Here is a 461,373-nt window from a genome sequence, read left to right on the forward strand (position 1 = left end):
CCCACGTCCCCCGCCCTGTCGGGAGCCTTCGCCCGGGGCGCGGCCGGCCGGGGCGCGGACGTCACGATGATCGGCCTCTGCTCGACGGACCAGCTGTACTACGCGTCCGGGGTGCTGGACCTGCCGGGCGCGATGTTCACGGCCTCGCACAACCCGGCGCGGTACAACGGCATCAAGATGTGCCGCGCGGGCGCCGCACCGGTGGGGCAGGACACCGGCCTCGCCGAGATCCGCACCCTGGTCGAGAAGTGGTCCACCACCGGCACCCCGCAGTCGGACGCCACCCCCGGCACGATCACCGAACGGGACACCCTCACCGACTACGCCGCGTACCTGCTGTCGCTGGTGGACCTGTCCGCGATCCGCCCGCTGAAGGTGGTCGTGGACGCGGGCAACGGCATGGGCGGCCACACGGTCCCCACGGTCTTCGCGGACCTGCCGGTGGAACTGGTCCCGATGTACTTCGAGCTGGACGGCACGTTCCCGAACCACGAGGCCAACCCCCTCGACCCCAGGAACATCGTCGACCTCCAGGCCAGGGTGGTGGCCGAGGGCGCCGATCTGGGCCTGGCCTTCGACGGCGACGCGGACCGCTGCTTCGTCGTGGACGAGCGGGGCGCGGGCGTCTCCCCGTCGGCGATCACCGCCCTGGTCGCAGCCCGGGAACTGGCGCGCAACGGCGGCCACGGCACGGTCATCCACAACCTGATCACGTCCCTCTCGGTCCCCGAGGTCGTACGCGAACACGGCGGCACCCCGGTCCGCACCCGGGTGGGCCACTCCTTCATCAAGGCGGAGATGGCCGCGCACGGCGCGATCTTCGGCGGCGAGCACTCGGCGCACTACTACTTCCGCGACTTCTGGAACGCGGACACGGGCATGCTCGCCGCCCTCCACGTCCTGGCCGCCCTGGGCGGCCAGGCGGAACCCCTCTCGGCCCTGGTGGCCCAGTACGACCGCTACACCGGCTCGGGCGAGATCAACTCCACGGTCGACGACCAGCCGGCCCGCACGGCGGACGTACGAGCAGCCTTCGCCACCCGCGAGGGCGTCACCACCGACGATCTGGACGGCCTGACGGTCACGGCCCCGGACTGGTGGTTCAACCTCCGCGCCTCCAACACCGAACCCCTGCTCCGCCTGAACGTCGAGGCCCGCGACGAACAGACGATGACGTCAGTACGCGACGAGGCCCTGACCCTGATCCGCAAGGTGTCCTGACAGCCAGGCCTCTCCGGCGCTCGAGCTGCTGTTCAAGCCTCTCCGGCGTCTGAGCCGCTGTTCGAGCCTCTCCGGCGTTGAGCTGCTCTTCGAGCCTCTCCGGCGCTTGAGCTGCTATTCAAGCCTCTCCGGCGTTTGAGGAGCGGGGTCCGGGGCGGAGCCCCGGTTACGGGAAGGGGCGGGCAGGGGACAAGGCCCGCCGCAGGCGCCCCGCCCCGGTCGGGGCCGCCCACACGCACGGGCCCCGGGCCCAGCCCCGCCCACCCCGGAGCCACAGGCTCCCCCGCTCCCCGCCCCGGCCAAGCGCGCCCCCGCCACCCCAGCGGTAGGCTGACCTCGCCCGACCCATGAACAAGAACACGCACCCGTGCTCGCCCGAAGGGACCCACCCCATGCCGCTCGAAGCCGGCCTCCTGGAGATCCTGGCCTGCCCGGCCTGTCACTCCCCCCTCGACGACCGCTCGGCGGCAGACAGCCCCGAACTGGTCTGCACGGGCAAGGACTGCGGCCTGGCCTACCCGGTACGGGACGCCATCCCTGTCCTCCTCGTCGACGAGGCCCGCCGCCCCGCGTAACCGGGCCCACACCCCGCACGGTGATCAGCACGTGATCGGAGGACCGTCCACATGCTCGACGAGTCGTTGCTCGATGCCCCGGAAGCCCTGGCCCGAGCCGACCGCCGCGGTCTGCTGCGCGGCGCCGCCGAGGCCGGGGCCAGGGTCCGCACCGCCGCCCGGCACGCGACGGAGGCGGGGATCACCGAGCTGACCGCGGAGGGCCGCCCGCGCGCCGTCCTGGTCGCAGGCTCCGGCACCGCCGCATCCGGCGTCGCCGACCTGATCACCGCCCTCGCCGGGGCCTCCGCGCCGGTCACACGCATCCACCCGACCGGCGTCGCCCCCGCCGCGGGCGCGATGCGCTGGACGCTGCCCGGCTGGGCCGGCTCCGTCGACCTGCTGCTCATCGCCACGGCGGACGGGTCCGAACCCGGCCTGGCCCTGATCGCCGAGCAGGCGTACCGCCGCGGCTGCACCGTCGTGGCCGTCGCCCCCCGGCAGTCACCGCTGCGCGAGGCGGTCGACGGTGTGCACGGCCTCGTCGTGCCGATGGCCTCCGCCCCGCACGGCGAGTACGACGCCGAGACGTCGGCCGCCGGCCCGGGCACCCTCTGGGCCCTGTTCACCCCGCTCCTCGCACTGCTCGACCGCGTCGGCCTGGTCACCGCACCCCCGGAGGCGCTGCAGAGCGTCGCCGACCGCCTGGACCGCACGGCGGAACGCTGCGGGCCGGCGATCGCCACGTACAGCAATCCGGCCAAGACCCTGGCCGCCGAACTCGCGGACAGCCTTCCCCTCATCTGGACGGAGGGCGAGGCCGCGGCCCCCGTCGGGCGCCGGTTCGCCGCGGTCCTGGCCGAGCTCTCGGGCCGTCCGGCCCTCGCGGCCGAACTCCCCGAGGCGCTCCCCGCCCATGGCGCACTGCTGGCCGGGGCCTTCGCCGCCGGAGCCGACCCCGACGAGTTCTTCCGCGACCGGGTCGACGAGCCGGAGGCCCTGCACGCCCGGGTCGTCCTGCTCCGCGACCGGCCCACGGGAGGCCTGAGCGCAGCCCCCGCGGCCCGCGAACTGGCGCTGGGCCACGAGACGGCGATCAGCGAACTCGAACCGGAGGAGGGCAGCAGGCTCGAAGCCCTCGCCGAACTCCTCGCGGTCACCGACTTCGCCGCCGTCTACCTGGCCCTGGCCTCGGCAGCCCGCGCCTGAACCACCCGACGCGCGAGGGTGCCACGCCAAGGCACCGGATCGCGGCGCCACGCCCCATACAGACCACGCACCACCGCAAGCCCGAGACAGGCCGCGCACCACCCCAAGACCACGCACCCCACAAAGCACGAGGACGAACTCCATGGACCGGCTCTCCAACACCGTGCGCCCGTACGCCTGGGGCTCCACCACAGCCATCCCCGCCCTGCTGGGTGTCGCCCCCACCGGCGAGCCGCAGGCCGAGATGTGGATGGGCGCCCACCCCGGAGCCCCCTCCCGGATAACCCGCACCGGCCCCGACGCGACGTCCGGCACCACGCCGCCCACCGCCGAGCAGCCCCTCACCGACGTCATCGCCACCGACCCCGTCCGCGAACTCGGTCCGGCCACCGTCGAGAAGTTCGGCCCCCGGCTCCCCTTCCTGCTCAAACTGCTCGCCGCCGGAGCCCCGCTCTCCCTACAGGTCCACCCCGACCTCGCCCAGGCACAACAGGGTTACGCGGACGAGGAGCGCCGGTCCGTCCCGATCGACGCCGCCCACCGCACGTACAAGGACGCCAACCACAAGCCCGAACTGATCTGCGCGCTCACCCCCTTCGACGGCCTCTGCGGCTTCCGCCGGCCCATCGAGGCGGCCGAGGCGATGGAGGCGCTGGGCGTCGACTCCCTCAAGCCGTACGCGGACCTGCTCCGCGCCCACCCCGAAGAGGCCGCACTGCGCGAGGTCCTCACGGCGATCCTCACCGCGGACCCGGTCGAGATGGCGGAGACGGTGACCGCCGCGGCAGCCGCCGCGGAACGGCTCGGCGGCGCGTACGCCCCGTACGCGCGCATCGCCCACCACTTCCCGGGCGACGCCGGTGTCATCGCGGCCATGCTGCTGAACTACGTACAACTCCAGCCCGGCGAGGCCCTGTTCCTCGGGGCCGGAGTGCCACATGCCTACCTCGACGGCCTCGGCGTCGAAATCATGGCGAACTCGGACAACGTGCTGCGCTGCGGCCTGACGCCCAAGCACATCGACGTACCCGAACTCCTGCGCATCGTCCGCTTCGAGGCGACCGACCCCGGGGTCCTGCGCCCCGAGGCGTCCCCGTCCGGCGAGGAGCTGTACGAGACTCCGGTCGACGAGTTCCGGCTCTCCCGCTTCGACCTGTCACCCGGCGCCGCCCCGGTCGACCTGACCGCGGCCACTCCGCAGATCCTGCTCTGCACGGCGGGCGCGCCGAAGGCCGGTGAGCTGGGCCTCGTGCCCGGCGAGTCGGTGTTCGTACCGTCCGGGGAGAAGGCGGAAGTGTCCGGCACCGGCACGCTGTTCCGGGCCACAGTGGTGGCCTGACGTACCGTCCGCATCATTGACTGCAACAATGTCCGGCCGTACCGCGGCCGCCGGAGCCGCAGCACCGAAGAAGGGACACCAGGCACCCATGAGTGCGTCAGGCGGAACCAAGGCGATCGTGGCGGCACTCGGCGCCAACCTCGCGATCGCAGTGGCCAAATTCGTGGCGTTCCTGTTCAGTGGCTCGTCGTCGATGCTCGCGGAGAGCGTCCACTCGCTGGCCGACTCGGGCAACCAGGGACTGCTGCTGCTCGGCGGCAAGAAGGCCAAGCGCGAGGCCACCCCCCAGCACCCCTTCGGATACGGGCGCGAGCGTTACATCTACGCCTTCCTCGTCTCCATCGTGCTGTTCTCGGTCGGTGGCATGTTCGCCGTGTACGAGGGCTACGAGAAGATCAAGCACCCGCACGCGATCGAGGCCTGGTACTGGCCGGTCGGCGTCCTGGTCTTCGCGATCATCGCCGAGAGCTTCTCCTTCCGGACGGCCATCAGGGAGTCCAACGAGACCCGAGGCTCGCTCTCCTGGAGCCAGTTCATCCGCCGCGCGAAGGCCCCCGAGCTCCCCGTCGTGCTGCTCGAGGACTTCGGCGCGCTCATCGGTCTGGTCCTCGCCCTCGCCGGCGTCGGCCTGGCCCTCGGCACCGGCAACGGTGTGTGGGACGGCATCGGAACCCTCTGCATCGGCATCCTGCTGATCGTGATCGCGATCGTGCTGGCCGCCGAGACCAAGTCCCTGCTGCTCGGCGAGGCCGCCGGCACCGACCAGGTCGAGAAGATCAAGGCCGCGGTCGTCGACGGCCAGACCGTCACCGGCATCATCCACATGCGCACGCTCCACCTCGGCCCGGAGGAACTGCTGGTCGCCGCGAAGATCGCGGTGCAGCACGACGACACGGCCACCGAGGTCGCCCATGCCATCAACGCCGCCGAGTCCCGCATCCGTGAGGCAGTCCCGATCGCCCGGGTCATCTACCTGGAGCCGGACATCTACAGCGAGGCGGCGGCCGCGGCCGGCACCAACCCGGCCAAGGCGCCGGGCGGATCGACCGCCGCACCCGCGGCCGACGAGACGCCCGACACCCCGGCCGACCCCACGGAAACCAGCCACTGACCGCACCGGACGCGCCCTTCGAGGCCGCTCCCGGACCCGGTGGGCTGGGAGCGGCTGGGCCGTTCGGTGTAGATTCGACAGCAGTGCCAGACGTCGCTGCTGATGGCGGTCGATCGGTCCGTACGCGGGACCGGCCGAGGGAGAGAGGGCCTCCGACGGAACGCGCTGCGAACCGCTCGGGCATTCGTGTGCCCGGCCGACCGCAGAGCCGACCACCCACCCTCGAACCGCATCACGAGGAGCAGCACGTTATGACGACGGTCGCCAATCGACAGGACTTCAAGGTCGCCGACCTCTCCCTCGCAGCCTTCGGCCGCAAGGAGATCACCCTGGCCGAGCACGAGATGCCCGGCCTGATGTCGATCCGCAAGGAGTACGCCGCCACGCAGCCGCTGGCCGGCGCCCGCATCACCGGTTCGCTGCACATGACCGTGCAGACGGCCGTGCTGATCGAGACCCTGGTCGCCCTGGGCGCCGAGGTCCGCTGGGCCTCCTGCAACATCTTCTCCACCCAGGACCACGCGGCCGCCGCCATCGCGGTCGGCCCGAACGGCACCCCGGAGGCCCCCGCCGGCGTTCCGGTCTTCGCCTGGAAGGGCGAGAGCCTGGCGGAGTACTGGTGGTGCACGGAGCAGGCCCTGACCTGGCCGAACACGCCCACCGGCGGCCCGAACATGATCCTCGACGACGGTGGTGACGCCACCCTCCTCGTCCACAAGGGCGTCGAGTTCGAGAAGGCAGGCGCCGCCCCGGACCCGTCGACCGCGGACAGCGAGGAGTACGCCAACATCCTCACCGTGCTGAACCGCACCCTCGGCGAGTCCCCGCAGAAGTGGACCCAGCTGGCGTCCGAGATCCGCGGCGTCACCGAGGAGACCACCACCGGTGTGCACCGGCTCTACGAGATGCACCGCGACGGCACCCTCCTGTTCCCGGCGATCAACGTCAACGACGCGGTCACCAAGTCGAAGTTCGACAACAAGTACGGCTGCCGCCACTCGCTGATCGACGGCATCAACCGTGCCACCGACGTCCTGATCGGCGGCAAGACCGCCGTCGTCTGCGGTTACGGCGACGTGGGCAAGGGCTGTGCGGAGTCGCTGCGCGGCCAGGGCGCCCGGGTGATCATCACGGAGATCGACCCGATCTGCGCGCTGCAGGCGGCGATGGACGGCTACCAGGTGGCCACCCTCGACGACGTCGTGGAGCAGGGGGACATCTTCGTCACGACGACGGGCAACAAGGACATCATCATGGCCGCCGACATGGCCAGGATGAAGCACCAGGCCATCGTCGGGAACATCGGTCACTTCGACAACGAGATCGACATGGCCGGCCTCGCGAAGATCGACGGTGTCGTGAAGGACGAGGTCAAGCCGCAGGTCCACACCTGGACGTTCCCCGACGGCAAGGTCCTGATCGTGCTGTCGGAGGGTCGTCTGCTGAACCTGGGCAACGCCACGGGCCACCCGTCGTTCGTGATGTCCAACAGCTTCGCGGACCAGACGCTCGCCCAGATCGAGCTGTTCACCAAGGAGTCCGAGTACCCGACCGACGTCTACGTGCTGCCCAAGCACCTCGACGAGAAGGTCGCCCGCCTCCACCTGGCCGCGCTCGGCGTGCGTCTCACGACGCTCCGCCCCGAGCAGGCCTCCTACATCGGTGTCGAGGTCGACGGCCCGTACAAGTCCGACCACTACCGCTACTGATCCCGTAACCGCGAGGGACTGCCGGTGACCGGTCACAGTCACCACCGGTCAGTGACAACCGGCCCCCGGCAGACCCCGCGCCATCGCAGTCCGCGGACGCGACAGCGTCAACGGACCCGGTGACTCAGCAGCAGCTACGAACGCAGGCCCCCGCACCCCCGTGTCGGGGGCCTGCGTCGTACCGCACCCGCACAGCCCGAGGAACCCGAAGGACCCCATGCCCCGCGGCCGATATTCGCTCCACGATCTTCACGACCACACCCCCCTCGGTGAAGAGCACTTCCACTGCGCCCCCGGCCCCTCCGGCTGGCGCTACGTCTCCCAGTCGACCGCCCCGTCCGGCGATCACCTCGGATCCGTCGATCTCACCCTCGACGAGCTCGGCCGCCCCATCCGCCTCGAACTCCACGCATCGAGCTGGCAGATCCGCGGCGCCGCCCTCGAAGGCGTCACCTGGGTCCGCACCGATCCGACCGGCACCCATGCCACCGAAGGCAATGTCCGCGCACACACCTTCACCGGCACTTCCCCCGCGTTCCTCATCGCGACCGCACGCCTGCTCCGCCTCACCCCCGATTCCCCGACGACCCGTCTCCGCGTCGTCACCTTCACGGATCCGGTCCTCGCACCCCGTACCGTCGACCAGTCCTGGGCCCTGGTGAACAGTGAAGCGCACGCCACTGACAACGGCCCGCTGACCGTGGACGAGTACCAGGTCAACGCGCTGGACACCGGCGAGCAGCACACCGTCCACATCGCAGGCGACGTGGTCCTGGCGGCCCCGGGCATCGAGCTCGAAGAGCTGGAGTCACCGCCCTCGACCCGTTAAGCGGGCGGAGCGAATCCGGTAGCCGGCGGCTGTGCCCCGTCCACCCCGGGAGCAGCCGCACCGTCCGCCCCGCCGGACCGGACGGGCGCCACCCGCGCCGGATGAGCCGCAGGAGCGGGGTGAGGTGACGGAGCCGCAGGAGCCGACGGAGCGGAATGAGCTGGGGGTGCGGGGTGAGCCCCCGAGCCCCACGGCGCGGTCACCGTCCCCGCCATCGGGCCGGGCCACCCCGCATGCGCCCCCACTCCCGCAGGACCGCCGGCAGCGGAGCGGCCGGCGGCGAACACCCGGCGGGCGTCCCGCACCTGCCGCTCGTTCACCACAGCCGCCAGAAAAGCCGCCGCGGGTACGCCCGCCGGAGCCGGAACCCCCGTCCGCGCCGCAAGCTCACCGGCCAGCCGCCCGGCCATGCTGCGCCCCACGTCGGCATCCAGCTGGTGCATCCGCGTCAGGTACTGCCGTACGGCCAGCCACAGCTCGTCCGGAACCGCGGAAAGGTCCAGCCCGGCGAACCTTCCGACCAGCCACGGCGGCGGAGGCGGCACCGCGGCGGCCCGGCCCGCCGGCACCCGCTCCCGTATGACGAGCGTCCCCGCGAAGACGTCCCCGAGCCGTCTCCCACGCGCCGACACCAGCGACGCGACGGAGGCGACTACCCCGACAGTCATCAGGATCTCCACGACGCCCATCGCCCCGCGCACCAGCGCGTGCCGGAACCGGATCGGCCCGCCGTCGTCCCGCACCACCCGCAGCCCGCATGCCAGCTTCCCCAGCGAACGGCCGTGGCTGAGCGTCTCCACCGCGATCGGCGCCCCCACCAGGACCAGCAGGAAGGTCGCCACGGAGATGGCGGCCGTTGCCGCCTCGTCGAGCGCGGCCGTAGCCATGACCAGCCCGATGGACACCGCCACGAACGCCGTTCCCACCACAACCAGATCGATGACCAGAGCCAGCGCACGGCTCGGCAGTTTCGCCGGCCGCAGCCCCAGCACGACCGCGTCCCCGGTCACGAGTTCATTCATCGCCGCCCACCCCTTCGCCGACCATCCCTGCCCCTCGGGGCCACAGTCTGCCAAGCTGACCGGCAGACGCGCCGCAGTAGTACGGACCCGTTCGCACCCATGCCTGGAGCAGCAGCCGACCATGGACCTCGACGTCTTCGTCAACGCCCACCGCAGTGAGTGGGACCGCCTGGATCACCTCCTGCACCGCGGGCGCAGGCTCACAGGCGCGGAAGCCGACGAGCTCGTCGACCTCTACCAGCGCACGGCAACCCATCTCTCCATGGTTCAGTCCGGTGCGCCCGACCCACTGCTCACCGCGCGCCTCACACAATTGGTGGCCCGAGCCCGTTCCACGGTGACCGGTACCCGCCGCGCCTCCTGGCGCGACGCCGCGCAATTCCTCACGGCGGGATTCCCCGCAGCGGTCTACCGCTCCAGGCACTGGTGGATACCGACGGCCGTCGCCTCCACGCTGCTGGCCGCTCTGATCGGCTGGTGGATCGGTACCCACCCGGAAGTCCAGTCGGCCATCGCCGCCCCGGACGACCTCCGCCGTCTGACCAGCCCGGGCGGGGAGTACGAGACCTACTACTCGAGCCATCCCGCGGCCTCGTTCGCCGCCCAGGTCTGGACGAACAACGCCCAGGCCGCCGCCATGTGCCTGGTGCTGGGCGCGTTCCTCTGTGTCCCGGTGATCTGGATCCTCTTCGTCAACGTGCTCAACCTCGGGGTGGGCATCGGCCTGATGTCCTCGGCCGGCCGGCTCGACACCTTCCTCGGCCTGGTCCTTCCGCACGGACTGCTCGAACTGACAGCCGTCTTCGTCGCGGCAGGCACCGGCCTGCGCCTCGGCTGGACGGTCATCGACCCAGGCCCGCGTACCCGGCGGACAGCTCTTGCGCAGCAGGGCCGCGCCGCGATCGGCATGGCCATCGGCCTGGCCCTCGTCCTCTTCGTCTCGGGCGTCATCGAAGGCTTCGTCACCCCCTCCGGCCTCCCGACCTGGGCCCGTATCGCCATAGGAATCGCCGCCGAGCTGGCCTTTCTCGCGTACGTCTACATCCTGGGGGGCCGGGCAGCCCGAACCGGCGACGCGGGAGACATCGGCGCTGCCGAACGGAGCGCCGAGCTGCCGGTGGCTGCGTGATGTGCGTACGCCGCTGCTGACCTGCTAGTCTCCTCCTCGCCCCAAAAAACCGTTGACACGGCGGACTGGGGGAGGTAGATTAGAACGGTTGCCTCGAACTGGACAAGTTCGGGCCCAGCAGTTACAGTTCATCTCGCTCTCACCGGAAATTGAATTTCCGCAGAGCCACCGACTCCCACTTTCTGAATCATCAAGCCGGTTAGTTCGGCCGAACTGATTCTGATAAAGTCGAGTCAGCCGAAAGGCAAGGCCACTTCAACGGCCACCGGAAATCAAATTCGAACCGGAAACGGAACGAAATTGAGTCTGGTAAGGTTGGAACCGCCGGAAAGGGAAACGCGAAAGCGAAGAACTGGAAAGCGAAAATGCGAGGCCCGCTTCGACCGGGAATCGGACACGAAAGAGTCTGATAGAGTCGGAAACGCAAGACCGAAGGGAAGCGCCCGGAGGAAAGTCGCAGAAAATGTTCTGCGGTGAGTACAAAGGAAGCGTCCGTTCCTTGAGAACTCAACAGCGTGCCAAAAGTCAACGCCAGATATGTTGATACCCCGACCTGCTTCGGCAGGTTCGAGGTTCCTTTGAAAGTCCTGCGAGGTCACTGACCTGGCAGGCAATGCACATAGCGAGGACACAGTGGACGGTCGGTCTTATTCCGACTTGATCGTTCCGCTCTCGTGTGTGTGATCCCGATTACGGGAAAACATTCACGGAGAGTTTGATCCTGGCTCAGGACGAACGCTGGCGGCGTGCTTAACACATGCAAGTCGAACGATGAAGCCCTTCGGGGTGGATTAGTGGCGAACGGGTGAGTAACACGTGGGCAATCTGCCCTTCACTCTGGGACAAGCCCTGGAAACGGGGTCTAATACCGGATAATACTTTCCCTCTCATGGGGGAAGGTTAAAAGCTCCGGCGGTGAAGGATGAGCCCGCGGCCTATCAGCTAGTTGGTGGGGTAATGGCCTACCAAGGCGACGACGGGTAGCCGGCCTGAGAGGGCGACCGGCCACACTGGGACTGAGACACGGCCCAGACTCCTACGGGAGGCAGCAGTGGGGAATATTGCACAATGGGCGAAAGCCTGATGCAGCGACGCCGCGTGAGGGATGACGGCCTTCGGGTTGTAAACCTCTTTCAGCAGGGAAGAAGCGAAAGTGACGGTACCTGCAGAAGAAGCGCCGGCTAACTACGTGCCAGCAGCCGCGGTAATACGTAGGGCGCAAGCGTTGTCCGGAATTATTGGGCGTAAAGAGCTCGTAGGCGGCTTGTTGCGTCGGTTGTGAAAGCCCGGGGCTTAACCCCGGGTCTGCAGTCGATACGGGCAGGCTAGAGTGTGGTAGGGGAGATCGGAATTCCTGGTGTAGCGGTGAAATGCGCAGATATCAGGAGGAACACCGGTGGCGAAGGCGGATCTCTGGGCCATTACTGACGCTGAGGAGCGAAAGCGTGGGGAGCGAACAGGATTAGATACCCTGGTAGTCCACGCCGTAAACGTTGGGAACTAGGTGTTGGCGACATTCCACGTCGTCGGTGCCGCAGCTAACGCATTAAGTTCCCCGCCTGGGGAGTACGGCCGCAAGGCTAAAACTCAAAGGAATTGACGGGGGCCCGCACAAGCAGCGGAGCATGTGGCTTAATTCGACGCAACGCGAAGAACCTTACCAAGGCTTGACATACACCGGAAAGCATCAGAGATGGTGCCCCCCTTGTGGTCGGTGTACAGGTGGTGCATGGCTGTCGTCAGCTCGTGTCGTGAGATGTTGGGTTAAGTCCCGCAACGAGCGCAACCCTTGTTCTGTGTTGCCAGCATGCCCTTCGGGGTGATGGGGACTCACAGGAGACTGCCGGGGTCAACTCGGAGGAAGGTGGGGACGACGTCAAGTCATCATGCCCCTTATGTCTTGGGCTGCACACGTGCTACAATGGCCGGTACAATGAGCTGCGATGCCGCGAGGCGGAGCGAATCTCAAAAAGCCGGTCTCAGTTCGGATTGGGGTCTGCAACTCGACCCCATGAAGTCGGAGTTGCTAGTAATCGCAGATCAGCATTGCTGCGGTGAATACGTTCCCGGGCCTTGTACACACCGCCCGTCACGTCACGAAAGTCGGTAACACCCGAAGCCGGTGGCCCAACCCCTTGTGGGAGGGAGCTGTCGAAGGTGGGACTGGCGATTGGGACGAAGTCGTAACAAGGTAGCCGTACCGGAAGGTGCGGCTGGATCACCTCCTTTCTAAGGAGCACTTCTTACTCGGTTCGCCGGGTCAGAGGCCAGTACACCGGCGAATGTTCGGTGCTGGTTGCTCATGGGTGGAACGTTGACTATTCGGCACGACAGGTTGTTTTTCACTAGTACTGCTTCGGCGTGGAACGTGGAGGGTGATCGGTCGGGTCGGGCACGCTGTTGGGTATCTGAAGGTACGGCCGTCATGGTCGTCCTTCGGTTGCCGGCCCCGGTAAAGCATCGTGTAAGCGGTGTGTGACGGGTGGCTGGTCGTTGTTTGAGAACTGCACAGTGGACGCGAGCATCTGTGGCCAAGTTTTTAAGGGCGCACGGTGGATGCCTTGGCACCAGGAACCGATGAAGGACGTGGGAGGCCACGATAGGCCCCGGGGAGCTGTCAACCAAGCTTTGATCCGGGGGTGTCCGAATGGGGAAACCCGGCAGTCGTCATGGGCTGTCACCCGCTGCTGAACACATAAGCAGTGTGGAGGGAACGAGGGGAAGTGAAACATCTCAGTACCCTCAGGAAGAGAAAACAACCGTGATTCCGGGAGTAGTGGCGAGCGAAACTGGATCAGGCCAAACCGTATGCGTGTGATACCCGGCAGGGGTTGCGCATGCGGGGTTGTGGGATCTCTTTTTCACGGTCTGCCGGCTGTGAGACGAGTCAGAAACCGTTGATGTAGGCGAAGGACATGCGAAAGGTCCGGCGTAGAGGGTAAGACCCCCGTAGCTGAAACATTAACGGCTCGTTTAAGAGACACCCAAGTAGCACGGGGCCCGAGAAATCCCGTGTGAATCTGGCGGGACCACCCGTTAAGCCTAAATATTCCCTGGTGACCGATAGCGGATAGTACCGTGAGGGAATGGTGAAAAGTACCGCGGGAGCGGAGTGAAATAGTACCTGAAACCGTGTGCCTACAAGCCGTGGGAGCGTCGCTGTATGTGCTTGCACATGCAGTCGTGACTGCGTGCCTTTTGAAGAATGAGCCTGCGAGTTTGCGGTGTGTTGCGAGGTTAACCCGTGTGGGGAAGCCGTAGCGAAAGCGAGTCCGAATAGGGCGATTTAGTAGCGCGCTCAAGACCCGAAGCGGAGTGATCTAGCCATGGGCAGGTTGAAGCGGAGGTAAGACTTCGTGGAGGACCGAACCCACCAGGGTTGAAAACCTGGGGGATGACCTGTGGTTAGGGGTGAAAGGCCAATCAAACTCCGTGATAGCTGGTTCTCCCCGAAATGCATTTAGGTGCAGCGTCGTGTGTTTCTTGCCGGAGGTAGAGCACTGGATAGGCGATGGGCCCTACCGGGTTACTGACCTTAGCCAAACTCCGAATGCCGGTAAGTGAGAGCACGGCAGTGAGACTGTGGGGGATAAGCTCCATGGTCGAGAGGGAAACAGCCCAGAGCATCGACTAAGGCCCCTAAGCGTACGCTAAGTGGGAAAGGATGTGGAGTCGCAGAGACAACCAGGAGGTTGGCTTAGAAGCAGCCACCCTTGAAAGAGTGCGTAATAGCTCACTGGTCAAGTGATTCCGCGCCGACAATGTAGCGGGGCTCAAGCGTACCGCCGAAGTCGTGTCATTCATACACATATCCCCAACGGGAGTATGGATGGGTAGGGGAGCGTCGTGTGCCGAGTGAAGCAGCCGCGGAAGCGAGTTGTGGACGGTTCACGAGTGAGAATGCAGGCATGAGTAGCGATACACACGTGAGAAACGTGTGCGCCGATTGACTAAGGGTTCCTGGGTCAAGCTGATCTGCCCAGGGTAAGTCGGGACCTAAGGCGAGGCCGACAGGCGTAGTCGATGGACAACCGGTTGATATTCCGGTACCCGCTTTGAAACGCCCAATACTGAATCAGGCGATGCTAAGTCCGTGAAGCCGGCCCGATCTCTTCGGAGTTGAGGGTAGTGGTGGAGCCGACGAACCAGACTTGTACTAGGTAAGCGATGGGGTGACGCAGGAAGGTAGTCCAGCCCGGGCGGTGGTAGTCCCGGGGTAAGGGTGTAGGCCGTGTGGTAGGTAAATCCGTCACACATTAAGGCTGAGACCTGATGCCGAGCCGATTGTGGTGAAGTGGATGATCCTATGCTGTCGAGAAAAGCCTCTAGCGAGTTTCATGGCGGCCCGTACCCTAAACCGACTCAGGTGGTCAGGTAGAGAATACCGAGGCGTTCGGGTGAACTATGGTTAAGGAACTCGGCAAAATGCCCCCGTAACTTCGGGAGAAGGGGGGCCATCACTGGTGATTGGATTTACTCCATGAGCTGGGGGTGGCCGCAGAGACCAGCGAGAAGCGACTGTTTACTAAAAACACAGGTCCGTGCGAAGCCGTAAGGCGATGTATACGGACTGACGCCTGCCCGGTGCTGGAACGTTAAGGGGACCGGTTAGCTGACTTTCGGGTCGGCGAAGCTGAGAACTTAAGCGCCAGTAAACGGCGGTGGTAACTATAACCATCCTAAGGTAGCGAAATTCCTTGTCGGGTAAGTTCCGACCTGCACGAATGGCGTAACGACTTCTCGACTGTCTCAACCATAGGCCCGGTGAAATTGCACTACGAGTAAAGATGCTCGTTTCGCGCAGCAGGACGGAAAGACCCCGGGACCTTTACTATAGTTTGATATTGGTGTTCGGTTCGGCTTGTGTAGGATAGGTGGGAGACTTTGAAGCGGCCACGCCAGTGGTTGTGGAGTCGTCGTTGAAATACCACTCTGGTCGTGCTGGATGTCTAACCTGGGTCCGTGATCCGGATCAGGGACAGTGTCTGATGGGTAGTTTAACTGGGGCGGTTGCCTCCTAAAGAGTAACGGAGGCGCCCAAAGGTTCCCTCAGCCTGGTTGGCAATCAGGTGTTGAGTGTAAGTGCACAAGGGAGCTTGACTGTGAGACCGACGGGTCGAGCAGGGACGAAAGTCGGGACTAGTGATCCGGCAGTGGCTTGTGGAAGCGCTGTCGCTCAACGGATAAAAGGTACCCCGGGGATAACAGGCTGATCTTCCCCAAGAGTCCATATCGACGGGATGGTTTGGCACCTCGATGTCGGCTCGTCGCATCCTGGGGCTGGAGTCGGTCCCAAGGGTTGGGCTGTTCGCCCATTAAAGCGGTACGCGAGCTGGGTTTAGAACGTCGTGAGACAGTTCGGTCCCTATCCGCTGTGCGCGTAGGAATATTGAGAAGGGCTGTCCCTAGTACGAGAGGACCGGGACGGACGAACCTCTGGTGTGCCAGTTGTCCTGCCAAGGGCATGGCTGGTTGGCTACGTTCGGAAAGGATAACCGCTGAAAGCATCTAAGCGGGAAGCCTGCTTCGAGATGAGTATTCCCACCCTCTTGAGGGGTTAAGGCTCCCAGTAGACGACTGGGTTGATAGGCCAGATGTGGAAGCCCGGTAACGGGTGGAGCTGACTGGTACTAATAGGCCGAGGGCTTGTCCTCAGTTGCTCGCGTCCACTGTGTTAGTTCTGAAATAACGAACGGCCGTGTTTTGTTCCGGTGTTGGTTAATTTCATAGTGTTTCGGTGGTCATTGCGTTAGGGAAACGCCCGGTTACATTCCGAACCCGGAAGCTAAGCCTTTCAGCGCCGATGGTACTGCAGGGGGACCCTGTGGGAGAGTAGGACGCCGCCGAACTCCTTTTAAAATAGTTAAGCCCCGTGCCCTTGTGGCACGGGGCTTTTCTGCGTTCCGGACCAGAACGAACTGGAATGGCTCCCGGCGGGCCACGTCCCTCCTACAGGACGCGCCCGCTGATCCGGCGCCGTATGCCGTGCTCCTACAGGCGGCCTGCTGCCTTGAGAGCCAGATAGGCGTCGGCGAGGGCCGGTGCGAGGCTATCCGGCGTGGCGTCGACGACCACCACGCCATGACGTTGCAGCTGCTCGGTCGTCCGACGCCGTCGAGCCTGAGCCTGGGCTCCGGCAGCGGCTTCATAGATCGCGTCCACTGTGCCTCTCGCGCCGGCCATCTCCTCGACGTGCGGGTCGCTCACGGCCGCCAGCAGCACCGTGTGCCGCTGGGCCAGGCGAGGCAGGACCGGGAGCAGGCCTTCTTCGATAGGTGCCGCATCGAGACTGGTCAGAAGCACGATGAGGGAACGTCGAGGGGCACTCGCCAGAGCCGTCGCGCTGAGACCTCGCGCATCCGTCTCCACGAGTTCCGGTTCGAGCGGCGCCATCGCATCGACCATGGCAGCCAGGACTTCCCCGGCTGCCCGGCGCTGAACGCGGGCGCGTACCCGACGGTCGTAGGCAAGCAGATCCACCCGGTCGCCGGCGCGGGTGGCCAACGCGGTCAGGAGCAGCGTCGCGTCCATTGCCGCGTCGAGACGGGGGACGTCACCGACCCGCCCCGCCGAGGTTCGGCCGGTATCGAGGACGACGAGGATGTGACGGTCGCGCTCGGGACGCCACGTCCGCACGGCGACGGCAGACTGACGTGCCGTGGCCCGCCAGTCGATCGAGCGGGTGTCGTCACCGGGGACGTAGGCCCGCAGACTGTCGAACTCCGTGCCCTCGCCGCGGGTGAGGACACTGGTGCGACCGTCGAGTTCGCGCAGCCTGGCGAGTCGGGAGGGCAGATGCTTGCGACTGGTGAACGGCGGCAGGACCCGGACCGTCCAAGGGACTTGATGATTCCCTTGGCGTGCCGCGAGCCCCATCGGGCCGTACGAGCGGATGGTGACCTGCTCGGCCCGGCGGTCCCCGCGTCGGGTGGGGCGCAGGAGAGTGGTGAGGCGTCGGCGCTCGCCGGGCGGGATCATCAGCTTGTGGCGCGACGCGGACTCTTCCGTGCCGGAGAGCCAGCTGCTGGGAGGCCAGGCGTCACGGAGGTGTGCCCGCAGGCGACGGCGGGAAGGGTTGACTACGGTGAGTTGCACCTCGGCATCGTCACCGAGTCGAACGGTTGTATCACCAGATCGGGTGAACTGGAGCGGACGCACTGGCGCAGCCAGGGCGTAGTCGCACAGAATTGCTAGAGACAGCGGGGCATTGACCGCGAGCATGCCCGTCCAGCTCGGAGCCAGGATGCCTACGGGGAGTGACCCCAAAGCGGCGAGGAGCGCGGTGCGTCCGGTGAGGGCCACAATTCACCGCCTCATCGGGGTACGGGGACTTGAGCGAGAACTGCGGTGATGACGGAGTCGGGGGTGACTCCTTCCATCTCCGCCTCGGGGCGCAGCTGGATGCGATGCCGGAGCGTGGGGAGGGCCAAGGCCTTCACGTCGTCCGGAATCACGTAGTCGCGGCCGGTGAGCCAGGCCCAGGCCCGGGCGGTGGAGAGCAGAGCGGTGGCACCTCGGGGGGAGACCCCGAGCGACAGCGAGGGGGAATCACGCGTGGCACGGCAGATATCTACGACGTAGCCGGCGATCTCGGGGGAGACGCTGGTCCTGGCAACCGCGGTGCGAGCGGCTTCGAGGTCGGCGGGCCCGGCGACCGGGCGTATGCCCGCTGCCTTCAGATCGCGGGGGTTGAAGCCGTCGGCATGGCGGGTCAGGACACCGATCTCGTCCTCGCGGGACGGCAGTGGCACGGTCAGTTTGAGCAGGAAGCGGTCCAGCTGGGCCTCAGGCAGTGGGTACGTGCCCTCGTACTCCACCGGATTCTGCGTGGCTGCGACGAGGAAGGGGTCCGGCAGGAGGCGGGGGGTGCCGTCGACGGTGACCTGGCGCTCCTCCATTGCTTCCAGGAGGGAGGACTGGGTCTTGGGAGGAGTCCGGTTGATCTCGTCGGCGAGCAGGAGATTGGTGAAGACCGGCCCCGGCTGGAAGGAGAACTCGGAGTTGCGGGCATCGTAGACGAGAGATCCGGTGACGTCGCTGGGCATCAGGTCGGGGGTGAACTGGACGCGCTTGGTATCGAGTTCGAGTGACGCTGCGAGGGCCCGGACCAAGAGGGTCTTGGCCACACCGGGGACGCCTTCGAGCAGGACGTGGCCTCGGCAGAGCAGAGCGACGACGAGTCCGGTGACTGCGGGGTCCTGTCCGACCACAGCCTTGGCGATCTCGGAGCGCAGAGCTTCCAGGGAGGCGCGCGCCGCGTCGTCGCTTCCTATGGTCTCGGATGTCCCGGCGGGCGCTGGGGGCGGGGCGCTCATGAGGTACGAACCTCCCTTTCGAGGCTGTCGAGTTGGTCTGCGAGATGAACGAGAGCGGCGTCGTCGGACGGGGCCGGGCCGAAGATCAGCTCGTGGAGGCCGCTGCCCGTCGTGCTGAGACGTGCGGAGACCGCAGGCAGGAGGGCTGCGGGGGAGTGGGCGTCCCGCGGGGAGACGCCGACGAGAGGGGCGATGCGGGCACGAGAGGCGTGGCGCAGCGAGGCGGCGGCCCGGTCACGGGCGTTGGCCTTGCGGTGGAGGCGGGCGCGTCCCTCGGCCGACTCGGAGGCGCGGATGGCAACGGGCAGACGTTCAGCGACCACGGGACCGAGGCGTCGTGCTCGCCAGACTGCGGCAAGTACGGCGGCGAGGGCGAGTTGCAGGGTGCCCCAGAGCCAGCCCGACGGGATCAGGTCGGTGAAGCTGCTCTCGCCGCCGGTGCTGTCGTCGCCCGAACTGCCGCCATCGTCTCCGCTGCTGCCCGCGGCGGAGGTGTCAGCAAGCGAGGGGAGGTACCAGACCAGATGTGGGCGGGAGCCGAGGAGTTGAAGGGCCAGCGAGGCATTGCCCTGGTTGTCCAGACGATCGTTGTAGAGGAAGTCCGGGGAGCCGACGAGGACGGTGTCACCCGCTCGTTGCTGCTGGACGAGGAGCAGGGAGGGGAGCCCATCGGCCGGGTAGCAGCCGAGGGAGTCGTGGCTGTCCGAGGCGTAGCGAACGCCGCCCGTCTCGGCCTCGCCGGCTTGTCGGGCGGCGTCCAAGGAGCAGCGAGGGGCACGTGCGGTCACCGGGGCGGAGGACTCCGCGCGGACACCGGGAGTCAGTCTGCTCACGGACGGAGGCCCCGGGGCGAGGAGAACGGTCCGGCCCGCCGCATCGGTGGTCGCGGTGCGGAGTGCGTTCTGCTGCTGCGGCGTCAGCAGGTTGGGCCCGGCGACGAGCAGGGTGGTGCCGGGGCCGGCCGCGGATGTGGCGGCCTTGAGCGTGGTCACGACACGGACGGAGACGCCACGGTCCTTGAGGAGTTCGGCGACGGCCCGGCTGCCGTAGCGGTCCGCGGAGCGGGGGTCGAGACGTCCGTGCTGATCGCCGGAGCGGGTCGCGGCCAGGGCGACTCCGGCGGCGATGAGCACGAGGACGGCGAGCAGCAGGCCACGGATGCGGATCCAGAGCTGACGGGGGTGGGGGAGGCCGAGGTGGAAGGGGCGGTGGCCACGGTCATCCGGCAGCCTCCTGGAGGGTGCCGTTCAGTTGCGGCTTGGCGGACTCGAGCTCGAGGTCCAGGGCGAGCATGCTCTGGTATGCCTGCCGGTCGGCGGTCCGGCCGCCGTATGCGACGTCGTCGAACTGCCGGGCTGCCGACTGCAGTCGTGCGGCATGTGCGGGGAGCGGGTGGCCTGCTTCCGCCGCGGCCTCATCGGCGGTACGGCCGGGGCGGGGGTCCAGCAGGGCCCGTTCCTCGAGGGAGCGGACGAGGGCGCGCATCCGTTCCTGGACCGCCTCGTTCCAACGGCCGGCGGCGGCGTGGGTCTCAGCGGCTGTGCGGTGTTGCGCCGCGTTGCGGGGGCCGTTTTCGAAGAGGGGGTCCGCCGGCCTCTTGTGGCTGCGTTGCGGGCTGCCCAGCCGCCAACGGAGTGCGGCGAACAGAGCGATGGCGATCAGAGCCAGTACGACCAGTCCGACCGGGCCGCCGGGGGCGGCACCGGAGGCGGACGAGAGGAGGTCGCCGATCCAGGTCCAGAGGTGGTCGAGGGCGCGCTGGAGGGGGTTCGGGTCGTTCTCGTGGTACATCGGCTTGGACAGTTCGTGCCGTGCCGCCTCGCGGGCGGGGACCCGTGAGGTGTCCACGGGTATGCCGCCGCCGGCCCGGATCAGTAGCTGTACTGCCGCTGTGTCACCCGCCCCCGACACGGCGTCAGCTCCTGTTGTCGTAGCCCGGCAGGCCGGCTGCCCGGGCGAGGTCGAGGTCGAGGGCCTCGCGCCGGATGCGCTGGTCCACGTAGAGCAGGGCCATCACACCGGCGGAGAGCGGATAGGTGATCGTCGCGACGACCACGTCGCCGATGCCGGAGACGATCAGGAACGGCCAGCCGAAACTGTTGGCGCCCTCGGTGAGGAACGCGCTCAGACCGCCGTCGTCCACAGCCACGGCGATGAGGCCGAACGGGATGCCGATCACCAGGCTCACGACGAGCGTCAGCAGCCAGGTGAGCGCCAGGATGCCGAAGGTCCGCCACCAGGCACCGCGCACCAGCTTGGCGGAGCGCCGCATCGAGGCGGTGATCGACTGACGTTCCAGCATCAGAGCCGGGGAGGCGAGGCAGAAGCGGACCATCAGCCAGAGAAGCAGGACACACGCGACGAGCAGCCCGATGAAGGCCAGCCCGACACCCGCCGTGTCGCCGATCAGGAACCCCGGAAGGAGACCGACGGTCATGATGGCCGCGGCCATGACAGCCAGCAGGAGTGTCAGACCCAGCAGCGGAAGCATCCGGGTACGGGCCTCGGCCCACGCATCGGAGAGAGTGACGGGGCGGCCGAGCACCGAGCGGCTGATCACCACGGTCAGAACCGCAGTGGTGAAGAGCGTGGCGAGCATCGAGATGAGCATGGTCGGCGTGCTGTTCAGCAAGGTGGACTGGAGCGAGTCGGCAGCCTGTCGCACGGCCTCCGCGCCGGTCGCGTTCGCGTCGACCGACGGGGGCTCGGGCAGCAGGTAACGCTCCACGAGGATGATCGCGGTCTGGGCGATCACGGAGACGGCGAGCGTGATACCGAGGACCGTGCGCCAGTGGGCGCGCATGGCGGATACGGCGCCGTCCAGGATCTCGCCGACGCCCAGGGGCCGGAGCGGGATGATGCCGGGCTTCGCCGCATCGGGCCGACGGCCCCAGCCGGGTGCCGGCGGGCGGACGCCCCAGCCGGGGGCGGGCGGCGGCGCGCCGGGGCCGGTGCCGGAACTGCTCGGCGGGGACCACTGCCCTGCGGGCGGCTGCGTGGGAGACCAGTTCCCCGCAGGCCCGCTGCCGTCGACCGGCTCGGAAGGCCGGGGGATGCCCGCCTCCTGGCCGTCGGAGGGGGCAGATCCGGGCGAGGCCCAGCCCGGAGTGTCGTTCATTCTCGCTCCTTCACGGTCCTGTCCGCGCATGGTGGCGTCAGGTTGGCAGCCATCGTGCCACGCGTGGCACCTGTCCGGGCCTGGCCTTGTATCTCCTTCGTCCCTTCATTTGTGGGCGGCTCACCGGGCAGACTGGATGGATGGCTGATCAGGACGCGCAACCGCCGCTGGGCATCGAGCCCCCGGCGCTTCCCGTACTTCGCTGGGACGAGCCGCCGGAAGGCCCTGTGCTGGTGCTTCTCGACCAGACGCGGTTGCCTGCGGAAGAGGCCGAGCTGGTGTGTGCCGACGTCGCCACGCTGGTGGAGGCGATCCGGACGCTGGCGGTGCGGGGAGCACCGCTGCTGGGCATCGCAGGGGCTTACGGGGTGGCTCTCGCCGCCGCACGGGGCCAGGACGTGGCGCAGGCGGCCGGACTGCTGGAGCGGGCGCGGCCCACCGCGGTGAACCTCGGGTACGGCGTACGGCGGGCCGCTGAGGCGCATCGGACGGCCGTCGAGAAGGGTGCCGACCCACGGCGGGCGGCGTCAGTGGCATTGGAGGAGGCCCGGGCACTGCACCGGGAGGACGCCGCGGCCAGTGGGCGCATGGCCGAGTTCGGGCTGGCCCTGCTGGACGAGCTCCTACCCGGGGACGCGCATCAGCTGCTGACCCACTGCAATACCGGAGCGCTCGTCTCGGGCGGCGAGGGCACCGCCTTCGCCGTGGCGCTGCGGGCCCACCGGGCGGGCCGGCTGCAGCGGCTCTGGGTGGACGAGACACGGCCGCTGCTGCAGGGAGCCCGGCTGACCGCGTACGAGGCGGCGCGCAACGGCATGCCGTACAGCCTGCTCACGGACAACGCGGCGGGGTCGCTGTTCGCCGCGGGGGAGGTGGACGCCGTGATCATCGGGGCGGACCGCATCGCTGCGGACGGCTCCGTGGCCAACAAGGTGGGGAGTTATCCGCTGGCGGTGCTCGCGAAGTACCACCACGTACCGTTCATCGTGGTGGCGCCGACCACGACCGTGGATCAGGCCACCGCGGACGGGGCATCGATCACCGTGGAACAGCGGCCCGGCCGGGAAGTGACGGAGGTCACATTTTCTCGGGTGGGTGTGGTCGGGCGGGAAGCGGGCGGTGTGCTCGTGGCACCGCCGGGAACCCAGGCGTACAACCCCGCCTTCGACATCACGCCGCCGGAACTGGTCACGGCGATCGTCACGGAGGAGGGCGTAATCTCCCCGGTCACAGGGGTCGGACTGGCAGAGCTGTGTGCCAGATCATCGCAGATAACGATTAGCTAATGGGATGATGTCGTTTATGAAGGGACGCGTCCTTGTCGTCGACGACGACACCGCACTTGCCGAGATGCTCGGCATCGTGCTGCGTGGTGAGGGGTTCGAGCCGTCGTTCGTAGCGGACGGCGACAAGGCACTTGCTGCATTTCGTGAGGCAAAGCCGGACCTGGTTCTGCTGGATCTCATGCTGCCCGGTAGGGACGGCATCGAGGTCTGCAGGCTGATCAGGGCCGAGTCCGGTGTGCCGATCGTCATGCTCACTGCCAAGAGCGACACGGTTGACGTGGTGGTGGGCCTGGAGTCCGGGGCCGACGACTACATCGTCAAACCGTTCAAACCTAAGGAGTTGGTTGCCCGGATCAGGGCACGTTTGCGCAGGTCCGAGGAGCCGGCACCGGAGCAGCTGACCATCGGCGACCTGGTCATAGATGTGGCCGGGCACTCGGTGAAGCGGGACGGGCAGTCCATTGCCCTGACCCCGTTGGAGTTCGACCTGCTGGTCGCGCTCGCCCGCAAGCCGTGGCAGGTCTTCACCCGTGAGGTACTGCTCGAGCAGGTGTGGGGCTATCGCCATGCCGCTGACACCCGGCTGGTGAACGTGCATGTTCAGCGCCTGCGCTCCAAGGTCGAGAAGGACCCGGAGCGGCCGGAGATCGTGGTGACCGTCCGAGGTGTCGGTTACAAGGCCGGACCGAGCTGACATGTCCCTGGGTAGTACTGCTCCGAAGCCCGGGGAGCCGGGAGTCCGTGCGGAGCGGGCTGCCGGTTCAGGGCACACGTCGTCCTCCGTCGGGCGGTTCCTGCGGGGCGGCCGGTTGTTCCATGACCGGGCGCCCGGCGGGCCGGTCCCGCGCCTGCTGATGCGCTGGGTGCGGCGCCCGCTGCTGCCCGCCGTGCGGCTGTGGCGGCGCAATCTTCAGCTGCGGGTCGTCGCGGGCACGCTGCTGATGTCCCTCGGTGTGGTGCTGCTCCTCGGCCTGGTCGTGATCGGACAGGTGCGCAACGGCCTGCTGGACGCGAAGGGCAAGGCCGCCCAGACCCAGGCCGCGGGCGGTTTCGCGGCTGCCCAGGAAAAGGCGAACGCGCCGGTCACCCCCGCCGCCGGACAGGGCGGCGATGCCGCGGACGGCACGACGGGCAACAACTCCTGGCGGACCGAGCTGGTCGACCAGCTCGCCAGTGGCGGGAAGAACGCCTTCAATGTGGTGGCGCTCAGCGCCGACGAAGGATCCCGTGCGCCCCGCGGTTCGGGCAGTGTCGAGGCCGCGAGCATTCCGCAGAGCCTGCGCGAGTCCGTGAACAAGGGCCCGGGAGCGTTTCAGACGTACTCCCTGATCCAGTACGCGAACGGGCAGGAGTCGCAGCCCGGTCTCGTCGTGGGCAAGCGGCTCTACGACATCGACCGCAACCCCTACCAGCTGTACTACGTCTTCCCGCTGACGCAGGAGGAGAAGTCCCTGACCCTGGTCAGAGGCACTTTGGCGACCGCGGGTCTGTTCGTGGTCGTCCTGCTCGGGGCCATCGCGTGGTTCGTGGTGCGCCAAGTCGTCACACCCGTACGCATGGCGGCGGGCATCGCCGAACGGCTCTCCGCAGGCCGGCTCCAGGAACGGATGAAGGTCACCGGCGAGGACGACATCGCCCGGCTCGGTGAGGCCTTCAACAAGATGGCGCAGAACCTTCAGCTGAAGATCCAGCAGCTGGAGGAGCTTTCCCGGATGCAGCGGCGCTTCGTCTCGGACGTCTCGCACGAACTGCGGACCCCGCTGACGACGGTGCGGATGGCCGCGGACGTCATCCACGAGGCACGTGTCGACTTCGATCCCATCACGGCGCGCTCCGCCGAGCTCCTGGGCGACCAGCTGGACCGGTTCGAGTCGCTGCTCTCCGATCTGCTGGAGATCAGCCGGTTCGACGCGGGAGCCGCTGCGCTGGAGGCAGAGCCGATAGACCTGCGGCAGGTCGTGCGCAGGGTGATCGGCGGCGCCGAGCCGCTGGCCGAGCGCAAGGGCACCCGGATCCGGGTGGTCGGTGACGAGCAGCCGGTGATCGCGGAGGCCGATGCGCGACGGGTCGAGCGGGTCCTGCGCAACCTGGTCGTGAACGCCGTGGAGCACGGTGAGGGCCGCGATGTCGTGGTGCGGATGGGGGTGGCCGGCGGCGCGGTCGCGGTGGCCGTCCGGGACTACGGCGTGGGGCTGAAGCCCGGCGAGGCGACCCGGGTGTTCAACCGCTTCTGGCGGGCTGATCCCGCCCGTGCACGGACCACCGGCGGCACCGGTCTGGGGCTTTCGATCGCCGTCGAGGACGCCAGGCTGCACGGCGGCTGGCTGCAGGCCTGGGGCGAGCCCGGTGGCGGTTCGCAGTTCCGGCTGACGCTGCCGCGCACCGCGGACGAGCCGCTGCGCGGTTCGCCGATACCGCTGGAGCCCGAGGACTCCCGACGCAACCGGGAGAACCGGGAGCGGGCCGCGGCCGCCCCCGCGCCGGCTGCCGGCGGCGAGCACCGGCTGATGGCGGTGCCCTCCCAGCAGCCGGGCGCGGACCGCTCGCTGCTGCCCGTACCGGCGCGCGCACCCGTGCCTGCCCGGACCGCACCCGTCTCGGTGCACCCGGCGGCGCTGCCGGGCAGCGGTGCACGCGTGGTGCCGCGCCCCGCCGAGGAGCGGCCGGGCCACAACGAATCCCCTGGGCAGGATCCGGGGCGGGAGGACACGACTCGTGGGCGCTGACCGTCTTCAGGGCGGCCGTGGACGTGCGGCGGGGCTGACCGTGCTGCTCGGATGCGGCACGCTGCTGCTGTCCGCGTGCGGCTCGATGCCCGTCACCGGGGACGTCAAGGCCGTGGACGCCTCGCAGCCCGGTGACTCCCAGGTGCAGGTCTACGCGGTCGCACCGCGTGACGGCGCCACACCCAACGAGGTGGTCGACGGTTTCCTTGAGTCGATGACCAGCGATGACTCCGATTTCCGGACGACGCGCAAATACCTCACGCGGGAGGCGTCGAGCAGCTGGAAGCCGAGTGCGGTCACCTCCGTGCTTGCCAAGGCGCCGAACCGGAGCGAGCGGCCGGTCCACGAGGGCGACCGCAGCACCACCGAGGTCAGCTACACCCTGACCGGCGAAAAGGTGGCCACGGTCGACGAGCAGAACGCCTACCAGCCGCTGGCTCCGACGGACTATTCGCGCACTCTCCACCTGGTGCGGCAGAACGGCCCGGACGGCAAGCAGTGGCGTATCGACATCGTGCCGGACGGCCTGGTGCTCGGGCAGTCGGACTTCAAGCGCCTCTACCGTTCGGTCAACAAGTTCTACTTCGCCACCGGGCGGTCGGAGGCCAAGTCCACACTGGTCGCCGACCCCGTCTACATCCGTAACCGGACGGACCCCGTCACCGGGATGGACACCGTGACGCAGGCGGTCCGCAGCCTCCTGAGGGGGCCGACCGACTGGCTGCGGCCGGTGGTCAAATCACGCTTTCCCGCGGGTACGGCCCTGAGGAAGGACGTCACCTCGCTGACGCCCGACGACCGCAACGTACTGAAGGTCCCGCTCAACAAGAAGGCGGACGGGGCCGGGCAGCGCTCCTGCCGGATGATGGCCTCGCAGGTGCTCTTCACCCTCCGCGAGCTGACGTCCGCGCGGGTCGAGCAGGTGGAGCTGCAGCGTTCGGACGGTTCGCCGCTGTGCGTCCTCGGGGCGGATCAGGCCGAGGAGTACGCCCCCGACGGTTCGTCGGGCGGGCCGGACAGCCAGTACTTCGTCGATGCCAAGGGGCATGTGCAGCGCATCCCGGGGAGCACCAAGGGCAGTGGCGATCCGGAGCCGGTGGCCGGGCCGTTCGGCACCGGCCCGGTGCGGGTGAGTGCGGTCGGCGTGGCCCGGGACGAGCAGCTGGCCGCGGCGCTCTCGCAGCATGACGACGCGCTCTACGTGGCTCCCGTCACCGAGGACGGCGAGCTGCCGCCCCCCGCGGTGACGAGCAAGGCCGGCAGTGCGAAGGACCGCCTCACGGCGCCCAGCTGGGACGGCAGGGGCGACCTCTGGGTCGCCGACCGGGACCCGGACAACTCCAGGCTGCTGCGGCTGGCCGGTGGTGCGGGCAAGCCGCAGGAGGTCACCGTGCCGAGTCTGGGCGACAGCCGGATCAAGGCGCTGCGGCTGTCCTCGGACGGGGTGCGCATCGCACTGCTGCTGACGCAGGACGGCCACACGACGCTGAAGATCGGCCGGATCGAGCGGCACGGGCCGCAGGACGAGCAGCAGGTTTCCGTGGTCGACCTCCGCCAGGCCGCGCCCCAGCTCGCGGACGTGACCGCGATCTCCTGGTCGGGCGGGAGCCGGCTCGTGGTGGTCGGCAAGGAGGAAGGCGGGGTGCAGCAGGTGCGTTATGTGCAGGCGGACGGCTCGACACCCTCCTCAGGTGTGCTGCCCGGGGTGAACCAGGTGTTGGCGATCGCCGCTGCGGACGACGAACAGCTGCCGCTGATGGCGGACACGCTCGGCGACGGAATAGTGAAGCTGTTGCCCGGAGACAACTGGCAGACGGTCCTCAAGCAGGGCTCGGCGCTGGTCTACCCGGGCTGACGCCCGCGGCCATCCCTGCCGGCGTTTTCCACAGGGGTGGTCCACAGGCTCCGGCAGGGGCACAGTGGAACCATGCGCGGGTGGTGGCGGGAGATCGCCGGACTGGTCCTGCCGGTGGCCTGCGGAGGCTGCGGCAGACCGCGGACCGAGCTGTGCGAGGAGTGCGGCGCTCAGCTGCACGGCGGGGCGCCGCGCCCGGTGAGACCTGAGCCGGAGCCTGCCGGTCTGCCCCCGGTGCACGCCGCCGCCGCTTACGAGAACGCCGTACGGGCGGTGCTGCTGGCCCACAAGGAGCGGGGAGTACTCGGCCTCGCCGGAGTACTCGGCAAGGCGCTGGCGGGCGCGGTGAGGGCCGGGCGGGGCCACCGGATCCCGGGCCGCTGCTGCTCGTGCCCGTACCGTCGGCACGCCGGGCCGTCGCGGCACGCGGACATGATCCGGCGCGCCGGATCGCGCTGGCGGCAGCGGCGGAACTGCGTCGCGCGGGTACCCCGGCGCGGGTGGCCGCCGTGCTGCGGCAACGGCGCCCGGTGGCCGACCAGTCGGGGCTCGGCGCCCGGGATCGCCAGGCGAATCTGGCGGGGGCGCTGGAGCTGGTGGCCGGTGGCCGGCGACTCCTCGGCGCCGGACCGGTGGTGCTGGTGGACGACCTGCTCACGACGGGGGCCTCACTGGCCGAGGCGGCACGGGCGATCGACGAGTCCGGCAGGCCGGAAGGTACTGCTTCCAGGGTGCGCCGGGCGGCCGTTGTCGCAGCTTCTCCGTCCGCCTTCGAAATAAACCGGAACTGGCAGTGAACTTGCATCGTTGCAGGTAGCGAGTGGGTAAAAGGACCTGAACGGAGGTACGTGCGAGTAGCGGGTGCCGACAGGTGGTCGAGCAGGCTATGTTCGGTTGTGAGGAATGGTGAATGCCAGACCTCGATGAATGCACCACCAGGTTTCGGGCAGGTAACCCACCGGAAGTTGAGTATCCGGAAATTCGGTGGGGTGGAACCTCGCCGACGGGGGAGGAGGAGGTGGAAGTCACCGAGTCCGCGGCTCCGGCGACCACCGGAGCCTGGTGCAAGAGGGAGACGCTCCGCCACAGAGCGGAGCGATCCGGGAACGGAGTTCTGCGTGGACATCGTCGTCAAGGGCCGCAAGACCGAGGTGCCCGAGCGGTTCCGCAAGCACGTGGCCGAGAAGCTGAAGCTGGACAAGATCCAGAAGTTCGACGGCAAGGTGATCAGCCTCGACGTGGAGGTGTCCAAGGAGCCGAACCCCCGTCAGGCAGACCGTTCCGACCGGGTGGAGATCACGCTCCGCTCGCGCGGGCCGGTCATCAGGGCGGAAGCGGCCGCAGGCGACCCGTACGCAGCGTTGGACCTGGCCACAGGCAAGCTGGAGGCGCGGCTGCGCAAGCAGCACGACAAGCGCTACAGCCGCCGCGGCACGGGCCGCATCCCCGCTGCGGAAGTCGCCGAAGTGGTGCCGGAGGCGGCGTCGTTCAACGGTGAAGGCGAGCTGATCCCGGAAGAGACGGCCAAGCCCGTACCCACCACCAGGATCGGCTCGCTCGAGGTACAGGGCGAAGGACCGCTGGTGATGCGCGAGAAGACGCACGTCGCGGCACCCATGTCGCTCGATCAGGCGCTCTACGAGATGGAGCTGGTCGGACACGACTTCTATCTGTTCGTCGACTCCGACACGAAGGAACCCAGTGTCGTCTACCGGCGGCACGCCTACGACTACGGTGTCATCCACCTGAGGACCGACCCGCTGGCCGCCGACGAGGCGGGCGGCGCGGGTGGTGCGCTCGGCGGCTGACGCCCACACTCCGTGGTGCCCCTGGAGCGCCCTGTGCGCCCCCAGGGGCACCCGCGTGCGACCACTGGATCACCGCTCTGACGTCCAGGCATGAAATCATGGCGGCCCAAGCCAATCGGTGCTGGGTGAACTGCCGTTGGCAGACAGTTTGTGAACTTCAGGCCGTGGCCTTCAGGGGGAGGAACGATGGCGGACACCTTCGGGCCCGTGCGCGATGCTAGTGGTGCCGACGATGCGGCCGGTGCCCATACCGGGGCCGACGAGGACAGCGGCTCCCGCAAGGAGCCGATCCGGGTCCTCGTGGTCGATGACCACGCCCTCTTCCGCAGGGGACTGGAGATCGTCCTCGCACAGGAGGAGGACATCCAGGTCGTCGGCGAGGCGGGGGACGGGGCGGAGGCGGTCGACAAGGCGGCCGATCTGCTGCCCGACATCGTGCTGATGGACGTACGGATGCCCAAGCGCGGCGGCATCGAGGCCTGCACCTCGATCAAGGAGGTGGCCCCCAGCGCGAAGATCATCATGCTGACGATCAGCGATGAGGAGGCCGACCTCTACGAGGCCATCAAGGCCGGCGCCACCGGGTATCTCCTCAAGGAGATCTCCACGGACGAGGTCGCCACCGCTATCCGTGCGGTCGCCGACGGACAGTCCCAGATCAGTCCGTCCATGGCGTCGAAGCTGCTCACCGAGTTCAAGTCCATGATCCAGCGGACCGACGAGCGGCGGCTGGTGCCCGCTCCCCGGCTCACCGAGCGTGAGCTCGAAGTCCTCAAACTGGTTGCTACGGGCATGAATAATCGCGATATCGCGAAGGAACTCTTCATTTCCGAGAACACCGTGAAGAACCACGTCCGCAACATCCTGGAGAAGCTGCAGTTGCACTCCCGGATGGAGGCCGTGGTCTATGCCATGCGGGAAAAGATCCTCGAGATCAGGTGACGGGCCGGGTAAAGGCCCGGGAATGCGTGATCATGCCAGGACGCGGGCGATTTCCCGGGTGAGCGGATCACGCAGCTCCGGTGCGTCGACCCGCTCCAGCCTGACCTCCGTGCAGCCGACCCAGGACGCGGCCTCGACCAGGGCCTCGGCCATCGGCGGCACGGCCTTCGCGCCTGCCAGGGACACCTGCCGGGCGACCAGCGTGGAGCCCTCGCGCGCCGGGTCGACCCGGCCCTGCAGCTTTCCGCCCGCCAGCAGGGGCATCGCGAAGTAGCCGTGGATGCGCTTCTGCTTGGGGACATAGGCCTCCAGCCGGTGGGTGAAGCCGAAGATCCGCTCGGTGCGCGCCCGCTCCCAGACCAGCGAGTCGAACGGCGAGAGCAGCGTCGTACGGTGTCGGCCGCGCGGCTCCGCGGCCAGTGCCGCCGGATCCGCCCAGGCCGGCTTCGCCCAGCCCTGCACCGTCACCGGCACCAGGCCAGAATCCGCGACCACGGCGTCGAACTGCTCGGCCTTGATCCGGTGGTAGTCGGCGATGTCCGTGCGGGTGCCGACGCCCAGCGACTGCCCGGCGAGCGCCACCAGCCGGCGCAGGCACTCCGCGTCGTCCAGGTCGTCGTGGAGCACCGCGGCGGGCAGGGCGCGTTCCGCGAGGTCGTAGACCCGCTTCCAGCCGCGCCGTTCGGTGCACACCACCTCGCCGTACATCAGGGCCCGCTCGACGGCGACCTTCGATGCCGACCAGTCCCACCACTCCCCGCCGTTCTTCGCGCCGCCCAGCTCCGTGGCCGTCAGCGGGCCCTCGGCGCGCAGCTGCTTGATGACGGTGTCGTACGCGCCGTCCGGCAGGTCGTGGTGCCATTGCGGGCGCGAGCGGTAGGCGCGGCGGCGGAAGGCGAAGTGCGGCCACTCCTCGACAGGCAGGATGCATGCCGCGTGCGACCAGTACTCGAAGGCGCGGCCACCCGACCAGTACGCCTCCTCGACCGTGCGCCGGCCGACCGCGCCGAGGCGCGCGTAGGGAATCAGCTCGTGCGACCGCGCGAGCACCGAGATCGTGTCGAGCTGCACGGCGCCGAGATGCCGCAGCACCCCCGGCACCCCTGCCCGGCGGTCCGGGGCACCGAGGAAGCCCTGGGCGCGCAGGGCGATCCTGCGTGCCTGGTCGGCGGAGAGTTCGGCTGCGGGAGGCTGCACAGACGTCATGCCACGAACCCTAGAGGGCGGCACTGACATTCCGGCCGGGACCGGCGGGCCCTCACGGGCGGGTGGCCGCGCTCGCCGGAACGTAGGCGCTGGTGCCCGGCAGGCCGAGGTCGGACGGGAGCAGCGCGCCGGTCCACGTGTCCCGGCGGACCCCCTTGTTCAGCAGCCCCGAGCGCTGGTCGCCCTCCATGCGGAAGCCCGCGCGCAGCGCGACGGCCCGGGAGGGGACGTTCCCCGTCTCGGCCCGCCACTCCAGCCGGTCCCCGCTGAGCGCGGTGAAGGTCCAGCGGGCGGCGCAGCGGACCGCCTCCGTCATGTAACCGCGACCGCGGTGGCCGCGGGCGGTCCAGAACCCCACCTCGTACGTGCCCGGCAGGCTCCGGCGGTTGATGCCGAGCGCACCGGTCAGCGCCCCGCCCTCGCTCAGCACCACGGCGAAGTTGTACATGGAGTCGTCCTGCCAGCCGCGGGGCGAGAGCTGCCGGGTGAAGAGGTCCGCGTCGGCGCGGCTGTACGGCGAGGGGACGATTGTCCAGCGCTGGATGTCCGGATCCTGGCAGGCGGCGTAGACCTGGTCCGCGTCGCCCGGGGTGAAGGGGCGCAGCAGCAGACGGTCGGTGGTCAGAGTGATCGGCTCCATGTACGGATTCTGGTGACGAGCCGGACGTGTGGCGAGCACTTTTCGGACTTCGCGGCACCTTCGGTGCCCTTCGGCCGTTGATCGGGGAGGGCACTGCGAGCTCAACGCAGTGGCAGCCCTCCCGGCGCGGCTGGGTCCTCGCTTACGATGGCCGTTGCGGTGGGGCCCACCTGCCGTGCCCGCGCCAGAGTCCATAACAAGACCCAGTGCCAGGCCCGACCGGCAAGGAGACCAGCCTCAGTGTCCGTCTTCAACAAGCTCATGCGTGCAGGCGAAGGCAAGATCCTGCGCAAACTGCACCGCATCGCGGACCAGGTCAGCTCCATCGAAGAGGACTTCGTCAACCTCTCCGACGCCGAGCTGCGGGCGCTCACCGACGAGTACAAGGAACGGTACGCGGACGGCGAGAGCCTGGACGACCTGCTTCCCGAAGCATTCGCGACCGTCCGTGAGGCCGCGAAGCGAGTCCTCGGACAGCGCCATTACGACGTCCAGATGATGGGCGGCGCAGCCCTGCACCTCGGCTATGTGGCCGAGATGAAGACCGGCGAGGGCAAGACCCTCGTCGGCACCCTGCCCGCGTATCTCAACGCGCTTTCGGGCAAGGGCGTGCACCTGATCACGGTCAATGACTACCTGGCCGAGCGTGACTCGGAGATGATGGGCCGGGTCCACAAGTTCCTCGGCCTCGACGTCGGCTGCATCATCGCCAACATGACGCCGGCCCAGCGCCGCGAGCAGTACGCCTGCGACATCACGTACGGCACGAACAACGAGTTCGGCTTCGACTACCTCCGCGACAACATGGCGTGGTCGCAGGACGAGCTCGTCCAGCGCGGTCACAACTTCGCGATCGTCGACGAGGTCGACTCGATCCTGGTCGACGAGGCCCGTACGCCGCTGATCATCTCCGGCCCCGCCGACCAGGCCACCAAGTGGTACGGCGACTTCGCCAAGCTGGTCACCCGGCTGGCCAGGGGCGAGGCGGGCAACCCCCTCAAGGGCATCGAGGAGACCGGCGACTACGAGGTCGACGAGAAGAAGCGCACCGTCGCGATCCACGAGCCCGGTGTCGCGAAGGTGGAGGACTGGCTCGGCATCGAGAACCTCTACGAGTCGGTGAACACCCCCCTCGTCGGGTACCTCAACAACGCCATCAAGGCCAAGGAGCTCTTCAAGAAGGACAAGGACTACGTCGTCATCGACGGCGAAGTCATGATCGTCGACGAGCACACCGGCCGTATCCTCGCCGGCCGCCGCTACAACGAGGGCATGCACCAGGCGATCGAGGCGAAGGAAGGGTGGACATCAAGGACGAGAACCAGACCCTTGCCACGATCACCCTGCAGAACTTCTTCCGCCTCTACGGCAAGCTCTCCGGCATGACCGGTACGGCGATGACCGAGGCCGCCGAGTTCCACCAGATCTACAAGCTCGGCGTGGTGCCGATCCCGACCAACCGGCCGATGGTCCGGGCCGACCAGTCGGACCTGATCTACCGCACCGAGGTCGCGAAGTTCGCCGCCGTCGTCGACGACATCGCGGAGAAGCACGAGAAGGGCCAGCCGATCCTGGTCGGCACCACCTCGGTCGAGAAGTCCGAGTACCTCTCGCAGCAGCTCTCCAAGCGCGGTGTGCAGCACGAGGTCCTCAACGCCAAGCAGCACGACCGGGAAGCGCCGATCATCGCGCAGGCCGGCCGCAAGGGCGCCGTCACGGTCGCGACGAACATGGCGGGCCGCGGTACGGACATCAAGCTGGGCGGCAACCCCGACGACCTGGCCGAGGCCGATCTGCGCCAGCGCGGACTCGACCCGGTCGAGCACGTCGAGGAGTGGGCGGCCGCGCTGCCCGCGGCGCTGGAGAAGGCCGAGCAGGCCGTCAAGGCCGAGCACGACGAGGTCAAGGAGCTCGGCGGGCTCTACGTCCTGGGCACCGAGCGGCACGAGTCGCGCCGCATCGACAACCAGCTGCGTGGTCGTTCCGGCCGTCAGGGTGACCCGGGCGAGTCCCGCTTCTACCTGTCGCTCGGCGACGACCTGATGCGTCTGTTCAAGGCGCAGATGGTCGAGCGCGTCATGTCGATGGCGAACGTGCCGGACGATGTGCCGATCGAGAACAAGATGGTGACGCGGGCGATCGCGTCGGCCCAGTCGCAGGTCGAGCAGCAGAACTTCGAGACGCGTAAGAACGTCCTGAAGTACGACGAGGTGCTCAACCGGCAGCGCGAGGTCATCTACGGAGAGCGCCGCCGGGTCCTTGAGGGTGAGGACCTGCAGGACCAGATCCGCCACTTCATGGACGACACGATCGACGACTACATCCGCCAGGAGACGGCGGACGGGTTCGCCGAGGAGTGGGACCTGGACCGGCTGTGGGGCGCGTTCAAGCAGCTCTACCCGGTGAAGGTCACGGTCGCCGAGCTGGAGGACGCCGCGGGGGATCTCGCCGGGGTCACCGCCGAGTTCATCGCGGAGTCGGTCAAGGACGACATCCACGAGCAGTACGACGAGCGCGAGAAGACGCTCGGGTCCGACATCATGCGTGAGCTCGAGCGTCGTGTGGTGCTGTCCGTCCTGGACCGCAAGTGGCGTGAGCACCTCTACGAGATGGACTACCTCCAGGAGGGCATCGGCCTCCGGGCCATGGCGCAGAAGGACCCGCTGGTCGAGTACCAGCGCGAGGGCTTCGACATGTTCAACGCCATGATGGAGGGCATCAAGGAGGAGTCGGTCGGCTACCTGTTCAACCTGGAGGTCCAGGTCGAGCAGCAGGTCGAGGAGGTTCCGGTGCAGGACGCGGCGACCTCCCTCTCCAAGGAGGACGCCGTACCGGCGGCGCGTCCGGAGATCCGTGCCAAGGGGCTCGACGCTCCGCAGCGCCCGGACCGGCTGCACTTCTCCGCTCCCACGGTGGACGGGGAGGGCGGGGTCGTCGAGGGCGACTTCTCCAACGCTGCGGGTGATGCCGGGGCTGAGTCGGACGGGCTCACCCGGGCGGAGCGGCGCAAGGCGCAGAAGAGTGGTGGGGGTGGGCGGCGCCGCAAGAAGTAGCGTGCGCTGACACCTTTATTGCGGCCGGGGGCCGGGCACCGTGTGGTGTTCGGCCCCGGCCGTTGTGCGTGGGGGTTGGGGTTGGGGTGTGGGTGGACGCCGTGGTGGGTGGCTGCGGTGGGTGGTCGCTGCGCGGGGTCTTGTCCCCTCCCCGCCCCTTCCCGTAACCGGGGCGCCGCCCCGGACCCCGCGCCTCAATCGCCGGTGGGGCTGGGTGGGGCTGGGCGAGCCGGTAGGAGTGGTGGGGGAGGGATTTGGCCGGGGCGGAGGTGAGGGGGCCGTACCGGCCGTGTGAGGCGGGCTGGGTGGGTGGTGCCGGTTGGGTGTGAGGGTGGCCGATGGCTGGTGGCGGTCGGGTGTGGGCGTGGCCGATGGTGGTGCGGGATAGGTGGTGATGGTGGTCGAGGGTGGTGCGGCCGGGTGTGACGGTGGTTGAGGGTGCGCCGGTTGGGTTGATGGTTGCCGGTCCGGCTACTGCCGCCCGCTCCGTGCAGCCCGTCCAGGCCGCTCGCACCCGGCCGGGTGAGTGGCCGGCCGGGCCGGGCCGGGCTGTGTGGCGCGGCCGTGGCTTGCTGGGTCAGGGGTGGCGGGCGGGGGTGTTGCCCAGTTCCACTGCCGCGCAGCGCCAGCGGAGATCCGGGCCCTGTTCCAGGCGGAAGGCCATGGCGCGGACCTGTTCGCCCGCCGCGACGCTCGCGCAGGCCTCCACCACGCCGGGCGCCGGCTGCGCGCCGCGGCACATGCGGATGACCGGGCGGGCGCCCCGGCTCCTGAGCGGTGTGGCGGGGGCCAGTTCGGCGAGCTGGTCGTAGGCCTCGCCGATCGTGTGGCCGAGCATCCAGTGGACGGGGCGCTGGCCGCTGAGGACCGCCAGGAGGCGTTCCGCGAACCACTGGTGGGGCCGGACGCGCTGGGGTGTCCGGCGGCGTTGCGTGGGTACGGTCTCGGGCCTGCGTGCGTCGTTCCGTCCGGCGGGCCGGGTCCTGTTCGTGGTCATCGCTCATTGCCCCCGTGCTTCAGAGGCCCGGTCAACTACCGGGCGGTAACTTCTGCTGTGGATCTTCTACGGGGGTGCCGGACGCGGCCGCAAGCGTCGGTGCGGCCGGGGGAGGGGAGCCCGGAATTCACCTATCCGAGTGGCGGACCCGGTTCGGCGCGGGGGCCGGGGGCGGGCCGGGCAGGGTGAGTGGCGGTTGCCGGGTGGACGGGGCGGAGCCCGTACAGGTAACCCCAAAGGGGGACGTCGCACGTATCCTGAGGGCGTCTTCCGACTACGAAAGCGGCCTAGCCATGCGCGTGTACGTCCCCCTGACCCTCTCCGGTCTCGCAGCGGCGCACAGGGCGGGCGAGCTCGGTCCCGGTCCGCTCACCGCCTATGCGGTGACCCCCGGACTTCGTGAGTGGTACGTCTCCGACGACATCGAGGAGCTGGAGTACGCGGCGCTCAACCGGGCCGCGTCCGCGTCGCTGCGGATGATCGCCGGGGACCCCGGTGCCACCCGCCGTCGCGTCGTCGTGGCGGTCGACGTGCCGGACGGGGACGCGGTCGCCGACCCGGACCACATCCTGGACGCCTCCTCGCTCGGCGAGGTCACGATCGCCTCCGCGGTGGCAATCGCCAAGGCGGCCGCGGTGCACGTCGACTCGGACGAGGCGGACAAGGACGTCACGGCGGCCGCGGCCGCGCTGGGGGCGGCGGACCTCGGGGACGACGACGCGCAGTTCACCGTGGACGGCGCCGAGGACCACGAGCTGCTGTGGTTCGGGATCCAGGAGATTCCCAACCTGATCGCCTGAGCGCGGCGGGGCCGGGCGGCGGCCGCCGTACCGGTTGTCATAGGCGCCGGGTATTTTTTTGGCATGGGGAAGCACGGGAAGTACCGCACACATCTGGTCTGGGACTGGAACGGCACGCTGCTCGACGACAACACCGCGGTCGTCGGCGCGACGAACGCCGCGTTCATGGAGGTCGGCGTCGCGCCGATCAGCCTTGAGCAGTACCGCGAGATGTACTGCATCCCGATACCCCGCTTCTACGAACGGCTGATGGGCCGGTTGCCCACGGAGGCCGAGTGGGACCGGATGGACGTCGTCTTCCACCGCCACTACACCGAGCAGCGGGACGCCTGCGGGCTGACCGAGGGGGCCGCGGAGCTGCTGGCGCAGTGGCAGCAGACGGGCCGCAGCCAGTCGCTGCTGAGCATGTACGGGCACGAGGAACTGGTCCCCGTGGTGCGGGGTACGGCATCGAGCGGCACTTCGTGCGGGTCGACGGCCGCACCGGCCGGTCCGGCGGCAGCAAGGCGCAGCACATGGAACGGCACTTCGCGGCGCTGGACGGGATATCCCCGGCCCACACGGTGATCATCGGTGACGCGGTGGACGACGCGGTGGCCGCGGCCCATGTCGGCGCGCGAGCCGTGCTCTACACGGGCGGCTCGCACAGCCGGGCCAGTCTTGAGGTCGCCGGGGTGCCCGTCGTGGACACCCTCGCCGAGGCGGCGGCGCTCGCCGAGCAGTTGGGCGGGTAGCAGCGGGTAGCAGGTAGCGGCGGGCGCGTGCCGACTTGCGCGTAGCCGGACGGGCGGCAACATCAGCCGGGCCGTTCGCCGTTCCTCAGGTGACCGGACCCATGGAGCGGAGCAGTATCGGGACGCCCGGCCGTCGGCCCGTGGCCTCGTGACGCTCCCCGTTCGGACCGGCGGGTGTCTGTCCAGAGTGTCAAAGTTCGGGGCCCTCTTTTGTACAGATACGGCTCGTGACGGGCACGGGGGCGGGCGAGATAGCCTGGACCCCGTGATCAGCGCGATACGCCTCGGGGGCAGCGAAGCCCCCGGCATTCGCCCGGAGTGCCACAGCGCCCGGGCCCTGACTGATCCCCTCCGCCCGGACCGACTGCCAAAAATGGCCAATATGGTCCCGGGCCTCTCTCATAGCGGCATAGCGTCGACTCCGACCGGAAACCCCGCGTCGTGGCGGTACGTCGCCTTTTTCACCTACGTCACGCAACGGCGCGCGACAGGAGCCAGAGGACATGCAGACCAAGCTGGACGAAGCCAAGGCCGAGCTGCTCGTACGGGCCGCCAAGGTAGCTGACAACAGCCCGGGCGGTGGTGTCGGTGGCCCGGGCGGTACCCCCCGGGTGCACGTCGCGGCCACCGGGGCCGACAGCGGCACCGTGGCCGGGCAGGAGCGTTCGGGCCAGGACGTACTGCTCGCCTATCTCCAGCGCTACTACCTCCACACCGCTCCGGAGGACATCGGCGGCCGGGACCCGGTCGACGTCTTCGGTGCCGCCTCCTCCCACTACCGGCTCGCGGAGGACCGCCCGCAGGGCACCGCCAACGTCCGGGTGCACACCCCGACCGTCGAGGAGAACGGCTGGACCTGCAGTCACTCCGTCGTCGAGGTCGTCACCGACGACATGCCGTTCCTGGTCGACTCCGTCACCAACGAGCTGTCGCGGCAGGGGCGCGGCATCCACGTCGTGATCCACCCGCAGGTCATCGTCCGACGCGATGTGACCGGCAAGCTGATCGAGGTCCTCACCGAGGGCGCCGGCATCTCGGCCGGCCCGGAGAGCGGCCGGAAGAACGCCAAGGGGGCCAAGGACGCCAAGGCGGAGCTGCCGCACGACGCGCTCGTCGAGTCCTGGATCCACGTCGAGATCGACCGCGAGACCGACCGCGAGGACCTCAAGCAGATCCAGGCCGACCTGCTGCGGGTGCTGTCCGACGTACGGGAGACCGTCGAGGACTGGGACAAGATGCGGGACGCCGCGCTGCGCATCGCCGACGACCTGCCCGGCGAGCCGCTCGACGAACTCGCCGACGACGAGGTGAACGAGGCCAGGGAGCTGCTGCGCTGGCTCGCCGCCGACCACTTCACCTTCCTCGGCTACCGCGAGTACGAGCTCAAGGACTCCGACGCGCTGGCCGCCGTGCCCGGCACCGGACTCGGCATCCTGCGCTCCGACCCGCAGCACAGCGAGGACGAGGCACACCCGGTCAGCCCCTCCTTCGACCGGCTGCCCGCCGACGCCCGCGCCAAGGCCCGTGAGCACAAGCTCCTCATCCTGACCAAGGCCAACAGCCGGGCGACCGTGCACCGCCCCAGCTACCTCGACTACGTCGGCGTGAAGAAGTTCGACGCCGAGGGCAACGTCATCGGTGAGCGCCGCTTCCTCGGGCTCTTCTCGTCCGCCGCCTACACCGAGTCCGTGCGCCGGGTGCCCGTCATCCGCCGCAAGGTCGCCGAGGTGCTGGAGGGCGCGGGCTTCACGTACAACAGCCACGACGGGCGCGACCTGCTCCAGATCCTGGAGACGTACCCGCGCGACGAGCTGTTCCAGACGCCGCCCGACCAGCTGCGCTCCATCGTGACCTCGGTGCTCTACCTCCAGGAGCGGCGCCGGCTCCGGCTCTACCTGCGCCAGGACGAGTACGGGCGCTACTACTCCGCGATCGTCTACCTGCCGCGCGACCGCTACACCACCGGTGTACGGCTCCGGCTGATCGACATCCTCAAGGAGGAGCTGAACGGCACCAGCGTCGACTTCACCGCCTGGAACACCGAGTCGATCCTCTCCCGGCTGCACTTCGTCGTCCGGGTCGCCCCCGGCAGTGAGCTGCCCAGCCTCACCGACGCCGAGGCCGACCGGATCGAGGCCCGGCTCGTCGAGGCCGCCCGCTCCTGGGCCGACGGCTTCCAGGAGGCGCTGAACGCCGAATGCGGCGAGGAGCGTGCCGCCGAACTGCTGCGCCACTACGGGCACTCGTTCCCCGAGGGCTACAAGGCCGATCACTCGGCACGCGCCGCCGTCGCCGACCTGGTCCACCTCGAAGCCCTCAAGCAGAACGAGCGGGACTTCGCCCTCAGCCTGTACGAGCCGGTCGGCGCCGCCCCCGGCGAGCGCCGCTTCAAGATCTACCGGACCGGCGAGCAGGTCTCCCTCTCCGCCGTCCTCCCGGCGCTCCAGCGCCTCGGTGTCGAGGTCGTCGACGAGCGTCCGTACGAGCTGCGCTGCGCGGACCGTACGCACGCCTGGATCTACGACTTCGGTCTCCGGCTGCCGCAGACCACGGGCAACGGCAGCTACCTGGCCGACGACGCCCGCGAGCGGTTCCAGGAGGCCTTCGCGGCCGTGTGGACCGGCGAGGCCGAGAACGACGGCTTCAACTCGCTGGTGCTGAGCGCCGGACTGAACTGGCGTCAGGCGATGGTGCTGCGCGCCTACGCGAAGTACCTGCGCCAGGCCGGATCGACCTTCAGCCAGGACTACATGGAGAGCACCCTCCAGAACAACGTCCACACCACCCGGCTGCTGGTCTCGCTCTTCGAGGCCCGGATGTCGCCGGAGCGCCAGAGCGCGGGTACGGAGCTGACCGACGGGCTCCTCGAAGAGCTCGACGGGGCCCTGGACCAGGTCGCCTCGCTCGACGAGGACCGGATCCTGCGGTCCTTCCTCACCGTCATCAAGGCCACCCTGCGCACCAACTTCTTCCAGCGCGCGGACAGCGGCAAGCCGCACAGCTACGTGTCGATGAAGTTCGACCCGCAGTCCATCCCGGACCTCCCGGCGCCCCGGCCGGCGTTCGAGATCTGGGTCTACTCGCCGCGCGTGGAGGGCGTCCACCTGCGGTTCGGCAAGGTCGCCCGCGGTGGGCTGCGCTGGTCGGACCGGCGCGAGGACTTCCGTACCGAGATCCTCGGCCTGGTCAAGGCGCAGATGGTGAAGAACACCGTCATCGTGCCGGTCGGCGCCAAGGGCGGCTTCGTCGCCAAGCAGCTCCCCGACCCGGCCGTCGACCGTGACGCCTGGATGGCCGAGGGCATCGCCTCGTACCGCACCTTCATCTCGGCGCTGCTCGACATCACCGACAACATGGTGGCCGGCGAGGTCGTGCCGCCCAAGGACGTCGTCCGGCACGACGAGGAGGACACCTACCTCGTCGTCGCGGCCGACAAGGGCACCGCGAAGTTCTCCGACATCGCCAACGAGGTCGCCGTCGCGTACGGCTTCTGGCTCGGCGACGCCTTCGCCTCCGGCGGCTCGGCCGGCTACGACCACAAGGGCATGGGCATCACCGCCCGGGGCGCCTGGGTCTCCGTCGAGCGGCACTTCCGCGAGCTGGGCCACGACACCCAGACCGAGGACTTCACCGTCGTCGGCGTCGGTGACATGTCCGGCGACGTGTTCGGCAACGGGATGCTGCTCTCCGAGCACATCCGGCTCGTCGCGGCCTTCGACCACCGGCACATCTTCATCGACCCGAAGCCGGACGCCGAGACCTCGTACGCCGAGCGGCGCCGCCTCTTCGACCTGCCGCGCAGCTCCTGGGCCGACTACAAGAAGGAACTGATCTCCGCGGGCGGCGGCATCCACCCCCGCAGCGCCAAGTCCATCCCGATCAACGCGCACATCCGCGAGGCGCTCGGCATCGAGTCCGGCGTCACCAAGATGACGCCGGCCGACCTGATGCAGACCATCCTCGGGGCGCGCGTCGACCTGTTGTGGAACGGCGGCATCGGTACGTACATCAAGTCCTCCACCGAGTCGAACACGGACGTCGGCGACAAGGCCAACGACGCGATCCGCGTCAACGGCGAGGACCTGCGGGCCAAGGTCGTCGGCGAGGGCGGCAACCTCGGCGCCACCCAGCTCGGCCGGATCGAGTTCGCCCGCAACGGCGGCCGGATCAACACCGACGCGATCGACAACAGCGCCGGCGTGGACACCTCCGACCACGAGGTGAACATCAAGATCCTGCTCAACGGCCTGGTCCGGGACGGCGACATGACCGTCAAGCAGCGCAACAAGCTGCTGGCCGAGATGACCGACGAGATCGGCCATCTGGTGCTGCGCAACAACTACGCGCAGAACACGGCACTGGCCAACGCGGTCGCGCAGGCGCCCTCGCTGCTCCACGCCCACCAGCGCTTCATGCGGCGGCTGGGCCGGGACGGTCACCTCGACCGCGCCCTGGAGTTCCTGCCCACCGACCGGCAGATCCGCGAACTGCTCAGCGGGGGCAAGGGCCTCAGCCAGCCCGAGCTGGCCGTGCTGCTCGCCTACACCAAGATCACGGCGGCGCAGGAGCTGATCGGGACCAGCCTGCCGGACGACGAGCACCTTCAGAAGCTGCTGCACGCCTACTTCCCGCGGCAGCTGCGCGAGCAGTACGCCGACGCGGTCGACGGGCACGCGCTGCGGCGCGAGATCATCACCACGGTGCTGGTCAACGACACGGTGAACAGTGGCGGCTCGACGTTCCTGCACCGGCTGCGGGAGGAGACCGGGGCCTCGATCGAGGAGATCGTGCGGGCGCAGTTCGCGGCCCGCGAGATCTTCGGGCTCGGCCGGGTGTGGGACGCCGTCGAGGCGCTCGACAACCGGGTCGCGGCCGATGTGCAGACCCGGATCAGGCTGCACTCGCGCAGGCTCGTCGAGCGCGGTTCGCGCTGGCTGCTCGGCAACCGGCCGCAGCCGCTGGAGATCGCCGGGACGATCGACTTCTTCCGGACGGGTGTCGAGCAGGTCTGGGCCGAGCTGCCCAAGATGCTGATGGGCGCCGACCAGGAGTGGTACCAGTCGATCCTGGACGAGCTCACGGAGGCGGGGGTGCCGGACGAGCTGGCGCAGCGCGTCGCCGGATTCTCGTCCGCCTTCCCGGCGCTCGACATCGTGGCGATCGCGGACCGTACCGGCAAGGACCCGCTGGCCGTCGCCGAGGTGTACTACGACCTCGCGGACCGGCTGGGCATCACCCAGCTGATGGACCGGATCATCGAGCTGCCGCGCGAGGACCGCTGGCAGTCGATGGCCCGTGCCTCGATCCGCGAGGACCTGTACGCCGCGCATGCGGCGCTCACGGGTGACGTGCTGGACGCGGGCGACGGGGCGGCCACGCCGCAGGAGCGGTTCGAGGCGTGGGAGGAGAAGAACGCGGCGATCCTCACGCGGTCGCGGTCCACGCTGGAGGAGATCCAGGGGTCGGACGCGTTCGATCTGGCGAATCTGTCCGTGGCCATGCGGACGATGCGGACGTTGTTGCGTACGCACGCGTAGGGGTGGGGCTGGGGCGAGGCGGTGCCGGGTGCGTTCCGGTGCCGCCTCGTCTTGTCCTCAATCGCCGGACGGGCTTGATGTGCCGGACGGGCTTGATAGGCCGGGCAGGCTTGAAGGCCGGGCCGGCCCGGGGCTCGGGAAGAGGGGTGGGCGTTACTTTTTGTTGGTGAACTTTTCGTAGGCCGCTACTACTTCCTTCGCCGGGCCGTCCATGCGCAGCGTTCCCGCCTCCAGCCAGATCGCCCGGTCGCACGTCTCGGTGATCGACTTGTTGTGGTGGCTGACCAGGAAGACCGTGCCGGCCTGCTGGCGCAGCTCGATGATCCGGTCCTTGCTGCGGCGCTGGAACTTGGCGTCGCCGGTGGACAGCGCCTCGTCGATCAGCAGGACGTCGTGGTTCTTGGCGGCCGCGATCGAGAAGCGCAGCCGGGCGCCCATGCCGGAGGAGTACGTGCGCATCGGAAGGGTGATGAAGTCACCCTTCTCGTTGATCCCGGAGAAGTCGACGATGTCGGCGTAGCGCTCGCGGATCTCCTCGCGGGTCATGCCCATCGCGAGCCCGCCGAGGACGACGTTCCGTTCGCCGGTCAGATCGCTCATCAGCGCCGCGTTCACCCCGAGCAGCGAGGGCTGGCCCTGGGTGTGGACGCGGCCCTTCGTGGCGGGCAGCAGGCCGGCGATCGCCTTCAGCAGCGTCGACTTCCCCGAGCCGTTGGAGCCGATCAGGCCGATCGCCTCCCCCTTGTAGGCGGCGAAGCTGACCCCCCGCACGGCGTGCACCTCGCGCACACCGGGGGTCTGCCGGCGCGCGGCGATCCGGCTGAGGGCCGAGGTGGCGCTGCCCTTGCCGGTGCGGGCGCCGTTGACCTTGTACGTGATGTGGACGTCGTCGACGACGACCGTGGGTACCGCGAGCTCCGTGCTGTCAGCCACGTCCGTAACTCTCCTCGGCCTTCCAGAAGTAGATGAACCCGCCCACCCCGCACACCAGCGCCCAGCCGGCCGCGATGGCCCACACGTGCGGGGGCAGCTGGTCCCTTTCGAAGCTGTCGATGAGGGCGAACCGCATCAGGTTGATGAAGACGGCGGCCGGATTGACCTCCAGCGCCAGCTTCACCAGGTGCGGGACCCGGTCGCCCTGAAGCATCGTGCCGACGCTCCACATGACGCCCGACGCGTACATCCAGGTGCGCAGGATGAACGGCGTCAGCTGGGCGATGTCCGGGGTCCGTGCGGCCAGCCGGGCCATGACCATCGAGATGCCGGTGTTGAAGACGGTCTGCAGGGCCAGGGCCGGTACCGCCAGCAGCCAGGCGGGCTGCGGGTACTGGCCGAACACCAGCAGGATCAGCACCAGCGCGCCCAGCGAGAAGACCAGCTGCTGGAGCTGTTGCAGCGCCAGCGCGACCGGGAGCGAGGCGCGCGGGAAGTGCAGCGCCCGTACGAGCCCGATGTTGCCGCTGATCGCACGGGTGCCCGCGGTGATCGAGCTGCTGGTGAACGTCCAGATGAAGACGCCGGTGACCAGGAAGGGGACGTAGTCGGGGACGCCGTGCTTCGTCTTCATCAGGACGCCGAAGATGAAGTAGTAGACCGTCGCGTTGAGCAGCGGGGTCATGATCTGCCAGATCTGGCCGAGCTTCGCCTGGCTGTACTGGGCGGTGAGCTTGGCGGTGGCGAACGCGGTGATGAAGTGGCGCCGCCCCCACAGCTGCCGGACGTATGCCGGGAGGGACGGCCTCGCCCCGCTCACGGTGAGCCCGTGCCGGGTGGCGAGGGCGGCGAGTTCTCCTGGTGCGTACACGGGCGGGAGCACGGCCGGCGGGGTGTCCACCGGGGCCGCCGGGGCTGTTGTCTGGCTCACCACGATCGCTTTCGACGGAGGCGGGAAACAAGCAGGAGCGACGGGACGGGACCGTATCGTCGCAACGCCGAGGGTAGGGCGTACCGACGTCGCAACGCAACCGTTTCGTCGTCACGGACTATGATTCCGGTCATGACCACCGACCCGGGAAGCCGCCGCCGTGTCCCCGCCGGAGCCGCCGTGCTGCGGGAGGACGTGACCGATGCGATCCGCAGCGCGGTCTTCGAGGAACTGGCCGCGGTCGGCTTCGCCCGGATGTCCATCGAGGGCATCGCCCGGCGCGCGGGCGTCGGCAAGACCGCGGTCTACCGGCGCTGGAAGTCCAAGCTGCACCTGGTTCTGGACCTGGTCTCGGCCGTCGCGGTGCAGGGCATGCCGGCCCCGGCCACCGGATCGCTCCACGGGGATGTCCGCGCCGTCCTCGAACTTGCCGCCTACGCGCTGCGCCACCCGCTCGCCTCGCAGGTCATCCCGGACCTGCTCGTCGAGGCGGCCCGGAACCCGGAGATCGCCGACACCATCAAGGCCGCCCTCCTCGACCCGCAGCTGGGCATCGCCGCCGTGGTCGTACGGGACGCCGTGGCACGCGGGGAACTGCCGCAGGACAGCGACCCGGACCGCGCCCTCGACCTGATCGTCGGGCCGCTCTACTGGCGCCTCGCCGTGGTCCGCGGCGAGCTGCCGGCGGGATACCTGGACGACCTCGCGGCCTCGGCCGTGGCCGCCCTCACCCGCTGACCGGCCACGGGGAACCGGCCGGGCACGCGCTGCGTCCCTGGTCGTGGCAGGCCCGGTTGTCCCGAGCGAGCCTGCCCCCGGTTGCCCTGCGGTCCGGGGCGTGAAGGTGCTTTTAAGGGCCACCGGTCCATCGGCTAGTCTGATGGACGGGCCGCCCACCGGGCCTCCCGTGAGCATGCGCGTCAACGTGCTCCCGGGCCGTCCGGGCGAAGCCCCGGGCACTGCCGTCACCGCCGAGGACGAACCCCTGGATCCGATCGGAGCGGAGCGGTGCTGTTCGCGGGGTGAGCACGGTGCAGGCGTAGTCACTCGTTCGGGACCGTAACCGGTGACCCCCGACCGTTCACACGGTTGAGCCATACGGACAGCCAGGCCCCCGATGAACGGACGTGCTCAACATGCCGCCACGGCTCAGTGTCGTTGTCCCCGTCTACAACGTGGAACTCTTCCTGACGGACTGCCTCAAGTCCCTCGCGGAGCAGACCATGACCGACCTCGAGGTGGTGATGGTCGACGACGGGTCCACCGACGGCAGTGCAGCTCTGGCCGCGGAGTTCGCCGCGCAGGACGACCGCTTCCGACTGGTGAGCCAGCAGAACGGCGGGCTGGGGCACGCCCGTAACACCGGTGTCCGCAACTGCGACCCGGAGAGCCGCTACCTGGCCTTCGTCGACAGCGACGACATCATCCCGCCGGGCGCCTACGAGCAGCTCGTCGGCGCGCTGGAGGAGACCGGCTCGGACCTCGCGTCCGGCAACGTGCTGCGCCTGCGGACGAACGGCAAGCTCCAGCAGTCGCCGATGTTCCGCAAGCCCATGGCGACGACGCGGATGCGCACCCACGTCTCCCGCGACCTGGACCTCCTCGGCGACCGGATCGCCTGCAACAAGGTCTTCCGCCGCTCCTTCTGGGACAAGCACGAGTTCGCCTTCCCCGTCGGCGCGCTCTACGAGGACATCCCCGTCGTGCTGCCCGCCCACTTCCTGGCCGGCTCCGTCGACATCGTGAAGGACCCGGTCTACTACTGGCGCGACCGCCCCGGCTCGATCACCACCAGCCGGGCCGTCGTCCGCGGTATCCGCGACCGGGCCGCGCACGTGCTGGAGGTCTCCACCTTCCTGGCGGAGAACCGCACGGCCGCCGACAAGAACCACTACGAGGCCCACGCCCTCGCCAACGACCTCTGGTACTTCATGGAGGTCCTGCCCGACGGCGACGAGGAGTACCGCAGCGCGTTCCTCACGTACGCCAACGAGTTCACCGACCAGGTCGACCCTGCGGTGCTCGACGGGCTTCCGCTGCGCCTGCGGCTGATGTGGCACCTGGTGCGTCAGCGGCGCATGGACGAACTGCTGGCCCTGCTCGCCTTCGACAAGCGCGAGCCGGGGGCCTTCGGCGTGCGCGGTGTGCGCCGCCGGCAGGCCAGCTACCCGGTGCTGAAGCAGCCCGTGCCGCCCCAGGTGCTGCGCGTCGCCGACCGCGACCTCCCGCTCGCCGCCCGGCTGCGGGACGCGCAGTGGCGGGACGGCAAGCTGCACCTCAAGGGGTACGCCTACATCCGTAACCTGCCCGTCGCCTCGGGACCCAGCGAGTTCCGGATCGGCTGGCTGCGGGCTGGCCGGCGCAACGTCGTGCCGCTGCGGCTGCGCAGGGTCGACGAGCCGGAGGCCACCGCGCGCTCCCGGCAGAGCCTGCACGACTACGACCGCGCGGGCTTCGAGGCCGTCGTCGACGCGTCCAAGCTCCGCATCGCCGCCGACGGCACCCCCAAGCAGCTCACCTGGCAGCTTGAGGTCGGCATCGCCAGGAACGGCCTGCTGCGCCGCGCCTTCCCCTCCGTCCGCGAGGCCTCCGTGGCACCGCCCGTGTACCGGCCGGACGGGGACCACCGCATCGTGCCCGCCTTCGAGGGCGACAAGCTGGTGCTGCACGCGGAGCGGATCGACGCCCGGCTCGAGACCCACCGCGCCGGCGACAAGGCCGGCACCGTGACGGTCTCCGGCATGGTCCGCGACCGCCTCGTCAAGGGCGCCCTGCAGCTCCGCCTCAGCCACAAGGCCACCGACACCTCCTACGAGGTCCCGGTCGCGGTGGGCGAGGGCACCGAGTCCTCGGCCGCCGGCTGGCGCCGCTTCACCGCGGAGCTCCCGCTCGCAGCCGTCACCGAGGCCCGGTCCACGGCGGACGACGCGCCGAAGAGCCTCGGGTACAGCGTCCATCTCGTCGGCCCCAAGGGGCAGAAGACGCCGATCGACGTGCCCGGCCCCGTGCTCCCCGGCCGTTACCCGCTCGGCGGCGGCGAGGACGGCGCACGCCGCGAGCTCGCCTTCGTCACGAGCTCCCGCGGGAACCTGCTGATCAGCGACCGCGCCGTGCAGCCCTCCGTCGAACTGGCGAGCTGGACGGAGGACGGCCAGCTGTTCCTGGAGGGCACGTTCCCCGAGGACCCGGACCACCCCGTCGAGCTGGTGGCCCAGAACAGCAGCCACCGCGAGGAAGCCGTCTTCCCGGTCGAGTTCACCGGCGCCGACGAGGCCCGGCGGTTCAGGGCCGAGCTGCGGCCGGACGCCGTCGAGGGACCCGGCGGCGCGCTGCCGCTGGGCGAGGGCAACTGGTACTTCTTCTTCCGCGAGAAGGGCGCGGGCGACGAGAGCGGCGACATCGCGCTGCGCATCCCGGCCTCCGCCTTCCGCACCCTGCCCGCCACCCGCAACCTCTCCGGCCGGGACTACACCATCGAGCGGCGCTTCGGCGACCAGCTGCTGGTCGTGTCCGCCCCGGTGCTCACCGCGGCGGAGCGGGGCCTGCGGGCCAAGAAGCTGCTGAGCGAGGCGTACACCGCGCAGAGCGGTGCGCCGCTGCGCGAGGCCGTCCTCTACAGCAGCTTCGACGGCCGTCAGTTCTCCGACTCGCCGCGCGCCGTCTACGAGGAACTGGTCCTCAGGGGCGCCGAGCTGGAGCACCTGTGGGTCGTGCGCGACCAGCAGGCCATCGTCCCCGCGGGCGCCACCGCCGTGGAGCACGGCTCCGCCGCCTGGCACACGGCGCTGGCCCGCAGCCGGCACATCGTCACCAACACGCAGCTGCCGGAGTGGTTCGTGCGGCGCGCGGACCAGACCGTCGTCCAGACCTGGCACGGCACCCCGCTCAAGCGCATCGGTCTCGAGCTCGCGGGCACGATCCAGGCGAACGCCGCCTACATCGCCACCCTCAAGCAGCGTGCCCAGCAGTGGAGCTTCCTGGTCTCCCCGAACACCTTCTCCACCCCGGTCCTGCGCCGTTCGTTCGGTTTCGAGGGAGAGGTGCTGGAGTGCGGCTATCCCCGTAACGACATCTTCCACGCCCCCGACCGGACGAAGCTCGCCGAGGCGGTACGGGAGAAGCTCGGGATCGCCAAGGACAAGCGGGTCGTGCTGTACGCCCCGACCTGGCGCGAGGACCAGCAGCTGGGCGGCGGGCGCTACTCGCTCGGCCTCCAGCTCGACCTGGCCGCGGCCGAGCGCGAACTGGGCGCGGACACCGTGCTGCTGGTGCGCCGTCACTACATGGTCACCGACCGGCTGCCGGACAGCGGCACCGGATTCGTCCGGGACGTCTCGCGCTACCCGGACGTCGGCGAACTGATGCTGATCAGCGACGCGCTGGTCACCGACTACTCGTCGCTGATGTTCGACTTCGCCCAGACCGGCCGTCCGATGCTCTTCCACACCTACGACCTGGAGCACTACCGCGACACGCTGCGCGGATTCAGCTTCGACTTCGAGGCGCGTGCTCCCGGCCCGCTGATCCCGGGCTCCGACGACCTCATCGCGGCCCTGCGCGATCCGGCCCGGGCCATCGCGGGACACGCGGAAGCGTACGAGGCATTTCGCCGGGACTTCTGCGACCTCGACGACGGCCGGGCGACCGCACGGGTGGTCGACCGGATGCTGTAGTCCGCACCACCGCTGAACAACGCCCCAGCGGGGCCCCAAGTGCCCGGCCGGTACCCGTACCGGCCGGGCACCGGCGTGTAAGGAACCGCCGGGCGCCGCGATGGTGAAGGGGAATTGACGCACGGGCTGTGCGAACTGCCTGAACCGTTCGAGTGATTCGGCCATCCCGGCGTTTGCGCTGATGTGCGGCGCATCTAACCCACGTGTCCCATAAGTATGTTCATCGGTGCGTTGCATAGTGTCGCCGGGTTGCTACGTTCTGTTTTCATGGGTATCCGAATGCGGTGCGAATCCTGGGACGTGCGACGCGCAAGAGCCGTTGTGCTCGTCGCCGCGGCCGCAGGCCTTCTCACCCGCATGATCATCGCGGCGAACGTGCCGGGCCCGACGGATGTCCGTTTCTTCGCCGGGTTCGCCAAGGCCGTCTCCGTGTACGGCCCCATTCGCATCTACGCGCATCCGCTGCCGGGCCTGCCCGTCTACAACCACCCGCCGCTGGCCGGCTGGATGCTGCTCGCTCTGAACAGCTTGTCCGAACTCGGAATGTCGTTCGGCACGCTGATCAGATCACCTGCGTCGATCGCCGATTTCTTCTGCGCACTTCTCGTGTTCGAAATCGTCCGGCGGCGCGCCGGCATCGGCACGGCGGTGCTGTGCGGCGTCGGAGTGGCCGTCAGCCCGGTGCTGATCGCCACCTCCGGCTACCACGGCAACACCGACGCGGTCGCCATCGTCTTCGCCCTGGCCGCCGCACATCTGCTGGCCGACCGGAAGTCCCCGCTGGCCGCGGGGGTGGCCGCGGCGCTCTCGATCAGCGTCAAGTTCATCCCGGTGGTGGTGATTCCCGCGCTCTTCGTCGTCGCGCTGCGCGGCGGCCGGCCGGTGCTGGTCCGCTTCGCCGCCGGGTTCGGCGCGCTGTTCGCACTCGTGTGGGGACCGGTCCTGGTGACCGTGCCGCACCAGCTCAGGGCGAACGTCCTGGAGTACGCAGGCGGCAGCTACCGCCTCTGGGGGCTCGTCCGGTTCGCCGACGCCTTCGGACTGCCGGAACCCGTCATCACCTTCATGCAGGGCGGCGGGCACTTCCTCTTCGTGCTGGTCTGTGTGGCCGTGGGGGTCCGGCTGGCGTGGCTGCGGCCCGCGCAGCTGCCCGGGGTGGTCGGCGCCACGCTCGGCCTGCTGCTGCTCCTGTCCACCGCCTCCGGCCTGCAGTACCTGACCTGGGCGGCCGCCGGGATTTTCGTTCTCGGCTGGTGGGAAGGGCTCGCGTTCAACTGTGTGGCCGGACTGACGGCCGTACTCGGCTACAGCGGACGCTCAGCCGTGCGCTGGAGCGAGTTCGTGCTGCAACTGGGCGCCGTCGGCTGGCTCGTCCTCGCGGCCGGTCTGGTCACCGGCGTCCGACGGCTCCTGGCCACGCAGCCGGGCGCACCCCCGAAGACCCCCGCCGGGCGGACACCGGTCTCCGCCCCCCGTACCTCGCAGCCCTCCGATTCCCCCGTCAACTGACCGTGGAACCGGCGCAGCACCCGCCACCGCCCCATCCCCGACCCCAGCACCGAGCACCGAGCGCAACTGGAGAACGCCCCGTGAAGGAAAGCCCGAGCCCCAGGATCGGCATCCTGGTGGTCGCGTACAACGCGGAGACAACGCTGGAGAAGACCCTCGACCGGATTCCGGAGGATTTCCGTTCCCGGGTCGACGAGATTCTCATTCTCGACGACGCGAGTCATGATGCGACCTTCACCGCCGGCTGCCGCTGGTCCCAGGCGGAGGGAATGCCACGGACCGTCGTGATGCGGCACACCAAGAACCTCGGATACGGGGGGAACCAGAAGGCCGGATACGCGCTGGCAGCCGCGCACGGACTCGACATCATCGTGCTGCTGCACGGCGACGGACAGTACGCCCCCGAACTGCTCCCCGAAATGGTCGCCCCGATCGAACGCGGTGAATGCGAAGCCGTTTTCGGATCGCGGATGATGAAATCCGGCAACGCCCTCAAGGGCGGTATGCCGCTGTACAAATGGCTCGGCAACCGCATCCTCACCAGGCTGGAGAACGGCCTGCTCGGTTCGCAGCTGACCGAATTCCACTCCGGGTACCGGGCCTACAGCGTCGAGGCGCTGAAGAAGCTGCCGATCGACCGGAACACCGACGCGTTCGACTTCGACACCCAGATCATCGTCCAGCTGCTGAACGCGGGAATGCGGATCAAGGAGATCCCCGTGCCCACGTACTACGGCGACGAGATCTGCTACGTCAACGGCATGAAGTACGCGAAGGACGTGGTCAAGGACGTCCTCGAATACCGCCTGGCCGTCAAGGGGTTCGGCACCTGTGCCTGGATCCCCAAGCCCGTCGAGTACGCCTTCAAGGAGGGCGACGGCTCCTCGCACGCGGTCATCCTGGAGAAGATGCGCAAGCTGCCGCCCGGCCGGGTCCTGGACCTGGGCTGTTCCGGCGGCCTGTTCGCGGAGCGCCTGGAGGCGCTCGGGCACGAGGTGACCGGTGTCGACTTCGTAGAGGTGCCCGGAGTGCGCGAGAAGTGCAGCTACTTCCACCTCGCCAACCTGGAGGACGGGCTGCCGGTCGACGTCGGCGTCGACTTCGACTACGTGGTGGCCGGGGACGTCATCGAGCACCTCTCGCGCCCCGAGCGGGTACTCACCGAGGTCGCCACCGTGCTGCGGCCCGGCGGCCAGGTGCTGCTGTCCGTACCGAACTTCAGCCACTGGTACTCACGGATGCGGGTCGCGGTCGGCGCCTTCGACTACGACCGCCGCGGCATCCTCGACGAAACGCATCTGCGGTTCTTCACCCGGGCCAGCCTGCGCCGCACGGTGCGCGCCGCGGGCTACGACGTCCTGGACATCGCCTCCACCGGGGCGCCGTTCTGGTCGCTGCTCGGGCGCGGCCCGCTCGCCGCGGTACTCGGCGGGCTGTCGAGGCTGCTGACCCGGATCAGGCCGACGCTGTTCGGCTATCAGCACGTCGCACTGCTCACCCCGCATGCGGCCGAGACGATCATCGCTGGAGAGCACGTCGATGTACAGGACATCCTCAACCGACAGTACGTCCCTGCCGACCGGGTCGGCGTCTGAGGCGACCATCCCCGAACCCACCGCCGCCCCCGCGTCCGAAACCCCGGCCGCCGCTGTCAGGAGCAAGGTCTTGACCCTTCCCAGTCTGCTGCTGCTGCTCTTCGCCGTGTTCTCGTCGGCGGGCGGCCAGATCATGCTCAAACACGGGATGAAGGGCGCCGCGGCCACCGCCGGGCAGCACGGCGGTTCCGTGGCGCTGCGGGCCGCCACCAGCCCCTGGGTCGTGGTCGGCCTGGTGGTCTTCGCGGTGTCCGCCCTCGCCTGGATGTCGACGCTGGCCAAGGTGCCGCTCTCCATCGCGTACCCGTTCAACGCCCTCGGCTACCTGCTGATCGTGCTGGCCGGAGCCACCGTGCTGCACGAGCGGACCTCGATGTGGACCTGGGGCGGCTCGCTGCTCGTGGTCGTCGGCCTCGCCACGGTCATGGCGGGCCAGCAACGCTGAGCCCGCCCACGCCGAAGGGCCCGCCGCCGGAACGTTCCGGCGGCGGGCCCTTCGGGCTGTGGCTGTGCGGGCAGGTCAGACCGTGCCGGGCGCCGGGGCTCCTCGCCCAGCAGGACCCGGCGCACCACGCGCTCGGCGGCGCGGCCGTCGTCGTACGGGCAGAACCTGGCGCGGAAGGCCTTGAGCAGCGCCTCGTTCTCCGGGCTGTTCCAGCTGCCGTCGGTGAAGGCCTGGGCCAGCTCGTCCGTGGTCGTCGCGACGGCACCGGGGGTCTCGCCGGGCTTGCCGGACAGCAGGTCGAAGACGACGCCGCGGACCGTGCGGTAGGTCTCCCAGTCCGGTGCGTGCACCACGATCGGGCGGTTCAGGTGGGCGTAGTCGAACATCACCGACGAGTAGTCCGTGACCAGCGCGTCGGCGGCCAGGCAGAGGTCCTCGATCCGCGGGTGGTCGCTGACGTCGATGATCGACGGGCTGTCGGGCAGACCGGCGCCGCCGTAGAAGTAGTGCGCGCGCACCATGACCACGGTGTCCGGGCCCACCGCCGCGCAGAACTTGTCCAGGTCGAGGCGGCTGGTGAAACCCGCCTCGTAGTCGCGGTGGGTGGGTGCGTACAGCAGGGCGCGCTGACCGGGGCGGATGCCGAGCCCCTCGCGGATCTTCTCGATCTGCTCCTGCGTCGCCGTCGCGAAGACGTCGTTGCGGGGGTAGCCCGTCTCCAGCGAGCGCGCGGCGCTCGGGTAGGCACGGGACCACACCTCGGTGGAGTGCGGGTTGGCGGAGACGCTCCAGTCCCACCGGTCGACGCGCTTCAGCAGCCGGTCGAAGTTCAGCCCCTGCGCGGCCGCCGGGTAGTTCTGCTGGTCCATCCCCATGATCTTCAGCGGGGTGCCGTGGTGCGTCATCACGTGGATCTGGCCGGGGCGCTTGACCAGGTGGTCGGCGAAGTTGACGTTGTTGAAGAAGTACGTGGCACGGGCCAGCGCCGCCCAGTAGCGGCGGGTGCCGGGCACCACGTAGTCGATGCCCTTGGGCAGCGAGTCCACCTGGTTCTTCGACACCACCCAGACCCCGTGGATGTCGGGGGCCAGCTCCTGGGCCTTGCGGTAGATCGCCTCGGGGTTGCAGCTCACGCCGCGGTTCCAGTAGGCGGCGTAGACCGCGAGCTTGGGGTCGAGGGGAAGCTTGCGCTGGGCCTTGTAGTAGCGCGAGGTGAACGACTTCTTCGCCTTCGCGCGTGCCGTGGTGGGCGCTGAGCGCAGCCCGCGGCGGGTGGCGAGAGCGGTGTCCAGCGCGCCGAGCGCGGCGTACTTCCCGCCGCCCATCAGCTGGGGCCGCAGCCCCTTCGCGCCGCCCGGGAACTTGAAGCCGTCGGGGCGGTGGGCGCTGTGGAAGGAGGCGACGGCGGTGACGTACTGCCTGCGGCGCTTGGTCACCGACGGGTACGCGGACAGCAGCTCCTGGACGGCGCGGTCGAAGAGCAGACCGCGTACCGGGCTCAGGGCCGGGCGCGCCTCCACGAACGCCATGAGGTCCGCGTAGGCGTCGACCAGCTCCAGCGGCGTCGAGCCGTCCGTCGGCTCCGCGTCGTCCGCCAGGCCGGGCAGGTAGCGCTGCTGGCGGTGCTCGACACAGGCCGTGTCCAGCGTGGCGATGGAACCGGCGACGGCGAGCGTCTCCAGCGCGTACATCCGCTCGCCGTGCTGGCCGGGGCCGAAGGCCAGGCCCTCGCGCTCGGCGAGGGTGCGGCGGACCGCCCGGTTCCAGGACACCGGTGCGATGTCGAGGAGGTCGGTGCGCTCCGCGAGGGTGAGCGGGCCGGCCGGCATCCGGCGGAGCAGGTCCAGCGACCGGGTCTGGCGGACCTTGCCGCGGAACGGGCGCTTCTGGTGACCGAACAGCAGCACGTCGGGGTCGCCGGCCAGCTCCAGCCGGTCGGCCACGGTCTGCAGCGCGCCCGGCAGGTGGATGTAGTGCCCCTCCAGGAACAGGAGGTAGTCGCCCGTGGCCCGCTCGGCTCCGGCGTTGCGCCGGCCGTGGGCTCCGCCGGCGGCGGGCAGGTGGATCGCCTGGACGCGGCTGTCGCGTGCGGCGAACTCGTCCAGCAGCAGGCCCGAGCCGTCCGGAGCGCCGTCATCGACACCGATCACCTCGATGTCCGTGAACGACTGCGAGAGCACCGACTCCAGGCACTCGCGCAGACTTCCTCGGGCGCGGCGGACGGGGATGATGACACTCAGCCGGGGCATACAGACTCTTTCTCGGACTGTGCGTACTGGGGAGCACTCAGATTACTGCGGAGCGCTCAGCAGAACGGGCAGGGGGCGGGCGAGGGTGCGATGGTCGGGAGGCGGGCGGGTAGGCCCCAGGTGAGGCGGCCGGTCGGCCGAAGCCATCCGATCCATGGACATGGACGCGGTGATTCCCGTCGGAACCGGTGTCGGGACGGTACACGCACCACATTGCCGCCGATGTGGTCGACCGCGCGGCTGATGAAGCCCCCCACTTATCATACTACCCGGGACAGTAAGTGAACCTTGGACATCTGGGGGCGCGCGGGGCCGCGGCGCGCTCCGGCACGGGCGCGGGGCAGCCCGGGTGAGTAACCGGACTGCCCCGCGTTGACGTGCTGCGGGCGTGGATCACGCCCGGGCGGCTATTTGACCGCGCCCGCCATGACGCCGGAGACGAACTGGCGCTGGAAGGCGAAGAACACCGCGAGCGGAATCACCATCGAGACGAAGGCGCCGGGCGCCAGGACGTCGATGTTGTTGCCGAACTGCCGTACCTGCTGCTGGAGTGCGACGGTGATCGGCGGCGAGTCGGAATCCGCGAAGATCAGCGCGACCAGCATGTCGTTCCACACCCAGAGGAACTGGAAGATCCCGAGCGAGGCGATCGCAGGCCCGCCCAGCGGCATCACCACCCGGGTGAAGAGGCGAATCTCACCCGCCCCGTCGAGCCGGGCCGCTTCCAGCAGCTCCCGCGGGATCTCCGCGAAGAAGTTGCGCAGCAGGAAGATCGCGAACGGCAGGCCGAAGGCGGTGTGGAAGATGATCACGCCGAAGGTCGTCTCGAAGATGCCGACCGCGCCGAACAGCTTGGACACCGGAATCAGCGCGACCTGCACCGGGACCACCAGGAGCCCCACGACCACCAGGAACCACCAGTCGCGGCCGGGGAACTCCATCCAGGCGAAGGCGTACCCGGCGAGCGAGCCGATCACCACGACCAGGACCGTCGACGGGACGGTGATCATGATCGTGCTGAACAGCGAATCGGTGATCGTCGAATTGTCCAGCAGGCGCTGGTAGTTGTCGAAGGTCAGCTCGGACGGGACGGTGAAGACCTTCCACCAGCCGGTCGCCGCGATCCGGTCCGCGCTGCGCAGCGAGGACAGCAGCAGCCCGATGGTCGGCATCAGCCAGAACAGGGCCACCAGGATCAGGACGACCCGCATCACGCCGCCGCCGGCCCGGGCCGCGATCCGGGCGCCGAGGGACCGCCCGGTCTTCGCCGCTCCGGGGCCCGGGGCAGCGCCCGTCCCGGTGGGCGCGGCCGTGGTCGAGGGTGTCGTCATCGGCGCCCCTCCTTCCGTATCCGCCTGATGTTGAAGAGCATCACCGGAACCACCAGCAGCAGCAGGAGCACGGCGATGGCGCTGCCGATCCCCAGATCCGCGTCCGTGCCGAACGAGGACCGGTAGAGCTGGAGCGCCAGCACGTTCGCGTCGTCCTGCGAGGAGCCGGGCGCGATGATGAAGACCAGGTCGAAGACCTTCAGGACGTTGATCATCAGCGTCACCAGCACCACCGCGAGGACCGGGGCGAGCATCGGCACCGTGATCCGGCGGAACACCTGCCACTCGTTGGCCCCGTCCACCCGGGCCGCCTCCAGGAGTTCGCGCGGCAGGCCCGCCAGCCCGGCCGCGATCAGCACCATGGCGAAGCCCGCCCACATCCAGACGTAACTGCCGATGATGCCCGGCGTCACGAAGGACGGGCCGAGCCAGTCGACCCCGTTGTACGGCTCCTTGAAGTTGGAGGCCGGCAGGCGGAGTTCGGCGCCGTCCGCCGAGGCGGGCAGCGAGAACGTGCCGTCGGCCGCCGCGGTGGCCGAGGCGACCACCTTGCCGCCCTTGACGGCCTCGACCTTGATGCCCTTGAGCCCCAGCTCCTTGGCGTCGATGACGTTGGGCTTACCGCCGCCGCCCTTGGTGAAGTCCAGCCAGGCGGTGCCGGTGATCTTCCCGTCGTCCGCCGTCGCCGGGGCGTGGGCGGGTTTGGCGTCGCCGGGCATCTTCGCCGGCAGCACCCCGACCAGCGGCAGCTGGACCGGTTCGCCGGCCCGGACCGGCACCTTCGTCACGAAGGAGCCGCCGGCCGCCGCCTTCAGCGGATGGACCGGCAGCGGGTGCGCCTTGGGGAAGCCCGCCGACTCGGCGAACGTGTCGTGCACACCGACCCACACGGCGTTGGCGACGCCGCGCTCCGGCGCCTGGTCGTACACCAGCCGGAAGATGATGCCCGCGGCGAGCATCGAGATCGCCATCGGCATGAAGACGATCAGTTTGAACGCCGTGCCCCAGCGGATCCGCTCGGTCAGCACCGCGAACATCAGGCCGAGGACGGTGGAGACGGTCGGTGCGAGTACCACCCAGATCGCGTTGTTCTTGATCGCCGTACGGATGGTGTCGTCCGTGAACAGCGCCTTGTAGTTGTCGAGTCCGGCAAATCCGGTACCCGCCTGGTCGAAGAACGACCGGTAGACGGAGTACACGATCGGATACACCACGAGCGCACCGAGCAGCACCAGCGCGGGCAGCAGGAAGAGCGCGGCGATGACCCTGCGGGTGCCGGTCACGCTCCTGCGGCTGCGCACCGGACCGGCACCCTGCGGACCTGGCGGACTCCCGGGTTCGGCCTTCCGGGGGGCGGGGACCGAGGTCCCGCCCGACCGTTGCGTGTCGGCGGGGGCACCTCGTCGGCGCCCCCCGCTGCGGCTGTCGTCATCGCGTCAGCTCTTGTACGCCTTGGCCGCGTCGGACTCCAGTTTCGCCTGGGTCCCCGCGATGTCCTTCGGGCTCTTCAGGAAGTCCTGCAAGGTCTTCCACTCACCCTTCCCGGGCGTCCCGCCGAACGACTGCGGTGCCTGGTCGGACATGTCGAACCGGACGGCGTCGCCGGCCGCGATCAGCGCCTTCGCCATCGTGCGCTGCACCTCGTTGGGGTACGCGGCGGCGTCCAGGGCCTTGTTCGGCGAGATGAACCCGCCCTGCTCGGCCCAGATCTTCGCGGCGTCGGTGGAGGCCAGCCAGGTCAGCAGGGCCTGGGCGCCCTTGCCGTCCTTGAGGGCCACCGCCGCGTCGCCGCCGGTCACCACGGGCGACTCGGCGCCGACCGCGGGGAACGGGAACACCTTGGCGTCCGTACCGATCTTGGCCTTGGTCTGCGCGATGTTGATGCCGACGAAGTCACCCTCGAAGACCATGGCACCCTTGGGCTGGTCACCGCCGGTGAAGGTCTGGGTGACCGACGCCGGGAACTCCGTCTGCAGCGCGCCGTCGGCACCGCCCGCGATCAGCGAGGGCTTGCCGAAGAGCTGCGCGAGCGTGGTCAGGGCGTCCTTGACGGACGGGTCCGTCCACTTGATCTTGTGCTGCGCCAGCTGGTCGTACTTCTCCGGGCCCGCCTGCGAGAGGTAGATGTTCTCGAACCAGTCGGTGAGCGTCCAGCCGTCCGCGCCGCCCACCGAGACCGGGGTGACTCCCGACGCGGACACCGTCTCGGCGGTCGTCAGGAAGTCCTTCCAGGTCTTCGGCTCAGCTGCCCCGGCGTTCTCGAACGCCTTGGTGTTGTACCAGATCAGGGACTTGTTGGCGGCCTTGAAGTACACCCCGTACTGGGTGCCGTCGACCGCGCCGAGGTCCTGCCAGACCTTTGAGTAGTTCTTGGCCAGCTGGGCCTTCGCCTCCGGGCCGGCGGGCTTCGCCCACTTCTTCGCCACGGCCTGCTGGATCGCACCGACCTGCGGGATCATCGCGACGTCCGGCGGCTGGCCGCCCGCGATCTTCGTACCGAGGAAGTTGACGATCGGGTCCTGCGCCGGCACGAAGGTGACCTTCGCCCCTGTCCGCTTCTCGAACTCCTTCAGGACCTTGACGAAGTTGGCCTGCTCCGGGCCGGTCCAGACGGCCGCGACGGAGATCTTCTCGCCGTTCAGTTTCGGTAGTTCGACGCTCGACGCGCTGTCCTTGGTTCCCCCGGACGCACCCCCGTCGGGCTTTGTCTTTCCGCCGTCACCGTCGTCGCCGCAGCCGGTGAGGGCCAGTGCGCCGATGGCTGTGAACACCATGGCGGCCCTACGAATCCGAAGCGTTGTGCGCATCCCTGCCCCGTTTCTCTGTGCGCGTGCACTGACCGGGCACCCGGCCGGAGTCCCGGGGGTGCCGGTCATACGTCATGTCATCGTGTGCGCACAGTCCTACGCCCGGCATCCGGGTGCCGCAATACCACCCTCGCGCCCAACTCGGTGATCGTGATGGGCTCGTGACGTGAGATCAACGGCGGTATCAGGCGATTGGGGGACGACAGGCCCGTCGGCCGGGCCCGTCGTCCCTCAGGGATGGGCGGGCGCCAGCGGTGCCAGCGGCGCGGCGTTCACCGAACGCGCCGCCCGGTCCAGCGCACTGGCCAGCAGCGCCAGGTCCGTCGGCCCGTTGCCCAGTTCGCGGAGCGGGCGGCGGGTGGGCGGGTCGCCCATCCGCTCCCACTCCAGCGGTACGACCGTGGGCCGCAGCGTCGCCGTACGCGGGATGCGCCCCGTGACCCGGCCGCCCTGGAACGGCGTCACCCGCCCGTCCGGATGGCCGAGCCGGCCGCGGCCCGGCGCCGGATCGTCGGGCGAGGGCGGGACGACGGGCGGATCGAGCACGACCCGCAGCCGGGCCCCGCGGGCCAGCTCGGTGTCCTCCGTACGGTCCGGGCGGGCGGACGTGGCGACCAGGTGGACGCCGAGCCGGCCGCCCTCCCTGGCCACGGCCTCCAGTGCCCGTACGACCGAGCCGGCGGCCGGCCGCCCAGGGCTGCCGAGCGCCGGGGCGATGAGTGCGTCGAAGTCGTCCACGAGCAAGACGAGCCTGGGCAGCGGTGAGGGCCCCGGCTCGGCCTGCCGCGCCGCGGCGGGCCGCAGCTGCAGGGTGCCGCTCATCGAGGAGTCCAGGTCGCCACGCTGCTCGGACGCGCTCGGGGGCCGGCGGCCGGCCATCCGCTGGGCGACCTCGGGCCTGTTGTGCCACTCGGTGAAGTCGAGCCCACCGAGGAGTTCGGCCCGCCGCTTCAGCTCGCCGCCCAGCGCCTGGGCGAACTCCCGCATCCTGACCGGGTCGGAGGCCACCAAGTGCGTGAACACGTGCGGGAGTTCGGTGCAGGGGTGCAGGCTCTCGCCGCGTTCGCCCCCGGCCCCGTCGACCAGCAGGATGCCGAGCCGGTCCGGCCGGGCGGCGGCCGCCAGCGAGGCGGCGACGGCCCGCAGCAGCTCGGTACGGCCGCTGCCGCCCGGGCCCTCGATGAGGAGGTGCGGCCCCTCGTCGGCGAGATCCACACTCACCGGTCCCCGGGGCCCGGCCCCGAGCACCACGACGGGCCGGGAGGCGAAGGGGGCCGCGCCGTTGTCCGCGGAGCCGGCCGGGGCGCCGGATGCCTGGCCGGGGCCGGCGTCCGCGCCGCCCCGTCCGGGCCCGCCGCCGCGCGTCGCGACCTGCGGGGCGTCGCCCTGACGCGGCCCGCTGACCCGGCTCGACGAACGCCCCGACCCGGCGGACCGGAGGCTGTCGGCCCCCGGCACGTCCCCTGAACCGCCCCAGGAGCGGGTGTCGGAGCCCGGCAGGGTGCGCGAACTGGGCGTGTCCCCAGGCGCCCCGTCGTAGCGCTGCCCGCCGACACGGGGTGCGGGGTGCGCCCGGAGGCGGGGACGTCGGAGCGGTCGGGGTAGGGGGTGCGGCCCGAGTCCGTGCGGTCGTACGTGTCGCCACGGCTGCCGGGGTACGGGGTGCGGCCCGAGCTTGCGCTGTCGTAGGTGTCGCCACGGCCGCCGGCGGGCGTGCTGCCGGGGTACGGGGTGCGGCCCGAGCCCGCGCGGTCCGGGTACGGGGTGCGGCCGGAACCTGGGCGGTCGGGGTACTGCGTGCGGCCCGAGTCCGTGCTGTCGTACGTGTCGCCACCGGCGCCGCGCGGCACGCCCGGGTGCGTCGCGTCCGGGCCGCCGCGGCCCTCGGGGAGCGGGGTACGGGGTCCGGCCCGACCCCGGGGCGTAGCCGTCGGCCGGGTCCGGGGCGGCGGACGTGCGGGACGGCTCGCTGCTCGTGCGCTGGGCCCCCACGCGGGCGCGGCCGGAGCCGCGGGGGTCGTCGCCCGTCGTACCCGTACCGGCTGTCCAGCTGCCCGAGCCGCGGACCGTCGCGCCCGGCTGGTCGTCCGCCGTCGAGGCCCAGCGGGCCATCAGGGAGGCGGGGGTGGCGCGGGCCAGGCCCAGTTCGTCCAGGAGCCGGGCGGACGGCGGGAGCGCCACCGCCGCCGGGCGGCCCGTCAGCGCTGCCGAACCCTCCGCGCGCAGCGGGGCCAGCGCCCGGCCGAACCGTTCCGCCCAGTTCGCGGAGACCGCGTCCACCGCGGCAACCGTGCCGTGGCCGGCCGCCCGGCCGCCCGCCGTGCGGAGCAGCCGCAGGGCCGTGGCCACATCCCCGCTGAGCATCGCCACGGCCCCGCACTCCCGGAAGGCGATCGAGGCCCGGCACGCCGCCTCGTACGTCGCGGCCACCGGTGAGGTGGGGGTGGCGGCCGGTGTCTCGGCCAGACAGATCAGATGGATGCCCGCCGCCGCGCCCGCCGCGGCCAGCCTGGCCGTGTTCTCGCGCAGCACCGCGGAGCCGGGGTCCCCGTCCACGATCACCACGGTGAACGGGCCCGCGTGGTGCAGCGCGGCCTCGGCGACCGTCGCGCGGTCGAGGCTCGCCCAGCCGGGACCGAGGGCCCGTCGTCCAGCCGGCGCACCAGTTCCGACGTCCGGGCGGCGGCCTGTTCGCGGTCGTACGCGAGCAGCAGGCGGCAGTCCTGGCCGTGCATCGGGCGCAGGTGCGGCAGCCAGCCGAGCCAGGACCACTCCCGCCTGCGCTCGTCGACGCCGCGTGCCCGGTCCGCGCTGATCAGCACGATCTCCAGATCGGCGGGGGAGTGCAGGGCGGCCAGCTGTGCCACCGCCGAGCGGGCGAGTCCGGTCAGCCGGTCCCGCGGTCCTGCGAGCCCCAGCGAGCCCGCCTCCCGCAGCCCCACGGTCACCGGTACGACGGGCAGCTCGGCCCGGTCGGTGGTGCCCAGCCTGACCACCAGGGCCTCCGGATGCGTACTGTCGCGCTCCCACAGCCGGGGCCGGGGCCGAGCGCGGTCAGCAGTACGGACGCCGGATCGGGCCAGGTGCCCTCAGGGGCGGTCGGCAGCGCGGTGAACGTGGCGGCGGACGGGACCGGCGGACCGCTCTCGTCCGGCGCGCTCTCGTGTACCGGATCGCCCTTGCCGCCCGCGAGCCGACGGGCCCAGGCCCCTATGCCGCCGCGACGGGGCGGTTCCTCGTCCGGGAAGCGGCCGGCGCGCCCGGAACCGGACTGCGGCCGCGCCACGGCCCGCCCGCCCCGGTCGTCCTCGGAACCGCGCTCGTGGTCGCGGTCGTGGTGGCGGTCGTGGGAGGCGGCGGACTCCTCGTAGGAGCCGGGGCCGGGGGGCGCCGCGGCGCTGTACGCGTGGGCGGAGCCGAAATCGTCACCGGGTCCCGGGGCCGCGGCGTCGGCCGGCGCCCTGGCCACCCTCAGGTGCCCCTCGCCGTCCGGTGCCGTCCCCAGCGTCGGCGTACGCGCACCCGAGGTCAGCCGGAGCGTCGATTCGCCGAGCCGCAGCAACGCGCCGGGCTTCAGCCGGACCGGCCGGTCGCGGACCTCCGCGCCGTCCAGCGAGGTGCCGTTGGTGGAGCCCAGGTCGGCCACCGCGACCCGGCCGTCCTCGGAGACCGTCACGGCGCAGTGCAGCCGGGACACGTCCGGGTCGTCGAGCGGGACGTCGGCGTCCGCCGAGCGGCCGATCCTGATCTGTCCGCCGTGCAGCAGATGGACCCCGCCCGCATCCGGGCCCGCGATCACGTGCAGCTGGGCCGGAACGGCGTCGTCCGCCGCCTCGTCCCCGCCCGGACCTGGAGGGAGAGCACCGCTCCGTCGACCAGGGGCGGCTCACCGAGCGCACACCGGTGGGAGTCGAGACGCTCGCGCCCGGCGAACAGCACCACCGCGCCGCTGCCGAGGGAGCCGTCGGGGCCGGAGACGGCCGCGGCCAGATTGGAGGCCACCGCGGCCAGTGCCGTCCCCGCGGGGGCGGTGACCAGCACGTCGCAGGCGCGCGCCGGGGTCTGGCCGCTGCGCGGCGCGAGGACGGTCAGCCGGATCTGCATCGCCGTCAGCGGTCCCTTCTGCGCGGGGTGCCCGGCAGGGGAAATGCCCTGTGATTCCCCCCACCCGGCACGGACGCGTCGTCCGGTACAGGTTCGTCACGTACCCCGGGTTCCCGACCCCACGGTTCCGTGCTGGAGGCATCCTCGCACCTGCCACTGACAACACGCCCGGGGGTCGCCGCTAAGTGATCTTGAAAGGTCGGCTGTGCGCCCAAAAGTGCCTGCTTGGCCCGTTCTTCGCCGGGGGCCGGCGAGGTCCGCATCGGCCCCGGAGCCGTTCCTCGTACCCCTGTGCGGCAACCATCCGTCCGAGAGGAGCGTCCTCCTCCGCAACCGGTGCGCCCGGGACGGTAGACCCGGCCCCTCCGGAAATTCCGGACAAAGCGGTAACCTGCCGGACCCGGTCATCCACCGCCGTGACCCCGGCCATGATCGGCCGGGCAGGCCCTAGAGTGGGCCGGAAACTCCCGGACGGATCCGGGGGACCGCAAGCACCACGATCAGCAGGGAGCGCATGACGTGCGGCCGGTAGGCAGCAAGTACCTGCTCGAGGAGCCGCTGGGACGCGGCGCCACGGGCACCGTCTGGCGTGCCCGCCAGCGCGAGGCCGCGGGAGCCGAGGCGGCCGTCGCCGGCCAGCCCGGCGAGACAGTGGCGATCAAGGTCCTCAAGGAGGAGCTCGCCAACGACGCGGATGTCGTGATGCGGTTCCTGCGCGAGCGCTCCGTGCTGCTGCGGCTGACCCACCCGAACATCGTGCGCACCAGGGACCTGGTCGTGGAGGGTGATCTCCTCGCCCTCGTGATGGACCTGGTCGACGGCCCTGACCTGCACCGCTACCTCCGCGACAACGGTCCGCTCACCCCGGTCGCCGCCTCGCTGCTCACCGCGCAGATCGCGGACGCGCTCGCCGCGAGTCACGCCGACGGCGTCGTCCACCGCGACCTGAAGCCCGCCAACGTGCTGCTCGACGAGCGCGACGGCAGGATGCACCCGATGCTCACCGACTTCGGCATCGCCCGGCTCGCGGACTCCCCGGGGCTGACCCGGACCCACGAGTTCGTCGGTACGCCGGCCTATGTGGCGCCCGAGTCGGCCGAGGGCCGTCCGCAGACCTCCGCCGTCGACATCTACGGCGCCGGAATCCTGCTGTACGAGCTGCTCACCGGCCGGCCGCCGTTCGCCGGCGGCACCGCGCTGGAGGTCCTGCACCGGCACCTCAGCGAGGAGCCCCGCCGCCCCAGTACCGTTCCCGCGCCGCTGTGGACCGTCATGGAGCGCTGCCTCAGCAAGGACCCGGACCGGCGGCCCAGCGCCGAGAACCTGGCCCGCGCGCTGCGTACCGTCGCCGCCGGCATCGGTGTGCACGCGAACTCGGCGCAGATCGCGGCCGCCGACGGGGTGGGCGCCCTGCTCGCACCCGACCCGGCGCCCACGGCCGTCCCGGAGGCGCCGGGGGCGGCTGACCCGACGCAGGTGCTGCCGAGCAACGCCGGCTCGTACGACCCGAACGCCTACGACCCCAACGCGGCCACCAGCGTGATGCAGCAGAACCCCGGCCAGGGCGGCACTCACGCCGACCCGACCTCGGTCATGCCGCCCGTCCCGCCGCGCCCGGAGGGGACTCCGCAGCCCGACGGGCCGCACCCCTGGCAGTCCCAGCTCCAGGCCGCACGCGACCGCAACGAGCAGACGCAGGTCCAGTACCTCGACCCGAGCCAGGACCCGCTGCGCCGCCGCCCCCAGCGTCAGCAGCAGCCCCAGCAACAGCAGCCGCGTCGCCAGCAGCAGCAACAGCCGCAGCAGTACTCCCAGCGGCAGCAGCCCCAGCAGCAGTACCAGCCGCAGCAACAGCAGTACCAGCCGCAGCAGCAGCGCCAGCAGTACGCGCCGCCGCAGCAGCCCCAGCAGCCTGCTCAGCGGCCGCCCCGCGAGCCCAGGCAGCGCAGCGCCAACCCGATGAAGATCCCCGGCCTCGGCTGTCTGAAGGGCTGCCTGTTCACGCTCGTCCTGCTCTTCGTCGCGAGCTGGCTGGTCTGGGAACTGACCCCGCTGAAGGACTGGATCGGCCAGGGGCAGAGCTACTGGCACGCGATCAGCGACGCGGCCTCCACCGTGAGCGACTGGGTCTCGAAGGTGGGCGGCAGCAGCGGTAACTGACGGGGCGCCGGACCACCGGTCCGGCCGGCCGCTCCGCAGTCCTGTAGCTATGTCGACTTCTGCGGGTCAATTCCGCGGCATTTCGCCCGTAGAAGTGAAGGTTGGCGCCATCCAGGGCACGCAACCCCCCGATCGCCGCGTAACTTTGTCGACCGGGGGTTGTTGAGCGAGGGTCCATCGCCAGCCGCTGAGGGAGCAGTCTTGGCACGCAATATCGGCAGCCGGTACACCGCGCACCAGATCCTGGGGCGCGGCAGCGCCGGCACGGTGTGGCTCGGTGACGGCCCCGAGGGGCCCGTAGCCATCAAGCTGCTCCGCGAGGACCTCGCGTCCGACCAGGAACTCGTGGGCCGCTTCGTCCAGGAGCGCACCGCCCTGCTCGGACTCGACCACCCGCACGTCGTCGCCGTGCGCGACCTCGTGGTGGACGGCAACGACCTGGCCCTCGTCATGAACCTGGTCCGCGGCACGGACCTGCGCACCCGGCTCGACCGCGAACGCCGGCTGGCCCCGGCGGCCGCCGTGGCGATCGTCGCGGACGTCGCCGACGGCCTGGCCGCCGCGCACGCCGCCGGGGTGGTCCACCGCGACGTCAAGCCGGAGAACATCCTGCTCGACATGGAGGGCCCGCTCGGCCCCGGCAACTCCCACCCCGCGCTGCTCACCGACTTCGGCGTGGCCAAGCTGATCGACACCCCGCGCCGCACCAAGGCCACCAAGATCATCGGTACCCCTGACTACCTGGCCCCCGAGATCGTCGAGGGCCTCCCGCCGCGCGCCGCCGTCGACATCTACGCCCTCGCGACGGTGCTGTACGAGCTCCTCGCGGGCTTCACGCCCTTCGGCGGCGGCCACCCCGGTGCGGTCCTGCGCCGCCATGTCACCGAGACCGTCGTCCCGCTCCCCGGCATCCCCGAGGAGCTCTGGCAGCTGCTCGTCCAGTGCCTGGCCAAGGCCCCCGCCTCCCGGCTGCGCGCCTCCGAGCTGGCGGCCCGGCTGCGCGAACAGCTCCCGCATCTGACGGGCATCCCGCCGCTGGACGTGGACGAACCGGACGACGAACCGGAGCCCCAGCCGCACGGGCAGGGCTACGACGAGCAGCAGTACACCCCGGCGGCGGAGGAACCCCGCCGCCGCGGCGCGGTCCCGCTGGTCCCCGGGTCGTCCCCGGACTCCAACCGGGACACCCACACGAGCATGCGCGTCCCGGCCCCCGACGAGCTCTCCGGCGGCCCCCGGGGCACCGCCCGCGCCCCGCGCGCCCCGGGCCGGCCACGCCCGGGCTCGGCCCGCAACAAGTCGGCGGCCATCCGCAAGCGCCGCCTCACCCTGGGGGCGGCGGCCCTGCTGCTGGTCGCGGGGGTCGGTGTGGGCGGCTGGCTGGCGATGGGCGGCGACGACACGGGCGCGAACCCGCAGGACACGAAGAACTCCGCTCCCGGCACCCCCTGAGCACCGGGAACCCGGCCTCCGGAGCTCCGGAGGCGACGGGTGGGGAGAGGGCGGCCGCAGCGGCGATCACGCGGCCCGAGGAACGTCCGCGCCGACAGCCGTTACGCTGGACCCGTGGCAGTCGTCGATATTTCCGAAGAGCTGAAGTCCCTCTCCTCGACCATGGGGTCGATCGAGGCCGTCCTGGACCTGGATGCGCTGAGGTCGGGCATCGCCGTGCTCGAGGAGCAGGCGGCCGCGCCGTCCCTCTGGGATGACCCGGAGGCGGCGCAGAAGATCACCAGCAAGCTTTCGCACATGCAGGCGGAGGTCCGTAAGACCGAGGCCCTGCGCGGCCGGATCGACGACCTCGAGGTCCTCTTCGAGCTCGCCGAGGACGAGGGTGACGCCGACGCGCTCGCCGAGGCCGAGACGGAGCTGGCCTCCGTCAAGAAGGCGCTCGACGAGATGGAGGTCCGTACCCTCCTGTCCGGCGAGTACGACGCCCGCGAGGCCCTGGTCACCATCCGCGCCGAGGCCGGTGGCGTCGATGCCGCAGACTTCGCGGAGAAGCTCCAGCGCATGTACCTCCGCTGGGCCGAGCGGCACAACTACAAGACCGAGGTCTACGAGACGGCCTACGCCGAAGAGGCCGGAATCAAGTCGACCACCTTCGCCGTGGAGGTGCCGTACGCCTACGGCACGCTCTCCGTCGAACAGGGCACCCACCGGCTCGTCCGGATCTCCCCGTTCGACAATCAGGGCCGGCGCCAGACGTCCTTCGCGGGCGTCGAGGTGCTGCCCGTGGTGGAGCAGACGGACCACGTCGAGATCGACGAGTCCGAGCTCCGCATCGACGTGTACCGCTCCTCCGGCCCCGGCGGCCAGGGCGTCAACACCACGGACTCCGCGGTCCGGCTGACCCACCTGCCGACCGGCATCGTCGTCTCCTGTCAGAACGAGCGCTCGCAGATCCAGAACAAGGCATCCGCGATGAACGTCCTCCAGGCGAAGCTCCTTGAGCGCCGCCGCCAGGAGGAGCAGGCGAAGATGAACGCGCTCAAGGGCGACGGCGGCAACTCCTGGGGCAACCAGATGCGTTCGTACGTCCTGCACCCGTACCAGATGGTCAAGGACCTGCGTACGGAGTTCGAGATGGGCAACCCGGAAGCGGTCTTCAACGGCGAGATCGACGGCTTCGTGGAGGCGGGCATCCGCTGGCGCAAGCAGAGCGAGAAGTAGCCTCACCCGCACAGCAGTTGAGCCCGGGCGGTCACCACCGCCCGGGCTCTTCCTTGTTCCGGTTCGGGCGAGTTGGGGGGGATGTCGTGGTGAGTGCGTCACAGTCGTGGTTCCGAATGACGGTCAACTGGCGTCAAAACGGGGCACTTTCCTCGGAACGGCCTTGACGTAGTCCTTAACTCTGGACAGGCTGCTGGAGCAGCATGCGTATGTCTGGGACGGGTGTGATCGGGGGCGGGCGGCATGGCCACGGCACGACGTGGGCCGGCGTTCGGAGCAAACCCCGCTGGGCCACCGCCCCGCATATGGCTGCTCCATTGACGAGAACAGCTACTGGGGGTAGCAGCACATGACGAAGAAGACGCGAGTCCGCGTCGCGCGGATAGCCGCCGGTGCGGTCATTGCCGCCGGCGCCTCGCTCACCGCCGCAGGTGCGGCGCAGGCCATCGGCATCGGTGTCGAGGTCCCGGGTATCGGCGTCAACGCCGAGGCGAACCAGGACGGCCTGAACATCGGCGTCAGCGGCGAGGACGACGCGGCCGGCGGCGGTGACGCCACTGGTGGTGAAGACGCTGCTGGTGGTGGCGACGCGGCCGGTGGTGCTGACGTGGCCGGTGGTGGCGATGTCGCCGGTGGCGCCGATGTCGCCGGTGGTGGAGATGTCGCTGGTGGCGAGGACGCTGCGGGTGGCGGTGACGCTGCTGCTGGTGGTGAAGACGCTGCGGGTGGCGGTGACGCTGCTGCTGGTGGCGAGGACGCTGCGGGTGGCGGTGACGCTGCTGCTGGTGGCGAGGACGCTGCGGGTGGCGGTGACGCTGCTGCTGGTGGCGAGGACGCTGCGGGTGGCGGTGACGCTGCTGCTGGTGGTGAAGACGCTGCGGGTGGCGGTGACGCTGCTGCTGGTGGTGAAGACGCTGCGGGTGGCGGTGACGCTGCTGCTGGTGGCGGCGACGCTGCGGGTGGCGGCGACGGTGGCGGTGACGCTGCCGGCGGTGGTGACGCGACCGGTGGCACCGGGTCCGCCACCGGTGGCGACGACGCCAACACCTGCACCGTCGACCTCGACGGTGCCGAGTGCGCCGACAACACCGACACCGACTCGGTCGGCAACCAGCCGGCCGAGCAGGGCAAGGGCAAGGACGAGCTCGCCGAGACCGGTGCAGCCGAGACCACGTTCCTGCTGATCGGTGCCGCGACGATGATCGCCGGAGGCATCGGCTTCCGGTTCCTGCCGCGTCTGGTCAACGGCCGTACGGTCGCCTAGGTCCGACAGCGGTAGCGGTACACGTACGCACAGAGGGACCCGGTCCGCTTCCGCGGACCGGGTCCCTCTGTGCGTGAGCGGGCGAGGCCGGTCAAGCCGTGGTCCTCGCGGACTCCCGGGGCTCCGTGGCGGGGGGAAGCTCCACCGACCCCACCGGGTCAGCCTCCACGACCTCCGCGGCCGGCGTGCTCGTGGACGACGCCTCCTCCCGCCGCGCGGACAGGAAGCTGACAGCCGCGCAGACCAGCGCGATCCCGCCGACGACGTACCAGTTGAGGCCCGGGATGTCGGTGGAGTGCGACAGGTCGTAGAGCGCCCCGGCGGTCAGCGTGCCGACCATGTTGCCGAAGCTGCGGAAGAAGTGCATGGCACCCATCGCCCGCGCGAGCCGGTCCGCCGGCATCCGGTTGGCCACCCACAGGTCGAAGGACGGGGTGAACAGGATGTCGCCGAAGACCACGACCAGGCAGCCCACGACCACCCAGGTCGCCGTCTGCCCCGCACCGAAGAGACCGTAGGCCACCGCCATCGCCAGGAACGCGACGCCCATGACCTGGCCGGGGCGCAGCCGCTTGGACATGTAGCGGAACGCCGGGTACTGAAGGACCAGGAGCGCGAGACCGGTGATCCAGAACGGGGTGGAGACCGGCAGGTCCGAGGCGAACTCGTCCATGTGCAGCGGCATGCCGACGAGGAAGCTGATCGACAGCACCCAGAAGACGCTGGAGAGCAGGAAGTAGCTCCCGCCGCCGCCGAGCTGAAGCCCCTTCAGGACCGCCACGTTGACCAGCGGTGTCTTCACGGCCACCCGGTCGGCCTGACCGCCCGCGTCGGTGGGGATGAACGACGCCGCGGCGGCGCAGTACCCGGCGAACAGGATGAACACCACCAGGAACAGGATGGCCATCGACGAGCCGAGGAACAGCCCGCCGATCACCGAGCCGGCGATGACACCGAGCTGGCAGGACATCTGGAACGACGAGAAGGCCTTGGGGCGGTCCTTCTCCGGCAGCGTGCCCAGGATGTTCTTCAGGCCGGGGAAGGAGATCCCGGAGCCGAAGCCGACGAAGAAGGCCAGCAGGCTGTAGAACGGCACGCCGTCCGCGAAGCCCATGCCGCCCAGCGCGACGGCCTCCACGGCGATGCCCACGATGATGCTGGCACGGGTGCCGAACCGGGCGGCGACCCCTTCGTAGAAGAAGGTGGCGCTCAGCCGGCCCACGTACGTCAGGAACATCACGAATCCGGCCCAGAAGCCGCTGTACTCCACGCCGAGCGTCGAGATCAGGTGCGGGAACCAGATGTAGTTGCCGATGTGGGCGAGCGCGATGCCGGAGTTGACGCCCAGCAGCACCTTGCGGCTCTCCGGGCTCAGAACATGGCGTTCCTGGCGGCTCATACGGTGACCTTTCCTTGAGTGGGGGTGGCGCGCAGGTCGCGGATGGCCGTCACGACCGCGGCACGGTCGAGCGCCCGGCCCCGGATGTACGTGGCCTGCGGAAGCTCCGACAGGGGCCGGCCGGCCGCCGCCGGCGCGATCAGGTTGAACGTGGCGGGACGGCCCTGCGCGATGAGGTCCGTCCCCGGCTCGCGCCCCGACAGCTCGTCGAAGAAGCCACGGGCCGTCGTGGTCGCGGTACGCAGCAGGGCGTCGCGCAGCCCCGGCTTGCCCAGGTCGTCACCGGCCAGCAGATCCAGCTCGCCCTTGAGCGCGTCGCCGTGGAACGCACCGGTGTTGCCGCAGTCCGTCCCGATCAGCAGCGCCCCGCGCTCCAGCGCCGCCAGGCTGTTGTCGCGCATGTTGACCAGTGCCGCGGTCCGGGTGTCCTGGACCTTGAACTGAATGCCGAACGGTTCCTCGATCGCCGACACGTACTCCAGGTTGGCGAGGTCCTGGGTCTCCCGGAATCCGGGCCGCCGGTACTCCCGCAGGAAGTCCTCGCGCTCCATGATCATGGGGCGCAGCCCGCTGAGGGTGGACACGAACCGGGCGCCCGCCAGCTTCTGCCAGTCGGCGGCCGACAGCCCGACGTCGCGCACCGGGTGGGCGAAGATGCGGAAGCCGAAGTCGTAGGCCTGCATCACCTCGTCCCGGGTGTTGCAGTCGATGACTGTTCTCAGCCCGTGCTCGGCGGCCAGCCGCGGCACGTGGGCGAGGATCTCTCCCGGCAGCCGGGAGAAGCGCTTGGCGCTCTCCGGCTGTTCGGCACCCTCGGTGAACATGACCTTCAGGAAGGTCGCGCCGCGGGCCGCGTTGGCCGCCAGCACCGTGGCCAGATCGTCCTGGACGCCCAGCATGAAGACGGGGGCCGGGAACTCGACACCGTGACCGTAGTGGCCGTCGGTGTCCTTGGTGGCCGTGGCCGCGTAGCCGCAGTGAGCCACCTCGGGCCAGGGCAGCGCCGACTCCTGCCTGCCCTGCTCCCAGCCGTCCTTGACCAGCGGGAAGCCGAACATGTCCACGACGTGCGTGACCCCGTGGTACAGGTACTGCATCGCCGAGATACGAGGGTCGTCGAGCGAGTCGTCGAAGTTGGCGGGCAGCGCGAGGTGGGCGTGCGCCTCGGTGAAGCCGGGCCACAGCTCGGGCGTGACGGCGTCGTCCGGGTCCCGCTCGGCGACGGGCGTCACGGAGGAGAAGTGGCCGTCCTCGACGGCGACTTCGTACACCGCCGTCGGATCGAGTTCCGGAATGGCTGCGCGCATCAGCGGGCCACCTGAACCGAGATGGTGAACTCGATGTCGTCCAGCGCCGCCCGCACCCGGCCGGACGCCTCGTCGCGGTCCTTGCCGGTGTAGATCAGGTGACCGAGCCAGTCGAAGTTGCTCTTGGACAGCCGGGACACCGTGCGGCCGGGCTTGGCGTACGCCAGTGCCTCCACGAAGCCCGGGGAGCCCTTGAGCCGGTCGAAGCCGATGGAGACGAGCTCACCGTCGACGGGCGAGCCGAACCAGTGGCCGCCGGCGATGAGGTCACCGGGGACGGGCAGCTCGGGCTTCTCGCCGAGCGCCTGGCGGATGACCTCCAGGTAGGCGTTGACGCCGCTGGAGAGCTCCATCAACTGCGGCACGATGCCGCCGGTGAGCCGGCCGTTGACCTCGCACAGCACGGGTCCGTCCGCGGCGAGGATGTACTCGGCGTGGATGAAGCCGAAGTCGACGCCGAGGCCCTTGAGCACCTTCTCGTTCATCGTGAAGAGCTCCTCCTCCAGCGGGTGGCCGCGGAAGTAGGTCAGGCCCATCTCGATGAAGTACGGGAAGCCGCTCAGATTGCGGTCGGTGATGCCCAGGTTGACGATCTCGCCGCCCTGCAGCACGCAGGCCTCGACCGAGACCAGCTCGCCCTCGACGAACTCCTCGACGACGATCTCCGGGATGCGGGTCACACCGCGGCCGTAGTCGTCCACCTTCGCCAGGTCGGCGAGGTAGTCGGTGAGTTCCTGGTCGTTACGGAGCAGGAGCACGTGCAGGCTCGCGGTGCCGTCGGACGGCTTCACCACGCAGGGGAAGCCGATCTCGCGGACCGCCGCCACCATGTCCTTCGGGTCGGCGACGGCCACGAACCGCGGCTGGCGCACGTCGCTGTCCTGCAGCGTCAGGCGGGTGCGGTGCTTGTGGCGGGCGTTGAGCGCCCCCTCCACGCTCATCCCGGGCAGGCCGAGCGAGCGGGCCACCGACGCGGCGTGCACCGTGTGGTACTCGCTGTACGTCGTGACGCCGTGCACCGGCTTGTTGGCGTGGATCTCCTTGGCGAGCCGCTCCAGCTCGTCGATGGAGAAGGCCTCCACGCTCTTGATCACATCGCACTTGGGGTGCGCGAAGGCCGCCTCGGCCAGCGGTGAGGCGCCGAGGTAGAAGTCGGGGTCGGCGGAGACGAAGGTGACGTCGTGCCCCAGTTCGAGGGCGTTGGCGATGCCCTTGATGCCGTTCGGGTTGCATTCGACCATGAGGATGTGCATGGGAGATTCCTTCGCTAGGCAGGGTTGGGGGGAGAGTTCAGGGGAGGCGGATCACAGGCCCGTGGGGGACCTGACCGGGCTGCCGCGGCGAGAACGGCGGGCAGATCGAACCCGAGCCCGGCCATCACCTCGTGGTGGTCGCCGCCCTCGGTGGGCCAGGTGTGGCCCGCGTTCACGCCCGTGACCTCGCACCGGGGCATCAGGAGCGCCAGGGCCTCGGCGACCCCGCCCTCGCGCCGGTGCTCCTCGACGACCACGAACCGGGAGTGTTGCTCCGCCAGTTCGGTGGCCGCGCGGGCCAGGTGGGCGTGGTCCAGGTACACGAGATGGGCGTGGCCGAGTTCCGGTCGCCGCTCGCGCGCTTCGAGCGCCAGCCGGGTGCCCTCCTCGCCCACCGAGACCAGGCACGGCTCATCGGCCGTGCCCCGGGAGTCCCAGGTGACGAGGGGGAGTCCGGGTCCGTCGGACGGCAGTGAGGTGTACGAGGCGTTGCGTCCGGTCCGGATGTAGTGCGGCCTGCCCGACCGGGCCGCCGCACGGACCACCGCCCGCATCTCGGCCTCCCCGTACGGCGCCGCGATCGTCACGCCGGGCACGCTGCGCAGGACCGCCAGGTCCTCCAGGCAGTGGTGCGTGGTCCCGAACCAGGCGCCGGAGACGCCGGCATAGGGGGCGACGACGGTCACTCCGGCGTTGAGGTAGCCCAGCGTGAGCTTCAGGCTCTCCGCCGCCCTGAGCGCCGCGAACGGCGCGAAGGTCGACACGAAGGGCAGGTAGCCGCCCACCGCCAGGCCGGCGGCCATGTCCACCATGGCGCCCTCGGCGATGCCCAGATTGAAGAACCGCTCCGGGTGGGCGAGCTGGAAGGGGTGGTTCTTGCCGCCGAGGTCGGCCTCCAGGCAGAGCACCCGGGGGTCCTGCCGGGCGATCCCGGTGAGCTCGTCGCGGTAGGCGTCCCGGCCCGAGAGCGCCTTCGGCGCCGTCGACGCCTCCGTGATCACCGCCGTCATCGGATCGCTCGCTTCCACTTGGCGGCGCGCGCCGCGTCGATGGTGACGTAGTGGGAGGCGGCCTTGCCCTCCACGGCGGGGACGCCCTTGCCCTTGACCGTGTCGGCGACGACCGCCAGCGGCCGGGTGGCTCCCGAACGGTCGCCGGACAGCACCGCGGTGAGGGCGTCGAAGTCGTGCCCGTCCACCTCGGCCGTCTCGAAACCGAAGGCGGCGAACCGGGCGGCGAGCTGCGGCAGCGGCGAGACGTCCGCGACCATGCCGTCGTTCTGGCCGCCGTTGCGGTCGACCACCAGCACGAAGTTGCCCAGCCGCTGGGCGGCCGCGACCTGGCAGGTCTCCCAGACCAGGCCCTCCTGCAGCTCGCCGTCGCCCGTCACGGCGATGCCGAGCCCCGGCAGCCCGCCGAGCCTGCGGGCCATCGCCCAGCCGGCCGCGTAAGGCACCCCGTGGCCGAGGCTCCCGGTCGGGAAGCGCACCCCGGGCACCTTGGGGCCGGGGTGGCCGGTGTAGGGGTGGCCCGCCATGCCGTACAGCGGTGCCGGGTTCTCGGGCAGGGTGCCGTTCACGTAGAGCGCCGCGTACAGCCCGGCGGCCGCGTGGCCCTTGCTGAGGACGACCTCGGTGCCGTCACCGGACGAGGCCCGGTGCAGGCCCGCGATCAGGATGTCCAGTACGGACAGGCTGCCCCCGAGGTGGCAGCCGCGCGGGCTCGCGGCCATGTCGACGACGAGCCTGCGGGCCCGCAGGGCACGCTCCGCCAGCAGGGCGTGGTCCGGGGTGCGGGCACCGGCGGACGCCGGCAGGCCGGCCGTGTCGATCGTGTCGGTCAGGACGGTCATCATCGGCTCCCTTCCGGCAGGGCGAACCAGCGGGCCACCGCGTCGCCCAGCAGCGACCGCGCGGTGCGGTACTCCTCGGCGCCGATGCGCTCCTGGTCGGTGTGGTCGAGCGCGGAGTCACCGGGCCCGAAGGCGACCATCGGCACGCCGCGCCAGGTGGTGGCGAGCGTGTTCATGTCCGAAGTACCCTTCTTGACGACGAACCGGGGCCGGACGCCGGTCTGTGCGAAGGCCCGGGTGAAGACCTTGACCAGCGAACTGGTCCGGCCGCCGCTGTGGCCGGGGGTGGCCCGCTCCATCGAGATCTCGACGCCCTCGCCCTCGTGCGACCGGGCGGCCGCACGCAGCGCGTCGAGGTCGGCGCCCGGCGGTACCCGGAAGTTGAGGATGCCGACGGCACGGTTGTGCTCCCGGCCCGTCTCGCAGCGGACGTCGATGACGGCGCTCAGGGCGTCCGGGGCCTGCTCGGTCACCGAGGCCCTGATGGCTTCCAGGGCTCGGATCAGGGTGTCGGGCGCGGAGACCGCGTCCATGCCCGCCGAGTGGCCGCTGTCGACGGACGCCGTGACACGGAGCTTGAACAGGCCGTAGTAGCCGAGCGTCAGCTTGTCGCTGCCGCTGGGCTCACCGATGACGACGGCGTCGGCCGGGTAGTGGTCACGCGCGTGGAAGGCGCCCTTGGACGAGGAGATCTCCTCCTCGACCGCGCCCACCACCCGCAGCTGGCCGTCGGCCGGCACGTCGGCGGCGGCCAGCACCTCCAGGAAGGCGGCGAGGCTGCCCTTGGCGTCCACGCTGCCGCGGCCGTGCAGTTCGCCCTCGCGCCACTCGGCCGGCCAGTGGTGCGGCACCGTGTCCAGGTGGCCGAGCAGCAGCAGACCGCGGTCGCCGGTGCCGCGGGTGGCCACCAGGTTCCCGGCGGCGTCGATCTTGGCGTCGATGCCGCGCTCGGTGCACCAGTCCAGCAGGTAAGCGGCGAGCTCGTGCTCGTCCCCGGAGACGGACGGCACACCGACCGCCCGGCTCAGCAGGGCCAGGTCCGCCTCGGGCGCGCTGCCGCGCCAGAACCGGGTCCAGCCGGACGGATCGGCCAGGGTGTGCGGGCCGGTGATGGCGATGTCGGCGCTGCCGCCCTCCAGTGCCATCTCGGCGGCGCGCACCTTCTGCCGCATCCTGCCGCCCGCGTACTGTGCCGCCTCGCCCTGGTGGGCGTGGCGCAGCGTCGATGCCGGGTCCGACGGGTCGGTGAGCAGTCCGGCGGTGCCGGTGACCAGCCGCAGGTGGTCGGCGCCCAGCGCGTTGGACAGGGCCGCGGCGAGCACGTCGGCGTCCACGTTCAGCGGGGCGCCGCCCTCCCGGTCACGTACCGGTGCGGACAGGCACACCACGTCGTACGCGTCCAGCAGGGTCCGCAGCCGGGCGGTGTCGACCTCGGCCGGCACCCCGGCCCGGTGGTCGCGCACCACCCGGGTGCGGCCTTGCGCGGTCACCGTCTTCAGCGGCCGGTTGGCGCGCCCGGTGACCAGGGAGCCGCGTGCGGCGACCGCGGTGAACACGTCGAGCCCGAGCGCGCGCAGGCCGTCCTCGACCGCGGGCAGGGTGACCCGCTCGTACGCGTCGACCAGGTGCGCCATCTCCACGGGCGGGCAGTAGCGCACCGAGTCACCGTTGGCGAGGCGCAGTTCGGGCATGGGCCGGCCGATGGCGGAGTAGTGCCGCTCGATGCCGGCGGCACCCCCCGCGACCAGCAGGACCTGGGCGCCGCGCGCGACGAGCGCGGCGATCTCCGCGTGGACGGAGCCGCGGTCCAGGGTGGCGCTGCCCACCTTGACCACGTACAGGGGGCGGGTCACGGCGCCACCGCCGCGCAGCTGAGGCCGGTCCACTCGACGTAGCCGAGGGCCAGGTTCATCGTCTGGACCGCCTGGCCCGCCGCGCCCTTGATGAGGTTGTCGATCGCGGCGATGGTCACGCACTGGTCGCCTTCCACGTCGACCGCGACCTCGGCGATGTTCGACCCGACGACGGCCTTCAGCATCGGGAAGTCCTGCGGAGCCTTGGGGGACGGCCGTACCCGCAGGAACGCCTTGCCGGTGTACGCCTTGGCGTAGGCGCGCTTGACGTCGAGCGGGGAGACGCCCTCCTTCAGCCGGCTGTACGCCGAGATCAGGATGCCGCGCGGCACGTCCAGGCTGTGGGTCGAGAAGCGCAGGTCGGGAGCGGTGCCGGTGAAGTACGTCAACGCCTGCGTGATCTCCGGCAGATGACGGTGGCCGTGCAGCTTGTGCACCCGGAAGTTCCCGGACCGCTCCGCCGGCTGCTCGGAGCCGCCGCGGCCGCCACCGGTGGAGCCGGTCTTGGCGTCGACCACCACGTCCTGCTGGACCAGCCCTTCGGCGAAGAGCGGGTAGAGCGCGTAGATCGTCGCCACCGCCATGCAGCCGGGCAGATTGATGAACCGGCCCTCCGGCAGCGAGTCCGACAGATCCGGGACGTAGTAGACGAACTCGTCGGCCGGGGGGTGGGCCACCGACGCCGGGTAGTGCTTCGCCAGCTCCTGCGGGTTGTTCAGCCGGAAGTCGCCGGCCAGGTTGAGCACGTACTTGGCGCGGTCCGCGATCTGCGGCAGCCGCTCGGGCAGCGCTCCGGTGGGCAGGCAGGTGATGGCCACGTCGACCTCACCGAGCTGGTCCAGCGGGCGCATCTTGATGCCGGCGAGCCGCGGGTGGTTGCGCAGCCACGGATGGACGGCCCCCACCTGCCTGCCTGCGGCCCGCTCGGCGGACAGGAAGGCGAGCTCCACGTGGGGGTGGTTGAGCAGCAGCCGGATGACCTCGCCACCGGTGTAGCCGCTCGCGCCGATGACGGCGACGCGTATCTTCCGGTCGGGCGGGGGATTCTGGAGTGTCGACTTGTCAGCCAAGGCGGGCCGCCTTCTCATAGGGCCGGCGGTAGTCGCCGTCCGCGACGAGCTTGCGGATGGCGTCCGGGCGGCGGGCGACCTTGGTGAACGCGTCGGCGTAGCGCAGCGCCCGCTCGTACTCGACCGGTGAGCGCAGCTCGCGGCACAGGACCAGCGTCGAGTCGAGCATGGCGAGGGTCGACGGGAAGTCCTCCGGCCGGTGGTCACGCACCGCGCCCGGGTTCAGCGAGAACGGGTAGCCGTTGCCGAACCCCGCCCGGTGCACGAACGGCAGGTGGCAGGGGATGGGGGTGTTCTGCCACTCCCTGGCCGGCACGCCCTCGGCGACCAGCAGGTCGTGCACCGCGTCCTTGACCGCCCACACCGGCAGGTCCTCCAGGCCGACGGCCTCGGGCACCAGCGTGATCCGGTACATGTTGTACGCGTGGACGTGGCCCTCGGGGACGTACGGGGCGCGGAAGAACCCGGTGGAGTTCAGCGTGTCCGCGATCAGGCGCGAGTTACGGGCGCGCACCTCGTCGTAGTACGGCAGCCGCTCCAGCTGGCTCTGGCCGAACGCGGCGGCGACCCACGACATCTCGTAGTCGATGCCGTTGCGCGCGGTGTAGTCGACCGCGCGCCGGTGGGCCTCCTCGGTGGCGAAGAAGGCGATGCCGCCCTCGCCGCCGAGCGGGAAGTTCTTGTCGGCCATCAGGCTCTGGCCGGCCGCGTCACCGAACGAACCGGCCACGCGGTCACCGATCTTGGCCGAGTGCGCGTGCGAGGCGTCCTCGACGAGCGCGATGCCGTGCCGGTCCGCCAGTGCGCGCAGCGCGGGCACATCGGCCGGCAGCCCGTGCACGTGCACCGGCATGATGGCCCGGGTCCGGTCGGTGACGGCGGCGGCCGCGGCCGCCGGGTCCATGCAGTAGGTACGCGGGTCGATGTCGACGAACACCGGGATCGCGTGCGCGGCGACGACGGCCTGCGCGGTGGCGATGAAGGTGAACGCGGGCACGATGACCTCGTCACCGGGCTGCACACCGGCGCCGATCAGGGCGAGGTGCAGGCTGGAGGTGCCGCTCGCGGTGGGCAGCGCGTACTCGGCCCCGACGTAGCCGCGGTAGGCCTCGGCGAAATCGGAGACGACCTTCTCGGGCGCGCGGCGCTGCGAGAGCAGCATGTTGAAGACGTCTTCCTTGGTGATGATCGGGAAGAGCGTGCGGCGCAGTTCCTTGGGGATCAGCGCCTCGCCGCCGAAGGCGGCCAGTTCGGAGGCGAGTTCCTCGGCGGAGGGAAGCGGAAGGGGGGCGGAGGGAAAGTCGGTGATCAAGACGGGGCTCCGGTGGTGAGGGGGCGCGCGGCCTGGCTGAGGGCCATCCGGACGCAGGCCGCGACGAGAGGGCTCAGCCGGTAGTTGAACTGCACTCCGGGGATCAGATCCGCGTCGGCCTCCTCCTGCGTCCACATGGTGCGCAGGTCGTAGGCGCCGAAGATCTTCAGCCGCTCGGCGCGGGCCCAGACCGTGCGGTCGTCGGTGAGCATCGCGGCGGCGGGGCCGAAGCCGAGACCGGTGAGGTCCACCACCAGGGTGGGGGCGGACAGGTCCCGGGCCCGGTCGTCGAGCAGGTGGTCCCGGCTGGCGTCCAGCGAGATGTGGTCGAAGGCGGCCGGGCCCGGGTCGCTCGTGACGCCGACGCCCAGCCAGCGCAGGAACGCGGCGTCCTTGGCGGACAGCTCCGGCGCGTTGACGGTGTCGCCGTGGCCGATGCCCTGGCCGGCGAGGGCCGCGTGCACGGCGGCGCTGCGGCTGTTCAGCAGAACGGCGTGGGAGCGCCCGGTCCGCTTGGTCAGCAGACGTTCCAGGCCCGGGAGTTCCCGGTCGCTCTTCTCGATACTCATGACCACGCCGGAGGTCATGACCCGGGTGAGTACGGTCGCTGTGTCGAACAGTTCCATGAGATCTGTCTTCCTTCGTGTCACACGGCCGCGGGCAGCGGGGTGTCACTGCACAATTCCGCGATGTACGCGGCCAGATGGCCTGCCACATTCACGCCGTGCACGGCTGAGGAACGGGCGAACTCGGGATTCGCGTTCACTTCGAGAACCAGGAGTTCTCCGGTGGAGAGGTCCTCGATGAGATCAATTCCGTAAAAGCCCTCGCCGAGCGCGTCCACGACCTGTCCGCAGAGCTTCTCGATCCGGCCGGTGATCTCCAGGCGCTCCACCCGGGCGCCCAGATGCGTGTTGGTGCGCCAGTGGTCCGACACCCGCTGGATGGCGACGACCGGGGTGCGCCCCACCACGACGACCCGCAGGTCGTGGCCCGGCTTGTCGATGTACTCCTGCACCAGGACGGGGAACAGCTTGCCCCCGGCGTCCGCCGACTCACGGCCGCCGACCCATGCCTCGACCGAGTCCGAGTCGGTCACCTTGGTGACGCCCCGGCCCCACGACCCGCTGACGGGCTTGATGACGGCCGGCAGGCCGAGCTCCGCCACCGTGCTGCGTACCTGGTCGTAGCTGAAGGTGTGGCGGGACACCGGGTGCGGGATGCCGTTCCGGGCGAACAGCAGGGCCTGCAGGCCCTTGTCGTTGCAGGTCTCGATGGCGGCCGACCGGTTCAGGGTCGTGACGCCGGTGAATTCGAGGCGGCGGGCGACGCCGACGGCGTCCCGGTGGGACAGGTTGCGGATCATGGCAAAGGCGGGCGGGGGTTCGACCCCCGCGACCACCCCCGCGAGGTCCTCCGCCAGCAGCGGCCGGACGTTCAGCCCCTCCTCGCGCAGTGCGCCGAGGAGGAGCTTCTCGTCCGGTCGCAGCATGGTGACCGAGAGCAGGACCTCGGGAGCGGACTTCACTCGCCCCAGTCCTCTTCGACCTCGGGGGCCAGGGCGACCCGGACGACTGCGTCGTCCTTCTCGACGACCTCGTGCTCCTGCCCGCAGGCACCGCACTCGGTTATCTCGCCCTTCTCCCAGTCGTCCTGGATCTCGAAGTCCGTGTCGCACACCAGGCACTGCGGCGCGGAAATGGTTGCAGGCATTGCGTTCCTCCCGTCTTGGCGGCCACCGGGTCGGTGACCTCACCGAATATCGCGTTCTCGCCGGGAGGCGGCAAAGGGTGTCCGGGGATTCCGTCAACTGCTCCGTAATAAGTCAACTGCGGGCCTGGGGAGTGACGGAGAAGCCCCGACCTGACGCAGGGGCCGTGGACCTGACGGAGATGGGGAGCGCGGCTTCCGTCCCTCTGCGGGCTCCTCTAATCTCGGCTCCCATGATCAGCCCACTGGCAGCCGCACTGTTGCGGCAACTGGCCGCAGAAGGCGTGGCAGGCTGGCTCGCGGAGGACGCCGCCGTGCCCTTCAGCCAGGCACGGCTTCGCCGGCTCACCGCCAAAGGAACCTTCAGCGGTCTGCTCTCCGCCGCTGCCTCGGCCGACTCCGTGCGCGACGCCTGCGACGCGCTCCTTCGCCTGTACGAGGCGGGGGACGGCGACGACGGATTCGTCTCCGCCGCGGTCGACCGGGACATCTGCCGGGCCGTGGACCGACCCAACCTGCTGTTGCGCATCACGCCGGACGAGCCGGGCCTGCGGGCGGCCACCGCCACCGTCGCCGCCGGCTACGGCATCGACATCGCGCCCGTCTGCTCCCTGGACGACTGCGTCGATGCCATGGACGCCTACTTCACCGGGCTGGACCTGGCGCTCGCCGCCGGACTTCCCCTGGAACGCCTCACCGCCGTCATCTCGGTGCCGGTGGGGCAGCTGGACGCGGAGGTCGACGCCCGGCTGGACCGGCTGGCGTCGAAGGAGGCCCTGGACCACCGCGGCACGGCCGCCCTGGCGGTGGCCAGGCTGGCCTTCCGGATACGTGAGGAGAAGCTGGGCGAGGAGTGGTGGCGAGTGCTCCGCGCCGCTGGCGCGAGGCCGCCGCGCCTGCTGTGGACCACGCCCCGCCCGCACCAGCTGACCGCCCTGGTCGGTTGGCGGACCGGGCAGGCGCTGTCCGCCGAGGTGCTGGAAGAGGCGGTCGCCCACGGGGCCCCGAGAGGCGACACGCTGCTGAAGAGGGACGCGGCGGGCCGGGCCGCGCTGGCGGGCCTCGACGAGGTGGGCATCGACATGACGGAGGTGTCGCACGCCCTGGGTGCCGCCCGGGGCGGTGCGGGCCGGCCGGCCAGGTCCTGAGGGAACGGTGCGGTGATGTCGCGGGGCGGCAGTGAGGGCGGTGCGGCGGTGTCACGGTGCCGCAAAGCAGTGCAGCCGTGGCGCCGTGCAGCAGAGCCGCAGAGCAGCAATGCCGCGGAATCGCGTTGCCGGGTCCGCGTCGCCGTAGCCCCGCGACCCGGTACCGCGCAGGCCGGGACCCGGGCCGGGGCTCGAAAGCCCGGCCCGGGTCCCGGCGCGCCCGGTCAGACAGCGGCGCCCTCGCGGACCCGGCCCGGGAAGGAGCTGCCCGTCAGCGCCAGCAGCGGTGCCGCCTTCACCGCCGTCTCCTCGAACTCCTCGTCCGCGTCGGACAGCGCCACGACGGCTCCGCCGACCCCGTACCTGACCCGGCCCGGGGTGAGGACCGCGGTGCGGATCACGATGCTGAAGTCCGCGGCGCCCGAGAGCGAGAAGTAGCCGATGGCTCCCGAGTAGATCCCTCGCGCACCGCCCTCCAGACGGTCGATGATCTGCATCGTGCGGACCTTGGGCGCCCCGGTCATCGACCCGCCGGGGAACGCCGCGCGCACACACGCCACGCTGCCGGTGTCCGGCCGGAGCCTGGCCCTCACCGTGCTCACCAGCTGGTGCACCGTCGCGTAGCTGCGCACCTGGAAGAGCTCGTCCGCCCGGACGGAACCGGTGACCGCGCAGCGGCCGAGGTCGTTGCGGACCAGATCGACGATCATCAGGTTCTCGGCCCGGTCCTTCTCGCTCGACCGCAGGTCCGCGACGAGCGCCGCGTCCTCCTCGGGCGTGGCGCCACGGGGCCTGGTGCCCTTGATGGGGCTGGACTCGACGTGTCCGGCGGCTGACACGCTGACGAAGCGCTCGGGAGACGTACTGAGTACGGACACCTCCCCGAACTGCAGCAGAGCTCCGAACGGCGCCGGGCTCAGCCGCCGCAGCGTCCGGTAGCTCTGCCAGACGTCCAGGTCCCCGTGCCACTCGGCCTGGTTGGTCAGACAGATCTCGTAGCTCTCGCCCGCGCCGAGTTCCTCCTGGCAGGCATCGATCAGCCGGAGGTACGCGTCACGTTCGTGCCTCAGCCGGATTTCCCCGCCGGGCGCGAGCGGCCGGGGTGCGGGCTCGGCCGGCCGCGACTCGGCTGCGGCGAGCCGCCCGGCGGTCTCGGCGAGCCAGCGGCGGGCGGACTCCTCGTCGCCGTCCTCGGCCAGGGCGAGGAGGTGGGTGGTTTCGGCCAGGTGATCCACGACGAGCGCGCGGTCCGCGAACACCATGGCGGCGTCGGGTTCCTCCGAGCGGTGCACGAGGTCGCCGCCGCACTCCGCCTTGAGCTCGTAGCCGAGGTAGCCGACCCAGCCCAGGGCGAACCCGCCCGGAAGGGACGGAAGTTCGACCTCGGTGGCGCGCAGGTCCTGATCGATCCAGGACAGGAACGGGCCCGAGACGATGCGGGTGGCGGCCCGTTCGCGCACGGTCACCGTGCCGCTCCAGACGTCCGCCTCGGCGACCCGGGCGAGGGGACCGGTGGCATCACCCATGACGGAGAAGCGGCCGTCCGCGCCACCGGGCCGGCTGCTGTCCAGCCAGTACGCGTGGTCGTTGCCGCGGAAGAGCGTGGCGTAGGCCTTCTCCGGGTCCCGGACGAGAGGCACCTCCCGGGTGAGGACCTTCAGCCGCCGCGCGGGAGCCGTGGCAACTGGGGCCGCGGGGGCGGTGGCCGGCTCCGGCGCCGCGGAGCGCCGGAGCCGGCCACGCCGGGGGTGGTGTTCCCGTGTCAGCCGCGCGAAGTTGCGCAGCAGCTCGTGCCCGTACTGCGTGCGGATCGACTCGGGGTGGAACTGCACTCCCCACAACGGCCGTTCACGGTGGCGCAGCCCCATCAGCACACCGTCGGGCGTCCAGGCGGTGGCCTCCAGGCCGTCCGGCAGGCCGGTCACCGCGAGCGAGTGGTAGCGCACCGCCTCGAACGGCGAGGGCAGTCCGGCGAAGAGGCCCGTGCCGTCGTGCAGCACCGGGGACGGCCTGCCGTGGCGCGGCTCGGGCGCCCGGACGACGTCCGCACCACCGAACAGCCCGATGCCCTGGTGGCCGAGGCAGATCCCCAGCAGCGGTATCGCGGCCTGCCGGACGACGTCGTGGCAGATGCCGAAGTCGGCCGGGCGGGCCGGGTTCCCGGGGCCGGGGGAGATGACCACGTTGTCGAACTCCGCCAGGCGCTGCGCCCGCCAGCGCGGGTCGTCGTTGACGACGACCTCGGGCTCCTCGCCGTTCACCTCGGCCAGGTAGTGGAAGAGGTTGTGGGTGAACGAGTCGTGATTGTCGATCAGCAGTGTGCGCATGGCGTCCCCTCAGCCGCTCGTGACGACGACCTCGAGCAGCATGTGCTCGACCAGTTCGCTGCTGTACTCGCCCTCGACCATCGGCTCGCTCGCGACGGTGCGCAGCGTGCGCCCGCACTCGGCGGCGATCTCGTGCAGCCGTGCCAGGTCACCGCGGTCGCTGAAGTGCAGCAGGACCCGCCCGTTGCCGGTGACGGCGTCGGGAGCCTCGGTCAGGAAGCGGCGATGGGTCCGGTAGCCGGGGTCCACGTACGCGGCCTCGTGGATCGATCCGTAGGTGTACGTGTCGGGTGCGCGCACATAGTTGGAGCTCCAGAAGACGGTGTCGAACCGCTCGCCGCCGAGCCCGGAGAACAGATCACTGTGCACCGCGCTCAGCCGTTCCTGCACGCCGTGGCGCTCGGCGTTCATCCGCGCGTTGCGTACCGCGGGGAGGCTGATGTCGGCGGCCACCACCCGCGGGGAGCCGGCCAGCGCGCTCAGCACCGCGACGACGCCGGTGCCGCAGCCGATCTCCAGGAACGACCCGCGCGGTGCTTTCGCGGCATCCTCGCCCAGCCCCAGGAAGTCGATGGACGCCTCGGTCGAGGGCGAGTAGACGGGTGCGAACACCTCTCCCAGCAGGTCCCACTCGCGGCCCGCCATACCGAAGACGAACGGCCGGTCGTCCCGGGTGAGGGAGGCGTGGCTGCGTTGCAACGAACGTTCATAGCTCTGGACTTGCGTCACGCGTGGGGCCCCTTTTCGCTCTGTCATCGGTCGGGCACTCCGGGCGAGCGCTCCGGCCATGACAATGCCGCCGGCGTCGCGCCGGCAGGAAGGTGTCCCGGCCACAGCCTCCGGCGCCGACGTGGTGCTCCGGCCACCTCCACCGCTCTGACCAGCAAGTTCACAAATCAAGCCACTGGTTGACTCGGTCCGCTCACAGGTTTTAGGTTCGCGGCAGGACTTGTGGTCCATACGTTCCGGAATACCTGGGGCGTCCCTGGGGGAGGGAACAGAACCATGTCGAGCGATGACGACCCGGTGAGAGACGCCCTGTTCGGCCTGCTCGAACTGCTGGCGACGGAAGCACCGCCCGGCCGCTTCGACGACGTGCTGCGCACCGCGCGGTCCGCCGGTGGCGACGACGGGTCCGCCGTGCTGCTCGACCGCGCCCGGAGCCTCGCCCTGGACATCCACAGTCTCTTCGCCCGCCGGCATCAGCGCGAGGCCGGACTCGCCGCCCTCGTCGACACTGCCAGGGAACTCACCCTCCCCTACGACCTGGACGCACTGCTCAAGGTCATCACCCGCCGCGCACGGCTGCTGCTCAACCTCGACATGTCCTGGATCAGCTTCTACGACCCCGCCGACGACTGCTCCTACGTACGGGCGGCCGACGGGCACGCCTCCGCGATCACCGTCGGCTTCCGCATCCCGGCGGCCGGCGGTGTCGGCAACCGGTCCAGGTCGCTCTCGGCCCCCTTCTGGTCCCCGAACTACCTCCAGGACGATCGCTTCACCCACTCCGCCGCCATCGACGGCGTGGTGCGCGCCGAAGGGCTGCAGGCCCTCATGTCGGTCCCGCTGCACGACGGCAACCAGGTCTTCGGCGCCCTGTACGTCGCCGACCGCAACGTCCGGCACTTCGCGCCCGACGAGATCACCCAGATGTCCTCGCTCGGGGACCTGGTCTCGGTGGCGATCAAGAAGGCCCGGCTGCTCGCCCAGGCCATGAACGAGATATCGGAGCTCGAACTCGACACCTCCCGGGCCACGGACTCCTCCTCCGCCTCCCGCTTCCTGCGCGACACCCAGAGCCGCCTGACCGACCTGGTGCTGCGCGGCCGGGACCTGCGCGAGCTGGCCGTCGCCGCGGGCGACGCGCTCGGCGGCACCCTGCTGATCCGCGACGTGGCCGGCAGGCAGCTGGCGGCCTCCGGCGCCGCACCCGCTCTCGACGAGGGCGAGCTGCTGAAGACGGTCCTGGACGCCCACACCGAGCGCGCCCCCATCAGGTCGGCCGCCGGTCTGTGGTGCTGCCCGGCCACCGCCGGCGACGAGATCCTCGCCACCCTCGTGTTCGCACCGCACGAACCGGCCACCGAGCACACCCTCCAGCTGCTGCGCACGGTCGCCCAGACCACCGCGGTCCTGCTCCAGGTGCAGCGCAGCGCGGCCGCGGCCGAAGGGCACATGCGCGACCAGCTCTTCAACGAACTGCTCAGCACCTCGCAGTACACTCCCGAGCAGCTCGCCGAACGGGCCCGCAGGCTCGCGGTCGACCTGACGGAGCCCCATGTGACCGTGGTGGCGCGGCCGGAGGGCGGGGCGCAGGGCAAGGCCGTCGTGTGGGCCTCCTCGTACGCGCACCGGCTCTCAGGCCTCAAGACCACCGACGCCGGCTACATCGTGCTGCTGCTGCCCGGCACCGATCCGGGTGCCCGGGCGCGCAGCGTCTCGCACGAACTGTCCTCGGTGCTCGGCCATCCGGTGACCGTGGGCGCGGCCGGACCCATCACGGACGCCGTCTCCATCCTGCACACCTACCAGGAGGCGCGGCGCTGCCTGGACGCGCTGACCGCGCTCGGCGGCACCGGCGCCACCGCGTCGCCGGACGAACTCGGCTTCCTGGGCATGCTGCTGTCCGAGCGGCCGGACACGGCCGCCTTCATCGGGTCCACCATCGGGCCCGTACTGGACTACGACACCCAGCAGTGCACCGAGCTGGTGCGCACCCTGGAGGCGTACTTCGCCGCCGGGAACAGCCCCACGCGCGCGGCGGAGAGCCTGCACGTGCACCCCAACACCGTCTCGCGGCGGCTGGAGCGCATCACCGATCTGCTGGGCGCCGGCTGGCAGGAGCCCGTACGGGCCCTGGAGGTGCAGCTCGCGCTGCGGCTCCAGCGCGCCCGGCACACGCTGCGCAGGGCCGGCACCGCGGCGCCTCAGGCAGACGCGCCGGTGGCGTAGGAACTGCTCATCCGCAGGGGCCGGACCACGCAATCCGGCTCGGCCACCATGGCGGTGGCCGCCATGGGCTCCGTCGCGCGCAGGTCGTCCCAGGGCTGACGCGGAGGGGGGCCCGGGTGGGGCACCGCGGCCGGGAAGGGGTCCCGCAGGCTGTGCCCGCCGCGGCCCGTCTCGCCCAGCAGCGCGGCCGCGTGGGCGACCGAGGCGAGCGTCATGTGCCGGTGCCAGCCACGGAACGAACGGCCCTCGAAGTCCCGCAGCCCGACCCGCTCGCCGACCTCGGTGAAGTCCCGCGCGACCCGGCGGGACAGCCGGCTCATCCGCAGCAGCGCGGGCAGCGGGGCCTGCGTCATGTCGGTGAGGAACAGTTCCCCCGCCGCCCGCAGCGGATCGTTCCACACGCCGAGCAGCAGCAGACTGCGCTGCCCCCGCCCCGGCACTCCCCGGGTGTACGGGACGCGCTGCCCGAACGCCACCCGCACCGCGACGACCAGCGCACTGGAGGCACCCCAGCGCACCTGGTGGCGAAGTCCCTTGACCGCCTCGACGATCTGCTGCGCGGACACCGCGCCCGCCCCGAATCCCGGCAGCGCCGGATCGGCCACCGCCAGCCGGCTCGACGGCCCGATCCGGGCCAGCACGGGCATCCCGGCACCGGCGAACTCCCGCATCAGCAGCGGCAGATTGTGACCGCCGGCGTTGAGCAGCAGCGGCCGGCCCGGCACCGGCCAGCGGTTCATCGTCTCCAGCACCACGGCCGCCGCGCACTCGTCCGGCGTCTCCGCCACCGTCTGGGCAGGAATGTCCGCACGCCGTCGCCGTACGCCGTCCTGCAGCCAGCAGTCGGGCAGGTGCAGCCGCCAGTTGACGGGCACGCTCACCTCCTCCGAGGCGAACCACAGCCCGAAGGCCCGCTGGCCCGATGCCTCGCCGCTCCCGGCCTGGCCCGGCACCACACCCACCGACTGGTCGCCGGCCTTGGGGATCGACAACTGCTGCAGGACCCACGCCTGCGGCGGAACCGTCCGCTGGACGTAGCCGGCCAGCGCCTCCCGGACGGGGGCCCAGTCCCAGGTGGAACTGGAGATGAAGTGCTGGAGGCTCTGTTCGACCGCCGAACCACCGGTGAGCGAGGCGATGTTGCGCATCGTCTTGCGGCCGCCCGCGGTCAGCAGCCCGCGCAGGTACTGCTCCCCCTTCATCCGCTGGTCCCTTCGGCGCAGTGATGCGGAGAACACCGTGGCGGCCAGCTCGGAGACCACGTCGGACGGTTCGTCGGCGTCCGGGAAACCGGCGAATACGTCCTGGGCTTGGTTCAGGGCTCCACTCATACGCCAACGGTGACCCTGGCAGGCCCCGCTGGGCGAGGTGTGCCGGGCACCAAATCGCCCCGGCCCGTGGTGCTCCGGCCACCATAAGATCGTCTCCGGGCGTCCGGAACCCCCGTTGTGGGTCGGTACGGGGTGTGGTGGGGTCACCACCCCCGCACGCCGGAAGTGACGAAGCAAGTGACGGAACACCTGACGAAGTCAGCCGCAACTGACAGGGCCGGGGCCACGGACTGACGCATCCGGGCGGGGCCGCGCAGAGTGGGTCGGCACGGCACCCCTGACCGGGTGTGTTTCCCTCACCTTCTGGAGTACACAGCCATGCCTGAAGCCGGTAGCGGTCCTGCTGTACCTCCGGGGCCCTGGGCCCAGTCCGCACCCGGCCCGAGCGGCGCCCCGCTGGCCGAGGCGGTGCTCGCCGTGGCCCGACGGGACATCGCCTCCTTCCACGCCCTGCCCCTCTCGCACGGGGGATCCATCAAGAACTCGAAGATCCGTGACGTCTACGAGGCGCTCTTCGGCCAGGCGCAGCTCGCCGCCGAGGTCTCCTACAGCGGCACGATGCTCGACTCGTTCTTCCGTCCGCGCGGACCCCTGCGTGCCGCACAGCGGCTGGCGGCGCGCAGCTTCGGCGCGGATGCCACCCTCTTCCTGTCCGCCGGCACCAGCACCGCGAACCGGGTGGCGCTCGGCGCGCTGGTACCCGCCGGCGGCAGGGTGCTGGCGGACCGGAGCTGCCACCAGTCCGTGCACTTCGCACTCGGCGACCTCGACGCGGTGACCGAGTACGCGCCGATGCGCCGGTGCTGCGCGGACTGCCCCCGGTCCTTCGCCGACCTGCGGCAGCTGCTCGACATGTTCGCCCTCGCCGTCGCCGAAGGAGTGCCCTACGACACGGTCGTGCTGTCGGCCGTCTCCTACGACGGGGTCCGCTACGACCTGCCCGCACTGCTCTCGTCCCTGGCCGAACTGCACCCGTCGGTATCCGTCCTGGTCGACGAGGCGTGGGGCGCCGTCCACCGCTACCACCCGAGGCTGCAGCCGCTGACCGCCCTGGAGGCGGTGCGCCGGCTGCGCGAGACGGAGCCGGGTCTGCCGATGACGGTCGCGGTGACCCACTCCGCCCACAAGTCCATGTCGGCGCTGCGGCAGGGCTCGTACCTGCATCTGATGGGCGACGGCGAGCTGCAGGAACGCGTCGCGCAGTCGCTGTTCCAGCACCACACCACCTCGCCGAGCTGGCCCGTGCTGGCCAGCCTCGACCTGGCCAGGCTGCAGGCCGAGACCGAGGGGGAGGCGCTGCTGGACCGTTCGCTGAGCCTGGCCCGGACCCTGCGCTCCGAGATCTGCTCGGACCCCCGGCTGTCGGCCTTCCGCGTGCTCGGACCCGAGGGCCACCTGACCGACCCCGCCCTGCTCGTCCACGAGGACCCCACCCGGGTCCTGGTGGACATCGGCGCACTGGGCATCACCGCCGCGGAGTTCCGCCGCATCCTGTTCGACGAGTACGCCCTGTACGTCGCCAGGGAGAGCGGCGACGCCGTCGTCTTCCACGTCCACATAGGCGTCGACGAAGGCACACTGCTGCGGCTGCTCGACGCCCTTCGCACCCTTCAGCGCACCTACCGGGCCACGTCCGAGGCGCTGGCCGGTGACACCGCCGAACACTTCATCATCGCCTACCCGCCCGGCATCCCGATCACCGTGCCCGGCGAAAAGCTCTCGGCCCGGACCCGCGAGGAACTCGACGCGCTGCGCATCAGCGGCGTCGAGATCTACACGCTGCGCCAAGGAGGCACAGCGGCCCACCCGGCTCCGGCATCCTCCCTCCTCAGTGGAACGGCAGATACGGAGTGACCAGATGCTCAAACTTGTCGACATCAGAAGGAACGCGGCCGCCCGCCCCGCGCACGTCGCCGTGGTCGACGGCGAGACGCGGCTGACCTGGCAGCAGTTCGAGGACCAGGTGAGCCGGGTGGTGGCGGGGCTGCACGCGGTGCTGCCTCCCGAACGCCCGGCCCGGGCGGCGTTCGCGGCCGGGAACAGCTGGCAGCTCGTCGTCGTCATGGCCGCCTGCGCCACGCTCGGCATCCCGTGCGCCGGCCTGGACTTCACCGCGACGCCCGAGGCCACCGCGCGCGCCCTGGAACAGCTGCGCCCCACCGTGCTGTTCAGCACCGCCGCGTACCGGCCCCTGCTGGAGGCGGCGGGGACGCGGGCCGGCGAGGCGCTCGCCGTCCACCTGGACGGACGCGTCGGCAGCACGCCGACCTACGCCGCCCTCGCGGCCACCGAACCCCGCGAAGTGGCCCCCGTCGAGCAGCCCTTCGCGATGTACTGCTTCACCTCGGGAACCAGCGGCACACCCAGGATGGTGATCCGGCACTCGTCGTTCGAGGCGCGCCGGCTTGCCCTGCTGGTCGAGCAGTTCGCTTTCGACAAGGACGACGTCCACCTGGTGACCGTTCCGCTCCACCACTCATCGGGTCCCGGCTGGGCGCGGGTCTTCCTCGCCCTCGGCGGCAGGATCGTGCTCTGCCCGCTGGGGGACCCGGCGCTCATGGCCCGGCTCATCCGCACCGAAGGCGTGACCACCACCCTGGTGGTGCCGCCCGCCCTCGCCGCCCTGGTGTCGCACCCGGCGTCGGCGGACCTCGCCACCACCTCCCGGCTGCGCTTCGTGCTCTCGGGCGGCAGGCACCTCAACCGATGGTTGGTCGAGACCGCCTGGGACCGGCTGGGACCGGTTCTGCACCTGTACTACGGCACCACCGAGACCGGCGTGAACACCCTCATCACCCCCGACGAGCTGCACACCTCTCCCGGCCGCGCGGGCCGGGCCATGGAGGGCAGCGCGGTCGCCGTGGTCGACTCGCAGGGACACCTCCTGCCGCCGGGCACGCGAGGCCGGGTCGCCATCGCGAGCTACCAGCTCATGGACGACTACGGGATCGGCCGGCCGGTCTTCCTGGACCTGGACACCGGCGACGGCGAGGGCGTCCGGCGGTTCCTGCTCACCGGCGACAGCGGCGTGCTCGACGACGAGGGACGGCTCGAACTCACCGGCCGCACGGACGGCGTCTCCAAGGTCGACGGGACCGCGCCGCTGGACGTCAACGTCTTCGGGCTCGAGTACGACCTGATGGACCTGCCCTGCGTGCGGGACACCGCGGTGCTCCGCGTCGACCTGCCGGAACTCGGAGACGCGCTGATCGTGCCCTTCGTCCCGATCTCCCTGGAGCGCGAGGCCGGCGGCTACCGGGCGGTCGAGGCCGCCTGCGCCCGCAGGGTGCCGTGCCTGCCCGCGTACGTGGTGCCCGTCGCCTCGATCCCGTACAGCCCGACCGGCAAGGTACGGGCGGGGGAGCTGCTGACGGACGTGCTCCCGGGCGTTCTCGCGCGGGAGCAGCGGAGGGAGGGGGAGGAAAGGAAGGAGGAGAGGGCGGAAGGCGTGGCAGCGCTCAGGTGACCGGGCGGTCGCGGTCGGTCACGCCGCCTGGTGGGCCAGCAGTGCCAGTGCGCACAGCAGCACCACCAGCAGGATGATCAGCATCATCGGATTCATGCCGCCGAGGGGTCCCTGCCCCTGCTGTTCCAGCCGTGCGCGGCTGGCCCGGCACACGGGGCAGCGCCCCTCGGCCACGGGCGCCGCACAGTTCGCGCACACCAGTCGGTCATAGGTCATGCGCTTTCCTCCTCCCGCGCGGCGGAGCCGCACAAGGCCTGTTCTCCGCACAACGCTCACGGAAACGCGACCGTTCCCCCTACCACTGTGCCAGCTCGCGAGGATTTCGGCGCGGCCCGCCGGACAGAGCAGGGAAGCTCCCGGTTCGTCCCCCGCTTGCGTTCTGCCACAAATCACCCATCCCGGTACGTGCGCCTGCACGCGTCAGCCGGGTTCGCGTATGGTCACGCTCACCTACTCCCGGCCGACCGTGGTGCATCCGTGATCCGATTCGACAACGTCTCCAAGACCTACCCGAAGCAGAGCCGTCCCGCTCTACGGGATGTGTCTCTCGATATCGAGAAGGGCGAGTTCGTCTTCCTGGTGGGCTCCTCCGGCTCCGGCAAGTCCACCTTCATGCGACTCATCCTCCGCGAGGAGCGCGCCAGCCAGGGCATGGTCCACGTCCTCGGCAAGGACCTCGCGCGCATGTCCAACTGGAAAGTGCCGCACATGCGCCGCCAGCTGGGCACGGTCTTCCAGGACTTCCGGCTGCTTCCCAACAAGACCGTCGCGGAGAACGTGGCGTTCGCCCAGGAAGTGATCGGCAAGCCGCGCGGCGAGATCCGCAAGGCGGTGCCGCAGGTCCTCGACCTCGTCGGCCTCGGCGGCAAGGAGGACCGGATGCCCGGTGAGCTCTCCGGTGGTGAGCAGCAGCGCGTGGCGATCGCGCGGGCCTTCGTGAACCGGCCCATGCTGCTGATCGCGGACGAGCCGACCGGCAACCTCGACCCGCAGACCTCGGTCGGCATCATGAAGCTGCTGGACCGGATCAACCGGACCGGCACCACCGTGATCATGGCGACCCACGACCAGAACATCGTCGACCAGATGCGCAAACGCGTCATCGAGCTCGAGCAGGGCCGTCTCGTACGCGACCAGGCGCGCGGCGTCTACGGCTACCAGCACTGAGCACCCAGCACTGAAAGGACGCCATGCGCGCCCAGTTCGTCCTGTCGGAGATCGGCGTCGGCCTCCGTCGCAACCTCACGATGACCTTCGCCGTCGTCGTCTCCGTCGCCCTCTCGCTTGCCCTGTTCGGTGGCGCGCTGCTCATGCGCGAGCAGGTCAGCACGATGAAGGACTACTGGTACGACAAGGTCAACGTCTCCATCTACCTCTGCGGCAAGGGGGATGCGGAGACGGTGGTCCAGTGCGCCAAGGGTGCGGTCACCACCGAGCAGAAGAAGCAGATCGAGAGCGATCTGCACAAGATGGACGTCGTCGAGACGGTGACGTACGAGTCGTCCGACGAGGCGTACAAGCACTACCAGGAGGAGTTCGGCGACTCCCCGATGGCGGGCAACATCACGCCGGACCAGATGCCGGAGTCCTTCCGCGTCAAGCTCGACGACCCGACGAAGTACAAGGTCGTCGCCACCGCCTTCGCCGGCCGCACCGGGGTGCAGTCCGTCCAGGACCAGAGAAGCATCCTGGACAACCTCTTCGGGCTGATGAACGGCATGAACGTCGCCGCGCTCTTCGTGATGGCGCTGATGCTCGTCATCGCGCTGATGCTGATCGTGAACACCGTCCGGGTGTCCGCGTTCAGCCGACGGCGCGAGACGGGCATCATGCGGCTCGTCGGCGCCTCCGGCTTCTACATCCAGATGCCGTTCATCATGGAGGCAGCGTTCGCCGGTCTGATCGGCGGTGTGCTGGCCTGCGTGATGCTGCTGGCCGGGCGTTACTTCCTGATCGACGGCGGCCTGGCGCTCCAGGACAAGCTGAATCTGATCGACTTCATCGGCTATGAAGCGGTCCTCACCAAGCTCCCGCTGGTGCTGGCGATCGGGCTGCTGATGCCCGCAGTTGCCGCTCTCTTCGCGCTGCGCAAGTACCTCAAGGTGTGACAAGCGCCCCGTGCGGCGCGCGGCCAACGGGCCGTGCGCCGTCGGGGCGTTGTCCTAGACTCGGCGCCATGCCGGGCCCCGCCTACCGTGTCGGGCCCCGCGGCCTGTGCCGCGGGGCGGCCCTGACATTGGTCTTCGCGAGTGTGCTCGCCACGGCCGCCGCCACCGGCTCGCTGCCCCACGGGGACGGGCGGAGTCCGCAGATGAAGGCCCGGTCCGTCGCCTCCGCCGCCGACCGTGACGCGGTGGCCGACGCAGCCGCCGATGCCGTGGCCGACGGCAAGTCCGGCACGGAGGCGGCCGAGGAGGTCGTCAGCCGCAGCGGTGACCGCTGGGGCGCGGTGTACGACGAGCGGGAGTACCAGGAGTTCGAGCAGGCCCTCGACGGCTCGTACACGGGCGTCGGGATCGCCGCCAGACGCTCCGCCGACGGGCTGGTCGCGGTCGCCCGGGTCCAGCCCGGCAGTCCGGCCGACCGGGCCGGCATCCGCGCGGGTGACCTGCTCCGCACGATCGACGGCCGCCGGGTCGACCGGCGCCCGGTCTCGGACGTCGTGGCCCTGCTGCGCGGCGACCGTACGGGCGCGGCCGCGGGCAGCGCCGTCGTCCTGGGCGTGCAGCGGGGCTCCGCCGACCGGACCGAGACGCTGCACCGGGCCCGGCTGGCCACCGAGGCCGTCACCGTGCGGCGGCTCGGACCGTACCGTTCCGATTCCTCCGCAGCTGTACGGATCGCGGTCGACTCGTTCACCAAGGGCTCGGGCGCCGCGGTCCGCGACGCCGTCCGCAAGGCGCCGGCGGGCGCGGGTGTGCTGCTGGACCTGCGCGGCAACTCCGGCGGGCTGGTCAGCGAGGCCGTCACCGCCGCGTCCGCCTTCCTGGACGGCGGTCTGGTCGCCACCTACGACGTGCACGGTGAGCAGCGCGCCCTGTACGCGGACGCGGGGGGCGACACCGAGCGCCCCGTCGTCGTCCTCATCGACGGCGGCACCATGAGCGCGGCCGAGCTCCTGACCGGCGCCCTGCAGGACCGGGGCCGCGCGGTCACGGTCGGCTCGCGCACCTTCGGTAAGGGGTCCGTGCAGATGCCGAGCAAGCTCGCGGGCGGCTCGGTGGCCGAGCTGACCGTGGGCCACTACCGGACTCCGGCGGGCCGGAGCGTGGACGGCCACGGCATCACGCCGGACCTCGCGGTGAGCGCGCGGGCCCAGCAGCGGGCCGAGACAGTATTGAGTGGCCTCGGGGGTGGGTCGTAGTGCGAAAATGGCCGCACTATGGCTAAGGAAAAGGACACCGGGCGCAAGATCGTCGCGCAGAACAAGAAGGCGCGCCACGACTACACCATCCTCGACACCTATGAGTGCGGCCTCGTACTGATGGGCACCGAGGTCAAATCGCTGCGCATGGGCCGGGCCTCCCTCGTGGACGGCTTCGTGCAGATCGACGGCGGCGAGGCGTGGCTGCACAACATCCACGTCCCGGAGTACGTCCAGGGGACCTGGACCAACCACACGGCCAAGCGCAAGCGGAAGCTGCTGATGCACCGGGCCGAGATCGACAAGCTGGAGTCGAAGTCGCAGGAGACCGGCCACACGATCGTGCCGCTGGCGCTGTACTTCCTCAACGGCCGGGTCAAGGTCGAGATCGCGCTGGCGAAGGGCAAGAAGGAGTACGACAAGCGGCAGACGCTGCGCGAGAAGCAGGACACGAGGGAGACGAACCGCGCGATCTCGGCGGCCCGCAGGCGCCAGCGGAGCGCGTAGCCGGGCACCCGGGGACCGGCCGCCGGCCGGGCCGCGGGGAATACGCTGGCCTCGCGGTGCGTTGGTCACGTACGATGGCACTGCACCCCACGGGGTGTGTGCCACCTTTGAAAAATCAACATGGGGATGATCGGTTTCGACAGCGGATGTCGAAGCAGGGGAAGCGAGTCGAGGAAGCGGCAATGATCTCGTTAACCATATGTCGCAAACAATAATCGCCAATTCCAAGCGCGATTCCTCCGCCTTCGCCCTCGCTGCCTAATTAGCAGCTAGCGAAGACTCTGCGGAGTGTCAGCCCGGGGGTGATCCCGACCCGGATCCTGGCATCACTAAGGGATCTAAACTTCTGAGCCCGGTCACGGGGCCCTGAAGGAAATCTAACAGTGACTGGGCCTGTCGGAGGCTTGTTCGTGTGACCTCCGGGGCCGAGAAAAGCGCAGCGAACTGCACTCGGAGAAGCCCTGGTTCCGCACCGTTGGACGCGGGTTCGATTCCCGCCATCTCCACAATTCCCATGTGAACGAGGACCCCGCTGCCACCGGCAGCGGGGTCCTCGTTTTTGGCTGCCCCGAGGGCCGGCCGGGCAGACCGGCGCGCGGGAGCGCGCGCCGGGGGCGTGCGGAGGAGTGCCGCACTTCAGGTGCGGAGCGGCTCCGTCCAGTGCCCGCACGGCAATTCGAAACAGTTGTATCTCTCATGATGAACAACACCCGACTGCGGGGCCGGAGCGTCCTCGGCGTGCGCTACATTCATCGTCCGGGTGCACTGTGGTAGGGGGCGCGTGGACAGGGTGGGGCCCGGTCCGGCGGCATATAACCGGTCAGTTGCGCGCACCCGATCTTGAGTGGGGGAAGTGCGTACAACAGTGGAAACTTGGCGTGAAGGTGCCCGTGCGGGGCACACACACGAGCCGAACGAAGTGACCATCCAACTCGACGGACTGGGACGGCAGCTCTCCGAGCTGTCCCCGGAACCCGGCGCTCCGGATGGCTCCGACGGCCCCGTATTCGTCGACGAGAGCGGTCGGCGCAGCAAGACACTCCGACGGCTTGGCTGGGTGCTGGCCGCGATCTGCGTCTGTTACGCGGTGACGCTGGTCGTCGCCGTCCTCGGCGGGAACTCCAGCGCGCCGTTCCTGCCGCTCTCCGGTCAGGAGGAGCACAAGAAGGCGGACGAGGTGCAGGTGCCGCCCGCACCCGGACAGAGCGCGGGCGCCCTGGTGTCGCCCGGTGCGACGCCCAGCTCCTCGCCCTCCGTCCCGGTGACCGGAGGCAGCGCGGCGGTGCAGCCGGGCAGCCCGGTCTCCGACCGCTCCTCGTCGCCCGGCGCCGGCTCCTCGGCATCGGCTCCCGTCGTGCCGCCCAAGGGCCACACCGAGCCGGCCGGCGGCACCGGTGGCACCGCTCCGACCGCGGAGACCTCGGTCTCCGCACCGCCCGCCGGGCCAGGGACGCCTCCCGTCGATCCGGAGACCCCGCCGCCGGCCACCTCGACCCCGCCGGTCGAACCCTCGGAACCTCCTGTGCAAGAAGGCGCCAACTAAATGACCATCCCCGTCGTACGGGGCAGGCACAACCGCAAGAAGCAGACCCGGCGGCGCAGGCTCCCCATGCGCTATCTGCTGCCGTTCCTGCTCCTCGTCGCCCTGCTCGCCATGCTGATGCTGCGCGGCTACGTGCACAGCGAAATCCTCGCCGACCACCGGATCCAGCCACCGGCGGCCACCGACCGGGTGCCCGAGCAGGTCCTCGACGGCGGGCCGGTCATCGACGCCCGCAGCACGACCGAGCCCGCCAAGACCCTGCGCATCCCCGACCACCGCATCGTGCTGACCTTCGACGACGGCCCGGACCCGGAGTGGACCCCACGAGTGCTCGACCGGCTCAAGGAGTACCACGCGCACGCCGTCTTCTTCGTCACCGGCACCATGGCCTCGCGCTACCCCGACCTGGTGGAGCGCATGGTCAAGGAGGGGCACGAGGTCGGGCTGCACACCTTCAACCACCCCGACCTCTCCTACCAGTCCAACAGCCGCATCGACTGGGAGCTCTCGCAGAACCAGCTGGTGCTGGCGGGGGCGGCCGGAATCCGTACCTCGCTGTTCCGGCCGCCGTACTCCTCGTTCGCCGACGCGATGGACGACAAGTCCTGGCCGGTCACCCAGTACATCGGCAGCCGCGGCTACCTCACCGTCGTCAACAACACCGACAGCGAGGACTGGAAGCGTCCGGGGGTCGGCGTCATCTCCAGGAACGCCACCCCGAAGAACGGCAAGGGCGCCGTCGTCCTGATGCACGACTCGGGCGGCGACCGGTCCCAGACCGTGGCCGCGCTCGGCCACTTCCTGCCCAGGATGCAGGCCAAGGGGTACGAGTTCACCAACCTCACCGACGCACTCGGCGCCCCCAGCGCGCACACCCCGGTCTCCGGGGTCGCGCTCTGGAAGGGCAAGGCGTTCGTCTACGCCGTCGACGTCTCGGAGCACATCACCGATGTGATGGTGGTGGGTCTCGCCGTCATCGGGGTGCTGGTCCTGACCCGCTTCGGGCTGATGCTGCTGCTGTCCTTCGTGCACGCGCGCCGGGTCCGCAGACGCGACTTCAGCTGGGGCGAGCCCGTCACCCGGCCGGTGACCGTCCTGGTGCCGGCGTACAACGAACGCGAATGCATCGCCAACACGGTGCGTTCCCTGGTGGCCAGTGACTACCCGGTCGAGGTCATCGTCATCGACGACGGCTCCACGGACGGCACCGCGGACATCGTCGAGGCGATGTGGCTGCCGAACGTGCGGGTGGTGCGCCAGCGCAACGCGGGAAAGCCCGCCGCCCTCAACAACGGCATCGCGCACGCCCGCCACGACATCATCGTGATGATGGACGGCGACACGGTCTTCGAGCCGGCCACCGTCCGCGAGCTCGTGCAGCCCTTCGCCGACCCGCGGGTCGGGGCGGTGGCCGGAAACGCCAAGGTCGGCAACCGGGACTCGCTGATCGGCGCCTGGCAGCACATCGAGTACGTGATGGGCTTCAACCTCGACCGCCGGATGTACGACCTGCTGCGCTGCATGCCCACCATCCCCGGCGCGGTCGGGGCGTTCCGCCGCGACGCACTGGACCGGATCGGCGGCATGAGCGAGGACACCCTCGCCGAGGACACCGACGTCACCATGGCACTGCACCGGGACGGCTGGCGCGTCGTGTACGCGGAGAACGCCCGGGCGTGGACCGAGGCGCCGGAGTCCGTGCAGCAGCTGTGGTCGCAGCGCTACCGGTGGTCGTACGGCACGATGCAGGCCATCTGGAAGCACCGCCGCGCGGTGGTCGAACGCGGGCCGTCCGGCCGCTTCGGACGGGTCGGACTGCCCTTCGTCGCCCTGTTCATGGTCGTCGCCCCGCTGCTCGCGCCGCTCATCGACGTCTTCCTGCTGTACGGACTCGTCTTCGGCCCCACCCAGCAGACGGTGCTCGCCTGGCTCGGCGTCCTCGCGGTGCAGGCCGTCTGCGCCGCGTACGCCTTCCGGCTCGACCGGGAGCGCATGACGCACCTGATCTCGCTGCCCCTCCAGCAGATCCTCTACCGGCAGCTCATGTACGTGGTGCTGCTCCAGTCCTGGATCACCGCTCTCACCGGCGGCAGGCTGCGCTGGCAGAAGCTGCGCCGCACCGGCGTCGTGGAGGCGCCCGGCTCGATGCCCAGCCAGCGGCGCGGCAGCAGCAACGACCGGAGGCCCGTCGCATGACCTACCCGAGCCATCCCTCGGCGTACCCGCAGCAGCCGCCCCGGGAGCCGCACACGGTGCCGTTCCCGGTCCAGGGCCCGCCTGCGCCGGCCCCGCCCGCCGGGGCGGCCCCGGCCGTCCCCGCCGGGGCGAAGGCGCCGGCAGCCGCCGAAGTGAAGGCGGGCGGCCGGGACCGCTACCTCGACCTGCTGCGGGCCGTCGCGCTGGTCCGCGTCGTCGTCTTCCACCTGTTCGGCTGGGCCTGGCTGACCATCCTGTTCCCGTCCATGGGCGTGATGTTCGCCCTGGCCGGCTCCCTGATGGCCCGGTCGCTGGCCCGGCCCGCCTGGAGCGTCATCCGGGGCCGGCTGCGCAGACTGCTGCCCCCTATGTGGGTGTTCGGCGCGCTCGTCGTACCGATGATGTTCGTGATGGGCCTGAAGCCGGTGCGGGAGGAGGGGATCTGGTGGTTCCTCAAGCTGGGCTGCTACCTCCTGCCGGTCGGCTCACCCCCGTTCCCCTGGGAGAACGGCTCCGCCGGCGGGTTCCTGGAGCAGTCGTGGGCCGAGCAGGCAGTGGGGCCGCTCTGGTACATCCGCGCCTATCTGTGGTTCGTGCTGGCCTCCCCGCTGCTGCTGAAGGCGTTCCGCAGACTGCCGTGGGCGACGCTGCTCGCCCCGATCGGCCTCACCGCCGTCATCGGCACCGACCTGGTGCCGGTCCCCGGCGCCACGGGTGAGGCACTCGTCGACTTCGCCGTGTTCGGCTCCTGCTGGATCCTCGGCTTCGCCCACAACGACGGTCTGCTCCGCACGATCCCGCGCTACATCTCGGTCTCCACAGCCGCGATGATCATGGCCTTCGGTCTGTGGTGGGCCTCCGGGCACCTCACCGAGGAGGGCTGGAACCTCGACGAGATCCCGCTCGCCCAGGCCTGCTGGTCGCTCGGCTTCTGCGCGATCCTGCTCCAGTACGCCCCCTCGTGGCAGCAGCTGCCGGGGCGGCTGGCCGGCTGGGACAGTCCGATCACCCTGGCCAACAACCGGGCAGTGACGATCTACCTCTGGCACAACATGCTGCTCATGGCGGCGATGCCGATGATCGACCAGCTGTGGAACGTCCCCTGGGTCGGCGACCACCTCGGTACGTACATCGAGGCGTCGTACAACGTGCTCGTGCTGATCCTGATATGGCCCCTGCTGGGGGTGGTGATCGTCGCGGTCGGCTGGGTCGAGGACGTCGCCGCCAGACGCAGGCCGCGCCTCTGGCCCAACGGCGCGCCGAAGCGGACCGGCAGGCGGTCCGCCGCTCCCGGCGCACCGCGGCCCACGGCCGGCGCGGGACCGCACCGGCGGTGACCGCCCTCACCGGGCCGCCCCCGGCCCGGTGAGAGCAAGGTTGCGCACAGGTCACCTCACAGCACCACACCGAAACGCGCGCTCCCTATCGTCGGGAACAACACCCGACCACCCGTGGAGGCGCATGATGGCTGGCCGTTGGATCGAACAGTGGGAGCCGGAGGACGAGACCTTCTGGCGCGAGACGGGCGAGCGGATCGCCCGCCGGAATCTCTGGTTCTCCGTCCTCTCCGAGCACATCGGCTTCTCGATCTGGTCCCTGTGGTCGGTGATGGTCCTGTTCATGGGACCCGAATACGGGGTGGACCCGGCAGGGAAGTTCTTCCTGATCTCCACGGCGACCCTGGTCGGCGCGATCGTGCGGGTGCCGTACACCTTCGCCGTCGCCCGGTTCGGCGGCCGGAACTGGACGGTGTTCAGCGCACTCACCCTGCTGCTCCCGACCGTCGCCGCCTTCGTGGTGATGGAGCCGGGGACCTCGTACACCACCTTCATGGTCGTGGCCGCGCTGACCGGCATCGGCGGTGGCAACTTCGCCTCCTCGATGACCAACATCAACGCCTTCTTCCCGCTGCGCAAGAAGGGCTGGGCGCTGGGGCTCAACGCGGGCGGCGGCAACATCGGGGTGCCCGTCGTGCAGCTCGCCGGGCTGCTGGTCATCGGGACGGCGGGTGCCATGCACCCGCGGATCGTGCTCGGTGCCTATGTGCCGCTGATCATCGTCGCCGCGCTGTGCGCCGCGTACTTCATGGACAACCTGGCCCCCGTGCAGAACGACACCGGGGCCGCCAGGGACGCCGTGCGCGACCCGCACACCTGGATCATGGCCGTGCTCTACGTCGGCACCTTCGGGTCCTTCATCGGCTACAGCTTCGCCTTCGGGCTGGTCCTGCAGACCCAGTTCGGCCGGACCCCGCTGCAGGCCGCCTCGCTCACCTTCATCGGCCCCCTGCTGGGCTCGCTGATCCGGCCCGCGGGCGGCTGGCTGGCCGACCGCTACGGCGGCGCCCGCATCACGATGGCGAACTTCGCCGCGATGGCCGTCGCCACCGGCGTCGTCGTGTACGCCTCCGGCATCGAGTCGCTCACCGTGTTCCTGATCGGCTTCACGGCCCTGTTCGTGCTCACCGGTCTCGGCAACGGATCGACGTACAAGATGATCCCTGGCATCTTCCACGCCAAGGCGGTCGCGCAGGGGCTGCGCGGCGAGGAGGCGGCGGCCCAGGGGCGCCGGCTGTCCGGGGCGGCCATGGGACTCATCGGTGCGGTCGGGGCGCTCGGCGGGCTCGGCATCAACCTCGCCTTCCGGCAGTCCTTCCAGACCTCGGGCGCCGGAACGGCGGCGTTCTGGTCCTTCCTCGTCTTCTACGGAGTGTGCTTCGCGATCACCTGGGCGGTATACCTTCGCCGTGCCGTTCCGGTCCCGGCGAAGCCCCAGCTCAGCTATGCCGAGGTGTGATGATGACCTGGGATCTCTCATTTTGATCAAGCCGGATCCGAACGAAAGACCCTCGCGGTGTCGGGTGACGTAACGGGCGGGAAATATGGGTGAACCGAGCCTGTCACGCATCGTTGGCAGGCTCGGTCCTCCGCACCATTGAGCAGCAGCGGGACGAGAGCCGGGTAGACCATATGCACGACGACGAACAGCACGGGCCCCTCGCGGGCTTCACGGTCGGCGTCACCGCCGCGCGCCGGGCGGACGAGCTCGGCACGCTGCTGCGGCGCCGGGGCGCCGCCGTGGTGCACGCCCCCGCCCTGCGGATCGTGCCGCTCGCCGACGACAGCGAACTGCTCGCCGCCACCAAGGAACTCATCGACAGCGTGCCCGACGTGGTCCTCGCCACCACCGCGATCGGCTTCCGGGGCTGGATCGAGGCCGCCGACGGCTGGGGCATAGGGGACCAGCTGCTGGACCGGCTGCGCGGCGTCGAGCTGCTGGCCCGCGGCCCCAAGGTCAAGGGCGCCGTCCGCGCCGCCGGCCTGACCGAGGCGTGGTCTCCCGCATCCGAGTCCATGGCGGAGGTGCTGGAACGGCTCCTGGAGGAGGGCGTCGAGGGCCGTCGCATCGCCCTCCAGCTGCACGGCGAACCCCTGCCCGGCTTCGTGGAGTCGCTGCGGGCGGCCGGCGCCGAGGTCATCGGCGTCCCGGTCTACCGCTGGATGCCGCCCGAGGACATCGCCCCGCTGGACCGGCTCCTCGACCTCACCGTCGCCCGCGGCCTGGACGCGCTCACCTTCACCAGCGCCCCGGCGGCGGCCTCGCTGCTGGGCCGGGCCGACGAGCGCGGCCTGCTTCCCGAACTCCTGAACGCCCTGCAGGGGGACGTCGTCTCGGCCTGCGTCGGCCCGGTCACCGCACTGCCGTTGCAGGCCCGCGGCATCGACACCGTCCAGCCGGAGCGCTTCCGGCTCGGCCCGCTCGTCCAGCTGCTCTGCCGCGAACTGCCCTCGGGGGCACGCACGTTGCCCATCGCCGGACACCGGGTCGAGATCCGTGGCCACGCCGTCCTGGTGGACGAGGAGCTGCGCCCGGTGCCGCCGGCCGGCATGGCCCTGCTGCACACCCTGGCCCGCAGGCCGGGCTGGGTGGTGGCCCGCGCCGACCTGCTGCGGGCGCTGCCCGGCAGCGGCACGGACGAGCACGCGGTGGAGACGGCCATGGCGCGGCTGCGTACCGCGCTCGGGGTGCCCCGGCTCATCCAGACCGTCGTCAAGCGCGGCTACCGGCTGGCCCTGGACCCGGCGTCGGACGCCAAGTACGCCGACTCCTGAGGCAGCTGTCGCCGCGTCAGGAAGGACGCCCGCAGGAGGAGGGCGAGCGCGGCGGTGCACAGGGCAGCCCGTACGGCGTTCCAGACGACCCACGCGTCCTCGAAGCGGTCCCGCACGGCGGCCGGGTCGGCGATGTGCGCCGGGTCCCCGGCGTCCGCCAGGCCGTGGTTGAGCGGGACGTTGACGCCCGAGGTGAGCAGGAAGGCCACGGCGTACACCACGAGCGCGGCGAGGACCCACCGGCGCGGGCCGGGGGAGCGGCGCTGCTGCCACGCGGCGAGCGCGGTGAGGATCAGCGCGCCGAAGAAGCCGGCGAAGAAGACCGGGTTCTCGATGACGTCGTTGATGTTCTGCATGACCTCGATGAAGGTCCGGTCGTCGCTGCGGCCCAGGGCCGGCATGACCGCACAGGAGAAGACGTAGAACGCGCCCGCGACGAGGCCGGTGGTGACGGCGGCGCCGCCGAGCACGACGTGGGGGAGAGTGCGGGTCGGCCGCTCGGCCTGGCTGGTTGTCATGCGTTCCAGTCAAGAGGCGCGGGCGGCCGCACTCCATGGCTCAGGCGCGCAGCTCCATACGCGGGCGTCCAAGGGGCCGGATACCGTGCGGGGATGACTACCGACATCCACCGGCTCGACGCGGAGGTGCGACTCCGTCCCGTCACCGCCGACGACGCCGCCTCCCTCGCCGAGTCGATGACCCGCAGCCGTGCGTACATGCAGCCCTGGGAGCCCGAGCGGCCGGACGCGTTCTACACCGAGCAGGGCCAGCGGCAGCGGCTGGCCGGGCTGCTTGCGGACCGCGCGGCGGGGCGCGTGATGCCCTGGGTGCTGGTGGACGCCGAGGACCGGGCGATCGGCGGGTTCAACCTCAACGCCATCGTGCTCGGGCCGTTCCGCAGCGCCACGTTCGGCTACTGGGTGGACGTCGCCCATGCGGGCCGCGGGCTGGCCACGGCCGCCGTGCGGCAGATCTGCGCCCTGGCCCGCGACGAACTGCGGCTGCACCGGCTCGAGGCCGCGACCGTGCTGGACAACACGGCTTCGCAGCGGGTGCTCGCCAAGTGCGGCTTCGAGCAGTTCGGCGTGGCCCCGCGCTACCTGCACATCAACGGCGAGTGGCGCGACCACCGGCTCTTCCAGCTCATCCTGCACGACGGCCCGGTGACCGGGGAGCCGGCCGCAGGCACCTGACGGAGCCGGGGGTCACCGGCCGCCGGCCGCCCGGCGCTCGTGGCGGTGCCCGGCCAGCGGCCACGGCGGGTGCGGGGGCAGCACCTCCGCGAAGCGGTAGCCGGCCTTCCCCGCCACCCGGCACGACGCCTCGTTGTCCACCTGGTGCAGCAGATCCAGCCGCACGAGCCCGTCCCCGGCGAAGGACGCGAACGCCCAGCCGGTGAGCGCTCCGAGGGCCTGCGGGGCGATCCCGCGGCCGCGGGCCGGCGCCGCCGTCCAGTAGCCCACCTCGGCCGAACCGGACCCGGGGCCGGGGAAGTGCAGGGCGACGTGTCCGACGGGCCCGTCCCCGAGCGCCGTGTCCACCACGGCGAAGCCGTAGCGCAGCCCGGACTCCCGGCCCTCCTCCTGCGCCCGCAGCCAGCGTGCTGCCGCCTCCTCGTCCGCCACCGGGGCGCGGGAGCCCGCCTGGACGGCAGGGTCGCGATACGCGTCCAGCAGGGCCGCGAGGTCGCCCGGCAGCCAGGGACGGAGCAGCAGGGAGCCGTCGCGGATGCGGGCGGTGCGCAGGTGGGCGTTCATCCGGACATCGTAGGAGGGGAGTTGTCGCGGCCCGGCCGGCGGCAGGGGTTACGGGCGGGGCCCTCGAGGGGCACTCTGGTGTCGACGTCGGCCGGACCCGAGGCGGTGACATGCGCATGGCGGCGCGCAAGGGCTCGTGCGACTGGCGGTTCGACGCCGGGCGGCTCTGCCTGGATCTGGTGGCGACCGGGGCGGGCAGTGCGGACGCCCCCGATCCACTGGACCGGCCCGAGCGGCTGGCCGACTGGCTGGTGGCGTCCGGAGCCGTTCCGCAGGGCACCCGGCTGGACGCCGTGGACCGCAACTGGTTGCTGCTATTCCGGCAGTTGAGGACCGCGGTGGACCGGCTGCTGACCGCGGAACTCGGCGGCCGCGGGGCCGAGGGCGCCCTGGAGCGCGTCAACGCCCTCGCCGCCGGAGCGCCGCCCGGACTGCGTGCGGTGCGCACCGGGAACGGCACCCTGGTGCGCGGGCTCAGCACCGAACCCGACTGCCGGGCGCTGCTGTCCGCCGTGGCGCGCGACGCCGTGGAGCTCCTCACCGACCCGCCGGCCCTGGGCGGGCTGCGCCGCTGCGAGGGCGACAACTGCCGCCGTCTCTACCTGGACACCTCACGCGGCAGGCGCCGGCGCTGGTGCTCCAGCGAGGTGTGCGGGAACCGCGAACGGGTCGCCCGGCACCGGCGGCGGAACGCTGACCCGGCCTTGCGAGGCACCGCACCGGACCCCGCTCCCTGACCCGGCCTGACCCGGACGAAAGACCCTGGGGCCTCTCGTCCGGATCAAGCCCGGCTCGCGTGCCCCGGCGCCGCACCTCGCGGCGTTGTCGTCGGTCGCCGACGCTCCGCGTCGACTCCCTCCTCCGCCTTGCGAGGCACCGCACCGGACCCCGCTCCCTGACCCGGCCTGACCCGGACGAAAGACCCTGGGGCCTCTCGTCCGGATCAAGCCCGGCTCGCGTGCCCCGGCGCCGCACAGACCCCGGCGCGGTGCCCTGCGGATCCGTGCCGAAAAAATCTTGCTCGATGGCTGAGTGAATCGCCGCGCATCCCCGTATCGATGACCAAGGAGCTCAACAGGGTCTCGACCTGGAGGTTCGGGTGCGCAAGGATGCGGCCGTGGCCGACGACCGTCCGCACAGGGCTCGACATCGCAGTGAGCCGCCCCCGTCACCCTCCGCCGTCCCCGACGAGGAGCTGATGCGGGCGCTCTACCGCGAACATGCCGGACCGCTGATCGCCTACGTGCTCCGCCTCGTCGCCGGTGACCGGCAGCGAGCAGAGGACGTGGTGCAGGAAACGCTCATCCGCGCCTGGAAGAACGCCGGTTCGCTGGCCAGGGCGACGGGTTCCGTCCGGCCCTGGCTGGTGACGGTCGCCCGGCGCATCGTCATCGACGGCCACCGCAGTCGGCAGGCCAGGCCGCACGAGGTCGAGCCTTCGCCGCTGGAGGTCATTCCCGCGGAGGACGAGATCGACAAGGCGCTGTGGCTGATGACGCTCTCGGACGCGCTCGAAGATTTGACGCCCGCCCACCGGGAAGCATTGGTCGAGACCTACTTCAAGGGCCGCACGGTCAACGAGGCGGCCGAGGCGCTCGGCGTCCCCAGCGGCACGGTGCGCTCGCGGGTCTTCTACGCACTGCGCTCGATGAAGCTCGCACTCGAAGAGAGGGGGATCACGGCATGAGCGACCAGGAGTGGGAGCCCTTCGGGCCCCGGCCGGCAGGTCCCTCCCGGGAGCCCTACGGGTCCCGGCCCGCAAGTCCCTCCCGTCCCGGGGGCCCCGCTGATCCCTTCATCCCGGCCGCCCCCACCGGCCCCGACGACGAGGCCGGGCACGATGCCGCCGGCGCGTACGTCCTGGGGATCCTGGACGACGCCGAGGCCTCCGCCTTCGAGGCGCATCTGGCCGGCTGCGCCCGCTGCGCCGCGCACCTCGACGAGTTCGCCGGCCTGGAGCCGATGCTCGCGATGCTCGCCGAGTCCCCGGCCACGGTGCCGGGCGCCCGTCCCGTCCCGCACGTCCCCGCGCCTCCCGCCCCCCGGATGCTCGGCCACCTGGTCGACGAGGTCGCGGCCAAGCGCGCCCGGCGTACGCGGCGGGGCAGATACCTGGTGGCGGCGGCAGCGGCACTGATCATCGGCGGGCCCGTCGTCGCCCTGTCGGTCACCGGCGGCGGCGACAGCCCCTCCGTCGAGGCGGCCGACCCGCACCCCACCAGCCCCGCCGAGGACGCCTTCTTCCACCACATGAAGGAGAAGGTGCAGGCCACCGACCCCGGCACCGCGGTCGACGCCACGATCGGCATGGAGCCCAAGGCCTGGGGCACCCACACCGTGCTGGAGCTGAAGAACGTGAAGGGCCCGCAGAAGTGCCGCCTGGTCGCCGTCTCGAAGACGGGTGAGGAGGAGGTCGTCACCTCCTGGTCCGTACCCAAGTGGGGGTACGGCATCAAGGGCTCCGCGCACCCCGCCGCCACGTACCCGCTCTACGTCCACGGCGGGGCCGCGATGGCCCGGACGGACATCGACCACTTCGAGGTCCGTACGTTCGACGGACAGCGGCTGGTGAGCGTCGACGCCTGACCGTTATCCCGGCGCGCAAGATCAATGCTCGTGGCAGGTGCGCGACGGGCCCCCCTTCGCATAGGGTTGACGGCTGCCCAATGCACGTCAGAAGGGGGTCTCGGTGGCCGCGCAGGATGCCGCTGTCGATTCGTTGCGGGACCGGGAAATCGGTGTCGAGCAAGAACATCTCGACCGTGTTTACCACCGCCTCGAGGAGAAGATCCACGAGGCGGAATTTCTCATGAGTGATGCCGTCAAACGCGGCCAGGTAGGTACACCCGGGGCGCTCGCCGAGCGCGACGCCCAGGTGTTCCGGGCCGGGATCCACCTCAACCGGCTGAACAGCGAGTTCGAGGACTTCCTCTTCGGGAGGATCGACCTGCTGCTCGGCAAGGACGGTGAGCGCGGCCCGGACGGCGCCTTCACCTCCGTGGAGCCGGCCGACGACGCCGTACGGGAGGACAGCACCGCCGAAATCGCGGAGACACTGCACATCGGCCGGATCGGGGTCCTCGACTCCGACTACGCACCGCTGGTCATCGACTGGCGGGCGCCGGCCGCCGCGCCCTTCTACCGCTCGACGCCGAAGGAACCCGGCCGGGTGGTACGCCGCCGGGTCATCCGCTCCAAGGGCCGCCGGGTCCTCGGGGTCGAGGACGACCTGATGCGTCCCGAACTGACCGCGCACCTGGCGGGGGAGAACCTCCCCGTCATCGGTGACGGTGCGCTGATGGCGGCGCTCGGGCAGGCCCGCAGCCACACCATGCGGGACATCGTCTCCTCCATCCAGGCCGAACAGGACCTGGTGATCCGGGCCCCGGCCGCCTCGGTCACCGAGGTCTCGGGGGGTCCCGGCACCGGGAAGACCGCGGTCGCGCTGCACCGCGCCGCGTACCTGCTCTACCAGGACCGGCGGCGGTACGCGGGCGGCATCCTCGTCGTCTCGCCGACGCCGCTGCTGGTCGCGTACACCGAAGGGGTGCTGCCCTCGCTCGGTGAGGAGGGCCAGGTCGCCATCCGTGCGGTCGGCTCGCTGTCGGACGAGGCGGCGGGCACGGCGGGCGCCACCACCTACGACGAACCCGCCGTCGCCCGGATCAAGGGCTCCTCCCGGATCCTCCACGTGCTGCGCAAGGCGGCCCGCGGGGCGCTGGAGCAGCCCGGGGCCCGGCCGGCCGCCGAGGACGAGGGCCAGCTGGCGTTCGGGGAGGAGGAGGCTCCGAGGGACGTCGCCACCCCCACCCGGCTGCGGGTGGTGGCCTTCGGCGCCCGCGTCGAACTGCACGAGGACGAGCTCCGGCGCATCCGGAACAACGTCCTCGGCGGCACCGCACCGGTCAACCTGCTGCGCCCGCGCGCCCGCAAGCTGCTGCTGGACGCGCTGTGGAGCAGGTCGTCCGGCCGGGGCCGCTACACCGACCCGGAGCTCGCCGCCGAACTGCGCTCGTCGTTCGACGAGGACGTCTCCACCGAGACGCCGTTCATCGAGTTCCTGAACGCCTGGTGGCCCGAGCTCACCCCGCGCGGGGTGCTGGCCGCGATGGCGGACGAGAAGCGGCTCGCCCGGTGGGCGCGGCGCATCCTCAACCAGGGCGAGGTGCGCCGTCTCGCGCGCTCCCTGAAGCGGCTCGACAGTGCGGGGCAGGGACCGCTGTCCGTCCACGACGTGGCGATCCTGGACGAGCTGCAGACCCTGCTCGGCACCCCGAACCGGCCCAAGCGCAAACGCGAGTTCGACCCGCTGGACCAGCTCACCGGTCTGGAGGAGCTGATGCCGCAGCGGGAGGAGACCCAGTGGGAGCGGGCCGAACGGCTCGCGGCGGAGCGCACGGAGTACGCGCACGTCATCGTCGACGAGGCGCAGGACCTCACGCCGATGCAGTGGCGCATGGTCGGCCGTCGTGGCCGGCACGCCACCTGGACGATCGTCGGCGACCCGGCGCAGTCCTCCTGGTCCGACCCGGACGAGGCGGCGGCGGCACGTGACGAGGCGCTCGGCAGCCGGCCGCGCCGCCGCTTCACGCTGACCGTCAACTACCGCAACCCGGCGGAGATCGCCGAGCTCGCCGCGAAGGTGCTGGCGCTCGCGATGCCCGGCATGGAGTCGCCGGCCGCCGTCCGGTCCACGGGCGTCGAGCCGCGCTTCGAGACCGTACGGGACGGCGATCTGGCCGGGGCCGTGCGGGAGGAGGCGCGGCGGCTGCTCGGGGAGGTGGACGGCACCGTCGGTGTCGTCGTCGCGATGAACCGGCGGGCGCAGGCCCGCACCTGGCTCGCGGAACTCGGCGAACGGGTGGTGGCGCTCGGCAGTCTGGAGGCGAAGGGCCTGGAGTACGACGCCACGGTGGTCGTCTCGCCCGCGGAGATCGCGGACGAGTCCCCCGCGGGGCTGCGGGTGCTGTACGTCGCGTTGACGCGGGCGACCCAGCAGCTCACGGTCGTCTCCGGGGAGCGGGATCTGCCGGACGAGGACGGGGTGCCGGACCTGCTCAGGGACTGACGCGCGCCCGGACGGCAGGGGGCGCAGGAGCCTTTTTCCGGTCAACCTGCGCTGCGGGAATCACTTCTGCAGGGTGTTTGTTAGCCTGGTGTTGGCACCGGCTCGATCCAAGCCCCCGGGCCCAACCTTCGTCGCTTAGAGCGACCACTTGCCGCGAGGCGAGCATGGCGGGTCGGTGCCACCTAATTGAAGAAGACAGACCCGCGTCACCTTCGGGTGACGCGGGTCTGTTTTTGTTTACAGGTCCGGGCGCGGGGCGGATGCGGTCCCGTCGGGGGTTCCGCTGGAGCCCTCATATCTCGTATGGTGGAAAACACTTTCCGAAGTGCGGCAGTCATTACCGGCTACCCATCGGTAGGTGCGAATATCGGAAGGCGTTCGCGGGCCTGTCGTTCGACTACGGGCCCGCCGCGTAGCAATGAAGCTAAGGAAAGCGAAGGACTCGGCCATGGCAACGGCGCCCAGCGTCTCGTACTCGATGACGGTCAGGCTGGAGGTGCCCGCGAGCGGCACAGCGGTCTCCCAGCTCACCACGGCCGTGGAGTCCTCCGGTGGCTCGGTCACCGGCCTCGACGTGACCGCTTCCGGCCACGACCAGCTGCGGATCGACGTCACGATCGCGGCCTCCTCCACGTCGCACGCCGACGAGATCGTCGAAGGACTGCGGGACATCGAGGGCGTCGTCCTCGGCAAGGTTTCCGACCGTACGTTCCTGATGCACCTCGGCGGCAAGATCGAGATGCAGTCGAAGCACCCCATCCGCAACCGTGACGACCTCTCGATGATCTACACCCCGGGCGTCGCACGGGTCTGCATGGCGATCGCCGAGAACCCCGAGGACGCCCGCCGCCTCACCATCAAGCGCAACTCCGTCGCAGTCGTGACGGACGGCTCCGCGGTGCTCGGCCTCGGCAACATCGGCCCGATGGCCGCCCTTCCGGTGATGGAGGGCAAGGCGGCCCTCTTCAAGCGGTTCGCCGGCATCGACGCCTGGCCGATCTGCCTGGACACCCAGGACACCGACGCCATCGTCGAGATCGTCAAGGCCATCGCGCCCGGCTTCGCGGGCATCAACCTGGAGGACATCTCGGCGCCGCGCTGCTTCGAGATCGAGGCCCGGCTGCGCGAGGCCCTGGACATCCCGGTCTTCCACGACGACCAGCACGGCACGGCCATCGTCGTCCTGGCCTCGCTGACCAACGCGCTGCGCGTGGTGGGCAAGGGCATCGGGGACGTACGGGTCGTCATGTCGGGCGCAGGGGCGGCCGGTACGGCCATCCTGAAGCTCCTCATCGCCGCGGGCGTCAAGCACGCCGTCGTCGCCGACATCCACGGTGTGGTGCACGCCGGCCGCGAGGACCTGGTCTCCGCCGACGCCGACTCGCCGCTGCGCTGGATCGCCGACAACACCAACCCGGAGTCCGTCACCGGCACCCTCAAGGAGGCTGTCGTCGGCGCCGACGTCTTCATCGGTGTGTCCGCCCCGAACGTGCTGGACGGGGACGACGTCGCGGCCATGGCGGACGGCGCGATCGTGTTCGCGCTCGCGAACCCGGACCCCGAGGTCGACCCGGCGATCGCCCGTCAGACGGCGGCGGTCGTGGCCACCGGCCGCTCGGACTTCCCCAACCAGATCAACAACGTCCTGGTCTTCCCCGGCGTCTTCCGCGGTCTGCTGGACGCCCAGTCCCGCACCGTCAACACGGAGATGATGCTCGCCGCCGCGCGCGCCCTCGCCGACGTGGTCGCCGAGGACGAGGTGAACGCGAACTACATCATCCCGTCGGTCTTCAACGACAAGGTCGCGGGAGCGGTCGCCGGAGCGGTCCGGGACGCCGCGAAGGCCGCCGGCGCGGCTGTGACGGGTCCCACGTCCGTCTGATGTCCGGCGCGTCGCGGGTCGCGGCGCCCCAAACGCCCCTTTAGGGTGGGCGGGCGACGCGTCCCGCAGGCCCCGCATTCGCTGCGGACCGCTTTCGGGGAGTCGACGGAACGTCACCACGACGAGGCAGTGGCGCTTTTCGTGTGACTCCGGGGGGTGCCGGATTGGCTTTCCCGCCGCAGGTGGGGGCAGGATGCGTATTCGGGCGCGAGGGTCTGGAGACAGACCCGGGTCCGGGGACTGTCCGAGGGCCCTGGCAGCATCGGCTTCGATCTCACGCCTCACAGGCAAGAAGAACACGGGAGTAACAACATGAACCGCAGTGAGCTGGTGGCCGCCCTGGCCGACCGCGCCGAGGTGACTCGTAAGGACGCCGACGCCGTGCTGGCCGCGCTCGCCGAGACCGTCGGTGAGATCGTCGCCAAGGGCGACGAGAAGGTCACCATCCCCGGCTTCCTGACCTTCGAGCGCACGCACCGTGCCGCTCGCACCGCTCGTAACCCGCAGACCGGCGACCCGATCAACATCCCGGCCGGCTACAGCGTGAAGGTCTCCGCGGGCTCGAAGCTCAAGGAAGCCGCCAAGGGCAAGTAACACCCATAGGCACGACGAAGGGCGGTCACCCCGACCAGGGTGGCCGCCCTTCGGCGTACGGGCCGCAGAACGCCCGTTGTGGGCCTCTCACGGGGCGAGGGCCCGGTCCCGGCGGCTTCCCGCCGCCGGAACCGGGCCCTCGAACGTCTCAGAGGCCGCCTCAGACCAGCGAACCGCCCGGCAGCTCCACCTTCGCGCCGAGCTTCTCCAGCTTCTCCATGAAGTTCTCGTAGCCGCGGTTGATCAGGTCGATCCCGTGCACCCGGGACGTCCCCTGGGCCGCCAGGGCGGCGATCAGGTACGAGAAACCGCCGCGCAGGTCCGGGATGACCAGATCCGCGCCCTGCAGCTTCGTCGGCCCGGAGACGACCGCGGAGTGCAGGAAGTTGCGCTGGCCGAAGCGGCAGTCGGAGCCGCCCAGGCACTCGCGGTAGAGCTGGATGTGTGCGCCCATCTGGTTGAGCGCCGAGGTGAAGCCGAGCCGGGACTCGTACACCGTCTCGTGCACGATCGACAGGCCGGCGGCCTGCGTCAGTGCCACGACCAGCGGCTGCTGCCAGTCGGTCTGGAAGCCGGGGTGCACGTCCGTCTCCAGGGCGATGGCGTTCAGCGCGCCACCCGGATGCCAGAAGCGGATGCCCTCGTCGTCGATCTCGAAGGCACCGCCGACCCGGCGGTAGGTGTTCAGGAACGTCATCATCGAGCGCTGCTGGGCGCCGTGGACGTAGATGTTGCCCTCGGTCGCCAGCGCCGCGGACGCCCAGGAGGCGGCCTCCAGGCGGTCCGGGATCGCCCGGTGCGTGTAGCCGTCAAGCCGGTCCACACCGGTGATCCGGATGGTCCGGTCGGTGTCCATGGAGATGATCGCGCCCATCTTCTGCAGTACGCAGATGAGGTCCTCGATCTCCGGCTCCACGGCCGCGTTCGACAGCTCGGTGACGCCCTCGGCGAGCACGGCCGTCAGCAGCACCTGCTCGGTGGAGCCCACCGACGGGTACGGCAGCCGGATCTTGGTGCCGCGCAGCCGCTGCGGGGCCTCCAGGTACTGGCCGTCCGCCCGCTTCTCGATCGTCGCGCCGAACTGGCGCAGCACGTCGAAGTGGAAGTCGATCGGCCGTCCGCCGATGTCGCAGCCGCCGAGCCCCGGGATGAACGCGTGGCCCAGCCGGTGCAGCAGCGGGCCGCAGAAGAGGATCGGGATGCGCGACGAGCCCGCGTGGGCGTCGATGTCGGCGACGTTCGCGCTCTCGACGTGCGTGGGGTCGAGGATCAGCTCGCCGGGTTCGTCACCCGGGCGGACCGTCACACCGTGCAGTTGCAGCAGCCCGCGCACGACCCGCACGTCGCGGATGTCGGGCACGTTGCGCAGTCGGCTGGGCCCGCTGCCGAGCAGCGCGGCGACCATCGCCTTCGGCACCAGGTTCTTGGCGCCTCGGACGCGGATCTCGCCCTCCAGCGGGGTTCCGCCGTGGACAAGCAGGACATCGTCTGTGCCGGTCATGAATCTCGCGTTCCGGAGTGGTCGGGCAGGGGGCCAATCGAAAGGGTAATGGCCACACACCCCTCCTCCGTAAGAGAACGGACGGTGTACGAACGTCATGAATCCGCCACAACACGCTCTGCTTCCGTCATCTTGCGGAGGGTCACCATCCGGATCGGCTGCCCGGCTGTGCGCTCCTTGTGCATCCGTACGCCCTGAGCTGCGCTCGGGCACCCTGCGCGACGACCGGGTCACTTGGCCCCCGCGAAGGCCGAAGATGCGGGATCATTTCTGCCATGACCGAGGTGTCCTCGCTCACAGGGCGGCTGCTCGTGGCCGCGCCCGCCCTGGTGGACCCGAATTTCGACCGCGCGGTGGTGCTGCTCCTCGACCACGACGAGGAGGGCTCGCTCGGCGTGGTCCTGAACCGCCCGACGCCGGTCGGCGTGCGGGACATCCTCACGTCCTGGGCCGGCCTGACCGGTGAACCCGACGTCGTCTTCCAGGGCGGCCCGGTCTCCCTGGACTCGGCGCTCGGCGTCGCGGTGATCCCCGGGGACGAAGGCCCCTCGGCTGGCGCCGGGTGTACGGGGCGATCGGCCTGGTGGACCTGGAGGCGCCCCCGGAACTCCTCGCCGCCGCGCTCGGCTCGCTGCGGATCTTCGCCGGCTATGCCGGCTGGGGGCCCGGGCAGCTGGAGGCGGAGCTCTCCGAGGGCGCCTGGTACGTCGTCGAGTCGGAACCCGGGGACGTCTCCTCGCCCCACCCGGAGAGCCTCTGGCGGGCGGTCCTGCGCCGCCAGCGAAGCGAACTGGCCATGATCGCCACGTACCCGGACGACCCTTCGCTGAACTGATGCGCCGGGCTTTCAGTACGCTTGGCTGTTATGAGCACTCTTGAGCCCGAGCGCGGGTCAGGTACGGGAACCCTCGTGGAGCCGACGCCACAGGTGTCGAACGGCGACGGCGACCACGAGCGCTACGCCCATTACGTTCAGAAGGACAAGATCATGGCGAGTGCCCTGGAGGGCACCCCCGTGGTCGCGCTGTGCGGCAAGGTCTGGGTACCGGGGCGCGACCCCAAGAAGTACCCGGTGTGCCCCATGTGCAAGGAGATCTACGAGTCCATGGGTGCCGGCGGCGACAAGGACAAGGGCAAGGGCGGCAAGGGCGGCAAGGACAACAAGTAGTCCGCAGCAGCAGGACCGATCCGTCCGGGAGAACCCCCGGGGCACGCAGTCGCGTGTCCCGGGGGTTCTTCGTCGTCCGGGGCCCGCCGTTGCACGGGCTGCGTCCGCGGGTCACAGAGTGGTTGAGACCACTTGTCGGCGACTTCGTCTGGACCTACCCTCCTGCCAGTTGTGCAGCGCGAAACGCGCGTTGCGCATGTTGCAACGCCTACCGGTAGGGGTCCCGGATGAAGCTTTCTGCCCGAATTGCCGCCCCGGCTGCGGCGCTTGTGCTGGCGGGTCTCACCGCCACCGCCTGCGCGCCGCAGACCTCCGACACCGGCGCCAAGGGGGACGAGAAGACCGGGACGCTGCGCGTCTGGCTGTTCCAGGAGGTGGGCAACAAGCCCAAGGAGAAGGTGGTCGACGCCGCGGTCGCGGACTTCGGGAAGGCCCATAAGGGCGCGAAGGTCGAGATCGAGTACATACCCGTCGAGACCCGCGCCCAGCGCGTCAAGGCCGCGTTCAACGACCCCAAGAGCGCCCCCGACCTCATCGAGTACGGCAACACGGACACCGCGGGCTACGTCAAGGACGGCGGACTCGCCGACATCACGCCCGAGTTCGGGGCCTGGGCGGACGCCAAGGACACCGACCCGACCGCGAAGCAGTCCGTGACGGTCGGCGGCAAGATCTACGGAGCGCCGCTCTTCGTCGGGGTCAGGGCGCTGTACTACCGCACCGACGTCTTCAAGGACCTGGGGATCGAGGCACCCAAGTCCCAGGCCGAGCTGATCTCCACCGCGAAGAAGATCCACAAGAAGAAGCCCGGCCTGTACGGGCTCGCGGTGGGCGGCGCGTACACCTACGGCGCGATGCCGTTCATCTGGGCCAACGGCGGCGAACTGGCCGACGGCGACGGTACGTACAAGGCCGCCGTCAACAGCGCGAAGGCCCGCAAGGGCATCGCGGCCTACACCTCGCTCTTCGGGGACGCCAACTGCCCGGCCGCCAAGTGCGCCGCCATGGGCGGGAACGCGACGGTCACCGCCTTCGCCTCCGGCAAGGCCGCCATGGCCATCGGCGGCGACTTCAGCCACGCGGCCGTCGAAGCCGGCACCGTGAAGGGCAAGTACGCCGTGGTGCCGCTCCCGGGCGTGGCCGAGGGCTCCATCGCCCCGGCGTTCGCGGGCGGCAACAACATCGGCGTGCTGAAGAGCAGCAAGCACCGCACCCTCGCCGTCGACCTGATGAAGTCGCTCACCGGCAAGCGGACCCAGGCGAAGATGTTCGACGCGATGGGCTTCCTGCCGACGTACACGGACGTGCGGGCCGCGGTGGCGAAGAAGCAGCCGTTCGTCGAACCGTTCGTCAGGACGCTCGGCGCCGGAGCGAAGTTCGTCCCCGCCTCCCCGGCCTGGGGCCAGATCGACTCCTCGCTGATCCTGCCGACGATGTTCCAGGAGATCGTCAGCGGCCGTAAGGACGTGGCAACGGCCTCGGACGACGCCGCGAAGAAGATGGACGCCGCGTTCGCCGACGCGGGCTGACGATGACGGCGAACAGCACTGCGTACAAGGCGCCCCGCACCTCCGGAGCGGGCGGCCCCACGCCCCGTCCGCTCCGGCGCAGCCGGCCCGTCTCGCCCGCCCGGCGGTCCGGCTGGACCCCCTGGCTCTACCTCCTGCCCGCACTCGTCCTGCTCGGCGGACTGCTGGTCTACCCGATCTACCAACTCGGCCTGATCTCCTTCCTGGAGTACACCCAGGCCCAGGTCAGCGGCGGTGAGCCGACCACCTTCCAGGGGTTCGGCAACTACGCGACGCTCTTCCACGACAGCCAGTTCTGGCAGGTGCTGCTGGCCACCGTGGTCTTCGCGACGGTCTGCGTGCTGGCCACCCTGCTGGTCGGCTGCGCGCTGGCCGTCCTGCTCACCCGGGTGCGGGCCGTGCCGCGGCTCGCGCTCATGATGGCCGCGCTCGGCGCCTGGGCGACCCCCGCGATCACCGGCTCGACGGTCTGGGTCTTCCTCTTCGACGCCGACTTCGGACCGGTCAACCGGGTGCTGGGGCTAGGCGACTTCTCCTGGACGTACGGGCGCTACAGCGCCTTCGCGCTGGTGCTCCTGGAAGTCCTGTGGTGCTCGTTCCCGTTCGTGATGGTGACCGTCTACGCGGGCATCCGGGCGATCCCCGCCGAGGTGCTGGAGGCGGCGGCCCTGGACGGTGCCTCGCAGTGGCGGATCTGGCGGTCCGTCATGGCGCCGATGCTGCGGCCGATCCTGGTCGTCGTCACCATCCAGTCGATCATCTGGGACTTCAAGGTCTTCACCCAGATCTACGTCATGACCAACGGCGGCGGCATCGCGGGCCAGAACCTGGTGCTCAACGTGTACGCGTACCAGAAGGCGTTCGCGTCCTCGCAGTACAGCCTCGGCTCGGCGATCGGCGTCGTGATGCTGGTGATCCTGCTGGCGGTCACGCTGGTCTATCTGCGCCTGGTGCGGCGCCAGGGGGAGGAACTGTGAGCGTGTCGTCCCTGTTGCGCGTCCGCCGGCCGGGCCGGCTCGCCGCCGAGGCCGCGGCCCTGGTGACCGCCGCCGTCGTGGCCTTCCCGCTGTACTGGATGGTGCTCTCCGCCCTCAAACCGGCAGGCGAGGTCCAGTCCACCCACCCCAGGCCGTGGACGCTGTCACCGTCCCTCGACTCCTTCCGCCGGGTCTTCCAGCAGCAGGACTTCGGGCGCTACTTCCTCAACAGCCTGCTCGTCGCCGGCACGGTCGTCATCGTCTCCGCGCTGATCGCCTTCCTCGCGGCCACGGCGGTGACCCGGTTCAGATTCCGCTTCCGCACCACGCTGCTGATCATGTTCCTGGTCGCGCAGATGGTGCCGGTCGAGGCGCTGACGATCCCGCTGTTCTTCCTGATGCGGGACTTCGGCCAGCTGAACACCCTCGGCTCGCTGATCCTGCCGCACCTCGCCTTCTCGCTGCCGTTCGCGATCTGGATGCTGCGCGGCTTCGTCAAGGCCGTGCCCGACGCCCTGGAGGAGGCGGCGTACATCGACGGGGCCAGCCGCACCCGCTTCCTGTGGCAGATCCTCTTCCCGCTGGTCTTCCCCGGCCTGGTGGCGACCAGCGTCTTCTCGTTCATCTCGACCTGGAACGACTTCCTGTTCGCGAAGTCGTTCATCATCAGCGACACCTCCCAGTCGACGCTCCCCATGGCGCTGCTGGTCTTCTTCAAACCGGACGAGAACGACTGGGGCGGGATCATGGCGGCCTCCACCGTGATGACCGTTCCCGTGCTCGTCTTCTTCGTACTCGTACAGCGACGCCTGGTCTCCGGACTGGGCGGAGCGGTTAAGGACTGACGTGGTCGATCTGATCCCGGCGCCCCTGCGCGCCGACTACTTCACCGACGCGGCCGGCTTCCTTCTGGATCAGGACACCGTGCTCGACGCACCGGCCGGCACCGAGGGGATCGCGCGCCTGCTGCGCGCCACCCTGGGCGCCGCGACCGGGCTGCCGCTCGCGCCCGGCCGGGGCGGCGCCGGGCAGGCCATCCGGCTGCGCATCGAACCGGGCGAGACGGACACACTGGGGCCCGAGGGCTACCGGCTCACCGTGGACGCCGACGCCGTCACGCTGCGGGCCGCGGCCCCGGCCGGTCTCCACTGGGGCGTCCAGACCCTCCGCCAACTGCTGGGCCCCGAAGCCCACCGGCAGGCGCCCGTGCACCCGGACCGGGTCTGGACCGTGCCGAGCTGCGCCGTCGAGGACCGGCCCCGCTTCGGCTGGCGGGGCCTCATGCTCGACGTGTCACGGCACTTCATGCCCAAGGCCGACGTCCTGCGCTACCTCGACCTGCTCGCCGCGCACAAGCTGAACGTCTTCCACTTCCACCTCACCGACGACCAGGGCTGGCGCATCGAGATCAAGCGCCACCCCCGGCTGACGGCAGCCGGGGCCTGGCGGTCGCGCTCGAAGTACGGCCACCGGGCCTCCGAGCTCTGGGACGAGACGCCGCACGGCGGTTACTACACCCAGGACGACATCCGCGAGATCGTGGCGTACGCCGCCGCCCGGCACATCCGCGTCGTCCCCGAGATCGACATCCCGGGCCACTCGCAGGCCGCCATCAGCGCCTACCCGGAGCTGGGCAACACCGACGTGGTGGACACCGCCGCCCTGTCCGTCTGGGACAGCTGGGGCGTCAACCCGAACGTGCTCGCGCCCACCGAGCACACCCTGCGCTTCTTCGAGGGCGTCTTCGAGGAGGTCCTGGAGCTCTTCCCCGCCGCCACCTCGCCGTTCATCCACGTCGGCGGCGACGAGTGCCCCAAGGACCAGTGGCGGGAATCGCCCGCCGCCCAGGCCCGTATCAAGGAACTCGGCCTGGCCGACGAGGACGAGCTGCAGTCCTGGTTCATCCGCCACTTCGACAACTGGCTCACCGCGCGCGGCCGCCGCCTGATCGGCTGGGACGAGATCCTGCAGGGCGGCCTCGCCGACGGCGCCGCCGTCTCCTCGTGGCGCGGCTACGCGGGCGGCATCGCGGCCGCCGAGGCCGGGCACGACGTCGTGATGTGCCCCGAGCAGCAGGTCTATCTGGACCACCGTCAAGACGGCGGCCCCGACGAGCCGATGCCGATCGGGTACGTCCGCACCCTGGCGGACGTCTACCGCTTCGAACCCGTGCCGCCGGACCTGAGCGAGGCGGCGGCCCGTCACGTCCTCGGCACCCAGGCCAACGTCTGGACCGAGGTCATGCAGAACCGGTCCCGCGTCGACTACCAGGTCTTCCCGCGCCTCGCGGCGTTCGCCGAGGTCGCCTGGTCGGCGCTGCCTGCTCCCGAGGACCGGGACTTCCCCGCGTTCGAGCGCCGAATGGCCACGCACTACGCGCGACTTGACGCGCTCGGCGTCGACTACCGGCCGCCGGGCGGCCCGTTGCCGTGGCAGCAGCGGCCCGGCATCCTCGGACGCCCGATCGAAGGCGTTCCGCCGCGCGTGTGATTCCCGGCCGCGGAGCGGTTCGGCGCTGCCACGTCCCCCGGGACCACGGCAGCGCCGAACCGCTCCGCGCGGCGTCACCCCGCACCGGCGTCCTGCGACTCGGCACCCTCCCGCCGGAACAGAATAAGTCGCACAAGCTCGCTGAATAGTGGCAATTCGCACTCTGCGCCGAAGAGGTGCGAAACGGGATCATCCCCCTGGCCAGGGACGGATACTCCCTTCGCGGACCCTCGCGTCGGGCCGGTCCGAAGATGTGCCAGAGTTGCCACGTCCGGGCTTCGAGCACGTACCGTACGGCGAAACAGGCGGTACAGCCGGGACACCGGGAAGGGGCAGCTGGGTTGACCACGCACGCACCGCAGGCGACGCAGTCCGTCACGCTGCCTGCCTCGCTGGACGAGGCCGTGGCGGCACTCGGCGCCATGCCCGCCGCCGTCCCCGTGGCAGGTGGCACGGACCTGATGTCGGCCGTCAACAGGGGACTCCTGCGCCCCTCCGGACTGGTCGGCCTCGGCCGGATCAGTGAGCTCCGCGGCTGGCACTACCAGGACGGCCACGCCCTGCTGGGCGCCGGACTCACGCACGCCCGCATGGGGCGCCCGGACTTCGCCGCCCTCATCCCCGCCCTGGCCGCGTCCGCACGCGCCGCGGGCCCGCCGCAGATCCGCAACGCCGGAACGCTCGGCGGCAACATCGCCACCGCCGCCCCGACCGGCGACGCGCTGCCGGTGCTCGCCGCGCTGGAGGCCGAGCTCGTCATCGCCGGCCCCGGCGGCGCCCGCCGCGAGATCCCGGTCTCCCACCTGCTGGCCGGCCGCGAGATGCTGGAGCCCGCCGAACTGATCGGCTTCGTCCGCGTACCGCTGCTGCACGCCCCCCAGGTCTTCCTCAAGGCGACCGGACGCACCGGCCCCGGCCGGGCCACCGCCTCCGTCGCGATCGTGCTCGACCCGGCCCGGCGCGGGGTGCGCTGCGCGGTCGGCGCCATCGCGCCGATGCCGCTGCGGCCGCTGGAGGCCGAACGCTGGATCGCCTCGCTGATCGACTGGGACGGCGAACGGGGCCTGGCCCCCGACGCGCTGGCCGCCTTCGGCGAGTACGTCGCCGCGGCCTGCATCCCGGACGAGGCACCGCCCGCCGACGGGGGAGAGGCGCCACCGCTGCCCCCCGCCGTACTGCACCTGCGGCGCACCGTCGCCGCGCTGGCCCGACGCGCGCTGGGGAGGGCACTGTCGTGAGCAACGAGGACCACGCCGATCAGCACGGGGGCTGGGAGCCGACCCCGCAGAGCGGCGAGTACGACGCGGACGCGACCGCCTTCGTGCGCCTGCCGCCGGAGGACCTGGCGAACGCCCCGCTGGCCGCACCAGGCCAGGGCTACGTACCGCCGATGATCCTTCCGCTGACCCCCGCCGCCGGGCTCGACCCGGCGGCCACCGGCAACTGGGTCGTCCAGACACCGAACCAGCAGGCCCAGCAGGGGCACGGTGGCGAGGCGGAGCCGCAGGTGCCCGAGGCGGTGCACTGGCCGGACCCGAACCAGCAGCAGTCGCCGTACGGATACCCGCAGCCCGCGCACCGGCCCCAGGACGCCGGGGAGCAGTACCCGGACCGGTACCGCGAGACGCCCGCCGCCACCGGCCAGTGGAACCTCGCCGAATCCCCGGAGCCCGCGGGGCACACCGGACAGTGGACGATCCCGGTCGCCGACGGCGAGCTCCCGGAGGAGTCCGGCGAGTTCTCCGCCTCCGCGCTGGCCGCCGGCTGGTACGCGGACCGGACCCCGCCGGCCACCCTGCCGGGCGGTGCGCCCGCGCCCTGGGCGACGCGGGAACCGGAGCCGGCGGCCGGTCACACCCCGCCGCAGGGGACGGACACCGGCCAGTCGCCGCATCCACCGGCCGACGCCGCGGCGGACGAGCCGGGGGACCGGGAGGACCGGTCCGACGCCGACACCCGGCCCGCGGCCCCGGAGCCCTCCGCGGACGCGCCCGAGACCTCGCCCGAGATCTCGTACGACGCCCCGTCGCAGGCAGCCCTCCAGGAGGACGCACAGCCCCTCGACACGGAGCAGCCCGACGCGGCGGCACCGGACGACGAGGCCACGGAAGCCGAAGCCCTGGTGGGCGCCGAGGCCGTGGGCGCCGACGCCGCGGAGGACGAGAGCGCCGAGGCCGCGCCCGCTGCCCCGCTCGACCTGCCCAGCGAGCACCCCTCCGCCTCCTACCTGCTGCACGTCAACGGCGCCGACCGGCCCGTCACCGACGCCTGGATCGGCGAGTCGCTGCTCTACGTGCTGCGTGAGCGCCTCGGCCTGGCAGGGGCCAAGGACGGCTGCTCGCAAGGCGAATGCGGCGCCTGCAACGTCCAGGTGGACGGGCGGCTCGTCGCCTCCTGCCTGGTCCCCGCAGCCACCGCGGCGGGCAGCGAGGTCCGTACCGTCGAAGGCCTGGCCGTCGACGGTGAGCCGTCCGACGTCCAGCGGGCCCTGGCCCGGTGCGGCGCCGTCCAGTGCGGCTTCTGCATCCCCGGCATGGCCATGACCGTGCACGACCTCCTGGAGGGCAACCACGCCCCAGTGAGCTGGAGACCCGCCAGGCGCTCTGCGGCAACCTCTGCCGCTGCTCCGGCTATCGGGGCGTGCTCGACGCCGTGAACGAGGTCATCGCGGGCCGCGAGGCCGCCGCCGAAGCGGCCTCGGCACCCGCACCGGAATCCACGGAACACGACGAGGCCCGCATCCCGCACCAGGCGGCGCCCGGCGCGGGTAGTGTGCAGGCCCATCTGCAGGACGGAGGCATGGCGTGAGCAACGACGCAGCCACCGCGGCCGGCGCGACCCACACGGCGATCAGCATCCCCTCGCTGGACGGCCCCGGCGGCCTGGAGGGCGAGCAGCCGCTGCTCGGCCTGGGCGCCTCGCTGCCGCCGGCCGACTCCCGGGCCAAGACCGAGGGCACCTTCCCCTACGCCGCCGACCTGTGGGCCGAGGGACTGCTCTGGGCGGCCGTGCTCCGCTCCCCGCACCCGCACGCCCGCATCCTGTCGATCGACACCTCGGCCGCGGCCGAGATGCCGGGCGTACGCGCGGTCGTCACCCACGAGGACGTCCCCGGCGAGAGCGCCTACGGGCGCCGCGTCGTGGACCGCCCCGTCTTCGCCTCCGACCTGGTCCGCCACCACGGCGAGCCGATCGCCGCGGTCGCCGCCGACCACCCCGACACGGCCCGGCTGGCCGCTGCCGCCATCGCCGTCGAGTACGAGGTGCTGGAGCCGGTCACCGACCCGGAGAAGGCCTTCGCGGCCGAACCCCTGCACCCCGACGGCAATCTGATCCGCCACATCCCGCTGCGCTACGGCGACCCGGAGATCGTGGGCGAGGTCGTCGTCGAGGGCCTGTACCGCATCGGCCGCCAGGACCCGGCGCCGATCGGCGCGGAGGCCGGGCTCGCCGTGCCCCGTCCCGACGGGGGCGTGGAGATCTACACCGCCTCCACCGACCCGCACACCGACCGCGACCTCGCCGCCGCCTGCTTCGGCCTGGAACCGGACCGGGTGAAGGTCGTCGTCACCGGTGTCCCCGGCGCGACCGGCGACCGCGAGGACCCGGATTCCAGCTCCCGCTCGGCCTGCTCGCCCTGCGCACCGGCTGCCCGGTCAAACTGGCCGCCACCCGCGAGGAGTCCTTCCTCGGCCACGCGCACCGCCACCCGACCCTGCTCCGCTACCGCCACCACGCGGACGCCGAGGGCCGCCTGGTGAAGGTCGAGGCCCAGATCCTGCTCGACGCGGGCGCGTACGCCGACGCCTCGTCCGAGTCCCTGGCCGCAGCCGTCGCGTTCGCCTGCGGCCCGTACGTCGTCCCGCACGCCTTCATCGAGGGCTGGGCGGTCCGCACGAACAACCCGCCCTCCGGGCACGTCCGGGGCGAGGGCGCGATGCAGGTCTGCGCCGCGTACGAGGGCCAGATGGACAAGCTCGCCACCAGGCTCGGCATCGACCCGGCCGAGCTGCGGCTGCGCAACTCCCTGTCCACCGGCGACATCCTGCCCACGGGACAGACGGTGACCTGCCCCGCTCCCGTCGCCGAACTCCTGCGCGCGGTGAGGGACTTTCCCCTCCCCTCGCTCCCGAAGGACTCCCCGGAGGACGACTGGCTGCTCCCGGGCGGACCCGAGGGCGCGGGCGAACCCGGCGCGGTGAGACGCGGCGTCGGCTACGCACTCGGCATGGTCCACATGCTCGGCGCCGAGGGCACCGACGAGGTCTCCACGGCCACGGTCCGGGTCCACGACGGGATCGCCACCGTCATCTGCGCCGCCGTCGAGACGGGCCAGGGCTTCACGACGCTGGCCCGCCAGGTCGTCCAGGAGACCCTCGGCATCGAAGAGGTCCACGTGGCCTCCGTCGACACCGACCAGCCCCGGCGGGCCCCGCCACGCACGGCCGCCACACCTGGGTCTCCGCCGGAGCGGTGGAACGCGCGGCGAAGATGGTCCGCACCCAGCTGCTCCAGCCGCTGGCGCACAAGTTCGGCATGTCCACCGAACTGCTCCAGATCGCGGACGGCAAGATCACCTCGTACGACGGGGTGCTGTCCACGACCGTCACCGAGGCGATGGACGGCAAGGAACTCTGGGCCACCGCCCAGTGCCGCCCCCACCCCACGGAGCCGCTCGACGAGTCCGGCCAGGGCGACGCCTTCGTCGGCCTGGCGTTCTGCGCGATCCGCGCGGTGGTGGACGTCGACATCGAACTCGGCTCGGTCCGCGTGGTGGAGATGGCCGTCGCCCAGGACGTCGGCCGCATTCTCAACCCGTCTCAGCTGGCCACCCGCATCGAGGCGGGCGTCACCCAGGGCATCGGCGCCGCCCTGACGGAGAACCTCCGTACCGCCCGCGGTCTGATCCGCCACCCCGACCTAACGGGTTACGCGTTGCCGACCTCCCTTGACGCGCCGGACATTCGCATTGTCAAACTCGTCGAGGAACGCGACGTGGTGGCCCCCTTCGGTGCCAAGCCTGCCTCCGCGATCCCGGTGGTGACCTCCCCGGCCGCCGTGGCCGCCGCGGTCCGCTCGGCCACCGGCCGCCCGATCAACCGCCTCCCGATCAGGCCCCAGGCAGCCGTCGCGGTCGCCAAGTCCTGACCGCGGGACGGACGCTGTTCGCCGGATTGCAGCCGCAATCCGGCGCCGCGACCGGTCGGCGCTGCTGCCTACAGTGATCTCCGAAGCTCTTCACGGGGAGGTTGCTGTGCTGCCGATCTATCCGGGGCGGGGTGCGTCGTGGCCCGCCGCCGCCACGCCGGGGCCGGCCGCCCCCGACACCGCCGGCGAACTCGTCACCGAACTCTCGTCGTTCACCGGCTTCCGCGACCGCATCGACGAACTCCTGCGTGACCTGCGGGCATCCCCCGCGGCGCCCGGAAGGCTCGGCGAGGACCCCGTGAGCCGCGGGCGGTTCGGCGGCGGCACGGGCAGCTGGTCCGAGGCGGACGCCCTGCACGGCTCGTACCGCACCGTCGTCGGGGAGCTGGAGCGGCTGTCCCAGCTGCTGTCGGACTCCATGGAGGGCATGGGTACCGCGGTGCTCGACTCCCACCGGGGTTACGCGCACACCGACACGGACGTCCGCGACCGCATGCTCACCGTCAGGAGCGAGGAGGGAGCGGCGCCGTGGGCACGGACTTCGACCGCTTGACCCACGAGGAGATGCTGCGGTGGCTCGACGAGGCCGCCGGCGGCGAGATCCAGGACGCGGCCGACCGCCTGGTGAGCGCGGCGGCGCAGATCCGCAGGATCGCCGAGGACCTGAGGACCCGCCCGCAGCGGGTGGAGTGGAAGGGCGCGGGAGCCGACGCCTTCCGCACCTGGAGCGCCGACCTGGCCAATGCGACGCTGCGCCTGGGGGACTACGGCGAGAGCGCCTCGAAGTGGCTCGCCGAGGCGTCGCGCGCGGTCACCTCCGCCCAGGCGTCGATCCCCCGCCCGCAGACCGGCATCCGGGCGAGCCTCGACGCGGCGGCGGCGACGCGGGACGACCCGGCCGCCTCCGCGGGCGCGCGGCGGTCCGCGGAGACCCTGCTCGCCTCGACGGAGGCCGGCCGGCAGGAGGCGGCGGCGCAGATGCGGAGGCTGGCGCAGACGTACGAGTTCTCGGCGGCGCAGCTCACCGCCCTGGAGAAGCCCGTTTTCCCGCCGCTGCCGCAGGAGGCCGTGCCGGACCGGCAGGGCCCCGACCCGGGCGCGGCCGCGAGCGCACACCTCGGGCGAACCGCCGCCGGCACCACGGTCGGTGTGTCCGCAGCACACGCTCTGCCGCCGCAGCGGGCCGGCGCCGAGGTGCCGGACGGCACGGCGGGGTCTGCCGGGAGCGCGGGCGAGCGCCTCTCCAGGGCGGCCGACCCGGCGGCACGGCCGGCCGCCATGGCCCTCGACGCGTTCGCCCCGCCGCCGGACGCCCCGCCGGCCCCGCCGGACCGCCCGCCGGGGCGATGGACGGCGCGGCCCCCGGCGGCGTGACCGGGCCGGCCGGCGCGGCGGCGCCGGTCCTCGCCGGCGCTCCCGTCACGCAGTCCGCCGCAACGGTTCCGGGCCGGCCGGCCGGCACCCCGCGCCCGGCGGTGACCGATGGGGGCTCACGCCGTTCGGCAACCGCCGTCCCCGCCGAGGGCGGCGGCATCACCGGTGGACGTCCGGTGCCGCCCGCCGCCGGGCGCCCGGCGGCAGCCCTGCCCCGTGGCACGGTGGCCGGCGCCGAGAGCGGGCAGCGGGGAACGCCCGTGGTGCGCGGTCCGGGAACGGGAGCAGCGGGTGCGGGGGCCGGCCGGAGCGGCATCTCCGGCGGCCGCTCACAGCCTCTCGGGGCGACGGGCGCGCGCCCGTTCACCTCCGGCGGCCTGCCGGTGAGCCGGAGCCCGCGCACCGGGCAGTCCCGTGCTGCCGACCGTGACGCGGAGGGGGATCACTTCGTCGAGGACGAGGAGACCTGGCAGTACGGCGACCGGCGCATCGTCCCTCCGGTCATCGGCTGATCCAAAGCGAACCGCCCGCCCCTGCATACCAGGGACGGGCGGTTTCATCAGGAGGCCGTGACCGGAATCGAACCGGTGTAACTCGAGTTGCAGTCGAGCCCCTAAGCCTCTCGGGCACACGGCCGTGCGTTGTTCTTCACCGACCGTAGGCCCCGGGGCCGTGAGGCCAAGGGTGCGGCCGGCCCCGCAACGCGACTGCCATACGGCGTTCATGATCGGCCGGCCGGTCCTACGACCAAGGGAGGAGAGCGGCAGCGACTCGCGACAGGGTTCATCCCGGATTTTGCCCCTTACTCTGGGCGGATGACCGTCCTGGAACCGCGTGACGCCGAGCTCTCGGCCCGCCTCGCAGACATCGATGACCTGGGCGGGGCCGACGTCGCCGCGACGCCGGAAGGGGTGCTCGGGAGGACCTACCGGGCGCTCAGCATCGGCATCGTCTCCGTCGTGTTTCTGATCGCCTTCGAGGCGACCGCCGTGGGGACCGCGATGCCGGTCGCCGCCCGTGAGCTGCACGGCATCCCGCTGTACGCGTTCGCGTTCTCGGCGTACTTCACCACCAGCCTCTTCGCCATGGTGCTGTCCGGGCAGTGGGCCGACCGGCGCGGACCGCTGGCGCCGCTGGCCGCCGGGATCAGCGCCTTCGGGGCGGGGCTGCTGCTGTCCGGGACCGCGGGCACCATGTGGATGTTCATCGCGGGGCGGGCCGTGCAGGGGCTCGGCGGCGGGCTGGTGATCGTCGCGCTGTACGTGGTGATCAGCCGGGCCTACCCCGAGCAGCTGCGGCCGGCGATCATGGCCGCGTTCGCCGCGAGCTGGGTGATCCCGTCCGTCGTCGGGCCGCTGGCCGCCGGGAGCGTGACCGAGCACCTGGGCTGGCGCTGGGTCTTCGTCGGCATTCCGGTCCTGGTGGTCTTCCCGCTGGCGCTCGCGCTGCCCGCGATCCGGCGGATGGCGTCCGGGCCGGCCGACCCGGCGGCGCCCGTCGAGTCCTACGACCGCCGGCGCATCGTGCTCGCGCTGGGCATCTCGCTGGGCGCCGGACTGCTCCAGTACGCCGGTCAGGAACGGAACTGGTTCTCGCTGCTGCCGGCCGCCGCCGGCGTCGCCCTGCTCGTCCCCGCGGTCCGCGGTCTGCTGCCGCCGGGCACCGCCCGGGCGGCCCGCGGGCTGCCCGCGGTGGTGCTGTTGCGCGGGGTGGCGGCCGGGTCGTTCATCGCCGCCGAGTCGTTCGTACCGCTGATGCTGGTCACCCAGCGCGGCCTGTCCCCGACCATGGCCGGGCTCTCGCTCGCCGCCGGCGGCGGGACCTGGGCGCTGGGGTCGTACGTGCAGTCCCGGCCGCGCCTGGAGCCGTACCGCGAGCGGCTGATGGTGGCCGGCATGGTGCTGGTCGCCGCGGCCGTCGCGGCCGCGCCGGCCGTGCTGATCGACGGGGTGCCGGTCTGGACGGTCGCCGTCGCCTGGGCCTTCGGGTGCCTCGGCATGGGTGCGGTGATGGCATCGACGAGTGTGCTGCTGCTGAAGCTGTCGGCGCCCGAGGAGGCGGGCGCGAACTCCGCGGCCCTGCAGATCTCCGACGGCCTCTCCAACGTCCTGCTGCTGGCCGCGGGCGGCGCCGCGTTCGCCGCGCTCGGCGGGGGAGCGGTGGGGGCCGTGCACGAGGCGGTGGAGGCCGGCGGGCAGGGCTCGCATCCCGGAGCGTTCGCGGTGGTGTTCCTGCCGATGGCGGGGGTCGCGGCGGTGGGGGCGTGGGTGGCCACGCGGGTGCGGGAGAACTAGTTGGTACTGGTTTGGCCCCACGCGGTGGTACCGTTTTGGTATGGCCATGAACCTGCGTCTTCGTGACGACCAGACCGAAGCCCTGAAGCAGCGCGCCGAGCAGGAGGGGACGAGCATGCACGCCATACTCCTGCAGGCAGTGGACGACTACCTGGCCAGGACCGCCCAGCAGGCCATCGTCCGCAAGACCGCGAAGGAGCAGGCGGCCAAGTGGGGCGAGCTCATGGAGCGGCTCAAGTGAGCTGCGTCTACCTGACCTCCGAAGACATCCTCGTCATTGCCGAGCACGCCTGCGCCGACATGCAGATCGTGGTCCGCGACGCAGGACTCCTCGAATCGGCCGCCCATCGGCCCTCCGCGGCCATGTTCGGTGAGGAGGCGTATCCCGACGTCGTCGACAAGGCGGCCGCGCTGCTCCAGTCCCTGGCGATCAACCATCCATTGTTCGACGGCAACAAGCGCACCGCCTGGCTGTCGTGCATGACCTTCCTGGCGATGAACGGGGTCGATCTCCGCCCGGACATCGACGCGGCCGAACGCCTGGTCATCGCGGTCGCCACCGGGGAAATGGACGAGGTGAAGGTCATCTCCCAAGGGCTGCGCGACCTGGTCGTCGACCACGTGTGACAGCCGTCGCAATTCCCGGCCGGGCGGCGCAGTCCGAGCTCGTTCGCACCCCGCCCCCCGGTAGGGTGGCCCGGTTGTCGTATCGCGTGCGTGCCCGTCCCGGCCCGTGCGGACAGCACCACACGTACCCGAGAGACCCGAACCGGAGACCGTGACTACTACCGCCTCCCACCACCTCTCACCCGCCTTTCCCGGCCGCGCCCCCTGGGGTACGGCCGGCAAGCTGCGAGCCTGGCAGCAGGGCGCCATGGAGAGGTACATCCAGGAGCAGCCGCGCGACTTCCTCGCGGTCGCGACCCCCGGCGCCGGCAAGACCACCTTCGCGCTCACCCTCGCGTCATGGCTGCTGCACCACCACGTCGTGCAGCAGGTCACCGTCGTCGCGCCGACCGAGCACCTCAAGAAGCAGTGGGCGGAGGCGGCCGCCCGGATAGGGATCAAGCTCGACCCCGAGTACAGCGCCGGCCCCGTGAGCAAGGAGTACCACGGGGTCGCGGTCACGTACGCGGGTGTCGGTGTCCGCCCGATGCTGCACCGCAACCGGTGCGAGCAGCGCAAGACCCTGGTGATCCTCGACGAGATCCACCACGCCGGAGACTCGAAGTCCTGGGGCGAGGCCTGCCAGGAGGCGTTCGACCCGGCGACCCGCCGGCTCGCGCTCACCGGCACGCCGTTCCGCTCCGACACCAACCCGATCCCCTTCGTGGCGTACGAGGAGGGCAACGACGGGATCCGGCGGTCCTCGGCCGACTACACCTACGGCTACGGCAACGCGCTCGCCGACGGCGTCGTCCGCCCGGTGATCTTCCTCAGCTACAGCGGCAACATGCGCTGGCGCACCAAGGCCGGTGACGAGATCGCCGCCCGGCTCGGTGAGCCGATGACCAAGGACGCCATCGGGCAGGCCTGGCGCACCGCGCTGTCGCCCACCGGTGACTGGATCCCCAATGTGCTCAGCGCGGCCGACAAGCGGCTGACCGAGGTCCGCAAGGGCATCCCGGACGCCGGCGGCCTGGTCATCGCGACCGACCAGGAGTCGGCGCGCGAGTACGCCAAGATCCTCCGGAAGGTCACCGGCGAGAAGGTGACCGTCGTCCTCTCCGACGAGAAGGCCGCGTCGAAGAAGATCGACCAGTTCACCGACGACGAATCGCGCTGGATGGTCGCCGTCCGCATGGTGTCCGAGGGAGTCGACGTGCCGCGCCTGGCGGTCGGCGTGTACGCCACCACCATCTCGACGCCGCTCTTCTTCGCGCAGGCCGTCGGCCGCTTCGTGCGCTCCCGCAGGCGCGGCGAGACGGCCTCCGTCTTCGTGCCGACGATCCCGATGCTCCTCGACTTCGCCAACGAGATGGAGGTCGAACGGGACCACGTCCTCGACAAGCCCAAGAAGGGCAGCGACGAGGAGAACCCTTCGCCGAGGAGGACAAGCTCCTCTCCGACGCCGAGAAGCTGGAGGACGAGGAGACCGAGGAGCAGCTGCCCTTCGAGGCGCTGGAGTCCGACGCGGTCTTCGACCGGGTGCTGTACGACGGTGCCGAGTTCGGCATGCAGGCGCACCCCGGCAGCGAGGAGGAGCAGGACTACCTCGGCATCCCGGGGCTGCTCGAACCCGACCAGGTGCAGCTGCTGCTCCAGAAGCGGCAGACCCGGCAGATCGCGCACAGCCGCCAGAAGCCGGCCTCCGAGGCCGATCTGCTGGAGAAGCCGGCCGGCGACCGGCCGGTGGTCACGCACAAGCAGCTGCTGGGGCTGCGCAAGCAGCTGAACACCATGGTGTCGGCCTACACGCACCAGAGCGGCAAGCCGCACGGGGTCATCCACACCGAGCTGCGGCGGGTGTGCGGCGGCCCGCCGAGCGCGGAGGCCACCGCCGGGCAGATCGAGCAGCGGATCAAGAAGGTCCAGGAGTGGGCCACCCGCATGACGTGAGCCCGCGGCAAGGCACGGGCAACGGCCCGGGGAGGGGACAGGAGTCCTCGCCCCGGGCCGTTCCCATGAGCGGGTGCAGCTCCCTCGCGCCCTGCCCCTTCGTCCCCCCGCGAGGCGCGGCGAGCGGCAGAACAACGGAACCGTTCAGAAAACTGGCCGGAATTTGTTCACAGTGAGTTAACGCTGGTTCACGTCCCGTCTACGGAGCGTGGCGAGCGAGTCGCCCGACCTGGACGCGCGTAGATGCGCGGCCGTCGGCCGACGCCTCGCTGACCGGCACTTATGCTCTTCCGGCACAACTGCTTTTCCATAAGCGCCCGGATTCTGGACGAGGTCTTCCGCTCAGCGGACTGGCTCGCTACTGTCCCAAAAATGTGAACGCCCCGTGGCAACGCCGCCGCGGAGCGCAGCCGGTGCCTTGGCCAGGCCGGCGGCCTCTCCGTGCGTCGCCGCTGGGACCGGTGACGCACAACCCGTGGGAACCAGCCGCTGCCGCTCACCAAAGAGGAGAGGGCGTCGTGACCGCGGAGACTTCCCAGACGCTCGACCGGGGACTGCGTGTCCTCAAACTGCTTGCCGACACCGACCACGGCCTGACGGTCACCGAGTTGTCCAACAAACTCGGCGTCAACCGCACGGTGGTCTACCGCCTGCTCGCCACCCTGGAACAGCACACCCTGATACGGCGTGACCTGGGCGGCCGGGCCAGGGTGGGCCTGGGCGTGCTGCGCCTGGGCCGCCAGGTGCACCCGCTCGTCCGGGAGGCCGCGCTGCCCGCGCTGCGCTCCCTGGCCGAGGACATCGGGGCCACGGCCCACCTCACACTGGTCGACGGCACGGACGCACTCGCCGTCGCGGTCGTCGAACCGACCTGGACGGACTACCACGTGGCGTACCGGGCCGGCTTCCGTCACCCGCTCGACCGGGGTGCCGCGGGCCGGGCGATCCTCGCCGCCCGGCAGAAGCCGGTGGGCGAGACCGCCTTCACCCTGACCCACGGCGAGCTCGAAGCGGGCGCGAGCGGGGCGGCGGCCGCGCTGATGGGGGTGACCGGGGTCGAGGGCAGCGTGGGCGTGGTGATGCTCGCGGACGCGGTCCCGGAACGGGTCGGCCCCCGAGTGGTGGACGCGGCACGCGAGGTAGCGGACGCGCTTCGCTAGCGACTGAGACCTTGCCCTCAATCGCCGGAACGGCATCCCCAGCCCGTCCGGCGATTGAGGACGGAACCGGTCAGGGCGGGTGCCCGCCTCCGCACGTGGGCCCCGGCCCCGCGACCCCGGCCCCGTGATCCCGGCCCCGGGCCCCCGCAGGCCCGAACCTCGGCGGCGGCCCCGGCAGGCGGCCGGTTAGATTGGGCGGGTGTTCACACGCCACTCGCGCTCCCGCACCCTCGCCCTCTGCGCCCTCCCCGTCCTCGCCCTCTTCGGCGTGGCCGCCTTCGCGCCGCTGCCGTTCACGCTGGCGCAGCCCGGTACGACGGCGAACGTGCTCGGGGACGACCACGGCGCTCCCGTGATCAGCATCAAGGGCACCCCCACCCGGCACACCACGGGCGAGCTGCGGATGACGACGATCGTGGCCACCGGGCCCGAAGCCGACGTCGGGATCGGTGACGTGGTCGACAGCTGGTTCCGGACGGACCGGGCGGTCATGCCCCACGACTCCGTCTATCCGAGCGGCGGCTCCGAGAAGCAGATCGAGAAGCACAACCTCGACGACATGGTGAAGTCGCAGGACCTGGCCGTGTCCGCCGCCGAGCGGTATCTCGGCAAGCCGCCCGGCTCGGTCGACGTGACCCTGCACCTCGCCGACGTGGGCGGGCCCAGCGCCGGGCTGTTCTTCGCGCTCGGCATCATCGACAAGCTCGACGGCGACGGCTCCGGGGGCGACCTCACCGGCGGCCGCACCATCGCCGGCACCGGCACCATCGCGCCGGGCGGCGCGGTCGGCGCGGTCGGCGGCGTCTCGCTGAAGACCCAGGCGGCCCGCCGGGACGGGGCGACCGTCTTCCTCGTCCCGAAGGCCGAGTGCAAGGAGGCGCACGCCGAGCTTCCGGACGGGCTCAGGCTGATCCCGGTCACGACCCTGAAGGGTGCGGTCTCCTCGCTGCGGGCGCTGGACCACGGGGGCAAGGTCCCTAGCTGCTGACCGCTTCCCCCGCCAGGTCGACGGCCCCCGCCCGGTCGACGCTCCCGGCCGACGGCTCGTCGTCCATCCTCCGCCAGGCCGGGAAGACCAGCGGGCTCAGGGTCGCGACCAGATAGACCGCGCCCATCGCCAGCAGCGCCCCCGAAGCGCCCGCGCCCTCCACCAGCAGGCCCGCCGCCAGACCGCCCACCGGCATGGCCAGCTCGCACCCCGCGGTGAGCGCGCCGGAGACCCGGCTGCGCAGCTCGTCGGGGACGCTGCCGTAGATCACCGTCGTCAGGATCGGGTTCAGGACCCCGCCCGCGACCCCGCTCAGCACCATCGTCACGGCGAGCGGCAGTGTGGTCCCGGTCAGCGCCGCGACCAGGAACCTCGGGGCCCCGCACAGCACCACGCACACGCTGAACACGGCCCGCCGTGAGTAGCGGTGCCCCACTGCCCCGTACAGCAGCGCCCCGGTCAGGCCGCCCGCCCCGAACAACGCGGTGAGCAGCCCGAGATCCCGCGCTCCGCCCAGTTCGGCCGACGCGTGCACCGGCAGCAGGACGGCGTTCCAGCCCTGGTCGGTGCCGTTCATGAAGAGGACTGTCACCACGACGCCCAGCAGCAGCCGGTTGCCGAACAGGTAGGCGTATCCCTCGCGCAGTTCGCGCCGGTAGGTGCGCAGGGAGACCGGCGCCGCGGCCTTCACGGGCTCCGCGGCGCGCACCCCCCGTACCCCCGCAGCGATCAGCGCGGCCGAGGTCAGGAAGGTCGCCGCGTCCAGCAGGAGTACGGTCTCCGCCCCCACCAGGGCGATCAGTACCCCGGCCAGCGCCGCCCCGACCATCCTGGCCCCGCGCGAGACGGCGTCGAAGAGGCTGGCCGCGCGGGCGAGCGTGGTGCCGGCGTGTGCGGCGAGGTCGGGCACCAGGACGTAGCGCGCCGTGTTGCCGGGGGTGTGGGCCAGCCCGTTGACCGCCATCAGCACGCAGAGCGTCCAGAAGGCGAGCGCGTCGGCGTAGTGGAGCAACGGGACCGCGGCGACGGCGAGTCCGCACACCGTGTCGGAGGCGACGGAGACCCGGCGCCGGCCGATCCGGTCGATGACGGGCCCGCCGATCAGTGCGGAGACCACGATCGGGAGGGTCGCGCAGAAGGCGACGACCCCGGCCCGGCCGGCGCTTCCCGTGGTCTCCAGGACGAACCAGGGGACGCCGATCAGGGTGAGTGAAGTACCGGCGGTGGATATCGAGTTGGCGGCCAGTACGGCAGTGAGTGGTACCCGGTTCCGCGTCTTCCCCCCGTCCACCGGCTAGGCCGGTCGGGGTGCGCGGGACGGCATGGCGGAGCGGTCCGGTATCAGGCGCAGGCCCAGCTCGACCATGGTCCAGCCCAGTTGGGTCCGCAGGTCGGCGCGCGGGGCGCGGCAAAGAGCGGCGAGGCGGAAGTCGGCCGCCTGGCGGCGCAGTTCGGCGGAGCGGATGCGGTGCAGCTGAAGGTGCGTGTGGGGATGCATGGGTGGTGGTCCCTTCAGTCGGTCGGGCGGGGGAAGACGTGCAGGTGGGTGCGGACCACCGCGGAGCCCTCGGTGTCCTCCGGGACCCGGTCGCGGTAGCTCTCGACGAGCTCGTGGATCTTCTCCGCCAGTTCCAGGGAGAGTTCGGGCGTGAGACGCACCTTGAAGTCGCTGAGGTCGGAGGAGCGCAGCCACTCCTCGGGCCACTCGTGCATGGTGCCGAGCCAGGTGTTCAGTTCCTGGGTGTGCGTGGTGGCGATCTCGTGCATGACGACGCCCATGGCCCCGCGCACCTCCGGGTCCGGGTCGCGGAGGAAGTCCGCGGTGCGGTCGAACGCCGTGCCCGTGTGGACGGCCTTCCACCACCGCTCGCGCCCCTTGCCGCGCTCCGGGTCGTCCGCCACGAAGCCGTACGAGGCGAGCTGGCGCAGGTGGTAACTGGTGGCGCCGCTGGACTCGCCGAGCCGGTCCGCGAGACCGGACGCGGTGGCCGGGCCGAACTCCCGCAGGGTGTTCAGCAACCGCAGCCGCAGGGGGTGGGCCAGCCCGCGCAGGGTGCGGGCGTTCACCATGTGGAGCTCCGGGGTGCCGGCCGGGGCGCTGTCGCGGCCGGCCTCGTTCTCTGCCATGCCTCCACCATAGAGTTGCAAAGAGACCTTTGCAACCGGTTTTTTGCAACTAGTTCTTTGGAACTCGCGGCCGGCCTCCCCGCCCCTTCCCGGACCCTTCCCCGACCAGGCGCACCGCTCCTCGACGAGGCGTCACCCCGCCTTGATGAACCCCTCCGAGACCAGCCAGTCCTTGGCCACCTCGTGCGGGTCCTCCCCTCGACGTCCACCTTGGCGTTCAGCTGCTGCGCGACCTCCGTCGTCAGCCGTGCGCTGAGCGGGTCCAGCAGTGCCGCGATCACCGGGTACTTGTCGAAGGTCGCGGTGTGGATGACGGGCGCCGCGTTGTAGTTGGGGAAGAAGTGCTTGTTGTCCTGCAGCACGTCGAGGTCCATCGCCTTGATCCGGCCGTCCGTGGTGAACACCTCACCCAGCAGGCAGGAGTTGGACTTCGACACCTGGGTGTAGACGATGCCGGCGTCCATCTTCTTGATGTTGCCGCCCGGGATCGACATCCCGTACGCCTTCTCCATGCCCGGCAGTCCGTCGTTGCGCGAGGCGAACTCGTTCTCCACGCAGATCGTCACCGCCGAGGGGTTCTTCTTCGTCAGCGCGGCGACGTCCGAAAGCGTCTTCAAGTGGTACTTCGCGTTGTTCTTCTTGCTGATGGCGAGCGCGTAGGTGTTGTTGAGGGTCGACTGCGGCAGCCACGTCACCCCGTTCTTCCGGTCCGCGGCGCGCACCGCCTCCCACTGCTTTTGCGGGTCGGTGATCGGCTTCGCGTGGCCCAGGTAGGTGATCCAGCCGGTGCCCGTGTACTCGTACATCGCATCGGCGTCGCCCTGGCGGATCGCCTCGCGCGCACTGATCGAGCCGGGCAGGTTCGTCCGGTCCAGCACCTCGGCCCCGGCGGCCTTGAAGATCAGGCCGATCATCTGGCCCAGGATGATGTTCTCGCTGAAGTTCTTCGACGTGACGGTCAGCGAGGCGCCGTCCAGCGGCGTGCCCAGCCCCGCGGAACCCGGGACCACGTCGTCGACCATCGGCGACCCGCTCTTCAGGCCGCACCCGGAGAGCGCCAGTGCCAGCACCACCGCCCCCGCCAGGCCGGTGCGCACGCCCGTCGCCCTGCGCCTTCGCTGCGGGCCCATCACCCCACCTCCAGTCCACGCGGCGTCAGCGCCAGCTCGACCAGTGAGGCCAGCCAGTCCACCAATAGCGCCAGCACCACCGTCAGCACGGAACCGAGCACCAGCACCGGCATCCGCTGGGTCTGGATGCCCGAGGTGATCAGGTCCCCGAGCCCGCCACCGCCGCCGAACGTCGCCAGGGTCGCCGTGCCCACATTGAGCACCAGCGCGGTCCGGACACCGGCCAGGATCAGCGGCACGGCGAGCGGCAGTTCGACCTTGCGGAGCGTCCCCATGGCCGACATGCCGATGCCGCGCGAGGCCTCCACCAGCGTCGGCTCGATCGCCTTCAGGCCGGCGACCGTATTGGAGAGCACCGGCAGCACCGCGTAGATCACCATGCCCGTGATGGCCGTCGAAGGGCCGATACCCAGCCAGATCACCAGCAGTGCCAGCAGGCCGATCGCCGGCGTCGCCTGCCCGATGTTGGCGATCGCGGTGACGACCGGCGCGCCCCTGCGCAGCCCCGGGCGGGTCAGCGCGATGCCCAGCGGAATGGCGATGATCAGCACCCAGAAGGTCGAGATGGCGGTCAGCCTGACGTGCTGCCACCACCGCAGCTGGACCGTGTCGCCGGCCAGTGAGTTCTCCGCGATCGAGTCGAGGGACACGTGGTTGATCCACACGTACGTGACGATCAGGACCACCGCGAGCGCCGCGGGCACCAGCATCAGCTTGCGCCAGGTGATCCGGCGCGGCGGCCCGGCCGGCGGCTGCGAGGGTTCCTCCTCCTCGTCGCGGAAGGCATGGCCCTTGACGTCGTGCTCGCCGGGCGGGCGGTCCCGGTCGGACGCGGGGACCGGGCCGCCGGGGCCGGGTGACTGAGGGGACGGGGACGAGGAGGGAGGAGTCATGCGTCCGCACCGCCCTCCAGCTCCTGCACGGTCTGGTGGGACCGCTGCTCCTCCAGCTCGTGCTGGTGCTCGATGGCGGTGAGCCGGTCGGCCTCCAGGAGCTCGTGCACGGAGTTCATCAGGGTGTGCATGTCGACGACGCCGATGAACTCGCCGCGTCGCCCGGTCACCGCGACCCGTCCGCCGCTGTCGGTGAGCACCGCCTCCAGTGCGTCGTGCAGCGTCGCGTCCCTGGTCACCGTGTCGTGCACCAGCTGCCCGGCACGCGCCAGCGAACCGCGGGCCCGCATCAGGTCACCGCGCCGCAGCCATTTGTAGGGGCGGTTCCTGCGGTCCAGCATCAGCAGTTCGTTGTGCGGTCCGCTGCGCAGCTTGTTGAAGATCGACTGGAGCGGGTCCTCGACGGTCACCGTCGGGAACTCGGCGATCTCCACATCCCGCACCCGGGTGAGGTTGAGCCGCTTCAGCGCCGCACCGGCGCCCACGAAACCCGAGACGAAGTCGTCCGTCGGGTTGGTGAGGATGGCCTCCGGGGTGTCGAACTGCGCGATGTGCGAGCGCTCGCGCAGCACGGCGATCCGGTCGCCCAGCTTGATCGCCTCGTCGAAGTCATGGGTGACGAAGACGATCGTCTTGTGCAGTTCGTGCTGGAGCCGGATCAGCTCGTCCTGGAGGTGGTCCCGGGTGATCGGGTCGACCGCGCCGAACGGCTCGTCCATCAGGAGCACCGGCGGATCGGCGGCCAGCGCCCGCGCCACGCCCACCCGCTGCTGCTGACCGCCGGACAGGGCGCGCGGATAGCGGCCGTGGAACTCGCGCGGGTCGAGGCCGACCAGGTCGAGCATCTCCTCGACCCGGTCCTTCACCTTCGACTTCGACCAGCCGACCATCTTCGGTACGAGGGCGATGTTCTCGGCGACCGTCATGTGCGGGAAGAGACCGGACGACTGGATCGCGTAGCCGATCTTCCGGCGCAGCTTCACCGGGTCCATGTCGGTGACGTCCTCGTCGCCGATCCGGATCCGGCCCGACGTCGGCTCGATCAGCCGGTTGATCATCTTCAGGGTGGTCGACTTCCCGCAGCCGGACGGACCGACGAGGATCACGGTCTCGCCGGCCTTGATGTCCATCGAGACGTTGTCCACGGCCGGGTTGGGATTGCCCGGATAGAGCTTCGTCAGGTTCTCCAGCTGGATGGTCGCGCCGGAGGTGGCGTTGACGGCCGGCTTCGGTTCGGTCTCTGCGGCGGTCTCAGACACGGATCCCCCTCGGGATGGTGAGCCGCCCCAGCAGCACGTACGCGGCGTCGAAGAGCAGGGCGAGGATGACGATGCCGAGCGTGCCCGCGAGCACCGAATTGATCGCGTTGGCGCTGCCCAGCGAGGCGATACCGCGGAAGATCTCGTTGCCCAGACCGGGCCCTGAGGCGTACGCGGCGATGGCGGCGATGCCCATCAGCATCTGGGTGGAGACCCGGATGCCGGTGAGGATCGGCGGCCAGGCGAGCGGCAGTTCCACCTTGCAGAGCCGGGCGATCCGCGACATCCCGATGCCCTTCGCCGCGTCCACGAGCGCCGGGTCGACGCCGCGTAGTCCGACGATGGCGTTACGGACGATGGGCAGCAGCCCGTACAGCGTCAGGGTGATGACGGTCGGCGCCACGCCGAGTCCGACCAGCGGGATCAGCAGACCGATCGCGGCGAGGGACGGAATGGTCAGGACGGTCGCCGTCGAGGTGATCGCCACCGAACCGCCCCAGCCGCTGCGGTAGCTGACCACGCCGATCAGCACACCCAGCGCGGTGGCGATGACCATGCACTGGAAGACGGCGCTGGCGTGCTGGAACGCGTCGGTGAGCAGCTGCTGGTGCCGATTGCCCAGATACGACCAGAAGCTCACGCGTCACTCCTCGGCTCAGTCGGTGTCCTGTGCGGCCTGCTCGACGAGCGGGATGATGCGCAGGGGTACGGGGTTCTCCATGACGATGGCCGTGGAGGCCCGGACAATGCCATCAAATCCGACAACCCGGTCGATCACCCGCTGGAGGTCGGCGTTGGAACGGGCCACCAGCCGGCAGAACATGTCGCCCTGCCCGGTGGTCGTGTGCAGCTCCAGCACCTCGGGTACGCCGCCCAAATGAGCCCGTACGTCGGCGCCTTGGCCCTGCTTGATCTCCAGCGTCGCGAAGGCGGTGACCGGATATCCGAGGGCCGCCGGATCGACGTCCGGGCCGAATCCGCGGATGACGCCATTCGACTGAAGACGGTCCAGCCGTGCCTGGACCGTCCCGCGCGCCACGCCGAGCCGGCGCGACGCCTCCAGTACGCCGATCCGCGGCTCGCGCGCCAGCAGCACGATGAGCCGCCCGTCCAGATGATCGATCGCCACGGTCCGCCTCCGGGGGTCACGGTGATGGTCACCATGTACAGATAGTCCGGCCATCATTGCTATCCACTGCACAGACTGCCCAGTGATTTCGCGAACTGTTGCGCATCTTGCGAAGCGGCGGGAACCTTCGGACATGACTGAGACGATGCACAGCACTCCCGGAACCGCCCGGCAGGCCGATCCCTTCCCGGTCAAGGGAATGGACGCGGTCGTCTTCGCCGTCGGCAACGCCAAGCAGGCCGCGCACTACTACTCGACAGCCTTCGGCATGAAGCTGGTCGCCTACTCCGGACCGGAGAACGGCAGCCGCGAGACCGCCAGTTACGTCCTGACCAACGGCTCCGCCCGCTTCGTCTTCACCTCCGTCATCAGGGCGACCACCGACCACGGCCGCTTCCTCGCCGACCACGTGGCCGAGCACGGCGACGGCGTCACCGACCTGGCCATCGAGGTCCCCGACGCACGCGCCGCCTACGCCTACGCCGTCGAGCACGGCGCCCTCGGCCTCACCGAGCCGCACGAGGTCAAGGACGAGCACGGCACGGTCGTGCTGGCCGCCATCGCCACGTACGGCAAGACCCGCCACACCCTCGTCGAGCGCACCGGCTACGACGGCCCCTACCTCCCCGGCTACACCGAGGCCGCCCCGATCGTCGAGCCGCCCGCCAAGCGGACCTTCCAGGCCGTCGACCACTGCGTCGGCAACGTCGAGCTCGGCCGGATGAACGAGTGGGTCGGCTTCTACAACAAGGTCATGGGCTTCACCAACATGAAGGAGTTCGTGGGCGACGACATCGCCACCGAGTACTCCGCGCTCATGTCCAAGGTGGTCGCCGACGGCACGCTCAAGGTCAAGTTCCCGATCAACGAACCGGCCGTCGCCAAGAAGAAGTCGCAGATCGACGAGTACCTGGAGTTCTACGGCGGCGCGGGCGTCCAGCACATCGCGCTCGCCACGAACGACATCGTCGCCTCGGTGCGCGCGATGCGGGCGGCCGGCGTCCAGTTCCTGGACACCCCGGACTCGTACTACGACACGCTGGGTGAGTGGGCCGGCGAGACCCGGGTGCCCGTGGAGACCCTGCGCGAGCTGAAGATCCTCGTCGACCGCGACGAGGACGGCTACCTGCTGCAGATCTTCACCAAGCCGGTCCAGGACCGGCCGACGGTGTTCTTCGAGATGATCGAGCGCCACGGCTCGATGGGCTTCGGCAAGGGCAACTTCAAGGCCCTGTTCCAGGCCATCGAGCGCGAGCAGGAGAAGCGCGGCAACCTCTGAGCCGACGCGGCACACCACGACGGGCGGGCCGGAATCGGCCCGCCCGTCGTGGTGTGCCGGATCAACGCCGCGCCTCAGTGGCCGGCCGGTGAATGCCCGGCGGCCGGCTTCACCGCGGAGTGCGAGGCATGTCCCGCGTCCTCCGCGGCCGGCTTCCGCGGGCTCGGCTGCGCCTTGCGCGCCTGCGGCCCGCAGCCGGTGCCGGAGCCTGCGCCGCCGGCCGGCCGGGCTCCGCGGCGGGCGCCGCCGGCCCCACCGGGTCCGGGGCCGGCAGCGGCTCGGGCGCCTGCGAGGGCTCGGGCGCCGGCAGCGGAGCCGGCTGCATGTCCTGCGGGCCGCCGGCCGGCGGCAGCCCCATGGTGTCCAGCGCCTCCTGCGCCCTGGGGGCGTCCAGCGGCGAGAACTGCGGGTTGGTGCGCAGCGCCTCCTCCAGATGGCGGCGGGCCGGCCCGAAGTCCCGCAACGCGCGCTGGATCATGCCCAGGTGGTACGAGTAGCCGGCGTTCCGGCCGCCCGAGTCGACGGCCTTCTGCGCGTACTCCTGAGCCGAGTCCGAGTCGCCCGAGCGGTGCAGCGCCCAGCCCAGCGCATCCGCCACCGCCGCGCTGCGGTGGCCGCGGTCCCACTCCGCCCGCAGCAGCTCCACCGCCGCGGCCGCGTCGCCGTGGGCGGCCTCGAAGCGGCCCAGCAGCAGGTCGTCGTCCACGCCCTGGCTCTTGGCACGGGCCAGCGCCTTGCGCAGCTGCGCGTACTGGTTGACGGAGTCGCCGTCCAGGCCGAGCGACTCGTACAACTCGCCCAACTCCAGCATGTATGCGGGCCGGGGCGACTTCGCCAGCGCCGCCTGGTAGTCCCGCTGGGCCTCGTCGGTGCGGCCGAGGGCCGCCAGCGCACGCGCCCGGCCGGCCAGCGAGGGGTGATGGGCGCGGTCGGTGCGCAGCGCGGCCCCGTACTGGGCGACGGCCTCCTCCGGCTCGCCCCGCTCCCAGGCCAGTTCGCCCAGCCGGGACAGGCAGGCCGCCTTCTCCGCCGGGGTCTTCGCCCGGTTCGCGGCGTCCTGCGCGGAGGCGAGCGCGTCCTCGCGCCAGCCGCGGTCGCGGTACATCTCGGCGGTCCGGCCCAGCGACGGAACACCGGACCGCAGCGCCGCGTACTTCTCCACCGCCTTGGTCGCCGACTTGAGGTCACCGAGGCCGTTGTACGCGTCGATCAGCTCCGGGTACACCGTCCACTGCTTCGGCAGCCGCCCCCGTACCGTCTCGCCCCACTTCTTCGCCGTGACGAAGTCGTGCCGGGCGTTGGCGAGCGAGGCCAGCCCCACCCAGGCCGCCTCGTTCCCGCGCTCACCCGGCTGCACGTTCAGGGACCGCTTCAGCGCCTGCTCGGCCCGGGTGTAGTACGCCGCGTCCGCGGCACGGTGGCCCCACTCCACGTACGCCGACCCGAGCACCGCCCACGACTGCGCGTCCGAGGGATGCGTGCCCACCCACTTCTGGCGGTCCCCGATGAGCGCCGTCAGATCGGAGAGCGAGGCGGGCGAGCCCGCGGCCGTCGCCGTCATGGCCCGTGACACCGGACCGGCCAGCGGCGCGGCGTCCTTGTCGTCGTCGGGCACGGCGACCACCGCACCCGTCACCAGCACCGCGCCCGCCACCACGCCGAACGCCGCCCGGCGCAGGGTCGTGCGCAGCGAGGCGGGGGGTGGTTCGGCCAGGGACGCGAAGTCCGGCGGCAGCGCGGGCGGGGACTCGTAGGGCGGGGCGTAGGCGGTCTCGGGGGAGTGGTCCGGCCCGGGGGCCGTCTGCGGCTGCTGTGGCGTGACGTCCATACCGATCACTCTGCGTCAGTACGACTAACACACAGCGCCTTGCGAAGGCAGCCGCATACGGGTTCACACCAATGGGCCCGGGTGTCAGTCTTGGATCATGGACGATCTTCTCGAACTACTGCGTGCGGGTCTGCCGGCCGAGGCGCTGATCACCGATCCGGACATCACCGCCTCCTACGCCAACGACATGGCGAGCTTCTGCGACGCGGGCACCCCGGCCGTCGTCGTGCTTCCGCGCACCGTCGAGCAGGTCCAGCACGTCATGCGCACCGCCACGGCGCTGCGCGTCCCGGTCGTCCCGCAGGGCGCCCGCACCGGCCTGTCGGGCGCGGCCAACGCCTCCGACGGCTGCATCGTGCTCTCCCTGGTCAAGATGGACCGGATCCTGGAGATCAGCCCCGTCGACCGGATCGCCGTGGTGGAGCCGGGCGTCATCAACGCGGTGCTGTCCCGGGCCGTCGACGAGCACGGGCTGTACTACCCGCCGGACCCCTCCAGCTGGGAGATGTGCACCATCGGCGGCAACATCGGCACCGCGTCCGGCGGCCTGTGCTGCGTGAAGTACGGGGTCACCGCCGAATACGTCCTCGGCCTCAACGTCGTCCTCGCGGACGGACGCCTCCTCACCACCGGCCGCCGCACCGCCAAGGGCGTCGCCGGATACGACCTCACCCGGCTCCTCGTCGGCTCCGAGGGCAGCCTCGGGATCGTCGTCAAGGCAGTGCTCGCGCTCAAGCCGAAGCCGCCACGGCAGCTCGCGCTGGCCGCCGAGTTCCCCAGCGCGGCGAGCGCCTGCGACGCGATCTGCCGGATCATGGAGCGGGGTCACACCCCGTCACTCCTCGAACTGATGGACCGTACAACAGTCCACGCCGTCAACAAGATGGCGAACATGGGCCTCCCCGAGACCACCGAGGCGCTCCTGCTCGCCGCCTTCGACACCCCCGACCCCTCGGCCGACCTGGCCGCAGTCGCCGAGCTCTGCACCGCCGCGGGCGCCACCGAGGTCGTCCCGGCGCAGGACGCGGCCGAGTCCGAGATGCTGCTCCAGGCCCGGCGGATGTCGCTCACCGCCCTGGAGGCCGTCAAGTCGGCGACGATGATCGACGACGTGTGCGTACCGCGCTCCAGGCTCGGCGCCATGCTGGAGGGCACCACGGCCATCGCCGAGAAGTACGGGCTCACCATCGGCGTCTGCGCGCACGCCGGCGACGGCAACACCCATCCCGTCGTCTGCTTCGACCACACCGACGCCGACGAGTCCCGGCGGGCCCGCGAGTCCTTCGACGAGATCATGGCGCTCGGCCTCGAACTCGGCGGCACGATCACCGGCGAACACGGCGTGGGAGTCCTGAAGAAGGAGTGGCTCGCCCGGGAACTCGGCGAGGTGAGCGTGGAACTGCACCGCGGGATCAAGGCGGCCTTCGACCCGCTGGGGCTGCTCAACCCGGGCAAGGTGTTCTGACCGGCGCACGCCTGTCAACTCTCCCCGTCCTGCGACTCGTCCGACGGCCAGGGATCACTCATCCACAGGTCGTCGGCGGGCAGCGGGGCGAGCAGCTCGGCGAGGCCCTCGTCGATGCCGAGCCGCTCGGTCTCGGTGCCCGGCGGAACCACCCGCAGCGTCCGCTCCACCCACGCGGCCACCGCGGCGGACGGCACCTCCAGCAGGGCGTTGCCGTCGGGCGAGGTCAGCGCCACACAGATGACGCCGCGCCCGTCGATCTTGGTGGGCCAGATCCGTACGTCCCCGTGCCCGCACGGCCGGAACACCCCCTCCACCAGCAGATCGCGGGCGAACGTCCAGAACACCGGGGCGTCGGAGCCGATGTGGAAGGTGATGTGCACGGCGTACGGGTCCTGTGTGCGATACGTGAGCCGGGCGGGCACGGGGATGCTCCGCTCGGGCGACAGGACCAGGTTGAGCTCCAGCTCGCGTTCCACGACGGTGTCCATGGGGTGCGTCCTTTCGATGCCTGCGGGCCGGTTCCTCGACCGGCCCGCACAGGGGAGAGCGCACTCCCCGCCATCCATTACGCGACTTCGGGAGAAAAGTTCGGCGTGACCGGAAAGTGGTCCAAACACCCGGACCGGCACGGGGGCACGCGGGTGTCTGATAGATGTGGACCCTTGTATTGAGGCCTCGAAGAGATACGGGACCACGGTGATGAGCGCCCCAACCCCGGCACCCGGTGACGAAAGCCCCCGCGAGGGGTACTACCCCGACCCGTCCATTCCCGGATACGTCCGGTACTGGAACGGCGCTTCATGGGTGCCCGGCACGAGCAGGCCCGCCCCGCAGCAGGGCGAGGCGATGCCCGTGGCACCCGCCGAGGACGCGGCCGGACCGCATCCGCCCGGCCCCGCGGCGGTCGACGAGACCGGACCGCTCTTCTTCGACGAGGAGCCGTACGACGACGGCAGCCGGCCCGAGCCCTCGACCGCCTGGCAGGCCGACGCCTCCCGGCAGACCGGCTTCGGCGGCGACCGCGACCGCCGGGTCTCCTGGGGCGGCACCGGACAGCCCGCACAGCCGGAGCCGGGCCCCGACCCGCGTACGTCCGCGGGCGGTTCCCCCGCGGCCGGCACTCCCACGGACCACTCCCCGGCCGCGGAGCGCACCGACCGCACCCCGGCCGACCCGCGCCGGCCCGCCCAGGCCGACCCGACCGGCGGTGCGCTGCCGGGCATGCGGGACGGCGGCGGACAGGTGGCCGAGAACACCGTCGCCATCCGGGTCGCCCGCCCCGGCCGCTCCGGCGGCGGCAGCCGTGACACGGGGCGTCCGCCCGCCGACGGCACGGTCACGATCCGCGCCGTGGGCCCGGCCGGCCGGACGCCGGGCCCGCGCGACGCGGAACAGCCGCCCGTCGAGGGGACGATGACGATCCGCGCGATCGGCCCCGCCGCCGACGCGGCGCAGGCCTCCGCGTCCGCCGCACCGGCCACGCCACGGGCCTCCGCGCCCGCTCCAAGCCCCGCGCAGCAGTCCGCGCCCGCCCAGGACCCGGCCCGGCTCAACAGCCCGCTCACGCCCGGCCCCGGCGGCGGTTCCACCTCCTGGGCCCAGCAGGCCCGGCCCGAACAGGCCGCCCGGCCGCAGCCGCAGGCGTCCGCACCGCAGCAGCCCGCGTTCCCCCAGCAGTCCCAGCCGCACCCCGGAGCCCAGGAGCCCCGGCGCGACCAGCCCGTCGTGCCCTGGAAGCCCCCGGTCGACGACCACTTCCAGCAACTCGCGGCGGCTCAGGCGGCGGCCCGGCCGGCCGCGCTCGGCAAGCGGTTCGCGGCCCGGCTCATCGACACGGTCGTGCTGGGCGTGCTCGTCGGCGCCCTCGCGGTCCCCCTGGCGACGCAGGCCGCGGACCACATCAACGAGAAGATCGACGCGGCCAAGCTGTCCGGCGAGACGGTCACCGTCTGGCTGCTGGACTCCACCACGGCCGGCCTGGCCGGCGTGGTCCTCGGCGCGTTCCTGGTCCTCGGCGTCCTCCTGGAGGCGCTGCCGACCGCGAAGTGGGGCCGTACGCTCGGCAAGAAGCTCTGCGGACTCGACGTCCGGGACATCGAGTCCCACGGGCCGCCCACGTTCGGCGCCGCGCTGCGCCGCTGGCTGGTCTACGGGGTGCTGGGCCTCCTGGTGATCGGGGTGGTCGACGTGCTGTGGTGCCTGATCGACCGGCCGTGGCGCCAGTGCTGGCACGACAAGGCGGCCCGTACCTTCGTGGCCGGCTGAACCTTCGCGGCCGGCTGAGGGGCGCCCGGGCGGGCCGTACCGGAACCGCCCGACGGGCCCCGCGCCGACCCGTGCGGCTGACGGCTCATCGGGTGAGGGCCGTCGGGTGGTTTCCGTTCCCCCGAACGCACCTGAGCCGTTGCGGGCGCCCGGGCGGCGGGGTGCACTGCCCCCATGAGCAACGATCAGCCGACGTCCGGTCAGCCGCCCGAGGACGACCCGTTCCTCAAGAAGCCGCAGGAGCCCCAGCCGCCGTCGTCGGGCTCGCCCTACGACAGCGCGCCGCCGCCGCCGCCTCCGCCGCCGTACGACCCCGGCCCTCCCGGCGGCGGTCAGTTCGGTGCCGCGGACCCGCTGGCGGGCATGCCGCCGCTCGCCGAGCCCGGCAAGCGCATCCTGGCCCGGCTGATCGACTTCCTGATCATCTCGATCCCGCTGTACCTGATCTCGTTGTTCTGGGGTGGCGCGGTCGAGGTGTCGGACAACAACGACGACGACGTCAGCGACATGTTCGCCCAGACCTACAGCGGTCATCAGCTGCTCTGGTCGCTGATCGCCCTGGTGATCTACGTCGCGTACGACACGTACTTCACGCACAAGGACGGCCGCACCCTCGGCAAGCGGCTGCTGAAGCTGCGGGTCGCGATGCTCAACGACGGCAGCGTGCCGGACACCGGCAGCTCGTTCCTGCGGGCCGTGGTGCTGTGGCTGCCGGCGCTGCTGTGCTGCCCGTGCCTGTGGTGGCTGATCAACATCGTGCTGATGTTCACGGACAAGCCGTACCGGCAGGCACTGGAGGACAAGGCGGCCAAGACGGTGGTGGTGACCACCAACTGAGGCCTGTCCCGCCGGGGGAGTGTGTCGGCACTCCACCCGGACGGGCCGGTCCTCAGCGCCGCAGCGAGTGCTCGCTCACCCGCTCCGCGGCGGCGCGTGCGGCCGGGATCGTGCTCTGTGTGCGGCCGGGGGCCTGGCCCCCGGCTTCGGCAGCGGCGGGGCGGGCGCCCTGGTGTGCGGATACCGCGGCCCCCGTCGTCGCCGCTTTCGCCGTGCTCCGGCGCGCCGGGGCGGGCACGGTGACGGCGACCAGCAGGCCGAGTGCCAGCGAGGCCGTACAGACCGCGGCGATACCGAGAACCGATTCGGTACGTGACAGCAGCAGCATGGCGAGGGTCGCGAAGACGACGGTGACCGAACCGTAGGAAAGCTGTGCAGCTGTAGGACGCGGCATGGCGTTATCCGTCCTCGGGACGTCGGATGGGCGGTCTCTCAACACGGTCGCACTGTCAAACGACTCTACGACGGTGGATGCCCTGGAGGAACGGGTAGTAAGCGTAACCTAACCCACAGTGCCGGAGCACAGGGGGCGCACGGAGTCATTCTGCGCGCCAATCCAGGGCTTTGACGCGCCGGTTGGGTGCGGAGGAGTCGTCCGGATAGCGGAAATGTGCTCCTGCATAGTGCACTTGGTCTGTTCAAGTCAAGGTCTGTCTTTTCTCGCGTAACTCCGGTCGAATGTCGTCACTTGTGACGCGTTTCCGCGCGCGGCCTCTTCACACTCCCGGGCCGCGGCCGCGGGCGCCGGGGAGGACTGCATCACGTGATCATTAAGAGACGGGCGCTTCGCACCGGGGCGGTTGTCGTGGCCATGGCCGCGACCGCCGCCACCGCATCCGCCTTCGCCACCGCTCAGGCTGATGACCAGGCGTCAGGCAAGGCTGCCTCCAGCATCGACCGCCGGGACCCGGGGTCGGCCAAGGGCAACGCGCACAACCTGGACGGCCCCTTCAGCAAGCAGCAGGACGCCCAGCGTCAGGCCGCTCTGGAGCAGGTCATATCCGGCGACAAGAAGGTGACGACCCGCGGCGGCTCCAACGTCGTCAAGCTCGACGACAGCAAGTACGTCGAGCTGGGCCGCGAGAAGACCGACAAGATCTTCACCATCCTGGTGGAGTTCGGCGACAAGGTCGACAACACGACCACGTTCGACCCGGACGGCGACGGCCCCAAGCCGCCCGTTCCGAAGTACGGCGGCACGGCGGGACCGGCGCACAACAAGATAGCCAAGCCGGACCCCAAGAAGGACAACAGCACCGCCTGGCAGGCCGATTACAACCAGGCCCACTTCCAGGACCTGTACTTCGGTGAGGGTGCCGGCAAGAACTCGCTCAAGACGTACTACGAGAAGACGTCCTCCGGGCGCTACTCGGTCGACGGCGAGGTCTCGGACTGGGTCAAGGTCCCGTACAACGAGGCCCGCTACGGCTCGAACTACTGCGGCTCGACCAACTGCGCCAACGCCTGGGACATGGTCAAGGACGGCGTGAACGCCTGGGCCGCCGACCAGAAGGCCAAGGGCCGTACGCCCGAGCAGATCAAGACCGATCTCGCCAAGTACGACCAGTGGGACCGCTACGACTTCGACGGCGACGGCAACTTCAACGAGCCGGACGGATACATCGACCACTTCCAGGTCGTGCACGCCGGTGAGGACGAGTCGGCAGGCGGCGGCACCGAGGGCACCAACGCCATCTGGGCGCACCGCTGGTACGCCTACGGCACCGACGCCGGCGCGACCGGCCCGGCCGACAACAAGGCCGGCGGCACCCAGATCGGCGACTCCGGCATCTGGGTCGGCGACTACACCGCGCAGCCCGAGAACGGCGGCCTGGGCGTCTTCGCCCACGAGTACGGCCACGACCTCGGCCTGCCGGACCTGTACGACACCACCAACACCGCCGAGAACTCGGTCGGTTTCTGGTCCCTGATGTCGGCGGGCTCCTGGCTCGGCACCGGTAAGAACAGCATCGGTGACCTGCCCGGCGACATGAACGCCTGGGACAAGCTCCAGCTGGGCTGGCTCAACTACGGCGAGGCCAAGGCCGCGACGAAGTCGACCCACAAGCTGGGCGTGTCCGAGTACAACACCAAGGACAAGCAGGCGCTCGTCGTCACGCTGCCCGACAAGGCCGTCACCACCGCCGTCACGACGCCCGCCGAGGGCGCCAAGCAGTGGTGGAGCGACATGGGTGACAACCTCAACAACACCCTGTCCCGCCCGGTCGACCTGACCGGCAAGGCCAAGGCCTCCCTCGACCTCGCCGGCTGGTGGGACATCGAGAAGGACTACGACTACCTCTACACCGAGGTGTCCGACAACGGCGGCACCAGCTGGACCGCGATCGACGGCACCGCCGACGGCAAGCCGCTCCCGCGCGACGCCAGTGACAAGCCGTCCCTGACCGACGTCTCCGGCAAGTACCAGAAGCTCTCGTACCCGCTGGACGCCTATGCGGGCAAGAAGATCGACGTCCGCTTCCGCTACGCCACCGACGGCGGCGCCGGCGGTGTGGGCTTCGCGGCCGACACCATCTCGGTCACCGCTGACGGCGCCAAGCTGTTCACGGACAACGCCGAGGGCGACGACAACGGCTGGACCAGCAAGGGCTTCTCGCGGGTCGGCTCGTCGTTCACCAAGGACTACCCGCAGTACTACCTCGCGGAGAACCGTCAGTACGTCAGCTACGACCAGACCCTCAAGGTCGGCCCGTACAACTTCGGCTTCTCGCAGTCCCGTCCCGACTGGGTCGAGCACTACCCGTACCAGAACGGTCTGCTCGTCTGGCTCTGGGACACCTCCCAGAAGGACAACAACGTCTCCGCCCACCCGGGCAAGGGCCTGATCCTGCCGGTCGACGCGCACGCCAAGCCGCTGAAGTGGGCGGACGGCACGGTCCTCCGTAACAAGATCCAGCCCTTCGACGCTCCGTTCAGCTGGTACCCGACCGACGGCTTCACGCTGCACAACGCGGACGTGGCCACGAAGATCAAGCCGCAGCTCGGCGTCCCGGTCTTCGACGACCACAAGGGCACCTACTGGTACAAGGAGAACAAGACCGGAAGCGTGCAGGTCGCTGACACCAACACCAGGATCTCGATCGTCAGCGAGCCGCTCAGTGGCTCCACGATGACCGTCCAGGTCGGCGCCTCGCACAAGTAATCCCGCATCACCGCAGGTCAAAGCATGATCGGCCGTCGCCCTCTAGCGGGCGGCGGCCGATCGTGTTTAGGTGCCTCTTGTTCCATTTCTTATTGACACGATGTCTCACGGGGGAGCGCGGAGTATGGCAGGCGGAGGATTCAGCAAGTTGCCGAACGGCAGTGTGGTCGTCGCGATCACGCTGCCGAGTCCGGCGGAGGGCGTGGGACCGGACACCCCGGTACGCGTCCTGGTGCACGCGGCGAACCGGGCCCGTGCACTGACCAGGCTGCGCAATCTCGGACTGCGCGCCGTCTACCTCCGCGGCAACGCCGAGCCGCCCACCCCGGACGAGATAACCGCCGTCCTGCACCACCCGGACGGCCTGCTCTGGCGCGCGAGACCCGAGCGGGCCCAGGAGCTCTGGCACCCGATCCGGGCGCTCCTGAGGCCCGCCCTGCCGGCCCGCCGGAGCTGACCGCTCACACCACGGGCTTGCCGGAGAGCACCACGCCGGCCTCCCGGAGCTCCACCAGCGCCCGGTCCGTCGTCGCCTCGGCGACGCCCGCGGTCAGAGCGAGCAGTACGTGCGTGGCGAAGCCCTCACGGACCGCGTCCAGCGCGGTGGCGCGGACACAGTGGTCGGTCGCGATGCCGACCACGTCGACCGCGTCCACCCCGCGGTCGCGCAGCCACTCGGCCAGCCCCACGCCGTTCTCGTCCAGGCCCTCGAAGCCGCTGTACGCCGCGGCGTACGCGCCCTTGTCGAAGACCGTGTCGATCGCGCCGGAGGCGACCGCGGGCGCGAAATTGGGGTGGAAGCCCACGCCTTCCGTGCCGGCGACGCAGTGCGCCGGCCAGGAGCGCTCGAAGTCCGGCGCCTGCGAGAAGTGGTCGCCGGGGTCGATGTGGTGGTCACGGGTGGCCACCACGTGCCGGTAGCCGGGCTGGGCCTCACCGATCAGATCCGTGATGGCGGCGGCGACATCGGCACCCCCCGCCACCGCGAGGCTCCCGCCCTCACAGAAGTCGTTCTGGACGTCCACGACGATCAAGGCGCGGTGCATGGCGGGTGTCCTTCGGTGGGGGAGGGAACAGCGGTCACGGGGATGACCCCGAGCCTAGAGACTCCGGCCCCGCTTAGGGAGAGGCGGGTCGAACCGGCAAAATCAGGCCCGCACGGCGCAACGGGGCCGAGGCGGTACTACGGAGCGTGTCCGGCTGGCGCGGACAAAGCGGTCACCGGACGGACCTAGGGTCTCTCGTTTGGATCAGGCCGGGCTCGCGTGCCCCGGCCTGCTCCAAACGAAAGACCCTGGCCCCCGCCGGTACCCGGCGCCGGACGGACCCCGCCCCCGCCGGTACTACCCCGCCCCCTCACACGTACTCGGTGGGGATCACCGGCTCGCCCCGCGACAGCTGCATCGCGGACATCGGCAGCCCCGCCCGCGAAGCGATGTGCCGCTCCCGGGCCGCGTCCAGCGGCTCCCGCGCGACGACCTCGCCGTCCTTGACCAGCTCCACCAGCAACTGCCGGCCGGCCAGCTCCGGCGGCACCGGGCCGGTGCCGATCACCTCGGCCTCGGCCACCCCGTCCTCGTCGAGCCGGCGCGCCGCCCACTTGCGGCCGCCGATCGAGGACTTCGCGCCCATCGACTTCTTCGCCACCGGCCGCAGCGGGTCCGCCGGGTCGGCGGAGGAGGCCCGGGCGACCAGCTTGTAGACCATCGAGCAGGTCGGCTGGCCGCTGCCGGTCACCAGCTGCGTGCCCACCCCGTACGCGTCCACCGGCGCCGCGGCCAGCGACGCGATGGCGTACTCGTCCAGATCCGAGGTCACCACGATCTTCGTCTCCGTCGCCCCGAGCTCGTCCAGCTGCTGGCGCACCCGGTGCGCCACCAGCAGCAGGTCGCCGGAGTCGATCCGGACGGCCCCCAGCTCGGTCCCGGCCACCTCGACCGCCGTACGGACCGCCGCCGTGACGTCGTACGTGTCGACCAGCAGCGTCGTGCCGCGCCCCAGCGAGTCCACCTGTGCCAGGAACGCGTCGCGCTCGGAGTCGTGCAGCAGGGTGAAGGCGTGGGCGCTCGTCCCGACGGTCGGGATGTTGTAGCGGAACCCCGCGGCCAGGTCGGACGTGGTGTCGAAGCCGCCGATGTACGCGGCGCGGGCCGAGGCCACCGCCGACAGCTCATGGGTGCGCCGCGCGCCCATCTCGATCAGCCGGCGCCCGCCCGCCGCGGCCGACATCCGCGAGGCCGCCGCGGCGATCGCCGAGTCGTGGTTGAGGATCGAGAGGATCACCGTCTCCAGCAGCACGCACTCGGCGAAGGAGCCCTCGACCCGCAGGATCGGCGAGCCGGGGAAGTACACCTCGCCCTCCGGGTAGCCCCAGATGTCGCCGCTGAAGCGGTAGTCCGCCAGGTAGTCGAGCGTCGGCCCGTCGACGATGTGCTGGTCGCGCAGGAACGCGAGCATCTCGTCGTCGAAGTGGAAGTTCTCGACCGCGTCCAGCACCCGCCCGATGCCCGCGACGACGCCGTAGCGCCGCCCCTCGGGCAGCCGGCGGGTGAACGCCTCGAAGACCGAGCGCCGGTCGGCGGTGCCGGCCTTCAGCGCGGCCTGCACCATCGTGAGCTCGTACTGGTCGGTGAAGAGCGCTGTCGACGGCACACCGACCCGTCGCCCAAGGTCCGCAGAGTTCATGCCGGGGATGCTACCCCTATTTCGTCAGAGTGACGAGATGGGGGTGTCGCGCCCCGCGCGGTGCCGGGCCCGTTTGTGCGATGCACCCTCCCGAGTGGCAGCATGGGGTAGGTGAGCGTCGCCCCCGTAGAGATCGAACGTCCCGAATCGGCCGAGGAGAACCTCGTTGTCCCCGAGCCCGACGTCCCCTGGGTGACGCTGGTCCACAACGACCCGGTCAACCTCATGAGCTACGTGACCTATGTCTTCCAGGCCTACTTCGGCTACTCCAAGGACAAGGCGCACAAGCTGATGCTCGACGTCCATCAGAAGGGCCGCGCCGTCGTCTCCAGCGGCAGCCGCGAGGAGATGGAACGCGACGTCCAGGCCATGCACGGCTACGGGCTGTGGGCCACACTCACCCAGGACCGCAACTAGCGGCTCGCCGCACCCGCACCGACCCGCCCCCGCCCGTCCACCATCGGAGAGAACCCATGGCCGGCCACTTCGAGGCCACCCCCGGCGGCGGCGCGGCCGTCGCGCTCGACGAGGTGGAGATCGCGATCCTGCGCTCCCTCGCCGTCCAGCTGCTGGAGCTCATCGGTCCCGGCGACGAACCCGCCGAGGGCGAGGACCCGCTCGCCGCGCTCTTCGCCGAAGGCCCGAGCGAACCCCCGAGCGACCCCGCCCTGGCCCGCCTCTTCCCTGAGGCGTACGGCGACGACGACGGCGAACTGCGCGCCGCCTCCGCCGAGTTCCGCCGCTTCACCGAGAACGACCTGCGCACCCGCAAGCGCGACGACGCCCTGGCCGTCGTACGCACCCTCGACGGACTCTCGCCCGCCGGGGACGGCGGCGCCGTGCTCACGCTCACCGCGCAGGAGTGCCGCAACTGGCTCGGCTCCCTCAACGACCTGCGGCTGACGATCGGCACCCGGCTGGAGGTCTCCGACGAGGACGGGGCCGAGGACGGCTCGCTCTACCGGCTGCCCGACAGCGACCCGCGCAAGCCCATGGTCATGGCCTACCTCTGGCTCGGCGCACTCCAGGAAACGCTCATCGAGACGCTGATGTCGTAACGCAGCACTTATGCACCACTGCTCCGTGTTCGCTCAACGGACGCTCAAATCCGAATAACGATCGCGTCACCTGATCAGTCTTTTTTGCAGTGCCTGGACACTGTTGTCCGCTTTTTCCTGTGGCATGCGCCACATAATGTCCGGTGGATCACCCTGGTGCCCGTGATAAATCTTCACGACCACTCGGGGACGCCACCCCTGTTCCCGAGGGCGCTCAAGGCCGGCGACCGCCGGCGGCACTCCATCCATATCCGGGGGGATCAGGACCTGATCCGCAGCCTCTACGGCGCGGATCAGCGTGGAGAAAGGCGCACCACATGACATCGGCGCAGGTCGACAACGGACAGGGCGGCCGCAGGGCCCCCGAGGCCGCAGATGCCACCACCTCGGGCGAGGGCTACCAGCGCGCTCTCGGCGCCCGCCAGATCCAGATGATCGCCATCGGCGGAGCCATCGGCACCGGCCTCTTCCTCGGCGCCGGCAAGGCAATCGCCAAGGCCGGGCCCAGCCTCATCCTGGCGTACGCCATCGCGGGCCTGGTGATCTTCTTCATCATGCGGGCCCTGGGCGAACTCCTCATGTACCGCCCGGTCTCCGGTTCCTTCTCGGAGTACGCCCGTGAATTCGTCGGGCCCTTCGCCGGCTTTGTCACCGGCTGGACCTACTGGCTGTTCTGGGTTGTCACCGGAATCACCGAAGTGACCGCCGCGGCCCAGTACATGACGTTCTGGTTCGACATTCCGCAATGGGTGTCCGCACTGATCTTCACGATCATTCTGTACGGCGTGAACCTGATCTCCGTGAAGCTCTTCGGTGAACTCGAATTCTGGTTCTCGATGGTCAAGGTCACCGCCATCGTCGGCATGATCCTCATCTGCGCCGGAATCCTCACCCTCGGCTTCTCCGACGCCGGCGACACCGCGTCCGTCACCCACCTGTGGGCCGACGGCGGCTTCTTCCCGCACGGCATCTCCGGCACCCTGATGACCCTGCAGATCGTGATGTTCGCCTTCCTCGCCGTCGAGCTCGTCGGCGTCACCGCGGGCGAGTCCAAGGACCCGAAGACCGTCCTGCCCAAGGCCATCAACACCGTGCCGTGGCGCATCGCCGTCTTCTACGTCGGCGCCCTCATCATGATCCTCTCGGTGGTGCCCTGGACCGAGTTCTCGCCGGGCGTCTCCCCGTTCGTCGAAGCCTTCCAGAAGATGGGCCTCGGCCTCGGCGCGGGCATCGTCAACTTCGTCGTCCTCACCGCGGCGCTCTCCTCCTGCAACTCCGGCATGTACTCCACCGGACGCATGCTGCGCGACCTCGCGCTCAACGGACAGGGCCCGAAGGCCTTCACCAAGCTGACGAAGAGCGGCACCCCCCTCGTCGGCACCACCGTCTCCGCCGCCCTCATGCTCGTCGGCGTCTGGATCAACTACCAGTGGCCCGGTGACGCCTTCACCTACGTCGTCTCCTTCGCCACCATCTCCGGCATGTGGGCCTGGATCATGATCCTGGTCAGCCAGATCCGCTACCGCCGCCTCGCCGACCGCGGAGACCTCCCGCAGTCCTCCTTCCGGGCCCCCGGCGCCCCGTACACCAGCGTCTTCGCCCTCGCCTTCATCGGCATGGTCATCGTGATGATGGGCATCGACAAGGACGCCAGGATCTCGCTGTACTGCGCACCCCTGTGGGCCCTGATCCTCGGCGTCTCCTACCTGGTCCTCAAGGCCCGCAACCCCGACAACAAGGCCTTCGCCGGGCGCTGAGCCCCACGCCTCTCCCGGCGCCGGTTCCACGATGCGGGCCCCCGCGTACCACTCCTCGGTACGCGGGGGCCCGTCGTCCTATCCTGGCGCCATGCTGACCCTCACCCAGGCGCTGTACGACCAGATCGTCGCGCACTCCCGCGCCGACCACCCCGACGAGGCCTGCGGCGTGGTCGCCGGTCCGGCCGGAACAGGCCGCGCCGAACGCTTCATCCCGATGCTGAACGCGGCCCGCTCGCCCACGTTCTACGAATTCGACTCGGCCGACCTCCTCAAGCTCTACCGCGACATGGACGACCGCGACGAGGAACCCGTGATCGTCTACCACTCGCACACGGCGACCGAGGCCTACCCCTCCCGCACCGATGTCACCTACGCCAACGAACCCGGCGCCCACTACGTCCTCGTGTCGACCGCCGACACCGACGGAGCGGGCCCCTTCCAGTTCCGCTCGTACCGCATCGTGGACGGCGCGATCACCGAGGAGGAGGTCGAGGTCGTCGAGGCGTACACCGCCTCCTGACCTCGGCCCCGGCACCCGCCCCACCGGCCGGACAGGGCCGCCGAGCCCGGCCCTGTCCGCCTGTCGAACACCAAACATCCACTAGGTGAGATCACATTCCGGATCCCGGACCGGGAATCGATACGATGAGCGCATGGTTCCCCATGACGTGAGCGACAAGACGCCGGGCATGCTGCTCGTGGCGCGCCTGCACGTCGACCTGTGCCGGCTCTCCAGTGCGATCTGTACGAACGACCGGACCACCGGCCGCGAGGCCTGAGCCGGGCCGACGCCCGGCGCCGCCCGACCGGGCGCCACCCATACGCACCACCCCCGCGCGGGGGCAGAGCCGCGCGCCCCACGCCCACCGCCACCACTCCGCTTCGACAGGAGCCCACGCCATGGCCATCGAGGTCCGCATCCCGACCATCCTCCGCACCTACACCGACGGCGCCAAGGCCGTCGAGGCCAACGGAGAGACCCTCGCCGACCTCTTCACGGACCTGGAGACCCGCCACACCGGCATCCGTGAGCGCATCGTCGACGGCGGCGAGCTCCGCCGCTTCGTGAACGTCTACCTCAACGACGAGGACGTCCGCTTCCTCGACGGTATCTCCACCAAGCTCAGCGACGGCGACAACATCACCATCCTCCCGGCCGTCGCCGGCGGCATGAACTGATGCGCTACGACAGCCCGCTCGCCGCAGTGGGCAACACCCCGCTCGTCCGCCTGCCGCGGCTGTCACCCTCGGACGACGTCCGCATCTGGGCCAAGCTGGAGGACCGCAACCCCACCGGCTCGATCAAGGACCGCCCCGCGCTCCACATGGTCGAGCAGGCCGAGAAGGACGGCCGGCTCACCCCCGGCTGCACCATCCTCGAACCCACCAGCGGCAACACCGGCATCTCGCTCGCCATGGCGGCCAAGCTCAAGGGCTACCGGATCGTCTGCGTCATGCCCGAGAACACCTCGCAGGAGCGGCGCGACCTGCTCGCCATGTGGGGCGCCGAGATCATCTCCTCCCCGGCGGCGGGCGGCTCCAACACCGCCGTACGCGTCGCCAAGGAACTGTCGGCCGAGCACCCCGACTGGGTGATGCTCTACCAGTACGGCAACCCCGACAACGCGGGCGCCCACTACGCCACCACCGGCCCGGAGATCCTCACCGACCTCCCGTCGATCACCCACTTCGTGGCGGGCCTCGGCACGACGGGCACGCTCATGGGCGTCGGCCGCTACCTGCGCGAGAACGTCGAAGGCATCAAGATCGTCGCCGCCGAGCCGCGCTACGACGACCTGGTCTACGGCCTGCGCAACCTCGACGAGGGCTTCGTCCCCGAGCTCTACGACGCCTCGGTCCTCACCACCCGCTTCTCCGTGGGCTCGGCCGACGCCGTCACCCGCACCCGCGAGCTGCTCCAGCAGGAGGGCATCTTCGCGGGCGTCTCCACCGGCGCCGCGCTGCACGCCGCGATAGGCGTGGGCAACAAGGCGGTCAAGGCCGGCGAACGGGCCGACATCGTCTTCGTCGTCGCCGACGGCGGCTGGAAGTACCTGTCGACGGGCGTCTACACCGCCCCCACGACAGAAGCGGCCATCGAAACCCTGCAGGGCCAGCTCTGGGCCTGAGACGTGCCGGCAGAACAGGGCCGGCTCCGGGCCCGATACGTACCGGCGAAACACTGAGGGCGGACCGAGGACAACCGGTCCGCCCTCCGTCGTACCCGGCGGCCCCTTGTCCGGAAAGCCCCTAGGGGCTTTCCGGTTTGGATCAGGCCGGATCCAAACGAAAGACCCTAAACCCGGCCACCGCCCCGCACCCGCGCCCACACCTGCGGATCCACCTCGCCCACCCGCCGCCGGAAGTCCCGCAGAGCCACCTCACGCAGCTCATCCGTCTCCAGGAAACTCGTCCGCCCCTGTGCGTCGCCCACCGAGCCCTCAGGCAGCGCGATCACACCCGGCCGCTCCCCGTGATCCTTGCTCGTGATCTTCGCGACGCGGACCTTCCGGCCCCGCACCGACATCACGAGGCACGGCCGGTCCTTGGACCCCGGCCCGTCCTCGAACGGCACCTCGGCCCACCAGATCTCACCGGGCAGCGGCTTCCCCCCGACCGCGGACTTCTTCCCGCCGGCGGACTTCCTGCCACGCCCCGGCCCCGCCGGCGGCCGCGAACGCGCACCGGACCGGCCCTGCGGACCCCTCCCGCCACGCCGCCGCCCGTCGGTCACCGCCGCGACGAGCGCGAGCAGAACAACAAGAGCGAACGCGAGCCACCAGCCGGACATAGTCATGTCCCGAAGGTACCCGTGGGGTCAGCGCTTCCATCGAACCGGTGACAGCACAGGTGAGTTCGCCCACAACGGCCCGCTCCGAAGGAGCGACCACCTCTTTCGCGCCTTACGCTCAACAAACCGCTCAACGATCCGCACGAACCCTCCCCGTTCTCACGCCACGGAGGTTCACGCTCCATGAAGCTCACCGTCGTCGGATGCTCCGGCTCGTTCCCGTCCGCGGGATCGGCATGCTCGAGCTACCTCGTAGAGGCCGACGGCTTCAGGCTGCTCCTCGACATGGGCAACGGCGCCCTCGGCGAGCTGCAGCGCCACGTCGGTCTGTACGACCTCGACGCCATCTTCCTCAGCCACCTCCATGCCGATCACTGCATCGACATGTGCGCGTACTTCGTCGTCCGCTACTACCCGCACGACGGCGGACGCCCCGCCCGCATCCCGGTCTACGGCCCCGACGGCACGGAACAGCGGCTCACCACCGCCCACGCCGACACCCCGTCCGACCATGCGATGAGCGAGGTCTTCGACTTCCACACGCTCAAGTCCGGCTCGTTCGAGATCGGCCCCTTCTCGGTGCGTACGGAGAAGCTCTGCCACCCCGTCGAGACGTTCGGCATCCGCGTCGAGCACGGCGGCCGCTCCCTCACGTACTCCGGCGACACCGGCACCTGCGAAGCCCTGGACGAGCTGGCCGAAGGTGCCGACCTCTTCCTCTGCGAGGCGTCGTTCGTCCACGGCAAGGAGGACATCCCGGACCTCCACCTCAACGGCCGTGAGGCGGGCGAGCTCGCCGCCCGTGCCCGGGCGAAACGTCTCGTCCTCACCCACATCCCGCCGTGGACCGACGCCGAGCGCAACCTCACCGACGCCCGCGAGGTCTACGAGGGCCCGACCGAGCTGGCCGTCCCGGGCGCCGTCTACGAGATCTGAGGACGCGTCTGCCCGGGCGGAGCCCCGGTCCCGGTCAAGGGGCCCCGGTCGCCGGAGTCGGCGTCGCGGGTGGCCCGTCCGGCGACCTCGACGAGAAGTTCGCCCAGGCCGGCGTCGCCGCCCTTGCCGAGCAGTTCCTGCCTGACAACGACGGAGCCCTCACCTTCCGCCTGGAAGGTGAGGGCTCCGTCGTGCGCGCTACGGACTACTTGGCCTCGGCCTTGAGGAGCTCCGCGAGCTCCTCGTCGGACTCGCGGCCCGGAGTCGGGAGGTTGAACCTGGTGATCGCGAAGCGGAAGACCACGTAGTAGATCACCGCGAAGCAGAGGCCGACCAGTACCAGCATCCACGGCTTCGTCGCGATGCCGAGGTTCAGGAAGAAGTCGACCGCTCCGGCGGAGAAGCCGAAGCCGTCCTTCATTCCCAGGGCCCAGGTGAGGGCCATCGAGACACCCGTGAGCACCGCGTGGATCGCGTACAGCACCGGGGCGATGAACATGAAGGTGAACTCGATCGGCTCGGTCACACCGGTGACGAAAGCGGTGGCCGCGAGGGAGAACATCATGCCGCCGACGACCTTGCGCCGCTCGGGGCGGGCGCAGTGGACGATCGCCAGGCAGGCCGCCGGGAGGGCGAACATCATGATCGGGAAGAAGCCGGTCATGAACTGTCCGGCCTGCGGGTCACCGGCCAGGAAGCGGGCGATGTCGCCGTGGGCGCCCTTGTACTCGCCGGCCTGGAACCACGGGAAGGAGTTCAGCAGGTGGTGCATGCCGACCGGGATCAGCGCGCGGTTGGCGACACCGAAGATGCCCGCGCCGACCGCACCGGAACCGACCAGCCACTCGCCGAAGTTGTGCAGACCGGTACCGAGCACCGGCCAGATCAGACCGAAGACGATGCCGATGACCAGTCCCGCGAAGGCGGACAGGATCGGGACCAGACGGCGGCCGCTGAAGAAGCCCGCCCAGTCGGGCAGCTTCGTCCGGTAGAACTTCTGGTAGAGCAGGGCCACGACTATGCCGATCACGACACCGCCGAGTACACCGGCGTTGACCGGCGCGTCACTCATGACGACCTTGCCGTCCACGACCCCGGCGACCTGCGGCAGGTTGCTGTCGGTGAACGTGGCGAGCACCTTCTGGAAGACCAGGTAGCCGGTGACCGCGGCGAGTGCCGTCGAACCGTCCGACTTCTTGGCGAAGCCGATCGCGATGCCCACGGCGAACAGCAGCGCCATGTTGTCGAGGATGGCGCCACCGCCTGCGGCCATGTAACCGGCGAGCTTGGTGATGACGGTGGGGAACGACTCACGGCCGAGCATGTCGGGGTTGCCGAGCCGGACCAGCAACGCGGCTGCGGGCAGCACCGCGACCGGCAGCATGAGGCTGCGGCCGATGCGCTGCATGACCGCCATGACGCCGGCGCCCCTCTTCTTGGTGACCGCGGGTGCGGTGCCAACCGTGGACATCAACTTCCTCCATTGGGCAAGGCGCCGCCCTGGCCAATGCGGGAACGGGAGGCGACGACTCGAAGAAACGTGGCAGAACGCCACGTGGTCTGGACCACTCAGTGGTGTAGACCAGTTTTAGCACGGTGAGGGTTAGATAAGGAACCTGCAATTTGCGACTACTTCGCATAAGCCACCATCCACGCACGGTGACATAGCTAAGGCCCCCGGACCGAATGGTCCAGGGGCCTTGGCCGGCCGAGGCGTTTGCCGCGCTCAGCGGCTACTTCGTGAGGTCGCGCTCGATCTCTTCCTCCACCTCGTCGGGCTCCCGCCCCGGGGTCTGGAGGTTGAACTTGGTGATCGCGAACCGGAAGATCGTGTAATAGACCACAGCGAACGCCAGGCCGATCGGAATGATCAGCCAAGGTTTCGTCGCCAGACTCCAGTTGATGACGTAGTCGATCAGGCCCGCCGAGAAGCTGAAGCCGTCCTTCGTGCCCAGCGCCCACGTGACCGCCATCGACACACCGGTGAGCACCGCGTGGATCGCGTAAAGCAGCGGTGCGACGAAGAGGAACGAGTACTCGATCGGCTCCGTGATTCCCGTCACGAACGAGGTCAGACCGACCGAGACCATCAGGCCGCCCACCGCCTTGCGGCGGTGCGGCTTCGCGCAGTGGTAGATCGCCAGCGCCGCCGCGGGAAGCGCGAACATCATGATCGGGAAGAAGCCCGTCGTGAACTGACCGGCCGTCGGGTCACCCGCCAGGAAGCGGTTGATGTCACCGTGCACGACCGTGCCGTCCGGCTTCGTGAAGTCCCCGAACTGGAACCAGACGAACGTGTTCAGGAACTGGTGCAGACCGAAGACGAGCAGGGCGCGGTTGGCGACGCCGAAGACGCCGGAGCCCAGCCAGTCCAGATCCACCATCCACTCCGAGAAGCTGGTCAGGGCATCACCCACCGGCTGCCACAGCCAGGCGCAGAGAGCCGCGAACAGCAGACCGACGAACGCCATGATGATCGGGACGAGCCGGCGGCCGTTGAAGAACCCCAGCCAGTCCACCAGCTTGACCCGGTGGTACCGCTGCCAGAACCAGGCCGACATCAGGCCCATCACGATGCCGCCGAACACCCCCGGGTTCTGGTACTCGGCCGCCGTGACCTCGGCGCCCTTCGTGACACACGTACCGAACCAGGTGCCGCCGGAGACGAACGTCGAGCCGCTGTCGCAGTCCACCGGGAAGGCGTGCAGCACCGCGTAGTAGACGAGGAAACCCGTCACCGCCGCCAGAGCCGTCGAACCGTCCGACTTCTTCGCCATGCCGATCGCGACACCGACGCAGAACAGCAGCGGAAGTCCGAGCCCCGAGTCGAGCAGCGCACCACCGGCGGCCGCGAACACCTTGGCGATGTTGTCCCAGCCGAGGCCGTCGGCACCGAACACGTCCGGCTGGCCCAGCCGGTTGAGAATGCCGGCCGCGGGCAGCACGGCGATCGGGAGCTGAAGGCTGCGCCCCATCTTCTGGAGGCCTTGGAAGAGGGTGTTCCACCACCTCTTCTGTGGGATCGCGGCGCTGCTCGTCGAGCTCATCGACATCCTCCCGGGACTGGCCACATTTGGCGGTCGTTGCAGACTGGTGTAGACCAGTTGCGGTACGGTGCGGAGCCCGCTCGGAGACAGGGCGCCGGTGATCGTCATCATTGGTGATCAGCTGGCCGCTCGCTCGCGAAGTTGGGCCAACCGTGCGTTACCGTGACGAAACGGACCCATGGTGGGCCGTCACATGTACGTGAAGAACCAGGGAGAAGGCCATGGCCAGCAAGGCTGAGAAGATCGTCGCCGGGCTCGGCGGAATCGAGAACATCGAAGAGGTCGAAGGCTGCATCACCCGCCTCCGCACCGAGGTCATCGACCCGAGCAAGGTCGACGAAGCCGCGCTCAAGGCCGCCGGCGCCCACGGCGTCGTCAAGATGGGCACCGCGATCCAGGTCGTCATCGGCACCGACGCGGACCCCATCGCCGCCGACATCGAAGACATGATGTGACCCACCGCTGAACCACCAGGGCCCCCACCGGCCCGACACGCCGCAGGCCCCGCCCCACCAGGGACGGGGCCTGCGGCGCGCCCAGGGGCGGCACCCCCCCGATCAGCGCACCCGGACCGCCAGGATCGCCACGTCATCCGTCGCCTCGCCGTCATCCAGGCACGCGTCCACCAGTTGCCCGCACAGATCACCCACCTCCGAAGGCACCGCCAACGCCGCCGTACGCAGCCGCTCCAGCCCCACCCCCAGCTCCTCCCCGCGACGCTCCACCAGACCGTCCGTGTACAGCACCAGCAACGCACCCGGCGGCAGCTCGAACTCGTCCGCCTCCGCGTCCCACTCGTCCACCACACCCAACGGGACCCCCTGCCCCGCACGCAGGAACCGAGCCCCCGAATGGTCGACCAGCAACGGCGGACAATGACCAGCCGACGCCACCACCGCCCTGCGCTCGTGCGGATCGACCGTCATGTACAACACCGTGGCCAGATCCGTCAGCGACATGTCCTGACTCAGCGCGTTCAGATGGGACAGCACCGCCACCGGATCCTCCCCCTCCACCAGCGCGTAACTGCGCAACGCCGTCCGCAACTGCCCCATCGCCGTCGCCGCACGCAGCCCCTTGCCCATCACGTCGCCCAACGCCAGCCCCGCCTTGCCACCGGGCAACGCCATCACGTCGTACCAGTCGCCCCCCGCCTGCATCCCCCGCGCCCCCGGCAGACTGCACGCCGCGATCTGCACCCCGGCGACCTCCGGCAACGTCTGCGCCAGCATCGACTGCTGAAGCGTCCCCGCGATCCGCCGCTCACGCTCGTACAGCAGATTGTTCTCCACCATCTGACCCGCGAACCGGCAGTACGTACCCACCAGCTGCCGCTGCCGCACCGTCGGCCGCCCCGGCTTCCGCCACGCCCACGCCAGCACCCCCAGCCGCCGCCCCGACGTCGTGCTCAGCGCCAGCGCGTACACCCGCCGGAAACCAGCCGCACGCCCCAGCGCCCGCACCTTCGGCGAGCAGGACGGATCGGTCTCCACGTCCTCCACGATCAGCACGCCGCCCGCATCCTCGGCTTCGTCGACCAGGAACTTCCCCGGCTGCAACTCCTCGACGGCCTCCCGGACCGACCGCACATCCGCCGGCAACCCGTGCAGCGCACGGGTCTCCATCGACGAACCCTCCTCGTCCCGCAGCCGCGCCACCCCCATGTCCGCCTCGAGCAGCCGCGCTCCCTCGCCCAGAACCTGATGCAGCGTCCCGTCCACGCTGTCGTGATCGGTGAGCCGCTCGGTCAGGCTGTGGACCCAGGTGATGTCCTCCAACTGCTCCGCCAGCCTGCGGTTCACCTCGTCCAGCTCACCGGCCGACTGCCGCTGCTGCGACACGTCATGGACGTACGCGACAGCCAGCGGCAGCTCGCTCCACCCGCAGTCGAGCGGACTCGCGCTGATGTCCAGCCACAGCGCCTGCCCGCCCTCCGGCCGGTACCGCACCTCGGCCCTGGCCGGCCGACGCAACCCCAGCGCGATGCCGAGCGGCGACTCGGGAAACCGCAACGGCTCACCGTTGCGGTCGTAGAACGACGTCGCCGCAGCGGCCAGCCCGCCCGGCTCCGTCGGCACCACAGCGCCGAACATCTCCGCAAGCCGGCCGTTCGCATACACCGTCGTCGCCTCCCGCTCGGTGGAAGCAATGAGAATGCCGTGCGGCGCTCCCTCCAGGACCTGGACGGACGGAAGGCCGTCCCTCCCGGGGGAGTGCGGTGCGGCATACGGCCGAATCGTCTCGCTGGTGCGGAGGGACATTCAAACCTTCCTGTGAAGAACACCATCTACAGCAAAATGTTAACTAAGATGGCGTTTGCGCAGTAAATGGCGAAAGGCCCCCGAGGACGGGCCAAAGGTCCCGCCACACGGCCGCTAGGCTTTTGCCCATGTCTCGTATCGACGGCCGCACCCCCGACCAGCTCCGCCCCGTCACCATCGAACGCGGATGGAGCAAGCACGCCGAAGGATCCGTACTCATCTCCTTCGGTGACACCAAAGTCTTCTGCACCGCCTCCGTCACCGAAGGCGTACCGCGCTGGCGCAAGGGCAGCGGCGAAGGCTGGGTCACCGCCGAATACTCCATGCTGCCCCGCTCCACCAACACCCGCGGCGACCGCGAATCCGTACGCGGCAAGATCGGCGGCCGCACCCACGAGATCAGCCGCCTCATCGGCCGCTCGCTGCGCGCCGTGATCGACTACAAGGCCTCGGCGAGAACACCATCGTCCTGGACTGCGACGTCCTCCAGGCCGACGGCGGCACCCGCACCGCCGCCATCACCGGCGCCTACGTCGCCCTCGCCGACGCCATCAGCTGGGCGCAGAGCAAGAAGATCATCAAGCACGGCCGCAAGCCGCTGACCGGCACCGTCTCCGCCATCAGCGTCGGCATCGTCGACGGCACCCCCCTCCTGGACCTCTGCTACGAGGAGGACGTCCGCGCCGAGACCGACATGAACGTCGTCTGCACCGGCGACGGCCGCTTCGTCGAGGTCCAGGGCACCGCCGAGGCCGAACCCTTCGACCGCACGGAGCTCAACGCCCTCCTCGACCTCGCCACCGCAGGCTGCGTCGACCTCACCGCCTTCCAGAACGACGCGCTCGCCCGCACCCTCGGCGAGTAGAGCCAGGTAAAGAAGCAACCAAGTACCCACTCCACAACGTCGATACGAGTACGGGCGCACGGGTCGAACCGTGCGCCCGTCCACGTATCCGCACCCGGGGAGGGACCACACCATGGCCACGCACCACCGACGTCGCCGCACCGCACTGGCCATCACCGCCGCCCTGCTCACCGTCACGGCGGCGGCCGGCTGCGGCGCCCTGGACAAGACACTCGACTGCGTCCGGACCGCCGACGCCATCGCCACCAGCGTGAACAACCTCCAGCAGGCCGTCTCCAACGCCTCGAACGACCCCACCCAGGCCTCCGAGGCCCTCGACGACATCGAGAAGGAACTCGGCAACCTCGGCGACAAGACCGACGACGCCGACCTCAGCAAGGCCGTCGACGACCTCCGCTCCGGCGTCGGCAACGTCCGCGACTCCATCGACAAGGGCGACACCACCCCCGACATCGCCCCGGTCACCGACGCGGCCAAGGAGATCGGCAAGGTCTGCACCCCGTAACGGACGGTCCGCCTCCGCGGCGATAATCGAGACATGACCCGTCTCATCCTTGCCACCCGCAACGCCGGGAAGATCACCGAACTCCACGCGATCCTCGCCGACGCAGGACTCACCCACGAACTCGTCGGCGCGGACGCGTACCCGGAGATCCCCGACGTCAAGGAAACCGGCGTCACCTTCGCCGAGAACGCCCTCCTCAAGGCCCACGCCCTGGCCCAGGCCACCGGCCACCCCGCCATCGCCGACGACTCCGGCCTCTGCGTCGACGTACTCGGCGGCGCCCCCGGCATCTTCTCGGCCCGCTGGGCCGGCACCCACGGCGACGACCGCGCCAACCTCGACCTGCTCCTGGCCCAGCTCTCCGACATCGACGCCCCCCACCGCGCCGCCAACTTCGCCTGCGCCGCGGCCCTCGCCCTCCCCGACGGCACGGAACGCGTGGTCGAGGGCCGCCTGCTCGGCACCCTGCGCCACACCCCGTCCGGCACCCACGGCTTCGGCTACGACCCGATCCTCCAGCCGGAGGGCGAGACCCGGACCTGCGCGGAACTGACCCCGGCGGAGAAGAACGCGATCAGCCACCGCGGCAAGGCGTTCCGGGCGCTGGTGCCGGTGGTGCGGGAGCTGGTGGGGTGAGCTCGTAGACACGAAAACGGCCCGCGCGCCGATGCTCGGTGCGCGGGCCGTTCGATCGGTGCGGCGGAAGGGATTCGAACCCTCAAGCCGTTTCACGGGCCACAGATCCTAAGTCTGCTGTGTCACCTCTGCACCACCGCCGCCAGCCGCCTGCCATGCTACCGGGCAGGCCACCGGGGTGGTAGGCGAGTTCTCCGTCGGCGCCGACCGGCGGGTGCCCCGGCGGCACCACGTGTCGGTGAGCGCATGGCAGTTGGGGCAGAGGTAGCGAAGGTTCCCGGCCCGGTTGTCGAGCCAGTCACCGTTGATGTGATCGATCTGAAGCGTGAAGGACTGCCGCCGCCACCTGCCACGGTTGCCGCAGGATGCGCAGCGGTACGGGACTCCGATCTCCTGCAGGGCGCGGTGAAGCCTCTCCCGGTTCGTGCGCCCTGACCCCTCCGGCCTGACCACCAACGTCGTCGGTGCGATCGGCCTGGCGGTGCGCACCTGGGCCGAAGCCCAAGGACGTCGTCCGAAGTGGCTCGTGTCGAGCCCCAGCTGAAGGACCTTGCGTCGCACACGGCGGTGGTTCGTGTCGTTGACCGCAAGGCCGAGTGCACGCATGACGTCGGCGTAACTCGTGGCTCGGGGGAGGGCGTCCCGCAGGGCCTCCCCCGGGATCGCAAGGCGTGCGTTCCGGAAGTGAGAGGTATCGACACCTCTCCTGCGCAGCAGACTTGCCAGTGCTGAGCGTGACCGGCTGTCGTCGTCGCCCATTCCGAGGCTCCGTGCCACTGCGCGCATGCTGTCGGCGTTGAGTGCGGCCGTCTGAAGCTCCTCCGTGGTGAACATCAGATCCAGGTGCGGACGATTCATGCCGGGAAAGTGGCTGACATCGATTCCCGCGGCTGCGATACGGCGGCTTATGTGGGAGAGCGTGCCACTGGCCGGTGCCGCACCGAGCTTGGTGACGACCTCACGCAGGGAAGTGGAGGACGCGACGGCCGCCGCAATGGCCGCGTCCGGGTATTTGCGCCACGGGCTGCGCTGCTTGAAGTGGGCTGTATCCAGCCCGTGTCCCGCGACCTTCTCCTGCAGTACGCGCCGCTGTCCGCCGCTCTTCTTGAGCCCGAGGCGACGCATCAGATCTGTCCAGTTCTCGGACTCGGCGACGGCAGCGGCGAGCCGCGCTCGCCCGTAGACGTCAGGCATGGTTCCCCCTCCGCATCCGGCCGCACGTTCGCAGCCTCGTACGGAGTAACGAACCGTTTATCGGTGAGTCACGTCCGATATCCGACAAGATGCGGAATGGCCCGTCCCGCTTCGGCGACAACCGAAGCGGACGGGCCATTTCCGCAGGTGCGGGGATTCAGAACTTCGGGTCCGGCGTCTGGGCCGCGACCAGATCTTCCGCCTCCTGGCTCGTCTCCACCGAGGGCGGGGAGCCGGCCAGGGGCTTGTTGGCGGTTTCCTTCATGCAGGCCACCGCGATCACGCCGACCACGGCGGCGCCCATCGCGTAGTACGCCGGCATCAGGTTGCTGCCCGTCAGGCTGATCAGCGCCGTGATGACCAGCGGGGTCGTACCGCCGAAGATCGACGCCGACAGGTTGTAGCCCACCGACAGGGAGCCGTAGCGGACCTGGGTGGGGAACAGGGCCGGGAGGGCGGCGGACATGGTGCCGAGCATGCAGACCAGGGAGAGGCCCAGCATCAGCATGCCGATGGTGATCGCCGGGATGCCGCCCTGGCGGATGAGCAGGAAGGCGGGGAGGGAGAGGATCAGGAAGCCGAGCATCCCCGTCATCAGGAGCGGCTTGCGGCCGAAGCGGTCGGAGAGTTTGCCGACCTGGCTGATGATCAGCATCAGGAAGACCATGACGCCGAGCAGGATGAGCAGGCCGTGGGTTTCGCTGTAGCCGAGTTCGTCGGAGAGGTACGTCGGCATGTACGACAGCAGCATGTAGTCGGCGATGTTGTACGCGCCGACCAGGCAGATGCAGAGGATCAGCGTCGGCCAGTACTCGCGGAAGATCTTGGCGAGGTCGCCCTTGGCGCTGGTCTCGACGCCGTCCGCGGCCTCGGTGGCGTGTGCGGTGCCGCCCTCCAGCTTCTGGAAGGCCGGGGTCTCGTCGAGGCGCAGTCGCAGGTAGAGGCCGACCAGGCCGAGGGGTCCGGCCACGAGGAAGGGGATGCGCCAGCCCCAGGACTCCATCTGCGGGGTGTCGAGGAGTGCGTAGAGCAGGGTGACCAGACCCGCGGCGCCGACGTAGCCGGCGAGGGTGCCGAATTCGAGGAAGCTGCCGAAGTAGCCGCGCCGCTTGTCGGGGGCGTACTCGGCGATGAAGGTGGAGGCGCCGCCGTACTCTCCGCCGGTCGAGAAGCCCTGGAGCATCCGGAAGAAGATGAGCAGCACGGGGGCCCATACGCCGATGGCGTCGTGGGAGGGGATGACTCCGATCGCGAAGGTCCCGATCGCCATCATGATCATGGTGAGGGCGAGGATCTTCTTGCGGCCGACCTTGTCGCCCATGGGCCCGAAGAACATGCCACCGAGGGGCGCACGAGGAAGGCGACGGCGAACGTGGCGAAGGAGGAGAGCAGCTGGGTGGTGTCGTTCCCTGACGGGAAGAAGACGTGGCCCAGGGTGGCGGCCAGGTAGGAGTAGATGCCGAAGTCGAACCACTCCATGGCGTTACCGAGCGATGCCGCTTTCACGGCGCGCTTGACCGCCTGGTCGTCCGTGACCGTGATGTCGGTCCGTCGCAGCCTCGGGTTTTTCCGTTTCCGGATGGCGCGGAAGAGGGCGGGGTGGCGCTTGACCGCTTCGGGGTCGGCCGCCTGGTGGGGGTCGGAGGCCGCCATGGCCGGATCCTCTCCTCGATGGGTGTTCCAGGAAAGGCTTCTGCGCAGCCATGGCGGTTGCAAACCGAATCAGCTGATGATTGCGACTTGCGTCACATTTATTCGGCCATTCGCGTCCGGTTTTCGTCGGGTCAGATACCCAGGTCCTTGATGATCTTGGCGACGTGGCCGGTGGCCTTCACGTTGTAGAAGGCGTGTTCGACCTTGCCTTCTTCGTCGACGACGATCGTGGAGCGGATGACGCCGGTCACCGTTTTGCCGTAGAGCTTCTTCTCGCCGAAGGCGCCGTAGGCCTCCAGGGTCTCCTTGGCGGGGTCGCCGGCCAGGGTGACCTTGAGGTTCTCCTGCTCGCGGAACTTGGCGAGCTTCTCGGGCTTATCGGGGGAGACGCCGATGACGTCGTATCCGGCGCCGGCCAGCAGGTCGAGGTTGTCGGTGAAGTCGCAGGCCTGCTTGGTGCAGCCGGGGGTGAGGGCGGCCGGGTAGAAGTAGACGATGACCTTGCGGCCCTTGTGGTCGGCGAGCGCGATGTCGTTGCCGTCGGCGTCCGGGAGGGTGAAGGCGGGGGCGGTGTCGCCGGGCTGGAGTCGCTCGCTCATGGTTCTCCTCGTTGGTACGTGGGGTGTACGGGACCGAGCGTAATAGGGGTGCCGCCGGGTGCGGGGGCGGTCGAGCTGACAGACTGTCGATGACGGTTTACCGGACGAGGACCACGGAGGCGGCGCAGTGTCGGATGCCAGGAGCCCTGCGCAGATCGAGGCGGACATCATCACCAGGCGTGAGCAGCTCGCGGTGGTGCTCGATGAGATCGGGGTGCGGGTGCACCCGAAGACGATCATCGGTGATGCGAAGGCGAAGGCCGCTCAGGCCGTGGACCGGACGGCCGGGCGGGCGTTCGTCGCGGTGAACCGGACGGTGTCGGACGTGAAGGCGCAGTTCGTGACGGAGGAGGGTGCGCCGCGGCTGGAGCGGGTGATTCCGGTGGCGTTGCTCGCGGTGGGTGTGGTGGGGCTGCTCACGGTGACCTCGCGGCGCGGGAAGCGTTGACCCCGGCGGCGCGCGGTCCGGGATCGGCCAGGTAGGTTGCGGGCGTGAGCGAGAACGCGGACGACAAGCTGCCCATCCGGATGCTGCACGACCGTGTGCTGGTCCGGTCCGATTCGCCGGAGGGCGAGCGGCGTTCCGGCGGCGGCATCCTGATCCCGGCGACGGCTGCGGTCGGTCGTCGGCTGGGGTGGGCCGTGGTGGTCGCGGTGGGGCAGAACGTGCGGACGGTGGAGCCGGGTGACCGGGTGCTGTACGACCCCGAGGACCGTGCCGAGGTCGAGGTGCGGGGTGTCGCGTACGTGCTGATGCGGGAGCGGGATCTGCATGCGGTGGCTGCGGACCGGTTCGAGGGTTCGGTCGATTCGACCGGGCTGTATCTGTAGCCCGCGCCGGTAGCCCGCGCGTGTGATCCGTACGCGTGGGCCGCCCCGGTGGTTCGCGGCCGTGGTGTGTGAGGCCTGGTGACTGTCGTCACCAGGCCTTTTTCCTGTTTTTTGCTACGGTGGTGTGACCCCGACGAGACGCGCCGTACCGGGCTTTTGCAAAGACGACGCACCCGTTGTTCGCGTGTTCTGTTTCGTCGGAGGTGCCGTCGTGGCGTGGGTTCTGTTGGTGGTCGCGGGTCTGCTGGAAGTGGCCTGGTCGATCGGGATGAAGTACACCGAGGGGTTCACCCGGCTGTGGCCGAGCGTGTTCACGGGTCTCGGGATCGTGGCGAGCATGTTGTTGCTGTCGCACGCGGCGCGGACCTTGCCGATCGGTACGGCGTACGGCGTGTGGGTGGGTATCGGTGCGGCGGGTGCCGCGGTGCTGGGCATGGTGGTGCTGCACGAGCCGGTGACGGCTGCCCGGATCTTCTTCGTGTGTCTGCTGCTGGTGGCCGTGGTGGGGCTGAAGGCGACCTCGGGTCACTGACGGGTCCGGACGTCCGCCGGGGATTTCGGGGCAGCCCTTACAGGCGGCCCGGGGCCCGGGTGCCGCGGGCGCCTTCGAGGAGGCCGCCGGCGGTGCCTCCGCCGTTTTCCCCGCCGCCGGAGTTCGTTCCTCCGACGTTCCCGCCGCCGGTGTCGGCGCCGCCGTCCGTGGTCCCGCCGTCCGTGGCCCCACCGGTGTCGGTGCCGCCGGTGGGGAGGCCGCCGATGGTGCCGGGACTGGTGTCCGGGGTGGTCGGACTGGTGGGCGGTGCGCTGGACGGGGTGCTCGGGCGGGTGCTCGAGGGGGTTCGGGACGGCTGCCCGGTGCCGCTGGGGGCGGTGCTCTCCTGGCTGGGCAGCGCGGTCTCGTCCGTGCCGCTCTCCAGATCGAGGTCGAAGTCCTTGACGGGGGTGCCGAGCAGGGCGGCCTTGGTGTACTGGGCCCAGGTCTCGGCGGGGGCGCCGCCGCCGTTGATGCGGGGCAGTCCGAGTGCGCCGTAGAGGGACTTCTGTGCGCCGGTGTCGGGGTCCTGGCCCATGACGGCGATGACGGTGGCGAGGCCGGGGGTGTAGCCGGCGAACCAGGCTGCCTTGTCCTCCTCGGCGGTGCCGGTCTTGCCGGCGGCGGGGCGGCCCGCGCCCTGGGCGGCGGTGCCGGTGCCGCCGTCGACGACGCTCCGCAGGATCGAGGTGGTGGTGTCGGCGGCTTCGCGGCTGACGGCCTGTTCGGTGGTGCGGCGGGGGAGCCTGATGGTCTCGCCGTCCTTGGTGACGTGGTCGACGAGGGTGTGGGTGCCGCGCTTGCCGTGGTCGGCGAGAGTGGCGTAGGCCCCGGCCATGTCGAGGACGCTGGCGGTGGCGGGGCCCAGTGCGATCGACGGGGACGCGGTGAGGTCGGGGGTGTCCTCGGGGATGCCGAGGGAGACCGCGGTCCCGCGGACCTTCTCGGGGCCGACGTCCTCGGCCATCTGGGCGTAGACGGCGTTGACGGACTTGTCGGTGGCGGTGCGGACGGTGATGGGCCCGTAGCTGACGTCGTCCTCGTTGGAGGGGTCGTATCCGGTGGGTCCGTCGGGGCCCTGGACCATGCGCTTGTTGGTGCCGTCGTAGATGGTGCTGGGGGTGATGCGCCTGCCGTCCTGGGTGGTGGAGTCGTTGGCGACGGCGGAGGTGAAGACGAAGGGCTTGAAGGTGGAGCCGACCTGGTAGTCGGTGCGGGTCGCGTTGTTGACGTACTGCTTCGTGTAGTCGATGCCGCCGTACATGGCGACGACGCGGCCGGTCGCGGGGTCGATGGAGGCGCCGCCCACGCGGACGTTGCGGTCGGCCTTGCGCTGCTTGCTGGTCTTGGACATGACGTTGGCGTCGACTGCCTCGACGAGGGCGTCCTGTTTCTTCTTCTCCAGCGTGGTGGTGATGCGGTACCCGCGGGTGGCGAGGGTCTTCTCGTCGATGATGTCGTTCTTGACGAGGTAGTCCTCGACGGCCTTGACGATGTAGCCGCGTTGGCCGGAGAGACTGTTGGCCGGCTTGACCGGGCCGGGCGGGGGGAAGGTCATGGCGGCGCGGTCGCCGGCGTCGAGCCACTCCTCCTTGACCATGCCGTCGAGTACGTAGTTCCAGCGGGCGAGGGCCGCGCTCCTGTTCTCGGGGTGGGTGATGACGTCATAGGCGCTGGGGGCGTTGAGCAGGGAGGCGAGGTAGGCGCCTTCGGCGGTGCTGACGTCGCCGATGTCCTTGCTGTAGTAGGCCTGGGCGGCGGCCTGGATGCCGTAGGCGTTGCGGCCGAAGTAGCTGGTATTGAGGTAGCCCTCGAAGATCTGGTTCTTGGATTCTTCGCGGTTGAGTTTGATCGCGATGAAGAATTCCTTGATCTTGCGGCCGACGGTCTGTTCCTGGCCCAGGTAGTAGTTCTTGACGTACTGCTGGGTGATGGTCGAGCCGCCCTGTTTGCCCTTGCCGGCGAGGGTGTTCCAGCCGGCCCGGAACATCGCCTTGACGTCGACGGCGCGTTCGGAGTAGAAGTCGCGGTCCTCGGCGGCGAGCACGGCGTGCTGGACGTCGAGGGGGACCTGGGCGAGTTTGATGTTCTCCCGGTTGACCTCGCCGTCGCGGGCGATGACGCTGCCGTCCTGGTAGAGGTAGACGTTGGACTGGGCGGTGGCGCTGGCGTTGGCGGAGGGGATGTCGACGAGTTGGTAGCCGGCGATGAAGCCGCCGATCAGGACCAGGGCGATGAGGAGGATGCCCCCGAGGACCATCCGCCAGGTGGGAAGGGCGCGGCGCCAGCCGGTGCGCTTGGGGCGTGGGGGTTTCTTCTGCTTCTTCCCGCCGGTCGTGTCCGTGGCCGGGGTGTCCTGTTGTCCGGGGGCGGCAGGCTCGCCAGGCAGGTCCTTGGGGTTCCAGCCCCGGGGGGCGGGGTCCCCGCTCTGCTGCTGTGGCTCGTCGCTCATGTGGTGCAGACTCCTCGGCCGCGGTCAGTTCCCCATAGTGCACTTTTCCGTGGAATAACTGCCGGATCGACCTCCGAAAAGCGGTCGCGGCGGCTGCCCCGGCTGGACTAGGGTTCTGCGCTTTGGTGTCCACACGCGGTGAGGCGCCCGACTGCGGGGGGTGGGGTGCTGTGCGGGTCTATGCGGTGGTGGCGGCGGGCGGGTTCCGGCGCTATGCCACGTACCGGATCGCGACGGCTGCGGGGGTGTTCACCAACACCGTCTTCGGCTTCATCCTGGCGTACACCTATGTGGCGCTGTGGGACGAGCGGCCGCGGCTGGGTGGTTACGACATGCCGCAGGCGCTCACGTACGTGTGGCTGGGGCAGGCGCTGCTGATGACGTGCGCCATGATGGGCGGCGGTTTCGAGGACGAGCTGATCGAGCGGATCCGTACCGGCGACATCGCGGTCGATCTCTACCGGCCGGTGGATCTGCAACTGTGGTGGCTGGCAGGGGACTTGGGCCGGGCAGCTTTTCATCTGCTGGGGCGCGGCATCGTGCCGATGGTGCTGGGCGCGCTGGCCTTCGATCTGGCGCTGCCCACGTCGGCCGGGGTCTGGTTGGCGTTCCTCTTCTCGGTGGCTCTGGGGGTGCTGGTCAGTTTCGCGATCCGCTATCTGGTGGCGTTGTCGGCGTTCTGGCTGCTGGACGGGGCGGGCGCGGCGCAGATCGCCTTCCTGGCCGGGCTGTTCTTCTCCGGACTGCTGCTGCCGCTGAATCTCTTTCCCGGTCTGCTGGGCGAGGTGGCGCGGGCGCTGCCGTGGTCGGCGCTGCTCCAGGTGCCGGCGGATGTGTTCCTCGGCAAGCACACGGGGTGGGGTCTGGTGCAGGCGTACGGGTTCCAGGCGGGCTGGGCGCTGGTGTTGCTGCTGGCGGGACGGCTGGTGCAGTCGGTGGCGACGCGGAGGGTGGTGGTCCAGGGTGGCTGAGGCAGCGGAAGTGGAAGCGGTGGTGGTGGAGCACCCCGCGGTGGTGTTCGCGCCGCGGTCGCGGGTGGTCGAGGGGGTGCGGGCGTACGGGCTGATCGTGGCGATGTGGCTGCGGTCGACGATGGCGTACCGGGCGTCCTTCGTGATGACGACGTTCGGGAACTTCGCGGCGACGGCGTTCGACTTCGTCGCGATCATGCTGATGTTCTCGCACGTGGAAGTGCTGGGCGGCTACACGCTGCCGGAGGTCGCCCTGCTGTACGGCGCGTCGGGTACGGCCTTCGGGCTGGCGGATCTGGTGCTGGGCTCGATGGACCGGCTGGGCCGCCGGGTGCGGGACGGGACGCTGGACACGCTGCTGGTGCGGCCGGTCCCGGTGCTCGCGCAGGTGGCGGCCGACCGGTTCGCGCTGCGCAGGCTGGGGCGGATCACGCAGGGGCTGCTGGTGCTCGGCTATGCGCTGGGCACCCTGGACATCGAGTGGACCGTGCTGAAGGTGGTGATGGTGCCGCTGATGCTGCTGAGCGGGGCGGCGATCTTCGGGGCGGTGTTCGTGACCGGGGCGGCGTTCCAGTTCTTCGCGCAGGACGCCGCCGAGGTGCAGAGCTCGTTCACCTACGGCGGGAACACGATGCTGCAGTACCCGCCGACGGTCTTCGCGAAGGATCTGGTGCGCGGGGTGACGTTCGTCGTGCCGCTGGCGTTCGTGAACTGGCTGCCGGCGCTGTACGTGCTGGGCCGGGAGTATCCGCTGGGCCTGCCGGACTGGGTGGCGTTCCTGCCGCCGGTGGTGGCGGGGCTGTGCTGGGTGCTGGCGGGTCTGGCCTGGCGCGTGGGTCTGCGGTCGTACCGGAGTACGGGCAGTTGACGGATATCGAGCGAGGCGGGGCAGGGGACATGGGTGCAGGAACCGGCGTGGGCACGGACTTCATCGAGCTGGACGGTGTCGAGAAGGTCTTCGACGTCCGCCGCAGGACGGGTTTCATGCGCAGCGAGCGGCGTGAGGTGCGCGCCGTCGACGGGATCAGCTTCCGGGTGGCGCGTGGCGAGATGGTCGGCTACATCGGCCCGAACGGCGCCGGGAAGTCGACGACGATCAAGATGCTGACCGGCATCCTCACCCCGAGCGGGGGTTCGCTGCGGGTGGCGGGCATCGACCCTTCCCGGGAGCGTACGAGGCTGGCACACCGGATCGGGGTGGTCTTCGGGCAGCGCACCACGCTCTGGTGGGACCTGCCGCTGCGCGACTCGTACCGGCTGGTCCACCGGATGTACCGCGTCCCCGACGCCCGCTTCCGGGCCAACCTGGACCGTTGCATCGAACTCCTCGACCTGGAGGAGCTGTTGGACGTGCCGGTGCGGCAGCTGTCGCTGGGGCAGCGGATGCGCGGTGACATCGCGGCGGCGCTGCTGCACGATCCGGAGGTGCTGTACCTCGACGAGCCGACGATCGGGCTCGATGTGGTGTCGAAGGCCAAGGTCCGCGGGTTCCTGCGGGACTTGAACGCGGAGCGGGGCACCACGGTGCTGCTCACGACCCACGATCTGACGGACATCGAGCAGTTGTGCAAGCGGGTCATGGTGATCGACCACGGCCGGCTGATGTATGACGGGGCGCTGGCAGGCCTGCATGAGGTGGGTGAGAGCGAGCGGACGCTGGTGGTGGATCTGGAGCGTGAACTCCCGCCGATCCGGCTGGATCCGGACCTGTCGGTGCGCACGGTGAAGGTGGAGGGGCCGCGGCAGTGGCTGGCGTTCCCGGCGTCCGCTTCGGCGGCGCCGCTGGTGGCGCGGATCGCCGCGGAGTACCCGCTGGTGGACCTCTCGGTGCGGGAGCCGGACATCGAGGCCGTGATCGCGAAGATGTACGCGTCGGCTGCGAGCACGTAGATCGGTGACGGAACCCTACGCGTTCAATAGGCTGCGCGGTATGACTAGCGAACTTCCGGAAATGCGTGCCTCCGACGCTGAGCGTGAACGCATTGCTGAGATTCTGCGCGATGCGGTGGCCGAGGGCCGGCTGGAGATGGAGGAGTTCGAGCAGCGGCTCGACACCACCTACAAGGCCCGCACGCGTGGGGAGCTGGAACCGATCGTCCGCGACCTGCCGGTCGTCGGGGCGGCCGTGGCGCCGGTCGCCGCCGGGCAGTCGGGGACGGGTTCGATGGCCCGCTGGTCGGACCGTATCGGCAAGCCGGCGACGTCCGGCGGCGCCTTCGCGTTCTGGGGCGGATTCCACCGCAAGGGGAACTGGACGATCGGCCGGCTGTTCACCGCGTTCGCGATGTGGGGCGGCGGTGAGATCGACCTGCGCGAGGCGAACTTCGAGGACCGCGAGGTGGTCATCCGCTGCTTCGCGATCATGGGCGGCATGCAGGTGACGGTCCCGCCGGACCTGAACGTCGAGGTCCGGGGCATCGGCATCATGGGCGGCTTCGGGGAGAGCTCGAAGGACGAGGGCATCCCGGCGCCGGACTCCCCCGGGTACGGATCACCGGCTTCGCACTGATGGGCGGCGTCGGTGTGGAGCGCAAGCGGAGCAAGGCGGAGAAGCTGCGGCTGCGGGAGGCGGAGCGCTCGCGGGGCCGGCTGGAGAAGGGCGACGGCAACCGGTAGCGGGAGGCCCGTGCCGCGGTTCGCGCGGTTCGCGCTTTCCGTGCGGTCCGGTGGCCCGCACCTGTGCCGGGGCGGTCCGCACCACTGCCCGTGCCGTGCGCGCTGTCCGTGCCGCAGCCCGGACAGTCCGCACTCCGCCCCGCCTGTCCCGCCTGCGACCCGTCAGAGCGCGTCGGAGGACGGGCGGGTGGGCACCAGGTCGGCCGTGCCCACCAGGGAGCCCAGTCGCTGGTAGCCCGCGTCGTTCAGGTGCAGGTGGTCGCCCGAGTCGAACGCGGGTACAGCCGGTGCGGGTGGGCCGGGTCGCGCAGTGCGCGGTCGAAGTCGAGGAACTCGTCGAAGATCCCGCCGGCCCGGATCATCTCGTTGACCCGGGTACGCACGGTGTTCTGCACGGGGGTCCAGCTGCGGTAGCCCTGGTACGGCATCAGGGTCGCGCCGATGACGTGCAGCCCCCGGGCGTGGGCGCGTTGCGTCAGGGTGCGCAGGGCGTCCACGATCCGCAGCGGGTCCTTCTCCTGGGGGAAGCCCTGCACGTCGTTGATGCCGAGCGCGATGACGACGGTCTTCGCGCCGGTGATGCCCAGCACGTCGCGGTCGAAGCGGTCCAGGGCGCGCTGCCCGATGCCGTCGCGCAGCAGGCGGTTACCGCCGATGCCCTGGTTCACCACCGCGTACCGGCCGTTCAGCCGGTCGGAGAGGATGTCGGGCCAGCGGGTGTTCGCGTCGGTCGTGGAGCCGGTGCCCGCGGTGAGCGAGTCGCCGAGTGCGACGACGGTGCCGGCGGCGCTCTGGCTGTGCACGTCCACGGCCGTGAGGTAGCGCCAGGCGGTGCTGCGCCAGGTGCCCTGCCCGGTCTCCACGTAGGAGCTCTGGTGGCTGTTGGGGTGCACGGTGACCGGGCCGTCGGCGGTGGGCGTGCGCAGCGTGACGACGAGATCGGCGTCGGCGGCGACCGGGACGACGACGGGATCGCTGACGATCTGCCGGCCGGCGGCGACGGTGGTGGTCGGGGCGCCGCGGAACGTCACAGGACGCGTGTTCACTGTGACGTTGTCGATGAGCAGCGGCTGGGTACCGAAGAGGTTGGACAGGGTGATGCGGGCCGCGTTGCCGCCGATGCTGGTGTGGACGACGTTACGGACGGTGCGGTGGGTCAGATCCTGGCCGTGGTTCGGGTCGGCCGCTCCGAGGACGGGCGCGGCCGCCCAGGTGGCGAGCCAGAGCCCGGACGAGTGAGCCGGCGCCGCCGGCGTGCGGGCCCTGCCCTGCGGTCCGGTGGTGGCGGTCGCCTTCGGCCGGGACCCGGAGAAGAGCAGCGAGCCGGTGAACGCCACGACGGCGGCGAGCGCGGCGGTGCCCGCCACAAGGGCTATGAGCAGGGCGTACCCCTGGCGCCTGGGCATGGACGGTGTGTCTCCTCTGTTGGTGGGTCAGTTCAATGATGCGGCAGGGCGCGGGGAACTCAACATGCGGCCCGGGAGTAGGTCGGGTAAGGACAATGCGTACGGGGCGTCGGGGGCCGGCGCGTACGCGGACGGGTGGAGCGGATGAAGCGGATCGAAGGCACCGGACCGGGCGAGCCGGGGACCGGTACGGGCACGGCCGAGGACGCGGGCGGGGCGGGGCGTGGGCGGGCTCCGGGCGCCCGCGCGCCCGCCTCCCTGGCGTCGTTCGCGTACACCGCCGCGGACGAGGAGAAGCGTCGCGGCGTACGGCGTATGAAGACCACGGCCACCGGCCTCCTTCTGCTGGTCGCGCTGGTGTACGTCCTCGCCACGTGGGCGAAGAACGAGTCAGTGGGCGGCTGGCCGGGCTACGTCGCCGCGGCCGCCGAGGCGGGAATGGTGGGTGCGCTGGCCGACTGGTTCGCCGTCACGGCGCTCTTCAAGCGTCCGCTCGGCCTGCCGATTCCGCACACCGCCATCATCCCCACCAAGAAGGACCAGCTCGGGGCGTCACTCGGTTCCTTCGTGGGCGAGAACTTTCTGTCGGGCGGTGTCGTACGGGACCGGATCCGCTCCCTGGGCATCGGCGGCCGGCTCGGCGCGTGGCTGGCCGAACCGGAGCACGCGGACCGGGTGACGGCCGAACTGTCGACCGCGCTGCGCGGTGCGCTGACCGTGCTGCGCGACTCGGATGTGCAGGCCGTGGTCGGTGAGGCGATCACCCGGCGGGCGAACGCGGCGGAGATCGGCCCTGGCCTTGGCAAGATGCTGGAGAAGGTCGTCGCCGACGGCGGTCACCGCAAGGTGGTGGACCTGATCTGTGTGCGGGCTCACGACTGGCTGGTGCTGCACAACGACTCGGTGATGGACGCGGTGCAGGGCGGCGCGCCCGGCTGGACCCCGCGGTTCGTCGACAAACGGGTGGGTGAGCGGGTCTACAAGGAGCTGCTGCGCTTCGTCACGGAGATGCGCGACATGCCGGGGCACCCGGCGCGCGGCTCGATCGACACGTTCCTGACGGACTTCGCGGCCGACCTCCAGACGGACTCGGAGACGCGCGACCGGGTGGAGCGGCTGAAGTCGGAGGTCCTGGGCCGCGGCGAGGTGCAGGACGTCATCGCGTCCGCCTGGTCGTCGGTGCGCACGATGGTCATCGCGGCGGCGGAGGACGAGCAGAGCGAGCTGCGGCTGCGGGCCCGGGCGTCGCTGATGTCGCTGGGGGCCAGGCTGGCGACGGACGGCAGGCTGCAGCAGAAGCTGGAGGGCTGGCTGGAGGACGCGGCGGTGTATGTCGTCACGACGTACCGGACGGAGATCACGTCGCTGATCAGCGACACGGTGGCCGGCTGGGACGCGGAGCAGACATCGAAGAAGATCGAGGCACACATCGGCCGTGACCTGCAGTTCATCCGCATCAACGGCACGGTGGTGGGTGCGCTGGCGGGACTGGTGATCTATTCGGTGTCGCGCGCCCTGGGCGGCTAGGCGTGCTGTCCCGGGCCTGTGCCGGGCATATCCGGGCCTGTGCAGGGTCCTGTCCGGGCCTATCCGGGCCTGTCCGGGCCGGCCCGAGCCGGTCCGGCGGCTCCGGGGCAATTCCAAGCCCGTCCGGCGATTGAGGACGAACGGCTCCCGGGCCGCCCGGCTCCCACCGGGCCACCCGCACCGGGCCACCCGCACCGGGCCCACACGCACCCGCACCCGCTCCCGCCCCGAGGGGACCGGGTGCGTGTCCGCCCTGTCGATTCGTGCGGACACGCACCCGGGTTACGCGGGGGAGTGCCCATCAGTACGCACCGCGCCGCTCTCGTGTTCAACCCGGCGCGAAAATTTCTGCTCAGGCCGCTCGGCGGGTGACCGCCCACGACGCCGCGGCCACCGTGCCCGCCACGGTGAACACCGCGGGCCAGGCGCCGATCTTCTTGGCGAGCGCGTGCGAGCCGGCGAAGGCGGCGACATAGGCGGTGGTCAGGCCGGCGGCGGCCCGCGGCCCGGCCTGCCGGTTCCACTCGTACGCCGCGACCGTGCCCGCGGCAGCCAGGGCGACCCCGCCCAGCGGGCGTTTCCTGGTCCACCGTGCCGTGGCGTAACCGCCGACCAGTCCGCCTGCCGCCACCGCCGCTGCCGGAACCTTCGCCATCGCAGCCACCTCCGCCTGTCCGTCGTCCGCAGTCCGTCACTGCTTCTCGGCTCCGAGGCTAACGCCGCTTTCGGGCATCCCGTCGCCGAGGGGGTGTACGTGCGTTTACCCTGGAGGTGAACGCGTGTACACCCCTGCCGCCGAGCACCGTACGGAGAACCATGCCCGCGGACATACCGGTCCCAGCCGATCCCGCGACCCCCGCCGTCCGGGCCCCGCACCCCCGCCTCGCCGTCGGTGTGCTGGCGTTCTGCGGTGTCGTGGTCGCGGTCATGCAGACGATCGTCGTCCCGCTGCTGCCGCACATCCCCGAGCTGACCGGCGCCACCCCGGCCGCCGCGAGCTGGCTGGTCACCGTGACGCTCCTCACGGGCGCGGTCTTCACCCCCGTCCTGGGCCGGGTCGGCGACATGTACGGCAAGCGGCGGGTGCTCGTCGCCTCGCTCGCCGTGCTGGTGATGGGCTCGGTGCTGTGCGCGATCAGCTCCCACATCGGGGTGCTGATCACCGGCCGCGCCCTGCAGGGGGCCGCGCTCGCCGTCGTACCGCTGGGCATCAGCATCCTGCGCGACGAGCTGCCGCCCGAGCGCGTGCTGTCGGCCGTCGCCCTGATGAGCTCGACGCTCGGGATCGGCGCGGCCGTCGGCCTGCCGGTGGCCGCGCTCGTCGTGGAGAACTTCGACTGGCACACGATGTTCTGGGTCTCCGGAGTGATCGGTCTCATCGACATCGCGCTCGTCCTGCGCTGCGTGCCGGAGTCCCCGCTGCGCACCCGCGGCCGCTTCGACGCCGTCGGCGCGCTCGGCCTGTCCGCCGCACTGGTCTGCCTGCTCCTCGCGGTCACCCAGGGCGGCGACTGGGGCTGGGGGTCGGTCCGGACGGTCGGCCTGCTCGCGACCGCCGTCGTGGTCGCGCTGCTCTGGGGTGCGTACGAGCTCCGCGTCACCACGCCCATGGTCGACCTGAGGGTCTCGGCGCGCCCGGCCGTCCTGCTCACCAACATCGCCGCCCTGCTCATCGGCTTCGCGTTCTACGCGAACTCACTGGTCACCGCACAGATGGTGCAGGAGCCGAAGGCCACGGGTTACGGGCTCGGCGCCTCGCTCGTCGTCAGTGGACTGTGTCTGCTGCCGGGCGGCGTGGCGATGGTGGCGCTCTCGCCCGTCTCGGCGCGGATATCCGCCAAGCACGGCCCGAAGGTCAGCCTGGCGCTGGCCGCCGGGATCATCGCCGTCGGCTACGGGGTGCGCTACTTCACCAGCCACAGCCTCTGGCTGATCATCGCCGGCGCCACCGTCGTCGCCTCCGGCACCGCCATCGCCTACTCGGCGCTCCCCGCACTGGTGATGCGCGGCGTCCCGGTCAGCGAGACCGGCGCGGCCAACGGCCTGAACACCCTCATGCGCTCGATCGGCCAGGCCTTCTGCAGCGCGACGGTCGCCGCCGTGCTGGCCAACGTCACCTTCCAGGCGGGCGGCAGGACAGCCCCGACCCTCCACGCGTACCAGCTGGTCTTCGTCATCGCGGCGGGCGCGGCGCTCGCGGCCCTGACCGTCACGCTGTTCCTGCCGGGCCGCAGGCCCGCCGGGGCGGGTACGGTCGAGGAGAGCCGCAAGGTCCGCAAGGGCGGTGCGCGGAGGGCACGGATCCAGGAGGGCGCATGACCGGCGGCCAGGCCATCGCACCGCTCCCCGCCTCCGCGGAGGCGGGGACCGGCCGGGACGCGATCCTGCGCGCGGCTCGGCGGGCGTTCACCCAGCGTCCGTACGCCGAGGTGACGATCCGCCAGATCGCCGCCGACGCCGGGGTGAGCCCGGCCCTCGTGGTCAAGCACTTCGGCCGCAAGGAAGAACTCTTCAACACCGTGGCGGACTTCGGCCCGGCCGCCGCGGAACTCTTCGACGCCCCGCTCGACACACTGGGCCGGCACATGGTGGTCACGCTGGTGTCCCGCCGCCGCGAGCTCAAGTCGGACCCGCTCCTGCGCGTCGTGTTCTCCCTCGGCAACCAGGACGAGCGCTCGCTGCTGCGCGACCGGTTCCACGAACAGGTCACCGACGCCCTGACCGCCCGGCTCCCCGGCCGGGAGCGCGCGTTGCGCGCCGAGCTCCTGGCCGGTCTCCTCCTCGGCCTCGGCGCGACCCTCAGCCTCCACCGCGAGGGCGCGGGAGCGGCCGCGACGCCGGAGCGCATCGCGGATCTCTACGCGCCGGCGTTGCAGCGGCTGATCACGGGGTGAGGCTTCCGGGGGCGCTGCCCCCGGGGGTTCGGGGATCGTCGATGTCGACGGCGAGATCGAACTCGGCGGTCGAGTGGAACGTAGCGACGTTTCCAGACACCCGGATCCGGTCGAAGGGATTGGAATCCGAGAAGAACACCGCCCAAATCAGCTTACGGGCGGCAGTCAGACGGGCGAGGAAGCCGTCCGCGCCCATCGAGCCCTCGCCGCACCACAGCAGCCCTCCGTCTCCCAGTTCCGCAACGGCGAGCACGCCCACTGCGGAGACCCAGGACGGATCGTCCGCCAGCATCGCGTCGACGTCGAAGGGCTCGAGCACCGTGAGGCCCGCAGGCGCTCCGGGAGCGATGTCTACGTCGTAGGAACGCCCGTCGGCGAAGTAGAGCCCGTCCTCGGCGGGAAGCTCGTAGTCCCCCTCCCACAGCCGTTCGATCGTGGTCATTTCTTCTTGCACTTTCCGTTGCGCACGTGCTGCGGCCTTTCCTGAAGTCCGTTCGGGGGAACCGGCTCGCCCAGTTCGTGCCTCTGTGTTTTTAGCCTGTTCGCGGCTCGGCGGTCCACGGTCACGGCGGCCGGGCCGCCGCCCGGTCGGTGGTGCTGGTCCTCGCGGGGGCGGCAGCCTGCGCCCCGCCGTAAGCGCTGAGCGGCCCGGCCGCTCAGCGCGCCGCGTTCCGCTGCCCGGCCTCGTCGGTGTGGAGGCGGCGACGCGGCACCGGTATATGGTCTGGTCCAACCGACGAGGGGGGCCTCATGTCTGTTCGCATTCGCTCCAGCCGCATACCTACCGTCCGCGTTCGCAAGCACGCCGCCGCACTGGCCGTGGCGTCCGCACTGGCGGCGTCCCTGGCGGGCTGCTCCGAGGCAACCACGCCGAACGGTCCCGGGGGCGATGTCCCGTACGTGGCGCCCTCGACGAACGCGTCCGCGGCCGCCGACATGGTGGACAGGGTGGCGGCTTCGCAGGCGGCGGAGGAGGACGAAGGGGATGCCACACAGGCAGCGGGCGAAGCGGCCGCGAACAGGCCCGAGCTGGTACGCGACGCCTTCGCCGGACTCCAGGCCACGTACAACGACAGCTGCCTGCCCAACGGCGTGAACTGCGTCTACTTCTTCGGCCGGGTGAACGACGAACTGGCCTCCCTGGACAAGGCGATGAAGGCGGACGACCAGGGCCCCGCCCACTTCAAGGAGCCCCTTGCGTGGATGAGTGAGCTGCGCACCACGCTTGCCGGTGATACCTCCACGGCCAACCTGCAGAAGAACCAGAAGCAGTTGACCGGTACCCGCGACCGCATCAACACCTGGATGCAGGGCCACCCGGAGGACTACCGCTGACCGACTTCTCAGCCGGGGTGCGGGTCGGCCGAAGCACCGGTCGGCCCGCGGACGGGGTCACTTGCCCAGCCTCTCGGCCGAAGCGGCCCGCCGGGCGAATGCCGCGTCCATGGACTCCGCCATCTCGCGCAGGGCGGATTTGCGTTCCCGCTGGGCGAGCCGGTCCAGATAGAGGCGGCCACGAAGGTGGTCGGTCTCGTGCTGCAGGCAGCGGGCGAAGTACCCCCGGCCCTCGATCACCAGCGGTCTGCCGTCCTTGTCGCGGCCCCGTACGACGGTCCGGTCGAGGCGCGGCACCACCCGGTAGGGCCGGGGACGGACAGGCATCCCTCCGTCTCCTCGACCAGACTGCGCTGCTCGGCCGGCACCTCGTCCAGCACGGGATTGGCGAGGTGCCCGACGTGGCGCACGCCCCACTCGTCGGTGATGTCCCACATGAACAACTGCAGGTCCACATCGACCTGGTTGGCGGCCAGTCCCGCCCCCTCCGCCACCTGGTTCGTGGCGAACATGTCGTCGACCAGCCGTGAGAGCTCCGGCGTGCCGAACTCGGTGACCTCCCGGCACGGGCGGCGCAGAATCTCCTCGCCGACCACCGTGATGCGGCGCACCGCGCCCCGTCCGACCTCCGGCGCGAGTCGGGGAAAGGAGTCGACGGGTGCGCCCTGGACGCGCACCCGGCGGTCCTGCGAGGTGTCACCGGACCCAACAGCCATGGAGTATCAACGCCTTCCGCGCATGCCTGGGCGGCCGGGGAGGAAGTCCCGGCAGGCTCGGGTCAGCTTGACCGAATGCTTTGCAAAGTAGCACTCTTTGCAAAATGAGCGATGAGAAGCATCTGAGCGATGAGAGGCATCCGGCCGCGTCCGCCGGTCCGTTGCCGTACCGCGTGCGGCGGCCGCTCCCGGATCATCCGGTGCGCGTCGCCCTGCTGGACCTGCTCGCGGAGGGCGGCACTGTCACCTCCACGCAGGCGGCCGCCCGCCTCGGCCACAGCTCCGGGCTCTGCTCCTTCCACCTGCGCCAGCTCGCCCGGCACGGCCTCATCGAGGAAGCGCCGCACGAGGGCGGCCGGGTGCGGCCATGGCGGCTCCGCTGGGAGCCCTCCCGGCAGTCCGGTCAGGAGGAGCCGGGGGAGTTCGACGCACTCGCACGCGAGCTGGAGGACGAGAGCTACCGGCACTGGCTGGCCCACCGGAAGCAGGCGCCCGCCGAGTGGCAGCAGGACGAGTCCTTCAGTGCGGTGGTCCACCTCACCCCGGCCGAGACGGCCGAACTCGCCGCCTCCATCCGCCTGTTGCTCGCCGGCTACCGCGAGCGGGACCAACGGCCGTCGGCACGCCCCGCGGGCACCGTGGCCGTAGCCGCGGTCACCAGGCTGTTCCCCCTGCCGGCCGGCAACCCCGGTGAGCCGCCCACGGCCTGACGCGGCCGCCCGGAGCGCCTGAGCGCCCGGAGGCCGGCACCGCGGCACCCGAGGGCCGTCGGACCGGCATCCTCGTCGCTTCGGCCGCGGCGCCGGTGTGCCCGGCCGTCCGCCGTATCCGCAGCCCCGCCCGAACCGGCCGCACGGCGCACACCGTGCGCGCGCCCCCTACGAGGGCGTGCGCACCCGGCTTCACTCGGCGCCGGGCGTCGGCGCCGAAGCCGACTCCGCCAGTACCGTCAGCACCTTCGCGAGCTGCTCACGGGCTGCCGCCTCCGTGATGATCCCGTCCGCGCCGACCGCCTGCCGGTCCACCGGAACCCGGACACAGGCCTCCTCGACGACACTCGCGCCGGTGTATCCGAGTACGGTCCGCAGCGTCGCCTCCGCACCCTGGCCGCGACCGGGTGCGGCAGCGCTGACCCAGGCGACGGGCTTGTCGCAGATCTCGGTCCCGCCGACCGTCCAGTCCAGCAGATTCTTGAACGCCCCCGGCAGGGTGCCCGCGTACTCCGGGGTGCAGATCAGCAGGGCATCGGCCTCGCCGATCGCCGCGCGCAGCCCGGCCACCGGACCCGGCAGCGGCTCGACGTCGTCATCGGGATTGAAATGGGGGAGCGCCCCCGGCCCCTCGTGGAGGACGGCCCGCACCCCCGCGGGCGCCACGGCCTGCGCGGTGCGCAGCACCGTCTCGTTGGAGGAACCGGCCCGCAGGCTTCCGGACAGCAGCAGGATCACGCGTGGCGTCGACATGCTCGGACAACCCGACGGACCCGGCCCTCATTCCCCTGCCCGCGTCATCGATCCCGGCCCCGACGCTCCTGGTTCAGCTCCAGCTCGGCGACCACCTGGTCGCCGCTCAGCTCGCCGGTCGCCCGGAATCCCAGCTTCCGGTAGAACTCCTCGGGCCCACGTGCGCCGGGGACGTACGAGACGGTCGTACGTGTCCCGCCGCGCCGCCGCAGCTCGTCGTTGACGGCCTCCACCGCGAACCGTCCGTACCCGCGGCCCTGTCGCTCGGCGGCGATGTTCAGCCGCCAGAGCCCGGAGCGGAGGCGGTCGTCCGGCTTCCCGGAGTCGAACTGCACGTCGAGGAAGGCCATGACGAAGCCCACGAGCTGCTCGCCGTCGACGATCAGCCGGGGCCACGCGATGTCCGGTGAGGCGTAGGCCTGGGCCAGTGACCAGGCGACCGGCTTCACGAGTCGGTTCTGGTCGGGCCGGACCTTCAACGCGCAGGCCGCTTCGACGTTGTCAGGGGTGACCGGCACCAGGCGGAGTGGGGAGGACATCACCGCAACCTACATTCCGGGCCGGAACGGCACCCGTAATTATCAGCTGCCCCGAGCCGGCTGCCCCGAGCCGGCTGCGCCCCCTGCCGCCGCCCCGCGCAGTGCACACGGAGCGACGGACGGGGGTGGTACGGGCGCACGGGCCGGCCGCCGAACGCGACCCGTACACCCGTCCCGGGTCAGCTGAACCGGGGGTCAGCTGAAGAGGACCGACCGGAGCTTCAGCCGGTCGGAGGCGTGGCCGCCATTGGGCCGCAGCGTGTAGTAGGCGCCGTCGCAGTCCGGTCCGCTGAAGACCGTCGCGGTCGAGTCGGTGTTGTTCCAGGGCGTGTCCGCCGGGAACGTCACCTCCGGGTCGGCCACCTCGGGCAGGGTGACGCACTCCCGGCTCGGCGGGTCGACCAGGGAGCCCGTCTGCCGGCTCCCGTCGAAGGCGGTGTAGGTGTAGCTGAAGTGACCGTCGGCCGCGCTCGCCGAGCCAGGCAGGCTCACGATGAGCGAGAGCGCGCCGAGCGCGGCAGCCGCAGTGGTACGAAGTCGCATGGTGGGGGCACTCCTTGTGCGTTCATTCAGCGGATGACGAGGAACAGAACAAGATCGTTCCGCCTGGAGTCTGTCTCGTCGGAATCCTTATCGACCCTGCTGACCTGCGGATTCACCCGCACGCTGGATCCACTCACCCGTACGGGAGTTGCCGAATCGGTTCGCCGTCGGCCAGGTGGGTCACGCCCGCCGGGACCGCTGCGGAACGGGCCGTGTTGTGCAACCCGCACGGCCGCGCCAGGATCGGCGATGCCGCCCGCCGTGACGACGCACGCAGCCGCCACGCACCGCGCGGCGTCAGCGCCGCACCCCGCCTCACCGCAACGAACTCGACCCGGAGGCCATGCCGTTCATGACTGACTTCAGCATCCACCGCGGACAGGTGCACCACACCTGGGACCGGACGATCGCACCCGTCGCCACGCTCGCCCCCGGCGACGAGGCGGTCCTGGAGTTCCAGGACGCGGGCGGCGGGCAGCTGGACGTCGGCTCGACCGCCGCCGACCTCACCGAGCTGGACTTCGCCTCCCTCAACCCCGTCACCGGACCGCTGTACGTGGCCGGGGCCGAGCCCGGTGACGCGCTGGTCGTCGACATCCTCGACGTACAGGTGGGGGAGTGGGGCTGGACGGCCTGCCTGCCCGGTTTCGGGCTGCTCGCCGACGACTTCCCCGACCCGCACCTGCGGATCTCGGCGATCGCCGGCGGGTACGCGGAGCTGCTGCCCGGACTGCGGATCCCGGTGGTGCCGATGATCGGGACGATCGGGGTCGCCCCGCCCGAGCCCGGACCACACTCGGTCATCCCGCCCAGCCGCTGGGGCGGCAACATGGACATCCGGCACATCGGTCCCGGCGCCCGGCTCATCCTGCCCGTCGGGGTGGAGGGCGCCCTGCTCTCGGCGGGCGACGCGCACGCCGCGATGGGGGACGGCGAGGTCTGCGGCACGGGGATCGAGACGCGGGCGACGGCGCGGCTGCGGGTGGACGTCCGCAAGGGCGCGGCGCCCCGCACCCCGCTGATCGAGACGGACCCGGTCAGCGCCCGTACCGGTGCGGCCCTCGCCACGACGGGTATCGGGCCGGACCTGATGGAGGCGGCGAAGGACGCCGTCCGCGCGCTTGTCGACGAGATCTCGGCCCGTACGGGGCTCACCTCGCAGGATGCCTACCTGCTGGCGAGCGTGGCGGCGGACCTGAGGATCTCCGAGATCGTGGACGCACCGAACTGGGTGGTCACGGCCCATGTGGAGCGGGCGCTGCTGACGGTGGAGCAGACGCGGGCGCAGGGGTAGGCGCGGAGCGGCGGTGGGTGGGAGGGCCGCCCCGCCCACCGCTCTCCGACTGATCCGTCAGCCGGCCGCGTTGCGCCAGACGGTCACGTCAACCGTCATGTACGTGCTGGGCGAGTCCTCGGGCGAGTGGCCCTGATAGGTCAGGAGGGCCATGTGCCCCGTGCCCGTGGTGATGCAGATCTGCCGCCCCTTGGAGAGCTTGTCCACGTAGATGTTCTGTGTGAACCGGGTATCCGCACGGCAGACGGCCAGCGACCCCTCCTGCCCCGGGTCGAGCAGCACGAGATTGCCCTCGTCGTTCTCCGCGTCGAGGTATCCGCCGGTGTCGTAGGACAGGTCGTACCCGCCGTCCTCACCCTCCTGCGGCCGGACGTCCTCGTCGCCGAGCGTCAGGTGGTAGCCGGCGGTGAGGTTGATGGACTTGTAGTCGGCAGGCTCCGGATCGGGCTTCGCCGCAGGCTTCGGTTCGTCCTCGCCGCCCGTGTCCCCGCCCGCCGACGAACCGGAAGCGTCCGACGAACCGGAGGCGTCCGGCGAGCCGCTGTCCTTCGGCGAGTCGCTGCTCTGCGTCTGCTTCCCGTCGTCCTTGACCGCGAGGTACGCCGCGCCGCCGCCCACGCCGGCGAAGACCAGCGCGGCGACGACGCCGATGACGGCGACCCGGCCGCGTCCGCCCTTCGCGGGCTGGGGCTTCGGGTGCGGCTGGGGCGGAAGGTGCCCGGGGTAGGTCTGTGCCTGCATCGGGTACGGGGTGGGGTGCTGGGCCGGGGCGTGCGCCTGGGACGGCGGACCCTGGGGGTACTGCTGAGCGGGCCGGGCCGGCTGGGTGGGCTGCGCGTGCGGAGAGCTGTGCGCCGTCTGCGGGTACTGACCGGGCGGCTGTGTGACCGCCGGACCGTATCCCGGCGGCGGGGTGCTCGGCACCGCCGGCGTGGTGGGCGAGTAACCCACGGCCGGGCCGGGGCTGCCGGCCGGGGCGGTGGTCGGAGGCGGCGGGGTCTGGGCGGGGGCCGGAGCGGCCGCCCGTACGGTGATGTCGGCGGCGACCGGGCTCGGCAGCCAGTCCTCGGGGCGGCGCAGCACCGTTTCCGCGTTCGCGGTCTGGCAGAGCGCGATGACCTCGGCGACCGACGGCCTGGCCTCCGCGTCCTTGGCCAGGCAGCGGCTGACCAGCTCCATCAGCCGTTCCGGGACGCCGCTGAGATCAGGCTCCTCGTGCACGATCCGGTAGAGCACCCCGTGCGAGGTCCCCTCGCCGAAGGCGGGTGCTCCCGTTGCCGCGTACGCCGCGACCTGGCCGAGGGCGAAGATGTCGGTGGCCGGGGTGACCCGGCGCCCGGCGGCCTGCTCCGGGGCCATGAACGACGGGGTGCCGATGGTGACGCCGCTGCCGGTCAGCGAGGTCGCGTCGGCCGCGTACGCGATACCGAAGTCGATGACGCGCGGCCCGTCCGCCGCGAGCAGCACGTTGGACGGCTTGAGGTCGCGGTGCACGATGCCCGCGCCGTGAATGACGTGCAGCGCCTCCGCCATGCCGGCGATCAGCAGCAGCACGGCCTCGACCGGCAGCGCCCCGTGCGCGACGACCGCATCGGCGAGCGAGGGCCCCGGCACGTACGCGGTGGCCAGCCACGGCTGCGCGCCCTTGGTGTCCGCGTCGATGACGGGGGCGGTGAACAGCCCCTGCACGCGCTGCGCGGACTGCACCTCCTGGGCGAACCGCCGCCGGAATTCGGGGTCCTCACCGAACTCGGGCCGGATCACCTTGATGGCCACGGGCCGCCCGCCGGGCGTGTACGACAGGTACACCTTGCCCATGCCGCCCGCACCGAGCTTGGCGGCCAGCCGGTATCCGGCGATGGTGGCCGGGTCGTCCCCGGCGAGTGGCTGAAAGACCGGGGAACTGTTGCCCCCGTTTGGCTGCTGACCGCTCATGAACTTGTATCTCCCCGAAGAGCACTGCTGTCGAGACGGCACCTTATCCAAATCCGGGGCCGGGAAGCGGAGTCGCGCATCGGGGGCCCGTCTCCCGGCCGGACCGGGCTGCCAGAATGCGGTGCATGCCTTCCTTGGCGGCCCCCAGGCCGGATTCGAGGCGGAGGGTGTCAGGCGTAAGGCATGGCTGCACGCGGACGGCCGCCATGACGTGCACCTGCACGCCCGGGTCGGTCGGTACTGACCGGCCCGATCCACCTTCAGCAGCCCCGTCCGCCCTTAACAGCCAGAGCAGCGCAAGTGGCTGCGCAGCCCCTCACCCGGGCCACCGGCACACGTCCGCGCTAAGGAGGAAGACCCATGAACGACGAGCCCGTGCTCGGACACCGGGACGACGTGACGGCGGTCCGTGGGGAGGAGCGTGCGGTCGCCGCGCTGACCTGGGCGCTGGACGCGGGCACGGGGCCGGAGCTGTACCGGTTCAGGGCGGACGGGCCCTGGGGGACGCGTGAGGCACGGGGACACGACCTCGTCGCCGCGCTGGACGCCGTACGACGTGAACTGGAGGACGAGGGCTGGCTGCTGGCGGTCAACGCGGCGCGCCCGGACGTCTCCCAGAGCGGCATGCTGCGCGGCTCCGGGAGCAGCCGTGCCTATCTGCTGCGGGAGGGAATGCCGGGCCGGCTCGACGCCATGGTGAACCTCTTCGACGACGCCCCGCCGTCGGCCGTCACCACCGTGGACGCGCAGCGGGAGGCCCACGAGCGGTGGGTCCGCTCCCTCCGTCTCCGCGGCCCGTCGAAAGGCCCGCAGGCCGGACGCCCCAAGGGTCCACAGGGGGAGTGACCGGACGGGCGAACTCCCGGGGCCCAGGCGCGGCTGGGCCTGGGGTGGGGCCCCCGGGCCCTGGGAGCTGGGCCTGGTCCGTACCTAGGCTTTTCACGTTCGGGGGAGCGGTGGCACGACGTCACCGGCTGAACGCTGGAACCTATTCGTGGGGGCTCCCCTGTGTCCGAGTCATCAGACGTCGTCATGACCTTGCGAGGCGCCGAAGCGCCCCGTGACCGGCAGGCTTTACCGCGCGCTCTCGGCGCGGTGCGGATCCTGCTGCACCTGATGTTCGCGCTCACCGTGACGGGCGGCCTCGGCCTTCTCGTCTCCACCGACGGGGCACCATTGACCCCCGGCCTGTTCCTGCTGGCCCTGTACGCCCTCGTGCCCGGACTCCTGGCGCTGGCGCTCGCCCAGCTCATGCCGAGGGGCGGCAGATGGGTCAGGATCGGGCTGATCGCCCTGCCGGCCGGACTCCTGCTCGGCTCCCTGGGCAACCTCTACGCAGGTTCCGAACGCGGCTTCAGCCAGATGCTGCTGCCGTGCGCACTGTTGTTGCTGCTCGCCGGCAGGGAAGGCCGCGCCTGGTTCGACCTCCCGCAGGACCTCCGGCCGGCCAGGCCGCGGGGGGCGGGAGGCTGGTTCTCCTCCCTCACGGTCCCTTCGCTGCCGCACCTGATCAGGTGGCGTCGCGACCGCGGTCAGACAGCTGTCGAATATCTGGGACTCATCACCGTGGTGGTGGTGCTCATCGGGGCGATCTCCGCGGGCGGCATCGGGCCCCGGATCTCCGACGGCATCCACTCGGCGCTCTGCAGCCTGACCGGCAGCTCCTGCGTCACGGTCGTGACCGGCGCGGGCGGCGAGGGTGGAGAAGGCGGCGAGGACGGGGGCGGTGACGCGGGCGGTGGTGGCGCTGCGGGCGGCGGCACCGGAGGGGCCGGTGGATCCGCCGACGGAGGCGGTAACAGCGTGGTCACCGGCGGAAGTTCGTCGGACGGCGGCTCGTCGGGCGGCAGCTCGTCCGGTGGTGACTCCACGGCCGGTCCGAGTGGCGGTTCCTCCGGGACGGGTGGCGGGACCGACGTCACCGGCGGCAGCTCCAGCGGCGGCACCTCGGCGGGCGGGACCGGTTCCACGGGAGGCAGCTCCTCGGGTGGAGACGATGACGACGATGACGACGACACGGCCGCGGTGGCCGGTGGCTCGTCCGGTTCCAGCGGCGGCGGGGGTTCATCCGCTGCCGGCGGGAGCAGCGGCGGAGGCGACAGCGCTTCGGGCGGCAACAGCACCGGCGGGAGCAGCGGTTCCGGGGGCAGTAGCTCCGGTGGCGCCGCCGGGGGTACGTCCACCGGCGGTAGCGGATCCAACGGAGCTACCGGCTCCAGCGGCGGCACCTCCACCGGTGGAAACGACGACGATGACGATGATGACGATCCGGCCGTGGTGGGCGGCGGCTCGGGCAGTTCGTCGGGCGGCAGCGGTGACTCCGGCGGGAGCAGCAGCGGCGGGGCTAGCGGCAGTTCAGGCGGCGTCGGCGGAAGCAGCGGAAGCAGTACCAGCAGCTCGGGCGGCGGTTCGTCGGGCGGCGGCAGCAGCTCAGGCGGGAGCTCCGGAGGCAGCTCCTCCGGCGGCGGCAGCAGCTCGGGCGGCGGCTCCTCCGGCGGCAGCAGCGATTCCGGTGGCAGTTCCTCCGGCGGCAGTAGCAGTGGCGGGTCGTCCGGCGGGGCGAGTGGCAGCTCGGGCGGGAGCAGCGGCGGCCTGATCTCGGGCGGCATCAGCGGCGGCCTCATCACGGGTGGCAGCTCCGGTGGGGCGAGCGGCGGGAGCAGCTCGGGCGGGAGCAGCGGTGGCAGCAGCTCCGGTGGGGCGAGCAGTTCCTCCGGCGGGAGCAGCGGCGGCAGTTCCACCGGTGGAAAGGACGACGACAAGAACGACGACGACAAGGACGACGACCAGGACCAGGACGACCAGGACGAGGACAAGGACCCGTGCGACGTCGGGAACGCGTCGGCGGTGCAGTCGCTCTCCGAGCGGCCCATGGCCACGACGGCTTCCTACTCCCGCACGGGCACGGGCACGGGTGAGGCCACGAGCACGGTCACGACCCTTGCCACGGCCACCGGCACGCGGCGTGCGACTCCGGGCGCTTTCGTCTCCGTCGCCGCGCCCGCGGACGACGGTGAAGGGGGCATGGCCGAACTGATCGAGGCGATGTCCGCCCTCTCCCTGCCGGGCTTCGACACCTTCCAGGCAGCCGAGGACGCGGCGCGAGCGGCGCTCGACACGGGCGCCACGACATCGTCCGCCGACGGCGGTCACGAAGGGGAATCCGGCAACCCCGACACGGAGATGACCAGCCCGGACTCCGACACGGAGATGACGGGCCCGGACGAGTGCGACTACCCGGGCGACGACGGCCCCGACCCGCGCGACATCGCCGCCAACCCCGAGGTCAACTGGGAGGGCATCCCCGACTACGCGGTCTACCGCACCACGAACGAGCCCCTCTACCGTTCGGACAACCGCGACCCGTCGGTCATCTTTTCTGAGGGCTTCTCGCCGAAGAACACCCACAACGCGGACCTGGACAACTACGTACTGACCAACACGCCCGCGATCTACGTCTCGACGTCTACCTCGGGCAACCTGGCCTTCAGCTGGGGCGGGAAGTACGTCTACGACATCCGGACGCCGACCGGCGGGATCGACGTCAACACCACCTACGGGGACCACTCCCCGTATCCCGACCAGGAGGAGATCGCATTCCCCGGCGGCATCGACCCGAAATACATCCGGGGAGCCTGGACGAGCGGCCCGGAGGGTTACATCCCGAACCCCAACTACGACCCGGGCCCAGGTGTGGTCGAGGGCGACGCCACCCCGCTCAACGAGGAGGAGATGCGGGACGCGCCGCCCGACACGCCCCTGACCCGGGACGGCGACATCGACATGACGGACCCGGACGCCCCCGAGTTCATGGACATCGACTAGCGCCCTTCATTCGGCGAACGAGAGGCCCCAGGTCTGCCGGGCATGAGCGTGGCAGACCTGGGGCCCGCCCCTGGAAGCGGCGGGCCATGAACGCCGGTGGCCCTTGAACGCCTGCGATCCGGCGCATGCAAACCTGGCGTCATGGATACGTTCGAGCGCCGTCTCGACGGCGGGTGGGAGTGGTGGTCCGCCGCCGTCGAGGAGTCGCAGGAGGGACGCTGGGTCCGTGATGCCGTGGAGCGGCAGGTGATGAGGGACATCCTGAGCGCCACCGATCCCCTGCACGGTGGACGGATGGCGCCGTTCACCGAGGACTCGGCTCGTGTGCGGGTCGGGCGGATCGCGAACTGGGCAGGGGTTCTGCGACTCGCCGCCCGGGCGGGCGGCTGGGTGCTCCAACCGGTGACCGGCCGCCGCCCGCCGCACCCGGCGGGTATGGCCGAGCTGCTGTCCGGTGTCTACGCGGTCGCCGAGCAGGGGGAGCTCTGGATGAAGCAGCTCCTGGTGGGCGAACAGCCACCGATGAACGAGCTCGCCAAGGCCGAGAGCTTTCTGACCGGGCCGGGAACCGTCGAGGACCTGGAGCTGTTCTTCTACGACTGATGGTGGCCGGCGGGACGGCCCGTGGTTGCCCGGCCCGCCTCGCGACCGGCTACGCGCGGCTCCGGGTCAATCGTGGTCGAACTCGATACGGACGTAGGACATCGCGCCGTCGCCCTCGTCCTCGCCCCCGTTCCCGTCCTCGTCGTCCTGCTCCTCGTCGCCTTCCCAGCCGGTCGCCGGGTCGCCGGGGCGCCGCACCCGCAACGCACGGTAGGAGTAGCCGTCCAGATCGGCCTCCTCCCAGGTGAAGTGCACGGCCTCGCCCGGTTGCAGGGTCGCGAACGCGCCCGGGTCCGTGGTGTGCACGGCCGAGAAGTGCGCCCAGACCTCGCCCGGTAGTTCGGGGGAGGCCAGCACGCCCCAGCCGGACTCGTCGTCCCACCACCGGACGGTGCCGTGAACCGGATGATTGCTGATTTCTCCCCCTGCAGAGACAGGCGCCGGTGAACGTTCTGGATGCTCATCGTCAGCATGGACTGGCGAGAGCGTCAATGTGCCGGTGCATCCGTCTCCGCCGGCGCCAGGTTTGTAACCCCCCGGTGCATCGGCCCCCGGCGCGTCAGGCCCCGTTCCTGTGGGCGCCCTCCAGCAGGGCCAGTTCGTCCTCGGACAGGCGCAGTGCGCCGGCGGCGACGTTCGCCAGGAGGTGTTCCGGGTCGCCGGTGCCGGGGATGGCCAGCACGTGGGGCCCGCGGTGCAGCGTCCACGCCAGCCGGACCTGTGCCGCGCTCGCCCCGTGCGTCCGGGCCACGGCCGTCACCTCGTCCCCGTCGGCGGCGGTACCCGCACCCGCCTCGCCCCTGGCACCGGCGATCGCGTAGAACGGCACGAACGCGATCCCCTGCTCCCCGCAGGCGCGTACGAACTCGTCCTGCTCGGGCCGCAGGCCGATGCCGTACGGGTTCTGTACGCAGACCACCGGGGCGATCGTGCGCGCCTCGGCGAGCTGCTGGGGGGTGATGTTGGAGACGCCGAGGTGGCGGATGAGTCCGGCGTCGCGCAGCTCGGCCAGTGCGCCGAAGCGCTCGGCTATCGAGTCCTTGCCGACGATGCGCAGATTCACCACGTCGAGGTGGTCGCGGCCCAGTTGGCGCAGGTTCTCCTCGACCTGACCGCGCAGCAGGCCGGGGGTGGCGTGGGGCAGCCACTCGCCCGACGGGTCCCGGCCGGGCCCGACCTTGGTGGTGATCACCAGATCGTCGGGGTACGGCGCCAGCGCCCGGTTGATCAGCTCGTTCGCGGAGCGCAGCGGCGAGAAGTAGAAGGCGGCGGTGTCGATGTGGTTCACGCCGAGGTCCACCGCGCGGCGCAGCACGTCGATGGCCTGGCCGCGGTCCCTGGCGACGGCGTCGGCCGAAAGCGCCGCCCCGGTCTGCGGCAGCCGCATCGCGCCGAAGCCGATCCGGTTGACCGGCAGGTCGCCGAGGGTCCAGGTGCCTGAAGCGGCAGCGGTGATCGTGTGTGAGGTCATGCCGGAATGATCTCCGCGACGGCGGCGGGCGACCAATGATTCAGGTATGAATGAATCCAGGCAGGGGGTGCGGGTGATGGAGCTGGCGTTCTCGGCTAGTGACCTGGCGCGGATGAGGTTCGCCGTCTCGCCGATGTGGGAGGTTGGGACGAGTTTCAAGCTGCTGGCCTCCGGTGTCGCCGACCCCGTGCACCGGCGCTGGACGGAGCAGGTGCGGCCGCGGGCAACGGCCGCCGGGCTGGATCGGGGTTGGCTCGCCGAGCTGATTCCGCTCTCGGGCTACGTGCCCGACTTCCTCAACCCGGAGCCTGCCGGGCGGGCACCCACGCTCGCCGAGGAGCTGGCGGGAATCCTGGCCGCGCCGGCGGACCGGGTGCGTCAGGATCTCGACCGTCTTGAGCGTGAACAGGGCCGCCTGGGGCCGAAGTCGAGGTCGCTGTACGCCGATCCGCAGGCCCGTCTGGTGCGGGTGGCCGAGGAGGTCGAGACGTACTGGGAACTCGCGCTCGCCCCGTACTGGGCGCGGATCAGCTCGGTACTCGACGCCGACATCTTCCACCGGTCCCGGCAGGTCGCCGAGCAGGGCACCGAAGGGCTCTTCAACGACCTTCATCCGGCGGTGAGCTGGGATGACAACGCGCTGCGTCTCGCCCGTCGGGCGGGTGCTCCGTCGCGGAAGGTGGTGGGCGCGGGACTGCTGCTGATTCCCTCGGCCTTCACCGGGCCGTCCCCGCTCATCCGGGTGACGCCCCCGGAGCCTCCGCAACTGGCGTACCCGGCGCGGGGTATCGGCGCACTGTGGGGGACCAGGCCCGTCACCCGTACCGATGCCGTCGCCGCCGTGCTGGGGCGCTCCCGCACCCGGCTGCTCACCGAGCTGGAGGCTCCGGCGTCCACGACCGAACTGGCCCGCCGTACGGGTCTGTCAGCGGCCGGTGTCTCGCAGAACCTCACCGCGCTGCGGGACGCGGGCCTGGTCAGCGCGCACCGGGCCGGCCGTTCGGTGCTCTACGCCCGCACGACGACCGCCGAATCCCTGCTCGCCGCCGCGGCCCCGTGACCGCAGGGGCGGCGATCCGGACACCGGGCCGGATCGGTCAGGCGGCGCGCGGCAGCGCGAGCCAGTCCTGCCAGCTGATGTCGCGCCCCAGGTACCGGGGCTGCCCGAAGGGCCAGTCGGCGGCGATCCACTGCGGCACCAGCGCGTCGAGGGCACGTTCCGCCTCGCTGTCGACGAGGTCGTCCACCACCCACCACGCGATCTCGCCGTCGGAGCCGGTGCGCTCGGGCGGATCGATGTAGACGCAGCCGAGGATCGCGGTCTCCGCCTCGTCCAGCAGCGCGTAGTTGAACGACTGGTGCGCGGCTATCTCCCGCTCGTGCCGCAGCAGGTCGACCCGGTCCTCCTCATGTGTCATCGTCTCACTGGGCCAGGCCCAGGCCGGCCCGAAGATCTCCCACAGCCGGTCCCGGGAGCCCATCACGGCGGGGTAATCGAGCGAGGTGTCCGCCTCCCGGATCGGCCGCAGGTGGAGCGCGGTGCCGGGTACGGGTACGGAGACGGGGTGGACGAAATCGTCAGGGAGCCAACTCATGGGGCCGAGGCTACAAGTGACCCGGCGGACAGCCCCCGGTTCCGCATGGCGGGCGACGATCTCAGACGGTCGTGGGGAACACGAACCGCACCCCCGTGGCCCGCTCCGAGAGCTCCCACAGCCCTCGGCCGGTCGCGGCGTCGGCCGCCCCGGCGGACAGCTCCACCCGCGTGAGTCCGCCGCGCAGCTCGCCCATGCCGTCCGGCCCTCGCGCAGCTCGCCCATGCCGTCCCGTTTCATGAACTCGCCGCCCTCCACACCCGGTGCCGTGGCCGCGTACAGCTGCGGCAGCGCGCCCCGGTCGGGGGTCTGGGCGAATCTGCCGATGCTCGACGAGAGGTGCGCCATGGATACCGAGTCACGTGCCGAGTTGGACTCCGCCGTGGTCCTCATCACCGGGGTGATGGCCGCCGGCAAGTCCACGGTGGCCCAGCTGCTGGCCGAACGGCTGCCCCGGGCGGCTCACGTACGCGGTGACGCGTTTCGCCGGATGGTGGTCGCGGGCCGCGAGGAGCTGCTGCCGGAGGCGACCGCCGAGGCCGCCGCCCAACTGGACCTGCGGTACCGCCTGTCCGCGATGGTGGCCGACGAATACGCGCGCAGCGGCTGGACGGCGGTCGTGCAGGACATCGTCCTGGGGCCGGATCTGACCGAGTACGTCGCCAGGGTGCTCACGCGCCCGCTGTACGTCGTCGTCCTGGCACCCTCACCCGAATCGGTCCGGAGCAGGGAGGCCCGGCGGCCGAAGGACGGATACGGCATCTGGACGGTCGAGGCCCTCGACCGCGCCCTTCGCGAGGAGACGCCACGCGTGGGGCTCTGGCTGGACACGTCGCGGCAGACCCCGCAGGAGACGGTCACAGCGATCCTCGACCGGCTCCCCGAAGCTCGGGTGTCGGCCGGCTGAGCTGCGGGAAGCCGGCCGGTCCGCCCGCAAGGCAGGGGCCGGCACGCGTCCCGTCACGCACGGCTGCGCGCCGCGTCGCCCTCGTGCTCGGCCGTACGTTCGCGGCGCGGGAGGAGCAGCGGCGTGGCCAGCATGAGGACGCCCGCGATCACGATCGCGGCGCGGGGGCTGGTGAGCCCGCCCAGCAGGCCCCACAGCGCGGTCATTGCCGCGATGGTCGCCTTGCTGGTGACCGACCAGGCGGACAGGGTGCGCGCGACGCGTTCCGGATCGGTCTGTTCCAGCCGGTAGGCGGCGAACACCGGGGTGAAGACGCCCATGCACGTGATCAGCCCGAGCTCCACGGCCATGACGAGCACCAGCCCCGCCGGGCCCGGGCGGACGAAGGCCAGCCCGAGCAGCCAGCACGCCCGAAGGGTCCCGGTGGTGAGCATCACCCTGTGCCGGCCGAACCGGGTGACCAGGCCACCGGCCAGCCGCGAGCCGATCAGGCCGCCCACGCACGGCACCGCGAAGGCGAGGCCGTACTGCCAGGGTGAGAACCCGAGATGGTTCAGCATGAGGACGGCGAGCAGTGGTGCGATCGCCATGATCAGGCCACTGACCAGAACGGTGTTGAAGAAGAGCGGCCGCAGCGCCGGGCTGGCCAGGATCGACCGCCACCCGTCGAGCAGGTCCCCGGCCCGGAGCCGGGTCCGCGCGTCGGCCCGCACGGGGAGTGACTCCGTACCGCCGATCGCGCGGATTCCCGCGGCCGAGAGCAGATAGCTGACCGCGTCGGCCACCACCGTCGTCACCGGGCCGAACAGCCCGATCGCGGCTCCCCCCAGCGGCGGTCCGAGCATGGTGGCGGTCCAGCTCGTGGACTCGAACCTGCCGTTGGCGACGACGAGGTCCTCGGGGCGTACGAGCGACTTCAGGTTCGCGCCGGCGGCGGCGCCGAAGGTGATGTCGGCCGCCGCGACGATCACCGACACGGCCAGCAGCTGGACGAAACCGAGCAGGCCGAGCGCGTACGCGAGAGGGATGGTCATCAGCGCCGCGAACCGGACCAGGTCCATCGCGACCATCACCGGCCGCTTGCGGCGGAAGTCCACCCACGGGCCGAGCGGCACCGCGACCGCCGCCCCCACCGCCAGCCCGGCGGCAGCCAGGACCGACACCTCCGTCGGGCCGGCGTGCAGCACGAGGATCGCGATGAGGGGGAAGGCGTCGAACGCGATCCGGGTGCCGAACGCGCTGACCGAGTAGGAGGCCCAGAGCCAGCCGAAAGGGCGTCCCAGCGACCGTCTCGCTCCCATGCAGGGCACACCCTTCGCAGCCGCATCTGTACAACCTGACGTTGATCAGGGATATCAAAGCCAGCACAAGGGGTGCGAATCAAACAACTGGACCGCTTGGTAGCAACAACCATTGGTTGTGGCATGAGGGCTCAGGGGTGGTGAGGGCGCCAGGTAGCCGGGGCGGATCCCGATGCCGTGCGCCCGGTCGGCAGGCCGTTGCGAGCGTATCGCGACGCCGGGACGGGACCGTCGCGACGCCGGGACGGGACCGCCTGGGTGCGGTGGGGTGCGGTGCGGTGTGGTGCGATGCGGTCGTCCGGTGATCTCGCCAGGCTTGCCCGGACCTGCCGGGCGGGGCGTGCGTGCCCCGCCGGTCAGTCCAGATCGGACATGTCGAGCACGAAGCGGTAGTGGGCCTCGTTGCGACGGAGGCGGTCGAAGGCCTCGTTCACCCGCGCCGAGGGGAGCACCTCGACATCGGCGGTGATGCCGTGCGCGGCGCAGAACTCCAGCATCGCGGCGGTCGCGGGCCTGCCGCCGCTGCCTGCCGAGCTGAGCTTCTTACGGCCGACGAGCAGGTCCATGGTCTCCACCGTGACGGGGCCCAGGTGCCCGAGGTGGCTGAGCGTGCCGTCCATGGCCACCAGACCCAGGTAGGGGCCGAGGGGGTGCGGGGCGGAGATGGTGTCGATGACGACGTCGAACCGGTCGCGGGCCCCGGCCATCTGCTCCGGGTCGCCGGACACGACAAAGCCCTGCGCGCCCAGCCGCCGCGCGTCGTCGGCCTTGTCCGCGGAGCGGCTCAGAACAGTGGTCTCGGCGCCCAGCGCCACGGCGAACTTGACCGCGAGGTGGCCCAGCCCACCCAGTCCCGCCACGGCCACCCGGGTCCCCGGGCTCACGCCGAGAGCGCGCAGGGGTTCCCAGACGGTGATCCCCGCGCAGAGGAGCGGCGCGGCGGCGGCCGGGTCCAGGCCCGCGGGCAGCGGATAGGCGAACCGGTCGCGTACGACGTACTCGCGGGAGAAGGCGCCCAGGGTGGCCGACCCGTCCTGCCGGTCGGTGCCGCCGTAGGTCAGGGTCGGGAAGGCGTGGCAGAAGTTCTCCTGGCCGGCCAGACACATGGCGCACTCGCCGCAGGAGTCGACGATGTTGCCCACCGCCACCGGGTCACCGACGGCGAAGCGGGTGATCCCGTCCCCGTCGCGGTCACCACGCCGGTGAACTCATGGCCCGGAACCAACGGCGGGTCCGCGGCACCGTCCCGGCTTTCGACCGCGTGCAGATCGGTGTGGCAGACGCCGCAGTAGTCCACGCGGACCGCGAGGTCGTCCGCGCGCAGTTCGCGCCGTTCCAGCCGGGCCCGCCGCAAGCCGTGCGCGGTCCCTTCCGCCTGCCATCCCACGGTGGTCCTCATGTCGACTCCCTACAGACAGACTGTTCGGTCTATTGCAGAGTAGGCGCCGACGGGACGCCAGGCAAACCAACTGTTCTGTTTGGTAGGGTGGCGGCATGATCGAGCAGCCCCTGACCCCGCGTGGAGCGGCGACGTACCGGCGCATGATCGAGGTGGCGACCCAGGAGTTCGCGGAGCACGGGATCGCCGGAGCCCGCATCGAACGGATCGTGGCTGGAGCCCGCTCCAACAAGGCGCAGCTCTACAGCTACTTCGGCAGCAAGGAAGGGCTCTTCGACGCCATCTTCTTCGGCTCCCTGGAGCGGATCGTCAACGTCGCACCGATCGACGCCACCGACCTCGCCGACTGGGCCGTGCGGCTCTACGACGAGTACCTCCGTCGCCCGGACCTCATCAGGCTGGCGACGTGGGCGCGCCTGGAGCGACGCCCGGCCGGTCACCTGGTGGACGACCCCGACCGCCTCGACGACGGCAAGCTGCGCGCCATCGGCGAGGCGCAGGCCGCCGGCTTGGTCCGCGAGGGCGACCCCTTCGGCCTGATGGCCATGGTGATCGCCATGTCCATGGCCTGGTCGCCGGTCAGCAACGTCTACGCCGCAACCGCCGACGAGCCCGAAGAGCTGCACGACCGGCGCCGCGCCCTGCTCCGCGAGAGCGTGCGTCGTGCCATGACGGCCGGCTGACGCGCCGGTTCGGGCAATCGGAGAGCGGCCCGGCGGCCGGACCGGGCGGCGGCGCCGGGCGGCCGGACGGAGCGGTGGGGCCGGGCGGTCGGACGGAGTAGCCGTACCGGGCGGCCGGATCAACGCAGTTGAGGAGTTGCTCCTCCGTCACGCGGAAGCCGTGATTCCCGTTGCGCGGCTCGTCGGTCTGCTTGATCATGACCGCCGAGGACCGTCGGTCCATGGCGGTCGACCGATGGACGAAAGGCCCTTCGTGCGCAAGCTCGTGTACTTCATCGCCTCCACCCTCGACGGCTTCATCGCAGGCCCGGACGGCGCCGACCCCAGCGGGCCGGACGGCTTCTGGCCGATTCCGGAGGACTACGTCGGGCACCTGATCGCCGAGTATCCGGAGACCCTGCCGGGCCCGGCCCGTACCGCGCTCTCCATCACGGCGGAGGGCACCCGCTTCGACACCGTCCTCGAAGGACGGCGGTCCTACGAGATCGGCCTCAAGGCCGGCCTCACCGACGCCTACCCGCACCTGAGGCACATCGTCTTCTCCCGCACGCTCGGCGAGAGCCCGGACCCCGCGGTGGAAGTCGTAGCCGCCGACCCGGTGGCGCGGGTCAAGGAGCTGAAGGATGAGGAGGGCAAGGACATCTGGCTGGTCGGCGGCGCCGAGCTGGCGGCCTCGCTCTACTCCGAGATCGACAGGCTGGTCATCAAGCAGAGCCCGCTGACCATCGGCGCCGGCATACCGCTCTTCTCCCGCAAGGCCACGTTCGACCCGCAGAGCTGGACACTCACGGACCACACGGTCCTCGGCAGCGGGGTGGTGTTCCTTACGTACGACCGCGCCGCCAACGACTAGAGCGCCGAAGCCGAGCAGCGTGCCGGCGCCGGCTGGGGCGGTGGGACCCTTCAGGTGAGCCCGTCGAGGAACCCCGAGATCAGGGCGTGCAGCGCGTCCGGACGTTCCAGGTGCACATCGTGGCCGGTCCCCGGAATGCTGACGGCAGTGGCGGCGGGGCGCCGACGCAGCATGTCGTCGGCCTCCTGTGCGGGAACGAAGCCGGACTGACCCAGGACGACCAGGGTCGGACACGTGACCGCGCGCCAATCGTCCCAGTAGGGGCGCCTGGCGCACTCGGCCACCGAGCCGACCATCACGTCCCGGTCGAAGCGCGGCCACCAGCCGCCGTCGCGCTCCTCCAGCCCGGCCGCCCACCCCTCACCGACCGGTCCGCCGCCGTGGAACCGGACGGCAGCCTCGCGCGAGGTGAACGGCACCGGCCAGGTGTCGAGCCCAATGCCGATCTTCTGCGCGCTGTTCGGGTCCCACTTGGCCGGCCCGGCCTCGACGAGCACCAGCGCGCGCACTCGCTCGGGGTGGTCGGCGGCAGTGAGCATCGCGGTGTGGCCGCCCATGGACTGGCCGACGAGGACGGGGCGCCGCAGCTCCAGCTGGTCGGCGACGGCGATGACGTCGGAGACGTAGGCGGCGCGGGAGACGTCCTGCGGATGACGTTCGCCGGCTCCGTGCCCGCGTTGGTCGACCGCGACGATCCGAAGGCGGGGGCTCAGCAGCCGGGCCACCGCATCCCATTCCCCGGCGTGCCCCGCCAGGCCGTGCAGCAGGATCACGGGCTGCCCCGGCCCGCCCCAGTCCCGGCAGACAAGCCGGACACCGTCTCGCACCACTACGCACTCGGACCAGGCCATGCGGAACCCCAGCTCTCATGATCTGCCGCAGGCCCAGATCATGCCGTACGAGCCGCTGCGAGGCACCGCAGTATTCGCCGCGCGAACCGCGAACCGCGAACCGCCGGGCGCCATCTGTGCACTTACGCATGCGAGTGGTCCCGCATCCGTGCGCTCACGTACGCCTGCACGCGCACCGACCGGCGAGAGGCGATGGCCCCTGCCGGCCGGCGTTGAGACGCTGCGTCAGACGGACGTGTCAGACCGAACTCTCCGCTCCGACGTCTCAGGCCCGACGTCTCAGGCCGCGGCGCAGCCGGCGCCGCTGAGCGTGAACGCGGTCGGCACCGCGTTCGTACCGCTCCGGGCGGCGGTGAAGCCGACGGTGACCGAGCCCTTGGCGGCGATCGTGGAGGTGTACGAGGCGGGGGTGACGCTCACCGTGCCGCCGGTCTGCGCGGGGATTCCGCCCCACATGTTGGTGACGGTCTGGCCGTTGGCGAAGCCGAAGCCCAGGGTCCAGCCATCGATGGCCGTGGTGCCGGTGTTGCGGATGGTGATCTCCCCCTGGAAGCCGCCCGGCCACTCACCGACGACGCGGTAGCCGACGGAGCAGCCCACGCCCGGCGTGGTTCCGCCCTCGTCCGTGGTGACGGCCACCGTGGCCGAGCGTGCCGAACGGTTCCCGGCCGCGTCGCGCGCGTAGACCGCGAAGGTGTACGCGGTCTTGGCACTGAGGCCGGTCACCGCGACGGAGTTCGTGGCGGTGGCGGCGACCGAGGTCTCCGACTGCCCACTGACACGTACGACGTCGTAACCTGCGACGGCAACGTTGTCGGTGGCGGCACTCCAGCTCAGGGTGGCGGAGGTGTCCGTCACGGCGGAGGCGGTGGGGGCGCCGGGGGCGGTCGGGGCCTCGGTGTCCTCGACGGCGCCGCCGAAGACGGTGGCCTCGCGTGACGTCTGGGCGATGCCGTTCGCCCCGTGGAAGATGCGCTCGCCCCAGGAGCTGAGCCGGGTGGGGTCGAAGTCGATCGTCAGGTCGAGGATCGGGTCGGTGTTGCCGCTCCAGGACCAGGCGATGTAGCCGAGCTTCAGCTGCTCGGCGGTGGCCATCATGGTGTCCTCGTCGGGGTCGCCGTACTGGTCGGCGGGGCCACCGAACTCACCTATGACCAGCGGGAGTCCGGCATCGACGAAGGCGTGCAGGTAGTCGGTGACCTTCCCGGCGGTGTTGTAGACGCTGTACATGTGGATCGAGAAGATCAGGTTGCCGGTGGTGTCGGCGTCGTAGACCGCCTGCGCGTTGTCGCGCATGACGCCCTGCCAGTCCTGCCCCCAGTTGGGCGCGTCCACCATGATCGTGTGCGCGAGTCCGGCGGCACGCAGCTTCTTGATCGCCGCGGTCGTGGGGGCGGTCCAGCCGGCGGGGTCGGTGTTGCCCCAGGGCTCGTTGCCGATGTTGATGACGACGTAGCCCTCCTGGCCGGCGAGCACGTCCTTCAGGCTGATCCAGTACTCGGCGGCGTGATCCAGCGTGCCGGCCGCGGAGTCCTCGCCGTATCCGGTGGTGTCGTGCACCTCCAGTACGCAGATGAGCCGGTTGGCCTTGCACTGGGCGATGACGGCGGCCACGTCCTCCGGGCTGTTCCTGCTCCAGCGGTAGCCGTCGGAGAGGACGACGCGGACGGTGTTGGCGCCGGTCGTCTTGATGTCGGCCAGTGACTGGGTCTCGCCGGGGTACCAGGCGTGGGCGTGGTTGACCCCGCGCATGACGAAGTCGTCGCCGTTGCCTTCGAGCAGGCGGCCGTTGCTGATGTGGAGGCCGGTGGCGGCGGGGGAGGCGGCCTGTGCCGGGGCGAGGCCGCCGAGGGCGAGGAGCCCGAGGAGGGTGGTCAGTACGGTCAGGAGGACGGCGACGGGACTCTTGCCTGCTGTGCTTCTCGCTGTGCTTCTCGCTGTGCTTCTTGCTGTTCTCACTGCGGCTCCAGGAGGTGGACGAATCAAGAAACTGAGCATCGACAGACGTTCCATGGCTTCATGGGAGCGCTCCCATTCTGCGCGCTCCCATGAAGCCACTCAGTCAGGAGCACGTCAAGAGATCGGACGGGGTGGGGAGCGCGGCGGGGTGGACTGCACGCCGCGAACAGGGCTATGTGTGCAGTGAGTTGGGCGGGTTGCGCCACGAACAGGCCGTGTCTGCCGGGGTTTCGCGGGCCGACTGCTGCCTCACCGGGGCGGCGGCCCCGCCCGCACCCGCGAGCGGCTGGCCGAGGCGCTGCCGGCGATGGAGCTGACCCTCTCCACGGACGAACTCGCCGAGATCGAGAAGGCGGTGCCGCCGGGCGCGGCACGCGGCGACCGCTACCCGTCCGCCTTCATGTCGGGCCTCGGCGTGGGCAACTGAGCCCCGCTCTCGCGGGATGGCTCCCCGCACGGGCGCCTTCGCTCGCTCTCAGACGTCGCTCGCTCTCAGACGTCGGTGCCGGCCCCGTCCCACCCTCCGGAGAGTTCCGCTATGAGGGCCGGGTCCCGCATCCCCGGCAGGGCGTACCCCTCCGCCGCGTCCCACGGGATGTCGAGGTCATCCATGTGCACGTGCCACTCGGCTCCTGGCAGCGCGCGCCGCAATGCGGTCACGGAGTCCAGCACATGGGTCATCACCGTCAGCAGCTGATCGGGAGCGAGCGGCAGCTTCGTGGACCCGTCGAGGATCTCGTCGGGCTCCCGGTCAGCCGGCGGATACAGATACAGGCTCTCCTGGTCGTCGTACGGGAAGGACGCCAGGTGGGCGGCGACGATGCGCTCGACCGACGCGGCCTCGGCCTCGGTCACCGGCGTCGCGCGCCGGGCGCCGTAGTAGAGAGAAACGCTCATGGCGTGAGCGTACGAGGAGGGTGTGACAACGCCCGTCGGACATCGCAGCGCCAGGGCCGGCCGTCCACCAGCCCGGACTGGTCCGTCCACGAGTCCGGAGAGGGCCGCTCATGAGCCTGGAGTAGGCCGTCCACGAACCTTAAGAGGGCCGTCCACGAGCCTGGAGAAGACAGCCCACATGGCACCGCCGACTGGCTGCCCACGTGAAAGCGGGCGGCGTGAGCGGGCCCGTGCGCCGTTCGCGCCGACGGGCTACTCGCCCTCGTCCGTGACCGCGTCCCAGACCGGCAAGGAGACTCCGGCCCCGGTCGTGACCTCCAGAACCCGGCATCCCATGAGCCGCACGGTAGCGAAGAGACTCCGCCGGACCTGCTCCGTGTCTTCGGGCGGGAAGCCGATCCGGATCTGGTGTGGGCGGGACGCGTCGTAGGTGAGCAGCCAGTCGGTGTCGACGGTCGCGAAATGGTCCTGTCCCATCTCGTTGTGCTCCGACCGCCAAGAGCCCCGGTCCGCGGTGGGTGCCAGCGCCGCGCGGAGGAGCCGAAGGCGCTCGGAGTGGGGCAGGGAACCCTCGGACAGCCGGAGACACCGGTGGATGCGCGGACGGAACGCGCTGAACCACGGCCCCAGGTCCGGCTCCATGTCTCCGAGAAGGCCGGAGCTGACGCGTCCACCGGACCAGCCCTCGACGAACTCGGCCGCGCCCATCCGATGCGTCTCGTACCGGCCCTCGCTGCTCCACACCACGACGGGCCATTCCCCGGGCGTTCCGTCCGTGAGCCAGCACAGCCGGTCGGCGTCGATGGTGGTGCCCCAGATCAGCAGAGCGCCCGGCTCGGGGCGCAGCGGATACGGGTAGCGCTCCCTGTCCCGCTCAGGCGATCCCGTCAGCTGTCCGCGCTGCCACTCCACGCCGTTGTACTCGCTCGCGCCGAACGGCGTACGAAGGTGGAGGAAGTCGCAGAACTCACCCCATCCATACGTGCTGACCAGCCACTTGTAGTCACTGGGCAGCCGGGTGCCGATCGCGGACTCGGCCGCGGTCCAGTCCCCGCAGGCGTCGATGGGCACGGCGGGTGGCGTGACGAGTCGCGCCAGGCTGCTCCACCCGGTCACATCGGGTCACCCACTACGCATGCCAGGCCGAGGCTGCCGCGGCAGCTCCCGCGGACATCGCCGCCCGCGAGCGAACTCGCGCCCGCACCGCACACCGCCGAACGCATCCGCGCTGCCTCGTCGCCCCGCTCCCGGCGCCGGTCGTACGGGATCCGCCAAGGCAGGGAAACGTACGCAGTCTTGAAGTCCCCATGGGCCATGCGGGCAGGGTAGGCGTCATCCGCGCCGGAATCGACCAGGTTACGAGCCGTGAAGCAGGCGTTCCGAACGGCCGAGACGGCCGCGCGCCATGCTCGGCCGGTCACGTCTGTGGATTTCCGGAGGAGACCGTCCCATGCCTGTACTCGATCGGTAACAGACCTACAGGGCAAGTTTGTTGAGGGTGGTTCCTGGTGCACACTCTGCTCGAAATCGAGAGCCGGAGGCTGCCGCACACGGCCGCGTACGGCTGACCACGGGGGAACACCATGAACACTCCTGCCTGCAAGAACCACAAGAGCCCAGAGGCTGGAAGTCCTACGCCCTCGGCGCTGCGGCGGTCGCCGCGCTGCTCGCGTCCACGGCATGCGAGCCGAGCGCGGCCGACAACTCGGACGACTCCAAGCCCTCGGCCGTGCCGAGCGCAACGAGCTCGGCGAAGTCGAGTGAGACCCCGTCGCCGAATCCGGCCGGCACTTCTGCCGCCACCGGCGGCAACAGCGACAGCGCAGACAAGAGCACCATCGCGGCCTGCACCCAGGCCGACCTCGGGGTCTCCGCCACGAAGGAGCCCGCGGACAGCAAGGAGGCCCGGCACCTCCTCATCACCGTCCAGAATGCCGGCGACAAGAAGTGCAACCTCTACCACTACCCCCACGTAAGACTCGGCGCCGACGCCAGGACCACGGTGCCCGTGATCAAGGAAAGCGACTCCGACCCGGGGAAGCCCGTCACCATAGCCCCGGGCGAGGAGGCCCACGCCGCGCTGCTCGTCAGCGGCGGCGCCAGGGACGAGTACGAGGCGAAGAGCATCACCCTCCGCCTCCAGGGCAGCAAACCCGGCAGCGACGCGAGCAAACCGATCGACGTCCCGATGCCCGTAAACACGCTGTACGCGGACGACGGCCAGCTCGTCACCTACTGGACGACTGCGTCCGGCATGGCCCTGGACTTCATCATGTCGAAGTGACGGACCTGGACCGGGGGAGCCGCGCCCGGTCCGCAGGGGGGCTCCAACGTCACCCCCGACCGGGGCACATCCTCGACGGGTAGACGGCTGTGGAGTACCGGCAGAGCTGTTCGACTTCCTGCCTGCTGATCAGGACCTGCAGCTGTCGTCCGCGGGGTGGAGGGAAGCTACGAAATCTGCCCAAGCCCTGCCGCACAAAGCGATGTACGGTCCCGCGGGCTGTTTCGAGTCCCTGACGCCGACAGACGTGCCGAGGCCGGCAACTTCTACACACTCCGTGCCGCTGCCACCGCTGTACGACGACTTGAACCATCGGGCGTCTTCGTGACCCATCACAGCTCCTCGCAGACTTGGATCAGGAGCGCTGCGGACGACTGGAGATCCAGCGCCTGCGCGCGCAGGTACTCGAACGCCAACTTATAGCGTTCGAGTTCCTGCGGCTTCTCCATGAACAGGCCGCCGCCGATGATGTCCACATACACGACGTCGAGTTCGGGCACGGATCCGCCCAAGACGACGAAGCTGCCCACGGCCGCTGCGTGCGCGCCCGCCGCGAACGGGAGGATCTGCACGGTGATGTTGGGCCGGGTCGAGATGTCGACCAGGTGTTTCAGCTGCTCCTGCATGACGGACCGCCCTCCGACCATCCGTCGAATGACTGCCTCATCAATCACTGCCCAGAGGTGTGGAGGCTCATCCCTAGTGAGAAGTTCCTGACGCTTCATTCGGATGTCGACCATGTGGTTGATCTCTTGGTCGGCGCATCTCATCTCTGAGGCGCGGTGGACTGCCTCGGCGTACCGCCGAGTTTGAAGCAGGCCCGGAACGTACATGCACGCGTAGTGATCCTCACTCACCACCTCGTCCTCGAGGGTGAGCATGAGATTCATGGATTCTGGGATCGGATCGGCGAGGGAGCGCCACCAGCCTTGAATCCGGGCGCCCTTGGCGAGCTCGACAAGGGACTCTCTCTCCTGTTCCGAGGCACCGTACTGGCGGCACAGAGCGTCGACGGCAGGCCACTTGACTGCGCCTTCCTTCGTCTCGTACCGACTCAACGTGGCTTTGGAAATACCAACCCGAGCGCCGGCCTCCTCCAAGGTGAGGCCCGTGGCGTCGCGGAGACGGCGTAGATCGGCTCCGAGCTGACGCCTGCGGGTGGTCGGTCCAACTGGCATGTCTTGGGCCCTTCGAGTCGGTCTCCGAGAGGGTGCGCGGTGTCGAGTCTCGCAGGTAAGACGGCGCACAACGGGGGCGCGCGTTGACTTGCGTGCTTCCCGTGAGTTGCTGTGAGAGTTCCATATTGAGAGTTTCACTGTCACGCTATGGGGGGGGATACGTTGGGTGACCGTCTGGATGAGGGAGGGGTGAGCGTGATGAGCGGGTGTCGCTTTGGCGTCGAGAGGAAGAGGTGGGAGCTTCCGTTCCTTGCGGAGGCGGAGGAGCTTGCCGGCCTACGTCGAGTGATGCGCCTTCACCTTGGGCTTTGGGGGCTCCCCTCGGTAGTCCACTCGGCTCAGGTTTGTGTAACTGAGCTCGTCAGTAACGTCATCAAGCATGTAGGTGCGGGCACGCCTACTTGTCTGGCGGTGAGCATGAAGGGGAGCCTTCTGCGTATCGAAGTGAGTGACTCCGATGGGCGGACGTTGCCGACGCTCGTCAAAACGGCTGGCCTGACGGAGCAAGGCCGTGGCATGGCGCTGGTGGACGGAGTCGCTGTTCGTTGGGGGGTCATCCTTCGCGGAGATTCCAAAATCACCTGGTGCGAACTCGCCACGGATCTGCAGACGGCCGACGGTCATGTGGGCGGTACGCAGGTAGCGAAGGTTGAGGCACTTCTCGGCCTGTGTGGGCTCAAGGTGAGGGCGGGGTCGCCGCCCCGCGAACCGTTGAGTGTCATGGAAGCAGCCGAAGCTGCGACGGGGCTGGTTGCTGACCTTCTCCACTGGTTGAGGGCGCACGGCTTCGACACGGACGAGGCACTCGACCGTGCGCACCTCCATTTCGAAGCCGGGGTGGAAGCCGAGGACGTCACTTCGTCGTAGCTGCCTCGCGCGCCCACGGTCTTGCCGAGGTGGCTGCTTTGGGGCACCTTCCGTTGAGAACGAGCCATGATCGGTCGGAGGCGTTGATCGGAGCCAGGGAATCGGCAGCATGTTCGCATGTCGCCCTCGAAGCCCATTTATTTTGGCCCGCCTCCTAGCGTGCGAGAGGGGCAGCAGTTTCGCACGCACGATGCCCTCTATGCCGCTGATGTGCACAGGTTCCGAGGTCGAGGTATCTCTGGCACGGCGCACGAGGGCGTCGACTCCATCGTCGCCAGTGGTGGCTATGCCGACGACGAGGATCTGGGCGACGTCATTGTCTATACGGCACAGGGTGGGAGTCCTGACAAGGATGGACGACTCACGGCGAATCAGGAGCTATCCGGGGTAAATCAAGGGATGTTGATCAACTATCGGGAGGGGCTGCCCATCCGATATGTGCGCGGTCTGGGAATCAAGAGAGGTAAGGCCACGGGGGGTTACACGTACCGCGGTCTCTATCTCATCGAGGGGTACTGGAGTGTGCGGACTGATCGTGGGCATCTCATGTGGCAGTTTCGCTTGGCTAAGGCGGTGGCCGGCGAGCGTTGGGATTCCGACGCCGAGGGCATCGCTGTTGTGGAGGAAGTGCTGACACCGTTGGAGCGGGTGGCTGCCAGGTACGTGAGTACCCAGCGGCGTGTGCGTAACACCGCGGAGGCGCGCGCTATAAAGTCTCTCTACGGCAACACCTGTCAGATGTGTCGCATCCCTGTAGTGGTAGACATTAACGGCGCCAGGTATAGCGAGGGTGCCCACATACATGCGCTCGGTAGGCCGCATGGTGGTCGTGACATGCGAAGTAATATTCTTTGTCTTTGCCCGAATTGTCACGTGCTATTTGATAATGGCGCACGTCTTATTACAGACGACTTCAAGGTTGTGGATGCTCTTAGTCGGGAGGTTCTTGGCGACCTCTATGTGGAACCTGAACACAGAATCGACCGGGCGTCTATACGTCAACACCGCACTCGGTGGGCGGATCGATCTGACGATATTTAGGTGAAGGGTTAGATCGCGGCGATCGCCGAGTACGTCAACACGTCCGCAGGCACCTCGTGGCGGAGCGTCCAGGTGATTCCCATGGGCTTGCTGCCCTTGTGCGTGACGTACTCGGCGGGCCCCAGCAGCATCCATGGCTGTGGACCGCCGATGTCTGTCTTCTTGTAGCGTCGGACGAAGAGGAGCACGTGAGTGCCGTTCTCCTTGTGGGTCTGGTAACGGATACCCGTCGGGGACGTCTCCGACGTCTGGTTCTGAGATTCCCAGTGAAACCGGGACTCGTTCAAGGCGTAGTCCTTGTAACGCGTCTCCGGGGAGAAGTCTTTCTCGTCCTTTTCTAGAGTGATGAGAAGGGCATCCGTCCGGATGTTCTCGCACCATTTCACGCCTTCTCGGAAGTGTCCGGGCATGAAGCCGCCCACGGTGGACTGGCCCAGCGCGGGGAGGATTTCTTCGCGGCTGTACGAGGCATGAACTGCCAGGGGCAGACCGGCGTGCGCACCGAGCAGCGGGATGGGCAGGTGGTCCGCCAGGCTGAGGGCGTGGGCCAGGACCTGGCGAAGCTCGTCTCGGAACGCGTGCTGGGCGTGCAGGGCCTCGAAGCCCTCTTGGTAGCTCGTAAAGTCGCCGCCCAACGGCCACAGGGAGAAGAAGAACATGCGGGCGTACGCCTGTTCCTGAGCCGTCAACTGGTCGTATGTGAGGGCATCGTCGATGAGTAGCTTGGTGTATGCCGAGACGCGTCCAGGGTCATCTACGTGGAGGAAAGCCGACACTCGCTTGAGGAGTGCTTCCTCGCCATCGGGTGCGGTCGTGTTGAGGAGCTTCGCTCGGCGTAGAAGGCCCGTCCAGGAGTTCCCGTTGCTGCGGTAGAGCTCTTTGAGCTCTCGACCGCTCTCCTTGAGATAGTCCGCAAGCCGTAGCTCCGCGTAGCTCGCTACCTCGCGGGCCAGCTGGGTGACGTTGACCCCGATCTGGCTGCGGATGTTGTCGATGATCAACGCCCTGGCTTTGGGCTCAAGGATGATCTGGCAACCGGAGGGAAGTTGCGGGAAGTCGTGCTCAATGTTTGTCAGCAGACGGTTCCGCGTGAGGTTGGTCAGGGCGCGGAACTGCTCCTCGAAGCGGAATTCCTTGCGGTGCTGGCCGATGAAGTCGAGGACCGTGAGCACGGCCTTGTCCTCCGTGCGGCGGAGGCCGCGCCCCAGCTGCTGAAGGAAGACTGTGGCGCTTGAGGTCGGCCGGAGGAGGAGCAGCGTGTCGACATCTGGGATGTCGAGCCCTTCATTGAACAGGTCTACGGAGAAGATGACTTGGAGTGCACCGGCGCGAAGCTCGTCAAGTGCCGATTTGCGCTCGTAAGGCTTGGATTCACCGGACAGTGCCACGGCGTTGAGGCCTGCGCGTCGGAAGAAGTCGGCCATGAACTGGGCATGTGCCACTGAGACACAGAAGCCTAGGGCGCGCATCGCCCCCGGGTCTGTGACCTTGTCCTTCACCGCCTTGACGACCAACCTGGCCCGGGCGTCGTTCCCCGTGAAGAGGTTGCTGAGGGCCCCTGTGTCGTACGTTCCCCGCTTCCAGGTGACGGCGCTCAGGTCAGTGTTGTCGGTGATTCCGAAGTAGTGGAACGGACTCAGGAGCTCATTCTCCAGTGCTTCCCAGAGTCGCATCTCTGCTGCGATGCGGCCGTCGAAGTACTGGTCTTGGACGTTTTGCCCGTCCATCCGCTCGGGGGTGGCAGTGAGACCCAGCAGCTCTCGCGGAGTGAAGTGATCGACGATCCGTCTATAGGTCGGTGACGTTCCGTGATGGAACTCATCGATCACGATGACGTCGAAGTGGTCTGGGGCGAGACGCTCCAAAGCACGTGCGTTGAGGGACTGAACGCTCGCGAAGATGTGGTCCCAGTTGTCGGGGACTTCGCCGCCGTAGAAGAGCTCACCGAAGTTCGCATCGACCAGCACGTTCTGGTAGACGCGCAGAGATTGCTCCAGGATCTCCTTGCGATGGGCCACGAAGAGCAGACGGGGGTCTCGTCCTAGCTTCTGTCGCAGGTGCTTGTAGTCCAGGGCTGCCATCACGGTCTTGCCTGTACCGGTGGCGGCGACGAGCAGATTGCGGTTCCAGCCGTGGACGGTGCGCTCGACTTCAAGACGTTCCAGCATGTCGCGCTGGTGGGGGTACGGGCGGACCTCCAGCCCGGACAGTGTGATGATATTGCGCCCCTGCGGGCCGGAGGCACCGCCGGCGTGGGAGAGGGCTTCGTCCAGTCGCTGTGCGTCGCTATCGGGGTCGTACGTCTCAAAGGAGCGCTCGCTCCAGTAGGCGTCGAAGGTTGCCTCGAACTTGCGAAGGACTGAGGGAGTCGCAATGGACGACAGCCGTACGTTCCATTCGAGGCCATCGAGGAGTGCTGCCTTCGACAGGTTGGAACTACCGACGTACGCAGTGTCGAAGCCGCTCCCGCGGCGGAAGAGCCATGCCTTGGCGTGCAGGCGAGTCGAGCGGAGCTCGTAATTGACCTTTACTTCAGCGCCGAACTCGCGAACCAATCGGTCCAGGGCGCGACGCTCTGTGGCACCGATGTACGTCGTCGTGAGGACCCTGATGGGAACGCCGCGATCGCGAGCCGATGTCAATGATTGTTCGAGTACGCGCAGACCGTGCCATTTCACGAAGGCGCACAGCAGGTCTACGCGGTCTGCCGTGGCCAGTTCAGCGCGTAGCTCGAAGCCCAAGCTTGGGTCTTCGGGGGAGTTGGTGATGAGCGCGGTCTCGGAGAGTGGGGTGGCGGGACGGATGGCATAGACACCAGGCGCCTCATGTTCCGCAACGGCGAGAAGCTGTCGCGGGCCATCGACGACCAAGTCCACCCACTCAGTCGCACCTTCAAGGGTATTGAGGGATTCCAGGATGTGGTTTGCGGCAAGTACTTGCTCTGCAGGCGTCAGTCCTTGAAGCACTCGACGCACGACGCTCGCAATGTGACGGGACAAAACATGAGGCGTGGACTCGCCTCCCACGACTTCATCGATGGCGCGCCAGCCCGCAGCGTTGAGCTGCTTCATACGCTCTTCGAGCCGACGGGTGATCAGAGTTTCATACAGCCCGGCAACGGGTGCGGCGTCTTCTTGAAGTTCCCTGGGCATGGCGTAGTCCCCCTCATCGCACTACCGATGCACGCAGTTGTATCAAGGGAAGCTGACAATGTCGGCGGGTTGAGTGTCCTCGATCACGCCGCTCCATGCCGCCGGACCGCGAGGGTCCCAGGGCAGCCCCCGTCGCGCCAGGCACCGCCTGGCTATCTCCTTCGACTGTGTAGATAGCGTCGGACCGGCCGATGCTCTTTCGGATGCAGTACTTGGCGGCACGCTGTCCAGAACCGCTCCAGTTCCAGCTCCGTGAGCAGGCGGTCTTGTTCGCGGTTACCCCACTGATCACGCTCACGCATGCGTTCAGGCATGCCTTCAGCGATCCAGTAGGCCAAGCCGTCCAGCCATACATCGAGGTGCTTGGCGGCGCCTTCGGCTGTGGCGGCTGGCCACTGCGGGCCTTCGACGACTACTGCGCCGAGGGTACGCATAACGTCGCTGCGCATCGCCTGAACCAGCTGCAGTTTCACCTTCGCCGACTCGACATCCAGATATCCTGAGCGCATGCCGTCCATCAGGGCAGATATGGCATCGCGACGTACGAGTAGCGCCGTCGTGCAGGCGTTGTACGCAGCTCTCCGGGACTTGTGGTCTTCGAGCGTCGACTGTCCCCGGGTGCTGATTCCCGCAGCGCGCACGGCTCCGCCTGCGCCCACGAGGGTACCGAGTACCGTTCCTGCGACTCCCATCAGCGCCAACTGTGTGGTCGGATCCATCCCGTCATTGTGGCGGGTCTGCAAGCACGGAACACAGCTGTCGGGCAGGGCGCGGCGATGGCAACTGGCTGGCTATCGCCCAGACCGAGGCAGTAGCCAGTTGCTCAGACCTGGGCGACTCACTCTCTATGCCAAGCGAGTCAACTCCCGCACATACTCCACCCCCGCTCCCCGGAAAGCAGCACCTCCTCGCCCGTCGGGACGAACCCCGTCCGGGTCAGGACCGACCGGGAGGCCGTGTTGGTGAGGGTGGCCGCCGCGCGCAGCGTCGTCAGGGCGTAGGTCGTCGTGCACAGCGTGAAGAGGTTGCGGACCGCCTCCGTTGCCAGGCCGCGCCCCGTGGCCTTCTCGGCCAGGCGGAAGCCCAGGTCGGCCGTGCCGTTCGCGGCGTCCACCAGGTTGAAGCGGCCCAGTATCTCGCCGTCCTCCGCCACCAGCAGGTGGAAGTGGCAGGCCCCGGTTGCCTGTTCGGCCAGGCGGGCCGCGTGGCGGGCGGCGAAGTGGGTGAAGTAGTCGTCGCCGCGGTCCGGTACGGAGGCGGCGAAGAAGGCGCGGTTCTCCTGCTCGAAGGCCAGCAGGGCCGGGGCGTGGTCGGGGTGCAGGCGCTGAAGTTCGGGCATGGCTGCAGCGTACGCAGCGTGCCCGGCCCGCCGACACCGGTTATGGGGAGGGGGTTGGGCGGGGGGTGCGGGGCCGCCCCCCCGCCTGACCTACAGCGCGCCCCCGTGGCAGTCCCGGTAGGGCCGCCCCGTGCCGCACCAGCAGGCCGCGCTCCTTGCCGGGGGCCAGGGGACCGCGCGGCCGCGGGCCGCGAGGGTCGTGGCGTACTGGGGGAGCAGGTCCGGGTCGGCCGGGGAGGCGGCCTCGGAGGCGGCGAACGCCTCGTACGACGGGACCGTGCCCGTCACGATGCCGAGGTTCGGGGTGCCCGTCGCGTGGAGGTCGCGCAGGGCCGCCTCCAGGCGGGCCAGGTGGTCCGGGTGGGAGGCGTACTCGCTGCCGAGGCTCGGGTAGGCGGTGAGGAGTTCGCTCAGTTCGCTCTCCGGCCAGTGCAGGACCGCCACCGGGAACGGCCGGGACAGGGCCGTGCGGTACGTGCCCAGTTCCGCGCGGAGACGGGTGATCTCGGCCCGCAGCTCGCCCGGGTCCGAGGAGCCCAGCGCCCACAGCCGCTTCGGGTCGTGGAGCTCGTCCAGCGGGACGGCCGACGTGTGCAGGGCGTCGGCCAGCTCGTCCCAGGCGTCGTGCCGGACGCCCATCAGGCGGCGTACCCGGTGGCGGCCGGTCAGCAGTGACTGGGTGGCATAGGGGACTTCCTCGCCCGGCGCGATGAGCAGGGTGAGGGCGGTGGAGAAGTAGTCGTGGGCCGCTTCGAGCTCGTCGTGGGCCTCCAGGGTCTCCGCCGCGATCTCCCAGGGCGCCGCTTCCAGCGGGCCGGCCGCGCGGATGCCGTCGATGATCGCGCGGGCCTCCGCCTCGTGGCCGTACTCCCACAGGTTGGCGGCGTTGAGCGCCTTCACCAGGTGGGGGTGCTCGGTGTCGGGGTTGCTGAGCAGTTCGTCGTAGAGCGTCGTGGCACGGGCGCGGTCGCCCGCGAGTTCCAGGTGGGCCGCCGCCTGGAGGAGCAGGGGCTCGTGGTCCTCGGGGTACTGCGCCGCGGTGCGCAGCAGGCGCTCGGCTTCGGTGGTGTGGTCGGCAGGCGTGTCGGGGCGCATGAACCACACCGTACTGCTGTAGGGCCTCGGGACGGAGAGTTGTTCCGGCTCTGGAGAGTTACGGGGCTTGGCCCTATCGTGCGGGCCGTGCGTGAGCGGATACCGGTGGTGGTGCAGCACGACCCGCGCGGACGGCGGCTGGCCGCGCGCGGGCTGTGGACGAGCGCCGAGCTGGTGATGACCCTCGGCGTCGTCCTGCTGCTGCTCGTCGCCCACCAGCTGTGGTGGACCAACCGGCAGGCCCGGGCCGGCGCAGCCCACACCGTGCAGGCCCTGCAGCGGGACTGGGGGGAGCCGGCGCCGGAACCGGCGGCTGGGGACGAGGGCGGAAGTGGGGGTGGGGCGGATGAGGGCGCGCAGGGCGGCAGTCCCGCGGTGGGAGCCGGCGACGCGGACAAGGGCGGCGGCTCCTCCCCGGCTGCGGACACCACTGCCCGTGCGCCCCGCAGGTCCCAGGCGTACGCCGTCATCCGGATCCCGCGCATCGGACTCACCGCACCCGTCGCCCAGGGCATCAGCAAGCGCGGCGTCCTCGACAAGGGGTACGTCGGCCACTACCCCCGCACCGCGCAGCCCGGCGGCTCCGGGAACTTCGCGCTCGCCGGGCACCGCAACACCCACGGAGAGCCGTTCCGCTACATCAACCGGCTGCGCCGCGGCGACCGGATCACCGTCGAGACCCGGGACGCCGTGTACACGTACACCGTCGACAAGACCCTCGACCGGACCGGTGCGGGGGACAGCGGGGTCGTGGCCGCCGTGCCGCGCAGCAATGTGAGGCCGTACGTCGGCTACCGGGCGGCCGGGTCCTATGTGACGTTGACGACGTGCACGCCCGAGTTCACCTCCCGGTACCGGCTGGTGGTGTGGGGGAAACTGACAGATGTGCGGGGGAGGTAGCGGATACGGGGGTTACGGGGGCAGCCGCCGGGCGATGGTGTGCCGCCGGGGCGGGGTCACTAAGGTTCCCTGACGTGCTCAGACGACGTCCGCAGTTGTTGTGGTTGCTGGTCCCCTACGTGCTGTACCTGGGGGCGCTGCCGTTCGTGAACCGGGTCCGGCCCGTCGTTCTCGGGCTGCCGTTCCTCTTCTTCTGGCTGCTCGGGGCGACCGTGCTGACCCCCGTCGCCGTATGGCTGACCCGACGGGGGGACCGCCGGTGAACGCCGCCGTCGCGACCTCCGTCTTCGGGGTCTTCATGGTCGCCACCGTGGCCCTCGGACTGCTCGCCGTGCGCGGCCGGCGCGGCGGGGGAGAGGGCGGTGGGCTCGCCGAGTGGTCGGTGGGCGGGCGCAGCCTGGGGACCGTCTTCATCTGGGTGCTGATGGCCGGCGAGGGCTACACCAGCTTCAGCTATCTCGGCGCCGCGGGCTGGGGCTACAACTACGGGGCACCGGTGCTCTACGTGGTGGCGTACATGTCCTGCGGCTACGCCGTCGGCTACGTGGTCGGGCCCATGCTCTGGGCGTACGCGCGCAAGCACGGCCTCGTCGGGATCACCGACATGGTCGCGCACCGCTTCGGGCGGCCCTGGCTGGGCGCGCTCGTCGCCGTACTCGCGACCGTCTTCCTGCTCCCGTACATCCAGCTCCAGATCACCGGCATGGGCGTGGTCGTCTCGACGATCTCCTACGGCGCCATCAGCCTGAACTGGGCCTACTTCATCGCCTTCGCCGTCACCACCGGCTTCGTCGTCGTGAGCGGGCTGCGCGGCAGCGCGTGGGTGTCCGTGCTGAAGGACGTGATGGTGATCGCCACGCTCGGCTTCCTCGCCGTCTACGTACCGATGCACTACTTCGACGGCTACGGGCCCTTCCTCGACCGGCTCGTCACCGAGAAGAGCGAGTGGCTGACCTTCCCCGGGCACGGGGACAGCGGGCTCGGGCAGGCCTGGTTCGTCACCACCTCGTTCCTCAACTCCCTCACCGTCGTGATCTTCCCGACCACCGTCGCCGGCTACCTCGGCGCGAAGAACGCCGACGTGCTCCGGCGCAACGCGATGTGGCTGCCCGCCTACAACGTGCTGCTGTTCGTGCCGATGCTGCTCGGCATGGCGGCGCTCTTCGTCGTGCCGGGGCTGGTCGGGGCCGAGTCCAACCTGGCGCTCTTCAAGCTCGTCGTGGACTCGCTGCCGGCCTGGTCGGTCGGGATCATCGGCGTGGCGGCCGCGCTCTCCTCGATCGTGCCGATGGCCGTCTTCATGCTGGTCATCGGCACGATGTGGGGACGCAGCGTGCTCTCGCTCGTGCCGCGCTGGGAACAGCGGCAGAAGGGCGCCGCCCAGGTGGTCGTCGTGATCGCGGGCGGCCTGGCCCTGCTGCTCACGTACACCGCGCCGAACACCCTCGTGCGGCTCTCGCTGATCTCGTACGAGGGAATGGCGCAGCTGCTCCCCATGGTGCTGCTGGGGCTGATGTGGCGGCGGCTGACTCTGCTCGGGGCGATGAGCGGGCTGGTCGTCGGGGTGGGTGTGGTGTGCGGGTTCGTGTTCACGGAGAACGATCCGGTGTGGGGCGTGAACGCGGGCATCGTCGCGCTCGGCGCCAATCTGGCCGTGGCGCTGGCGGTCACGTACGCGGGGCCGCGCGAGCGCGACGAACGGCCGGACGACGAGGTGCTGGCGCGGGACGACATCGAGGAGGAGGCGCGGGTGGCGGCGGCGGGGGCGGTGGGGTGAGCGCGGGGCGGTGACGCTTCGCGACGGGGCCGGCGGCGGGGCGGTGACGCTTTACGGCGGGGTCCGGGCTGCTGCTGGTGGTGGTGGCGGGGGTGCTTCCGGGGCCGGTGTCAGTGGCGTTCGCGCAGCAGCAGGACGATGACCGTCGCCAGCAGTGCCAGTCCCACCGACAGCAGCAGCGCGCCGTTCGCGCCGGTGCCCGTCGTCGCGATCGCGATCGTCACCGCCACGCCCGCCGACGAGCCGATGTAGCGGGCCGTGTTGTTCGCGCCCGATCCCATCGCCGCCCGCTCCGGCGGCACGGACTCGACCGCCAGCCGGGGCAGCGCGGCGTTCAGCAGCCCGCTCCCGATGCCCGAGACGACCAGCGCCGGGACCAGCCGCAGCCACACCGCCGGGCCAGGGTGCGCGGTGACTCCCAGGGTGCCGAGCAGGGTCAGCACGGCCACCGCGTGCAGGGCGAAGCCCGCGGCCAGCTGGTGGCGGGCCGTGACCCGGCCCGTCAGCCGGCGCGCCTGCAGCGCCACCAGGAACGCCGTACCGGACCAGAGCAGGAAGAGCCACGCCGAGTCGAGCGCCGACAGGCCCAGCGCCTCCTGGAGCAGCGTCGGCAGATAGCTGAACAGGCCGATCACCGCGAGCCCGGTGAACAGCCCGCCGGCCGACGAGGCCAGGAACGCGCGGCTGCGCAGCAGGGACAGGTCGATCAGCGGGGCCGCGGCCCGCCGCTCCACCGCCAGGAACGCGAAGGCCAGCGCGAGCGCGGCGAGCAGCAGCAGTGCGACGGGTGCGCGCAGCCAGCCCTCCCGGCCGAGCGTCAACGCGGTCAGCAGCGCCGTCATCGCGAGGCCCAGCACCGCCGCACCCGCCAGATCCGGCCGGGCGCCGCGCGGGGCGCGGGACTCGGTGAGCGTACGGAACGCGAAGGCGGCCGTGACGAGGGCGGCGAGGCCCAGCACGGCGTACGTCAGCTGCCAGTCGACGGACCCGAGCGAACTCGCCAGCAGCGGGCCGAGCGCGATCCCCGCGCTCACGAACGCGCCCCAGATCCCGGTCGCCCTGATCCTGGCCGCCCCCGCCGGGAACGCGCCGACCAGCAGTCCCAGGCTCGTGGCCAGGATCGCGGCGCTGGCCGCTCCCTGGGCGACCCGCGCCAGCGTGAAGGTGAAGGTGTCGGTCGCCAGCGCGCCTAGTGCCGTCGTGACGCCGAGAGCCAGGGTGCCGATCAGGAAGAGCCTGCGGCGGCCGTAGTCGTCGGCGAGGCTGCCCGCGACGAGCAGGACGGCGGCGAGGCCGAGCGGGGTGCCGTTGAGCAGCCAGGCCTGGCCGGAGGGCGGGGTGCCGAGAGCGGCGGAGACGGTGGGGACCGTCGTCATCGGCGAGGTGTAGTTCATCAGCGCCACGGCGGTGGCGACCGCGGTGATCGCGAGCGTCGGCCCGGGGCGGGGTGCGGGTGCGGACGTGGTCGCGGTTGTGGACGCATAGAGGGGCCCGCGGATCTGGTGGGCCGCGCGGGGCGGGGGCGTACGGGCTGGGCCATGGCATCGCTCCGGGGTTCGCATGGTCGCTGTGCAGCGGAGTCACAGGCCGCTGTCCACGGGTGGTGGGGTCACCGGGCCGCTGTGTGACTGGTCCAGCGGCCTTCGCGCGCCTTTCAGCGGGCCTCCGCGCGACTCGGTCGGGTCGGTTCGGCTCGGAGTCGCGCGGTCGACGCGGTGGGCACAGCCGGTGCGGTCGGAGCGGTCCAGTGGTCGGCCCGATCCGGTCGTCGGTCCGGCAGTCGGGGCCGGTCGCCCGGTCCGGTCGTCGGTCCGGGCGTCGGTTCGGTGAATGAACTTGTGTGGATGTGCTGACGCTAGCACGGTCAGTTCATTCATCGAACCTAGGAGGGGTAAAGTGGCCGCATGGCCCTCGGCAAGGACTACGTGACCCAGCAGTGCTCCATCGCCCGCGCGCTTGAGGTGATCGGTGAGCGCTGGACACTCCTGGTGGTGCGCGATGCCTTCTACGGCGTGCGCCGGTACAACGACTTCCTGGTGCACCTCGGGGTCCCGCGCGCCGTCCTGGCCACCCGGCTCCAGTCCCTCATCGAGGCCGGGGTCCTGGAGAAGCGCCGCTACCAGGAGTCGCCGCCGCGTGAGGAGTACCTGCTGACCGACAGCGGCAAGGCGCTCTGGCCGGTCGTCCGCACCCTCGGCGTGTGGGGGCGCGATCACGTGCCCGGCACGCTTCCGATGCGTGTTTTCGTTCACGCCGCCTGCGGCACGGAACTGGGCGCGTGGGGCGAATGCCCGGCCTGTGCCGCGCCCGTGCCGCCCGAGGAGGTCGAGATGCGGCCCGGTGACGGGCTGGACCTGGACCCGGACAATCCGGTCAGTCGCGCACTGCTCTCGCCCCGCCGACTCCTGCGGCCCTCGAAGGCGATCGTGTATAACGGTTAGCGGTTGATGATTGAAGTGCCGTCGTACGACGCGGCCGCAGGAGCGCGAAAGGGGGAGAGCCCATGGGAGCAGGTGCCATGAACCGCGCACGCGGTGGCCTCACCCGGCTGCTCCGCCCCGCCGGTCTGCTGGTCTTCTTCCTCGCCGAGGTACTGCTCGCCGAAGGCGGCAGCCTCTCCGCCGCGGTCGCGCTCGCCGCCACCGCGGCCGCCGGCACCGCACTCGTCGCCTGCTCGGTCATCAGCGCGCGCTGCGCCGTCCCGGTGCCCCGCACCCGGGTCCGTACCGCGATGCGGGACCGGGAGAAACGCACCGCGTTCCTGCCGCAGCGAGATCCCGACGCCAAGGGGCGCAGGCGCCCCCGAGCCCCCGGCCGTGTCCTTCTGACGGCCGCGTAAGGGTTCGCCCCTCTTCTTTCGTTTCCGTACGCCCGCCCGCCATGGCTGCCGCACCGCGGCCCGACGCCCATGGCCCCGCGGCGTGCACGCACCACCCGGCGTTCCCCGCGCGGATCGTCATGCCGAGTCCGATTCACTTCCCGGCACGACGAGACCCCCGGAGGGCTCATCCATGTCCGCCTTCATGTCCGCTTTCGCCAGCCTGGTCGGCGCCTTCGCCGATCTGCTCCACCCGTTCTTCCAGAACGCGTCCACCGCCGCCGCGATCGTGCTGTTCACCGCGCTCGTACGACTCGCCGTGCACCCCTTGTCGCGGGCCGCGGCACGCGGGCAGAGGGCCCGCACCAAGCTTCAGCCGCGCGTCGCCGAACTGCGCAAGAAGCACGGCAAGAACCCCGAGCGGATGCAGAAGGCGCTCATGGAGCTGCACAAGGAGGAGAAGGTCTCGCCGCTCTCCGGCTGCCTGCCCAGCCTCCTGCAGATGCCGGCCTTCTTCCTGCTCTACCACCTCTTCTCCAGCCAGAAGATCGGCAACGACCCCAACGAGCTGCTCGGCCACGAGCTCTTCGGCGCCCCGCTCGGCGAGCGCTGGCACGACGCGCTCTCGCACGGTGGTCCGTTCGGTGCGCAGGGTGCCGTGTACCTGGGACTCTTCGCCCTCGTCGCCGCGGTCGCCACGTTCAACTACCGGCGTACCAAGCGACAGATGGCCGCCAACCCCATCACTCCGACCACCGGCCCCGACGGACAGCCGGTCCCCGGCATGGGGGCGATGGCGAAGGTGATGCCGCTGATGTCCTTCTTCACGCTGATCACCGTCGCCTACGTGCCGCTGGCAGCCGCGCTGTACCTCGTCACGAGCACCACCTGGACCGCCGTCGAACGGGCCTACCTGTACCGCGACATGCCGGCCGCGGGCGCCGCCATGGCCACGGTGGCGTAATCGCGGAAGCGACTGCGCCGGTCCAGTGTGTGAACAGGGTCTTGCGGAGTGATCGGACGTCTTGGAGGATCGGACAGGCCTGCGATGGCCGCCACCCATCCGACGGGCCCGATCTCGACCAAGGGAGACAGACCGTTGAAGCTGCTTCGTGTGGGTACTGCGGGCGCGGAACGACCGGCGCTGCTGGATGGCGACGGAACCTTGCGTGACCTGTCGGGAGTCGTCACCGACATCGACAGCGCGCTGCTCGCCGACGAGGACGCGCTGGCCCGGGTACGGGCCGCCGCGGCCGCGCCCGGCGAACTGCCCGTGCTCGACGCCGAGGGGCTGCGGGTGGGATCACCGCTGGCCCGGATCGGCAAGATCGTGTGCATCGGGCTGAACTACCACGACCACGCCACGGAGACCGGAGCCCAGATCCCGACCGAGCCGATCCTGTTCTTCAAGGCGCCGGACACGGTGGTGGGGCCCGAGGACACGGTGCTCGTGCCGCGCGGCAGCGAGAAGACCGACTGGGAGGTCGAGCTCGCCGTCGTCATAGGGCGCACCGCCCGGTACCTGGACTCCGCCGAGGAGGGGCTCGCGCACGTCGCCGGATACGCGGTGGCGCACGACGTCTCCGAGCGGGAGTTCCAGATCGAGCGCGGTGGCACGTGGGACAAGGGCAAGAACTGCGAGACGTTCAACCCGCTGGGGCCGTGGCTGGTGACGGCCGACGAGGTGGCCGACCCGCAGGCGCTGCCGCTGAAGCTCTGGGTCAACGGTGAGCTGAAGCAGGACGGCACCACGGCCGACCAGATCTTCCCGGTGGGTGAGGTGGTGCGCTACCTGAGCCACTTCATGACGCTGTACCCGGGCGACGTGATCAACACCGGGACGCCGGCGGGCGTGGCCATGGGACAGCCCGAACCCAAGCCGTATCTGCGGGCGGGGGACGTCGTGGAGCTCGAGATCGCGGGGCTGGGGCGGCAGCGGCAGGAGCTGAAGGGGGCGTAGGGGTGGGCGGTGCCAGGGTTCGCCCGGGTGCCGCTGTGTCCTCAAGCGCCGGACGGGCTGGAGGGGTGTCCCCAAGCGCCGGACGGGCTGAAGGAATGTCCTCAAGCGTCGGACGGGCTTGGGTTGGCCGGGCTCGGTTGGAGGGGGTGTCCTCAAGCGCCGGACGGGCTTGATTTGGCCGGGCTGGGCTCGCATTGGCCTGGATGGGGTTGATCTGGTCCCGCGGGCTTGATGGGGGACCGTGGTAAAGATCGGAGGGGTGGGGCCGCCTGGGGCGGTGCCACCCCTCCGGTTCGGTTCAGGCGCCGAGTGTTGTGGCGAACTGTTCCAGTGCCTCGACCACCAAGGCGTGGTCCTCCGCCTGGGGCAGGCCGGAGACCGTGACCGAGCCGATGACGCCCGCGCCCTCGACCGCGATCGGGAACGAGCCGCCGTGTGCGGCGTACGTGGCCGGGTTCAGGCGCGAGGCGTCGTCGAACGTCGTCCCCTTCGCCCGGAACCGGGTCCCGACAAGGTAGGAGCTCTCGCCGTAGCGCTCGACGACCTTGCGCTTGCGGTCGATCCAGGCGTCGTTGTCCGCGCTCGAACCCGGCAGTGCGGCGTGGAACAGCTGCTGGGCCCCGCGTCGGATGTCGATCGCGACCGGCGCGTGCCGTTCCCGGGCCAGGGCGACGAGCAGGCCGCCGAGCGCGTACGCGTCGTCGTAGCCGAAGTGCGGCAGTGTCAGCCTGCGCTCCTGAGCGATCAGCTCGGAGATGGTCGGAGCGGTGGGGTTCATGCGGACTGCTCCTCGTCGGCGTGGGCGGGTGCGGTGGCCAGGGTCACGGTGACGCCTTCGCGGGCCGAGCGGCGGGCGGCCTCCAGCACGTCCAGTGCCGCGGCGGCCTGGAGCGCGGTCACCGGATTGTCGCCCTTGCCGCGCAGCGCGTCGGCGACCGCCGCGTAGTACGCGGGGTAGTCGCCGGGCAGGGTGCGGACCGGGGTGCCGCCGCCCGTCAGCGGGGACTCGCCCGAGCCGAGCCGGCCCCACAGCTCCTCGGCCTCCTCGCCCCAGGGTGCGTCCGCCGTCGGGCGTGCGCCCTCGCGCAGGGCGGCCTCCTGGGGGTCCAGGCCGTACTTCACATAGCCGGCGGTGGAACCGAGCACCCGGAAACGCGGGCCGAGCTGGGCCGTCGTCGCACTCACGTACAGGTGCGAGCGGACCCCGTTCGCGTGGGTGATCGCCAGGAACGTGTCGTCGTCCGCGGCCGCACCCGGCCGGCGTACGTCCGACTCCGCGTACACCTGCACCGCCGGCCCGAACAGGACCAGTGCCTGGTCGACGACGTGGCTGCCCAGGTCGAACAGCAGCCCGCCGATCTCCTCCGGGTCGCCCGACTCGCGCCAGCCGCCCTTCGGCTGCGGGCGCCACCGCTCGAAGCGGGACTCGAAGCGCTGCACCTCGCCCAGCTCGCCGTCCGCGACGAGCGAGCGGAGGGTGAGGAAGTCGTTGTCCCAGCGCCGGTTCTGGAAGACCGAGAGCAGCACCCCGTGCTCCTCGGCGAGGGCCGCCAGCTCCCGCGCTTCGGCCGCCGTGCCGGCGATCGGCTTGTCCACGACCACCGGCAGACCGGCCTTGATCGCGGCAGCCGCGATCGGGACGTGGGTCTTGTTCGGCGACGCGATCACGATCAGGTCGAGTTCGTCCGCGCGCTGCCACAGCTCGTCCGGCGAAGCGGCGAACCGGACGCCGGGGAATTCGGCACGGGCCTGCTCGCGCCGCTCCTCGTTCGACGTGACGACCGTGTCCAGGACGAGGCCGTCGGTCGCGGCGATCAGCGGGGCGTGGAAGACGGAACCCGCCAGGCCGTAGCCGACGAGTCCGACGCGCAGGGGGTTCCCGGACGGTCCGGAGGTCTCGTGAGTCGCGTGGGCAGTCATGCCTACCACTTTGGCAACGCTGTTGCCAAAGTGCAAGCGCGGGAGACAATGGGTCTGTGAACAGGAGTAATAGCGGCGCGAACCTGCCGACGCTGCGCAGCCACAACGCAGCGCTCGTGCTGGACCTGCTGCGGGTCGCGGGCGAGCGCGGGATCAGCCGGCTCGAACTCGCCGAACGGACGGGGCTCACCCCGCAGGCTGTCAGCAAGATCACCGCCCGGCTGCGGGCCGAGGGGCTGGTGGCCGAGGCCGGCCACCGCGCTTCCACGGGAGGCAAGCCCCGGACCGTGCTGCGGCTGGTGCCGGAAGCAGGCCATGCGGTGGGGCTCCATCTGGACCGAGACGGGCTGACCGTGGTGCTCGTCGACCTCGCGGGCGCGGTGGCCGCGAGCAGTACGGCTCCGCTGGACTTCGGCGCCCCCGCCGACGAGGTGGTCGCGGCGGCGGCCGGGGCGGTCGCCGCCGTGCGCGGCGACGACACGCGGCCGGTGCTCGGCGTGGGGGCCGCCGTACCGGGGCCGCTCGACCACCGGGGCGGGGTGCTGCACCGCGTCACGGGGTTCCCGCAGTGGGACGGTTACCGGCTCGGGGACGCCCTCGCGGCGCTGACCGGGCTGCCCGTGGTCATCGACAAGGACACCAACGCCGCGGCCTTCGGACTCGCTCTGCAGGCCGCCGGCGACGGCGCGGGTGACGGCGACTTCGCGTATCTCCATCTCGGGACCGGGCTCGGTGCCGGGCTGGTGCTCGGTGGCGCGCTGCACCGCGGGGCCCGGACCGGAGCTGGTGAATTCGGCCACCAGACCGTCCAGCTGGACGGGGTGCTGTGCAGCTGCGGCGGGCGCGGCTGCATCGAGGCGCTCTGTCTGGCGGCCGTCGCCCGCGGCGACGCCGCCGAGGCCGCGCGGGTGCTCGGCACGGGCGCGGCCAATCTGGTCGGGCTGCTCGACATCGACCGGGTGGTGCTGGGCGGACGCACCGTCGCCGCCGACCCGGACGCGTACGTCCGAGGGGTACGCGCCGTGCTCGACGAGCGCGCCAGGCGGGACGGGGCCGACGGGGTGCCGGTCCCGGTCGTCGCCGCCCAGGGAGGTGACCGCCCGGTCGCCGAAGGGGCGGCGCAGCTGGTCCTCGCCCCGCTGTTCGGCCGCGTCGGCGGCGCGGAAGCGGGCAGCGACCCGGAGCGGGGCGGGGGCTGAGCCCGCCGGAGCTGAGTCCTGTCTCCTTGCCGTCACGCAGGGGACGAACCCCGCCCGCCTGCCGCCCCTCCCGCGATCGCTCCACCCTGCCCGGCTGCCGTCCCGCCGTCCCGCGATCGCTCCACCCCGCCCGGACCCGTCTCACCAGCGGTCCGAGGTGGGCTGATCGGGGTGTTCCGCGCGGCCGACCGGGCGGCTTCGCGGCATGTCTGCGGCGGTGGGGCCGTGGCGGCGTGGCAGCGTCCCGGCCCATACCGGTGAACTCCGGGTCCGGGGCGAGCCGTCCGTTTCCGCGAGCAGCGAAGGCCGCCCCCATGCCCCCCACACCGCCCCACCCGCCACACCTCCGGAACACCCGGCGCCGCCGCCCTCACCCCAGGGCCGGACCAGGCACGGGCTCGCGCTCGGGCTCGCCGCCGCGAGTGTCGTTCCCGCCGTCGTGCTCGGCGGCCCCGCGACCGCGTCCGCCGCCCCGCAACGCAGCCCGGCCGCCGCACAGGCATCCGTGCCGACCCGGGCAACGGCCTCCGCGCCGGTCTCCGTCACCGCCGACCAGCAGCCCTCATGCGGTGATCCGGAGGCCGCCGAATTCCCGATTGACACCCGGATCCACGGCGGCCCCGACACGTACGCCTCCGGCGGCGGCTACGGCACCTGGTTCCTGGACCTGACCAACACCACCTCGCGGTCCTGCCGGTCCATCCACCCGGTCCTGGTCCTTACCGACGACGACCGCAAGCTGACCTCGGACCAGATCCAGCTGCAGTTCTCCGAGCGCGCCCACCCCGGTGTGGAGCACCGCGTCATCTGGGAGACGACCGACCGGGACGAGCACATCGGCGTCTTCGGCGGCGAGGGCGACGAAGCCTTCGGCGGGTTCACCGTGCCCGCCGGACGCACCGTCACCGTCCAGGTCCGGCTCGCGTTCACCTCCGACACCAGCCCCGGCCGGATCACCGCCAACGCCGCGATCGTCCAGCGGCAGCACCCGCCGGCCGGCCGGACCGAACGCGGCGGAGCGCCGAAGGGAAGTGACGGGGAGTGGGTCGGTGAGTCCGAGGACTACCCGTTCTCCGTGGTCGAGGACAGCGAGGCCGAGGACAGCGGGGACGAGGGCGTGGACAGCGACGCGACCGGCAAGGAAAGCGACGGCACCGCCGAGGTCGGCGGGGTCGGGGAGGGCCGTGAGGGTCGTGAGACCCCCGGGACCGGCAGGGAGAGCGCCGGTACGGGGAAGGAGCGCGACCGGCTCCCCGACGGCACCCGCCCCGGCACCGGCGACAGCAACAGCCCCAGTACCGGCCCCAGTACCGGCCCCAGTACCGGCACCGGCACCGGAACCACCGGCACCCCGCGTCCGGTCGCGCCCGGCCGTGATCCGGCCGGTATCCCGGAGCTCGCCAGCACGGGAATCCCCGTACCGGTGCCCTTCACCGGCCTCGCCGTCGCCGGTTTCCTGATCGGCGGCGGAGCCGTGCTGGTCCGCGCCCGCCGGACGCGCCGGGCCCGCGCCTGACTTGGCGCCTCGCGCGCCGGGTGTCGGGGACGTGCCGGGCCGCACCGGACGCGCCGTGCCCGTGCCTGACTTGGAGCCGTCGCGCCCCGGGCGTCGGGCACGCGTGCGTCGGGCTGTACCGGGCCCGCCGGGCCCGCGCCTGACTCGGCGCCTCGCGCCCCGGGCGTCGGGGACGTGCGCTTCGCGCCGTTCCCGGCCGGCGCGTCCACCCGTGTTCATGTCCGTCTGCCACCATCGGGCCGTGGACTACCCGCACGACCAGGCACCTGGCGCACCGATCCGCTCCGGCATCCCGGAGCACGGCCGTATCCCCAAGTACTACGCCGTGAAGACCCATGTGGCCGCCCTCATCGAGGAGTTGGGTGAGGGCGGCATGCTGCCGACGGAGCGTGACCTGGCCTTGCGCTACGAGGTGTCGCGCGAGACCGTGCGCCAGGCGCTGCGTGAACTGCTCCTGGAGGGGCGGCTGGCCCGGCAGGGCCGGGGCACGGTGGTCGCGGGCCCCAAGCTGGAGCAGCCGCTCTCCCTCGCGAGCTACACGGAGGGCGTGCGCCGCCAGGGCCGCGCCCCGGGGCGGCATCTCATCGGGCTGGAACGGTTCCCCTGCCCCGAGTCGCTCGCCGCCGAGATCGGGGTGGCGCGCGGCGAACCGGTCTGGCACCTGGAGCGGGTGCTGCTCGCCGACGACGAGCGGGTCGGCCTGGAGAGCACGTACGTCAGCGTCGCCCGGGTGCCCGACCTGGCCGAGAAGTTCGACCCCGACTCGTCGTTCTACGCCTATCTGCACGACCGGCTCGGGATCTCCTTCGGCGACGCGGACGAGCGCATCGAGACCGTGCTCGCCACCCCCGCGAGGCGCTGCTCATCGGTACGCCGCCCGCGCTGCCCATGCTGCTGATCCACCGGGTGTCCCGGGACGGGGGCGGGCAGCCGCTGGAGCGCGTACGGACCCTGTTCCGCGGCGACCGGTTCTCCTTCACCGCCCACCTGAGCGGACCCGGCTGAGCGGACCCGGCTGAGCGGACCCGGCTGAGCCGGTAGCGCCACCGGACGGTCCGCGACGACCGCAGGTCGACCCACATCGATAACGGAAACGTAACGGGTCTAGGCCAAGTTTGGGGCCCAGTTCACCCTCCCGTTGCCGTACCGATCCGTACGGGTCACCCGTCCCGAGGAGCGTTGTCGTCGTGAGAGTCATCGTCGTAGGAGCCGGCGTGGTGGGAACCATGCACGCCTGGCACGCAGTGAACCGCGGCCACGAGGTCGTCCAGATCGAGCGGGAGAGCGAGGCGCGCGGGGCATCGCTCCGCAATTTCGGACAGATATGGGTCAGCGGCCGGGCCGGCGGCGAGGAGCTGGAGACCGCACTCCGGGCCCGCGAGCTGTGGGAGTCCATCGGTGAGCGGGTGCCGGGCCTCGGCTTCCGGGCCTGCGGCTCGCTCACCTTGCTGCGCACCGAACGGGAGACCGCCGTCGCCGAGGCGGCCCTCGCCCGCCCCGATGCGGCGGCCCGCGGCTACAAGCTGCTCACCGCCGACGAGGCCCGCGGGATCAACCCGGCCCTGCGCGGCGACTTCGGCGCCGCCCTGTGGTGCGAGCGGGACGCGGCCGTCGAGCCGCGCACCGCCCAGCTCGCCCTGAAGCGGGAGCTGCTGGCCTCCGGCCGGTACAGCTACCTCGGGGGCCGCGAGGTGCGCGAGGTCGTCGGCAGCGCGTCCGTCCGCGACGACCACGGCGACGTGCACACCGGCGACGCCGTGGTCCTGGCCACCGGCGCCTGGCTCGGCGGCCTCGTCCGCGAGCTGGCCGGGCCCGGTCTGCCGGTGCGGCGGGTCCGTCTGCAGATGATGCAGACCGACCCGCTCGGCGAGGTGCTCACCACGTCCGTCGCCGACGCCGACAGCTTCCGCTACTACCCGGCCTACCGCGGCGAGGCGCTCGACGCCCTCAACGCCGGCCAGGCCCAGGCCCCCACCGCCGCGGAACACCGGATGCAGCTCCTGATGGTGCAGCGCCGCGACGGCGGACTGACCATCGGCGACACCCACGAGTACGAGCACCCCTTCTCCTTCGACACCGTCGAGGAGCCGTACGAGCACCTCACCGGCGTCGTCGAGTCCTTCCTCGGCCGCCCGCTGCCGAGGATCCGCCACCGCTGGGCCGGGGTCTACGCCCAGTGCACCGACACCGGCCGCGTCGTCCACCGCCAGCAGGTGAGGGACGGCGTCTGGCTGGTCACCGGGCCCGGTGGACGCGGCATGACCTGCTCGCCCGCAATTGCCGAGACGACCGCCGACGAACTGGGCTGGTGAAGAAGTTGACCACGAACAATCCCCGCAACCTGATCGTCCTCGACATGGCGGGCACCACCGTCGCCGACGGCGGCCTCGTCGAGCAGGCCTTCTCCGCCGCCGCCGAACACCTCGGTGTGCGGCCCGGCTCCGCCGACCACGCCGCCAAGCTCGACCACGTGCGCGCCACCATGGGCGAGTCCAAGATCACCGTCTTCCGTCACCTCTTCGGCGAGGAGTCCCTGGCCCAGCAGGCCAACTCCGCCTTCGAGGAGGCGTACGGGAAGCTGGTCGACGCCGGTGGCATCGCCCCGGTCCCGGGCGCCCGCGAGGCCGTCGAGCAGCTCAGGTCCGAGGGCCGGACCGTGGTCCTGTCCACCGGTTTCGCCCGCACCACCCAGGACGCGATCCTCGCCGCACTCGGCTGGCAGGACCTGGTCGAGCTGACCCTCTGCCCCGCCGACGCGGGCGGTCGCGGCCGCCCCTACCCGGACATGGTCCTCACGGCCCTCCTGCGCACCGGGGCCGTGGACGACGTCCGGCAGATCGTCGTCGCGGGGGACACCTCGTACGACATGCTCAGCGGCGTACGCTCCGGGGCCGGGATCGTCGCGGGTGTCCTCACCGGCGCCCACGACAAGGACCGGCTGAGGGGCAGCGGCGCCACCCACGTGCTCGGCTCCGTCGCCGAACTGCCCGGCCTGATCGCGCGGGCCGAGGCGTGACGGGCGGGTCCGCAGCCGCCCGCAGCGGCATCCGGTTCGACCGGGTCAGCGTCGCGTACGGCGGGAACATCGTCCTCGACCGGCTCGACCTCACCGTCGAACCCGGCGAGGTCATGGCCCTGCTCGGGCCCTCCGGATCCGGCAAGACGACCGCCCTGCGCGCCGTCGCCGGATTCGTCCGGCCCGCCTCCGGGCGGGTGTTCCTCGGCGACCGCGACGTCACCGCGCTGCCGCCGCACAAGCGCGGCATCGGCATGGTCGTCCAGCAGTACGCCCTCTTCCCGCACCTGCGGGTCCAGGACAACGTCGCCTTCGGCCTCAAGGCCCAGAAGGTCGACAGGTCCGAGATCCCCGGGCGGGTCGCCGAGGCCCTCGAACTCGTCGGCATGGCCGCCTACGCCCGGCGCTACCCGCGCGAACTCTCCGGCGGCCAGCAGCAGCGCGTCGCCATCGCCCGCGCCCTCGCCATCCGCCCCGGCGTCCTGCTGCTCGACGAACCGCTCTCCGCGCTCGACGCCCAGTTGCGCTCCGGGATGCTCACCGAACTGGCCCGGCTGCACCGGGAACTGCCGGACGTCTCCATCCTGTACGTCACCCACGACCAGGTCGAGGCGCTGACCCTCGCCGACCGGATCGCCGTCATGGACAAGGCGCGGCTGCGGGACTGCGGCACCCCGCAGGAGCTGTACCGGCGCCCGCGTACGGAGTTCACCGCCTCGTTCGTCGGCAACGCCAACCTGCTGCCGGTCACCGTCGCCGCGGCTTCCGACACGGTCGACTTCGCCGGGCACGCGCTCGCCGTCCCGACCGGCGAGGTGGCCGGCGGGGTCACCGCCACGCTCTGCTTCCGGCCGCATCTGGTCGGGCTCGGCGACGGCCCCAACGCCCTCTCCGGCACCATCGCCGAGGTCCAGTGGCGCGGCTCCACGCACCGGTTGTACGTCGACGTCGACGGTCACCGGGTCAAGGCGGACCTCCGGGAGCTGCGCGAGACACCCGCACTGGGGGACACCGTGACGCTGCACTTCGCGGCGCAGGACGCGGTGCTGCTGCCCGAGGGGCGGGTGGCCGTGGCTGACCCCAGCGCACCGCTCACGCGCCGGCGCCCGGCACCGGGGGCCGTGCCCACCCATCCCCGAGCTCTCGGTCCCGCTCGACCGGGGGAGACCCCACTCGCCCTCGTGGAACGAATACCCACGACGGTCTGGGCCCTGCCGCCCGTCGCCGTGCTCGCGGTCGTCTTCCTCTACCCGCTGCTCCTCGTCGTCCAGCAGTCCTTCAGCCCCGACGAGGGCGGCACCTCGTTCGCTCCGTACGCCGACGTGTTCGCCTCCGCGTCCTTCCGGTCGGCGCTCACCACCACTGTCTGGCTCGCGGCCGGTTCGACGGCCGGATGTCTCGTTCTCGGCTTCGTCCTCGCCATGGTCATCGCCTTCGTGCCGTTCCCCGGCGGCAAGGCCGTCGCCCGGTTCGTCGACGTCTTCCTCTCCTTCCCGTCCTTCCTGATCACGCTCGCCCTGCTGTTCGTCTACGGCAACGCCGGCATGGCCAACGGTCTCTGGACCGGCGTCACCGGGGCGGCCGACGGGCCCTTCCACTTCCTCACCACGCCGTGGGGTGTGCTCCTCGCCGAGATCACCTACTTCACCCCGTTCGTGATGCGCCCCCTGCTGGCCGCCTTCTCCCAGCTCGACACCGCACAGCTCGAAGTGGCGTCCTCGCTGGGCGCCGGGCCGGGCCGGATCGTGCGGCAGGTGATCCTCCCCGAGGCGCTCCCGGCGCTCGCGGCGGGCGGCAGCCTCGTCCTGGTGATGTGCCTCAACGAGTTCGGCATCGTCCTGTTCACCGGCGCGAAAGGGGTCACCACCCTGCCGATGCTCGTCTACAGCAAGGCCATCCTGGAATCCGACTACCCGGCCGCCTGCGTCGTCGCCGTAGTCAACATCGCGATCTCCGTCGGCCTCTACAGCCTGTACCGGGTGGTGAGCCGCCGTGCTGGTGCATAGCCGTACCGGGAAGTGGGCCACCTGGGCCGTCTTCCTCCTGCTCTTCGTCCCGCTGTTCGCGGTGCCGCTGCTGGTCATCCTCGCGGCCTCGTTCGCCACGAACTGGTCCGGTGCGCTGCCCTCCGGGCCGACCCTGGAGCACTACGACGCCGCCACGGCGGGTGACTCCCTCCAGGCACTCACCACCAGCCTGACCACCGCCGTCACCGCCAGTCTGGCCGCCCTGGTCATCGGCTCCTGGGCGGCGCTCGCCGCCGCCCGGCTGGGCCGCCGCGGCAAGCGGTTGTTCGACGCGCTGTTCATGCTGCCGGTCGCCGTGCCGTCGGTCGTCGTCGGGCTCGCCGTGCTCGTCGCCTTCAGCAAGCCGCCGGTGCTGCTCAACGGAACGCGCTGGATCGTGATCCTGGCGCACACCGTTCTTGTCACGGCGTTCGCCTACTCGTCGGTCTCGGCCGCGACACTGCGTCTGGACCCGATGTACGAACAGGCGGCCGCCAGCCTCGGTGCCCGGCCGTCCTACGTCCTGTGGCGGATCAGACTGCCGCTCCTGCTGCCGTCGCTCACGGCGGCCGCCGGGCTCTGCTTCGCCCTGTCCATGGGCGAGCTGAGCGCCACGATGATGCTCTACCCGCCGGACTGGACGCCCCTGCCCGTGCAGATCTTCGCGGCCACGGACCGCGGATCGCTCTTCACCGGAGCCGCCGTCGCCGTGGTCCTGATGGCGGCGACCCTGCTCGTGCTGTTCGGGGTCTCCCGCATCCGCACCAGGGCCTCCTACCGCTGACACCCCGTACGACCCCGAACTGCCCTCGTGCGAGACCCCGTACGAGAACCCGTGCACCACCCCGTGACGAACTCCGGCCGGCATCCGGCCGACTCCCAGGAGAGACGACCGCCATGCGCAAGAACCACCTCAAGCCCCTAGCCGCCGTGACCGGCGCGCTCGCCCTCACCGCGTCCCTCTCCGCCTGCGGCGGCTCGTCCGCCGCCTCCGACGAGAAGGTCGTCACCGTCTACAGCGCCGACGGCCTCAAGGGCGAGAACGGCGACGGCTGGTACGACAAGGTCTTCCAGGACTTCGAGAAGAAGACCGGCATCAAGGTCGAGTACGTGGAGGGCGGCTCCGGCGAGATGGTGCAGCGCGCCGTCCGCGAGAAGTCCAACACCCAGGCGGATGTGCTGATCACCCTCCCGCCGTTCATCCAGCAGGCGGACTCCAAGGGCCTGCTCCAGGCGTACGAACCGGCCGGCTCCGACCAGGTGGAGAGCGCCGACAAGGCGTCCGACGGCAAGTGGACCTCGGTCGTCAACAACTACTTCGGCTTCGTCCACAACCAGAAGGAGCTGAAGACCCCGCCCGCCACCTGGGAGGAACTGCTCGGCGCGAGGTTCAAGGACAAGATCCAGTACTCCACCCCCGGGGTCGCCGGCGACGGCACGGCCGTGCTCATCAAGGCCATGCACGACTTCGGCGGCAAGGAGCCGGCCATGGCGTACCTGAAGAAGCTCCAGTCCAACAACGTCGGCCCGTCCGCCTCCACCGGCAAGCTCGCCCCGAAGGTCGACAAGGGCGAACTCCTCGCCGCGAACGGCGACGTCCAGATGAACTACGCGCAGTCCAAGGACATGCCGAACCTCGGCATCTGGTTCCCGGCGAAGGCCGGCGGCAAGCCCACCACGTTCGCGCTGCCGTACGCGGCCGGGCTCGTCAGCAAGGCGCCGCACAGCGCCAACGGCAAGAAGCTGCTCGACTTCATGCTCGCCGAAAAGGCCCAGAAGGACGTCAGCGCGGTGGGCGGCGGCTTCGCCGCCCGCAAGGACGTCGAGGCGCGCGACGCCAACGCCGTCGCGCTGACGAAGCTGATGGACGGGGTCGAGGTCTTCGAGCCGGACTGGTCGGACATCGCGGCCAACCTCGACTCGTACGTGGACGCGTGGAAGTCGGCCACCGGCAGCTGACCGTTGCCGGACGATTCACCTCGGGGGTCTGGACCACCGAGGCAATGTCGCGGAAAGATAACGGGTCTAGTCCGAATCGCAACACCCATTCCGGCAAGGGGGAGTTGAACGTGCTCCCCGCATTCATCCGACGGAGGAACCTGTGACCACAGGCATGTCCCGCCGCACTCTCCTCATGAGCGCCGCCGCCCTCGCCGCCGCGGCACCGCTCGCCGCCACCACCACGGCCCGCGCCGCCGCCCGTACGCCCAAGGTCCTGGTCATCGGCCTGGACGGTGCGTTGCTGAACAGGATCCGGGACGCGGACGCGCCCCACCTCGACGCGCTGATGGCGTCCGGCCTCACCTCCGTGAGCCCGCTCTACGCCGACCCGATGGCACCCACGCTGTCCGGTCCCGGCTGGTCCACGATCATCACCGGCGTCTGGCCCGACAAGCACCACGTCAAGGACAACGCCTTCACCGGCCACGCCTTCGCGCAGTACCCCGACTTCCTCACGCGGATCGAGACCGCGAAGCCCGGCCTCTCGACGTACGCCGTGGCCTCCTGGAATCCGGTCACCGACACGATCTTCTCCGCGAAGGTCGACACCCGCGTCTCCACTCCGGAGGCGGAGTACGACACGGGCACCACGAGCAGGGCCGCCGCCGAGCTGGCCGGCGGCAACCGGGACGCGGTCTTCGTACACCTCGACAACGTCGACCACGCGGGGCACAGCTACGGCGCGGCGAGCACGCAGTACCTGGACGCGATCCACGGCGTGGACGCCCAGGTGGGCCAGCTGGTGGCAGCGGTGCGGGGCCGGGCCGGCTACGGCTCCGAGGACTGGCTCATCATGATCACCGCCGACCACGGCCACACCGACGCCGGCGGCCACGGCGGAGCCAGTGCGGCCGAGCGGCAGACCTTCCTCATCGCGAGCGGCGGCTCAGCCACCGCGGGCTCCACCCGGTACGACATCAAGATGCCGGACGTCGCCGTCTCCGCCCTCGCCCACCTGGGCATCGCCGTCGACCCGGCCTGGGGCCTGGACGGGCGGCCCTTCCAGCAGCCGGTGCCCGACGCCTTCGACGCCCTGCGCCCGCAGCTGCGGACCCGGGGCGACGAGACGGGTATCGGCGGCGCGGTCGTCGGCTTCACCCACACCCCGCCGGCCGGATGGACCGTCGACAACAGTGCGATGGGCACCGGCGGCGTCACCGAGTGGCGCGGCTGGGCCTTCACCACGGACGAGTTCTGGACCTCCGCCGAGCGCGGCCAGTGGCGCGAGACCAACGTCCGGGCCCGCAACGTCTTCGCGGTCGCCGACGGCGACGAGTGGGTCGACAAGAGCTACGCGGGGACCTTCGACTCCACCCTGGTCAGCCCCGCCTGGCCCGTTACCGGCGGCCGCACCGCCACGCTCGCCTACACCAGCCACTACCGCCAGGAGGCCCCGCAGAAGGGCGAGGTACTCGTCTCCTACAACGGCGGCACGCCCGTCACGGTGAAGACGTACACCTCGGACACCGTCTCGAAGGCCGAATCGCTCGCCCTCCAGGTCCCGGCCGGAGCCACCACCGCCCAGGTGCGGTTCCGGTACACCGGGGGCAACAACTGGTTCTGGGCGGTCGACGGGGTGAGGATCACGTCGGGCTGATCCGACGCCGCCCCCCTTTGCCGGACCCTCTAAAATCGGGGACGTCGGCGCTGCACAACGCGGTGCCGCCGGCGTCCCCGCACCCGGCGTACGGCAATCAGGAGTCCCGCATGGCAGAGCGCAAGCCGATCTCGTCCTGGCTCACCGACATGGACGGAGTCCTCATCCACGAGGGGACGCCGATCCCCGGCGCGGATGCCTTCATCAAGCGGCTGCGGGAATCAGGGCTGCCCTTCCTGGTCCTCACCAACAACTCGATCTACACCGCGCGCGACCTGCACGCCCGGCTGAAGCGCATGGGCCTCGACGTGCCGGTCGAGAACATCTGGACCTCCGCGCTCGCCACCGCCCAGTTCCTGGACGACCAGCGGCCCGGCGGCACGGCGTACGTCATCGGCGAGGCCGGACTGACCACCGCGCTGCACGACATCGGTTACGTCCTCACCGACCACGAGCCCGACTACGTCGTACTCGGCGAGACCCGCACGTACTCCTTCGAGGCGCTCACCAAGGCGATCCGGCTGATCAACGGCGGGGCCCGCTTCATCTGCACCAACCCCGACGAGACCGGCCCCTCCGCCGAGGGCCCGCTGCCCGCCACCGGCTCCGTCGCCGCCCTCATCACCAAGGCCACCGGCAAGGCCCCGTACTTCGCCGGCAAGCCCAACCCGCTGATGATGCGCACCGGGCTCAACGCGATCGGCGCCCACTCCGAGTCCAGTGCCATGATCGGCGACCGGATGGACACCGACGTGCTGGCCGGCCTGGAGGCGGGCATGCAGACGTTCCTGGTGCTCACCGGGCTCACCTCGGTCGCGGACATCGACAAGTACCCGTTCCGGCCGTCCACCGTCGTCGAGTCGATCGCCGACCTGGTGGACCTCGTCGACCTGGGCTGACGCCGGATCCCGGGTGGGGGAGCGCTCAGGGCGCGGAGGCTTCCCCACTCCACCGGCCCAGTGCCGGAGGTCCTGCGGATGCGGAAAGCCGCCGCACGCGTGAACCTTCCATAAGGAGGTTCACGATGCGTTCAATACCCCTCACGTTCTGTGCCGCCGCAGTGGTTGCGGTGACCCTGATGCCCGCTTCCGTTGCACTGGCCAACTCCGACTCCGACCACGAGGACTCACGGTCCCGGGCCACCCTCTCGGTCTCCCCGTCCTCCATCGCCCCGGGCGGTGAGGTCGACCTGGAGGTCGACGGCTGCAAGGGCAAGGAGGCCAAGGGCAACTCCGACGCGTTCGTCTCCGAGGCGCGCTTCTCGCCCGGTGACGACCGGACGCTCTTCGCCGAGGCGCGGATCCGCTCCGACGCCGAGCCCGGCGAATACGACGTCGAGGTCGTCTGCAAGGGCGACAAGCACACCAAGGTGTCCGCCGTCGTCACCGTCGTCCACCGCAGCCGGCCCATGCCCCTCGCCCCGGTCCGCGCGGGCGGCGGCGGCACCGCCGTGCTCGCCGACCAGGCCGCCCACCAGGAGGGCCCCGGCACCGTCCACGCGGTGATCGGCCTCGCCCTGGCCGCCGTCGCCGCCGTCGCGGTCGCCTTCCGCAGCGTGCGCCGCCGCAGCCCGGCCACCGACTGACATGTCCTCCTCGGAACACTCGGCGGGGCACGGCAGGCTGCTCACCGGAGTGGCCTGGGCCGTGATCCTGCTGGGCCTGTGGCTCTGGGGCCGCGGCCTCACCGACGGCTCCGGCATCGGCTCCGCCCCGACCACCGGGGACGTCGCCGCGGTCGGGCGCCCGCTCGGCGTACCGCTGCCCCCGGCACACGACCCGATCAAGGGCGTGACACCGGCGCGCGTCGAGATCCCGTCGATAGGGATCCAGGCCCCCGTCGTCTCCCGGGGCCTGGACGAGGACGGGGCGATCGAGCCGCCGTCCTTCGACACGCCCCAGACGGTCGGCTGGTTCGGCAGCGGCACCGAGCCCGGCGCCAAGGGGCCGGCCCTCTTCGTCGGCCATGTCGACACCGAGACCAAACCCGCCGTCTTCTACGGGCTCAGCGCGGCCCGCCCCGGCGCCAAGGTCGAGGTGACCCGTACCGACGGCACGATCGCCGAATTCACCATCGACGACGTCCAGGTGTTCACCCGCGAACGCTTCAACGCCCAGAAGGCGTACGGCCCCCGCAAGGACGGCCGGGCGGAGCTCCGGCTGATCACCTGCGGTGGCACCTACGACCGTGCCTCGCACTCGTACACCGCGAACGTGGTCGTCTCCGCGTACCTGACCGGCGAGAAGTCGGCGCAGAAGGCGGCGCAGGAGACAGGCGGCAAGGTGAACGTGAAGGCGGGTGCCAGGAGCGGCACCTGACCCCTCGGCGCCGGCCCCCGCACCAGCGGGGTCCGGCGCACCTGGCTGTTCGGCAGCCGCACCGACGGGGTCGGCGCGCCTGGCCGTTCTGCCGTCCCACCTGCCGGATCGCGAGCAGGTCCGGCCCGGATGGCGCGGTACGCGGCCCGGCGCGGCTGCCCGGTTCTCCGGGTGCCGGGCCGGGCCGGTCCTCCGACCGCGGGGCGCGGGCCGCGGGAGTGGCCCGCGCGGACACGGGAGGTCGAGGGCGGCCGGGTTCGCCGCCGGGACCCGTCCGGGGGTCGGGCCGGACAGTCCCTCGCCCACTGTAGGGCGGAGAACTCCGCGCGCCCAAGCCATTTCTGACGGTACGTCGATAACCGGTCACCCTCCGCGAGCGGCGAAGCCGGGCAGAGCGTCGCGAACCCGCCGTAACGGCACTTCGGTGAAGTGGTGAGGGGCCGGGCGGCACCCGGGCCCTGTGCCAGGATGGACGGCGATGCGACAGTGCACCGCCGTCGCACCCGAGGGGAGTGGATGTACGGCAGTCACTACGGCCGGTTCGGCATGCGGGGAGCGGTCGCGGTCGGCGCCGCGCTGCTGCTCGCGGCATGTTCCTCTTCCGGCGACGGCGACGGCGAGGGGTCCGGCGCCGCGGGGAAGAACCCCGCGGCCGTCGGCCAGCAGCCCAAGGGCAGTGATCCGTACTGGGTCAACCCCGACGGGAACGCCGCCGAGCAGGTCGCCCGGTACACCGAGGACGACGACGGCAAGAACGCCGGGCTGATCCGCAGGATCGCCGAGCAGCCGGTCGGCGAGTGGATCGGCCCGGACAATCCGGAGGCCGAGGCGAAGGGCTTCACGGAGGCCGCCGCGAAGGCCGACCGCGAGGCGCTGCTGGTCCTCTACAACATCCCGCACCGCGACTGCGGGCAGTTCTCCAAGGGCGGCGCCGCCGACGGCAACGCGTACCGCACCTGGCTGGAAGGCGTCGCCAAGGGCATCGGTGACCGCGGCGCCACCGTGATCCTGGAACCGGACGCGGTGCTGCACCTGGTCGACGGGTGTACCCCGCAGGAATTCCACGAGGAGCGCTTCGACCTGCTCAAGGGGGCGGTGGAGCGGCTCAAGCAGCTGCCGGGCACCAAGGTCTACCTGGACGCGGGCAACGCCGGCTGGCACACGCCGGACGCCCTGTTCCAGCCCCTGGAGCAGGCGGGCATCGGCGCGGCCGACGGGTTCGCGGTCAACACCTCCAACTTCCAGACGACCGCGGTCAGCAAGGACTTCGGCAAGCGCCTGTCCGCGAAGGTCGGCAACAAGCCGTTCGTGATCGACACCAGCCGCAACGGCAACGGCCCGTACACCGGCGGCGATCCGGAAAAGACCTGGTGCAATCCGCCGGGACGGGCCCTCGGCGAGACACCGACGACGTCCACGGGCGACGAGCTGGTCGACGCGTACCTCTGGATCAAGCGGCCGGGGGAGTCCGACGGCGATTGCCGGGGCGGCCCGAAGGCGGGCGCGTGGTGGCCGGAGTACGCGCTGGGCCTGGCCCGCGGCACCAAGTAGGACGAGCGCCCTGCGTGGTGCCGCGCAGGGCGGCCAGGGTCTTTCTTTCGTTCGGATCATGCCGGGCATGCGAGCCCGGCATGATCCGAACGAGAGGCCCTACGGCACCTCCACCCACGTTCCCTCGGACGGCGTGCCCTTGTCGTCCGTGACGAAGAGCATGTACCAGCCCGACGGCACCAGCGCCCGGTTCTTCGGCACCGTCACCGAGATCCCGCCGTCCGTCCTCTTCAGGTCCAGCGCCACCGAGCGCTGGTCCGTGTCCGTGACGTGGGTGACGGCGCTCGGGCGCATCAGCTTCGCCGACTTGATCGTCGAGGCCTGGTTGGTGGTGAACACCGCCGTGCCGCCGCGCTCGATGCGCTTCGGCCCGGCGGTCAGCTCGGGACGTGAGTCGCGGTACAGGTAGGGCGGGGTGTAGATCTCGATCCGCTGCTCGAAGACGCCGGGCCGGGTGTTCGCCTTGTCGGAGTAGAGCGAGTCGGAGCCGAAGATCATGACCCGGCCGTCCGGCAGCAGTACGGACCCCGAGTGGTAGTTGCGTCCCACCGCCGGATCGGCGACCCGCTTGTACGTGTCCGACCCGGCGTCGTACAGCCGGGCCTGGAGGACGTCGGACCCGCCACGGCCCCGGTAGTCGTCGGAGCCGCCGGTGACCAGCAGGGAGTCGTCGGGGAGCAGGGAGGCGCTCGGGTAGCGGGTGCCCTCGTCGAGGGAGGCGCCGTCCTTGAACTCGGGGTCGGGGTCCTTGAGGTCGACCAGCCGGGACTTCTCGCTGGACTTGTCGGACTCACCGACGCCGCCGCCGCCGATCACCATGAACTTCTCGTCCTGGGCCGGGGGCAGCCGCACCGTCGCCGACGTCTCCATCTGGTCCGGGTCGCTCAGTCCGGGGATCTTGACGAACTTGTTCGTCGCCAGGTCCCAGACGCCGGGGGCACGGCCGACGGTGGCGGGGCCGTAGCCCGCGTTCGAGCCGGAGTAGAAGAGCTTGCCGTCGTCGAGGAGGAAGACCGCCGGGTAGGTGGGGAACTTCCGGATGATGCCGGTGTACTCCCACTTCTTGGTCTTCGGGTCGTAGACCTCGTCCTTGCCGGGCACGATCTGCCCGATCTCGTCCAGCCCGGACAGGGCGAGGACCTTGCCGTCCTTGAGCGTGGTCAGCGTCGGGTACCAGCGGGCCTCGTTCATCGGGTCGACGGTGATGTACTTCTCCGCCACCGGGTCGAACTCGTAGGCCTCCCGGATGCCCTGGAAGTCCTTCTTGTCGAGCGCGAGCTTCTGGGCGATCCCGTAGACGTTGCGGGTGTCGGACCCGGACAGGCCCGCTATCCGGTAGTTGTCCTCGGCGCCCGTCTCGTGCTTCGTGCCGGACTTCTGGGCCTCGACGTAGATCCGGCCGAGCCCGGGGTCGTTGCGCAGGAACGCGCCGGTGTTCTTGTCGAACACCTTCTTGGCCTTCTCCACCAGCACCGGGTCCTTGGTGACGAAGGTCTTGCCGTTGGCCTTACCGGTGAACCGGGTGCCCGCCGGGAGCGTGATCGGCTTGTCCGGGTCCTCGTTGTGGACGATCATCAGGCCGCCCGCCTTGGTGACGTCGCCCTTGAGCTTCTCGTACTGCTTCGTACCGCCGGCTATGAGCAGTTTGCCGTCGGGCAGTTGGGTGTGACCGGAGCAGAACATGTCCTTGGGCGTGGGTATGTTCTTGAACCCGTTGGTCTCCGGGTCCCACAGCACCGACCTGAAGCTCTTCGCGTCGAAGTTCTTCTGGTTGTTGCCCGAGCCCGCGACGAGCAGCACCTTGCCGGTGTGCAGGAGCGCCGCGTGGATGGTGTTGATCCGGAACTCGGCGGGTACGTCCAGGAAGTCCCAGTGGCCGTTGGCGGCCTTGTAGCCGGCCTGGTTGATCTTGTAGTTGTGGTAGCGCTCGGTGCTGAAGCGGTACAGCCACGGCCCGTTCGCTCCCGCGAGCGCGAGAACCACCGCCGTACTGATCGCCATGCGGCGGGTACGGCGGCTCGGACGGTACTTCATTCTTTACGTCCCCCAAGGGCGATCTGCATGGTCTGTTCGTTGCCGGCCCAGTGGGGCTGCTCCTGCTGGGCGTGGGCGGGCGGGCCGCTCGGTGGCGGCGGCCCCGCGCGCCGCTTCTTCTTCTCCGCCCGCACGGTGTACCGCCAGCCGAAGACCGGCGCCGCGGTGATCAGCAGCGCCAGTGCGGCCCAGGTCAGCATCGCCGGATGGCTGTGGCCGAGCACGAACGAGGCCACGATCGACCCGCCGAAGACCAGGATGAAGAAGAGGTGGATGCGGAAGGTCCCGAAGAGGGTGTCCGGGCTGGAGGAGTCGCCCTTGGGCGTGACCACGAAGGAGCTCTTGCGGCGCAGTACGGCGTCCATCAGGGAGCGTGCGTAGATCGGCGCGGACAGCGCGGACATCACCATCCCGGCCAGACCGCCGGAACCCTCGGGCTCGTGCGGCGAGACGTTGTGCCGGCGGTTCCAGATGTAGAGGCCGATCTGGAGCGCGGAGGCGTTGCCGTACAGCATCATCCAGACGGTCGGGTCGATCTGCACACCCGAGGCGCCCATCCCCAGGAACAGCGCGCAACTCAGTGCCGCGAGGATCCAGTTCATGGCGGACATCGGGTAGAAGATGATCATCATCGTGTAGTTGAAGAGCTTGCCCACGGGCAGTGAGTAGAAGCCCTTCCAGTACTGCTTGAGGATCGTCTCGTAGGTCCCGCGCGACCAGCGCAGCTGCTGGGTGAAGAAGTCGGTCCACGCGGTCGGGCCCTCGCCCACGGCCAGCACGTCCGGGGTGTACACGGAGCGCCACTTGCGGCCGGTGCGCGGGTTGCGGGCGCGGTGCATCTCGAAGCCGGTCGCCATGTCCTCGGTGATCGAGTCGTACAGACCGCCGATCTGCTTGAGGGCCGAGATCCGTACCGCGTTGCTGGTGCCGACGAACATCGGGGCGCCGTAGCGGTTGCCCGCGCGCTGGATCAGCGCGTGGAAGAGGAACTGCTGCGACTCGGCGGCCTTGGTGACGAAGGTGTCGTAGTTGCCGTAGACCTGCGGGCCGATGACGAAGCCGACGTCCGGGTCGCGGAAGTAGCCGAGCATCCGCTCCAGGTAGTTGGGCATCGGCACGTGGTCGGTGTCGACCGAGGCGAAGAAGTCGTACGCGTCACCGTGCGCGTCGAGCCAGGCGTTGTAGTTGCCGTGCTTGGTCTTCGCGCGGTGCGGGCCCTTGGCCTGGTTCCAGTGCGCCACCCCCTTGCGGGAGAAGTGGTGCACCCCCAGCCGCCGGCAGACCTCCTTCACGGCCGGGTCGTCGCCCTCGTCGAGCAGCCAGACGTGCATCAGGCCGCGGTGGCGGATGCGGACGGCGGCCTCCAGCGTCTTCGTCACCATCTCCAGGGGTTCCTTGCCCGGAACGAAGGAGGTGAGGAAGGCGACCCTGGTGCCGGTCTCCGGCACGACCGGGACCGGGTCGCGCGCTACCAGGGTGGCGTGCGCGTTGGAGAGGACGTTCATGGTGCGGAAGAGCTCGATCAGACCGATCGAGACCAGCATCACGATGTCGAGGATCAGCAGCGTGTCGTTCTTGAGGTTCGGGTCGCGCTGTGTCCAGTGCTCGGGCTGCATCAGCCAGGCGAACAGGCCGAGCGAGACGAGCGGTGCGGCCCCCAGCAGGAGCGCCGCGCGTATCCGGTGCGGCTCCTGGGAGAGGAGCGAGCGGTACTGCACGGTGTACGGCTTGGCGGGATCGGGCTGGGTCAGTGGCCCGGCCAGCCGGCTGTAGTGCTCGTAGTCGTAGCGTGGCAGCGCTTTCTTCGGTCGCCGCCGGTGTCCCCCGGCCCGGAGCTGCGGGGGTATCCGAAGCTGCGTGGTCCGGGAACTGTCGTCGTTGTTCTGCCGGGCGCCTGGCGGCGTCGACGTCATGGGTCATCCCCCTGCACGCAGCCGTGCCGCGTGGTCGGTCGGTCCTTTCGCCCGCCGCGTGTTCCCCCTGGAACGCGACCGACGGCTCAGTGGCGGGTCACCCTTCCTGAGACATGAATGGCGCCCTTCCGGTTGCATGATGCCTGCTCGGCATTTGCTCATGCACGAGGCCCCCACCTCGCGTCGGACACAACCGGAATATCCCCGCAATGCCCCCAACTGCACGGGGCGTCGGCCTGGTTGGTGCCGACGGTCCCCGACAGGTTGGCCGACCCCGGCCTCGATCGCAAGGGTGAAACAGGTGGTTAACCGCTCATACGCGCGATTTGGGGGGCTCTTGCGAAAGGGTGACGTGGAGGCGTATTGGGGGGCGCGTCGCCAGCTCTCGCGCCTCTGGGTGACAGTGTGATGACTGTCCGCCAGGATCGCGGCGTGCTTTGCACCGGCAAGGCGTTTGCTGTGCGCCCCTCGCGCGAAGGGTGCGGGAAACGAACAAGACCCCTCACGCGTGGTGAGGGGGTCTTGACTCTGCGTGCGCCGCCAGGGACTCGAACCCCGGACCCGCTGATTAAGAGTCAGCTGCTCTAACCAACTGAGCTAGCGGCGCCTGCTGACCTGGAGAACTCTACCCGATACGCGGCGGTGCTCCAGACCATTTCCCCGCCCGCACGGCCTGTCGGATGGTCGTTTTTTCCCTTCTATCCGTCAAAATGCGTTATGTCAGGAGAGTTAAGACACTGACGCCCGTACAGGTGCGCCCAAAGATCTTGACGACGCGGAGGAATCGCATGACTGTGCCGGCCTTCGAGGACTACGTACCCGCCGTTGACTGCGCCTGCGGGGGGTGCGCCGCACAACGGCGGGCCGCGGCCGCGGGACTGCCGACGCGGCTGGGAGGACATCCGGCCGCACACGGCGCGCGGCGCGCGCTGGTGCTGGTCACCGCTGCCGGAGTGGTGCTGAGCGCCGGCCTGGCCGAGGCGGCTGGCGTGGCGGCCGACCCCGCCCCGGGGACCGATCCGGCCCCGGTGCCGGGCGCGGCCGCGCCTGCGGCTCCGTTCCCGGACGATCCGCAGGACGCGGCCGATCCGGCCGATCCGGGTCCGGAGAGTCCGCAGGGCGGCCCGGGCCCGTTGCAGGGCGCGGGCGCCTCGGGCTCGTCGGACTCCGGGACCAGCACGCCCGCGCTGCGCACGACCAGCCGGGCCGACATCATCAACCGCGCGAAGAAGTGGGTCACCGCGCAGGTCCCCTACAGCATGAGCAAGTACTGGTCGGACGGGTACCGGCAGGACTGCTCCGGCTATGTGTCGATGGCCTGGAACCTGGCCGGCAACGAGTGGACCGGCAGCCTCGCCGCGTACGGGACACGGATCGCCCGGGAGGAGCTGCAGCCCGGCGACATCCTGCTCTTCCACAACCCGGCCGACCCCACCAAGGGCTCGCACGTCACGATCTTCGGCGGCTGGACCGACTACACGCACACCCATTACACGGCGTACGAGCAGACCTCGCCGCACACCCGCAAGCAGACGACGCCCATGGCGTACTGGACCAACTCGGGCAACTACGTCGCGTACCGCTACAAGGGGCTGACCGCCGGAGCCGGCGGCAGCGGCTCGACGACGACGGCCTTCCCGGGCGCCGGGAAGTTCGGCCCCGGCGCGAACAACGCCTACGTCACCCAGCTCGGCAAGCTGCTCGTCGGGCGGGGCGGCAAGCGCTTCTACAAGGTCGGGCCCGGCCCCGCCTGGAGCAGCGCCGACCGGCTGGCGACCCAGGCGTTCCAGCAGGCCCAGGGCTGGAAGGGCAAGGAGGCCGACGGCATCCCCGGGCCCGACACCTGGAGCCTGCTGGTGAAGGGGACCGGCCATGACATCCCGGCGGCGGGCGCGACCGGCCAGGGCGGCTCGACCGCGGTGCCCGCCTTCCCCGGCCGCGGCTATTTCCGGTCGGGTCAGTCCAACAGCCATGTCGACAGGCTCGGCAAACAGTTGGTGAAGAAGGGATACGGCAAGTACTACCTGTCGGGCCCCGGACCCCGGTGGACCGAGGCGGACCGGCGCAATGTCGAGGCCTTCCAGAAGGCTCAGGGCTGGCGGGGCACGGAGGCCGACGGCTATCCGGGTCCGGAGACCTGGCGGCGACTCTTCGCGTGACACGAAGCACATGACGGAGGCGGGAATGCGATCCACGGTGTCGGACAGCTCCGGTAACCCGGAGTACGGGGAGAACCCGGAGTACGGGCGGAACCCGGAGTACGGGCGGAAGCCGGAGTACGGAGAGGAGAGGTACGGGGCGGTCCCGGTGCGCGAGTGGGTGGGACCGGACGGAGCGGGACGGGTCACGGACGCCTGGGCCGCGGCGGGGGAGCGGGCGGCATCGGGCGGCACGCCGGGTGTGGGTGCGGATGCCGCGGGGGCGGTTGACGCGTTCGGTTCGGGGCCGGCCGAAGGGGTCGGCCCGGGGCCGGGAGCGGGGAGCGAACGCGAACCGGTGGTGTGGTCCGAGGCCCCGGTGGCCCCGGTGGCCCCGGTGGCCCCGGTGGCCCGGTCCGGGGCGGACTCCTGGGTGGACCCGGGGTCGGCTGACGGGGCGGACCCGGTGGCCTTGACCGGGGCGGGCTCCGGGATGGCCCCGGGGGCAGCTGACGGGGCGGACCCGGTGGCATGGTCCGGAGTGGACTCCGGGACGGGCCGGGTGGCGGGGTCCAGGGCGGACTCCGTGGTCGATGCGATGGCACGGCCCGAGCCGGACTCCGTGGTCGGTGCGGTGGCACGGCCCGAGCCGGACTCCGTGGTCGGTGCGGCGGCACGTTCCGAGCCGGACTTCGTGGTCCGTGGGGCACGTTCCGAGTCGGACTCCGTGGTCCGTGCGGGGGCGCGGTCCGAGCCGGACTCCGTGGTGGATCTCGTACTCGACCTGGTGCCGGGTGAGGGCGGACGCGCGGGCTCGGCCTACGGTGCGACCTCGGCGTCGGTATCGGTTTCGCCCACGGCGCCGGTGCCGGAGCCGGAGCGGTTTCGCTCGGGTGTCGAACCCGTAGTCGGTGCTCCGGTCCACCGCGGTGGGCCGAGCGACGCGGACCCGCTGCCCGCTCCCGCCAGGGAGGGGGGTGCGGCGACCGCCTCCGGGCCGGAGTTCGGTGCGGCTTCCGGTGCGCCGGATGCTGATGGGGCCGGTGTCTGGCCGCAGTCCCGTGCGGTCTCCCGTGGGCCGGATGTCGAGGTGGCCGACTTCGGGGCGGAGTTCGGCGCGGCTTCCGGTGCGCCGGCGCGCGATGCGGACGACGGCTACTGGCCGGAATCCGTTACGGCCTCCCGTGTGCCCGATGTCGATGTGGCCGGCGGCTGGCCGGATTCCGGTGCGGCCTCCCGCGAGCCGGACGCCGAAGCGGCAGCCGTCGGCGCGGAGATCGGCGCGGCTTCCCGTGTGCGGGACGCGGATACGGCCGCCGGGCGTGGCTCGGAGGCGGCGGCGCGTGCGGTGGCACCAGAGGCCGGTGTACTCCTCCTGAAGGCGACCGGGGCCAGCACACGCGCGACTGCCTCGGCGACCCCGGAGACCCTGGAGAGCCCCGAGACCCCGGAAAGCCCCGAGACCCCGGACCCCTCCGACACCGGCTCGTGGCAGCCGGCCGCGGAGGCGGAGCCGTTCTTCCCCGAGCGGGACGACGCTCCCGGCCCGGGAATCGTCCCCGGGCCCGGCTCCGCCGCGGGACGCCGGGACGCCGGTCCGTCCCTCTCGCTCGCGTTCGACGAGGCCGACACCGGCGAAATCCGCACCGATGTGCGGGTGGACACCGGCCGGCACCACTCGGTCATCGCCAACGAGCGCACCGCCTCCATCCCCGTCCACCTGCTCTTCCGCGACGACCCCGAGGTCGCCACGGACGCCGCAGCGCTGCCCGCCGCCGTCGTGCGACGCGCAGTCGGGGGCGAGCAGACGGCCGGTGTCAGGCGCCCGCCGGTGCCGCGGTCACCGCAGGTTCGGCCCTCGACCCGGCCCGCGCCGGTCGCCGACCCGCGGCTCCACGAACGGCCCGGCCCCGCGCTGCCCGGCTGGGTCGCGCTGCTCACCGGACTGGGCGGGCTCGCCGCCTCCTGCGGGGTCCTGTGGTGGGCCGGTACGATTCCGGCCAGGGTGCTGACGCGGCTCGGGCTGGGCCCGCGGCCCTACGAAGGCCTCGGCCTCGGCGCCTGGGCGGCGCTCGCGCTGCTGCTGACCGTGGTGCTCTTCGCGCTCGGCGGCCTGACCCGTGGACGCGTCGGGTACGCCTGGGTGCTGACCCTGTTCGGCCAGTACCGGGGCAGCGTGCGGCGGTCCGGGCTGATGTGGGTCAGCCCGCTGCTGCTGCGCCGGCGGATCGACGTACGGCTGCGGCACTGGCGCAGTGAACCCCTGCCCGCGGTGGACGCCAACGGCACGGCGCTGCGGGTCGTCGTCCTCGTCGTGTGGCGGGTCAAGGACACCGTGCGGGCGACGCTGGGGATCGCCGACCACGAGGAGTACCTGCGCGAGCAGGTCGAGGCCGCGATGGCGCGGGTCCTGTCCCAGCTGCCCGCCGACGCCTTCCACGAGGACGCGCACACCCTGCGCAACGCGGAGGCGGTCGGGGACGCGCTGACCCGGATGCTGAAGGCGGACTGCGAGCCGGTCGGCATCGAGGTGTACTCCGCGCAGCCGACCGGGATCGAGTACGCGCCGGAGGTGGCCGCGGCCATGCAGCGGCGCCGGATCGCGGCCATCGATGCCAAGCATCGGGACAGCGTGCTGACTTCGGTGGTGGACGCCGTGGACGACACCGTCAACCGGCTCACCGCCCGAGGGCTCGTGGAGCTCGACGACTACGAACGCAAGTCCCTGGTCAAGGACTTGACGGTGGCCTTCTACACCGGACGCAGCGGTGGGGACAGCGCCTGAGGCCTCGCGCCGGACGCTTCCGCGGCAACCGGAATCGGGCTCTCATTGGTCTGGACATGTTCATGATCCGTCAATAATCTAGGCCTTGGTCTAGACCGCACGACAACGCGCGCAGCAGTGCTCATGGAACCTCCCCCACGTTCGAGGAGCGACAGCAATGCGTAAGAAGACAGGCGCGGCCCTGGTGGGCCTTGCGGTAGCGGGCGTCTCGATGTTCGCGACGAGCAGCGCCAGCAGTCACGGATACACGGACAGTCCCATCAGCCGACAGAAACTCTGTGCCAACGGCACGGTGACCGGCTGCGGCAACATCCAGTGGGAGCCGCAGAGCGTCGAGGGCCCCAAGGGCTTCCCGGCGGCCGGCCCCGCCGACGGGGCGATCTGCTCCGGCGGTCACGGCGAATTCGCGCAGCTCGACGACCCGCGTGGCGGCAACTGGCCCGCCACCAAGGTCACGGCAGGCCAGGGCTTCAGCTTCCGCTGGCAGTTCACCGCCCGCCACTCCACGACGGACTTCCGCTACTACATCACCAAGAACGGCTGGGACCCCACCAAGCCGCTCAAGCGGTCCGACCTGGAGGCCCAGCCCTTCATGACGGTGCCGTACAACAACCAGCAGCCCCCGGCCACGCTGACCCAGCAGGGCACCATCCCCACCCAGAAGACCGGGAAGCACATCATCCTGAGCGTCTGGAACATCGCGGACACGGCCAACGCGTTCTACTCGTGCTCGGATGTTCAGTTCTGACGTGTAGTCAGTTACCGTGCGGCGCCATGAGGAGCGCAGGCACCGTCGCGGAGCTCGTACAGCGCCAATGGGGCGACCACCGGCCCGGGTTGAGACACGAGGACACCGTCCTCAGTCACCACCAGGTCGCCTCGGGCGCTGCCGCACGGGCCGCGCTCCTGGCGGATCTGCTGCCGGCGGGCAGTGAACCGCACCTCGGGGTGATGCTCGACAACACCCCTGAATTCCCGCTCTGGCTGAGCGCGGCGGCCCTGGCCGGGGCCGCCGTCGCCGGCATCAACCCCACCCGGCGCGGCGCCGAACTGGTCCGCGACATCATGCACACCGAATGCCGGGTGCTGATCACCGAGCGCGCGCATCTTCCGCTGCTCGACGGCCTGGCACTGCCGGGCGTCCGGGTGCTGGTCACCGACACCGAGGAGTACGCCGGGCTGCTCGCCCCTACGCCGGGGCGGAACCGGGCGACACGGTCCTCGCCGCCCCCGGGCCCGGAACCAGGATGCTGCTCTACTTCACCTCGGGTTCCACCGGTGCGCCCAAGGCCGCCGTGTGCACCCAGGGACGGCTCGCCGCGGCCGGCCGGTCGCTCGTCGACCACTTCGGTGTCCGGCGTGAGGACGTCCACTACATCTGCATGCCGATGTTCCACGGCAACGCGGTGATCGCCGACTGGGCCCCCGCACTGGCCGGCGGCGCCGCGGTCGCCCTGCGCCGCCGCTTCTCGGCCTCCGCCTTCCTCACCGACGTACGCGCGCACGGGGCCACGTACTTCACCTATGTCGGACGCGCCGTGCAGTATCTGCTGGCCACCCCGAGCGCCCCGACGACCGCGAGCACTCGCTGCGGACCGGCTTCGGCACCGAGGCGGGTGCCGTGGACGCGGCCCGCTTCCTGGACCGGTTCGGGGTGCGGCTCGTCGAGGGCTACGGCTCCTCGGAGGGCGGGGCGGCGATCCAGCGGACCCCGGACACCCCGGCGGGGGCGATCGGCCGGGCGTCGGACCGCGACGATCTCGCGGTCGTCGACCCGCGGACGGGCCGGGAGCGGGTCGCGGCGGTCTTCGACGAGGGCGGGAAGCTGGTCAACGGCGCCGCTTCGATAGGGGAGCTGGTCAACCGCGGCCAAACGCCCTTCGAGGGCTACTGGCGCAACGAGGAGGCGGACGCCGCGCGGCTGCGCGGCGGCTGGTACTGGACCGGCGACCTCTTCTTCCGTGACCCCGACGGCTTCCTCTACTTCGCCGGCCGCACCGAGGACCGGCTGCGGGTCGACAGCGAGAACCTGGCCGCCGCGATGATCGAGAACATCCTGGCCCGCTGGACGGACGCGGCGGCCGTGGCGGTCTACGCGGTGCCCGACCCGGTCGCGGGGGACCAGGTGATGGCCGCGCTGGCACTGCGCGAAGGGGCCGGGTTCGATCCGGCGGCGTTCGCCGCCTTCCTCCGGGACCAGCCCGACCTGGGGACGAAGATGGCACCCCGGTTCGTACGGATCGTGCGCGCGATGCCGGTGACCGCGACGAACAAGGTGCACCGGGCCCGGCTGCGGCTGGAGGGATTTCGGTCCGGTCCCGCCACGTGGTGGCGGGACCCGGAGGGTGCGTACGTACCGTTCGGGGAGGAGCAGCTGGCCGCCCTGACCGGCGAGTTCGAGGCCCACGGGCGCTCCGGACTGCTGTCCTCAGACGCCGGACGGGCCTGAGAGGCTGTCTGAGAGGACCGCCCGCCGCAGGTGCGTCGCCGCCAGTACCGCCCCGGTGAGCAGGAGCAGCGCACCCGCGGCGGACGCGTAACTCATGCTGTGCACGAAGGCCTCGCGCCCGATCGAGATCAGCGAACCGTCGCCGGTGGAGAGTGCGCCCGGCAGCGTCCTGCGGGCCACGTCCGGCGCCGAGTCCGGCATGTCGGCCGTGTAGACCGCCGTCGCCACCGCGCCCAGCAGCGCCATCCCCATCGCCCCGCCGAACTCCTGCCCGGTCTCCAGCAGTGAGGCGGCCGAACTCGCCTTCTCCGGAGGGCTGGTGGACAGGGCAAGGTCCGAGACGAGCGCCATGACGGTCACGATGCCGCTGCTCATCACGGCCGAGCCGACGAGCAGCAGCCACAGCGAGTCCGTGCCCGACAGGGCGAGGATCCCGAACCCGGCCGCCGCGATGACGAATCCGGCGCAGATGACGCGGCTGCGGTCGGTCCGCTGGGCGATGGCCGTGGCCGCCGGAGCCGCCGCCCCGACCGCCAGCGACGGTGCCAGGCTCCACAGTGAGGCCTCCATCGTGCTCATGCCGAGCACCGACTGCAGGTACTGGGTGGTGAAGAAGGCGGAGCCCATCATCGCGAAGGCGGCCAGCGCGTTCAGACCGATCCCGGCGGCGAAACCGCGGCCGCGGAACAGCTCCCGGCTGATCATCGCGTCGGCGCGGCCGCGCTGCCGGCGGACGAAGGCCCACCCGACGGCGAGCCCGGCAAGGACGATCAGCCCGTTGCGCAGGTCCATGCCGTGGGCGGCGCTCTCCTTGACCCCGTAGACCACCGGCAGCACCGAACCCATCGACAGCGGCACGCTGAGGAGGTCGAAGCGGCCCGGATCGGGGTCCTTGAACTCGGGCACCAGCACCGGCACCAGGACCAGGAGCAGCACCATCGCCGGGACGTTGATCAGGAAGACCGAGCCCCACCAGAAGTGCTCCAGCATGACGCCACTGAGCACCGAGCCCAGGGCGATCCCGCCCGCCATGGCACCGGACCAGATGCCGACGGCCCGGCTGCGCTGCCGCTCGTTGCGGAACATGTTCCGCACCAGGCCCATCGTCGACGGCATGAGCGTCGCCCCGCCGATCCCCAGCAGCGCGCGGGCCGCGATGAGCATCTCGGCGCTGGAGGCGTAGGCCGCGCCGACGGAGGCCGCGCTGAAGGCGAAGGCGCCGATCATCAGCAGCTTGCGGCGCCCGATCCGGTCGCCGAGCGAGCCCATCGTGATCAGGAGGCCGGCCAGCGCGAAGGCGTACACATCGAAGATCCAGAGCTGCTGGGTGGCGCTGGGGGCGAGGTCCCGGTCGATGGACGGGATCGCGAAGAAGAGGACGGACACGTCCATCGAGACCAGGAGAAGAGGGAGCAGGAGGACCACGAAGGCGGTCCACTCCTTGCGGCCGGCGAGCTCGCCGGGGGCGGTGGTGGTGCCCGTAGGGGTTGTCATGCCAGGAAATATACGAGCGTATAAAACAGTTGTCTAGTACGGATGTGTAAAACATTTGTACATCAGTGAGGGCAGCGCAAAACGCACGAGGCGGTCCCCGTGGAACGGGGACCGCCTCGTGCGTTGTCTGTGCGCCGCCAGGGACTCGAACCCCGGACCCGCTGATTAAGAGTCAGCTGCTCTAACCAACTGAGCTAGCGGCGCCTGCTGACTCGAAAATAATACCTGGTCCTCAGGGGTGCCGATGACACGTGTCCCCGACCCCTCCGGGCCGGCCGCAGGGGCCCCGGAGGCGGCCCGCTTTCCAAGAAAGTCACTTTCTTTCGTAAGTGATCTTTCTTTTTGCGTAGACCTTTGTAGGGTGAGCTCGTGACGAAACGACGACTCTCCCAGGTGGCCGAGTTCGCGGGTGTCAGCGAGGCGACGGTCAGCCGCGTCCTCAACGGCAGCCAGGACGTGGCGAGCACCACCCGTGACGCGGTGCTGAGCGCGCTGGACGTGTGCGGCATCGAACGGCCGCTGCGCTACCGCGCCCCGCGCGCCGCACTGATCGGACTGGTCGTGCCCGACCTGCAGAACCCGATCTTCTCCGCGTTCGCCGAGGCCCTGTGCGGGCTGCTCAACAAGCGCGGCCTGATACCCGTGCTGTGCACCCGGACCGCCGACGGGGTCTCCGAGGCGCACTACATCGAGATGCTGCTGGACCAGAACATCGGCGGCATCGTCTTCATCGGCGCCAGCTACGCCGACGCGGGCCCCGAGCACGGCCGGGCGCTGCGGGAGCGCAAGGTGCCGATGGTGCTGCTCAACGCGGCCGACGAGAACCTGGGCGTGGCCCAGGTCCGGGTGGACGACGCGCTGGCCGCCGATCAGGCGCTGACCCATCTCGCCTCGCTGGGGCACGAGCGGATCGGGATGATCCTCGGGCCGGTCGGGCATGTCCCCTCGGCCCGGAAGCTGGCCGGCTTCGCGAGCTTCAGCAGCCGTCGCGGGGGTGCCCCGGACGACTGGCGGCGGCTGGTGGCGCATGCGCTCTTCACCATGGAGGGCGGGGCCACCGCGCTGCCCCGACTGCTCGCCGAAGGGGTCACCGCAATCGTTTGCGCAAGCGACGCGCTGGCGCTCGGTGCGGTGCGGGGCGCCCGCCGCCAGGGGCTCTCGGTGCCGAAGGACCTCTCGGTGGTGGGCTTCGACGACTCCCCCTTCATGGTGGCGACCGAGCCGCCGCTGACCACGTCCAGGCAGCCCATCCAGGCGATGGCGACGGCCGCGGTGGCCGCCCTCGTGGCCCAGATCGACGGCCATGCCAGTGCAAACGAACTCATGATGTTCGACACCGAGCTGATCGTCCGCGGATCGACTGCCGCCCGCCCCCGCTGAGCACCCCTGGATTACCTCCGAAGGTCAAGAAGATTACTTTCTTGCGTAGATGCATTGACTTCTTGCGTAACCGGCTTCTACCTTCAGCGCAGCTTCAAGCGCTCGGGGTCCGACAGCCCCGCGGTTCACCCAGGAAGGCACGATTCGCATGGATGGCTTGTCCGGCATCAGCAGGCGTCAGGTTCTCGGTTCGGCGACGGCCGTCGCCCTGTCCCTCGCCCTCACGGCCTGCGGTGGTTCCGCCTCTTCGTCCTCCGGCGTGGACAAGAACGGTGTGGTGACGATCAGCGTCAACGGCATGCCGGCCAAGACCCAGCCGGTCGACCGCAAGAACTTCACGGAGGACGTCAAGGCCTTCGAGAAGAGCCACCCGAAGATCAAGATCGATGCCCGCGAGGGCCAGATGGACCCGAAGACCTTCGCGGCGAAGCTCGCCGGCGGTCAGCTGGAGGACGTCTACTACGTCTACTTCACCGACCCCGCGGGGCTGATCCAGCGGCGCCAGGCCGCCGACATCAGCAAGTACATCGCCGACGTGCCGTTCTCCAAGGACATCGACCCGGCGCTGCTCAAGGTCTTCAAGGACGCCGACGGCAAGACGTACGGCCTGCCCACCGGCAACTACTCGCTCGGGCTCCTCTACAACCGCGCCCTGTTCAAGAAGGCCGGTCTGGACCCCGACAAGCCGCCGGCCAGCTGGGAAGAGGTCCGCACCGCCGCCAAGAAGATCAGCGCGCTCGGCGACGGCACGGTCGGCTACGCCGACTACAGCAAGAACAACCAGGGCGGCTGGCACCTCACCTCCTGGATCTACTCCATGGGCGGCGACGTCGCGACGCAGCAGAACGGCAAGTGGAAGGCCGCCTTCAACAGCGACGCCGGGCGCAAGGCCCTCCAGGCCCTGCACGACATGCGCTGGACCGACAACAGCATGGGCACGCGCCAGCTGCTGGAGATAGCCGACGTCCAGAAGATGATGGGCTCCGGCAAGCTCGGGATGTACATGGCGGGACCGGACAACATCCCCACCATCGTCAAGCAGTTCGAGCGCAGCTACGACGACTACGGCCTGGCCGCCATGCCCGGCACGGCGACGCTCGGCGGCGGCGACGGCTTCATGTTCAACCCGAAGGCATCCCCGGAGAAGATCAAGGCCGGCCTCGCGTGGGTGCAGTGGAAGTACCTGCGCAGTCCCGAGCGGGAGAACGTGGACAGCAAGCGGTCCAAGACGGACGGCGTGCCGATCGGGCTCCCGCAGCCCCGGCTGTTCGCCGGTGAGACCCAGGCCGAGATCGACCGGATCCACGCCAAGTACGCCAACACCCCGGTCGCCAACTACAAGCCGTTCGTCGACCGCAACTCCCAGGTGGCGACCAAGGTCGAGCCGCCCAACGCCCAGCAGCTCTACACCGTGCTCGACGGCGTCATGCAGTCCGTGCTGACGAAGAAGGACGCGGACATCGACCAGCTGCTGACCGAAGCGGCGAAGAAGGCCGACGCCATCCTCGCCTCGGTGAAGTGACCATGACCGTGTCGCCGCTCTCCTCCGCCGTGGCGAAGAGCACCGGCCAGGAGCAGGAGGGCCCGGCAGCCGCCGGGCCCCCGGCCCCGGCCCGTACCACCGCAGCGGGGCCCGGCCGCTCCCGGCTGCGCCGTGCGGTCCGCGAGAACCTGGTCGCGTACCTCTTCCTCGCCGCCGGTGTGCTCTGCTTCGCCGTGTTCTCCTGGTACCCGATCGTGCGCGGCGCCCTCCTGGGGTTCCAGCAGGTCACCTTCGCCCAGCCCGCCCAGTGGGTGGGCCTGGACAACTTCCAGCGGCTCGTCGACGACCCGCTGTTCCTCACCGCCTGGAAGAACACCGGCTACTTCACCCTGCTCGCCCTGGTCTTCGGCTTCGCGGCCCCGTTCGCGACCGCCGTCGTCCTGAACGAGCTGCGGCACGGCCGCTCGTACCTGCGCATGACCGTCTACCTGCCGGTCATGCTGCCGCCGATCGTCACCATGCTGCTGTGGCGCTGGTTCTACGACCCGGGCCCCGGCCTGTTCAACAACGTCCTGGGGGTCTTCCACCTCCCCGCCCAGCAGTGGCTGGAGTCGGAGAACCTCGCGATGGTCTCCCTGGTCCTCGTCTCCACCTGGGCCAACATGGGCACCACCACCCTGATCTACCTGGCGGCGCTCGGCGGCATCCCCGGCGAGCTCTACGAGGCCGCGGAGCTGGACGGGGCGTCCATCCGGCAGCGGCTGTGGCACGTCACCATCCCGCAGATGCGCTTCATCCTGATGATCACGCTGCTGCTCCAGGTCATCGGCACGATGCAGGTCTTCGTCGAACCCTTCGTCCTCACCGGCGGCGGCCCCGACGACGCCACCGTCACCGTGCTCCTGCTGCTCTACCGCTACGCCTTCGTCTACAACGACTTCGGCCTGGCCAGCGCCATGAGCACGCTGCTCTTCGTGGTGCTCGGACTCTTCGCGGGCGTCTACCTGCGCCTGACCCGGACCAAGGGCTGAGAGGAACCGCCATGGCCGCCGAAACCCCCGTACGCACCCTGATCGCACCCGCCGAGATGAACCGCCGCACCGGCCGGCTCCTCTACCGCTTCGTACTGGTCCTCACCCTGATCGGCTTCACCCTCACCTTCGTCTTCCCGCTGTACTGGATGGCGACCGGCGCGATGAAGTCGTCCGCGGAACTTGCCGACCCCAACCCCACGATGTTCCCGCAGAGCTGGCACCCGGAGAGCTACACCGACGCCTGGACCAACGTCGGACTCGGGCACTACTTCCTCAACACCCTGATCCTCGCGCTGGGCGCCTGGCTCACCCAGCTGCTGGTCGACGTCTCCGCCGCCTACGCGCTGTCCAAACTGCGGCCGCTGCTGGGCAACGTGGTCCTCGGCATGATGCTGGCGACCCTGATGCTGCCGGTGTCCGCGCTGCTCGTGCCGACGTACCTGACGGTCGTCGACGTGCCGCTCCTGCACGTCAACCTGATCAACACGCCGTTCGCGATCTGGCTGCCCGCCGCCGCCAACGCCTTCAACATCTTCATCCTGAAGCGGTTCTTCGACCAGATCCCCGCCGAACTCCTCGACTCCGCACGGATCGACGGTGCCGGCACGCTCAGGGTCCTGGTCTCGGTCGTCCTGCCGCTGTCGCGGCCGGTGCTCGCCGTCGTCTCGATCTTCGCGATCGTCGGCGTCTGGAAGGACTTCCTCTGGCCGATGCTCGTCCTCCCCGACGAGGCCCGGCAGCCGATCACCGTGGCCCTCAACAGGCTGTCGGAGTTCATGCCCGCCAACCAGCTGCTGGCCGGCATGGCCATGGCCGCCGTGCCGCTGCTCGTCCTCTTCCTGATCTTCCAGCGCCACATCATCGCGGGCCTCACCGCGGGCAGCCTCAAGGGCTGACCCCCTCTCGTGCCCCTCGGGGCACCACCACCCCCGGGAATCCCCCACACAGGAAGGACACACTGCCGTGTCTCCTGCACCAAGAAAGCGCTCCCACGCCCTGCGGACCGTACTGCCGCTGCTCCTGTCGATGCTCGGAGTCCTGCTGTACGGGGCGACGGCACAGGCGGCCGACGCCAGGCTCGAAGCGGAGTCCGCACAGCTCTCCGGCGGCGCCGCCGTCTCCACCGAGCACCCCGGCTACACGGGCAGCGGCTTCGTCGGCGGCTTCACCGACGCCAACAAGGGCAAGGCATCCGTCTCGTTCGCCGTACAGTCCGGGGCGGCCGGTGCCGGCTCCGTATCCGTCCGGTACGCCAACGGCACCACCGCCACGATGACTCTCAGCCTGTACGTCAACGGCGCCAAGGTCCGCCAGGTGAGCCTGGCCGCCACGGCGAACTGGGACACCTGGGTCACCCACGAGGAAGCGGTCACCTACAAGGCGGGCGCCAACACCGTCGCCTGGACGTTCACCACGTCCGACAGCGGCAACGTCAACCTCGACAGTGTCACCCCGGCCACCCCCACCACCCCCACGGACCCGGGTCCCACCACCCTGACTCACCAGGCCGAGGACGCCTTCGTCTCCGGCGGCGCCGCCAAGGCCACCGCCGCGACCGGCTACGAGGGCAGCGCCTACCTCTCCGGCTTCACCGGAGCCGGAGCCCGCGCGGTCTTCTCCGTCAACGCCCCCAAGGCGGCCACCTACCCGCTGACGGTCCGCTACCGCACCGCGGACAGCGCCGCCGCCACCGTCACGCTCCTCGCCAACGGCGCCACCGTCCGCCGGCTCACCCTGCCCGGCACCGGCGGCACCTGGGCCACTGTCAACACCGACGTCACCCTGCGGGCCGCGCTCAACAGCGTCACCCTGCGCACCGCCGCCGGTGACAACGGCAACTACCAGCTCGACGGCATCGGCGTCACCGGCTCCACTGCCGCAGCGACCCGCGGCGCCACCCTCCCGTACACCGCCTACGAGGCGGAGAGCGGCAGCACCAACGCCGGCACGATCGGCCCCGACCGGAACTACCTCACCGTCCCGTCCGAGGCGTCCGGCCGCAAGGCCGTGGTCCTCGACCAGACCGGCGAATACGTCCAGTTCACCCTGACGAAGCCCGCCAACGCGCTGACCCTGCGCTACTCGCTGCCGGACAACGCGGCAGGCACCGGCACCGCTGCCACGCTCAGCGTCTACGCCAACGGCAGCGAGCTCAAGGACCTGCCGCTCAGCTCCAAGTACAGCTGGGTGTACGGCGGCTACCCCTACAACAACGACCCGTCCCAGGGCTCCGGCCACCACTTCTTCGACGAGACCCGCACCCTGCTCACCGGCGAGCTCCCGGCCGGCACCGTGCTCAAGTTCCAGAAGGACGCCGGCGACACCGCCGCCTCGTACACCCTGGACCTCGTCGAGACCGAGAGCGTCCCGGCCGCGCTCACCATGCCCGCCACCGGCTTCGTCTCCGCCACCACCCTCGGCGTCACCCCGGGCGACTCCACGGACGACACCTCGGCCCTCAACTCGGCCCTCTCCACCGCCACCTCGCAGGGCAAGGGGCTGTGGCTGCCCTCCGGCACCTACGACATCTCCGGGCACGTCGACCTCACCGGAGCCGACCTGCGCGGCGCCGGCCAGTGGTACACCGTGCTGCGCGGCAAGAACGGCAAGGGCGGGCTCTTCGGCCGCGGTGGCACCAGCAACGTCCAGGACCTGATGATCGCCGGTGACGTCTCCTACCGGGACGACGCCAATTTCGACGCGGCGATCGAGGGTGACTTCGGCAACGGCTCGACCCTGCAGAACATCTGGATCGAGCACACCAAGGTCGGCCTCTGGATCGACGCCCCGACCACCGGCCTCCTCGCCACCGGGCTGCGCATCCGCGACACCTTCGCGGACGGCGTCAACCTCCACAAGGGCACCAGCGGCAGCGAGGTCTCGCAGTCCAGCGTCCGCAACACCGGCGACGACGGACTCGCGATGTTCTCCGAGTCGCAGGCCGTCACGGACTGCGCGTTCCGCTTCAACACCGTGCAGCTCCCGCTCCTCGCCAACACGGTCGGCATCTACGGCGGCCACGCCAACCGGGTCGAGGACAACCTCCTCGCCGACACGGTCACCGGCGCCTCCGGCATCGCGATCAGCAGCCGGTTCGCCCCCGTGCCGTTCAGCGGCACCACCTCCGTACTGCGCAACACGCTGACGCGCACCGGTGGTTACGAGCCCAACTGGCAGAGCAAGCTCGGCGCGCTCTGGATCTACGCCGACTCCTCCGACATCACCGCTCCCGTCCTCCTCCAGGGCAACGACGTCCTCGACAGCACCTACAGCGGTCTGCTCATCAGCTGGCAGAAGAACGTCAGTGCCGTGACGGTCGACGGTCTGAAGATCGACAAGGCCGGCTCGTACGGCATCGAGATCAACTCCGCGGGAGCCGGGACCTTCTCCGGCGTCACCGTCAGCGGGGCCACTGCCGGCGGACTCTCCGTCGCGGGCGGCTTCGCGATCACCAGAGGCTCCGGCAACACCGGCTGGTAGCCCCGTCCGGTGCGGGCGGCCGCCCCTGACGGCGGCCGCCCGCACCACCCCTTTACCGAGCAAGGAGTCTCAGTGACCCACTGGTGGCGGCACGCCGCGATCTACCAGATCTACGTACGCAGCTTCGCGGACGGCAACGGGGACGGCACCGGCGACCTCGCCGGGGTCCGCAGCCGGCTGCCCTACCTGCGGGACCTCGGCGTGGACGCCCTGTGGTTCAACCCGTGGTACACCTCGCCGATGGCCGACGGCGGCTACGACGTGGCCGACTACCGCGACATCGACCCGCTCTTCGGCACCCTCGCCGAGGCCGAGCAGCTGATCACCGAGGCCCACGGCCACGGGCTGCGGGTCCTCGTCGACCTGGTCCCCAACCACTGCTCCGACCAGCACGTGTGGTTCCGCGCCGCGCTGGCGGCGGGCCCCGGGTCGCCGGAGCGGGAACGCTTCTGGTTCGTGCCCGGCCGCGGCGAGGGCGGCGAACTGCCGCCCAACGACTGGACCTCCTACTTCGGCGGCAGTGCGTGGACGCGGGTCACCGAGGCCGACGGCAGCGCGGGCCCCTGGTACCTGCACATGTTCGCGCCCGAACAGCCCGACCTGAACTGGGAACACCCGGAGGTGCGCGCGGAGTTCGAGGACATCCTGCGGTTCTGGCTGGACCGGGGTGTCGACGGGTTCCGGATCGACGTCGCGCACGGGCTGGCGAAGAAGCCAGGCCTGCCGGACGTCGGCCCCGACCCCGACGTCACCGACCTCCCCTACCAGGACTGCGACGCGGTCCACGACATCTACCGGTCCTGGCGCAAGATCCTCGACTCGTACGACGGGGACCGGACGTTCGTCGGCGAGGTCTGGCTGCCGGCCGCCGAGCAGACGGCCCGCTACCTGCGCGCCGACGAGCTGCACTCCGCCTTCAACTTCGACTTCCTGTGCCGCCCGTGGGACGCCGCGGCCCTGCGCGGGGTCGTCGACAGCACCTTCGCGGGGCACGCGCCCGTCGGGGCGCCGCCGACCTGGGTGCTGTCCAACCACGACACGATCCGCCACGTCACGCGGTACGGCCGCGCGGACACGTCCTTCGACATGGGCGACAAGCGGCTGAGTGACCCGAGCGACGCGGTGCTCGGCCGGCGCCGGGCGCGGGCGGCGGCGCTGCTGACGCTGTCCCTGCCGGGCGGGGTGTACGTCTACCAGGGCGACGAGCTCGGCCTGCCGGAGGTCCAGGACCTGCCTGACACGCTCATCCAGGACCCGACGTTCTCCCGGTCCGGCGGCAGGGACCGGGGCCGTGACGGCTGCCGCATCCCGCTGCCGTGGGCGGCGGACGGGGCGTCGCTCGGCTTCTCCCCGGAGGGCGCCGACGCGCCGTGGCTTCCGCAGCCGGCGGACTGGTCGGCGCTGACCGTGGCGGCCCAGCAGGGAGACCCGGAGTCCTTCCTCTCCCTCTACCGGGCGGCACTGGCCCTGCGCGGCGAACGGCTGGCCCGGCTCCCGGAGGAGCTGACGTGGGTGGACGCGGGCCCGGACACGGTGTGCTTCGACCGCGCCGGTTCCTTCCGCTGCCTGGTCAACCTGGGCGCGCCTGTGCCGTTGCCGGCGGGCGCGAAGGTGCTGCTCGCCAGCGCCGCGCTGGACGGCACGGGCATGCTGCCGCGCGACACGGCGGTGTGGCTCGAACTGTAGGCGGGGGAGCGTCCTCAATCGCCGGACGGGCTGAAAGACGTCCTCAATCGCCGGACGGGCTTGATTTCAAGCCCGTCCGGCGATTGAGGACAAAGCCCCACCGGGGGGCCTCCCGGAAGGGCTACAGGGCCAGGGACAGGAGCATCGGCGCCGCACGCCGGTTCAGCGCATCCGCCGCCGCGCGCAAGCGATGCGCATCCTCCACCGGCAGCGAGAGCGCCAGGCACCCCGCCGACGCACCCGCGGTCAGCGGCACCGCCGCGCACACCGTGCCGACCGCGTACTCCTGGAGGTCGAGGACCGGGACCGTCGCCGGCTGGCTGTCCAGCTTGGAGAAGAGGACCTTCTCGCTCGTGATGGTCCGCGACGTCAGCCGCGCGGGCTTGTGCCGCGAGATGTGGTCGCGCCGCCCGTTCTGGTCGAGCTGGGTCAGCAGGCACTTGCCGATCGCCGACGCGTGCGCCGCGGACCGGAAGTCCACCCACTCGTTGACCGCGGGGGTACCCGGGCCGTCGGCGTACTGCGTGACCCGGATCTCGCCGTCCACGTACCGGCTGATGTAGATCGCCGCACCGACCGAGTCCCGCAGCTGTACCAGCGCCTGCTGGAGGCGGGCCTCCACGGCCTGTCTGCGTGCGGCGCCCGAGCCGAGCAGCAGCAGCGACGCACCGATCACGTACGCGCCGTCGGTGACCTGCTCGACGTACCCCTCGCGGCGCAGCATCAGCAGCAGGGAGGCGAGATGCCCGACGGGCAGTCCCGTCTCCCGGGCGATCTGGGTGTCCGTCACACCGTTGCCGTGCTTGGAGACCGTTTCGAGAACGCGCAGGGCGTACTGCACCGAATGGAACGGCGCGGTCGGTTCGGGCTTCAACGCCACGGTTTCCCCCTAGCAGGTTGTGACCGCAAGCTCTGCCACCACGATAGCCGCCAAGGGCCGAACGTGGGGGGCTGTTGACGACTCCCTGGTGCGCCCCGGCGCCGTGGGCTGGGGCGCACCCGTCCGGCATATGCCGGAGTCAAGGGCGAGCGACGGATACCGAGGTCACAGCACCGCGTTGAGGAATTCGCGTGTGCGTTCGTGTTCGGGATCGGAGAAGATTTTTTCCGGCGAACCCGACTCCACGACCCGCCCGGCGTCGAACATCAGCACCTTCTCCGACACGTCCCGGGCGAAATTCATCTCGTGGGTCACGCAGAGCATGGTGATGTCGGTGTTCCTGGCGATGTCGCTCAGCAGCTCCAGCACGCCCGCCACCAGCTCCGGGTCGAGCGCGGACGTCACTTCGTCCAGGAGCAGGATCTCCGGCTCCATCGCCAGCGCCCGCGCGATCGCGACCCGCTGCTGCTGGCCGCCGGAGAGCTGGGAGGGTGGGCGTCGACCTTCCCTGACAGCCCGACCAGGTCGAGCAGCTCCCGGGCCCGGGTCTCCGCCTTGTCGCGGTCCATGCCCAGGACGTTGACCGGCGCCTCGGTGATGTTCTGCAGCACCTTCATGTTCGGGAAGAGGTTGAACTGCTGGAAGACCATCCCGATCTTCTTCCGCGCCTCGCGCAGATGCTTCTCCGACGCCGGCTTCAGCGAGCCGTTCGGCGCCTGCATGTGCGTCAGCGGGTCGCCGTTGATCCGGATCACGCCGTCGCTGACCCGCTCCAGCGTCATCAGCAGCCGCAGGATCGTGGTCTTGCCCGAGCCGCTGGGCCCGATCAGGGTGACGTGTTCGCCGCGCTCGACCGTGAAGTCCAGCTGGTCCAGGACGACGTGGTCGCCGTACTGCTTGACGACCTTGTCGAAGCGGACCAGCGGATGCCCGGTGTCCTTCGAGGTGGAGACCGGCACGACGTCCTCGGGCGCCGTGGCCGCGGTCTTCTGCAGGGGAGAGGTTCAGTGGCCAAGGCGCTTCTCCAGCTTTCTCATCAGCAGCGAGGTGGGGTAGCTCGCGACCAGGAAGATCACTCCGGCGAGGGTGAACGCCTCTGTGTAGACGAAGTGGTCACCCCCGTACTTGCGGGCTTCGAAGGCCATTTCCTGCACCGTGATCACGGCGAGGAACGGGGTCTCCTTGAACATCGAGATCGCGTAGTTCCCGAGCGCGGGCAGCACGTTGCGCACCGCCTGCGGCAGGATCACGGCCTGCCAGGTCCGACGGGGTGACAGGGACAGGGCCCGGCAGGCCTCCCACTGCCCCTTCGGCACGCCGTCGATCCCGGCGCGGTACACCTCCGAGGTGTACGCGGCGTAGTGGATGCCCAGCACCACGATGCCGACCGTCAGCGGCTCCACCGAGCTGAACACGGCTGCCGCGCCGACCAGTTGGACCAGTAGCGGGGTGGAGCGGACGAACTCCATGACCACCCGCACCGGCACGGTCACGAACCGGCTCGGAGTCCGGCCGGCGACCGCGATCGCCAGCCCGAGCACCGCGGCGACGAGCGTGCCGAGCACCGTGGCCAGCAGGGTGATCTTGAAGCCGTGGAGGAGCAGGGGGAGCGCCTCGTCGACGGCGTTCCAGTCGAATCCGCTGTTCACCGGACACCTCCGGCAGCCGGGGCGGGCGCGGCGCTGCGGGACTTCAGCAGGCTGCCACCGCCGCTCGCCAGACCGAGCCGCCGCTTGGCGGACCGCTCCAGCAGGTTCATCAACAGGGTCAGTGCGTAGGCCAGTACGAAGTAGCAGGCCAGCAGGGTCAGGTACGCGGTGAGGGTCTCACCGGTGCGGGTGCGCAGCTTCTCGATCACGGTCATCAGATCGGCCGCCGAGATGAGCCACAGCAGCGGCGTGCACTTCAGCAGCTGGATCAGCAGGTTGGTGAAGGACGGGATCATCTGCACCCACGCCTGGGGCATGATCACCTTGCGCATCCGGTGCAGCGGCGTCATGTTCAGCGCGACGGCCGCCTCGTACTGCGCCCGCGGGACGGAGTTGATCGCCCCCCGCACCACCTCGGCGCCGTACGCGCCGTAGTTGAGGCCGAAGGCGACGACGCCGCAGAGCAGCGGCGTCAGCTCGTACCCCGTCAGCGGCGGCATCGCGTAGTAGAGCCAGAACAGCTGGACGTACAGCGAGGTGCCGCGGAAGAACTCCACGACCACGCGGGACACGCCGCGCGACACCAGCAGCCGGCTGACCGACATCAGGCCGAGGGCGAAGGACAGGAACAGCGCCAGCAGCGCGCCCAGGACGGTCGCCTCCAGAGTGACCCACAGGCCCGAGCGCAGCTGTGGCAGATCGTCCATGAAGGCGGAGAAGAAGTCACTCATGCGGTGGGTTCCGTCCCTGTCAGCCCTTGCACAGATCGGCCGTCTTCAGGGTCGCCGGCGGGAGCTCGGTGGCTCCGAAGCCGTAGTCCTTGAGCAGGCCCACATAGCGGGACCTGTCGGAGACGATCTTCTTCAGCTCGCGGTTGAAGGCGTCCCGCAGGTCCTCGTTGCCCTTGCGGAAGACCGCGCCGCCCGGGCTGTACTGCTTCTTGCCGTTGAGCTCGGGCAGGAAGGCCTCGGTGACCTCGGTGCCCGCGTTGGTCTTGGCGAGCCAGCGCAGCGAGATGCCGGTCAGCAGGAACGCGTCGACCCGGCCGCCCTTGACCGCGTCCGCGCCGTCCTGCGGCTTCTGCAGCGTCTTGATCTTGTCCTTGGATATGCCCGCGCCCTCGGCGTACGAGCCCTCGACCGCTCCCGCCATCACCCCGATGGTGATCCCGGCCTTCTTCGCGGACGCCAGGTCGGTGACGTTCTTCGGGTTGCCCTTCTTCACCATCAGCGCGGTCGGCGAGATGAACTCGGGCTCCGAGAAGAGGGCGTTGGCGCAGCGCTCGGGGGTGATCGCCATGCCTGCGCTGACCACGTCGTACTTCTTGGCCTGGAGACCGGGGATCAGCCCGTCCCACTCGGAGAGGGTGGGCCTCAGCTCGTCGACACCCAGCGCCTTGAAGATCTCCCGGTGCAGGGTGGGCGCCTCGCCCTTGAGCGTCTTGCCTTCCATGTAGCCGTACGGGGCCTCGTCGGCGTACGCGACCCGGACGAATCCCTGCTTGCGGAGCTTGGCGAGCGCTCCCTCGCCGTCCGCGGAGTCGGCGCCGGTCTTGCTGCAAGCGGTGAGCAGGCCGGGGACGACGAGCAGACCACCCACGGCTGCCGATCGGTTGAGAAAGCCCCGGCGGGACAGGTTCGGGAAGTCAGCCATGGTTCGCAGTCTCCTGGAGGGTTCGAACAGTCCGGACAGGGTGAGCGCCTTCCCGATCCCGTACGTCTATGCAGGAAGAACTCGCATGTAACCGAACGGTGGCCGGAGGGTGACCTTCCCGTGTCCGAAGGTGGGCGGAGTGCGACGGGACGAGCGCGGGGCGTATTTCCGTGCAGGGCACGGCGGATGACGGGGTGTTATCGGGAGATGTCCGTAATGAGGTGGTGAAGTCGGTACGGTACGGACGGGGTTGGGATCAGCCGTCCAGGTCCGTGCCCGGGATGTAGCCGAGCCGCTTGTCCACCACGTTCGGCAACGGCTGCCCGGCGGACCACAGTTCGTACATCGCGACGAACTGCTCACCCAGCCGGTCGCGCCAGCCCGCCGTGTCACCGCTCATGTGCGGCGACACGATCAGACCGGGCACCTCCCACAGCGGGCTCGCCGGGTCGAGCGGCTCCTGCCGGAACACGTCGAGCGCGGCGCCCGCGATCCACCGCTTGCGCAGCGCCTCGACGAGATCGTCCTCGACGACCATCGGGCCGCGCCCCACGTTGATGAATCGGGCCGACGGCTGCATCAGCCCGAAGAACCGGGTGTCGAACATCCCGTACGTCCGCGGGGTCAGCGGCGCCGCGCAGATCACCCAGTCGGCCCGCGCCGCCAGCGGGCCCAGATCCCCGGCGCCGTGGATCGTGCGCCGGGCCGTGCGACCCACGAGCGCCACCTCGACGCCCAGCGCCATCAGGAGCCGGGTGATCGCGCGCCCGACCGGCCCGGCGCCGACGACCACCGCGCGGGAGCCCGCCACCGGGACGCTCTCACGGTGCCGCCACCGGTGTAGCCGCTGGAGCTCCAGCGTGCCGGGGAGGTCCTTCGCGAACGCCAGCACCAGCCCCGCCACGTACTCGGCGATCGGCTGCTCGAAGACGCCCCGGGCATTGGTCACCACGGTGTCGCAGTCCACCAGCTCCGGGCAGAGCAGCCGGTCCACGCCCGCACTCGCCGTATGCACCCAGGCGGGGCGCGGCCCGTCGCCGGGCCAGGCCTCCCGTACCGCGTCGGAGGCGAAGTCCCAGACCAGCAGCACATCGGCCAGCGGGAGCTGTGCGGCCAGACCGGCCCCGTCGACATGGCGGACCCGGACCTTTCCGGCCAGCCTGCCGAGCCGCGGCGACGGATCGGCGTCCAGGACGAGCAGGACGGGCTCCGGCATGGGGGACGGTTCCTCCGTGTCGGCCGAGGTGGACGGACGCCCCACGCTCGCAGCAGCTCCCGCGCCCGTCAACAGGTCGGAGCGATGACCGGGGCGGATGGGGGAATACTTGGAACGAGCGGGGGAGTCTCGCCACACCAGGAACACAGGAAGGGTGGACATGACGACCGTTGGATTCCTCTACCCGGGCCACTTCGCGGAGGACGACTTCCCGCGGATGGAGATCCTGCTGGACAGCACCATCAGACTCGTCGTCCACCACACCGAGAGCCCCGACGACGCGTATCGCGAAGACGCCCTGCGGGAGCTCGGCGCGCCCGGCCGGCTGGCCGCCGGCGCCGAGGAGCTGCAGCGGGCCGGGGTCGAGTCCGTCGTGTGGGCCTGCGACGCCGGCAGCTTCCTGCACGGCCTGCAGGGCGCCCACGACCAGGCGGCGGCCGTGGCCCGCTCGGTGGGCGTGCCCGCCTCCAGCACCTCCGTCGGCTTCGTCCACGCGGTACGCAAGCTCGGCGCCGCCCGGGTCGCGGTCGCCGCGACCTATCCCGAGGACATCGCCGCGCGCTTCACGGCGTTCCTGGGGGAGGCGGGCATCGAGGTGGTCGCCACCCACGCGGCCGGTGCCGCCACCGCCGCCGAGGCCGCGGCGTGGGGCCCGGACCGGGTCAGGGAGCTGGCCGTCGCGGCGGACCGCCCGGACGCGGACGTGGTGCTGCTGCCGGACACGGCCCTGCACACCGTGGCCCACCTCGCGGAACTGGAGGAGTTCCTCGGCAAGCCGGTGCTCACCGCGAACCAGGTGGCCGTCAGGGAGGCCCTGCGGCTGGCCGACCGCCCCGCCTGGGCCCCCCGGCTGGGCACACTCTTCGCGGCCCGCGAGTCGCCGCCGGCCCCGGCGTCGCCCAAGGCGCCGGCGAGCTGGGGGAGCGGCCGGAAGTACGCGCACGGCGGGAACGCGCACGGCCGAGGCCTCGGGGAGTAGGTTCTTTCGTTCGGGTCGGGACAGCCTTTAGGCCCGGGGCCCGGCAGCGGGCCCTGTGACCAGCTCCCATGGGCGGCTCCCGGGAATAAGCGGAGCCAACCTCCTGTTCCCTCTCTCCGGATACGCGAGCACATACGAGCACCACCGGAGAGGCCAGGACGTGGACGAGATTCGAGGCGACGAGATCCGTGGCAAGGCGGAGGGAACGGCACCCGTACCCCTCTCCGTGCTGGACCTGGTGACCGTGGGCCAGGGCCGTACCGCGACCCAGGCCCTGCGCACCGGCGTGGAGATCGCGCAGCTCGCCGAGCGCCGCGGCTTCCACCGCTACTGGGTCGCCGAGCACCACTCCATGCCCGGCGTCGCCTCGTCCTCGCCCGCCGTGATCCTGGCGCACACCGCCGCCCGCACCGAGCGCATCCGGCTCGGCTCCGGCGGCGTCATGCTGCCCAACCACGCCCCGCTCGTCATCGCCGAACAGTTCGGCACCCTGGAGGCCATGGCCCCGGGCCGCATCGACCTCGGCCTGGGCCGCGCCCCCGGCACCGACGGAGCGACGGCCGCCGCGCTGCGCCGCACCGAGCGGCTGAACGAGGGCGCCGACGACTTCCCGCAGCAGCTCATGGAACTCACCCGGTTCCTCGACGACGACTTCCCCGACGGCCACCCCTACGCCCGGATCCACGCGGTCCCGGGCCCCGTCCAGGCCACCTCGGACGGCGGCGTCCAGTCCCCGGCCCGCCCGCCGCTGTGGCTGCTCGGCTCGTCCGGCTTCAGCGCCCGGCTGGCCGGCATGCTCGGCCTCCCCTTCGCCTTCGCCCACCACTTCTCGGCCCAGAACACCGTGCCGGCCCTGGAGCTGTACCGGGAGTCCTTCAAGCCGTCCGCGGTCCTGGACGCGCCCTACGCCCTGATCGGCGTCGCGGCCCTGGCCGCCGACGACGAGCGCGAGGCCCGCCGCCAGGTGCTGACGGGCGCCCTGTCGATGCTCCGGCTGCGCTCCGGCCGCCCCGGTCTGGTGCCCACGCCCGAGGAGGCGGAGGCGTACGCGTTCACGCCGATGGAGCGCGAGTTCGTCGACAGCTGGCTGGTCAACATCGTCCACGGCACCGCCGACGAGGTCCGCACCGGCCTGGACGACCTGGCCAAGCGCACCGGCGCCGACGAACTGATGATCACCGCCAACGCCCACGGCGGCGAGGCCCGCCTGCACAGCTACGGCCTCATCGCGGACGCGTACGGCCTGCCGGGAGCCTGATCCCGTCCTCGCGTCACCGAAGCCGGTGCGGCCCTCCCGCGAGGGGGCCGTGCCGGCTTCGGCCTGTCCGCGGCCCGTCCCCGGTCACCGCTTAGGCCCCGCCGGGGCGCGAGCCGCAGCGGATCCGGTCCGTCTCAGGCCCGCAGTGCGCGGGCGCCGATCAGTTCGGCGATGCGCTCCGGGGCGACCGCGCGGGAGTACAGCCAGCCCTGGCCGGTGTCGCAGCCGATCCGGCGCAGCCGTTCCGCCTGGCAGGCCGTCTCCACGCACTCCGCGGTGACGGTCAGGCCCAGGCGGTGGGCCAGCTGGACCATGGCCTCGACGATCGTCTCGTCGGCGGGGCTGGGGTGCGAACCGTCCTCGTAGCGGAAGCCGCGCACGAAGGCGCCGTCCAGTTTCAGTACGGAGACCGGCAGGCGGCTCAGGTAGGCGAGGTTGGAGTAGCCGGTCCCGAAGTCGTCGATGGCGATCCGGACGCCCATGTCGGCGAGCGACTGAAGGGCCTGGAGCGGCCGGCCCGCCGAGCCCATCACCGCGGACTCGGTCAGCTCCAGCTGGAGCAGCGCCGGGTCCAGGCCGGTCTCCGCGAGGATCTCGGCCACATCGGTGACCAGGTCGGAGTCCCAGACCTGGCGCACGGCCACATTGACGCTGATGAACAGCGGCGGCTCGGCCGGGTGGTCGAGCTGCCAGCGCCTGGCCTGCCGGCAGGCCGCCCGCAGCACCCAGCGGCCGAGCTGCACGATCGAGCCGTCCTCCTCGGCGATCGCGACGAACCGATTCGGCGAGAGCATGCCGAACTGCGGGTGGTTCCAGCGCACCAGCGCCTCCACCCCACGCACGACTCCGTCGGCCATGCCGACCAGCGGCTGGTACTCGATGGTGAACTCGCCGCGCTCCACGGCCGGCCTGAGGTTGGACGAGAGGGCCTGGCGGGTCATCCGGTGGGCATTGCGCTCGGGGTCGAACAGGGTCCAGCGGGCCTTGCCGTCGGCCTTCGCCCAGTAGAGCGTGGTGTCGGCGGCCTGCATGAGCCCGGTGGCCGAGGTGCCCGCCACCGGGCGCTCCACCACACCGATCGACGCCGAGACGGAGAGCCGCTGGCCGCCGAGGTCGAAGGGCTTCTGCAGGGCGGCGAGCACCGTGCGGGCGAGGTCGGTCAGCTGCTTCGTACCGGTGGACTCCTCGACCAGGATCGCGAACTCGTCCCCGCCCAGGCGCGCGACCAGCGGGGCGCCGGTGGGGTGCGGGCCCTCCTGCCCGGCGCAGTCGGTGAGCCGGGCGGCGACGGCGGCGAGCAGCCGGTCGCCGATCCGGTGGCCCAGGGTGTCGTTGACCGCCTTGAAGCCGTCCAGGTCGAGGTAGCAGAGTCCGATCCGGCCGCATGCGGGCAGCGAGTCGTCCTGGTAGGGCGTGGTCTCCAGGACGGCGGAGAGCCGCTCGAAGAACAGCGTCCGGTTGGGCAGCCGGGTCAGCGGGTCGTGCATCTGGAGATGGCGCAGCCGATTCTGCAGCTCGCGCCGGTCGCTGACGTCCGCGACGGAGAGCAGCACCTGGCCGGGCGGCAGGCCTTCGTCGGCGGCAGTGTCCGGCGGGCCGGCCTCGGCCGCCCCGTTCGTCGCGGGCATCGGCACGACGGTGATCTCGGCCCACAGCGAGCGGCCGTCGGGGTGCTTGAGCCTGCGGGTGCAACGGAAGCGGGAGCGCCGGCCGTGCAGCACCTCGCGGTACGAGTGCCAGGTGCGGCCGTCCGCGGCGAGGTCGAACAGGTCGGACGCGGACTGTGCGGTGAGCGCCGCCGAGGCGACACCGACCAGGGCGGACAGGGCTTCGTTGGCGGTGACGACCAGGCCCTCGTGGTCGACGACGGCCATCGGCAGCGTGGCGGCCCGGAAGGCGGCCCGGTAGTCGTGCGGTTCGCAGGAGCCGGCTCCGTCGGCAGGCCACGAACCGTCACAGTCGGTGACCGATGGTCGTGCGGAAGAGGGGGCTGTGCCTGCCGTGGGCCTCGGCCCTTCGGAGGTTGCGCTCACCGTTCGCTCCCGCCATGCAGTTCTGTCCCGGACAGGTCTGGTCGGACTGGCCCGCCGCGTGGAGCGCCGTTGTGAGGGGCGGAAACCGCGCAGGAAAGCGAGGTGAAGCATAAAGGCTGGCGGCTCGGCCGTTCCAGCGCCCCGACTGTTGCGGACCTCGCGTCCGGCGTGCATGGGCCATTCGCGTGCAGTTCCGGTTTGTCCAGGACTGATCTTTTTTGCGCGGCTCTGTTCTCTAGCGTTGCGTCGGTGATCGATTGTGACTTTCGGTGAGCGGGCGCGTGGGGCGGCCGCTGACCCGACTGGGGCAGCACAACAGGACGTAACACCCGAACCGGCACAGGGTGGTCGGGAGGGTGCTGAAGATCCCAGGCGTCCGCACCCCGCACCCGGAGGTAGATGTGCAGCGTCAGCACGGACCCGGAGGAGTGGTGAGACCGAGTCCGCGCGCCGTGGTGGCCGGCCTGATCTCCCTCCTGGCGCTCGCCGCGATCTCCCTCGTCGCGGGGCCCGCCGCAGCCGCCAACGGTGCGGCCGGCGCCTGCGCGCTGCCCCGCACCGAGGCCCATCACTCGCTGGGCGTGGATGCGTGGAACGGCGCCTACGCGCGCCCCGACCACCCCTCGACGCGGTCATGGTCTTCCTCTCGTTCCCGGACGCCCGGCCGGTGACCACCCCCGCCGAACTCACCGCCGACTACTTCCCCGCCACCACCCGTTTCTTCCAGCGCGCCTCGTACGGAAAGTTCATCCTGCGCCCGCATCCGCAGCGGAAGTGGATCCAGATGCCCCGGCCGTCGGTCTGGTACGGGATAAAGCGTGACTGGGACAACGACCGGCGCAGCGCCTACCTGCGTGACGCGATCGACGCGGCCGACCCCGCGGTCGACTTCTCGCAGTTCGACATCGTCTACCTGGTCGCCGACCCGGACGCCCCGGGCGTCGACTCGGACGCCACCAAGGTCGTCAACTTCGACCGGCCGCTGCACGCCGACGGTACGGACATCAGGCGCGTCGTCACCGTCTTCGAACAGCACCCGCCGGACCACAACGTCCTGGCGCACGAGACCGGACACGTCTTCGACCTGCCCGACCTCTACCACCGGCCCTCGGACGGCAAGGGTGACTGGGACACCTACGTGGGCGACTGGGACGTGATGGGCAGTCAGTTCGGGCTCGCGCCCGACCTCTTCGGCTGGCACAAGTGGAAGCTCGGCTGGCTGGACGACAGCCAGGTGACCTGCATCCAGAGCGACCGGGTCGTCACCCTGGAACCGATGGCGGCGGTGCCCGTACCCGGCGCGTCCCTCGGTACGCGGCTCGCGGTGATCCGGACCGGAGAGGGCAGCGCCGTGGCGATCGAGGCCCGCAGCGCCACCGGCAACGACCGGTCCACCTGCACCGAGGGCGTGCTGCTCTACCGGGTCCGCAACGAGACCCCGTCGGGCGGCGGACCGGTCGACGTCATCGACACCCACCCCGACACCGCCTCCTGCTGGGACCAGTCGGTCTACCCGCCGCTCGCGGACGCCCCGCTACGGGTCGGCGAGACGTTCTCCGTGCCCGGCGGGCACACCACGATCGAGGTCGCCGACCGGACGCCCTCGGGTGCCTGGACGGTCCGGATCACCACCGGAACGTAGGGCGGACGGCGACAACGAAGAAGCCCCCTCGCTCTCGCGAGGGGGCTTCTTCCGTCTGTGCGCCGCCAGGGACTCGAACCCCGGACCCGCTGATTAAGAGTCAGCTGCTCTAACCAACTGAGCTAGCGGCGCCTGCTGACGTCGTAGACCTTAGCACCCTGATCGGCGGGAGGAAAAATCGAAATCCGGGGCCCTGACGAGGGTGCCGACCTGGCCACCCGCACGCATGCCCAGAGCAGTACGTCGGGCCCCGGCAGCCAGGGGCTACGGGTGTCGGGGGCGACCACCCAGCGAGGGCCGGAAGCGGACGGGCCGCAGGTCAGGGGCGGTACGGTCACCGCGTCCCCGGTGCCGTGACAGAGCAGCGGGGGCACCCTCCGGTCGCCGCCGTCCTGCCCCGCCGGGTCCTCGCCGGTACGGGAGCCCGGGCCGCCGCCCCACTCCTCCCAGTCCAGCAGTGAGGGCAGCCGCTGAGCGGTGCCGGGGGAGGCGAACAGCAGCATCCGCCCGCGGTGCGTGGCGACCGGGCCGGAGCCCGGACCGTCGGACCACAGGTGTTCGAGCATCCGGCGCCCGAAGAGTGTGGGCACGTTCACCACGTCGAAGGACGAACCGCACGGCAGGACCCCGGGGGCGGAGGGGTGCGACTCCCACTGGGCCAGGGTGCTGCGCGGGTACGCCGCGGCGCCGGCCAGCCACGCGGCGCCGGCCGCGGTGACCTGAGCCGTCCGGTCCCCGGCCTGCTCGCGCAGGACGGTGAAGATGTCGGCGTCCCGGTAGGGGCCGTCGCCGTGATGCAGCGTCGTTTCGTCTGGCAGCCATGCGGTCATGTGCACAGGTCTACCGGGAGTGATCAAGCGAATTCCGAGAGTTGCCGGAAACCGGGACAGTTCGGGGAGGTGAGGAGTATCTTGCCCGCAGGCATATGCCAGGGGTGCTACCCGCTGTCAGGACCGGGCCCGGCCGCGAGGCCGTCGCAGGACCGGCCGAGGGGGCGGAGCGCGGTCAGGGCCTGGGGTCGTTCAGCAGGCTCCGGCCGAACTCGACCATCTTCTTCGCGTAGTCCTCGGTCCACTCCGCCCGCTGCGCGATGTCCGCGGTGGTGAGCCGGTCGAACCGGCGCGGATCGGCCAGCTGAGCAGCGGCGATCGCCTGGAACTCCACCGCCCGGTCCGTCGCGGCGCGGAACGCCAGGGCCAGCTCCGTGGCGCGGCCCAGCAGCTCCTGCGGATCGTCCATCGACTCCAGGTCGAAGAAGTGCTCAGGATCGGCGACCGCGGCCGACGGTTCGAAGAGCAGGGGTGCGGGGCGCAGCCGCTGCTGCTCGTTCCGCTCGGGTTGTGCCATGTGGTTGTTCCTCCTTCGGTGGGCCCGACGGCCACCCTCTATTGTCCAACCCTGCGCAAGGGCGCTTACGAGGGCGTGCGCCCGGCCGCTCCCGGTCGTCGTGCCCCGACGCGCCCCCGTTCTCAACGGCCCCATCGCACCCGGTGTTCCGCCAGGTGCGCCAGCACCCGGTGATTGGCCTCCCAGCCGTCCGGGAACTTCACCGTGACCCCCAGCTGGACCGGCTCCGTGGACGGGTGCTCGTCCAGCAGCTCCGCGACGCCCTCGCGGCACACCACGATGCAGGCGTGGCGGTGGCGGGAGGCCAGGACGCACAGCCGGCCCGTCTCCAGATGGAACGCGGTGGCGTCCGGGCGCCCGGACAGCGGGTGCAGGACCACCGTCACATCGAACTCCCGGCCCTGGAGCCGGTTCGCGGTGTCCACCGCCACGCCCGTCACCCCCAGCTCCGCGAGCGCCGCCCGCACCGCGGCCGCCTGGTCGCGGTGGGCCGTGCCGACCGCGACCCGGTCCGCCGTCACGGGGGCCGGGTCCGGCGCGCGCTCGCTGGTGGCCGCACCGCCCCGGTCGAGGAGCCGGCGCACCACCATGGCCACCGCCCGGACCGCCTCGGGGTCCGTGCGCGGGGTGTGCCGGGCCGGGAGCTCCAGCAGACCCCAGCCGGACTCCGCGGCCTCGTCCAGCACCCGGTCCGCCGCCGAGCCGTCCGACGCGACACCGAACGACAGCAGCCGGTCGCCGTGGTCCGTACCGCTGCGGAACGGGGTGTACGGGTAGAACGCCTCCGACACCAGCGGCGCGGCCGAGGCCGGAAGCCGCCATGACACCGGCAGCCGGTGCTGCGGCAGCTCGGGATTGTGTGCCAGCAGGGTGGAGACCGCGCTGGCCGACGGGTCGTAGCTCAACCCCGCCCACTGGTCCGCGCCCACGATCGAGAACGGGTCCAGCTGGCCCGGATCGCCCACGAACAGCGCCCGTTCGAAGAGGCCCGCCACGGCCAGCAGCGCGTCCGAGCGCATCTGGTACGCCTCGTCGACGATCGCGTGCCCCCACGGCTCGACGTTCTTCACATGGGCCCACTTGGCCGCCGTCGAGATGACGATGTCGAGCCCCGCCAGATCCGCCGCCTTCGCCGACTTCCGTACGTTGGCCAGGCCGTCCAGCACCTTGTCGTACGGGTCGGAGTCATTGCTGTGCAGCCGGCCGACCGGCAGCTCGGGGTCCTTCTCGGCCAGCCTGACCACCAGGTCGTCGACCTGGGCGTTCGTCTGCGCGACCACCATCAACGGGCGGCCGGCGGCGGCGAGTTCGAGTGCGGCGCGGACCACGAGCGTCGACTTGCCGGCACCGGGCGGGGAGTCCACCACGATGCCGCGGGCCGTGCCGTTCAGCGTGTCGTGGAGGATCGCGGCGGTGGCCAGGCCCGCCGCCGCGCCGGGGTCGAATACGGCTGTCACAGCAGATCCTCCGTGGTGACCCGGTCGGGATGCTCGGCCTGGGCGGCCGCGGAGCCCGGCGGGCCCCCGTGGGTCCACGGGGTCTCCTCCGGGTCCGGCAGCTTCGGGCCGCCGCGCTGGTCGTGCTCGAAGAGGGTCCAGGCGATCCGGTCGCCGGGCTCGGGCACCGAACCCGGGGCCGGCTCCTTGCCGCGGCCCATCCGGTCGGTGATCCGCAGCACCAGCGCGGCCGCCCCGTCCTCCTCCGCCGGCCCGTAACCGGCGAACTCGGCGGTCTGCGGCTTGCCGTCCAGCGAGCGGTAGACCTTGATCCGGTCGGCCAGGTGCGGCTGCTCCTCGGTGCGGACGGTGACCAGCGGGCGCGGTGAGGGGCGTTTCGACTCGCTGTACGCCATCTCCACCCCGGTCACCTCCCCGAGGAACGCCTCGCCCGCCAGCCGGCGTCCGGCCAGCACCAGCGGATCGTCCAGCGCCTCCTGGGCCTCCAGCTGCGCCTGCGCCGTCTCCCGCGAGGCGAGCTTCCTGGCGGCCGTCACCGCGTCGTCCCGGCGCGGCTGCGGCGGCTCCCCGGAGCGCACCCGGTCGCGGTGGCCGGTGAACGACCAGCGGTCCCGCGTCCAGCGGTCCTCGGTCCTCGACCCCTCGGGCAGCTCCCGCAGCAGGTCGATGCCCCGCCACACGGCGTCCCAGGTCGGCCGCAGCACACCGGCCAGCAGCGACCTGATCTCCCGCTCGGCCGCAGTCAGTTCGGCCAGCCGGGCGTCGGCCGCCAGCCCGTCCTCGGCCGCCGCGAGCGAGGTGCGCGCGCGGTCGTACTTCTCGATCGCGGGGGCCAGCAGCCGGTTGTCGAAGTCGGGGTCGGTGGCCGGGCCCGCGGGCGGGCACAACAGCTGCCCCTCGCGGTCCCGCGCCAGCTCGGCGCGGAGCGCCGCCTCGGCCCCGGACTCGCCGGCCGGCGGATCGATCCAGGCGAGCAGGGCGCCCAGGTGCTGGTCCTCCAGGGTGGACTGCCCGGTCGCCCAGTGCCGGTTGAGCAGATCGGTGCCTGCCAGCAGCAGCGAGGAGCCCGGCACCCGGGCGCGCTCGCCGTAGTGCGTCAGCCAGCGGCCCAGCAGCGGTACGCGCGCGGGCGCCGGATACGGGGTGTCGGGGTCGTCCTCGGCGGTGCGCCGGAACCGCATGGAGCGGCCGAGCAGCCGGACGAACTCGATGCCCGCCCGGCTCGGCACGATCAGCTGCGCGGCGTCCGTGCACAGCTCGGTCTCGACCTTGACCTTCTTGCCGGTCGCGGGGTCGGTCTCGCTGCGTTCGGCGGGCTCGATCACATCGGCGTACGACTCGATGTGCGGCAGGACCGCCTCGGCCAGCTCGGCGAGGAACGCGAACCGCAGGTCCCGGTCGCGCGGCTGGGCCACGGAGAGCAGCCGGGGCGCCTCCCGGTCGGTGCCGACGAGGGCGCCGAGCGGGGCGCCTGCCTCGCCCGCGGTGGTGAGCGGCACCAGGACGAGCGGCCGGTCGGTGAGATGGCGGTGCCGGACCGTCGCCATCGGCTGCGCGCGGCCGCTCTCCACGGCCTCGAGCCGGGCCAGGGTGCTGATCAGTGACATCCGGTGCGGCCCTCCAGCGCCTCGGCGCGCAGGGCCGCCGCGCGGCGCAGCGCGGCGACCGTCGGGTCCGCCGGGTCGCCCTCCTTGCCCGCGGCCGCGGCCAGCACCGAGCCGACCGTGGTCAGCCCGCCGAGCTCACCCCGCACGCTGCGGCCCAGTGCCTCCACCGCACCGGCCTCGCGGGCCCTGCCCCGGCAGTGGAAGGCGAGCTCGCAGGCGGCCAGGCACTCCGGCGCGTAGGCCGCGGCGACGGACTCGACCGCGGTGACCAGCTCCTCGGGGGAGCGCTCCGGGTCGAAGGTGGTGCCCTCGGGCAGGGCGGCCGCGATGTCCTCGATCCGGGTGAGCCTGGTCAGCTGGCGGCGGGTGACCGCGCGCTGCTTGCGCACGTCGACGACGGACGCGGTCGGCAGGTTGGAGAAGTCCCGGGGGCAGACCAGCAGCACCCGGTGACCGACCGCCGCCCCGTCGGTGACCTCCGCGATCCGCTCCAGCGCCAGTACGTACACGGCGGACTGGCGGGCGGCGGCCCCGACCTTCGCCGCGTCGGCGGAACTGTCGATCATGGGGAAGGACTTGATCTCGACGACGGTCCAGGTGCCGTCGGGGTGCACCACCACCGCGTCCGGCTCCAGGTAGGCGGGCGAGCCCGCCACCTGCAGGGCCAGCATCGGGTGGTCCAGCAGCGACCAGCCGCCCGCCGCGGTGGCCTCCCGCAGGGCCAGCGCGGTGCGCGCGGCGCGGCCTTCGGGGCCGGCGGCCGTCAGATCGGGCACTTGGACGTCACGCGGGGGTTCGCCTGGCTCGCCGAGCCGCTCGTGCAGCAGGCGCATGAGCTCCGTACCGCCGTCGGCCTTGACCTTGGCCTCGAAGGCGTTGCCCCGCATGAAGGCGAACTGCGACTGGCCGAAGGCGGCCGGTGAACCGAGCGCGGTGGCGAGGGCGGTCTTGTCGACCCCGGCCCCGTCGAGCAGGGCGCGTCGCTTGCAGCCGGGGTTGGCGGCGAGGGCGGCCAGTGCGCGGGCGTCCAGCGGACGCGGGGCGACGGCCGGGCCCCTCAGCTCAGCGAGCCGCTCTCGCAGCGTCACCGCCCGCGGCTCTTCCCGCGGAGACGGTGACGTCGGCCGGGGCAGGTGGACCGGCCGGTGCTGCGGCATCGGTGGGATCTGCGGAGGAGGTCCGCTGGCCGGGGATTCGCTCACCCGTGGAAGTCTTGCATCCGGCACTGACATCCGGGGACTTCGTGGCCGGCCTCACCCGTGCGAAGCGGGTCAGGGCCGCGTGGCTGACGCGGTTGGCGAGCCGCATCACGGGCCGGGCCAGCAGGGCGCCGAGCCCCATGACGGCCGCGCCGGCGACCGCGTCGAGGAAGTAGTGGTTGGCGGTACCCATCACCACGAAGGTGGTGATCAGCGGGTACGCGATGCCGGCGGCCCGGACGAGCGGGTGCCGGCCGTGGCGCCACAGGAGGATGCCGCACCACAGGGCCCAGCCGACGTGCAGACTCGGCATCGCCGCGTACTGGTTGGTCATCCCGCCCATGCCGCGCGGTGCGCTGGCCTCCGTGCCCCACCAGCCGTACGAGCTGTACTGGGCCATCGTGTCGACGAAACCGTGTCCGGCGGCCAGCAGCCGCGGCGGGCAGGTCGGCATCAGCGTGAAGCCGATCAGGCCGAGCATGGTGGAGGTCATCAGCCAGGTGCGGGCCCAGCGGTAGGCCGAGGAGTGCTTCCGGAACATCCATATCAGGACGGCCGGGGTGACGAGGTAGTGCAGTGAGGCGTACGCGAAGTCGGCGGGTATCCCTATGGAGGGGTGCGCGGTGAGCAGCCGGTTGAGCGGGTGCTCGAAGTTGAGCAGGAGCGCCTGTTCCAGATGCAGGAGGCGCAGCCCGTGGTCGACGGCGGTCGACACGTCGCCCCGCACGAGGAGTCTGCCGCCCGAGTACGCCGCGTACACCAGGGCGAGCAGCGGCAGCTCGGTCCACCAGCGGGGCCGGGGGCGCGGCGCGGGCGCGGTGGTGGCATGCGGCATCCGGAATTTCTCCATCATGTTTTCATGCGGCCGACGGCGGGCGTTCAACCGTACGGTGCGGGTCGGCCGCGGTTCCCCCGGGGGTGCACTTTCGGCCCCCGCAGCTGCTCTCGGTTGTCTGTGATGAGAGGGACGTCGGTGCGGCCCCACAGGTTGCCTCTCGGGCGGGTGCGCGATGATGGAAATCCGGACGATCCGTTCCATCCGTTCACCCGTTGTGCGTCGGACGGTTCCGTCCCCGTCGATGTCCAAGATCTCAGATCCAGGATCTGAGGTCTCAGTTTCAGGGAGAGCCGTCACATGGCACCGCGAATCCTGCTTGCCCGCCACGGTCAGACCGAGTGGTCCGTCAACGGCAATCACACCGGCAGGACGGACATCCCACTGCTCGACACCGGGCGCGCGGGGGCCAAGCTGCTCGGCGAGCGACTGCACCGCGGGCCGTGGGCGGACCTGCCCGGCCTGGAGGTCCGGACCAGCCCGCTGGTGCGGGCCGCCGAGACGTGCGAGATCGCGGGGTTCGGCGACCGGGCCGAGCGCTGGGACGCGTTGATGGAGTGGGACTACGGGGCGTACGAGGGGATGACACCGGCCGAGATCAAGGCGGCCCGCCCGGACTGGTTCATCTGGCGCGACGGCGTACCGGAGGGGGAGACCCTGGCCGAACTGTCGGCCCGCGCCGACCAGATCGTCGAGTGGGCCCGCTCGGCCGACCGCGACGTCCTGGTCTTCGCGCACGGCCACATCCTGCGGGCGCTGGGGGCGCGGTGGCTCGGCGAGGACGTGTCCTTCGCCGCCCGCATCCGGCTGGATCCGACGTCGCTGTCGGTGCTGGGGTGGGCGTACGGGGCGCCGGCGCTGGAACGCTGGAACGACACGGGGCACCTGGAGCAGTAGCCCTGCGGGGTTCCTGGGGGCGGATGTCCTCAATCGCCGGACGGGCTTGAGTCGATGTCTGCCGGCCGTTGGGCCCGGGCAGTTCCAGCCCGTCCGGCGTTTGAGGACGGAACCCTGTGCCCGGGTCCGGAGCGGGGCAGCTGCCCCCGAGCGCCGGGAGCGACAGGTTTTGTCGCCCCGGTCCGGGGGCGAGGGTTCCGTCCTCAATCGCCGGACGGGCTTGGGGGGTCCGGCGCGAGGGTTCCGTCCTCGATCGCCGGACGGGCTTGGGGGGTCCTACGGTCTCGGGCGGGCCGCCGTGTGGCGGTCGAGGAAGTCTGCGATGTCGACCGATCCCCGGGCCCGCGGCCGCAGTACCGCGACCGCCCCCGCCAGCATCGCCCGGATCCGGGAGGACTGGACCTGGTCCAGCAGGTCCAGCACCTGGTGACCCGTGGCCGCGGCCTCCTCCGCCAGGCCCGCGCGGGCCAGGTCCGTGGTCAGTTCGGCCCGGTACAGGGCCAGGTTCCGGGTGAAGTGCGGGTCCTGCAGCCGCGTCGCCCGCCGTGCGTGGCGCGCCGCCCGCGACCAGTCGCCCAGCGCCGACCAGCACTGCGCCTCCAGCATCTCCAGCTCCGCCTCCCGGAAGAAGGTCATCCACTCCGGGTCCGCCGTGGACGGGCCCTGCCCGAACGCGACGTGCGCCCGGCCGAGCGCACGCTCGCAGCCGGTACGGTCCCCGAGCCCCGCCCGGCCCCCCGCCTCCCGCAGCGAGAGCAGGGCCAGCAGCCGCGGTGAGCCCAGCGGCTGGGCCGCCCGCAGCCCCGCCTCCGCCGCGCGCACGGACTCGCGCGAGCGCCCCGTGTCCCGGGCCAGGAAGGACGCGTTGCAGAACGCGTGGGCCTCCAGCGCCGGGTCCCCGGCCACCCGCGACGTGGCCAGCGCCTCCGCGTAGTGCGAGCGTGCGTCCTCGAACCGGCCCGAGTCGTGGGCCAGCCAGCCCACCGAGATCGCCAGCTCACCGGCCCCGGCGTGCAGCCGGTCCGCCGTGGAGCGCCGGGTCGTGGTCCCGGAGTCGAGCAGCGCGTACGCCGCCCGCAACGGCTGCGAGGCCCGCCGGTACAGGCCGTCTCCGCCGTGCCGGTCGTCCAGCAGCCGGATCTGCCGCACCGCCTTCTCGACGGCACAGACCTCGGCCTCCCCGACCCGGCGCTGGGCGGGCAGGGAGGTGGATGCGGACGTCCCGCCGAGGCCCAGGCCCAGGGACGCGGCCGCCATCGCGGTCGAGCCGCTCGTCATGAATACGCGACGCAGCACGTCGCACTCCTCGTCGGTTTCGCTGCCGAGCAGCGAGGAAATCGGGGGCGGTGGGGCGTCCGTCACGGGCCTGGCCCCCCTGCCGCGTACCGATTCCCGCGGTGAGAAGCCCAGGTCCGCCAGGTTCGCCCCGGGGAACATGTGCAGGAAGACCCGTTCGTAGGCGTAGTTAGGGCAGCGGATCTCGCCTGACTCCACGCGTCCGATGTACCGGGCGTCGCACGCGACCTGCTCGCCGATCTCGCGGGCGGACCTGCGTACCGCGGCAGCGAACTCCCCGGCGGAGCGCTGTCCGCGCAGCCGCCGGAAGGCGAGGTTGGGAACTGCCCGTGTCGACACCATGGCGGGGCCCTCTCTGGTGCGAGCCGGGCCCTTGTTTCCGGTGTCCCGGCGGAGCAAGAACGTACCTGCTGTGACAAGTCGCACACGCTGTGTTTGCTGACAAATCGGATATCTCACCCACGATCCGCCATGAACTGCCACCCTTTGCGGCGGTGCGGGGCCGTAGCCCTTGACGCCGTCGGCGCGTTGGTCCATGTGGAGACGGAGTCCGGCTCCGCCCGGCGATGAGAGGAGAGGTCCCTTGTTGCATCTCGACACGGCGACCGGCTCGCGGACGACTGCGACGACGGCGACGAAGACGGCGACGACCGCCCCCACGGCACCCGCCGAGGGGGCCCCGGCGCCCGGTCCGCTCCCCGGCGCCGAACCGTGCGACCTGGTGACCGTCCCGGCCCGGCAGGGCCTGGAGGCCGTCGACATCCTGCGCCGCGGGGCGGATCAGGAGGCCGTCGGCCCGGTCCTGCACGACGGCCCCTGCGCCGTCCTCGGCTTCCTGGTGCCGCCGGGCACCGCGGAGGCGTGGGACGTGCCGGGCAGCGCCTGTACGAGGACGGACGGCCGCGGGCTGCGCATCCCCGCCGAGCCGCCCGTCTCCGGCGGCGTCTGGCTGCTGCCGCCCGTCCACGACAACACCCAGGTCACCGACCCGGCCGCGCTGCGGGCCGCGCTGGACCAGGCCGCCCGGCTGATCGAGGCGGCCGACAACTGCCGCTGAGCTCATAATGGCCGGACGGCGGGCGAGCGGACCGACCCGTCACGGCCGGTCCCCGACCGGTCCCGGACCCGATGAGCAGTGAGCAGGGACGAGCAGTGGCACGTCGAGGAGCGGCCGGCGGCGCGGGCGAGCGCAAGCAGCGCACGGACCGCAGGGCCGACCGGAAGGCGGCACGGGGCGAGCAGGCCGGGGGCAACGTCACCGAGCCGGTGGACGGCGGTCTCGCGGAGCTCGTGCCCGACCGGGAACGCAGGCGCGCCTGGACGCTGACGATCGACGGCGCGCCGCAGTCCCACGTGGACCTCGACGACCCGACGTACCTCTCCTTCGAGTACCAGCGCCGGATCGGTCACATCGCCGACCTGGCCGCACCGGCCGGGCAGCCGCTGCACGTGGTGCATCTGGGCGGCGGGGCCTTCACGCTCGCCCGCTACATCGCCGCGACCCGCCCCCGCTCCACCCAGCAGATCGTCGAGGTGGACGCCGCCCTCGTCCAGCTGGTGCGCCGGGAGCTCCCGCTGGACCCGCAGGCCAGGATCAGGGTCCGCGCCACCGACGCCCGCGCGGGCCTCGGGAAGGTCCAGGACGGCTGGGCGGACCTGGTCATCGCCGACGTCTTCAGCGGGGCCCGGACCCCCGCCCACCTCACCAGCACCGAGTTCCTCGCCGAGGTGCGCCGGGTCCTGAAACCCGGCGGGAGCTACGTGGCCAACCTGGCCGACGGGCCGCCGCTGGCCCATCTGCGCGGCCAGATCGCCACGGCCGCCACCGTCTTCCCCGAGCTCACCCTCGCCGCCGACCCGACCGTGTGGCGCGGCCGCCGCTTCGGCAACGCCGTACTGCTCGCCTCGGACGTGGCGCCGAAGATCGCGGAGCTGACCCGCCGGGTGGCGACCGATCCGCACCCGGGACGCGTGGAGCACGGCCGGGCGCTCGCCGACTTCACCGGCGGCGCGGCCCCGGTGCACGACGCCGACGCCCGCCCCTCACCGCCGCCGCCCGCCTCCGCCTTCCACTGACGACGGGCCGCTCTCCCGCACCGGGCGGTACGGGCGCGCCTCTCAGGACTTCACGACCTGGACCTGCGGCGGATGGTCGTTCCAGGTGCAGAAGACCGAGACCGTGGTGCCGTCGTCCTGGGTGAAGTCCACCCGGATCCAGGTGGTGTTCGTCCAGACCTGCATCGACCAGCCCGGCTCCGGAGTCGCCGACACCAGCTTCGCCCGGTCCGCGCCCAGCTCGAAGACGACCCGGCCGCCGTCCGTCGGGTAACTCTTCGCCGTGCCCGAGGGAGTGGCCGAAGGGGCGGGTGGCGGCGGAGTGCTCGCGCGGCTGCGGGAGGGGGCGGGCGAGGGGCTCGCGGACGGCTTCGGCGAGCTGCGTGGCTCGGTGCTGCGGGCGGACGGGGAGGGCTCCGGGCGCCGCGTCGAGGACGAGAGCTTCTCCGTGCTCGCCCGGTCACCCCGGGCGCTCGCCGAGATCGGCACCGCGCGCGGCGGGTCGTACGCCGTCCCCGCCATCACGGTGTGCACGCCCCACCACGACAGCGTGACCGCGGCGCCGGTGGCGAGCGACCACGCGAGCGCGTGTACGAGTCCTCGTTGCATCCGGCACATCCTGCACCACCGGCCCGCCCGGTGTCCCGCCGATGCCACCGGCCGTACCCGCCGCCGCCGGATGAAGTACGGTGCCGCCCATGCCAAGTGTGCTCGTGGTCGAGGACGACCAGTTCGTACGTTCCGCCCTCATCCGGCACCTGACCGAGGCCTCCCATACGGTACGGAGTGTCGGCACCGCGCTCGAAGCGCTGCGCGAGGTCGCCCACTTCCGGTTCGACGTGGTCATCCTCGATCTGGGGCTCCCCGATCTCGACGGGTCGGAGGCGCTGAAGATGCTGCGCGGCATCACCGACGTGCCCGTCATCATCGCGACCGCCCGCGACGACGAGAGCGAGATCGTCCGGCTGCTCAACGACGGTGCGGACGACTACCTGACCAAGCCGTTCTCGGTGGAACACCTCTCCGCCCGGATGGCCGCCGTGCTGCGCCGCTCACGGGCCGCGGGCGGCGAGGCGCCGTCGCCGCGCGTCATCCAGGTCGGCGGGCTCTCCATAGACCCGCTGCGGCGCCAGGCCGAGCTCGACGGCACCGACCTCGATCTCACCCGCCGGGAGTTCGACCTGCTGACCTTCCTGGCCGGCCGGCCGGGTGTCGTCGTCCCGCGCAAGGAACTCCTCGCGGAGGTCTGGCAGCAGTCGTACGGGGATGATCAGACCATTGACGTCCATCTCTCCTGGCTCCGGCGGAAACTGGGCGAAACGGCCGCACGCCCGCGCTATCTGCACACCCTGCGCGGCGTCGGCGTCAAACTGCAGCCGCCCGCCGCGCCCCGCGCCCCGGAGCAGCCCGCATGAGGTGGGCGCTGGTCAAGGTCTGTCTGGCGGTCACCGTGATGGTCGTGGTGGCCTTCGCCGTACCCCTGGGCCTCGTCATCAAGGAGATGGCGCGCGACCGGGCCTTCTCCGACGCCGAGCGGCAGGCCGCGACGATCGGCCCGACGCTCTCCATCACCACCGACCGGGACGAGCTCGACAAGGCCGTGCTCACCACCGAGCCCGGGGCCGCGGGCCGGATGGCAGTCCACGTGCCCGCCTCCGACGAGGCCGACAGCCAGCCGGTGGAGATCGGCAGCCGCCGCGCCACCCGCAAGGACCTGGAGACCGTACGGGAGTCGGGGCGCGCCTCCATCACCGAGGTGACCGGCGGCTCCGCGCTGCTCCAGCCCACCGCGCTCGGCTCCGGGGGCACCGCCGTCGTCGAGGTGTTCGTGCCCGAGGGCGAGGTCTCCAACGGCGTCGCCACCGCGTGGCTGATGCTGGCGGGCGTCGGCATCGCGCTGATCGTCGGCTCGGTCGCCGTGGCCGACCGGCTCGGCGTACGCATGGTGGAACCGGCCCGGCGGCTCGCGGGGGCCGCGCACGACCTGGGGGAGGGGCAGCTCGGGACCCGCGTACCTGAGGAGGGGCCGACCGAACTCCGGTCCGCCGCCGTCGCCTTCAACTCCATGGCCGACCAGGTCGTCCAGCTCCTCGCCAACGAGCGCGAACTGGCCGCCGACCTCTCGCACCGGCTGCGCACCCCGCTCACCGTGCTCCGGCTCAACGCCGCCTCGCTCGGCGAGGGCCCGGCCGCCGACCAGACCCGGTCGGCCGTCGAGCAGCTGGAGCGCGAGGTCGACACGATCATCAGGACCGCCCGGGAGCAACGCCCGCAGACCCAGGGGCAGGGCGGCGGGCCGGGGGCCGGCTGCGACGCCTCCGAAGTGATCCGCGAACGCATGGGCTTCTGGTCGGCGCTGGCCGAGGACGAGGGCCGCGAGGTGCGGCTGGCGGGAGTGGACCGCACGGTACGCATTCCGGTGGCCCGCCCCGAACTGGCAGCGGCACTCGACGCGTTGCTCGGAAACGTCTTCCGGCACACCCCCGAGGGCACCGCCTTCGCCGTCGACGTCCACCACAGCGCCGACGCGGTGATCGTGCTGGTCTCGGACGCGGGCGGCGGCATCGCGGACCCCAAGGCCGCGCTGGCGCGCGGGGGCAGCGGCCGCGGCGGTGCGAAGAGCGCGGTCGGCTCGACCGGGCTCGGCCTCGACATCGTCAGCCGGGTCGCCGAATCCACCGGCGGTGACGTACGGATCGGCCGCTCGGTGCTCGGCGGCACGGAGGTGCGCATCTGGATCGGGCTCGACGGACAGCGGCCCCAGCGCCGCGGACACCGGGTGGGGCGGCGGCGACGCGGAGTGACGCGACGGAACGCAGAGCTCCGATTCCGTTCCGGAGCAGGTCCGAACCTTTAGACCGGCCGATGCGCTCCTTAAGCCCACCCTAAGAACACCAAGTCGCAGCCCAAGTGCGGCATTTGCCGGATTCGGTGTCGCTAGCGTGCTCTCGCATCCCCCACTTCCGTATGACGAGGCAGGAACGCGATGGGCACCAGCACGCACCGGCGCACGGCGAGCACCAGGACCAAGGCGATCGGCGCGGTCGTCGCCGCGGCCGTGATCGGCGGAACGGTCTTCGCCCTCACCGGCACGGCCCAGGCGGCGGCGGTCGGCGCCGCCTACACCAGGACCAGCGGCTGGACGGGCGGTTACACCGGTCAGTACGTCGTCACCAACGACACCGGCTCCGCCAAGTCCGGCTGGACGCTCGAATTCGATCTGCCGGCGGGCACGAAGCTGAGCTCCCTGTGGAACGGCGAGCACACGGTCAGCGGCAACCACGTCACCGTGAAGCCGGCCAGCTGGGACAAGGAGCTGGCTGCCGGCAAGTCCGTCACCATCGGCTTCGTCACCACCTCGGACGATGCCGCCGCCGACCCCACCGGCTGCCTCATCGACGACGCCAAGTGCTCCGTCGACACCGGCGCCACACCGGAGCCCAGCGGCCGCCCCACCGAGACCGCGACCCCACCCCCACCGGCTCGGCCACCCCCACGGACCCGCCGGCCGGGACCGCGACACCGACCCCCACGCCGGCCCCCACCAAGACCGACAGCGCCGGCGGCGGCACGGCGAGCGGCGCGGGCTTCGCCCCGTACGTCGACACCTCGCTCTACCCCGCCTTCGACCTGGCCGACACCGCCACCAAGACCGGGGTCAAGCAGTTCAACCTCGCCTTCATCACCTCCGGCGGCAGCTGCGCTCCCCTCTGGGGCGGTGTCACCGGCCTCGGTGACGACAAGGTCGCCTCCCAGATCGGCGACCTGCGCGCGGCGGGCGGCGACGTCCGGGTCTCCTTCGGCGGCGCTTCCGGCTCCGAGCTGGCGCTGAACTGCACCTCGGCCGACGACCTGGCCGCGGCCTACGGCAAGGTCGTGGACGCGTACAAGCTGACCAAGGTCGACTTCGACATCGAGGGCGGCGCGCTGCCCGACACGGCGGCCAACTCCCGCCGCGCCCAGGCCATCGCCCAGCTCCAGAAGTCCCACCCCGGCCTGGACGTCTCCTTCACCCTGCCGGTGATGCCCGAGGGGCTGACCCAGCCCGGCGTGGACCTGATCGCCGACGCGAAGAAGAACGGCGTGGACGTCGGCGCGGTCAACGTCATGGCGATGGACTACGGCCCCTCGTACAGCGGCGACATGGGCACGTACGCGATCCAGGCGGCCACGGCCACCCAGGCCCAGATCAAGGGCGTGCTCGGGCTCTCCGACGCGGACGCGTGGAAGGCCGTCGCGGTGACGCCGATGATCGGTGTGAACGACGTCAGCACCGAGGTCTTCAAGGTCGACGACGCCACGCAGCTGGTGGAGTTCGCCCAGGAGAAGGGCCTCGCCTGGCTGGCGATGTGGTCGGGCACCCGGGACAAGGAGTGCGCGGGCGGTGCGCAGCCGTCCGCGGACGCGTCGTGCAGCTCGATCGCCCAGGAGCCGCTCGCCTTCACGAAGGCGTTCGGCGCCTACAAGTAGCCACCACCCCCTCGCGCATCCCGGCCGGCCCCACTCCCCCCACATCCGGCCGGGGTGCGCCCCCTTTTGCGCCCGGACGGGCCGATCCGGCCGCCTGCGGCGGAGGCCGGCCCGTCCGGCGACCGGGGACAGCGCCCGGCCGGAGGCCACGCGCTGTCCCGCTGCCGCACCCGAACGAAAGGCCCTACTGCGCCCGGTTCACCGCGGACAGCACCGCCGCGACCGCCGCCGCGACGGCGGACGTGTCCTGCCCCGCCCCCAGCGCACCTCATCGCCGACCCGGCACTGCGCGTACGCCGTCGCCCCGGGCCCCGCCGCGACCGCCGCCTCCTCCGCGAAGTCGACGATCGCGACCTCCACCCCCGCGGCCGCCAGCGCGTGCGTGAACGCGGACACCGTGCCGCTGCCCGTGCCCTCGTAGTCGCCCTCGCGCCCGTCCATCCGCAGCGTGCAGACGAACCGCTGCCCGCCCGCCGGATCGTGCTCCGTCGACCAGGACGTCAGGGCGATCGCACCGTCCCGCCCGGGACCAGATACGTCGTCTCGAACAGCTGCCACAGATCCTTCGGCGTGGCCTCCAGACCGCTGTCGTCCGTCGTGTCCTGCACCGCACGGGAGAAGTCCGCCCGCATCCCGGCCGGCAGGTCCACCCCGTAGTTGCTCCGCAGCAGATGGGCGATGCCGCCCTTGCCGGACTGGCTGTTGACCCGGATGACCGCCTCGTACGTACGCCCCACATCCGCCGGGTCGATCGGCAGGTACGGCACCGACCACCTCTCGGAGCCGTCACGCGCACGGTCCGCGAAGCCCTTGCTGATCGCGTCCTGATGGGTGCCGGAGAACGCGGTGTACACCAGGTCGCCGCCGTACGGATGGCGCGCCGGAACCGGCAGCCGGTTGCAGTGCTCCACCGTGCGGCGGATCTCGTCGATGTCCGAGAAGTCGATCATCGGGTCGACACCCTGGGCGTACAGGTTGAGGGCCAGGTTGACCAGGTCGACGTTGCCGAACAGGCACCCCTCCACCCGCTGCGCCCCCGCCAGCACCGCGAGTTCCGCGCACGCCACCCCCGTACCGCGGTCGTTGTGCGGGTGGACGGAGAGGATCACCGACCCGCGGCGGTCCAGATGGCGGTGCATGTACTCGATCTGGTCCGCGTACACGTTCGGCGTCGCGATCTCCACCGTGGCCGGGAGGTTGTGGATCACCGGCCGGTCGGGCGAGGCGTCCCAGACCTCGGTCAGGCTGTTGCAGATCTCCAGGACGAAGTCCGGTTCGGTGAGGATGAACACCTCGGGCGAGAACTCGAACCGGATGTCCGCCGCGGGCCCGGTCCGAGCCAGCCGCTCCATCTGCCGCGCCGCGTCCAGTACGACGCCGTGCACCTCGGCCCGGCTGCGCCCGAGGACGACGTCCCGCCAGACGGGCGCGGTCGGGATGTACAGGTGGACGACCACCCGGTCCATCCCCGCGACGGACTCGAAGGTCCGCTCGATCAGGTCCGCTCTGGCCGGGGTGAAGACGACCACCGTCACGTCCTCCGGCACGGCGCCGCTCCGCGCCAGGTGCCGTACGAAGTCGAAGTCGGTGCGGCTCGCTGACGGGTAGCCGACCTCGATCTCCTTGAAGCCCATCGCGACGAGCAGATCGAACATCCGGCGCTTGCGAGGGGTGTCCATCGGTTCGGCCAGCGCCTGGTTGCCGTCCCGCAGGTCGACGGGCACCCAGAGCGGGGCCTGCTCGATGCGGGCGTCCGGCCAGCCGCGGCCGGTCAGCGGGATCTCGACGCGGTCGAAGGCGGAGCGGTAGCGATGCGACGGCATGGAGCTGGAGCGTTGCGGATTCCAGCGGGGCGGGCGCCGGGCCGGACGCCGGGTTCGTGGACGCGGACATCGCCCTGCACCGGGCCGTGGTGGCGGCCGCCCACAACCCCGTACTGACCGACCTCTTCGGCGAGTTCGCCCCCGCGCTGCGCCAGGCGCTCATCGACCTGGTGGAGCTTCGGCCTGCGCCGCGACGACCCGCACCACGGCGACGCGGCACACCGGGCACTGGTCGCGGCGGTGGTGGCGGGCGACGCGGAATCGGCGGGCCGGGCAGCCCAGGCGGAACTGGAACAGACGCTGGCCCATCTGCGTACCGTCTGAGTCCTGGCAACTGCCCGTGGCACGCCCCGAAGGCATGGTCCAGGCTCTCGGGTTCGGGGAAAGAACACGGGAGCGCTCCCCGGCCCCCTCGTGGCCCGGTCTCCCGTTCACCTTCCGGCGGGCCGTCCCGCGCGAATCGGGTGCGGGAAAGGGTGTTACCGGGGGGCGGCGGAAATCCGGTGAGATCACGGCGGCTCCGCCGCGCCGGCCCCGTAATCCGCTCCCAACAAGCCGCTCACCTGCGAGAATTCGGGAACGCGCCGTTCCGCATCCCCTGTCCGCACGCTTTGGCAAGCCCTTGGCCGGACACGGTCTCGTGACTTGCAGGACACGCTCACGCAACGGAAGCGTCTTCAAGTCTTGACACCCACCCCTCCCAGGCAGGAACCTTCCGACATCGACGCATGGGAGCGCTCCCACATTGCATGAGGATTTCTCGTGTGAACGGCACTGCCCGTGTCCTCCCCCTGAAGCACCTGGCACCCGCACTCACCAGCGCGTATGCCGCGCAGTCGGAACCGCCAGTCCCACCCTGGAACAAGGAGTAGTGGAATGCGCATCACCCGCACCGTCGCCGGCCGAAGCCGCAGAGCCGCGGTTCTGGTCACCACGGGCCTGACAGCCTCGGCCCTGTTGCTGACCGGCTGCAGCAGTGACTCGGACTCGTCGGACGAGAGCTCCGATGCCAACGGGAAGATCACGCTGACCGTCGCGGACTTCGGGCAGTTCGGCTACAAGGAAGCCGGCCTCTTCGCCAAGTACCACGAGCTGCACCCGAACATCACGGTCAAGGAAGACACCACCGCCGATGAGAAGGTCTACTACCCCAAGCTGCTCCAGCAGCTGAACTCGGGCAGCGGTCTGGCGGACGTCCAGGGCCTCGAGGTCGGGCGCATCAAGGAGCTCGTCGACACCAAGGCGGACCAGTTCGCCGACCTCAGCAAGGTGATCGACGTCAGCGAGTGGGTGTCCTGGAAGGAGAAGCAGGCCACCACGGCGGACGGAAAGGTGATCGGCGCGGGTACCGACATCGGCCCGATGTCGCTCTGCTACAACACCGAGCTCTTCAAGAAGGCCGGTCTGCCGACCGACCGCGAGGAGGTCGCCGCCAAGTTCGCCGGGGGCTGGGAGGACTACCTCAAGCTGGGCGAGGAGTACAAGAAGAAGGCGCCTGCGGGCACCTACTTCATGGACTCCGCGAGCGCGATGTTCAACGCCGTGGTCAGCTCGAACGCGAAGCAGTACTACGACGAGAGCGGCAAGCCGATCTACGCGGACAGCCCCAGCGTCAAGCAGGGCTGGAACCTGGCGGCCGAGTCCGCGGACAAGAAGCTGACCCAGGGCCTCGCCCAGTTCAGCGACCCGTGGAAGGCGGCCCTGCGCAAGGGCACCATCGCCACCGTGGCCTGCCCCGCCTGGATGGCCGGACAGATCTCGCTGTCCGCCGGTGACGCCAACAAGGGCAAGTGGAACATCACCACCGCGCCCGGCGAGACCGCGGCCAACTGGGGCGGCTCGTTCCTCGGCGTGCCGAAGTCGGGCAAGAACGTCGACGAGGCCGGCAAGCTCGTCAAGTGGCTGACCGCCCCCGAGCAGCAGGCCGCCGTCTTCAAGGCGATCGGTGTCTTCCCGTCCAACAAGGGCGCCTACGACCTGCCCGACGTGAAGAGCGCCAAGCTCCCGTACTTCAACGACGCGCCGATCGGTGAGCTGTACGCCGACGAGGCCAAGTCCATCCCCGAGACCGTTCTCGGCCCGAAGGACGGCGTCATCAAGGACACCATCTCCACCCAGATCAACAACATGGAGCAGCGCGGCACCAGCCCTGACAAGGCATGGAAGGCAGCGACCGACTCGATCGAGAAGGCGATCGGCTGACGGTCGCAGCAGCGGGCGGCCCCCGGGCCGCCCGCACCTGCGTGTCCCCACCCGTGGGGCACCGGGGCTCCCGCTGCGCAGCCCGTCCCCGGCGGGCTTCCACGGGGCGACCGGACACCTCCCGGCCGCCCCGTGGAAGCCCACCGCACGTGCTCCCGGCCCCGCCCCGGCCCGTACCCGGGTAACCAAGCAATCCAGGGAAGGACTCCCGCCCGTGGCCACCTCGACTCCCACCCGGGACGCATACGCCCCGCCACCCCGCGGTTCCCAGCAGAAACCGGTGAGCGCCCGCCGGCAGACGTGGCGGAGCCGGATCTGGCGGTTCGACGACAAGGCATCGCCGTACGCCTACATAGCCCCGTTCTTCCTCGTCTTCGGCGCCTTCGGGCTCTACCCGCTGATCTACACCGGCTGGATCGCCCTGCACCGGGTGGAGATGACCGGCCTGGACCAGATGGAGTGGGTCGGCTGGGGCAACTTCGACAGGATCCTGCACGACGCGGAGTTCTGGACGGCCGTCACCAACACCTTCCTGATCGGTGTCATGTCGACGGTCCCGCAGCTGCTGGTCGCGCTCGGCCTGGCCCACCTGCTGAACTACAAGCTCCGCGCCAGCACCTTCTGGCGGACGATCATCCTCACCCCGTACGCCACCTCGGTGGCCTCCGCGGCCCTCGTCTTCGCCCTGGTCTTCCGGGCCGACGGCGGACTGCTGAACTGGGTGCTGCACTTCGCCGGCCTCGGCCACACCAACTGGGCCAACGGGCACTGGACTTCCAAGATCGCCATCTCGGTCATCGTGATCTGGCGCTGGACCGGCTACAACACCCTGATCTACCTGGCCGCCATGCAGGCCGTCCCGACCGATCTGTACGAGGCGGCCTCGCTCGACGGCGCCTCGCGCTGGCAGCAGTTCCGCAAGGTGACCATCCCCTCGCTGCGGCCCACGATCCTCTTCACGATCGTCATCTCGACCATCGGTTCCATGCAGCTGTTCGGTGAGCCCCTGCTGCTGGAGGGTGGCACCCTCGGCGCGACCGGCGGAAACGAGAATCAGTACGAGACCCTCAGCGTCTACCTCTACAACTACGGCTGGAACCTCGGGCATCTCGGTCCGGCCGCCGCAGTGGCCTGGGCGATGCTCGCCCTCCTGCTGATCATCGCCGCGGTCAACTGGCTCATCGGCCGCTTCGTACGCAAATCCGCGGTCTGACCGGGAGCGATATCCATGACCATCACCAGCCCCACCAAAGTGCCGGAGCTCGGCCTCCCGGCGCCCGTCGTCCACCGCGCACCGAAGCGCGCGAGCCGTTTCAAGCCCGGAGCCGGCAAGCAGCTGCAGGGCGGTCCGTTCGCCTACATCGCGCTGGCCGTCGTCGGCATCGGCTCGCTGATCCCGCTGTACTGGACCCTGGTGGCCGCGTCCCACACCCAGGACGAGGTACTGGCCAGCACCCCGCCGTTCCTGCCGGGCGGGCGGCTGATGCACAACCTCGACGCCGCCTGGAACCAGGCCCACCTGGGCAAGGCGATCGTCAACAGCATCATCGTCTCCAGCTGCATCACGGCGGCGACGCTCTTCTTCTGCACCCTGGCCGGCTACGCCTTCGCCAAGATGCGCTTCCGTGGCCGCGGCGCGCTGATGACCGGGGTCATCGCCACCCTGACCATTCCGCCGCAGCTCAGCGTCGTGCCGCTGTTCATGATGATGTCCGACCTCGGCTGGGGCGGAAACCTGGAGTCGGTGATCTTCCCGACCCTGGTCAGCGCGTTCGGCGTGTTCTTCATGCGGCAGTACCTGAGCGAGGCGCTTCCGTACGAGCTCATCGAGGCCGCCAAGATCGACGGCGCGAACAACTTCCGCGTCGTGCTGAGCATCGTGCTGCCGGTGGCCCGCCCCGCGATGATGGTGCTCGGCATGCTCACCTTCGTCCAGGCCTGGAACGACTTCTTCTGGCCCTACCTCGCACTGAACCAGCAGAACCCCACGCTCCAGGTGGCCCTCGGCCAGCTGAGCGCCTCCTACACCCCCGACCAGAGCATCGTGATGGCCGGCGCGCTGATCAGCACGCTGCCGCTGCTCGTGGTGTTCGTGATCTTCGGCAAGCGGATCGTCGGCGGGATCATGTCCGGTGCCGTCAAGGGCTGACGTCACGTCAGCAGCCCCATCCCGGAAGGTCCGTACGGCCCGCACCTGAGCGAGGGCCGTACGGGCTCCCGGAGCTCCATATTTCCTTGCCCCTGTCCGTCCACTCCTGGGAGCGCTCCCGCATGACTGCTGTACGACCTGACATCGCCCCGAAGCAGGCGCCCGAGGCGACGAGATTTCCGACAGGCTTCGTCTGGGGGGCGGCGACCGCCGCCTACCAGGTGGAGGGTGCCGCTGCCGAGGACGGCCGCACCCCCTCCATCTGGGACACCTTCAGCCGTACGCCGGGCAAGGTCCGCAACGGCGACACCGGAGACATCGCCGCCGACCACTACCACCTCTACCGCGACGACGTGGCGCTGATGAAGCGGCTGGGGCTGAAGGCGTACCGCTTCTCCGTCTCCTGGTCCCGGGTGCAGCCCACCGGCCGCGGGCCCGCCGTCGAACGCGGTCTGGACTTCTACCGCAGGCTCGTCGACGAGCTGCTCGAAGCCGGCATCACGCCCGTCGCCACCCTCTACCACTGGGACCTGCCCCAGGAGCTGGAGGACGCCGGCGGCTGGCCGCAGCGGGTGACCACCGAGCGGTTCGCCGACTACACCGCGATCATGGCCGGCGCCCTCGGCGACCGCGTCGGGACGTGGACCACCTTCAACGAGCCGTGGTGCTCGGCCTTCCTCGGGTACGGCTCCGGTGTGCACGCGCCGGGCCGCACCGAGCCCGCCTCCGCCCTGCGGGCGGCCCACCACCTCAACCTCGCCCATGGCCGGGCGATCGAGGTTCTGCGCGGTCAACTCCCCGCTGCCGCACAGACCTCGGTCACCCTCAACCTCCACCAGGTCCGCCCGCTGACCGCGAGCGCGGCCGACGCGGACGCCGCCCGCCGGATCGACGCGGTGGGCAACCGGATCTTCACCGGTCCGATGCTGCGCGGTGAGTACCCCGAGGACCTGATCGCCGACACCCGGCACCTGGTGGACTGGTCGAAGCTGGTCCAGGACGGCGACCTGGCCGCCATCTCCCGTCCGATCGACGTCCTGGGCGTCAACTACTACACGCCGACGCTGGTCTCCACCCCGGCGAAGGGCGCGGGCGACACGCGCAACGACGGCCACGGCGACAGCGACCACTCCCCGTGGCCCGGATCCGAGCACGTCGCCTTCCATCTCTCGGAGGGCAAGAAGCGCACCGCGATGAACTGGGCGATCGACCCCAACGGGCTGTACAGCCTCCTCATGGACACCAGCCGGGACCACCCGGGGCTGCCGCTGATGGTCACCGAGAACGGCGCCGCCTTCGACGACTACGTCTCGCCCGAGGGGCGGGTGGAGGACCCCGAGCGGATCGCGTATCTGCACGGGCACCTGGACGCCGTGCAGCGCGCGGTGGCCGACGGCGCGGACGTCCGCGGCTACTTCCTGTGGTCGCTGATGGACAACTTCGAGTGGGCGTACGGCTACTCGAAGCGCTTCGGCACCGTGTACGTCGACTACGCCTCCCAGCGCCGCATTCCCAAGGCGAGCGCCCACTGGTACGCCGATGTGATCCGCCGCCACGCTCTGCCGCCGACCGGCCCGTCCTGACCATTCACCGTTCAACTACCCTGCTGTGAACGGGTGTTGAGCGAAAACTGCTGAATCTGCATCACCCCCTGAGGCCCGGCCCTGTGCCGGGTCTCAGGCATGTCCGCACGTCGGCCGGGCGCCACCGCACCCCCGGCCCGCACGAGCCGCTTGACCACGCGCGTAGAGTGGGAGCGCTCCCATGCGGACGGCGGAGGAGCGGCCGACCGGTCCCGACGAGTGTCAAGGGATCCAACACCAGGACTTGGTTTGGTTATCCGACTGTGAGAAATTGACCGCGAACGGGAGGCAGCCATGACGGCAGCGCGAGTACGGAGCGGGGGCCGGCCCACGCTCGAAGAGGTCGCGGCGCGGGCGGGGGTGGGGCGCGGCACGGCCTCGCGGGTCATCAACGGCTCACCGCGGGTCAGCGCGCACACGCGGGAGGCGGTGGAGGCGGCCGTCGCCGAACTGGGTTACGTGCCCAACCGCGCCGCCCGTGCACTGGCGGGGAACCGTACGGACGCCATCGCGCTCGTGGTGCCGGAGTCGGAGAGCCGCTTCTTCGCGGAGCCGTACTTCTCCGACATCGTGCGCGGTGTGGGTGCGGCCCTGGCCGACACCGAGATGCAGCTGCTCCTCACGCTCGTCGGCAGCGACCGTGAACGCCGCAGGCTGGCCCAGTACCTGACCGCGCACCGCGTGGACGGCGTGCTGCTGGTCTCCGTGCACGCCGACGACCCGCTGCCCGACCTGCTGGAGCAGCTCGGCATGCCCGCCGTCATGAACGGCCGCAGGTCCGCCACGGAGCCGCTTCCCTCGGTCGACTCGGACAACTTCGAGGGCGCCCGCAGCGCCGTCGAGCACCTCGCCTCCCGGGGTCGCCGCTCCATTGCCACCATCACCGGCCGGCTGGACGTCTACGCCTCCCAGCGGCGCCTGGACGGGTACCGCAAGGCGGTCTCCGAGGCCGGACTCGAACCCGACGAGCGGCTGATCGCCCCCGCCGACTTCTCCGAGGAGGGCGGCGTCCGTGCCATGCGGGAGCTGCTCGCCCGCCGGCCGGACGTGGACGCGGTCTTCGCCGCCTCCGACGTCATGGCCGCGGGAGCCCGCCAGGTGCTGCGGGAGGCCGGCCGGCGCATCCCGGACGACGTGGCCCTCATCGGCTTCGACGACTCCGCCGTGGCCCGGCACATGGACCCCGCGCTGACGAGCGTCCGGCAGCCGATCGAGGAGATGGGGCGCACGATGACCCGGGTGCTCCTCGACACGATTGCGAACGAGAACGCCGAGCGGCCGCAGATCGTGCTCCCCACGGAACTGATCGTCCGCGACTCCTCGTGACGGGTGTCACACCCCGGCCCCGGTCATCGGCCGGGGCCTTTCCCGTGCCCCGCGGTCTTCCCGCGGGACGGGACGCGTTCTCCCCAAGGGGCGGGACATGAAGAAGGGCTGACCCGTTTTCACAGGTCAGCCCTTGATCAATCAGGGTGAGTAACGGGACTCGAACCCGCGACATCCTGGACCACAACCAGGTGCTCTACCGTCTGAGCTATACCCACCGCGTCCGGTCTTTTTCTGACCGGCCGAGAAAAAGTGTACAGGGTCCGGGAGGGTGCTCGCGCCTCCATTGTCCAACCGCCGATCCCGGCCCCCGAAAGGGCCGTGACCAGCGGCTTCCTGCCGGTCCTGCATGATCCGGAGCGAAGGCCCTACGCCGGGGGCGAGGACAGACGCGTCGCGATCGACTTGGCGCGTTCCGAGTCGGGTCCCGGCTGCGGGACGAAGACCGCCTCCCGGTAGTACCGCAGCTCCGTGATGGAGTCACGGATGTCCGCGAGCGCCCGGTGGTTGCCGTTCTTGTCGGGACTGTTGAAGTACGCCCTCGGGAACCAGCGACGGGCCAGTTCCTTGATCGAGGAGACGTCGACGATCCGGTAGTGGAGATAGCCCTCCAGGGACGGCATGTCCCGCGACAGGAAGCCGCGGTCGGTGCCGACCGTGTTCCCGCACAGCGGAGCCTTGCCGGGCTCCTTCACGTGCTCGCGCACATAGGCCAGGACCTTCTCCTCGGCTTCGGCCAGGGTGGTGCCCCGGCCAGCTCGTCGAGGAGGCCCGAGGCGGTGTGCATCTGCCGCACCACCTCGGGCATGGTCTCCAGGGCCGCGTCCGGCGGGCGGATCACGATGTCCACCCCGTCGCCGAGCACGTTCAACTCCGAGTCGGTGACCAGTGCGGCCACCTCGATGAGTGCGTCTTCCGTCAACGAGAGCCCGGTCATCTCGCAGTCGATCCACACCATGCGGTCGTTCATGGGCCCCACCCTACGGGGCACTCCGCTGCCCCGGCAGGGCCGGGCGCCCTGCGGCGTACGCGTCGGAGCCCGTCCTCCCGTGCTCGCCGCGGCCCGGATCCAGCGCTGCCGGGGCAGCGGCGGACTGACCCGCGGCACCGGCCGTCACCGCGGCCCGGCGGCTCGGTGAAGTGCCCTGTGCGGGCACCGCCTGCTCGGTGACCGTGGCAACCGGCTCCGGACCACCGCCCTGCGGACGACGGGCCCGGTAGGCGGCCCGGTACGCGGCGGGGGAGGAGCCCAGCTGACGCCGGAAGTGCCCGCGCAGCGCGACCGGCGAACGGAAGCCGCAGCGGCCCGCGACCTCGTCGACCGAGTAGTCGGACGTCTCCAGCAGCCGCTGCGCCTGCAGCACCCGCTGGGTGATCAGCCACTGGAGCGGTGCGCTGCCGGTGAGCGAACGGAACCTGCGGTCGAAGGTCCGCCTGCTCATGTAGGCGCGCGCGGCCAGCGTCTCCACGTCGAACTGCTCGTGCAGATGCTCCAGTGCCCAGGCCACGACCTCGGCGAGCGGGTCGGAGCCGATCTCTTCAGGTAAAGACCTGTCGAGGTAGCGCTCCTGACCGCCACTGCGCCGCGGCGGCACGACGAGCCGGCGGGCGAGTGCCCCGGCGGCCTCCGTGCCGTGGTCCGAACGGACTATGTGCAGGCAGAGGTCGATTCCTGCCGCTGTCCCCGCGGAGGTGAGCACGTCGCCGTCGTCGACGAACAGCTCGCGCGGGTCGACGTGCACCGACGGATAGCGCTTGGCGAGCGTCGGCGCGTACATCCAGTGCGTGGTCGCCGGGCGGCCGTCGAGCAGGCCGGCGGCGGCGAGCACGAAGGCCCCCGTGCACAGCCCGACGATGCGGGCGCCCTCCTCGTGGGCACGGCGCAGCGCGTCCAGCGCTTCCACGGGCGGTGGTGAGGTGATCGAGCGCCAGGCGGGCACCACGACGGTGCCTGCCCTGCTGATCGCCTCCAGCCCGTAGGGCGCGGTGAGTTCGAGTCCCCCGGTGGTGCGCAGCGGTCCCTCTTCGCCGCTGCACACGAGAAGCCGGTAACGCGGAACTCCCGCGTCCTGGCGGTCGATGCCGAATACGGAGAGCGGGATGGAGCTCTCGAAGATGGGGCCGCCGCTGAACAGCAGTACGGCCACGACCTCCCGGCGCCGGCGTCCGCTCAGCTTCCGTACAGCCTCCGTTGCGGTGGCGGAGTCCTGGCTCATGACGCTAAGCCCCCCTCGGTGTTCGCGTCTTCCTGGTCCTTACGGGCCTGTCGCACCTGCACATGTCCCCTCGGTCGTGCACGAGTCCCCAGCCTTCGACACCCAAGATCGAATCTACTGCGTCCCGTGGTGCCGTCGTGACAAGTTCACCAACCGGCTTTATGTCGACAAGGCAACCTGGCGGGAAGCATTCGATCACGAAGCGTTTCACTCGTGAGTCGTGCAGGGAAGTGCGCCTCGCGTTCATGGCCCGTCCCCATTGGGTGGAAGCGTACCGCGCGGTCTCCTTCTGCCTGCTGGCAAGGGGGTTGATCGGCCATTTCGACAAGGAATCAACCGAGGAACGAAGTTGGCTGAAAATGTACGGTCGCGTGTGCGGAATTCAGTCGTTCAACCGGCGCACTCCCCGGGAGGACCGGCCGCTCCTGTGCGCCCCCTCGGACGTTCGCGCGGCGCTGCGCAGTGACCGGCGCAGCAGCATCCGGCAGGTCACGGTGACCACGGCCAGGCCGAGCGCGACGACGGCGGCCCCGCCGGCGGAGTCGCCGTGGGCGAGGAGGACGACCGGTACCAGCAGGCAGCCGAACAGCGACCAGCGGACCACATCGGTCGCCGACTGCGCGGCGGGTTCCGGATGGGCGGGCGGGACGGGTGCGGGCACGGGGTTGCTCCCTGGAGTGGTGCGGTGGCGCTGCGGTCGGTACCGGACGGCCGGCGGGACCCGTCGGCGCTGTGCGGCGGGGCGGCCACGTGGCTAACGGGCCGGGCCCCGCCCGGTCACCGAATGCGATCCGTCCGGGTCCCGCGACGTCGGTGTACAGGGCAACCGGCATTGCCATACGAGGCGGTCTCGGGCATGCTCCGTGAAACGTCGCGCGCGCTTTGCGCGGGTCTGGGCAGTGGAGGAGTGGCGCCGTACCCTTGGGGGTAAGGGGTTGGGAAGATGATTCCCGGACACCGCAACACCGCTCACTGACGCCCCTTCCCCAAGTCGCTCTCCTCACGAGGACTCTCTTCGCCGAGACACCGATGGCCGGTCACGAAATCCCCGAACCCGCGGACCGCAAGCAGGTAGCCGACCCCGAGTCGGGACCGCAGGCGGCCGAAGAAACACGTCATTCCTGCGATCCCGCGTTCCGGCACGGGGTCGTCGTCGGCTTCGACGGCTCGACCTCCAGTGAGCGGGCCCTCGCCTACGCCATCGGCATGGCCCGAAGATCAGGTTCCGGCCTGATCATCGTCCACGTCGCCAATCGGCTGCCGACCACGGTCTGGGCAGGCTGCGAGCCGCCCGTCTTCGTCGATGTCCCCGATCACCGCACCGAGGTCCTCGGTCTCGAGCTCGCCTGTGCGGACTACCTCACCGAGGTGCCGTGGGTGCTCGTCGAGCGCGGCGGGGACATCTGCCACGAGCTGGAGGAGGTCGGCCGGGAGTACTCCGCCGACGCGATCGTGGTCGGTTCCACGCAGGGGATCGTGGGCCGGATCTTCGGCTCGGTTGCGGGCCGGCTGGCGCGGCGCGCCCAGCGCCCGGTCGTCGTCATCCCGTAGCCCGTCCGGCGGCCGCGCCCCGGCTCGCCGACCCGTCCGCTCCCGTATCCCTTCACGCCAATGCGCCCGCTCCCGGCCCGGCCGGAAGCGGGCGGTTCTGTGCCTGCTCCCGGTGGAGCGGTGGCGTCAACTCGACTACGGAAACAGCCGGATGGAAGAAGCTACCGATCCGTAGAGGTGGATTGTGCGCTTGTGAAGGGTACATAAAAGTCACTCGGAAACAGCACGATTGCATGTGAAGGGAGCCCGCCGTGGACAACGACGTCTCTGCGGGAAACACCAGCACCTCCACCCTCGGCCATCTCGCCCTGGGGCTGACCCTGTTGGCATTCGGGATCGGCCACACCGGAGCCGTGGACGGGGTGACGGCGGCGGATGCCGTCTCGCTCGCGCTCTATGTCGGCGGTGTCGCCCTGTTCGTCGCCGGACTCCTGGAGTTCCGCGCGGGCAACGGCTTCGACGGCACGGCCTTCGCCGGCCTGGGCGCCTTCTGGTTCACCTGGGGCACCGGCGCCGACGCCCGGGTCTCCGCCCACGCGGCAGGGCTGTTCCTGCTGCTCTGGGCTCTGTTCGCGCTCACGCTGACCCTCGGGGCGGCGGGCCGCGGTCTGCTGGGTCAGGGCACTTACGGGCTGCTGTTCGTGGCGCTCCTGGTCCTGGGCGTCGGGCAGTTCGCCGGCAGCGGCTTCCTGGGCAAGGCGGGCGGCTGGCTGGCCGCCGTGGCCGGCCTGGCCGCCTGGTACGGGGCGACGGCGGCGCTGGCCCACTGGCCCACGGCGATGCCGAGGCGTGCTGCCGGCCGAGGAGTGACGGCCACCGGCTGAGAGGCTGTCGGGTGACCTGCGACCGGGCGGCCACGCCCTGGTGCGCACGCTTCCCGCGTTGCCGAAACGTCCTGGTAGCTCCGCTACAAGGACATCCCGGCGCCTTGGAATCGCACGCACCAGCCCGCGTCCGCTTTCCGATCTCAGGTCACCCGACAGCCTCTGAGGCAGCGGAGGGGCCGGTCCTGGCGGCACCGGCCCACGCGGAGCGGCCCCGCACCCACCTGACGTGGGTGCGGGGCCGCTCTTTGGTCCGGGTGCGGACGTGACTACTCGACGGTGACGGACTTCGCCAGGTTGCGCGGCTTGTCGATGTCCCGGCCCATGGCCAGCGCCGTGTGGTAGGCGAAGAGCTGGAGCGGGATGCCCATCAGGATCGGGTCCAGCTCGTTCTCGTTCTTCGGTACGACGATGGTGTGGTCGGCCTTCTCCTGCACCTGGTGCGCGACGGCGAGGATGCGGCCGCTGCGGGCCTTGATCTCCTCCATCGCGGCGCGGTTCTTCTCCAGCAGGTCGTCGTCCGGCACGATCGCCACGGTCGGCATCGCGGGCTCGATCAGCGCGAGCGGCCCGTGCTTCAGCTCGGAGGCCGGGTAGGCCTCGGCGTGGATGTACGAGACCTCCTTGAGCTTCAGCGAGGCCTCACGGGCCACGGGGTAGCCGCGCACCCGGCCGATGAACATCATCGACTTGGCGTCCGCGTACTCCGCCGCCAGCTTCTTGATCTCGTCCTCGTTGGCGAGGATCTCGCTGATCTGGGCGGGCAGCCTGCGCAGGCCCTCGATGATCCGCTTGCCGTCGGCGACCGACAGGTCCCGGATCCGCCCCAGGTGCAGGGCGAGCAGCGCGAACGCGACCACGGTGTTGGTGAAGCACTTGGTGGAGACGACGCACACCTCGGGGCCGGCGTGCACATACGTACCGCCGTCCGCCTCCCGGGCGATCGCGGAACCGACCACGTTGACGACACCGAGCACCCGGGCGCCCTTGCGCTTGAGCTCCTGGACCGCGGCCAGCACGTCGTAGGTCTCGCCGGACTGGGAGACCGCGACATACAGCGTGTCGGGGTCCACCACCGGGTTGCGGTAGCGGAACTCGGAAGCGGGCTCGGCGTCCGCGGGGATGCGGGCGAGCTCCTCGATCAGCTGGGCGCCGATCTGGCCCGCGTGGTACGAGGTGCCGCAGCCGAGGATCTTGATCCGGCGGACCCCGCGCGCCTCACGGGCGTCCAGGTTCAGGCCGCCCAGGTGCACGGTGGCGAACCGGTCGTCGATCCGGCCGCGCAGCACCCGGTCGACGGCTTCGGCCTGCTCCGAGATCTCCTTGTGCATGTACGTGTCGTGGCCGCCCATGTCGTACGACTCGGCCTCCCACTCCACGGTGGTCGGCGTCGCCGTCGTGGTCGAGCCCTCCGTCGTGTACGTACGGAAGTCGTCGGCCTTGAGGGTGGCCATCTCGCCGTCGTCGAGGGTGACGACCTGGCGGGTGTGGGTGACCAGGGCGGCGACGTCCGAGGCGACGAACATCTCCTTCTCGCCGATGCCGAGGACGACGGGGGAGCCGTTGCGGGCCACGACGATGCGGTCGTTGAAGTCGGCGTGCATGACGGCGATGCCGTACGTGCCCTCGACCGAGCGCAGGGCCTCGCGGACCTTCTCCTCCAGGGTGTCCGCCTCCGAGCGGGCGATCAGGTGGACCAGCACCTCGGTGTCGGTCTCGGAGAGGAAGACGACGCCCTCCGCCTCGAGCCGGACGCGCAGCTCGGAGGCGTTGTCGATGATCCCGTTGTGGACGACCGCGACCTTGTTGCCGGCGTCCAGGTGCGGGTGGGCGTTCTCGTCGCTCGGGGCGCCGTGGGTGGCCCAGCGGGTGTGCGCGATGCCGGTCGTGCCGGTGAAGCGCTTGGGGACCCGGGCCTCCAGCTCGCGGACCCGGCCCTTGGCCTTGACCATCTTCAGCGCGGCGGGCTTGCCGGCCGCCGGCTTGCCGGTGATCACGATGCCCGCGGAGTCGTAACCCCGGTACTCCAGCCGCTGCAGCCCTTCCAGCAGCAGTGGAGCCACGTCACGCTTTCCGATGTAACCGACGATTCCGCACATAGAGTCTCTGCCCCTCCATCGACGTACAAGTAAGTGGGTGCCCGGCCGCGGAGCGGTCTCAGCCGTAGACGATGCGGCGCAGCTGCCGGAGCGACAGCTCCGGCGGTGCCACCGCCCGGTGCGGCAGTTCGGCCGCGATCCGTTCGAAGATCTCCGTGTTGACCAGGCCGCCCGACTGCAGTTCGCGGTGGCGGCGGCGGACGAAGTCGTCGGTCGTCTCGTCGAAGTACGCCAGGACGTCGAGGATCACCCGGGCTGCCTCACCGCGCTGCAGCGCGGTGCTGCGCACCAGGTGGTCAATGAGGTCGTCGTACGACGAGCGGCGTTCGAGCACTCGTCGATACTGCGGCGGAAGGGGCTCCAGCGCAACAATTCTGCCCGATATCGGGCAGGAGTGGGCGCGAGTGGCCCTCTTTTTGCGATCCGGGGCGGATTACGCGCCTTTCCGGCCGACTCCCGGCCGCGTCCGACGGCCCGGGGTACGACGGGGCCGCCGGGATGAATTCGGCCATAAGCCGCGGACCGTCGGCCACGTTCCGCCACGGGCAACAGGGGGAAGTGGTCTACACCTTGACCATCCATTAGGTACGCGATACGCATGGCGACGGTTCGGTTGCTCAGGAGATCCGCAGAAGTGAACCCGTAGAAAGGGACCCGGCTTGTGAGACTGCACACGGCGCAGCGCAGTGCTCTACCCCGTGCTCTACCCCGCCTTCTCGGCTCGCTGATTCTCGTCACGGCGGCCGGCATCTCCACCGCTTGCGCGGCCCCCACGGCATCCGCGGTGGCCGAGACGGGCGGCTCCGTCGCCGGGACCCCCCGGCCGCTCGGCCAGGTCGTGCCCGCCCCCGCCTCGGTCCGGCCGGGCGGCTCCCCCTACTCCCTCACCACCACCACCCGGATCCGGGTCGACGGCTCGTCCGGCGAGGCCCGGAAGATCGGCGAGTACCTGGCGGGCGTGCTGCGCCCCTCCACCGGATACGCCCTGCCGGTCACCGGCCAGGACGGCGCGGACGGCATCAGGCTCCGGCTCGGCTCCGGCGACAGCGGGCTGGGCGCGGAGGGCTACACCCTCACATCCGGGCGGGGCTCCGTCACCATCACCGCCCGCAAGCCCGCAGGGCTCTTCCACGGCGTCCAGACGCTGCGTCAGCTGCTGCCGGCCCAGGTGGAGCGCCGCAGCCGCCAGAAGGGCCCGTGGAGCGTCGCGGGGGGCAGCCTCACCGACGCGCCGCGCTACGCCTACCGGGGCGCGATGCTCGACGTCTCGCGGCACTTCTTCTCGGTCACCGAGGTCAAGCGCTACATCGATCAGATCGCGCTGTACAAGATGAACAAGTTCCACCTGCACCTCTCCGACGACCAGGGCTGGCGGATCGCCGTCGACTCCTGGCCGAAGCTGGCCACGTACGGCGGCTCGACGGAGGTCGGCGGCGGGACCGGCGGGTACTACACCAAGAGCCAGTACAAGGAGATCCTGCGGTACGCGGCCTCCCGCTACCTGGAGGTGGTGCCGGAGATCGACCTGCCCGGCCACACCAACGCCGCCCTCGCCTCGTACGCCGAGCTGAACTGCGACGGCGTCGCACCCCCGCTCTACACCGGCACCGAGGTCGGCTTCAGCTCGCTGTGCGCGGCCAAGGACGTCACGTACGACTTCATCGACGACGTCATCCGCGAAGTGGCCGCCCTGACCCCCGGCAAGTACATCCACATCGGGGGTGACGAGGCGCATTCCACCAGCCACGCGGACTACGCGAAGATCATGGATCAGGCGCAGGCCGTCGTGGGCAAGTACGGCAAGTCCGTCATGGGCTGGCACCAGCTCACCGGGGCCACGCCGGTGAAGGGGGCGATCGCCCAGTACTGGGGCTACGACGCGACGAGCGCCGCGGACCGGCAGCAGGTCGTGGACGCCGCGAAGAAGGGCACCAAGCTGGTGCTGTCGCCGGCGGACCGGGTGTACCTGGACATGAAGTACAACGAGAAGACCGAACTGGGCCTGAAGTGGGCCGGTCTGGTCGAGGTGCAGCGCTCCTACGACTGGGACCCGGCGACCTATCTCGCCGGTACTCCGCAGGACGCGGTGCTCGGTGTCGAGGCGCCGATCTGGTCCGAGACGCTGACGGACAGCGACGACATCGACGTGATGGCGTTCCCGCGGCTGCCCGGGGCGGCGGAGCTGGGCTGGTCCCCGGCCGCGACGCACGACTGGGACACGTACAAGCTGCGGCTGGCGGCGCTCGGGCCGCGGTTCACCGCGCTCGGGATCGACTTCTACCGGTCGCCGCAGGTGCCGTGGCCGGCGGAGCCGGCTGCGGCGGGGTGACGTGAGGTCCGTCCGGCGGTCGGGGGATGTCCTCAATCGCCGGACGGGCTGGGATTTTGTCCTCAAGCGCCGGACGGGCTGGGGGTTTGTCCTCAAGCGCCGGACGGGCTTGGTTGGCCGGGCTCGGGCCTCGGTTGGGTCGGCGTGGACGCGGGTGGGCGGGCCGGGTGCGGCTGGAAGCGGCCGCGCGGGAGAGGGGCCGTTGCCCTTGTTGCCGACCGGAACGACTGGTTCCGGTCGGCTTTGCCGTCTGACCCGGCCGGCCGGTGCGCGGCACGGGCAGGCCGGGACGGCCGGAAGGGTGCCGGTCAGCTGACCTTCTTGGCGTCCTCGATCGCCTTCGCGAGGTCGTCGAGGACGGGCGCGCACTTGTCGTAGCTGAAGATCGGCTCGGTGGTGCGGGGGATGACCTGGCCTGCCTTGACGGCGGGCAGCTGCGTCCAGGTCGGCTTGGACGTCAGGGCGTCGGGCTGCAGGGCGGAGGACCGGTTGTCGATCATGATGATGTCGGCCTCGTACTTGTCGACGTTCTCCCAGCTCAGCTCCTCGAAGAAGCCCGCCGAGTTCACCTTCGGCTCGACGAACCGGACGCCCAGGTCCTGGAAGTACAGGGTGTCCGCAGCCGTCTTCGCGAGCGTGACGTAGAAGAGGTCCTGGCTGGCCGAGCCGATCAGGACCTTGATGTTCGGCTTGGACTTCGCGGCGGCACGCAGCCGGGCCGCGGCCTTCTCGAAGCGGGCCTTGGCGTCCGTGACCTTCTTGGCCTTCACGTCGGCGCCGAGCGAGGCGGCGAGGTCCTCATGGCGCTGGATCGCCTTGGGGATCGTGGTCTGCGCGGCCCACAGGGCGACGCTCGGGGCCAGCTTCAGGATCTTGTCCTTGGACGCGTCCGGCACGTACCAGAGGGCGTCCTTCTCCCACATCGCGGTGACCAGCAGCTCCGGGCCGAGCGAGGCGTACTTCTCGACGTTGAACTCGCCCCAGACGTTGCCGAGGATCTCGACCTTGCTGATGTCGAGGTCGCCGGCCTGCACATCGGCCTTGCCGTCCTTGGTCTTCGTCGGGCCGAAGACGGCCTTCACCTCGACGCCGTAGTCGTGGAGCGCGGCGGCGACGCCGGTGAAGGCGACGATGTTCTTCGGGACGGACTTGGCCTCGGCGGTCTTCCCGCGGTCGTCCTTGAAGCTCCACGGCCCGGCGTCGACGCTCTTGGACCCGGCGGAACCGGAGTCCTTCGAGTCGCTGTCGCCGCAGGCCGCGAGCACGGCGCCGAGACCAACGGCACCGCCCATGGCCAGCAGGCCGCGGCGGGTGGGACGGGACGCTCGGGCAGTGCGCATGACGGATTCCGCTTTCGTACGAGCCGGAGGCCGGCCGGGACAAGTTCGAGGAAGGTTAGCCTAACCTCATGGCTTGTCGAGTCGGCCGGGGCCCCACGCCGGTCGCCGGACGAAGGCCGCACCACCTGCGAGGACGCGCCTCCGCGAGCTCATGCCCGAGGGCGGCCCGTGGCCGCGCCCCCGAGGGTTCACGCGCCGAATGCGGCCCGGCAGTCGTCGAGTCCCTCCACCGTGACCTCGACCGTGCGGTGCTCCTCCCACCGGTCGCGCTCCAGCCGCAGCCGCTGCAGGGTGACGCGGGAGTCCCGGAGCGCGGCGATCTCCAGCCCGTCCGGCAGGTAGCCGAGCCGGCGTGAGACACCGAGCGAGCGCGGGTTGTCCGTCATCGCGGACGAGACGGCCGAACCGGCACCCAGTCCGGCGAAGGCGAGCTGGAGGGCGGCGGCCCGCATCTCGGTGCCGATGCCCCGGCCCTGGTGTGCGAGCCCCAGCCAGGAACCGGTGCTGACCTCGCCGGTCACCGCGAAGTCCTTCGCCATCACGTCCTGCCGTCCGACCACCCGGCCCTCGTGCAGGACCGCGAGGCTCAACGACCAGTCCCGCGACGACCAGTCGGCGATGCTGCTCAGCACGTGCTGGAACACCGCCCGGCCGCGTTCGGCGGGCGTGCCGTCCGTCCAGGGGACGGTGAACGGCATGGTGTCCGGGGCGTGCACACCCGCGGCGGCGACCGAGGACAGCTCGTCCAGCAACTCCAGGTCCGGAAGGCGGAGTTCCAGGCGCGGGGTGCGGATGCGGAGCCCGTACAGGGGCCAGTGCTGCGGCTTCATGGCGGAACTCTGCCGGGACGGGGCGGCCGCTGTCGAACGAATTGCGGGGGACGGCGCAGGTCACAGACCCGCGCCGCCCCCCGCCGTCCGGGTCAGGCCGGCAGCCCGAGCTCCCGCGCGATCAGCATCCGCTGGACCTCGCTCGTGCCCTCGCCGATCTCCAGGATCTTGGAGTCACGCCACATCCGGGCCACCGGGTACTCGTTCATGAAGCCGTAGCCGCCGTGGATCTGGGTCGCCTCGCGGGCGTTGTCCACCGCCACGGTCGAGGAGTACAGCTTGGCGATCGCCGCCTCCTTCTTGAACGGCTCACCCGCCAACAGCCGCGATGCCGCGTCCCGCCAGCCGATCCGGGCCATGTGGGCCCGCATCTCCATGTCCGCGATCTTGAACTGGATCGCCTGGTTGGCGCCGATCGGCTTCCCGAAGGCGTGCCGCTCGGCGGCGTACTTCACCGACTCGTCCACACAGCCCTGCGCGAGGCCGGTGGACAGTGCCGAGATCGCGATCCGGCCCTCGTCCAGGATCCGCAGGAACTGCGCGTAGCCGCGCCCCTCCTCGCCCAGCAGGTTCTCCAGCGGCACGCGCACATCGGTGAAGGACAGCTCCCGGGTGTCCGAGGCGTTCCAGCCGACCTTGGAGTACGGGGCGGCGACCGTGAAGCCGGGGGTGCCGGACGGCACGATGATCGCGGAGATGCGCGGGGCGCCGTTCTCCTTGCGGCCGGTGACCGCCGTGACCGTGACCAACTCCGTGATGTCCGTCCCGGAGTTGGTGATGAAGCACTTGGAGCCGTTGATCACCCACTCGCCGGTGGCCTCGTCGCGCACGGCCGTCGTCCGGGTGCCGCCCGCGTCCGAGCCGCCGTCCGGTTCGGTCAGCCCGAACGCGCCGAGCGCCTCGCCCGCGCAGAGCTTCGGCAGCCACCGCTGCTTCTGCTCCTCGGTGCCGAAGCGGAACACCGGCATGGCGCCGAGCGAGACCCCGGCCTCCAGGGTGATCGCCACCGAGGAGTCGACCCGGGCCAGCTCCTCCAGGGCGATACCGAGCGCGAGGTAGTCGCCGCCCATCCCGCCGTACTCCTCCGGGAACGGCAGCCCGAACAGGCCCATCCGCCCCATCTCGCGCACGATCTCGTACGGGAACTCATGGCGCTCGTAGAAGTCACCGATCTTCGGTGCGACCACGTCGTGCGCGAACTCCTCGACGGTGCGTCGCAGTTCCTCGTGCTCGGCGGTCAGCCGATGGTCCAGGGACATGGGGGTGGTCACTCCTTGTGGGGTGTTCACTGCGCCGCGAGTGCGCGGACGGTACGGGACGGGCTGGGTCGGCCCAGTTGTTCGGCGAGCCACACGCTGGTGGCGGTGAGCGCGTCGAGATCGACCCCGGTTTCGATGCCGAGGCCGTCGAGCATCCACACGAGGTCCTCGGTGGCCAGGTTGCCCGTCGCGCTCTTCGCGTACGGGCAGCCGCCGAGCCCGCCCGCGGAGGCGTCCACGGTGGTCACGCCGTGCTGGAGCGCGGCGAGGGTGTTGGACAGGGCCTGTCCGTACGTGTCGTGGAAGTGCACCCCGATGGTGTCGGTGTGCACCCCCGCCTCATTCAGCCCGGACAGCAGGGTCTGTACGTGGCCGGGCGTCGCGACACCGATGGTGTCGCCGAGCGAGAGCTCGTCGCAGCCGAGGTCCATCAGCGCGCGGGCGACCCGGACGACCTGGTGGACGGGGACGGGCCCCTCCCACGGGTCGCCGAAACACATCGACAGGTAGCCGCGCACGTGCACCTTGTCCGCCTTGGCGCGGGCCACGACGGGCTCGAACATGGCCAGCGACTCGTCGACGGTGCGGTTGAGATTGCGGGCGGCGAACGTCTCCGTCGCGGAACCGAAGACGGCGATCCGGCGGGCCCCGAGCGCCAGCGCCCGGTCCAGCCCCCGCTCGTTCGGCACCAGGACCGGGAGCGCGACGTCGCCCACGTCCCCTATGTCGCCGAGCATCGGGAAGAGCTGCTCGGCGTCGGCGAGCTGGGGCACCCACTTGGGGTGGACGAAGCTCGTCGCCTCGATCGTGGCGAGTCCGGCGACGGCGAGCCGGCGGATGAACTCCGCCTTCACCTCGGTCGGCACGACGGTCTTCTCGTTCTGCAGCCCGTCGCGGGCTCCCACCTCGTGGATCCGGACCCGGGAGGGCAGTCCCGGTGCGGCCACGGTCATCGGCAGGGTGCGGGTGGTCGTCATGCTTCCTCCCCAGCGGCGGCCACGGGAGCGACCACGGCCAGTACCTGGTCCATGGCGACCGTGGCCCCGGCGGTGACGTCGAGTTCGGTGACGGTCCCGGCGTGCGGGGCGGAGATGACGTGCTCCATCTTCATCGCCTCCACCACCAGCAGGCTCTGCCCGGCCACGACCTCGTCCCCGACGGCCACCTTCACCACGGTGACGGTCCCGGGCATGGGCGCGGCGAGGGTGTCCGCACCGGCGTGGGCGGCGCCGGTCAGCGACGCCTCCACCGGGTCGTGGTCCCGGACGTGCCAGGTGTCGCCGTCCCGGCCGAGCCAGCGGCCCTCCGGGGACGCGACATGGGCGAACGAGTGCGTGACCCCGGCCAGTTCGAGGGTGACGCGGCGATCGTCCGCGGTGATGAGCCGGGCCGTCTCCGCGCCGCCGGGCAGCGGGCCCAGCGGCCCGCAGGTGCCCGAGTCAGGGGTCGGCGGCCGGTCGCCCTCGCCGACATGGCCGAACGTCAGCTCGGTGCCGGCTCCGCACGGCCGCAGACCCACCTGGACGGGCTCGTGGCCGGGGATGCGGAAGTGCCGCACGATCCGCGCCGGGGTGCCGCCCAGCCGCCAGCCGTCACCGGCCGAGAACGGGTCGGACCACGTCCCGGTGGAAGCTTGTGCGGGGGAGTGCTGCCGCAGCAGGGCCGCCGCCGCGTACACCTCCTCCGGCACGCCGTCCGGCACCAGGACGTCCACCTCGCGCTCCACCAGGCCGGTGTCCAGATCGCCGGTGACCACCGCGGGGTGGCCGAGCAGCCGGCGCAGGAAGCCCGCGTTGGTGGGGACGCCGAGCACGACCGTGTCCGAGAGCGCCGCCCGCAGCCGGCGCAGGGCCGTGGCCCGGTCGGGGCCGTAGGCGATCACCTTCGACAGCATCGGGTCGTACAGGCTGCCGACCTCGCCGCCCTCGCCGAGCCCCGAGTCCGTCCGCACCCCGCCGCCCTGCGGTTCGTGCAGCGCCAGCACGGTGCCGCCCGAGGGCAGGAAGCCGCGCGCCGGGTCCTCGGCGCAGATCCGGGCCTCGACCGCGTGCCCGGTGAGCGTGATGTCGCCCTGCCCGTACGGGAGCCGCTCGCCGGCCGCGACGCGCAGCTGCCACTCCACCAGGTCGAGGCCGGTGATCAGCTCGGTCACCGGATGCTCCACCTGGAGGCGGGTGTTCATCTCCATGAAGTAGTACGAGGACGGGTCGTTGCCGGGGACGATGAACTCCACCGTGCCCGCGCCGACGTAGCCGCAGGAGCGGGCCGCCTGCACGGCCGCCTCGCCCATCGCCGCCCGGGTCCCCTCGTCGAGCAGGACCGACGGCGCCTCCTCGATGATCTTCTGGTGGCGGCGCTGCAGCGAGCACTCCCGCTCGCCGAGGTGCACCACGTTGCCGTGGCCGTCCGCCAGCACCTGGATCTCGATGTGGCGCGGCCGGTCGATCCACCGCTCCACGAGCAGCGTGTCGTCGCCGAAGGAGGCGCGCGCCTCGCGTCTGGCCGCCGCGATCTCGTCCGCGAGCAGCGTCGCGTCGCGGACCAGCCGCATGCCCTTGCCACCGCCGCCCGCCGAGGGCTTCAGCAGTACCGGCATCCCGATCTCGTTGGCGGCTTCGGCCAGTTGGCCGTCGGTCAGCTCGCTGCCGGTGGAGCCGGGCACCACCGGGACGCCGGCGGCGGAGACCGTCTCCTTGGCCCGGATCTTGTCGCCCATCAGCGCGATGGCGGCGGCGGGCGGTCCGATGAAGACCAGCCCCGCGTCCGCGCACGCCTGGGCGAAGCCCGCGTTCTCGGCGAGGAATCCGTAGCCGGGGTGGACGGCCTGCGCGCCCGTGCGGCGGGCCGCCTCCAGCAGCCGGTCCACGCTGAGATAGCTCTCGGCCGCCGGGGCGGGGCCGATCCGTACCGCCGTGTCGGCCTCGCGCACGTGCCGGGCGTCCGCGTCCGCGTCGCTGAAGACGGCGACCGAACGCACCCCCAGCTCGCGCAGGGTCCGGATGACCCGGACCGCGATCTCGCCGCGGTTGGCGACGAGAACGGTGTCGAACATCGTCATCTGTTCCTCACATCCGGAAGACGCCGAAGCCGGCATCGCCCAAGGGGGCGTTGGCGCAGGCGGTCAGGGCGAGCCCCAGCACCTGCCGGGTCTCCAGCGGGTCGATCACGCCGTCGTCCCAGAGCCGGGCGGTGGCGTAGTACGCGTTGCCCTGGGTCTCGTACTGCTCGCGGATCGGGGCCTTGAAGGTCTCCTCGTCCTCGGCGCGCCAGTCGTCGCCGAGCTGGTCGCGCTTGACCGTGGCGAGGACGGAAGCGGCCTGCTCGCCGCCCATGACGGAGATCTTCGCGTTGGGCCACATCCACAGGAAGCGCGGCGAGTAGGCGCGCCCGCACATCGAGTAGTTGCCCGCCCCGTAGGACCCGCCGACCACCACGGTCAGCTTCGGCACGCGGGTGCAGGCGACGGCGGTGACCATCTTGGCGCCGTGCTTGGCGATGCCGCCGGCCTCGTAGTCACGGCCGACCATGAAGCCGGAGATGTTCTGCAGGAAGACCAGCGGGATGCCGCGCTGGTCGCACAGCTCGATGAAGTGCGCGCCCTTCTGGGCGGACTCGGAGAACAGGATGCCGTTGTTCGCGACGATCCCGACCGGGTGGCCGTGGATGTGCGCGAAGCCGGTGATCAGCGTCGTCCCGTACTCGGCCTTGAACTCGGCGAAGCGCGATCCGTCGACGACCCGGGCGATCACCTCCCGCACGTCGTACGGGGTGCGCGAGTCGACCGGGACCGCGCCGTAGAGACCGGCGGGATCGACCTTCGGCTCGTCCACGGGCTGTACGGACCACGGCAGGGCGCCCCGGTCCGGCAGCGTGGCCACGATGTTCCGCACGATCCGCAGGGCGTGCGCGTCGTCCTCGGCGAGATGGTCGGTGACCCCCGACGTACGGGAGTGGACCTCGCCGCCGCCCAGCTCCTCCGCGGTCACGACCTCGCCGGTCGCCGCCTTCACCAGCGGCGGTCCGCCCAGGAAGATCGTCCCCTGGTTGCGGACGATCACGGCCTCGTCGCTCATCGCGGGGACGTACGCACCGCCGGCTGTGCAGGACCCCAGCACCGCCGCGATCTGCGGGATGCCGGCGCCGGACATCCGGGCCTGGTTGTAGAAGATCCGTCCGAAGTGCTCCCGGTCCGGGAACACCTCGTCCTGCATCGGCAGGAAGGCGCCGCCGGAGTCCACCAGGTACAGGCAGGGCAGCCGGTTCTCCAGTGCCACCTCCTGGGCCCGCAGGTGCTTCTTCACGGTCATCGGGTAATACGTGCCGCCCTTGACGGTCGCGTCATTGGCGACGATCACGCACTCCCGGCCGCTGACCCGCCCGATCCCGGCGATCACCCCGGCGGCCGGGGCCGAGCCCCCGTACAGCCCCTCGGCTGCCAGCGGGGCCAGCTCCAGGAAGGGTGAGCCCGCATCGAGCAGGGTGTCCACCCGCTCCCGGGGCAACAGCTTGCCGCGCGCCACATGCCGGGCGCGGGCCTTGTCACCCCCGCCGAGCCTGGCCGTGGCGAGCCGCTTGCGCAGCTCGTCGGTGAGCGCGTGATGCGCCGCCTCGTTGGCCTGCCAGGCCTCGGAGGCGGGATCGGCCGCGCTCGCCAGCACCGGTGCCTGCTGCATCCTGTCGAGCCCCCTTGCCCGTACCGCAGTGGTTAATGGTCGTTAACGCCCTTCAGGTTAACGACCGCTAACCCCCCTGTCTAGAATGACTGCTCATGAGCACCCATGCCGCCGCCCGCGTCGCGGCTCCCACCCGCCGCGAGCAGATCCTCAAGGAGGCCGCGCGCCTCTTTGCCGAGCGCGGCTTCCACGGCGTCGGCGTCGACGAGATAGGTGCCGCGGTCGGCATCAGCGGCCCCGGCCTCTACCGCCACTTCCCCGGCAAGGACGCGATGCTCGCCGAGCTGCTGGTCGGCATCAGCGAGCGCCTGCTGGCGGGCGGCCGGCTGCGCGTGTCCGAGGACGCGGCCTCCGACGGCGGGCCGCGCGAGGCGCTGCTGGACGCGCTCATCGAGGGCCACATCGACTTCGCCCTCGACGACCGGCCCCTGATCACCCTGCACGACCGGGAGCTGGACCGCCTGCGGGACACCGACCGCAAGCGGGTGCGCCAGCTCCAGCGCCAGTACGTCGAGGTGTGGGTGGGTGTGGTCGGCGACCTCTATCCGGACCTCCCCGAGCACGAGGCGCGCGCGGCGGTGCACGCCGTCTTCGGGCTGCTGAACTCCACCCCGCACCTGGGCCGCCCCGGCGCCCTGCCCGACCGCACGGACACGGCGGCGCTGCTGCACCGGCTGGCGCGGGGCGCGTTCGCCGCGGCCGGCGACGCCCGGGCCCCGCAGGGCGGGAATCCGGAATAGAGCGGCCGTAATCCGCACCGTCAGTCCTTGGGGTGCGGATTACGCGCCGAATTTCCCCCGCGAATCCCTGTCGCCTGAGTTGTTTCGGCGAGGCGCGGACATAGGCTGCGAAACGGTCGCGTCCGCGCCTGATGGGGAACTGAATGAAAAACTGCCAGGTATCGATCGTCGTTCCTTGTTACAACGAGGACGAGGCCGTCAAGGCTTTTCACCGCGCGTTGGTCGCCGCTCTCGAACCGACCGGGAAAAGCTTCGAGGTCTGCTACGTCGACGACGGCAGCGACGACCTGACCCGCACCCGGCTGACCTACCTCGCCGCGGCCGACGAGCGGGTCCGCTACACCGCCTTCAGCCGAAATTTCGGCAAGGAGGCCGCCATGCTGGCAGGCCTGCGCATGTCCCGCGGGGATTTCGTGGTGCTGATGGACGCCGACCTCCAGCACCCACCCGAACTGCTCCCCCGCATGCTGGAGCTGAGCAGGCACGGATACGACCAGGTGATCGCCAGGCGGGACCGCGAGGGCGAGGGCCTCCTGCGTGCGTTCGCCAGCCGCTCCTACTACCGCGTCATGGGGCACTTCATGGACGTGTCGGTGGTCGACGGCGAAGGGGACTTCCGGCTGCTGTCCCGCCGCGCGGTGGACAGTGTGCTGGCGCTCCCCGAGTCCGAGCGGTTCTCCAAGGGGATCTTCTCCTGGATCGGCTTCGACACCACCAGCTTCACCTACCACAACGCCGAACGGGTGGCGGGGCGCTCGAAGTGGGGCGGCAGACGGCTGCTCAACTACGGCATCGACGGGCTGATCTCCTTCAACAACCGCCCGCTGCGGCTGGCCGTCTACGCCGGCCTGCTGATGGCCCTGGCGGCGATGGGATACGCCGTGTGGATCATCGTGGGCGTGGCGCGCCACGGGGTGGCCGTTCCCGGCTATACCACCCTGCTCACCGCCGTCGTGGCGCTCGGCGGAATCCAGCTGGCCACGCTCGGCATCGTCGGCGAATACGTCGGCCGGATCTACTGCGAGACGAAGAACCGCCCGCACTACCTGGTCCGGGAGACCAGCGAGAACCCGGGCCCGCCCGCACCCGACCCGCCGCCACGGATGAGGGGCCGCGGCTCCAGCGCCTACGGATCGGGCAGATCCCGCATCGTCCGCCAATTCCTCACCTTCGCCATGATCGGCGTCGTCAATACGGCGGTCTATCTGGCGGTGTACTCCACACTCAACACCTGGATTCCGTATCTGACCGCCCACGTCATCGGATACTGCGTCAGTATCATCGGCTCATTCCTGCTCAACTCCTACATCACCTGCCGGACCAGGCCGACCTGGCGGGCCTTTGTGCGCTATCCGGTGTCGAGCCTCGTCAATCTCGTCCTGTCCGGGCTGCTGCTGTATGTCGGGGTGAGCCATCTGGGCATGGGGAAGAACATCGCCGCGCTGGCCGCCGGAATTCTCGCCACCCCTTTCTCCTTCCTGCTCGCCCGGTGGGCGATCACGTCGGGCGCGGCCCTGTCCCGGCGGCCGGAAGCGGTGGCCGGCAGCCGGACCGGCCGGCCGGGCGACTGACCCCGCCACGGCACGGACACGGCACACGCGCGCGGCACACGACGACGGCACAGGCACACGGCGGTAACGCACGAAGGGCACCGGACACCCATGACCGCGGAAGCATCGGGCACCGCAGACACCCCGCCGCCTCCGGACGCTGCCCGCCGGGAGGACCGCGACCGGGCCCCGGTGCCCCGCGCGCCGATCTGGACGCTCGTACTCACCGTCTTCCCGCTGGCCCTGCTCGCCGCGTCCTTCTGGATCGGCCGGCTGGTGCGGCCGGGCGGCGACGACTGGTGCTTCCTGCCCGTGCTGCGGGACGGGGGAGTCTCCGGCATGATCGGGAAGTTCTACCTGGAGGACAACGGACGCATCGCCAACGCGCTGATGGTCGCCCTCTACGGAGCGTTCGGGGTCCCGGGCCACCAGTGGTACGCCACGGTCAGCGGCCTGCTGATCCTGGCCGTGGTGCTGTCCTTGACCGTGGCCGCGCTGCGCAGCGCCGGGCGGACCGCGCCGCGCGGGATGCCCCTGCTCGTCGCGTCGATGACCGTGGTGGTGTTCTTCTTCGCCACCCGGAACACGTACAAGACGTTCTACTGGCCGGCCTCATCCGTCTCGCACACCGTCGCCCCGGCGCTGGCCGCCGCGGCGGTCATCCCGCTGCTGAGAGCCCGCTCGCGCCGGGGGCGGATCCTCGCGCTGTGCACCGCCGCGGTGGCCGGGCTCTTCATCGGGACCCTCTCGGAAGGGACCTCGATCGTGGCGGGCGTCCTGCTCTGCACGGTCCTGCTGCTGAGCCTGCGGTCGCGGCCGGGCCCCGCCCGCGGCCACACCCGCCTCTGGTGCGGCATCGCGCTGGCCGCCCTGCTGGCGGGAATGGTCGTCATCTACACGTCACCCGGCTCCCGCGCCCGCCGCGACCGGTTCGGCGCCGGCGCCACCTCCCTCGCCGACCCGGACTCGCTGACCACCGCGCTGCGGACGTACGGCGACATCCTGGAGACGGTCCTCGGCACGTGGACCTACCTCGGCGCGTTGGCCGTCGGCGTCCTGCTGGGCCTGTCCCTGCGCGAGGGCGACACGGCCGCCGACGGGCCCCTGCGCCGCCGGCCCCTCCTCCCGGCCCTGGCCGGTGTGGCGGCGTTCCTGGTGGCCGGCTACCTCTGCACGGTGGTCACCCTCCCCGCCTTCGCGAACAACATGATGTCGTACGGCACCCGCACCTGGAACGACTACCTCTTCGTGTACGTGCTGCTGCTGGCCGGACTCGGCGCCCTGCTGGGCGGCGCCCTGCGCACCCTCGGACGGGGCGCCGCGGCGGCGACCGGAGTGGCGACGGCAGCGGCGGCGCTGCTCTGCGCCGGGGTCTGCGTGGCGCTGGCCGTGCCCCTGGCGGGCCTGGAGCATGACATGAGCCTCCGGGCCCGGCACTGGGACCGCCAGGACCGGCTGCTGCGCGAGGAGGTGCGCAAGGGCGCCCACGTCCTGCCGTACGTGCCGGCCTCGGTGGGAGAGATGCGCGACCCGTTCGGCGACCACGGCCGCAGCCTGTGGCCCGACATCTGCGTGGCCGAGTACTACCACCTGACGCGGATCACCTACTCGACCTGGCTCCCCTGACCCCGCCCGACAGGCAATACGACCGGCACACTGCGCTCACCTGACGGCACAATGGGTTCATGCCGATACCCAGCCGCGCCGCCCTCGTCGAACATCTCGTCCGTACGCGTATCGCCGGGGACGTCGCGACCCCGCGCGACAACAACCTCTCCCACTACCGCAAGCTCGCCAACGGCGACCGCCACTTCTGGCTGGGCCTGGAACTCGGCGACCGGTGGCGCGACGAGCAGGACGTGCTGGCCGTCATGGCCGAGCGGTGCGGGGTCAGCGACGACCCGGAGCACCGGTACGGCCAGGACACCATCGACCCCGAGCTCACCGTCGACGCCCTGGACCGGGCGGCGGCCCGGCTGCGGAAGGCGGCCGCCGGGTCCGAGCGGGTGCTGTTCGCCACCGGCCACCCGGGCGGGCTGCTGGACGTCCACCGGCAGACGGCGGCCGCGCTGCGCACGGCCGGCTGCGAGATCGTCAGGATCCCGGCCGGGCTGATGGCGGACGAGGGCATGGTCTTCCAGTTCGCGGACGTCGCCGTGCAGGAGCGCGGCGCGACCCTCTGGCACACCCACTCACCGGCCCCCATGGCGGCGATCCTGGACGGTCTGGAGCGGGAGGGGCGGCCCATGCCTGACCTGGTCGTCGCCGATCACGGCTGGGCGGGCTGTGCGGCGCAGCGCGGCCTGGACGCCATCGGGTACGCGGACTGCAACGACCCGGCGCTGTTCCTGGGGGAGTCCGAGGGCACCCTTCAGGTGGCCGTTCCGCTGGACGACCACGTGCTCGACCCGCGCTTCTACGACCCGATGACGGACTATCTGCTGGACGCGGCCGGACTGCTCTGAGAGCGCGCCCGCACCTCAGCACCCGCCGTCGTCCGGGCCGTCCGGAACGGGCGGTCGTGGTCGGTGCCGGTCGTCCGGGCCGGCCGGGGGCGGTACGGGCGTAACACCGAGGACGCCGTCGACCGCGATCACAGAGGCCGACCCGCGGACCCCGCGGATCAGCCGTCAGTCGTTGTCCGTGCGGTCGGTGAACAGCCCTCCGCCGTCCCCGTTGCCCTCCCCGTCGCCGGGACCGACCACCGGATTCCCGCCGGCGGCCCGGGCGCGGCGGCGCTGGGCCACCCCCGGCGTCGGGTCCAGATACACCCGCTGGATCGACGGATAGCGCTCGCGCAGCTGCTGCTCCGCCTCCTCGCAGGCCCATTCCACCTGCTCGGCACTGGCCACGTCCCGGAAGTCGACCTTCGCGGCGACCAGGACCTCGGTCGGTCCCTGGATGAGCGTGGTCAGCTCCAGCACCTCGATGATGTGCGGCACCGAGAGCAGCTCCTCCCGCATGCCGGTCCGCATCGACTCCGGCACCGGACGGCCGATCAGCAGCTGCGCGTTGGAGCGGCCGAGCACCCAGGCCACGTACACGAGCAGCACGCCGATCAGGATCGACGCCACGCCGTCCCAGACGCCGGAGCCCGTCAGCTGGCCGCCGAGCAGCCCGCCCGCGGCCAGCAGCAGTCCGACCAGGGCCGCCGAGTCCTCCATCACGACGGCCTTGACCGCGGTGTCGGGCGTACGGCGGAGGTACCGGGTGGGGTCGGCCCCCAGCCGGGCTGCCTCACCGCGGACCTGGCGCAGCCCGGTGCGCAGCGAGTAGCCCTCCAGGAGGAAGGCGATGCCCAGCACGATGTACGAGATCAGCGGATCGCCGAGCTCCTCGCCCGCCATGAGCGTGTGGACACCGTCGTACAGCGAGAAGACCGCGCCGCCGACGAACGTGGCCACCGAGGCGAGCATCGCCCAGATGTACCGCTCGGGGCCGTACCCCAGCGGGTGTTCCTCGTCGGCCGGTTTCTCGCTGCGCTTCAGGGCGGTCAGCAGCAGCACCTCGGTGACGGTGTCGGCCACCGAGTGGGCCGCCTCCGAGAGCATCGCGCTCGATCCGCTGATCAGGCCCGCGACGGCCTTCGCCACGGCGATGCCGAGGTTGGCGGCCGCCGCGACGACGACCGTGAACGTGGACTCCCCACCCGCTGATTTCTCGTCACTCATGGTGGGGAGTATGTCCGCAGCCGGGCCGGGCATGTCCCTCGCGCGGCCGCGAAGCCCGTTCAGTCCTTCCGGGGGACCCGGACCACGCCCTCCTGGATGACGGTGATCGCCAGCCGCCCGTCCTGCGTGTAGATCCTGGCCTGGCCGAGTCCGCGCCCACCGGACGCGGACGGCGACTCCTGGTCGTACAGCAGCCACTCGTCGGCCCGGAACGGCCGGTGGAACCACATCGCGTGGTCCAGGCTCGCCCCCACCACGTCGCCGACCGCCCAGCCGCCGCGCCCGTGGGCGAGGAGCACCGAGTCGAGCAGCGTCATGTCGGAGACGTACGTCGCCATGCAGACGTGCAGCAGCGGGTCGTCCGCCAGCTTGCCGTTGGTGCGGAACCACACCTGCGAGCGGGGTTCGCGCGGTTCGCCCACGGTGCCGAACGGCGGGGCGTCCACGTACCGCAGGTCGACCGCGGCCCGCGCCTCGATCAGCCGGTCCACGACCCCGGGGTCGCTGAACCGGTCCGCGTAGCGCGGCAGCATCTCGGCGGCCGTGGGCAGCGTCTCCGGATCGGGCGCGGCCGGCATGTCCGCCTGGTGCTCCAGGCCGTCCTCATACGTCTGGAAGGACGCCGAGAGGTGGAAGATCGGCTGCCCGTGCTGGACGGCCACGACCCGCCGGGTGGTGAAGGAACGCCCGTCCCGGATGCGGTCGACGCTGTAGACGATCGGCGCTCCCGGGTCGCCCATCCGCAGGAAGTAGGAGTGCAGGGAGTGGGCGGTCCGGTCCGCGGGGACGGTGCGGCCCGCGGCGACGAGCGCCTGGGCCGCGACCTGTCCGCCGAAGACGCGGGGCACGACCGCCGAACGGCTGGTGCCCCGGAAGATGTCCCGCTCGATCTGCTCCAGGTCGAGCAGATCGAGCAGGGAGTCAAGTGCTGCGCTCATGGAGAGAACGTAGCCGCTCTACAGGCCCATGGACTTCGCGATGATCGACTTCATGACCTCGCTGGTGCCGCCGTAGATGCGGTTGACCCGGTTGTCCGCGTACAGGCGGGCGATCGGGTACTCGTTCATGAAGCCGTAGCCGCCGTGCAGCTGGAGGCAGCGGTCGATCACGCGGTGCGCGACCTCGGTGCAGAACAGCTTGGCGGAGGCGGCCTCGGCGGCGGTCAGCTCACCGGCGTCCAGCGCCTCCAGCGCGCGGTCGGCGACGGCCTGGGCCGCGTCCACCTCGGCCTGGCAGGCGGCCAGTTCGAACTTGGTGTTCTGGAACGAGGCGACGGTCTTGCCGAAGACGGTGCGGTCCTGCACGTACTCCTTGGCGAACCGGACGGCGGCCGCGGCCTGCGCGTACGCGCCGAAGGCGATGCCCCAGCGCTCGGAGGCCAGGTTGGTGCCGAGGTAGCCGAAGCCCTTGTTCTCCTCGCCGAGCAGGTCCTCGACCGGGACCTTGACGTCGACGAACGCGAGCTCGGCGGTGTCGGAGGTGCGCAGGCCGAGCTTGTCGAGCTTGCGGCCCACGGAGTAGCCCGCGGACTTGGTGTCGACGGCGAAGAGGGAGATGCCGAAGCGGCGGTCGTCCTCGCGCGGGGCGGAGGTACGGGCGCAGACGATGACCCGGTCGGCGTGCACGCCGCCGGTGATGAAGGTCTTGGCGCCGTTGAGGACGTAGTGCGTGCCGTCCTCGGAGAGCTTGGCGCTGGTCTTCATGCCCGCGACGTCGGAGCCGGTGCCCGGCTCGGTCATCGCGAGGGCCCACATCTCCTCGCCGGTGGTGAACTTCGGCAGCCAGCGCTTCTTCTGCTCGTCGGTGGCGAGCATCTTGATGTAGGGCAGGCCCAGCAGGGTGTGTACGCCGGAGCCGCCGAAGGAGACGCCCGCGCGGGCGGTCTCCTCGTATATGACGGCCTCGTACTTGTGCGAGTCGATGCCCGCGCCGTCGTACTCCTCGTCGACCGTGATGCCGAAGACGCCCAGCTCGCCGAGCTTCTCGTAGAACTCGCGCGGCACCTGGCCGGCGGCGAACCACTCGTCGTACACGGGCACGACCTCGGCCGCGACGAAGGCGCGGATGGTCTCCCGGAACGCCTCGTGGTCCTCGTTGAATACCGTACGGCGCACGGGGTGCCTCCTTGGTCGGCTGTGGTGGGTGCTGGTTTCACCGGGCGAGCATGGCTAAGCGCTTGCTCAGCCATGGTTAAAAGTTACCCGGCAGTCACCATCGCTGTCCAGGGTGATGCTCAGCACGCTGGGGGAGTGGGCCGCCACTCCCTGCCGGGCCGACAGGTGCGGGGTCATCCCTACGGGGTCATCCCCGCGGGGCGGACGGGTGCGGGGCCGCCACTCCGTGCCGGGTGACAGGTGCGATGTCACTCCTGCCGGAGCGCCACCCACAGTTCCGTCCGTACGTCCATGTCGTCCAGGTCCGCGTCCAGCAGGCTCGCGCAGCGAGCGATGCGCTGGCGGACGGTGTTGCGGTGGACCTGGAGGGCGGTGGCCGTACGGTCCCAGCTGCCGTGCAGGCTCAGCCAGCAGCGCAGGGTCTCGGCGAGGGGCTCGGTGAGCGGGGCCAGCAGGGTGCGGGCGTGCGCCTCGGCGGCCTCGCGCGGGATCAGGGCGGCCAGTCCGCGGCCGGTGTCGGCGCTGTGGTGGGCCAGCGGGGTGCGGGTCGCCTCCGCGCGGCCGAGAGCGCGCGACGCCTGGGCGTCGGCCACGTCCAGCGCGGTGATCGGGGCGGCGGCGGAGGCCCCGAGCGTCCAGCCGGGCTGCGGGGTGATCCGGTCGCCGCCGGGCACCAGGACCCGTACCGCGTCGCCGCCCCGGCCCGCGTCCACCAGCGCCGAGCCCAGGCCCGCGCCGAGCGCCCCGGCCGTGAGCGGGTCCACCGGGTCGCCGCCGCTGCGGCGCGCGTGCACCACCGTCCACTGCTCCGCGCCGCCCAGCAGCGGGGCGACGCCCACGGGGTCCGCGCCCAGCAGCAGCCGGACCAGTGCCGCCGAGCGGCCCGCGGCGTCGGCGCCCTGGTGCGGGGCGGCCAGCAAGGAGAGCAGGACGACCGCGATACCGGCCACGGTGTGGTCGCCCGGCTCACGCCGGTTCGTCGCCAGGGTCAGGACGAGCCCCTGCCCGCCGCCGAGCGCGTACGCGGAGAGATGGGTGGCGCCCAGGGTGTCGGTGGCCGAGGCGGGCGCGGGGCGTACGACAGGCGCGACGACACGGGCGAGCCGGGCGAGCGCGGCACGCACGTCGGGCGCCGGAGCCCGGCCCGTGGCGTGCAGCTCCTCGCCGTCGGCCGTGATCAGGACGGCCCGGCCCTCCAGCTGGACCGCCAGCTGATGCAGCACCGCCGGCACCGGATCGGTCCGCGCCGCCGCCGTTGCCAGGGCCTGCTGGGCGCGCGTCACCCGGCGCAGCTCACGGAGCCGGGCCTCGGCCATCAGCCGCCACACGGCACGGGCGATCGCCGTGAACGGGGTCTCGGGCGGCACCTCCAGCAGCGGCAGCCCGTGCCGGTCGCACGCCGCGACCAGCTCCGCGGGCACCGTGTCGTGCACCGGCCGCACCCCGAACCCGAGCGCCGCCGCCCCCGCCTCCACCAGCCGGGCCACATAGGTGTCCGGGTCCGTGAGCAGCACCCCGGCGCTCAGCAGCAGCTCACCGCCCAGCAGGTACGGGTACGGGTCGGCCATCTCCGAGGTGTGCACCCACAGCAGCTCCGCGTCGGCCGGACCCGCGATCCTGCGCAGCCCGAGCTCCTCCCGGGCCAGCAGCTCGGCCAGCGGGATGGGCGGGGTCGGCGGGGCTGTCGGCCCGGCGGCCAGGTCCGGCATGGATGGTTCATCCGTTCGGCTCGTTGAGATTGGATGAAACGTACACTTCAGCGTCGCTTCTCGGCCACCTACCGTCTTCACCACACCCGAACCCCGACCTTGTGAAGTGAGACGGAGGGAAGCCCATGGCAGTCGACTACGCCGTGATCGTCGTCTATCTGGCCGGCATGCTCGCCATGGGCTGGTGGGGCATGCGCCGCGCCAAGTCCAAGAGCGAATTCCTGGTGGCGGGCCGCCGGCTCGGCCCCTGGATGTACTCCGGCACCATGGCCGCCATCGTCCTCGGCGGCGCCTCGACCATCGGCGGCGTCGGCCTCGGCTACCAGTACGGACTCTCCGGCGCCTGGATGGTCTTCACCATCGGCCTCGGCCTGCTGGCCCTGTCCGTCTTCTTCTCCGCCCGCATCGCGCGGCTGAAGGTCTACACCGTCTCCGAGATGCTCGACCTGCGCTACGGCGGCCGGGCCGGACTCATCTCGGGCATCGTCATGTGGGCGTACACGCTGATGCTCGCGGTCACCTCGACCATCGCGTACGCCACCATCTTCGACGTCCTCTTCGACATGAACCGGACCGTCGCGATCATCCTCGGCGGCACCATCGTCGTCGCGTACTCGACGCTCGGCGGCATGTGGTCGATCACGCTGACGGACATGGTCCAGTTCGTCGTGAAGACCATCGGCGTGCTGCTGCTCCTGCTCCCCATCGCGGTGATCAAGGCGGGCGGCTTCAGCGAGATGAAGGCCAATCTGCCCACCGAGTACTTCGACCCGCTGGGCATCGGCGGCGAGACGATCTTCACGTACGTCCTGATCTACACCTTCGGCATGCTGATCGGCCAGGACATCTGGCAGCGGGTGTTCACCGCCCGCAGCGACCGTGTGGCCCGCCTGGGCGGGACCGTCGCCGGCACGTACTGCCTGGTGTACGCGGTCGCGGGAGCGGTCATCGGCACCGCGGCCAAGGTCATGTACCCGAAGCTGCCCACCGCGGACGCCGCCTTCGCGACGATCGTCAAGGACGAACTCCCGGTCGGCGTACGCGGCCTGGTGCTGGCCGCCGCACTCGCCGCGGTGATGTCCACGTCCTCCGGCGCGCTGATCGCCTGCGCGACGGTGGCCAACAACGACATCTGGTCGCGGCTCAAGGGCGCGGTCACACGTGGCGGGGACGACGCGGAACACGACGAGGTGAAGGGCAACCGCGCCTTCATCCTGATCATGGGCATCGCGGTGATCCTCATCGCCATCGCGCTCAACAACGTCGTCGAGGCCCTGACCGTCGCGTACAACCTCCTCGTCGGCGGCCTGCTGGTACCGATCCTCGGCGGCCTCCTTTGGCGCCGCGGCACGGCGGCGGGTGCGCTGGCCGCGGTGGCGGTGGGCGGCATCGCGGTGATCGGCCTGATGGCGGGCTACGGAATCCTCGCGAACGAGCCGGTCTACTACGGCCTGCTGGCCTCGCTGGCGGTCTACGTCATCGTCTCGCTGGCCACGAAGCCCACGGACGCGGCGGTGCTGGCCGCCTGGCGCGAGCGCCTGGCCGGACGCGGCGCCGAGTCGGAGCCGGTGGAGCCGGCGGGGGAGCGGGTCGCGGGCTGACCGCCCGGCGCCGGGGGTTGTCAGTGCGGTGGTGCAGCATCCCTATCTGTAGCTGCATCTGCATCGGAGGGTGAGGCACCACCGTGGGCCTGCCGCCTGCCGCCTGCCGCCTACTGTCCGCTCCCCGGTACGTCCCCGTCGTGCGGGGGAGCGTGGCGGGTGCGCAGGCGGGCGACGAGTGTTCCGCCGCGGCGGGCGGCCAGCGGCGCGAAGAACCACAGGATGTAGGCGTACGGCGATACCCAGGCGAGACCGAGGCTCAGGACGAACCAAAGGGCCACCGCCCACGACCCGTTGGCGTGCCCACGGACTTCCGCTTCGTCGCCGACGAGGAGACCGGCGTGGGCCGAGACCTCCTTGAGGGCGACCTCGCAGAAGAATATGGCGGCCATCGTGCCGGCGAAGAGGGTCTGCGCCATCGGATTGGTGATCGACGAACCGATGACGGCCGTGGGGAACGGCAGGAACGCGACCAGCAGCAGGAACGGCGCATGCCAGAAGGCGAAGGCCTCCGACAGCACGCGGATCCGGTCCATCAACTGGTGGTGGCGGCGCCACACCGACCAGAGCAGGACGAACGCCAACGCGAACGCCAGATAGGAGTTCCGCTGGTCCACCAGGAAACGGCCCAGCGCACCGGCTGTCCCGAGGTCCTCCTTGTCCGGGCGCTCCAGTTCCACGGCCAGCAGCGTCATGGCGATCGCGAAGATCGCGTCCGTGAAGAAGGCCAGTCTCTCGGGTGAGAGGCCGGGCTTCGGCCGCACATCCTCACTCATCCGAACTCCCGGAGATCAAGATCGTGAACCCGATCCTAGGGAGCGCCGGGCCATGAGCGCCTGAGCTCGCCGGAGCCCGCCCCAGCACAAGCCGAATGTCGGCAGCGGGGAGCCCCGTGGAGCCCCGGGGTCGCGAGTGCCGAAGGGCGCAGCGCCGGTGCTCGGGGGCGGTGCGCCGGTCAGCCGGCCAGCGTCCCGGCCTTGACCGCCTCGACGAACGAGGACCAGCCCGCGGCAGGGATGAGCAGGGCGGGGCCGCCGGGGGTCTTGGAATCGCGGACGGGGACGGCGTGGGGGTGGTGGTCCTGGATTTCGAGACAGCTGTCCTTCTCGGGCCCGCTGTACGAAGACTTTCGCCATCCCGTGGGGCGGACGGAGTTTGATGTGGTGCGCTCAGTCACGGTGTTCGTACTCCTTCGCGGCTGCCCTGAGAAGAGCAACCGACTCCGGTAGGGGCAGCGCATCGCTCAAGGCGAGAGCGTAAGCGCCCTGGATGCGCTCGACCAAGTGCGGCGAGTCATGCACCTTCGCCATGTGGACGCCTTCCGAATACGCCACCGGTGGCTGGTCCTCGAACCACATCAGCGACACCATGCCCTGCAACAGCGGATAGATGCCCGATCCCAGAGGCAGGACGTGTACGCGGATTCGACCGTTCTCGGCTAGCCGCACCAGGTGCATGATCTGCTCCGCCATGATGGCGGAGCTGCCTGCCACTCGCCGCAGAATCGACTCGTCCAGGAGCGCCCAGACCACTGGGAAGACCGGTCTGTCCAGGATTCCGGCGCGCTCCAGACGTGCGACGACGGCCTTGTCACGTTCCTCCTCGCTCAACGGAGGAAAGGCGACGCCCAGCACGGCATCCGCGTACTTCCGGGTCTGGAGGATCCCCGGCACGAAGGCGATGGCGAATTCACGAATGACCGTGGCCTGTTGTTCGAGCTGCCTGGCGGCCTCGAAGCGATCGGCAATGGACGAGTCGTCCCGGGGCAGAAAGCTGCTCAGCACATTTCCCGTGTTCAGAGCCATGTCCAGCCGTCGCGCGTCCTCCCTGGACGGCACGCGTCGCCCGCCCTCGATGTGCGAGATGTGCGACCGCGTCATGATCGCCGCATCCGCCAACTGCTGCTGCGTCAGCCCTGCCGTCTCGCGCTGGGCCTTCAACCACTCGCCGTAGGTATTACTCAAAGCCGACTCCCGTGCGACGAAGGCAGTGTCACTTCGTACCCCCTGGCGAGCCTAGCCGTGCCCCTCTCACTGTGTGAGTGGATCGCTACACAGCGACAACGAAAGGGTGCGCGATGACGGAAGACCCAGGTGGCCGAGGCGGCAGTCGCCCGGAGACGCTGCGGCTGTTGCCGTGGTCGAGCCCGGAGGGGAAGGCCTGCTACGTCTCCGGAGACGGAACGGGATACGTATCGCGACTGGCCGACGAGATGGAGGCCGTGCAGCTGTCGATGTGTGTCGAGTTGCTCGGCCACGCGGACGACATGATCACCGACCGGGACACCACCGGCGACCAACTCCGCTTTCTGGCAGCCCGCATGGCCGAGTCGCTACGAGATGTCCATCGGATCGCTCTCAGCCGGGGGTTGCGCCTCCTGGGACAGGACGGGGCGGCCTCGGACTGCGAGGAGCGGGAATCCATCGACCGCTGAACTCGTTTTGCACTCGCCGGCACTCCTCCTGAGGAACGCCGAGGCCCGCTTCCGCGTTCTCCGTGGGTAGCCGGTCGTCCAAAACCGGTTGAACTGCGCCGGGAAGGCAAACGCGGGGAATCAGCTATCTCTCGCCAGTTTCCGCAGCGATGCCAGGTCGAGGGTGCTGGGCCTGGTAGGCCCCAGGAACTTTTTCAGGTCGGACAGCGCTTCGGAGGGGTCAGGCCACGGTCATGCGCCGAGCGCAGGCGATCCAGCCAAAGGAGTCCGGACTGGTAGGTCTCATCGTCGCCGACATCCCGGGGCTCGAAGCTTGCCGCCTCCTCTGCGTCGGAGGCCCAGAGATACCCCAGCAGCCCGTGCTCACCGAGCACGGGCACGTACTGGACGTCGCCCTCCGCGGAGCGTTTGAAGCCGATGCCGTCAAAGCCGGGTGCGTGCGTGAACTCGCTGTACCGATAGGAGACTTCGAAGCTGGACCACACATCGGACGCTGTGCCGTCTTCCTGGAGGTAGCTGTCGACACCGGTCTCGGTCGGCTTGCCGAAGTGAGTGGCTTCATCCGGGTCGGTTTCCGAGCGGAGCGCCTCGGAGAGATCCAGGAGGGCGGCGGACAACCGGGGGGCATTGGCTGCATGCACACTGGGCTGTGCGCGGCCTTTGAGGTCGTACGGCATCCAGGCATCGGAGAACGTCACAAGGTCAGTGCCCAAGTAGTCGAGAATTACTGAGGTTCCGACCTGGAACACTCCATTTTCGCGGATTCCATAAGCGCCGTTAATGACGACAGTGGAATTCTTCGCATCTGCGTGCACGGCCCCGATCTCTCCTGGGAGCAATGCTGCTTCGACCTGGCCGGCCAGTTGTTGCGCAACTCCCGGAGAGCTCGATTCAGTTTCCAGTACGAGATTCCCTTTGAACAGATAGCTGTTCGGCTTCCCGGCCTCGTGCACAGATACGGAGACGTCGGGAACACCAACTGCAAGTTGATATCTCTCCAAGATGGCCCAGGCCGTCAATAGTTCGTGGAGGCACGCGGCGATCTTGTCTCCGTGCTGATCGTCGCGTCCCCACGTCCAGCGTGCTACAGGAGTGCTAGCAATCACAGCGTTCCCTCCGGCATGAACGGAGCCAGCTGCGATGGAGGATACGAGTCCGCGATCGTCGCCGGAGCGCAGACGATCCAGCCAGGTGAGTGTGGATGTGTACGTCTCATTGTCGCCGACGTCCCGGGGCTCGAATCTTGCATCCCTCCTCTGTGTCAGAGGCCAAGGGCGGGGCGGGCCCGTAGCCCTGCTCTATTCTGATGGGAACGCGGGCGTCGAGTGCCAAGCAGGCTTTCGCGAGCAGGGAAAGGCCACTCGACTGTAACAGTTCTTTGGGATAGAAGACCTCAATCAGACTTTTTTCTCCCAGGAATTGGTGAGAGTAGGATTCTCGCATGAGCTGCCCGGTCACGCGTGAAAGCCTCTTCAGCACCTATGGCGCAAACGGTGTAAGATTCTTTCCTGAATATTCTCTAAATCATCTGAATTCTACAACATCCACTTTCCTCAGTTCCGTCGGGTTGCCCAATGACCACGTCTTCGACTCCGGAATCACACTGCAGGCATTGGAGCGCTCCCCGTATGAGCTGGGCCCTCTCTTTGAGCTTGACAATCGGCACTGTCCGGTGGAATCGCAGGACTGGCAGGTTTTGGGTCATCTCCCCGCAGCGCTCGTCACGATCGATCCTATTTCAGGGAAAGTTTACGTATTCCAGGAAAGTTCCGACGAGTATCAACTCATGCATCGTGACATCGCGTCGCTGGTGTACTGCCTGACTGAATTCCGGAAGCTTGACGACGCATATAAGGCGGCCTATCCTGAGTCGCCGAATGTCGAGAATCTCGTCGAATCCTTTCGCCAGGAAGTGGATTCAATCGACCCGACTCCCCTCAGTGACCCGGAGAGTGAGTGGAACCGCATGCTTGGCGAAGTGCTCGAAGAGATGTGGTGACCGCATCTTCATGCGCCTGAACGCTTACTGCTCATCATCGTAGTCGATATCCTACGATGGTGATCCTTCTCTATCGACTTCAGAAGGCCGAAACCTTTCTGGATCGACAAACGCGAACTGAGAGAATAGGCGTTGAGCAATACGTCGTGATCGCGTGGGGTGCGCCTCGGACACATTTCCGGGCTGGTGGATGGTGTGGCAACAAGTCGCCGACGGGTATGGCGTGACATGAACAGCAACTTCATCGCGCATCGCCAGTTCCCGCTGCCGCGGCGTTGAATCGGTCGGCGGGATAGCGAACGCGACGATGTACGCGTGTGATGCCATCCGCCGCGCAGTAGGCGGCGAACGGGGCCACGGGAAGACGAAGGTGGCCAGCTCCAGGGTGTGCCGGAGGAATGCCACCCTATGCACCCGCACAGAGCACGGCCGCGATCGCGATCCCGGCGAACACCTTCCCGAGCCGCTCGTCCGCCGTCCCTCGCGCACGTTGGGCGCCGAACAGGAGCGCCCCGCATCCTGCGCCGGCCTACTCCCACCGACTGCGCCCCGCCCGCTCGGCGGCCCCGCCGGAACACCGGTGTGGATGATTCATCCTTCCCGCGTCGCAAGAATGGACGAAACGTACACTTCAGGCTTGCCGCCCCTCCGCCTAGCGTCGTCAGCGGACCCGTATGAGTACTTCCGTGCCGTTGCGGGCGATCCGGCACACTCGGAGCAGCGCGTAATCGAAGGAAAGGCCACCCACCACATGAGCAGCAACGCAACGCCGCGCGGACCCGTCGACTCCTCCCGCGTTCCGCGGTACGCCGGGCCGGCGACGTTCGCCCGGCTGCCCCGGCTCGACGAGGTCGGCACCGCTGATGTCGCCGTGGTCGGCGTGCCCTTCGACAGCGGGGTCTCCTACCGGCCCGGCGCCCGGTTCGGCGGGAACGCGATCCGGGAGGCCTCGCGGCTGCTCAGGCCGTACAACCCGGCACAGGACGCCTCGCCGTTCGCCCTGGCGCAGGTCGCCGACGCCGGAGACATAGCGGCCAACCCCTTCAACATCAACGAGGCCGTCGAGACGATCGAGGCCGCGGCCGACGATCTGCTCGGCACCGGCGCCCGCCTGATGACGCTCGGCGGCGACCACACCATCGCCCTGCCGCTGCTGCGCTCCGTCGCCAAGAAGCACGGCCCTGTCGCCCTGCTCCACTTCGACGCGCACCTCGACACCTGGGACACCTACTTCGGCGCCGAGTACACCCACGGCACGCCGTTCCGGCGGGCCGTCGAGGAGGGCATCCTCGACACCTCCGCGCTCTCCCACGTCGGCACCCGCGGCCCGCTGTACGGCAAGCAGGACCTCACCGACGACGCCAAGATGGGCTTCGGGATCGTGACCTCCGCCGACGTCATGCGACGCGGCGTGGACGAGGTCGCCGACCAGCTGAGGCAGCGCATCGGCGACCGGCCGCTCTACATCTCCATCGACATCGACGTCCTCGACCCGGCGCACGCCCCCGGCACCGGCACCCCGGAGGCCGGCGGTCTCACCTCCCGTGAGCTGCTCGAGATCCTCCGCGGGCTGTCCTCCTGCAACCTGGTCTCCGCCGACCTGGTCGAGGTCGCCCCGGCGTACGACCACGCGGAGATCACCTCCGTCGCCGCCTCGCACACCGCGTACGAGCTGACGACGATCATGACCCGCCAGATTGCGGAGGCAGCGCAGAAGTGAGCCACGACCACCACGACGAGCGGCCCGAGCTCACCCCCGAGCAGATCGCCGCCGCACTGAACCCCCCGCCCGGGCGCAACGGCGGCGACCTCGTCGTCGAGACGCTTCAGGGACTCGGCGCGACCACCGTCTTCGGGCTTCCCGGACAGCACGCGCTGGGCATGTTCGACGCGCTCCGCCGCTCGTCCCTCAGCTATGTCGGCCTGCGCGTCGAGAACAACGCGGGCTTCGCCGCCGACGCCTACGGGCGCATCACCGGCGAGGTCGCCCCGCTGCTGCTGTCCACCGGCCCCGGCGCGCTCACCTCGCTCGCCGCGCTCCAGGAGGCGGCCGCCGCTTCCGCCCCCGTGCTGGCCATCTCCAGCCAGATCCCGACCGCGGGTCTGGGCGGCGGGCGCCACGGCTACCTGCACGAGCTGCGCGACCAGAAGGCGTCGTTCCGCGACGTCGTGAAGTCGGTCCACACGGTACGTACCGCCTCACAGGTCCCGTCCGCGATCGCCGCCGCCTGGGAGTCCGCGCTGACCGCCCCGCACGGCCCGGTCTGGATCGAGATCCCGCAGGACGTCCTGCTGGCCGAGACGACGCTGCCGGTCGTCACCGCGATGGACGCCACCCCGCGCGAACTGCACGCCCGCCCCGAACTCATCGCCGTGGCGGCCCACCTGCTGTCGAACGCCGAGCGACCGGCGATCATCGCGGGCGGCGGGGTCGTACGCTCCGACGCGTCCGGCAAGCTCCGCGCACTCGCCGAGCGGGTCGACGCCCCGGTCGTCACCACCTTCGGGGGCAAGGGCGCCTTCCCGTGGGAGCACCCGCTCTCGCTCCAGTCCTGGCTGGAGGACCGTCACACGACGGACTTCCTGGAGGACGCCGACGTGCTGCTGGTCGTCGGCTCCGGGCTCGGCGAACTCTCCTCGAACTACCACACCTTCGCCCCGCGCGGCCGGGTCGTGCAGATCGAGGCCGATGCCGGGAAGCTGGAGTCCAACCACCCGGCGCTCGGCATCCACGCCGACGCCCGCGACGCCCTGGCCGACCTCCTCGACGCGGTCACCCCCCGTGAGGACCCGACCGCCGCCGAGCGCGTCGCCACCGTGCTCGGCCGGGTGCGGGAGCGGATCGCCGCCCAGGAACTCACGCTGGAGCAGCACCTCGTCGCCGAGATCCGCGCGGCCCTGCCCGACACGTCCCCCAGCTTCTGGGACATGACGATCCTGGCCTACTGGGCCTGGTCAGCTTTCGACGCCCGCCACCCCAACACCATGCACTCGGCCCAGGGCGCGGGCGGCCTCGGCTACGGATTCCCGGCGGCCATCGGTGCGGCGGCGGCCGACCGTACGAAGCCGGTCCTGGCGGTCTCCGGCGACGGCGGCGCGATGTACTCCCTCGCGGAACTCGCCACCGCCCGCCAGTACGACCTCCCGGTCACCTGGCTGATCGTCGACGACGGCGGCTACGGCATCCTGCGCGAGTACATGACCGGCGCCTTCGGCGAGGCCACCGGGACGGAGCTGTCCCGCCCCGACTTCGTCGCCCTCGCGGAGTCCTTCGGCGTCCCCGCGGTCCGTACGAGCCCCGAGACGCTCGCCGACGACCTGGCCAAGGCCTTCGCGCAGCCCGGTCCCTCGGTCGTCGTACTCCCGGCGCTCCTCAGGATGTTCGAGCCGACGCACCTGTAGGACCGCGCACCTCCGGTAGCACCGCGCACATCCGGCCCGACGCACCTATGGGGCGTCGGACATCAGGGCCGGGCCCGCCTTCAGGACACCGTCCGGGCCGCCCCCGGGGCCGTCACCGCCCCGGGGCGAGCCGCGTGTTCCCGCGCGTCCCACGCCCCTCCCGGCTGACGGCGGTCCGGACGCCGGACGGATCGGACCGCCTGGCGCATACAACTTTCCGGCCGGCCACGAGTCATCTCTGACGGGTGTGCCGGGGGGCGCGCCCGCACGACCACTCAGGGGACGGCAACGCAACAATGACTACATCCCACATATCCCGGCGCGCCCGCGGCGCGCTCTGCGCCGCACTGGCCACCGGCGTACTCCTGCCCGTGGCGCTCGGCGCGGCGCCCGCCGCGGCCGCGACGCCGACGACGAGCTGCATCTCCGGCAAGGCCGGACTCGCCGCCAAGCTGTCGAAGGACATCACCGCCGCGCTCAAGGGCCGCAAGTCGACCACCGCGGTGACGCTCCACGACCGGACCACCGACACAACGTGCACCCTGCGCTCCACGTCGAAGTACGACTCCGCCAGCGTCGTGAAGGCGACCGTGCTCGCCACGCTGCTCTGGGACAACACCAAGCACGACCGCTACCTCACGCAGCGCGAGATCGACCTCAGCACCGCGATGATCACCAAGTCCGACAACAACGCGACCACCAGCCTGTGGAAGCAGCTCGGCGCCACCAAGGTCCAGGCCTTCCTCAAGGCGGCCGGGATGACGCACACCGTGCCCGGGTCGGACGGCTACTGGGGACTGACGCAGATCACCGCCCAGGACGAGCAGCGGCTGCTGACCCTGCTCACCTCGAAGAACTCCGTACTCAGCGACAGCGCACGCTCCTACGAGCTCGGGCTGATGCGCAAGGTCGTCTCCTCGCAGCGCTGGGGAACGCCGGCCGGCGCACCGGCCGACGCCACCGTCCAGGTCAAGAACGGCTGGCTGCAGCGCGCCACCCACGGCTGGCGGGTGCACAGCATCGGGGCGTTCACCGGCAACGGCCACGACTACGTGCTCACCGTACTCACCCAGGACAACAAGACGATGAACGACGGCGTCAACACCATCCAGGCGGTGGCCCGGGCCGTGCACAAGGACCTGAACCCGCGGGTCCTCAGGGCGAGGACCTTCACCGTGCCCACCGCCCCGCAGGAGGCGGTCCCGCCGGTGCCCGAGGCGCCGGCCGGCCGGATGCTCACCGCGAAGCCGCGGTAGTCCCGAAAGGGCGCGGGCCGGATCATCCCCCGGCCCGCGTCCGGCCCGCTCCCCGATCCGCCCTGCTCCGGAGGAAGGACCTACGCCCTCCGTCCTGATCCGGGCGGAAGGACCTACGCCCAAGGTCCCGTATTTGTTGCAGCGGGATGAAATCCGCAGCCTGCCGCGTTGGTGCCTTGCGGCAGAGCAGGTCGAACGGGAGGCATCGGGTGTCGGACGCAGGGGAGACAGGGAGCGCGCAGCAGCGGCCCAGCGGCTGGGCGCGGCGGCTGAGCGGTTACGCGTGGCGCTACCGGCGCAACGTGCTGCTGGCGCTCGGTTCGTCACTCGCCGGAATGGCGGTGATGGCCCTCGTCCCGCTGGTCACCAAGGTGATCATCGACGACGTGGTCGGCAACCACACCCGTTCCCTGGCCGTGTGGACCGGGCTGCTGGTGGCGGCCGCGGCCCTCGTGTACGTCTCGACGTTCATCCGCCGCTACTACGGCGGCCGGCTCGCCCTCGACGTGCAGCACGACCTGCGGACCGAGATCTACGGGACGATCACCCGCCTCGACGGGAAGCGGCAGGACGAGCTGTCCACCGGACAGGTCGTCGGGCGCGCCACCAGCGACCTGCAGCTGATCCAGGGGCTCCTGTTCATGCTCCCGATGACCATCGGGAACATCCTGCTCTTCCTGCTCTCCCTGGTGATCATGGCGTGGCTCTCGCCGCTGCTGACCCTCGTCGCCGTCGCCGTGGCCCCCGCCCTCTGGTTCATCGCCCGCCGCTCCCGCACCCGGCTCTTCCCGGCGACCTGGTACGCCCAGTCGCAGGCAGCCGCCGTCGCCGGAGTCGTCGACGGGGCCGTCTCCGGGGTCCGGGTGGTCAAGGGGTTCGGGCAGGAGGACCAGGAGACAGGCAAGCTGCGCGAGGTCGGCCGCAGGCTCTTCGCCGGGCGGCTGCGCACCATCCGGCTGAACTCCCGTTACACCCCGGCCCTGCAGGCCGTGCCCGCGCTCGGCCAGGTCGCGATGCTGGCCCTGGGCGGCTGGCTCGCCACCCGCGGCGAGATCACGCTCGGCACGTTCGTGGCGTTCTCCACCTATCTCGCCCAGCTGGTCGGCCCGGTCCGGATGCTCGCCATGGTCCTCACCGTGGGACAGCAGGCCCGCGCCGGTGTGGAGCGCGTACTGGAACTGATCGACACCGAACCTTCCATGCAGGACGGCACCAAGCAGCTCCCCGCCGACGCCCCGGCCAGCGTCGAGTTCGACGACGTCCGGTTCGGTTACGACGAGGACCGCCCCGTCCTCGACGGGTTCTCGCTGACCATCGAGCCCGGCGAGACCGTGGCCGTCGTCGGCGCGTCCGGCAGCGGCAAGTCCACCGTCTCACTGCTGCTGCCGCGGTTCTACGACGTGACGCACGGCGCCGTCCTGGTCGGCGGACACGACGTCCGCGAGCTGACCCTCGGCTCGCTGCGCGCGGCCATCGGCCTCGTGCCGGAGGACAGCTTCCTGTTCTCCGACTCCATCCGCGCCAACATCGCCTACGGGGTCCCGGACGCCACCGACGAACAGATCGAGCAGGCCGCCCGCGCCTCCCAGGCGCACCGGTTCATCGCCGAGCTGCCGCACGGTTACGACACCGAGGTCGGCGAGCACGGACTCTCCCTCTCCGGCGGCCAGCGCCAGCGCGTCGCGCTCGCCCGCGCCATCCTCACCGACCCCCGGCTCCTCCTCCTGGACGACGCCACCTCCGCCGTCGACGCCCGCGTCGAGCACGAGATCCACGACGCGCTGCGGCAGGTGATGGCGGGCCGGACGACGCTGCTCATCGCCCACCGCCGCTCCACCCTCAACCTCGCCGACCGGATCGCCGTCCTGGAGGACGGCCGGCTCGCCGACATCGGTACGCACGAGGAGCTGGAGCGCCGCTCGGCGCTCTACCGGCGCCTGCTCACCGACCCGGACGAGCTCGGCGGCACCTCGCCCGGCCACCAGCCGGTCGGCGCCGCGACCGACCCCGCGGACGACCGTGCGCTCCAGGAGGAGCTGGACGCCGAATTCGACGCCGAGCGCGGCATCACCCCCGAGCTGTGGGTCCGCAAGGAGGAGGCCCGCGAGACCGACGCGGCCGGCATGCCCGCCACCGCCGAGCTCCTCGCCCAGGTCGACGCCCTGCCCCCGGCTACCGACACCCCGGACATCGACGAGGCCCGCGCCGTCCACGCCGAGGAGTCCTACGGGCTGCGCCGGCTGCTGCGCGGCTTCGGACTGCCGCTGCTGGTGAGCCTCGCGCTGGTGGCCGTGGACGCCGGAGCGGGACTGCTCCTTCCGGTGCTGATCAGGAACGGCATCGACGAGGGCGTCACCCAGCTGGCACTCGGCGCGGTCTGGACGGCCTCCGCCCTCGGCCTCGTCGTCGTGCTCGTGCAGTGGGCGGCCCAGGTCGGTGAGACCCGGATGACGGGCCGTACCGGTGAGCGGGTGCTCTACTCCCTGCGGCTGAAGATCTTCGCGCAGCTCCAGCGCCTCGGCCTGGACTACTACGAGCGCGAGCTGACCGGCCGGATCATGACCCGGATGACGACGGACGTGGACGCGCTGTCCACGTTCCTGCAGACCGGGCTGGTCACGGCCTTCGTCTCCGTCGTCACCTTCTTCGGCATCATGGTCGCGCTGCTGGTCCTGGACGTCGAGCTGGCGCTGGTCGTCTTCGCGACGCTGCCCGTGCTGGTCATCGGCACGTTCTTCTTCCGCCGCAAGAGCGTCAAGGCGTACGAGCTGGCCCGTGAGCGCATCAGCGCCGTCAACGCCGACCTACAGGAGTCCGTCTCCGGGCTCCGGATCGTGCAGGCCTTCGGGCGCGAGCAGGACGGCGCCGACCGCTTCGCCGCCCGCAGCGACTACTACCGCGAGGCCCGCGTCCGCGGCCAGTGGCTGATCTCGGTGTACTTCCCGTTCGTGCAGCTGCTCTCCGCGGTGGCCGCCGCGGCCGTGCTGATCGTCGGCGCGGGCCGGGTCGACAACGGCACGCTCACCACGGGTGCGCTCGTCGCCTACCTGCTCTACATCGACCTGTTCTTCGCACCGGTGCAGCAGCTCTCCCAGGTCTTCGACGGCTACCAGCAGGCCACGGTCTCGCTCGGCCGGATCCAGGAGCTCCTCCAGGAACCGGCCTCCACCGCCGACCAGGACGAACCGCTGGACGTGCTGTCCCTGCGCGGCGAGATCGCGTTCGAGGACGTGTCCTTCGCATACGGCGGCGAGGAGGCCGCCCTCACCGGCATCGACCTGCACATCCCGGCAGGTCAGACGGTCGCCTTCGTCGGCGAGACCGGCGCGGGCAAGTCGACCCTCGTCAAGCTGGTCGCCCGGTTCTACGACCCGACGGGCGGCCGGGTCACCGCGGACGGCACCGATCTGCGCAGCCTCGGCCTCACCGCGTACCGGCACCGGCTCGGAGTCGTACCGCAGGAGGCGTACCTCTTCGCCGGGACGGTGCGCGACGCCATCGCGTACGGGCGGCCGGCGGCCACCGACGCCGAGGTGGAGGCGGCGTCCCGCGCGGTCGGCGCGCACGACATGATCGCCACCCTCGAAGGCGGGTACCTGCACGAGGTCGCCGAGCGGGGCCGCAATCTCTCCGCCGGCCAGCGCCAGCTGATCGCGCTCGCCCGCGCCGAACTCGTCGACCCGGACATCCTGCTCCTGGACGAGGCCACCGCGTCCCTCGACCTGGCCAGCGAGGCCCTGGTCAACCAGGCGACGGACCGCCTGGCCGGCCGCCGCACCACGCTGGTCGTCGCCCACCGGCTGACCACCGCCGCCCGCGCCGACCGGGTCGTGGTGATGGACCACGGCCGGGTCGTCGAGGACGGCACGCACGACGAACTCCTCGCCCTGGACGGGCAGTACGCCGTGCTGTGGCGCACCTTCATCGGGGAGGACGAGCCCGCGGGGGTGTGAGAGAGGCGGGACCGGCTATTCGCGGATGCCGGAGATCTTCCCGGTCGCCAGGTCCGACTGCACGGTCAGGTACGTGTACGTGGGGTGGGCGACCGAGCCCCAGGTGAGCCGGACCGTCGACCACGTGTGGCCGGCGCCGCTGTCGCCAGCGGTGACGCGGAAGTCCGCCGGGATGTTCTGGGCGCGCAGCACTCCGTCGGCGTGGTTGCTCTTCTCCCAGCCGGTCAGCTCCCGGCGCAGGGCGGGCGTCAGGTAGAAGCCGCGCAGCGAGGTGGCGAGGGGTCCGCCGCCCTCGGCGGCGACGGCGTCGAGGTACGAGCCGTAGAAGTGGGCGACCTGCCGGGCCTCGGCGGCGGAGACGTCGTCGCGGACCGGCGCCGCGGCGGGCGCGGTCTGCGGTGCGGAAGCGGCGGCGGCCGGGACGGCGGCGACGGCGGTCAGGAGAGCGGCCGCGAGCAGCGTGCGACCGATGGGGCGACGGCCGCGGGTGCGCCGGGCGGTGCGGAGCTGGGTCATGGTGTGCCTGCCTTTCGTATGGCTCTGTCCTGTGGGAGCCATCGTGTGGCGGTTCGGTTGCCCGGGATGCGGAGCGCGCCGGGTGCAACCTCCGGATGGCCTCCCGCGTCGTAGGCAGATACACGCATGTGCGTTCATGTGTCGGGTAGGGGCACGAGTGTTCGATGAGGCGATGGGGCTGCTGGTGAACAGAGCGACGATCAGAGGGACCGAGGGGCCCGGCGGCTGCGAGGGGCGCGGGTCCTCCGTCCGGCTGCTGGTCCTTGCGCTGACGGTCGCACTCGGACTGCTCCTCGGCGGGGTCGGGGCGCACACCGCCACCGCCGCGTCGGTCTGCGCCGGCCGTCCGGCCAAGACGCTGAAGTTCGCCACGGGCGAGCTGCGCATCTACAAGACCCGCTCCTACGCCTGCGCCCTCGCGGTCGCGGCCAGGCCCGGCGCCCGGCGCCGGATGTCCGTACAGATCCAGCCGCGCGGCGGCCGCCCCGTCGTCGACCGAGGCAACTTCACCCGGCAGGCCGGACCCGTGACCGTGCACGCCCTGAACCGGTGCGTCCGGGTCTCCGGCATGATCGCGGGAAGGACCGGCACCACGGGCTGGATCCTGTGCTGACCGGGTGACACCCCCGGAGCGGCAGGCAACGGGGTCTGGCGGCAGTGGTGTTGCCCCGCTAGGTTCACGACGTCTGTTGTGAATCAAGGGGAGGGTGCATGCGCAAGGCGCTCAGAGGTTTCCTGTCGCTCGCGGTGCTGATCGGCACAGTGAGCGCGACGGGTGCCTCCGCCGGGGCGGCCACCGCCGCAGAACCGGCCGCGATCGGCTCCGCCGTCAGTGACAGCGGGACGAGCACGGACATCAAGGACCGGATCCTGGCCATCCCGGGAATGAGTCTCATCGAGGAGAAGCCCTACCCGGGCTACCGCTACTTCGTCCTCAACTACACCCAGCCGGTCGACCACCGGCACCCGTCCAAGGGCACGTTCCAGCAGCGGATCACGCTGCTGCACAAGGACACCTCCCGCCCGACGGTGTTCTTCACCAGCGGCTACAACGTCTCCACCAACCCCGGCCGCTCGGAGCCGACCCGGATCGTCGACGGCAACCAGGTCTCTCTGGAGTACCGGTTCTTCACCCCGTCCCGCCCGTCGCCCGCCGACTGGTCCAAGCTCGACATCTGGCAGGCCGCCAGTGACCAGCACCGGGTCTTCACCGCGCTGAAGAAGATCTACTCCAAGAACTGGCTGACCACCGGCGGTTCCAAGGGCGGCATGACCGCCACGTACTTCGAGCGCTACTACCCGAAGGACATGGACGGCGTCGTCGCGTACGTCGCGCCCAACGACGTGGTCAACAAGGAGGACTCGGCGTACGACCGGTTCCTGGCCGGCGTCGGCACCAAGGAGTGCCGCGACAAGCTGAACGGCGTGCAGCGCGAGGCGCTGATCCGGCGCAAGCCGCTGGAGCGGAAGTACGAGGAGTACGCCGCCGACAACGGCTACACCTTCTCCACCGTCGGCTCCCTCGACAAGGCGTACGAGGCCGTCGTCCTGGACTACATCTGGGCGTTCTGGCAGTACAGCCTGCTGGCCGACTGCGACTCCGTGCCGGCCGACGCCAAGACCGCCACCGACCAGGCGATCTGGGATTCGGTCGACTCGATCTCCGGCTTCTCCGCCTACGCCGACCAGGGCCTGGAGACGTACACGCCGTACTACTACCAGGCGGGCACCCAGCTCGGTTCGCCCGACATCAAGCAGCCCTGGCTCGGCAAGCTGAGCCGGTACGGCTACCAGCCGCCCCGCAGCTTCGTGCCGCGCTCCATCCCGATGAAGGCCCAGCCCTCGGTGATGCGTGACGTCGACAGCTGGGTGAAGCACCACGCCAGCCACATGCTGTACGTGTACGGGCAGAACGACCCGTGGGGCGCCGAGCGCTTCCGGCTCGGTGCGGGCGCCCGTGACAGCTACGTCTTCACCGTGGCCGGCGGCAACCACGGCTCGAACGTCGCAGGACTGGACCCGGCGGAGAACGCCACGGCCACCGCGGCCATCCTGCGCTGGGCCGGCGTCGCCCCGGCCGCGGTCCAGGCCGACCCGGCGAAGGCGAAGCCGCTCGCGAAGTTCGACGCCCGGCTCGACAGCCGGGACCTGACGACCGAGCACCGGCTCGGCAACCGGCACCCGTAGCGCAACCCGCGGCGGCGACCCGAGGCCTTTCGGGCCGCCGCCGCGGAACGCCTCAGCTCCGTCTAATAGGTGAGGCCGTAGCCCACCGGGTACAGCACCCGCGCCGGGTCGTCGGCACGCTGGACCGGCACCGGCAGCGTCCCCTCCGGTTCGGCACGGCCCGCGATCACCCGGGCCGCCGCCCGCAGTTCGACATCGGTCCAGGAGTACGTGGCGAGGCTCGCCGCGTATCCCGTCCCGGCCAGCTGGGCGATGTCGTACGGATTGCGGATCGCGACCGTGACCACCGGCACGCCCGTCGCGGCCAGCGCGCTCACCAGGGCCCGCTGCGAACTGGTCGCCGTGACGTTGTACGTCCCCACGACCACCGCGTCCTTGCCCTGCGCGGCAGCTACCGCCGCGTCGATGTTCGCCTGGGTGGGCGCGGTGCCGGTGGACAGGGCGGTGGCCGCGTACCCCAGCCCCTTGAACTCGTCGGCCAGGGTGGTCGTCGGCGGTCCCGTCGTGCCGGACGGGGAGGCCGGATCGGCACCGACCACCAAGAGGTTGCGGTGGGAGCGGCGCGAGAGCGGCAGCAGCGAACCGTCGTTGGCCAGCAGCGTGGTCGTGTGCTCCGCGATCCGGTCGGCTGCGGCCAGGTGCGACCGGGTGCCCACGGTGCGGTCCACGCCCCGGTGGCTGACGAACGGGTCGTCGAACAGCCCCAGTTTCGTCTTCAGCCGCAGGATGCGCAGGATCGATTCCTCGATCCGGGCCTCGCTGACCTCGCCGCTCTTGACGGCCGCCAGGAGGGCGTTCCAGGAGACGTCGAGGCTGGGCGGGTTGAGCAGCTGGTCGACGCCCGCCTGCACGGCCAGCACCGGCACCCGCTTGTCGCCGTACTTCGTCCGGACCCCCTCCATGCCGAGCGAGTCGGTGACCACGACGCCGTCGTAGCCCAGCTCCTCGCGCAGGATGCCGGTGAGGATCGGCCGGGACAGGGTCGCCGGGTCCTCGGCCGGGTCGAGCGCGGGCACCACGATGTGCGCCGTCATGATCGAGTCGATGCCCGCGGCGATCGCCGCCCGGAACGGCGGCTCGTCCAGCTCGGCCCACTGCTCGCGGGTGTGCCCGATGACCGGCAGGCCGGTGTGGCTGTCGGTACTGGTGTCGCCGTGGCCGGGGAAGTGCTTGGCCGTGGAGGCGATCCCCGCGCTCTGGTACCCCTTCACCTGGGCGGCGACCATCCCGGCCACCGACTGCGGGTCGGAGCCGAAGGAGCGCACGCCGATCACCGGGTTGGCCGGGTTGACGTTCACGTCGGCGTCCGGGGCGTAGTTCTGGCAGATGCCGATCGCGGCCAGCTCGGCGCCCGCGATCTGCCCCGCCCTGCGTGCGTCGGAGCGCGAACCGCCCGCGCCGAGCGCCATCGCGCCGGGCAGCAGCGTGGCGGGCTCGCCGACCCGGCAGACGATGCCGTGCTCCTGGTCCGTCGAGACCAGCAGCGGCAGCGGAGTGGGACCTGCCAGACCGGCCCGCTGGATGCCGTTGGAGAGATCGGCGATCTGGTGCGGGTCGCGGGTGTTGTGCGCCCAGGTGAAGTAGATGATGCCGCCGACGTGGTACTTGGCGATCATCTCCGCCGCCGTGCGCACGCCGATCTCGGCGAGGTTGGCGTCGATGTCGGCCTGGTCGGGGTCGGTGGCGGAGTGCCCGTAGACCCGCATGACGAACAGCTGGCCGACCTTCTCCTCCAGGCTCATCCGGGAGATGAGCCGCTTCAGCCGCCGGGTGGTGGCGGCGGAGTTGTAGCTGCCGGCCGCGGTCTTCTGAGCGGCGACGGCGCCGGGGGCGACTGCCGCGCCCGTCGCCGCCACGACTGCGGTGGCGGCGGTAGCGGTGAGGAGGGTGCGTCTGGAGGTGCGGTGGTGCACGTGAGCTCCTTCGGCCGTACTCGGTGACGAGGGGGTGGTGAAAGAAACTGCCAAGAAGCACGGATATCCAGAAAATAACTTCCGGTCAAGGGTCCGGACCATTTTGAGCGCGTCCCGTCCCGCCCTGGCGGGGTGACGAATCCACCCACCCCGCCCGCGGTGGGTTATCGCAGCCCCACACCCGTCCCGTGCGCCTGAAGCGCCGAGACCGCCGCCGTGATCGCGGGGCGCCGGGCCGCCTCCGTGCGCCACAGCGCGTACAGCCGGCGCACCGGCACCGGGTCGATCCGCACCGCCACCACCCCGTCCGGCAACGGCCCGCGGCCCAGCCGGGGAATCATCGCGACGCCGAGACCGGCGGCGAGCAGCGCCAGCTGGGTGTGGTTCTCCTCCGCCTGGTGCCGGATGTCCGGCTCGTAGCCCGCCGTGCGCAGCGTCCGTACGAGCCAGTCGTGGCAGACCGTCCCCGGCGGCTGGCAGATCCACCGCTCCTTCGCCAGTTCCTCGCGCCGCACCCCGTCCCGGCCCGCCAGCCGGTGGTCCGCCGGCACCAGCAGGTCGCACCGGTCGTCCCCGATCACCGCCTGCGCCACGCCGTCCGGGGCGGGCAGCGGGGCGATGTCCCAGTCGTGCGCGACGGCCAGGTCGATCACGCCCTTGGCCACCAGGTCGACCGAGAGGTGCGGATCGACCTCCGTCATCCGGACGTCCAGGGCCGGGTGCTCGCGGTCCAGCTCCGCCAGGACCCCCGGCAGCAGCCCGCGTGCCGCCGAGGCGAACGCCCCGATCGACAGCCGGCCCGTCGGAAGCCCCCTGCGCTCCTCCAGCGTCGTCTCCGCCCGCTCCACGATCGCCAGCAACTGCTGCGCGGTCGCGGCGAGATGGACCGCCTCCTCGGTGAGGGCGATCCCGCGCCCGCGGCGTTCCAGCAGCGTCGTGCGGGTCTCCCGCTCCAGTTTGGTGATCTGCTGCGAGACCGCCGACGGGGTGTAGCCGAGCGCGGCGGCGGCGCCCGCGACGGAACCGTGGACGGAGATGGCGTGCAGCGCGCGCAGCCGGGAAAGGTCGAGCACCGGAGCCTCCGGGGTGGGTGACGCACTCATTCATTAGCAACGCTCAATTCCACCATGAAGAAACCCGCGCTGGTGCTACATGGTTGATACGGGTGATCCTCGGTGCATGCGTCCCCAACACATCGCCCTGGCCGCCCTGGTGGCCGCCGTCTGGGGTGTCAATTTCGTCGTCATCGAGCTCGGCCTCGCCCACTTCCCGCCGCTGCTCTTCTCCGCCCTGCGCTTCCTGGTCGCCGCGCTGCCCGCGGTCTTCTTCGTCGGCCGGCCGAAGGTCGCCTGGAAGTGGATCGTGGGAGTGGGGCTGGTTCTGGGTGTGGCCAAGTTCGGCCTGCTGTTCATCGGCATGGACCGGGGGATGGGGCCGGTCTCTCCTCCCTGGTCCTTCAGGTGCAGGCGGTCTTCACGGTGCTCTTCGCGGCGATCGCGCTCAGTGAACGCCCAGGGCGGGTCAGGGTGTTGGGGATGGGGGTGGCCCTCGCGGGCATCGGAGTGGCCGCGGTGGACGAGGGGGCGAGCGGGCCTGTGCTCGCCTTCGTGCTGGTGATCGCGGCGGCTGCCTGCTGGGGTGTGTCGAACGTGCTGACCCGCAAGGCCGCCCCGCCCGACTCCCTCAACTTCATGGTGTGGGTCTCCACCGTGCCGGTCCTGCCGCTGCTCGGCCTCTCCCTCCTCTTCGAGGGCTGGGACCGCGACACGGCGGCGCTTGCCGCACTCGACTGGAGCGGCGCCGGAATCATCGTCTACGTCGCCTGGATCACGACGGTCTTCGGCTTCGGGGCGTGGGGCTTCCTGCTGAGCCGCTACCCGGCCTCGTCCGTCGCCCCGTTCACCCTGCTCGTGCCGGTCTTCGGGATGTCGTCGGCGGCGGTCCTGCTCGACGAGTCGGTCAGCCCGCTGCGGTGGTGCGCGGCGGCGCTGCTGGTCGGCGGGGTGGCCCTCACGTCACTTGCGGGGGCGCGACGGCCCCGCGTGGTGGCTGCGGACGCGCCGGCGCCGGCCCCGGTCTGAGAGAGGGGCCGGCCGCCGCGATGCGCGCCCTACTGCTTCGGGGCGCCCAGCCGCAGCAGGTGCTCGCGTCCCGCGCCCAGCAGACCCGGCAGCTCCGCCGCCCCCGGGTGCCAGCGCTTCTCGTACTCCCAGCAGACCCAGCTGTCCGCGTCCAGCGTGTCCAGGCACGCCCGCAGCGGCAGCACCCCGGCCCCCAGCGCCAGCGGCTCGGTGGCCTCGGCCGACGCGATGTCCTTCACCTGTACGTAGCCCAGGTGCGGGGCCAGCACCGCATGGCTCGCGACCGGTTCCTCGCCGGCCAGCCAGGTGTGCATGATGTCCCACAGCGCGCCGATGCTCCCGTGCCCCACCGTCCCCACCACCCGGGCCACGTCGGCCCCGGCGCGGTGCGAGTCGTGCGTCTCCAGCAGGATGCGTACGCCCATGTCCGCGGCGTACGGGCGGCCGCGGCCAGCCGGCGGGCGGCGGTCGCGTCGGCCGTGGCGGGGTCCTGGTCGCCGCCGCCGGGGAAGACCCGGACGTTGCGCGCGCCCAGGTCCCGGGCGAGCTCCACCAGCCCGGCGAGCTCGTCCAGCACCGGCTGGTCGTCCCCCTCGGCCGCGGCCCGGACATAGCCGGCCACGGTCAGGATCTCGATCCCGCCCCGCTTGAACTCCTCGACGACATCGGCGCGTTCGAGCATCGAGAGCCCCGGGTGCACCGGCTCCTCGGGGTGGGCGCGCAGCTCCACACCCTGGTAACCGTGCTCGGCCGCCAGCCGGACGACCTCGGATATCGGCAGCCCCGGCACCCCGAGGGTGGAGAAAGCGAGCTTCACGTGCATGTTCCTTTCATCGGTACCTGTGCCTGCCCCCGCGCACCGTACGGACCGGGCGGCGGCCGGCACACCTTCGGCTCACGGCTTGCATGACGGATGCCCCGGTCCGGGGCAACCAAGTCACACCCGCGGCACCGCCGTCGAACCCCGCACCATCAGCTCCGCCGGGATCGTCGCGACGCCGCCCGGCGGCGGGGTCTCCTTGCCCATCGCCAGCCGGCCCGCCCGCGCCCCCGCCTCGAAGAGCGGCAGCCGTACGGTCGTCAGGGCCGGGACCACGTCCACCGAGAACGGCAGGTCGTCGAAGCCGGCCACCGAGATGTCCTCGGGGATGCGCAGGCCCCGGTCCCGGATCGCCGCGGCGGCACCCAGTGCCACCGTGTCGTTGGCGGCGACGACGGCCGTGATCCCCGGTTCGCGGCGCAGGAGTTCGACGGTGGCGTCGTAGCCGGAGCTGCGGTCGTAGGAGCCGTGCACGGTGAGCCGGTCCTCGTCGCCGACCAGCCCCGCGGCCTTCATCGCGTCGCGGTGGCCCTCCAGCCGGTGCCGGGTCGTGGTCCGCTCCAGCGGTCCCGCGACATAGCCGATCCGCTGGTGGCCCAGCGAGATCAGGTGCTCGGTGAGCCGCCGGCCGCCGCCCCGGTTGTCGAAGGCGAGCGCGGCCAGGATCGAGTCGCCGTCCGGCAGCGGGGGCCGCCCGCACAGCACCACCCTGGTGCCGGCGTCGGCGAGTTTCGCCAGCTTCGCGGACATCGCGGCCTGGTGCGCCGGGTCCTCCACCGCGCCGCCGGTGAGGACGACGGCGGCGGCGCGCTGGCGCTGGAGCAGGGTGAGGTAGGTGAGCTCACGGGCCGGGGAACCGCCGGTGTTGCAGACAACGGCGAGCTTCTCGCCGCCCGCCCGGCCCGAACCGTCGCCCGGACCGCCGATCTCCGTCTGTGCCGCCCCGGCCATGATCCCGAAGAACGGGTCGGCGATGTCGTTGACCAGGATGCCGATCAGATCGGACGTGGCGGCCGCGAGCGAGCTCGCGGGCCCGTTGAGCACGTAGTCCAGGTCGTCCACCGCGCGCAGCACCCGCTCCCGAGTGGACGCGGCCACCGGGTAGTTGCCGTTCAGTACGCGGGAGACGGTGGCCGGGGACACCCGGGCGCGCGCCGCCACGTCCGCCAGGGTGACTGTCATCCGCATTCCTCCGAGGTGTGATGAGGGGGACAGGAGCAATCAGCGTGCCCCCTCTTGTCCAGGCCGCTGTCGGCAGGCTAGCGTCCTCTCGTATAGAAAGCGCTTGCTACGGGTGTATGGAGGAACTTTCGTGACACGCAGGACAGTGCGCATCGCCATGAACGGCGTCACAGGTCGCATGGGATACCGGCAGCACCTGGTGCGCTCGGTCCTCGCGATCCGCGAACAGGGCGGACTCGACCTCGGCGACGGCGACGTGCTGTGGCCCGAGCCGGTCCTCGTCGGCCGCCGCGCCCACGTGCTGGAGGAGCTCGCCGCGCGGCACGGTCTGACCGAGTGGTCGACCGACCTCGACGCGGTGCTCGCGGACGAGACCATCGACATCTACTTCGACGCCCAGGTCACCTCGGCCCGGGTCGAGGCGATCAAGAAGGCCGTCGCCGCCGGCAAGCACGTCTACACCGAGAAGCCCACCGCCACGGACCTCGACGGCGCCCTGGAGCTGGCCCGCCTCGCCCGGGACGCGGGGATCAAGCACGGGGTCGTCCAGGACAAGATCTTCCTGCCGGGCCTGCTGAAGCTGAAGCGACTCATCGACGGCGGCTTCTTCGGCGAGATCCTCTCGGTGCGCGGGGAGTTCGGCTACTGGGTCTTCGAAGGCGACTGGCAGGAGGCCCAGCGACCCTCCTGGAACTACCGCTCGGAGGACGGCGGCGGCATCGTCGTCGACATGTTCCCGCACTGGGAGTACGTCCTGCACGAGCTGTTCGGCCGGGTCACCACCGTCCAGGCCCACGTCCAGACGCACATCCCGCAGCGCTGGGACGAGCACGGCAAGCCCTACGCGGCCACCGCGGACGACGCCGCGTACGGCATCTTCCAGCTGGAGAGCGGCGCCGTCGCGCAGATCAACTCCTCCTGGACGGTCCGGGTCAACCGCGACGAGCTCGTCGAGTTCCAGGTCGACGGCACCCACGGCTCCGCCGTCGCCGGCCTGCGCAACTGCCGCGTCCAGCACCGCTCGGCCACCCCCAAGCCGGTGTGGAACCCCGACCTCCCGGTCACCGAGTCCTTCCGCGACCAGTGGCAGGAAGTCCCCGACAACGCCGTCTTCGACAACGGCTTCAAGGCCCAGTGGGAGCTGTTCCTCCGCCACATCGTGCTCGACGAGCCCTACAGCTGGGACCTGATGGCCGGCGCCCGCGGCGTCCAGCTCGCCGAGCTCGGCCTCAGGTCATCCGCCGAGGGCCGCCGCTTCGACGTCCCGGAGCTGAACCTGTGACGCCGCGCCCCACCACCGTCGCACCGGAGCTGACCCTGTGACCATCCACCTCCCGCAGGGGCGCTACGAGCCCCGCACCACCCCGCTGGACCTCGCCCCCGGCGGGGCGCCCCTCGCCTCCCGTACGGTCTTCTCCGCCGCCCATGTGGTCGCGGACCCGTACGCCGACATCAGCCCCGACTCGCCCGCCGCCGTCGACTGGGACGCCACCCTCGCCTTCCGCCGCCACCTCTGGTCCCACGGCCTCGGGGTCGCCGAGGCCATGGACACCGCCCAGCGCGGCATGGGCCTGGACTGGGCGGGCGCCGCCGAACTGATCCGCCGCTCGGCGGCCGAGGCCAGGTCCGTCGGCGGCGCGATCGCCTGCGGCGTCGGCACCGACCAGCTCCCCGCGGGCCCGGCCACGCTCGCCGAGGTGCGCGCCGCGTACGAGGAACAACTGGCCCTCGTCGAGGGGAGCGGGGCCCAGGCGATCCTGATGGCCTCCCGCGCACTCGCCGCCGCGGCGAACGGCCCGCAGGACTACCTGGAGACCTACGCCCACCTGCTGCGCCAGGCCACCGAGCCGGTCGTCCTGCACTGGCTGGGCCCGATGTTCGACCCCGCGCTGGACGGCTACTGGGGCTCCGCCGACCTCGATGCGGCCACCGACACCTTCCTCCAGGTCATCGCCGAACACCCGGACAAGGTCGACGGCATCAAGATCTCCCTCCTGGACGCGGAGCGCGAGATCGACGTCCGCCGCCGCCTCCCGGGCGGGGTGCGCTGCTACACCGGCGACGACTTCAACTACCCGGAGCTGATCGCCGGCGACGACCGCGGCTTCAGCCACGCACTGCTGGGCATCTTCGACCCGCTGGGCCCGCTGGCCGCGCACGCGGTACGGGTCCTCGACACGGGCGACGCCTTGGGGTTCCGTGAACTCCTCGACCCCACGGTCGAGTTGTCCCGGCACCTGTTCCGGACTCCGACCCGTTACTACAAGACGGGCGTGGTGTTCCTCGCCTGGCTGGCCGGTCACCAGGACCACTTCACGATGGTGGGCGGCCTGCAGTCGGCCCGCTCGCTGCCGCACCTGGCGAAGGCGTACGAACTGGCCGACCGGCTGGGCCTGTTCCCCGATCCGGAGCTGGCCGAAGCCCGGATGCGGGCCCTGCTCACCGTGCACGGAGGCGCCCGATGACGAACGACCTCTCCCGGCTCTCCCTCAACCAGGAGACCATCAAGCAGTGGTCGCTGCCCGAGCTCGCCGAGGGCTGCGTGAAGGCGGGCATCGGCCAGGTCGGTCTGTGGCGGGGACCCGTCCAGGAGTACGGGGTGGAGGCGACAGCCCGCCTCCTCTCCGACTCCGGCCTGTCCGTCACCAGCCTCTGCCGGGGCGGCTTCCTCACCGCACTCGACCCGGCCGAGCGGGCCCGCGCCCTGGACGACAACCGTGCGGCGCTCGACGAGGCGGCCGGCCTGTCCACCGACACCCTGGTCCTGGTCTCGGGCGGCCTCCCGGAGGGCAGCAAGGACCTGTACGGCGCCCGCGAACGCATCGCGGACGCGCTGGCCGAACTGGCCCCCTACGCAGCCGAACGAGGCGTACGCCTGGCCATCGAACCGCTGCACCCGATGTTCGCCTCGGACCGCTGCGTCGTGTCCACCCTGTCCCAGGCCCTGGACCTTGCGGAACGCTTCCCCGCCGAGCAGGTCGGAGTGGTCGTCGACACCTACCACCTCTGGTGGGACGACCAGGTGCCCGCCCAGATCGCCAGGGCGGGTGCGGGCGGCCGGATCCACAGCTTCCAGCTCGCCGACTGGATCACCCCGCTCCCGGCGGGAGTCCTGGTCGGGCGCGGTCAACTCGGGGACGGCAGCGTGGACTTCCGCGCCTTCCGGACGGCGGTCGAGGCCACCGGTTTCGACGGTCCCATCGAGGTGGAGATCTTCAACGAGGACCTCTGGGCACGCGACGGTGCCGAGGTGCTGGCCGAGGTCGCCGCCCGGTACCTGGAGCACGCCTGCTGAACCCGTGACCCGGCCGCCCAGGCAGCTGAGGCAAAGAGATTGCCAAGACGTACAACCCTTGAGCATCCTGCCGGGTCACCTCTGTCGTCGGAACGCTTCCGGGGGGATCCGGGGGGATCGGGAAGCTCCGACGGGAGGGGAAAGCGAGTGGGGTCCGGTCGAGAGACCGGGCCCCGTTTCGCCTTCCGGGCAGCGCCGGCCGCGGCGATTCTGAGACGAGCCGCGTACGCGCTACTTCTTACGGGAGGACCGTTTCGCCAGAGCCGCGAGGACCAGCGGCAGCAGCAGCTCGACCCCGCGCTTGACCGTGGCCGGGGGCAGCCCGGTCCGCTTGGCCACGGCGCCGGCCACCGGGCCGCTCAGCTTGCCGAGCACCCCGCCCGCGAGCCCGCCGCCGAGCGTGGCCACCCCGGTCAGCGGAGGCTCCTCCGCCGGCACGGGCGCCTCCTCGGTGGCGGTGACCGTCTCACCGACAAACCGCTGCGCGCCCTCCGTGTCCGTGTCCAGCACCCGGGCGACCTCGTGGAGACCGTCGTCGCCCAGCTCGTTCAGAACGTCCTTCTGCGTGGATTCGTCGCTCATACGAAGCACGCTACGACGCCCGCCCGATGCCGGCATTCCGGCGTGTCGGGCGTCCTGGATCCGGCTCCCGTGAAAGCCCGGCGGCACCGGACCCGGGCAGGCTCCCTCTTCCGGGCACGCTGTCGGCGCTGCCCGGTACCGTCTCCGGCATGTCCACCACGTCCACCACGCCGAACATGGCCGTCCTCGAAGGCGTGCTTGAGCGGATCACGTACGCCAACGAGGAGAACGGGTACACGGTCGCGCGCGTCGACACCGGGCGCGGTGCCAACGATCTGCTGACCGTGGTCGGTTCACTGCTCGGCGCGCAGCCCGGTGAGTCGCTGCGGATGGAGGGGCGCTGGGGCTCGCACTCGCAGTACGGCAAGCAGTTCACCGTCGAGAACTACACGACGATCCTCCCCGCCACCATCCAGGGCATCCGCCGCTACCTCGGCTCCGGGCTGATCAAGGGCATCGGCCCGGTCATGGCCGACCGGATCACCACCCACTTCGGCGTCGACACCCTCGACATCATCGAGCAGCAGCCGAAGCGGCTCGTCGAGGTGCCCGGGCTCGGCCCGAAGCGGACGAAGATGATCGCCGCGGCCTGGGAGGAGCAGAAGGCGATCAAGGAGGTCATGGTCTTCCTCCAGGGCGTCGGCGTCTCGACCTCGATCGCGGTGCGCATCTACAAGAAGTACGAGGACGCCTCGATCTCCGTCGTGAAGAACCAGCCCTACCGGCTGGCCGCCGACGTCTGGGGCATCGGCTTCCTCACCGCCGACAAGATCGCCCAGGCGGTCGGCATCCCGCACGACAGCCCGGAGCGGGTCAAGGCCGGACTCCAGTACGCGCTGTCGCAGTCCACCGACCAGGGCAACTGCTTCCTCCCTGAGGAGCGGCTGATCGCGGACGCGGTGAAGCTGCTCCAGGTGGACACCGGCCTGGTCATCGAGTGCCTCGCCGAGCTGGCCGATGAGCCGGAGGGCGTCGTACGGGAGAAGGTGCCGTCACCCGAGGGCGGTGAACCCGTCACGGCCGTGTACCTGGTGCCCTTCCACCGCGCCGAGATCTCCCTCGCCGCCCAGGTACGGCGGCTGTTGCGGACGCCCGAGGAACGGATGCCGGCCTTCGGGGACGTGGACTGGGACAAGGCGCTGAAGTGGCTCGCGGGGCGTACCGGCGCGAAGCTGGCGCCCGAGCAGGAGGCCGCGGTGCGGCTCGCGCTCAGCCGGAAGGTCGCCGTACTGACCGGTGGGCCCGGCTGCGGGAAGTCGTTCACCGTCCGGTCCATCGTGGAGCTGGCACGGGCCAAGAAGGCCAAGGTGGTGCTGGCCGCGCCCACCGGCCGGGCGGCCAAGCGGCTCTCCGAGCTGACCGGGGCCGAGGCCTCCACCGTGCACCGGCTGCTCGAACTGAAGCCGGGCGGCGACGCGGCGTACGACCGGGACCGTCCGCTGGACGCCGATCTGGTCGTCGTCGACGAGGCGTCGATGCTCGATCTGCTGCTCGCCAACAAGCTGGTCAAGGCGGTGGCACCCGGTGCCCATCTGCTGCTCGTGGGAGATGTGGACCAGCTGCCGTCGGTCGGTGCGGGGGAGGTGCTGCGGGATCTGCTCGCCGACGGCGGACCCGTCCCGGCGGTCCGGCTGACCACCATCTTCCGTCAGGCCCAGCAGTCCGGCGTCGTCACCAACGCCCACCGGATCAACTCCGGCGTACCGCCCCTCACCCAGGGGCTCAGCGACTTCTTCCTCTTCGTGGAGGACGAGACGGAGGACGCCGGGGTGCTCGCGGTGGACGTGGCGGCCCGCCGCATCCCCGCCAAGTTCGGTCTGAACCCCCGCCGTGACGTGCAGGTACTCGCACCCATGCACCGCGGGCCGGCCGGGGCCGGCCATCTCAACGGCCTGCTCCAGCAGGCCATCACACCCGCCCGCCCCGGCCTGCCCGAGAAGCGGTTCGGCGGCCGGGTCTTCCGGGTCGGCGACAAGGTCACCCAGATCCGCAACAACTACGACAAGGGCGAGAACGGCGTCTTCAACGGCACGGTCGGCGTCGTCACCGCCCTCGACCCGGACGAGCAGAAGCTGACCGTTCTCACGGACGAGGACGAGGAGATCAGCTACGACTTCGACGAGCTCGACGAGCTGGCCCACGCGTACGCCATGACGATCCACCGCTCCCAGGGCAGCGAGTACCCGGCCGTCGTCATTCCGGTCACGAAGAGCGCCTGGATGATGCTCCAGCGGAACCTGCTGTACACGGCCGTGACGAGGGCCAAGAAGCTCGTCGTGCTGGTCGGGTCCCGGCAGGCGATCGGCCAGGCGGTCCGCACGGTTTCCGCAGGCAGACGCTGTACGGCGCTGGATTACCGGCTGCGAGGCGGGGCGGAAGGAGGATCCGTCGAAAAAATGATCGATCAAATCGGTGGGAAACATCACGGAGGTCTTCCGGAACCGGAGTCAAGGGGGCAGGATGCTTAAGTTGGCGGCACTCAGTGCCGCCAATAGGTCCAATGGACGACCCCGAGTGCACTCTCCTGAGCCAAATGGGGGAGGGTGGAGACAGTCAGGGAACCTCGAAGAAGAGGCACTACGTCGGTGAGGGATGACGTGAGCGACAACTCTGTAGTACTGCGGTACGGCGATGACGAGTACACCTACCCGGTGATCGACAGCACCGTCGGCGACAAGGGCTTCGACATCGGGAAGCTCCGGGCGAACACCGGTCTGGTGACGCTGGACAGCGGATACGGCAACACCGCTGCCTATAAATCGGCCATCACCTATCTCGATGGCGAGCAGGGCATCCTGCGGTACCGCGGCTACCCGATCGAGCAGCTCGCCGAGCAATCGACGTTCCTCGAGGTCGCGTACACGCTCATCAACGGTGAGCTCCCGAAGGTCGACGAACTGTCGGCCTTCAAGAACGAGATCACCCAGCACACGCTGCTGCACGAGGACGTCAAGCGGTTCTTCGACGGCTTCCCGCGCGATGCCCACCCGATGGCCATGCTGTCCTCGGTCGTGAGCGCGCTGTCCACGTTCTACCAGGACAGCCACAACCCGTTCGACGAGGAGCAGCGTCACCTCTCGACGATCCGGCTGCTGGCCAAGCTGCCGACCATCGCGGCGTACGCGTACAAGAAGTCGATCGGTCACCCGTTCGTCTACCCGCGCAACGACCTCGGTTACGTCGAGAACTTCCTGCGCATGACCTTCTCGGTCCCCGCGCAGGAGTACGTGCCCGACCCGGTCGTCGTCTCGGCGCTGGAGAAGCTGCTCATCCTGCACGCGGACCACGAGCAGAACTGTTCGACCTCCACCGTGCGTCTGGTCGGCTCCTCGCAGGCGAACATGTTCGCCTCGATCTCCGCCGGCATCTCGGCGCTGTGGGGTCCCCTGCACGGTGGCGCCAACCAGTCGGTGCTGGAGATGCTCGAGGGCATCCAGGCCAACGGCGGCGACGTCGACTCCTTCATCCACAAGGTGAAGAACAAGGAGGACGGCGTCCGCCTGATGGGCTTCGGCCACCGGGTGTACAAGTCCTTCGACCCGCGCGCCAAGATCATCAAGGCCGCGGCCCACGATGTGCTGTCCTCGCTCGGCAAGTCCGACGAGCTGCTCGACATCGCGCTCAAGCTGGAGGAGCACGCGCTCTCCGACGAGTACTTCGTCTCGCGCAACCTCTACCCCAACGTGGACTTCTACACCGGTCTCATCTACCGGGCCATGGGCTTCCCGAGCGAGATGTTCACGGTGCTCTTCGCGATCGGCCGGCTTCCGGGCTGGATCGCCCAGTGGCACGAGATGATCAAGGAGCCGGGTTCCCGCATCGGCCGCCCGCGCCAGATCTACACCGGCGAGGTCCTGCGCGACTTCGTCCCGGTCGAGGGCCGCTGAGCCCCCGCACCACCCCTGCGCCGCCCCGGGCCACTTCGGCCGGTTGCCTTCGCCCCGACTGCCGCGCTTTCGCACAGAGCGCGGCGGCAGGGGCGATTTGCTTGTGCCCGCTCGTCCCGGACGCCTCCGGACATGCGAGAAGCGCCTCGCCATCGATCCCCCCACGGGCCGACAGCGAGGCGCTTCCCATATCCCGGAGCGGATTCCCCCCACGGGATCCGGCCGGGCGTTCAGTGGGAGCCGAAGCTCCTGGGTGTTCCTCGGTACTGCGTGTCCTGCGCTTCTCCTCGTACTGCCTTCCTGCCTGCGGTCTGCCGGGGTACGTACCGACGGGAGGGCCGCTCAAAGCTCCCCGGTGCACGTGCCCCGGCCAACGCTTGCCCGGAGTGTCCCCCAAGACCCTCCGTCGGATGTCCCCCAAGACACCCTTGGCATCGCACTCTAAGACTCGCGGACCCACCGAATGGTTACCCCAAAAACAGTGTGATCTAAATCTCATTGTGGAAATTAGGTGAAGGACCGCAGGCGCAGGCTGTTCGTTACGACGAAGACCGAGGAGAAGGCCATCGCCGCTCCTGCAATCATAGGGCTGAGCAGGCCAAATGCCGCAAGGGGTAGAGCAGCAACGTTGTAACCGAATGCCCAGAAAAGGTTGCCCCTGATGGTGGCCAGGGTCCGGCGGGCCAGACGGATGGCATCGGCGGCCACCTTGAGATCTCCACGAACGAGGGTCAGGTCGCTCGCCTCGATCGCGGCGTCCGTGCCTGTGCCCATGGCCAGGCCGAGGTCGGCGGTGGCCAGTGCGGCGGCGTCGTTGACGCCGTCACCGACCATCGCGACCGCATGTCCCTCGGCCTGCAACCGCTCGATGACGTGCGCCTTCTCCTCGGGCAGCACCTCGGCACGGACCTCGTCGATGCCGACCGCGCGGGCCACGGAATCGGCCACTGCCCGGTTGTCGCCGGTCAGCAGGATCGGTGTCAGACCGAGTGCGCGGAGCCGCTCGACGGCCTCGGCGCTGGTGTCCTTGACCGCGTCCGCGACCTCCAGGACCGCCCGTGCCTCGCCGTCCCAGGCGACCGCGATCGCGGTACGGCCCTGGGCGGCCGCCTCCGTCAGGGCGGCGGAAAGAACTCCCGGTACGTCGATCCCGGCGTCGGCGAGGAGCCGGGGGCGGCCCACGAGGACGGTGTGGCCTTCGACGGTGCCTTGGACGCCGAGGCCGGGGATGTTGGTGAAGTTGTCGGGGGTGGGGAGGGGGTGGTGGTGCGGTTGGTGGCTGCGGTGGTGACGGCTTGGGCGATGGGGTGTTCGGAGGCGTGTTCCAGGGCGCCGGCGAGGTGGAGTGCGTGGGTTTCGGTGGTGCCGGGTGTGGTGTGGAGGGCGAGGAGGGTCATTTTGCCGGTGGTGACGGTGCCGGTCTTGTCGAGGACGATGGTGTCGATGCGGCGGGTGGTTTCCAGGACTTCGGGGCCTTTGATGAGGATGCCGAGCTGGGCGCCGCGTCCGGTGCCGACCATGAGGGCGGTGGGTGTGGCGAGGCCGAGGGCGCAGGGGCAGGCGATGATCAGTACGGCGACGGCGGCGGTGAACGAGGCGGTCAGGTCGTCGGTGATCAGCAGCCAGGAGACCAGGGTGGCCAGGGCGATGAGCAGGACCACCGGGACGAAGACCGCGGAGATCCGGTCCGCGAGGCGCTGGGCCGCCGCCTTCCCGTTCTGCGCGTCCTGGACCAGCTTCGCCATCCGGGCCAGCTGGGTGTCCGCGCCGATCCGGGTCGCCTCGACGACGAGCCGGCCGCCCGCGTTCAGCGTGGCGCCGGTGACCGGGTCGCCGACGCCGACCTCTACGGGCACGGATTCGCCAGTGAGCATGGACGCGTCCAGGGCCGAGCTGCCCTCGACGACCGTGCCGTCGGTGGCGACCTTCTCGCCGGGGCGGACCACGAAGCGGTCGCCGACGGCGAGCCGGGCAACGGGGATACGCACTTCGGCGCCGCTGCGCAGGACCGCGACGTCCTTGGCACCCAGATGCATCAGCGCCCGCAGGGCGGAACCGGCCTTCCGCTTGGACTTCGCCTCCAGGTAGCGGCCCAGCAGGATGAAGGTGACGACTCCGGCGGCGACCTCCAGATAGATCGTGGAGGAGCCTTCGGAGCGGGAGGCCGTGAAGTCGAAGCCGTGCCGCATGCCGGGCATTCCCGCGTCACCGAGGAACAGCGCCCAGAGTGACCAGCCGAAGGCGGCGAGGGTGCCGACCGAGACGAGCGTGTCCATGGTGGCCGCGCCGTGCCGGAGGTTGGTCCAGGTAGCCCGGTGGAAGGGCAGCCCGCCCCAGACGACGACGGGGGCGGCGAGAGTGAGGGAGAGCCACTGCCAGTTGTCGAACTGCAACGCCGGGATCATCGCCATCGCGACCACGGGGGCGGCGAGGACGGCCGAGACGATGAGCCGCTGACGCAGGGAGTCCAGGGCGGCGGTGGGGGCGTCAGGGGTGGCTGGGGCGTCGGGGGCGGCCTGGGTGACCGCGGTGCTCGGGCTCGGGCCGTGCGCCGTACCTGAGCTGCCTGAGGCGGCTGTGGGGGCTGTGGTGCCCGGGTCTCCCGCCGCGTGCGGGACGGGCGGCGCGTCGGGGGCTGGGGCCTCAGCGGCCGGGGCTGGCGCCGGGGCCTCCGCGGTCGGCGCAGGGGTCGGTGCGGGGCGCGGCACCGGCTCCGCCGTGTAGCCGGTCTTCTTCACGGTGGCGATCAGATCGGCGAGACCGGTCTGAGGGCCGAAGTTAACCCGGGCCTTCTCGGTGGCGTAATTGACGGTGGCGGTGACCCCGTCCATCCGGTTCAGCTTCTTCTCGACGCGAGCCGCGCAGGAGGCGCAGGTCATCCCGCCGATGGTGAGCTCGGCCACCGAACTCTCCGCTGCCGGGGTGTCGGCCTCTGTTGCGCTGTGCATATCCGAACTCCTGAAACGCCGACCGGGCCGTACCCCACCAGTATCTGCTGGTCGGTCCGGCCCGGTGGAAAAGGGGGCGGTGCGGGTGGAGCGGATCGCGGGGAGCTCAGGCCTGGCCTGCAAACTCGTAACCGGCCTCGTCGACGGCGGCGCGCACGGCCTGCTCGTCCAGAGGCGCCCGGGAGATCACCGTCACCCGACCGGTGGACGCCACGGCCTTCACCGAGGTGACACCCTCGATACCGGAGAGCTCCTCGGAGACGGCACCCTCGCAGTGTCCGCAGGTCATGCCGGTCACCTGGTAGACCGTGGTGACGCCGCCCTGCTGCGCGTCGGCGCCCGCACCGTCGTGGCAGGAGCCGCTGGGTGAGCAGCAGGAGCCGGTCGCCTGGGGGAGCTGGGTCTCGGCGGTCATTGTGTTCTCCTCTTCGACGAGCACAAATGGGTGTGGCGGCAGGGGCCCAGGGGGTTCCGGGAAGGCCGGTGCACCTCCACACTCAGGAGACTATACCCCTAGGGGGTATAAATGCGAGCGGCCCGGACTCGCTGTCGGCCATTCGGGGGAGTGCGGGCCTGCGGCGCGCAGGGCGGCGGCGCGTAGATTCGGCCGTCCGGAGAACGGGGCGCGGGTGAAGGGTGGGGCACATGCGGGCAGTGGTGTTCGAGGAGTTCGGGCAGGAGGCCCGGGTCCGGAACGTGGCGGATCCCAGCCCCTCCCGTCAGGGGGTGGTGGTCCGGGTCGAGGCCACCGGGCTGTGCCGCAGCGACTGGCACGGCTGGATGGGCCACGATCCAGACATCACCCTCCCGCATGTGCCCGGACACGAACTGGCGGGTGTGGTCGAGGCGGTGGGGAAGGACGTCGTCGGCCACCGGCCGGGCGACCGGGTCACCGTCCCCTTCATCTGCGCCTGCGGCCGCTGCTCCGCCTGCGCAGCCGGGGCCCAGCAGGTCTGCGAGCGCCAGACCCAGCCGGGCTTCACCCACTGGGGATCGTTCGCCGAGTACGTCGCACTGGAACAGGCCGACGTCAATCTGGTCTCCGTGCCCGACGGGATGTCGTTCGGTACGGCCGCCGGCCTCGGGTGCCGGTTCGCCACGGCGTTCCGGGCCGTGGTGGCCCGGGGCCGGGTGGCCGCGGGTGAATGGGTCGCCGTGCACGGCTGCGGCGGGGTCGGGCTCTCGGCCGTGATGATCGCGGTGGCCTGCGGCGCCCGGGTGGTCGCGGTCGACGTCTCGCCGGACGCCCTTCGGCTGGCCCGGACGCTCGGCGCGGTGGAGTGCGTGGACGCCTCCGCGCACCCGGAGGGGGCCGGCGAGACGGTGCGCGAACTCACGGGTGGGGGTGCCCAGTTGTCGCTGGACGCCCTGGGGTCGCCGGTCACCTGTGCGGCCTCGGTCCGGAGCCTGCGCCGACAGGGGCGTCATGTGCAGGTCGGGCTGCTTCCGTCGGCGGCCGGCGACCCCGTCGTACCCATGGCGAGGGTGATCGCCCTGGAGCTGGAGGTGCTCGGCAGCCACGGCATGGCCGCGCACGCCTACCCGCCGATGATGGACATGGTCCGGGCCGGCACCCTGCGCCCCGATCTGCTGGTGACCTCCACCATCGGCCTGGACGCGGCCCCGGCGGCGCTCGCGGCGATGGGCGCGGCGCGCGGAGCCGGAGTGACGGTCATCGAACCGGCGCGTCGGCCGCCCCGCGCGTGACAGGTGCCGCACGGGGCTCCTCCCGCACGTGGGGCGGCCCCGTACGGCGACGGGTGGGAGCCGGTCGCCGCACGGGGCGGGGCGGAGGGGAGAAGGGGGAAGGGCGGGTCAGTCCCGGCGGCCCCGATTGCCGGGGCGGGTGGCGACCCAGGCGCGGATGGTGTCCGCGTACCAGTAGGGCTTGCCGTTCTCCACGTGGTCCGGTGACGGAAGGAGACCGTGTTTGCGGTAGGAGCGCACCGTGTCCGGCTGCACCCGGATGTGCGCGGCAATGTCCTTGTAGGACCAGAGCCTTCTGTCCGTCATAAGTGACACCTCTCTGCGTCGCAGCGGCAGCCTGGGGGCCGTCGGGGGAGCTGCGGCACGGACGCTGACGATCACTCAGCCTGTGTTCGGTGAACGACGGACGGCGTGGTGGGGGAGGGGCTGTCGAGCGCCTGTGACGGAAGACCCGCGTAACGGAGACATGTGTGACGGGGAGGGGATCTCTGTGACAGAAGGCGTGCATTGGGGTCAAAGGGGCCGCCCTCGGAAGGGCGTGGCGCGCGCCGGGCCAGACGCCGGGTGTGACGTGTGGCCCGGTTGGTGAGCCGTTACGCGTGCCAGAGCGCCGACCAGGTGTCCGGGCCGACGAGCCCGTCCGGTACGAGCGGCGGGTGGTCGGCCTGGAAGCGTTGTACGGCGACGAGGGTCCGCGGGCCGAACGCGCCGTCCACCGCGTCCCACGGCAGGTAGCGGCGGTTGGCCAGCATGCACTGGACCTGGGAGACGTGTTCGCCCTGCTCGCCGAAGGCGGTCAGCCCGTTGCCTTCGTAGAAGGCGCAGACGGGGCTGGAGCCGAGCGGGGGCGCGTTGTCCTCGTCGGCCGCGGCGCCGGGGGCGGTGCTGAGCGCGCTGGCCAGGGCGAGGGCGGCCAGGGCCGCGGACCCGGCCGCCCGGTGGAACGGCAGCATCTTGCGAATCACGGTGAATTGCTCCTCGTGTGGTGTGGGGCGGGGAGCGGTGGTGTCCCGGTCCCGGCTTCTCTCCGAGGACAACACCGCGCGACGCCGTCACGTCACGTCCGAGGGCGGCACGGTGTGTCAGGGGGTCTGCCGCGGGCTGCCGCAGGAGCGGAGGAACTCCCGGGTGCGGCGGGCGATCGGGAAGGGCTTGTCGGGCGGGCACGGATACATGTCCTGCTCGACGATCGCGAAGAGGTCGACGTCCAGCCGGCGGGCGGCGTCCAGCACGGGCTCCAGGGCAGGGACCCCGCCCGGCGGCTCGCACATCACCCCGCGCGCCACGGCCGGACCGAACGGCACCCCGTTCGCGACCACTTCGGCCAGGATCTGGGGATCGACCTGCTTGAGGTGCAGATAGCCGATCCGTTCGCCGTAGGTCTCGATCAGCTTGACGCTGTCGCCGCCGCAGTAGGCGTAGTGCCCGGTGTCGAGGCAGAGCGAGACCAGGGCGGGATCGGTGGCGTCGAGGAAGCGGCTGACGTTCTCCTCGGTGTCGATGTGGGTGTCGGCGTGCGGGTGGACGACGATGCGCAGGCCGTAACGGTCCTGCACCTCGCGCCCCAGCCGTTCCGTCTGGGTGGTGAGGTCGCGCCACTGCTCCGCGGTGAGGGTGCGGTCCTCCAGCACCTCGCCCGTCTTGTCGTCGCGCCAGAAGGCCGGGATGACCACGAGGTGGGCGGCGCCCATCGCCCGGGTGAGTGCCGCGATATCGGCGACATGCGCCCAGGTCCGGTCCCAGACGTCCGGACCGTGGTGCAATCCGGTGAAAACGGTGCCCGCCGAAACCGTCAGTCCGCGGCTGCGGGTCTCGTCGGCGAGGCGGGCCGGGTCGGTCGGGAGATAGCCGTACGGGCCGAGCTCGATCCACTCGTAACCCGCGGTGGAGACCTCGTCGAGGAAGCGGTGCCAGGGCACCTGCTGCGGATCGTCGGGGAACCACACACCCCAGGAGTCGGGCGCGGAGCCGATGCGGATGCGGGCCGGAGTGGATGCGGAGGAGGTCATGCCGTCAACCCTCACGGCCCCGGGAGACGGGTGTCAAGCATTGGTCCGTATGTCCGGACCAATCATTGACAGCATTCCGGGGGAGAAGCTAGACCGGGGCCGGTGGCCGCGGCCGCCGGCTGCCGCACCGGTCGTCGAAGGGACACAGATGCCTGAGCCGTACGACGTGATCACCATGGGCCGGATCGGAGTGGACCTCTACCCCCTGCAGGCCGGCCTGCCGCTCGCCCGGGTCGATGCCTTCGGGAAGTTCCTCGGCGGCTCGCCCACCAACGTCGCCGTAGCGGCGGCCCGACTCGGCCGGCGCACCGCGGTGGTGACCCGCACGGGGCGGGACGCGTTCGGGGAGTACCTCCACCAGCAGCTGCGGGAGTTCGGGGTGGACGACCGATGGGTGACGGCCGTCGGCGAGTACCCGACCCCGGTCACCTTCTGCGAGATCTTCCCGCCCGACGACTTCCCGCTCTACTTCTACCGGCAGCCCAAGGCCCCGGACCTGGAGATCCACGAGTCGGAGCTGGACCTCGACGCCGTCAGGTCCGCCCGGGTGTTCTGGATGACCGGCACCGGGCTCTGCGCCGAACCCAGCTGCTCGGCGACGCTCGCTGCGCTACGCGCCCGCAACCGCTGCGGCATCACCGTCTTCGACCTCGACTGGCGCCCGATGTTCTGGGAGGAGCCGCAGCACGCCGCGGCGGACGGCCCGCCCCACCCCGCCGCCTCCGCGCGTTACCGCGAAGCTCTCGCCCACGCCACCGTCGCCGTCGGCAACCTCGACGAGTGCGAGATCGCTACCGGTGAGCGCGAACCGTACGCCGCCGCCCGCGCCCTCCTCGCCGCCGGTGTCGAGCTCGCCGTCGTCAAGCAGGGCCCCGCGGGCGTCCTCGCCGTGCACCGCGACGGCTCGGTGGCCGATGTCCCGCCGCTTCCCGTCGAGGTGGTCAACGGGCTCGGCGCGGGTGACGCGTTCGGCGGCGCCCTGTGCCACGGCCTGCTCGCCGGCTGGGAGACCGCCCGCATCATGCGGTACGCCAACGCCGCAGGCGCCATCGTCGCCTCCAGGCTCGCCTGCTCCTCCGCGATGCCGTTCCCCCACGAGGTCGAAGCCGCGCTGGCCGCGGGCACCGTCAGCGCGGCCGGTCCCGGCAGCAGCCCACCGCAGGCCCCCACCGAGTCCGGCACGGCCTCATGACGCCCGCGGCCGCCTCCGTCGCCGACCTCGTCCACCTGCGCATGCACCACCCCGAAGCCGTCGCCGAGGCCGCCGCCCGGCGTCGCAGGCGGCCGCTCGTCGGGAGCAGCGGGCGGTTGATGATCATCGCCGCCGACCATCCGGCCCGTGGCTCGCTCGCCGTCGGCGCGCGCGAACTCGCCATGGCCAACCGGTTCGAGCTGCTGGACCGGCTCTGCCTGGCGCTCTCCAGGCCCGGCGTCGACGGAGTGCTCGCCACCGCCGACATCCTCGACGACCTGCTGCTGCTGGGCGCGCTGGAGGACAAGGTCGTCGTCGGGTCGATGAACCGCGGCGGGCTGGCCGGCGCCGCCTTCGAACTCGACGACCGGTTCACCGGCCACCGCCCCGAGGACCTCGCCCGGCTCGGCTTCGACGCGGGCAAGCTGCTGCTGCGGATCGACTACCACGACCCCGGCTCCCTCGACACGATGCACACCACCGCCCGCGCCATCGACGCCATGGCCGCACACCGGCTGCCGGTCTTCGTCGAACCCTTCCTCTGCCGCCGCACCGGCGGCAAGGTCCGCAACGACCTGAGCGCCGCGGCGGTGAGCACCTCCATCGCCATCGCCTCCGGGCTGGCCGGCACCTCCGCGTACACCTGGCTCAAGGTCCCGGTCACCGAGAAGCCCGAGGACATGGCGCAGGTGATGGAGAGCTCCACGCTGCCCGCCGTACTGCTGGGCGGCGAGGTGGGCGAGGACCAGGACGGCGCGTACGAGAGATGGCGTACCGCGTTGCGGCTGCCGACCGTCCGGGGGCTGGTGGTGGGGCGGTCGCTGCTCTACCCGGCCGACGGGGACGTGAGCGCCGCGGTCGACACGGCCGTATCGCTGCTCGAACCGGGCAGGACGGGTAGGGAAGGGACATGACGATGCACGGAGAACCGAGGTACCACCTGGCCGCGGGCAGCGCGGCGAGCGGTCCCTACGCCCTCGACATCGCTCCGGAGCGGGCCGGCTGGGAGCGCTCCAGCCTGCGCGTGGTGGAGCTCGAACCGGGAGGTGTTCACACACTTGTCACCGGGGAGAGCGAGTGGATCGTGCTGCCGTTGGCCGGTGCCTGTACGGTGCACATCTCAGATGAGATCTTTGAACTGCTGGGCCGGAAAAGCGTGTTCAGCGGGGTATCCGACTTCGCGTACGTACCGCGTGACGCCCACGCACAGATCGCCTCCGGCGCAGGTGGCCGCTTCGCCCTGGCAGGAGCGAAGTGCGAGCGACGACTCCCCGCTCGCTACGGCCCCGCGCCGGAGGTACCCGTCGAACTGCGCGGCTCCGGCGACTGCTCCCGCCAGGTCAACAACTTCGCCGCCGCCGACACCTTCGACTGCGACCGGCTGATCGCCGTCGAGGTCCTCACCCCGGGCGGCAACTGGTCCTCCTACCCGCCGCACAAGCACGACGAGCACCACCCCGGCGAGGAGTCCGTCCTGGAGGAGATCTACTACTTCGAGGTGGCCGACGACGGCCTCGGCTACCACCGGGTGTCCCCGTCCCGCCCCGGCGGGACGGACGTCCTGGCCGAGGTCCGCACCGGCGACGCGGTCCTCATCCCGGACGGCTGGCACGGCCCGTCCATCGCCGCACCCGGCCGCACGCTGTACTACCTCAACGTGATGGCGGGCCCGGGGGAGCAGCGGGAGTGGCTGATCCGCGACCATCCCGACCACGGCTGGATCCGCGACACCTGGCCGTCGCAGCCCATGGACCCCCGCCTCCCGTTCTACGGACCGGAGGCACACGCATGAGCGCCTCCCGGCCCCCGCTCCACGCACCGGAGGTGACCGCGTGACCGCGTCCCCGCCACGCACCCGCCGCCTCACCACCGCCCAGGCCCTGGTGGCCTTCCTCGCCCGGCAGTACACCGAACGGGACGGCCACCGCCACCGGCTGATCGGCGCCACCTGGGGGATCTTCGGCCACGGCAACGTCGCGGGCATCGGCCAGGCGCTCCTGGAGACCGGGGCCGGCATGCCCTACCTCCAGGGCCGCAACGAGCAGGCCATGGTGCACGCCGCCGTCGGTTACGCCCGCCAGTCCGGCCGGCTCTCCGCACACGCCGTCACCACCTCCATCGGCCCCGGCGCGACCAACCTCGTCACCGGCGCCGCCCTCGCCACCGTCAACCACCTCCCGGTGCTGCTGCTGCCCGGCGACACCTTCGCGACCCGCCCGGCCGACCCCGTACTCCAGCAGCTGGAGGTCCCGTCCGCGGGCGACGTCTCGGTCAACGACTGCCTGCGCCCCGTGTCCCGCTACTTCGACCGGATCAACCGCCCCGAGGCGCTGGTCCCGGCCGCGCTCACGGCCATGCGGGTCCTCGCCGACCCGGCGGAGACCGGCGCGGTCACGCTGGCGCTGCCGCAGGACGTCCAGGCCGAGGCGTACGACTGGCCGGCCGACTTCTTCGCCGAACGGGTCTGGCACGTACGCAGGCCGCTCCCCGATCCGCACGAACTCGACCGGGCGGTACGGGCGGTGCGTGCCGCGCGCAGGCCGCTCGTCGTCGCGGGCGGCGGGGTCCACCACAGCGCGGCCGAGGAAGCGCTGGCCGCGTTCGCCGCCGCCACCCGCATCCCCGTCGCCGCCACCCAGGCGGGCAAGGGCTCGCTGCGCCACGACCACCCCGCCGACGTCGGCGGCATCGGCCACACCGGCACCACGACCGCCGACGACCTGGCGCGCGCCGCCGACCTGGTGATCGGGGTGGGCACCCGGTACTCGGACTTCACCACGGCGTCCGCCACCCTCTTCGCGAACCCGGACGTCCGCTTCCTCAACCTCAGCATCACCGGCTTCGACGCCCACAAGCTCGGCGCACTCCCGCTCGTCGCCGACGCCCGCGCGTCCCTCGAAGCCCTCACCGCCGCTCTGGCCGGGAGCGGCGGCCACCGGACCGACCCCGCGTACGAGAGCGAGTACACCGAGGCCAAGGCCGGCTGGGAGCGGCGCGTCGACGCCGCCTACGCCACCCCCGACCCGGACGCCCGCCCCACCCAGGCCCAGGTACTCGGCCTCCTCGACGAGCTGGTCACCGACGAGGACATCCTGATCAACGCCGCCGGTTCGCTCCCCGGTGACCTGCACAAACTCTGGCGGACCCGCTCGCCGCAGCAGTACCACGTGGAGTACGGCTACTCCTGCATGGGCTACGAGATCCCCGCGGCGATCGGAGTCCAGCTGGCCGCCCCCGGCCGCCCGGTCTGGGCGCTGGTCGGGGACGGCACGTACCTGATGAATCCCACCGAGATCGTCACCGCCGTCCAGGAGAACCTGCCCATCCGGCTCGTCATCCTGCAGAACCACGGATACGCGTCGATCGGGGGTCTCTCCGAGTCCGTCGGCGGCGAACGCTTCGGTACGGCCTACCGCCACCGGTCGGCGGACGGCGGCTTCACCGGCCCGCCGCTCCCCGTCGACCTGGCGGCGAACGCCGCCTCCCTGGGCATGCGGGTACTGCGCGCCGGCACAGTGCGTGACCTGCGAGAAGCCCTCGCCGACGCCCGTGGCGCCGACCGTCCCACTTGTGTCTACGTCGAGACCGAAACGGCAGACACAGTGTCGGGCCCCCCTCCGGCACAGGCGTGGTGGGATGTTCCTGTAGCCGAAACGGCCACTCGCCCGTCGGCGGTAAAAGCCCGGGAAGAGTACGAACGTCATGTCGCCGACCGACGCCGCCACCTCTGAAGGAGTCACAGCATGAAGACCGTCAACCACTGGATCGGTGGCAAGACCGTCGAGGGCGCGTCGGGCAACTACGGCCCGGTCACCGACCCGGCCACCGGCGTCGTCACCACCCAGGTGGCGCTCGCCTCCTCCGAAGAGGTCGACGCCGCGGTGGCTGCTGCGAAGGACGCGTACGCGACGTGGGGCACGTCGTCGCTGGCCGCCCGCACCGCGGTCCTCTTCCGCTACCGGGCGCTGCTGGACGCCCACCGCGACGACATCGCCGCGCTGATCACGGCCGAGCACGGCAAGGTGCACTCCGACGCGCTCGGCGAGGTGGCCCGCGGTCTGGAGATCGTCGAGCTGGCCTGCGGCATCACCACCCAGCTCAAGGGCGAGCTGTCGACCCAGGTGTCCACCCGGGTCGACGTCTCCTCGATCCGCCAGTCGATCGGTGTCGTCGCGGGCATCACACCGTTCAACTTCCCGGCCATGGTGCCGATGTGGATGTTCCCCCTCGCCATCGCGTGCGGCAACACCTTCGTGCTCAAGCCCAGCGAGAAGGACCCGTCGGCCGCCAACCTGCTGGCCGAACTGGCCTCCGAGGCCGGCCTGCCGGACGGTGTGCTGAACGTCCTGCACGGTGACAAGGTCGCCGTCGACGGCCTGCTCAACCACCCGGACGTCGCCGTCGTCTCCTTCGTCGGATCGACCCCGATCGCCCGCTACATCCACGCCACCGCCTCGGCCAACGGCAAGCGCGTCCAGGCGCTCGGCGGAGCGAAGAACCACATGCTGGTGCTGCCCGACGCGGACCTCGACGCCGCCGCCGACGCGGCCGTCTCCGCCGCGTACGGCTCCGCCGGTGAGCGCTGCATGGCGATCTCCGCCGTCGTCGCGGTCGGCTCGATCGCCGACGACCTGGTCGGCCGGATCAAGGACCGCGCCGAGAAGATCAAGATCGGCCCCGGCAACGACCCGGCGTCCGAGATGGGCCCGCTGATCACCGCCGTCCACCGCGACAAGGTCGCCTCCTACGTCACCGGCGCGGCGGCCCAGGGCGCCGACGTCGTCCTCGACGGCACCGGCCACACGGTCGAGGGCTTCGAGGACGGCCACTGGATCGGCCTCTCCCTCCTCGACAACGTCTCCACCGACTCGGACGCCTACAAGGACGAGATCTTCGGCCCGGTCCTGTGCGTGCTGCGCGTCGACACGTACGAGGAGGGCGTCGCGCTGATGAACGCCTCGCCGTACGGCAACGGCACCGCGATCTTCACCCGCGACGGCGGCGCGGCCCGCCGCTTCCAGCTGGAGATCGAGGCCGGCATGGTCGGCATCAACGTCCCGATCCCGGTCCCGGTGGGCTACCACTCCTTCGGTGGCTGGAAGGACTCGCTCTTCGGCGACCACCACATCTACGGCAACGACGGCGTGCACTTCTACACCCGCGGCAAGGTCACCACCACCCGCTGGCCCGACCCGGCCGACGCCCCGGCCGGAGTGGACCTGGGCTTCCCCAGCAACCACTGACCCGCACGGACAGCACGACCGCAGGGCCGCTCCCCCGGAGCGGCCCTGCGGCGGTTCCTGAAGGTTCAGCGCTCCGCGACGGCCGTCTTCGCAGCCTTCGCCGTCTCCGCCGTCTCCGCTGTCTCGTCGATCAGTCGCTCCATCGGAACGACCGCGACCCGGCCCGAGACGACGAACGCCAGCACCATCGCCACGCCCAGAACCACCTGACCGCCCCACACCATCGTCTCGACCGGCACGGTGTACGCACCCACGGCCCGTACGGCGCACTCACCGAGCAGCGCCACACCCCACACCACGGAGAACCGCGCCTCGACCCGCCGGAACGCTCCCGACTCCGTCGAAAGCCGCTGCCAGGCAGCTGACTTGGCGGCCTCGCCCCGGGTCAGCCACGGACGCAGCCCCGCCGACATCATCGGCCGCCCCCGCAGCGCGGACACCAGGACCACCAGCCCGATGGTGCTGCTCACCCCGCTGTCCTTGAGGAGCATCAGCCGGGGATCACCCGCCACCAGGCTCAGCAGCAGCCCGACCGCGTTCACCGCCACCATCAGCGCCGCGAGCGCGTTGAGGCGCCGGTCGCGCACCACACCCCACACGGTCCGCACCCCCGGCACCACACTGCTCCAGGCCAGCGCACCGAACGTCCCCAGTCCCGCGGCCTTCAGCACGTAGTACGAGAGCAGCGGCACCGCCACATCCACGAGCAGCGGCATCAGGCTGTCCAGCAGGGCCTTGCGCGGTGAGAACGCAACGGCGGCGACCTGAGCCTCGGCAACAGGTGCGACGACAGCGGCGGCCGGGCTGCTCATGACGGGTTCCTCCCGTATCGGCGGCGCCCTCGCGGCTCCCGCTCTCGATACCCACAGCATGTCCGCCGGGGCCCCGGCTCCGGCAGAGCCAGGTGTACTGACCTCCGTATGACGAATGTCAGTGTCCGCGGATGACACGCGGTCCGGCACGGCTGACCGACCGCCAGGAAAGCGGCGGCCGGGGCGCGTCAGGAAACCCACTCGCCGACCGCACCCCGCCGGTGCTGGGATGGGCGCCATGACCGAACCGACCCCTCCGCAGCACGAGATCCGCGCGCTCCACACGGACACGACCGTCACCGTCTACCAGGCGTACTCCCCGTCGCTCGGCCTCCCCGCCGCCCGCGACGGACGCTTCCCGCCCGCCTGGAAGCGCGACCGCATGACATGGATCAAGCCGAGCTTCCTGTGGATGATGTACCGCTGCGGCTGGGGCACGAAGGAGGGCCAGGAGACGGTACTGGCCGTCGAGATCACGCGCGAGGGCTTCGACTGGGCGCTGGCGAACGCCGAACTCTCGCACTACGAGCGCGGCGTGCACCCGGATCACGCCGCCTGGCAGCGCAGCCTGCGCCGCGCCCCGGCCCGGGTCCAGTGGGACCCCGAGCGCGACCTGCACCTGAACCGGCTCCCGTACCGCTCGCTGCAACTCGGCCTCGCGGGCGACGCGGCGCGGCGTTACGCGGACGAGTGGACGGTGTCCGTGCGCGATGTCACCCCGCTGGCACGGGAGATCCACGAGCTGGTCCGCGCGGGCCGCAGCGACGAGGCAGCCCGGCTGCTGCCGGGGGAGTTGCCGTATCCCGCTCCGGTCGTACCGGTGCCGCACGCGTCGCACCGGGCGCAATCGGGGCCGGACGGTGAAGTTCTCGCGGGGGCTGAGCGCGGTTCCTCCACGCCGGGAACACCGAGCGGGCGCTAGGCGAAGCGGAGTTGACCGGTCCGCCGGACCCCCTGGTAGGAAGATCACTGCGCAGCGCACCGCGCTGGCTCACAGCACCACTTGAGCACGGAGGAACCCCTATGAAGAAGCGCAGTCTCGTCCGCACGGGCGCCACGGTGGTGACGGCTCTGGGGCTCGCCCTCACGGCCGGTACCGGCACGTCCAGCGCCGCCGCCAAGCCCAACACGGTCGACTACTTCTACGCGGGCGGCAAGAAGGTGGCCATGGTCGTGTTCGAACCGCGCGACTCGGCGAAGGACGCCGAGCGGGTGGTCGTGGACGACCTCCGCGCGGACAACCACTACGTCTGGACCGAGGTCTACGACGTCACGGCGGGGAAGAAGAAGGGCACCTGCCAGACGAGCAGCTTCAAGTCCTGCGCGTTCAGCATCACCGAGGGCCACAAGGTCCGGATCAACGTGTACCGGATGAACTCGAAGGACGTCGACTTCCTCGACGAGGTGCACACGAAGAGCGGCAAGCTGCCCACGGCGTAGCGAACCCCGGCGGGCCCGGCTCGGGCCCGCCCTCCTCGGGGGCGGCCGGTGCCCGTGCGTCGAGCGGCCGGGCCCTACGGGCCCGCGACCTCCGGAACGCGCCGCGGGTCCCGGGACGCGGCGGTCACCGGGCCGCCCCGAACGCCCACGTCAGCATCGCGAACCCGCCGTCGTCCGAGGCGCCCGCCGAGCGGTACGTCGCCAGGGCGGCCTCGTTGTCGAGGTCCACGCCGACCCACATGTCGTAGCAGCCGCGCTCCCGGGCCACCGCGGCCAGCGCCTGGGTGAGGGCGCGGCCGATGCCGCGGCGGCGGTAGGCGGCGTCGACCGAGAGTTCGTACAGGCACATCTCGCTGCCCTTGTCGGGGTGCAGCATCTCGATGCCGGACACGAAGCCCGCGGGCGCTCCTTCCACGTACGCGATCACCATGAGGTGTCCGTCCGAGGCGAGGAAGCGGGCCGCCCACTCCTCGCGGGCCGGACCGTCGTAGAGGTGCTGCGCGGCGGTCAGCTCGGCGACGGTCGTCGCGCGGCGGATTTCCACCGGATTGTCCATGGCGGGCCTTTCCGTGGATGGGATGGGTCACAGTGCCCGGCATACCGCGGACGGAGTACGGCGGGGGAGCACCGTACGCCCCGAGGAGGCCGGAGAGTTCCCCCGGGCGGCAGCGTAGACGGGGTGGGCGCCCGCTTAGGCTCGACACATGGACACCCCTATTGCGCGTACGCCCCGGTGGCGGCGTCTGCTGCCCCGCTCACGCGGCCGGTGGGCCGCCGGCCTCGCCGCGCTCGTCGTGCTGGCCGGGGCCGGCACCTGGACCGCCGCGGCCGACGACAGTGCGCCGGCCGTGCACCGGCAGGACCGGATGATGCGCATCGACGGGGTGTCGCTGGACACCTCGTACTTCAGCACCGGCGGTACCCGGCGCCGGCCCGCCGTCCTGATCGGGCACGGCTTCGGTGGCAACAAGAACGACAACCGGGCGCAGGCGCAGAAGCTGGCGGCCGACGGGTACGCCGTGCTGACCTGGTCCGCCCGCGGCTTCGGCAAGTCCGGGGCAAGACGTCGATCAACGCACCCGACGCCGAGGTCAGGGACGTCTCCAAGCTGATCGACTGGCTGGCGGACCGGCCCGAGGTGCAGCTCGACGCCGCGGGCGACCCGAGGGTCGGGTCACGGGCGCCTCCTACGGCGGCGCGATCTCCCTCCTCGCCGCCGGGTACGACCGGCGCGTCGACGCCATCGCCCCGGAGATGACCTACTGGAACCTCGCCGACGCGCTGTTCCCCCACGGGGTGTTCAAGAAGCTCTGGGCCGGTCTGTTCGTCACCACCGGCGGCGGCTGCCAGAACCTGGAGAAGCAGCTCTGCGAGATGTACGAACGGGTCGCCGTCAGCGGGAAGCCGGACGCCGCCGCCCGTGCGCTGCTCGACGCGCGCTCGCCGAGCGCCGTGGCCGACCGCATCAAGGTGCCCACGCTGATCATGCAGGGGCAGACCGACTCCCTCTTCCCGCTCGGCCAGGCCGACGACATGGCGAAGGCCGTCAAGGCGAACGGCGCCCCCGTCTCGGTCGACTGGGTCACCGGCGGGCACGACGGCGGCGACAAGGAGTCCCACCGGGTGCGGCAGCGGGTCACCAGCTGGTTCGACCGCTATCTGAAGGGCGACAAGGCCGCCGACACCGGGCCCGCCTTCCGAGTCACCCGGACCGGTGGCGTCGACTCCACCGACGGTGCCGCCCTCACCCGCGGCGCGAGCGGCGACACCTACCCGGGGCTGCACAGCGGGGAGCAGCCGGTGGAGCTGAAGGGACGGACCCAGACCTTCCGCAACCCCGCCGGAGCCAGTCCGCCCTCCATCTCCGCCGTCCCCGGCACCGGCGGCGGGCTCGCCCAGCTGTCCACGCTCGGCGTCGGGCTGTCCGTCGACTTTCCCGGGCAGTTCGCCCGCTTCGAGTCCGCCCCGCTGAAGACCTCGCGGCGCCTCACCGGTTCGCCGACCGTGAAGGTGAACGTGAAGGCGGGGCAGGGCGACGCGGTGCTGTTCGGCAAGGTGTACGACGTGTCGCCGGACGGCAAGCAGCAGGTGCTGCCCTCCCAGCTCGTCGCCCCCTACCGGATCACCCCCGACCAGCAGGGCAAGCCCGTCGAGCTGACCCTGCCCGCCGTCGACCACGAGATCGACCCGGGACACCGGCTGCGTCTCGTGCTGTCCGCCACCGACCTCGGCTACGCCTCACCGGCCAGGCCGACGACGTACACCGTCTCCCTCGGCGGCCCGCTGAACATCCCCACCGCACCCGGGCTCACCACGGCCTCGGCCGCCCTGCCCTGGTGGACCTGGGGGCTGCCGGCCGCAGCCGTCGTGATCGCCGCTGCCCTGCTGCTCAACGCGCGGCGCCGGACCGCCACCCCCGCCCCGGACCCCGCGCTCACCGGCGTACCGCTGCAGATCACCGGCCTGTCGAAGAAGTACGCCAAGTCCGCCGACCGGTACGCCGTCAAGGAGCTGTCCTTCCGCGTGGAGAAGGGGCAGGTGCTCGGGCTCCTCGGGCCGAACGGCGCCGGGAAGACCACCACCCTGCGCATGCTGATGGGCCTCATCACGCCCGACGACGGGGAGATCCGGGTCTTCGGGCAGGCCATCCGGCCCGGTGCGCCCGTGCTGTCCCGGGTCGGGTCGTTCGTCGAAGGCGCCGGGTTCCTGCCGCACCTGTCCGGGCGCGCCAACCTGGAGCTGTACTGGCAGGCCACCGGCCGGCCCGCCGGGGACTCCCGCATCGAGGAGGCCCTGGAGATCGCCGGTCTCGGCGACGCACTGGCCCGAGCCGTCCGCACGTATTCGCAGGGCATGCGGCAGCGCCTCGCCATCGCCCAGGCCATGCTCGGGATGCCGGACCTCCTCATCCTCGACGAGCCGACCAATGGTCTCGACCCGCCTCAGATCCGCGAGATGCGTGACGTGATGATCCGTTACGCGGCCGGCGGCCGGACCGTCATCGTCTCCAGCCACCTCCTGTCGGAGGTCGAGCAGTCCTGCACCCACCTGGTGGTCATGGACCGCGGCCGGCTCGTCCAGGCGGGCCCGGTCGCCGAGATCACCGGCTCCGGCGACATGCTGCTCGTCACCACGGCGGACGAACTCACCGAACCCCTCGCCGAGAAGATCGCCGCGCTGCCTGGCGTCGGCTCCGCCGTCCGCACGGACGACGCACACGGCCTGCTGGTCCGGCTCGACGACGCCACCTCCTCGCAGCTCATCGCCGAACTGGTCCGCCTCGACGTGCCGTTGACCGGCGTCGGGCCGCACCGACGCCTGGAGGACGCTTTCCTCACCCTGATCTCCGGAGGCTCCGCATGAGTACCGCAGCCGAAGTCACCGGGGCCCCCGAAGCCCCCGGATACCGTGCCCGGCACACCCTCCCGCTGCGCGTGGAGGCGGTACGGCAGCTGCGCAGGCGGCGCACCCTGCTCATGGGCGGGGTGCTGGCCGCGCTGCCGTTCATCCTGATCATCGCGTTCGCCATCGGCGGCACCCCGGACGGCGGGCCGGGGGGCGGCAGCCGGCTCACCCTGATGGACACCGCGACCGCGTCCGCCGCGAACTTCGCCGCGACCTGCCTGTTCGTGTCGGCCGGATTCCTGCTCGTGGTCCCGGTGGCGCTGTTCTGCGGCGACACCGTCGCCTCGGAGGCCAGTTGGTCCTCGCTGCGCTATCTGCTCGCCGCGCCCGTGCCCCGGGCCCGGCTGCTGTGGAGCAAGCTCGTCGTGGCGCTCGGCTTCAGCCTGGCGGCGATGGTGCTGCTGCCGCTCGTCGCGCTGGCCGCGGGAGCCGCCGCGTACGGCTGGGGGCCGCTCGAACTGCCCACCGGGGGTGCGCTCGCGACCGGGGACACCGTGCCGCGGCTCGCACTCGTCGTCGCGTTCATCTTCGTCTCCCAACTCGTCACCGCCGGGCTGGCGTTCTGGCTCTCGACCAAGACGGACGCCCCGCTCGGCGCGGTCGGCGGCGCGGTCGGGCTGACGATCGTCGGCAACGTGCTGGACGCGGTCACCGCGCTCGGCTCCTGGCGCGACTTCCTGCCCGCCCACTGGCAGTTCGCCTGGGCCGACGCGCTCCAGCCCGGCCTGGAGTGGGGCGGCATGGTCAAGGGCGCGGCGGTCTCGGTGGCGTATGCCCTGATCCTGTTCGCTCTGGCCTTCCGCGGGTTCAGTCGTAAGGACATCGTGTCCTGACCCTGATGTTCCGCTGAATTCCGGCCCGTCGTTGCCGCATCGAGATCCTTCCGCAACGTCCTCGTCGGCTCCCCGGCCCCCTCTCGCACGTCACATTCACAAGTGGGGACGCGACGACACAGGGGGTACGGGATGCAACGCCGGACACGGATGTGCCGAGGGGCGCTGGGGCTGCTCCTCGCGGGCGGGGTACTGCTCACCGGCTGCTCGGGGCGGAGACAGGTGACAAGAGTTCCGCCTCGGGCCGCCGTGGGGCGCCCGCGCCCGCACCGGCCGCCACGGGCGGAGCGGCGCAGGACGGTGCGAAGGAGTCGGGCGCGGCGAAGGACGCGGACAGGCTGAAGGAGTCCGCGCCGCCCGACTACCTGTCCACCTTCGCCCTGGACGTGGACACCGCCTCCTACGGATACGCGCGCCGCACACTCGCCGACGGAGGGCTGCCGGGGCCGGAGACCGTCCGGCCGGAGGAGTTCGTCAACAGCTTCCGCCAGGGCTACCGGCGTCCGAAGGGCAACGGCTTCACGGTGTCCGTCGACGGGGCGCGGGCCGGCGCCGAGGACGGCGGCTGGTCACTGGTACGGGTCGGTCTGGCGACGAAGGCCGCACCGCCCGCCGCCGAACGGCCGCCCGCAGCCCTCACCTTCGTCGTCGACATCTCCGGCTCCATGGCATCGCCCGACCGCCTCGGCCTGGTGAAGACCTCGCTCGGCATCCTCACCGACGAACTGCGCGACGACGACGCGGTCTCCCTGGTCACCTTCAGCGGCGAGGCGGAGACCGTACTGCCGATGACCCGGCTGCGTGACCACCGGGGAAAGATCCACGACGCCGTCGACTCCATGGAACCCGCCGACTCCACCAACGTGGCAGCCGGCGTCCGGCGCGGGTACGAGGAGGCCGTGGAAGGCCATCGCAAGGGCGCCAACAACCGGGTCGTCCTGCTGTCCGACGCGCTCGCCAACACCGGTGAGACCGACGCCGACGCGATCCTCGAACGCATCGACTCCGCCCGCCGCGAGTACGGCATCACCCTCTTCGGGGTCGGGGTCGGCAGCGACTACGGCGACGCCCTGATGGAACGGCTCACCAACAAGGGCGACGGCCACACCACGTACATCGCCGACGAGGAGCAGGCCCGCAAGGTCTTCGTGGACCAGCTGCCCGCCCACCTCGAACTGACGGCGCGTGAGGCCAAGGCGCAGGTCGCCTTCGACCCGGAGACCGTCGAGAAGTTCAAGCTGATCGGCTACGAGGACCGCAAGGTCGCCGACGACGACTTCCGCGACGACAGCGTGGACGGCGGCGAGATCGGCCCCGGGCACACGGTGACGGCGCTCTACGCCGTGCACCTGCGGGACGGTGCGGCGGGCCACGTGGCCACCGCGACCGTCCGCTGGCTGGACCCCAGGTCCCGCTCGGCGCACGAGGAGACGGGTTCGGTCGGCACCGGGCAGATCGAGGGCAGGCTGTGGGGCGGCCGCAGCGACCGGCTCCAGGTGACCGCGGTGGCCGCCTACTTCGCCGACAACCTGCGCGGCGGCACGCTCCCGGGTGCGCCCGCACTCGGTGAACTCGCCTCGAAGGCGAAGAAACTGGCCGCCACGACGGAGGACGACTCGGTGGCGAAACTGGCCACCGCGATCGGCCGCGCGGACCGGCTCAGGGGCGGCCACCAGGACACCGGGACCGACGGGGGAGAGGGCGAGATGGACTGACCGGGCCGCCCGGACGGCGGCGGGGACGGGCGGCCGCTCCCGGTCGCACGACTGTACGGAAATAGCGCCGTGCGACCGGCCCTGCTGCGCCATGATGGGCCCATGGCCTCCCTGTTCTCCGCCCTCGCCGTCATCACGACCGGCCTCTACGCCGGCTTCCTGCTGACGTTCCTCATCGCGGTGATGCCCGGTCTGGCCGCACTGCCGGACGACCGTTTCACCGTGGCGATGCGCCGCTTCAACGAGAAGGTCCCCGGGCCCGCGTTCCTCGTCGTCTTCCTCGGCGCGGTCGTCTTCCCCGCGGTCGCGGTGTTCACGGAGTACGGCGAGAAGTGGTGGCCGCTGGTGGCCGTGGCGCTGGTCTGCGCGGTCGTCTCCCACCTGGTCACGATCGGCGGCAACATCCCGCTGAACAAGGCACTCGCAGCGGCGGAGGACACGGCGGGGGGCGGCGACGAGAGCGCGGCCCGTGCCGCGTTCGAAGCCCGCTGGAACGGCTTCCACCGCTTCCGGACGGCCCTCTCGCTGGCCGCCTTCGTACTGCTGGCCGTCGCCGCGACGTAGGCACAGGTCCGGCCCGGATCCCCGCAGGAACCCGGGCCGGACCGCGGCGCCTCACGCCAGGTGGAACACCTCCGCCAGCGGCACCATCGCGTCGTCCGCCGCCTCCGGCTGCTCGAAGAAGCCGGCCATGTCCCGCTGCCAGCGCTCGTTCACCTCGGTGGCAGCCATCGCCTCCCGTGCCGCGTCGAAGTCCTCCGTCTCCAGATATCCGACGAGCAGCCCGTCCTCGCGCAGGAAGAGCGAGTAGTTGTGCCAGCCCGCCGCGGAGAGCGCGGCGAGCATGTCGGGCCAGACCGCCGCATGGCGCTCGCGGTACTCGCCGATCCGGTCCTTGCGCACGTTCAGCAAGAAGCAGACACGCTGCATGAGAAGGTCTCCTGTGCTACTCGGCCGTCCGCAACCCGACGGCTCAGAAGTCGAACTTGTCGATGTTCTTCTTGTCGAAGACGGTCGGCTTGCCGAGGATGACCTCGCCGTCCTTGCCGATCGTGTACTCGCCGAGCTTGCCCGCCTTGAACTTCTCGCCCTCCGCGCCCGTGATCTGACCGGACGCCAGCGCCGCGGCGGCGTAGGAGCCGAGGTAGCCGAGCTCCTCCGGGTTCCACAGCGAGAACTGCTCGACGGTGGAGTCCTTGACGTACTTGCGCATCTGGTTCGGCGTGCCCAGGCCGTTCAGCACGACCTTGCCCTTGTACGAGGAGTCGCTCAGGTAGCGGGCGGCGGCCGCGATGCCGACCGTGGTGGGCGAGATGATGCCCTTGAGGTCGGGATAGGCCTGCATCAGGCCCTGGGTCTGCTGGAACGACTTCTGGTCCGCGTCGTCCCCGTACGCCACCTTCACCAGCTTCATGCCCTTGTACTTGGGCAGCTTCAGCTCGTCCTTCATGAACTCGATCCAGGTGTTCTGGTTCGTCGCGTTCTGGGTGGCCGAGAGGATCGCGATCTTGCCCTTGTAGCCGATCTGCTCACCGAGGTGCTGGACCAGGCTGCGGCCGATCTCCTCCGAGCTCGCCTGGTTGATGAAGAGCTGGCGGCACTCCTTCGCGGTGTCGGAGTCGTACGCCACGACCTTGATGTTCTTCTTCATGGCCTGCTTCAGCGGGCCGCACACCGCGTTCGGGTCGTTGGCAGCGACCAGGATCGCGTCCTGGCGCTGCTGGATCAGCGTGTTGATGTAGCTGACCTGCGAGGAGGCACTGGCGTCGGACGGACCGACCTCCTTGCCCGTGCCGCCGTACTCCTTGGCCGCCTCGATCCCCGCATCGTCGACGATCTTCTCGTACGGGTTGTTGATCTGCTTGGGCAGGAAGGCGAGCTTCAGCCCCTTCTTCAGCGCTGCGCCGGGATCGGCCTTCGCCGTGGATCCGGCCTTCGCGGACTCCTTGCCGGCGCTGTCCTTCGTGGTGCCGGAACAGGCGCTGAGGGCGAGGGCGAGGGAGAGCGCGGTGGCGGCGGTGGTGACGGCGCGGCGCCCAGCGGCATTGCGGAGCATCATGACGGCGGTGTGCCTTTCGAGGAGTGCGTACGAGGACGAGAGGTGCGTACGAGGAGTGCGTACGGGGGCGGGTCAGGGATCAGGGGCGGGCGCCGGCGGCGCGCCGGTGCCGTCGTTCGACCACGGTGGCGATCACGCGTGGGGTGAGGACGGACGCCACGAGCAGCAGGCCGGTCACGATGACCTGCACCTCGTTGGCGATGTCGTTGAGCGTCAGCAGGTTCTTCAGGATGCCGATGAGCAGCACCCCGGCGACCGCGCCGAAGAGCGTGCCCTTCCCGCCGTCGAAGTCGATGCCGCCGAGCAGCACGGAGGCGATCACGAGCATTTCGAAGCCGAGCCCGTTGTCGGCGCGGGCGCTGCCGTAGCGGAGGGTGAAGACGATCCCCGCGAAGGCGGAGAACAGCCCGGTGACGACGAACAGCAGCAGCTTGATCCGCTTGACCCGGATGCCCGCGAAGTACGCGGCCTCCTCCTGCGAGCCGATCGCGAACAGCGAACGCCCCAGGCCGGTGGCGTGCAGCACGATCGCGGTGAGCACCGCGAGCACGATGAACAGTGCGACGGGGTACGTGATGAAGGTGCCGGGCACCGTGGTGGTGTCGACGGCCCAGTCCGCGTACGTCTGCGGGAAGTCGGTCACCGCGTCGCTGCCGAGCGCCACCGAGGCCAGGCCCCGGTAGAGCGCCAGGGTGCCGATGGTGACGGCGAGCGAGGGCAGTCCGACCTTGGTGACCAGCCAGCCGTTGAGCAGCCCGCCGGCCACGCCGACCAGCAGCACGACCGGCACGATCGTCTCGAACGCCCAGCCCGCGTCCCACAGCGCACCGGTCAGCGCGCTGCCCAGACCCAGCATCGAGGCGACCGACAGATCGACCTGTCCGGCCACCACCAGAAGCGTCATCGGCAGTGCGATGAGCGCGACTTCGGCGATGTCGTTGAAGGCGAACGCGAGGTTCTCACCCGAGCCGAAGCCCTCGGTGGTGCCGAGCCCGACCACGACGACGGCCACCAGCAGCGCCCCGACCGCGGTGTCCCAGCGCAGCGCCAGGCTCCGCAGCGAGCTCTTCGTCCGGGCGGACCCTTGCGGGGCGGGCACCGCCTTCTTGGTCTCAGGCGCCATTGCCATGCCGGGCGCTCCTCTTCCTCAGGGCTGCGGTCATCCGCAGGTTCACGATCCGGTCGATGCTGATGGCCAGCAGCAGAAGTGCGCCGGTGATGGCGCCCTGCCAGAACGAGTCGACCTTCAGGACCACCAGCACGCTGCCGATGGTGGTGAGCAGCAGGGCGCCCAGTGCGGCGCCCCAGACCGTTCCCGTACCGCCGGTGATGGCGACACCGCCGACGACGACGGCGCTCACGACGGTCAGCTCCCAGCCGTGCGCGTTGTCCGCGACGACCGTGCCGAAGCGGGCGAGCCACAGGGTGCCCGCGAAACCGGCGACGGCTCCGGAGAAGGCGTACGAGGCCAGGATCCGGCGACGGATCGGCACCCCGGCGAGCAGGGCGGCCTCCGGGCTCGACCCGATCGCGTACAGCTCACGCCCCGAGCGGTAGCTGCGCAGGAAGTACGCCGTCGCGGCGAGCAGCACCACGGCGATCAGCGGCAGGTACGGCACACCCAGAACGCTCCCGCTGCCCAGCCCAAGGATCTGGTCGGGGACCTCGGCGGCGCCGATCTGGTCGCCCTGCGCCCACCAGTAGTCGACGCCCTGGATGATGTAGAGCATGCCGAGCGTCACGACGAGCGCCGGCACCTTGCCGAAGCTGACGAGCGCGCCGGAGACCAGTCCGCAGACCACGCCGATGGCGATGCCCAGCAGCATGACGGTGACCACGCCGTGGTCGGTCCCGGCCACGAACTTGCCGCAGGCGAAGGCGGAGAGCCCGACCACGGAGCCGACCGACAGGTCGATGTTGCGGGTGATGACGACGGCCGACTGGCCGACCGCGAGCAGCACCAGGATCGAGGAGTTGAGCAGCAGGTCCTTGATGCCCTGGTCGGACAGGAAGCGCGGATTGGCCAGATAGGTGCCGAGGACGAGCAGGATCAGCGCCCCGGCGATGGATATCTCGCGGGCCCGGAAGACCGTGTCCACGAGCGAGGCCGCGCTGCGGGCCGGCGCCTTCGGGCCGCTGTCCGGCGGGCTTACGACGGTGGTGGTCATGCCGCTGTCCTTTCGCCGAGTCCGGTCGCTGCCGCCATGACCGTCTCCTCGGTGGCGTCCGCGCGCGGGAGTTCGGCGACGAGCCGGCCCTCGTGCATGACGAGCACCCGGTCGGCCATGCCGATCACCTCGGGCAGATCGGAGGAGATCATCAGCACGGCCAGCCCTTCGGCGGCCAGTGCGGAGAGCAGCCGGTGGACCTCGGCCTTGGTGCCGACGTCGATGCCGCGGGTGGGCTCGTCGACGATAAGTACGGAGGGTTCGGTGGCCAGCCACTTGGCCAGCACGACCTTCTGCTGGTTGCCGCCCGACAGCACACCGACGGTGTCTGCCAGCCGGTTGTACTTGAGCTGGAGGCGCAGGGCCCAGTCGGCCGCCCGCTCGTGTTCCAGGGCGCGGCTGACCAGGCCGCCGCGGCGGACCTCGCCGAGTCCGGTGAGGCCGATGTTGCGCTCGATCGACATCTCCATGACGAGTCCGCGCTGCCGGCGGTCCTCGGGTACGAGAGCGAGCCCGGCGGCCATCGCGGCGGTGGGCGAACCGGCGCGCAGCGCGGTGCCGTTCACGTGCACCTCACCGGCATCGGCGCGGTCGACCCCGAAGACGGCCTGGGCCACCTCGGTACGGCCGGCCCCGACGAGTCCGGCCAGCGCGACGATCTCGCCCCGGCGCACCTCGAACGACACGTCGCGGAAGACGCCCTCCCTCGTCAGCCGCCGCACGGAGAGCGCGACCTCGCCGACGGCGGCGTCCTGCTTGGGGTAGAGGTCGTCGAGGTCGCGGCCGACCATGAGCCGCACGAGGCCGTCCTCGGTGAGCCCCTCGAGCGGCTGGGAGGAGATCCACCTGCCGTCGCGCAGCGTGGTGACGCGCTGGCACAACTCGAAGATCTCGTCGAGCCGGTGCGAGATGAACAGCACGGCCGCACCCTCGGCGCGCAGCGCCCGTACGACGGAGAACAGCCGGGCCGTCTCACTGCCGGTGAGCGCGGCCGTCGGCTCGTCCATGATCAGGACGCGGGCCTCGAAGGAGAGCGCCTTGGCGATCTCGACGATCTGCTGGTCGGCGATGGAGAGCCCGCGGGCCGGCCGGTCGGGAGCCAGGTCGACGCCGAGGCGGCGCATCAGCCCCGCAGTCGTGTCGTGCACGGCCCGGCGGTCGATCCGTCCGAAGGAGCGCCGGGGCTGGCGGCCCATGAAGATGTTCTCGGCGATCGACAGGTCGGGAAAGAGCGTCGGCTCCTGGTAGATGACGGCGATGCCGGCATCGCGGGCGGCGGCGGGGCCGTGGAAGACGACGGGCTCCCCGTCGAGCAGTACGACACCGTTGTCAGGCCGGTGCACCCCGGCGAGCGCCTTGATGAGGGTGGACTTCCCCGCGCCGTTCTCCCCGGCGAGTGCGTGCGCCTCACCAGGGAACAGTTCGAGGGACACGTCCTGCAGCGCCCGGACGGCGCCGAAGGACTTGCTCACACCCTTCAGTGCCAGCACCGGGGCCGGCGCCGGTGCCGGGGCCGCGTCCGGGCCCTTGGCGGACTTGTTCATGAGGGGGGCTCCTGAGCGGTGGACTGAGCCGACGGAAGGCCGTTGGGGCCCACGCGTCGTGAAAGGTTTCAATCGGGCTCCTCGGAAGCTAGACGGGGTGCGCGGGCGTAGTCAATGGGTGCGTAGCGGGAATCTCCTAAGATTGGAAGGGAGGGCGAGGGGGAAATGCCTGCCGACGGGTCGAGTCCGCGTCGACCCCCGGTGGCGCCTTGGCGCGGGGGCTGACCCCTTTCAAGCTGAATCGATTCACATCGCTGCACGGTGCACGCGAGGAGCACTCCAAGGCCCCTCCAGGGGCCGTGCGTACCCTTGTTGACGGTGTCGGCCGACCAGCGGCGATCCGGCGGACGGAGCGGACCATCGCAGCCCACAGGTTCCCGGAGACGGTGCTGCGCACCGAGAACCTGACGCTCCGGGCCTTCACCCCCGAAGACATCGAGGACACCCGGGCCGCGTGCTCGGACGAACTGACCCAGCGTTGGCTCCCGCTCCCGTGGCCGTACACCGCCGAGCACGCCACGGCCTGGTGCACGGAGATCGCCCCCGCACTGCGCGAGTCGGGTGACGGCATCCACTTCGCGGTGGCCGCCCGGTCAGGGGGCCGACTGCTGGGCACCGTCGGCCTGAAGAAGACCGACTGGCGGGCGCAGGTCAGCGAGGTCGGCTACTGGGTGGCGCCCTGGGCGCGTGGCCGCGGAATCGCGACGGAGGCCACCGCGGCCCTCGCCTGCTGGCTCCTGGGCGATCAGGGTTTTCAGCGGATGGAACTCAAGGCGGCGGTGGAGAACGCCGCCTCGCAGCGGGTGGCCGTCAAGGCGGGGTTGGACTACGAGGGCACGATGCGCAACGCCGGCTTCGTGCACGGCGGCCGGACCGACCTCCGCCTCTACTCGGCGACCAGGCCCATCGATTCCACGGGCGGAACCGGGCGGAGCGGGGATCGTGCGGATTTCGACCCGGGCGCGTGAACATCGTCCGCCGCCCGGAAGGTCCCGCAGCTCTTATGCCGCCGCTACGCGGCCCTCGCTAGCGTGCCCGTGGCAGACGAAAGGCCCTCCGGTGGGGAGGGCCTCATGGTGGTGCGGGCTGCGTGCCCCCGGCAGGACTCGAACCTGCGGCCAAGCGCTTAGAAGGCGCCTGCTCTATCCACTGAGCTACGGGGGCCGGGTGGTGGTCCCGGTGGCCTGGAGCCCTGGGACCCGGGCGGGCCGTGACCTGCCGGGACAAGGATAGGGCTCCGATCGCCTGGACCCGGTTGCTTCACCTGCGTGGCACGATGTGGAGGTTCGGTGAAGCGAGACGATAATCGCAGGTAGGTGCGATTCATGCAGCGCTTTTGGCGCCTCGCGCCCCGGGTGTTGTGCACTCGTTATGCCTGCGCCCCACTCGTCCCGTCTGTCCTGAGCAGGAACCGCCGCGCAGAGGGGTCTATACGCTTCAAAAAGGCGCCAAAATTGGGCATTCTTCGCATGTGGTGACCTTGGACGTACGGCCTCAGCTCATCGACGCACTTTCCGCCCTGCGCGACCGTGTCGCTGCCGTGCGTCTTCCACTCCCGCTGCCGGGCGCTCCACGCGCCCGGCAGACGAGGCTCGAACTGCTCGCCCAGCTCGACGACTACCTGCTGCCCAGGCTCAGGGATCCCGAGGCGCCCCTGCTCGCCGTCATCGGCGGATCCACGGGTGCCGGCAAGTCGACGCTGGTCAACTCCCTCGTGGGGCGCCGGGTCAGCGAGGCCGGAGTGCTCCGGCCGACCACGCGCACCCCGGTGCTCGTCTGCCACCCGGATGACCACCACTGGTTCGCCGACATCAGGGTGCTCCCGCAGCTGACCCGCGTCTGGCTGCCGCCCGAGGAGTCCGCGAACCCCGGCCAGTGCGACGACCTCGACGGACTCGACGGGCACGCGGCCGAGGAAGGCACCGCGCTGCGCGTCGAAACCGCCGCCGGGCTGCCGCGCGGGCTCGCCCTGCTGGACGCCCCGGACATCGATTCGCTCGTCGTACGCAACCGCGTCCTGGCCGCCGAACTCGTCTGCGCGGCGGATGTCTGGGTGATGGTGACCACCGCCGCCCGGTACGCCGACGCGGTGCCGTGGCATCTGCTGCGTACCGCAAAGGAGTACGACGCCTCGCTCGTCACCGTCCTGGACCGGGTGCCGCACCAGGTGATCGACGAGGTGTCGCGACAGTACGGAGCGCTGCTCACCAAGGCCGGTCTCGGCGAGGTGCCGCGCTTCACCATCCCCGAACTCCCCGAGTCCGCGGGCGGCGGCAGCGGGCTGCTGCCCACCACGGCCGTCGCCCCGCTGCGTGCCTGGCTCGCCCACCGCGCGCAGGATCCGGCGGCCCGTCAGCAGGCGGTCGGACGTACGGCGGCCGGGGTCATCGACTCGCTCGACGTGCGGATGCCGGCACTGGCCGGGGCCGTCGCGGCCCAGTACGCGGCCGCCGTGCGGCTGACCGGCGTGGTCGAGGACGCGTACCGCAAGGAGGGCGCGCGCGTCCGGCGGCGGCTGCAGAACGGTGGCGCGCTCGCGGGGGACGCCCGGACCAGATGGCGCGGCTACCCGCTGTACAGCACCTCCGAGGAGGTCCTCGAAGCACTCGTGGAGAGCCTCGCCGCCCTCCTGGAGTGCGCGGTGGCAGCCGCCGACGAGCAGATCCGGACGACCTGGCAGCGGGAGCCCGCGGCCGCGGTGTTCGGCTTCGAGACGGTGGGCCGGGAAGAGGGGGGATGGGGCCCCGCCGAGGACATCCGGGGCCGGGTCGCCATGACCGTACGGCGGTGGCGCCGGGTCCTGGAGGAGCTCGCCGAGGAGGAGGTGCGCCTGCTGGAACGCAACGCCGCGCCCGACGCGGAGACCGTCGCCACCCTGCTGGCCGCCGCGCTGCTGGGCGGGCGCCGGGCCCGTACCGCCGGGGAACAGCTCGCCGAACGCATCGGCGCGCAGGGCGCCCTGCGGCTGCGCGACAAGGGCGGGGCCCTGCTCACCAGCTATCTCGACCAGGTGCTGGGCGGCGAACGTGACCGGCGCCTCGCCCCGCTGGACGCGCTCGACGTGGCCCCCGAGCCGCAAGCCGAACTGATTGCCGCGCTGTCCGTACTGCAGAAGGAGAGGTGGCAGCGATGACTGCCGTCACTGACGAAGGTCCGGGACAGGGCCGGGGCCAGGTACCTGAACTGAAGCACGGCCGGAACCCGGACGAGGGTTCCGCTCCCCGAAAGGGCGTGGAAGAGGACCGGGACAGGCCGGGCACAGGGTGGGACGACGGGCTCATCGCCCGCCGCGCCGCCGCCGTCACCGACGACGGGGCCGCCCCCGAGGAAGCACCGGAAGCCGCCCAGGACGACGACGTACGGCCGCAGGTCGAGGCGTACGTGCCCGACGGCAGCCCGCTCAGTCCGCGTCTGGACGCACTGCGCGAACTCGTCGGGCTCTCCAGGGCAAGGCTCGACCGGACCACCCTCGCCGAAGCGGGCCGCGTGCTCGACGAGGCCGCTGCCCGGCAGCGGCTCTCCTCCCGCCACACCGTCGTCGCCGTCGCCGGAGCGAGCGGCAGCGGCAAATCGACTCTCTTCAACTCCCTCGCCGGCGCGCAGATCTCCGAAGCCGGGCTGCGCAGGCCGACCACCTCCTCGCCCATCGCCTGCTCCTGGACGGACGGCGCCGCGGGGCTGCTGGACCGGCTGGCGATCCCGGGGCGGCTCCGGCGCAGGCCGCAGCAGAGCGGTAGCCGGGCCGACGAGGCGCTCCAGGGCCTCGTCCTGGTCGACCTGCCCGACCACGACTCGGCGGCCGCCGGGCACCGCGCTCAGGTGGACCGGGTACTGGCGCTGGTCGACGCCGTGATCTGGGTCGTGGACCCGGAGAAGTACGCGGACGCCGCGCTGCACGAGCGCTACCTGCGGCCGCTGGCCGGACACGCGGAGGTCACCTTCGTCGTCCTCAACCAGATCGACCGGCTGCCCGGCGAGGCCGCCGATCAGGTCCTGGACGATCTGCGCCGGCTGCTCGACGAGGACGGCATGGCCCTCGGTGAACACGGCGAAGCGGGCGCCACCGTGCTGTCCCTGTCCGCGCTCACCGGCGAAGGGGTGGGCGAACTGCGCGAACTTCTCGGCCGGTTCGTCCAGGAGCGCACGGCGGCGACGCGACGCCTCTCCGCGGATGTGGACGTCGCCGCGGCCAGGCTGCGTCCGGTGTACGTCGCCGAGGGGCGCCCCGGACTGGGGGAGCAGGCCCGGGAGGAGTTCGCCGACCGGCTCGCGGAGGCCGTCGGCGCCGCCGCGGCCGGCCAGGCGGCTGAGCGCGAATGGCGCCGGAACGCCGGCCGGGCGTGCGGAACGCCGTGGCTGCGGCTGTGGCGCTGGTACGAGTCCACCCGGCAGCCGGGCAGCCTGGACCGGGCGGCCCACTCCGCCCCGCCGGAGGAACACCTCACCGCACGTCAGCGGGTCGAACAGGCGGTACGCACGGTCGCGGACGACGCCGTGGACGGGCTGCCGGGACCGTGGGCGCAGGCGGTGCGCGAAGCCGCTGTGCACGGGGCGCAGGGGCTGCCCGAAGCCCTCGACGAACTGGCCGAACGCGCCGGTGGGGCACAGGGCCGGGGCCCGGACGCGGCCATCGCGGAGGAAGGGGAGCCGGGCGGAAAGGGCGGGGCGCACCGGGGGCGCGGAGGCGGGAAGCCGCCACGTCCGGCCTGGTGGCCGGCGGCCGTACTGGCGCAGGTGGCGATGACACTGCTGCAGATCTTCGGAGGCCTGTGGCTGATCGGCCAGATCGTCGGGGTACTCGAACCGGGACTGCTGACGCCCGCCCTGGTGATGCTGGCGGGGATCATCGGCGGCCCGCTGGTGGAGTGGTCGTGCGCGGCGGCGGCCCGGGGCCCCGCGCGACGGTACGGCCAGGAGGCCGAACGCCGGCTGCGCGAGGCGGCGGCCGCCTGCGGGCGGGCCCGGGTGCTCGATCCGGTGTCGGCGGAGCTGGTGCGCTACCGCGAGGTGCGGGAGCGATTCGTGGCGGTGACGGAGTTTTCCACAACGGGCCGTTAGTCCACAGGCCTCAGCAGGAATTCCGCCTCCCCTTCAGCATGGGATCAGTGACCGGACGCAAGGGTGCGGGTCGCTGATTCCAGACCGAAGGGGAGGCGGAGTCATGAACGAGACCTTGGTGACGCTGGTGGGCAATGCGGCCACCGGTGTGGAGTTCCGGGAGACCGCGACCGGGGGAATGGCGCGATTCCGGTTCGCGGTGACGCCGCGGCGGTGGGACCGGGAGAAACAGCTCTGGGCGGACGGCCACACCAGCTTCTACACCGTGTGGGCATGGCGGAGCCTGGCATCGAATCTGACGGGTTCCGTTTCCGTCGGGGATCCCCTGGTGGTGCACGGCAGGCTGAAGGTGCGCGAGGAGGAACGGGAAGGCCAGCGAAGGACGTTCGTGGACATCGAGGCGGTGGCGGTGGGACACGATTTGACACGGGGGACGTCGGCGTTCCGGCGCGTGGTCAGGGGAGAGCCGGGGCTGACGTCGCGCACGAGCGCGCCGGGGGCGGTCGAGCCGGACAGGTGGACCGTGGGCGAGGGGCCCGGGCGCGAGCAGTTGGCTGAACAGGAGGACCGGGTTCAGCCGGCGGCACGGATGGCGACGGCGGCGCAGATGCAAACGTCGCAGGTGGGGACGGCGGCCCAGCGAGGAACGGCGGAATCGGCAGGAACGGCGGACCGGCCGGATCGGGTCGAGCGCCCGGCCGGCAAACGTCGGACGACCCGTCAGAAAGGCAGTCCCGAGCTCGTGTCCGCGCCGTGACGGGCAGCAGCGAGGACCTCGGGTCCACGCGTTACCGGGGATAACGATTCTGATTCGGAATGGTTATCCGACCGTATGACGGGGGACTGTGCTTCGCTTCGTCCTTAGGATTCCCCAGTACTCACAGGGCACTTGAGTCGGCTGGCGGGACAATCCCCACACGCGCACCAGGCGCGAGGGTCTCGCCCGGAGGGGAATTCTGTGTTTTCTGCTTCTTCAGCGACCGCCTCGTCATCGAGGGCGACGGCCAACCCCCCACGGAGCCGGGGCATATCCCGCCTGGCCGCTTCGGTGGTGGCAACCGGCCTGGTCATGGCCGGCGCCCTCACCACCGCGGGCAGCGCGGCGGCCGACGAGGCGCCCCAGCACCAGGGCGGCGCGTCCGCGGTGCTGGACGGGTTGAAGACCTTTGACGATGCGGTGCTGCACGCGGACGGCAAGGACCAGAAGCTGCCCGCCGGTCTCTTCGAGATGACCGTCGACGGCGGCGGCAAGCTCAAGACGTACTGCATCGACATCCACAACCCCACCCAGGAGGAGGCGAAGTACCTGGAGACCCCCTGGAGCCAGACCTCGCTGGGCGGCAACAAGAACGCCGGCCGGATCCGCTGGATCCTGGAGCACTCCTACCCGCAGATCGACGACCTCTCGGCGCTCGCCAAGGCCGCAGGCACCGGTCCGCTCACCGAGAGGACCGCGGCGGCGGGCACCCAGGTCGCCATCTGGCGCTACTCGGACAACGCCGATGTCGAGGCGGCGGACGGCCAGGCCGAGAAGCTCGCGGACTGGCTGCAGAAGTCCGCCACCGACACCGCCGAGCCCAAGGCGTCCCTCGCCCTGGGCCCGGGAGCGGTGTCCGGCAGGTCCGGTGAGCGGCTGGGCCCGGTCACCGTCCGCACCAACGCCGGTCAGGTCTCGGTGGCCCCGCCCGCCGACTCCGCCAGCGGCATCGCGGTCACCGACAAGAAGGGCAAGCCCGTCACCACCGCGGTCAACGGCGCCGAGCTCTACTTCGACGTACCGGCAGGCTCCCCCGACGGCTCCGCCTCACTGACCGTCCAGGCCACCACCTCGGTGCCCGTCGGCCGGGCCTTCGCCGGAGTGACCAGGAGCCAGACCCAGATCCTGGCGGGCTCCAGCGAGACCACCGTCTCGGCGAGCGCCACCGCGACGTGGGCCAAGAAGGGCGCGATCCCGGCGCTCTCCGCGAAGAAGAACTGCGCCAAGGGCGGCGTGGACGTCACCGCGAGCAACGAGGGCGACGAGGCGTTCACCTTCGAGCTGGCCGGGATGACGCACACCGTCGAAGCCGGCAAGTCCGAGACCGTGACGGTGCCCGTCGCCGAGGACCAGGCGTACGACTTCACGATCACCGGCCCCGGCGGGTTCACGAAGACGTTCAAGGGCGTGCTGGACTGCAAGACCAGCGGCAGCGGCACCGGCGGCCTCGACACGCAGACCGCCGACCAGCCCAGCACGACCACCGCCACGGCCGGCGGCAGCTCCACGGGGGCCGAGGGCGGCCTCGCCGAGACCGGAAGCTCCAACGCCACCCCGATCATCGCGGGCGTAGCGATCGCCCTGGTCGTCATCGGCGGCGGCGCGGTCTTCTTCCTCCGCCGGCGCAAGGGCCAGTCCTCCGGTGAGTGATGAACGGTAGGCGCATGGAAACCCCCATGTGCTGATGAACGGTAGGCACACGGAAACCGCCATGTGCTGAGGACAGCCCCGGTACGCAGCCGCGTACCGGGGCTGTCGCGGTTCATGCGGAGCCCCGCCAGTCGAGCGGTGATTCCAGGCTCACGGCTCCCCTCCTCCGCCCCCCTCCTCCTCCGCCCCCTCCTCCTCCGCCCTTCTCCTCCTCCGGGCTCGGTCGCCACGGCGGGTCGTAAGGCCTCGACGAGGTCGGCGAACGTCGGCGCGACGCACCACCACGAGTCCTTGCTCCGGATCAGGAAACATGGCCGGAAGATCGGCCAACTGATCGTAAATACAAGGCGGTTGAGTGATCCGTAGAGGACCATGGGGGGCTTGGAAGCGGGCCGCCGAAAGGGGGCGGGTCCGTCCTGCGCGCATCGCCGCGGTGATGCCGACGATGGGGGATACCCGAATGAAACTTCGAAGAACCATCACCGTCCTGCTCGGTGCGGCACTGTCGGCGGTCACGCTCGTGACGCCGGTCGGCGCGCAGCCGACGCAGACCGGATCCTCGACCACGTACCAGGTCAACGCACGCCACGACGGCAGCCTCGTCGACACGGCTGTGGGCGCTCCACCGCTCAGCCAGAAGTGGTCCCGCGACCTGGGCGGGAGCGTCTCCTACCCCATCGTGGCCGGAGGGCGAGTCTTCGCCACCGCTGCCACACCGAACGGTTACGGCACCACCCTCTACGCCATTGACGCGGCCACCGGCGAGAACGCCTGGAAACCCGTCGACCTCGGTGGCACCTACTGGTGGTCCGCGCTCGCCTACGGGGGCGGTCGGCTCTACGCCCAGACCTACGACGGCACGCTGACCGCGTACAACCCGGCCACCGGCGCGGAGATCTGGACCGTCAAGCTGCCCGGCCAGTATTCCTTCACCTCGCCACCCACCTTCGCCGGCGGCGTGGTGTACACGGGCGGCGCGGGCTCGGGCGGCACCGTGTACGCGGTGGACGCCGCCGACGGTGCGGTGCGCTGGACCCAGCCGGTCGCGAACGGGGACAACAGCTCGCCCGCCGTCACGGCCAACGGGGTCTACGTCTCGTACGCCTGCGAGCAGACGTACGCCTTCGACCCCAAGTCGGGCAGCCCGATCTGGCACCACCGGACGGACTGCTCCGGCGGCGGAGGCCGCACCCCGGTCCTCGCCGACGGCGGTGTCTGGATCCGCGACGACGCCGGGATGACCCCCGCGGCCCTCAACGCCGCGGACGGAGAGGTCCGCAGCACCTACGAGGCCGACGGCTGGTCACCCGCACCGGCCTTCGACGGCCGCCAGGGCTACTTCGTCGACGAGGGCGTCCTTCAGGAGCGTCACAGCCGCACCCTGGCCACCCGCTGGAAGTTCGAGGGCGACGGCCAGATCAGCACGGCGCCGATCGTCGTCAACGGCTACGTCTACGTGGGCTCGCGAACCGGCCGGCTGTGGGCGCTCAACGGCGCCACCGGCCAGTCCGTCTGGTCCACCGACGTCGGCGCCCCGATCAACGACCCCGACGAGCACAATGTGTCCCAGCCGCTGACCGGTCTCGGAGCGGGCGGCGGCCTCGTGGTGGTACCGGCCACCGACCGGCTGGTCGCGTACGGGCAGTGAGCATGGGGGTGGTGGCCGGTCCGGCCACCACCCCCGGTCCGGGGGCCGGCGCCGGTCGGGGAGTCGGCGACGGTCCAGGTGACGGCCCCGGGCCCCTGGCGGACGTTGGCCGTGCGGGTGCCGGGGCCCTCATCCGGAAGCGGCGGTTGGTCAAGACAAGAGGCCCTGCATGGCTGGGCTCACATCAGGACCGTTCCTTCCTTGCGCCGACCCCGATGTCCGCGTCCGGCCTGTCTCGCTGGGTGCGCCAAGTCGTCAGTCCGTGCACCAGTAGAGCCACGGCAGTGAGCACTGCGGCAATACGAATTATGGACCAGGTGTTCGCGACGAACTGGCCCTGTGAGGAAGCCTCCGTGTCCAATCGCGCAGAGGTTTCAATGAAGGCAACCAACGGAATGAGCAGCCGGTACGGAATGCCGCCGATCCCAGGCGTTCGAGCGATGTTTCCCAACAACCCCACAGGTGCCCCGAAGGCGAAGGCTGCTATTCCCCAAACGAGGATGCTGGACGTGAGCCCATCTCCGACCTTGGAGGAGACGACCACGCCGACAGGGGTAGTCGGGAGAATCGCCTTGAAGGCGTAGTAGACGACCACGGCTACAGCCAGAGTCGAGGAAGCGAGCAACGCCGACTCGATCTTGGACCGACACAAGAAGCCCACCATGAAGGCGAAGCAAGCCCACGCCCAGCCGCTGGAGAAGATGAGGGCAGTTGCATGGCAAATCGGATTGTTAAATTTTTCCATGAACGGACCGACTAGAGCGAGCGTCGCTGCGGCAGCGAAGGTGGCCGTGATGCGTACGGCTCGCTCGCGCGGAAAATGGGCGATCACTTATCTCGATTCTGTGACCAATAACCCAAGGTGGATCATTTGCCTGGCTAGGGTTTCGGGGGCGCCGTGGAGGGATCTTCCGTCGACCGATACCTTCGGGTACAGGTGGGTGGCGGAGAATGGCTTGAAGTATTCCTTGAATTGATTCCTGGGCTCGCAGGGAGCGCTTGAAGGACGTGCGGGTTCCGGCACGCATTTCGTCGAACCCGGTCCGGACCGGGTATGAGTTCGTGGCCGAAGAGCAGCCGGTGCAGTTGTCGACGAGCCGGGAGCCGTACGCTCGACGAGGGGCCTACGGCGACCCAGTGATCGCCTCCGTGCCGTCCCAGGGCCGTGCGAGGATGCCCAGCGGTGACCGAATGCGACAGTCAGTGACAGCTCGCCTACAGGCCCGGCCACGCATAGGGCCAGGTCACGGCCACCAGGCGATACGGGTTTCCATCCAGGGGTGGCGGTCAGGCAAGATGGGGTGTATCTGCCCACTCATCGATTGCCGGACGGTTTCTCTTGGCTGAGTACATCTACACGATGCGCAAGACACGCAAGGCGCACGGCGACAAGGTCATCCTTGACGACGTGACGCTGAGCTTCCTGCCCGGCGCGAAGATCGGTGTGGTGGGTCCCAACGGTGCCGGTAAGTCCACGGTGCTGAAGATCATGGCGGGCCTGGAGCAGCCGTCCAACGGTGACGCGTTCCTGTCGCCCGGGTTCAGCGTGGGCATCCTCATGCAGGAGCCCAAGCTCGACGAGTCGAAGACCGTGCTGCAGAACGTGCAGGACGGCGCCGCCGAGATCATGGGCAAGCTCCAGCGCTTCAACGAGGTCGCCGAGCTCATGGCGACCGACTACAGCGACGCGCTCATGGACGAGATGGGCAAGCTCCAGGAGGACCTGGACCACGCCAACGCGTGGGACCTGGACGCTCAGTTGGAGCAGGCCATGGACGCGCTGGGCTGCCCGCCCGGTGACTGGCCCGTCGTCAACCTCTCCGGTGGCGAGAAGCGCCGAGTCGCGCTCTGCAAGCTGCTCATCGAGGCTCCGGACCTGCTCCTGCTCGACGAGCCCACCAACCACCTCGACGCCGAGTCGGTGAACTGGCTGGAGCAGCACCTCTCGAAGTACGCGGGCGCCGTCGTCGCCGTCACTCACGACCGGTACTTCCTGAACAACGTCGCCGAGTGGATCCTCGAGCTCGACCGCGGCCGCGCCATCCCCTACGAGGGCAACTACTCCACGTACCTGGAGAAGAAGGCCACCCGGCTCAAGGTCGAGGGCCGCAAGGACGAGAAGCGGCAGAAGCGGCTCAAGGAAGAGCTGGAGTGGGTGCGGTCGAACGCCAAGGGGCGCCAGACCAAGTCCAAGGCGCGTCTCGCCCGGTACGAGGAGATGGCCGCCGAGGCGGACAAGATGCGGAAGCTGGACTTCGAGGAGATCCAGATCCCGCCGGGCCCGCGGCTCGGTTCCATCGTCGTCGAGGTGGAGAACCTCTCGAAGGCCTTCGGCGACAAGGTCCTCATCGACGACCTGTCCTTCACGCTGCCGCGTAACGGCATCGTCGGCATCATCGGCCCGAACGGCGCGGGCAAGACCACGCTGTTCAAGATGATCCAGGGCCTGGAGACGCCGGACGCCGGCGCCATCAAGGTCGGCGACACGGTCAAGATCTCCTACGTCGACCAGTCCCGCTCCAACATCGACCCGAAGAAGACCCTCTGGGCCGTCGTGTCGGACGAGCTGGACTACATCAACGTCGGCCAGGTCGAGATGCCGTCGCGCGCGTACGTCTCCGCGTTCGGCTTCAAGGGCCCGGACCAGCAGAAGCCCGCCGGTGTGCTCTCCGGTGGTGAGCGCAACCGCCTCAACCTGGCGCTGACGCTGAAGGAGGGCGGCAACCTGCTGCTCCTCGACGAGCCCACCAACGACCTCGACGTCGAGACCCTCTCCTCGCTGGAGAACGCACTCCTCGAGTTCCCGGGTGCGGCCGTGGTCATCTCCCACGACCGTTGGTTCCTGGACCGAGTCGCCACGCACATCCTGGCGTACGAGGGCGACTCCAAGTGGTACTGGTTCGAGGGCAACTTCGAGTCGTACGAGAAGAACAAGGTCGAGCGTCTCGGTGCGGACGCGGCCCGCCCGCACCGCGCCACGTACAAGAAGCTCACGCGAGGCTGATCGTCTTGGCACGTCACATCTACAGCTGCCCGCTGCGCTGGTCGGACATGGATGCCTTCGGCCACGTGAACAACGTGGTCTTCCTCCGCTACCTGGAGGAGGCGCGCATCGACTTCATGTTCCGGCTGGCGCCGGGGGACGGCTCGCCGTCGTTCGCGGGCGGCTCCGTCGTCGCCCGGCACGAGATCGACTACGTCCGGCCGCTGGTCCACCGGCACGCGCCGGTGACCGTCGAGTCCTGGGTCACGAAGATAGGCGCCGCGTCGCTGACGATCGCCTACGAGATCAAGGACCCCGAGCAGGTGTACGTACGGGCGTCGACCATCGTCGTGCCGTACGACCTGGCCGAGGAGCGGCCCCGGCGGATCTCCGCCGAGGAGAAGCTCTTCCTCCAGAAGTACCTGGCCGAGGAGCCCGCGGCGGCATGACCGTGCCCGTGCAGTCGCTTCGGTTCGCCGACGCGAGGGAGGCCGCGGATCTCGCGGGCTTCCTCGGTCGGCTGCTGCACTACGACCGTGCCGCGGCCGTGCGGCTGCAGGCGGGCGGCGGAGCGCTCGCCGTTTTCGGCCGGCCGCCGTCGTTCGAGGTCCTGGCGATCCGGGCGGTACGGCTGGCGGGCTCGTCCGACCTTGCCGGCTCGGGTGACCGTGCGGGTGCGCATGACTTCGACGTCACCGTGTCCGCCGGTGAGCTCCTCGAGTCGCTGGACGTCGAGGGACCGGAAGCCGGTGCGGGGTCCCTGCCCGCGCCGGTGACCGGACCGCCGTGGACGGGTGTACTGCCCCCGCGCGGCGGCTGGCAGGAGTGCCCGGGGCTGCCGGGCCCCGACTCCCTCGGCGCGGCGCTGACCGCCGCCGTGGCGGAGTTCCGGGGGCGCGACGAGGCCCTGCCCGCGGACCGTCGTTCGCGGGCCGAGCGGGACCTCATCGGACGCGACATCTGGTCGCGGACCGTCGGCGGCACGGAGCTGCCGCTGCGGGCCGTGCACGCGGCCCAGGCCCTTGGCTTCCTCCGGCCCGCACCGGACTTTCCCGTCGCGCTGCTCGCGGCCGGGGCGTGGCTGCGGCTGCGGACCCCCTTCGGCGCGATCGCCTTGCGGCGGGCCGGTTCGGGGGGCGGGCTGGGGATGCTCGGCGTCTCGGTGGGCGGCTAGGACCAGGACCTCTCGGGCGCGCACCGGGGCACCGGAGCCGGGGCGTCCCGCGCCCGGCTCCGTCCTCAACCGCCGGCTCGGCTCGATTCCGCTCGGCCCGGTCCGCGGCCTCGCGGCCCGGTCCGGGGCTCGGGTGTTCAGCCCTCGGTGTTCACCATCGAGGCGGCCGCGTAGGTGAGGTAGTCCCACAACTGTCGCTCGTGCTCCGGCGCGAGTTCGAGCTCGTCCAGAGCCACCCGCATGTGGCTCAGCCAGGCGTCGTGCGCGGCCCGGTCCACCCGGAACGGCACGTGCCGCATCCGCAGCCGCGGATGTCCCCGCTGGTCGCTGTAGGTGCGCGGGCCGCCCCAGTACTGCATCAGGAACAGCGTGAACCGCTCCTCGGCCGGGCCCAGATCCTCCTCCGGGTACATCGGCCGCAGCAGCGGGTCCCCGGCCACACCCTGGTAGAAGCGGTGGACCAGGCGACGGAAGGTCTCTTCGCCGCCGACCTGCTCGTAAAAGGTCAGCTCCTGCAGCGTGTCGCGCGGGTTCTCAGTCACCCGTCCATCGTCGCAGACGCACCGGCCGGGGACCGGTGCCCGGGTGAATCGATCACGTCCTCGCGCTCATCGCTCGCCGACGGCAGGCGTGCACCGAAAACAAGCATTTACAGTTCGCTACACGAACTAGTATGGTTCGTAGTGCGAACGATACCTGCCGTGCTGCTGGGAGTGGGGAATCATGAACCGTACGGTCGTGGTAATTGGTGGAGGTTATGGAGGCGCCGCTGTCGCTAAGGCGCTGGACGGCGAGGCGGATGTCGTGCTCATCGATCCCAAGGACGCGTTCGTCCATGCGGCGGGATCCCTCCGGGCGCTGGTGAAGCCCGACTGGGCGGGCAATATCTTCTTTCCGTACGACACCCTGCTCCGGCGCGGCACCGTGCGGCGCGAGCGGGCCGTCGCGGTGGATCCGGGGGGCGTCACCCTGGCCTCGGGGGAGCGGATCGCGGCCGACTACCTGGTCCTCGCCACCGGCTCCGACTATCCGTTCCCGGCCAAGATGGACGCCGATCTCGCAGGCGACGCGCTGGAGCGGATCCATCAGGCCCATGCGGAGCTCTCCGCCGCCGGCCGGGTGCTGATCGTCGGTGCCGGTCCGGTCGGGCTGGAGCTCTCCGGCGAGATCAAGGCGGTCTGGCCGGAGAAGCACGTGATCATCACCGACCCCGCCGAGGAGCTGGTACCCGGCTTCCTGCCGGAGCTCCGCGAGGATCTGCGCCGCCAGCTGGACGCGCTCGGTGTGGAACTGCGCCTGGGCACCACGCTGGCCGAGGAGCCGCCGGCCGGACCGGGGCGGACGAAGTCCTTCACCGTGGCCACCGACGGCGAGGAGATCTCCGCCGACATCTGGTTCCGCTGCTACGGCGTGCACGTCAACGGTGACTACCTCGCCGACGGCAGGGTGACCGTCCGGACCCCGCGGGGGCAGGTCCGTGTCACCGAGGCGCTGAACGTCGAGGGACACGACCACATCTACGCACTCGGGGACATCACCGACCTGCCCGAGGCCAAGATGGCCGGTTACGCGATGAAGCACGCGCAGGTCGTGGCGGAGAACATCCTCGCCCGGATAAGGGGAGAGCGGCCCACTGCCGCCTACCGGCCGTCCCCGGTGCCCTCGATCCTGCTCCCGCTCGGCCCCAGGGGCGGGGTGGGGCAGGTGCCCACGCCCGACGGGCCTGCTGTGCTGCCGGCGTCGGCGGTCAGTGAGTACAAGGGGGCGGACCTGTTCACCGGCCGGTTCGCCGAGCTGTTCGGCACCGCCGGGCGCGGATAGGGTCCCCCTCCTGTTTGCAGCGGGCCGGATTCTGTTTGTAGCGGGCCGGATCAGGACCCGGGGGCGGGACCTCGGGTCCTGATCCGGCCCGCTGCCCGGGGCTGGACCTCGGGCCGCCCCGTCACCCAGGGCCCGGTCCTCAGTCCGCCTCCATGAAGACCACCGGCACCTTGTTGTTCAGCACCAGCCGGCCGAGCAGCCGCGCGAGCAGCTCCCGGTCGGTGTCGTCGAGGCCGGCCGTCAGGGTCTCCACCCGGCGGCAGGTCTCGGCGTAGAACACCTCCGCCAGCTCGGCACCCGGCCCGGTCAGGGCGACCCGGACCGCGCGCCCGTCCTCGGGGTCGGGTTCCCGCCGGACCAGTCCGCGCTGGACGCTGCGGTCCACCAGGCCGGTGAGGCTGGACTTCGCCAGCCCCAGCGTCGAGCCGAGCTCGCGCATTCCGTACGGCTGCAGCATCAGTACGCAGAGCAGCTGGCCCTGCTGCGCGGTGATTCCGTGCATCCGGCCGGACTCGGCGTATACGGCATTCACCAGAAATGAGGATCGCACCAGCGCGGTGACGACCCCCATCTGTTCACCCTCGGCCTTTCGCATTTGCTCAGAATACGACAGCGGAAGGCTGTCCTGCCTCGCTGCGGGGGTGCCTATTCGTAGTGCGAATTATGTGGTCGCGGCCGTCGGGTGCCGGCGCACAGCAATGCGCGGCCGGTGAGGAGGTGTCCCCCTCGCCGGCCGCGCATCGTTCGAAGCTGTCAGCCCCGGCGGATCGTGATCGTCGTCCACGCCCCGACATGCACCTGGTCGCCGTCCTGGAGCGGAACGGGGACGTAGGGCTGGATCGGGTCCTCGGCGTCGTTGAGCGTGGTGCCGTTGGTGGAGTTCTGGTCGACCACGGCCCAGCTGCTGTCGGGCTGCTGCACCAGCACCGCGTGCTGGTGCGAGACGCCCGGGTCCTCCGGCGGTACGGAGAGGTCGATGTCGGGGGACTCGCCCGTGCTGTGCCGACGGCGGCCGATGGTGATCTGGCTGCCGGTGAGCGGGAGGTGCTGCTCCGGGGAGTACGCGGGCAGATTGAGCCCGGTGGCCTCGGGGCCACTGCGCTGCATCATCGCGAGGAAGTACTCACGGTCCGGAGCCACGACCGCGGTCCAGCTCATGGACGACGGCCCAGGTCCCTGGCCCATGCCCGGACCCTGGCTCATGTCCGGGCCGCCCTGGTTCTGACCCGGGTACGACTGCTGCGGCATGGGGGACTGCGGCCCCTGGGCCTGCGACGGCGGCGACAGCAGCCAGTCGTCGCTGCCGGGCTGAGCCGACTGCGGCGGAGCCGGCGGACCGGGCTGCTCGAAGACCGGGGGAGCCGTCTGCTGGAACGCGGGCGGCGCGCTCTGCTGCTGGAACGACGGCGGCGGGGGCGAGCCCTGCGACGAACCCTGCTGCTGGGCGTGCTGCTGCCCCTGCGGGAAGCCGTGCTGGCTCTGCTGTCCCTGCGGCCCCGGCTGGAACGGCGGCGGGCCCTGCTGTTCCTGCTGGAACGGCGAGGGTGGCGGCGGGCCCTGCTGCCCGTGCTGTTCCTGCTGGAACGACGGGGGCGGCGGCGGGCCCTGCTGCCCGTGCTGCTCCCGCTGGAACGACGGAGGCGGCGGGGGGCCCTGCTGTCCCTGCGGGAACGGGTGCCCCGGTCCCGGACCGCCGGGGTGCCCCGGGCCCGAGGAGAGCGGCTCGGCCGGCCGGTTCACCTGCGAGGGGCGCGAGCTCTGGTACTCGAACGGGTCGCGCTGCTGCGGCGGTCCCGGCGGCTGCTGGGCCTGGAAACCCGGCGGCAGGTTGAGTCCGGGAACGGGCCCGGCGGGGCCGCCACCCGGACCGCCGGGGCCACCCGGGCCACCCGGGCCACCCGGACCGCCGGGTCCACTCGGACCGGACGGGCTGCCGTGCTGCGGCGCCAGCGGCGTGTAAGACGTCGCGGTGTTCGTGAGGAAGTTCCAGCGGCATTCCTCGCAGAACGGCGCCATCGCCTCCCGCGGGGTGCGGCACTGCGGGCAGATCTCGGCGTGGGCGGTCGCGTCGGGGCCGGGGCCCTGCGGGTAGCCGTAGCCGGGCGCGGGGGGCGGGGGAGGCGGCGGGGGAACAGCGCCCGCAGGCGCGCCCGCCCCGGCCATGCGGTGGCCGCAGACCTCGCACCAGTCCTCGGAACCCGACTGGTGTCCGTTCGGGCAGGTCGGCATGTCGGCGCTTCCCCCTCTCCTCGTCCGGCCCGCGGGCCGGTAATTTTCTTGCTTCGCCGCTCGGCGGACCTGTCCGGTCGGGCGGCGCATCAGTACGTATATATGGTTATTTCTTTACGCGGACGGTCTTCGTGGAGCGCGTTTCGAGTGTCATCTCGTCCGCATCCGCGACCTTCGCCTTCAGTCGCACAGTACCTGTCGCCGCATCGACGACGTCTACCACCTTCGAAAGCAGTTTCGCAGTGTCCTCGTTCCCGGACGCCGACGCCAACTGCACCGCACGGCCGAGCTTGGCCGTAGCGCCGTCGAAGTCTCCCGACTTGCGCGCATCGAGCCCCTGCTGGATGACTTGTGCCAGTTCCGCCTGACCTGTGTAGTGCGCGACCTGCGGATTGATCGAGGTCGACGCCACCATGTCGTCCGTCCACACCGCCCGTACGAGGCCCTGCGAAAGGGTCTGGGGCGCCCCGCCCGACGGGTCGGGGAGGACGAGCGAGACGCGGGCCGCCAGCATCTCCTGCCCGATGCCCGCCTCCGGCACCTGCACGCACACGTGGTAGTCCCGCGACTCGTCGCCCCAGGAACCGGTGGGGTAGTCCCCGGCGCGCGGGCCGGCCTCGGTGCGGCGGTCGGTCAGTTCGGCGACCGTGGGCGCGACCTGCTTCACGAACTTGATCTCCACGCCGACCGGGGTCCAGAGCCGCAGCGCAACGTCCGCGACCTCCTTGCCCATCGCGTTCTCCATCATCTGCGTGAAGTCGGTGGCCAGCCCCGCCGGATCGGCGACGATGTCGGCCGTGCCGAGCAGCGCGGAGGCGATGGCTGTGACCTCTTTCACCTCCCAGTCGGTGCCGACACCGCGGGCGTCACAGGTGAACCGGCCCGCACAGGCGTCGAGCGCGGCCCGCAGATCCTCCGGGGCCTCGTGCTCGTTGCGCCCGTCGGTCAGCAGGATGCCGTGCCGGATGTCCACCTCGGCGGCGCCGAGCAGTCGGTCGGCCAGTCGCAGCCAGGTCCCGATCGCCGTGCCGCCGCCCGCACTGAGCCGGCGCAGGGCCTCCTTCGCCTGGGCCTTGGTCTGCGGGTCGGCCGTGGCGAGCCGCCCGTTGCCCGGGTAGACCTCCTTGGCGACGTGCGTGCCGCCGACCACGGCGAAGGAGGTGCCGTCACGCAAGGTGTCGATGGCCGCCGCCGTCGCATCGCGGGCGTTGCGCATCTTCGTGGGCGGGTAGTCCATCGAGCCCGAGCAGTCCACCATGATCACTACAGCGGCGTTCGGAGCCTGCCCCGGTACGCGCGAGGGCGGCGAATGCGTCCCACTCGTCAGCGGGACGCCACCGGTCGTGCCGCCCCCGGTCGAGGTGACGGTGATGATCCCGTTGACCTCACGGCCGCCCTCGGGCAGGTATTCGTTCTGGTACACCTCGACGGAGAACTGCGGCACGTTCGACTTGGAGAAGTTGGCCATCTGATCGGCTCCTTGAGGCTCCACGTGTCAGATGAAGACAGATTTACGGACAAGACATCACAAGAGCAAGGGAAGGACGGAACAGGGCTCAACCGCTGCTGTGTGCGGAGCCTGCCCCTTGCGGCGCTACGGCGAACGGCAGCAGGGCCACTGTTACGTTGTCGTGGCCCCCACCGTCGAGTGCGTGGCCCACCAGCACCTGGGCGCCGTGCAGCGGCCGTTCGTACGCGTCCACGGGCACCGCGGCGGCCATCTCGGCCGCGGACTCCGCGTAGTTCCACAACCCGTCCGTGCAGACCACCACGAGGCCCGGCCGGTCCGGTTTGAACGACGCCGTGTGCGGCTCCAGTTCGTACGAGTCGGCGCCCAGCCAGCCCGTGATGGCGTGGGCACGCTCGTCCGCGTACGCCTCCGCCTCGTTCATCAGGCCGGCCGCGACCATCTGCGCGGCCCAGGAGTCGTCCTCGGTGAGCCGGGCAGGCGGGGCGCTCCGGTCCTGGGGCACCCAGTACACGCGGCTGTCACCGACCCAGCCGACGACCAGCAGACCACTGGCCATGATCGCGCCGACCAGGGTGCACGCCGGGGCGTTCTGCTGGCGGTGCGGATCCTGCTCCTTGGTCTGACCGGTGTCCTGGGCAAGGACGTTGACCGCCTCGGCGGCCGCGACGATCGCCTCGTGCATCGCCTGCTGCGGGTGCGTGCCGCGCGGCAGCGACTCCAGCAGTGCCTCGTCGGCGGCGCTCGCGGCGGCGGCCGACGCCTCGTCGGGACGGCTGGCCGAGGACACCCCGTCACAGACGATGGCGAGGACGGCCGGGGTGCCGTCCGGCAGCGCGGTGGCCGACACCGCGAACGAGTCCTCGTTGCGGTGATGACGCAGACCGCGGTCGCTCACCGCGGCGACCGAACCGAGCTCCTGCTCCATGTGGTCGCGCTCGCGGGGCTGGGCGTGGCCGCAGTTCTCGCAGTAGCCGTCGTGGTCGACGTGGCCGGCCCGGCAGGCCACGCACACCTTGGTGCCGGCCGGCGGGACCGGCGCGGGCTCCGCGGAGGTGCGGGGGTCGGGCATCGCGCCGTCGGCGGCCGGCGCCGGCGCGGCCAGCTCGAAGTCACCGGACGCACCGGGGCCGTCGAAGCGGGCCGCCGCCGGGGCACCGGCCGGGGCGGGCGGCGCGGACCGGTCGGTCCCGGCGGCGGACCCCGCCACCGAACCCGGAGCCGGCTGCGCAGCGGGACCGGCCGCCGGCCCGGAACCCGGCGCATGGTCCCCGGCCGGAACGGCGATGACGATCGTCGGATTGTCCTGAGGCGACTCGGGCACGGCCGACAGGTCGTACCCGCACGCACCGCAGAACAGGTCCCCCGGCTCCAGCGGCTCCTCGCAGCCGGGACACCTCGACAAGGCAGTCTCCTGGTGGTTCGGCGACATCTTCACACCCACGTTCGGGGGCGGAAACGGTTGGCCCGCTCCACCAGTTCGATCCTCTCGTCACCGGGCTCCGCAAGCCGGGCGAGCATCCGGTACGAACGCTCGAGCCCGAAACGAAGGCCGCGTTCGTCCAACTCACTGCCGAGCAGCGTCTTCGGCCCGTGCACCCCGGCATGCGCCGGCGCCTGCGGGGCCGGGGGCCCCGCAGTGGGACTACCGGAGAGTACCCAGTCGAGCGCCGTGCCCAGCACCTCGGTCGACAACTGCTCCCGGCGCACCGCGTCCAGGCCGAGACCGGCCAGCCCCGAGACCTGGGCCGAGGCCGCCATCAGATCGGTGATCAGCGGCTCGTCCGGGGCCCGTTCGCGCAGCCGCGCACGCACCGCGGCGACCCGGGCCGCCGTGAAGTGGATCGACGCCTCCGGCACCGACTCCAGCGACCTGACGGCCCCGGCCCGGTCCCCGGCCGCGATCTGTACCCGGGCCAGGCCGAACGCCGCACTGACGAAACTGGGGTCGGTCGTCCACACCAGCCGGTAGTACTCGGCGGCGTTGTCCAGCTGGCCCAGCACCTCCGCGCAGACACCGAGGGCCAGCTTGGGCGCGGGCTCGCCGGGAAACGCGTCGTACACCGCGTCGAAGGACAGCGCCGCGTTCTCGTTGTCACCGGTCACCAGGGAGGTGATGCCGCGGTACCAGACCACCCTCCAGTCGTCCGGGTGCTTGATCTCCAGCGTCGTCAGGGTCTCCGTCGCCGCGCCGAGGTCGTTCATCTCCAGGGAGGCCCGCAGCTCGCGCAGCCGGGTCTCCAGCGAGGCAGCCGGCACGGCCTGCAATGCGGCGATCAGTTCGGCGGGTGCCGACGCCATCACCCCTGCGAGGAAACCGGCGTTGGGGTCGTTCGCGTCGACCCGGGGGACCGGCAGTGCCAGCGAGGTCCCCCGCACGTCGAGCCCGGCCAGCCGAGGCCCGCTCACGCCGTACGGTCCGGGCCGGGTGCCGGGGACGGCGGCCGGTACCCGGGGGCCGGAATGGCCGCCGCCGACTGTGCGTACGGGGGCACGGCGGCGTTCCCGCTGCCGGCGCCCGGGCCGCCGCGCACGTGCGTGGTGGACGAGGGCAGCGGACCGGCCCCGGGGGTGTACCCGGGAGGCGGGCCGGCGGGCAGCGCGCCCGGGGCACCGCCAGGCGGGGCCACCGGGGTGGGCGTCGATCCGGCAGGTGGCGTCACCGCGACCGCCCGCCCGCCCCGCCGACGCCCGAACAACCCGGACCCGCCGGTCTCGGCAGCGCGTGCCCCCAGTTGGGACACCTCGCCCGTCAGGACGCTGAACAGCTCGGTGTCGGTGACCCGCATCTCCGCGCCGAACAGCGTCGACAGCGCCGGACGTGGGCGCCCCGTCTGCAGCGACACCACCTCCCGCAACACGCCCATCAGCTGCTCCGCCATCTCGGACGCGGAGGCGAACCGCCGGGCCGGATCGGGGTCGGTGGCCCGCACCAGCAGCCGGTAGAACGACTCGTAGGTCCGGAAGACCTCGATGTTGTCCGGGTCGGGCAGAGAGTCCACGAAGACGTTCGTGTACCCCTGGAAGTCGAAGGTGAGCACCGCGAGGGTCCGCGCGACGGTGTACAGGTCGGAGGCCACCGACGGCCCGACCTCCGCGACCTCCGGCGCCTGGTACCCCACCGTGCCGTAGATGGCCGACTCCTCGTCGTCCATCCTGCGGACCGCGCCCATGTCGATCAGCTTCAGCTGGTCCTCGGTCTGGATCGCGTTGTCGACCTTGAAGTCGCAGTACAGCAGGTTGCGGCTGTGCAGATGCCCCAGCGCCTCCAGCGCCTCGATGCCGTAGGCGCACGCCTGCTCGACCGGCAGCGGATCGCGCTTCCCGCTCGCGGTGCGACGCTCGTTGGCGATCTCCTTGAGCGCCTTGCCGCCGACGTACTCCATGACGATGTAGCCGTCGAGCGAACCGGTCCGCTGGTCGAGATGCTCGACGAAGTTGTAGATGCGGACGATGTTGGAGTGCTCGATCTCGGCGAGGAAGCGGCGTTCCGAGATGGCGGCGGCCATGGCGTCCTGGTCACCCGTGTCGAGCAGGCCCTTGAGCACCACCCAGCGGTCGGAGACCGCACGGTCGACCGCGAGGTACACCCAGCCGAGCCCGCCGTGCGCCAGGCAGCCCGCGACCTCGTACTGCCCGTGCACGACGTCGCCGTCCTGGAGCTTGGGCATGAAGGAGTACGGGTGACCGCACTTGGTGCAGAACCCCTCCGTACGCCCCGGCCGCTCGCCCCGGGCCCGGCCCACCGGCGCCCCGCAGTCCGCACGCGAACAGAACCGCTTCCGCTCGGGCACCTCCGGGTTCTCCATCACCGCGGTGCGCGGATCGGGACGCGGTACGTCCGGCACCTGCACCAGTCCGGCGCCCAGACGGTTCCGGCCGGAGACGTTGGTCGACGAACCGGAGGAGCGCACCGAGACCGAGCGGGAGGCGGAGCTTCCGGACAGGGCACGCGAGAGCCGCCCCGAAACGGAACGCCGCGACGTCGACGAGCGCGACGAGGAGCGGGAGGACGCCCTCGACGACGCCTGCGAACTGCTGCGGGACGAGGAGCTGTTGCCGCCCCGGCCGCCGCCCGCGACACCGGTGGGCGGCGAGGTCACCATGCCGTTCGGTGAGACGACCGGAGCCAGACCGCAGGTGTCGCAGTACATCTCACCGCCGCCCATGTCCTCGTAACTGCCCTCGCACGCGGGGCGCTGGCACTGCGTACTCATGGTCGTTCCCCCTGTTCGCCCCGCCGCCGCAGCGGCCACGTTGCTCCGTCGCTGTCTGTCCCGCACCGCATGTGCCCCCGTGGCACCGGGCCTCTCATGACCGACCCCGCCGGTCCTCTGGTCCGGACGCCCTGCGCTGGCCCATCAGTTCCAGCGCCGCGTCCTGGTAGCGCTGCACCGCCTGCGCGGCGACCCGCAGATCGCACGGCGCGCTCCACAGCATCCGGCGCGCCGCGTCGTAGCGCTCGATGAGGACGAGGTCCTCGGCCAGGCCGTGCCGGGCCACCTTGGCCTTGTACGCGTCCAGCCGGCCGCGCAGCTCGGCCCGGACGGCGAGCGGGGCGGTGACCGCCGTCAGCTGCTCCCGGGCCCGCAGCAGCTCCTCCTCGGCCTGCCGCTCCAGGGTCTCCAGCAGCGGTGACAGCCGGTGCCACTGCGCATGCCTGCGGTACTCCGACGCCGCGGCGAGCCGCTCCTGCAGCGCGGTGGGCGGGCCGTTGACGGCGGGCACCTCGGAGGCGGCGATCTTCGCCAGCACCTCGCCGCGCGCCGACCGGGCCTCGGTCAGCGTGCGGTCCGCCCGGGAGAGCACGTCGCGCAGCTGGACCAGCCGCTGCTCGGCGTCCTGCCGGACCGCGAGCACCGCCTCGATCTCCCGCCGCACCTCCTCCAGCGCCCGGGCCGCCCGGTCGTAGCGCGTCGTGTCCGGACGCCCGCCACCGGGCGCCGAACTGCCGGGAGCGGGCAGCCAGAACGCCAGCGGATCGGAGATCACCTGCACCCGCAGCGTGGTCAGCTCCTGGGTGATCGACTCCAGGTCGTCCCCCGACGGGTGCTCCCCGGGCCGCACTCCGACCGAGTGCGCGAGCGAGCGGGTGCGGCGCAGCTCGGCGGCGAGCAGATCTATCCGGGCGGGCATCGCCGACCACACGGAGTCGGAGGCGACGACCATGTCCAGCGAGCGCGCGTACAGCTCGTTCATCCGGGCGACCAGCTCCTCCAGCGTGAACCGCTCGGAGAGCCTGGCCGGGCCGGTGATCGACGGATCGGGTCGGGCGGCGGCGTGCGCCACCGTGACACCCTGGCCGCGCAACAGCTCGGTCAGGGCCACCAGATCGTCCCGGTTGGGGTGGCGCCGCCGGGCCCGCACCTCACGCGCCTCGTTCAACACCCCGGCGTACGCGTCGAAGTAACCCCACAACTGCGTGATCGACTGCTCGGTGGCGCTCCAGCGCTCCGCGGTCACACCGGTGAGGTCGGCGCCCTCCAGGAGCCGGCGGCCGGCGTGGTCCTGCAGGGCGAGGAGCGAGGTCTCGATCGCCTCGTGCTCCGCGCCGAGCCGGGCCAGCGCACGGTCCGCCTCGTCCCGGTCCATGACCGGGCCGGGGGGCCGGGCGGCGTAGCTGGGGAAGGGGCCCGCGACGCCCATCGATCACCTCTCCGCTCTTGCTGCCGGGCGGGGCCCGGCAGGATTCGCCTGACCCGAAGGACAGGCGCTAGTTGCTCCGGTACTTGGGCGCCGGCGGCGCCGTTATGCCGGGCAGACCGTCCTGCAGCCAGTTGCGGTAGGACCGCATCCAGGGGCTGTCCGAACCACCGGCGCGGTAGTCGTCCAGCACGTGGTTGACCCGCGCCACCAGGTCGTTCGCGCCCTTCTTCGTGGCCACGCCGTAGTACTCGGTGGTGAAGGGCTTGTCGCCCTTGAGCTCCACGGCCGGGTCCTGGGCGGCCTGGCCGGCCCCGAGCGCGTTGTCCGTCACGACTGCGTCGACCTCGCCCAGCTGCAGCCGTACCAGGCAGTCCAGCTGGTTGGGGACGGTGAGCAGGTCCTCGTCGGCGTCGGTGCCGTCGTGCTCGTCCCTGAACACCGAACCGAACGACTGCTTCTCCAGGGCCTCGTACGCCGTGGAGCCCTCCGCCGTGCAGACCCGCTTGCCGGCCAGTGAGGAGTCGAATCCGGTGATCTTGGAATCGACCGGCGCGAGGACCTGCTGCCCGGCCTGGAAGTAGGCCGTGGAGAAGGAGACCTGGTCGAGCCGGGCACAGTTGATCGTCATCGTCCGCACGACGACGTCGACCTTGTCGTTCTCCAGGGCGGCGATGCGCTGGTTGGTGGGGATCGCCCGGAAGATCACGTCGTCCGGGTCGCCCAGGATGTCCTTGGCGATCGCCCGCACCAGGTCGATGTCGAAGCCTTCGAGGTTCCCGGTCGCGGACTCCGGGTCGCGGAACCCCCACTGGTAGCTGTTCTGGTCGACGCCCGCTATCAGCTTCCCGCGCGCCTTGATGCGGTCGATGGTCGCACCGTCCGCGGCGGAGGCCGGCAGGCTGGCTTCCGGGTCCTTGCAGTCGTCGGCACGCGCCTGTACGCCACGCGCCGCGCCCGGCCCCGAGACCTGCTCGTCGAAGCTGTTCTTGCCGCTGTGGGAGAGCGGCAGCAGGGTCAGCGACGCCGTCACCGCACAGGCGGCGGCCATGGCGCTCACCCCGCCCCAGCCGCGCAGCCTGCGGAACGGGCCCGTGGGGCCCGTCCAGCGGCCCGTCGCCCCAGGACCCTTCCCTGTCATCGCTCCCCCTGTCACCGGAACTCCGAGAGCCTGCGGTTGACCCCGACGATCGCGGCGACCGCGCCGAGCAGGGCGAGCGCCGCTGCGCCGATCGGCAGCCCGCCCAGCGCACCGCGCCCGTCCTCGGCGGCCCGGGTGAATTCGTCCTGCTCATGGGCGAGCGCCTGACGCAGCGCCTTGTCCACCCGGTTGAAGGACTCGCCGGTCGAATTCTTCGACCCGATGATCTGGTCCAGCGCGGCGTCGTAGTCGCCGCCGTCGTCGGTCTTGCGGGCGGTCCGGTGGCGGCTCTGCCACTCGGTGACCCCCTTGACGGCGTCGGCCACCGGCTCGCTTCCCGCGGTGTCGCCGTCGGCGAGCTTCCCGGCCTTGCCGAGCTCCACGCCGAGTGCCTTCATGCCCGTGCCGTAGTCCGTCTCGTACTTGTCGTTCTTGCCGTCCGCGGTGAGCACCGCACCCCGGGCGACCACCGTGAGGTTCTCGTTGGCGCGCGCCTTCAGCGAGTCGATGCGCGCCCGGTTGAGCACGTCCAGGGACTGCTGCCCCCGCACGTTGGCGTCGGACAGATCGGACCGGGCCACCGAATGACCCACCGCGAGCCACAGCAGGACCACGAGGGACGCCGCGGTCGCGGCCACCAGGCCGTGGTTGAACACCCGGTTCGTCCTGGCGTAGTTGCGTCGCTGGGCCCAGAACAGCACGGCCAGTGCGACCACGCCGGCCCCGAGCGAGAAGAACGGCCACGCCCGTGCGGAGTCGTAGTCGTGGTCCAGCCGGCCGGTCTCCGCCGTGTACAGCCGCTCGGCCGCCGGCAGCAGTTCGCCGGCCATCTTCTGGTTCGCGTAACGGAGATAGGCGCCGCCGAGCGGCAGCCCCTGGCGGTTGTTGGCACGGGCACGCTCGATCAGCCCCGTGTAGCCCGGGAGGCCCTCGTTGAGCGTGGTGATCTCGTGGCCGGACTTCGTCGACGCGTCCGTGTTGGCCGCGGCCTTCACCAGCAGCCGGGAGGCCTCCTCGATGTCCTTCGCGTACCGCTCGTGCGCCTCGGGGGAGTCCTGCGGGCCGGCCAGGAAGCCGCTCGCCGCCGCCGCGTCGGCATCGGCCAGCGAGCGGTAGATGTCCGCCGCGTCCGCGCTCAGCGGCTGACTGCGGCTCACCACGTCGTCGGCGGCCGTCGCCCGGTCGGAGATCTCGAACGCCGTCACGGCCCCGAACGCGACGACGAGCAGGGCCAGTACGGCCCCGATGATCTGGAGCCTGCCCGGTTCGGTGGTCGCCGCGGCACGCAGCCGTGCGGTCACCACGGCCCGTGCGCTGTGCTGCGGCGGTACGGGTACGGCCGTCGGCGCAGGCAGCGGCTCCGGCGCGCGTGGCGGCGCCGGGCGCACATTCGGCGGGTATGTCACTTGACCTCCCCCTCGGTCGCTGACGGTGGCCCGCCCCCCGGCCGAACGGGGGACTGGTACCCGGCCAGAAGTATGGCCGCAGGGACCGACATCCACACAAGGAACGCCTGGATCCTGCACCGGTCCGTGAACGCGATCAACTGCAGTCAACAGCATTCGATCAAGGCCGGCGCCGCCGATCAAGACGATCGACGGTGCAATCCCCCTCGACGGACCGATCTCCCCAACCATGAACACGTGCGGGGCAACTGATCGGTTCCATCGACGAGGGGCGTCCCGCGGCCCGACGGCCATGGAACGCCCCTCATACCCACTGATGTCACCAGATGTCAGGCGTAGTGCGCCCGCAGTCTGTCGTGCACCTCGTGCGCCGCACCCGTGTGGTCAAGGCCCAGCAGCCCCGCGCCCAGCACCGGGGACTCCTTCACCACCCGGACCACCGCCTTCGGGGCCCGTGCCGCGAGGAGTTCGGCGATCCGGTCGTCCAGCTGCGGGTGGCGCGCCGCCAGCACGCTGCCGCCCAGCACCACCGGCGCCTGCTCGTCGAGCAGGCCGAGCCGGGACAGCGCGACCGAGGCCATGGCCACGACCTCCTCGGCCAGCCGGTCCACCAGGGCGCGCGCCACCGGGTCGCCGGCCGCGCCGGTCGCGAAGAGCACCGGCGTCAGCTCGTGCCGTCGCTCGTAGCCGATCCGGCCCAGGTGCAGCGCCTCTATCAACGCGTACATCGAGTCGAGCCCGAAGTGGCCGGGCAGCGTACGGACCAGTTCGGTCGGCTCGCCGCGGCCGTCCTCCGCGCGCGCGGCGAACCACAGGGCCTCCTCGGCGAGCCCCGCGCCGCCGCCCCAGTCACCGGATATCCGGCCGATGGCCGGGAAGCGCGCGGTGCGCCCGTCGGGCACCATCCCGACGCAGTTGATCCCCGCACCGCACACGACGGCCACCCCGCGCGGCTCGTCGACCCCGGCCCGCAGGATCGCGAAGGTGTCGTTGCGGACCTCCACCGTGCGGCCCCATCCACGGGCGAGGAGAGCCTCGGTCAGCTGCTCCTCCTCGACCGGCAGATCGGCGTTGGCGAGACAGGCCGAGACGTGGCCCACGGTCCCGTGGCCCACGCCGGCCGAGGCCAGCGCACGCTCCACCGCGGAGCCGAGCGCGTCCACGGCCGTGCCGATGCCGACCACCGGCGGCTGGAAGCCGCCGCCGCGGGCCGTGGACAGCACGGTGCCGTCCTCACCGATCAGTGCCACATCGGTCTTGCTGTTCCCCGCATCGATCGCGAGGACCGAAACGTTCACGCCCACGCGAGGTGCTCCCGGTTGTGCGCGATCAGCTTGTCCGTGAGTGCCTCGGCGTACTCGAACTGGCCGATCAGCGGGTGCGCGAGGAGTGCCTTGAACACCCGGTCGCGGCCGCCGCGCAGCGCGGCCTCCAGCGCGAGGTCCTCGTACGCCGTCACGTTGGCGATCAGTCCGGCGTACAGCGGGTCGAGCTGCGGCACGGCCAGCGGCGTCGCGCCGGTCCCGTCGACCCTCGCCTGCACCTCGATCACCGCGTCGTCCGGCAGGAACGGCAGCGTCCCCTTGTTGTAGGTGTTGACCACCTGCACCGGGGAGCCGCCCGAGCCGAGGAGCGAGGAGGCCAGGTCCACCGCAGCCTCTGAGTAGAACGCGCCGCCGCGCTTGGCGAGCAGCGCGGGCTTCTCGTCCAGCGCCGGGTCGCCGTACATGGCGAGCAGTTCCTTCTCCATGGCCGCGACCTCGGAGGCCCGCGAGGGCTTGGTGCCGAGCTCGCGCACGACCTGGTCGTGCGCGTAGAAGTAACGCAGGTAGTACGAGGGGACGACGCCGAGCCGGTCGACGACCGCGCGCGGCATGTGCAGGTCGTCCGCGATCGCGTCGCCGTGCTCGGCGATCAGCTTCGGCAGCAGGTTCTCGCCGTCCGGGCCGCCGAGGCGCACCCCGAGCTCCCAGGTCAGGTGGTTGAGCCCGACGTGGTCCAGGTGCACCTCACCGGGTGTGACGTCGAGCAGGCGGGCGAACTTCCGCTGGAAGCCGATCGCCACGTTGCACAGACCGACGGCCTTGTGACCGGCCTGCAGCAGCGCCCGGGTCACGATGCCGACCGGGTTGGTGAAGTCGATGATCCAGGCGTTCGGGTTGGTCCGGCGGACCCGCTCGGCGATGTCCAGGACGACCGGGACGGTGCGCAGGGCCTTGGCGAGGCCGCCGGCCCCGGTGGTCTCCTGGCCGATGCAGCCGCACTCCAGCGGCCAGGTCTCGTCCTTGTTGCGGGCGGCCTGGCCGCCGACGCGGAGCTGGAGCAGCACCGCGTCCGCGTCGGCGACGCCCGCGTCGATGTCCGACGTGGTGACGATCCGGCCCGGGTGCCCCTGCTTGGCGAAGATCCGCCGGGCCAGGCCCCCGACGAGGTCGAGCCGGTCGGCCGCCGGGTCGACGAGCACGAGCTCCTCGATCGGCAGGGTGTCCCGCAGCCGTGCGAAACCGTCGATCAGTTCGGGTGTGTAGGTGGACCCGCCACCAACTACTGCGAGCTTCATGGTTCTCAGCCCTTTACTCCGGTGAGGGTGACGCCTTCTACGAAGGCCTTCTGTGCGAAGAAGAACACGATGATGACCGGCGCCATGACGAGCAGCGTCGCGGCCATGGTCATGTTCCAGTTGACCGCGTGGGCGCTCTTGAAGGACTCCAGGCCGTAGCTCAGGGTCCAGGCTCCGGGGTTCTGCGCGGCGTAGATCTGCGGGCCGAAGTAGTCGTTCCAGCAGTAGAAGAACTGGAAGAGCGCCACGGCCGCGATGCCGGGCTTGGCCATCGGCACGACGATCTTGAGCAGCGTGCGGAGCTCACCGCAGCCGTCCACCTTCGCCGACTCGATGTACTCCTGCGGAATGGTGAGCAGGAACTGCCGCAGCAGGAAGATCGAGTACGCGTCGCCGAACGCCATCGGGATGATCAGCGGCCACAGCGAGCCCGAGAGGTGGAACTGCTGCGCCCACACCAGGTACATCGGGATGATGATGACCTGCGGCGGCAGCATCATCGTGGAGATGACGAGGATCATCGCGGTGCGCCGGCCGCGGAAGCGGAACTTGGCCAGCGCGTAGGCGACCGGCACCGACGAGCACACCGTGAACACGGTGCCCACCACCGCGTACATCAGCGAGTTGCGCCACCAGTCGAGGAATCCCGGGGTGTGGAAGACGGCCGAGTAGTTCGACCAGTGCCAGGAGTTCGGCCACAGATCGCCGCTCATCGCCTGCCCGTCGCTCATCACCGAGGTGAGGAAGACGAAGACGAACGGCAGGACGAAGAACAGGGCCAGCGCGACGGCCACGGAGTGGACCGCGATCCAGTTCAGGATGCGCTTGCGGCGGTGTCTGGCCGCGTCGCGGCCGTCTCCGCGGCTCGCCGCGGCGGTCTGCGGCCTGGTCAGGGTGGTGGTGGTCATCTCAGTCCTCCGCCGGAATGAGGCCGACGCTCTTGCGCATCAGCAGAAGGGTGACGGCCATGGCAATGGCGAAGAGCACGAGCGAGAGAACGCACGCGGCACCGGTGTTGAAGTTCTGGAAGCCCATCGAGTAGACGAGCTGGGGCACCGTCAGGGTGGAGTGGTCCGGGTATCCGGGCTGGATCACCGTGCCGGGGCCGATGGAGACGCCCGAGGCGAGCTTCCCCGCGACGAGGGCCTGCGTGTAGTACTGCATCGTCTGCACGACGCCGGTCACGACGGCGAACAGCACGATCGGGGTGATCGCGGGCCAGGTGACGTAGCGGAACTTCGACCAAGCGCCCGCGCCGTCCAGTTCGGCGGCCTCGTACTGCTCCTTGGGCACGTCCAGCAGCGAGGCCATGAAGATGACCATCAGGTCGCCGATGCCCCACAGGGAGAGCAGCACCAGCGAGGGCTTGGACCAGTTGGGGTCGTTGAACCAGCTGGGGCCGCTGACCCCGATCCACGAGAGCATCTCGTTGACCGGGCCGGTGGACGGGTTGAGCAGGAAGACGAAGGAGACGGTGGCCGCGACCGGCGGAGCCAGGTACGGGATGTAGAAGGCCGTACGGAACAGCCCGACGCCCGACTTGATCTTCGTGATCAGCAGGCCGATGCCGAGACCGAACACCACGCGGAGCGCGACCATCACGACGACCAGCCACAGCGTGTTCCACAGCGCCGGGCCGAACAGCGGCATCTGCTCCAGCACGTACTTCCAGTTCCGCAGCCCGACGAAGGTGGGGGCCTTGATCTGGTTGTAGTGCATGAACGAGAAGTAGACGGTCGCGATCAGCGGGTAGCCGAAGAAGACGGTGAAGCCGACCAGCCAGGGGGAGAGGAACCCCAGGGTGCGCAGCCGCTCGCGGTTCTTCTTGCGCCGCAGGGGGGAGTTGCGGGGGGCCGGTTCGGTCCCCCGCGCGGCGGACTTCGCCGAGGTGGAGAAGGACAGTGCCATGACTCGGCTCCTCAGTTTTCCGACTGGACGTTGTCGGCGTCGATCTGGTCGTCGAGTTCCTTCAGCGCGTGGTGCAGGTTCTTGGTCCTGCCCGCCTCGACGGACTGCGAGAAGTCGCCGAACGAGTTGATGTACTGACCGCCGTTGTTCGAGGGCGGGACCGCCTGGCTGTGCGGGTTCTGCGCGATCTTGATGAAGGCGCGGAAGGCCGGATCGGCGTCCAGGTCGGGGGACTTGAGGGCGGCGAAGGTGGACGGCACGTTGTGGATCGCGTTGGCGAAGTGGACGACCGGCTCGGTGTCGATCGTCAGGTACTTCACCAGCTCCCACGCCGCGTTCTGGTGTTGGCTGCTGTGCGCGATGCCGGCGACGGTGCCCGTCAGGTAGCCACGCCCGTAGGTGTCGGCCTGGTCGTCCGGGACCGGCAGCGGGGCGACGCCCCAGTCGAACTTCGCCTTGGCGTCCTTGAGCATCAGCCCACGCCACTCACCGTCCAGATGCATGGCGAGCTTGCCGGTCAGGAAGCCGTTCTGGGACGACATCTCGTCGCCGAAGGTGGCCCGGAGCCGCTCCATGGCCTGGTAGCCGCCCTGTGCGTCGGACAGCCCGCGCATGGTGGAGAAGAACTGCTCGGTCTTGGGCTCGTCGGCGAGCTTCGCCTTGCCCTGTCCGTCGAAGTACTGCGGGCCCCACTGGGCGAACATCCGGTCGGGGGCGTTCTGGTAGAGCTGGAAGTTCGGCATGAAGCCGGCCCGCTTGAGCGAGCCGTTCTTGTTCTTCCGCGTCAGCTTGACCGCGTCGGCCTTCATCTCGGACATGGTGTGCGGGGGCCGGGTGATCCCTGCCTCCTTGAAGGCGTCCTTGTTGTAGTACATGCCGAACGCGTCGGCGAGCAGGGGCGTCGCGCACTGGACGCCCTCGTACTGGGTGTAGTCCAGCAGGGTCTTCGGGAAGACCTTCGTCTTGTCGATGCCGCTCTTCTTCAGGAAGGGGTCGAGATCCGCCCACATGCCGGAGGAGCAGTACTGGCCCACGTTGTTGGTGGTGAACGAGGTGACGACGTCGGGTGCGTCGCCGCCGCCCGCACGCAGCGCCTGGTTGATCGTCTCGTCGCTCACGTTGCCGGTGGAGACGACGTGGATGTTCGGGTGGAGCTTCTCGAAGCGGGCGATGTTCTCGTTGATCGCCTTGGCCTCGCTGGGGGCCGACCAGCCGTGCCAGAACTTCAGCGTGACGGGCTTCGTGGGGTCGTCGGTGTTACTGCCGGTGCTCGGGTTGGCGCAGCCGGCCAGCAGCAGAGCGGCTGCGCCGAACGCCACGGGCACACGGGTGCGTATGTGCCATCGCGCCATGTCGGACTTCCTTTACGGGGGAGGGAAGGGCGTGGGAACCCGGCCGGGGGGACGGGGGAGCGGGGGGTGTGCGGGCATGGGGGTGCCGTGCGGCTTGCCGGGCCGGGGACCGTGGCAGGGGCGGCGCGTCGTTCAGGCGGTGTCGAAGGTGGTGTCGCGCGCCTGGGCGAGAGCGGTGCGCAGCGCGCCGGTCAGGATCGGGTCGCCGTCGATGTCGCTGATGCGCAGCAGCGGTCTCGGCAGCGCGAGGCCGGTCAGCTCGGCCTCGACCCGCTCGCGGAGTGCCTCTCCGCCGGCCTGGGCCACGACACCGGACAGGACGACCAGTTCGGGGTCGACGACGGCCACCATGGCGGCGAGGCCGGTGGCCAGCCTGCGGGCGACCTCGTCGCGGATGGCCTCGTCGGCCAGGGCCTCGGCCGGCGGCCTGCCGCCCGCCAGGTCCTGTACGGCGGGGGAGGAGACCAGGCTCTGGAAACCGCCGCCCGCGTCCGGCCTCGCCCAGTCGGCCGCGTTGCCGCGGGCGAGCGGGGCACCGGGCAGCGGCATGTAGCCGATCTCCCCGGCGCCGCCGGTGGCCCCGCGCAGCAGGTTCCCGCCCAGCACGATGGCGGCGCCGACGCCTTCGTCGAGCCAGGCGAGCACGAAGTCGTCGTGGTCCTGCGCGGCGCCCTCGTACTGTTCGGCGATGGCGGCGAGGTTCACGTCGTTCTCGATGGTGACCGGCCTGCCGACCACCTCGGCGAGGTCGGCGAGCAGGGTGCGCGAGTGCCAGCCGGGCAGGTGCGGGGCGTAGCGCAGCTGGCCGGTGTGCCGGTCGATCGCGCCCGGCGTGCCGATCACCACGCTCTGCAGATCGTCATGGCCGAGACCGGCCTGGCCGAGGGCGCCGTCCACCGCCTCCGCGACGAGCTGGGCGGTGCGGTGGCGTACGTCCTCCTCGACCGCCTCGGCCTCCACGCGGCACGAGCCGACCACGGTGCCGGTGATGTCGGCGACGACCGCGTCGATGCCGGTGGGCCCGACGGAGAGCGCCGCGACGTGGGCGGCGGACGGGTCGATCTCGTACAGCACGGCATTCGGGCCGGGGCGCCCGCCCTGGCTGCCGGTCGAACGGACCAGCCCCGCGGCCTCCAGCCGGGTCAGCAGCTGGGACGCGGTGGGCTTGGAGAGCCCGGTCAGCTCGCCGATCCGGGTCCGGGTGAGGGGCCCCTGGGCGACCAGGAGGTCGAGGGCGGCCCGGTCGTTCATGGCCCGCAGAACGCGGGGGTTCCCGGTGTGGTTCCGGCCATGACCACTGCACCTGCCCTCTGTTAGGAAACTTTCCTATTCGGTGTGAGGACCGTAGGACGCGTGTCACCGGGGCGTCAATGGGCTGCAGTGCTGTGGCAACCAAAGCGTTACCTGGGCGCTGGGCCGGTGGCGGGCGGTGCGGATCTGCGCCCGTCGGGAGGCGCGTGAGGGGCATTCCCAACGGAACACTGCCCGAACCGAGTTGACGGCACGCATCCCAGCGGTGGCCGCTGGAGACGCGAGTGAGGGGCACCCCGCGGGCCTTCGCGGGGTGCCCCTCACTCGAACGGATGAGCGTTACTTCGAGATGTTCGGCGGCTGCACGATCGGGGTCGCCGCCAGGGACTGGGGCGAGGTGGTCGAGGCGTAGGCCGAGGGGGCGGCCATGGCTGCCGTGGGGTCGGCGGCCGAGGGCTCGTCGGCCTGGGCCGGCACGCCGCCGATCATGCGGATGCCCGCCTCGTCCAGGGCCTGCTTGATGCGCCAGCGCAGCTCGCGCTCCACGCCCAGCGCCTTGCCCGGCATCGTCTTGGCGGTCACCCGGACGGTCATCGAGTCCAGCAGCACCGTGTCCAGGCCCAGGACCTCCACCGGGCCCCACAGGCGCTCGGTCCACGGGTCCTCCTTGGCCATCAGCTGGGCGGCCTCGGTGATGGCCGCACCGACCTGGGCGAGGTCCTCCGTGGGGCGCACCTGCACGTCCACACCGGCAGTCGACCAGCCCTGGCTGAGGTTGCCGATCCGCTTCACCTCGCCGTTGCGGACGTACCAGATCTCACCGTTGTCCCCGCGCAGCTTGGTGACCCGCAGGCCGACCTCGATGACCTCGCCGGAGGCGACGCCCGCGTCGATGGTGTCGCCGACGCCGTACTGGTCCTCAAGGATCATGAAGACGCCGGAGAGGAAGTCGGTGACCAGGTTGCGGGCGCCGAAGCCGAGCGCCACCCCGGCGACCCCGGCGGAGGCGAGCAGCGGGGCGAGGTTGATCTGGAACGCGCCCAGGATCATCAGGGCGGCGGTGCCGAGGATCAGGAACGAGGCGACCGAACGGAGCACCGAACCGATCGCCTCCGACCGCTGGCGGCGGCGTTCCGCGTTGACCAGCAGACCGCCGAGCGCGGTGCCGGCCACCGCCTGGGCGCTGCGGTTCATGCGCTCGATGAGCTTGGTCAGGGCACGGCGGATCACGATGCGCAACACGATCGCGATAGCCGCGATGAGAACGATCCGCAGACCGGTGTTCAGCCAGGTGGACCAGTTCTGCTCCACCCAGCCCGCGGCGTTGCCTGCCTGCTTCGCGGCTTCGTCCAGCGAGCCACCGGGCTCGGGCGACGGGGCTGCTGCCAACAGGGCGGACAGTGACACGGTGAAACCTCCAGTGGGGAGAGCGCTGAACCAACCACACTAACGGGGCATCGGACGTGCTCCGTTGTCGTGATCGAGGGGAGAGACGCGTCTCACCCGGGGATACGGAACGTGTAAGGGACCCGGCCGGCAGCGGCGCGTGTGGCCGATCGCACATCGGGCGCGGCGGTGACGGCAGGGCCCCCGAAGCGCCTGTTCCGGCGCGTTCCCGTCGTACGCACGGCACGGGGCGGAAGAAAATCCTTCCGGCCCGTTACCCGGACGTGGTGGCGCTTCCACCAGGCCAGAGGGGAGACTGAGATCGGATCGTCCCGGCGCGAGCCACGCGCCGCCGGCGTACAAGGAGGCATCAACCGTGCCGCATGTCCTGGTTCTCAATGCGTCGTACGAGCCGCTCGGCGTCGTACCGCTCCGCCGCGCGCTCGTGCTCGTCCTCGAGAACAAGGCCATTTGCCTCGAGGAGTCCGGCGCCTTCATGCACAGCGCCACCCGCGCCGTCCCGGCACCCAGTGTCGTCCGCCTCAAGCGGTTCGTGCGCGTCCCCTACCGGGGGCCCGTGCCACTCACCCGCCGGGCGCTCTTCGCGAGGGACGGCGGGCGCTGCATGTACTGCGGCGCCGCCGCGACCAGCGTCGACCACGTCATCCCACGCAGCCGGGGCGGGCAGCACGCCTGGGAGAACGTGGTGGCGGCCTGCCGCCGCTGCAACCACGTCAAGGCCGACCGCCATCTGCCCGAGCTCGGCTGGCGGCTGCACCAGCAGCCCGCCCCGCCGACCGGACTGGCCTGGCGGATCATCGGCACGGGCCACCGCGACCCGCGCTGGCTGCCCTACTTGCAACCGTTCGGAGCGGACGACGCGATGGCCCGGATCGACGGCATCTCAGCCTGACGATCCGGGCTTCCGTGTCTCGGGAGGCCAGCGGGAGCGCTCGGCGGAAGCTGATCCGCGCAGAGGTGGTGCCTCACTTGCGCGTCCGGAGCGTGCTACTGCTGCCGCAGCGGCGTGCGGAGCGGTGCGGCTACTCCGCCACGGCGTACGCCTGGACCGACCAGAGCGAGTAGCCGTACTCGGTCGCCCGCCCGTCGCCCTGCACCCTGATGAAGCGGGTGTCCTTCGCGTCCATCCGGACCGACTCGTGCCCGCCCCGTCCGTCCCGGACCGTGGCCGCCGTGCGCCAGGTGCGGCCGTCCGCGGAGACCTGTACGCGGTAGCGGGAGGCGTACGCGTCCTGCCAGTCCAGCACCACTTGGCCGAGCCGGACCGGGGCCGGCAGCTCCGCCTGCCACCAGGCGCCGTCCTCGGCCGGTGAGGACCAGCGGGTCTTCGGGTCGCCGTCCGACGCGGCCGCCGCCGGGAAGTCGGGGGTCTCGTCGCCGGACGAGGCGGCGGTGGCCGTGCGCAGCAGGTCGGGGCCCGCGGTGCGCGGGTAGGCCCGGACGGTCAGGGTGGTCTCCTCGGCGCCGAACGAGAACGGCACCTCGTACTCGCCCGCGGGGGTGCCGGCCGGAACGGTGATCTCCACGGGCACTTCGGTGCCGGTCCCGCGCGGGACCGTGGTCCGCTTGGGCACGCGCACCTTGATGCCCTTGGGGGCCTTCGCGGTGAGCGCGCCCCGCACCTCGGCCGGCCGGCGGGCGGAGAGCCGGGCCTCCACCCGCTGCGGCTTGCCGCCGATCTCGGCGTCGGTCGCTCCGCGTGCGAGATCGAGCCGGGCGGCGGGCTCGTCACCGAACCACGGCACGAGCGAACGCACCCGGGGGGCCGTGCCGGCGGACGGGGCGGCGCCCGAGAGCGGAGGGATGATCAGAGGCGGTGCACCCGTGACCGAGGGAGTGGCGGTCGGCCAGCTGATCCGGACCGCGTCGGCCCGCAGGTCCTGGCCCGGCGCCTGGGTCCAGCCGCTCGCCGACAGCATGCCGAGGCTGTGCCAGCCCTCACCTGGCACGTGGGCCTGGAGCGTCGCCTGGGCGCCCGTCGCTCCGTCGCCCGGCACGGTCGTCGCGGTGACGGCCTCCAGTGGACGGGCCCGGTTCAGGTGCACCGTGTAGCTGCCCTGGGCCTCGGTCACCGTGCCGTGGTCGCGGTCCGTTCCCGTCCAGGCGTCGGCCTCCTTGCGCGCCCGGTCGAGGAAGGGGCCGAGCACGCCCTTGCCGACCGTCGCCCCGCCCGCCTTCACGGCCTTGCGTACCGGCTCCAGGGCCAGCGACGCCTGCCAGGCGGCCGCGCCGTCGCCGCGTGCCTGGGCCTGCAGCAGATCGACGGCCAGCTCACCCGCCCTGCCGTACCGGGACAACTGCTCCGTCCACGGCCGCACTTCGTCGTCGAGCCGCCCGTCGGCCACGCCGGACAGCCGCTGCGGGGCCTCGCGCATCACGGTGAACGCGGCCCGCAGCCGCTGCGCCGCCTTGTCGCGCACCGAGGCGTCGTCCGCCGAGCGGGACTTCCAGAACGCGGCGAGCAGCGGCCGCAGATACGCCGACTCGTCACCGCCGAGCACGGAGGTCGCGCTGTTCCCTGCCAGGGCCCGCAGCGCGTCCCGGCTGCCGGTGTCGTCACCCGCCAGGTCGTCGATGGCCGCCTGCCAGGACTCCTGCGGCTGGTACGCCTTGGGGTTCCAGGCGAAGTCGGCGGCGGTGAACAGCGGGATCCGGGACGCGGACGGCTGTTCCATCGCGTTGGCGAGCAGCGCCGCCGAACCGATGGCGACCGCCGGATCGCGTCCGGTGTACGGGCCGAGGAAGATCCGGTCCTGCGCGTAGTCGTTGACCGGGTAGTTGTCCATCGTGACCAGTGGATGGCGGAACGTGGCGCGCGCACCGGCCAGTTCACCGCCGGTGATGGTCCTGGGCACGACTCCGACGCCGGTCCAGGCGACCTGCACCCGCTCGTCGAGTTCCGCCGCGAGCGCCGTGCGGTAGTCGGTCGCCCCGTCCTGGTAGAACTCCGTCGGCATCATCGACAGCGGACGCGACCCCGGGTGGCGTTCGGCGAGGTGCTGCGCCACCTGGCTCACGACGCGGGCCTGTGCCCTGGCCGCCGCCTTCGGGCCGCTGCCGAAGGTGTCGGCGTCGGCGGCGCAGTGCCACTCGCTGTAACTGACGTCCTGGAACTGCACCTGGAAGGCGCGCACCCCCAGCGCCCACATCGCGTCGATCTTCTTCGTCAGCGCCTTCACGTCGCGGTCCGACGACAGGCACATGGACTGGCCGGGTGCGACGGCCCAGCCGAGCTCCACGTGCTCGGCGCGGGCCCGTTCGGCCAGCGCGCGGAAGTCGGCACGGCGCCCGGCGGGGTAGGGCTCGCGCCAGCGGGCCTGCCGGTACGGGTCGTCACCCGCCGCGTACAGGTACCTGTTCTGCTTCGTGCGCCCCATGAAACCGAGCTGGGCGAGCCGTTCCTCCTGGGTCCAGGGCTGTCCGTAGAAGCCCTCGGTCATCCCGCGCACGGCGGTGGCCGGCCAGTCGCGCACGGTGACCCCCGCGACACCGCCGTCCCGGATCAACTGGCGCAGGGTCTGCACTCCGTGGAACAGCCCGTCGTGGCCGAAGCCGTCCACGGCGACGGTGTCGCGGCCCGCGATCCGGCCGGCCGCGAGCCGGTAGCCGCCGGCGGGCAGATCGCCGCGGTCGGGCGCGCGCAGGGTGCGCAGCGCGTCCACGGCCCCGTCGCCGCCGAGCCTGATGACGGGGCCGACGCCGGGCAGCGTCTCGTGGACGGTCCGGACACCCGCGTCGTGCAGGACCTGGCGCAGCGCTGCGACGGCGTACGGGTCGGCCTGCGCGTCGGCGACGAGGGTGACCTCGCCGGAGAGGGGGACCGAGGACCCGGACGCCCTGATGCTCTGCGGTCGCGGCCACACGGCGGGCAGCGCGGCGTCGTCCGCGCGGTCGGGCGTGGTGACGGCAGGGGTTCCGGGGACCGGAGGGGCGGCGAAGGCGGCCGGGGCACCTGCCGAAAGCAGTCCGCCGAGCACGGCCACGGCGACGGCCGCCGCGTGCTTCCTGCGCCTGAGCCGCATGCCTGTTCTCCCCTCGCTCCCACCGGTGGGCTCCGAGCCCACCACCCGCGCGCGAGGGTGTCAATGTGCGTGGTCGTTGTGGTGCAAATGCCCCGATGTGGCGGATGGGGTGAGCGACGGGTGCCCGCCGCCGTGCCACGCGAAAGATGGCGTCGAATGGCCGAAAATAGCGGACGTCTTACGGATAACTGGCCTTTCGGGAACGGATTGTGACCCGGAGCACGTTGAGCTCGTTGTCATAACGCCTACGTCTGCGGACGCGTCCGCTGGGTAGGCCTGCTGTGTCCTGTTCTCCACGGCCAGGAGGCCACCATGCCCGCCGCAGCGCAGCTCCTGCTCTCCGCCCTGACCAAACAGGTGCCGGGTCCCGCCCCGTTGATCAGTGCATGCCCCGCCACCGTGCCCGGCCCCGGCCCGCTCACCAGCGAAGCGCCGCTGGCCGACGCCATACCCCTGACCAGCGAGCCGCCGCTCGCCGACGCCACGCCACTGACCAGCGAACCCCCGCTCGCCGTCCTCGCCCCGCTGACCAGCGAGCCGGCTACATCCGGCAGCGCTTGGGGCATGGAGTCCCCAGGAGTCTGAATGGGCTTGTCCCGGCTCGCCGCACTGCACGGCGTCGCCACCTCCTACTCCCCGTCCGCCGACGTCACGGTGCCCGTACCCGAGGGCACGGTCGTCGCGGTGCTTGCCGCGCTCGGTGTCGACGCCGGCACGCCGCAGGCCGTACGGGAAGCGCTCGCCGCCGCCGAGTCCGCGGCCGGCTCCCGGCTGCTCCCGCCCACGCTCGTGGTGTGGCACGCGGAGCCGCTGCCCGCTGCGCTGACCGCGCTGCCGCCCGGCACGGAGCTGACCGTCCGGCCCGAGGAGGCCGACGCGTTCCCGCCCGCCCGGATGCGGGTCCCCACCAGGGGTATGGTTCCGGCCGTTTCGGTGACCGGCGCCCCGACGACGGTGAGTGCGTCTGTGACTGGCGCCCCGACGGTGAGTGCGTCTGTGGCTGGCGCCCCGACGGTGGGTGCCTCCGTGAGCGGCGCCCCGAAGGCGGGTGCCTCCGTGCCCGCGGCCCCGACGGTGGGTGTTTCCGCGAGCGGCGCCCCGACGGCGGGTGTCGATGGTCACGCGGTGCCGTCCGTGACCGGCGCCCTGATGACGGGCGCCTCCGCGCCCGCCGCCCCGACGACCGGTGTCGACGGACACGCGGTGCCGTCCGCGCCCGCAGCACCGGCGACGGGCGCCTCCGTAACCGGCGCCCCGACGACAACCGCCACCCCCACGACAACCGCCGCCCCCGCGACCGGTGCCGCTGCCCACGCGGTGGCGTCCGTGCCCGCCTGGTGGGACGAGCCGCCGTTCGGGGTGCACCGGCTGACCGTCCGGTCGCCGGGCCGGCCGGCCGAGTCGTGCACGCTCGTCGTCGCCCCGGCCGCGGTGCCGCAGCCGCCCGCCCGCAGCCACGGCTTCCTCGTGCAGCTCTACTCGCTGCTCTCCGCCCGCTCCTGGGGCATGGGCGACCTCGGCGACCTCGCCGACCTCGCCTCCTGGTCCGGGCGAAGCCTCGGCGCCGGCTTCGTCCAGGTCAACCCGCTGCACGCCGCGGTCCTGGGCAACCCCACCGACCCGTCGCCCTACCGCCCTTCCTCGCGGCGGTTCCCCGACCCCGTGCACCTGCACATCGAATCCGTCCCGGAGTACGGGCACGTGCCCGACCAGGCCGCCCTCGACGAGCTGCGCCGCCGGGCCGGAGAGCTCAGCGACGCCGTCCTGAACAAGGGCGCGCTGATCGACCGCGACGCCGTCTGGGCGCTCAAGCGGCAGGCACTCGCGCTCCTCGTCGAGGTCCCCCTCACGCCCGGCCGCCGCGCCGCCTACTGCGACTTCCTCGCCGAACAGGGCCAGGCCCTGGAGGACCACGCCCTGTGGTGCGCCCTCGCCGAGGTGCACGGCTCCGACTGGCACGCCTGGCCGGCCGGTCTGCGCGACCCCCGCTCCAAGGAGACCGCCCGGGCCCGGGGCGAACTGCTCGACCGGGTCGACTTCCACTGCCGGCTCGCCTGGCTGACCGACACTCAGCTCGCCGACGCCCAGCGGGCCGCCCGGGACGCCGGGATGGCCGTCGGGATCGTCCACGACCTCGCCGTCGGCGTGCACCCCGGCGGCGCGGACACCTGGGCCCAGCAGGGCGCCTTCGCGCACGGCATGTCCGTGGGCGCACCCCCGGACGCCTTCAACGCGCGGGGCCAGGACTGGGGGCTGCCGCCGTGGCGCCCCGACGCCCTCGCCGCGGCCGGTTACGCCCCGTACCGCGGTCTGCTGCGCGGCATCCTGCGCCGGGCCGGCGCCCTGCGCATCGACCACGTCATGGGGCTGTTCCGGCTCTGGTGGGTGCCCGAGGGGTGCCCGCCCACCGAGGGCACCTACGTCACCCACGACGCGGAGGCGATGCTCGCCGTGCTCGTGCTGGAGGCCCACCGGGCCGGTGCCGTCGTCATGGGGGAGGACCTCGGAACCGTCGAACCGGGCGTCCGGGAGGCGCTCGCCCGACGCGGCGTCCTCGGCACCTCCGTGCTCTGGTTCGAACGGGACTGGTCGGGCACCGGTCGCCCGCTGGCCCCCGAGGAGTGGCGCGAGGGCTGCCTGGCCACCGCCACCACCCACGATCTGCCGTCCACCGCGGCCAGGCTGACCGGCGACCATGTGACGCTCCGCCACCGCCTCGGCCTGCTCACCCGCCCGCTGGACCAGGAGCGGACCGCGGACGGCGCCGACACCGCGGAGTGGCTCCGGCTGCTGGCCCGGCTCGGCATGCTGCCCGAGGGCGGCGGCGACGAGGAGGCGGCCGTCCGGGCCGTCCACCGCTTCCTGCTGCGCACCCCCGCGCGGATGGCCGGGGTCTGGCTGCCGGACACGATCGGCGACCGCCGTCCGCAGAACCTGCCGGGCACCTGGGACCAGTACCCCAACTGGCGGCTGCCCATCGCCGATGCCGAGGGCCACCCGGTCACCCTGGAGGAGCTCGCCGCCTCGCCCCGGCTGCACCGGCTGATGGAGGTTCTGCGACCCCGCGAGGAACCTTCGAGGACCCGTACGGCACCCCCGGGCGCGCGGCCCTAGTGGCTGTTCGCTACGGTTGCACCGTGGACAAGAAGAACGCTATGCGCGCCGGTGCCGTCGCTGCCGGAACGACGCTGATGATGCTGCTCATGTCGTCCCCCGCGCTTGCGCTCACCCCCGACGACGGCGACGACCCGGGTCCCGGCCTGAGCGTGATCGAGACGATCGGCCTCTACGTCGTGATCCCCCTCGCTCTGTTCGGGATCATCGCCGGCCTGGTCATGGTCCTCGACAAGTCCAAGAAGCAGGTCTGACCCCCGGGCTGCGCGGCACCTGCTGCCGCGCGGCTCCCGCGGACCCGCCCCAGGGCGCCCCGAAGTGCATCCGCACGCCGAGGCGCCCTCTTTGCGTTGCCCCGGGGGTTCGCTGCCCAGTCGATCGTTAAGTTCTGCTTCAAAAATTCCTCTGAAGTATTCGATAGACCTGAAAGCTCTCTCGGTGTGACGGTAGGTCCCTCAACCGACGCGCCCCCGCACGGGGGAGAGGGGCAAGAGGTGTCGCATGGCAGTGCTGGACCGCATCCGCAGCAGTGACAGGAGCGGGGCGGAGGGGGCGCGGCGGCCCTCGGGGACGGGTCTTCTGCTCGCCCTCGTCGCGACGGTCGTCTGGTCCGGAAGCTTCGTCGCCTCCCGGGCCCTGCACGACTCCGTCCCGCCCGTCCAGGCCGCCTTCTGGCGCTGGATCGTCGCCATCGCCGCGGTCGCACCCTTCGCGGTACGGGAGACCTGGCGCCAACGCGCGCTGCTCCGCGCACACCTGGGGTTCCTCACCCTCGCCGCACTGATCGGCGTCACCGTCTACAACACCCTGGTCAACCAGGCGGGCGTGTCCACGTCGGCGGGTCAGATGGGCATGATCATGGCCGCCTCGCCGGTGGTGATGGCGGTGTACGAGCGCCTCGGCGGCCGGCGGCTCGGACGCCGCCGCATCGCCGGAATGGCCGTCGCCTGCACCGGAGTTCTGCTGCTGGTCGGCAACGGATCCCTGGCCCTGGACTTCGCGCCCGGCGACCTGTGGATGTTCGCCGCGATGCTCAGCTTCGCCTCGTACAGCGCGCTGCTGCGCCACCGGCCCGCGGCGATCGGCCAACTGGCCTTCCTCTTCGCCACCTTCGTGCTGGGCGCCCTGATGCTGGCACCCGCCTTCGCGGTCAGCGTCGTCGTCCAGGGCAGGTTCGAACCGACGGTCGGCACCGTTGGGCCGCTGCTGTACGTCGGCGTCTTCTCCTCCGCTGTCGCGTTCTTCGCCTGGAACCGGGCCGTCGCCCTGATCGGCGCGGCGCGGACCGGGATCGTGTACTACCTGCAGCCCGTCTGCGTGGCCGGGCTCTCCTTCGTCCTGCTGGACGAGTCGACCGGGCCGGTGCAGATCCTCTGCCTGGCGCTGATCCTCGGCGGGGTGGCGCTGGGGGCGGGCCGGGCCCGGCCCGCCGGCCGGACCTGCGACGCCGGATAATGTGCGGACATGACCGAGTGGGACATCAAGAAGCTCCGGATCCTGCGGGCGCTGAGCGAGCGCGGGACCGTCACGGCGACGGCCGAGGCACTGCTGATGACCCCCTCGGCGGTGTCCCAGCAGCTGTCCAACCTGGGCAGACAGCTCGGTGTGCCGCTGCTGGAGGCGCAGGGCAGGCGGGTCCGGCTCACCGACGCCGCGCACCTCGTGCTCCGGCACGCCGAAGCGGTGTTCGCCCAGCTGGAGCGCGCCGAGGCCGAGTTGACCGGCTACCTGCGGGGAGAGGCCGGCGAGGTGCGGGTCGGGGCGTTCTCCACCGCGGTGCCCGCTCTCGTCGTGCCCGCGGTCCAGTTGCTGCGCGCCGACGACAGGCCGGGGCCCGGCGTGCGGGTGCGGGAGGCGGAGGCGGCGGAGGCGTACGAACTCCTGTCGGCCGGTGACGTCGACCTCGCGCTCTCGCTCGCCGCGCACGCGCCGACGGCCCGCGACACCCGGTTCGCCCTGCTGCCGCTGCTCGCCGACCCCCTCGACGTCGCACTTCCCGTCGGCCACCGGCTCGCGGACGCCCCCGGGCTCCGGCTGGCCGACCTCTCTGCCGAGCCCTGGATCTTCGGTGGCTCGGGGCCGTGGTCGGAGATCACCACCGCCGCCTGCGAGGCCGCCGGGTTCGTCCCCGAGCAGGCGCACAGCGCCTCCGGATGGACCGCGATCCTCGCCATGGTCGAGGCCGGTATGGGCGTCGCGCTGATTCCCCGGATGGCGTCGGCGGAACGCCGCAAGGGCGTGGTGATGCGGGTGCTGGGGGCCGATCTGCCCCGGCGTCACGTGGTGGCGGCGGTGCGGCAGGGCGCCGAAGGCGGTCCCGCGGTGGCCCGGGTGCTGGCCGCGCTCAAGGAGGTCAGCGCCGCGCGCGACGGTTCATTCAGCTGAGCTGAATGGAATGTGCGAAAACTTTCGATGGACCTGATGGGTATGTCCGTACGACAGTGGCACGCATGACCTTCGACGCGAACGAGTCCCCCGCCCAGGACAACGACCCCCACGCCAACGACGCGGCGCCCTACGGCGGCGGGGACCCGTACGCCGACTACCGCACCACCGACCTCCCCTTCACCGAGCTGGTCGACCTCGCCGACCGGCGGCTCGGCGCGGGCGTGATCGCCGCCAACGACGAGTTCTTCGCCCAGCGCGAGAATCTGCTGCTCCGGGAGCGTGCGGTCTTCGACCCCGAGCACTTCGGCCACAAGGGCAAGATCATGGACGGCTGGGAGACCCGCCGCAGGCGCGGCGCGGATGCCGCCCACCCCTTCCCGGCCCCGGAGGAGCACGACTGGGCCCTGATCCGCCTCGGCGCCCCCGGCATCATCCACGGCATCGTCGTGGACACCGCGCACTTCCGCGGCAACTACCCGCAGCGCGTCTCCATCCAGGCGACCTCGGTCGAGGGCTCGCCCGGCCCCGACGAACTGCTCGCCGACGACGTGAAGTGGGACGAGATCGTCCCGCCGACCCCGGTACGCGGCCACGCCGCGAACGGCTTCGAGATCACCGGCGGCCGCCGCTACACCCACCTGCGCCTGTGCCAGCACCCCGACGGCGGCATCGCCCGCCTCCGCGTGCACGGCGAGGTGCTCCCCGACCCGTCCTGGCTGGCGGCGCTCGGCACGTTCGACCTGATCGCGGCCGTGAACGGCGGCAGCTACGAGGACGCGTCCGACCGCTTCTACTCCTCGCCGACCCAGATCATCCTGCCCGGCACCTCCCGCAAGATGGACGACGGCTGGGAGAACCGCCGCCGCCGGGTCCGCGACACCAACGACTGGGTCCGCTTCCGGCTGCCCGCCCAGGGCGCGGTCCGCGCGGTCGAGATCGACACGGCCTACCTCAAGGGGAACTCGGCCGGCTGGATCGCCCTCCAGGGCCGCAACGGCGAGACCGGCGAATGGTTCGAGATCATCCCCCGCACCAGGCTCCAGCCGGACACCCTGCACCGCTTCCCGCTCCGGGCCCAGGCCGTGGTCACCCACGTCCGCCTGGACGCCTTCCCCGACGGCGGTGTGGCCCGGATGCGCCTGCACGGCTCGCTGACGGAGTCCGGTGCGGCCGAACTGACCCGCCGCCACGAGGAGTCGGGCGCGTGACCGCGTAACCCTGCCCCTCCCTGCCCCACCTGCTCCCGCCCGGCGGACGGCTGCGCTACTGCGCCTGCCCGCCGGGCGGTTTCCAATGGTGCGGGTACTACGCGGTGGCCGCCGCGGCGTCCGCCGCCCGGGCCTTCAGCGCCCGCTCCACACCCGAACGGGACTCCGACATCAGCCGGCGCAGGGCCGCGCTCGGCTCGGCCGAGGCCAGCCAGGCGTCCGTGGCGTCCAGGGTCTCCTGCGAGACCTGGAGCGCCGGGTAGAGGCCGATGGCGACCTGCTGGGCCATCTCATGGCTCCGCGAGTTCCAGACGTCCTTCACCGCGGTGAAGAACTTCTCCGTGTACGGGGCCAGCAGCTCGTGCTGGTCGGTCTGGACGAAACCGCCGATGACCGCCTCCTGCAAGGAGTTCGGCAGCTGGTCGGACTCGACGACCGAGGCCCACGCCTCCGCCTTCGCCTCCTGCGAGGGGCGTGCCGCACGGGCGGACGCCGCATGCCGCTCACCCGCTGCCGTCCGGTCCCGCTCGTACTCGGCGCCGATCTCGTCGTCGTCCAGCAGCCCCGTCGCGGCCAGCCGCTGGACGAAGGCCCAGCGCAGCTCGGTGTCGACGGCCAGGCCCTCGACCGCCTCGCTGCCGTCGAGCAGCGACTGCAGCAGATCGAGCTGCTGGGGGTTGCGGGCCGTGGCCGCGAAGGCACGGGCCCAGGCCAGCTGGTGGTCGCTGCCCGGCTCCGCCGCGCGCAGGTGCGCGAGCGTCGCCTCGGTCCACCGGGTCAGACCCGCCTCGCGCCACTCCGGCGCCGCGTACAGGTCCAGCGCCATCTTCACCTGGCGGTGCAGCGACTGGACGACGCCGATGTCCGACTCCTTGCCGACCCCGGACAGGACCAGCGAGAGGTAGTCGCGGGTGGCCAGTTCGCCGTCCCGGGTCATGTCCCAGGCGGAGGCCCAGCACAGGGCACGCGGGAGGGACTCCGTGAAGTCGCCCAGGTGCTCGGTGACGACCCGCAGCGACTCCTCGTCGAGACGGACCTTCGCGTACGAGAGGTCGTCGTCGTTGAGCAGCACGACGGCGGGGCGCGGGGTGCCGGCCGGGAACGGCACGGTGGTGCGCTCGCCGTCCACGTCCAGCTCGATCCGGTCCGTACGGACCAGCTTCCCGGCCGCGTCGAGGTCGTAGCAGCCGATGGCGATCCGGTGCGGCCGCAGCGTCGGCTCGCCCTTCGCCCCCGCGGGCAGCGCGGGCGCCTCCTGCCGGACGGTGAACGAGGTGACGTGGCCGTTGCCGTCCGTCTCGATCTCCGGGCGCAGGATGTTGATGCCGGCCGTCTCCAGCCACGCCTTCGACCAGGTCTTCAGATCACGGCCGGAGGTCTCCTCCAGCGCGCCCAGCAGGTCGGAGAGCCGGGTGTTGCCGAAGGCGTGCGCCTTGAAGTACGCCTGGACGCCACTGAAGAACTCGTCCTTGCCGACGTACGCGACCAGCTGCTTCAGGACCGAGGCGCCCTTGGCGTACGTGATGCCGTCGAAGTTGACCAGGACGTCGTCCAGGTCACCGATGTCGGCCATGATCGGGTGCGTCGAGGGCAGCTGGTCCTGCCGGTACGCCCAGGTCTTCATGGAGTTGGCGAACGTGGTCCAGGAGTGCGGCCACTGCGAGCCCTCGGCGTACGCCAGGCAGGCGATCGAGGTGTAGGTGGCGAACGACTCGTTCAGCCAGAGGTCGTTCCACCACTCCATGGTGACGAGGTCGCCGAACCACATGTGGGCCAGCTCGTGCAGGATCGTCTCGGCGCGCGCCTCGTACGCCGCGTCCGTCACCTTGGAGCGGAACACGTACTGGTCGCGGATGGTGACCGCGCCCGCGTTCTCCATCGCGCCCGCGTTGAACTCCGGGACGAACAGCTGGTCGTACTTGGCGAACGGGTACGCGTAGTCGAACTTCTCCTGGAACCACTCGAAACCCAGCCGGGTCACGTCGAAGATCGCGTCCGCGTCCAGGTACTCGGCGAGCGACGGCCGGCAGTAGATGCCCAGCGGGACGGACTGGCCGTCCTTCTCGTAGCTGCTGTGCACCGAGTGGTACGGGCCGACGATCAGAGCGGTGATGTACGTGGAGATGCGCGGCGTCGGCTCGAAGGACCAGACGTCGTCCTTGGGCTCCGGCGTCGGCGAGTTGGAGATCACGGTCCAGCCGGACGGGGCCTTCACGGTGAACGTGAAGGTGGCCTTCAGATCGGGCTGCTCGAAGCTCGCGAAGACCCGGCGCGCGTCAGGCACCTCGAACTGCGTGTAGAGGTAGGCCTGCTGGTCGACCGGGTCGACGAAGCGGTGCAGTCCCTCACCCGTGTTGGTGTACGAGCAGTCGGCGACGACCTTCAGCTCGTTGGAGCCCGAGGCCAGGTGCGGCAGGGTGATCCGCGAATCGCGGAACACGGCCGCGACGTCAAGGGCCTTGCCGTTCAGCTCGACCTCGTGGACGGCCGGGGCGACCAGGTCGATGAAGGTCTCCGCACCGGCTTCGGCGGAGTCGAAGCGCACGGTGGTGACGGACCGGTAGGTCCCGCCCTCCTGCGCTCCGGAGAGGTCGAGATCGATCTCGTACGCGTCCACGGTCAGCAGGCGCGCCCGCTCCTGTGCCTCTTCGCGGGTCAGATTCGTGCCAGGCACGCGGTCATCTCCTTGATATGTGATGTTTCCGGCCATCCTTCCATGTGACCTGCTCACAAGGCGATGTCCGTTTTCCGCCGGACCGCGCCGACGGCGTGAGCCACTCTCGTTCCATGAGCAGCTACGAGGTACGCGCGATCGGCCCGGCCGCGCTGAAGGAACTCCGGGAGACCGACGACGCGGGGCGCCCCTGCGTCCCCTACAACGCCACTGACGCGGGCAGTCCGCTGCGCTGCTGTCTGCGGGGCAACGAGGTGGGGGAGCGGATCGCCCTCGTCTCCTACGCGCCGCTGCGCCGGTGGGCGGCCGAGACCTGGGCGAAGCCGGGGGCGTACGACGAGCAGGGCCCGGTCTTCATCCACGCCGACGAGTGTGAGGGGCCCGCGGCCGACCGGTCCGGCTACCCGTTCTCGCGGGCGGGGGCGCTGCGCACCGTCCGGCGCTACGACGCGGACGGCCACATCGTCGGCGGCCGGCTGCTGGAGATCCCGGCAGACGAGGAGCGCGGCTTCGACGAGGCCTTCGCGGCCGCCTTCGCCGACCCGGAGGTGGCGTTGGTGCACGTCAGAGCGGTCGAGTACGGCTGCCTGCACTTCGAGGTACGCCGCCCGGCCGCAAGCCCCTCCGGCGATTGAAGAACGGGGGCCCGGGGCGGAGCCCCCGAACCCCCATCGCGTCAGCCCTTGAGCTCGACGGCCACCAGCTCCGCGATCTGCACCGCGTTCAGCGCGGCGCCCTTGCGCAGGTTGTCGTTGGAGACGAAGAGCGCCAGCCCGTGCTCCACGGTCTCGTCGACGCGGATCCGCCCGACGAAGGACGCGTCCTGCCCGGCGGCCTGGAGCGGGGTGGGGATCTCCGAGATCTCGACACCCGGCGCGTCCTTCAGCAGCTGGTAGGCGCGCTCGACGCTGATCGGACGGTCGAACCGGGCGTTGACCTGCAGCGAGTGGCCGGAGAAGACCGGGACGCGGACACAGGTGCCGGACACCTTCAGCTCCGGGATCTCCAGGATCTTGCGGGACTCGTTGCGGAGCTTCTGCTCCTCGTCCGTCTCGAAGGAGCCGTCGTCGACGATGGCTCCGGCCAGCGGCAGCACGTTGAAGGCGATCGGGCGCTTGTAGACGGTGGGCTCGGGGAAGTGCACCGCCCCGCCGTCGTGGGTGAGCTTGTCGGCATCGGCGACGACCTTGGTCGCCTGGCCGTGCAGCTCGGCGACGCCGGCCACGCCGGAGCCGGACACCGCCTGGTACGTGGCGACGGTCAGGGTCTGCAGACCGGCCTCGTCGTGCAGCGGGCGCAGCACGGGCATGGCGGCCATCGTGGTGCAGTTCGGGTTGGCGATGATGCCCTTGGGGCGGTTGGCGATCGCGTGCGCGTTGACCTCGGAGACGACCAGCGGGACCTCGGGTCCTTGCGCCAGGCGGAGGAGTTGTCGATCACGACGGCGCCCTGCGCGGCGACCTTCTCGGCCAGCGCCTTCGACGTCGCGCCACCGGCGGAGAAGAGCACGATGTCCAGGCCGGTGTAGTCGGCCGTGGAGGCGTCCTCGACGGTGATGTCCCGGCCCTCCCACTCGATCGTGGAGCCCGCGGAGCGCGCGGAGGCGAACAGCCGCAGCTCGTCGGCCGGGAACTTCCGCTCGGCCAGGATCCTGCGCATGACTGTGCCGACCTGACCGGTGGCGCCGACGATTCCGACCTTCACGGGAACTCCCTCAGACGTACGAACGGGCACGGTTGCCGGTCCATGATGCGTATGTCCACGGCTCCCTTGTCCAATCCATTGTCCGGGGAACGGACAGGTCACGCGCGCGGTGCGCACAGCACAACGGGGCGGGGACTCCAGGAGTCCCCGCCCCGCTGTCGTGCGGATCACATGCTCATCGCTCGCACGCTCACCGCGGTGCCGTTACGGCGTGACCTTCTCGATCACGACGCTGCCGGTGCCCGCCGCGGTACCCCGCGCGTTCACCAGCTGGACCTCGCCGAAGAACTGCCGGCCCGCGGGGGCCGCACCGGCGACCGCGACCTCGGCACCGACCTGGGCCGATGCCCCGGCGGCCAGGTTCACGGCCTTCGACGCGTCGACGTTGATCGTGCCGAGCGACGGCGCGTAGTACACGTCGCGGTAGTCGTACTCGGTGGTACCGGCCGGGACGTCGTAACCCTCGACGACGACCGTGTACGTACCGGCGGCGGGCTTCAGCAGGCTGACCGCCTCCTCGGAGCCGGCCGTGGTGGAGGAGCCCACCTGGGCCGTGCCCTTGTAGACGTACAGGTCGAGGTCGGCGTTGGCGTCCGAGGTGCCCCCGATGGCGATGTCCAGCTTCTCGACGCCCGCACCGATGGTGACCGTGGAGGTCTGCTGGTCGCCGGTGCCGATCGACGGACGGCCGACCTTGGCCGAACCCAGCGAGCCGCCCTTGAGCTTGCCCTCCAGGTCGCCCGCGTTGTTGGTGACCGTCCAGTTCACCGCGGCCGGGGTGCCGATCTTCGCCTCGGCGATGGTCTGCACCGCCGGGTCGAAGGTGGCGCCGAGCAGCGAGACGTCCAGCCGATACGGGTTGTCCAGCAGCGGCGACGTACGCCGGGCCTCGACCTCGATCTCCCAGACACCGGCCTGCGGGTCGGCGTACGAGCGCACGTCGGGGCGGCAGGTGTTGGCCGGGTTCTCGTAGTTCGGGTAGCAGAACGGCGTCCCGCTGTCCTCCACCGCGACCCCGTACGGGTGGATGGAGATGAAGCGGGTCTGGCTGCCCGAGCGGAGCGCGCTCATCGCGACCTCAAGGGTCTTGGCGCCCTCCGGCACGTTCACGAAGTACGACGTGGTGCCGTTGCGCTGCACCGAACCGGACGCCTTGAACGCGTAACCCGGCTGCACCAGGTCCTTGGCGACGACGACCGTGGTGAGGATCTGCTGGTCCACACCGGAGGTCTTCGCGTCGTCGAGCTGCAGGATCGCGCTGTGCACGCCCGCGCTGCCCGGCTTCGCCTGGACCTTGACCGTCACCGGCTTGCCGAGCGGCAGCGAGACGGTGCTCGGCCCGGTCAGCTTGAAGGTGCCGTCGTCGTACTTCCACGACAGCTTGTGGCTGACGGCCTTGTCCGGGCCCGTGGTGCGGGTGACCGTGACGTCGTAGGACTTCTTCTGGCCGGCCTTGAGGCCGCCCTCGCGGTCGTAGAGGCCGGTGCCGAAGCCCGGCGTCTTCAGCGCGAAGTCGATCGCGGTGTCGACCGGGGCCTTGACCGTGTACTCGTGCGCCGGGGCGCCCTTCTTCTCGATCTGCTTCCAGGCGCCGACGATGTTGATCAGACCGGCACCCTGGGCGTGCGCGGGCACTCCCTTGATCTGGGTGGCGGTGCTGGTCAGCGCGGTGCGCAGATCGGCCGGGGGCAGCTCGATGTGCTTCTGCTTCGCGGCGGACAGCAGCAGCGCGGTCGCACCGGCGGCCTGCGGCGAGGCCATCGACGTGCCCTGGAGCATGGAGTAACCGGCCGGGAGCGAGTAGCCCGCCTCCTTGACCGGCGAGCCGGGCAGCCAGGTCTGCGTCGAGTTGATCGACGCGCCGGGCGCCGTCAGGGTCGGCGTGAAGCCGCCGTCCTCACGCGGACCGCGCGAGGAGAACGGCAGCATGTCGTACTTCTTGGTGACGCCGGAGCCGTAGTTGGCGGCCCAGGTCTCCTTGGAGATGGACGCACCGACCGAGATGACGTGGTCGGCGAGGCCGGGGTCACCGATGGTGTTGACGCCCGGGCCGTCGTTGCCGGCCGAGATGACCAGCTGGACGCCGTAGATGTCGATGAGCCGCTTGTACAGCTCCGAGCGGGCGTTGTTGCCGTCGTTGAGCGGCGGCAGGCCGCCGATCGACATGTTGACGACATCGACACCGCGGTTCACGACGAGGTCGATCATGCCCTCGGTCAGCGCGATGTTGGTGCAGCCGCCGGACCAGGTGCAGGCACGCGAGGAGACGATCTTCGCGCCGGGCGCCGCACCGTTCATCTTGCCGCCGAACAGGCCGTTCGCCGCGGTGATGCCCGCGACGTGCGTGCCGTGCTCGGACTCGATGACACCGATGCTGACGTAGTCGGAGGTGTCCCCGGCCGCGTCGTAGACGACGTCCTTGCGGGTCTCCACGACGAACGGGATGCGCTCGGCGACATCGGTGCGCGGGTCGTCCTTGCCGAAGTAGGAGACCTGGTGCTTCTCCTTGTACGGCTTCAGGGCGGTGTCGTCCGAGAAGTCCGCGTCGCTGTTCAGGTCGACGCGGGTGGTGCCGGTGACCGGGTCGTACAGCACGGCCCACACGTCGGTGGTGTCGCCGTCGCGGTTCAGGTCGCCCGCCATGTCGCCGCCCTTGGTGGCGGCCTCGGCGAACAGGCTGATCCGGTAGTCACCCGCGGGGGCCGAGTAGGTGCGGCCCTCGTAGGTGAACGTCGGGCCGGCCACGGCGTCGGTCATCCGCAGCCAGGTGCCGTCGCCGTCGCTGACCGGGTCGGTGGCCGTCACCCAGTCGGTGATCTTGCGCTCGCCGGTGCTGGTCTTCTGCAGCGCCGGGTGACCGACGTCGACACCCGCGTCCAGGATGCCGATGGTCACGCCGCGGCCGTCGGCCTTCGGGTGCTGCTTGACGAAGTCGACCGCACCCGTCTCGAAGGACGGGTTGTACGGGTTCTTCGCCGGCGTCTTCCTGCCCGGCGCGGAGTAGCTGCCCGTCGACTTGGCCTTGGCCTTGCTGCCGGTCGCCCGGTCGGCCGTGGGGGTCGGGTCGTCCAGCTTGATCTCCTGCTTGAGATCGATGCCGTGGACGGAGGCCAGCTTCGACGCCGCCTTGATGGTGGCGGCGGCGGACGAGGTCGGCACGGTCGCCCGTACGTACCCGAGCTTGTCGTACGCACGCCCCAGCACGGAGCCCTTGACGGCGTCCAGTTGCTCGGTTACCTGCTCGGTCGCACCGGGCGCGGTGGCGACCATCATCGTGATGTTCTTCTCGCCCTTGGCACGTGCCTTGGCCAGGACGTCGGCGTCGGCAGTGCCGAGCTTGTCCGCACTGCCGCTCCCGGCAGCGGCCTTGACCGGGGCGGTACCCGGGTCGTCGGCGGCGAGGACGGGGGCGGCGCCGGTGGCGGCCAGTGCGGCCACCAGACCGGCGGCGGCCGCGATTCGGGCCGCGCGTCTCGCCCCGGGTATGTAGCTGGGGGATTCGGAGGTCATCAGCATCCCTGTATGTGAAAGAGAGAGTCCGGAAATCGGTACCGGATGACCGCTCACCCTTTCGTAAATGACAGGGGTTTGTGGAGAGTTGTGGTGGGTGAGTTGTGTACATGGCGGAATTCCGCCACTGGGTCCGAAGCGTCACGAGGGACGAAAGGGTGGAAAGGTGCCGGTGGGTGGCCTCACCGGGGCAGGATCATCACGTACGCGGCCGGCTCGCGGTCGGCCGCCGCCATCAGCGCGGTACGCACCACGGTCGCCTGCTGCTCCGGCGCGACGCGCAGCTTCTTCGGCGAGAGGTGGACGACGGTGACCCCGAGCCGTTCCAGGTGCTCGCGCCGGGCCGCGTACGCGGACCACTCCGCCTCGTGCTCGTCCTGGCGGCGGTCGTCGTCGAGCCGGCTGTGGCGCGGGGCCCTGGTGTCCAGTTCCACGGCGACCGCCTCGGCCGGCCAGTAGGCGTCGACCCCGCCCAGATGCGGGCCGCCCGGCAGGCGCAGGTCCACGTTCCACAGCGGTTGCGGGAGGCCGTGCGCCCGGACCATGTCGTACAGCCGGTCCTCGGCCAGTGCCCGGCCCTCCGCGAGCAGCGAGTCCACGGCGTTCACCACCTGGGGGCGGCCGAGGATCTTGGCCCGGTTCAACTCGCCCACGACGACGGCGGGTTCGCAGTGGCCGCCGCGGACCGCCTCGGTGAGCAGCCGGCGTACGGCGAAGGCGTCACCGAGCCCCGCGACGGCATCCGCCAGCGCGCGCGCCACCGGGGCCACCGGCAGTCCGTCCAGCTGCACCGGCGCCGGCAGCTCGGGCGTCCGCACCAGACGGACGTACCTGACCGACCGCAGCCGGCGGATCCGGGGCACCAGCACGTCGATCCGGTCCATGGCGACGACGGGCGGCGCGGCGGCGAACCCGTGCAGCGAGAGCGCGGCGAGTCCGGTGACCATCGCCTCCCCGTACCCGGTGTCCACGGCTCCCGACCGTGGGCCCGGCACCTGCGCGGTCACCCGCCGCCGCGCGGAGGCCGGCGGCCGTCCCGCGTACAGCAGGGCGGCCCGCAGCCGCTCCTGGCTGCTGGGCGGCGCCGGGTGCAGCACGTACACGCCGGGCAGCGGCTGCTGCCACGGGCCACCGGCCCGGCACTGCTCGGCGGCCTGTGCGGCGGAGATGCCGTGGGCCCTCAACTGGGCGGTGGACAGCACGCGTTGGCGCACATCTGAGGTGATGCGGAGGGTGCGGGAGGAGAGCGGGGTGTTCTGGGTCATGCTCCGGGGTATCCCGCCCGCGGCCGGGGCCGTAACCCCTGTTACACGTCCGTCGACATTCCAGGACAACGCCGTCCTAAAGTACGGGCGTTCGACAGCCGAAAAGACCTGACCCGCCAGGAATTATGAACGGCTCGGCAGGGGCGCGCGGCCCCCGTCGGGCGCCTCACGCACACGCCCCGTACCACCCCGTCCGGGAGCCCGAGGACGATGCCCTCGCCGGGGTGCGGGCACCCCGGCAAGGGCATCGTGCCCGGACAGCTGTCAGCCGGCCGCCGCCGAGTCGCACGCCTGCGCGCGCAGCCCCCGGGCCAGATCGTCCCGGGCCTCCAGCACCAGCCGCCGCAGCGCCGGCGCGGCGTCCGCGTGCGCCGTCAGCCACTCGTCCGTCGCGGCCAGCGTCGACGGATCGTCCTGAAGGGCCGGGAACAGGCCCTTCACCACGGCCATCCCGATCTGGATCGACCGCTCGGCCCACACCCGCTCGATCGCCTCGAAGTAGGTGCCCGCGTAGGGCGCCAGCAGCTCCCGCTGCGACGACTGCGCGAAGCCCAGGATGGTGGCCTCCACCAGCGCGTTGGACAGGGCGTCCGACTCCACGACGCCCGCCCAGGCCTGCGCCTTGACCGCGGCCGACGGGCGCGAGGCCAGGCAGCGCACCTGGTGGCGCTTGCCGGACGCCGTGTCGTCGCGGGCCAGCTCGGCCCCGATCGCCGACTCGTCCGCCAGGCCGTGCGAGGCCAGCGGGGACAGGAACGCCCACCGGAGCTCCTGGTCGACGTCGAGCCCGTCGATCCGGGCCGTCGCGTCCAGCAGCCCGGACAGCAGCTGGAAGTCCGAGTCCGACGTGGCGACCGCCGCGAAGAACCGGGCCCAGGCCAGCTGGTGCTCACTGCCCGGCGCCGCGAGCCGCAGCTCCCGCAGTGCGCCCTCGGCCAGCGACCGGCTGCCCTCCTCACGCCACGCCGGCGAGGCGTAGTGCACCAGCGCGGTCCGGGTCCAGGCGTGCAGCATCTGCAGGACACCGATGTCCGTCTCCCGGCCGGAGAAGGCCAGGACCAGCGAGACGAAGTCGCGGGCCGGCATCAGCCCGTCCCGGGTCAGGTTCCACAGCGCCGACCAGCACAGGGCCCGCGCGAGCGGGTCCGTGATGTCACCGAGGTGCGAGCGCAGCGTGGCCAGCGACGCCTCGTCGAAGCGGACCTTGCAGTACGTCAGGTCGTCGTCGTTGACGAGGATCAGCTCGGGCCGCTCGGCCCCGGCCAGCTCCGCGATCACAGTGCGCGGCCCCGCCACGTCCACCTCGGCCCGTGCGTAGCGCACCAGGTCGCCGTCGGCGGCGCGCCGGTACAGGCCGACCGCGACCCGGTGCGGGCGCAGCTCCGGGTGCGACTCCGCCGCCTCCTGGAGGACCGCCAGCTCGGTGATCCGGTCCGCCGCGTCGTACGTCACCAGCGGGGTCAGCGAGTTGACGCCCGCGGTCTGCAGCCAGGAGCGCGACCAGCCGGACATGTCCCGGCCGGACGTCTGCGCCAGCACCGACAGCAGGTCGCCCAGCTGCGTGTTGCCGTACGCGTGCTTCTTGAAGTAGCGGCGGGCGCCCTCCAGGAACGCGTCCCGTCCCACGTACGCCACCAGCTGCTTGAGCACCGAGGCGCCCTTGGCGTAGGTGATGCCGTCGAAGTTGAGCTTGGCGTCCTCCAGGTCACGGATGTCGGCCGTGATCGGGTGGGTGGACGGCAGCTGGTCGGCGCGGTAGGCCCAGGACTTGCGGTTGTTGGCGAAGGTGATCCAGCCGTCCTGGAAACGGGTCGACTCCACCATGGCGAAGACACCCATGAAGTCGGCGAACGACTCCTTGAGCCACAGGTCGTCCCACCACTGCATGGTGACGAGGTCGCCGAACCACATGTGCGCCATCTCGTGCAGGATGACGTTGGCACGGCCCTCGTACGCCGCCTGCGTCACCTTCCCGCGGAAGATGTACTCCTCGCGGAACGTGACACAGCCCGGGTTCTCCATCGCGCCGAGGTTGTACTCGGGCACGAACGCCTGGTCGTACTTCCCGAACGGGTACGGGTAGTCGAAGTTGTCGTGGAAGAAGTCCAGGCCCTGCTTGGTGATCAGGAAGACGTCGTCCGCGTCGAAGTGCCGGGCGAGCCCCTTGCGGCACAGCGCGCCGAGCGGGATCTCCAGCTTCGTGCCGTCGTCGAAGGTGCGGGTGTAGGAGTCGGTCACGTAGTGGTACGGACCGGCCACGATCGCCGTGATGTACGTGGAGATCGGCTTCGTCTCGGCGAACTGCCACACCCCGCCGTCCCGCGACTCCTCGGCCCCGTTGCTCCAGACCGTCCACGCCTCGGGCGCCGTCACCCGGAAGCGGAAGGGGGCCTTGAGGTCGGGCTGCTCGAAGTTGGCGAAGACGCGCCGCGAGTCCGCCGGCTCGTACTGCGTGTAGAGGTAGACCTCGCCGTCCTCCGGGTCGACGAACCGGTGCATCCCCTCGCCGGTCCGGCTGTACGCGCACTGCGCGTCGACCACCAGGACGTGCTCGCCCTCCGCCAGGTCCGCCAGCGCCACCCGGCTGCCGTCGAAGACGGCCGCCGGGTCCAGCGCCGTGCCGTTCAGCGTCACCGCGTTCACCGCGGGCGCGATCAGGTCGGCGAAGGTCGTCGCCCCGGCACGTGCCGTGCGGAACCGGATCGTGGTCACCGAGCGGAACGTCCGCGGGGCGGCGCTCCCCCCGCCGTCCCCGTCGGCCTCACCGACGGCGGACCGGACATCGAGCACGACGTCGTAACCGTCGACGGTCAGCAGCTCGGCCCGCTCGCGGGCCTCGTCGCGGGACAGGTTTTCACCGGGCACGAGCACACTCCTTTGTGTCACGTTCGAATACTTTGATCCTCCCATGCCGCCTCCCGGCCCGGCATGCGGGAATGGCCGGACCGTCCCTCGGCGTTCTCGCGGACAGATGCGATCGGTCCTTCGAGGAGAGACATGTCTGAGAACAGCACGGCAACCGGCAAGATCCCTGCCGACTTCTGGTTCGACCCGCTCTGCCCCTGGGCCTGGATGACCTCCCGCTGGATCCTGGAAGTGGAGAAGGTCCGCGACATCGAGGTCCGGTGGCACGTGATGAGCCTCGCCGTGCTCAACGAGAACCGGCTCGACGAGCTGCCCGAGGAATACCGCGACATGCTGGAGAACAAGGCCTGGGGCCCGGTACGAGTGGTGATCGCCGCCCAGCAGAAGCACGGCGACGACATCGTCGGCCCCCTCTACACCGCGCTCGGCACCCGTTTCCACAACCAGGGCGAGGGCCCCACCCGCGAGGCCGTCGTGGGCGCGCTGAAGGACGTCGGACTGCCGGCCGAGCTCGCGGAGTACGCCGACTCCGACGCCTTCGACACCGAGCTGCGCGCCTCCCACCAGGAGGGCATCGACAAGGTCGGCCAGGACGTCGGCACCCCGGTCATCGCCGTGCCCGGCGCGGACGGTGAGCAGGTCGCCTTCTTCGGCCCCGTCGTCACCCCCGCCCCGAAGGGCGAGGCGGCGGCGAAGCTGTGGGACGGCACGCTGCTCGTCGCCTCGGTCCCCGGCTTCTACGAGATCAAGCGGACCCGGACCGCCGGACCCAGCTTCGAGTGACCCGACGGGTGCGGGCTCCGCGGAGCCCGCACCCGCTGTCTCACCCGTACAGCGCGTCCAGCCGCGGCAGCCGCCGCGCTATCTGCTCCTCGTCGTCGAAGTCGAAGTCCCACTCCGGGTCCAGGGCGGGGTACTCGACCGTGAACGAGTCCTCGGGCAGGTCCTCACCGGTCACCTCCCGGTAGGCGTCCCAGGCGACCCCGAGCAGTTGCTCGCACTCCGCCTCCATGCCCTCGTTCGCCGCCTCCTTGACCGACGGCAGCTCCGCCAGCGAGTCCGGATCGGCGACCGCGCGCTCGAACACCGTGCGGCCCTGGGCTATCAGCCAGCCGCGGAAGTCGTCGAACCCGTCGTCGGAGCATCCGCCGTTGATCGTGTACGCGGCGGCCCAGAGCGGGGCCCGGTAGGACACCGCCATCAGGTCCCACAACAACTGCTGTGCGACGACGATGTCGTGCACGGGCCGTTCGGCGAGCAGCTCCGAGACCCGCTCGGCCACCGCCTCCGCGTCCGCCGGGTCGGTGACCAGGGCACGGGCGTCGTCGATCAGCTTCCAGAAGTCCATGGTGTCCATGGAGTTCAGCATGGCGCAGGGGTCTGACAGTGCGGCCGCGCGCCCCCTCCCGGGTCCCGGGCCGGCGCCGCCGGAGTTCACACGCACGTCACGCCGGACCCTTGCCGCGGACTCGAACTCTCGTTCATGATCTGCGGCATGCCAGCCGACGTCCGAACGGACGTGCCACCGGGACCCCTGCCCGGCCCCCACCTGCCGCGACGGGTCCGGGTCGGATACGGGCTCGGCTCGCTGTGCACCGGCACCTTCGCCACGGTGCCCGGCCTGATCCTGCTCTACTACCTCACCAACGTCCTGGCCGTGCCGGCCGCCGTCGCGGGCGCCGCCGTGTTCCTGCCGAAGGCCTGGGACGTGCTGATCAACCCGCTCGTCGGCGCCGTCTCGGACCGCAGCCGGCTGCGCGGCGGTCCACGACGCCCCTTCCTGCTGATCGGCGCCTGCACCCTGCCGCCGCTCTTCGCCCTGCTCTTCGCCGCCCCGCCGCTGCGGGGCGCGGCCGCCGCCGGCTACGTGGCGGCCCTGTTCCTGCTGGCCGCCACCGCCTACGCCGTGTTCCAGGTGCCGTACGTGACGATGCCCGCCGAGATGACCGAGGACCCCGGTGAGCGCCGCCGGGTCCTCGGCTGGCGGGTGACCTTCCTCGGTGTCGCCATCCTGCTGTCCGGCGCGCTGGCCCCCGCGATCGCGCACGCCGACGGCGACACCCCCGCGAGCTACCGGCTGATGGGCCTCGCCGTCGCCGCGCTGCTCGCCGTCGGCATGTTCGGGGCCTGGTTCACCACCCGCTGGGCGCCGGCCCTCACCCGCAGCGAGGCCGAGCCGTCCCTGCGCGCCCAGCTCGCCGCCGCCCGCTCCAGCAGGCCCTTCTGCCACCTCGTCGCGATGTGGACGCTCCAGGCCCTGGCGATCGGGGTGATGCTCGCGGGCGTCCAGTACTTCGCCACGTACACCCTCGGCTCGGCGAGCGCCGTCACCCCGCTCTTCGCCTGCATGATCGGCCCGCTGGTGCTGTTCATGCCGCTCTGGAACCGGCTGGCCCGGCTGCGTTCCACCACGTACGCCCAGTGGTGCGCCTCGCTGCTGTACCTCGCCGGGGCGATCGCGCTCGCCTTCACCCGGCAGGGCGGCCCGGCCCTCGGCTACGCGGCCGTCGCGGTGATCGGAATCGCCTACGCCGGGCTCCAGCTGCTGCCGCTGACCATGCTGGCGGACACCCTCGCCGACGACGTCGCGCGGACCGGGAAGCGGCGGGCCGCGACGTTCACCGGGCTGTGGACCGCCGCGGAGACCCTGGCCTTCGCGCTGGGCGCCGGGGTGTTCGCCCTCGTCCTGGCCCTGACCGGGTTCCGTTCCTCGGACGCCGGGCACCGGGTCGACCAGCCCGGTGCCGCGCTGACCGGGATCACCGTCGGCATGAGTGTGCTGCCCGCCGTCCTGGCCGCCGCGAGCCTGTGGCTGCTGCACCGCTACGAAGACCCACTCCAGGAAGAGCCCGCCCATGCCGACTGATCCCGCACCCGCCGTGCCCGCCGCGGACGTCCTCGCCGAACTCACCGCCCTGCGCGGCGCCGACGCGCCCACCCGGGGCGGCCGGACGTTCGCCTACGTCTACGACGCGGGCCTGGCGGGCCTCGACGAGCTGGCGGCCGCCGCCTACAGCGCGTACGCGACCGTCAACGGCCTGGACCCCACGGTCTTCCCGAGCGTCGCCCGGCTGGAGAACGACGTGGTGGGCGCGGCGGCCGCGCTGCTGGGCGTGCCGGGTGCGCAGGGCACGTTCACCAGCGGCGGCACGGAGTCGATCCTGCTGGCGGTGAAGACCGCGCGCGACCACGCCAGGTCCGAACGCGGGGTGACCGAGCCCCAGTTGGTGCTGCCCTCCACCGCCCACGCGGCCTTCCACAAGGCGGCCGCCTATCTGGGCCTGGAACCGGTCGTGGTACCCGTCGACCCCGTGACGTACCGGGCCGACGCCACCGCCATGGCCGCGGCGATCACCTCGCGCACCGCCCTCGTGGTCGCCTCGGCACCCTCGTACGCGCACGGCGTGATCGACCCGGTCCCCGAGATCGCCGCAGCCGCCGCCGAGCGGGGCGTGCTGTGCCATGTGGACGCCTGCATCGGCGGCTGGATCCTGCCCCACCTGCGGCGTGCGGGCCGCCAGGTACCGCCGTTCGACCTCTCCGTACCCGGCGTCACCTCGCTCTCCGTGGACCTGCACAAGTACGGCTACGCGGACAAGGGCGCCTCCGTGGTGCTCTACCGGGACGCCGCACTCCGCCGCCACCAGTACTTCGCCCACGCGGGCTGGCCCGGCTACCCGGTCGTCAACCCGACCGTCCAGGGCACCAAGTCGGCAGGGCTGCTGGCACAGGCGTGGGCGGTGCTGCGGTACGTCGGCGAGGACGGCTACACCGCGCTGGCCGGCCGGGTGGCCGAGGCCTCCGACCGGCTGCTCGCGGGGCTGCGCGCGAGGGCGGACGTACGGGTGCTCGGCGACCCGGCGGCGGGGCTCGTCGCCTTCACGGTCCTCGACGCTCCGGGCGGCGCACCCTGGCTGAGCCTGCTGCTGCACCTCGCGGACGAGATGCGGGAGCGCGGCTGGTACCTCCAGCCGCAGCTCTCCTTCGACGGCCTGCCGCCCAACCTCCACCTCACCCTGACCCCGGCCACGGTCGGCCAGGTGGACGCCCTGCTCACCGACCTCGACGCGGCCCTGGGCACGGCCCGCGCCCTGCCCCCGGTCGCGGTGGACCCCGCCCTCGCCGAGCTGGCCGCCGGGCTCGACCCGTCGAAGCTGGGCCCCGACGAGATCGAGGCGGTACTGGCCTTCGCGGGCCTCACCGGCGACGGCGGCCTGCCGGCCCGGATGGCCCCGGTCCTGATCCTGCTGGACGCCCTGCCCGGCCCGCTGAAGGAGCGGCTGCTCGCGGAGTTCGTGGGCTCGGTCTTCCGGATCTGAGGGCGGCTCCGCCGTCGTCGCGGTCCCCGTCCTCGCCGAAGCCGCCGCGGGTGCGGCCAGGAGCTCCCCGGGGGGAGGGGCGCTTCCCGGTCAGTCGACGAGGAAGTCCACCTCACCCGGCTCCGTCTCCATGGCCTGGCGGTCGAGCCTCAGCATCAAGGTGAGGAACAGGCCGCCCAGGAACAGCAGGCCCACCACGATCACGACGGAGACGAACGCCTCGCCCGGCGTCACCAGGACGAACAGTGCGACGAGCGTCCACACCAGAGCGCAGACCGCGACCGGCAGTTCGAAGCGGCCCAGGTCGAAGGCGCCCTTCTTGCGGCCCAGGCGTCCGCGCACCGTCAGGTAGAGCACGATGGTCGAGCCGTAGGTGATCGCGGGGAGGATGGTCGAGGCCGTGATCAGCTCCAGCAGCGCGGCACCCGGCAGCGCGACCATCAGGACGACACCCAGGGCGAAGACCAGCACGGTCGCCGGGACAGGGGTCCTCGTACGGGGGTTCACCCGCCGCATCAGCCGGTGCGCGGGGAAGCGCCCGTCGCGCGACATCGCGAAGACGAGCCGCGAGCACGCGACCATCACCACGATCCCGGCGCCGAAGAACGCGAGGGTGATCGCGACCAGCACCGCCCTCTCCGTCGCCGGACCGAGCTGGTCCCGCATGATCGCCGCGACCGGTGAGCCGGCGGCGCTGATCCGGGGGATGTCGTCGATCGCGAGGGTGAGCGTGATCAGGAACAGCATGCCCAGGACACCGGCAGCCACCACCGATCCCACGATCGCGCGCGGAACGGCGCGGAACGGGTCCTTGGCCTCCTCGGCCAGGTTCGCCGCCGAGTCGAAACCGACAAGGGTCGCCAGCCCCATGATCATCGCGAGCATCAGCCCGCCGCCGACCGCGAAGTAGTCGGGGGTGCCCTCGACGACACCGCGGGAGGTCAGGTTGCCGGCCGCGCCGTCGCCCGTGACGGCCACGGCGATGACGAGCGCGATCGCCACCACCACGACGAGCGCCAGTTCGAGCCCCACCGCGACGGTGTTGATCAGGCTGACGAGGCGGGTGGAGGCCACGGCGATCGCGGTCTGGACGAGCAGCACCACGAGGGTGATCAGGCGCGCGGTGTCCTCGTCCGGCGCGATGCCGGCGAGCGGCATGAACGCCTGGCTCGCGAGCGCGTTGTCGATCGCCACCACGCCGATCGCCAGGTAACAGAAGGTCAGCCACCCGAAGCACCAGCCGACCTTCGGGCTGGCCAGCCGCGAGGCCCATTGGTAGGAGGAACCGCTGAGCGGAATACGGGCCGCGAACTGAGCGACCACCAACGCCACCAGGGTCTGTCCCACTGCCACGACGATCCACAGCCAGATCCCGACCGGCCCGGCGGTCAGCAGTACTTCGTCGAATGTGGCGAAGATGCCGACCGCCACCGAGATGAACGCGAACGAGATCGCGAACACCTGGAAGGAGCCGAGCGTCCGCTTCAGTTCCTGCCGGTAGCCTCCCGCCTCGACGGGCCCCGCATCGCCCTGGGCGTCGGACGAGGACTCCACCACCGCAGCCACCACACCTTTCAGGCCCCTCCGGTGCCCGAGGCACTCGGCGGCAGAGACCGACAGTGCACCATATTCACCCGCTTCGGCCGCTATGTTCCGTTTGGCCCACGCGAACCGCCGTACGGATGCCGGACCGTCCCCCGCCGCGCCGCGCCGGGCCGGCCGGGACGCGGAGGTCCGGATCCCCGCGGCCTCGTCGAAGCCGGCCGGCCGCAGCGGCGGCCGGGGGAGGGGACCGGGTCAGGAGTAGAAGTCCCGCTGCCAGCGGTGCTTGGCCAGCACGTCGAGCTGCTCGGCGGAGAGCGGACGCCCGTCGCTCAGCGCGGTGTTGCGCTCCACGTTGCGCACGCTGCGCATGCCGGGGATGACGGTGGAGACCGCGGGCGAACTCAGCACGAACCGCAGCGCGTGCTCCGCGATGGCGTCCGGCTCGATGCCCAGGTCCGCGACGATCGCCGCCACTCGCCGCTCCACCTGGGCCGGGCGGTCGTCACGGAAGTAGCGGTTGCGCCAGTCGCCCTCGGGGAACGTCGTGCCGGCGGTGATGCTGCCGGTCAGCCCGCCCTCGTCCAGCGCCACCCGGACGATCACCCCGACGCCGTGCTCCTCGCAGGCCGGCAGCAGTTCGTCGCCCGGCGCCTGGTCGAACACGTTGTAGATGACCTGCACGCTGTCCACCGCACCGCTGCGCACGAGTGCGAGGGCGCTCTCGGGCCGGTGGTCGTTGACGGAGACCCCGAACAGGCGGATCTTTCCCTCCTGCTTCAGCTCGGCCACCGTCTCCAGCCAGTCCCCGCGCCCCACCCACTCGTCGCTCCAGACGTGGAACTGGAACACGTCGAAGTGGTCCAGCCCGGAGGTGCGCAGGCTGGTCTCCAGGCTCGTACGGATGTACTCGCCCGGGAACGCCTGTGCCGGGTCGGTACCGTCCGCCGGAGGCCACACCCCGTTCTTCGGCGGCACCTTGGTCGCGACCAGTACCTCGTCACCGGGCCGCCCGCGCACCACCTGCCCGACGATGCGCTCGCTCTCGCCGTAGCCGCGCGCCGTGTCGATGAAGTTCACGCCGAGATCGACGGCCCGGTTGAGGGCGCGCACGGACTCGTCCTCCGTGGCACCCACCCAACTGGACTCGCCGATGCCCCACGCGCCGTAGCCGATCTCGGACACCGACAGGCCGCTGCGTCCCAGTTCGCGATAGCGCACAATCATCCTCCACGTCGTGGTTCCCGGGCCGGCCGGAGCCGAAGCGCCGTGCCGGAAATCGCTTTGACGATAGGCGACTTGGGCGTCGCGGGCAGTTGGATATCCCTCCGTGCTGTCCGTCCTCGCCGCAGGTGGCTGGGCGAGGACTCAGGCGCTGACCAGGCTCCGGATCCCGACCGGGTCGCCGACGCTCACCACGCCCTCGCGGACCACCGCGTTCTTCACGCCGAAGCTGACCCGGTTCCCGTACTCCGCCTCGCGCCGGTAGGTCGCCAGGGTCCTGACCGGTTCCGGGCCCATGCGGCGGCCGGTCTTCTGGTCGACGAGCGGGACGTTGCACCGCGTGGCCCGTACCGAGTGGGCGAGTTCGACGGTGCCCATGGTCATCCGGCGCACCCGGTCCTCGAAGTGCGGTTCGCCGTCGCCGGTCAGGACGATGTTGGGGCGGAAGCGGTCCATCGGGACGGCCGCCGCGTCGCCCCGGGCGGCGATACGGGCGTTGAGGCCGTCCAGGGAGGCGGTCGAGGCGACCAGGATCGCGTGCGCGTCGGCGAAGTTGACCTTGCCCGGGGTGTCGCCCCAGCCGTCCCGGTCGAAGCCGGGAACCGCCCGCACCAGACGGGACGCGGCCCCGAGCACGTCGGAGAACCACTCCGCGACGGCGTCCCCCTGGTCGGCTGCCGCGCCCAGCGGGCGGTCGAACATGCTGACGTCACGGCGCGGGCCGTCCCGGTCGACGTCGAGGCGCAGCGGTTCGACGCCCTCGGCGGACAGGAGCAGCGCCGCTCCGGCGGGCAGGACCTCGACCTCGACCGCGGCCATCGAGGGGTGGGTGCGCTGGCTGCGGAAGGCGCCGGTCGCCGCGTCCACCACCATGAACGTCCGGTCGTGTTCGAGCCCGGTCGCGACGACCCGTGCGGAATCGACCGTGGTCCCGGCGCAGCCCTTGACCGGGTAGTAAGTCAGTCCTCGTACGGTGATCGTCATGTCGCTCTCTCCATGGGCCCATCATCGCATTCACCTCGCATGAGGTAAGTTCCCTTAAGGAACTTACCTCAGTGCCAAGAGGGAACACGTCATGACGCAGGCGCAGTGGACCGCGGTCGACGACTACTTCAACACCTTGCTGGTGGGCCCGGACGACGCTCTGGACGCGGCCGTCGAGGCCAGCGAGAAGGCCGGCCTCCCGGCGATCCAGGTCGCCGCGAACCAGGGGAAGCTGCTGAATCTGCTGGCCAGACTCCAGGGCGCGCGCACCGTTCTGGAGATCGGCACCCTCGGCGGATACAGCACCATCTGGCTGGCCCGCGCGCTGCCCGAGGGCGGCAGGCTCCTCACGCTCGAATCCGACCCCGAGTGCGCCGAGGTGGCGCGCGGGAACATCGAGCGCGCCGGGCTGTCGGAGGTGGTCGAGATCCGGGTCGGCCGGGCCCTCGACACGCTGCCGGAGCTCGCGGAGCAGGGGTACGGGCCGTTCGACGTCGTGTTCATCGACGCCGACAAGCCGAGCAACCCCGACTACCTGGCCTGGTCCCTGAGGCTGACCAGGCCCGGGAGCCTCATCGTCGCCGACAACGTCGTGCGTGACGGCGAGGTGGCCGACGGTGCGAGCGACGACCCGAAGGTGCAGGGTGTGCGCCGGTTCACCGAACTCGTCGCGGCGGAGCCGACGTTGACCGCGACCGCGCTGCAGACCGTCGGCACCAAGGGCTACGACGGGCTGCTGATGGCCCTGGTCACCGGGTAGCCGTCCGGCCCGGTCCGGTGCACCGGCATGGAAGGGCCCCCGCGAGTCATGTCCTCGCGGGGGCCCTTCGTTCATCCGCCTGCCAGGCAAAAGTTGAGAAGACGATCACGAGGCAGGACGTCCTTCGTGCCCTCCGTCAGGGGGCGAGCAGCAGCACGTCCGCGCGCTCCTTGGCGGCCGCGTACCGCTTCGCCACGTCCTGCCAGTTGACCACGCGCCACATGGCCTCGATGAAGTCGACCTTCTGGTTCTTGTACTGGAGGTAGAAGGCGTGCTCCCAGGCGTCGAAGACGAGGACCGGGACCGAGCCCTGGCCCACGTTGCCCTGGTGGTCGTAGACCTGCTCGACGATCAGCCTGCCGCTGACCGGCTCGTACGCGAGGACGCCCCAGCCGGAGCCCTGGGTGGTGGCCGCGGCCTTCGTCAGCTGGGACTTGAAGCCCGCGAAGGAGCCGAAGGAGTCGGTGATCGCGTCCGCGAGGCCGCCGACGCCGTCCGCGGCGAGGGGCTCACCGCCGCCGTCGCCGGTCATGTTGTGCCAGTAGATCGAGTGCAGGATGTGGCCCGAGAGGTGGAACGCGAGGTTCTTCTGGAGCCCGTTGATCGCTCCCCACGCCTCCTTGTCGCGCGCCTCCTCCAGCTGCTCCAGGGTGTCGTTCGCACCCTTCACGTACGCGGCATGGTGCTTGTCGTGGTGGAGCTCGACGATCTGCGGATTGATGACCGGTTCGAGCGCCGCGTAGTCGTAGGGGAGTTCCGGGAGCGTGTACGTGGCCATGGTTTCGAACCCTCCAACTGCATTCCTGTGGTTGTTGCAACCTATATGCAAGAGCAGGCTAGCAGCAGGAGTGGCTGGAGGGAGATCAGCCCTTCGGCGTAGGACCCGGGCCCCATGGAGCCGCCACGGCACACGAAAAAGCCGGGCGGGCCGGAGTGATCCGGCCCGCCCGGCGTGCTGAACGCGGCGGGCTACCCGCTCGTGGTGCCCGCTCCCGGGCCCGCCGTCCCCGGGTCCGCCGTCGCCGAGCGGCGCTGGCGTACGACACCGATCACGATCAGGACCGCGGTCAGTGCGCCCGTCGCCAGCAGCTGGTCGCGGGTGTCGGGCTGGCGGAGCATCAGGAAGAAGATGCCGACCATGGCCAGCAGGGCCACCACCGTCAAGGCCGGGAACAGCCACATCCGGACCACCAGCTTCTGCGGCTCCTCGCGCTCCAGCCGGGTACGCAGGATCAGCTGGGAGGCGGCGATGAAGATCCAGACGACCAGGATCACCGCGCCGATCATGTTGAGCAGCCAGGGGAAGACGTCGTCCGGCCGCCAGTAGCTCAGCAGCACGCACAGGAAGCCGAACACGGACGACACCAGGACCGCCGTCCGCGGCACACCGGAGGAGACCCGGCCGAGCCGCTTCGGTCCCTGGCCGCGCGCGACCAGCGAGCAGGCCATGCGCGAGGCGCCGTAGATGTTGGCGTTCATTGCGGAGAGCAGCGCCACCAGGATGACCACGTTCATGATCTCCGCCGCGCCGCTGATCCCGAGGTGGTCAAGGGCCGCGTAGAACGGTCCGACCTCCACGACCTTCGGGTCGTCCCACGGGACCAGGGTGACGATGACCGCCATCGAGCCGACGTAGAAGAGCGCGATCCGCCACATCGCCGTCCGCACGGCCTTCGCGACACCCTGCACCGGGTTCTCGGACTCGGCCGCGGCGATGGTGACCGTCTCCAGGCCGCCGTACGCGAAGACGGAGGCGAGCAGCCCGATGACCAGGCCCTCGGAGCCGTTCGGCATGAAGCCGCCCTCGCCGCTGAGATTGGCGGTGCCCGGCGCGTCAGTGCCCGGCAGCACGCCGAGGATCGCCAGCACACCCAGCACCAGGAACAGCGTGATCGCGGCGACCTTGAGCGCGGCGAACCAGAACTCGAACTCGCCGAACTTCGTCACCGAAGCCAGGTTCGTCCCCAGGAACACCACCATGAACAGCGCCACCCAGGCCCACTCCGGAGTCCCGGGCAGCCAGCCGGTGACGATCTTGGCCGCGCCGATCCCCTCCAGGCCGACGGCGACGCAGAGCAGCACCCAGAACGCCCAGCCCGCCGTGAACCCCGCCCACGGGCCGATCGCCCGCTCGGCGTGCACGGAGAACGAGCCGGACGCCGGATTCGCCGCCGACATCTCACCGAGCATGCGCATCACGAGCATGACCAGCAGCCCGGAGACGGCGTACGCGATCACGATCGAGGGGCCCGCGGCCGCGATGCCCGCGCCGGAGCCGACGAACAGCCCGGCACCGATGACGCCGCCGAGGGCGATCATCGACAGGTGGCGCTGCTTGAGCCCGTGGGTGAGGGCCGAGTCGGTTCCGGTGTCGGAGGCTGCGGTGGGGGAGCCGGTGGGGGGAGGCGCGGAGGTCCGAGGCATGGACAGGCTCTGTTCGGTCGGTGAGCGGGGGACGTATCCACAGTCTGAACACCCGCCCCGTTCACGGGGAACGACTGTCCGCTATACGGGCACCAGGCTCACACAAGGCGCACACCCCGCTGCGCGGAGCGGGTCTCTGTCACGGAACGGCGTTTTAGAGGGAGTTCACAGTCTGCACCGGAGCTTCTGCCCGGCCCGGCAAGGTTGAATCCGCCCTCACCTCAGTGACAAGCGTCACGCCCGCGGGCGATTGCGCGACGCTCTTTGTGTGAACCCCACCAATTGCTCAACCACCGCTTTGTGGGCCGCTGATGATGATCGAGCCGTGCTCCGTCGGCTAACGTCAGGCTCGACCCTCCCCACCTGCCCTCACCTCGCGGAGTCCCGATGAGCACTGCTGCCGCCGTCCCCGTCCGTACCGGAGCGGTCCTCGCCGATCTGCTGCCCGCCGCCCGGCACCGCTACGCCGTGGACACCGCCCTGGTACTCGGCGGCGCCGCCCTCACGGGCATAGCGGCCCAGATCTCCGTGCCCGTTCCCGGCTCCCCGGTCCCGGTCACCGGCCAGACGTTCGCCGCGCTCCTGGTCGGCACCGCGCTCGGTGCCCGCCGCGGCTTCCTCGCCCTCGCCGTGTACGCGCTCGTCGGCATGGCCGGCATGCCGTGGTTCTCGGCCGGCAGCTCCGGCGCGGGCGGCGCCTCGTTCGGCTACGTGCTCGGCATGCTCCTGGCCGCCACCGTGGTCGGCGGCATGGCCCGCCGCGGCGGCGACCGTTCGGTGCTGCGCACCGCGGGCACCATGGTGCTCGGCTCGGCGATCATCTACGCGGTCGGTGTGCCCTACCTGGCACTGTCCACGGGCATGTCGGCGAGCGCCGCGATCGCGGCCGGACTGACGCCGTTCCTGATCGGCGACGCCCTGAAGGCCGCGCTCGCGATGGGCGCGCTGCCCGCGTCCTGGAAGCTCATCGGCCGTCGCGGCTGATGCCGTAACCCCCACCGAAGAGGCTCGCCGGGTCGTAACGCGACACCAGTGAGGCGAGCCTCTGCTGTGTCTGCGCGTCGTGGAAGCCCTCGGTGCGGTCCCCGCCGCCGAAGGAGAAGTTCAGCGAACGGCCCACGGCGAGCGGCGCCAGCACCCCGGCCACCTCCTCGTACAGGGCCCGTACCGACGCGATGTCCGTGCCGTCCAGCGGGGACAGCAGCCGAAGCAGGAACCCGGCCTCGCGGTAGGGCACCGCGTTGCCGTCCACGGGGCCGGCGGACAGCGCGCCGCCCAGGTGGTTGAGCTGGACCACGGTCATCATCGGCGCCTTCCGGCCGGTCAGCTCGAGCACCCGCGCCGCGCGTGCGGGATCCAGCCCGCTGAGCATCAGCCCGTCGCCGTAGTAGGCGTGCGGGAACGGCGGATCGTTGTGGATGGTGTGGCTGTCCGTGTACGGCATCTCCCGCAGCGAGTCCGCGAGCACCGGTCCGATCGCGCGCAGCGGCGCGACCAGCCGTTCGCCCTCGGCCTCGCTGCCGGTGAACGCGACGCGTACGGAGACGACGTACCGGCCGCGCATCGCCTCCGGCATCTGGGGCACGTCGGGGTAGACGAGTGCGGCCACCGACGACGTCAGCGCCTGCGGCACGGTCTCGGTCCACTCCAGATAGCGGCGGAGCACCTCCGCGCCCGCCTCGCCGTCCCCGTCGAAGGCGAGCGAACCGCCGTACAGCCGCGCCACCGGCGCCAGGCCGATCTCCAGCCCCGTCACCACGCCCAGCCGGTGCCCGCCGCCGCGCAGCCCCCAGAACAGGCCGGGCTCGTCCCTCGCGGTGACATGGCGCAGCACCCCGTCACCCGTCACCACATCGAGTGACCGCACATGGTCGGCGGCGTACCCGAACTCCCGGGCCAGGATGCCCAGCCCGCCGCCCAGCGTGTAGGAGACGGCGCCCACACCGGGGGCGGAGCCGTTCAGCGGGGCTAGTCCGTGCGGTGCCGCCGCCTCGACGACCTGTGCCCAGGTGACGCCCGCGCCGATCGAGGCGGTCCGGCCCACCGGGTCGATCCGGACGGCGTCCATCCGGCGGGTGCTGATCAGGACCCCGCCCTCGACGGCGCCCGGCAGCCCGTGCCCGGTGGCATGGACGCCGACCCGCAGCCCGTCCCCGGCGGCCCGCGCCACGGCGTCGCGTACGTCCTCGGCCCCGGCGGCCTCGACGACGAGGTCCGGGCGGATGGGGAAGCCGGTCTGGAAACCGGACGGGAAATCAGGGGCGGCACTCATGGCGGAGGCTCTCCAGTCGCTCGCTCGACGGCTTACGAAGGAGAGCCTCCCCGATATACCTGACAAGGACCGTCAGGTATGGATGATCAGCTGCCGGCGGCGTCGGCCGGGACCTCGCTGCGGCGCCTGCGTGCCTCCCGCACCAGCGAGACGGCCACCACCAGCACCGCGACGAGCAGCGACAGCAGCACCTGCTCGCGTCCGGCGTCGTCGGTCAGCATGTAGACCAGCACGAACGAGATCATCGCGATGGTCGCCCAGGTCAGATACGGGAAGAGCCACATCCGTACGACCAGCTTCTCGGGCGTCTCGCGCAGGATGATGCCGCGCATCCGCAGCTGGGTGAAGCAGATGACCAGCCAGACGAACAGTGCCACCGCGCCGGAGGAGTTCAGCAGGAACTGGAAGACGGTGTCGGGCCACTGGTAGTTGAAGAACACGGCGACGAAGCCGAAGACCACCGAGGAGAGGATGGCCGCCTGCGGCACGCCCCGCTTGTTGGTCCGGGCGAACGCCTTCGGGGCGTCACCGCGGCCGCCGAGCGAGAAGGCCATCCGGGACGCCGTGTAGAGACCCGAGTTGAGGCAGGACAGCACGGCCGTCAGCACGATGACGTCCATCACCTGACCGGCGTGCGGGATGCCGATGACGTCGAGTGCGGCGACGTAGCTGCCCTTCTCGACGATCGCCGGGTCGTTCCAGGGCAGCAGCGTCAGCACGATGAAGATCGAGCCCAGGTAGAAGACGCCGATCCGCCAGATCACGCTGTTGGTGGCCTTCTGGACGGCGCGCTGCGGATTCTCCGACTCACCGGCCGCCAGCGTCACGATCTCGCTGCCCATGAAGGAGAAGACGACCATCAGCACACCGGTGAGGATGGCGCCCGGCCCCTCGGGGAAGAAACCGCCGGTGTCGGTGAGGTGGGCAAGACCCGACCCCGCGTCGTCCGAACCGGGCAGCACGCCGAAGACGGCGAGCAGGCCGACGATCACGAACGCGCCGATCGCGACCACCTTGATCCCGGCGAACCAGAACTCGAACTCGCCGTACGAACCGACCGAGACCAGGTTCGTCGCCGTCAGCACCAGCATCACGATCAGGGCCCAGGCCCATTGCGGGACACCCGGCACCCAGCCCTCCAGGATCTTGGCACCCGCCGTGGCCTCGACGGCGAGCACCACGACCCAGAAGAACCAGTACAGCCAGCCGATCGAGAAACCGGCCCAGCGGCCCAGTGCCTGGTCGGCGTAGGTGGAGAAGGAGCCCGATGCGGGGCGGGCGGCAGCCATCTCGCCGAGCATCCGCATCACGAAGACGACCATCAGGCCGACCAGCGCGTACGACAGCAGGATGGCCGGTCCGGCGGCGGCGATGCCGGCGCCGGAGCCCACGAAGAGGCCCGCGCCGATCACACCGCCGATGGCGATCATCGAGAGGTGACGGTTCTTGAGACCGGCCTGGAGTCCGTCCTGGGACCCCGTCCGATCCGAACGGTCCGGCTCGTCGGGCTGTTGGCCCGGCCCTGCCAGAGTCGTCTGCGACGTCATGGATCGAATCCTTACGTTTCGGATCACTCGGTTGCGTGACTCGCCGTGGCACGGTGGTGCAGCGGCGAGCGATGCATTGAAGCCCGGGAAACCCTGAAAACGGAACCCTTTCCTCCGATTCGTTGACCGGATCGTTGCCTCAGTGGCGTTGCACACACAGGGTTCGCACATCAGGGCCACACGCACCCCGTCGTCGGCTACCCGGCGTCGCTCGTGCCACACTCCTCCCATGCGCGTGTACCTCGGTTCCGACCATGCCGGATACG

The 461,373-nt window shown here is 70.8% G+C and carries 351 protein-coding genes, 7 tRNA genes, 3 rRNA genes, 1 other RNA gene, 33 pseudogenes and 1 riboswitch (2 of these 396 cut by a window edge); of the genes and pseudogenes, 216 read left to right on the plus strand and 179 right to left on the minus strand.

The window, feature by feature from the left end:
• From LNW71_RS19725 to LNW71_RS19755, 7 genes are all read left to right on the plus strand, one after another.
• On the plus strand, positions 1-1,221 hold the 3' portion of the coding sequence (locus tag LNW71_RS19725) for a phosphomannomutase/phosphoglucomutase (RefSeq protein WP_250969441.1). Its footprint begins 150 nt before the window's first position; 1,221 of the gene's 1,371 nt are visible here — the last part of the coding sequence; the start codon falls outside the window, past its left edge; its stop codon occupies positions 1,219-1,221.
• Between the two features lie 392 nt (positions 1,222-1,613).
• Positions 1,614-1,796 carry a Trm112 family protein gene (locus LNW71_RS19730; protein ID WP_250969442.1) on the plus strand — a complete coding sequence of 61 codons (183 nt, stop codon included), beginning with the start codon at positions 1,614-1,616 and terminating at the stop codon, positions 1,794-1,796.
• Between the two features lie 51 nt (positions 1,797-1,847).
• The gene (locus tag LNW71_RS19735) at positions 1,848-2,984 is read left to right on the plus strand and encodes an SIS domain-containing protein (RefSeq protein ID WP_250969443.1); all 1,137 of its coding nucleotides are present in this window, start codon (positions 1,848-1,850) and stop codon (positions 2,982-2,984) included.
• Between the two features lie 142 nt (positions 2,985-3,126).
• On the plus strand, positions 3,127-4,323 hold the full coding sequence (gene manA / locus LNW71_RS19740; protein WP_250969444.1) for a mannose-6-phosphate isomerase, class I: 1,197 nt from the start codon (positions 3,127-3,129) through the stop codon (positions 4,321-4,323).
• Between the two features lie 88 nt (positions 4,324-4,411).
• Positions 4,412-5,434 carry a cation diffusion facilitator family transporter gene (locus LNW71_RS19745; RefSeq protein WP_250969445.1) on the plus strand — a complete coding sequence of 341 codons (1,023 nt, stop codon included), beginning with the start codon at positions 4,412-4,414 and terminating at the stop codon, positions 5,432-5,434.
• Positions 5,435-5,685: 251 nt separating this feature from the next.
• The gene (gene ahcY, locus LNW71_RS19750) at positions 5,686-7,143 is read left to right on the plus strand and encodes an adenosylhomocysteinase (protein ID WP_250969446.1); all 1,458 of its coding nucleotides are present in this window, start codon (positions 5,686-5,688) and stop codon (positions 7,141-7,143) included.
• Positions 7,144-7,360: 217 nt separating this feature from the next.
• Positions 7,361-7,972: a hypothetical protein gene (locus LNW71_RS19755; protein ID WP_250969447.1), complete on the plus strand. Its 612-nt coding sequence runs from the start codon at positions 7,361-7,363 to the stop codon at positions 7,970-7,972.
• Here LNW71_RS19755 and LNW71_RS19760 read toward each other — a convergent pair.
• The gene (locus tag LNW71_RS19760) at positions 7,969-8,994 is read right to left on the minus strand and encodes an RDD family protein (protein WP_250969448.1); all 1,026 of its coding nucleotides are present in this window, start codon (positions 8,992-8,994) and stop codon (positions 7,969-7,971) included. The two genes, LNW71_RS19755 and LNW71_RS19760, sit on opposite strands and share 4 nt — an antisense overlap.
• A gap of 121 nt (positions 8,995-9,115) precedes the next feature.
• Here LNW71_RS19760 and LNW71_RS19765 point away from each other — a divergent pair, with 121 nt between their 5' ends.
• The 4 genes from LNW71_RS19765 to rrf all read left to right on the plus strand — a co-directional run bounded on the left by LNW71_RS19765 (position 9,116) and on the right by rrf (position 15,972).
• Positions 9,116-10,123: a stage II sporulation protein M gene (locus LNW71_RS19765; RefSeq protein ID WP_250969449.1), complete on the plus strand. Its 1,008-nt coding sequence runs from the start codon at positions 9,116-9,118 to the stop codon at positions 10,121-10,123.
• A 703-nt stretch (positions 10,124-10,826) separates the two neighbouring features.
• Positions 10,827-12,352: ribosomal RNA gene (locus tag LNW71_RS19770) — 16S ribosomal RNA — on the plus strand.
• Between the two features lie 300 nt (positions 12,353-12,652).
• Positions 12,653-15,777, plus strand: a 23S ribosomal RNA gene (locus LNW71_RS19775).
• Between the two features lie 79 nt (positions 15,778-15,856).
• Positions 15,857-15,972 (plus strand): 5S ribosomal RNA (rrf, locus tag LNW71_RS19780).
• Together the 16S, 23S and 5S rRNA genes form the textbook arrangement of a ribosomal RNA operon.
• Positions 15,973-16,114: 142 nt before the next feature.
• Here rrf and LNW71_RS19785 read toward each other — a convergent pair.
• The 5 genes and pseudogenes from LNW71_RS19785 to LNW71_RS19805 form a co-directional block, all read right to left on the minus strand.
• Complete coding sequence (locus LNW71_RS19785) at positions 16,115-17,425, minus strand: DUF58 domain-containing protein (RefSeq protein ID WP_250969450.1); 1,311 nt, start codon at positions 17,423-17,425, stop codon at positions 16,115-16,117.
• Positions 17,426-17,436: 11 nt separating this feature from the next.
• Positions 17,437-18,438 (minus strand): MoxR family ATPase, encoded by a 1,002-nt coding sequence (locus LNW71_RS19790; RefSeq protein WP_250969451.1) that lies wholly within the window; start codon positions 18,436-18,438, stop codon positions 17,437-17,439.
• Positions 18,435-19,660, minus strand: a pseudogene (locus LNW71_RS19795) (DUF4350 domain-containing protein). Before LNW71_RS19795 ends, LNW71_RS19790 begins: the two are co-directional and overlap by 4 nt.
• Positions 19,657-20,349, minus strand: a complete 693-nt coding sequence (locus tag LNW71_RS19800) for a DUF4129 domain-containing protein (protein WP_374119430.1) — start codon at positions 20,347-20,349, stop codon at positions 19,657-19,659. The pseudogene LNW71_RS19795 and the gene LNW71_RS19800 overlap by 4 nt, the downstream one beginning before the upstream one ends.
• 4 nt (positions 20,350-20,353) lie before the next feature.
• Positions 20,354-21,556 (minus strand): glycerophosphoryl diester phosphodiesterase membrane domain-containing protein, encoded by a 1,203-nt coding sequence (locus tag LNW71_RS19805; protein WP_250969452.1) that lies wholly within the window; start codon positions 21,554-21,556, stop codon positions 20,354-20,356.
• 140 nt (positions 21,557-21,696) lie between these two features.
• On the opposite strand from LNW71_RS19805, the gene mtnA reads away from it, so the two are divergent.
• The 7 genes and pseudogenes from mtnA (at position 21,697) to LNW71_RS19840 (ending at position 30,173) form a co-directional block, all read left to right on the plus strand.
• Positions 21,697-22,842, plus strand: coding sequence for an S-methyl-5-thioribose-1-phosphate isomerase (gene mtnA / locus LNW71_RS19810; protein ID WP_250969453.1), 1,146 nt, complete (start codon positions 21,697-21,699; stop codon positions 22,840-22,842).
• A gap of 4 nt (positions 22,843-22,846) precedes the next feature.
• Complete coding sequence (gene mtrA / locus LNW71_RS19815; RefSeq protein WP_005316841.1) at positions 22,847-23,536, plus strand: two-component system response regulator MtrA; 690 nt, start codon at positions 22,847-22,849, stop codon at positions 23,534-23,536.
• Between the two features lies 1 nt (position 23,537).
• Positions 23,538-25,568 (plus strand): MtrAB system histidine kinase MtrB, encoded by a 2,031-nt coding sequence (gene mtrB / locus LNW71_RS19820; protein WP_250969454.1) that lies wholly within the window; start codon positions 23,538-23,540, stop codon positions 25,566-25,568.
• An 85-nt stretch (positions 25,569-25,653) separates the two neighbouring features.
• Positions 25,654-27,423 (plus strand): LpqB family beta-propeller domain-containing protein, encoded by a 1,770-nt coding sequence (locus LNW71_RS19825; protein ID WP_250972074.1) that lies wholly within the window; start codon positions 25,654-25,656, stop codon positions 27,421-27,423.
• 72 nt (positions 27,424-27,495) lie between these two features.
• Positions 27,496-28,220 (plus strand): annotated as a pseudogene (locus LNW71_RS19830) (ComF family protein).
• A gap of 321 nt (positions 28,221-28,541) precedes the next feature.
• A complete protein-coding gene (gene hpf / locus LNW71_RS19835; protein WP_250969455.1) occupies positions 28,542-29,231 on the plus strand; it encodes a ribosome hibernation-promoting factor, HPF/YfiA family in 690 nt (229 codons plus the stop codon).
• A 186-nt stretch (positions 29,232-29,417) separates the two neighbouring features.
• Positions 29,418-30,173, plus strand: a complete 756-nt coding sequence (locus tag LNW71_RS19840) for a response regulator transcription factor (protein WP_250969456.1) — start codon at positions 29,418-29,420, stop codon at positions 30,171-30,173.
• Between the two features lie 30 nt (positions 30,174-30,203).
• Here LNW71_RS19840 and LNW71_RS19845 read toward each other — a convergent pair whose 3' ends face one another.
• Both LNW71_RS19845 and LNW71_RS19850 read right to left on the minus strand, forming a co-directional pair.
• Positions 30,204-31,379, minus strand: coding sequence for a winged helix-turn-helix domain-containing protein (locus LNW71_RS19845; RefSeq protein WP_250969457.1), 1,176 nt, complete (start codon positions 31,377-31,379; stop codon positions 30,204-30,206).
• 52 nt (positions 31,380-31,431) lie between these two features.
• Positions 31,432-32,019: a GNAT family N-acetyltransferase gene (locus LNW71_RS19850; RefSeq protein ID WP_250969458.1), complete on the minus strand. Its 588-nt coding sequence runs from the start codon at positions 32,017-32,019 to the stop codon at positions 31,432-31,434.
• A 240-nt stretch (positions 32,020-32,259) separates the two neighbouring features.
• On the opposite strand from LNW71_RS19850, the pseudogene secA reads away from it, so the two are divergent.
• Positions 32,260-35,072, plus strand: a pseudogene (secA, locus tag LNW71_RS19855) (preprotein translocase subunit SecA).
• 577 nt (positions 35,073-35,649) lie between these two features.
• Here secA and LNW71_RS19860 read toward each other — a convergent pair.
• Positions 35,650-36,069, minus strand: a complete 420-nt coding sequence (locus LNW71_RS19860; protein ID WP_250969459.1) for an Rv3235 family protein — start codon at positions 36,067-36,069, stop codon at positions 35,650-35,652.
• 293 nt (positions 36,070-36,362) lie between these two features.
• On the opposite strand from LNW71_RS19860, the gene LNW71_RS19865 reads away from it, so the two are divergent.
• The 3 genes and pseudogenes from LNW71_RS19865 (at position 36,363) to LNW71_RS19875 (ending at position 43,140) form a co-directional block, all read left to right on the plus strand.
• Positions 36,363-36,869, plus strand: coding sequence for a hypothetical protein (locus tag LNW71_RS19865; RefSeq protein WP_250969460.1), 507 nt, complete (start codon positions 36,363-36,365; stop codon positions 36,867-36,869).
• A gap of 63 nt (positions 36,870-36,932) precedes the next feature.
• Positions 36,933-37,603: pseudogene (locus LNW71_RS19870) on the plus strand (HAD family hydrolase).
• 503 nt (positions 37,604-38,106) lie between these two features.
• A complete protein-coding gene (locus tag LNW71_RS19875) occupies positions 38,107-43,140 on the plus strand; it encodes an NAD-glutamate dehydrogenase (protein WP_250969461.1) in 5,034 nt (1,677 codons plus the stop codon).
• Between the two features lie 153 nt (positions 43,141-43,293).
• Here LNW71_RS19875 and LNW71_RS19880 read toward each other — a convergent pair whose 3' ends face one another.
• Positions 43,294-44,073, minus strand: a complete 780-nt coding sequence (locus LNW71_RS19880) for an ABC transporter ATP-binding protein (protein WP_250969462.1) — start codon at positions 44,071-44,073, stop codon at positions 43,294-43,296.
• Positions 44,066-45,007: an ABC transporter permease gene (locus tag LNW71_RS19885; protein ID WP_250969463.1), complete on the minus strand. Its 942-nt coding sequence runs from the start codon at positions 45,005-45,007 to the stop codon at positions 44,066-44,068. The genes LNW71_RS19880 and LNW71_RS19885 overlap by 8 nt, the downstream gene beginning before the upstream one ends.
• Before the next feature lie 129 nt (positions 45,008-45,136).
• On the opposite strand from LNW71_RS19885, the gene LNW71_RS19890 reads away from it, so the two are divergent.
• The 4 genes from LNW71_RS19890 to LNW71_RS19905 all read left to right on the plus strand — a co-directional run bounded on the left by LNW71_RS19890 (position 45,137) and on the right by LNW71_RS19905 (position 52,781).
• Positions 45,137-45,742 carry a TetR/AcrR family transcriptional regulator gene (locus LNW71_RS19890; RefSeq protein WP_374119431.1) on the plus strand — a complete coding sequence of 202 codons (606 nt, stop codon included), beginning with the start codon at positions 45,137-45,139 and terminating at the stop codon, positions 45,740-45,742.
• A 389-nt stretch (positions 45,743-46,131) separates the two neighbouring features.
• The gene (locus LNW71_RS19895) at positions 46,132-49,677 is read left to right on the plus strand and encodes a bifunctional glycosyltransferase/CDP-glycerol:glycerophosphate glycerophosphotransferase (RefSeq protein WP_250969465.1); all 3,546 of its coding nucleotides are present in this window, start codon (positions 46,132-46,134) and stop codon (positions 49,675-49,677) included.
• Between the two features lie 279 nt (positions 49,678-49,956).
• Positions 49,957-51,186, plus strand: coding sequence for a hypothetical protein (locus LNW71_RS19900; RefSeq protein ID WP_374119530.1), 1,230 nt, complete (start codon positions 49,957-49,959; stop codon positions 51,184-51,186).
• A gap of 80 nt (positions 51,187-51,266) precedes the next feature.
• Complete coding sequence (locus tag LNW71_RS19905; RefSeq protein ID WP_250969467.1) at positions 51,267-52,781, plus strand: bifunctional glycosyltransferase/class I SAM-dependent methyltransferase; 1,515 nt, start codon at positions 51,267-51,269, stop codon at positions 52,779-52,781.
• A gap of 321 nt (positions 52,782-53,102) precedes the next feature.
• Here the strand turns inward: LNW71_RS19905 and LNW71_RS19915 are convergent, their stop codons facing one another.
• The 5 genes and pseudogenes from LNW71_RS19915 to LNW71_RS19935 form a co-directional block, all read right to left on the minus strand.
• A complete protein-coding gene (locus LNW71_RS19915) occupies positions 53,103-55,475 on the minus strand; it encodes a CDP-glycerol glycerophosphotransferase family protein (RefSeq protein WP_374119432.1) in 2,373 nt (790 codons plus the stop codon).
• 407 nt (positions 55,476-55,882) lie between these two features.
• The gene (locus tag LNW71_RS19920) at positions 55,883-56,806 is read right to left on the minus strand and encodes a carbohydrate ABC transporter permease (RefSeq protein WP_250969469.1); all 924 of its coding nucleotides are present in this window, start codon (positions 56,804-56,806) and stop codon (positions 55,883-55,885) included.
• Positions 56,803-58,089 (minus strand): sugar ABC transporter permease, encoded by a 1,287-nt coding sequence (locus LNW71_RS19925; protein ID WP_308294570.1) that lies wholly within the window; start codon positions 58,087-58,089, stop codon positions 56,803-56,805. Before LNW71_RS19925 ends, LNW71_RS19920 begins: the two co-directional genes overlap by 4 nt.
• 153 nt (positions 58,090-58,242) lie before the next feature.
• A complete protein-coding gene (locus LNW71_RS19930) occupies positions 58,243-59,613 on the minus strand; it encodes an extracellular solute-binding protein (protein ID WP_250969471.1) in 1,371 nt (456 codons plus the stop codon).
• 231 nt (positions 59,614-59,844) lie between these two features.
• Positions 59,845-63,717 (minus strand): annotated as a pseudogene (locus LNW71_RS19935) (FHA domain-containing protein).
• Positions 63,718-64,236: 519 nt separating this feature from the next.
• Here LNW71_RS19935 and LNW71_RS19940 point away from each other — a divergent pair.
• From LNW71_RS19940 to LNW71_RS19955, 4 genes are all read left to right on the plus strand, one after another.
• Positions 64,237-65,877 (plus strand): serine/threonine-protein kinase, encoded by a 1,641-nt coding sequence (locus tag LNW71_RS19940; RefSeq protein ID WP_250969472.1) that lies wholly within the window; start codon positions 64,237-64,239, stop codon positions 65,875-65,877.
• A 201-nt stretch (positions 65,878-66,078) separates the two neighbouring features.
• On the plus strand, positions 66,079-67,329 hold the full coding sequence (locus tag LNW71_RS19945; RefSeq protein WP_250969473.1) for a serine/threonine-protein kinase: 1,251 nt from the start codon (positions 66,079-66,081) through the stop codon (positions 67,327-67,329).
• 114 nt (positions 67,330-67,443) lie between these two features.
• Positions 67,444-68,550 (plus strand): peptide chain release factor 2, encoded by a 1,107-nt coding sequence (gene prfB, locus LNW71_RS19950; protein WP_250969474.1) that lies wholly within the window; start codon positions 67,444-67,446, stop codon positions 68,548-68,550.
• 349 nt (positions 68,551-68,899) lie between these two features.
• Complete coding sequence (locus tag LNW71_RS19955) at positions 68,900-69,814, plus strand: LPXTG cell wall anchor domain-containing protein (protein ID WP_250969475.1); 915 nt, start codon at positions 68,900-68,902, stop codon at positions 69,812-69,814.
• 91 nt (positions 69,815-69,905) lie between these two features.
• Here the strand turns inward: LNW71_RS19955 and LNW71_RS19960 are convergent, their stop codons facing one another.
• Genes LNW71_RS19960 through LNW71_RS20010 form a run of 11 tightly spaced genes read right to left on the minus strand, consistent with a single transcriptional unit; the run spans position 69,906 to position 81,573 of the window.
• On the minus strand, positions 69,906-71,213 hold the full coding sequence (locus LNW71_RS19960; RefSeq protein ID WP_250969476.1) for an MFS transporter: 1,308 nt from the start codon (positions 71,211-71,213) through the stop codon (positions 69,906-69,908).
• On the minus strand, positions 71,210-72,520 hold the full coding sequence (locus LNW71_RS19965; protein ID WP_250969477.1) for a hydrolase: 1,311 nt from the start codon (positions 72,518-72,520) through the stop codon (positions 71,210-71,212). The genes LNW71_RS19960 and LNW71_RS19965 overlap by 4 nt, the downstream gene beginning before the upstream one ends.
• Positions 72,520-73,773: an ATP-grasp domain-containing protein gene (locus tag LNW71_RS19970; RefSeq protein ID WP_250969478.1), complete on the minus strand. Its 1,254-nt coding sequence runs from the start codon at positions 73,771-73,773 to the stop codon at positions 72,520-72,522. Before LNW71_RS19970 ends, LNW71_RS19965 begins: the two co-directional genes overlap by 1 nt.
• A gap of 14 nt (positions 73,774-73,787) precedes the next feature.
• Positions 73,788-74,783: a transketolase gene (locus LNW71_RS19975; RefSeq protein ID WP_250969479.1), complete on the minus strand. Its 996-nt coding sequence runs from the start codon at positions 74,781-74,783 to the stop codon at positions 73,788-73,790.
• The gene (locus LNW71_RS19980; protein WP_250969480.1) at positions 74,780-75,625 is read right to left on the minus strand and encodes a thiamine pyrophosphate-dependent enzyme; all 846 of its coding nucleotides are present in this window, start codon (positions 75,623-75,625) and stop codon (positions 74,780-74,782) included. Before LNW71_RS19980 ends, LNW71_RS19975 begins: the two co-directional genes overlap by 4 nt.
• Positions 75,625-77,478 carry a M20/M25/M40 family metallo-hydrolase gene (locus tag LNW71_RS19985; RefSeq protein WP_250969481.1) on the minus strand — a complete coding sequence of 618 codons (1,854 nt, stop codon included), beginning with the start codon at positions 77,476-77,478 and terminating at the stop codon, positions 75,625-75,627. The genes LNW71_RS19980 and LNW71_RS19985 overlap by 1 nt, the downstream gene beginning before the upstream one ends.
• The gene (gene argC, locus LNW71_RS19990) at positions 77,475-78,548 is read right to left on the minus strand and encodes an N-acetyl-gamma-glutamyl-phosphate reductase (protein WP_250969482.1); all 1,074 of its coding nucleotides are present in this window, start codon (positions 78,546-78,548) and stop codon (positions 77,475-77,477) included. The genes LNW71_RS19985 and argC overlap by 4 nt, the downstream gene beginning before the upstream one ends.
• Positions 78,541-79,860, minus strand: coding sequence for a DegT/DnrJ/EryC1/StrS family aminotransferase (locus tag LNW71_RS19995; protein ID WP_250969483.1), 1,320 nt, complete (start codon positions 79,858-79,860; stop codon positions 78,541-78,543). Before LNW71_RS19995 ends, argC begins: the two co-directional genes overlap by 8 nt.
• On the minus strand, positions 79,857-80,486 hold the full coding sequence (locus tag LNW71_RS20000; RefSeq protein WP_250969484.1) for a degT/DnrJ/EryC1/StrS aminotransferase: 630 nt from the start codon (positions 80,484-80,486) through the stop codon (positions 79,857-79,859). The genes LNW71_RS19995 and LNW71_RS20000 overlap by 4 nt, the downstream gene beginning before the upstream one ends.
• A 20-nt stretch (positions 80,487-80,506) precedes the next feature.
• On the minus strand, positions 80,507-81,388 hold the full coding sequence (locus tag LNW71_RS20005; protein ID WP_250969485.1) for a RimK family alpha-L-glutamate ligase: 882 nt from the start codon (positions 81,386-81,388) through the stop codon (positions 80,507-80,509).
• Positions 81,385-81,573 carry a lysine biosynthesis protein LysW gene (locus tag LNW71_RS20010; protein ID WP_250969486.1) on the minus strand — a complete coding sequence of 63 codons (189 nt, stop codon included), beginning with the start codon at positions 81,571-81,573 and terminating at the stop codon, positions 81,385-81,387. The genes LNW71_RS20005 and LNW71_RS20010 overlap by 4 nt, the downstream gene beginning before the upstream one ends.
• A gap of 230 nt (positions 81,574-81,803) precedes the next feature.
• Here LNW71_RS20010 and LNW71_RS20015 point away from each other — a divergent pair, with 230 nt between their 5' ends.
• Positions 81,804-82,718, plus strand: coding sequence for a hypothetical protein (locus LNW71_RS20015; protein WP_250969487.1), 915 nt, complete (start codon positions 81,804-81,806; stop codon positions 82,716-82,718).
• A 224-nt stretch (positions 82,719-82,942) separates the two neighbouring features.
• On the opposite strand, the gene pabB is transcribed toward LNW71_RS20015, so the two are convergent.
• Positions 82,943-85,045: an aminodeoxychorismate synthase component I gene (pabB, locus tag LNW71_RS20020; protein ID WP_250969488.1), complete on the minus strand. Its 2,103-nt coding sequence runs from the start codon at positions 85,043-85,045 to the stop codon at positions 82,943-82,945.
• 9 nt (positions 85,046-85,054) lie between these two features.
• Positions 85,055-85,774: a methyltransferase domain-containing protein gene (locus tag LNW71_RS20025; protein ID WP_250969489.1), complete on the minus strand. Its 720-nt coding sequence runs from the start codon at positions 85,772-85,774 to the stop codon at positions 85,055-85,057.
• A gap of 276 nt (positions 85,775-86,050) precedes the next feature.
• Here LNW71_RS20025 and LNW71_RS20030 point away from each other — a divergent pair, with 276 nt between their 5' ends.
• The gene (locus tag LNW71_RS20030) at positions 86,051-88,000 is read left to right on the plus strand and encodes a helix-turn-helix domain-containing protein (RefSeq protein ID WP_250969490.1); all 1,950 of its coding nucleotides are present in this window, start codon (positions 86,051-86,053) and stop codon (positions 87,998-88,000) included.
• Here LNW71_RS20030 and LNW71_RS20035 read toward each other — a convergent pair.
• Positions 87,976-89,331, minus strand: a complete 1,356-nt coding sequence (locus LNW71_RS20035; RefSeq protein ID WP_250969491.1) for a transposase — start codon at positions 89,329-89,331, stop codon at positions 87,976-87,978. The genes LNW71_RS20030 and LNW71_RS20035 overlap by 25 nt on opposite strands.
• Before the next feature lie 318 nt (positions 89,332-89,649).
• Between LNW71_RS20035 and LNW71_RS20040 the strand changes: the two genes are divergently transcribed.
• Together LNW71_RS20040 and LNW71_RS20045 are read left to right on the plus strand one after the other, a co-directional pair.
• Entirely contained in the window at positions 89,650-91,185 is a 1,536-nt protein-coding gene (locus LNW71_RS20040; protein ID WP_250969492.1) for an arginine decarboxylase, read from the plus strand.
• 4 nt (positions 91,186-91,189) lie between these two features.
• Entirely contained in the window at positions 91,190-92,797 is a 1,608-nt protein-coding gene (locus LNW71_RS20045; RefSeq protein ID WP_250969493.1) for a class I adenylate-forming enzyme family protein, read from the plus strand.
• A gap of 18 nt (positions 92,798-92,815) precedes the next feature.
• Here LNW71_RS20045 and LNW71_RS20050 read toward each other — a convergent pair whose 3' ends face one another.
• Positions 92,816-93,013: a hypothetical protein gene (locus LNW71_RS20050; protein WP_250969494.1), complete on the minus strand. Its 198-nt coding sequence runs from the start codon at positions 93,011-93,013 to the stop codon at positions 92,816-92,818.
• A gap of 261 nt (positions 93,014-93,274) precedes the next feature.
• Between LNW71_RS20050 and ftsE the strand changes: the two genes are divergently transcribed.
• The 10 genes from ftsE (at position 93,275) to LNW71_RS20100 (ending at position 104,519) form a co-directional block, all read left to right on the plus strand.
• Positions 93,275-93,964, plus strand: a complete 690-nt coding sequence (gene ftsE / locus LNW71_RS20055) for a cell division ATP-binding protein FtsE (protein WP_024489199.1) — start codon at positions 93,275-93,277, stop codon at positions 93,962-93,964.
• A 23-nt stretch (positions 93,965-93,987) separates the two neighbouring features.
• Positions 93,988-94,905 carry a permease-like cell division protein FtsX gene (gene ftsX, locus LNW71_RS20060; RefSeq protein WP_250969495.1) on the plus strand — a complete coding sequence of 306 codons (918 nt, stop codon included), beginning with the start codon at positions 93,988-93,990 and terminating at the stop codon, positions 94,903-94,905.
• Between the two features lie 68 nt (positions 94,906-94,973).
• Positions 94,974-96,161: a S41 family peptidase gene (locus tag LNW71_RS20065; RefSeq protein WP_250969496.1), complete on the plus strand. Its 1,188-nt coding sequence runs from the start codon at positions 94,974-94,976 to the stop codon at positions 96,159-96,161.
• A gap of 18 nt (positions 96,162-96,179) precedes the next feature.
• Positions 96,180-96,668: an SsrA-binding protein SmpB gene (smpB, locus tag LNW71_RS20070; RefSeq protein ID WP_250969497.1), complete on the plus strand. Its 489-nt coding sequence runs from the start codon at positions 96,180-96,182 to the stop codon at positions 96,666-96,668.
• 122 nt (positions 96,669-96,790) lie between these two features.
• Positions 96,791-97,177: a transfer-messenger RNA gene (gene ssrA / locus LNW71_RS20075) on the plus strand.
• 410 nt (positions 97,178-97,587) lie between these two features.
• Positions 97,588-98,211, plus strand: a complete 624-nt coding sequence (locus LNW71_RS20080; RefSeq protein ID WP_308294506.1) for a hypothetical protein — start codon at positions 97,588-97,590, stop codon at positions 98,209-98,211.
• A 66-nt stretch (positions 98,212-98,277) separates the two neighbouring features.
• Positions 98,278-100,407, plus strand: a complete 2,130-nt coding sequence (locus LNW71_RS20085) for a glycosyltransferase (RefSeq protein WP_250972075.1) — start codon at positions 98,278-98,280, stop codon at positions 100,405-100,407.
• Positions 100,404-101,744, plus strand: a complete 1,341-nt coding sequence (locus tag LNW71_RS20090; RefSeq protein ID WP_250969499.1) for an acyltransferase — start codon at positions 100,404-100,406, stop codon at positions 101,742-101,744. Before LNW71_RS20085 ends, LNW71_RS20090 begins: the two co-directional genes overlap by 4 nt.
• 127 nt (positions 101,745-101,871) lie before the next feature.
• Positions 101,872-103,203 carry a nitrate/nitrite transporter gene (locus tag LNW71_RS20095; protein ID WP_250972076.1) on the plus strand — a complete coding sequence of 444 codons (1,332 nt, stop codon included), beginning with the start codon at positions 101,872-101,874 and terminating at the stop codon, positions 103,201-103,203.
• Between the two features lie 173 nt (positions 103,204-103,376).
• A complete protein-coding gene (locus LNW71_RS20100) occupies positions 103,377-104,519 on the plus strand; it encodes a uroporphyrinogen-III synthase (RefSeq protein ID WP_250969500.1) in 1,143 nt (380 codons plus the stop codon).
• On the opposite strand, the gene LNW71_RS20105 is transcribed toward LNW71_RS20100, so the two are convergent.
• Positions 104,468-105,037 (minus strand): anthrone oxygenase family protein, encoded by a 570-nt coding sequence (locus tag LNW71_RS20105; RefSeq protein WP_250969501.1) that lies wholly within the window; start codon positions 105,035-105,037, stop codon positions 104,468-104,470. The genes LNW71_RS20100 and LNW71_RS20105 overlap by 52 nt on opposite strands.
• A 93-nt stretch (positions 105,038-105,130) precedes the next feature.
• Here LNW71_RS20105 and LNW71_RS20110 point away from each other — a divergent pair, with 93 nt between their 5' ends.
• Positions 105,131-105,712 carry a GNAT family N-acetyltransferase gene (locus tag LNW71_RS20110; protein ID WP_250969502.1) on the plus strand — a complete coding sequence of 194 codons (582 nt, stop codon included), beginning with the start codon at positions 105,131-105,133 and terminating at the stop codon, positions 105,710-105,712.
• 12 nt (positions 105,713-105,724) lie between these two features.
• Here LNW71_RS20110 and LNW71_RS20115 read toward each other — a convergent pair whose 3' ends face one another.
• A complete protein-coding gene (locus LNW71_RS20115) occupies positions 105,725-106,276 on the minus strand; it encodes a GNAT family N-acetyltransferase (RefSeq protein WP_250969503.1) in 552 nt (183 codons plus the stop codon).
• 116 nt (positions 106,277-106,392) lie between these two features.
• Between LNW71_RS20115 and LNW71_RS20120 the strand changes: the two genes are divergently transcribed.
• From LNW71_RS20120 to LNW71_RS20145, 6 genes are all read left to right on the plus strand, one after another.
• Complete coding sequence (locus LNW71_RS20120; RefSeq protein ID WP_250972077.1) at positions 106,393-107,013, plus strand: ABATE domain-containing protein; 621 nt, start codon at positions 106,393-106,395, stop codon at positions 107,011-107,013.
• Positions 107,014-107,375: 362 nt separating this feature from the next.
• Positions 107,376-107,963, plus strand: coding sequence for a sigma-70 family RNA polymerase sigma factor (locus LNW71_RS20125; RefSeq protein ID WP_250969504.1), 588 nt, complete (start codon positions 107,376-107,378; stop codon positions 107,961-107,963).
• Positions 107,960-108,862, plus strand: coding sequence for a zf-HC2 domain-containing protein (locus LNW71_RS20130; RefSeq protein ID WP_250969505.1), 903 nt, complete (start codon positions 107,960-107,962; stop codon positions 108,860-108,862). The genes LNW71_RS20125 and LNW71_RS20130 overlap by 4 nt, the downstream gene beginning before the upstream one ends.
• Before the next feature lie 103 nt (positions 108,863-108,965).
• Entirely contained in the window at positions 108,966-111,344 is a 2,379-nt protein-coding gene (locus LNW71_RS20135; RefSeq protein WP_250969506.1) for a UvrD-helicase domain-containing protein, read from the plus strand.
• A 448-nt stretch (positions 111,345-111,792) separates the two neighbouring features.
• The gene (locus LNW71_RS20140; RefSeq protein WP_250969507.1) at positions 111,793-113,226 is read left to right on the plus strand and encodes an NAD-dependent malic enzyme; all 1,434 of its coding nucleotides are present in this window, start codon (positions 111,793-111,795) and stop codon (positions 113,224-113,226) included.
• Positions 113,227-113,538: 312 nt separating this feature from the next.
• Positions 113,539-113,820 carry an HU family DNA-binding protein gene (locus LNW71_RS20145; RefSeq protein ID WP_003968811.1) on the plus strand — a complete coding sequence of 94 codons (282 nt, stop codon included), beginning with the start codon at positions 113,539-113,541 and terminating at the stop codon, positions 113,818-113,820.
• A 160-nt stretch (positions 113,821-113,980) separates the two neighbouring features.
• Here the strand turns inward: LNW71_RS20145 and murA are convergent, their stop codons facing one another.
• Positions 113,981-115,321, minus strand: coding sequence for a UDP-N-acetylglucosamine 1-carboxyvinyltransferase (gene murA, locus LNW71_RS20150; protein ID WP_250969508.1), 1,341 nt, complete (start codon positions 115,319-115,321; stop codon positions 113,981-113,983).
• Positions 115,322-115,596: 275 nt separating this feature from the next.
• Here murA and LNW71_RS20155 point away from each other — a divergent pair.
• From LNW71_RS20155 to LNW71_RS20210, 12 genes and pseudogenes are all read left to right on the plus strand, one after another.
• Positions 115,597-116,156: pseudogene (locus LNW71_RS20155) on the plus strand (YqgE/AlgH family protein).
• Between the two features lie 30 nt (positions 116,157-116,186).
• A complete protein-coding gene (locus tag LNW71_RS20160) occupies positions 116,187-116,489 on the plus strand; it encodes a DUF3039 domain-containing protein (RefSeq protein WP_250969509.1) in 303 nt (100 codons plus the stop codon).
• Between the two features lie 227 nt (positions 116,490-116,716).
• Positions 116,717-118,018, plus strand: coding sequence for an extracellular solute-binding protein (locus LNW71_RS20165; RefSeq protein ID WP_250969510.1), 1,302 nt, complete (start codon positions 116,717-116,719; stop codon positions 118,016-118,018).
• Positions 118,019-118,020: 2 nt separating this feature from the next.
• On the plus strand, positions 118,021-118,995 hold the full coding sequence (locus tag LNW71_RS20170; protein WP_250969511.1) for a carbohydrate ABC transporter permease: 975 nt from the start codon (positions 118,021-118,023) through the stop codon (positions 118,993-118,995).
• Positions 118,992-119,840, plus strand: coding sequence for a carbohydrate ABC transporter permease (locus LNW71_RS20175; protein ID WP_250969512.1), 849 nt, complete (start codon positions 118,992-118,994; stop codon positions 119,838-119,840). Before LNW71_RS20170 ends, LNW71_RS20175 begins: the two co-directional genes overlap by 4 nt.
• 1 nt (position 119,841) lies before the next feature.
• Complete coding sequence (locus LNW71_RS20180) at positions 119,842-121,485, plus strand: beta-N-acetylhexosaminidase (protein WP_250969513.1); 1,644 nt, start codon at positions 119,842-119,844, stop codon at positions 121,483-121,485.
• Between the two features lie 341 nt (positions 121,486-121,826).
• A complete protein-coding gene (locus tag LNW71_RS20185; RefSeq protein WP_250969514.1) occupies positions 121,827-122,723 on the plus strand; it encodes an FAD binding domain-containing protein in 897 nt (298 codons plus the stop codon).
• Positions 122,720-124,293 (plus strand): annotated as a pseudogene (locus LNW71_RS20190) (2Fe-2S iron-sulfur cluster-binding protein). The gene LNW71_RS20185 and the pseudogene LNW71_RS20190 overlap by 4 nt, the downstream one beginning before the upstream one ends.
• A pseudogene (locus LNW71_RS20195) lies at positions 124,290-126,633 on the plus strand (xanthine dehydrogenase family protein molybdopterin-binding subunit). The pseudogenes LNW71_RS20190 and LNW71_RS20195 overlap by 4 nt, the downstream one beginning before the upstream one ends.
• Before the next feature lie 106 nt (positions 126,634-126,739).
• Positions 126,740-127,186 (plus strand): hypothetical protein, encoded by a 447-nt coding sequence (locus LNW71_RS20200; protein ID WP_250969515.1) that lies wholly within the window; start codon positions 126,740-126,742, stop codon positions 127,184-127,186.
• Positions 127,162-128,007, plus strand: a complete 846-nt coding sequence (locus LNW71_RS20205) for a hypothetical protein (RefSeq protein WP_250969516.1) — start codon at positions 127,162-127,164, stop codon at positions 128,005-128,007. Before LNW71_RS20200 ends, LNW71_RS20205 begins: the two co-directional genes overlap by 25 nt.
• Before the next feature lie 101 nt (positions 128,008-128,108).
• On the plus strand, positions 128,109-128,519 hold the full coding sequence (locus tag LNW71_RS20210) for a hypothetical protein (RefSeq protein WP_250969517.1): 411 nt from the start codon (positions 128,109-128,111) through the stop codon (positions 128,517-128,519).
• A gap of 52 nt (positions 128,520-128,571) precedes the next feature.
• On the opposite strand, the gene LNW71_RS20215 is transcribed toward LNW71_RS20210, so the two are convergent.
• Positions 128,572-128,643 (minus strand) — tRNA-Cys (locus LNW71_RS20215).
• Between the two features lie 179 nt (positions 128,644-128,822).
• Here LNW71_RS20215 and LNW71_RS20220 point away from each other — a divergent pair.
• The 6 genes and pseudogenes from LNW71_RS20220 to LNW71_RS20245 all read left to right on the plus strand — a co-directional run bounded on the left by LNW71_RS20220 (position 128,823) and on the right by LNW71_RS20245 (position 135,008).
• Complete coding sequence (locus tag LNW71_RS20220) at positions 128,823-130,301, plus strand: MFS transporter (protein WP_250969518.1); 1,479 nt, start codon at positions 128,823-128,825, stop codon at positions 130,299-130,301.
• A 40-nt stretch (positions 130,302-130,341) separates the two neighbouring features.
• On the plus strand, positions 130,342-130,542 hold the full coding sequence (locus LNW71_RS20225; RefSeq protein WP_073738190.1) for a ribbon-helix-helix protein, CopG family: 201 nt from the start codon (positions 130,342-130,344) through the stop codon (positions 130,540-130,542).
• On the plus strand, positions 130,539-130,928 hold the full coding sequence (locus LNW71_RS20230) for a type II toxin-antitoxin system death-on-curing family toxin (protein ID WP_250969519.1): 390 nt from the start codon (positions 130,539-130,541) through the stop codon (positions 130,926-130,928). The genes LNW71_RS20225 and LNW71_RS20230 overlap by 4 nt, the downstream gene beginning before the upstream one ends.
• A gap of 151 nt (positions 130,929-131,079) precedes the next feature.
• A pseudogene (locus tag LNW71_RS20235) lies at positions 131,080-132,860 on the plus strand (DEAD/DEAH box helicase).
• A 518-nt stretch (positions 132,861-133,378) separates the two neighbouring features.
• Positions 133,379-134,020 carry an IclR family transcriptional regulator gene (locus LNW71_RS20240; protein ID WP_024489166.1) on the plus strand — a complete coding sequence of 214 codons (642 nt, stop codon included), beginning with the start codon at positions 133,379-133,381 and terminating at the stop codon, positions 134,018-134,020.
• Between the two features lie 199 nt (positions 134,021-134,219).
• On the plus strand, positions 134,220-135,008 hold the full coding sequence (locus LNW71_RS20245; RefSeq protein WP_250969520.1) for a S16 family serine protease: 789 nt from the start codon (positions 134,220-134,222) through the stop codon (positions 135,006-135,008).
• Here LNW71_RS20245 and LNW71_RS20250 read toward each other — a convergent pair.
• From LNW71_RS20250 to LNW71_RS20285, 8 genes and pseudogenes are all read right to left on the minus strand, one after another.
• Positions 134,998-136,299 carry an MFS transporter gene (locus LNW71_RS20250; RefSeq protein WP_250969521.1) on the minus strand — a complete coding sequence of 434 codons (1,302 nt, stop codon included), beginning with the start codon at positions 136,297-136,299 and terminating at the stop codon, positions 134,998-135,000. The two genes, LNW71_RS20245 and LNW71_RS20250, sit on opposite strands and share 11 nt — an antisense overlap.
• A gap of 3 nt (positions 136,300-136,302) precedes the next feature.
• The gene (locus tag LNW71_RS20255; RefSeq protein WP_250969522.1) at positions 136,303-136,506 is read right to left on the minus strand and encodes a hypothetical protein; all 204 of its coding nucleotides are present in this window, start codon (positions 136,504-136,506) and stop codon (positions 136,303-136,305) included.
• A gap of 14 nt (positions 136,507-136,520) precedes the next feature.
• Positions 136,521-137,135 carry a winged helix-turn-helix domain-containing protein gene (locus tag LNW71_RS20260; RefSeq protein ID WP_250969523.1) on the minus strand — a complete coding sequence of 205 codons (615 nt, stop codon included), beginning with the start codon at positions 137,133-137,135 and terminating at the stop codon, positions 136,521-136,523.
• Positions 137,136-137,267: 132 nt separating this feature from the next.
• A pseudogene (locus LNW71_RS20265) lies at positions 137,268-138,157 on the minus strand (glycine betaine ABC transporter substrate-binding protein).
• A 107-nt stretch (positions 138,158-138,264) separates the two neighbouring features.
• On the minus strand, positions 138,265-139,158 hold the full coding sequence (locus LNW71_RS20270; protein WP_250969524.1) for an ABC transporter permease: 894 nt from the start codon (positions 139,156-139,158) through the stop codon (positions 138,265-138,267).
• Complete coding sequence (locus tag LNW71_RS20275) at positions 139,155-140,417, minus strand: betaine/proline/choline family ABC transporter ATP-binding protein (RefSeq protein ID WP_250969525.1); 1,263 nt, start codon at positions 140,415-140,417, stop codon at positions 139,155-139,157. Before LNW71_RS20275 ends, LNW71_RS20270 begins: the two co-directional genes overlap by 4 nt.
• Entirely contained in the window at positions 140,410-141,057 is a 648-nt protein-coding gene (locus LNW71_RS20280) for an ABC transporter permease (protein ID WP_250969526.1), read from the minus strand. Before LNW71_RS20280 ends, LNW71_RS20275 begins: the two co-directional genes overlap by 8 nt.
• Positions 141,058-141,072: 15 nt before the next feature.
• Positions 141,073-141,546 carry an Lrp/AsnC family transcriptional regulator gene (locus tag LNW71_RS20285; protein WP_250969527.1) on the minus strand — a complete coding sequence of 158 codons (474 nt, stop codon included), beginning with the start codon at positions 141,544-141,546 and terminating at the stop codon, positions 141,073-141,075.
• Positions 141,547-141,679: 133 nt separating this feature from the next.
• Here LNW71_RS20285 and hppD point away from each other — a divergent pair, with 133 nt between their 5' ends.
• Positions 141,680-142,825, plus strand: coding sequence for a 4-hydroxyphenylpyruvate dioxygenase (gene hppD / locus LNW71_RS20290; RefSeq protein WP_250969528.1), 1,146 nt, complete (start codon positions 141,680-141,682; stop codon positions 142,823-142,825).
• A gap of 109 nt (positions 142,826-142,934) precedes the next feature.
• Here the strand turns inward: hppD and LNW71_RS20295 are convergent, their stop codons facing one another.
• Positions 142,935-144,653, minus strand: a complete 1,719-nt coding sequence (locus tag LNW71_RS20295) for a tetratricopeptide repeat protein (protein ID WP_250969529.1) — start codon at positions 144,651-144,653, stop codon at positions 142,935-142,937.
• A gap of 97 nt (positions 144,654-144,750) precedes the next feature.
• Between LNW71_RS20295 and LNW71_RS20300 the strand changes: the two genes are divergently transcribed.
• On the plus strand, positions 144,751-146,118 hold the full coding sequence (locus tag LNW71_RS20300; RefSeq protein ID WP_250969530.1) for an FAD-binding oxidoreductase: 1,368 nt from the start codon (positions 144,751-144,753) through the stop codon (positions 146,116-146,118).
• Positions 146,119-146,132: 14 nt separating this feature from the next.
• On the opposite strand, the gene LNW71_RS20305 is transcribed toward LNW71_RS20300, so the two are convergent.
• Complete coding sequence (locus tag LNW71_RS20305) at positions 146,133-146,609, minus strand: SsgA family sporulation/cell division regulator (protein WP_250969531.1); 477 nt, start codon at positions 146,607-146,609, stop codon at positions 146,133-146,135.
• A 211-nt stretch (positions 146,610-146,820) separates the two neighbouring features.
• Between LNW71_RS20305 and LNW71_RS20310 the strand changes: the two genes are divergently transcribed.
• Together LNW71_RS20310 and LNW71_RS20315 are read left to right on the plus strand one after the other, a co-directional pair.
• Entirely contained in the window at positions 146,821-148,386 is a 1,566-nt protein-coding gene (locus LNW71_RS20310) for an RDD family protein (RefSeq protein WP_250969532.1), read from the plus strand.
• A 174-nt stretch (positions 148,387-148,560) separates the two neighbouring features.
• Positions 148,561-149,223, plus strand: a complete 663-nt coding sequence (locus tag LNW71_RS20315) for an RDD family protein (protein WP_250969533.1) — start codon at positions 148,561-148,563, stop codon at positions 149,221-149,223.
• Between the two features lie 52 nt (positions 149,224-149,275).
• Here the strand turns inward: LNW71_RS20315 and LNW71_RS20320 are convergent, their stop codons facing one another.
• Complete coding sequence (locus LNW71_RS20320) at positions 149,276-149,617, minus strand: hypothetical protein (RefSeq protein ID WP_250969534.1); 342 nt, start codon at positions 149,615-149,617, stop codon at positions 149,276-149,278.
• Between the two features lie 369 nt (positions 149,618-149,986).
• Between LNW71_RS20320 and LNW71_RS20325 the strand changes: the two genes are divergently transcribed.
• Together LNW71_RS20325 and LNW71_RS20330 are read left to right on the plus strand one after the other, a co-directional pair.
• Positions 149,987-152,386 (plus strand): immune inhibitor A domain-containing protein, encoded by a 2,400-nt coding sequence (locus LNW71_RS20325; protein WP_250969535.1) that lies wholly within the window; start codon positions 149,987-149,989, stop codon positions 152,384-152,386.
• 124 nt (positions 152,387-152,510) lie between these two features.
• The gene (locus LNW71_RS20330) at positions 152,511-152,843 is read left to right on the plus strand and encodes a hypothetical protein (RefSeq protein ID WP_250969536.1); all 333 of its coding nucleotides are present in this window, start codon (positions 152,511-152,513) and stop codon (positions 152,841-152,843) included.
• Positions 152,844-152,847: 4 nt separating this feature from the next.
• On the opposite strand, the gene LNW71_RS20335 is transcribed toward LNW71_RS20330, so the two are convergent.
• Positions 152,848-153,432 carry an isochorismatase family protein gene (locus LNW71_RS20335; protein WP_250969537.1) on the minus strand — a complete coding sequence of 195 codons (585 nt, stop codon included), beginning with the start codon at positions 153,430-153,432 and terminating at the stop codon, positions 152,848-152,850.
• Between the two features lie 310 nt (positions 153,433-153,742).
• On the minus strand, positions 153,743-155,071 hold the full coding sequence (locus LNW71_RS20340; protein WP_250969538.1) for a nicotinate phosphoribosyltransferase: 1,329 nt from the start codon (positions 155,069-155,071) through the stop codon (positions 153,743-153,745).
• 111 nt (positions 155,072-155,182) lie between these two features.
• Here LNW71_RS20340 and clpS point away from each other — a divergent pair, with 111 nt between their 5' ends.
• From clpS to LNW71_RS20370, 7 genes are all read left to right on the plus strand, one after another.
• Positions 155,183-155,488, plus strand: a complete 306-nt coding sequence (clpS, locus tag LNW71_RS20345; RefSeq protein WP_018555894.1) for an ATP-dependent Clp protease adapter ClpS — start codon at positions 155,183-155,185, stop codon at positions 155,486-155,488.
• A gap of 56 nt (positions 155,489-155,544) precedes the next feature.
• Positions 155,545-156,129 (plus strand): DUF2017 domain-containing protein, encoded by a 585-nt coding sequence (locus LNW71_RS20350; RefSeq protein ID WP_250969539.1) that lies wholly within the window; start codon positions 155,545-155,547, stop codon positions 156,127-156,129.
• A 317-nt stretch (positions 156,130-156,446) separates the two neighbouring features.
• Positions 156,447-157,886: an amino acid permease gene (locus LNW71_RS20355; protein ID WP_250969540.1), complete on the plus strand. Its 1,440-nt coding sequence runs from the start codon at positions 156,447-156,449 to the stop codon at positions 157,884-157,886.
• 91 nt (positions 157,887-157,977) lie between these two features.
• Positions 157,978-158,409 carry a M67 family metallopeptidase gene (locus LNW71_RS20360; RefSeq protein WP_250969541.1) on the plus strand — a complete coding sequence of 144 codons (432 nt, stop codon included), beginning with the start codon at positions 157,978-157,980 and terminating at the stop codon, positions 158,407-158,409.
• A gap of 133 nt (positions 158,410-158,542) precedes the next feature.
• A complete protein-coding gene (locus LNW71_RS36185; RefSeq protein WP_285802165.1) occupies positions 158,543-158,668 on the plus strand; it encodes a putative leader peptide in 126 nt (41 codons plus the stop codon).
• A gap of 121 nt (positions 158,669-158,789) precedes the next feature.
• Positions 158,790-159,068 (plus strand): MoaD/ThiS family protein, encoded by a 279-nt coding sequence (locus tag LNW71_RS20365; RefSeq protein WP_250969542.1) that lies wholly within the window; start codon positions 158,790-158,792, stop codon positions 159,066-159,068.
• Positions 159,068-160,018, plus strand: a complete 951-nt coding sequence (locus tag LNW71_RS20370; RefSeq protein ID WP_250969543.1) for a cysteine synthase — start codon at positions 159,068-159,070, stop codon at positions 160,016-160,018. Before LNW71_RS20365 ends, LNW71_RS20370 begins: the two co-directional genes overlap by 1 nt.
• A 167-nt stretch (positions 160,019-160,185) precedes the next feature.
• Here LNW71_RS20370 and LNW71_RS20375 read toward each other — a convergent pair whose 3' ends face one another.
• Positions 160,186-160,686, minus strand: coding sequence for a type II toxin-antitoxin system PemK/MazF family toxin (locus LNW71_RS20375; RefSeq protein WP_250969544.1), 501 nt, complete (start codon positions 160,684-160,686; stop codon positions 160,186-160,188).
• Positions 160,687-160,863: 177 nt separating this feature from the next.
• Here LNW71_RS20375 and LNW71_RS20380 point away from each other — a divergent pair, with 177 nt between their 5' ends.
• The gene (locus LNW71_RS20380; RefSeq protein ID WP_250969545.1) at positions 160,864-161,616 is read left to right on the plus strand and encodes an MBL fold metallo-hydrolase; all 753 of its coding nucleotides are present in this window, start codon (positions 160,864-160,866) and stop codon (positions 161,614-161,616) included.
• A gap of 32 nt (positions 161,617-161,648) precedes the next feature.
• A pseudogene (locus LNW71_RS20385) lies at positions 161,649-161,744 on the plus strand (heme-binding protein); the annotation flags it as partial.
• A gap of 77 nt (positions 161,745-161,821) precedes the next feature.
• On the opposite strand, the gene LNW71_RS20390 reads toward LNW71_RS20385, so the two are convergent.
• The gene (locus LNW71_RS20390) at positions 161,822-163,087 is read right to left on the minus strand and encodes a PTS transporter subunit EIIC (RefSeq protein ID WP_250969546.1); all 1,266 of its coding nucleotides are present in this window, start codon (positions 163,085-163,087) and stop codon (positions 161,822-161,824) included.
• Positions 163,088-163,349: 262 nt separating this feature from the next.
• Positions 163,350-164,663 (minus strand): PTS transporter subunit EIIC, encoded by a 1,314-nt coding sequence (locus tag LNW71_RS20395; RefSeq protein ID WP_250969547.1) that lies wholly within the window; start codon positions 164,661-164,663, stop codon positions 163,350-163,352.
• A 221-nt stretch (positions 164,664-164,884) separates the two neighbouring features.
• On the opposite strand from LNW71_RS20395, the gene LNW71_RS20400 reads away from it, so the two are divergent.
• Positions 164,885-165,118: a glucose PTS transporter subunit EIIB gene (locus tag LNW71_RS20400; protein WP_018517946.1), complete on the plus strand. Its 234-nt coding sequence runs from the start codon at positions 164,885-164,887 to the stop codon at positions 165,116-165,118.
• 102 nt (positions 165,119-165,220) lie between these two features.
• Here the strand turns inward: LNW71_RS20400 and LNW71_RS20405 are convergent, their stop codons facing one another.
• Positions 165,221-166,924, minus strand: a complete 1,704-nt coding sequence (locus LNW71_RS20405; protein ID WP_250969548.1) for a SpoIIE family protein phosphatase — start codon at positions 166,922-166,924, stop codon at positions 165,221-165,223.
• 128 nt (positions 166,925-167,052) lie between these two features.
• On the opposite strand from LNW71_RS20405, the pseudogene rph reads away from it, so the two are divergent.
• The 3 genes and pseudogenes from rph to rdgB all read left to right on the plus strand — a co-directional run bounded on the left by rph (position 167,053) and on the right by rdgB (position 168,930).
• A pseudogene (gene rph / locus LNW71_RS20410) lies at positions 167,053-167,789 on the plus strand (ribonuclease PH).
• A 112-nt stretch (positions 167,790-167,901) separates the two neighbouring features.
• On the plus strand, positions 167,902-168,294 hold the full coding sequence (locus LNW71_RS20415; protein WP_250969549.1) for a DUF1664 domain-containing protein: 393 nt from the start codon (positions 167,902-167,904) through the stop codon (positions 168,292-168,294).
• Positions 168,295-168,327: 33 nt separating this feature from the next.
• Positions 168,328-168,930 carry an RdgB/HAM1 family non-canonical purine NTP pyrophosphatase gene (rdgB, locus tag LNW71_RS20420; RefSeq protein WP_250969550.1) on the plus strand — a complete coding sequence of 201 codons (603 nt, stop codon included), beginning with the start codon at positions 168,328-168,330 and terminating at the stop codon, positions 168,928-168,930.
• A gap of 59 nt (positions 168,931-168,989) precedes the next feature.
• Here rdgB and LNW71_RS20425 read toward each other — a convergent pair.
• From LNW71_RS20425 to bcp, 4 genes and pseudogenes are all read right to left on the minus strand, one after another.
• Positions 168,990-169,073, minus strand: a tRNA-Leu gene (locus tag LNW71_RS20425).
• On the minus strand, positions 169,039-170,124 hold the full coding sequence (locus tag LNW71_RS20430; protein ID WP_250969551.1) for an HNH endonuclease: 1,086 nt from the start codon (positions 170,122-170,124) through the stop codon (positions 169,039-169,041). The genes LNW71_RS20425 and LNW71_RS20430 overlap by 35 nt, the downstream gene beginning before the upstream one ends.
• 157 nt (positions 170,125-170,281) lie before the next feature.
• Positions 170,282-171,777, minus strand: a pseudogene (gene proP / locus LNW71_RS20435) (glycine betaine/L-proline transporter ProP).
• Positions 171,778-171,908: 131 nt separating this feature from the next.
• Positions 171,909-172,376: a thioredoxin-dependent thiol peroxidase gene (bcp, locus tag LNW71_RS20440; protein WP_250969552.1), complete on the minus strand. Its 468-nt coding sequence runs from the start codon at positions 172,374-172,376 to the stop codon at positions 171,909-171,911.
• 127 nt (positions 172,377-172,503) lie between these two features.
• Between bcp and LNW71_RS20445 the strand changes: the two genes are divergently transcribed.
• From LNW71_RS20445 to LNW71_RS20455, 3 genes are all read left to right on the plus strand, one after another.
• The gene (locus LNW71_RS20445; protein ID WP_250969553.1) at positions 172,504-172,824 is read left to right on the plus strand and encodes a DUF3618 domain-containing protein; all 321 of its coding nucleotides are present in this window, start codon (positions 172,504-172,506) and stop codon (positions 172,822-172,824) included.
• Between the two features lie 44 nt (positions 172,825-172,868).
• On the plus strand, positions 172,869-173,207 hold the full coding sequence (locus tag LNW71_RS20450; RefSeq protein WP_123471346.1) for a co-chaperone GroES: 339 nt from the start codon (positions 172,869-172,871) through the stop codon (positions 173,205-173,207).
• Positions 173,208-173,314: 107 nt separating this feature from the next.
• Positions 173,315-173,381, plus strand: a riboswitch (guanidine-III (ykkC-III) riboswitch).
• A 37-nt stretch (positions 173,382-173,418) separates the two neighbouring features.
• Positions 173,419-173,739 carry a multidrug efflux SMR transporter gene (locus LNW71_RS20455; RefSeq protein ID WP_018555875.1) on the plus strand — a complete coding sequence of 107 codons (321 nt, stop codon included), beginning with the start codon at positions 173,419-173,421 and terminating at the stop codon, positions 173,737-173,739.
• 37 nt (positions 173,740-173,776) lie between these two features.
• Here the strand turns inward: LNW71_RS20455 and LNW71_RS20460 are convergent, their stop codons facing one another.
• Positions 173,777-176,191, minus strand: coding sequence for a transglycosylase domain-containing protein (locus LNW71_RS20460; RefSeq protein WP_250969554.1), 2,415 nt, complete (start codon positions 176,189-176,191; stop codon positions 173,777-173,779).
• A 170-nt stretch (positions 176,192-176,361) separates the two neighbouring features.
• On the opposite strand from LNW71_RS20460, the gene LNW71_RS20465 reads away from it, so the two are divergent.
• From LNW71_RS20465 to LNW71_RS20480, 4 genes and pseudogenes are all read left to right on the plus strand, one after another.
• The gene (locus tag LNW71_RS20465; RefSeq protein WP_250969555.1) at positions 176,362-177,162 is read left to right on the plus strand and encodes an ABC-2 family transporter protein; all 801 of its coding nucleotides are present in this window, start codon (positions 176,362-176,364) and stop codon (positions 177,160-177,162) included.
• On the plus strand, positions 177,155-178,030 hold the full coding sequence (locus LNW71_RS20470; protein ID WP_250969556.1) for an ABC transporter permease: 876 nt from the start codon (positions 177,155-177,157) through the stop codon (positions 178,028-178,030). Before LNW71_RS20465 ends, LNW71_RS20470 begins: the two co-directional genes overlap by 8 nt.
• 29 nt (positions 178,031-178,059) lie before the next feature.
• Positions 178,060-179,052: an ATP-binding cassette domain-containing protein gene (locus LNW71_RS20475; protein WP_250969557.1), complete on the plus strand. Its 993-nt coding sequence runs from the start codon at positions 178,060-178,062 to the stop codon at positions 179,050-179,052.
• A 61-nt stretch (positions 179,053-179,113) separates the two neighbouring features.
• Positions 179,114-179,778, plus strand: a pseudogene (locus tag LNW71_RS20480) (DUF1707 domain-containing protein).
• A 162-nt stretch (positions 179,779-179,940) separates the two neighbouring features.
• Here the strand turns inward: LNW71_RS20480 and LNW71_RS20485 are convergent.
• A pseudogene (locus LNW71_RS20485) lies at positions 179,941-181,184 on the minus strand (SGNH/GDSL hydrolase family protein).
• Positions 181,185-181,328: 144 nt separating this feature from the next.
• Here LNW71_RS20485 and LNW71_RS20490 point away from each other — a divergent pair.
• Complete coding sequence (locus tag LNW71_RS20490) at positions 181,329-182,711, plus strand: DUF445 domain-containing protein (protein WP_250969558.1); 1,383 nt, start codon at positions 181,329-181,331, stop codon at positions 182,709-182,711.
• Positions 182,712-183,063: 352 nt separating this feature from the next.
• On the opposite strand, the gene LNW71_RS20495 is transcribed toward LNW71_RS20490, so the two are convergent.
• Complete coding sequence (locus tag LNW71_RS20495) at positions 183,064-183,366, minus strand: hypothetical protein (protein ID WP_250969559.1); 303 nt, start codon at positions 183,364-183,366, stop codon at positions 183,064-183,066.
• Between the two features lie 161 nt (positions 183,367-183,527).
• Between LNW71_RS20495 and LNW71_RS20500 the strand changes: the two genes are divergently transcribed.
• Positions 183,528-185,030 carry an MFS transporter gene (locus LNW71_RS20500; protein WP_250969560.1) on the plus strand — a complete coding sequence of 501 codons (1,503 nt, stop codon included), beginning with the start codon at positions 183,528-183,530 and terminating at the stop codon, positions 185,028-185,030.
• Positions 185,027-185,605, plus strand: coding sequence for a TetR/AcrR family transcriptional regulator (locus LNW71_RS20505; RefSeq protein WP_250969561.1), 579 nt, complete (start codon positions 185,027-185,029; stop codon positions 185,603-185,605). The genes LNW71_RS20500 and LNW71_RS20505 overlap by 4 nt, the downstream gene beginning before the upstream one ends.
• Here the strand turns inward: LNW71_RS20505 and LNW71_RS20510 are convergent.
• Positions 185,595-186,047 (minus strand): hypothetical protein, encoded by a 453-nt coding sequence (locus LNW71_RS20510; protein ID WP_250969562.1) that lies wholly within the window; start codon positions 186,045-186,047, stop codon positions 185,595-185,597. The two genes, LNW71_RS20505 and LNW71_RS20510, sit on opposite strands and share 11 nt — an antisense overlap.
• A 308-nt stretch (positions 186,048-186,355) precedes the next feature.
• Between LNW71_RS20510 and LNW71_RS20515 the strand changes: the two genes are divergently transcribed.
• Positions 186,356-186,940 (plus strand): hypothetical protein, encoded by a 585-nt coding sequence (locus LNW71_RS20515; protein ID WP_250969563.1) that lies wholly within the window; start codon positions 186,356-186,358, stop codon positions 186,938-186,940.
• 57 nt (positions 186,941-186,997) lie between these two features.
• On the opposite strand, the pseudogene def reads toward LNW71_RS20515, so the two are convergent.
• Positions 186,998-187,656: pseudogene (gene def / locus LNW71_RS20520) on the minus strand (peptide deformylase).
• Positions 187,657-187,760: 104 nt separating this feature from the next.
• Here def and LNW71_RS20525 point away from each other — a divergent pair.
• Positions 187,761-188,366: a helix-turn-helix transcriptional regulator gene (locus LNW71_RS20525; RefSeq protein ID WP_250969564.1), complete on the plus strand. Its 606-nt coding sequence runs from the start codon at positions 187,761-187,763 to the stop codon at positions 188,364-188,366.
• 192 nt (positions 188,367-188,558) lie between these two features.
• Here the strand turns inward: LNW71_RS20525 and LNW71_RS20530 are convergent, their stop codons facing one another.
• The 3 genes from LNW71_RS20530 to LNW71_RS20540 all read right to left on the minus strand — a co-directional run bounded on the left by LNW71_RS20530 (position 188,559) and on the right by LNW71_RS20540 (position 190,201).
• Positions 188,559-189,119, minus strand: a complete 561-nt coding sequence (locus LNW71_RS20530; protein ID WP_250969565.1) for an NAD(P)H-dependent oxidoreductase — start codon at positions 189,117-189,119, stop codon at positions 188,559-188,561.
• Positions 189,120-189,163: 44 nt separating this feature from the next.
• On the minus strand, positions 189,164-189,658 hold the full coding sequence (locus LNW71_RS20535) for a GNAT family N-acetyltransferase (RefSeq protein WP_250969566.1): 495 nt from the start codon (positions 189,656-189,658) through the stop codon (positions 189,164-189,166).
• Positions 189,659-189,853: 195 nt separating this feature from the next.
• Entirely contained in the window at positions 189,854-190,201 is a 348-nt protein-coding gene (locus LNW71_RS20540; protein WP_250969567.1) for a hypothetical protein, read from the minus strand.
• 352 nt (positions 190,202-190,553) lie between these two features.
• Here LNW71_RS20540 and LNW71_RS20545 point away from each other — a divergent pair, with 352 nt between their 5' ends.
• Positions 190,554-191,495 carry an acetamidase/formamidase family protein gene (locus LNW71_RS20545; protein WP_250969568.1) on the plus strand — a complete coding sequence of 314 codons (942 nt, stop codon included), beginning with the start codon at positions 190,554-190,556 and terminating at the stop codon, positions 191,493-191,495.
• Positions 191,496-191,552: 57 nt separating this feature from the next.
• Here LNW71_RS20545 and LNW71_RS20550 read toward each other — a convergent pair whose 3' ends face one another.
• Positions 191,553-193,430, minus strand: a complete 1,878-nt coding sequence (locus tag LNW71_RS20550; protein ID WP_250969569.1) for a serine/threonine-protein kinase — start codon at positions 193,428-193,430, stop codon at positions 191,553-191,555.
• Positions 193,431-193,790: 360 nt separating this feature from the next.
• Here LNW71_RS20550 and LNW71_RS20555 point away from each other — a divergent pair, with 360 nt between their 5' ends.
• From LNW71_RS20555 to LNW71_RS20565, 3 genes are all read left to right on the plus strand, one after another.
• Complete coding sequence (locus tag LNW71_RS20555) at positions 193,791-194,276, plus strand: hypothetical protein (RefSeq protein WP_250969570.1); 486 nt, start codon at positions 193,791-193,793, stop codon at positions 194,274-194,276.
• Positions 194,277-194,462: 186 nt separating this feature from the next.
• Positions 194,463-197,255 carry an enterotoxin A family protein gene (locus LNW71_RS20560; RefSeq protein WP_250969571.1) on the plus strand — a complete coding sequence of 931 codons (2,793 nt, stop codon included), beginning with the start codon at positions 194,463-194,465 and terminating at the stop codon, positions 197,253-197,255.
• A 141-nt stretch (positions 197,256-197,396) separates the two neighbouring features.
• Positions 197,397-197,858: a hypothetical protein gene (locus tag LNW71_RS20565; protein ID WP_250969572.1), complete on the plus strand. Its 462-nt coding sequence runs from the start codon at positions 197,397-197,399 to the stop codon at positions 197,856-197,858.
• Between the two features lie 66 nt (positions 197,859-197,924).
• Here the strand turns inward: LNW71_RS20565 and LNW71_RS20570 are convergent, their stop codons facing one another.
• A complete protein-coding gene (locus LNW71_RS20570; RefSeq protein WP_285802167.1) occupies positions 197,925-198,350 on the minus strand; it encodes a cold-shock protein in 426 nt (141 codons plus the stop codon).
• A 67-nt stretch (positions 198,351-198,417) separates the two neighbouring features.
• Entirely contained in the window at positions 198,418-199,329 is a 912-nt protein-coding gene (locus LNW71_RS20575) for an oxidoreductase (RefSeq protein ID WP_250969574.1), read from the minus strand.
• Between the two features lie 46 nt (positions 199,330-199,375).
• Between LNW71_RS20575 and LNW71_RS20580 the strand changes: the two genes are divergently transcribed.
• Positions 199,376-200,389 (plus strand): DUF5937 family protein, encoded by a 1,014-nt coding sequence (locus tag LNW71_RS20580; RefSeq protein ID WP_250969575.1) that lies wholly within the window; start codon positions 199,376-199,378, stop codon positions 200,387-200,389.
• 37 nt (positions 200,390-200,426) lie between these two features.
• Here the strand turns inward: LNW71_RS20580 and LNW71_RS20585 are convergent, their stop codons facing one another.
• Both LNW71_RS20585 and LNW71_RS36995 read right to left on the minus strand, forming a co-directional pair.
• The gene (locus LNW71_RS20585) at positions 200,427-200,924 is read right to left on the minus strand and encodes an N-acetyltransferase (RefSeq protein ID WP_250969576.1); all 498 of its coding nucleotides are present in this window, start codon (positions 200,922-200,924) and stop codon (positions 200,427-200,429) included.
• Between the two features lie 61 nt (positions 200,925-200,985).
• A complete protein-coding gene (locus tag LNW71_RS36995) occupies positions 200,986-201,120 on the minus strand; it encodes a hypothetical protein (protein WP_374119433.1) in 135 nt (44 codons plus the stop codon).
• A gap of 150 nt (positions 201,121-201,270) precedes the next feature.
• Between LNW71_RS36995 and LNW71_RS20595 the strand changes: the two genes are divergently transcribed.
• On the plus strand, positions 201,271-201,831 hold the full coding sequence (locus LNW71_RS20595; RefSeq protein WP_250969577.1) for an AAA family ATPase: 561 nt from the start codon (positions 201,271-201,273) through the stop codon (positions 201,829-201,831).
• A gap of 53 nt (positions 201,832-201,884) precedes the next feature.
• On the opposite strand, the gene LNW71_RS20600 is transcribed toward LNW71_RS20595, so the two are convergent.
• Positions 201,885-203,132: an MFS transporter gene (locus tag LNW71_RS20600; RefSeq protein WP_250969578.1), complete on the minus strand. Its 1,248-nt coding sequence runs from the start codon at positions 203,130-203,132 to the stop codon at positions 201,885-201,887.
• A gap of 356 nt (positions 203,133-203,488) precedes the next feature.
• A pseudogene (locus LNW71_RS20605) lies at positions 203,489-204,531 on the minus strand (NAD(P)-dependent alcohol dehydrogenase).
• 95 nt (positions 204,532-204,626) lie between these two features.
• Between LNW71_RS20605 and LNW71_RS20610 the strand changes: the two are divergent.
• Both LNW71_RS20610 and LNW71_RS20615 read left to right on the plus strand, forming a co-directional pair.
• A complete protein-coding gene (locus LNW71_RS20610) occupies positions 204,627-205,214 on the plus strand; it encodes a TetR family transcriptional regulator (RefSeq protein ID WP_250969579.1) in 588 nt (195 codons plus the stop codon).
• Positions 205,215-205,467: 253 nt separating this feature from the next.
• Positions 205,468-206,067 carry a dihydrofolate reductase family protein gene (locus LNW71_RS20615; RefSeq protein WP_250972078.1) on the plus strand — a complete coding sequence of 200 codons (600 nt, stop codon included), beginning with the start codon at positions 205,468-205,470 and terminating at the stop codon, positions 206,065-206,067.
• A gap of 50 nt (positions 206,068-206,117) precedes the next feature.
• Here LNW71_RS20615 and LNW71_RS20620 read toward each other — a convergent pair whose 3' ends face one another.
• Complete coding sequence (locus LNW71_RS20620) at positions 206,118-206,918, minus strand: alpha/beta fold hydrolase (RefSeq protein ID WP_250969580.1); 801 nt, start codon at positions 206,916-206,918, stop codon at positions 206,118-206,120.
• A 279-nt stretch (positions 206,919-207,197) separates the two neighbouring features.
• Positions 207,198-208,877 (minus strand): cellulase family glycosylhydrolase, encoded by a 1,680-nt coding sequence (locus LNW71_RS20625; protein WP_374119434.1) that lies wholly within the window; start codon positions 208,875-208,877, stop codon positions 207,198-207,200.
• 268 nt (positions 208,878-209,145) lie between these two features.
• Here LNW71_RS20625 and LNW71_RS20630 point away from each other — a divergent pair.
• A pseudogene (locus tag LNW71_RS20630) lies at positions 209,146-209,304 on the plus strand (aldo/keto reductase); the annotation flags it as partial.
• Between the two features lie 65 nt (positions 209,305-209,369).
• On the opposite strand, the gene LNW71_RS20635 reads toward LNW71_RS20630, so the two are convergent.
• The 3 genes from LNW71_RS20635 to LNW71_RS20645 all read right to left on the minus strand — a co-directional run bounded on the left by LNW71_RS20635 (position 209,370) and on the right by LNW71_RS20645 (position 211,090).
• Positions 209,370-209,774 carry a hypothetical protein gene (locus LNW71_RS20635; RefSeq protein ID WP_250969581.1) on the minus strand — a complete coding sequence of 135 codons (405 nt, stop codon included), beginning with the start codon at positions 209,772-209,774 and terminating at the stop codon, positions 209,370-209,372.
• A gap of 252 nt (positions 209,775-210,026) precedes the next feature.
• Positions 210,027-210,845 (minus strand): SMI1/KNR4 family protein, encoded by an 819-nt coding sequence (locus LNW71_RS20640; protein ID WP_250969582.1) that lies wholly within the window; start codon positions 210,843-210,845, stop codon positions 210,027-210,029.
• A gap of 41 nt (positions 210,846-210,886) precedes the next feature.
• On the minus strand, positions 210,887-211,090 hold the full coding sequence (locus tag LNW71_RS20645) for a hypothetical protein (protein WP_250969583.1): 204 nt from the start codon (positions 211,088-211,090) through the stop codon (positions 210,887-210,889).
• 413 nt (positions 211,091-211,503) lie between these two features.
• On the opposite strand from LNW71_RS20645, the gene LNW71_RS20650 reads away from it, so the two are divergent.
• The gene (locus LNW71_RS20650; protein ID WP_250969584.1) at positions 211,504-212,058 is read left to right on the plus strand and encodes a DUF4232 domain-containing protein; all 555 of its coding nucleotides are present in this window, start codon (positions 211,504-211,506) and stop codon (positions 212,056-212,058) included.
• A gap of 129 nt (positions 212,059-212,187) precedes the next feature.
• Here the strand turns inward: LNW71_RS20650 and LNW71_RS20655 are convergent, their stop codons facing one another.
• Positions 212,188-212,391 (minus strand): DUF397 domain-containing protein, encoded by a 204-nt coding sequence (locus tag LNW71_RS20655; protein WP_250969585.1) that lies wholly within the window; start codon positions 212,389-212,391, stop codon positions 212,188-212,190.
• On the minus strand, positions 212,391-213,236 hold the full coding sequence (locus LNW71_RS20660; protein ID WP_250969586.1) for a helix-turn-helix transcriptional regulator: 846 nt from the start codon (positions 213,234-213,236) through the stop codon (positions 212,391-212,393). Before LNW71_RS20660 ends, LNW71_RS20655 begins: the two co-directional genes overlap by 1 nt.
• A gap of 411 nt (positions 213,237-213,647) precedes the next feature.
• Here LNW71_RS20660 and LNW71_RS20665 point away from each other — a divergent pair, with 411 nt between their 5' ends.
• Positions 213,648-214,103, plus strand: a complete 456-nt coding sequence (locus LNW71_RS20665; protein ID WP_308294507.1) for a hypothetical protein — start codon at positions 213,648-213,650, stop codon at positions 214,101-214,103.
• Positions 214,104-214,220: 117 nt separating this feature from the next.
• Entirely contained in the window at positions 214,221-215,144 is a 924-nt protein-coding gene (locus LNW71_RS20670; protein ID WP_250969587.1) for a YDG/SRA domain-containing protein, read from the plus strand.
• Positions 215,145-215,152: 8 nt separating this feature from the next.
• Here the strand turns inward: LNW71_RS20670 and LNW71_RS20675 are convergent, their stop codons facing one another.
• From LNW71_RS20675 to LNW71_RS20690, 4 genes are all read right to left on the minus strand, one after another.
• Positions 215,153-218,296 carry a DEAD/DEAH box helicase gene (locus LNW71_RS20675; RefSeq protein ID WP_250969588.1) on the minus strand — a complete coding sequence of 1,048 codons (3,144 nt, stop codon included), beginning with the start codon at positions 218,294-218,296 and terminating at the stop codon, positions 215,153-215,155.
• Positions 218,297-218,448: 152 nt separating this feature from the next.
• A complete protein-coding gene (locus LNW71_RS20680) occupies positions 218,449-219,015 on the minus strand; it encodes a hypothetical protein (RefSeq protein WP_250969589.1) in 567 nt (188 codons plus the stop codon).
• 140 nt (positions 219,016-219,155) lie between these two features.
• Positions 219,156-219,635, minus strand: coding sequence for a GNAT family N-acetyltransferase (locus tag LNW71_RS20685; protein WP_250969590.1), 480 nt, complete (start codon positions 219,633-219,635; stop codon positions 219,156-219,158).
• 90 nt (positions 219,636-219,725) lie between these two features.
• Positions 219,726-220,730, minus strand: a complete 1,005-nt coding sequence (locus tag LNW71_RS20690) for an SEC-C domain-containing protein (protein ID WP_250969591.1) — start codon at positions 220,728-220,730, stop codon at positions 219,726-219,728.
• 78 nt (positions 220,731-220,808) lie between these two features.
• Between LNW71_RS20690 and LNW71_RS20695 the strand changes: the two genes are divergently transcribed.
• From LNW71_RS20695 to LNW71_RS20705, 3 genes are all read left to right on the plus strand, one after another.
• Positions 220,809-221,630 (plus strand): class E sortase, encoded by an 822-nt coding sequence (locus tag LNW71_RS20695; RefSeq protein WP_250969592.1) that lies wholly within the window; start codon positions 220,809-220,811, stop codon positions 221,628-221,630.
• A 104-nt stretch (positions 221,631-221,734) separates the two neighbouring features.
• Positions 221,735-221,893: a DUF3311 domain-containing protein gene (locus LNW71_RS20700; protein WP_078617706.1), complete on the plus strand. Its 159-nt coding sequence runs from the start codon at positions 221,735-221,737 to the stop codon at positions 221,891-221,893.
• Positions 221,890-223,407 carry a sodium:solute symporter family protein gene (locus LNW71_RS20705; protein ID WP_250969594.1) on the plus strand — a complete coding sequence of 506 codons (1,518 nt, stop codon included), beginning with the start codon at positions 221,890-221,892 and terminating at the stop codon, positions 223,405-223,407. The genes LNW71_RS20700 and LNW71_RS20705 overlap by 4 nt, the downstream gene beginning before the upstream one ends.
• 110 nt (positions 223,408-223,517) lie before the next feature.
• Here LNW71_RS20705 and LNW71_RS20710 read toward each other — a convergent pair whose 3' ends face one another.
• Positions 223,518-224,969 carry an MFS transporter gene (locus tag LNW71_RS20710; RefSeq protein WP_250969595.1) on the minus strand — a complete coding sequence of 484 codons (1,452 nt, stop codon included), beginning with the start codon at positions 224,967-224,969 and terminating at the stop codon, positions 223,518-223,520.
• A gap of 342 nt (positions 224,970-225,311) precedes the next feature.
• On the opposite strand from LNW71_RS20710, the gene LNW71_RS20715 reads away from it, so the two are divergent.
• From LNW71_RS20715 to LNW71_RS20730, 4 genes are all read left to right on the plus strand, one after another.
• Positions 225,312-225,848 carry a helix-turn-helix domain-containing protein gene (locus LNW71_RS20715; protein WP_250969596.1) on the plus strand — a complete coding sequence of 179 codons (537 nt, stop codon included), beginning with the start codon at positions 225,312-225,314 and terminating at the stop codon, positions 225,846-225,848.
• Between the two features lie 62 nt (positions 225,849-225,910).
• A complete protein-coding gene (locus tag LNW71_RS20720) occupies positions 225,911-226,246 on the plus strand; it encodes a DUF6412 domain-containing protein (protein WP_250969597.1) in 336 nt (111 codons plus the stop codon).
• 172 nt (positions 226,247-226,418) lie between these two features.
• Positions 226,419-227,189 (plus strand): YidC/Oxa1 family membrane protein insertase, encoded by a 771-nt coding sequence (locus LNW71_RS20725; protein ID WP_250969598.1) that lies wholly within the window; start codon positions 226,419-226,421, stop codon positions 227,187-227,189.
• Between the two features lie 135 nt (positions 227,190-227,324).
• Complete coding sequence (locus tag LNW71_RS20730; RefSeq protein WP_250969599.1) at positions 227,325-228,185, plus strand: fumarylacetoacetate hydrolase family protein; 861 nt, start codon at positions 227,325-227,327, stop codon at positions 228,183-228,185.
• Between the two features lie 298 nt (positions 228,186-228,483).
• Here LNW71_RS20730 and LNW71_RS20735 read toward each other — a convergent pair whose 3' ends face one another.
• Positions 228,484-228,963: a heme-degrading domain-containing protein gene (locus LNW71_RS20735; RefSeq protein ID WP_250969600.1), complete on the minus strand. Its 480-nt coding sequence runs from the start codon at positions 228,961-228,963 to the stop codon at positions 228,484-228,486.
• The gene (locus LNW71_RS20740) at positions 228,960-230,105 is read right to left on the minus strand and encodes a Gfo/Idh/MocA family oxidoreductase (protein WP_250969601.1); all 1,146 of its coding nucleotides are present in this window, start codon (positions 230,103-230,105) and stop codon (positions 228,960-228,962) included. The genes LNW71_RS20735 and LNW71_RS20740 overlap by 4 nt, the downstream gene beginning before the upstream one ends.
• Before the next feature lie 56 nt (positions 230,106-230,161).
• Between LNW71_RS20740 and LNW71_RS20745 the strand changes: the two genes are divergently transcribed.
• The 14 genes and pseudogenes from LNW71_RS20745 to LNW71_RS20810 all read left to right on the plus strand — a co-directional run bounded on the left by LNW71_RS20745 (position 230,162) and on the right by LNW71_RS20810 (position 245,309).
• The gene (locus tag LNW71_RS20745) at positions 230,162-231,304 is read left to right on the plus strand and encodes an ROK family transcriptional regulator (RefSeq protein ID WP_250969602.1); all 1,143 of its coding nucleotides are present in this window, start codon (positions 230,162-230,164) and stop codon (positions 231,302-231,304) included.
• A gap of 205 nt (positions 231,305-231,509) precedes the next feature.
• Complete coding sequence (locus LNW71_RS20750; protein WP_250969603.1) at positions 231,510-232,820, plus strand: hypothetical protein; 1,311 nt, start codon at positions 231,510-231,512, stop codon at positions 232,818-232,820.
• A gap of 241 nt (positions 232,821-233,061) precedes the next feature.
• Positions 233,062-233,825 (plus strand): annotated as a pseudogene (locus tag LNW71_RS20755) (GntR family transcriptional regulator).
• Positions 233,826-234,007: 182 nt separating this feature from the next.
• Complete coding sequence (locus tag LNW71_RS20760) at positions 234,008-235,132, plus strand: TIGR03364 family FAD-dependent oxidoreductase (RefSeq protein ID WP_250969604.1); 1,125 nt, start codon at positions 234,008-234,010, stop codon at positions 235,130-235,132.
• Positions 235,129-235,836 carry a phosphonatase-like hydrolase gene (locus LNW71_RS20765; protein ID WP_308294508.1) on the plus strand — a complete coding sequence of 236 codons (708 nt, stop codon included), beginning with the start codon at positions 235,129-235,131 and terminating at the stop codon, positions 235,834-235,836. Before LNW71_RS20760 ends, LNW71_RS20765 begins: the two co-directional genes overlap by 4 nt.
• Positions 235,833-236,897: pseudogene (locus LNW71_RS20770) on the plus strand (ABC transporter ATP-binding protein); the annotation flags it as partial. The gene LNW71_RS20765 and the pseudogene LNW71_RS20770, both read left to right, overlap by 4 nt.
• Before the next feature lie 60 nt (positions 236,898-236,957).
• Positions 236,958-237,842 carry a 2-aminoethylphosphonate ABC transporter permease subunit gene (locus LNW71_RS20775; RefSeq protein WP_374119531.1) on the plus strand — a complete coding sequence of 295 codons (885 nt, stop codon included), beginning with the start codon at positions 236,958-236,960 and terminating at the stop codon, positions 237,840-237,842.
• Positions 237,829-238,626, plus strand: coding sequence for an ABC transporter permease subunit (locus LNW71_RS20780; protein ID WP_250969605.1), 798 nt, complete (start codon positions 237,829-237,831; stop codon positions 238,624-238,626). Before LNW71_RS20775 ends, LNW71_RS20780 begins: the two co-directional genes overlap by 14 nt.
• 113 nt (positions 238,627-238,739) lie before the next feature.
• A complete protein-coding gene (locus tag LNW71_RS20785) occupies positions 238,740-239,801 on the plus strand; it encodes a 2-aminoethylphosphonate ABC transporter substrate-binding protein (protein ID WP_250969606.1) in 1,062 nt (353 codons plus the stop codon).
• Between the two features lie 154 nt (positions 239,802-239,955).
• A complete protein-coding gene (locus tag LNW71_RS20790) occupies positions 239,956-241,440 on the plus strand; it encodes an alkaline phosphatase family protein (protein ID WP_250972083.1) in 1,485 nt (494 codons plus the stop codon).
• A gap of 110 nt (positions 241,441-241,550) precedes the next feature.
• The gene (locus tag LNW71_RS20795) at positions 241,551-242,339 is read left to right on the plus strand and encodes an HAD-IIA family hydrolase (RefSeq protein WP_250969607.1); all 789 of its coding nucleotides are present in this window, start codon (positions 241,551-241,553) and stop codon (positions 242,337-242,339) included.
• Positions 242,340-242,464: 125 nt separating this feature from the next.
• Positions 242,465-243,025 (plus strand): hypothetical protein, encoded by a 561-nt coding sequence (locus LNW71_RS20800; RefSeq protein WP_250969608.1) that lies wholly within the window; start codon positions 242,465-242,467, stop codon positions 243,023-243,025.
• A gap of 1 nt (position 243,026) precedes the next feature.
• Positions 243,027-243,758 (plus strand): class F sortase, encoded by a 732-nt coding sequence (locus LNW71_RS20805; RefSeq protein WP_250969609.1) that lies wholly within the window; start codon positions 243,027-243,029, stop codon positions 243,756-243,758.
• A 516-nt stretch (positions 243,759-244,274) separates the two neighbouring features.
• Positions 244,275-245,309, plus strand: coding sequence for a glycoside hydrolase family 6 protein (locus tag LNW71_RS20810; protein ID WP_250969610.1), 1,035 nt, complete (start codon positions 244,275-244,277; stop codon positions 245,307-245,309).
• Positions 245,310-245,408: 99 nt separating this feature from the next.
• Here LNW71_RS20810 and LNW71_RS20815 read toward each other — a convergent pair whose 3' ends face one another.
• The 3 genes from LNW71_RS20815 to LNW71_RS20825 form a co-directional block, all read right to left on the minus strand.
• Positions 245,409-247,343: a kelch motif-containing protein gene (locus LNW71_RS20815; protein ID WP_250969611.1), complete on the minus strand. Its 1,935-nt coding sequence runs from the start codon at positions 247,341-247,343 to the stop codon at positions 245,409-245,411.
• The gene (locus LNW71_RS20820; RefSeq protein WP_250969612.1) at positions 247,340-249,256 is read right to left on the minus strand and encodes a glycosyltransferase; all 1,917 of its coding nucleotides are present in this window, start codon (positions 249,254-249,256) and stop codon (positions 247,340-247,342) included. The genes LNW71_RS20815 and LNW71_RS20820 overlap by 4 nt, the downstream gene beginning before the upstream one ends.
• A 533-nt stretch (positions 249,257-249,789) precedes the next feature.
• Positions 249,790-249,863 (minus strand) — tRNA-Lys (locus LNW71_RS20825).
• 181 nt (positions 249,864-250,044) lie between these two features.
• On the opposite strand from LNW71_RS20825, the gene LNW71_RS20830 reads away from it, so the two are divergent.
• The 4 genes and pseudogenes from LNW71_RS20830 to LNW71_RS20845 all read left to right on the plus strand — a co-directional run bounded on the left by LNW71_RS20830 (position 250,045) and on the right by LNW71_RS20845 (position 256,628).
• Positions 250,045-251,415, plus strand: coding sequence for a peptidoglycan-binding protein (locus LNW71_RS20830; RefSeq protein ID WP_250969613.1), 1,371 nt, complete (start codon positions 250,045-250,047; stop codon positions 251,413-251,415).
• Between the two features lie 25 nt (positions 251,416-251,440).
• Positions 251,441-254,179 (plus strand): SPFH domain-containing protein, encoded by a 2,739-nt coding sequence (locus LNW71_RS20835; protein ID WP_250969614.1) that lies wholly within the window; start codon positions 251,441-251,443, stop codon positions 254,177-254,179.
• Positions 254,180-254,336: 157 nt separating this feature from the next.
• Positions 254,337-254,927, plus strand: coding sequence for a lytic polysaccharide monooxygenase auxiliary activity family 9 protein (locus LNW71_RS20840; protein WP_250969615.1), 591 nt, complete (start codon positions 254,337-254,339; stop codon positions 254,925-254,927).
• 26 nt (positions 254,928-254,953) lie between these two features.
• Positions 254,954-256,628: pseudogene (locus LNW71_RS20845) on the plus strand (AMP-binding protein).
• On the opposite strand, the gene LNW71_RS20850 reads toward LNW71_RS20845, so the two are convergent.
• Complete coding sequence (locus LNW71_RS20850) at positions 256,608-258,122, minus strand: MFS transporter (RefSeq protein WP_250969616.1); 1,515 nt, start codon at positions 258,120-258,122, stop codon at positions 256,608-256,610. The pseudogene LNW71_RS20845 and the gene LNW71_RS20850 sit on opposite strands and share 21 nt — an antisense overlap.
• A gap of 130 nt (positions 258,123-258,252) precedes the next feature.
• A tRNA-Lys gene (locus tag LNW71_RS20855) sits at positions 258,253-258,326 on the minus strand.
• A 165-nt stretch (positions 258,327-258,491) separates the two neighbouring features.
• Between LNW71_RS20855 and LNW71_RS20860 the strand changes: the two genes are divergently transcribed.
• The 6 genes from LNW71_RS20860 (at position 258,492) to LNW71_RS20885 (ending at position 267,185) form a co-directional block, all read left to right on the plus strand.
• On the plus strand, positions 258,492-259,502 hold the full coding sequence (locus tag LNW71_RS20860; RefSeq protein WP_250969617.1) for a LacI family DNA-binding transcriptional regulator: 1,011 nt from the start codon (positions 258,492-258,494) through the stop codon (positions 259,500-259,502).
• 148 nt (positions 259,503-259,650) lie between these two features.
• On the plus strand, positions 259,651-261,024 hold the full coding sequence (locus LNW71_RS20865; RefSeq protein WP_250969618.1) for an extracellular solute-binding protein: 1,374 nt from the start codon (positions 259,651-259,653) through the stop codon (positions 261,022-261,024).
• Between the two features lie 2 nt (positions 261,025-261,026).
• Positions 261,027-262,016 carry a carbohydrate ABC transporter permease gene (locus LNW71_RS20870; RefSeq protein WP_285802858.1) on the plus strand — a complete coding sequence of 330 codons (990 nt, stop codon included), beginning with the start codon at positions 261,027-261,029 and terminating at the stop codon, positions 262,014-262,016.
• 11 nt (positions 262,017-262,027) lie between these two features.
• Positions 262,028-262,915: a carbohydrate ABC transporter permease gene (locus LNW71_RS20875; RefSeq protein ID WP_250969620.1), complete on the plus strand. Its 888-nt coding sequence runs from the start codon at positions 262,028-262,030 to the stop codon at positions 262,913-262,915.
• A 67-nt stretch (positions 262,916-262,982) separates the two neighbouring features.
• Positions 262,983-265,499 (plus strand): CBM35 domain-containing protein, encoded by a 2,517-nt coding sequence (locus LNW71_RS20880; protein ID WP_250969621.1) that lies wholly within the window; start codon positions 262,983-262,985, stop codon positions 265,497-265,499.
• Between the two features lie 72 nt (positions 265,500-265,571).
• Positions 265,572-267,185 carry a glycoside hydrolase family 13 protein gene (locus LNW71_RS20885; RefSeq protein ID WP_250969622.1) on the plus strand — a complete coding sequence of 538 codons (1,614 nt, stop codon included), beginning with the start codon at positions 265,572-265,574 and terminating at the stop codon, positions 267,183-267,185.
• Between the two features lie 121 nt (positions 267,186-267,306).
• Here the strand turns inward: LNW71_RS20885 and LNW71_RS20890 are convergent, their stop codons facing one another.
• The 7 genes from LNW71_RS20890 to LNW71_RS20915 form a co-directional block, all read right to left on the minus strand.
• Positions 267,307-268,065, minus strand: a complete 759-nt coding sequence (locus LNW71_RS20890) for an IclR family transcriptional regulator C-terminal domain-containing protein (RefSeq protein ID WP_250969623.1) — start codon at positions 268,063-268,065, stop codon at positions 267,307-267,309.
• Between the two features lie 165 nt (positions 268,066-268,230).
• The gene (locus LNW71_RS37000) at positions 268,231-268,518 is read right to left on the minus strand and encodes a hypothetical protein (RefSeq protein ID WP_374119532.1); all 288 of its coding nucleotides are present in this window, start codon (positions 268,516-268,518) and stop codon (positions 268,231-268,233) included.
• Positions 268,467-269,024, minus strand: a complete 558-nt coding sequence (locus LNW71_RS20895) for an ATP-binding cassette domain-containing protein (protein ID WP_374119435.1) — start codon at positions 269,022-269,024, stop codon at positions 268,467-268,469. The genes LNW71_RS37000 and LNW71_RS20895 overlap by 52 nt, the downstream gene beginning before the upstream one ends.
• Before the next feature lie 45 nt (positions 269,025-269,069).
• Complete coding sequence (ehuD, locus tag LNW71_RS20900; protein WP_250969624.1) at positions 269,070-269,714, minus strand: ectoine/hydroxyectoine ABC transporter permease subunit EhuD; 645 nt, start codon at positions 269,712-269,714, stop codon at positions 269,070-269,072.
• On the minus strand, positions 269,711-270,445 hold the full coding sequence (ehuC, locus tag LNW71_RS20905) for an ectoine/hydroxyectoine ABC transporter permease subunit EhuC (protein WP_250969625.1): 735 nt from the start codon (positions 270,443-270,445) through the stop codon (positions 269,711-269,713). The genes ehuD and ehuC overlap by 4 nt, the downstream gene beginning before the upstream one ends.
• A gap of 19 nt (positions 270,446-270,464) precedes the next feature.
• Positions 270,465-271,367, minus strand: coding sequence for an ectoine/hydroxyectoine ABC transporter substrate-binding protein EhuB (gene ehuB / locus LNW71_RS20910; protein WP_250969626.1), 903 nt, complete (start codon positions 271,365-271,367; stop codon positions 270,465-270,467).
• A 256-nt stretch (positions 271,368-271,623) separates the two neighbouring features.
• Positions 271,624-272,583: a D-2-hydroxyacid dehydrogenase gene (locus LNW71_RS20915; protein ID WP_250969627.1), complete on the minus strand. Its 960-nt coding sequence runs from the start codon at positions 272,581-272,583 to the stop codon at positions 271,624-271,626.
• Between the two features lie 160 nt (positions 272,584-272,743).
• Between LNW71_RS20915 and LNW71_RS20920 the strand changes: the two genes are divergently transcribed.
• Positions 272,744-273,562, plus strand: a complete 819-nt coding sequence (locus tag LNW71_RS20920) for a decarboxylase (RefSeq protein WP_250969628.1) — start codon at positions 272,744-272,746, stop codon at positions 273,560-273,562.
• Positions 273,563-273,722: 160 nt separating this feature from the next.
• A complete protein-coding gene (locus tag LNW71_RS20925) occupies positions 273,723-274,820 on the plus strand; it encodes an LLM class flavin-dependent oxidoreductase (RefSeq protein WP_250969629.1) in 1,098 nt (365 codons plus the stop codon).
• 134 nt (positions 274,821-274,954) lie between these two features.
• On the opposite strand, the gene LNW71_RS20930 is transcribed toward LNW71_RS20925, so the two are convergent.
• Positions 274,955-276,853 (minus strand): EAL domain-containing protein, encoded by a 1,899-nt coding sequence (locus LNW71_RS20930; protein WP_250969630.1) that lies wholly within the window; start codon positions 276,851-276,853, stop codon positions 274,955-274,957.
• 428 nt (positions 276,854-277,281) lie between these two features.
• On the opposite strand from LNW71_RS20930, the pseudogene LNW71_RS20935 reads away from it, so the two are divergent.
• Positions 277,282-278,495, plus strand: a pseudogene (locus LNW71_RS20935) (M6 family metalloprotease domain-containing protein).
• Between the two features lie 58 nt (positions 278,496-278,553).
• Here LNW71_RS20935 and LNW71_RS20940 read toward each other — a convergent pair.
• From LNW71_RS20940 to LNW71_RS20970, 7 genes are all read right to left on the minus strand, one after another.
• Positions 278,554-278,627: transfer RNA gene (locus LNW71_RS20940), tRNA-Lys, on the minus strand.
• A complete protein-coding gene (locus tag LNW71_RS20945; protein ID WP_250969631.1) occupies positions 278,618-279,325 on the minus strand; it encodes a bifunctional DNA primase/polymerase in 708 nt (235 codons plus the stop codon). The genes LNW71_RS20940 and LNW71_RS20945 overlap by 10 nt, the downstream gene beginning before the upstream one ends.
• Positions 279,326-279,500: 175 nt before the next feature.
• A complete protein-coding gene (locus tag LNW71_RS20950) occupies positions 279,501-279,842 on the minus strand; it encodes a hypothetical protein (protein ID WP_250969632.1) in 342 nt (113 codons plus the stop codon).
• Between the two features lie 122 nt (positions 279,843-279,964).
• Positions 279,965-281,299, minus strand: a complete 1,335-nt coding sequence (locus LNW71_RS20955; RefSeq protein ID WP_250969633.1) for an AAA domain-containing protein — start codon at positions 281,297-281,299, stop codon at positions 279,965-279,967.
• The gene (locus LNW71_RS20960) at positions 281,296-282,906 is read right to left on the minus strand and encodes a hypothetical protein (protein ID WP_250969634.1); all 1,611 of its coding nucleotides are present in this window, start codon (positions 282,904-282,906) and stop codon (positions 281,296-281,298) included. Before LNW71_RS20960 ends, LNW71_RS20955 begins: the two co-directional genes overlap by 4 nt.
• The gene (locus LNW71_RS20965; RefSeq protein ID WP_250969635.1) at positions 282,897-284,063 is read right to left on the minus strand and encodes a hypothetical protein; all 1,167 of its coding nucleotides are present in this window, start codon (positions 284,061-284,063) and stop codon (positions 282,897-282,899) included. Before LNW71_RS20965 ends, LNW71_RS20960 begins: the two co-directional genes overlap by 10 nt.
• A complete protein-coding gene (locus LNW71_RS20970) occupies positions 283,969-284,940 on the minus strand; it encodes a phosphatase PAP2 family protein (protein WP_250972084.1) in 972 nt (323 codons plus the stop codon). The genes LNW71_RS20965 and LNW71_RS20970 overlap by 95 nt, the downstream gene beginning before the upstream one ends.
• A 300-nt stretch (positions 284,941-285,240) precedes the next feature.
• On the opposite strand from LNW71_RS20970, the gene LNW71_RS20975 reads away from it, so the two are divergent.
• Complete coding sequence (locus tag LNW71_RS20975; protein WP_250969636.1) at positions 285,241-285,837, plus strand: histidine phosphatase family protein; 597 nt, start codon at positions 285,241-285,243, stop codon at positions 285,835-285,837.
• Positions 285,838-286,113: 276 nt separating this feature from the next.
• Here the strand turns inward: LNW71_RS20975 and LNW71_RS20980 are convergent, their stop codons facing one another.
• Complete coding sequence (locus LNW71_RS20980; protein ID WP_250969637.1) at positions 286,114-287,475, minus strand: tetratricopeptide repeat protein; 1,362 nt, start codon at positions 287,473-287,475, stop codon at positions 286,114-286,116.
• Between the two features lie 241 nt (positions 287,476-287,716).
• Here LNW71_RS20980 and LNW71_RS20985 point away from each other — a divergent pair, with 241 nt between their 5' ends.
• Positions 287,717-288,190, plus strand: coding sequence for a hypothetical protein (locus LNW71_RS20985; protein ID WP_250969638.1), 474 nt, complete (start codon positions 287,717-287,719; stop codon positions 288,188-288,190).
• A gap of 95 nt (positions 288,191-288,285) precedes the next feature.
• Positions 288,286-289,209: a fused MFS/spermidine synthase gene (locus tag LNW71_RS20990; RefSeq protein WP_250969639.1), complete on the plus strand. Its 924-nt coding sequence runs from the start codon at positions 288,286-288,288 to the stop codon at positions 289,207-289,209.
• Positions 289,210-289,251: 42 nt separating this feature from the next.
• Here the strand turns inward: LNW71_RS20990 and LNW71_RS20995 are convergent, their stop codons facing one another.
• The gene (locus LNW71_RS20995; protein WP_250969640.1) at positions 289,252-289,797 is read right to left on the minus strand and encodes a hypothetical protein; all 546 of its coding nucleotides are present in this window, start codon (positions 289,795-289,797) and stop codon (positions 289,252-289,254) included.
• An 89-nt stretch (positions 289,798-289,886) separates the two neighbouring features.
• On the opposite strand from LNW71_RS20995, the gene LNW71_RS21000 reads away from it, so the two are divergent.
• The 3 genes and pseudogenes from LNW71_RS21000 (at position 289,887) to LNW71_RS21010 (ending at position 293,658) form a co-directional block, all read left to right on the plus strand.
• Positions 289,887-290,603, plus strand: coding sequence for a response regulator transcription factor (locus tag LNW71_RS21000; protein ID WP_250969641.1), 717 nt, complete (start codon positions 289,887-289,889; stop codon positions 290,601-290,603).
• A complete protein-coding gene (locus LNW71_RS21005) occupies positions 290,600-292,045 on the plus strand; it encodes a HAMP domain-containing sensor histidine kinase (RefSeq protein WP_250969642.1) in 1,446 nt (481 codons plus the stop codon). Before LNW71_RS21000 ends, LNW71_RS21005 begins: the two co-directional genes overlap by 4 nt.
• A gap of 129 nt (positions 292,046-292,174) precedes the next feature.
• Positions 292,175-293,658: pseudogene (locus LNW71_RS21010) on the plus strand (cellulose binding domain-containing protein).
• Positions 293,659-293,842: 184 nt separating this feature from the next.
• Here the strand turns inward: LNW71_RS21010 and LNW71_RS21015 are convergent.
• Positions 293,843-295,481 (minus strand): annotated as a pseudogene (locus LNW71_RS21015) (2-isopropylmalate synthase).
• Between LNW71_RS21015 and LNW71_RS21020 the strand changes: the two are divergent.
• The 6 genes and pseudogenes from LNW71_RS21020 to LNW71_RS21045 form a co-directional block, all read left to right on the plus strand.
• Positions 295,451-295,805 (plus strand): annotated as a pseudogene (locus LNW71_RS21020) (FadR/GntR family transcriptional regulator); the annotation flags it as partial. The pseudogenes LNW71_RS21015 and LNW71_RS21020 overlap by 31 nt on opposite strands.
• 552 nt (positions 295,806-296,357) lie before the next feature.
• On the plus strand, positions 296,358-297,683 hold the full coding sequence (locus LNW71_RS21025) for an ABC transporter substrate-binding protein (RefSeq protein WP_250969643.1): 1,326 nt from the start codon (positions 296,358-296,360) through the stop codon (positions 297,681-297,683).
• A gap of 214 nt (positions 297,684-297,897) precedes the next feature.
• On the plus strand, positions 297,898-298,896 hold the full coding sequence (locus LNW71_RS21030; RefSeq protein WP_250969644.1) for a carbohydrate ABC transporter permease: 999 nt from the start codon (positions 297,898-297,900) through the stop codon (positions 298,894-298,896).
• Between the two features lie 15 nt (positions 298,897-298,911).
• The gene (locus LNW71_RS21035) at positions 298,912-299,832 is read left to right on the plus strand and encodes a carbohydrate ABC transporter permease (RefSeq protein WP_250969645.1); all 921 of its coding nucleotides are present in this window, start codon (positions 298,912-298,914) and stop codon (positions 299,830-299,832) included.
• Positions 299,833-299,954: 122 nt separating this feature from the next.
• Positions 299,955-301,415 carry a GH1 family beta-glucosidase gene (locus tag LNW71_RS21040; protein WP_250969646.1) on the plus strand — a complete coding sequence of 487 codons (1,461 nt, stop codon included), beginning with the start codon at positions 299,955-299,957 and terminating at the stop codon, positions 301,413-301,415.
• Between the two features lie 294 nt (positions 301,416-301,709).
• Positions 301,710-302,741 (plus strand): LacI family DNA-binding transcriptional regulator, encoded by a 1,032-nt coding sequence (locus LNW71_RS21045; protein ID WP_250969647.1) that lies wholly within the window; start codon positions 301,710-301,712, stop codon positions 302,739-302,741.
• 145 nt (positions 302,742-302,886) lie between these two features.
• On the opposite strand, the gene LNW71_RS21050 is transcribed toward LNW71_RS21045, so the two are convergent.
• The 4 genes and pseudogenes from LNW71_RS21050 to LNW71_RS21065 form a co-directional block, all read right to left on the minus strand.
• Positions 302,887-302,959, minus strand: a tRNA-His gene (locus LNW71_RS21050).
• Between the two features lie 150 nt (positions 302,960-303,109).
• A pseudogene (orn, locus tag LNW71_RS21055) lies at positions 303,110-303,711 on the minus strand (oligoribonuclease).
• Between the two features lie 10 nt (positions 303,712-303,721).
• Positions 303,722-304,957 (minus strand): helix-turn-helix domain-containing protein, encoded by a 1,236-nt coding sequence (locus tag LNW71_RS21060; RefSeq protein WP_250969648.1) that lies wholly within the window; start codon positions 304,955-304,957, stop codon positions 303,722-303,724.
• A gap of 382 nt (positions 304,958-305,339) precedes the next feature.
• On the minus strand, positions 305,340-305,618 hold the full coding sequence (locus LNW71_RS21065; RefSeq protein WP_250969649.1) for a hypothetical protein: 279 nt from the start codon (positions 305,616-305,618) through the stop codon (positions 305,340-305,342).
• A 368-nt stretch (positions 305,619-305,986) separates the two neighbouring features.
• On the opposite strand from LNW71_RS21065, the gene LNW71_RS21070 reads away from it, so the two are divergent.
• The gene (locus LNW71_RS21070; protein WP_123471258.1) at positions 305,987-306,508 is read left to right on the plus strand and encodes a universal stress protein; all 522 of its coding nucleotides are present in this window, start codon (positions 305,987-305,989) and stop codon (positions 306,506-306,508) included.
• Positions 306,509-306,759: 251 nt separating this feature from the next.
• Positions 306,760-307,332: an acetate uptake transporter gene (locus LNW71_RS21075; RefSeq protein WP_250969650.1), complete on the plus strand. Its 573-nt coding sequence runs from the start codon at positions 306,760-306,762 to the stop codon at positions 307,330-307,332.
• Between the two features lie 269 nt (positions 307,333-307,601).
• Here the strand turns inward: LNW71_RS21075 and glmS are convergent, their stop codons facing one another.
• Both glmS and LNW71_RS21085 read right to left on the minus strand, forming a co-directional pair.
• Positions 307,602-309,431, minus strand: coding sequence for a glutamine--fructose-6-phosphate transaminase (isomerizing) (glmS, locus tag LNW71_RS21080; protein ID WP_250969651.1), 1,830 nt, complete (start codon positions 309,429-309,431; stop codon positions 307,602-307,604).
• Between the two features lie 58 nt (positions 309,432-309,489).
• Positions 309,490-309,765, minus strand: a complete 276-nt coding sequence (locus LNW71_RS21085; protein ID WP_250969652.1) for a hypothetical protein — start codon at positions 309,763-309,765, stop codon at positions 309,490-309,492.
• Between the two features lie 327 nt (positions 309,766-310,092).
• Between LNW71_RS21085 and LNW71_RS21090 the strand changes: the two genes are divergently transcribed.
• Positions 310,093-311,760, plus strand: coding sequence for a beta-N-acetylhexosaminidase (locus tag LNW71_RS21090; protein ID WP_250969653.1), 1,668 nt, complete (start codon positions 310,093-310,095; stop codon positions 311,758-311,760).
• A gap of 308 nt (positions 311,761-312,068) precedes the next feature.
• Here the strand turns inward: LNW71_RS21090 and LNW71_RS21095 are convergent, their stop codons facing one another.
• From LNW71_RS21095 to LNW71_RS21120, 6 genes are all read right to left on the minus strand, one after another.
• Positions 312,069-313,100: an ABC transporter substrate-binding protein gene (locus LNW71_RS21095; RefSeq protein WP_250969654.1), complete on the minus strand. Its 1,032-nt coding sequence runs from the start codon at positions 313,098-313,100 to the stop codon at positions 312,069-312,071.
• Between the two features lie 188 nt (positions 313,101-313,288).
• Entirely contained in the window at positions 313,289-313,930 is a 642-nt protein-coding gene (locus tag LNW71_RS21100; protein ID WP_250969655.1) for a GNAT family N-acetyltransferase, read from the minus strand.
• 92 nt (positions 313,931-314,022) lie between these two features.
• The gene (locus LNW71_RS21105; RefSeq protein WP_250969656.1) at positions 314,023-315,189 is read right to left on the minus strand and encodes an acyl-CoA dehydrogenase family protein; all 1,167 of its coding nucleotides are present in this window, start codon (positions 315,187-315,189) and stop codon (positions 314,023-314,025) included.
• 26 nt (positions 315,190-315,215) lie between these two features.
• Positions 315,216-316,166: a hydroxymethylglutaryl-CoA lyase gene (locus LNW71_RS21110; protein WP_250969657.1), complete on the minus strand. Its 951-nt coding sequence runs from the start codon at positions 316,164-316,166 to the stop codon at positions 315,216-315,218.
• The gene (locus LNW71_RS21115) at positions 316,163-318,241 is read right to left on the minus strand and encodes an acetyl/propionyl/methylcrotonyl-CoA carboxylase subunit alpha (RefSeq protein ID WP_250972085.1); all 2,079 of its coding nucleotides are present in this window, start codon (positions 318,239-318,241) and stop codon (positions 316,163-316,165) included. The genes LNW71_RS21110 and LNW71_RS21115 overlap by 4 nt, the downstream gene beginning before the upstream one ends.
• A 13-nt stretch (positions 318,242-318,254) precedes the next feature.
• Complete coding sequence (locus tag LNW71_RS21120) at positions 318,255-319,862, minus strand: carboxyl transferase domain-containing protein (protein ID WP_250969658.1); 1,608 nt, start codon at positions 319,860-319,862, stop codon at positions 318,255-318,257.
• Between the two features lie 95 nt (positions 319,863-319,957).
• On the opposite strand from LNW71_RS21120, the gene LNW71_RS21125 reads away from it, so the two are divergent.
• The 4 genes from LNW71_RS21125 to LNW71_RS21140 all read left to right on the plus strand — a co-directional run bounded on the left by LNW71_RS21125 (position 319,958) and on the right by LNW71_RS21140 (position 324,617).
• Positions 319,958-320,602 carry a TetR/AcrR family transcriptional regulator gene (locus tag LNW71_RS21125; protein WP_250969659.1) on the plus strand — a complete coding sequence of 215 codons (645 nt, stop codon included), beginning with the start codon at positions 319,958-319,960 and terminating at the stop codon, positions 320,600-320,602.
• Positions 320,603-320,745: 143 nt separating this feature from the next.
• Complete coding sequence (locus tag LNW71_RS21130; RefSeq protein ID WP_250969660.1) at positions 320,746-322,173, plus strand: glycosyltransferase; 1,428 nt, start codon at positions 320,746-320,748, stop codon at positions 322,171-322,173.
• A gap of 90 nt (positions 322,174-322,263) precedes the next feature.
• Complete coding sequence (locus LNW71_RS21135) at positions 322,264-323,778, plus strand: DUF6056 family protein (protein WP_250969661.1); 1,515 nt, start codon at positions 322,264-322,266, stop codon at positions 323,776-323,778.
• Between the two features lie 59 nt (positions 323,779-323,837).
• The gene (locus tag LNW71_RS21140) at positions 323,838-324,617 is read left to right on the plus strand and encodes a phosphatase (RefSeq protein WP_250969662.1); all 780 of its coding nucleotides are present in this window, start codon (positions 323,838-323,840) and stop codon (positions 324,615-324,617) included.
• 165 nt (positions 324,618-324,782) lie between these two features.
• On the opposite strand, the gene LNW71_RS21145 is transcribed toward LNW71_RS21140, so the two are convergent.
• The 4 genes from LNW71_RS21145 to LNW71_RS21160 form a co-directional block, all read right to left on the minus strand.
• Entirely contained in the window at positions 324,783-325,823 is a 1,041-nt protein-coding gene (locus LNW71_RS21145; protein ID WP_250969663.1) for a cation diffusion facilitator family transporter, read from the minus strand.
• A gap of 59 nt (positions 325,824-325,882) precedes the next feature.
• On the minus strand, positions 325,883-326,761 hold the full coding sequence (tesB, locus tag LNW71_RS21150) for an acyl-CoA thioesterase II (RefSeq protein WP_250969664.1): 879 nt from the start codon (positions 326,759-326,761) through the stop codon (positions 325,883-325,885).
• Between the two features lie 18 nt (positions 326,762-326,779).
• On the minus strand, positions 326,780-327,937 hold the full coding sequence (locus LNW71_RS21155; protein ID WP_250969665.1) for an acyl-CoA dehydrogenase family protein: 1,158 nt from the start codon (positions 327,935-327,937) through the stop codon (positions 326,780-326,782).
• A gap of 248 nt (positions 327,938-328,185) precedes the next feature.
• Positions 328,186-329,646, minus strand: coding sequence for a PucR family transcriptional regulator (locus tag LNW71_RS21160; protein WP_250969666.1), 1,461 nt, complete (start codon positions 329,644-329,646; stop codon positions 328,186-328,188).
• Between the two features lie 125 nt (positions 329,647-329,771).
• Here LNW71_RS21160 and LNW71_RS21165 point away from each other — a divergent pair, with 125 nt between their 5' ends.
• On the plus strand, positions 329,772-331,247 hold the full coding sequence (locus LNW71_RS21165; protein ID WP_250969667.1) for a sodium:solute symporter: 1,476 nt from the start codon (positions 329,772-329,774) through the stop codon (positions 331,245-331,247).
• Positions 331,248-331,357: 110 nt separating this feature from the next.
• Here LNW71_RS21165 and LNW71_RS21170 read toward each other — a convergent pair whose 3' ends face one another.
• The 3 genes from LNW71_RS21170 to LNW71_RS21180 all read right to left on the minus strand — a co-directional run bounded on the left by LNW71_RS21170 (position 331,358) and on the right by LNW71_RS21180 (position 333,211).
• Entirely contained in the window at positions 331,358-332,023 is a 666-nt protein-coding gene (locus tag LNW71_RS21170; RefSeq protein WP_250969668.1) for a TMEM175 family protein, read from the minus strand.
• Positions 332,024-332,202: 179 nt separating this feature from the next.
• The gene (locus tag LNW71_RS21175) at positions 332,203-332,424 is read right to left on the minus strand and encodes a DUF397 domain-containing protein (RefSeq protein ID WP_250969669.1); all 222 of its coding nucleotides are present in this window, start codon (positions 332,422-332,424) and stop codon (positions 332,203-332,205) included.
• Complete coding sequence (locus LNW71_RS21180) at positions 332,417-333,211, minus strand: helix-turn-helix transcriptional regulator (protein WP_250969670.1); 795 nt, start codon at positions 333,209-333,211, stop codon at positions 332,417-332,419. The genes LNW71_RS21175 and LNW71_RS21180 overlap by 8 nt, the downstream gene beginning before the upstream one ends.
• Before the next feature lie 113 nt (positions 333,212-333,324).
• Between LNW71_RS21180 and LNW71_RS21185 the strand changes: the two genes are divergently transcribed.
• Positions 333,325-333,681, plus strand: a complete 357-nt coding sequence (locus tag LNW71_RS21185) for a hypothetical protein (protein WP_250969671.1) — start codon at positions 333,325-333,327, stop codon at positions 333,679-333,681.
• 194 nt (positions 333,682-333,875) lie between these two features.
• On the opposite strand, the gene LNW71_RS21190 is transcribed toward LNW71_RS21185, so the two are convergent.
• Complete coding sequence (locus LNW71_RS21190) at positions 333,876-334,787, minus strand: hypothetical protein (RefSeq protein WP_250969672.1); 912 nt, start codon at positions 334,785-334,787, stop codon at positions 333,876-333,878.
• A gap of 335 nt (positions 334,788-335,122) precedes the next feature.
• On the opposite strand from LNW71_RS21190, the gene LNW71_RS21195 reads away from it, so the two are divergent.
• From LNW71_RS21195 to LNW71_RS21215, 5 genes are all read left to right on the plus strand, one after another.
• Positions 335,123-335,680 carry an SUKH-4 family immunity protein gene (locus LNW71_RS21195; protein WP_250969673.1) on the plus strand — a complete coding sequence of 186 codons (558 nt, stop codon included), beginning with the start codon at positions 335,123-335,125 and terminating at the stop codon, positions 335,678-335,680.
• Between the two features lie 751 nt (positions 335,681-336,431).
• Positions 336,432-337,400: an agmatinase gene (speB, locus tag LNW71_RS21200; protein WP_250969674.1), complete on the plus strand. Its 969-nt coding sequence runs from the start codon at positions 336,432-336,434 to the stop codon at positions 337,398-337,400.
• Positions 337,397-339,082: a thiamine pyrophosphate-binding protein gene (locus LNW71_RS21205; RefSeq protein WP_250969675.1), complete on the plus strand. Its 1,686-nt coding sequence runs from the start codon at positions 337,397-337,399 to the stop codon at positions 339,080-339,082. The genes speB and LNW71_RS21205 overlap by 4 nt, the downstream gene beginning before the upstream one ends.
• Before the next feature lie 296 nt (positions 339,083-339,378).
• Entirely contained in the window at positions 339,379-340,338 is a 960-nt protein-coding gene (locus tag LNW71_RS21210; RefSeq protein ID WP_250969676.1) for a serine hydrolase, read from the plus strand.
• A gap of 209 nt (positions 340,339-340,547) precedes the next feature.
• Entirely contained in the window at positions 340,548-344,291 is a 3,744-nt protein-coding gene (locus tag LNW71_RS21215; RefSeq protein ID WP_250969677.1) for an ABC transporter ATP-binding protein, read from the plus strand.
• Between the two features lie 15 nt (positions 344,292-344,306).
• On the opposite strand, the gene LNW71_RS21220 is transcribed toward LNW71_RS21215, so the two are convergent.
• Complete coding sequence (locus tag LNW71_RS21220) at positions 344,307-344,807, minus strand: hypothetical protein (RefSeq protein WP_250969678.1); 501 nt, start codon at positions 344,805-344,807, stop codon at positions 344,307-344,309.
• A 172-nt stretch (positions 344,808-344,979) separates the two neighbouring features.
• Between LNW71_RS21220 and LNW71_RS21225 the strand changes: the two genes are divergently transcribed.
• A complete protein-coding gene (locus LNW71_RS21225) occupies positions 344,980-345,420 on the plus strand; it encodes a hypothetical protein (protein ID WP_285802869.1) in 441 nt (146 codons plus the stop codon).
• A 98-nt stretch (positions 345,421-345,518) separates the two neighbouring features.
• Positions 345,519-346,994 carry a S28 family serine protease gene (locus LNW71_RS21230; protein ID WP_250969680.1) on the plus strand — a complete coding sequence of 492 codons (1,476 nt, stop codon included), beginning with the start codon at positions 345,519-345,521 and terminating at the stop codon, positions 346,992-346,994.
• A 62-nt stretch (positions 346,995-347,056) separates the two neighbouring features.
• Here LNW71_RS21230 and LNW71_RS21235 read toward each other — a convergent pair whose 3' ends face one another.
• Together LNW71_RS21235 and LNW71_RS21240 are read right to left on the minus strand one after the other, a co-directional pair.
• Positions 347,057-348,907 carry a glycoside hydrolase family 3 protein gene (locus LNW71_RS21235; RefSeq protein ID WP_250969681.1) on the minus strand — a complete coding sequence of 617 codons (1,851 nt, stop codon included), beginning with the start codon at positions 348,905-348,907 and terminating at the stop codon, positions 347,057-347,059.
• 164 nt (positions 348,908-349,071) lie between these two features.
• A complete protein-coding gene (locus LNW71_RS21240; protein WP_250972086.1) occupies positions 349,072-349,980 on the minus strand; it encodes a LysR family transcriptional regulator in 909 nt (302 codons plus the stop codon).
• Positions 349,981-350,086: 106 nt separating this feature from the next.
• Here LNW71_RS21240 and LNW71_RS21245 point away from each other — a divergent pair.
• A pseudogene (locus tag LNW71_RS21245) lies at positions 350,087-350,988 on the plus strand (EamA family transporter).
• A 29-nt stretch (positions 350,989-351,017) separates the two neighbouring features.
• On the opposite strand, the pseudogene LNW71_RS21250 reads toward LNW71_RS21245, so the two are convergent.
• Together LNW71_RS21250 and LNW71_RS21255 are read right to left on the minus strand one after the other, a co-directional pair.
• A pseudogene (locus LNW71_RS21250) lies at positions 351,018-351,805 on the minus strand (sugar phosphate isomerase/epimerase family protein).
• A 120-nt stretch (positions 351,806-351,925) separates the two neighbouring features.
• On the minus strand, positions 351,926-352,990 hold the full coding sequence (locus LNW71_RS21255; RefSeq protein WP_250969682.1) for a LacI family DNA-binding transcriptional regulator: 1,065 nt from the start codon (positions 352,988-352,990) through the stop codon (positions 351,926-351,928).
• 130 nt (positions 352,991-353,120) lie between these two features.
• Between LNW71_RS21255 and LNW71_RS21260 the strand changes: the two genes are divergently transcribed.
• From LNW71_RS21260 to LNW71_RS21270, 3 genes are read left to right on the plus strand one after another with little or no spacing between them, the layout of a single operon-like run.
• Positions 353,121-354,272, plus strand: coding sequence for a Gfo/Idh/MocA family protein (locus LNW71_RS21260; RefSeq protein WP_250969683.1), 1,152 nt, complete (start codon positions 353,121-353,123; stop codon positions 354,270-354,272).
• Positions 354,273-354,309: 37 nt separating this feature from the next.
• Positions 354,310-355,455: a dihydrodipicolinate synthase family protein gene (locus LNW71_RS21265; RefSeq protein ID WP_250969684.1), complete on the plus strand. Its 1,146-nt coding sequence runs from the start codon at positions 354,310-354,312 to the stop codon at positions 355,453-355,455.
• Positions 355,452-356,285, plus strand: a complete 834-nt coding sequence (locus LNW71_RS21270; protein ID WP_250969685.1) for a sugar phosphate isomerase/epimerase family protein — start codon at positions 355,452-355,454, stop codon at positions 356,283-356,285. The genes LNW71_RS21265 and LNW71_RS21270 overlap by 4 nt, the downstream gene beginning before the upstream one ends.
• 231 nt (positions 356,286-356,516) lie before the next feature.
• Here the strand turns inward: LNW71_RS21270 and LNW71_RS21275 are convergent, their stop codons facing one another.
• Positions 356,517-356,867, minus strand: coding sequence for a hypothetical protein (locus LNW71_RS21275; protein WP_250969686.1), 351 nt, complete (start codon positions 356,865-356,867; stop codon positions 356,517-356,519).
• 149 nt (positions 356,868-357,016) lie between these two features.
• Here LNW71_RS21275 and LNW71_RS21280 point away from each other — a divergent pair, with 149 nt between their 5' ends.
• The gene (locus tag LNW71_RS21280; protein WP_250969687.1) at positions 357,017-359,335 is read left to right on the plus strand and encodes an ATP-dependent RecD-like DNA helicase; all 2,319 of its coding nucleotides are present in this window, start codon (positions 357,017-357,019) and stop codon (positions 359,333-359,335) included.
• 129 nt (positions 359,336-359,464) lie between these two features.
• Positions 359,465-360,754 carry a citrate synthase gene (locus tag LNW71_RS21285; protein WP_250969688.1) on the plus strand — a complete coding sequence of 430 codons (1,290 nt, stop codon included), beginning with the start codon at positions 359,465-359,467 and terminating at the stop codon, positions 360,752-360,754.
• Positions 360,755-361,261: 507 nt separating this feature from the next.
• On the opposite strand, the gene LNW71_RS37005 is transcribed toward LNW71_RS21285, so the two are convergent.
• From LNW71_RS37005 to LNW71_RS21295, 3 genes are all read right to left on the minus strand, one after another.
• Positions 361,262-361,936, minus strand: coding sequence for an HAD-IC family P-type ATPase (locus LNW71_RS37005; RefSeq protein WP_374119436.1), 675 nt, complete (start codon positions 361,934-361,936; stop codon positions 361,262-361,264).
• Positions 361,870-363,702 carry a heavy metal translocating P-type ATPase gene (locus tag LNW71_RS21290; protein WP_374119437.1) on the minus strand — a complete coding sequence of 611 codons (1,833 nt, stop codon included), beginning with the start codon at positions 363,700-363,702 and terminating at the stop codon, positions 361,870-361,872. The genes LNW71_RS37005 and LNW71_RS21290 overlap by 67 nt, the downstream gene beginning before the upstream one ends.
• Before the next feature lie 106 nt (positions 363,703-363,808).
• Positions 363,809-364,117: a heavy-metal-associated domain-containing protein gene (locus LNW71_RS21295; protein ID WP_250969689.1), complete on the minus strand. Its 309-nt coding sequence runs from the start codon at positions 364,115-364,117 to the stop codon at positions 363,809-363,811.
• A 230-nt stretch (positions 364,118-364,347) separates the two neighbouring features.
• Between LNW71_RS21295 and LNW71_RS21300 the strand changes: the two genes are divergently transcribed.
• Positions 364,348-365,409 carry a zinc-dependent alcohol dehydrogenase family protein gene (locus LNW71_RS21300; protein ID WP_250969690.1) on the plus strand — a complete coding sequence of 354 codons (1,062 nt, stop codon included), beginning with the start codon at positions 364,348-364,350 and terminating at the stop codon, positions 365,407-365,409.
• 108 nt (positions 365,410-365,517) lie between these two features.
• Here the strand turns inward: LNW71_RS21300 and LNW71_RS21305 are convergent, their stop codons facing one another.
• From LNW71_RS21305 to LNW71_RS21315, 3 genes are all read right to left on the minus strand, one after another.
• Entirely contained in the window at positions 365,518-365,715 is a 198-nt protein-coding gene (locus tag LNW71_RS21305; protein WP_250969691.1) for a MarR family transcriptional regulator, read from the minus strand.
• A gap of 287 nt (positions 365,716-366,002) precedes the next feature.
• Positions 366,003-366,374 carry a peptidoglycan-binding protein gene (locus LNW71_RS21310; RefSeq protein WP_250969692.1) on the minus strand — a complete coding sequence of 124 codons (372 nt, stop codon included), beginning with the start codon at positions 366,372-366,374 and terminating at the stop codon, positions 366,003-366,005.
• 117 nt (positions 366,375-366,491) lie between these two features.
• Positions 366,492-367,418 (minus strand): sugar phosphate isomerase/epimerase, encoded by a 927-nt coding sequence (locus LNW71_RS21315; protein WP_250969693.1) that lies wholly within the window; start codon positions 367,416-367,418, stop codon positions 366,492-366,494.
• A gap of 148 nt (positions 367,419-367,566) precedes the next feature.
• On the opposite strand from LNW71_RS21315, the gene iolC reads away from it, so the two are divergent.
• The 5 genes from iolC to LNW71_RS21340 are packed head-to-tail and all read left to right on the plus strand — an operon-like array spanning position 367,567 to position 373,853.
• Entirely contained in the window at positions 367,567-368,610 is a 1,044-nt protein-coding gene (iolC, locus tag LNW71_RS21320) for a 5-dehydro-2-deoxygluconokinase (RefSeq protein ID WP_250969694.1), read from the plus strand.
• A complete protein-coding gene (locus tag LNW71_RS21325; protein ID WP_250969695.1) occupies positions 368,607-369,524 on the plus strand; it encodes a deoxyribose-phosphate aldolase in 918 nt (305 codons plus the stop codon). Before iolC ends, LNW71_RS21325 begins: the two co-directional genes overlap by 4 nt.
• Positions 369,521-370,402, plus strand: coding sequence for a 5-deoxy-glucuronate isomerase (gene iolB, locus LNW71_RS21330; protein ID WP_250969696.1), 882 nt, complete (start codon positions 369,521-369,523; stop codon positions 370,400-370,402). The genes LNW71_RS21325 and iolB overlap by 4 nt, the downstream gene beginning before the upstream one ends.
• 40 nt (positions 370,403-370,442) lie before the next feature.
• Entirely contained in the window at positions 370,443-372,341 is a 1,899-nt protein-coding gene (gene iolD / locus LNW71_RS21335) for a 3D-(3,5/4)-trihydroxycyclohexane-1,2-dione acylhydrolase (decyclizing) (protein ID WP_250969697.1), read from the plus strand.
• A 12-nt stretch (positions 372,342-372,353) separates the two neighbouring features.
• Entirely contained in the window at positions 372,354-373,853 is a 1,500-nt protein-coding gene (locus tag LNW71_RS21340) for a CoA-acylating methylmalonate-semialdehyde dehydrogenase (RefSeq protein ID WP_250969698.1), read from the plus strand.
• 65 nt (positions 373,854-373,918) lie between these two features.
• Here LNW71_RS21340 and LNW71_RS21345 read toward each other — a convergent pair whose 3' ends face one another.
• On the minus strand, positions 373,919-374,665 hold the full coding sequence (locus LNW71_RS21345) for a VC0807 family protein (protein ID WP_250969699.1): 747 nt from the start codon (positions 374,663-374,665) through the stop codon (positions 373,919-373,921).
• A gap of 238 nt (positions 374,666-374,903) precedes the next feature.
• Between LNW71_RS21345 and LNW71_RS21350 the strand changes: the two genes are divergently transcribed.
• Both LNW71_RS21350 and LNW71_RS21355 read left to right on the plus strand, forming a co-directional pair.
• Positions 374,904-375,587: a DUF4291 domain-containing protein gene (locus tag LNW71_RS21350; RefSeq protein ID WP_250969700.1), complete on the plus strand. Its 684-nt coding sequence runs from the start codon at positions 374,904-374,906 to the stop codon at positions 375,585-375,587.
• Positions 375,588-375,688: 101 nt separating this feature from the next.
• Positions 375,689-376,105 carry a hypothetical protein gene (locus LNW71_RS21355; protein WP_250969701.1) on the plus strand — a complete coding sequence of 139 codons (417 nt, stop codon included), beginning with the start codon at positions 375,689-375,691 and terminating at the stop codon, positions 376,103-376,105.
• Between the two features lie 124 nt (positions 376,106-376,229).
• Here LNW71_RS21355 and LNW71_RS21360 read toward each other — a convergent pair whose 3' ends face one another.
• On the minus strand, positions 376,230-376,649 hold the full coding sequence (locus tag LNW71_RS21360) for a GNAT family N-acetyltransferase (protein ID WP_250972087.1): 420 nt from the start codon (positions 376,647-376,649) through the stop codon (positions 376,230-376,232).
• 250 nt (positions 376,650-376,899) lie between these two features.
• Here LNW71_RS21360 and LNW71_RS21365 point away from each other — a divergent pair.
• From LNW71_RS21365 to LNW71_RS21380, 4 genes and pseudogenes are all read left to right on the plus strand, one after another.
• Positions 376,900-379,468: pseudogene (locus LNW71_RS21365) on the plus strand (alpha/beta fold hydrolase).
• Positions 379,465-380,343: an ABC transporter permease gene (locus LNW71_RS21370; protein ID WP_250969702.1), complete on the plus strand. Its 879-nt coding sequence runs from the start codon at positions 379,465-379,467 to the stop codon at positions 380,341-380,343. The pseudogene LNW71_RS21365 and the gene LNW71_RS21370 overlap by 4 nt, the downstream one beginning before the upstream one ends.
• Positions 380,344-380,475: 132 nt before the next feature.
• Positions 380,476-382,058: pseudogene (locus LNW71_RS21375) on the plus strand (von Willebrand factor type A domain-containing protein).
• 102 nt (positions 382,059-382,160) lie between these two features.
• The gene (locus LNW71_RS21380; protein WP_250969703.1) at positions 382,161-382,622 is read left to right on the plus strand and encodes an anthrone oxygenase family protein; all 462 of its coding nucleotides are present in this window, start codon (positions 382,161-382,163) and stop codon (positions 382,620-382,622) included.
• 51 nt (positions 382,623-382,673) lie between these two features.
• Here the strand turns inward: LNW71_RS21380 and LNW71_RS21385 are convergent, their stop codons facing one another.
• From LNW71_RS21385 to LNW71_RS21405, 5 genes are all read right to left on the minus strand, one after another.
• Positions 382,674-382,988 carry an L-rhamnose mutarotase gene (locus tag LNW71_RS21385; protein ID WP_250969704.1) on the minus strand — a complete coding sequence of 105 codons (315 nt, stop codon included), beginning with the start codon at positions 382,986-382,988 and terminating at the stop codon, positions 382,674-382,676.
• A 43-nt stretch (positions 382,989-383,031) separates the two neighbouring features.
• Positions 383,032-384,117, minus strand: a complete 1,086-nt coding sequence (gene rhaS / locus LNW71_RS21390; RefSeq protein ID WP_250969705.1) for a rhamnose ABC transporter substrate-binding protein — start codon at positions 384,115-384,117, stop codon at positions 383,032-383,034.
• Positions 384,118-384,196: 79 nt separating this feature from the next.
• Positions 384,197-385,246, minus strand: a complete 1,050-nt coding sequence (locus LNW71_RS21395) for an ABC transporter permease (protein WP_250969706.1) — start codon at positions 385,244-385,246, stop codon at positions 384,197-384,199.
• On the minus strand, positions 385,230-386,285 hold the full coding sequence (locus tag LNW71_RS21400) for an ABC transporter permease (protein ID WP_250969707.1): 1,056 nt from the start codon (positions 386,283-386,285) through the stop codon (positions 385,230-385,232). The genes LNW71_RS21395 and LNW71_RS21400 overlap by 17 nt, the downstream gene beginning before the upstream one ends.
• On the minus strand, positions 386,282-387,829 hold the full coding sequence (locus tag LNW71_RS21405; RefSeq protein ID WP_250969708.1) for a sugar ABC transporter ATP-binding protein: 1,548 nt from the start codon (positions 387,827-387,829) through the stop codon (positions 386,282-386,284). The genes LNW71_RS21400 and LNW71_RS21405 overlap by 4 nt, the downstream gene beginning before the upstream one ends.
• Before the next feature lie 299 nt (positions 387,830-388,128).
• Between LNW71_RS21405 and LNW71_RS21410 the strand changes: the two genes are divergently transcribed.
• On the plus strand, positions 388,129-388,797 hold the full coding sequence (locus LNW71_RS21410; RefSeq protein ID WP_250969709.1) for a GNAT family N-acetyltransferase: 669 nt from the start codon (positions 388,129-388,131) through the stop codon (positions 388,795-388,797).
• Positions 388,798-388,920: 123 nt separating this feature from the next.
• Here the strand turns inward: LNW71_RS21410 and LNW71_RS21415 are convergent.
• Positions 388,921-388,993 (minus strand) — tRNA-Arg (locus LNW71_RS21415).
• Positions 388,994-389,309: 316 nt separating this feature from the next.
• Here LNW71_RS21415 and LNW71_RS21420 point away from each other — a divergent pair.
• The 5 genes and pseudogenes from LNW71_RS21420 (at position 389,310) to LNW71_RS21440 (ending at position 396,942) form a co-directional block, all read left to right on the plus strand.
• The gene (locus LNW71_RS21420; RefSeq protein WP_250972088.1) at positions 389,310-390,962 is read left to right on the plus strand and encodes a dynamin family protein; all 1,653 of its coding nucleotides are present in this window, start codon (positions 389,310-389,312) and stop codon (positions 390,960-390,962) included.
• A complete protein-coding gene (locus LNW71_RS21425) occupies positions 390,959-392,887 on the plus strand; it encodes a GTP-binding protein (RefSeq protein ID WP_250969710.1) in 1,929 nt (642 codons plus the stop codon). Before LNW71_RS21420 ends, LNW71_RS21425 begins: the two co-directional genes overlap by 4 nt.
• Before the next feature lie 103 nt (positions 392,888-392,990).
• Positions 392,991-393,371, plus strand: a pseudogene (locus LNW71_RS37010) (single-stranded DNA-binding protein); the annotation flags it as partial.
• A 474-nt stretch (positions 393,372-393,845) separates the two neighbouring features.
• Positions 393,846-395,294, plus strand: a complete 1,449-nt coding sequence (locus tag LNW71_RS21435; protein ID WP_250969712.1) for an LAETG motif-containing sortase-dependent surface protein — start codon at positions 393,846-393,848, stop codon at positions 395,292-395,294.
• A 460-nt stretch (positions 395,295-395,754) separates the two neighbouring features.
• Positions 395,755-396,942 (plus strand): PQQ-binding-like beta-propeller repeat protein, encoded by a 1,188-nt coding sequence (locus tag LNW71_RS21440; RefSeq protein WP_250969713.1) that lies wholly within the window; start codon positions 395,755-395,757, stop codon positions 396,940-396,942.
• Between the two features lie 184 nt (positions 396,943-397,126).
• Here the strand turns inward: LNW71_RS21440 and LNW71_RS21445 are convergent, their stop codons facing one another.
• Positions 397,127-397,774, minus strand: a complete 648-nt coding sequence (locus LNW71_RS21445) for a hypothetical protein (RefSeq protein WP_250969714.1) — start codon at positions 397,772-397,774, stop codon at positions 397,127-397,129.
• A gap of 507 nt (positions 397,775-398,281) precedes the next feature.
• On the opposite strand from LNW71_RS21445, the gene ettA reads away from it, so the two are divergent.
• Genes ettA through LNW71_RS21460 form a run of 3 tightly spaced genes read left to right on the plus strand, consistent with a single transcriptional unit; the run spans position 398,282 to position 401,099 of the window.
• On the plus strand, positions 398,282-399,946 hold the full coding sequence (gene ettA, locus LNW71_RS21450; RefSeq protein ID WP_250969715.1) for an energy-dependent translational throttle protein EttA: 1,665 nt from the start codon (positions 398,282-398,284) through the stop codon (positions 399,944-399,946).
• A gap of 5 nt (positions 399,947-399,951) precedes the next feature.
• Positions 399,952-400,374 (plus strand): thioesterase family protein, encoded by a 423-nt coding sequence (locus tag LNW71_RS21455; RefSeq protein WP_285802175.1) that lies wholly within the window; start codon positions 399,952-399,954, stop codon positions 400,372-400,374.
• Positions 400,371-401,099, plus strand: a complete 729-nt coding sequence (locus LNW71_RS21460; protein ID WP_250969716.1) for a hypothetical protein — start codon at positions 400,371-400,373, stop codon at positions 401,097-401,099. Before LNW71_RS21455 ends, LNW71_RS21460 begins: the two co-directional genes overlap by 4 nt.
• A gap of 137 nt (positions 401,100-401,236) precedes the next feature.
• On the opposite strand, the gene LNW71_RS21465 is transcribed toward LNW71_RS21460, so the two are convergent.
• A complete protein-coding gene (locus tag LNW71_RS21465) occupies positions 401,237-401,641 on the minus strand; it encodes a globin (RefSeq protein ID WP_250969717.1) in 405 nt (134 codons plus the stop codon).
• Between the two features lie 181 nt (positions 401,642-401,822).
• Between LNW71_RS21465 and LNW71_RS21470 the strand changes: the two genes are divergently transcribed.
• The gene (locus tag LNW71_RS21470) at positions 401,823-402,920 is read left to right on the plus strand and encodes an FAD-dependent oxidoreductase (protein WP_250969718.1); all 1,098 of its coding nucleotides are present in this window, start codon (positions 401,823-401,825) and stop codon (positions 402,918-402,920) included.
• A gap of 139 nt (positions 402,921-403,059) precedes the next feature.
• On the opposite strand, the gene LNW71_RS21475 is transcribed toward LNW71_RS21470, so the two are convergent.
• From LNW71_RS21475 to LNW71_RS21555, 15 genes and pseudogenes are all read right to left on the minus strand, one after another.
• Positions 403,060-403,491, minus strand: a complete 432-nt coding sequence (locus LNW71_RS21475; RefSeq protein WP_250972090.1) for a MarR family transcriptional regulator — start codon at positions 403,489-403,491, stop codon at positions 403,060-403,062.
• 182 nt (positions 403,492-403,673) lie between these two features.
• Complete coding sequence (locus LNW71_RS21480) at positions 403,674-405,149, minus strand: FHA domain-containing protein (protein WP_250969719.1); 1,476 nt, start codon at positions 405,147-405,149, stop codon at positions 403,674-403,676.
• Positions 405,150-405,255: 106 nt separating this feature from the next.
• On the minus strand, positions 405,256-406,617 hold the full coding sequence (locus LNW71_RS21485) for a VWA domain-containing protein (RefSeq protein WP_250969720.1): 1,362 nt from the start codon (positions 406,615-406,617) through the stop codon (positions 405,256-405,258).
• An 88-nt stretch (positions 406,618-406,705) separates the two neighbouring features.
• Entirely contained in the window at positions 406,706-408,055 is a 1,350-nt protein-coding gene (locus tag LNW71_RS21490) for a PP2C family serine/threonine-protein phosphatase (protein WP_250972091.1), read from the minus strand.
• Positions 408,052-410,834 (minus strand): annotated as a pseudogene (locus LNW71_RS36520) (tetratricopeptide repeat protein). The gene LNW71_RS21490 and the pseudogene LNW71_RS36520 overlap by 4 nt, the downstream one beginning before the upstream one ends.
• Before the next feature lie 94 nt (positions 410,835-410,928).
• The gene (locus tag LNW71_RS21510; protein WP_250969722.1) at positions 410,929-412,263 is read right to left on the minus strand and encodes a hypothetical protein; all 1,335 of its coding nucleotides are present in this window, start codon (positions 412,261-412,263) and stop codon (positions 410,929-410,931) included.
• Positions 412,264-412,330: 67 nt separating this feature from the next.
• Positions 412,331-413,311 (minus strand): glutamate ABC transporter substrate-binding protein, encoded by a 981-nt coding sequence (locus tag LNW71_RS21515; RefSeq protein ID WP_250972093.1) that lies wholly within the window; start codon positions 413,309-413,311, stop codon positions 412,331-412,333.
• 101 nt (positions 413,312-413,412) lie between these two features.
• The gene (locus tag LNW71_RS21520; RefSeq protein WP_285802877.1) at positions 413,413-414,756 is read right to left on the minus strand and encodes a hypothetical protein; all 1,344 of its coding nucleotides are present in this window, start codon (positions 414,754-414,756) and stop codon (positions 413,413-413,415) included.
• A 380-nt stretch (positions 414,757-415,136) separates the two neighbouring features.
• Positions 415,137-416,111, minus strand: coding sequence for a BadF/BadG/BcrA/BcrD ATPase family protein (locus LNW71_RS21525; protein WP_250969723.1), 975 nt, complete (start codon positions 416,109-416,111; stop codon positions 415,137-415,139).
• Positions 416,102-417,367, minus strand: a complete 1,266-nt coding sequence (locus tag LNW71_RS21530; protein ID WP_250969724.1) for a 6-phospho-beta-glucosidase — start codon at positions 417,365-417,367, stop codon at positions 416,102-416,104. Before LNW71_RS21530 ends, LNW71_RS21525 begins: the two co-directional genes overlap by 10 nt.
• A gap of 5 nt (positions 417,368-417,372) precedes the next feature.
• A complete protein-coding gene (locus tag LNW71_RS21535; protein ID WP_250969725.1) occupies positions 417,373-418,275 on the minus strand; it encodes a carbohydrate ABC transporter permease in 903 nt (300 codons plus the stop codon).
• A 1-nt stretch (position 418,276) separates the two neighbouring features.
• The gene (locus LNW71_RS21540) at positions 418,277-419,275 is read right to left on the minus strand and encodes a carbohydrate ABC transporter permease (protein ID WP_250969726.1); all 999 of its coding nucleotides are present in this window, start codon (positions 419,273-419,275) and stop codon (positions 418,277-418,279) included.
• A gap of 11 nt (positions 419,276-419,286) precedes the next feature.
• A complete protein-coding gene (locus tag LNW71_RS21545; RefSeq protein WP_250969727.1) occupies positions 419,287-420,627 on the minus strand; it encodes an ABC transporter substrate-binding protein in 1,341 nt (446 codons plus the stop codon).
• 132 nt (positions 420,628-420,759) lie between these two features.
• Positions 420,760-421,878, minus strand: a complete 1,119-nt coding sequence (locus tag LNW71_RS21550; RefSeq protein ID WP_250969728.1) for an ROK family transcriptional regulator — start codon at positions 421,876-421,878, stop codon at positions 420,760-420,762.
• Positions 421,879-422,217: 339 nt separating this feature from the next.
• Positions 422,218-423,285: a mechanosensitive ion channel family protein gene (locus LNW71_RS21555; RefSeq protein ID WP_250969729.1), complete on the minus strand. Its 1,068-nt coding sequence runs from the start codon at positions 423,283-423,285 to the stop codon at positions 422,218-422,220.
• Positions 423,286-423,640: 355 nt separating this feature from the next.
• On the opposite strand from LNW71_RS21555, the gene LNW71_RS21560 reads away from it, so the two are divergent.
• Complete coding sequence (locus tag LNW71_RS21560) at positions 423,641-424,177, plus strand: HNH endonuclease (protein ID WP_250969730.1); 537 nt, start codon at positions 423,641-423,643, stop codon at positions 424,175-424,177.
• A 130-nt stretch (positions 424,178-424,307) separates the two neighbouring features.
• On the opposite strand, the gene LNW71_RS21565 is transcribed toward LNW71_RS21560, so the two are convergent.
• A complete protein-coding gene (locus tag LNW71_RS21565) occupies positions 424,308-427,307 on the minus strand; it encodes a beta-N-acetylglucosaminidase domain-containing protein (protein ID WP_250969731.1) in 3,000 nt (999 codons plus the stop codon).
• Between the two features lie 312 nt (positions 427,308-427,619).
• Between LNW71_RS21565 and LNW71_RS21570 the strand changes: the two genes are divergently transcribed.
• The 6 genes from LNW71_RS21570 (at position 427,620) to alc (ending at position 434,017) form a co-directional block, all read left to right on the plus strand.
• Positions 427,620-427,892: a hypothetical protein gene (locus tag LNW71_RS21570; protein ID WP_250969732.1), complete on the plus strand. Its 273-nt coding sequence runs from the start codon at positions 427,620-427,622 to the stop codon at positions 427,890-427,892.
• The gene (malQ, locus tag LNW71_RS21575; protein WP_250969733.1) at positions 427,893-430,421 is read left to right on the plus strand and encodes a 4-alpha-glucanotransferase; all 2,529 of its coding nucleotides are present in this window, start codon (positions 427,893-427,895) and stop codon (positions 430,419-430,421) included. It begins immediately after the preceding gene.
• Between the two features lie 23 nt (positions 430,422-430,444).
• Entirely contained in the window at positions 430,445-430,675 is a 231-nt protein-coding gene (locus tag LNW71_RS21580) for a hypothetical protein (protein WP_250969734.1), read from the plus strand.
• 247 nt (positions 430,676-430,922) lie between these two features.
• Positions 430,923-431,876 (plus strand): DMT family transporter, encoded by a 954-nt coding sequence (locus LNW71_RS21585; protein WP_250969735.1) that lies wholly within the window; start codon positions 430,923-430,925, stop codon positions 431,874-431,876.
• A gap of 9 nt (positions 431,877-431,885) precedes the next feature.
• Complete coding sequence (locus tag LNW71_RS21590) at positions 431,886-432,806, plus strand: LysR substrate-binding domain-containing protein (protein ID WP_250969736.1); 921 nt, start codon at positions 431,886-431,888, stop codon at positions 432,804-432,806.
• A 65-nt stretch (positions 432,807-432,871) separates the two neighbouring features.
• Complete coding sequence (gene alc, locus LNW71_RS21595; protein WP_250969737.1) at positions 432,872-434,017, plus strand: allantoicase; 1,146 nt, start codon at positions 432,872-432,874, stop codon at positions 434,015-434,017.
• Between the two features lie 97 nt (positions 434,018-434,114).
• Here the strand turns inward: alc and pepN (LNW71_RS21600) are convergent, their stop codons facing one another.
• Positions 434,115-436,691 (minus strand): aminopeptidase N, encoded by a 2,577-nt coding sequence (pepN, locus tag LNW71_RS21600; protein WP_250969738.1) that lies wholly within the window; start codon positions 436,689-436,691, stop codon positions 434,115-434,117.
• Between the two features lie 113 nt (positions 436,692-436,804).
• Here pepN (LNW71_RS21600) and LNW71_RS21605 point away from each other — a divergent pair, with 113 nt between their 5' ends.
• Positions 436,805-437,326, plus strand: a complete 522-nt coding sequence (locus LNW71_RS21605) for a DUF1203 domain-containing protein (protein WP_250969739.1) — start codon at positions 436,805-436,807, stop codon at positions 437,324-437,326.
• A 41-nt stretch (positions 437,327-437,367) separates the two neighbouring features.
• Here LNW71_RS21605 and LNW71_RS21610 read toward each other — a convergent pair.
• The 4 genes and pseudogenes from LNW71_RS21610 to pepN (LNW71_RS21625) all read right to left on the minus strand — a co-directional run bounded on the left by LNW71_RS21610 (position 437,368) and on the right by pepN (LNW71_RS21625) (position 446,035).
• A pseudogene (locus LNW71_RS21610) lies at positions 437,368-438,395 on the minus strand (aspartate-semialdehyde dehydrogenase).
• Between the two features lie 204 nt (positions 438,396-438,599).
• Positions 438,600-441,911 (minus strand): S8 family serine peptidase, encoded by a 3,312-nt coding sequence (locus tag LNW71_RS21615; RefSeq protein ID WP_250969740.1) that lies wholly within the window; start codon positions 441,909-441,911, stop codon positions 438,600-438,602.
• A 176-nt stretch (positions 441,912-442,087) separates the two neighbouring features.
• Positions 442,088-443,170 carry a hypothetical protein gene (locus LNW71_RS21620; RefSeq protein WP_250969741.1) on the minus strand — a complete coding sequence of 361 codons (1,083 nt, stop codon included), beginning with the start codon at positions 443,168-443,170 and terminating at the stop codon, positions 442,088-442,090.
• 264 nt (positions 443,171-443,434) lie between these two features.
• Positions 443,435-446,035 carry an aminopeptidase N gene (gene pepN, locus LNW71_RS21625; RefSeq protein WP_250969742.1) on the minus strand — a complete coding sequence of 867 codons (2,601 nt, stop codon included), beginning with the start codon at positions 446,033-446,035 and terminating at the stop codon, positions 443,435-443,437.
• A gap of 132 nt (positions 446,036-446,167) precedes the next feature.
• Here pepN (LNW71_RS21625) and LNW71_RS21630 point away from each other — a divergent pair, with 132 nt between their 5' ends.
• Positions 446,168-446,818, plus strand: coding sequence for a DsbA family protein (locus LNW71_RS21630; protein WP_250969743.1), 651 nt, complete (start codon positions 446,168-446,170; stop codon positions 446,816-446,818).
• Between the two features lie 40 nt (positions 446,819-446,858).
• Here LNW71_RS21630 and LNW71_RS21635 read toward each other — a convergent pair whose 3' ends face one another.
• A complete protein-coding gene (locus LNW71_RS21635; protein WP_250969744.1) occupies positions 446,859-447,392 on the minus strand; it encodes a DUF4240 domain-containing protein in 534 nt (177 codons plus the stop codon).
• A 138-nt stretch (positions 447,393-447,530) separates the two neighbouring features.
• Here LNW71_RS21635 and LNW71_RS21640 point away from each other — a divergent pair, with 138 nt between their 5' ends.
• Together LNW71_RS21640 and LNW71_RS21645 are read left to right on the plus strand one after the other, a co-directional pair.
• The gene (locus tag LNW71_RS21640; RefSeq protein ID WP_250969745.1) at positions 447,531-448,901 is read left to right on the plus strand and encodes an MFS transporter; all 1,371 of its coding nucleotides are present in this window, start codon (positions 447,531-447,533) and stop codon (positions 448,899-448,901) included.
• Positions 448,891-450,354 (plus strand): aminotransferase class V-fold PLP-dependent enzyme, encoded by a 1,464-nt coding sequence (locus LNW71_RS21645; protein WP_250969746.1) that lies wholly within the window; start codon positions 448,891-448,893, stop codon positions 450,352-450,354. Before LNW71_RS21640 ends, LNW71_RS21645 begins: the two co-directional genes overlap by 11 nt.
• 90 nt (positions 450,355-450,444) lie before the next feature.
• Here the strand turns inward: LNW71_RS21645 and LNW71_RS21650 are convergent, their stop codons facing one another.
• The 3 genes from LNW71_RS21650 to LNW71_RS21660 form a co-directional block, all read right to left on the minus strand.
• Complete coding sequence (locus LNW71_RS21650) at positions 450,445-451,920, minus strand: amino acid permease (RefSeq protein ID WP_250969747.1); 1,476 nt, start codon at positions 451,918-451,920, stop codon at positions 450,445-450,447.
• A gap of 231 nt (positions 451,921-452,151) precedes the next feature.
• Entirely contained in the window at positions 452,152-453,117 is a 966-nt protein-coding gene (locus LNW71_RS21655) for an aldo/keto reductase (protein WP_250972095.1), read from the minus strand.
• A gap of 147 nt (positions 453,118-453,264) precedes the next feature.
• Positions 453,265-454,104 (minus strand): MOSC domain-containing protein, encoded by an 840-nt coding sequence (locus tag LNW71_RS21660; protein WP_250969748.1) that lies wholly within the window; start codon positions 454,102-454,104, stop codon positions 453,265-453,267.
• A 91-nt stretch (positions 454,105-454,195) separates the two neighbouring features.
• Here LNW71_RS21660 and LNW71_RS21665 point away from each other — a divergent pair, with 91 nt between their 5' ends.
• Positions 454,196-454,864: an O-methyltransferase gene (locus LNW71_RS21665; RefSeq protein ID WP_250969749.1), complete on the plus strand. Its 669-nt coding sequence runs from the start codon at positions 454,196-454,198 to the stop codon at positions 454,862-454,864.
• Between the two features lie 136 nt (positions 454,865-455,000).
• On the opposite strand, the gene LNW71_RS21670 is transcribed toward LNW71_RS21665, so the two are convergent.
• Both LNW71_RS21670 and LNW71_RS21675 read right to left on the minus strand, forming a co-directional pair.
• Positions 455,001-455,642 carry a superoxide dismutase gene (locus LNW71_RS21670; protein ID WP_250969750.1) on the minus strand — a complete coding sequence of 214 codons (642 nt, stop codon included), beginning with the start codon at positions 455,640-455,642 and terminating at the stop codon, positions 455,001-455,003.
• 191 nt (positions 455,643-455,833) lie between these two features.
• Entirely contained in the window at positions 455,834-457,288 is a 1,455-nt protein-coding gene (locus LNW71_RS21675; protein WP_250969751.1) for an amino acid permease, read from the minus strand.
• A gap of 387 nt (positions 457,289-457,675) precedes the next feature.
• Between LNW71_RS21675 and LNW71_RS21680 the strand changes: the two genes are divergently transcribed.
• A complete protein-coding gene (locus tag LNW71_RS21680; protein WP_250969752.1) occupies positions 457,676-458,272 on the plus strand; it encodes a biotin transporter BioY in 597 nt (198 codons plus the stop codon).
• On the opposite strand, the gene LNW71_RS21685 is transcribed toward LNW71_RS21680, so the two are convergent.
• On the minus strand, positions 458,253-459,560 hold the full coding sequence (locus LNW71_RS21685; RefSeq protein ID WP_250969753.1) for an FAD-binding oxidoreductase: 1,308 nt from the start codon (positions 459,558-459,560) through the stop codon (positions 458,253-458,255). The genes LNW71_RS21680 and LNW71_RS21685 overlap by 20 nt on opposite strands.
• An 86-nt stretch (positions 459,561-459,646) precedes the next feature.
• Positions 459,647-461,107, minus strand: coding sequence for an amino acid permease (locus LNW71_RS21690; RefSeq protein ID WP_250969754.1), 1,461 nt, complete (start codon positions 461,105-461,107; stop codon positions 459,647-459,649).
• 229 nt (positions 461,108-461,336) lie between these two features.
• Between LNW71_RS21690 and LNW71_RS21695 the strand changes: the two genes are divergently transcribed.
• Positions 461,337-461,373, plus strand: the beginning of a protein-coding gene (locus tag LNW71_RS21695; protein WP_250969755.1) for a ribose-5-phosphate isomerase. Its footprint extends 452 nt past the window's final position; 37 of the gene's 489 nt are visible here — the first part of the coding sequence; its start codon is at positions 461,337-461,339; its stop codon lies beyond the right edge, outside the window.

It is taken from the genome of Streptomyces sp. RKAG290, assembly GCF_023701695.1.
In the GTDB taxonomy this organism is placed as follows: Bacteria; Actinomycetota; Actinomycetes; order Streptomycetales; family Streptomycetaceae; genus Streptomyces.

What these genes read in the sequence shown, in the direction of transcription:
- LNW71_RS20170 (WP_250969511.1), top strand. Translation starts at nt 118,021, where the DNA reads ATGACGGCGAACAGCACTGCGTACAAGGCGCCCCGCACCTCCGGAGCG.
- LNW71_RS21125 (WP_250969659.1), top strand. Translation starts at nt 319,958, where the DNA reads ATGAGCACCCATGCCGCCGCCCGCGTCGCGGCTCCCACCCGCCGCGAG.
- LNW71_RS21675 (WP_250969751.1), bottom strand. Translation starts at nt 457,288, where the DNA reads ATGCCTCGGACCTCCGCGCCTCCCCCCACCGGCTCCCCCACCGCAGCC.
- LNW71_RS21210 (WP_250969676.1), top strand. Translation starts at nt 339,379, where the DNA reads ATGACTACATCCCACATATCCCGGCGCGCCCGCGGCGCGCTCTGCGCC.
- LNW71_RS20580 (WP_250969575.1), top strand. Translation starts at nt 199,376, where the DNA reads ATGAATGAATCCAGGCAGGGGGTGCGGGTGATGGAGCTGGCGTTCTCG.
- LNW71_RS20785 (WP_250969606.1), top strand. Translation starts at nt 238,740, where the DNA reads ATGCGCAAGAACCACCTCAAGCCCCTAGCCGCCGTGACCGGCGCGCTC.
- LNW71_RS21280 (WP_250969687.1), top strand. Translation starts at nt 357,017, where the DNA reads ATGTCCACCACGTCCACCACGCCGAACATGGCCGTCCTCGAAGGCGTG.
- LNW71_RS20390 (WP_250969546.1), bottom strand. Translation starts at nt 163,087, where the DNA reads ATGTCCACGGTTGGCACCGCACCCGCGGTCACCAAGAAGAGGGGCGCC.
- LNW71_RS20045 (WP_250969493.1), top strand. Translation starts at nt 91,190, where the DNA reads ATGCTCAAACTTGTCGACATCAGAAGGAACGCGGCCGCCCGCCCCGCG.
- LNW71_RS21140 (WP_250969662.1), top strand. Translation starts at nt 323,838, where the DNA reads ATGCCGATACCCAGCCGCGCCGCCCTCGTCGAACATCTCGTCCGTACG.
- LNW71_RS21165 (WP_250969667.1), top strand. Translation starts at nt 329,772, where the DNA reads ATGGCAGTCGACTACGCCGTGATCGTCGTCTATCTGGCCGGCATGCTC.
- LNW71_RS20830 (WP_250969613.1), top strand. Translation starts at nt 250,045, where the DNA reads ATGACTGTGCCGGCCTTCGAGGACTACGTACCCGCCGTTGACTGCGCC.
- LNW71_RS21635 (WP_250969744.1), bottom strand. Translation starts at nt 447,392, where the DNA reads ATGGACACCATGGACTTCTGGAAGCTGATCGACGACGCCCGTGCCCTG.
- LNW71_RS19755 (WP_250969447.1), top strand. Translation starts at nt 7,361, where the DNA reads ATGCCCCGCGGCCGATATTCGCTCCACGATCTTCACGACCACACCCCC.
- mtrA (WP_005316841.1), top strand. Translation starts at nt 22,847, where the DNA reads ATGATGTCGTTTATGAAGGGACGCGTCCTTGTCGTCGACGACGACACC.
- LNW71_RS21545 (WP_250969727.1), bottom strand. Translation starts at nt 420,627, where the DNA reads ATGGCGCGATGGCACATACGCACCCGTGTGCCCGTGGCGTTCGGCGCA.
- LNW71_RS20720 (WP_250969597.1), top strand. Translation starts at nt 225,911, where the DNA reads ATGGGAGCAGGTGCCATGAACCGCGCACGCGGTGGCCTCACCCGGCTG.
- LNW71_RS20225 (WP_073738190.1), top strand. Translation starts at nt 130,342, where the DNA reads ATGGCCATGAACCTGCGTCTTCGTGACGACCAGACCGAAGCCCTGAAG.
- LNW71_RS20430 (WP_250969551.1), bottom strand. Translation starts at nt 170,124, where the DNA reads ATGCCTGACGTCTACGGGCGAGCGCGGCTCGCCGCTGCCGTCGCCGAG.
- LNW71_RS21130 (WP_250969660.1), top strand. Translation starts at nt 320,746, where the DNA reads ATGAAAAACTGCCAGGTATCGATCGTCGTTCCTTGTTACAACGAGGAC.
- LNW71_RS21005 (WP_250969642.1), top strand. Translation starts at nt 290,600, where the DNA reads ATGAGGTGGGCGCTGGTCAAGGTCTGTCTGGCGGTCACCGTGATGGTC.
- LNW71_RS20370 (WP_250969543.1), top strand. Translation starts at nt 159,068, where the DNA reads ATGCGCTACGACAGCCCGCTCGCCGCAGTGGGCAACACCCCGCTCGTC.
- LNW71_RS21395 (WP_250969706.1), bottom strand. Translation starts at nt 385,246, where the DNA reads ATGGCAATGGCGCCTGAGACCAAGAAGGCGGTGCCCGCCCCGCAAGGG.
- LNW71_RS20680 (WP_250969589.1), bottom strand. Translation starts at nt 219,015, where the DNA reads ATGGATCCGACCACACAGTTGGCGCTGATGGGAGTCGCAGGAACGGTA.
- LNW71_RS20750 (WP_250969603.1), top strand. Translation starts at nt 231,510, where the DNA reads ATGTCTGCGGCGGTGGGGCCGTGGCGGCGTGGCAGCGTCCCGGCCCAT.
- LNW71_RS20595 (WP_250969577.1), top strand. Translation starts at nt 201,271, where the DNA reads ATGGATACCGAGTCACGTGCCGAGTTGGACTCCGCCGTGGTCCTCATC.
- LNW71_RS20635 (WP_250969581.1), bottom strand. Translation starts at nt 209,774, where the DNA reads ATGAGCGTTTCTCTCTACTACGGCGCCCGGCGCGCGACGCCGGTGACC.
- LNW71_RS19730 (WP_250969442.1), top strand. Translation starts at nt 1,614, where the DNA reads ATGCCGCTCGAAGCCGGCCTCCTGGAGATCCTGGCCTGCCCGGCCTGT.
- LNW71_RS20000 (WP_250969484.1), bottom strand. Translation starts at nt 80,486, where the DNA reads ATGGAACTGTTCGACACAGCGACCGTACTCACCCGGGTCATGACCTCC.
- LNW71_RS21045 (WP_250969647.1), top strand. Translation starts at nt 301,710, where the DNA reads ATGACGGCAGCGCGAGTACGGAGCGGGGGCCGGCCCACGCTCGAAGAG.
- LNW71_RS21060 (WP_250969648.1), bottom strand. Translation starts at nt 304,957, where the DNA reads ATGAGCCAGGACTCCGCCACCGCAACGGAGGCTGTACGGAAGCTGAGC.
- LNW71_RS21000 (WP_250969641.1), top strand. Translation starts at nt 289,887, where the DNA reads ATGCCAAGTGTGCTCGTGGTCGAGGACGACCAGTTCGTACGTTCCGCC.
- LNW71_RS21510 (WP_250969722.1), bottom strand. Translation starts at nt 412,263, where the DNA reads ATGGGCGTCGCGGGCCCCTTCCCCAGCTACGCCGCCCGGCCCCCCGGC.
- LNW71_RS20975 (WP_250969636.1), top strand. Translation starts at nt 285,241, where the DNA reads ATGGCACCGCGAATCCTGCTTGCCCGCCACGGTCAGACCGAGTGGTCC.
- LNW71_RS20015 (WP_250969487.1), top strand. Translation starts at nt 81,804, where the DNA reads ATGATCAGCCCACTGGCAGCCGCACTGTTGCGGCAACTGGCCGCAGAA.
- LNW71_RS20795 (WP_250969607.1), top strand. Translation starts at nt 241,551, where the DNA reads ATGGCAGAGCGCAAGCCGATCTCGTCCTGGCTCACCGACATGGACGGA.
- LNW71_RS20220 (WP_250969518.1), top strand. Translation starts at nt 128,823, where the DNA reads ATGACCGTCCTGGAACCGCGTGACGCCGAGCTCTCGGCCCGCCTCGCA.
- iolB (WP_250969696.1), top strand. Translation starts at nt 369,521, where the DNA reads ATGACGATGCACGGAGAACCGAGGTACCACCTGGCCGCGGGCAGCGCG.
- LNW71_RS20560 (WP_250969571.1), top strand. Translation starts at nt 194,463, where the DNA reads ATGACCTTGCGAGGCGCCGAAGCGCCCCGTGACCGGCAGGCTTTACCG.
- LNW71_RS21305 (WP_250969691.1), bottom strand. Translation starts at nt 365,715, where the DNA reads ATGACGGACAGAAGGCTCTGGTCCTACAAGGACATTGCCGCGCACATC.
- LNW71_RS21300 (WP_250969690.1), top strand. Translation starts at nt 364,348, where the DNA reads ATGCGGGCAGTGGTGTTCGAGGAGTTCGGGCAGGAGGCCCGGGTCCGG.
- LNW71_RS20805 (WP_250969609.1), top strand. Translation starts at nt 243,027, where the DNA reads ATGTCCTCCTCGGAACACTCGGCGGGGCACGGCAGGCTGCTCACCGGA.
- malQ (WP_250969733.1), top strand. Translation starts at nt 427,893, where the DNA reads ATGGGCTTGTCCCGGCTCGCCGCACTGCACGGCGTCGCCACCTCCTAC.
- LNW71_RS19930 (WP_250969471.1), bottom strand. Translation starts at nt 59,613, where the DNA reads ATGCGCACAACGCTTCGGATTCGTAGGGCCGCCATGGTGTTCACAGCC.
- LNW71_RS21485 (WP_250969720.1), bottom strand. Translation starts at nt 406,617, where the DNA reads ATGGCCAACTTCTCCAAGTCGAACGTGCCGCAGTTCTCCGTCGAGGTG.
- pabB (WP_250969488.1), bottom strand. Translation starts at nt 85,045, where the DNA reads ATGCGCACACTGCTGATCGACAATCACGACTCGTTCACCCACAACCTC.
- LNW71_RS20415 (WP_250969549.1), top strand. Translation starts at nt 167,902, where the DNA reads ATGGCCACGCACCACCGACGTCGCCGCACCGCACTGGCCATCACCGCC.
- LNW71_RS19960 (WP_250969476.1), bottom strand. Translation starts at nt 71,213, where the DNA reads ATGAGCCGCCAGGAACGCCATGTTCTGAGCCCGGAGAGCCGCAAGGTG.
- LNW71_RS20115 (WP_250969503.1), bottom strand. Translation starts at nt 106,276, where the DNA reads ATGAACGCCCACCTGCGCACCGCCCGCATCCGCGACGGCTCCCTGCTG.
- LNW71_RS21100 (WP_250969655.1), bottom strand. Translation starts at nt 313,930, where the DNA reads ATGAAGCCGCAGCACTGGCCCCTGTACGGGCTCCGCATCCGCACCCCG.
- LNW71_RS19735 (WP_250969443.1), top strand. Translation starts at nt 1,848, where the DNA reads ATGCTCGACGAGTCGTTGCTCGATGCCCCGGAAGCCCTGGCCCGAGCC.
- LNW71_RS20320 (WP_250969534.1), bottom strand. Translation starts at nt 149,617, where the DNA reads ATGCCGCGTCCTACAGCTGCACAGCTTTCCTACGGTTCGGTCACCGTC.
- LNW71_RS20380 (WP_250969545.1), top strand. Translation starts at nt 160,864, where the DNA reads ATGAAGCTCACCGTCGTCGGATGCTCCGGCTCGTTCCCGTCCGCGGGA.
- LNW71_RS20550 (WP_250969569.1), bottom strand. Translation starts at nt 193,430, where the DNA reads ATGAGCGGTCAGCAGCCAAACGGGGGCAACAGTTCCCCGGTCTTTCAG.
- LNW71_RS20140 (WP_250969507.1), top strand. Translation starts at nt 111,793, where the DNA reads ATGGCAACGGCGCCCAGCGTCTCGTACTCGATGACGGTCAGGCTGGAG.
- LNW71_RS20950 (WP_250969632.1), bottom strand. Translation starts at nt 279,842, where the DNA reads ATGGCACAACCCGAGCGGAACGAGCAGCAGCGGCTGCGCCCCGCACCC.
- LNW71_RS21350 (WP_250969700.1), top strand. Translation starts at nt 374,904, where the DNA reads ATGACCGAACCGACCCCTCCGCAGCACGAGATCCGCGCGCTCCACACG.
- LNW71_RS20970 (WP_250972084.1), bottom strand. Translation starts at nt 284,940, where the DNA reads ATGCCGCATGCCACCACCGCGCCCGCGCCGCGCCCCCGGCCCCGCTGG.
- LNW71_RS20670 (WP_250969587.1), top strand. Translation starts at nt 214,221, where the DNA reads ATGTCGCCCTCGAAGCCCATTTATTTTGGCCCGCCTCCTAGCGTGCGA.
- LNW71_RS20915 (WP_250969627.1), bottom strand. Translation starts at nt 272,583, where the DNA reads ATGCCGGAGCCCGTCCTGCTCGTCCTGGACGCCGATCCGTCGCCGCGG.
- LNW71_RS20085 (WP_250972075.1), top strand. Translation starts at nt 98,278, where the DNA reads ATGCGCTATCTGCTGCCGTTCCTGCTCCTCGTCGCCCTGCTCGCCATG.
- LNW71_RS21135 (WP_250969661.1), top strand. Translation starts at nt 322,264, where the DNA reads ATGACCGCGGAAGCATCGGGCACCGCAGACACCCCGCCGCCTCCGGAC.
- speB (WP_250969674.1), top strand. Translation starts at nt 336,432, where the DNA reads ATGAGCAGCAACGCAACGCCGCGCGGACCCGTCGACTCCTCCCGCGTT.
- LNW71_RS21355 (WP_250969701.1), top strand. Translation starts at nt 375,689, where the DNA reads ATGAAGAAGCGCAGTCTCGTCCGCACGGGCGCCACGGTGGTGACGGCT.
- alc (WP_250969737.1), top strand. Translation starts at nt 432,872, where the DNA reads ATGACCTTCGACGCGAACGAGTCCCCCGCCCAGGACAACGACCCCCAC.
- LNW71_RS20365 (WP_250969542.1), top strand. Translation starts at nt 158,790, where the DNA reads ATGGCCATCGAGGTCCGCATCCCGACCATCCTCCGCACCTACACCGAC.
- LNW71_RS19955 (WP_250969475.1), top strand. Translation starts at nt 68,900, where the DNA reads ATGACGAAGAAGACGCGAGTCCGCGTCGCGCGGATAGCCGCCGGTGCG.
- LNW71_RS20725 (WP_250969598.1), top strand. Translation starts at nt 226,419, where the DNA reads ATGTCCGCCTTCATGTCCGCTTTCGCCAGCCTGGTCGGCGCCTTCGCC.
- LNW71_RS21475 (WP_250972090.1), bottom strand. Translation starts at nt 403,491, where the DNA reads ATGGGGGTCGTCACCGCGCTGGTGCGATCCTCATTTCTGGTGAATGCC.
- LNW71_RS20945 (WP_250969631.1), bottom strand. Translation starts at nt 279,325, where the DNA reads ATGACCGCATGGCTGCCAGACGAAACGACGCTGCATCACGGCGACGGC.
- LNW71_RS21665 (WP_250969749.1), top strand. Translation starts at nt 454,196, where the DNA reads ATGACGCAGGCGCAGTGGACCGCGGTCGACGACTACTTCAACACCTTG.
- LNW71_RS21160 (WP_250969666.1), bottom strand. Translation starts at nt 329,646, where the DNA reads ATGCCGGACCTGGCCGCCGGGCCGACAGCCCCGCCGACCCCGCCCATC.
- LNW71_RS20540 (WP_250969567.1), bottom strand. Translation starts at nt 190,201, where the DNA reads ATGCGACTTCGTACCACTGCGGCTGCCGCGCTCGGCGCGCTCTCGCTC.
- LNW71_RS21385 (WP_250969704.1), bottom strand. Translation starts at nt 382,988, where the DNA reads ATGCAGCGTGTCTGCTTCTTGCTGAACGTGCGCAAGGACCGGATCGGC.
- LNW71_RS20610 (WP_250969579.1), top strand. Translation starts at nt 204,627, where the DNA reads ATGATCGAGCAGCCCCTGACCCCGCGTGGAGCGGCGACGTACCGGCGC.
- LNW71_RS20350 (WP_250969539.1), top strand. Translation starts at nt 155,545, where the DNA reads ATGGCCGGCCACTTCGAGGCCACCCCCGGCGGCGGCGCGGCCGTCGCG.
- LNW71_RS21620 (WP_250969741.1), bottom strand. Translation starts at nt 443,170, where the DNA reads ATGACCCAGAACACCCCGCTCTCCTCCCGCACCCTCCGCATCACCTCA.
- rhaS (WP_250969705.1), bottom strand. Translation starts at nt 384,117, where the DNA reads ATGATGCTCCGCAATGCCGCTGGGCGCCGCGCCGTCACCACCGCCGCC.
- LNW71_RS20255 (WP_250969522.1), bottom strand. Translation starts at nt 136,506, where the DNA reads ATGCATCCCCACACGCACCTTCAGCTGCACCGCATCCGCTCCGCCGAA.
- LNW71_RS21515 (WP_250972093.1), bottom strand. Translation starts at nt 413,311, where the DNA reads ATGGCCGCCGCCTGTGCGGTGACGGCGTCGCTGACCCTGCTGCCGCTC.
- LNW71_RS21040 (WP_250969646.1), top strand. Translation starts at nt 299,955, where the DNA reads ATGACTGCTGTACGACCTGACATCGCCCCGAAGCAGGCGCCCGAGGCG.
- LNW71_RS21115 (WP_250972085.1), bottom strand. Translation starts at nt 318,241, where the DNA reads ATGTTCGACACCGTTCTCGTCGCCAACCGCGGCGAGATCGCGGTCCGG.
- LNW71_RS21540 (WP_250969726.1), bottom strand. Translation starts at nt 419,275, where the DNA reads ATGGCACTGTCCTTCTCCACCTCGGCGAAGTCCGCCGCGCGGGGGACC.
- LNW71_RS21630 (WP_250969743.1), top strand. Translation starts at nt 446,168, where the DNA reads ATGTCTGAGAACAGCACGGCAACCGGCAAGATCCCTGCCGACTTCTGG.
- LNW71_RS20790 (WP_250972083.1), top strand. Translation starts at nt 239,956, where the DNA reads ATGTCCCGCCGCACTCTCCTCATGAGCGCCGCCGCCCTCGCCGCCGCG.
- LNW71_RS20335 (WP_250969537.1), bottom strand. Translation starts at nt 153,432, where the DNA reads ATGCACCGCGCCTTGATCGTCGTGGACGTCCAGAACGACTTCTGTGAG.
- LNW71_RS21380 (WP_250969703.1), top strand. Translation starts at nt 382,161, where the DNA reads ATGGCCTCCCTGTTCTCCGCCCTCGCCGTCATCACGACCGGCCTCTAC.
- LNW71_RS19915 (WP_374119432.1), bottom strand. Translation starts at nt 55,475, where the DNA reads ATGCCCCGGCTGAGTGTCATCATCCCCGTCCGCCGCGCCCGAGGAAGT.
- glmS (WP_250969651.1), bottom strand. Translation starts at nt 309,431, where the DNA reads ATGTGCGGAATCGTCGGTTACATCGGAAAGCGTGACGTGGCTCCACTG.
- LNW71_RS21565 (WP_250969731.1), bottom strand. Translation starts at nt 427,307, where the DNA reads ATGCGGCTCAGGCGCAGGAAGCACGCGGCGGCCGTCGCCGTGGCCGTG.
- LNW71_RS20920 (WP_250969628.1), top strand. Translation starts at nt 272,744, where the DNA reads ATGACGACCGTTGGATTCCTCTACCCGGGCCACTTCGCGGAGGACGAC.
- LNW71_RS21405 (WP_250969708.1), bottom strand. Translation starts at nt 387,829, where the DNA reads ATGAACAAGTCCGCCAAGGGCCCGGACGCGGCCCCGGCACCGGCGCCG.
- LNW71_RS19875 (WP_250969461.1), top strand. Translation starts at nt 38,107, where the DNA reads ATGCAGACCAAGCTGGACGAAGCCAAGGCCGAGCTGCTCGTACGGGCC.
- tesB (WP_250969664.1), bottom strand. Translation starts at nt 326,761, where the DNA reads ATGAGCGCAGCACTTGACTCCCTGCTCGATCTGCTCGACCTGGAGCAG.
- LNW71_RS20475 (WP_250969557.1), top strand. Translation starts at nt 178,060, where the DNA reads ATGGGTGCAGGAACCGGCGTGGGCACGGACTTCATCGAGCTGGACGGT.
- LNW71_RS20620 (WP_250969580.1), bottom strand. Translation starts at nt 206,918, where the DNA reads ATGGCCTGGTCCGAGTGCGTAGTGGTGCGAGACGGTGTCCGGCTTGTC.
- LNW71_RS20500 (WP_250969560.1), top strand. Translation starts at nt 183,528, where the DNA reads ATGCCCGCGGACATACCGGTCCCAGCCGATCCCGCGACCCCCGCCGTC.
- LNW71_RS19840 (WP_250969456.1), top strand. Translation starts at nt 29,418, where the DNA reads ATGGCGGACACCTTCGGGCCCGTGCGCGATGCTAGTGGTGCCGACGAT.
- LNW71_RS20530 (WP_250969565.1), bottom strand. Translation starts at nt 189,119, where the DNA reads ATGTCGACGCCACGCGTGATCCTGCTGCTGTCCGGAAGCCTGCGGGCC.
- LNW71_RS20360 (WP_250969541.1), top strand. Translation starts at nt 157,978, where the DNA reads ATGCTGACCCTCACCCAGGCGCTGTACGACCAGATCGTCGCGCACTCC.
- LNW71_RS21645 (WP_250969746.1), top strand. Translation starts at nt 448,891, where the DNA reads ATGCCGACTGATCCCGCACCCGCCGTGCCCGCCGCGGACGTCCTCGCC.
- ftsX (WP_250969495.1), top strand. Translation starts at nt 93,988, where the DNA reads ATGCGCGCCCAGTTCGTCCTGTCGGAGATCGGCGTCGGCCTCCGTCGC.
- LNW71_RS21660 (WP_250969748.1), bottom strand. Translation starts at nt 454,104, where the DNA reads ATGACGATCACCGTACGAGGACTGACTTACTACCCGGTCAAGGGCTGC.
- LNW71_RS20270 (WP_250969524.1), bottom strand. Translation starts at nt 139,158, where the DNA reads ATGACTCCTCCCTCCTCGTCCCCGTCCCCTCAGTCACCCGGCCCCGGC.
- LNW71_RS21460 (WP_250969716.1), top strand. Translation starts at nt 400,371, where the DNA reads ATGACCGTGCCCGTGCAGTCGCTTCGGTTCGCCGACGCGAGGGAGGCC.
- LNW71_RS20095 (WP_250972076.1), top strand. Translation starts at nt 101,872, where the DNA reads ATGGCTGGCCGTTGGATCGAACAGTGGGAGCCGGAGGACGAGACCTTC.
- LNW71_RS21685 (WP_250969753.1), bottom strand. Translation starts at nt 459,560, where the DNA reads ATGAGTGCCGCCCCTGATTTCCCGTCCGGTTTCCAGACCGGCTTCCCC.
- LNW71_RS20865 (WP_250969618.1), top strand. Translation starts at nt 259,651, where the DNA reads ATGGATGGCTTGTCCGGCATCAGCAGGCGTCAGGTTCTCGGTTCGGCG.
- LNW71_RS20815 (WP_250969611.1), bottom strand. Translation starts at nt 247,343, where the DNA reads ATGAAGTACCGTCCGAGCCGCCGTACCCGCCGCATGGCGATCAGTACG.
- LNW71_RS20660 (WP_250969586.1), bottom strand. Translation starts at nt 213,236, where the DNA reads ATGCCAGTTGGACCGACCACCCGCAGGCGTCAGCTCGGAGCCGATCTA.
- LNW71_RS20870 (WP_285802858.1), top strand. Translation starts at nt 261,027, where the DNA reads ATGACCGTGTCGCCGCTCTCCTCCGCCGTGGCGAAGAGCACCGGCCAG.
- LNW71_RS20685 (WP_250969590.1), bottom strand. Translation starts at nt 219,635, where the DNA reads ATGCCCGAACTTCAGCGCCTGCACCCCGACCACGCCCCGGCCCTGCTG.
- LNW71_RS20130 (WP_250969505.1), top strand. Translation starts at nt 107,960, where the DNA reads ATGAGCGACCAGGAGTGGGAGCCCTTCGGGCCCCGGCCGGCAGGTCCC.
- LNW71_RS21230 (WP_250969680.1), top strand. Translation starts at nt 345,519, where the DNA reads ATGCGCAAGGCGCTCAGAGGTTTCCTGTCGCTCGCGGTGCTGATCGGC.
- LNW71_RS20835 (WP_250969614.1), top strand. Translation starts at nt 251,441, where the DNA reads ATGCGATCCACGGTGTCGGACAGCTCCGGTAACCCGGAGTACGGGGAG.
- ahcY (WP_250969446.1), top strand. Translation starts at nt 5,686, where the DNA reads ATGACGACGGTCGCCAATCGACAGGACTTCAAGGTCGCCGACCTCTCC.
- LNW71_RS19970 (WP_250969478.1), bottom strand. Translation starts at nt 73,773, where the DNA reads ATGCACATCCTCATGGTCGAATGCAACCCGAACGGCATCAAGGGCATC.
- LNW71_RS21480 (WP_250969719.1), bottom strand. Translation starts at nt 405,149, where the DNA reads ATGCCGACCTGCCCGAACGGACACCAGTCGGGTTCCGAGGACTGGTGC.
- LNW71_RS19850 (WP_250969458.1), bottom strand. Translation starts at nt 32,019, where the DNA reads ATGGAGCCGATCACTCTGACCACCGACCGTCTGCTGCTGCGCCCCTTC.
- LNW71_RS21170 (WP_250969668.1), bottom strand. Translation starts at nt 332,023, where the DNA reads ATGAGTGAGGATGTGCGGCCGAAGCCCGGCCTCTCACCCGAGAGACTG.
- LNW71_RS21105 (WP_250969656.1), bottom strand. Translation starts at nt 315,189, where the DNA reads ATGTCCCTGGACCATCGGCTGACCGCCGAGCACGAGGAACTGCGACGC.
- LNW71_RS21325 (WP_250969695.1), top strand. Translation starts at nt 368,607, where the DNA reads ATGACGCCCGCGGCCGCCTCCGTCGCCGACCTCGTCCACCTGCGCATG.
- LNW71_RS20585 (WP_250969576.1), bottom strand. Translation starts at nt 200,924, where the DNA reads ATGAGTTGGCTCCCTGACGATTTCGTCCACCCCGTCTCCGTACCCGTA.
- LNW71_RS20035 (WP_250969491.1), bottom strand. Translation starts at nt 89,331, where the DNA reads ATGAGTGGAGCCCTGAACCAAGCCCAGGACGTATTCGCCGGTTTCCCG.
- LNW71_RS20980 (WP_250969637.1), bottom strand. Translation starts at nt 287,475, where the DNA reads ATGGTGTCGACACGGGCAGTTCCCAACCTCGCCTTCCGGCGGCTGCGC.
- LNW71_RS20340 (WP_250969538.1), bottom strand. Translation starts at nt 155,071, where the DNA reads ATGAACTCTGCGGACCTTGGGCGACGGGTCGGTGTGCCGTCGACAGCG.
- LNW71_RS36185 (WP_285802165.1), top strand. Translation starts at nt 158,543, where the DNA reads ATGGTTCCCCATGACGTGAGCGACAAGACGCCGGGCATGCTGCTCGTG.
- LNW71_RS20405 (WP_250969548.1), bottom strand. Translation starts at nt 166,924, where the DNA reads ATGTCCCTCCGCACCAGCGAGACGATTCGGCCGTATGCCGCACCGCAC.
- LNW71_RS21535 (WP_250969725.1), bottom strand. Translation starts at nt 418,275, where the DNA reads ATGACCACCACCACCCTGACCAGGCCGCAGACCGCCGCGGCGAGCCGC.
- LNW71_RS21590 (WP_250969736.1), top strand. Translation starts at nt 431,886, where the DNA reads ATGACCGAGTGGGACATCAAGAAGCTCCGGATCCTGCGGGCGCTGAGC.
- LNW71_RS36995 (WP_374119433.1), bottom strand. Translation starts at nt 201,120, where the DNA reads ATGGGCGAGCTGCGCGGCGGACTCACGCGGGTGGAGCTGTCCGCCGGG.
- LNW71_RS19975 (WP_250969479.1), bottom strand. Translation starts at nt 74,783, where the DNA reads ATGACGGCGGTGATCACGGAGGCGTCGACGGCGCCGAAGGCGCTCTCG.
- LNW71_RS21120 (WP_250969658.1), bottom strand. Translation starts at nt 319,862, where the DNA reads ATGCAGCAGGCACCGGTGCTGGCGAGCGCGGCCGATCCCGCCTCCGAG.
- LNW71_RS21345 (WP_250969699.1), bottom strand. Translation starts at nt 374,665, where the DNA reads ATGAGCAGCCCGGCCGCCGCTGTCGTCGCACCTGTTGCCGAGGCTCAG.
- LNW71_RS20310 (WP_250969532.1), top strand. Translation starts at nt 146,821, where the DNA reads ATGAGCGCCCCAACCCCGGCACCCGGTGACGAAAGCCCCCGCGAGGGG.
- LNW71_RS20495 (WP_250969559.1), bottom strand. Translation starts at nt 183,366, where the DNA reads ATGGCGAAGGTTCCGGCAGCGGCGGTGGCGGCAGGCGGACTGGTCGGC.
- LNW71_RS21400 (WP_250969707.1), bottom strand. Translation starts at nt 386,285, where the DNA reads ATGACCACCACCGTCGTAAGCCCGCCGGACAGCGGCCCGAAGGCGCCG.
- LNW71_RS20510 (WP_250969562.1), bottom strand. Translation starts at nt 186,047, where the DNA reads ATGACCACGATCGAACGGCTGTGGGAGGGGGACTACGAGCTTCCCGCC.
- manA (WP_250969444.1), top strand. Translation starts at nt 3,127, where the DNA reads ATGGACCGGCTCTCCAACACCGTGCGCCCGTACGCCTGGGGCTCCACC.
- LNW71_RS20460 (WP_250969554.1), bottom strand. Translation starts at nt 176,191, where the DNA reads ATGAGCGACGAGCCACAGCAGCAGAGCGGGGACCCCGCCCCCCGGGGC.
- LNW71_RS20330 (WP_250969536.1), top strand. Translation starts at nt 152,511, where the DNA reads ATGGCAGGCGGAGGATTCAGCAAGTTGCCGAACGGCAGTGTGGTCGTC.
- LNW71_RS20735 (WP_250969600.1), bottom strand. Translation starts at nt 228,963, where the DNA reads ATGAACCCCACCGCTCCGACCATCTCCGAGCTGATCGCTCAGGAGCGC.
- LNW71_RS21275 (WP_250969686.1), bottom strand. Translation starts at nt 356,867, where the DNA reads ATGAGCGACGAATCCACGCAGAAGGACGTTCTGAACGAGCTGGGCGAC.
- LNW71_RS19765 (WP_250969449.1), top strand. Translation starts at nt 9,116, where the DNA reads ATGGACCTCGACGTCTTCGTCAACGCCCACCGCAGTGAGTGGGACCGC.
- LNW71_RS21640 (WP_250969745.1), top strand. Translation starts at nt 447,531, where the DNA reads ATGCCAGCCGACGTCCGAACGGACGTGCCACCGGGACCCCTGCCCGGC.
- LNW71_RS21295 (WP_250969689.1), bottom strand. Translation starts at nt 364,117, where the DNA reads ATGACCGCCGAGACCCAGCTCCCCCAGGCGACCGGCTCCTGCTGCTCA.
- LNW71_RS20600 (WP_250969578.1), bottom strand. Translation starts at nt 203,132, where the DNA reads ATGGGAGCGAGACGGTCGCTGGGACGCCCTTTCGGCTGGCTCTGGGCC.
- LNW71_RS20040 (WP_250969492.1), top strand. Translation starts at nt 89,650, where the DNA reads ATGCCTGAAGCCGGTAGCGGTCCTGCTGTACCTCCGGGGCCCTGGGCC.
- LNW71_RS20375 (WP_250969544.1), bottom strand. Translation starts at nt 160,686, where the DNA reads ATGACTATGTCCGGCTGGTGGCTCGCGTTCGCTCTTGTTGTTCTGCTC.
- LNW71_RS21270 (WP_250969685.1), top strand. Translation starts at nt 355,452, where the DNA reads ATGACGAACGACCTCTCCCGGCTCTCCCTCAACCAGGAGACCATCAAG.
- LNW71_RS20995 (WP_250969640.1), bottom strand. Translation starts at nt 289,797, where the DNA reads ATGCAACGAGGACTCGTACACGCGCTCGCGTGGTCGCTCGCCACCGGC.
- LNW71_RS20655 (WP_250969585.1), bottom strand. Translation starts at nt 212,391, where the DNA reads ATGGGTCACGAAGACGCCCGATGGTTCAAGTCGTCGTACAGCGGTGGC.
- LNW71_RS20960 (WP_250969634.1), bottom strand. Translation starts at nt 282,906, where the DNA reads ATGTCACTGATCAGCACCCTGGCCCGGCTCGAGGCCGTGGAGAGCGGC.
- LNW71_RS21680 (WP_250969752.1), top strand. Translation starts at nt 457,676, where the DNA reads ATGAGCACTGCTGCCGCCGTCCCCGTCCGTACCGGAGCGGTCCTCGCC.
- mtrB (WP_250969454.1), top strand. Translation starts at nt 23,538, where the DNA reads ATGTCCCTGGGTAGTACTGCTCCGAAGCCCGGGGAGCCGGGAGTCCGT.
- mtnA (WP_250969453.1), top strand. Translation starts at nt 21,697, where the DNA reads ATGGCTGATCAGGACGCGCAACCGCCGCTGGGCATCGAGCCCCCGGCG.
- LNW71_RS20145 (WP_003968811.1), top strand. Translation starts at nt 113,539, where the DNA reads ATGAACCGCAGTGAGCTGGTGGCCGCCCTGGCCGACCGCGCCGAGGTG.
- LNW71_RS19865 (WP_250969460.1), top strand. Translation starts at nt 36,363, where the DNA reads ATGCGCGTGTACGTCCCCCTGACCCTCTCCGGTCTCGCAGCGGCGCAC.
- LNW71_RS21025 (WP_250969643.1), top strand. Translation starts at nt 296,358, where the DNA reads ATGCGCATCACCCGCACCGTCGCCGGCCGAAGCCGCAGAGCCGCGGTT.
- LNW71_RS20525 (WP_250969564.1), top strand. Translation starts at nt 187,761, where the DNA reads ATGAGCGATGAGAAGCATCTGAGCGATGAGAGGCATCCGGCCGCGTCC.
- LNW71_RS21530 (WP_250969724.1), bottom strand. Translation starts at nt 417,367, where the DNA reads ATGAAGCTCGCAGTAGTTGGTGGCGGGTCCACCTACACACCCGAACTG.
- LNW71_RS21070 (WP_123471258.1), top strand. Translation starts at nt 305,987, where the DNA reads ATGGCCGGTCACGAAATCCCCGAACCCGCGGACCGCAAGCAGGTAGCC.
- LNW71_RS21570 (WP_250969732.1), top strand. Translation starts at nt 427,620, where the DNA reads ATGCCCGCCGCAGCGCAGCTCCTGCTCTCCGCCCTGACCAAACAGGTG.
- LNW71_RS19980 (WP_250969480.1), bottom strand. Translation starts at nt 75,625, where the DNA reads ATGACCGTCCTGACCGACACGATCGACACGGCCGGCCTGCCGGCGTCC.
- LNW71_RS21220 (WP_250969678.1), bottom strand. Translation starts at nt 344,807, where the DNA reads ATGACCCAGCTCCGCACCGCCCGGCGCACCCGCGGCCGTCGCCCCATC.
- LNW71_RS20505 (WP_250969561.1), top strand. Translation starts at nt 185,027, where the DNA reads ATGACCGGCGGCCAGGCCATCGCACCGCTCCCCGCCTCCGCGGAGGCG.
- LNW71_RS19805 (WP_250969452.1), bottom strand. Translation starts at nt 21,556, where the DNA reads ATGAACGACACTCCGGGCTGGGCCTCGCCCGGATCTGCCCCCTCCGAC.
- LNW71_RS20165 (WP_250969510.1), top strand. Translation starts at nt 116,717, where the DNA reads ATGAAGCTTTCTGCCCGAATTGCCGCCCCGGCTGCGGCGCTTGTGCTG.
- LNW71_RS20645 (WP_250969583.1), bottom strand. Translation starts at nt 211,090, where the DNA reads ATGGCCCATGGGGACTTCAAGACTGCGTACGTTTCCCTGCCTTGGCGG.
- LNW71_RS21035 (WP_250969645.1), top strand. Translation starts at nt 298,912, where the DNA reads ATGACCATCACCAGCCCCACCAAAGTGCCGGAGCTCGGCCTCCCGGCG.
- LNW71_RS20810 (WP_250969610.1), top strand. Translation starts at nt 244,275, where the DNA reads ATGTACGGCAGTCACTACGGCCGGTTCGGCATGCGGGGAGCGGTCGCG.
- LNW71_RS20820 (WP_250969612.1), bottom strand. Translation starts at nt 249,256, where the DNA reads ATGACGTCGACGCCGCCAGGCGCCCGGCAGAACAACGACGACAGTTCC.
- LNW71_RS20535 (WP_250969566.1), bottom strand. Translation starts at nt 189,658, where the DNA reads ATGTCCTCCCCACTCCGCCTGGTGCCGGTCACCCCTGACAACGTCGAA.
- LNW71_RS20030 (WP_250969490.1), top strand. Translation starts at nt 86,051, where the DNA reads ATGTCGAGCGATGACGACCCGGTGAGAGACGCCCTGTTCGGCCTGCTC.
- LNW71_RS20715 (WP_250969596.1), top strand. Translation starts at nt 225,312, where the DNA reads ATGGCCCTCGGCAAGGACTACGTGACCCAGCAGTGCTCCATCGCCCGC.
- LNW71_RS21195 (WP_250969673.1), top strand. Translation starts at nt 335,123, where the DNA reads ATGAGCTGCCCGGTCACGCGTGAAAGCCTCTTCAGCACCTATGGCGCA.
- ehuC (WP_250969625.1), bottom strand. Translation starts at nt 270,445, where the DNA reads ATGAGTGACTTCTTCTCCGCCTTCATGGACGATCTGCCACAGCTGCGC.
- LNW71_RS21145 (WP_250969663.1), bottom strand. Translation starts at nt 325,823, where the DNA reads ATGAGTGACGAGAAATCAGCGGGTGGGGAGTCCACGTTCACGGTCGTC.
- LNW71_RS20305 (WP_250969531.1), bottom strand. Translation starts at nt 146,609, where the DNA reads ATGGACACCGTCGTGGAACGCGAGCTGGAGCTCAACCTGGTCCTGTCG.
- LNW71_RS20010 (WP_250969486.1), bottom strand. Translation starts at nt 81,573, where the DNA reads ATGCCTGCAACCATTTCCGCGCCGCAGTGCCTGGTGTGCGACACGGAC.
- LNW71_RS19965 (WP_250969477.1), bottom strand. Translation starts at nt 72,520, where the DNA reads ATGCGCGCAGCCATTCCGGAACTCGATCCGACGGCGGTGTACGAAGTC.
- LNW71_RS21315 (WP_250969693.1), bottom strand. Translation starts at nt 367,418, where the DNA reads ATGACCTCCTCCGCATCCACTCCGGCCCGCATCCGCATCGGCTCCGCG.
- LNW71_RS19825 (WP_250972074.1), top strand. Translation starts at nt 25,654, where the DNA reads ATGCCCGTCACCGGGGACGTCAAGGCCGTGGACGCCTCGCAGCCCGGT.
- ehuB (WP_250969626.1), bottom strand. Translation starts at nt 271,367, where the DNA reads ATGGCTGACTTCCCGAACCTGTCCCGCCGGGGCTTTCTCAACCGATCG.
- LNW71_RS20965 (WP_250969635.1), bottom strand. Translation starts at nt 284,063, where the DNA reads ATGCCGCAGCACCGGCCGGTCCACCTGCCCCGGCCGACGTCACCGTCT.
- LNW71_RS21550 (WP_250969728.1), bottom strand. Translation starts at nt 421,878, where the DNA reads ATGAACGACCGGGCCGCCCTCGACCTCCTGGTCGCCCAGGGGCCCCTC.
- LNW71_RS19760 (WP_250969448.1), bottom strand. Translation starts at nt 8,994, where the DNA reads ATGAATGAACTCGTGACCGGGGACGCGGTCGTGCTGGGGCTGCGGCCG.
- LNW71_RS20315 (WP_250969533.1), top strand. Translation starts at nt 148,561, where the DNA reads ATGAGCAACGATCAGCCGACGTCCGGTCAGCCGCCCGAGGACGACCCG.
- LNW71_RS20090 (WP_250969499.1), top strand. Translation starts at nt 100,404, where the DNA reads ATGACCTACCCGAGCCATCCCTCGGCGTACCCGCAGCAGCCGCCCCGG.
- LNW71_RS20490 (WP_250969558.1), top strand. Translation starts at nt 181,329, where the DNA reads ATGAAGCGGATCGAAGGCACCGGACCGGGCGAGCCGGGGACCGGTACG.
- LNW71_RS20690 (WP_250969591.1), bottom strand. Translation starts at nt 220,730, where the DNA reads ATGCGCCCCGACACGCCTGCCGACCACACCACCGAAGCCGAGCGCCTG.
- LNW71_RS20160 (WP_250969509.1), top strand. Translation starts at nt 116,187, where the DNA reads ATGAGCACTCTTGAGCCCGAGCGCGGGTCAGGTACGGGAACCCTCGTG.
- LNW71_RS20565 (WP_250969572.1), top strand. Translation starts at nt 197,397, where the DNA reads ATGGATACGTTCGAGCGCCGTCTCGACGGCGGGTGGGAGTGGTGGTCC.
- LNW71_RS21340 (WP_250969698.1), top strand. Translation starts at nt 372,354, where the DNA reads ATGAAGACCGTCAACCACTGGATCGGTGGCAAGACCGTCGAGGGCGCG.
- LNW71_RS20875 (WP_250969620.1), top strand. Translation starts at nt 262,028, where the DNA reads ATGGCCGCCGAAACCCCCGTACGCACCCTGATCGCACCCGCCGAGATG.
- iolC (WP_250969694.1), top strand. Translation starts at nt 367,567, where the DNA reads ATGCCTGAGCCGTACGACGTGATCACCATGGGCCGGATCGGAGTGGAC.
- LNW71_RS20110 (WP_250969502.1), top strand. Translation starts at nt 105,131, where the DNA reads ATGACTACCGACATCCACCGGCTCGACGCGGAGGTGCGACTCCGTCCC.
- LNW71_RS20575 (WP_250969574.1), bottom strand. Translation starts at nt 199,329, where the DNA reads ATGACCTCACACACGATCACCGCTGCCGCTTCAGGCACCTGGACCCTC.
- bcp (WP_250969552.1), bottom strand. Translation starts at nt 172,376, where the DNA reads ATGAGCGAGCGACTCCAGCCCGGCGACACCGCCCCCGCCTTCACCCTC.
- murA (WP_250969508.1), bottom strand. Translation starts at nt 115,321, where the DNA reads ATGACCGGCACAGACGATGTCCTGCTTGTCCACGGCGGAACCCCGCTG.
- LNW71_RS20710 (WP_250969595.1), bottom strand. Translation starts at nt 224,969, where the DNA reads ATGCGAACCCCGGAGCGATGCCATGGCCCAGCCCGTACGCCCCCGCCC.
- LNW71_RS20400 (WP_018517946.1), top strand. Translation starts at nt 164,885, where the DNA reads ATGGCCAGCAAGGCTGAGAAGATCGTCGCCGGGCTCGGCGGAATCGAG.
- LNW71_RS20260 (WP_250969523.1), bottom strand. Translation starts at nt 137,135, where the DNA reads ATGGCAGAGAACGAGGCCGGCCGCGACAGCGCCCCGGCCGGCACCCCG.
- LNW71_RS20355 (WP_250969540.1), top strand. Translation starts at nt 156,447, where the DNA reads ATGACATCGGCGCAGGTCGACAACGGACAGGGCGGCCGCAGGGCCCCC.
- LNW71_RS21255 (WP_250969682.1), bottom strand. Translation starts at nt 352,990, where the DNA reads ATGACAGTCACCCTGGCGGACGTGGCGGCGCGCGCCCGGGTGTCCCCG.
- LNW71_RS19860 (WP_250969459.1), bottom strand. Translation starts at nt 36,069, where the DNA reads ATGACCACGAACAGGACCCGGCCCGCCGGACGGAACGACGCACGCAGG.
- LNW71_RS21370 (WP_250969702.1), top strand. Translation starts at nt 379,465, where the DNA reads ATGAGTACCGCAGCCGAAGTCACCGGGGCCCCCGAAGCCCCCGGATAC.
- LNW71_RS21225 (WP_285802869.1), top strand. Translation starts at nt 344,980, where the DNA reads ATGGGGCTGCTGGTGAACAGAGCGACGATCAGAGGGACCGAGGGGCCC.
- rdgB (WP_250969550.1), top strand. Translation starts at nt 168,328, where the DNA reads ATGACCCGTCTCATCCTTGCCACCCGCAACGCCGGGAAGATCACCGAA.
- smpB (WP_250969497.1), top strand. Translation starts at nt 96,180, where the DNA reads ATGGCTAAGGAAAAGGACACCGGGCGCAAGATCGTCGCGCAGAACAAG.
- LNW71_RS21690 (WP_250969754.1), bottom strand. Translation starts at nt 461,107, where the DNA reads ATGACGTCGCAGACGACTCTGGCAGGGCCGGGCCAACAGCCCGACGAG.
- LNW71_RS21290 (WP_374119437.1), bottom strand. Translation starts at nt 363,702, where the DNA reads ATGCACAGCGCAACAGAGGCCGACACCCCGGCAGCGGAGAGTTCGGTG.
- LNW71_RS20100 (WP_250969500.1), top strand. Translation starts at nt 103,377, where the DNA reads ATGCACGACGACGAACAGCACGGGCCCCTCGCGGGCTTCACGGTCGGC.
- LNW71_RS19900 (WP_374119530.1), top strand. Translation starts at nt 49,957, where the DNA reads ATGCGGTGCGAATCCTGGGACGTGCGACGCGCAAGAGCCGTTGTGCTC.
- LNW71_RS20555 (WP_250969570.1), top strand. Translation starts at nt 193,791, where the DNA reads ATGAACGACGAGCCCGTGCTCGGACACCGGGACGACGTGACGGCGGTC.
- LNW71_RS21095 (WP_250969654.1), bottom strand. Translation starts at nt 313,100, where the DNA reads ATGCGCACTGCCCGAGCGTCCCGTCCCACCCGCCGCGGCCTGCTGGCC.
- LNW71_RS20800 (WP_250969608.1), top strand. Translation starts at nt 242,465, where the DNA reads ATGCGTTCAATACCCCTCACGTTCTGTGCCGCCGCAGTGGTTGCGGTG.
- LNW71_RS20850 (WP_250969616.1), bottom strand. Translation starts at nt 258,122, where the DNA reads ATGACAACCCCTACGGGCACCACCACCGCCCCCGGCGAGCTCGCCGGC.
- LNW71_RS21440 (WP_250969713.1), top strand. Translation starts at nt 395,755, where the DNA reads ATGAAACTTCGAAGAACCATCACCGTCCTGCTCGGTGCGGCACTGTCG.
- LNW71_RS20065 (WP_250969496.1), top strand. Translation starts at nt 94,974, where the DNA reads ATGCCGGGCCCCGCCTACCGTGTCGGGCCCCGCGGCCTGTGCCGCGGG.
- LNW71_RS20545 (WP_250969568.1), top strand. Translation starts at nt 190,554, where the DNA reads ATGACTGACTTCAGCATCCACCGCGGACAGGTGCACCACACCTGGGAC.
- LNW71_RS20840 (WP_250969615.1), top strand. Translation starts at nt 254,337, where the DNA reads ATGCGTAAGAAGACAGGCGCGGCCCTGGTGGGCCTTGCGGTAGCGGGC.
- LNW71_RS20740 (WP_250969601.1), bottom strand. Translation starts at nt 230,105, where the DNA reads ATGACTGCCCACGCGACTCACGAGACCTCCGGACCGTCCGGGAACCCC.
- hppD (WP_250969528.1), top strand. Translation starts at nt 141,680, where the DNA reads ATGACTGAGACGATGCACAGCACTCCCGGAACCGCCCGGCAGGCCGAT.
- LNW71_RS21425 (WP_250969710.1), top strand. Translation starts at nt 390,959, where the DNA reads ATGACTGCCGTCACTGACGAAGGTCCGGGACAGGGCCGGGGCCAGGTA.
- LNW71_RS20105 (WP_250969501.1), bottom strand. Translation starts at nt 105,037, where the DNA reads ATGACAACCAGCCAGGCCGAGCGGCCGACCCGCACTCTCCCCCACGTC.
- LNW71_RS20515 (WP_250969563.1), top strand. Translation starts at nt 186,356, where the DNA reads ATGTCTGTTCGCATTCGCTCCAGCCGCATACCTACCGTCCGCGTTCGC.
- LNW71_RS21615 (WP_250969740.1), bottom strand. Translation starts at nt 441,911, where the DNA reads ATGCTGATGACCTCCGAATCCCCCAGCTACATACCCGGGGCGAGACGC.
- LNW71_RS21110 (WP_250969657.1), bottom strand. Translation starts at nt 316,166, where the DNA reads ATGACGACCACCCGCACCCTGCCGATGACCGTGGCCGCACCGGGACTG.
- LNW71_RS21670 (WP_250969750.1), bottom strand. Translation starts at nt 455,642, where the DNA reads ATGGCCACGTACACGCTCCCGGAACTCCCCTACGACTACGCGGCGCTC.
- LNW71_RS21605 (WP_250969739.1), top strand. Translation starts at nt 436,805, where the DNA reads ATGAGCAGCTACGAGGTACGCGCGATCGGCCCGGCCGCGCTGAAGGAA.
- LNW71_RS20295 (WP_250969529.1), bottom strand. Translation starts at nt 144,653, where the DNA reads ATGGACGTCACGCCACAGCAGCCGCAGACGGCCCCCGGGCCGGACCAC.
- LNW71_RS21470 (WP_250969718.1), top strand. Translation starts at nt 401,823, where the DNA reads ATGAACCGTACGGTCGTGGTAATTGGTGGAGGTTATGGAGGCGCCGCT.
- LNW71_RS20300 (WP_250969530.1), top strand. Translation starts at nt 144,751, where the DNA reads ATGGACGATCTTCTCGAACTACTGCGTGCGGGTCTGCCGGCCGAGGCG.
- LNW71_RS20050 (WP_250969494.1), bottom strand. Translation starts at nt 93,013, where the DNA reads ATGACCTATGACCGACTGGTGTGCGCGAACTGTGCGGCGCCCGTGGCC.
- LNW71_RS20120 (WP_250972077.1), top strand. Translation starts at nt 106,393, where the DNA reads ATGGCGGCGCGCAAGGGCTCGTGCGACTGGCGGTTCGACGCCGGGCGG.
- LNW71_RS19920 (WP_250969469.1), bottom strand. Translation starts at nt 56,806, where the DNA reads ATGACGACACCCTCGACCACGGCCGCGCCCACCGGGACGGGCGCTGCC.
- LNW71_RS20675 (WP_250969588.1), bottom strand. Translation starts at nt 218,296, where the DNA reads ATGCCCAGGGAACTTCAAGAAGACGCCGCACCCGTTGCCGGGCTGTAT.
- LNW71_RS19890 (WP_374119431.1), top strand. Translation starts at nt 45,137, where the DNA reads ATGACCACCGACCCGGGAAGCCGCCGCCGTGTCCCCGCCGGAGCCGCC.
- LNW71_RS20395 (WP_250969547.1), bottom strand. Translation starts at nt 164,663, where the DNA reads ATGAGCTCGACGAGCAGCGCCGCGATCCCACAGAAGAGGTGGTGGAAC.
- LNW71_RS21185 (WP_250969671.1), top strand. Translation starts at nt 333,325, where the DNA reads ATGACGGAAGACCCAGGTGGCCGAGGCGGCAGTCGCCCGGAGACGCTG.
- LNW71_RS19845 (WP_250969457.1), bottom strand. Translation starts at nt 31,379, where the DNA reads ATGACGTCTGTGCAGCCTCCCGCAGCCGAACTCTCCGCCGACCAGGCA.
- LNW71_RS19745 (WP_250969445.1), top strand. Translation starts at nt 4,412, where the DNA reads ATGAGTGCGTCAGGCGGAACCAAGGCGATCGTGGCGGCACTCGGCGCC.
- LNW71_RS21585 (WP_250969735.1), top strand. Translation starts at nt 430,923, where the DNA reads ATGGCAGTGCTGGACCGCATCCGCAGCAGTGACAGGAGCGGGGCGGAG.
- LNW71_RS19790 (WP_250969451.1), bottom strand. Translation starts at nt 18,438, where the DNA reads ATGAGCGCCCCGCCCCCAGCGCCCGCCGGGACATCCGAGACCATAGGA.